The 410,493-nt window shown below is 56.4% G+C and carries 370 protein-coding genes, 8 tRNA genes, 3 rRNA genes and 1 pseudogene (1 of these 382 cut by a window edge); 260 read left to right on the forward strand and 122 right to left on the reverse strand.

Features of this window, described 5'->3' with window-relative positions:
• The 3 genes in view from CHR62_RS03100 to CHR62_RS03110 are tightly spaced (each overlapping or abutting the next) and all read right to left on the reverse strand, a layout consistent with a single transcriptional unit that may run on beyond the window.
• Nucleotides 1-2,597: the 5' portion of a c-type cytochrome gene (locus CHR62_RS03100; RefSeq protein ID WP_123659997.1), read on the reverse strand. It extends 229 nt beyond the left edge of the window; the window shows 2,597 of its 2,826 coding nt (coding positions 1-2,597); it begins with the start codon at nucleotides 2,595-2,597; the stop codon falls past the left edge of the window.
• On the reverse strand, nucleotides 2,594-3,079 hold the full coding sequence (locus CHR62_RS03105) for a (2Fe-2S)-binding protein (RefSeq protein ID WP_093970654.1): 486 nt from the start codon (nucleotides 3,077-3,079) through the stop codon (nucleotides 2,594-2,596). The genes CHR62_RS03100 and CHR62_RS03105 overlap by 4 nt, the downstream gene beginning before the upstream one ends.
• Nucleotides 3,054-4,223: an FAD-dependent monooxygenase gene (locus CHR62_RS03110; protein ID WP_093970655.1), complete on the reverse strand. Its 1,170-nt coding sequence runs from the start codon at nucleotides 4,221-4,223 to the stop codon at nucleotides 3,054-3,056. The genes CHR62_RS03105 and CHR62_RS03110 overlap by 26 nt, the downstream gene beginning before the upstream one ends.
• A 328-nt stretch (nucleotides 4,224-4,551) precedes the next feature.
• Between CHR62_RS03110 and CHR62_RS03115 the strand changes: the two genes are divergently transcribed.
• A complete protein-coding gene (locus tag CHR62_RS03115; RefSeq protein WP_123659998.1) occupies nucleotides 4,552-6,819 on the forward strand; it encodes a molybdopterin cofactor-binding domain-containing protein in 2,268 nt (755 codons plus the stop codon).
• A gap of 24 nt (nucleotides 6,820-6,843) precedes the next feature.
• Here CHR62_RS03115 and CHR62_RS03120 read toward each other — a convergent pair whose 3' ends face one another.
• The gene (locus CHR62_RS03120) at nucleotides 6,844-8,037 is read right to left on the reverse strand and encodes a phospholipase A (protein WP_123659999.1); all 1,194 of its coding nucleotides are present in this window, start codon (nucleotides 8,035-8,037) and stop codon (nucleotides 6,844-6,846) included.
• Nucleotides 8,038-8,172: 135 nt separating this feature from the next.
• Between CHR62_RS03120 and CHR62_RS03125 the strand changes: the two genes are divergently transcribed.
• Nucleotides 8,173-8,249 (forward strand) — tRNA-Arg (locus CHR62_RS03125).
• On the opposite strand, the gene CHR62_RS03130 is transcribed toward CHR62_RS03125, so the two are convergent.
• The 3 genes from CHR62_RS03130 to CHR62_RS03140 form a co-directional block, all read right to left on the reverse strand.
• Nucleotides 8,237-11,143 carry a transporter substrate-binding domain-containing protein gene (locus tag CHR62_RS03130; RefSeq protein WP_123660000.1) on the reverse strand — a complete coding sequence of 969 codons (2,907 nt, stop codon included), beginning with the start codon at nucleotides 11,141-11,143 and terminating at the stop codon, nucleotides 8,237-8,239. The genes CHR62_RS03125 and CHR62_RS03130 overlap by 13 nt on opposite strands.
• A gap of 104 nt (nucleotides 11,144-11,247) precedes the next feature.
• Nucleotides 11,248-11,949 (reverse strand): response regulator transcription factor, encoded by a 702-nt coding sequence (locus CHR62_RS03135; protein ID WP_123660001.1) that lies wholly within the window; start codon nucleotides 11,947-11,949, stop codon nucleotides 11,248-11,250.
• Nucleotides 11,946-13,865 (reverse strand): sensor histidine kinase, encoded by a 1,920-nt coding sequence (locus CHR62_RS03140; protein WP_158214028.1) that lies wholly within the window; start codon nucleotides 13,863-13,865, stop codon nucleotides 11,946-11,948. The genes CHR62_RS03135 and CHR62_RS03140 overlap by 4 nt, the downstream gene beginning before the upstream one ends.
• 195 nt (nucleotides 13,866-14,060) lie before the next feature.
• Between CHR62_RS03140 and CHR62_RS03145 the strand changes: the two genes are divergently transcribed.
• Genes CHR62_RS03145 through CHR62_RS03165 form a run of 5 tightly spaced genes read left to right on the forward strand, consistent with a single transcriptional unit; the run spans nucleotide 14,061 to nucleotide 19,167 of the window.
• Nucleotides 14,061-14,924, forward strand: coding sequence for an alpha/beta hydrolase (locus CHR62_RS03145; RefSeq protein WP_199722885.1), 864 nt, complete (start codon nucleotides 14,061-14,063; stop codon nucleotides 14,922-14,924).
• Nucleotides 14,925-14,941: 17 nt separating this feature from the next.
• A complete protein-coding gene (bioA, locus tag CHR62_RS03150; protein WP_123660002.1) occupies nucleotides 14,942-16,291 on the forward strand; it encodes an adenosylmethionine--8-amino-7-oxononanoate transaminase in 1,350 nt (449 codons plus the stop codon).
• On the forward strand, nucleotides 16,288-17,493 hold the full coding sequence (bioF, locus tag CHR62_RS03155) for an 8-amino-7-oxononanoate synthase (RefSeq protein WP_123660003.1): 1,206 nt from the start codon (nucleotides 16,288-16,290) through the stop codon (nucleotides 17,491-17,493). Before bioA ends, bioF begins: the two co-directional genes overlap by 4 nt.
• Entirely contained in the window at nucleotides 17,480-18,181 is a 702-nt protein-coding gene (bioD, locus tag CHR62_RS03160) for a dethiobiotin synthase (protein ID WP_093970662.1), read from the forward strand. Before bioF ends, bioD begins: the two co-directional genes overlap by 14 nt.
• Complete coding sequence (locus tag CHR62_RS03165; RefSeq protein ID WP_123660004.1) at nucleotides 18,178-19,167, forward strand: NADPH:quinone oxidoreductase family protein; 990 nt, start codon at nucleotides 18,178-18,180, stop codon at nucleotides 19,165-19,167. Before bioD ends, CHR62_RS03165 begins: the two co-directional genes overlap by 4 nt.
• On the opposite strand, the gene cls is transcribed toward CHR62_RS03165, so the two are convergent.
• Nucleotides 19,151-20,605 carry a cardiolipin synthase gene (gene cls / locus CHR62_RS03170; RefSeq protein ID WP_123660005.1) on the reverse strand — a complete coding sequence of 485 codons (1,455 nt, stop codon included), beginning with the start codon at nucleotides 20,603-20,605 and terminating at the stop codon, nucleotides 19,151-19,153. The two genes, CHR62_RS03165 and cls, sit on opposite strands and share 17 nt — an antisense overlap.
• A gap of 120 nt (nucleotides 20,606-20,725) precedes the next feature.
• Between cls and CHR62_RS03175 the strand changes: the two genes are divergently transcribed.
• From CHR62_RS03175 to bamC, 6 genes are all read left to right on the forward strand, one after another.
• Nucleotides 20,726-20,801: transfer RNA gene (locus CHR62_RS03175), tRNA-His, on the forward strand.
• A gap of 162 nt (nucleotides 20,802-20,963) precedes the next feature.
• Nucleotides 20,964-21,203: a DUF333 domain-containing protein gene (locus tag CHR62_RS03180; RefSeq protein WP_093970831.1), complete on the forward strand. Its 240-nt coding sequence runs from the start codon at nucleotides 20,964-20,966 to the stop codon at nucleotides 21,201-21,203.
• A 144-nt stretch (nucleotides 21,204-21,347) separates the two neighbouring features.
• Nucleotides 21,348-21,974 (forward strand): L-threonylcarbamoyladenylate synthase, encoded by a 627-nt coding sequence (locus CHR62_RS03185; protein WP_093970832.1) that lies wholly within the window; start codon nucleotides 21,348-21,350, stop codon nucleotides 21,972-21,974.
• A gap of 23 nt (nucleotides 21,975-21,997) precedes the next feature.
• Nucleotides 21,998-22,648 carry a site-2 protease family protein gene (locus CHR62_RS03190; protein WP_093970665.1) on the forward strand — a complete coding sequence of 217 codons (651 nt, stop codon included), beginning with the start codon at nucleotides 21,998-22,000 and terminating at the stop codon, nucleotides 22,646-22,648.
• Nucleotides 22,649-22,731: 83 nt separating this feature from the next.
• On the forward strand, nucleotides 22,732-23,634 hold the full coding sequence (gene dapA / locus CHR62_RS03195) for a 4-hydroxy-tetrahydrodipicolinate synthase (protein WP_093970666.1): 903 nt from the start codon (nucleotides 22,732-22,734) through the stop codon (nucleotides 23,632-23,634).
• Nucleotides 23,635-23,642: 8 nt separating this feature from the next.
• Nucleotides 23,643-24,758, forward strand: coding sequence for an outer membrane protein assembly factor BamC (gene bamC / locus CHR62_RS03200; protein WP_173862530.1), 1,116 nt, complete (start codon nucleotides 23,643-23,645; stop codon nucleotides 24,756-24,758).
• Nucleotide 24,759: 1 nt separating this feature from the next.
• Here bamC and cysG read toward each other — a convergent pair whose 3' ends face one another.
• The 3 genes from cysG to mutS form a co-directional block, all read right to left on the reverse strand.
• Nucleotides 24,760-26,256, reverse strand: a complete 1,497-nt coding sequence (cysG, locus tag CHR62_RS03205; protein ID WP_123660006.1) for a siroheme synthase CysG — start codon at nucleotides 26,254-26,256, stop codon at nucleotides 24,760-24,762.
• Nucleotides 26,257-26,379: 123 nt separating this feature from the next.
• Nucleotides 26,380-27,564: a cupin domain-containing protein gene (locus tag CHR62_RS03210; protein WP_123660007.1), complete on the reverse strand. Its 1,185-nt coding sequence runs from the start codon at nucleotides 27,562-27,564 to the stop codon at nucleotides 26,380-26,382.
• Entirely contained in the window at nucleotides 27,561-30,206 is a 2,646-nt protein-coding gene (mutS, locus tag CHR62_RS03215) for a DNA mismatch repair protein MutS (protein WP_233574847.1), read from the reverse strand. The genes CHR62_RS03210 and mutS overlap by 4 nt, the downstream gene beginning before the upstream one ends.
• Before the next feature lie 209 nt (nucleotides 30,207-30,415).
• On the opposite strand from mutS, the gene CHR62_RS03220 reads away from it, so the two are divergent.
• From CHR62_RS03220 to CHR62_RS03290, 15 genes are all read left to right on the forward strand, one after another.
• Nucleotides 30,416-31,186, forward strand: coding sequence for a GntR family transcriptional regulator (locus CHR62_RS03220; protein WP_233574849.1), 771 nt, complete (start codon nucleotides 30,416-30,418; stop codon nucleotides 31,184-31,186).
• Nucleotides 31,183-32,658, forward strand: coding sequence for a benzaldehyde dehydrogenase (locus CHR62_RS03225; protein WP_123660008.1), 1,476 nt, complete (start codon nucleotides 31,183-31,185; stop codon nucleotides 32,656-32,658). Before CHR62_RS03220 ends, CHR62_RS03225 begins: the two co-directional genes overlap by 4 nt.
• 33 nt (nucleotides 32,659-32,691) lie before the next feature.
• Entirely contained in the window at nucleotides 32,692-33,891 is a 1,200-nt protein-coding gene (locus CHR62_RS03230) for an amino acid ABC transporter substrate-binding protein (protein ID WP_093970673.1), read from the forward strand.
• A gap of 140 nt (nucleotides 33,892-34,031) precedes the next feature.
• The gene (locus CHR62_RS03235; protein WP_093970674.1) at nucleotides 34,032-34,907 is read left to right on the forward strand and encodes a branched-chain amino acid ABC transporter permease; all 876 of its coding nucleotides are present in this window, start codon (nucleotides 34,032-34,034) and stop codon (nucleotides 34,905-34,907) included.
• On the forward strand, nucleotides 34,904-35,818 hold the full coding sequence (locus CHR62_RS03240) for a branched-chain amino acid ABC transporter permease (RefSeq protein ID WP_093970675.1): 915 nt from the start codon (nucleotides 34,904-34,906) through the stop codon (nucleotides 35,816-35,818). The genes CHR62_RS03235 and CHR62_RS03240 overlap by 4 nt, the downstream gene beginning before the upstream one ends.
• Nucleotides 35,815-36,558 carry an ABC transporter ATP-binding protein gene (locus CHR62_RS03245; RefSeq protein ID WP_123660009.1) on the forward strand — a complete coding sequence of 248 codons (744 nt, stop codon included), beginning with the start codon at nucleotides 35,815-35,817 and terminating at the stop codon, nucleotides 36,556-36,558. The genes CHR62_RS03240 and CHR62_RS03245 overlap by 4 nt, the downstream gene beginning before the upstream one ends.
• The gene (locus CHR62_RS03250) at nucleotides 36,555-37,265 is read left to right on the forward strand and encodes an ABC transporter ATP-binding protein (protein ID WP_123660010.1); all 711 of its coding nucleotides are present in this window, start codon (nucleotides 36,555-36,557) and stop codon (nucleotides 37,263-37,265) included. Before CHR62_RS03245 ends, CHR62_RS03250 begins: the two co-directional genes overlap by 4 nt.
• Nucleotides 37,266-37,441: 176 nt before the next feature.
• On the forward strand, nucleotides 37,442-37,954 hold the full coding sequence (locus CHR62_RS03255; RefSeq protein ID WP_123660011.1) for a MarR family winged helix-turn-helix transcriptional regulator: 513 nt from the start codon (nucleotides 37,442-37,444) through the stop codon (nucleotides 37,952-37,954).
• A gap of 144 nt (nucleotides 37,955-38,098) precedes the next feature.
• Nucleotides 38,099-39,148, forward strand: coding sequence for an aromatic ring-hydroxylating dioxygenase subunit alpha (locus CHR62_RS03260; protein WP_123660012.1), 1,050 nt, complete (start codon nucleotides 38,099-38,101; stop codon nucleotides 39,146-39,148).
• A gap of 85 nt (nucleotides 39,149-39,233) precedes the next feature.
• Nucleotides 39,234-40,190, forward strand: coding sequence for a PDR/VanB family oxidoreductase (locus CHR62_RS03265; protein ID WP_123660013.1), 957 nt, complete (start codon nucleotides 39,234-39,236; stop codon nucleotides 40,188-40,190).
• 318 nt (nucleotides 40,191-40,508) lie between these two features.
• A complete protein-coding gene (locus CHR62_RS03270) occupies nucleotides 40,509-41,375 on the forward strand; it encodes a branched-chain amino acid ABC transporter permease (RefSeq protein ID WP_093970680.1) in 867 nt (288 codons plus the stop codon).
• Nucleotides 41,372-42,388 carry a branched-chain amino acid ABC transporter permease gene (locus CHR62_RS03275; protein WP_123660014.1) on the forward strand — a complete coding sequence of 339 codons (1,017 nt, stop codon included), beginning with the start codon at nucleotides 41,372-41,374 and terminating at the stop codon, nucleotides 42,386-42,388. Before CHR62_RS03270 ends, CHR62_RS03275 begins: the two co-directional genes overlap by 4 nt.
• Nucleotides 42,385-43,149 (forward strand): ABC transporter ATP-binding protein, encoded by a 765-nt coding sequence (locus tag CHR62_RS03280; RefSeq protein ID WP_093970682.1) that lies wholly within the window; start codon nucleotides 42,385-42,387, stop codon nucleotides 43,147-43,149. Before CHR62_RS03275 ends, CHR62_RS03280 begins: the two co-directional genes overlap by 4 nt.
• Nucleotides 43,139-43,855, forward strand: coding sequence for an ABC transporter ATP-binding protein (locus CHR62_RS03285; RefSeq protein WP_093970683.1), 717 nt, complete (start codon nucleotides 43,139-43,141; stop codon nucleotides 43,853-43,855). Before CHR62_RS03280 ends, CHR62_RS03285 begins: the two co-directional genes overlap by 11 nt.
• Nucleotides 43,856-44,340: 485 nt before the next feature.
• Nucleotides 44,341-45,153, forward strand: coding sequence for a mechanosensitive ion channel family protein (locus CHR62_RS03290; protein WP_123660015.1), 813 nt, complete (start codon nucleotides 44,341-44,343; stop codon nucleotides 45,151-45,153).
• Between the two features lie 14 nt (nucleotides 45,154-45,167).
• On the opposite strand, the gene CHR62_RS03295 is transcribed toward CHR62_RS03290, so the two are convergent.
• A complete protein-coding gene (locus CHR62_RS03295) occupies nucleotides 45,168-45,965 on the reverse strand; it encodes an RNA methyltransferase (RefSeq protein WP_093970685.1) in 798 nt (265 codons plus the stop codon).
• 81 nt (nucleotides 45,966-46,046) lie between these two features.
• Here CHR62_RS03295 and CHR62_RS03300 point away from each other — a divergent pair, with 81 nt between their 5' ends.
• From CHR62_RS03300 to CHR62_RS03310, 3 genes are all read left to right on the forward strand, one after another.
• Complete coding sequence (locus CHR62_RS03300) at nucleotides 46,047-46,832, forward strand: inositol monophosphatase family protein (protein WP_093970686.1); 786 nt, start codon at nucleotides 46,047-46,049, stop codon at nucleotides 46,830-46,832.
• Nucleotides 46,833-46,951: 119 nt separating this feature from the next.
• Nucleotides 46,952-48,553 carry a TerC family protein gene (locus CHR62_RS03305; RefSeq protein WP_123660016.1) on the forward strand — a complete coding sequence of 534 codons (1,602 nt, stop codon included), beginning with the start codon at nucleotides 46,952-46,954 and terminating at the stop codon, nucleotides 48,551-48,553.
• Nucleotides 48,550-49,464: an undecaprenyl-diphosphate phosphatase gene (locus CHR62_RS03310; RefSeq protein WP_093970688.1), complete on the forward strand. Its 915-nt coding sequence runs from the start codon at nucleotides 48,550-48,552 to the stop codon at nucleotides 49,462-49,464. Before CHR62_RS03305 ends, CHR62_RS03310 begins: the two co-directional genes overlap by 4 nt.
• On the opposite strand, the gene CHR62_RS03315 is transcribed toward CHR62_RS03310, so the two are convergent.
• The 3 genes from CHR62_RS03315 to CHR62_RS03325 all read right to left on the reverse strand — a co-directional run bounded on the left by CHR62_RS03315 (nucleotide 49,461) and on the right by CHR62_RS03325 (nucleotide 51,572).
• Nucleotides 49,461-50,261, reverse strand: a complete 801-nt coding sequence (locus CHR62_RS03315) for a UDP-2,3-diacylglucosamine diphosphatase (protein ID WP_093970689.1) — start codon at nucleotides 50,259-50,261, stop codon at nucleotides 49,461-49,463. The two genes, CHR62_RS03310 and CHR62_RS03315, sit on opposite strands and share 4 nt — an antisense overlap.
• Nucleotides 50,254-50,763 carry a peptidylprolyl isomerase gene (locus CHR62_RS03320; protein WP_199722886.1) on the reverse strand — a complete coding sequence of 170 codons (510 nt, stop codon included), beginning with the start codon at nucleotides 50,761-50,763 and terminating at the stop codon, nucleotides 50,254-50,256. Before CHR62_RS03320 ends, CHR62_RS03315 begins: the two co-directional genes overlap by 8 nt.
• A gap of 149 nt (nucleotides 50,764-50,912) precedes the next feature.
• A complete protein-coding gene (locus CHR62_RS03325) occupies nucleotides 50,913-51,572 on the reverse strand; it encodes a tetratricopeptide repeat protein (protein WP_123660017.1) in 660 nt (219 codons plus the stop codon).
• Nucleotides 51,573-51,668: 96 nt separating this feature from the next.
• Here CHR62_RS03325 and cysS point away from each other — a divergent pair, with 96 nt between their 5' ends.
• The 6 genes from cysS to CHR62_RS03355 all read left to right on the forward strand — a co-directional run bounded on the left by cysS (nucleotide 51,669) and on the right by CHR62_RS03355 (nucleotide 57,350).
• Nucleotides 51,669-53,114 (forward strand): cysteine--tRNA ligase, encoded by a 1,446-nt coding sequence (gene cysS / locus CHR62_RS03330; protein WP_123660018.1) that lies wholly within the window; start codon nucleotides 51,669-51,671, stop codon nucleotides 53,112-53,114.
• Nucleotides 53,115-53,123: 9 nt separating this feature from the next.
• Nucleotides 53,124-53,756, forward strand: coding sequence for a DNA-3-methyladenine glycosylase (locus tag CHR62_RS03335; protein ID WP_093970693.1), 633 nt, complete (start codon nucleotides 53,124-53,126; stop codon nucleotides 53,754-53,756).
• Nucleotides 53,757-53,796: 40 nt separating this feature from the next.
• Nucleotides 53,797-54,759, forward strand: coding sequence for an acetyl-CoA carboxylase carboxyltransferase subunit alpha (locus CHR62_RS03340; RefSeq protein ID WP_093970694.1), 963 nt, complete (start codon nucleotides 53,797-53,799; stop codon nucleotides 54,757-54,759).
• An 11-nt stretch (nucleotides 54,760-54,770) separates the two neighbouring features.
• Complete coding sequence (tilS, locus tag CHR62_RS03345; RefSeq protein ID WP_123660019.1) at nucleotides 54,771-55,820, forward strand: tRNA lysidine(34) synthetase TilS; 1,050 nt, start codon at nucleotides 54,771-54,773, stop codon at nucleotides 55,818-55,820.
• Nucleotides 55,821-55,934: 114 nt separating this feature from the next.
• A complete protein-coding gene (locus CHR62_RS03350) occupies nucleotides 55,935-57,197 on the forward strand; it encodes an aspartate kinase (RefSeq protein ID WP_093970696.1) in 1,263 nt (420 codons plus the stop codon).
• A gap of 60 nt (nucleotides 57,198-57,257) precedes the next feature.
• Nucleotides 57,258-57,350: transfer RNA gene (locus CHR62_RS03355), tRNA-Ser, on the forward strand.
• A gap of 182 nt (nucleotides 57,351-57,532) precedes the next feature.
• Here the strand turns inward: CHR62_RS03355 and CHR62_RS03360 are convergent.
• Complete coding sequence (locus CHR62_RS03360) at nucleotides 57,533-58,411, reverse strand: LysR substrate-binding domain-containing protein (protein WP_123660020.1); 879 nt, start codon at nucleotides 58,409-58,411, stop codon at nucleotides 57,533-57,535.
• Between the two features lie 149 nt (nucleotides 58,412-58,560).
• Here CHR62_RS03360 and phnC point away from each other — a divergent pair, with 149 nt between their 5' ends.
• The 13 genes from phnC to uca all read left to right on the forward strand — a co-directional run bounded on the left by phnC (nucleotide 58,561) and on the right by uca (nucleotide 73,412).
• On the forward strand, nucleotides 58,561-59,376 hold the full coding sequence (phnC, locus tag CHR62_RS03365; protein WP_093970698.1) for a phosphonate ABC transporter ATP-binding protein: 816 nt from the start codon (nucleotides 58,561-58,563) through the stop codon (nucleotides 59,374-59,376).
• A gap of 20 nt (nucleotides 59,377-59,396) precedes the next feature.
• Complete coding sequence (gene phnD / locus CHR62_RS03370) at nucleotides 59,397-60,272, forward strand: phosphate/phosphite/phosphonate ABC transporter substrate-binding protein (protein WP_370318038.1); 876 nt, start codon at nucleotides 59,397-59,399, stop codon at nucleotides 60,270-60,272.
• Between the two features lie 26 nt (nucleotides 60,273-60,298).
• Nucleotides 60,299-61,075: a phosphonate ABC transporter, permease protein PhnE gene (gene phnE / locus CHR62_RS03375; protein WP_255416182.1), complete on the forward strand. Its 777-nt coding sequence runs from the start codon at nucleotides 60,299-60,301 to the stop codon at nucleotides 61,073-61,075.
• Nucleotides 61,076-61,138: 63 nt separating this feature from the next.
• Nucleotides 61,139-62,119, forward strand: a complete 981-nt coding sequence (locus CHR62_RS03380) for an NAD(P)-dependent oxidoreductase (protein WP_093970701.1) — start codon at nucleotides 61,139-61,141, stop codon at nucleotides 62,117-62,119.
• Between the two features lies 1 nt (nucleotide 62,120).
• Entirely contained in the window at nucleotides 62,121-63,104 is a 984-nt protein-coding gene (locus tag CHR62_RS03385) for a YeiH family protein (RefSeq protein ID WP_123660022.1), read from the forward strand.
• A 148-nt stretch (nucleotides 63,105-63,252) separates the two neighbouring features.
• Complete coding sequence (locus tag CHR62_RS03390; RefSeq protein ID WP_093970703.1) at nucleotides 63,253-63,720, forward strand: CopD family protein; 468 nt, start codon at nucleotides 63,253-63,255, stop codon at nucleotides 63,718-63,720.
• Between the two features lie 34 nt (nucleotides 63,721-63,754).
• Nucleotides 63,755-64,228 carry a Dps family protein gene (locus tag CHR62_RS03395; RefSeq protein WP_093970704.1) on the forward strand — a complete coding sequence of 158 codons (474 nt, stop codon included), beginning with the start codon at nucleotides 63,755-63,757 and terminating at the stop codon, nucleotides 64,226-64,228.
• A 145-nt stretch (nucleotides 64,229-64,373) separates the two neighbouring features.
• Nucleotides 64,374-65,423: an NADP(H)-dependent aldo-keto reductase gene (locus CHR62_RS03400; protein WP_093970705.1), complete on the forward strand. Its 1,050-nt coding sequence runs from the start codon at nucleotides 64,374-64,376 to the stop codon at nucleotides 65,421-65,423.
• 6 nt (nucleotides 65,424-65,429) lie between these two features.
• Nucleotides 65,430-66,116 (forward strand): ATP-binding cassette domain-containing protein, encoded by a 687-nt coding sequence (locus CHR62_RS03405; protein WP_123660023.1) that lies wholly within the window; start codon nucleotides 65,430-65,432, stop codon nucleotides 66,114-66,116.
• Nucleotides 66,106-66,900, forward strand: a complete 795-nt coding sequence (fetB, locus tag CHR62_RS03410; RefSeq protein ID WP_123660024.1) for an iron export ABC transporter permease subunit FetB — start codon at nucleotides 66,106-66,108, stop codon at nucleotides 66,898-66,900. Before CHR62_RS03405 ends, fetB begins: the two co-directional genes overlap by 11 nt.
• A gap of 59 nt (nucleotides 66,901-66,959) precedes the next feature.
• Nucleotides 66,960-67,754: a histidinol-phosphatase gene (gene hisN, locus CHR62_RS03415; protein ID WP_093970708.1), complete on the forward strand. Its 795-nt coding sequence runs from the start codon at nucleotides 66,960-66,962 to the stop codon at nucleotides 67,752-67,754.
• Between the two features lie 183 nt (nucleotides 67,755-67,937).
• Nucleotides 67,938-69,779, forward strand: a complete 1,842-nt coding sequence (gene atzF, locus CHR62_RS03420; protein ID WP_123660025.1) for an allophanate hydrolase — start codon at nucleotides 67,938-67,940, stop codon at nucleotides 69,777-69,779.
• A 12-nt stretch (nucleotides 69,780-69,791) separates the two neighbouring features.
• Nucleotides 69,792-73,412 (forward strand): urea carboxylase, encoded by a 3,621-nt coding sequence (uca, locus tag CHR62_RS03425; protein ID WP_123660026.1) that lies wholly within the window; start codon nucleotides 69,792-69,794, stop codon nucleotides 73,410-73,412.
• 32 nt (nucleotides 73,413-73,444) lie between these two features.
• Here uca and CHR62_RS03430 read toward each other — a convergent pair whose 3' ends face one another.
• Nucleotides 73,445-73,939: a MarR family winged helix-turn-helix transcriptional regulator gene (locus CHR62_RS03430; RefSeq protein ID WP_093970711.1), complete on the reverse strand. Its 495-nt coding sequence runs from the start codon at nucleotides 73,937-73,939 to the stop codon at nucleotides 73,445-73,447.
• Nucleotides 73,940-74,128: 189 nt separating this feature from the next.
• Between CHR62_RS03430 and CHR62_RS03435 the strand changes: the two genes are divergently transcribed.
• Genes CHR62_RS03435 through CHR62_RS03465 form a run of 7 tightly spaced genes read left to right on the forward strand, consistent with a single transcriptional unit; the run spans nucleotide 74,129 to nucleotide 80,756 of the window.
• The gene (locus tag CHR62_RS03435; protein ID WP_093970712.1) at nucleotides 74,129-75,121 is read left to right on the forward strand and encodes a VOC family protein; all 993 of its coding nucleotides are present in this window, start codon (nucleotides 74,129-74,131) and stop codon (nucleotides 75,119-75,121) included.
• A 9-nt stretch (nucleotides 75,122-75,130) separates the two neighbouring features.
• Nucleotides 75,131-76,276: an NAD(P)/FAD-dependent oxidoreductase gene (locus CHR62_RS03440; protein ID WP_123660027.1), complete on the forward strand. Its 1,146-nt coding sequence runs from the start codon at nucleotides 75,131-75,133 to the stop codon at nucleotides 76,274-76,276.
• 42 nt (nucleotides 76,277-76,318) lie between these two features.
• Nucleotides 76,319-77,506 carry an amino acid ABC transporter substrate-binding protein gene (locus CHR62_RS03445; RefSeq protein WP_093970714.1) on the forward strand — a complete coding sequence of 396 codons (1,188 nt, stop codon included), beginning with the start codon at nucleotides 76,319-76,321 and terminating at the stop codon, nucleotides 77,504-77,506.
• 5 nt (nucleotides 77,507-77,511) lie between these two features.
• On the forward strand, nucleotides 77,512-78,396 hold the full coding sequence (locus CHR62_RS03450; protein WP_093970715.1) for a branched-chain amino acid ABC transporter permease: 885 nt from the start codon (nucleotides 77,512-77,514) through the stop codon (nucleotides 78,394-78,396).
• Between the two features lie 11 nt (nucleotides 78,397-78,407).
• On the forward strand, nucleotides 78,408-79,310 hold the full coding sequence (locus CHR62_RS03455) for a branched-chain amino acid ABC transporter permease (RefSeq protein WP_158609082.1): 903 nt from the start codon (nucleotides 78,408-78,410) through the stop codon (nucleotides 79,308-79,310).
• Entirely contained in the window at nucleotides 79,307-80,038 is a 732-nt protein-coding gene (locus CHR62_RS03460) for an ABC transporter ATP-binding protein (protein WP_123660029.1), read from the forward strand. The genes CHR62_RS03455 and CHR62_RS03460 overlap by 4 nt, the downstream gene beginning before the upstream one ends.
• Nucleotides 80,031-80,756 (forward strand): ABC transporter ATP-binding protein, encoded by a 726-nt coding sequence (locus CHR62_RS03465; protein ID WP_123660030.1) that lies wholly within the window; start codon nucleotides 80,031-80,033, stop codon nucleotides 80,754-80,756. The genes CHR62_RS03460 and CHR62_RS03465 overlap by 8 nt, the downstream gene beginning before the upstream one ends.
• Before the next feature lie 126 nt (nucleotides 80,757-80,882).
• On the opposite strand, the gene hutI is transcribed toward CHR62_RS03465, so the two are convergent.
• From hutI to CHR62_RS03515, 10 genes are all read right to left on the reverse strand, one after another.
• Entirely contained in the window at nucleotides 80,883-82,115 is a 1,233-nt protein-coding gene (gene hutI, locus CHR62_RS03470) for an imidazolonepropionase (protein WP_123660031.1), read from the reverse strand.
• Between the two features lie 79 nt (nucleotides 82,116-82,194).
• Nucleotides 82,195-83,001, reverse strand: coding sequence for an N-formylglutamate deformylase (hutG, locus tag CHR62_RS03475; protein WP_123660032.1), 807 nt, complete (start codon nucleotides 82,999-83,001; stop codon nucleotides 82,195-82,197).
• Between the two features lie 24 nt (nucleotides 83,002-83,025).
• Complete coding sequence (locus tag CHR62_RS03480) at nucleotides 83,026-84,408, reverse strand: formimidoylglutamate deiminase (RefSeq protein WP_123660033.1); 1,383 nt, start codon at nucleotides 84,406-84,408, stop codon at nucleotides 83,026-83,028.
• Nucleotides 84,409-84,454: 46 nt separating this feature from the next.
• Nucleotides 84,455-85,066, reverse strand: coding sequence for a HutD family protein (locus CHR62_RS03485; RefSeq protein ID WP_123660034.1), 612 nt, complete (start codon nucleotides 85,064-85,066; stop codon nucleotides 84,455-84,457).
• 42 nt (nucleotides 85,067-85,108) lie between these two features.
• Nucleotides 85,109-86,824, reverse strand: a complete 1,716-nt coding sequence (gene hutU / locus CHR62_RS03490) for a urocanate hydratase (protein ID WP_093970723.1) — start codon at nucleotides 86,822-86,824, stop codon at nucleotides 85,109-85,111.
• A 57-nt stretch (nucleotides 86,825-86,881) separates the two neighbouring features.
• Nucleotides 86,882-87,586 carry an ABC transporter ATP-binding protein gene (locus CHR62_RS03495; protein WP_093970724.1) on the reverse strand — a complete coding sequence of 235 codons (705 nt, stop codon included), beginning with the start codon at nucleotides 87,584-87,586 and terminating at the stop codon, nucleotides 86,882-86,884.
• Nucleotides 87,579-88,376, reverse strand: a complete 798-nt coding sequence (locus tag CHR62_RS03500; RefSeq protein ID WP_123660035.1) for an ABC transporter ATP-binding protein — start codon at nucleotides 88,374-88,376, stop codon at nucleotides 87,579-87,581. The genes CHR62_RS03495 and CHR62_RS03500 overlap by 8 nt, the downstream gene beginning before the upstream one ends.
• On the reverse strand, nucleotides 88,373-89,236 hold the full coding sequence (locus CHR62_RS03505; RefSeq protein WP_233574851.1) for a branched-chain amino acid ABC transporter permease: 864 nt from the start codon (nucleotides 89,234-89,236) through the stop codon (nucleotides 88,373-88,375). Before CHR62_RS03505 ends, CHR62_RS03500 begins: the two co-directional genes overlap by 4 nt.
• An 11-nt stretch (nucleotides 89,237-89,247) precedes the next feature.
• Nucleotides 89,248-90,111 carry a branched-chain amino acid ABC transporter permease gene (locus tag CHR62_RS03510; protein ID WP_093970726.1) on the reverse strand — a complete coding sequence of 288 codons (864 nt, stop codon included), beginning with the start codon at nucleotides 90,109-90,111 and terminating at the stop codon, nucleotides 89,248-89,250.
• Nucleotides 90,112-90,171: 60 nt separating this feature from the next.
• Complete coding sequence (locus CHR62_RS03515; protein ID WP_123660036.1) at nucleotides 90,172-91,332, reverse strand: ABC transporter substrate-binding protein; 1,161 nt, start codon at nucleotides 91,330-91,332, stop codon at nucleotides 90,172-90,174.
• Nucleotides 91,333-91,495: 163 nt separating this feature from the next.
• Between CHR62_RS03515 and hutC the strand changes: the two genes are divergently transcribed.
• Entirely contained in the window at nucleotides 91,496-92,200 is a 705-nt protein-coding gene (hutC, locus tag CHR62_RS03520; protein WP_123660037.1) for a histidine utilization repressor, read from the forward strand.
• Nucleotides 92,201-92,269: 69 nt separating this feature from the next.
• On the opposite strand, the gene CHR62_RS03525 is transcribed toward hutC, so the two are convergent.
• Complete coding sequence (locus CHR62_RS03525; protein ID WP_123660200.1) at nucleotides 92,270-92,884, reverse strand: ATP-binding cassette domain-containing protein; 615 nt, start codon at nucleotides 92,882-92,884, stop codon at nucleotides 92,270-92,272.
• 13 nt (nucleotides 92,885-92,897) lie between these two features.
• Nucleotides 92,898-93,404, reverse strand: a complete 507-nt coding sequence (locus tag CHR62_RS03530) for a nucleoside 2-deoxyribosyltransferase (RefSeq protein ID WP_233574852.1) — start codon at nucleotides 93,402-93,404, stop codon at nucleotides 92,898-92,900.
• Nucleotides 93,405-93,553: 149 nt separating this feature from the next.
• Between CHR62_RS03530 and CHR62_RS03535 the strand changes: the two genes are divergently transcribed.
• Together CHR62_RS03535 and CHR62_RS03540 are read left to right on the forward strand one after the other, a co-directional pair.
• Nucleotides 93,554-94,228, forward strand: coding sequence for an ankyrin repeat domain-containing protein (locus tag CHR62_RS03535; protein ID WP_093970730.1), 675 nt, complete (start codon nucleotides 93,554-93,556; stop codon nucleotides 94,226-94,228).
• A gap of 11 nt (nucleotides 94,229-94,239) precedes the next feature.
• The gene (locus tag CHR62_RS03540) at nucleotides 94,240-95,451 is read left to right on the forward strand and encodes a cyanate transporter (RefSeq protein ID WP_370318039.1); all 1,212 of its coding nucleotides are present in this window, start codon (nucleotides 94,240-94,242) and stop codon (nucleotides 95,449-95,451) included.
• 1,192 nt (nucleotides 95,452-96,643) lie between these two features.
• On the opposite strand, the gene CHR62_RS03545 is transcribed toward CHR62_RS03540, so the two are convergent.
• On the reverse strand, nucleotides 96,644-97,669 hold the full coding sequence (locus CHR62_RS03545; RefSeq protein ID WP_123660039.1) for a phage portal protein: 1,026 nt from the start codon (nucleotides 97,667-97,669) through the stop codon (nucleotides 96,644-96,646).
• Nucleotides 97,669-99,417 (reverse strand): terminase large subunit domain-containing protein, encoded by a 1,749-nt coding sequence (locus tag CHR62_RS03550; RefSeq protein WP_123660201.1) that lies wholly within the window; start codon nucleotides 99,415-99,417, stop codon nucleotides 97,669-97,671. Before CHR62_RS03550 ends, CHR62_RS03545 begins: the two co-directional genes overlap by 1 nt.
• Before the next feature lie 104 nt (nucleotides 99,418-99,521).
• Between CHR62_RS03550 and CHR62_RS03555 the strand changes: the two genes are divergently transcribed.
• From CHR62_RS03555 to CHR62_RS03630, 16 genes are all read left to right on the forward strand, one after another.
• A complete protein-coding gene (locus CHR62_RS03555) occupies nucleotides 99,522-100,379 on the forward strand; it encodes a GPO family capsid scaffolding protein (RefSeq protein WP_233574853.1) in 858 nt (285 codons plus the stop codon).
• Between the two features lie 59 nt (nucleotides 100,380-100,438).
• Nucleotides 100,439-101,461, forward strand: coding sequence for a phage major capsid protein, P2 family (locus CHR62_RS03560; RefSeq protein ID WP_123660040.1), 1,023 nt, complete (start codon nucleotides 100,439-100,441; stop codon nucleotides 101,459-101,461).
• A 29-nt stretch (nucleotides 101,462-101,490) separates the two neighbouring features.
• Nucleotides 101,491-102,156, forward strand: a complete 666-nt coding sequence (gene gpM / locus CHR62_RS03565) for a phage terminase small subunit (RefSeq protein WP_123660041.1) — start codon at nucleotides 101,491-101,493, stop codon at nucleotides 102,154-102,156.
• A gap of 96 nt (nucleotides 102,157-102,252) precedes the next feature.
• A complete protein-coding gene (locus tag CHR62_RS03570; RefSeq protein ID WP_123660042.1) occupies nucleotides 102,253-102,705 on the forward strand; it encodes a head completion/stabilization protein in 453 nt (150 codons plus the stop codon).
• Nucleotides 102,705-102,911, forward strand: a complete 207-nt coding sequence (locus tag CHR62_RS03575; RefSeq protein WP_123660043.1) for a tail protein X — start codon at nucleotides 102,705-102,707, stop codon at nucleotides 102,909-102,911. The genes CHR62_RS03570 and CHR62_RS03575 overlap by 1 nt, the downstream gene beginning before the upstream one ends.
• A 116-nt stretch (nucleotides 102,912-103,027) precedes the next feature.
• Nucleotides 103,028-103,393 (forward strand): hypothetical protein, encoded by a 366-nt coding sequence (locus CHR62_RS03580; protein WP_123660044.1) that lies wholly within the window; start codon nucleotides 103,028-103,030, stop codon nucleotides 103,391-103,393.
• Nucleotides 103,386-103,796 (forward strand): hypothetical protein, encoded by a 411-nt coding sequence (locus tag CHR62_RS03585; RefSeq protein WP_123660045.1) that lies wholly within the window; start codon nucleotides 103,386-103,388, stop codon nucleotides 103,794-103,796. Before CHR62_RS03580 ends, CHR62_RS03585 begins: the two co-directional genes overlap by 8 nt.
• Nucleotides 103,793-104,593, forward strand: a complete 801-nt coding sequence (locus tag CHR62_RS03590; RefSeq protein ID WP_233574854.1) for an N-acetylmuramidase family protein — start codon at nucleotides 103,793-103,795, stop codon at nucleotides 104,591-104,593. Before CHR62_RS03585 ends, CHR62_RS03590 begins: the two co-directional genes overlap by 4 nt.
• A 264-nt stretch (nucleotides 104,594-104,857) precedes the next feature.
• Nucleotides 104,858-105,139 carry an Rz1-like lysis system protein LysC gene (gene lysC / locus CHR62_RS15795; RefSeq protein ID WP_123660204.1) on the forward strand — a complete coding sequence of 94 codons (282 nt, stop codon included), beginning with the start codon at nucleotides 104,858-104,860 and terminating at the stop codon, nucleotides 105,137-105,139.
• A complete protein-coding gene (locus CHR62_RS03600) occupies nucleotides 105,114-105,614 on the forward strand; it encodes a phage tail protein (RefSeq protein WP_123660046.1) in 501 nt (166 codons plus the stop codon). The genes lysC and CHR62_RS03600 overlap by 26 nt, the downstream gene beginning before the upstream one ends.
• Nucleotides 105,614-106,078, forward strand: a complete 465-nt coding sequence (locus CHR62_RS03605; RefSeq protein WP_123660047.1) for a phage virion morphogenesis protein — start codon at nucleotides 105,614-105,616, stop codon at nucleotides 106,076-106,078. The genes CHR62_RS03600 and CHR62_RS03605 overlap by 1 nt, the downstream gene beginning before the upstream one ends.
• 61 nt (nucleotides 106,079-106,139) lie before the next feature.
• Nucleotides 106,140-106,793, forward strand: a complete 654-nt coding sequence (locus CHR62_RS03610; RefSeq protein ID WP_123660048.1) for a phage baseplate assembly protein V — start codon at nucleotides 106,140-106,142, stop codon at nucleotides 106,791-106,793.
• The gene (locus tag CHR62_RS03615) at nucleotides 106,790-107,155 is read left to right on the forward strand and encodes a GPW/gp25 family protein (protein WP_123660049.1); all 366 of its coding nucleotides are present in this window, start codon (nucleotides 106,790-106,792) and stop codon (nucleotides 107,153-107,155) included. The genes CHR62_RS03610 and CHR62_RS03615 overlap by 4 nt, the downstream gene beginning before the upstream one ends.
• Complete coding sequence (locus tag CHR62_RS03620) at nucleotides 107,152-108,078, forward strand: baseplate J/gp47 family protein (RefSeq protein WP_123660050.1); 927 nt, start codon at nucleotides 107,152-107,154, stop codon at nucleotides 108,076-108,078. The genes CHR62_RS03615 and CHR62_RS03620 overlap by 4 nt, the downstream gene beginning before the upstream one ends.
• Nucleotides 108,079-108,083: 5 nt before the next feature.
• On the forward strand, nucleotides 108,084-108,710 hold the full coding sequence (locus tag CHR62_RS03625) for a phage tail protein I (RefSeq protein ID WP_123660051.1): 627 nt from the start codon (nucleotides 108,084-108,086) through the stop codon (nucleotides 108,708-108,710).
• Nucleotides 108,707-109,867 carry a phage tail protein gene (locus tag CHR62_RS03630; protein ID WP_123660052.1) on the forward strand — a complete coding sequence of 387 codons (1,161 nt, stop codon included), beginning with the start codon at nucleotides 108,707-108,709 and terminating at the stop codon, nucleotides 109,865-109,867. Before CHR62_RS03625 ends, CHR62_RS03630 begins: the two co-directional genes overlap by 4 nt.
• Before the next feature lie 1,216 nt (nucleotides 109,868-111,083).
• Here CHR62_RS03630 and CHR62_RS03635 read toward each other — a convergent pair.
• Nucleotides 111,084-112,046, reverse strand: a complete 963-nt coding sequence (locus CHR62_RS03635) for a hypothetical protein (protein WP_123660053.1) — start codon at nucleotides 112,044-112,046, stop codon at nucleotides 111,084-111,086.
• Between the two features lie 153 nt (nucleotides 112,047-112,199).
• Here CHR62_RS03635 and CHR62_RS03640 point away from each other — a divergent pair, with 153 nt between their 5' ends.
• Entirely contained in the window at nucleotides 112,200-112,994 is a 795-nt protein-coding gene (locus tag CHR62_RS03640; protein WP_123660054.1) for a hypothetical protein, read from the forward strand.
• A gap of 151 nt (nucleotides 112,995-113,145) precedes the next feature.
• Nucleotides 113,146-113,910, forward strand: a complete 765-nt coding sequence (locus CHR62_RS03645; protein WP_123660055.1) for a DNA adenine methylase — start codon at nucleotides 113,146-113,148, stop codon at nucleotides 113,908-113,910.
• Between the two features lie 34 nt (nucleotides 113,911-113,944).
• Here CHR62_RS03645 and CHR62_RS03650 read toward each other — a convergent pair whose 3' ends face one another.
• Complete coding sequence (locus tag CHR62_RS03650) at nucleotides 113,945-114,955, reverse strand: site-specific integrase (RefSeq protein ID WP_123660056.1); 1,011 nt, start codon at nucleotides 114,953-114,955, stop codon at nucleotides 113,945-113,947.
• Nucleotides 114,956-115,185: 230 nt separating this feature from the next.
• Between CHR62_RS03650 and CHR62_RS03655 the strand changes: the two genes are divergently transcribed.
• From CHR62_RS03655 to CHR62_RS03685, 7 genes are read left to right on the forward strand one after another with little or no spacing between them, the layout of a single operon-like run.
• Complete coding sequence (locus tag CHR62_RS03655) at nucleotides 115,186-116,370, forward strand: phage tail sheath protein (RefSeq protein WP_123660057.1); 1,185 nt, start codon at nucleotides 115,186-115,188, stop codon at nucleotides 116,368-116,370.
• A 60-nt stretch (nucleotides 116,371-116,430) separates the two neighbouring features.
• Nucleotides 116,431-116,940 (forward strand): phage major tail tube protein, encoded by a 510-nt coding sequence (locus CHR62_RS03660; RefSeq protein WP_123660058.1) that lies wholly within the window; start codon nucleotides 116,431-116,433, stop codon nucleotides 116,938-116,940.
• 21 nt (nucleotides 116,941-116,961) lie between these two features.
• A complete protein-coding gene (locus tag CHR62_RS03665) occupies nucleotides 116,962-117,315 on the forward strand; it encodes a phage tail assembly protein (RefSeq protein ID WP_123660059.1) in 354 nt (117 codons plus the stop codon).
• Nucleotides 117,316-117,329: 14 nt separating this feature from the next.
• Nucleotides 117,330-117,446, forward strand: a complete 117-nt coding sequence (locus tag CHR62_RS03670; RefSeq protein ID WP_123660060.1) for a GpE family phage tail protein — start codon at nucleotides 117,330-117,332, stop codon at nucleotides 117,444-117,446.
• Nucleotides 117,447-117,471: 25 nt separating this feature from the next.
• Nucleotides 117,472-120,063 carry a phage tail tape measure protein gene (locus tag CHR62_RS03675; RefSeq protein WP_123660061.1) on the forward strand — a complete coding sequence of 864 codons (2,592 nt, stop codon included), beginning with the start codon at nucleotides 117,472-117,474 and terminating at the stop codon, nucleotides 120,061-120,063.
• An 8-nt stretch (nucleotides 120,064-120,071) separates the two neighbouring features.
• Complete coding sequence (locus CHR62_RS03680; RefSeq protein WP_123660062.1) at nucleotides 120,072-120,527, forward strand: phage tail protein; 456 nt, start codon at nucleotides 120,072-120,074, stop codon at nucleotides 120,525-120,527.
• Nucleotides 120,524-121,564: a contractile injection system protein, VgrG/Pvc8 family gene (locus tag CHR62_RS03685; RefSeq protein WP_123660063.1), complete on the forward strand. Its 1,041-nt coding sequence runs from the start codon at nucleotides 120,524-120,526 to the stop codon at nucleotides 121,562-121,564. The genes CHR62_RS03680 and CHR62_RS03685 overlap by 4 nt, the downstream gene beginning before the upstream one ends.
• 23 nt (nucleotides 121,565-121,587) lie before the next feature.
• Here the strand turns inward: CHR62_RS03685 and CHR62_RS03690 are convergent, their stop codons facing one another.
• Genes CHR62_RS03690 through CHR62_RS03700 form a run of 3 tightly spaced genes read right to left on the reverse strand, consistent with a single transcriptional unit; the run spans nucleotide 121,588 to nucleotide 122,694 of the window.
• Nucleotides 121,588-121,938, reverse strand: a complete 351-nt coding sequence (locus CHR62_RS03690) for a hypothetical protein (protein ID WP_123660064.1) — start codon at nucleotides 121,936-121,938, stop codon at nucleotides 121,588-121,590.
• 46 nt (nucleotides 121,939-121,984) lie between these two features.
• Nucleotides 121,985-122,275: a hypothetical protein gene (locus tag CHR62_RS03695; RefSeq protein ID WP_123660065.1), complete on the reverse strand. Its 291-nt coding sequence runs from the start codon at nucleotides 122,273-122,275 to the stop codon at nucleotides 121,985-121,987.
• Nucleotides 122,276-122,292: 17 nt separating this feature from the next.
• Complete coding sequence (locus CHR62_RS03700; RefSeq protein ID WP_158609084.1) at nucleotides 122,293-122,694, reverse strand: helix-turn-helix transcriptional regulator; 402 nt, start codon at nucleotides 122,692-122,694, stop codon at nucleotides 122,293-122,295.
• A gap of 89 nt (nucleotides 122,695-122,783) precedes the next feature.
• On the opposite strand from CHR62_RS03700, the gene CHR62_RS03705 reads away from it, so the two are divergent.
• The 11 genes from CHR62_RS03705 (at nucleotide 122,784) to CHR62_RS03750 (ending at nucleotide 130,075) form a co-directional block, all read left to right on the forward strand.
• Nucleotides 122,784-122,987: a hypothetical protein gene (locus CHR62_RS03705; RefSeq protein ID WP_123660067.1), complete on the forward strand. Its 204-nt coding sequence runs from the start codon at nucleotides 122,784-122,786 to the stop codon at nucleotides 122,985-122,987.
• Between the two features lie 3 nt (nucleotides 122,988-122,990).
• Entirely contained in the window at nucleotides 122,991-123,269 is a 279-nt protein-coding gene (locus tag CHR62_RS03710; protein ID WP_123660068.1) for an ogr/Delta-like zinc finger family protein, read from the forward strand.
• Nucleotides 123,262-123,678 (forward strand): hypothetical protein, encoded by a 417-nt coding sequence (locus CHR62_RS03715; RefSeq protein ID WP_123660069.1) that lies wholly within the window; start codon nucleotides 123,262-123,264, stop codon nucleotides 123,676-123,678. Before CHR62_RS03710 ends, CHR62_RS03715 begins: the two co-directional genes overlap by 8 nt.
• Before the next feature lie 88 nt (nucleotides 123,679-123,766).
• Nucleotides 123,767-126,472 carry a toprim domain-containing protein gene (locus CHR62_RS03720; protein ID WP_233574855.1) on the forward strand — a complete coding sequence of 902 codons (2,706 nt, stop codon included), beginning with the start codon at nucleotides 123,767-123,769 and terminating at the stop codon, nucleotides 126,470-126,472.
• Complete coding sequence (locus tag CHR62_RS03725; RefSeq protein WP_123660070.1) at nucleotides 126,469-126,897, forward strand: DUF4406 domain-containing protein; 429 nt, start codon at nucleotides 126,469-126,471, stop codon at nucleotides 126,895-126,897. Before CHR62_RS03720 ends, CHR62_RS03725 begins: the two co-directional genes overlap by 4 nt.
• Nucleotides 126,894-127,202, forward strand: a complete 309-nt coding sequence (locus tag CHR62_RS03730) for a hypothetical protein (RefSeq protein WP_123660071.1) — start codon at nucleotides 126,894-126,896, stop codon at nucleotides 127,200-127,202. The genes CHR62_RS03725 and CHR62_RS03730 overlap by 4 nt, the downstream gene beginning before the upstream one ends.
• Before the next feature lie 50 nt (nucleotides 127,203-127,252).
• On the forward strand, nucleotides 127,253-127,645 hold the full coding sequence (locus tag CHR62_RS03735) for a hypothetical protein (RefSeq protein WP_123660072.1): 393 nt from the start codon (nucleotides 127,253-127,255) through the stop codon (nucleotides 127,643-127,645).
• Nucleotides 127,646-127,648: 3 nt separating this feature from the next.
• The gene (locus CHR62_RS03740) at nucleotides 127,649-128,089 is read left to right on the forward strand and encodes a hypothetical protein (RefSeq protein WP_123660073.1); all 441 of its coding nucleotides are present in this window, start codon (nucleotides 127,649-127,651) and stop codon (nucleotides 128,087-128,089) included.
• A complete protein-coding gene (locus tag CHR62_RS03745; RefSeq protein ID WP_123660074.1) occupies nucleotides 128,086-128,679 on the forward strand; it encodes a hypothetical protein in 594 nt (197 codons plus the stop codon). The genes CHR62_RS03740 and CHR62_RS03745 overlap by 4 nt, the downstream gene beginning before the upstream one ends.
• Nucleotides 128,676-129,020, forward strand: coding sequence for a hypothetical protein (locus CHR62_RS15580; protein ID WP_158609085.1), 345 nt, complete (start codon nucleotides 128,676-128,678; stop codon nucleotides 129,018-129,020). Before CHR62_RS03745 ends, CHR62_RS15580 begins: the two co-directional genes overlap by 4 nt.
• A 59-nt stretch (nucleotides 129,021-129,079) precedes the next feature.
• A complete protein-coding gene (locus CHR62_RS03750; RefSeq protein ID WP_158609086.1) occupies nucleotides 129,080-130,075 on the forward strand; it encodes a tyrosine-type recombinase/integrase in 996 nt (331 codons plus the stop codon).
• 49 nt (nucleotides 130,076-130,124) lie between these two features.
• Here CHR62_RS03750 and CHR62_RS03755 read toward each other — a convergent pair.
• Nucleotides 130,125-130,201, reverse strand: a tRNA-Arg gene (locus CHR62_RS03755).
• A gap of 297 nt (nucleotides 130,202-130,498) precedes the next feature.
• Here CHR62_RS03755 and CHR62_RS03760 point away from each other — a divergent pair.
• On the forward strand, nucleotides 130,499-131,626 hold the full coding sequence (locus CHR62_RS03760) for an alpha-hydroxy acid oxidase (protein ID WP_093970732.1): 1,128 nt from the start codon (nucleotides 130,499-130,501) through the stop codon (nucleotides 131,624-131,626).
• A gap of 22 nt (nucleotides 131,627-131,648) precedes the next feature.
• Here CHR62_RS03760 and CHR62_RS03765 read toward each other — a convergent pair whose 3' ends face one another.
• A complete protein-coding gene (locus CHR62_RS03765) occupies nucleotides 131,649-131,936 on the reverse strand; it encodes an encapsulin-associated ferritin-like protein (protein ID WP_093970733.1) in 288 nt (95 codons plus the stop codon).
• A 93-nt stretch (nucleotides 131,937-132,029) separates the two neighbouring features.
• On the opposite strand from CHR62_RS03765, the gene CHR62_RS03770 reads away from it, so the two are divergent.
• On the forward strand, nucleotides 132,030-133,913 hold the full coding sequence (locus tag CHR62_RS03770) for an SLC13 family permease (protein WP_123660076.1): 1,884 nt from the start codon (nucleotides 132,030-132,032) through the stop codon (nucleotides 133,911-133,913).
• A 2-nt stretch (nucleotides 133,914-133,915) separates the two neighbouring features.
• Complete coding sequence (locus CHR62_RS03775; protein ID WP_123660077.1) at nucleotides 133,916-135,727, forward strand: SulP family inorganic anion transporter; 1,812 nt, start codon at nucleotides 133,916-133,918, stop codon at nucleotides 135,725-135,727.
• A gap of 61 nt (nucleotides 135,728-135,788) precedes the next feature.
• Here the strand turns inward: CHR62_RS03775 and CHR62_RS03780 are convergent, their stop codons facing one another.
• Complete coding sequence (locus CHR62_RS03780) at nucleotides 135,789-136,817, reverse strand: adenosine deaminase (RefSeq protein WP_093970735.1); 1,029 nt, start codon at nucleotides 136,815-136,817, stop codon at nucleotides 135,789-135,791.
• A gap of 41 nt (nucleotides 136,818-136,858) precedes the next feature.
• Nucleotides 136,859-137,236, reverse strand: a complete 378-nt coding sequence (locus tag CHR62_RS03785; RefSeq protein WP_093970736.1) for a DUF423 domain-containing protein — start codon at nucleotides 137,234-137,236, stop codon at nucleotides 136,859-136,861.
• A gap of 90 nt (nucleotides 137,237-137,326) precedes the next feature.
• Here CHR62_RS03785 and CHR62_RS03790 point away from each other — a divergent pair, with 90 nt between their 5' ends.
• From CHR62_RS03790 to CHR62_RS03810, 5 genes are read left to right on the forward strand one after another with little or no spacing between them, the layout of a single operon-like run.
• Entirely contained in the window at nucleotides 137,327-139,531 is a 2,205-nt protein-coding gene (locus tag CHR62_RS03790; RefSeq protein WP_370318040.1) for an ABC transporter substrate-binding protein, read from the forward strand.
• Nucleotides 139,528-140,505: an ABC transporter permease gene (locus CHR62_RS03795; RefSeq protein WP_123660078.1), complete on the forward strand. Its 978-nt coding sequence runs from the start codon at nucleotides 139,528-139,530 to the stop codon at nucleotides 140,503-140,505. Before CHR62_RS03790 ends, CHR62_RS03795 begins: the two co-directional genes overlap by 4 nt.
• Nucleotides 140,506-140,509: 4 nt before the next feature.
• A complete protein-coding gene (locus tag CHR62_RS03800; protein WP_123660079.1) occupies nucleotides 140,510-141,967 on the forward strand; it encodes an ABC transporter permease in 1,458 nt (485 codons plus the stop codon).
• On the forward strand, nucleotides 141,964-143,721 hold the full coding sequence (locus tag CHR62_RS03805) for an ABC transporter ATP-binding protein (protein WP_233574856.1): 1,758 nt from the start codon (nucleotides 141,964-141,966) through the stop codon (nucleotides 143,719-143,721). Before CHR62_RS03800 ends, CHR62_RS03805 begins: the two co-directional genes overlap by 4 nt.
• Before the next feature lie 27 nt (nucleotides 143,722-143,748).
• A complete protein-coding gene (locus CHR62_RS03810) occupies nucleotides 143,749-144,258 on the forward strand; it encodes a DUF1178 family protein (RefSeq protein ID WP_123660080.1) in 510 nt (169 codons plus the stop codon).
• Nucleotides 144,259-144,304: 46 nt separating this feature from the next.
• Here the strand turns inward: CHR62_RS03810 and efp are convergent, their stop codons facing one another.
• The 5 genes from efp to CHR62_RS03835 form a co-directional block, all read right to left on the reverse strand.
• Nucleotides 144,305-144,862: an elongation factor P gene (gene efp, locus CHR62_RS03815; RefSeq protein ID WP_093970741.1), complete on the reverse strand. Its 558-nt coding sequence runs from the start codon at nucleotides 144,860-144,862 to the stop codon at nucleotides 144,305-144,307.
• An 83-nt stretch (nucleotides 144,863-144,945) separates the two neighbouring features.
• A complete protein-coding gene (gene earP, locus CHR62_RS03820) occupies nucleotides 144,946-146,043 on the reverse strand; it encodes an elongation factor P maturation arginine rhamnosyltransferase EarP (RefSeq protein WP_123660081.1) in 1,098 nt (365 codons plus the stop codon).
• 51 nt (nucleotides 146,044-146,094) lie between these two features.
• Nucleotides 146,095-147,306 carry a DUF2863 family protein gene (locus CHR62_RS03825; protein WP_093970743.1) on the reverse strand — a complete coding sequence of 404 codons (1,212 nt, stop codon included), beginning with the start codon at nucleotides 147,304-147,306 and terminating at the stop codon, nucleotides 146,095-146,097.
• A gap of 102 nt (nucleotides 147,307-147,408) precedes the next feature.
• Entirely contained in the window at nucleotides 147,409-149,994 is a 2,586-nt protein-coding gene (gene acnB / locus CHR62_RS03830) for a bifunctional aconitate hydratase 2/2-methylisocitrate dehydratase (protein WP_123660082.1), read from the reverse strand.
• A gap of 99 nt (nucleotides 149,995-150,093) precedes the next feature.
• Complete coding sequence (locus CHR62_RS03835; protein WP_093970745.1) at nucleotides 150,094-151,080, reverse strand: malate dehydrogenase; 987 nt, start codon at nucleotides 151,078-151,080, stop codon at nucleotides 150,094-150,096.
• A gap of 180 nt (nucleotides 151,081-151,260) precedes the next feature.
• Here CHR62_RS03835 and CHR62_RS03840 point away from each other — a divergent pair, with 180 nt between their 5' ends.
• The 7 genes from CHR62_RS03840 (at nucleotide 151,261) to gltA (ending at nucleotide 157,016) form a co-directional block, all read left to right on the forward strand.
• The gene (locus tag CHR62_RS03840) at nucleotides 151,261-152,028 is read left to right on the forward strand and encodes a GntR family transcriptional regulator (protein WP_123660083.1); all 768 of its coding nucleotides are present in this window, start codon (nucleotides 151,261-151,263) and stop codon (nucleotides 152,026-152,028) included.
• Between the two features lie 92 nt (nucleotides 152,029-152,120).
• On the forward strand, nucleotides 152,121-152,534 hold the full coding sequence (gene sdhC, locus CHR62_RS03845; protein ID WP_093970839.1) for a succinate dehydrogenase, cytochrome b556 subunit: 414 nt from the start codon (nucleotides 152,121-152,123) through the stop codon (nucleotides 152,532-152,534).
• Entirely contained in the window at nucleotides 152,534-152,917 is a 384-nt protein-coding gene (gene sdhD / locus CHR62_RS03850) for a succinate dehydrogenase, hydrophobic membrane anchor protein (protein WP_093970747.1), read from the forward strand. The genes sdhC and sdhD overlap by 1 nt, the downstream gene beginning before the upstream one ends.
• Before the next feature lie 3 nt (nucleotides 152,918-152,920).
• The gene (gene sdhA / locus CHR62_RS03855) at nucleotides 152,921-154,699 is read left to right on the forward strand and encodes a succinate dehydrogenase flavoprotein subunit (protein WP_123660084.1); all 1,779 of its coding nucleotides are present in this window, start codon (nucleotides 152,921-152,923) and stop codon (nucleotides 154,697-154,699) included.
• Nucleotides 154,700-154,711: 12 nt separating this feature from the next.
• Complete coding sequence (locus CHR62_RS03860) at nucleotides 154,712-155,428, forward strand: succinate dehydrogenase iron-sulfur subunit (protein WP_093970749.1); 717 nt, start codon at nucleotides 154,712-154,714, stop codon at nucleotides 155,426-155,428.
• A gap of 11 nt (nucleotides 155,429-155,439) precedes the next feature.
• The gene (locus CHR62_RS03865) at nucleotides 155,440-155,700 is read left to right on the forward strand and encodes a succinate dehydrogenase assembly factor 2 (protein ID WP_093970750.1); all 261 of its coding nucleotides are present in this window, start codon (nucleotides 155,440-155,442) and stop codon (nucleotides 155,698-155,700) included.
• A 17-nt stretch (nucleotides 155,701-155,717) separates the two neighbouring features.
• Nucleotides 155,718-157,016, forward strand: a complete 1,299-nt coding sequence (gltA, locus tag CHR62_RS03870; protein WP_093970751.1) for a citrate synthase — start codon at nucleotides 155,718-155,720, stop codon at nucleotides 157,014-157,016.
• A gap of 216 nt (nucleotides 157,017-157,232) precedes the next feature.
• Here the strand turns inward: gltA and CHR62_RS03875 are convergent, their stop codons facing one another.
• A complete protein-coding gene (locus CHR62_RS03875; protein ID WP_123660085.1) occupies nucleotides 157,233-159,536 on the reverse strand; it encodes an NADP-dependent malic enzyme in 2,304 nt (767 codons plus the stop codon).
• 315 nt (nucleotides 159,537-159,851) lie between these two features.
• On the opposite strand from CHR62_RS03875, the gene CHR62_RS03880 reads away from it, so the two are divergent.
• The 5 genes from CHR62_RS03880 to CHR62_RS03900 all read left to right on the forward strand — a co-directional run bounded on the left by CHR62_RS03880 (nucleotide 159,852) and on the right by CHR62_RS03900 (nucleotide 168,029).
• Nucleotides 159,852-162,728, forward strand: a complete 2,877-nt coding sequence (locus CHR62_RS03880) for a 2-oxoglutarate dehydrogenase E1 component (RefSeq protein WP_123660086.1) — start codon at nucleotides 159,852-159,854, stop codon at nucleotides 162,726-162,728.
• Between the two features lie 31 nt (nucleotides 162,729-162,759).
• Nucleotides 162,760-163,965, forward strand: a complete 1,206-nt coding sequence (gene odhB, locus CHR62_RS03885) for a 2-oxoglutarate dehydrogenase complex dihydrolipoyllysine-residue succinyltransferase (RefSeq protein WP_093970754.1) — start codon at nucleotides 162,760-162,762, stop codon at nucleotides 163,963-163,965.
• A 126-nt stretch (nucleotides 163,966-164,091) separates the two neighbouring features.
• A complete protein-coding gene (gene lpdA / locus CHR62_RS03890; protein ID WP_123660087.1) occupies nucleotides 164,092-165,519 on the forward strand; it encodes a dihydrolipoyl dehydrogenase in 1,428 nt (475 codons plus the stop codon).
• Nucleotides 165,520-165,587: 68 nt separating this feature from the next.
• A complete protein-coding gene (zapE, locus tag CHR62_RS03895) occupies nucleotides 165,588-166,679 on the forward strand; it encodes a cell division protein ZapE (RefSeq protein WP_093970756.1) in 1,092 nt (363 codons plus the stop codon).
• 21 nt (nucleotides 166,680-166,700) lie between these two features.
• On the forward strand, nucleotides 166,701-168,029 hold the full coding sequence (locus CHR62_RS03900; protein WP_123660088.1) for a tryptophan--tRNA ligase: 1,329 nt from the start codon (nucleotides 166,701-166,703) through the stop codon (nucleotides 168,027-168,029).
• 89 nt (nucleotides 168,030-168,118) lie between these two features.
• Here CHR62_RS03900 and CHR62_RS03905 read toward each other — a convergent pair whose 3' ends face one another.
• A complete protein-coding gene (locus CHR62_RS03905; RefSeq protein WP_123660089.1) occupies nucleotides 168,119-170,509 on the reverse strand; it encodes a Tex family protein in 2,391 nt (796 codons plus the stop codon).
• Between the two features lie 113 nt (nucleotides 170,510-170,622).
• Here CHR62_RS03905 and CHR62_RS03910 point away from each other — a divergent pair, with 113 nt between their 5' ends.
• Nucleotides 170,623-172,638, forward strand: coding sequence for an ATP-dependent DNA helicase (locus CHR62_RS03910; protein WP_123660208.1), 2,016 nt, complete (start codon nucleotides 170,623-170,625; stop codon nucleotides 172,636-172,638).
• Here CHR62_RS03910 and CHR62_RS03915 read toward each other — a convergent pair.
• Nucleotides 172,625-173,419 carry an outer membrane protein assembly factor BamD gene (locus CHR62_RS03915; RefSeq protein ID WP_123660209.1) on the reverse strand — a complete coding sequence of 265 codons (795 nt, stop codon included), beginning with the start codon at nucleotides 173,417-173,419 and terminating at the stop codon, nucleotides 172,625-172,627. The two genes, CHR62_RS03910 and CHR62_RS03915, sit on opposite strands and share 14 nt — an antisense overlap.
• A 107-nt stretch (nucleotides 173,420-173,526) precedes the next feature.
• Here CHR62_RS03915 and CHR62_RS03920 point away from each other — a divergent pair, with 107 nt between their 5' ends.
• The 5 genes from CHR62_RS03920 (at nucleotide 173,527) to phaR (ending at nucleotide 178,333) form a co-directional block, all read left to right on the forward strand.
• Nucleotides 173,527-174,495 (forward strand): RluA family pseudouridine synthase, encoded by a 969-nt coding sequence (locus CHR62_RS03920; RefSeq protein ID WP_123660090.1) that lies wholly within the window; start codon nucleotides 173,527-173,529, stop codon nucleotides 174,493-174,495.
• Nucleotides 174,492-175,310, forward strand: a complete 819-nt coding sequence (gene pgeF / locus CHR62_RS03925; RefSeq protein WP_123660210.1) for a peptidoglycan editing factor PgeF — start codon at nucleotides 174,492-174,494, stop codon at nucleotides 175,308-175,310. Before CHR62_RS03920 ends, pgeF begins: the two co-directional genes overlap by 4 nt.
• A gap of 73 nt (nucleotides 175,311-175,383) precedes the next feature.
• The gene (phaC, locus tag CHR62_RS03930; RefSeq protein ID WP_123660091.1) at nucleotides 175,384-176,982 is read left to right on the forward strand and encodes a class I poly(R)-hydroxyalkanoic acid synthase; all 1,599 of its coding nucleotides are present in this window, start codon (nucleotides 175,384-175,386) and stop codon (nucleotides 176,980-176,982) included.
• Nucleotides 176,983-177,004: 22 nt separating this feature from the next.
• Nucleotides 177,005-177,742 (forward strand): acetoacetyl-CoA reductase, encoded by a 738-nt coding sequence (gene phbB / locus CHR62_RS03935; RefSeq protein WP_093970762.1) that lies wholly within the window; start codon nucleotides 177,005-177,007, stop codon nucleotides 177,740-177,742.
• Nucleotides 177,743-177,763: 21 nt separating this feature from the next.
• On the forward strand, nucleotides 177,764-178,333 hold the full coding sequence (gene phaR, locus CHR62_RS03940) for a polyhydroxyalkanoate synthesis repressor PhaR (protein WP_093970763.1): 570 nt from the start codon (nucleotides 177,764-177,766) through the stop codon (nucleotides 178,331-178,333).
• A gap of 7 nt (nucleotides 178,334-178,340) precedes the next feature.
• On the opposite strand, the gene CHR62_RS03945 is transcribed toward phaR, so the two are convergent.
• Nucleotides 178,341-179,459, reverse strand: a complete 1,119-nt coding sequence (locus CHR62_RS03945) for a GNAT family N-acetyltransferase (RefSeq protein ID WP_233574858.1) — start codon at nucleotides 179,457-179,459, stop codon at nucleotides 178,341-178,343.
• A gap of 59 nt (nucleotides 179,460-179,518) precedes the next feature.
• Between CHR62_RS03945 and CHR62_RS03950 the strand changes: the two genes are divergently transcribed.
• The gene (locus CHR62_RS03950; protein ID WP_123660092.1) at nucleotides 179,519-180,733 is read left to right on the forward strand and encodes a GTP-binding protein; all 1,215 of its coding nucleotides are present in this window, start codon (nucleotides 179,519-179,521) and stop codon (nucleotides 180,731-180,733) included.
• Between the two features lie 127 nt (nucleotides 180,734-180,860).
• On the opposite strand, the gene CHR62_RS03955 is transcribed toward CHR62_RS03950, so the two are convergent.
• Nucleotides 180,861-180,937 (reverse strand) — tRNA-Met (locus CHR62_RS03955).
• Between the two features lie 137 nt (nucleotides 180,938-181,074).
• Between CHR62_RS03955 and scpB the strand changes: the two are divergent.
• The 8 genes and pseudogenes from scpB to typA all read left to right on the forward strand — a co-directional run.
• Nucleotides 181,075-181,620 (forward strand): annotated as a pseudogene (scpB, locus tag CHR62_RS03960) (SMC-Scp complex subunit ScpB); the annotation flags it as partial.
• A gap of 52 nt (nucleotides 181,621-181,672) precedes the next feature.
• Nucleotides 181,673-183,280, forward strand: coding sequence for a 23S rRNA pseudouridine(2605) synthase RluB (gene rluB / locus CHR62_RS03965; protein WP_173862531.1), 1,608 nt, complete (start codon nucleotides 181,673-181,675; stop codon nucleotides 183,278-183,280).
• A gap of 248 nt (nucleotides 183,281-183,528) precedes the next feature.
• Nucleotides 183,529-184,014 carry a ribosome maturation factor RimP gene (gene rimP / locus CHR62_RS03970; protein ID WP_123660094.1) on the forward strand — a complete coding sequence of 162 codons (486 nt, stop codon included), beginning with the start codon at nucleotides 183,529-183,531 and terminating at the stop codon, nucleotides 184,012-184,014.
• Nucleotides 184,011-185,498 (forward strand): transcription termination factor NusA, encoded by a 1,488-nt coding sequence (gene nusA, locus CHR62_RS03975; RefSeq protein ID WP_093970768.1) that lies wholly within the window; start codon nucleotides 184,011-184,013, stop codon nucleotides 185,496-185,498. The genes rimP and nusA overlap by 4 nt, the downstream gene beginning before the upstream one ends.
• 68 nt (nucleotides 185,499-185,566) lie before the next feature.
• Nucleotides 185,567-188,455 (forward strand): translation initiation factor IF-2, encoded by a 2,889-nt coding sequence (gene infB, locus CHR62_RS03980; RefSeq protein ID WP_123660095.1) that lies wholly within the window; start codon nucleotides 185,567-185,569, stop codon nucleotides 188,453-188,455.
• 2 nt (nucleotides 188,456-188,457) lie between these two features.
• Nucleotides 188,458-188,868, forward strand: a complete 411-nt coding sequence (gene rbfA / locus CHR62_RS03985) for a 30S ribosome-binding factor RbfA (RefSeq protein WP_093970770.1) — start codon at nucleotides 188,458-188,460, stop codon at nucleotides 188,866-188,868.
• Between the two features lie 34 nt (nucleotides 188,869-188,902).
• On the forward strand, nucleotides 188,903-189,658 hold the full coding sequence (gene truB, locus CHR62_RS03990) for a tRNA pseudouridine(55) synthase TruB (RefSeq protein WP_093970771.1): 756 nt from the start codon (nucleotides 188,903-188,905) through the stop codon (nucleotides 189,656-189,658).
• Nucleotides 189,655-191,478: a translational GTPase TypA gene (gene typA, locus CHR62_RS03995; protein WP_093970772.1), complete on the forward strand. Its 1,824-nt coding sequence runs from the start codon at nucleotides 189,655-189,657 to the stop codon at nucleotides 191,476-191,478. Before truB ends, typA begins: the two co-directional genes overlap by 4 nt.
• A gap of 75 nt (nucleotides 191,479-191,553) precedes the next feature.
• Here the strand turns inward: typA and CHR62_RS04000 are convergent, their stop codons facing one another.
• Nucleotides 191,554-192,180 (reverse strand): TIGR00730 family Rossman fold protein, encoded by a 627-nt coding sequence (locus CHR62_RS04000; protein ID WP_199722896.1) that lies wholly within the window; start codon nucleotides 192,178-192,180, stop codon nucleotides 191,554-191,556.
• 52 nt (nucleotides 192,181-192,232) lie between these two features.
• Between CHR62_RS04000 and polA the strand changes: the two genes are divergently transcribed.
• Nucleotides 192,233-194,950: a DNA polymerase I gene (polA, locus tag CHR62_RS04005; RefSeq protein WP_123660097.1), complete on the forward strand. Its 2,718-nt coding sequence runs from the start codon at nucleotides 192,233-192,235 to the stop codon at nucleotides 194,948-194,950.
• A 46-nt stretch (nucleotides 194,951-194,996) separates the two neighbouring features.
• The gene (locus tag CHR62_RS04010; RefSeq protein WP_123660098.1) at nucleotides 194,997-195,782 is read left to right on the forward strand and encodes a dienelactone hydrolase family protein; all 786 of its coding nucleotides are present in this window, start codon (nucleotides 194,997-194,999) and stop codon (nucleotides 195,780-195,782) included.
• Nucleotides 195,783-195,850: 68 nt separating this feature from the next.
• On the opposite strand, the gene htpX is transcribed toward CHR62_RS04010, so the two are convergent.
• A complete protein-coding gene (gene htpX / locus CHR62_RS04015) occupies nucleotides 195,851-196,732 on the reverse strand; it encodes a protease HtpX (RefSeq protein WP_093970776.1) in 882 nt (293 codons plus the stop codon).
• Nucleotides 196,733-196,919: 187 nt separating this feature from the next.
• On the opposite strand from htpX, the gene CHR62_RS04020 reads away from it, so the two are divergent.
• Entirely contained in the window at nucleotides 196,920-197,783 is an 864-nt protein-coding gene (locus CHR62_RS04020; protein WP_123660099.1) for a DMT family transporter, read from the forward strand.
• A 69-nt stretch (nucleotides 197,784-197,852) separates the two neighbouring features.
• On the forward strand, nucleotides 197,853-198,764 hold the full coding sequence (locus CHR62_RS04025) for a sulfurtransferase (protein WP_123660100.1): 912 nt from the start codon (nucleotides 197,853-197,855) through the stop codon (nucleotides 198,762-198,764).
• A 14-nt stretch (nucleotides 198,765-198,778) separates the two neighbouring features.
• On the opposite strand, the gene CHR62_RS04030 is transcribed toward CHR62_RS04025, so the two are convergent.
• Complete coding sequence (locus CHR62_RS04030) at nucleotides 198,779-199,927, reverse strand: aromatic ring-hydroxylating dioxygenase subunit alpha (RefSeq protein WP_123660101.1); 1,149 nt, start codon at nucleotides 199,925-199,927, stop codon at nucleotides 198,779-198,781.
• Nucleotides 199,928-200,129: 202 nt separating this feature from the next.
• Between CHR62_RS04030 and CHR62_RS04035 the strand changes: the two genes are divergently transcribed.
• The 9 genes from CHR62_RS04035 to CHR62_RS04075 all read left to right on the forward strand — a co-directional run bounded on the left by CHR62_RS04035 (nucleotide 200,130) and on the right by CHR62_RS04075 (nucleotide 207,510).
• Complete coding sequence (locus CHR62_RS04035; protein WP_093970779.1) at nucleotides 200,130-200,408, forward strand: exodeoxyribonuclease VII small subunit; 279 nt, start codon at nucleotides 200,130-200,132, stop codon at nucleotides 200,406-200,408.
• Nucleotides 200,409-200,413: 5 nt separating this feature from the next.
• Complete coding sequence (locus tag CHR62_RS04040; RefSeq protein WP_093970780.1) at nucleotides 200,414-201,331, forward strand: polyprenyl synthetase family protein; 918 nt, start codon at nucleotides 200,414-200,416, stop codon at nucleotides 201,329-201,331.
• Nucleotides 201,332-201,404: 73 nt separating this feature from the next.
• Entirely contained in the window at nucleotides 201,405-203,294 is a 1,890-nt protein-coding gene (dxs, locus tag CHR62_RS04045) for a 1-deoxy-D-xylulose-5-phosphate synthase (protein ID WP_123660102.1), read from the forward strand.
• A 119-nt stretch (nucleotides 203,295-203,413) separates the two neighbouring features.
• Nucleotides 203,414-204,220 carry a GTP cyclohydrolase FolE2 gene (folE2, locus tag CHR62_RS04050; RefSeq protein ID WP_093970782.1) on the forward strand — a complete coding sequence of 269 codons (807 nt, stop codon included), beginning with the start codon at nucleotides 203,414-203,416 and terminating at the stop codon, nucleotides 204,218-204,220.
• Nucleotides 204,221-204,442: 222 nt separating this feature from the next.
• Nucleotides 204,443-204,814: a 30S ribosomal protein S6 gene (rpsF, locus tag CHR62_RS04055; protein WP_093970783.1), complete on the forward strand. Its 372-nt coding sequence runs from the start codon at nucleotides 204,443-204,445 to the stop codon at nucleotides 204,812-204,814.
• A gap of 25 nt (nucleotides 204,815-204,839) precedes the next feature.
• A complete protein-coding gene (gene priB / locus CHR62_RS04060; RefSeq protein WP_093970784.1) occupies nucleotides 204,840-205,157 on the forward strand; it encodes a primosomal replication protein N in 318 nt (105 codons plus the stop codon).
• A 97-nt stretch (nucleotides 205,158-205,254) separates the two neighbouring features.
• The gene (rpsR, locus tag CHR62_RS04065) at nucleotides 205,255-205,527 is read left to right on the forward strand and encodes a 30S ribosomal protein S18 (RefSeq protein ID WP_093970785.1); all 273 of its coding nucleotides are present in this window, start codon (nucleotides 205,255-205,257) and stop codon (nucleotides 205,525-205,527) included.
• Between the two features lie 16 nt (nucleotides 205,528-205,543).
• Nucleotides 205,544-205,999: a 50S ribosomal protein L9 gene (gene rplI / locus CHR62_RS04070; RefSeq protein ID WP_093970786.1), complete on the forward strand. Its 456-nt coding sequence runs from the start codon at nucleotides 205,544-205,546 to the stop codon at nucleotides 205,997-205,999.
• Between the two features lie 140 nt (nucleotides 206,000-206,139).
• Nucleotides 206,140-207,510, forward strand: coding sequence for a replicative DNA helicase (locus CHR62_RS04075; protein WP_093970844.1), 1,371 nt, complete (start codon nucleotides 206,140-206,142; stop codon nucleotides 207,508-207,510).
• A gap of 4 nt (nucleotides 207,511-207,514) precedes the next feature.
• Here CHR62_RS04075 and pdxA read toward each other — a convergent pair whose 3' ends face one another.
• From pdxA to CHR62_RS04095, 4 genes are read right to left on the reverse strand one after another with little or no spacing between them, the layout of a single operon-like run.
• Entirely contained in the window at nucleotides 207,515-208,543 is a 1,029-nt protein-coding gene (pdxA, locus tag CHR62_RS04080) for a 4-hydroxythreonine-4-phosphate dehydrogenase PdxA (RefSeq protein ID WP_123660103.1), read from the reverse strand.
• 4 nt (nucleotides 208,544-208,547) lie between these two features.
• Nucleotides 208,548-210,257 carry a PhoH family protein gene (locus CHR62_RS04085; RefSeq protein WP_093970788.1) on the reverse strand — a complete coding sequence of 570 codons (1,710 nt, stop codon included), beginning with the start codon at nucleotides 210,255-210,257 and terminating at the stop codon, nucleotides 208,548-208,550.
• Between the two features lie 60 nt (nucleotides 210,258-210,317).
• Nucleotides 210,318-210,788 carry a peroxiredoxin gene (locus tag CHR62_RS04090; protein WP_093970789.1) on the reverse strand — a complete coding sequence of 157 codons (471 nt, stop codon included), beginning with the start codon at nucleotides 210,786-210,788 and terminating at the stop codon, nucleotides 210,318-210,320.
• Nucleotides 210,785-211,234 (reverse strand): Mth938-like domain-containing protein, encoded by a 450-nt coding sequence (locus tag CHR62_RS04095; RefSeq protein WP_093970790.1) that lies wholly within the window; start codon nucleotides 211,232-211,234, stop codon nucleotides 210,785-210,787. The genes CHR62_RS04090 and CHR62_RS04095 overlap by 4 nt, the downstream gene beginning before the upstream one ends.
• A gap of 186 nt (nucleotides 211,235-211,420) precedes the next feature.
• On the opposite strand from CHR62_RS04095, the gene alaC reads away from it, so the two are divergent.
• The 4 genes from alaC to crcB are packed head-to-tail and all read left to right on the forward strand — an operon-like array spanning nucleotide 211,421 to nucleotide 215,750.
• Nucleotides 211,421-212,608: an alanine transaminase gene (gene alaC, locus CHR62_RS04100; RefSeq protein ID WP_093970791.1), complete on the forward strand. Its 1,188-nt coding sequence runs from the start codon at nucleotides 211,421-211,423 to the stop codon at nucleotides 212,606-212,608.
• Nucleotides 212,605-213,909, forward strand: coding sequence for a homoserine dehydrogenase (locus CHR62_RS04105; protein WP_093970792.1), 1,305 nt, complete (start codon nucleotides 212,605-212,607; stop codon nucleotides 213,907-213,909). The genes alaC and CHR62_RS04105 overlap by 4 nt, the downstream gene beginning before the upstream one ends.
• Nucleotides 213,906-215,315: a threonine synthase gene (gene thrC, locus CHR62_RS04110; protein WP_093970793.1), complete on the forward strand. Its 1,410-nt coding sequence runs from the start codon at nucleotides 213,906-213,908 to the stop codon at nucleotides 215,313-215,315. The genes CHR62_RS04105 and thrC overlap by 4 nt, the downstream gene beginning before the upstream one ends.
• A 51-nt stretch (nucleotides 215,316-215,366) precedes the next feature.
• Complete coding sequence (gene crcB / locus CHR62_RS04115; protein WP_093970794.1) at nucleotides 215,367-215,750, forward strand: fluoride efflux transporter CrcB; 384 nt, start codon at nucleotides 215,367-215,369, stop codon at nucleotides 215,748-215,750.
• 28 nt (nucleotides 215,751-215,778) lie between these two features.
• Here crcB and hpnE read toward each other — a convergent pair whose 3' ends face one another.
• From hpnE to hpnC, 3 genes are read right to left on the reverse strand one after another with little or no spacing between them, the layout of a single operon-like run.
• Nucleotides 215,779-217,083 (reverse strand): hydroxysqualene dehydroxylase HpnE, encoded by a 1,305-nt coding sequence (gene hpnE / locus CHR62_RS04120; RefSeq protein ID WP_123660104.1) that lies wholly within the window; start codon nucleotides 217,081-217,083, stop codon nucleotides 215,779-215,781.
• On the reverse strand, nucleotides 217,080-217,943 hold the full coding sequence (hpnD, locus tag CHR62_RS04125) for a presqualene diphosphate synthase HpnD (RefSeq protein ID WP_093970796.1): 864 nt from the start codon (nucleotides 217,941-217,943) through the stop codon (nucleotides 217,080-217,082). The genes hpnE and hpnD overlap by 4 nt, the downstream gene beginning before the upstream one ends.
• A 7-nt stretch (nucleotides 217,944-217,950) precedes the next feature.
• Nucleotides 217,951-218,835: a squalene synthase HpnC gene (gene hpnC, locus CHR62_RS04130; RefSeq protein ID WP_123660105.1), complete on the reverse strand. Its 885-nt coding sequence runs from the start codon at nucleotides 218,833-218,835 to the stop codon at nucleotides 217,951-217,953.
• A 79-nt stretch (nucleotides 218,836-218,914) separates the two neighbouring features.
• Here hpnC and alr point away from each other — a divergent pair, with 79 nt between their 5' ends.
• The 12 genes from alr to phoU all read left to right on the forward strand — a co-directional run bounded on the left by alr (nucleotide 218,915) and on the right by phoU (nucleotide 231,423).
• A complete protein-coding gene (alr, locus tag CHR62_RS04135; RefSeq protein WP_093970798.1) occupies nucleotides 218,915-220,045 on the forward strand; it encodes an alanine racemase in 1,131 nt (376 codons plus the stop codon).
• Between the two features lie 25 nt (nucleotides 220,046-220,070).
• Nucleotides 220,071-220,793 carry an SDR family oxidoreductase gene (locus tag CHR62_RS04140; RefSeq protein ID WP_093970799.1) on the forward strand — a complete coding sequence of 241 codons (723 nt, stop codon included), beginning with the start codon at nucleotides 220,071-220,073 and terminating at the stop codon, nucleotides 220,791-220,793.
• A gap of 14 nt (nucleotides 220,794-220,807) precedes the next feature.
• A complete protein-coding gene (radA, locus tag CHR62_RS04145) occupies nucleotides 220,808-222,175 on the forward strand; it encodes a DNA repair protein RadA (RefSeq protein ID WP_123660106.1) in 1,368 nt (455 codons plus the stop codon).
• Between the two features lie 19 nt (nucleotides 222,176-222,194).
• Complete coding sequence (locus CHR62_RS04150) at nucleotides 222,195-224,702, forward strand: ABC transporter permease (RefSeq protein ID WP_123660107.1); 2,508 nt, start codon at nucleotides 222,195-222,197, stop codon at nucleotides 224,700-224,702.
• Between the two features lie 32 nt (nucleotides 224,703-224,734).
• Nucleotides 224,735-225,523, forward strand: a complete 789-nt coding sequence (locus tag CHR62_RS04155; RefSeq protein ID WP_233574859.1) for a 3-deoxy-D-manno-octulosonic acid kinase — start codon at nucleotides 224,735-224,737, stop codon at nucleotides 225,521-225,523.
• A gap of 75 nt (nucleotides 225,524-225,598) precedes the next feature.
• Entirely contained in the window at nucleotides 225,599-226,693 is a 1,095-nt protein-coding gene (locus CHR62_RS04160; protein WP_093970847.1) for a polyamine ABC transporter substrate-binding protein, read from the forward strand.
• 2 nt (nucleotides 226,694-226,695) lie between these two features.
• Nucleotides 226,696-227,826 (forward strand): ABC transporter ATP-binding protein, encoded by a 1,131-nt coding sequence (locus CHR62_RS04165; protein ID WP_123660108.1) that lies wholly within the window; start codon nucleotides 226,696-226,698, stop codon nucleotides 227,824-227,826.
• Nucleotides 227,823-228,749 carry an ABC transporter permease subunit gene (locus CHR62_RS04170; RefSeq protein WP_093970802.1) on the forward strand — a complete coding sequence of 309 codons (927 nt, stop codon included), beginning with the start codon at nucleotides 227,823-227,825 and terminating at the stop codon, nucleotides 228,747-228,749. The genes CHR62_RS04165 and CHR62_RS04170 overlap by 4 nt, the downstream gene beginning before the upstream one ends.
• Nucleotides 228,739-229,539 (forward strand): ABC transporter permease subunit, encoded by an 801-nt coding sequence (locus tag CHR62_RS04175; protein ID WP_093970803.1) that lies wholly within the window; start codon nucleotides 228,739-228,741, stop codon nucleotides 229,537-229,539. Before CHR62_RS04170 ends, CHR62_RS04175 begins: the two co-directional genes overlap by 11 nt.
• Complete coding sequence (locus CHR62_RS04180) at nucleotides 229,536-229,895, forward strand: Spx/MgsR family RNA polymerase-binding regulatory protein (RefSeq protein ID WP_123660109.1); 360 nt, start codon at nucleotides 229,536-229,538, stop codon at nucleotides 229,893-229,895. The genes CHR62_RS04175 and CHR62_RS04180 overlap by 4 nt, the downstream gene beginning before the upstream one ends.
• Before the next feature lie 3 nt (nucleotides 229,896-229,898).
• Entirely contained in the window at nucleotides 229,899-230,582 is a 684-nt protein-coding gene (gene rpiA, locus CHR62_RS04185) for a ribose-5-phosphate isomerase RpiA (protein ID WP_093970805.1), read from the forward strand.
• A 118-nt stretch (nucleotides 230,583-230,700) separates the two neighbouring features.
• Nucleotides 230,701-231,423: a phosphate signaling complex protein PhoU gene (gene phoU, locus CHR62_RS04190; protein WP_093970806.1), complete on the forward strand. Its 723-nt coding sequence runs from the start codon at nucleotides 230,701-230,703 to the stop codon at nucleotides 231,421-231,423.
• 100 nt (nucleotides 231,424-231,523) lie between these two features.
• On the opposite strand, the gene CHR62_RS04195 is transcribed toward phoU, so the two are convergent.
• Together CHR62_RS04195 and argA are read right to left on the reverse strand one after the other, a co-directional pair.
• Nucleotides 231,524-231,796: an oxidative damage protection protein gene (locus tag CHR62_RS04195; protein ID WP_093970807.1), complete on the reverse strand. Its 273-nt coding sequence runs from the start codon at nucleotides 231,794-231,796 to the stop codon at nucleotides 231,524-231,526.
• 70 nt (nucleotides 231,797-231,866) lie between these two features.
• Nucleotides 231,867-233,222 (reverse strand): amino-acid N-acetyltransferase, encoded by a 1,356-nt coding sequence (gene argA / locus CHR62_RS04200; RefSeq protein WP_123660110.1) that lies wholly within the window; start codon nucleotides 233,220-233,222, stop codon nucleotides 231,867-231,869.
• A gap of 78 nt (nucleotides 233,223-233,300) precedes the next feature.
• Here argA and hrpA point away from each other — a divergent pair, with 78 nt between their 5' ends.
• From hrpA to CHR62_RS04240, 8 genes are read left to right on the forward strand one after another with little or no spacing between them, the layout of a single operon-like run.
• Nucleotides 233,301-237,116 (forward strand): ATP-dependent RNA helicase HrpA, encoded by a 3,816-nt coding sequence (gene hrpA / locus CHR62_RS04205; RefSeq protein WP_123660111.1) that lies wholly within the window; start codon nucleotides 233,301-233,303, stop codon nucleotides 237,114-237,116.
• 48 nt (nucleotides 237,117-237,164) lie between these two features.
• Nucleotides 237,165-240,656, forward strand: coding sequence for a DNA polymerase III subunit alpha (gene dnaE, locus CHR62_RS04210; RefSeq protein WP_093970810.1), 3,492 nt, complete (start codon nucleotides 237,165-237,167; stop codon nucleotides 240,654-240,656).
• Entirely contained in the window at nucleotides 240,653-241,750 is a 1,098-nt protein-coding gene (locus CHR62_RS04215; protein ID WP_093970811.1) for a glycosyltransferase family 4 protein, read from the forward strand. Before dnaE ends, CHR62_RS04215 begins: the two co-directional genes overlap by 4 nt.
• Nucleotides 241,747-242,589 (forward strand): polysaccharide deacetylase family protein, encoded by an 843-nt coding sequence (locus CHR62_RS04220; RefSeq protein WP_093970812.1) that lies wholly within the window; start codon nucleotides 241,747-241,749, stop codon nucleotides 242,587-242,589. The genes CHR62_RS04215 and CHR62_RS04220 overlap by 4 nt, the downstream gene beginning before the upstream one ends.
• A complete protein-coding gene (locus CHR62_RS04225) occupies nucleotides 242,586-243,371 on the forward strand; it encodes a glycosyltransferase family 2 protein (protein ID WP_123660112.1) in 786 nt (261 codons plus the stop codon). The genes CHR62_RS04220 and CHR62_RS04225 overlap by 4 nt, the downstream gene beginning before the upstream one ends.
• Nucleotides 243,368-244,492, forward strand: a complete 1,125-nt coding sequence (locus CHR62_RS04230) for a glycosyltransferase (protein WP_123660113.1) — start codon at nucleotides 243,368-243,370, stop codon at nucleotides 244,490-244,492. Before CHR62_RS04225 ends, CHR62_RS04230 begins: the two co-directional genes overlap by 4 nt.
• A gap of 33 nt (nucleotides 244,493-244,525) precedes the next feature.
• Entirely contained in the window at nucleotides 244,526-245,233 is a 708-nt protein-coding gene (locus CHR62_RS04235; RefSeq protein ID WP_093970814.1) for a polysaccharide deacetylase family protein, read from the forward strand.
• Between the two features lie 7 nt (nucleotides 245,234-245,240).
• Nucleotides 245,241-246,389, forward strand: a complete 1,149-nt coding sequence (locus tag CHR62_RS04240) for a glycosyltransferase family 4 protein (RefSeq protein WP_123660213.1) — start codon at nucleotides 245,241-245,243, stop codon at nucleotides 246,387-246,389.
• Here CHR62_RS04240 and CHR62_RS04245 read toward each other — a convergent pair.
• The 3 genes from CHR62_RS04245 to CHR62_RS04255 are packed head-to-tail and all read right to left on the reverse strand — an operon-like array spanning nucleotide 246,338 to nucleotide 248,345.
• On the reverse strand, nucleotides 246,338-246,616 hold the full coding sequence (locus tag CHR62_RS04245) for a YkgJ family cysteine cluster protein (RefSeq protein ID WP_123660214.1): 279 nt from the start codon (nucleotides 246,614-246,616) through the stop codon (nucleotides 246,338-246,340). The genes CHR62_RS04240 and CHR62_RS04245 overlap by 52 nt on opposite strands.
• Nucleotides 246,617-246,621: 5 nt before the next feature.
• Nucleotides 246,622-247,386: a YdcF family protein gene (locus CHR62_RS04250; protein ID WP_093970815.1), complete on the reverse strand. Its 765-nt coding sequence runs from the start codon at nucleotides 247,384-247,386 to the stop codon at nucleotides 246,622-246,624.
• Nucleotides 247,383-248,345, reverse strand: coding sequence for a glycosyltransferase family 9 protein (locus CHR62_RS04255; RefSeq protein WP_123660114.1), 963 nt, complete (start codon nucleotides 248,343-248,345; stop codon nucleotides 247,383-247,385). The genes CHR62_RS04250 and CHR62_RS04255 overlap by 4 nt, the downstream gene beginning before the upstream one ends.
• Nucleotides 248,346-248,441: 96 nt before the next feature.
• Between CHR62_RS04255 and msbA the strand changes: the two genes are divergently transcribed.
• Nucleotides 248,442-250,220 (forward strand): lipid A export permease/ATP-binding protein MsbA, encoded by a 1,779-nt coding sequence (msbA, locus tag CHR62_RS04260; protein ID WP_123660115.1) that lies wholly within the window; start codon nucleotides 248,442-248,444, stop codon nucleotides 250,218-250,220.
• Between the two features lie 84 nt (nucleotides 250,221-250,304).
• On the forward strand, nucleotides 250,305-250,760 hold the full coding sequence (locus tag CHR62_RS04265; RefSeq protein ID WP_123660116.1) for a hypothetical protein: 456 nt from the start codon (nucleotides 250,305-250,307) through the stop codon (nucleotides 250,758-250,760).
• A 79-nt stretch (nucleotides 250,761-250,839) separates the two neighbouring features.
• On the opposite strand, the gene CHR62_RS04270 is transcribed toward CHR62_RS04265, so the two are convergent.
• Together CHR62_RS04270 and rng are read right to left on the reverse strand one after the other, a co-directional pair.
• The gene (locus CHR62_RS04270; protein WP_123660117.1) at nucleotides 250,840-251,319 is read right to left on the reverse strand and encodes a hypothetical protein; all 480 of its coding nucleotides are present in this window, start codon (nucleotides 251,317-251,319) and stop codon (nucleotides 250,840-250,842) included.
• A 1-nt stretch (nucleotide 251,320) separates the two neighbouring features.
• Nucleotides 251,321-252,784 (reverse strand): ribonuclease G, encoded by a 1,464-nt coding sequence (rng, locus tag CHR62_RS04275; RefSeq protein ID WP_093970820.1) that lies wholly within the window; start codon nucleotides 252,782-252,784, stop codon nucleotides 251,321-251,323.
• Between the two features lie 1,367 nt (nucleotides 252,785-254,151).
• Here rng and CHR62_RS04280 point away from each other — a divergent pair.
• The 5 genes from CHR62_RS04280 (at nucleotide 254,152) to rrf (ending at nucleotide 259,672) form a co-directional block, all read left to right on the forward strand.
• Nucleotides 254,152-255,690 (forward strand): 16S ribosomal RNA (locus CHR62_RS04280).
• Nucleotides 255,691-255,822: 132 nt separating this feature from the next.
• Nucleotides 255,823-255,899, forward strand: a tRNA-Ile gene (locus CHR62_RS04285).
• Between the two features lie 14 nt (nucleotides 255,900-255,913).
• Nucleotides 255,914-255,989, forward strand: a tRNA-Ala gene (locus CHR62_RS04290).
• 438 nt (nucleotides 255,990-256,427) lie between these two features.
• Nucleotides 256,428-259,314, forward strand: a 23S ribosomal RNA gene (locus tag CHR62_RS04295).
• Nucleotides 259,315-259,559: 245 nt separating this feature from the next.
• Nucleotides 259,560-259,672: ribosomal RNA gene (rrf, locus tag CHR62_RS04300) — 5S ribosomal RNA — on the forward strand.
• Together the 16S, 23S and 5S rRNA genes with 2 tRNA genes alongside form the textbook arrangement of a ribosomal RNA operon.
• A gap of 123 nt (nucleotides 259,673-259,795) precedes the next feature.
• On the opposite strand, the gene CHR62_RS04305 is transcribed toward rrf, so the two are convergent.
• The 13 genes from CHR62_RS04305 to CHR62_RS04365 form a co-directional block, all read right to left on the reverse strand.
• On the reverse strand, nucleotides 259,796-260,407 hold the full coding sequence (locus CHR62_RS04305; RefSeq protein WP_123660118.1) for a nucleoside triphosphate pyrophosphatase: 612 nt from the start codon (nucleotides 260,405-260,407) through the stop codon (nucleotides 259,796-259,798).
• Between the two features lie 31 nt (nucleotides 260,408-260,438).
• A complete protein-coding gene (gene pyk, locus CHR62_RS04310; RefSeq protein WP_123660119.1) occupies nucleotides 260,439-261,872 on the reverse strand; it encodes a pyruvate kinase in 1,434 nt (477 codons plus the stop codon).
• A 15-nt stretch (nucleotides 261,873-261,887) separates the two neighbouring features.
• Nucleotides 261,888-262,358, reverse strand: a complete 471-nt coding sequence (gene rlmH / locus CHR62_RS04315; protein WP_093971357.1) for a 23S rRNA (pseudouridine(1915)-N(3))-methyltransferase RlmH — start codon at nucleotides 262,356-262,358, stop codon at nucleotides 261,888-261,890.
• Nucleotides 262,359-262,409: 51 nt separating this feature from the next.
• Nucleotides 262,410-263,246 (reverse strand): ATP-binding cassette domain-containing protein, encoded by an 837-nt coding sequence (locus CHR62_RS04320; RefSeq protein WP_093971356.1) that lies wholly within the window; start codon nucleotides 263,244-263,246, stop codon nucleotides 262,410-262,412.
• Nucleotides 263,243-264,046, reverse strand: coding sequence for an aliphatic sulfonate ABC transporter permease SsuC (ssuC, locus tag CHR62_RS04325; RefSeq protein ID WP_123660120.1), 804 nt, complete (start codon nucleotides 264,044-264,046; stop codon nucleotides 263,243-263,245). The genes CHR62_RS04320 and ssuC overlap by 4 nt, the downstream gene beginning before the upstream one ends.
• 3 nt (nucleotides 264,047-264,049) lie before the next feature.
• Complete coding sequence (locus CHR62_RS04330) at nucleotides 264,050-265,033, reverse strand: ABC transporter substrate-binding protein (protein ID WP_123660121.1); 984 nt, start codon at nucleotides 265,031-265,033, stop codon at nucleotides 264,050-264,052.
• A gap of 1 nt (nucleotide 265,034) precedes the next feature.
• Nucleotides 265,035-265,364 (reverse strand): 4Fe-4S binding protein, encoded by a 330-nt coding sequence (locus tag CHR62_RS04335; protein ID WP_123660122.1) that lies wholly within the window; start codon nucleotides 265,362-265,364, stop codon nucleotides 265,035-265,037.
• Nucleotides 265,361-267,031 carry an FAD-dependent oxidoreductase gene (locus CHR62_RS04340; RefSeq protein WP_123660123.1) on the reverse strand — a complete coding sequence of 557 codons (1,671 nt, stop codon included), beginning with the start codon at nucleotides 267,029-267,031 and terminating at the stop codon, nucleotides 265,361-265,363. Before CHR62_RS04340 ends, CHR62_RS04335 begins: the two co-directional genes overlap by 4 nt.
• A gap of 123 nt (nucleotides 267,032-267,154) precedes the next feature.
• Entirely contained in the window at nucleotides 267,155-267,565 is a 411-nt protein-coding gene (rsfS, locus tag CHR62_RS04345) for a ribosome silencing factor (protein WP_093971351.1), read from the reverse strand.
• Nucleotides 267,566-267,601: 36 nt separating this feature from the next.
• The gene (gene nadD, locus CHR62_RS04350; RefSeq protein WP_093971350.1) at nucleotides 267,602-268,198 is read right to left on the reverse strand and encodes a nicotinate (nicotinamide) nucleotide adenylyltransferase; all 597 of its coding nucleotides are present in this window, start codon (nucleotides 268,196-268,198) and stop codon (nucleotides 267,602-267,604) included.
• Nucleotides 268,189-269,097 carry an oxygen-dependent coproporphyrinogen oxidase gene (gene hemF, locus CHR62_RS04355; protein WP_093971349.1) on the reverse strand — a complete coding sequence of 303 codons (909 nt, stop codon included), beginning with the start codon at nucleotides 269,095-269,097 and terminating at the stop codon, nucleotides 268,189-268,191. Before hemF ends, nadD begins: the two co-directional genes overlap by 10 nt.
• A 60-nt stretch (nucleotides 269,098-269,157) precedes the next feature.
• Nucleotides 269,158-270,447: a phosphoribosylamine--glycine ligase gene (gene purD / locus CHR62_RS04360; RefSeq protein ID WP_093971348.1), complete on the reverse strand. Its 1,290-nt coding sequence runs from the start codon at nucleotides 270,445-270,447 to the stop codon at nucleotides 269,158-269,160.
• A gap of 20 nt (nucleotides 270,448-270,467) precedes the next feature.
• Nucleotides 270,468-271,199: a YebC/PmpR family DNA-binding transcriptional regulator gene (locus CHR62_RS04365; RefSeq protein ID WP_093971347.1), complete on the reverse strand. Its 732-nt coding sequence runs from the start codon at nucleotides 271,197-271,199 to the stop codon at nucleotides 270,468-270,470.
• A 73-nt stretch (nucleotides 271,200-271,272) separates the two neighbouring features.
• Between CHR62_RS04365 and CHR62_RS04370 the strand changes: the two genes are divergently transcribed.
• Nucleotides 271,273-272,763, forward strand: coding sequence for a helicase HerA-like C-terminal domain-containing protein (locus CHR62_RS04370; protein WP_123660124.1), 1,491 nt, complete (start codon nucleotides 271,273-271,275; stop codon nucleotides 272,761-272,763).
• On the opposite strand, the gene CHR62_RS04375 is transcribed toward CHR62_RS04370, so the two are convergent.
• Together CHR62_RS04375 and pepN are read right to left on the reverse strand one after the other, a co-directional pair.
• Nucleotides 272,760-273,770, reverse strand: a complete 1,011-nt coding sequence (locus CHR62_RS04375) for a class 1 fructose-bisphosphatase (RefSeq protein ID WP_093971345.1) — start codon at nucleotides 273,768-273,770, stop codon at nucleotides 272,760-272,762. The genes CHR62_RS04370 and CHR62_RS04375 overlap by 4 nt on opposite strands.
• A gap of 58 nt (nucleotides 273,771-273,828) precedes the next feature.
• Complete coding sequence (gene pepN / locus CHR62_RS04380) at nucleotides 273,829-276,531, reverse strand: aminopeptidase N (RefSeq protein ID WP_123660125.1); 2,703 nt, start codon at nucleotides 276,529-276,531, stop codon at nucleotides 273,829-273,831.
• 116 nt (nucleotides 276,532-276,647) lie between these two features.
• On the opposite strand from pepN, the gene CHR62_RS04385 reads away from it, so the two are divergent.
• Entirely contained in the window at nucleotides 276,648-277,283 is a 636-nt protein-coding gene (locus tag CHR62_RS04385) for a DUF4136 domain-containing protein (protein ID WP_093971343.1), read from the forward strand.
• A gap of 35 nt (nucleotides 277,284-277,318) precedes the next feature.
• Here the strand turns inward: CHR62_RS04385 and CHR62_RS04390 are convergent, their stop codons facing one another.
• Complete coding sequence (locus tag CHR62_RS04390) at nucleotides 277,319-277,669, reverse strand: H-NS family nucleoid-associated regulatory protein (protein WP_123660126.1); 351 nt, start codon at nucleotides 277,667-277,669, stop codon at nucleotides 277,319-277,321.
• 238 nt (nucleotides 277,670-277,907) lie between these two features.
• Here CHR62_RS04390 and CHR62_RS04395 point away from each other — a divergent pair, with 238 nt between their 5' ends.
• The 7 genes from CHR62_RS04395 (at nucleotide 277,908) to thpD (ending at nucleotide 284,292) form a co-directional block, all read left to right on the forward strand.
• Nucleotides 277,908-278,723 carry a carbon-nitrogen hydrolase family protein gene (locus tag CHR62_RS04395; RefSeq protein WP_123660127.1) on the forward strand — a complete coding sequence of 272 codons (816 nt, stop codon included), beginning with the start codon at nucleotides 277,908-277,910 and terminating at the stop codon, nucleotides 278,721-278,723.
• Nucleotides 278,724-278,748: 25 nt separating this feature from the next.
• Nucleotides 278,749-280,206, forward strand: coding sequence for a metalloprotease TldD (gene tldD, locus CHR62_RS04400; protein ID WP_123660128.1), 1,458 nt, complete (start codon nucleotides 278,749-278,751; stop codon nucleotides 280,204-280,206).
• A 213-nt stretch (nucleotides 280,207-280,419) separates the two neighbouring features.
• The gene (locus CHR62_RS04405; protein ID WP_093971369.1) at nucleotides 280,420-280,965 is read left to right on the forward strand and encodes a MarR family winged helix-turn-helix transcriptional regulator; all 546 of its coding nucleotides are present in this window, start codon (nucleotides 280,420-280,422) and stop codon (nucleotides 280,963-280,965) included.
• Complete coding sequence (gene ectA / locus CHR62_RS04410; protein ID WP_123660129.1) at nucleotides 280,962-281,513, forward strand: diaminobutyrate acetyltransferase; 552 nt, start codon at nucleotides 280,962-280,964, stop codon at nucleotides 281,511-281,513. The genes CHR62_RS04405 and ectA overlap by 4 nt, the downstream gene beginning before the upstream one ends.
• A 136-nt stretch (nucleotides 281,514-281,649) precedes the next feature.
• Nucleotides 281,650-282,957 (forward strand): diaminobutyrate--2-oxoglutarate transaminase, encoded by a 1,308-nt coding sequence (gene ectB, locus CHR62_RS04415; protein ID WP_093971368.1) that lies wholly within the window; start codon nucleotides 281,650-281,652, stop codon nucleotides 282,955-282,957.
• On the forward strand, nucleotides 282,954-283,352 hold the full coding sequence (locus CHR62_RS04420; protein WP_093971338.1) for an ectoine synthase: 399 nt from the start codon (nucleotides 282,954-282,956) through the stop codon (nucleotides 283,350-283,352). Before ectB ends, CHR62_RS04420 begins: the two co-directional genes overlap by 4 nt.
• 19 nt (nucleotides 283,353-283,371) lie before the next feature.
• Nucleotides 283,372-284,292 carry an ectoine hydroxylase gene (gene thpD / locus CHR62_RS04425; RefSeq protein ID WP_123660130.1) on the forward strand — a complete coding sequence of 307 codons (921 nt, stop codon included), beginning with the start codon at nucleotides 283,372-283,374 and terminating at the stop codon, nucleotides 284,290-284,292.
• Between the two features lie 62 nt (nucleotides 284,293-284,354).
• Here thpD and ehuA read toward each other — a convergent pair whose 3' ends face one another.
• From ehuA to ehuB, 4 genes are read right to left on the reverse strand one after another with little or no spacing between them, the layout of a single operon-like run.
• A complete protein-coding gene (gene ehuA, locus CHR62_RS04430) occupies nucleotides 284,355-285,119 on the reverse strand; it encodes an ectoine/hydroxyectoine ABC transporter ATP-binding protein EhuA (RefSeq protein ID WP_123660131.1) in 765 nt (254 codons plus the stop codon).
• Nucleotides 285,116-285,808, reverse strand: coding sequence for an ectoine/hydroxyectoine ABC transporter permease subunit EhuD (gene ehuD / locus CHR62_RS04435; RefSeq protein WP_123660132.1), 693 nt, complete (start codon nucleotides 285,806-285,808; stop codon nucleotides 285,116-285,118). The genes ehuA and ehuD overlap by 4 nt, the downstream gene beginning before the upstream one ends.
• An 18-nt stretch (nucleotides 285,809-285,826) precedes the next feature.
• Nucleotides 285,827-286,483 (reverse strand): ectoine/hydroxyectoine ABC transporter permease subunit EhuC, encoded by a 657-nt coding sequence (gene ehuC, locus CHR62_RS04440; protein ID WP_123660215.1) that lies wholly within the window; start codon nucleotides 286,481-286,483, stop codon nucleotides 285,827-285,829.
• Nucleotides 286,480-287,334, reverse strand: coding sequence for an ectoine/hydroxyectoine ABC transporter substrate-binding protein EhuB (ehuB, locus tag CHR62_RS04445; RefSeq protein WP_123660133.1), 855 nt, complete (start codon nucleotides 287,332-287,334; stop codon nucleotides 286,480-286,482). The genes ehuC and ehuB overlap by 4 nt, the downstream gene beginning before the upstream one ends.
• A gap of 285 nt (nucleotides 287,335-287,619) precedes the next feature.
• Here ehuB and aroG point away from each other — a divergent pair, with 285 nt between their 5' ends.
• Nucleotides 287,620-288,696, forward strand: coding sequence for a 3-deoxy-7-phosphoheptulonate synthase AroG (aroG, locus tag CHR62_RS04450; RefSeq protein ID WP_123660134.1), 1,077 nt, complete (start codon nucleotides 287,620-287,622; stop codon nucleotides 288,694-288,696).
• Between the two features lie 16 nt (nucleotides 288,697-288,712).
• On the forward strand, nucleotides 288,713-289,831 hold the full coding sequence (gene mnmA / locus CHR62_RS04455) for a tRNA 2-thiouridine(34) synthase MnmA (RefSeq protein WP_123660135.1): 1,119 nt from the start codon (nucleotides 288,713-288,715) through the stop codon (nucleotides 289,829-289,831).
• Nucleotides 289,832-289,963: 132 nt separating this feature from the next.
• Here mnmA and CHR62_RS04460 read toward each other — a convergent pair whose 3' ends face one another.
• Entirely contained in the window at nucleotides 289,964-290,578 is a 615-nt protein-coding gene (locus CHR62_RS04460; RefSeq protein ID WP_093971330.1) for a glutathione S-transferase, read from the reverse strand.
• Nucleotides 290,579-290,752: 174 nt separating this feature from the next.
• On the opposite strand from CHR62_RS04460, the gene purB reads away from it, so the two are divergent.
• Nucleotides 290,753-292,129, forward strand: coding sequence for an adenylosuccinate lyase (gene purB / locus CHR62_RS04465; RefSeq protein WP_093971329.1), 1,377 nt, complete (start codon nucleotides 290,753-290,755; stop codon nucleotides 292,127-292,129).
• 49 nt (nucleotides 292,130-292,178) lie between these two features.
• Here the strand turns inward: purB and CHR62_RS04470 are convergent, their stop codons facing one another.
• The 3 genes from CHR62_RS04470 to CHR62_RS04480 form a co-directional block, all read right to left on the reverse strand.
• On the reverse strand, nucleotides 292,179-292,544 hold the full coding sequence (locus CHR62_RS04470; RefSeq protein ID WP_093971367.1) for a hypothetical protein: 366 nt from the start codon (nucleotides 292,542-292,544) through the stop codon (nucleotides 292,179-292,181).
• Between the two features lie 66 nt (nucleotides 292,545-292,610).
• Complete coding sequence (locus CHR62_RS04475) at nucleotides 292,611-292,808, reverse strand: hypothetical protein (protein WP_093971328.1); 198 nt, start codon at nucleotides 292,806-292,808, stop codon at nucleotides 292,611-292,613.
• Nucleotides 292,809-292,884: 76 nt separating this feature from the next.
• The gene (locus CHR62_RS04480) at nucleotides 292,885-293,166 is read right to left on the reverse strand and encodes a hypothetical protein (protein WP_093971327.1); all 282 of its coding nucleotides are present in this window, start codon (nucleotides 293,164-293,166) and stop codon (nucleotides 292,885-292,887) included.
• 440 nt (nucleotides 293,167-293,606) lie between these two features.
• Here CHR62_RS04480 and CHR62_RS04485 point away from each other — a divergent pair, with 440 nt between their 5' ends.
• From CHR62_RS04485 to CHR62_RS04520, 8 genes are read left to right on the forward strand one after another with little or no spacing between them, the layout of a single operon-like run.
• Entirely contained in the window at nucleotides 293,607-294,515 is a 909-nt protein-coding gene (locus CHR62_RS04485) for a TcpQ domain-containing protein (protein WP_123660136.1), read from the forward strand.
• Nucleotides 294,512-296,107, forward strand: coding sequence for a hypothetical protein (locus CHR62_RS04490; protein ID WP_123660137.1), 1,596 nt, complete (start codon nucleotides 294,512-294,514; stop codon nucleotides 296,105-296,107). The genes CHR62_RS04485 and CHR62_RS04490 overlap by 4 nt, the downstream gene beginning before the upstream one ends.
• Before the next feature lie 2 nt (nucleotides 296,108-296,109).
• Entirely contained in the window at nucleotides 296,110-297,423 is a 1,314-nt protein-coding gene (gene pilO2, locus CHR62_RS04495) for a type 4b pilus protein PilO2 (protein ID WP_123660138.1), read from the forward strand.
• Nucleotides 297,407-297,973: a hypothetical protein gene (locus CHR62_RS04500; RefSeq protein ID WP_123660139.1), complete on the forward strand. Its 567-nt coding sequence runs from the start codon at nucleotides 297,407-297,409 to the stop codon at nucleotides 297,971-297,973. The genes pilO2 and CHR62_RS04500 overlap by 17 nt, the downstream gene beginning before the upstream one ends.
• Entirely contained in the window at nucleotides 297,973-299,718 is a 1,746-nt protein-coding gene (locus tag CHR62_RS04505) for a GspE/PulE family protein (protein ID WP_123660140.1), read from the forward strand. The genes CHR62_RS04500 and CHR62_RS04505 overlap by 1 nt, the downstream gene beginning before the upstream one ends.
• Nucleotides 299,715-300,842 (forward strand): hypothetical protein, encoded by a 1,128-nt coding sequence (locus CHR62_RS04510; RefSeq protein ID WP_093971321.1) that lies wholly within the window; start codon nucleotides 299,715-299,717, stop codon nucleotides 300,840-300,842. The genes CHR62_RS04505 and CHR62_RS04510 overlap by 4 nt, the downstream gene beginning before the upstream one ends.
• Nucleotides 300,843-300,868: 26 nt before the next feature.
• Nucleotides 300,869-301,441, forward strand: coding sequence for a type 4 pilus major pilin (locus CHR62_RS04515; protein WP_123660141.1), 573 nt, complete (start codon nucleotides 300,869-300,871; stop codon nucleotides 301,439-301,441).
• 5 nt (nucleotides 301,442-301,446) lie between these two features.
• Nucleotides 301,447-302,466 (forward strand): hypothetical protein, encoded by a 1,020-nt coding sequence (locus tag CHR62_RS04520; RefSeq protein WP_093971319.1) that lies wholly within the window; start codon nucleotides 301,447-301,449, stop codon nucleotides 302,464-302,466.
• 13 nt (nucleotides 302,467-302,479) lie between these two features.
• Here CHR62_RS04520 and CHR62_RS04525 read toward each other — a convergent pair whose 3' ends face one another.
• Both CHR62_RS04525 and uraH read right to left on the reverse strand, forming a co-directional pair.
• Nucleotides 302,480-303,724, reverse strand: coding sequence for a urate hydroxylase PuuD (locus CHR62_RS04525; protein WP_123660142.1), 1,245 nt, complete (start codon nucleotides 303,722-303,724; stop codon nucleotides 302,480-302,482).
• A 65-nt stretch (nucleotides 303,725-303,789) separates the two neighbouring features.
• Nucleotides 303,790-304,143: a hydroxyisourate hydrolase gene (gene uraH, locus CHR62_RS04530; protein WP_093971317.1), complete on the reverse strand. Its 354-nt coding sequence runs from the start codon at nucleotides 304,141-304,143 to the stop codon at nucleotides 303,790-303,792.
• Between the two features lie 108 nt (nucleotides 304,144-304,251).
• On the opposite strand from uraH, the gene CHR62_RS04535 reads away from it, so the two are divergent.
• The 13 genes from CHR62_RS04535 (at nucleotide 304,252) to trmD (ending at nucleotide 317,782) form a co-directional block, all read left to right on the forward strand.
• Nucleotides 304,252-305,004: a GntR family transcriptional regulator gene (locus tag CHR62_RS04535; RefSeq protein WP_093971316.1), complete on the forward strand. Its 753-nt coding sequence runs from the start codon at nucleotides 304,252-304,254 to the stop codon at nucleotides 305,002-305,004.
• A gap of 16 nt (nucleotides 305,005-305,020) precedes the next feature.
• Entirely contained in the window at nucleotides 305,021-305,947 is a 927-nt protein-coding gene (gene puuE, locus CHR62_RS04540; RefSeq protein WP_123660143.1) for an allantoinase PuuE, read from the forward strand.
• 53 nt (nucleotides 305,948-306,000) lie between these two features.
• Nucleotides 306,001-306,522 carry a 2-oxo-4-hydroxy-4-carboxy-5-ureidoimidazoline decarboxylase gene (gene uraD / locus CHR62_RS04545; RefSeq protein ID WP_093971314.1) on the forward strand — a complete coding sequence of 174 codons (522 nt, stop codon included), beginning with the start codon at nucleotides 306,001-306,003 and terminating at the stop codon, nucleotides 306,520-306,522.
• A gap of 93 nt (nucleotides 306,523-306,615) precedes the next feature.
• Nucleotides 306,616-307,620 carry an allantoicase gene (gene alc / locus CHR62_RS04550; protein ID WP_093971366.1) on the forward strand — a complete coding sequence of 335 codons (1,005 nt, stop codon included), beginning with the start codon at nucleotides 306,616-306,618 and terminating at the stop codon, nucleotides 307,618-307,620.
• 12 nt (nucleotides 307,621-307,632) lie between these two features.
• Nucleotides 307,633-308,151, forward strand: a complete 519-nt coding sequence (locus tag CHR62_RS04555; RefSeq protein WP_123660144.1) for an ureidoglycolate lyase — start codon at nucleotides 307,633-307,635, stop codon at nucleotides 308,149-308,151.
• A 63-nt stretch (nucleotides 308,152-308,214) separates the two neighbouring features.
• Nucleotides 308,215-309,660 carry a xanthine dehydrogenase small subunit gene (xdhA, locus tag CHR62_RS04560; RefSeq protein ID WP_123660145.1) on the forward strand — a complete coding sequence of 482 codons (1,446 nt, stop codon included), beginning with the start codon at nucleotides 308,215-308,217 and terminating at the stop codon, nucleotides 309,658-309,660.
• A gap of 11 nt (nucleotides 309,661-309,671) precedes the next feature.
• Nucleotides 309,672-312,011: a xanthine dehydrogenase molybdopterin binding subunit gene (gene xdhB, locus CHR62_RS04565; RefSeq protein ID WP_123660146.1), complete on the forward strand. Its 2,340-nt coding sequence runs from the start codon at nucleotides 309,672-309,674 to the stop codon at nucleotides 312,009-312,011.
• Nucleotides 312,004-312,957 (forward strand): xanthine dehydrogenase accessory protein XdhC, encoded by a 954-nt coding sequence (xdhC, locus tag CHR62_RS04570; RefSeq protein WP_123660147.1) that lies wholly within the window; start codon nucleotides 312,004-312,006, stop codon nucleotides 312,955-312,957. Before xdhB ends, xdhC begins: the two co-directional genes overlap by 8 nt.
• A 64-nt stretch (nucleotides 312,958-313,021) precedes the next feature.
• Nucleotides 313,022-315,646, forward strand: coding sequence for an alanine--tRNA ligase (gene alaS / locus CHR62_RS04575; RefSeq protein WP_123660216.1), 2,625 nt, complete (start codon nucleotides 313,022-313,024; stop codon nucleotides 315,644-315,646).
• Between the two features lie 18 nt (nucleotides 315,647-315,664).
• Nucleotides 315,665-315,916: a sulfurtransferase TusA family protein gene (locus CHR62_RS04580; protein ID WP_123660148.1), complete on the forward strand. Its 252-nt coding sequence runs from the start codon at nucleotides 315,665-315,667 to the stop codon at nucleotides 315,914-315,916.
• Between the two features lie 181 nt (nucleotides 315,917-316,097).
• Complete coding sequence (gene rpsP / locus CHR62_RS04585; RefSeq protein WP_093971308.1) at nucleotides 316,098-316,352, forward strand: 30S ribosomal protein S16; 255 nt, start codon at nucleotides 316,098-316,100, stop codon at nucleotides 316,350-316,352.
• Nucleotides 316,353-316,384: 32 nt separating this feature from the next.
• Nucleotides 316,385-317,020, forward strand: coding sequence for a ribosome maturation factor RimM (gene rimM, locus CHR62_RS04590; protein WP_093971307.1), 636 nt, complete (start codon nucleotides 316,385-316,387; stop codon nucleotides 317,018-317,020).
• Nucleotides 317,021-317,029: 9 nt separating this feature from the next.
• Nucleotides 317,030-317,782, forward strand: a complete 753-nt coding sequence (trmD, locus tag CHR62_RS04595) for a tRNA (guanosine(37)-N1)-methyltransferase TrmD (RefSeq protein ID WP_093971306.1) — start codon at nucleotides 317,030-317,032, stop codon at nucleotides 317,780-317,782.
• 73 nt (nucleotides 317,783-317,855) lie between these two features.
• Here trmD and CHR62_RS04600 read toward each other — a convergent pair whose 3' ends face one another.
• The gene (locus CHR62_RS04600; RefSeq protein WP_123660149.1) at nucleotides 317,856-320,705 is read right to left on the reverse strand and encodes a valine--tRNA ligase; all 2,850 of its coding nucleotides are present in this window, start codon (nucleotides 320,703-320,705) and stop codon (nucleotides 317,856-317,858) included.
• A gap of 193 nt (nucleotides 320,706-320,898) precedes the next feature.
• Here CHR62_RS04600 and ndk point away from each other — a divergent pair, with 193 nt between their 5' ends.
• The 19 genes from ndk (at nucleotide 320,899) to rpoD (ending at nucleotide 341,949) form a co-directional block, all read left to right on the forward strand.
• Entirely contained in the window at nucleotides 320,899-321,324 is a 426-nt protein-coding gene (ndk, locus tag CHR62_RS04605) for a nucleoside-diphosphate kinase (protein WP_093971304.1), read from the forward strand.
• Between the two features lie 27 nt (nucleotides 321,325-321,351).
• Nucleotides 321,352-322,509 carry a 23S rRNA (adenine(2503)-C(2))-methyltransferase RlmN gene (gene rlmN, locus CHR62_RS04610; RefSeq protein ID WP_123660150.1) on the forward strand — a complete coding sequence of 386 codons (1,158 nt, stop codon included), beginning with the start codon at nucleotides 321,352-321,354 and terminating at the stop codon, nucleotides 322,507-322,509.
• Nucleotides 322,506-323,009 carry a RodZ family helix-turn-helix domain-containing protein gene (locus CHR62_RS04615; protein ID WP_093971302.1) on the forward strand — a complete coding sequence of 168 codons (504 nt, stop codon included), beginning with the start codon at nucleotides 322,506-322,508 and terminating at the stop codon, nucleotides 323,007-323,009. Before rlmN ends, CHR62_RS04615 begins: the two co-directional genes overlap by 4 nt.
• A gap of 26 nt (nucleotides 323,010-323,035) precedes the next feature.
• Nucleotides 323,036-324,328 carry a flavodoxin-dependent (E)-4-hydroxy-3-methylbut-2-enyl-diphosphate synthase gene (gene ispG, locus CHR62_RS04620; RefSeq protein ID WP_093971301.1) on the forward strand — a complete coding sequence of 431 codons (1,293 nt, stop codon included), beginning with the start codon at nucleotides 323,036-323,038 and terminating at the stop codon, nucleotides 324,326-324,328.
• A gap of 23 nt (nucleotides 324,329-324,351) precedes the next feature.
• On the forward strand, nucleotides 324,352-325,641 hold the full coding sequence (gene hisS, locus CHR62_RS04625) for a histidine--tRNA ligase (RefSeq protein ID WP_123660151.1): 1,290 nt from the start codon (nucleotides 324,352-324,354) through the stop codon (nucleotides 325,639-325,641).
• A gap of 7 nt (nucleotides 325,642-325,648) precedes the next feature.
• A complete protein-coding gene (locus CHR62_RS04630) occupies nucleotides 325,649-326,281 on the forward strand; it encodes a tetratricopeptide repeat protein (protein ID WP_093971299.1) in 633 nt (210 codons plus the stop codon).
• Nucleotides 326,282-326,297: 16 nt separating this feature from the next.
• Entirely contained in the window at nucleotides 326,298-327,440 is a 1,143-nt protein-coding gene (gene bamB / locus CHR62_RS04635) for an outer membrane protein assembly factor BamB (RefSeq protein WP_233574862.1), read from the forward strand.
• Nucleotides 327,437-328,903, forward strand: a complete 1,467-nt coding sequence (gene der, locus CHR62_RS04640) for a ribosome biogenesis GTPase Der (protein WP_123660153.1) — start codon at nucleotides 327,437-327,439, stop codon at nucleotides 328,901-328,903. Before bamB ends, der begins: the two co-directional genes overlap by 4 nt.
• A complete protein-coding gene (hisC, locus tag CHR62_RS04645) occupies nucleotides 328,904-329,992 on the forward strand; it encodes a histidinol-phosphate transaminase (protein ID WP_093971296.1) in 1,089 nt (362 codons plus the stop codon).
• A 91-nt stretch (nucleotides 329,993-330,083) separates the two neighbouring features.
• Nucleotides 330,084-330,323 carry an RNA chaperone Hfq gene (gene hfq / locus CHR62_RS04650; protein ID WP_093971295.1) on the forward strand — a complete coding sequence of 80 codons (240 nt, stop codon included), beginning with the start codon at nucleotides 330,084-330,086 and terminating at the stop codon, nucleotides 330,321-330,323.
• 75 nt (nucleotides 330,324-330,398) lie between these two features.
• Complete coding sequence (hflX, locus tag CHR62_RS04655; RefSeq protein ID WP_093971294.1) at nucleotides 330,399-331,496, forward strand: GTPase HflX; 1,098 nt, start codon at nucleotides 330,399-330,401, stop codon at nucleotides 331,494-331,496.
• Nucleotides 331,471-332,790, forward strand: a complete 1,320-nt coding sequence (gene hflK / locus CHR62_RS04660) for an FtsH protease activity modulator HflK (protein ID WP_123660154.1) — start codon at nucleotides 331,471-331,473, stop codon at nucleotides 332,788-332,790. Before hflX ends, hflK begins: the two co-directional genes overlap by 26 nt.
• A gap of 15 nt (nucleotides 332,791-332,805) precedes the next feature.
• Nucleotides 332,806-333,696: a protease modulator HflC gene (hflC, locus tag CHR62_RS04665; RefSeq protein WP_093971292.1), complete on the forward strand. Its 891-nt coding sequence runs from the start codon at nucleotides 332,806-332,808 to the stop codon at nucleotides 333,694-333,696.
• A gap of 89 nt (nucleotides 333,697-333,785) precedes the next feature.
• On the forward strand, nucleotides 333,786-334,958 hold the full coding sequence (locus CHR62_RS04670; protein ID WP_093971291.1) for an ATP phosphoribosyltransferase regulatory subunit: 1,173 nt from the start codon (nucleotides 333,786-333,788) through the stop codon (nucleotides 334,956-334,958).
• A 64-nt stretch (nucleotides 334,959-335,022) separates the two neighbouring features.
• The gene (locus CHR62_RS04675; RefSeq protein ID WP_093971290.1) at nucleotides 335,023-336,318 is read left to right on the forward strand and encodes an adenylosuccinate synthase; all 1,296 of its coding nucleotides are present in this window, start codon (nucleotides 335,023-335,025) and stop codon (nucleotides 336,316-336,318) included.
• 93 nt (nucleotides 336,319-336,411) lie between these two features.
• Nucleotides 336,412-336,957 (forward strand): phosphoribosyltransferase, encoded by a 546-nt coding sequence (locus CHR62_RS04680; RefSeq protein ID WP_093971289.1) that lies wholly within the window; start codon nucleotides 336,412-336,414, stop codon nucleotides 336,955-336,957.
• A gap of 120 nt (nucleotides 336,958-337,077) precedes the next feature.
• Nucleotides 337,078-337,290, forward strand: a complete 213-nt coding sequence (gene rpsU, locus CHR62_RS04685) for a 30S ribosomal protein S21 (protein WP_093971288.1) — start codon at nucleotides 337,078-337,080, stop codon at nucleotides 337,288-337,290.
• Nucleotides 337,287-339,329, forward strand: coding sequence for a DNA primase (gene dnaG, locus CHR62_RS04690; protein ID WP_123660155.1), 2,043 nt, complete (start codon nucleotides 337,287-337,289; stop codon nucleotides 339,327-339,329). Before rpsU ends, dnaG begins: the two co-directional genes overlap by 4 nt.
• Nucleotides 339,330-339,717: 388 nt before the next feature.
• Nucleotides 339,718-341,949, forward strand: a complete 2,232-nt coding sequence (rpoD, locus tag CHR62_RS04695) for an RNA polymerase sigma factor RpoD (RefSeq protein WP_093971286.1) — start codon at nucleotides 339,718-339,720, stop codon at nucleotides 341,947-341,949.
• 78 nt (nucleotides 341,950-342,027) lie between these two features.
• Here the strand turns inward: rpoD and CHR62_RS04700 are convergent, their stop codons facing one another.
• Complete coding sequence (locus tag CHR62_RS04700) at nucleotides 342,028-343,560, reverse strand: MDR family MFS transporter (RefSeq protein ID WP_123660156.1); 1,533 nt, start codon at nucleotides 343,558-343,560, stop codon at nucleotides 342,028-342,030.
• A 149-nt stretch (nucleotides 343,561-343,709) separates the two neighbouring features.
• Between CHR62_RS04700 and CHR62_RS04705 the strand changes: the two genes are divergently transcribed.
• The 5 genes from CHR62_RS04705 (at nucleotide 343,710) to CHR62_RS04725 (ending at nucleotide 348,353) form a co-directional block, all read left to right on the forward strand.
• Nucleotides 343,710-344,930 (forward strand): ABC transporter substrate-binding protein, encoded by a 1,221-nt coding sequence (locus CHR62_RS04705; RefSeq protein WP_123660157.1) that lies wholly within the window; start codon nucleotides 343,710-343,712, stop codon nucleotides 344,928-344,930.
• 91 nt (nucleotides 344,931-345,021) lie between these two features.
• Nucleotides 345,022-345,891: a branched-chain amino acid ABC transporter permease gene (locus CHR62_RS04710; RefSeq protein ID WP_093971283.1), complete on the forward strand. Its 870-nt coding sequence runs from the start codon at nucleotides 345,022-345,024 to the stop codon at nucleotides 345,889-345,891.
• The gene (locus CHR62_RS04715) at nucleotides 345,888-346,907 is read left to right on the forward strand and encodes a branched-chain amino acid ABC transporter permease (protein ID WP_093971282.1); all 1,020 of its coding nucleotides are present in this window, start codon (nucleotides 345,888-345,890) and stop codon (nucleotides 346,905-346,907) included. The genes CHR62_RS04710 and CHR62_RS04715 overlap by 4 nt, the downstream gene beginning before the upstream one ends.
• Nucleotides 346,904-347,638 (forward strand): ABC transporter ATP-binding protein, encoded by a 735-nt coding sequence (locus CHR62_RS04720; protein ID WP_123660158.1) that lies wholly within the window; start codon nucleotides 346,904-346,906, stop codon nucleotides 347,636-347,638. Before CHR62_RS04715 ends, CHR62_RS04720 begins: the two co-directional genes overlap by 4 nt.
• On the forward strand, nucleotides 347,628-348,353 hold the full coding sequence (locus tag CHR62_RS04725; protein ID WP_199722887.1) for an ABC transporter ATP-binding protein: 726 nt from the start codon (nucleotides 347,628-347,630) through the stop codon (nucleotides 348,351-348,353). Before CHR62_RS04720 ends, CHR62_RS04725 begins: the two co-directional genes overlap by 11 nt.
• Nucleotides 348,354-348,421: 68 nt before the next feature.
• On the opposite strand, the gene CHR62_RS04730 is transcribed toward CHR62_RS04725, so the two are convergent.
• The 3 genes from CHR62_RS04730 to CHR62_RS04740 all read right to left on the reverse strand — a co-directional run bounded on the left by CHR62_RS04730 (nucleotide 348,422) and on the right by CHR62_RS04740 (nucleotide 350,326).
• The gene (locus CHR62_RS04730; RefSeq protein ID WP_123660159.1) at nucleotides 348,422-348,661 is read right to left on the reverse strand and encodes a DUF3820 family protein; all 240 of its coding nucleotides are present in this window, start codon (nucleotides 348,659-348,661) and stop codon (nucleotides 348,422-348,424) included.
• A 2-nt stretch (nucleotides 348,662-348,663) separates the two neighbouring features.
• Complete coding sequence (locus CHR62_RS04735; protein ID WP_123660160.1) at nucleotides 348,664-349,686, reverse strand: LLM class flavin-dependent oxidoreductase; 1,023 nt, start codon at nucleotides 349,684-349,686, stop codon at nucleotides 348,664-348,666.
• Between the two features lie 79 nt (nucleotides 349,687-349,765).
• Nucleotides 349,766-350,326, reverse strand: coding sequence for a thermonuclease family protein (locus CHR62_RS04740; protein ID WP_123660161.1), 561 nt, complete (start codon nucleotides 350,324-350,326; stop codon nucleotides 349,766-349,768).
• Between the two features lie 144 nt (nucleotides 350,327-350,470).
• Here CHR62_RS04740 and phrB point away from each other — a divergent pair, with 144 nt between their 5' ends.
• The 4 genes from phrB to CHR62_RS04760 all read left to right on the forward strand — a co-directional run bounded on the left by phrB (nucleotide 350,471) and on the right by CHR62_RS04760 (nucleotide 359,053).
• A complete protein-coding gene (phrB, locus tag CHR62_RS04745; RefSeq protein ID WP_093971277.1) occupies nucleotides 350,471-351,913 on the forward strand; it encodes a deoxyribodipyrimidine photo-lyase in 1,443 nt (480 codons plus the stop codon).
• Nucleotides 351,914-351,983: 70 nt separating this feature from the next.
• On the forward strand, nucleotides 351,984-354,578 hold the full coding sequence (locus CHR62_RS04750) for a PAS domain-containing hybrid sensor histidine kinase/response regulator (RefSeq protein ID WP_123660162.1): 2,595 nt from the start codon (nucleotides 351,984-351,986) through the stop codon (nucleotides 354,576-354,578).
• Nucleotides 354,579-354,582: 4 nt separating this feature from the next.
• Complete coding sequence (locus tag CHR62_RS04755) at nucleotides 354,583-358,185, forward strand: response regulator (protein WP_158609087.1); 3,603 nt, start codon at nucleotides 354,583-354,585, stop codon at nucleotides 358,183-358,185.
• 64 nt (nucleotides 358,186-358,249) lie between these two features.
• Nucleotides 358,250-359,053 carry an EcsC family protein gene (locus CHR62_RS04760; RefSeq protein WP_199722888.1) on the forward strand — a complete coding sequence of 268 codons (804 nt, stop codon included), beginning with the start codon at nucleotides 358,250-358,252 and terminating at the stop codon, nucleotides 359,051-359,053.
• A 48-nt stretch (nucleotides 359,054-359,101) separates the two neighbouring features.
• Here CHR62_RS04760 and CHR62_RS04765 read toward each other — a convergent pair whose 3' ends face one another.
• Complete coding sequence (locus CHR62_RS04765) at nucleotides 359,102-360,400, reverse strand: cytosine deaminase (RefSeq protein ID WP_123660164.1); 1,299 nt, start codon at nucleotides 360,398-360,400, stop codon at nucleotides 359,102-359,104.
• A gap of 239 nt (nucleotides 360,401-360,639) precedes the next feature.
• On the opposite strand from CHR62_RS04765, the gene CHR62_RS15930 reads away from it, so the two are divergent.
• The 3 genes from CHR62_RS15930 to argG are packed head-to-tail and all read left to right on the forward strand — an operon-like array spanning nucleotide 360,640 to nucleotide 364,735.
• Nucleotides 360,640-362,718 (forward strand): methyl-accepting chemotaxis protein, encoded by a 2,079-nt coding sequence (locus tag CHR62_RS15930; protein WP_199722889.1) that lies wholly within the window; start codon nucleotides 360,640-360,642, stop codon nucleotides 362,716-362,718.
• Nucleotides 362,690-363,337: an NTP transferase domain-containing protein gene (locus CHR62_RS04775; RefSeq protein ID WP_158609088.1), complete on the forward strand. Its 648-nt coding sequence runs from the start codon at nucleotides 362,690-362,692 to the stop codon at nucleotides 363,335-363,337. The genes CHR62_RS15930 and CHR62_RS04775 overlap by 29 nt, the downstream gene beginning before the upstream one ends.
• A 60-nt stretch (nucleotides 363,338-363,397) precedes the next feature.
• Entirely contained in the window at nucleotides 363,398-364,735 is a 1,338-nt protein-coding gene (gene argG / locus CHR62_RS04780) for an argininosuccinate synthase (protein ID WP_093971272.1), read from the forward strand.
• A 115-nt stretch (nucleotides 364,736-364,850) separates the two neighbouring features.
• Here argG and argF read toward each other — a convergent pair whose 3' ends face one another.
• Nucleotides 364,851-365,804, reverse strand: a complete 954-nt coding sequence (gene argF / locus CHR62_RS04785; protein WP_093971271.1) for an ornithine carbamoyltransferase — start codon at nucleotides 365,802-365,804, stop codon at nucleotides 364,851-364,853.
• Nucleotides 365,805-365,960: 156 nt separating this feature from the next.
• Here argF and CHR62_RS04790 point away from each other — a divergent pair, with 156 nt between their 5' ends.
• Nucleotides 365,961-366,260, forward strand: coding sequence for a DUF3579 domain-containing protein (locus CHR62_RS04790; RefSeq protein WP_093971270.1), 300 nt, complete (start codon nucleotides 365,961-365,963; stop codon nucleotides 366,258-366,260).
• Between the two features lie 255 nt (nucleotides 366,261-366,515).
• Here the strand turns inward: CHR62_RS04790 and rpsT are convergent, their stop codons facing one another.
• The 8 genes from rpsT to CHR62_RS04830 form a co-directional block, all read right to left on the reverse strand.
• A complete protein-coding gene (gene rpsT / locus CHR62_RS04795; protein WP_093971269.1) occupies nucleotides 366,516-366,776 on the reverse strand; it encodes a 30S ribosomal protein S20 in 261 nt (86 codons plus the stop codon).
• A 101-nt stretch (nucleotides 366,777-366,877) separates the two neighbouring features.
• Nucleotides 366,878-368,431 carry a murein biosynthesis integral membrane protein MurJ gene (gene murJ / locus CHR62_RS04800; protein WP_093971268.1) on the reverse strand — a complete coding sequence of 518 codons (1,554 nt, stop codon included), beginning with the start codon at nucleotides 368,429-368,431 and terminating at the stop codon, nucleotides 366,878-366,880.
• 56 nt (nucleotides 368,432-368,487) lie between these two features.
• Nucleotides 368,488-369,144 carry an adenylate kinase gene (adk, locus tag CHR62_RS04805; RefSeq protein WP_093971267.1) on the reverse strand — a complete coding sequence of 219 codons (657 nt, stop codon included), beginning with the start codon at nucleotides 369,142-369,144 and terminating at the stop codon, nucleotides 368,488-368,490.
• Between the two features lie 89 nt (nucleotides 369,145-369,233).
• The gene (gene kdsB / locus CHR62_RS04810) at nucleotides 369,234-369,998 is read right to left on the reverse strand and encodes a 3-deoxy-manno-octulosonate cytidylyltransferase (RefSeq protein WP_123660166.1); all 765 of its coding nucleotides are present in this window, start codon (nucleotides 369,996-369,998) and stop codon (nucleotides 369,234-369,236) included.
• Nucleotides 369,995-370,192, reverse strand: coding sequence for a Trm112 family protein (locus tag CHR62_RS04815; RefSeq protein ID WP_093971265.1), 198 nt, complete (start codon nucleotides 370,190-370,192; stop codon nucleotides 369,995-369,997). The genes kdsB and CHR62_RS04815 overlap by 4 nt, the downstream gene beginning before the upstream one ends.
• A gap of 12 nt (nucleotides 370,193-370,204) precedes the next feature.
• Nucleotides 370,205-371,287 carry a tetraacyldisaccharide 4'-kinase gene (gene lpxK / locus CHR62_RS04820; protein WP_233574863.1) on the reverse strand — a complete coding sequence of 361 codons (1,083 nt, stop codon included), beginning with the start codon at nucleotides 371,285-371,287 and terminating at the stop codon, nucleotides 370,205-370,207.
• 27 nt (nucleotides 371,288-371,314) lie between these two features.
• A complete protein-coding gene (locus CHR62_RS04825) occupies nucleotides 371,315-371,722 on the reverse strand; it encodes a biopolymer transporter ExbD (RefSeq protein ID WP_123660167.1) in 408 nt (135 codons plus the stop codon).
• Complete coding sequence (locus CHR62_RS04830) at nucleotides 371,719-372,339, reverse strand: MotA/TolQ/ExbB proton channel family protein (protein ID WP_093971263.1); 621 nt, start codon at nucleotides 372,337-372,339, stop codon at nucleotides 371,719-371,721. Before CHR62_RS04830 ends, CHR62_RS04825 begins: the two co-directional genes overlap by 4 nt.
• A 29-nt stretch (nucleotides 372,340-372,368) precedes the next feature.
• Between CHR62_RS04830 and CHR62_RS04835 the strand changes: the two genes are divergently transcribed.
• From CHR62_RS04835 to pcaF, 4 genes are all read left to right on the forward strand, one after another.
• Nucleotides 372,369-372,602 carry a hypothetical protein gene (locus CHR62_RS04835; RefSeq protein ID WP_123660168.1) on the forward strand — a complete coding sequence of 78 codons (234 nt, stop codon included), beginning with the start codon at nucleotides 372,369-372,371 and terminating at the stop codon, nucleotides 372,600-372,602.
• 362 nt (nucleotides 372,603-372,964) lie between these two features.
• Nucleotides 372,965-374,332, forward strand: coding sequence for an exodeoxyribonuclease VII large subunit (xseA, locus tag CHR62_RS04840; RefSeq protein WP_123660169.1), 1,368 nt, complete (start codon nucleotides 372,965-372,967; stop codon nucleotides 374,330-374,332).
• A 96-nt stretch (nucleotides 374,333-374,428) separates the two neighbouring features.
• Entirely contained in the window at nucleotides 374,429-375,007 is a 579-nt protein-coding gene (gene sodB / locus CHR62_RS04845; RefSeq protein WP_123660170.1) for a superoxide dismutase [Fe], read from the forward strand.
• Between the two features lie 89 nt (nucleotides 375,008-375,096).
• The gene (gene pcaF, locus CHR62_RS04850) at nucleotides 375,097-376,302 is read left to right on the forward strand and encodes a 3-oxoadipyl-CoA thiolase (RefSeq protein ID WP_093971259.1); all 1,206 of its coding nucleotides are present in this window, start codon (nucleotides 375,097-375,099) and stop codon (nucleotides 376,300-376,302) included.
• Nucleotides 376,303-376,426: 124 nt separating this feature from the next.
• On the opposite strand, the gene CHR62_RS04855 is transcribed toward pcaF, so the two are convergent.
• Both CHR62_RS04855 and CHR62_RS04860 read right to left on the reverse strand, forming a co-directional pair.
• Nucleotides 376,427-376,858 (reverse strand): DUF192 domain-containing protein, encoded by a 432-nt coding sequence (locus CHR62_RS04855; RefSeq protein WP_123660171.1) that lies wholly within the window; start codon nucleotides 376,856-376,858, stop codon nucleotides 376,427-376,429.
• Nucleotides 376,859-376,956: 98 nt separating this feature from the next.
• Nucleotides 376,957-377,202, reverse strand: coding sequence for a cold-shock protein (locus tag CHR62_RS04860; protein WP_093971257.1), 246 nt, complete (start codon nucleotides 377,200-377,202; stop codon nucleotides 376,957-376,959).
• Nucleotides 377,203-377,377: 175 nt separating this feature from the next.
• Here CHR62_RS04860 and clpS point away from each other — a divergent pair, with 175 nt between their 5' ends.
• The 5 genes from clpS to CHR62_RS04885 all read left to right on the forward strand — a co-directional run bounded on the left by clpS (nucleotide 377,378) and on the right by CHR62_RS04885 (nucleotide 383,786).
• On the forward strand, nucleotides 377,378-377,701 hold the full coding sequence (gene clpS / locus CHR62_RS04865; RefSeq protein WP_093971256.1) for an ATP-dependent Clp protease adapter ClpS: 324 nt from the start codon (nucleotides 377,378-377,380) through the stop codon (nucleotides 377,699-377,701).
• A gap of 136 nt (nucleotides 377,702-377,837) precedes the next feature.
• Nucleotides 377,838-380,165: an ATP-dependent Clp protease ATP-binding subunit ClpA gene (clpA, locus tag CHR62_RS04870; protein WP_199722890.1), complete on the forward strand. Its 2,328-nt coding sequence runs from the start codon at nucleotides 377,838-377,840 to the stop codon at nucleotides 380,163-380,165.
• A gap of 53 nt (nucleotides 380,166-380,218) precedes the next feature.
• On the forward strand, nucleotides 380,219-381,421 hold the full coding sequence (locus CHR62_RS04875) for a paraquat-inducible protein A (protein ID WP_233574865.1): 1,203 nt from the start codon (nucleotides 380,219-380,221) through the stop codon (nucleotides 381,419-381,421).
• An 8-nt stretch (nucleotides 381,422-381,429) separates the two neighbouring features.
• Nucleotides 381,430-383,082: an intermembrane transport protein PqiB gene (locus CHR62_RS04880; protein ID WP_123660174.1), complete on the forward strand. Its 1,653-nt coding sequence runs from the start codon at nucleotides 381,430-381,432 to the stop codon at nucleotides 383,080-383,082.
• 20 nt (nucleotides 383,083-383,102) lie between these two features.
• On the forward strand, nucleotides 383,103-383,786 hold the full coding sequence (locus CHR62_RS04885; protein ID WP_158609089.1) for a membrane integrity-associated transporter subunit PqiC: 684 nt from the start codon (nucleotides 383,103-383,105) through the stop codon (nucleotides 383,784-383,786).
• A 7-nt stretch (nucleotides 383,787-383,793) separates the two neighbouring features.
• Here the strand turns inward: CHR62_RS04885 and dut are convergent, their stop codons facing one another.
• The 6 genes from dut to CHR62_RS04915 are packed head-to-tail and all read right to left on the reverse strand — an operon-like array spanning nucleotide 383,794 to nucleotide 390,509.
• Complete coding sequence (gene dut, locus CHR62_RS04890) at nucleotides 383,794-384,243, reverse strand: dUTP diphosphatase (RefSeq protein WP_123660176.1); 450 nt, start codon at nucleotides 384,241-384,243, stop codon at nucleotides 383,794-383,796.
• Between the two features lie 6 nt (nucleotides 384,244-384,249).
• Nucleotides 384,250-384,888, reverse strand: coding sequence for a DedA family protein (locus CHR62_RS04895; protein ID WP_123660177.1), 639 nt, complete (start codon nucleotides 384,886-384,888; stop codon nucleotides 384,250-384,252).
• 55 nt (nucleotides 384,889-384,943) lie between these two features.
• Entirely contained in the window at nucleotides 384,944-386,152 is a 1,209-nt protein-coding gene (coaBC, locus tag CHR62_RS04900) for a bifunctional phosphopantothenoylcysteine decarboxylase/phosphopantothenate--cysteine ligase CoaBC (RefSeq protein WP_123660178.1), read from the reverse strand.
• Nucleotides 386,153-386,202: 50 nt separating this feature from the next.
• Entirely contained in the window at nucleotides 386,203-386,727 is a 525-nt protein-coding gene (lspA, locus tag CHR62_RS04905) for a signal peptidase II (protein WP_093971248.1), read from the reverse strand.
• Nucleotides 386,720-389,554 carry an isoleucine--tRNA ligase gene (ileS, locus tag CHR62_RS04910; RefSeq protein WP_123660179.1) on the reverse strand — a complete coding sequence of 945 codons (2,835 nt, stop codon included), beginning with the start codon at nucleotides 389,552-389,554 and terminating at the stop codon, nucleotides 386,720-386,722. The genes lspA and ileS overlap by 8 nt, the downstream gene beginning before the upstream one ends.
• Nucleotides 389,544-390,509: a bifunctional riboflavin kinase/FAD synthetase gene (locus tag CHR62_RS04915; RefSeq protein WP_123660180.1), complete on the reverse strand. Its 966-nt coding sequence runs from the start codon at nucleotides 390,507-390,509 to the stop codon at nucleotides 389,544-389,546. Before CHR62_RS04915 ends, ileS begins: the two co-directional genes overlap by 11 nt.
• A 109-nt stretch (nucleotides 390,510-390,618) precedes the next feature.
• On the opposite strand from CHR62_RS04915, the gene purN reads away from it, so the two are divergent.
• The 4 genes from purN (at nucleotide 390,619) to CHR62_RS04935 (ending at nucleotide 396,219) form a co-directional block, all read left to right on the forward strand.
• Nucleotides 390,619-391,260 carry a phosphoribosylglycinamide formyltransferase gene (gene purN, locus CHR62_RS04920; protein ID WP_123660220.1) on the forward strand — a complete coding sequence of 214 codons (642 nt, stop codon included), beginning with the start codon at nucleotides 390,619-390,621 and terminating at the stop codon, nucleotides 391,258-391,260.
• A gap of 17 nt (nucleotides 391,261-391,277) precedes the next feature.
• The gene (locus CHR62_RS04925; protein WP_123660181.1) at nucleotides 391,278-392,594 is read left to right on the forward strand and encodes an RsmB/NOP family class I SAM-dependent RNA methyltransferase; all 1,317 of its coding nucleotides are present in this window, start codon (nucleotides 391,278-391,280) and stop codon (nucleotides 392,592-392,594) included.
• A gap of 95 nt (nucleotides 392,595-392,689) precedes the next feature.
• Nucleotides 392,690-393,904: a fatty acid desaturase gene (locus CHR62_RS04930; protein WP_123660182.1), complete on the forward strand. Its 1,215-nt coding sequence runs from the start codon at nucleotides 392,690-392,692 to the stop codon at nucleotides 393,902-393,904.
• Nucleotides 393,901-396,219, forward strand: a complete 2,319-nt coding sequence (locus CHR62_RS04935; RefSeq protein WP_123660183.1) for a UvrD-helicase domain-containing protein — start codon at nucleotides 393,901-393,903, stop codon at nucleotides 396,217-396,219. The genes CHR62_RS04930 and CHR62_RS04935 overlap by 4 nt, the downstream gene beginning before the upstream one ends.
• A gap of 54 nt (nucleotides 396,220-396,273) precedes the next feature.
• Here CHR62_RS04935 and CHR62_RS04940 read toward each other — a convergent pair whose 3' ends face one another.
• The 5 genes from CHR62_RS04940 to dapC all read right to left on the reverse strand — a co-directional run bounded on the left by CHR62_RS04940 (nucleotide 396,274) and on the right by dapC (nucleotide 402,382).
• On the reverse strand, nucleotides 396,274-398,217 hold the full coding sequence (locus tag CHR62_RS04940) for an ABC-F family ATP-binding cassette domain-containing protein (RefSeq protein ID WP_123660184.1): 1,944 nt from the start codon (nucleotides 398,215-398,217) through the stop codon (nucleotides 396,274-396,276).
• Nucleotides 398,214-399,122 carry a 50S ribosomal protein L3 N(5)-glutamine methyltransferase gene (prmB, locus tag CHR62_RS04945; protein WP_093971241.1) on the reverse strand — a complete coding sequence of 303 codons (909 nt, stop codon included), beginning with the start codon at nucleotides 399,120-399,122 and terminating at the stop codon, nucleotides 398,214-398,216. Before prmB ends, CHR62_RS04940 begins: the two co-directional genes overlap by 4 nt.
• Nucleotides 399,123-399,138: 16 nt before the next feature.
• Nucleotides 399,139-400,275, reverse strand: a complete 1,137-nt coding sequence (gene dapE, locus CHR62_RS04950; protein ID WP_123660185.1) for a succinyl-diaminopimelate desuccinylase — start codon at nucleotides 400,273-400,275, stop codon at nucleotides 399,139-399,141.
• Nucleotides 400,275-401,096 carry a 2,3,4,5-tetrahydropyridine-2,6-dicarboxylate N-succinyltransferase gene (dapD, locus tag CHR62_RS04955; protein ID WP_123660186.1) on the reverse strand — a complete coding sequence of 274 codons (822 nt, stop codon included), beginning with the start codon at nucleotides 401,094-401,096 and terminating at the stop codon, nucleotides 400,275-400,277. Before dapD ends, dapE begins: the two co-directional genes overlap by 1 nt.
• Before the next feature lie 95 nt (nucleotides 401,097-401,191).
• Nucleotides 401,192-402,382, reverse strand: a complete 1,191-nt coding sequence (gene dapC / locus CHR62_RS04960) for a succinyldiaminopimelate transaminase (protein WP_123660187.1) — start codon at nucleotides 402,380-402,382, stop codon at nucleotides 401,192-401,194.
• 116 nt (nucleotides 402,383-402,498) lie between these two features.
• On the opposite strand from dapC, the gene CHR62_RS04965 reads away from it, so the two are divergent.
• Nucleotides 402,499-402,583, forward strand: a tRNA-Leu gene (locus CHR62_RS04965).
• A gap of 144 nt (nucleotides 402,584-402,727) precedes the next feature.
• Here CHR62_RS04965 and CHR62_RS04970 read toward each other — a convergent pair.
• Complete coding sequence (locus tag CHR62_RS04970; RefSeq protein ID WP_123660188.1) at nucleotides 402,728-402,988, reverse strand: hypothetical protein; 261 nt, start codon at nucleotides 402,986-402,988, stop codon at nucleotides 402,728-402,730.
• A gap of 368 nt (nucleotides 402,989-403,356) precedes the next feature.
• Here CHR62_RS04970 and CHR62_RS04975 point away from each other — a divergent pair, with 368 nt between their 5' ends.
• The 6 genes from CHR62_RS04975 (at nucleotide 403,357) to CHR62_RS05000 (ending at nucleotide 410,369) form a co-directional block, all read left to right on the forward strand.
• Nucleotides 403,357-405,669 carry a TonB-dependent hemoglobin/transferrin/lactoferrin family receptor gene (locus tag CHR62_RS04975; RefSeq protein ID WP_123660189.1) on the forward strand — a complete coding sequence of 771 codons (2,313 nt, stop codon included), beginning with the start codon at nucleotides 403,357-403,359 and terminating at the stop codon, nucleotides 405,667-405,669.
• Nucleotides 405,670-405,698: 29 nt separating this feature from the next.
• Entirely contained in the window at nucleotides 405,699-406,787 is a 1,089-nt protein-coding gene (locus CHR62_RS04980; protein ID WP_123660190.1) for a hemin-degrading factor, read from the forward strand.
• Nucleotides 406,784-407,620, forward strand: a complete 837-nt coding sequence (locus CHR62_RS04985; protein ID WP_093971853.1) for a hemin ABC transporter substrate-binding protein — start codon at nucleotides 406,784-406,786, stop codon at nucleotides 407,618-407,620. Before CHR62_RS04980 ends, CHR62_RS04985 begins: the two co-directional genes overlap by 4 nt.
• A gap of 62 nt (nucleotides 407,621-407,682) precedes the next feature.
• Nucleotides 407,683-408,612, forward strand: a complete 930-nt coding sequence (locus tag CHR62_RS04990; RefSeq protein WP_233574869.1) for an iron ABC transporter permease — start codon at nucleotides 407,683-407,685, stop codon at nucleotides 408,610-408,612.
• Nucleotides 408,606-409,460: an ATP-binding cassette domain-containing protein gene (locus tag CHR62_RS04995; protein ID WP_123660192.1), complete on the forward strand. Its 855-nt coding sequence runs from the start codon at nucleotides 408,606-408,608 to the stop codon at nucleotides 409,458-409,460. The genes CHR62_RS04990 and CHR62_RS04995 overlap by 7 nt, the downstream gene beginning before the upstream one ends.
• Nucleotides 409,461-409,802: 342 nt before the next feature.
• Complete coding sequence (locus CHR62_RS05000; RefSeq protein ID WP_123660193.1) at nucleotides 409,803-410,369, forward strand: PDC sensor domain-containing protein; 567 nt, start codon at nucleotides 409,803-409,805, stop codon at nucleotides 410,367-410,369.
• The last annotated feature ends 124 nt before the right edge of the window (nucleotides 410,370-410,493 follow it).

Genomic DNA, 410,493 nt, shown 5'->3' on the forward strand with positions numbered 1-410,493 from the left:
GTGTTCAGGGCTAGCGACGGTCGTGCGCCAAACAGTGGGGGGCCTTCGCGGGCGTCGTGACAGACGGCGCAGGCACCTTCGAAGAGCGCTTCGCCGGGCATCGTCATGACTCCGACGTTGCTGCGGCTGGCCTCTTCTAGTTTTGCGGCAGTCAAGGCCGCTGGTTCTGCCGAGGCGGGGGGCGGATTGATGGCTGCCAGGTAATGCGCCATGGCGCGAACATCGGACTCGGGCAGTTGTGCCAGGTTTTGCACCACCGGACCCATCGGGCCCGAAGCGACGCCATGCACTGACGAATAGCCGTTGCGCAAGTAATCGAAGAGCGTGTCTTCGGTCCAGGCTATGGGGGCTTTCGAAAGGGCGTTCAGGGCCGGGGCTTCCCAGCCATCGGCGAAACCGCCGGCCAGGAAGTTTTGGGCGCCTGACTTTTCGGCTCCCATGCTGTTGCGTGGAGAATGGCAGGCCGCGCAGTGACCAGCGCCTTGTACCAAATACGCGCCACGGTTCCAGAGGGTGGATTGCGTCGGGTCGGGTTGATAAACCTCGTTTTTGTGGAACAAGGTGTTCCAGCCTGCCATCAGGGGGCGCGCGTTGTACGGGAAAGCCAGCTCGGTTTTGGGCGGCGTTGCGGAAACGGGTTCCCGCGTCATCAGGTAGGCATACAACGACTGCATGTCGGCGTCGGTGATTTTGGCAAACGCTGTATATGGGAACACCGGATACAAATGGCGGCCGTCGCGATGGATGCCTTCGCGCATGGTGCGTTCGAAGGCCGCGTAAGACCAGTTGCCTATGCCAGTTTGCGAATCGGGCGTGATGTTGGTGGTGTACACCGTACCGAAAGGCGTTTCTAGGGGGCGCCCGCCGGTGTTTTCGATGCCGCCTTCAGCGGTATGGCACACCATGCAGTCGCCAGCCAGAGCCACCAGCCTGCCGCGTTCGATGGCTGCGGCCGAGTAGATTGTGGTGTCGACAGCGACAGGGGCTATGGCGCCACGCAGTGGTAGGGCTGTGAGGACCAAGCCGGCGGCGCTGGCCGCAATGCCGCCCAGCAAACCGTAGGCCCAGCGTTTGCTACGCTTGCTTTCGGTGGCGTCACCCTGCGGTAGAAGGTTGCCGGTGTTGAAGGGGGCCTGGCGTATGCGGGTGCCGGTTGCCTTGTATATGGCGTTGGCAATGGCGGCAGCTGCCGGCAGTTGCGCATTTGGGTGCCACGCCAGGGGTGTGCCGACGGCGCTTTGCTGCGGCACAACCGACACTTCGGGTAGCGTCAGTGCCCCTGTTGTGTAGGTGTTGGTATCGGCCCACTGGTCGAATGTGTCGGGTGCGCCCAGAAGACCTCGGGCGGTATCGCGTACATGGTGTTCGATCTTAGTTGCATCGTTTGCCGATGCTAGCGCGTTGGCGGTATGGCCGACGGTTAGGCGGGTGATGTCGATGGCGCCGTCGTTGACGGCCACTTCGGCCACCCAGGCCGACCATACTGCTTGAGGCGGGTCTTGTGCGTTGTCGATAATTTGGGCGCAAGCAAAGCCCTTGCCGGCCCCGGGTTGGGGCGGGTCGAACCAGCCCGCTTGCTGCGCCACCGATTCGACCAGCGCTTTGCCGGTGGGATCGGTAATGGTGTCCAGCCGTGCTTTTACTGGATCCTGGCTTTGCAGCGCGCACAGTTCATCAAAAAATGATTCTCGGGCAAACACGCCGGCGGCAATAGCGTTGTCGTTGGCTGGCCCAAGGGCGTAAGCGGTTGCAGCAGGCTGTTGGCTAACCGGTACACCGTAGAGTGTGTCGGGTTGAGCCATTGCGCCGGCGTACCGATGCTCGACGCCGCATAGCAGTGCAGCAACTGACGGCCGTAATGCGTTGGCCATGTTTGCACGTTCTGTGTATTGGCTGGCCGGGGTGCCGTCGGCTTGCAGCTCGAGGGCGATGGTTGCGGGCCCCGTCGTTGTGTCGTGTTGTACGCGAACGGGTTTGCTGCGGCCAAAAGCCAGGAGCGCGGCATCGACGGCGGCATCGTAGCCTTCGCCGGGTTGGTCGTTAGTAACCAGTGTGACCTGTTCTGCCGGTAAGCCGCACAACGATGCGATCTCGGCTCGTAACTGGGCTGCCCGGCTGGTATTTGCCCAGAGCGTCAGGCCGGTTGGGGTATGACGTGCAATTGCCCATACCGGCTCGTCGTCTGGGGTGTTTACCCACGTATAACTGCGGGTGATGCCGGGAGAGGCCGGTTGGGGTGCGGCTGAAGCTTGCCCCGTATTGGTCAGCTGCGCGACGCGTTGAGGTTCGGGGTCACGCCATTGGGCCTGAATTTGCGCGCGGGCGTGCGCTGCTTGGTTGGGCTGCGACGCAATAACCGCCACAAAGTTGTGGCGTATAACAATATCGACAACGCCCGGCACGTGTCGGGCGGCGTCGACCTGAATGTGTTGAAGCGCCGGACCGCAGTAGGCTTGGCCGTTCCAGTGGATGTTGGGTGGGCGAAGCACGGCGCCATGCAGCAGGTCGCCAGCGCCGGGAAGGGCCAGGTCGTGGTGCCCAACAAGGCGGGCAAGGTTCGGGTTGTGTTGTGCTGGGGTGTTGGCCGGTACGGTCATTGGGTGGTTTGCAGCGCTTTTGCAGCTTCGAGGGCAGCTTCGACGATTTCGACATGCGTGCCACAGCGGCAAAGGTTGTATTTGAGCTCTTGGCGGATTTGTTGTTCGGTGGGGTTTGGGTTGCGGTTCAGCAGCGCCTGAATAGTCATGATCATGCCGTTAAGGCAATAGCCGCACTGGGCGGCTTGCTTGTCGATAAAGGCCTGCTGTACCGGGCCGGGTGCTGCGGCGGTGCCCAGCCCTTCGAGGGTGACGATATCGTGACCGACAACTCCCTTGACGGGCAAGACACAAGACCGCGCGGCGACGCCATCGACCAGAACGGTACAGGCGCCGCATTCGCCCAAGCCACAACCAAACTTTGGCCCATTCAGTTCAAGGTCGTTGCGCAGCACATAAAGTAGCGGGGTGTCGGTTTCGACCTCGATGTGATGCGCGTGACCGTTAACATTGAGCTCAACAAGTTGGGGCGGTTTGTTCATTATTTTTTTTTGCGTCGACCAGCGGTGTGGTGAATACGTCGTATCCGAAGCACCAGTCGGGGTTTTCGTTGGTTTTTAGCCAGGTGTTGTTATGGGAAACCAGTTGTACCTTGCTCGCACGCTCGGCACGATTGGCTTCGTATAGGTTAAACACTGCATCAAGGTCTGTAAAGCCCATTTCCTGGAAGCAGCGGGTAAGAATGGCGGCGTCTTCGATAGCCATGGCGGCGCCTTGTGCCATATGGGGCTTCATGGGGTGGCAGGCGTCGCCCAACAACACCATGCGGCCACGGCTCCAGAGGGGCAGTGGGTCGCGTTCCAGCAGGGGCCAGCGGGTGACTTCCTGGGTGCCTTCGATGAGGGCTTGAACACTTGAGTGCCAGCCGCCAAATACGCGTCGCATTTCGTCTTTGGAGCAGGGCTCCCAGCTTTTGCTCATGTCCCAGGTGCTTTCAGGTACGCCGGTCACGTAGTAGATTTCGTCCTTTTTGCTGGTAACGAAGTAGACCATCATGTGGTCATTGCCGGCCCACCATTTGCAGCACATGTCGAAGGGTAGTGCGCCGCTGTCGATGGGCGTCGGGAACACGGCGCGGTGCGCGACGTATCCGGTGTATTTGGGCAGTTCGGAGCCCAGCAGAGTATCGCGGATCTTTGAATTAATACCGTCGGCGCCAACGACAATGTCGGCTTCTTCGGTGGTGCCATCAGCGAAGCTCAGAACCACTTTATCGCCCAAGTCTTCGACCTTGGACAGTTTTTTGTTGAATTCGAGAATGCCGGGTGGCAATGCATCGGTCATGAGTTTGTGGAAGTCGCCGCGGTGAACCGTGAGATAGCTGGCGCCGTAATGCGAGACCGCGTAATCGCCCAGTGGGATCTGGGCCATGACTTCGCCGGTAACGCCGTCGCGGCTGTACCAGTAGTCGGGGTGGGCGCCAATGCGGTTGAGTTCATCTTCGATGCCTATGGCGCGCATGACCTTCATGACGTTAGGGCCCAGGTGGATGCCGGCGCCAATACGGGCGAACGCGGGCGCCTGTTCGTACACCTTGACGTTGAAACCTGCTTTGGCCATAAGGGCTGCACCGGCGGTGCCGCCAAGGCCGGCGCCAATAATTGCGATACGAGGGTTCTGTTTCATGGCAGGGCTCCTGAGAAGTGAAATTGCCAAATGCTGGAATCAAGTTATTTGTAGTGTATACACTCTAATTTTTTTGGTAAATAAAATTCTATTAGGTGTTTATACCTAGATTTATCTAATTCTGTTTTATTCGTAAGTCACTGTATTTAATTCATATATTTTATTATTTAGATATTTTTTCGCAATGTGAAACGTTGAAATACCATGTGAAAAATTAGCTCTGCTCAGGCCTTATAAAGTGTATACGTTGTATATGGCTGTGTTTTTATGATTCTTGGCGCTACAATGCGCACATGTGCTGTACTTCGTTGCACTTACGAGGCCCTCTATGCAATTTCTCGACCCAAAAGCCGACCGCGAGGCACTTTTTTCACGCGCGGGCACATTGATCGTGGTGCGCCCGGCGGCAGCCTCGCCCAAGCCCGCGCCAGGGCAACCCGGTATTGCGTCCGACTATCAACAGCCCTATCCAGATATCTTTGTGGCAATGCTCGATGACGGTCGGGTGTTGGCCTTCAATGGTCACGTCGACCTGGGTACGGGTATCAGGACGGCGTTGGCGCAGATCGTGGCCGAAGAGCTCTACTTGCCACTCGATCGCGTACGCATGGTGTTGGGCCATACCGAGGCCACTCCCAACCAGGGGCCCACCATTGCCAGCGCCAGCATCCAGATTTCGGCGGTACCTCTGCGTAACGCCGCTGCAGTAGCGCGCGAGTTTTTGCATGATCGCGCTGCGGTTCAGCTTGGCGTTGCGCGCGATACCCTTCAGTTGGTCGATGGGGTGTTCTGCGCGCCCGATGGTGCGCGTATCGATTACGCCGCTTTGCTATCTGGGCAGCATTTTCAGCTCGAGTATCAGGCCGAGGTCCCAATCAAAGACAGCGGTCGTTACGCGGTAGTGGGCCAGTCGGTACGCCGTGTCGATATCCCCGCTAAGGCAACCGGCCAGTTAACGTTCGTGCACGATGTTCGGGTGCCAGGTATGTGGCATGCACGCGTTATTCGTCCGCCGTATACAGGGCGTGACAGTGGCGATTTTGTCGGCCATTCATTGCAATCTGTCGATACGTCGTCGCTCAGTGCCATTGCCGACGACATCCAGGTGGTGGTCATTAAAGATTTTGTTGCTGTGGCCGCGCGGCGCGAAGAGCATGCCATCAAGGCCATGAAGGCACTCAAGCTCACCTGGAAGCCCGTGCCGGCGCTGGAGCATCTGGACGACCTGGACCAGGCCTTGCGCGCCCAGACGCACAAGGTCAGGCCACTGGTTCAAAAAGATGAAGCCGATCCGGCCGCTCAGCCTGGCGTTACCCTGAAGCGCACCTATATATGGCCCTTCCAGATGCATGCGTCCATTGGTCCGTCGTGTGCCGTGGCCGATTATGCGGCCGATCAGGTCCGCATCTGGTCCGGTACCCAAAACCCGCACATGTTGCGCGTCGAGTTGTCGCGTTTGCTCGAACGTGACGAAGGCGAGATCGACATCATCCGCTACGAGGCTTCGGGCTGCTATGGACGCAATTGCGCCGACGATGTCTGTGCCGATGCAGTGCTGGTGTCGCGGGCCATTGGCCATCCGGTACGCGTTCAGCTCACACGTGAGCAAGAGCATGGTTGGGAGCCCAAAGGCGCGGCCCAGCTTATTGATATTGAAGGCGGGCTCGACCAGCACAACGAATTGCTTTCTTACGATTTCGTGACGCGTTATCCGTCCAACGATGCGCCGACCCTGGCCCTGATTCTGACCGGAGTTGTCAGCAACCAGCCGCGTATGCTCGAAATGGGCGACCGCACGTCAGTGCCTCCTTACAGTTACCCGCGGCAAACTATTACGTGCCACGATATGCCGTCCATAGTGCGTTCGGCGTGGTTGCGCGGTGTATCGGCGTTGCCTAATTCGTTTGCCCACGATTGCTTTATCGACGAGCTTGCCGTCGAGGCAGGGGCCGATCCGGTCGAGTTTCGCTTGCGTAATTTGCCCGACGATCGCGCGGCCGATTTGCTCCGTGCAACGGCGCAGCGCGCTAACTGGGTGGCGGGTCAGTACGGTTCGCGCGGGGTGCCAGACACTGCACATGAGTTGCATGGGCGCGGCGTTGCCTACGCGCGTTATGTGCACAGCAAATTTCCAGGCTTTGGGGCAGCGTGGGCGGTATGGGTCATCGACCTGACGGTCAACGCCAACACCGGCAAAATTCGTGTGAAAAACGTGGTGGTGGGTCAGGACACCGGCCTGATCGTCAATCCCGACGGCGTTCGTCATCAAATCGAAGGCAATGTTATTCAATCTTTAAGTCGGGTACTTAAAGAGCGGGTAGCCTTTAATGCCAAGGGCGTTGTCGATCAGGAGTGGGGCGCGTATCCGATTTTGCCCTTCACCGAAGTGCCGCCTATCGATGTGTTTTTATTACGTCGCGATGACCAGCCGCCCATGGGTTCCGGCGAGTCGGCAACGGTGCCCAGCGCTGCGGCGATTTCAAATGCCTTATTCGATGCCACCGGCGTGCGCTTTCGTGAAATCCCGTTCACGCCCGACAGAATTTTGGCCGGCCTGGCAAGCGTGCTTGAGGGCCAGGCCGAGCCGGTAGCGTAATGACAGGGTTTCGGCGCGGCTAGGTCAGGGCACCAGTGCAATCCCGATGCGCACCTGCCCATCACTTTTTTGGTTGTAACCCAGCAGCGTTTCGCCCCAGCCCCTGAAATACTGGACATGCAAAAAGCCATTCATGTTCAGGAACGTACGTTGCAGCGGCCAGGCGGCTTCCAGCTGAGTGGTGGTGCGGCCGCTCTTGCCTTGCCGGTATAGCCCCGTCAAGATCAGGCCATTGGGCTGCGCCCATCTTAGTTTCCAGTCGACATAGCCGGCGTAATCGGCAAAATCGGGGTTCTCGTTTTTACTGAAGTAGGCCTTGGCCCTTGGCATGAAGCTTAATAGACTGCCGCCATCAAAGCGGTAATTAACTTCTGGCTGGACATACACGTCGTTAATCGATCGCGAATCGATACCGCTTTTGCCATTTGACCGATGCTCGACCCCCATGGCCAGACCGCCGACCCATTGTTGGTCCGAGGTACTCATCAGGGCGGGGTTGTGCCAGAAAATGCCGGGGTTGTAAGTGCTGTCAATAAAAGGCTTTGAACTGCCTTCCAGATCCCATAGCGAGGTTTGTGTGTAGCCCAGATAAAGATGGTCATACCAGGCCGGCCGCGCGGGGTTGTCGGGTGAAAACAGTCGATACTTGAAGCTGACCTGAAAGCGGGCATTGGTGCCCTCTCGGCCACCGACATCGAAGTAAATGGGCTCGTAGGGTGAAATTGCGCGTCGGAAGTTCTCGAAAGGCGAGGAGCTGACGGGAACTGCTTCGGGGGCCGGCGGCAAACCTGCGGCATCGGCATGATGTGCAGGCACGGGCTGGTTGGGGTTGTCGGCTTGCAGGGCCAGGAGCGTGGGGCTGTTGTCGACAGCCAGCGTTTGCAGGCCCTGGATGTCTTTTGGAACTGTCACGGCCCAGCGTCGGGCGGCAAATTGGCCTGGTGCAAGGGCAACAGGCGAGGGGCTTTCAACCATTTCTGCCGTCACTGTCATGACTTGTCCGGCGGCGTCACGCCATTGAATGGACAAGTCCTGCCTCGGCGTCCAGGTGATTGGAGCCTGGCTTTCGTTGGTGGCTACGCCTTTAACGTACAGCGTTTCGCCAGGTTGGGCGCGACTGGTGTCCAGCTGGTAACTGACAAAAGCCCATGCCGGGCGTGCGGTCGCAGCGACGGTGACCAAAAGCAGCAAAAGGGTGTGTTTGAGTAGAGGGCGCATAATGATAACCAGCCAGGCAATGTGAGTGCACGGCCACACAAGTGGAATTTGATTGTCAGTTTAACCGTTTGGCGTGCGCCGTCGGGCACCAGAGGCCATCAGCTATAATGCGCCCCGGTAGTGTTTGCTACCTGTGCGTCGTTAGCTCAGCTGGATAGAGCACGGGCCTTCTAAGCCTGAGGTCGGGGGTTCGAGACCCTCACGACGCGCCATCGGTTCCTGTGGAAAGTGCCTGTACTACGCGGTTACGGCCTTGGCTTTTGGCTCGGTATAGCGCCTGGTCGGCGGCAAGTAGCCAATGGGTGGGCACGGCCTTTTTTGTGGGTGTTTGCAGGCAGTAACCAATACTGATCGTCAGGTGCAATACCTGGGTTTCGTATTGAATCGGCATGGCGCTTACTGCTTCGCGTAGCAACTCAAGGCGGTTGTGTGCCTCGCCCACCGACCCTACCGCTGCAAAAATAACAAACTCTTCGCCACCGAATCGTATGACGTTGTCTCCGGTACGCTGGAAGTGGCTGCGTAGAGTCTCAGCCAGTACTTTCAGGCACTCGTCGCCGGCGGCGTGGCCATAATCGTCGTTTACCCGCTTGAAGTGATCAATATCGACCATCGCCACCAAAAAAGGCGTGGCGCTGCGCAAGCAATGTTGAAACAGAATATCGTAGGTTTGGTCGAAGCGAGTCCGGTTGCCCAGACCCGTCAACTGGTCTGTGGCGCTAAGCTTGGCCAGTTGTGCGTTGGCCTGTTCTAGCTGTCGGTTCAGCGAACGCAGTTTCCGGTTCCAGGCATAAAACCCCAAAATCAAGACCAGCGCGCCGGCCATCAGTTGCCACACCAGGCTGTAGTCAACATGGGCACTCAGATGTACCGAGCGCCACTGGTTCTCGATTTGGTTTAGCTCGTCTGCCCCAGCGCTGCCCACGACTTTTTGCATGATACCGGCCAGAATCTGGTTGTCTTTTACTGTGGCAATGGCAAGTGTGGTGTCCATGGGGACCCGGCCAATTACCCTGATGTCGGCCAAGCGCATGTCTTGCAGTTGCTGGCTGGTTGTGGCCAGCGTGCCAATGTAGCCGTATAGCTCGCCGCTTTGAACTTTACGTAGGCCCTCTGCTTCGTTGGCGACGGGTATCAGGTTCAGATTGGGGTGACGTACGCGCAAGTCCTGGAAGAGTCCGAAGTCGCGCGTGATGCCGATGGGAGAGCGTTCGAGTTCGGCCAGGGCGGTGATGAAGGGCGATTCGATGCGCCCGAGCAGCACGGTGGGCAAGGCATAGTAAGGGGCTGAATAGGTAATGTCAGAGTGATGCTGTAGCCCGCTGCCATTTGATGCGCCTGGGATCAGATCGCAGCGTCCGGCCTGCAGCGCGTCAAGCGATGCACGCCACGACGTGGTTTCGTAAAGTCGGGTTTCAATACCCAACCTGCGACTAGCCAGTCTTAAAAAACCCGAGGCAATGCCCTGGTGTTGACCTTTGGCGTTGATGCCATCAAGCGGCATCCAGTCGCGGTGGGCGCAGAACGTCAGGGTGTGGTTCTTTTGCGTCAGGTAGGCGTTTTCAACGTCTGATAGCAGTACCGTGCCGGCAGCGTTGCTGGAAGTTTCAAAATAGGCGCCCAGCCATCGGTTCTCGATAGCCCGCATTTCTGATGGGCTAATACCATTGAGCGCCTGATTAAGCACCGGTACCAGCGCGTCAAGTTCTGGGCGAATGGCGAAGCGCAGGTCTTCGCGGACGATGTCGTCAAGATGCAGTTCGCCCGCGATATGAATATTTCTCAAGCCTTGGTCGCGTATCCAGTGGTTGCCGTTGTCGAGTGCAGCAAGCACCAGATCGACCTGCCCGTTTGCCAAGGCCACAAACATAGAAGCTTGATCGTCGAAGGCAATGGCGTCTTTGCCCAGAACGTCGCGCAACGCGTCGGCATAAAAGATGCCGGCGCCGTAACCCACGCGCAAGCCGTGAAGGTCTTCTTTTCGGGTTAAGCGAAGGTCGGGCGATTGGCTGAAGCCAACGACAGACACAAAGTGATAGGGCTGCGTGAAGCGACTGAATTCGCGCCGGGCGGGAAGGTCGGAAATGTTGGCCATGATGTCAATTTCGCCACGCTGAAACATTTCGATCAGCTGACTCCATTGGCCCACCACGGGCACGGCTCGAAGCCCGGTCAGATCCATGATGCGCGCCAGAATGTCGACCGTTAAACCCTGGACTTGTCCGCCGTCTTCGAAACTGAGTGGTGCGTAGTCTCGCATCAAACCCACCCGAAGCGGGCCTTGTTGGCGAAGCAGCGTTTTTTGTGCTGGCGTTAGCTGAAACTGCGGTACCTGTAGGGATTTTCCGCCAAATTCCTGCCATTTTTCCCGGGTGTCTTCAAGCCATTTGGGGTCAAGGCTTGCCAGAGCCGTTTCCAGCTTTTCGTGCAGGTTGGTCAGTTCCGGCTGAACGGCGATCCGGAAGTCTTCGTTTTCTTGGCCGCCAAGGGGCGCTGGGCCGATGGGTTGCACGCTGACCAGACCCTTTTGTCGCGCAAAATACGACAGGGTGACCTCGGAGCCGATGATTGCGTCAACCCAGCCAAACGACAAGGCCTGAATCATTTCTGGTTGAAGGCTGTATTCGATCAGGTTCAGGCCGGCGTCGCGCAACGTCTGCAGGTAGTACACATCGCGAAGTACGCCGATACGCTTGCCTTTCAGGTCGGCCAGGCTGTCTGCCCCCGATAACGGCCGATTGGCGTCGTGCATGATAATGGTGCGACGCAAATGGTAGGGGCGGGTAAAGTGCATCAGCCTGACGCGGTCTTCGCGCCAGGAAACTTCGTCGAGGGCATCAAGTTCGCCGCGCAGAAACGCGGCATAAATGTCGGTCCAGCTCCCGACGCGATAATCGAAGTTGACGCCTGATATTTCGCCGACCTTGTTCAGGATGTCGACTGAAAAGCCTTGGGGGCCGTTGGTGCCGAAGCTTGAGTAGGGTTCGTTGTCGGCGACGATGCCGATGGATACGGTGTTCTGGGCGGATGAAGATGCCGGGAGTGCTGCCAGCAGCGGGGCGCAAAGCAGAAAAAAAATCAGTATCAACCGTTGAGGCCAGTGCATCTTGAAGCTTGCCAATCCGTAATCTGGAGCAATTTCTCAATGTGCCTGTTCCTGCAGAGACTTTCCAGTCTCAATTCTCTCAGTTGTCTCGATTGTTGACAAAATTAGGGGTCGTGGCTGACCAGGACGACCCCTTTGCCGAAGATGGTGCGCAACGGCAGCGGGAAATGCTGCTGGCGGGCTTTTGAGCGCAGCCGGTTCAAGATGACATCGATACGGTGAATGTCGGGTTCGGGTTCGTAGCCAAACAGCAGGTTGTGCAGCATCTCTTTGCTGCATACCTCGTTACGGTGACGGTAAAGGGCCTCTATGAGGCGGTGTTCTTGCGTCGTCAGATGCAGGGTGTTGCCGTCGGGCGCTTTAAGGCTGTTGTGCTCGAGCTGCCATTTTGCCGCTGACGCAGGCGCTTGCCCGGTGGTGTCGAGTAATGACTGTTTTTGCAGGCGCGACCAGAGCGCCTGAACGATCTGCGCCAGGTCGGCAAAGTTGATGGGCTTGATCAAATAATGGTCGGCGCCCAGCCCAAGGCCGCGCAGCTGGTCGTCACGACTGCCGCGCGCCGATATGACAATCAGTCCATAGCTGCCAACGGTACGTAGATACTCGATCACGCTAAAGCCGTCCTCTCCTGGCAGTCCGATATCGACCAGGACAATGTCGGCGGGCGTGCGGTGTAGTTGTTTCCAGAATGATTCGGCGCTGCTTTGACCCCATACACTGTGACCTCGCGACTGCAGAAAGAACATCAGCTCTTCGCGCAAATCGTCGTTGTCTTCAATAATGGCAATGCGTGAGTTGTCTGTCATTGTCTTTTTTTGGCGCTGCTTTTTGCGGGTAGGGTGAGGATAAACTGGCAACCTTGCGGATGATTGGGTTTTAGCACAAGCGTTCCGCCGTGCGCGGTGGCGATTTCTTGGGCTACATGAAGCCCAAGCCCTGTTCCGTTGGTGCGGCGGCCTGGGCTTTCGACGCGCTGGTAGCGTTCGAAGATCCGTTCGGCGTACTCGGCGGGGATGCCCGGTCCGGTGTCGGTAATGCTGACAGCCACCGTGTCGGCAAAGGTAGAAATATCAATGTTAATGGGGCCCGGGTCGGTATGCTTGAGCGCGTTGTCGAGCAAATTGGACAAGGCAATACGCAACAAGGCGGCGTCGGCCGACAAAACGACCAGCCCCGGTACGCGCAAAGTCGGCTTCCCGTTGATCGTCAGCTTGATGTGGTGTTCGCTGGCTGTGTTGAAGAGGTCGATGACGGATCGGGTGAGCCCGACCAGGTCGGTTGATTGGCGGTCAAGGTATAGGTTGGCTGACGAAAGTCGTGAGTCGGCCAGGCAGTTGTCGGTCAGTTGGACTAGCCGGTCGGTAGCGCGCTGGATCTTGTCGTACCTGATTTCGCGTTGCGCATCGTTGATTGGCGTGAGCCGCAAGTTTTGCAGGGCACTCGAAATAATGGCAAGGGGGGTGCGGAACTCGTGAGCCACCATGCCAATGAACTGACGTTGATGCACATTGGCCTCGCGCTCAAGCTGCAGTTCGCGCGCCAGAAGGCGTTTTTCTCGAGTTTGCCGGTTTTGGGTCTGAACCCGGTGAACCGCCAGGCCCAGGACCGTCAAAATATTAAGCATGAGTGCGTATTGCCAGACGACGTAAATGGCGTCGTAGTATGGGATCAGCCCATACAGCGAGAGCTGCGCCATGATGCCGGTAGCAAAGTAAACCAATGGCGACATGCCCAGCAACAGCAGCCCCAGGCTTATTTTTTTCTGAAAGTAAAGAACTAGAGGCCAGACCAGAAAGGTGGCGACGCCGACGCCGAAGATCAGGGTTTGCATTTTGACCGCCAAAGCGTATTGACCCAACGGAATCAGCAGCGTCAGCAGCGCAATCAACACGGCCGCACCCAGCACGAATCGATACACTCTTGGGGCATGCTGCCTGAACTCAAGCATTTCGGCCCACATCCAGAGCAGGCTGGAAAAAGCCATCAGGTTCAGGACGCTGGTCAGGTAGTGTTGCAGGTTTGGGGCATAGTCACCCAATAGCCAATTGATAAACCCTTCTATGCAAGCCACCAGCATGTAGGTGAGTGAAAACAGGCAGATGGACCACAAAAAGGGCTTGCGTATAAAAATGGCCAGCAATAACGCCAGCCCAAACGAGATGGCGGCAAGCCCAAAATAAAAGCTCCAGAACCCAGTGGATTTGGCGGTGTGCTCACTCAACCCGGCAGGCGTCCAGAGGGTTGCCTTCAGCAGTAGTGCGCTATCGCTTTCTGCTCTGAAGACAACGTCGTATCCCGGGCTGTCGGGTGCGGGGGCGGGGATGTTGAATACCGCAAAGCGGTAATCGATGTCGCCACGTTTGCCTGGCCAGAGGTCGCCAGCGCTTTTGCGTGTCCAGGCCCCGTCTGAGCCGGCCGGCCTGAAGTACACGGCAATATCATTAATGAAGTTAGGCCCGACGGTGAGCCACCCGTCTTTACCTTCGAAGGCGCTGGCGGGTAAAAAAGTTTTCAACCAGAGCGCGGATGCGGTGTAACCCAGCGAAACCGGAACTTGACTGCGTTGCAATGCTGATTCGGGCAGGGCCAGGAATTCGTCGAGGTGTATGGCGGCGGTCGTGTCTTCGTGCCAGGCAAACGGCAGGTTTGGTCCCAGGTGCATTTGCGCCTTAGCGGCGGGCCATATACCCAGGGCGGCCGCCAGCAAAACCAGTTGGGCCATAATTCGCCACGGTGCACTAGTGTGCCAGGCCCGGTTTGGCTGCATGTAACGGTGCTCCGGTTGAGGTGGATGGGCCACTTTTGTAACCCGGGCAGGGCGCGCCGCGCAAGGCTTTGGGGGTAGGGTGCGTGATAGAATCTTCGCCATCTTTCAACATGAAAATCAAGCAATCAGTTTGCGCCGGAGACTCAATTTATGTCCAGCTTTAATGGTTTGTCCAATGGTCGCGTCAAGTGCCCAACCGAACTTAGTGAAAAGGGTTATGCCTTGCGGGCGGCTTTCCCAGACTTTCCCGAAGTGGCCAAAGGTTGGCAAGACAAGACTGCAGCCCTGATCGCCCGCCTGAATCCCGAGCGCGATATTGCTTATGGTGACGAACCCCTGCAAAACCTTGATTTTTATCGTGTCGAGAAGCCCAACGCACCACTGCTGGTGTTTGTCCATGGTGGCTACTGGCAAAGTGGTGATAAAAGCGATGTCGGTCTGATTGCCGAGCCCTATGTTGCAGCGGGTATTAATGTCGCCGTCATCAATTATTCGCTGGCGCCCCAGGCGCGCATCGAGGACATGGTCGTCGGAGTGCGTCGTTGCATCAAGTGGCTCCATACCAATGCGGCGCGCTTTGGTTTTGACGCGGGTCGCATTTCCATCATGGGGCACTCGGCCGGTGGGCATCTGGTGTCCGAAATGGTGGCTAACGTTCCCGAGAATCAGGGGATGCCCGAGATCAAATACTGTTTCGCCATCAGTGGTGTGTTCGATCTGCCGCCACTGGTACCGTCCAGCGTCAACAAGGCGCTTTCGCTCGACTTGGCTCGGGCCGAAGCCTTGAGTCCAGCGGCAAAAAAAGCACCGGTATCGACGCGTGTGCACACGATCATTGGCGAACACGAAACAGGTCAGTTTCATTTGCAGTCGTCCGCGATCGCTCAACAGTGGGGCGCCGCGGTAACCGATCATCATGTTGTGCCCGACACCCATCACTTTACGGTGCTTGATGTCCTGGCCGACCCAGCATCGCCCTACAGTCGTGTCATTGCTGACACGATCAATGCGTAAGGCACGGGGTGACCGGCGTGGCTGACCTCGCGTCTTCCGATACCGATTGGGTAGCTCGCAGCCTGCGTAGTGTCTGGCATCCGTGTACTCAAATGCAGCACCACGAAACTGTGCCGTTAGTGCCAGTGGCGCGCGGGCAGGGGGCCTGGTTGTTCGACCACGATGGGCGCAGGTTCCTCGATGCCATCAGTTCATGGTGGGTCAACTTGTTCGGGCACGCCAATCCACGTATCAACGCGGCGCTAAAAGATCAGCTCGATCGTCTTGAGCACGCCATGCTGGCGGGGTTTACGCACGAGCCGGTTGTCATGTTGTCCGAGCGCTTGTCGGCGCTGACATCAGGGCGGTTGGGGCACTGTTTTTATGCCTCCGACGGCGCCTCTGCCGTCGAAATTGCCCTAAAAATGAGCTTCCATTATTGGCGTAATACGGGGCGCTCGGCCAAGCAAAGCTTTGTGTGTCTGGAAGGCAGCTATCACGGCGAAACCATCGGGGCGCTGGCCGTAACCGATGTAGCCATTTTCCGTGATGCTTACGGGCCGTTGCTTGGGCGCGCGCACGTGGTGCCGTCGCCCGACTCGCGCCATATCAACGCGGCCACTCCGGCGCAGGCAGCCGAACAGGCGCTTGCCTCGGTGCAACGCCTTTTCGAAGATCAAGCCGACACCATTGCCGCCATCATCGTCGAGCCCCTGGTGCAATGCGCCTCGGGCATGGTGATGTACGACGCAAGCTATCTGACGGGGTTGCGGCGATTGTGCGACCAATATCAGGTGCACCTTATCGCAGACGAAATTGCGGTGGGTTGCGGGCGTACAGGCACGTTTTTTGCATGCGAACAGGCCGGCATATGGCCTGATTTCATGACTTTGTCCAAGGGGATCAGCGGCGGCTATTTGCCTTTGTCGCTGGTCATGACGCACGATACCGTCTATCAGGCGTTTTATAGCGATGATATGTCGCGGGCATTTTTGCATTCTCACTCGTATACGGGGAATCCGTTAGCGTGTCGGGCGGCGCTGGCTACGCTCGATATTTTCGAACAAGATAACGTACTGCTCACCAATCGCGATAAGGCCGCCAAACTGACCCAGGCTCTGGCGCCGGTAGCGGCGCATCCGCGGGTGCGGCATTTCCGTCATATGGGCATGATCTGGGCATTCGACGTTCACTTCGACGACGCAGCCCAGGCCAAGGCGTTTTCAAAAGCTTTCTTTACAACAGGCTTGTCGTACGGGCTGTTGGCACGCCCCATTGGCACGACCGTCTATTTAATGCCGCCCTACATACTCGACGACGCTCAGATCCGCTTTCTGGCCGACGCGGTGCTGGCCGTGTTGTGCCAAGTCATAGGCGCAACGCGATGACGCTGCACGACAAAGTGTTGCATCGTCTACAGACGCTCGATGACGCCGGCTTGCGTCGTCGGTTGCGTGTGGTCGATACACCATGCGGGCCTTATGCTCGCGTCGACGGCCGGGAGTTGCTGGCGTTTTGCAGTAACGACTATCTTGGTCTGGCAGCTCATCCGCAAGTCATACAAGCCTTGCAAGAGGGTGCTGCTCTTTATGGGGCCGGCAGCGGTGCTTCGCATATGATCAGCGGGCATTCGCGCGCGCACGCCTTGCTCGAAGATCGTTTGTCAGCGCTTTATGCGCCGTTCATTGATCAAGCGCGTGCTTTGTATTTTTCTACGGGCTATATGGCCAACCTTGCACTGCTGACCGGCTTGGCGCAGGCAGATGATTCGGTCGAGTTCTTTTCAGAAGGTCTTAATCATGCCTCGCTGATTGATGGCATGCGTCTGGCACGGGTGCCGGTACAGGTATATCCGCACGGCGATGTTGAACAGCTCGAGCAGATACTGAAAGAAAGCACCGCGTCAACGCGCATTATCGTTACCGACAGCGTGTTCAGCATGGACGGCAACCTTGCGCCGTTGCGTCAGCTCGACGCGCTGGCTCAAGCCTACGATGCCTGCCTTGTCATTGATGATGCCCACGGTTTTGGCGTGTTGGGACACCAAGGGCTGGGGGCGCTGGAGCATCTCGATTTGCGCTCGCCCCGCGTTGTTTATATGGGTACGCTAGGGAAAGCAGCCGGCGTTAGCGGGGCGTTTGTTGTGGCCCACGCACATATTACCGAGTGGTTGGTGCAGCGCGCGCGTCCTTACATTTACACCACGGCGTCGTCGCCTGCGGTGGCTCATGCCCTGATGACAAGTCTAGATATTTTGACAGCTGATGAGGGGCGGGAAAGACGCGAGACCCTGGCATCGAACGTTCGTCGTCTTCGCGAGCTGCTGTACCTGCAAAAGTGGTCTGTACCACCAACTGATACCGCCATCCAGCCTGTCATTATTGGCGCCAACGCTGCAGCAATGCAGGTATCGTCTTTTTTGTTAACGCAGGGGTTGTGGGTGCCGGCGATCCGTCCGCCAACTGTTCCACCCGATACCGCCCGCTTACGCGTTACGCTATCGGCAGCGCACGATATAGACGATGTTTCTCGTCTGGCACGCGCGCTGAACCGGGCAGAGCGAGAGTTCTACGATTATGAGTCTTACTAAGGCGCCACTTAAGTTCGCCTGTTTCGTGACCGGTACCGACACCGAGATCGGCAAAACTTTGGTTGCGGCGGCCCTTATACATGGCTTGGTCAAGCGGGGGCTGTCTGTGGCGGCCATGAAACCCGTAGCGGCAGGAACCGAGCGCAGGCAGGGGCGCGTGTCGAACGAAGATGTGGACACGTTGTTGGCTCAGGTCAATGTGCAGTTGCCCGCCGATCTTGTCACGCCTTACTTATGGGACGAGCCCATTGCCCCGCATATCGCCGCCGCCAAGGTCGGTAAGGTCATGGCGGTCGATGTGGTTCTTGATGCATATCGCCAGGTGAGCAGAGCCGCGCAAGCCGTTATTGTCGAAGGCGCCGGGGGCTTTTGTGTGCCTTTGTCCGACACGCAAGACATGGCCGACATGGCGCGTGCGCTCGGCCTGCCGGTAGTGCTGGTGGTAGGCTTGCGCTTGGGGTGTATCAGTCACGCCGTGCTCACTGCCGAAGCGGTGCGTGCGCGTGGATTGTCGCTTTGCGGCTGGGTCGCCAATACGGTTGACCCTGCGATGCCTTATCAGGCCGAAAACATTCAGACGCTTCAGGCCCGGTTGGGCGCGCCATTGTTAGGGGTGATTCCGCGTTTGCCCGAGGCCGATCCGGCGCTTGCTGCTTCGTATCTCGATTTTGCCTCGTTGTCGATATGAAGGCGTTGGTATGCGAACAGTTTGGCGCGTTGGACAACCTGCGGCTTCAGTCGGTGTCATCTCCAACGCCTGGGCCGGGGCAGGTCGTTGTTCAGGTTCACGCCGCATCGCTTAACTTTCCTGACGTGCTGATGTGTCAAGGCAAGTATCAGGTCAAGCCGCCATTACCTTTTTCGCCCGGCGCCGAGGTGGCGGGCGTCGTGTGCGAGGTAGGTGCGGGCGTGACCGATTGGCAACCGGGCGAAGCCGTCATGGCTTCAACCGGTTATGGCGCGCTGGCCGAGCAATGCGTTGTCGACGCGGTGCGTTTGGCCCGGTTGCCTGCCGGGATGTCATTCGCTCAGGCGTCGGCCATGGTGGTGACTTACGGAACGGCGCTTCATGCCCTAAGAGACTGCGCGGGTTTACAAGCGGGTGAAACGGTTCTGGTACTTGGTGCTGCCGGTGGGGTTGGGTCGGCCGCGCTGCAGGTGGCTCGTCAGATGGGCGCACGCGTCATCGCTGCAGTTTCGTCTGAAGCCAAGGCGGCCCTTTGTCGTCGGCAGGGCGTTGATGCCGTGTTGATCTACACCGAGCCGGCGCAACTCAAGTCCCAGATTGGTGCACTCGCTGGCGAAGGTGGCGTACAGGTGGTTTTCGATCCGGTGGGTGGAAACTTTGCGCTGCCCGCGTTTCGTTCTTTGGCTTGGGGCGGCCGGTATTTGGTCGTCGGGTTTGCAGCGGGCACTATTCCGGCATTCCCATTGAATTTTGCCTTGCTGCAGGCGCGTCGCGTATTGGGCGTGTACTGGGGCGAAGTAATCCGTCGTGACCCGGCCGCGTATCAGGCCGTTTTGCGTCAGTTGTGCGACTGGGTTACGGCCGGCCTTATTGCGCCGGTTATCAGTGCCGAAATCGGGCTTGAACAAGCCGTCGAGGGGCTTAAAGCCATCGAAGCCCGGCAGGTGACGGGCAAAGTGGTGGTCAAATTTACAGATACGGACTAGCTAGCCAGATCACTTTGTTGCGCAGTTTTTTGGCAAAGGGCAGGCCCGACAGTTTTGACAGGGTCAGCGGCTCACTGTTGTTGATTTCGTCATCAATGATCGACGAAATCTGCAATGCAATGTCATGGCTGTAAATCTCGATATCAAGCTCGAAATTCAGCCGCAGGCTGCGAGGGTCGAGATTTGACGAGCCCACATACGACCAGGCTCCGTCGATAGTGATCAGTTTCGAGTGGTTGAAACTGCCTTGGCATACCCATACATTGCAGCCGCTTTTGATCACCTGATCGATTTGCGCCATCATCGCGTAGTTCACCAGGCGCAGATTGTTTTTGCCTGGGATGACAATGTCGACCCGGATGCCGCGACGCGCTGCCGTGTTGATGGCACCGAGTAAGGTGGCGTCGGGCAAAAAATAGGGCGACTGAATGCGGACGTGATGCTGGGCAACCGCTAATGCCCCCAGCAGCATGCTGTGGTTGCTGCCCAGGCTTCGGTCCGGGCCCGACCTGATACTGCGTGCGGGTACCGTGGGCTGGGGAGGCGCCCACTCTTCGGCACACCAGGTTTCGTAGGGCAGTGCTTCTCGTGTGGTGAACCTCCAGTCGTGGGCAAACACGGTCATCAGCTGCTGGACAATTGGACCTTCGAACCGGAAGTGGGTGTCGCGCGCGGGCGGGCGGCCGTCATCGCCTTTGACGAACGCTTCCCGAATATTCATGCCACCGGTAAACCCGATTTTCCCGTCGATTACCAGAATCTTTCGGTGGCTGCGCAAATTAGCGTAAGGCATGCGCATGCCCAGTGGGTTGGTCATGAAGAGCGCCGTTTTTATACCCAGTTTCTTCAATAGCCGCGTAATGGGCGGGCGCGAATATTTTGCGCCGACTGCGTCAATCAGCACTCTGATTTCAACGCCTCGGTCTTTGGCGCGCGCCAGTGCCTGCGCTATTTTTTGGCCTTCGGCATCATTGTCGAAAATATAGGTTTGCAGTGCAATCGAGCGACATGCATTGTCGATGGCGTTGATCATGGCCGGGTAGGTTTGGTCCCCACCCGTCAGCATTTGTACGTGGTTGTCTTGATGCAGGGCAAAGTGGCTGACCCGATCGCCCAACGTGCGCAGCGAGGCAAATTGCGGTGCCGAATACGGGGTGACATCGGCCAGCGGGGGCAAGTCGACCTCGGCATAATCGCGCAGCGATGCGTCGCGTTGCTGCGAAATTTGGTCCTTGCGGGTGCGGTTGATGCCGGCAATGATGTAAAGCAGGGCGCCAAAAAAGGGCGATAGCATGATGACCCCGACCCAACCGATAGCCGCACGGACATCGGTTTTAGTCATGGCCGCATGTATGGCCGCCAACGCGCCAATGATCAGGCTCAGGGCAAACGCCACATGAGGCCAGTATTCTGCAAACAGTGCTTCAAATGCGGTCATATTCCGTGGCTCAGGGTAATAAGGGTCGGCTTGGGGCAAGTATATAGAAAGTCAAAGGCGGGCATGCCACGTGTTTTTGCAAAATTTAAAATACCTATGTTAGAATAGCGTTCTTTAGTGGTGACCGTAGCTCAGTTGGTAGAGTCCCGGATTGTGATTCCGGTTGTCGTGGGTTCGAGCCCCATCGGTCACCCCAGAATTTAAACGGGTTTCGTGCAATTTGCCGAAACCCGTTTTGTTTTTGTGTTGTCGTTTTGACCTGACAAGAAATTGGCGGCTTCGGTCATGCCGCGCTTGCAAGCGGGGTATGGGCGTTGTCGGCGCTAAAATCCCGTACAACATCAAACCGGGAGGGGTTATGCGTAAACTAGGGTTTTCAGTGATTGCTGTGTTGATGGCTTCGGGATGCACCATTTCGGGGCCTGACCCAGCACTTTCCATTGGCATGCCCAACCCAGCGTCTGTGTATTGCATAGAGCGGGGCGGCACCCTCGACATTCATCAGCGTCCAGACGGTGACGTGACGATGTGTGTGCTTTCTGATGGCTCGAAAGTTGAAGAGTGGGCGTTTTATCGGCGCAATCATCCACAGCAATAACATTAACGCCTGCCCTTACGCGTACCCTTTTATTTCCGGGTTTTCTTCTTGCGTTGCATCATGCGCAACGAGGACTTACACTTGGCCGGCTGTGCTGTGCGTTTTGCGTGTGCAGCAAACCTAACGTATTCGTGTGTACCGCCCATGGCCCAGTTATTTACCGTTCACCCTCAAAATCCACAACCCCGGTTACTCAAGCAGGCTTGTCAGCTTATTGAAAAGGGTGGCCTTGTCGCCGTGCCTACCGACTCTAGTTATGCGGTTGTGGCGCACCTTGACGACAAGGCGGCAGCCGATGCCTTGCGCAGGTTGCGTGGGCTCGATGAACGCCATCACCTTACGCTGCTGTGTCGTGACTTGGCCGAAATCGGCCATTTCGCGCGAGTCGACAATCGTCAATACCGCTTTCTCAAAATGGCGACGCCAGGGCCCTGGACGTTCATTCTCGAGGCCACGCGCGAGGTGCCCCGCCGGGTTTCGCATCCATCCCGTAAAACCATCGGTATCCGAGTGCCCAATAACCCGGTTCTGCTCGAGTTGTTGGGACATGCCGGTGCGCCGTTGCTGTCAACCACGCTTATCCCCGAGGGGGAAGAAGACCCGCTCAACGACGCACAAGACATTGCCGACCGTTTCGGGCATGCGTTGGCGGCAGTTATCGATGGCGGGGCCTGCCCGTTGCAGCCTACAACAGTGATTGATCTTACCGGCGACGAGCCCGTCGTATTACGGCGCGGGCAGGGCGATCTGTCCAGTCTGGGTCTGGACTGACGTTCAATTTTTAAAAAGCCTGTATGGAATCCATCATTCAAACCATTACGGTGTATGCGTTGCCAGTACTTTTTGGCATTACGCTGCACGAAGCGGCCCATGGCTATGTGGCGCGCATGTTCGGTGACCCCACCGCGTATCAACTGGGCCGGGTCAGCCTGAACCCTATCCGGCATATCGACCCGATAGGCACTATTGCCGTTCCCCTGTTTTTATTACTGACGACAAAATTGATGGGCGGGGCAGGCCTTTTGTTCGGCTGGGCCAAGCCGGTGCCTGTCGATTGGGGGCGTTTGCGCCATCCCAAGCGGGACATGATGTGGGTCGCCCTGGCAGGGCCGGGTTCGAACATTGTCATGGCCATTATTTGGGCGCTATCGCTGCGTTTGTTCATGTCCACGGGTATGGCGCCCGACGATTTCTGGGTCCGCATGGCCATTGCCGGTATTCAGGTCAATTTGGTGCTGATGGCGCTTAACTTGCTGCCTTTGCCCCCGCTGGACGGGGGCAGGGTTGTATTCAGCTTGCTGCCCGACCGCCTGGCGTATCAGTACGCCAAAATCGAGCCCTACGGCATGGTTATACTTATTGTGCTGATGCTGACTGGCGCTTTGTGGGTGCTGCTGCAACCCCTTTTAATGTTGGGGCAGGGCATTGTTCGCTGGTTTCTATAAAAAACCCAGACGGGCAATATCTGTTTGGCGGCTAATCCGTTAAACTTGCAGGTTACTGTGTATTCTCGGAGCTAATACTCATTATGGTCAGTACCGAAACTGCGATTCCAACGTTTCAGGGTAGTATGGTTGCGCTTGCAACCCCCATGCACCCTGATGGCAGCCTCGACCTGCCTGCGTATCGCAAACTTATCGATTGGCACGTGCAAGAAGGCACTGATGCGCTGGTCGTTGTGGGTACCTCCGGCGAATCTCCCACAGTCAGCATGGAAGAACATGCCGACCTCATTCGTATTGCCGTCGAGCACGCCGCAGGCCGTATTCCCGTGATTGCCGGGGTGGGGGCCAACTCCACCTCCGAGGCCATCGAGTTATCTGAATACGCCCTCAAGGCAGGCGCCCAGGCGGGTCTGTCTGTTGTGCCTTATTACAACAAGCCTACCCAAGAAGGCATCTATCAGCACTTTCGCACTATCGCCGAGGCTGTGGATCTGCCCGCCATTGTGTACAACGTGCCCGGCCGTACGGTAGCCGACATGTCCAACGATACCGTGTTGCGTCTGGCACAGGTGCCGGGCATTATCGGCATCAAAGACGCCACTGGCGATATCGCACGTGGCGCCTGGTTGCTGCATCATAAGCCCGCTGGTTTTCAGGTCTTCAGCGGAGACGACCCCACCGCAGCCGCCCTTATCATGCTGGGCGGCCATGGCAATATCTCGGTTACAGCCAACGTGGCGCCACGTCTTATGCACGACCTTTGCGCAGCAGCGCTTGCCGGTAATGTGGCTCGCGTGCGCGAACTAAATGGGCGTCTTGTTCAGCTGAACAAGGTGCTGTTTATCGAAGCTAACCCTATCCCCGTCAAGTGGGCCATGGCCGAAATGGGCTTGTGCCAGGCGGGCTATCGTTTACCTTTAACTCCCTTAAACGAGCAGTACCACGCCGTTGTGCGTAATGCTTTAAAAGACGTGGGCTTAATTTAATGATCAAGATGCGCTTAAACAAACGCTTTACCGCCCTTACCCTAGGTCTGGGCGTGGCTTTGCTCTCGGGTTGTTCGCAACTGAACCAGTTCATGGGCTCCGAAGATGCCGTCAACTACAAAAGTACGGTAGCTGGCGATCCGCTCAGTATTCCGCCCGACCTGACTCAGGCCAACCGCGACGCTCGTTATCGTGCGCCTGAAGGCACCACGACGTTCAGTCAGTACGCTGCTGCGCAACAAGAGCGCGGCCCCAATACCGGCGCCCAAAACATTTTGCCCAAGGTCGACGACGTCAATGTCATGCGCGATGGCGACATTCGTTGGCTGGTGGTTAATCGCCCCGCTGAAGCGGTTTACCCACAGGTTATCGAGTTCTGGGGTGAACAAGGCTTCACCATCAAAACTCAAGACGCTCAGGCCGGCCTCATCGAAACCGACTGGGCCGAGAACCGCTCAAAAATCCCCGAAGGCTGGATCAAATCTGCGCTGGGCAGCATTTTCGACCAGGTTTTCGACAGCGGCGAACGCGAGCGTTTCCGCACCCGCATCGAGCGTCTTAACGGCAAGACCGAAATTTATATCAGCCACCAGCAAATGGTTGAAACCGGCACGGCCGATAACTCAGGCTGGAAATGGACAGCCGGCAAAGAAGACCCTAATCTGAATGCGGCCATGCTGGCGCGCCTGATGGTTTTCTTGGGTACTGATGTTCAGTCGGCCCAGCAAAAAGTAGCCAGTGCTCAAAAAGATGCGGCTATGCCTACTGTTGAACCCGTGGCTCCCGACCAGGCGGCCATTACGTTGGGCGAGTCTTTCGATCGCGCCTGGCGTCGTGTGGGCGTTGCCATTGACTCAGCCGGCTTCTACGTCGAAGATCGCGACCGCTCGGCAGGTGAGTACTTCGTGCGCTACCTCGATACCGATACTGGCCAGAAAATCGAGCAACCTAATTTCTTCAGCCGTATGTTCGGTGGCAAGGGCACATCCGAGCCCAAAACCTTCCGTATTCGTGTCGCTGATCAGGGCTCAAGCTCGGTGGTGACCGTGCTCGACGCAAACGGTCAGCAAGACAACTCCGATACCGCCAAACGAATCATCAGCGTGTTGTCTACCAATATGTAAATCAGGCAGTGGCCAGTTCGGTCTGGGGTTCTTCCAGCGTCTGGCCAAACCATTTAAGTTGCGGGCCCAGCCCGGCAACTTTACCCACGATAAGCAACGACGGCGCCTTCATTTGGTGCCGTTTTGCTTTTTGCGGTAGGTCTAGCAATTGCCCATAAAGGGTACGCTGGCCTGGGCGTGTTCCGTTTTCTATTAGTGCAAAGGGCGTGTCTGCATCTAGCCCTTGGGCCAACAGACGTTGTGTCAAGGACTCGAGTTGGCCAACACCCATATAAAACGCAAGGGTTTCGTTCGGCGTTATGGGTTTAGCTGATAACTGTGCACTGGGTTGGGCGGGCGGCACGCCGTGTTCTGTATTGTGGTCTGGTACGTGGGCATTGTTTGCTTGCGCTTGCGGCAATACAGGGGCTTCTTGCTCGTGTGCCGTTACCAGCCGCACCGATTGCGCGTGGTCGCGGTGGGTCAGAGGCACCCCGGCATATGCAGCGCACGCCAGTGCGGCGGTAATGCCCGGCACGACTTCGTAGTCTATGCCGTGTGCAACCAGGTACTCTAATTCTTCGCCGCCTCGGCCAAATACAAAGGCATCACCGCCTTTCAATCGGACGACTGTCTGCCCGTTGGCTGCATGTTCGACCATTAGCGTGTGAATTCGGCGTTGGGTAGCGTCGTGATCTTCGCCAGGTCGTTTCCCTACTGAAATTTGCGTGGCGTCTCGTCGCGCCAGGTCGAGAATTTCGGCGCTGACCAGACGGTCGTACAGAATGACATCGGCTTCGTTTAGGGCGCGTAGCGCTTTCAGGGTCAGCAGGCCAGGGTCTCCTGGGCCTGCTCCCACCAAAATGACTTTGCCGGGTCGGTCTACTGATGGTTGGGCCAGGTGCTGCGTCAGTAGTTGCTCGGCCTCGTCGTCCCGGTGCTGGCGCAGTGCTGCGGCAACCGGGCCGTCAAGCAGTTCATCGTAGAAGGCGCGGCGCGCGCGCAGGTCGGGGCGTTGGGCCTTGATAGATTTACGATGCTTTTCTGCCAGCGTCGCCAGGGCGCCCAGGCTATGGTCAAGCAGGGTCTCTAGTTTCTCGCGGATGCGCCGGGCCAGTACTGGCGCTTGCCCTGAAGATGACACCGCAATGATCAGTGGGCTGCGATCGACGATGGAGGGTACCTGAAAAGAAGAGAGCTCTGGGTCGTCGACAACGTTGATGAGTAAACGACGCGATTGGGCGGCATCGGCAATATGCGTGTTGACATGGCGATCGTTAGTGGCGGCGATGACCAGCCACTTCCCGTCTAGCCAGTCCGGGGTGAAGACGTCTTGTATAACCGTGACTTTGCCCAGTGCTTGCCAATGTCTGATAGTCGGGTTTAGTGCGGGCGCGCCGACTGTAACGCGGGCGCGCGTCTTGAGCAGTGCGGCAATTTTTCGCTCAGCGACTTCTCCGCCACCAACGACGAGCACATCCCGGTGATCAAGACGTGCAAACAACGGGAAGAGCTTCATGACGGAATTCCTGGAAGTATGTGACTAAACGAACAAAGCCCATTCTAGGAAGAATGGGCTTTGTCACAAACGACCAGATAACTATGTCGATATGCCTGGCAGATATTAAAGAACGGCGCTTTGTTAAATAAGGTAATGAATCCAGCCGTCGTCGAGCCAGGCATTCAGCGTATCCAGGGCCTCGGCTGAGAGTCGCGCTTTGCGCAGGGTACTACAACTGATCTGCCGATCGTCGGCCAGTTGCCGAAGCCAGGGCTTGGCTGAAATGGATGCCACTTCGCCATTAATGAAGACGTTGTTGTCCCGGTACATCAATCGGCTGCAACGATCGAGCTTCAGCAGGCCTTCGTCGGGTATCCCGTCCAGCAGATCCAGAGACTGGTCTCCTGGTTGGAACCACGCGGCCTGTGACGGCTCTGTCAGCCATTGCCCTAAAAAGCGTGCCGCCAACTGAGGGGTGAACGGCACGCGACGTACCGCCTCAAGCGCTGCGTTGATCAGGGCTTCGGGCAGCTCAGCCGGGTGTGTTGTTGCGGGTATGCCGCGATCTTTGTAGCGCGCGTCGAGCGTAGGGCCGGGCAGGGGCGGGCTGGCATACAACCCGCCGGTGTCGCCCAGTTTGGCCATGATCTGATCGCCGGCCGCATCCAGCAACCCGCGCGCCAGTGCGCCGGCGGTTGGGGCGCGAAACCCGATAGATATTGTCATGCAGTCGCCCTGCGCTACGCCGTCGTGGGCGATATGCGGCGGCAAGTAAAGCATGTCGCCGGGCTCTAGCACAAAGTCTTCTTCGGCCTGAAAGTGCGACAGAATTTTAAGCGGCAGGCCAGGCACTAAAGAGAGGTCTTTCTGACCGCTGATTCGCCAATGGCGACGTCCTACCGCTTGCAACAGGAATACATCGTAGCTATCGAAGTGCGGCCCCACGCCGCCACCGTCAGTCGCAATGCTGATCATGGCGTCATCTAGACGCGCGTCACTGATAAACCGGAACTGATGCATCAGTTCTGCCATGGCGTCGTCGTGTGCATCGACATTCTGAGCCAGAACCGTCCAGTTGGGCTTGCGTGCGCCGGGCAAACGCTCAAGCGGGCCGCTCTTCATGTGCCAGCCTTGTTCATCATGCCAGATCAACCGGGATTCGACTTCTTCGCGCTTGACCAGGGCCTTGATGTCGGCGATGGAAAGCGATGGCTTGAAACCGGGGATGGCTTGTCTGATCAGCAGGGGCTTGCGCTGCCAGTACTCGCGCATGAACGTGTTGGGGCTGATGTCGCCCAACAGTGGCAAAGGGTTTTCCAGTTTCATGATAATTGGGCTCGCAATTTGTATAGCAGGTCCAGCGCTTCGCGCGGGGTCAGCGTGTCGGGGTCAACTTGCTTGAGGGTGTTGTGTAGTTCGGTCAGGACGGGGTCCGCGGCGTCTGGGGCAAGTGCAGGGGCACTCTGCGCCTCGGCTTGATCCGTCTCGGGCTCGACCGGGCTGAACAAGTCGAGTTGCGGTTGTGCAGCACCTGCCGATTCGAGCCGGGCCAGTTCGCGACCGGCATGACGAATGACGGCAGCTGGAATACCAGCACGCTGCGCTACCTGTATACCGTAGCTTCGACTGGCCGGGCCGGGCTGAACCTCGTGCAAAAACACAATGCCTGACGCCGATTCGGCCGCAGCCAGGTGCACATTGACGGCGCCCGCGGCTTCGTTCGGCAAGCGGGTGATTTCAAAATAGTGCGTGGCGAAAAGGGTCAGTGCCTGATTGTGCGTCAGCAAGCGGTGAGCAATTGCCCAGGCCAGTGCCAGGCCGTCGTAGGTCGACGTGCCGCGTCCGATTTCGTCCATCAGAACCAGGCTGTTTGGCGTACTCGCCGACAGAATGGCAGCGGCTTCCGTCATTTCCATCATGAAGGTCGAGCGCCCGCCGGCCAGGTCATCCGCAGCGCCGATTCGGGTAAAAATGCGGTCGACCTGGCCAATGGTTGCCTGTGTGGCAGGTACAAAACTGCCGACGCGCGCGAGCAGAGCGATAAGTGCAATCTGGCGCATGTAGGTTGACTTACCGCCCATGTTTGGGCCGGTGATCAGCAGCATGCGTCTGTCGGGGCCCAGCTCGCAATCGTTGGCTATGAATCGTTCGATGCTATGTTCGACCACTGGGTGGCGACCCTGTTCGATGACAATGGCGGCGTTTTCTGAAAGCTGCGGTGCAACCCACTCATTGGCCATGGCGTGCTCGGCCAGCGCGGCCAGCGCGTCGATGCGTGCAAGAGCCTGAGCGCATGCAGAGAGGCCATTGACGTGCGGCGCCAGCGTGTCAAGCAGGCTTTCGTACAGAAACTTCTCGCGAGCCAGACTGCGGTCTTGCGCAGACAGCACTTTGTCTTCCCAGCCTTTCAGTTCGGGCGTAATGTAGCGCTCGACGTTTTTCAGGGTTTGGCGTCGGCGGTAATCGTCGGGGACTTTATCGGTTTGGCCTTTGCTGACTTCAATAAAAAAGCCGTGCACTCGATTGAATTCGACGCGTAGGTTGGCAATGCCGGTGCGTTCCCGCTCGCGCGCTTCCAGGGCTACCAGAAACTCGCCACTGTCTGTCGCCAAACGTCGAAGCTCGTCGAGCGAGTCGTCGTAGCCGTCGGCGATCACACCACCGTCTCGGATCATGAGGGCAGGTTCGGCCGCAATGGCTTTCTGCAGCAGGGTCGTCAGGCTGTCTTCTAGGCCGAGTTGTCGGGCCAACGCGCTCAGGCCGGCATTGGCCTGGAAAGAGGACAAAAGTTGCTGCTGCAAGGGGGGGATCACTTGCATGGCATCGCGTAAGCTGGCTAGTTCTCGCGGACGCACCGATCGTAAGGCGATGCGGGTTGCAATGCGTTCGATATCCGGAATTTTTCGGAGCGTTTGCCGCAAGGCATGCAGCGGGGCGGGGGCGCTGAACTGGTCTGAACCGGCGGCGGGCGACAGCAGGCTCTGAATAATGCTTTGTCGTTCGATGACGGGATTATTGTCGCGCAGTGGGTGATGTAGCCAGTAACGTAGTAGGCGGCTGCCCATTGGGGTTTGGCAGTGATCCAGCGTTGAAAACAGGGTTGGGCTGTCTTCGCCCGACAGGGTTTGGGTGATCTCCAGATTCTTGCGGGTTACCGGGTCCAGAACCACGTATTGCCCGGCACGCTCGACACGCAGGCTTTGTATATGGCTCAGGGTCTGGCTTTGTGTGCGGCTGACATAGTGCAGCAAGGCGCCTGCTGCGCCAATGCTGGCGGGCTGATCTGCCAAGTCGAAGCCGGCCATCGAGTCAACGCCAAAATGCGACTGCAGGGCTGTTTGTGCGTTGTCGAGCTCGAAATGCCATACAGGCATGCGGCGTGTCGATGTACTGTCGCCCATGGTTATGGGTTGTTGCTCCGGGAAAATCAATTCGGCGGGCGCAATTCGGTGCAGTTCGGTGTCCAGCATTTCGGGGTCGCACGAGGTAACGGCAAAGTCACCATTGGCCAAGTTCATCCAGGCAACGCCAGCCGTCTTGGTGCGTTGCTGTGACATTACCCAAGCGGCTGCAATCAGGCGGTCTGCTTTGGCCGGCAGCAGGGCTTCGTCTGTCAGTGTGCCGGGTGTGACGATGCGCACAATCTGGCGATCGACGGGCCCTTTGCTGGTGGCTGGGTCACCAATTTGTTCGCAGATGGCCACCGACTCACCCAAGGCGACCAGTCGCGCCAGATAGCCTTCCATGGCATGAAATGGTACGCCGGCCATGGGGATAGGGGCACCGTTCGATGTTCCCCGTTTAGTGAGTGTCAAGTTCAGCAAACGCGCCGCACGTTCGGCGTCGTCATAGAACATTTCGTAGAAGTCACCCATCCGGTAAAACAGCAGATGCGATCCGGCCTCTTCTTTAAGGCGCAAATACTGGCGCATCATGGGGGTGTGGTTGTCGTGGTTGGTTACTGTCATTGCGTAAAACGATGAGGGTCCGATGTGGCCGCAGAGTGGGTCCGACAGTATATCTGCCCCGATGCTCGTGCTGTGCATGGCTTCGGATCTCGGTGTACCAAAATCCTTGTTGGTATACCGAAGTTAGATTTTTTATTTGTTTTAAGGCAAAAAATAGCTTCTTGGTATACATCTTTTTTATTTTGGTATACATTAATGGAAAATTAAAAATGACATACAGAGACAACATGACCGATAACAAGCGCATCGATACGCAAACCACACGCCTGGTCGTCCGTTTACGCGACATGATCATGAAGGGGGAGTTCAAGCCGGGTGAGCGGCTGGTCGAAGCTGTGCTGTCCGACCGTCTGGAAGCCTCGCGCACGCCGGTTCGCGCTGCGCTCATGACCCTAGAAAAAGAAGGTCTGGTTGAGCGTGCCCGTGGCGGCTATGTGGTGCGTACGTATACGGTGCGCGAAATCTCCGAGGCCATTTCGGTGCATGCCTGTCTGGAAGGCATGGCCGCGCGGCTGTTGGCCGAGCAAGGCCTGACGCGCGAACTCGACGACGCCCTGCAGGCCTGTCTCGATGAGGGCGACAAGGCACTGCAGCCGAACGAATTCAGTATGGAAGACATTGCTGCGTATTTGTCAGCCAATGTCAGGTTCCATAACCTGATCGTAGAGGGGGCCGGCAACCGGGCGCTGCAAGAAACGCTCGAATTTCTGGATCGCTTCCCGTTCGCGTCGGCTGGCGGGATGCTGCCTTTCCAGGCCAAGCACACGGCCGACGGCGACAGCGTGATGCGGTTTGCCCAGCGCCAGCATCACATGTTGGTCGAGGCCTTGCGAAAAGGTCAGGGGGCACGTGCGGCCGCTCTGGCAGAAGAACATCGACAAATCGCACTTTTCAATCTACGGCACGCCACGCGCCATGCCGATGACAACCAGGATGTCATTCCCGTGCTGCGTGCTGCCGCCCAAGGAGACGCAAATTGACAACTGCAGTACACGACGCCTTTGCCGACTACCGGCTGTGGGAAGGCAAAGCTTTGCTCGACGGCTGGAACACCACGTTAGGCGGCCGCTTTGACGTCATCGAGCCGGCCACGGGTCAGGTGCTTCAGACCATTGCATTGGCCAACGAAAAAGATATTGCCGAAGCCACTCGTATTGCCAAGGCGGCCCAGCCTGCGTGGGCGGCCACGCCTTTCGAAGCCCGTGCCGAGGTTTTTCGGCGCGCGGCTGACCTGATCGATAAAAATCGCGACGTCATCAAGCCGCGCTTTATCCGGGAAACCGGCAGCGTGTCGCCCAAGGTCGATTTTGAACTGGGGTTGGCCATTGGCATGTTGCGCGAGGCGGCGGCGATGCTGACACAGCCACATGGTCTGCTATTACCCAGCACGATGAACTGGCTCAGCATCGGACGTCGTATTCCGCATGGTGTGGTCGGTGTTATTGCGCCTTTCAACGCGCCCATGGCGCTGTCCACCCGTGCGGTTGCGCCGGCCCTGGCCTTGGGCAACACCGTGGTGCTCAAGCCCGACCCGCAAACGTCTTACGCTGGCGGCTTCATTGTGGCTGCGGCCTTGCTTGAGGCTGGTTTGCCGCAGGGCTGCCTGCACGTGTTGCCAGGTGGCGCCGACGCTGGCGAGGCATTGGTCGTCGACCCGAATGTTTCGATGATTTCGTTTACGGGCTCGACACAAGCCGGTCGCCGGGTGGGCGAATTGGCCAGCCGTCACCTCAAGCGCGTCACGCTCGAGCTGGGCGGAAAAAACTCAATGATTGTGCTCGATGACGCCGACCTTGATGTTGCCGCGTCGAACGTGGCGTGGGGCAGCTATTTGCACCAGGGGCAGATTTGCATGACGACCGGTCGCGTGCTGGTGCAGGACACCATTGCCCAAGCCTTTATCGACAAGCTCGCCGAAAAAGCCGAGCACCTGCCCGTTGGCGACCCCGCTTCTGGCCAGGTGGCACTCGGGCCAGTGATTAATGCGCGTCAGCTGCAGCGTATTGATGGCATTGTTAAAGACACCGTCGCTGCCGGGGCAACCCTGCGTGCCGGGGGCCGTTACGAAGGGCTGTTTTACCGGCCAACTGTACTCACGTATGTGCGCCCGGGCATGAGGTCGTACGAAGAGGAAGTGTTTGGTCCGGTGACATCAGTGGTCACGTTCTCGACTGATGACGAGGCGATTGCCATTAACAATGCGACTGAATATGGCTTGTCTTGCGGCATTCTCACGCAGTCGCTCGAGCGAGCCATGTATGTGGCGCACCGTGTCAATACCGGAAAAGTTCACATTAACGACCAGACGGTCGGCGACGAACCCTGGGTGCCGTTTGGCGGCTCGGGCGCTTCGGGTAATGGCGGGCGCCATGGCGGCCCCGCCAACTGGGAAGAATTCACGCAATGGCAGTGGATCACGATGCAGGATAAGGCCATGCCTTATCCCTTCTGACAACAACACAGAGACCTTCAACGAGGAGAAGACATGAGTCAACCATTTAATTTCAAGCGCCGTCTGATGATGGCGGCAATGGCCGCCGCTGCGGTAGCTGCGCCATTGGGCAACCTGGCCCATGCCGAAGACCCGATTCGTATCGGCTACACCATGTCGCGTACGGGCCCTTACGCAGGCGGTGCGCAGGTGTCGCAAGAGCCCAATTACGTGTTGTGGGCCGAGCAGGTTAATGCGGCAGGCGGTTTGTCGGTCAAGGGTCAAAAGCGTAAAGTCGAATTGATCGCCTATGACGATCGCAGCGAAATTGAAACCGCTGTGCGCACCTATCAAAAACTCATGGGTAGCGACAAGGTCGACTTGATTCTGCCGCCCTGGGGTTCGGCCATGAACTTCGCTGTGGCACCGCTCGCCAACCGCTTCGGTTATCCCTTTGTGGCCCCAACAGCCCTGTCGCGCAAACTCATTGACATGAAGCTGCCGTACTTTTTTTCGTTGCTGCAGCAGCCCGATAAAATGATGACCTCGCTGGCCGATATGCTCGCTGCGAACCAGGTCAAGACAGTGGCCATCGTTTATATGGATGATTTGTTTGGCCTTGAGAATGTGGCAGCCTTGCGTGAAGCCCTGAAAGCCAAGAATATCGAAATTGTTGAAGATAAGAGCTATCCACTGGGTGTTAAAGACCTGTCGCCGGTGCTCAAGTCGATCAAAGATAAAAATCCTGATGCGTTCATTGGTATTACGTACCCGCCCGACACTTTGCTGGTATCCAGCCAGTCGCGCGAAATCGAATTCAACCCTAAATTCTTCTACGTGTCAGTGGGTACGGCTTTCCCGTTATACAAGCAGCGCATTGGGGACAACACTGAAGGTGTGATGGGCATGGGCTCTTGGAACGCGAAAGTGTCGCCCGGCGCCAAGGCTTATTTCGATGCGCACGTTGCCAGCGCGGGCAAAGAGCCCGATCGCTGGGCCAGCGGCCACGCCTGGGCCGGTCTTGAGATCATTGAGCAAACGGTAGACGCCGTTGGCCTCGATCGCAAGGCAATGCGCGACTATATCGCCAAAAACGAGTTCGATACTATTCTGGGCAAAATCCGTTTTGAAGGCGGCGAAAACGCAAGTATCCCCGGCACAGTCGGTCAATGGCAGGGTAGCGAGTTCGAGGTTGTCTGGCCTCAAGATCGTGCGACCGCCAAGCCGATCATTCCCAAACCCAACTGGAAGTAACGCATAGGCAGGGCGGGGGCGGCGCCGTCTTGGCTGCCCCCGTTGGTGCAGCGGCGCCTCCGCGCAGGCGCTCGCATCTGGCTTCTCCTTCGACGTAATGCCTGAGCACCGTGTGAGTGTGCAGGGCGAAAGAAGACACAATGAATTTATCGTTATTTGCCGATCTGGCCGTCAATGGCCTGGTCATCGGCGGCATTTACGCGGTTGTCGCGATTGGCTTGAACATGCAGTATGGCCTGATGCGCATTCTGAATATTGCGCACGGTGAGTTTCTCATGATCGGCGCCTTCCTGACATTTACGCTGCATACCGTTACCGGCATCAGCCCGCTGGTGTTTATCCCTGTCGTGATGCTGGCCAGTTTTGTCTTGGGCGTCATTTTGCACCGACTGGTGTTTCGGCGTCTGACGGCGCAGGCCAAATCACTCGATCAGGTTGAAGAACGCAGTCTCATTATCGGGTTCGGCCTGATGTTCATTTTGCAGAACGTGGCCACACTGATTTGGGGCTCCGACCTGCATGGGTACGACTTTTTAAGTGAGCCGGTCAAGTTCGGCGGTGTGATCGTTACCCAAAATCGCTTACTGGTGCTGTTCCTTGCATTGCTGATCAGTATTTTCCTGATCTTGTTATTGCAGCGCACCCTGATCGGCAAGGCCGTGCGCGGCATGCTTCAGTCGCCCATAGGTGCGCAACTGGTGGGTGTCGATGCCGCACGGCTCAACCCGTTTGTATTTGGTCTTGGTATTGCCATGGCCGGGTTGGCCGGTGCGTTGCTCAGCATGATTTACGAGGTCACACCGTCGATTGGCGAGTCTTACACCATCATGGCGTTAATTGTGATTACGCTGGGCGGGTTGGGTAGCATCGGCGGCAGTTTCATGGCGGCGTTATTGCTGGGCATGATTGAAAGCTTCGGTACCCATCTGACGAACCCGTCACTCAAGATGATCCTCAGCTACAGCGTGTTTGTGCTGATTCTGATGTTCAAACCCAAGGGGTTATTCGCCAAATGAAATTGTTTTATCCTGCCGTTGCAGCCAGCGGCATTATTCTGGCTGCCGGGCCTTGGGTGTTGTCCGAGTTCTGGCTATCGCTGCTCATGAGCTGCATGATGTATGTCGTACTGGCGGTCAGTTGGTCGATGTTCAGCGGCGCCACTCGTTACTTGTCGCTGGCAACCTCCGCCTTGTTCGGGCTAGGGGCTTATACCACCGCCTGGGGCTACGAGTTCTTGCCCTGGCCTATGCTGATAGTGGCAGGTGCGTTGGTCTCTGCCGCGTTTGCGGCCGTGCTGGGCGCCGCCGTCATGCATCTGCGTGGCACTTATTTTGCCATTCTTACTTTTGGTATGGGCGAGCTGGTCAAGCACAGCATCACCTATATAGAAAAGAGCGCTTTCGGTACAGTGGGGCGCGTCATTATGGATGTGCCCTCAAACGATGTGGTGTACTGGACGGTTGTTTTCCTGGCGCTGCTCACAGTGTTGGTTTACCACTGGGTAGCGAACTCGCGTCTGGGTTTTGCCATGCGCGGCATTGGCGCCGACGAGCAGCGTGCCGCTACCTTCGGCGTCAACCCCCGCATCGTCAAAATTGTGGGTTTTGCGCTCACTGCATCGCTGGCCGGTGCCATCGGCGCGGCGATGGCGGTGCGCTGGACCTACATTGACCCACATACGGCGTTTCATCCGTTCATCGGCTTTCAAACCGTACTGATCGCCATGATTGGGGGCGCAGCCACGTTACGCGGACCGCTGGTTGCGGCTATCGCTCTAAGTCTGTTGTCTGATGTATTGCGTCTTAATTTTGCGAATGCCTATCTGATTTTGCTAGGTACCTTGCTCATCCTGAGTGTGCTGTTTATGCCCCAGGGGATTGCCAGCGTTCAGTGGCGCAAGTTGCTGGGCCGGGGAGACACGAAATGACGACACCGTATTTGTTGGAAGTGAACAATGTCGGCATGCAGTTCGGCGGGCTTAAGGCGTTGTCCGATATCAATATCCGAGTACGTGCGGGCGAGTTCATGGGCATTATTGGGCCCAACGGTGCTGGCAAAACTACGTTCTTTCATGCCATTAGCGGTGTGTTGCCGCCCACCAGCGGAGAAGTGCTGATTGGTGGGCAGTCAATGAAAAATCGCCAGGCGCAGGCGTTTTGTCGCGCCGGTGTGGCGCGCACCTTCCAGACGCCGCGTGTGTTTGGCGAAATGACGGCCCGTGAAAACGTTCGGTTTGCGCTGTCTTTTGGGCGCTCTGCAACCGCACCGAAAGGGTGCAGCTCGTTGGTTATTGACGAAGTGATGCAGGCAGTTGGTGTCGATGATGTGGCCAATGAAATTGCGGGGGCTTTGCCGCCCGCCCGCCAACGTCAGCTGGAAATCGCCATGGCGCTGGCGACGTCACCGCGGTTGTTGTTGCTCGATGAGGTGGCGGCGGGTCTGACCGAAGGCGAGGTCGAAGACGTTGCCAGGTTGATTGCCCGGTTGCGCACCGAATACAACCTGACCGTCGTCTGGATCGAGCACGCCGTCAAAACATTGATGGCCGCAGTAGAGCGGGTCGCTGTACTGAACTTTGGCCAGCTATTGGCCGACGGTACGCCTGCCGAAATTGCCGCCAACCCCAAAGTGATCGACGCCTACCTGGGCGCAGAGGTGCAGTCATGACCCTTCTTCTGGAAGCCCGCAACGTGACCGCAGGTTATGGCGCGTTGCAGATTATTCACGACATTAATGTCAAAGTGCCAGTAGGCCGGTTCACCGTGATCGTCGGCCCGAACGGAGCCGGTAAGACAACGTTGATGAGCGTTCTTTCAGGGATGCTGCCTGTTATGTCCGGCGAGGTGATGCTGGCGGGTCAGCCGGTGTCAGGGTGGGGCGTGGCGCGGCGGGTCAAAGGTGGCCTCGTCTTGGTTCCCGAAGGGCGTCACTTGTTCGGTCAAATGACTGTCCAAGAGAACCTGGAGCTGGGAGGGTACCTGGTGCCCACTAAAGAGCGAGCCGCGTTAATGGATGAGGTGTTCTCTTTGTTTCCGCGTCTTGCCGAACGCCGTAAGCAGGCGGCCGGCAGCATGAGCGGCGGTGAGCAGCAAATGGTGGCTGTCGGCCGTGCGTTAATGGGCAAGCCCAAATGCATCATGCTCGACGAGCCTTCGTTGGGCCTGGCGCCAAAGATGGTCAGCGAGCTATTTCGCATTCTTAAAGAAATCGCCCAGCGCGGCACGGGTATTTTGCTGGTCGAACAAAACGTGCGCCAGGCGCTCAGTATTTGCGACCATGCGTACATTCTTGAACAAGGTCATATGGTGGCCGAAGGTGCCGGTCGTGACCTTCTAGAAGGCGAACGTATTCGTAAGTCGTATCTGGGCTTGTAAGCTGGCCAGTGCCGGGGTGGGACGGCGGCGCCAACCTTGATAACGGAGGTTGATGCCGCCGGCTTTTAGCGGGTCAGCGTTGCCGTGAACGGGTGTGGTTTTTTTTGCGGGTATTCTGCCTATAAAATAAGCGCACATTTGTGCAACGACTCATGTTTTAACGGCAGACTCACCCCATGCAAGAACTCACCCCTGCGCCCGTAGCCGATAATGACCTTACCGATCTGTATATTCAGCCGGGTCACTTGTTGCGTCGTGCGCATCAAATTGCGGCGTCGATATTTCACGACGAGCTGGGGCACATGATCACGCCGGTGCAGTATGCCATTTTGCGAACTCTGCGCGAGCACCCTGGTATCGATCAGGTATCGCTTGCGGGGTTGGTCGCTATGGACACCTCGACCGCAGCCAGTGTGGCTACCCGTCTTGAAGAAAAAGGTTTGCTCGACCGCAACATCGACCCGTCCAACCGACGGCAACGGGCCTTGTATTTAACCGAACAAGGGCGTAAGTTGCTTGAAAACGCAGTAGGCGGCATTAACCGATTGCACGATCGTCTTTTTGCGGGGTTTACCCCCCTCGAAGAAGAGCAGTTCATGGATTTGCTTAAAAAACTGGTTCACCTTAACAACCTGCAAAGCAGGGCGCCGTTCGCCCCACCCAAGGATAAAGTCGTTAACGTCGATTGAACCGCATTGCGTCCGCTAACCTAGGGTAAACCCTTGTTGTGCGGTTTTTTGACAGGCGTAAAATATCGTCCACGTTCAGTACACTGAATCTGCCCCGCTACGGTGCATTTTAGTGTGCAATCATTCACTCCGTGCGAGGTTATTATGTTTTTGAAAAATGCGTGGTATGTCGCCGCTACACCCGACGAAATCGATACCAAACCCCTGGGCCGCCAAATCTGTGGCGAGCGTATCGCGTTTTATCGCGGCGCCGAGGGTAAGGTCGCTGCCGTAGAAGATTTCTGTCCGCACCGTGGCGCAGCATTGTCGCTGGGCTACGTCGAGAACGGTAACCTGGTCTGCGGTTATCACGGGCTAGTCATGGGGTGCGACGGTAAGGTCGTGTCCATGCCTTTACAGCGCGTGGGCGGTTTCCCTTGTGTCAAAAGCTACCCCGTCATCGAACGCTATGGTTTTATCTGGGTTTGGCCCGGCAACCCCGCAAAGGCCGACCCTGCACTGATGCCTGACCTGTTCTGGGCCGAGAGCGATGAATGGGCTTATGGTGGCGGTCTGTACCACATCAAGTGCGATTACCGCCTCATGATCGATAACCTGATGGATCTGACGCACGAAACTTATGTGCACGCCGACAGTATCGGCCAGGAAGAAATCGACGAAACGCCGGTTAACACTAAAGTCGAAGGCGACGAAGTTGTGACCAGCCGCTATATGGAAAACATTATGGCGCCGCCATTCTGGGCGGGTAACCTGCGCGAAAACGGTCTGGCCGACGACGTTCCTGTCGATCGCTGGCAAATTTCGCGGTTCACGCCACCCAGCCACATTCTTATCGACGTGGGTGTCGCGCATGCTGGCAAGGGTGGTAAAGACGCCCCGCCCGAAAACCGTGTCCGCGCTATTGTGGTCGACTTCATTACCCCTGAAACCGAAAACTCACACTGGTATTTCTGGGGGCTGGCACGTAACTTCCGTCCCGACGACGCCGAGCTCACCGCGCGTATCCGCGAAGGCCAGGGCCGTATTTTCGGTCAAGACCTCGACGTACTCGAAGCCCAACAGCGTAACCTCGAAGCCTACCCCGAGCGCCGCTTGTTGATGCTCGGTATTGATGCGGGTGGCGTACAATCTAGGCGCGTCCTCGACCGTCTGGTCAAGGCAGAGCAGGAAGAAGAAACCACGCAAACAGCCTGAGCCTGATTGTCTTATCCACAGACGGTCGGCAGGGCGGTTTTCATACGCCCGCACCGCCTGTGGGTAAACCAACCATGTATACAAAATGAGTCAATTAACCGTAAAAGTCGTCAACAAAGTTCTGGAAGCCGTAGATATCGTCAGCCTCGAGTTGGCCAGTGTCGATGGTAAACAGCTTCCGCCGTTCAGCGCCGGTGCTCACATCGACATCCATTTGCCCGGTGGTATCGTTCGCCAGTATTCGTTGCTTAACGATTCTGCCGAACAGCATCGCTACATTGTTGGTGTACTCAAAGACCCAGAATCGCGCGGCGGCTCTGTGGCTGTACACGATAAGGTCAATGTCGGCGACGTCCTCGAAATCAGCGCGCCCAAAAACCATTTCGAACTGGTGCATGCCAAGCGCACATTGTTGTTTGCAGGCGGTATCGGCGTCACGCCTATTTTGTGTATGGCGCGGCGTCTTAGCCAAACCAATGCCGATTTCGAAATGCACTATTGCACGCGCTCACCCGATCGCACTGCCTTCGAAAAAGACATCAAGGCGTCGACTTTTGCCGACCGGGTACATTTTCACTACGACAGTGGTGATGAGGCCCAAAAACTCAATCTCAAGTCATTGGTAGCCGGCCCCCAAGACGGCACGCACCTGTATGTGTGCGGTCCCACAGGTTTTATCGACTACGTGGTCAACACGGCTAAAGAAGCCGGCTGGGCAGCGGGCAACGTCCACCTCGAATACTTCGGCGCTGCCGAAGTCGACACCAGTGGCGATACCTCGTTCGAAGTCAAAATTGCCAGTACGGGTAAAAGCTTTACCGTTCCGGCCGATAAAAGCATTACTCAGGTGCTCGACGAAAACGGTGTGTTCGTACCCGTATCGTGCGAAGAGGGTGTTTGTGGTACGTGTCTCGTGCGCGTCCTCGAGGGCGAGCCCGAGCACCGCGACTTGTATCTTACCGATGCCGAGCATGCTGCAAATGATCAAATGACACCGTGCTGCTCTCGCTCGAAGTCACCCGTACTTGTGCTCGACATTTAATAGTTTGACTGTGCCGGCTTCGCCGGTGCCATAAAAACGCCGCTGTTGCGGCGTTTTTATGGCCACTATCGGTTATTTCGTTATGCAAGCCTCAGGCCTTGGGTCTGTCCAGACCAAGGCCGGTTTTTCGTTTTCTTTTCGTTTTAGTGGTTTTTGCCTGTTGTCCTGATGACTGCTTTTGCAGTATTTGTCTGTGTTGCAGTTCGGTCAGGTTCGGCAGCATCTGTTTTTTCAAAATAACCGGAGGATCTCTCTCATGCCTCACGTCTTGAAGGGTGGCATTGGGCTGCCCGCTGTACGTTTGTTTCGGAGGCCGCCATGCTAAGTAATTTGGTGGGCGTCTTGTTTGACGGTATTGCCTTTGGGGCTCTGCTGTTTCTGATCAGTGTGGGGTTGTCCATCACTATGGGCCTCATGAACTTCGTCAACCTGGCACACGGGGCATTTGCCATGCTCGGCGGCTATGTGTGTGTCGAGTTGATGAACCGCATGGGCGTGCCGTTTCTGGCAACGCTTCCCATTGCTTTCATTGCGGCGGCTGCCGTCGGTTTCGTGCTCGAGCGCACCTTGTACCAGCGCCTCTATCAGGCCAGCGCCCTGGACCAGGTATTGTTCTCGATTGGCCTGGTATTTATGGTCATTGCGGCAGCGACGTTTGTTTGGGGCCCAACCCAGCAACCGGTGTTCTTGCCTGAGTTTTTGAAAGGGCAAGTTACCGTCTTCGGTATCGGTCTGGGTATTTATCGTCTCTTCCTGATTGCGGTGGTTGTATTGGTCACCATTGCGCTGGGTCTCATCATCGAGCAAACCCGTTTCGGCGCCATGATCCGTGCATCAGTCGATAACCAGCAGGCTTCCGCCGGCCTGGGTATCAACGTCAATCGCGTCTTCAGCCTGACATTTGCGCTGGGTTCCGGTATGGCCGGCCTGGGCGGTGGTCTGGGTATCGACGTCCTGGGCCTCGATCCGACTTTCCCGCTCAAGTACATGGTGTACTTCCTTATCGTGGTTGCAGTGGGTGGCGCCGGTACCATCAAAGGGCCCCTGGTTGCAGCTATCTTGCTGGGTATCTTCGACGTGGCCGGCAAGTACTACGTGCCCGAAATTGGCGCCTTCGTCATTTACGGCATGATGGTTGTCTTGCTCCTTCTCTTCCCATCCGGGCTTATCTCGAGGCGCGCATGAACTTGAAGTCCTTCTCTATCATCGACAATCTTCCCGCGCCGCGGGTACCCAACGATCGCTGGCACAAGCTTGAGTATCTGTTCTGGGTACTGCCTTTCGTGGCGTATTTTCTGTTTCCCAACCATCTGGTACTCGTTAGTCAGATGATGATTCTGGCGCTGTTTGCCTTGTCGCTTGACCTGATCGTCGGTTACGCAGGCATTGTGTCGCTGGGTCATGCCGCATTCTTCGGGCTGGGCGCCTACACGTCGGGCTTGTTGTCTGCTCGTTACGGTTGGGGCGAACCTATCAGTGCCTTGCTGATTGCCGCATCGTTGGCAGCTATTCTGGGCTATCTGACCAGTTTCCTGGTGGTGCGCGGACACGAGCTTACCCAACTGATGGTTACCCTGGGTATAGGTCTGATGCTCTACGAAGTTGCCAATAAGGCCACCGACTTTACCGGCGGTGCCGACGGTCTGTGGGGTATCGAAACATGGCCTATCTTCGGCATGTTCGAAATCGACCTGTACGGTAAAACAGGCTTCTTTTATAGCTTTGTCGTGTTGTTTCTTATGTTCTTGCTGGCGCGTCGTATAGTCAGCTCAACATTTGGCCTGAGCCTTATCGGTATTCGTGAAGGCACCAAGCGTATGCCGGCTATCGGCGTCAACGTCGAGCGTCGTCTGGTTGCGGTGTATACCGTCAGTGCGGCCATGGCTGGCGTGGCCGGCGCCTTGCTGGCGCAAACCACACAGTTTGTCAGTCTCGATGCCCTTGGCTTTATCCGTTCGGCCGACCTGATGATCGTGCTGGTGTTGGGCGGTACAGGTCGTTTGTACGGCGCACTCATCGGTGCGGTAGTTTTCATGTTTGCACATCACTATATTTCAGACATTAATCCGGTGTACTGGCAGTTCTGGTTAGGTTTATTGCTTATCGTTATTGTTATGGTTGGCCGTGGCGGTATCCTGGGTACTATCGAAGCCATTTTCGAGCGCCGGCGCGAGCGTTTGGCAGGGGGGCGTTCATGAGTCAGCAAAACACAACACTGCGTACCGAAGGCCTGACCAAAATCTGGGGTACCTTCAAAGCTAACAGCGACGTCACCCTCGAGTTCAAACCCGGGGCACGCCATGCGCTTATCGGCCCCAACGGGGCAGGTAAAACCACTTACATCAACATGCTGACTGGGGCACTCAAGGCCACCAGCGGCAAGGTGTATTTTGGCGATCGCGACATCACCAATTTGCCTCAGCACGAACGGGTCAAGCTGGGTATGACGCGTACATTCCAGATCAACACCTTGTTTGCCGGTCTGACCGTGCTCGAGTCAGTTATTCTGGCGATCAGCGAGCGCGAGGGCATGTCGGGTCAGTGGTACAAAACCATCGAGAAGCAAACCGCGCTTATCGAAGAAGCCATGGCGTTGTTGCAAACGTTGCGCCTGGCCCAAGAGGCCAATACCCGTACGCGCAACTTGCCTTATGGCAAACAGCGTTTGGTAGAAATAGCCTTGGCGCTGGCAACCAAGCCCAAGGTATTGCTTCTCGACGAACCCGCTGCAGGTATTCCGTCGGCCGAAAGCCAGGAACTCTTCGAAGTCATTTCTCAGTTGCCACGCGACGTCACCATTCTGTTCATCGAACACGACATGAGCCTCGTGTTCCGTTTTGCCGAACGCATTACGGTTCTGGTGGGCGGTAAGGTGCTTACCGAAGGCACACCCGATGAAATTGCCAATGACAAGCGTGTCAAAGAAGTCTATCTGGGGGAAGCAGAACATGAAGAGTAATGGTGGCAAAGAAATGCTGGCCCTCGAAAATGTTCGGGCCGGCTATGGCGAGTCTGTCATCCTTGAAGACATCTCGTTCACGCTGAATGAAGGCGACACGCTGGCTTTATTGGGCCGCAACGGGGTCGGTAAGTCGACCCTATTGCTGACGATGCTGGGCCTGACGCAAATGCATGGTGGTTCGGTGCGCTGGCAAGGCGCCGATGTTACCCGTATGCCCACTTACCGTCGCGCCCAGGAAGGCATGGGTTGGGTGCCGCAAGAGCGCCATATGTACCCGTCGCTCACCGTTGAAGAGCACCTGACGGTGGTGGCTCGCCCCGGCGAGTGGGACGTGAAAAGGGTTTACAACCTGTTCCCGCGTCTTGAAGAGCGTCGTAACAACATGGGTAACCAGTTGTCGGGAGGTGAGCAGCAAATGGTGGCGATTGCACGTGCACTCATGCTCAACCCCAAAATGCTGTTGCTCGACGAGCCCATGGAAGGTCTGGCACCCATTATTGTGCAAGAGCTTCTGGGGGTCATTCGTCGCCTGGTCGAAGAAAGCGGCATGACCGTGATCGTGGTCGAGCAACATGCCCGTATGGCGCTTGGCCTGACCGACCGGGCCATTGTGCTTGATCGCGGCCAAATTGTGCATCAGTCCAGCAGTCAAGAGCTGCTCGCCGATGGCGACAAGCTCGATCGTCTGGTGGCGGTGGCCTGACGTACATAGCCTGGCTAGGGCCGGCGCGCCTCATGGTGTGCCCGCGTTTAGCCTGGTAATTTGCAACCCTGTGTTCTGGTGTATCCGGAGCACAGGGTTTTTTCATTTTCTGAAGAAGGGGGCTTGCCCCGAGGCACCTAACGCACCCGCGTTTTGGTATTTGTCAGTGCAGAGGGTGTCACGCAACAGGCAGCACTTGGTAAAGCGCGGGGCGTAAACGGAGCAATATGGTCAATATTGTCACCTGACGTGCAGGCCATTGTTATGTAATGATAATTTGATGTAATCAAAAGCTTGTCCATGCAGTTGTCCACATTTTTAGTGGATAACTGCCTGTTAACATGGACGAATTTCGCACGTTTTATATAACATCTTGATCCTTTGGGTGAATTTTCACCTATTACCAAGTTATCAATGCGCTTGTCCACAATTGAAGTGGATAACTCAATGTGTACAACTGTATTTCGCAACTGTTGAAGGTAGGTATGTCTGAGTCTGATCTGAGCAAATTTTTCGAATGGGCCCTGGGCGGTTTTAACGCCATTGCATTCGATCTGGTCGTTGCGCTTGTGCTGCTTGTGGTGGGTTGGATGGTGTCGAACTGGGTGGGCCGGCTGGTGCGCCGTGTGGCGACCCGGTCAACGCGTATTGATCCCACTATTGTTCCCATAGCGCATTCGGTGGCGGTCTGGTCGATTCGCGTTGTGGTGCTGGTGGCTGTTCTGGCGCGTCTGGGTGTGCAAACGGCCAGTATCATTGCCGTGCTGGGTGCAGCGGGTTTGGCCATTGGTCTTGCGCTTCAGGGTACGCTCCAGAACATTGCCGCGGGCATTATGTTGTTGGCCTTGCGCCCTCTACGTGCCGGCGAGTCGGTGTCTGTGGCGGGCAAGGCCGATGGCACGGTCGACGAAGTGGGCTTGTTCTTAACGCGCTTCAAACAATCCGACGGCACTTTCATTACGTTGCCCAACAGCCTGATCTGGGGCAGTCCTATCGTTAATTTCAGCCGTCACGATACACGCCGCGCCGAAATTCAGGTGCTGGTGCCGTATGGCGAAGATATCGATCTGGCTTTGTCCGAGCTACGCAAAATGGTTGATACCCACGAACTGGCCCTGAAAGACCCCGAGCCGCTGGTCATGGTGTCGGGCTACCGCGATAACGCCATGTTGGTGACGGTGCGCGCGTGGGCTGCAGCATCCAACTGGTTCGAACTGCAAAACGATATGAATCGCCAGGCACAGCGCGTGCTTAAGGCAGCAGGGATTGAATTGCCGCCATCGCGCCCACGCTGCTAATGTGGTCGTTCGGCTCAGTCTTTGCGCAGTTGGCCTTTGGCGGCCTTGATCATGGCGGTACACACGCCGCGCATCATGTCGACTTCGTCATTGGTCAGGGCGCTACGGCTAAACAAATGCTGCATGCGAGGAATCAGTTTTTTCGGGTACGCCAGGTTTAAAAACTGGATCTCGATCAATGCTTCTTGCCAGTGGGCCAGAAAGGCCTGTACTTTTTCATTGGATGCCAGGGCGTTACCTTCGTCTGACGACGCGACTGGGGCACTGTTGTCGGCGGGCGTGGCTGCCTTACCGTCAAGGTTGCCCAGGGCATAACGCAATTCCCAGGCGGCCAGCTGCAGGGCTTGGGCGACGTTCAGCGAACTGTATTCGGGGTTGGCCGGGATATGGCAAATGCGTTGGCACTGCGCAATGTCTTCGTTGGTTAACCCCGAGCGCTCGGTGCCTAGCACCACGGCGATGTGGCCCTCGTTGTGTTCCAGCAGATGCTGCCGGCTGAGTGTTGCTGCCTCGCGGATATCGCAGACCGGCGGCCCCAGCACTCGCTCGCGGGCAGTCATGGCAAAGGCCAGGGTAATGGGTGCCAGGGCTTGCGCCAGGGTGTCGACAACTTGTACCGACGCCAGAACATCGGTGGCGCCGCTTGCCAGTGCCTGCGCTTCGGGCAGTTCGGCCACGTTGTCAAAACGGGGCGCAACTAGGCAAAGCTCGCGAAACCCCATCGTTTTGATGGCGCGTGCCGCTGCGCCGACGTTTCCGGGGTGGCTGGGGTGCACCATAATGAAGCGAGCACGATTAAATAGGTCTGTCATTTCGGGGAATTGCGTCTATCAACTAAAATAGGCGGTTAACTATAATCAGCCTGTTTCAGTTTTTGTTATTTACGGATACTTATGCACCCCATGCTCAATACCGCCATTAAGGCGGCACGCCGCGCCGGCTCCATGATCAACCGGGCAAGCCTCGACCTCGAGCGCTTGCAGGTGGCGCGCAAGGGGCCCAGCGATTATGTCACGGAAGTCGACCAAAGCGTCGAGGCCGCCATCATCGACATCCTTAAAACCGCGTATCCCGACCATGGGTTTTTAGGCGAAGAGTCTGGTGAGCAGCCCGTGCCAGAAGGGCAGGCCGCACCCGAGTATCAGTGGATCATCGATCCGCTCGACGGCACGACCAACTTTATTCACGGGTTTCCGGTCTATGCCGTTTCCATTGCTCTGGCGCATCGTGGGCAGGTCGTGCATGGCGTTATTTACGACCCGGCGCGCAACGAGCTCTTCACTGCCAGTCGCGGGGGCGGTGCCTTCCTCAACGATCGTCGCGTGCGCGTGTCGGGTATGGCGCGTTTTCACGATGCCATGCTGAGTGCCTATGTGCCCGACTCGGGGGGCGGTGTGTCACCCAATTCAAAGTTTTCCGGCATGCTTACCGGCTGCGCCAGCGTGCGGCGCATGGGGGCTTCGGTGCTTGATCTGGCCTATGTGGCCTGCGGCCGCCTCGACGGTTTCTGCGGGGTTAACCTAAAACGCTGGGATCTCGCCGCGGGCGGGTTGCTGGTCCTTGAGGCCGGCGGCCTTATTTCCGACTTTCAAGGCGAGCAAACCTGGTTTCAAACCGGCAGCGTTATTGCGGGTACGCCCAAAGTCTTTACTCACATGCTGGCCAGTTTGCAGTCCTGAACGCTTCATTTACTAGCCATGACCTCACCAACAGACGGCAGTACGGGCGGGTTCGCCCGCACCTTTTATATAGGCGCCCCTCAAGGGGGTAGCGTCCGGACAGGGCAGGGGGGGCGCTAATGGAAGCCTTTTCCTTCGATTGGCTCTCGCACCCGGCAGCCTGGGTCGGGCTGCTGACACTGGTCGTGCTCGAAATTGTTCTGGGCATCGACAACCTTATCTTCATCGCCATTCTGGTCGAGAAGCTGCCGCCCAAGCTGCGCGATCGCGCTCGGGTTATGGGGCTGTCGCTAGCGCTGGTCATGCGCTTGGCGCTGCTCACTGTCATGTCGTGGCTGATCAAGCTGACGACGCCCATTTTGTTTTTGGGGCCGTTTGTTTTTTCTGGGCGCGATCTCATTCTTATTGTGGGCGGTTTTTTCCTGCTGCTTAAAGGCACGCTCGAACTACACGAGCGCATCGAGGGTCGCGCGCAGCATGCTTCTGGGGCGCGGCTGCACGCCAGCTTCGGCCTGATCGTTACGCAAATCATTATTCTCGACGCAGTTTTCTCCATCGACGCCGTCATCACGGCGGTGGGCATGGTCGAACAGCTGTCCGTCATGATGGTCGCCGTTGTCATTGCAATGGGTGTGATGCTGTTCGCATCAAAGCCGCTCACACGCTTTGTCAATGCTCACCCCACGGTTGTGGTCTTGTGTCTGGGTTTCTTGCTAACCATTGGTTTTTCTTTGGTAGCTGAAGGCTTTGGCTTTGCGGTACCCAAGGGGTATCTGTACGCAGCTATCGGGTTTTCGGTCATTATCGAAAGTCTTAACCAGTTGGCCCGACGCAATATGCAAAAGGTCGAGCTGCGGCGCCCCATGCGCGAGCGAACGGCCGAAGGCATTATGCGCATGTTGGGTAAGCAGCCCTTGGTGGGGCCTGAAGAACCCGTGGCTTCGCCCAAGCCGGCTGCCGGGCAGCAGGTGTTTGGCGAAGAAGAACGCAATATGGTTAGTGGCGTCCTTACCTTGGCCGACCGCACGATTCATTCCATCATGACGCCGCGCAATGATGTGTCCTGGATCAATCTCGACGACGCCGCAGAAGACATCCAGAAGCAGCTCATGAAAACACCGCACAGCTTCTTTCCAGTGTGCCGGGGGTCGCTCGACGATGTCATTGGCATTGGTCGCGCCAAAGAAATGCTTGCCGATGTGCTTACGCATGGGCATATCAAATTGTCCCGTTTGCGCGATCCACTTATCGTGCATGAATCCATTGGCGTGCTGCGGCTGATGGAAACCTTGAAGCGCTCACGCGGGCAACTGGTGCTGGTCACCGACGAGTTCGGCACCATCGAAGGTGTCGTTACGCCTATCGACGTATTCGAGGCCATCGCCGGCGAGTTCCCCGACGAGGATGAAACGCCCGACATCGTCGAAGCCGGTGACAATCGCTGGCGCGTCGACGGTGCGGCCGACGTGCATCACCTTGAACAGGTGCTGAACACCACCGGATTGGTCGACGAAGAAGAGGGTTATTCAACCTTGGCCGGCTATTTGTTGGGGCGTTTCGGGCAGTTGCCATCGCCCGGCGACAGTTGCGAACTGGTGCAGCCTCATGCCACGTTCACATTCAAGGTGGTTCGCCTTGAGGGTCGTCGTATTGCAAGTGTTGAAGTCGAACGCGTCTTTGCCAATCCCGACGACGAAACTATTCAAGAAGGTTCTGCATGACCGAAAGCGCGCTGTATCTGTTCAAAGCTTTTTTTCTGGGTGTCATTGAGGGTTTTACCGAGTTCATACCGGTGTCCAGCACGGCACACTTATTGCTGATTGGTGAATGGATCAATTTCGATTCCGGTAGCAGTAAGGTGTACGAGGTGGTCATCCAGTTTGGGTCGATACTCGCCGTCATTTGGGTTTTCCGTCAACGTCTCTGGCAACTGATCAGGGGTACGCTGCATGGTCAACCTACCGAGGTCGCGTTCACTCGCAATCTGATCATTGCATTTTTGCCGGCAGCGGTGATCGGTGCGCTTACGATTCAGTACATCAAAATGATGTTCCACCACCCTGGTATTTTTGTGGTGACATTGATTTTGGGCGGAATCATTATGCTCTGGGTCGAACGCAAGCCGCATATGGCCAAGCACGGTGCAACCGGCAACGCGGCTGCAACCAACGACGTGTCATCGGCGTCTTCCCAGGCAGGCGGGCGTTCAAGTCAGGCTGCTGGTTTAGGCCAGCCGGTGACGTTCGCGCTTGAAGACATTACCTGGAAGCAGGCGCTGGCGGTGGGTTTTGCACAATGCCTGGCCATGATTCCGGGTACGTCCCGTTCTGGCGCCACCATTATTGGCGCCATGCTGGCCGGGGTGCAACGTAAAACGGCGACTGAATTCTCGTTCTTTCTAGCGATGCCGACCATGTTGGCCGCTACGGTTTACGATATTTATAAACACGGCGCGGTGCTTACAGGTGAGCAAACCTGGGGCATTGTCATTGGCTTTATTGCCGCGTTTTTCAGCGCGCTGGTGTTGGTCAAAGCAGTGCTGATGTGGGTGTCTCGGCATACTTATCGCCCATTTGCGTGGTATCGCATTGCTTTGGGGCTGGTTGTCTTGGCCTGGCTAACGCTGCGTTAATCTGTGTCGGCGGCTTGCCTTGCGCCGGTGTAGGTATCGGCCAAGGTCCGCAGACGCAGGCCTTCTGCGTCTATTTCCAGCCAGCCGCCGCGCTTTTCGGGACTTTCAAAGTCCCAATCGGGCAGTACGGCGCGGGTTAGCGTTCGGCCTTTGGCCGTCTGGTGGTGAATTGACGCGCGGTGGGTATGCCCATGCACCATCGTATCGACGCGGGCCGCATCAAAGGCCTGTAATACCGCTTCCGGGTTAACGTCCATAATGTCCGACGGCTTCCACGCATTGGCCTGCATACTGCGTTGGCGGGCGTAGCCTGCCCATTTCATGCGTTGCTTCAGGCTAAACGCCAAAAATATGCGCTGCACCCAGGGTCGTCGCACCCACGTCTTGAAGCGTTGGTAAGCGTGGTCGTCGGTGCAGTATTCGTCGCCGTGGCTAAAAAGTACCGGGCCGACATCAGTCATCAGCACGGTTTGGTCGGACAGCAGTGTGGCATGTATGCGTTTGCACAGGCCGTGCCCGATTAAAAAGTCGCGGTTGCCGCGGCAGACATAAAGTGGAATATCTTTGCCGGTGGCGGCCAGTGCGCTTAGCAATGATGCCAGCCAAGAGGGCGGGTTCTGGATAAGGTCGTCGCCGACCCAGACGTTGAAAATGTCGCCGCCCAGTAATAGCGCAGACGCGTGTTGCCGGGCTTGCGATAAAAACGTCAAAAAAGCCCGGGCGGTTTCTGGCGAATCGGGCCCCAGATGAAGGTCTGAGGCCAGCCAAACCGTGCCGGGCAGGTCGAGCTTACTCAACAACCGTAGCTTTCTCGATGATGACGTCTTCGGTGGGTACGTCTTGGTGAAAGCCTTTGCTGCCGGTTTTCACGACTTTGATTTTGTCGACGACGTCGGTGCCTTCGACGACCTTGCCAAATACCGCATAGCCCCAGCCATTGCTGGTGGGCGCGGTGTGGTTAAGGAAGTCGTTGTCGGCAACGTTAATGAAAAACTGTGCGGTAGCCGAGTGCGGGTCGCTGGTGCGCGCCATGGCCAGTGTGTAGCGATCGTTGCGCAGACCGTTGTTGGCTTCGTTCTCGATGGGGTCGCGGGTTTCTTTTTGCTTCATGCCGGCTTCGAAACCGCCGCCCTGGACCATGAAGTTGTTGATGACGCGATGGAAAATAGTGCCGTCAAAGAAACCGTCGTTGACGTAAGCCACGAAGTTTTCAACTGTTTTAGGGGCTTTTTCGGCATTCAGCTCGATGATCATGTCACCGAAGTTGGTTTGCATTTTGACTTTTGGGTTTGCACTCATGGATGATCCTTGTGACGAAGTTGATGAAGCGATGGCGGGGCCGGCGCTGATGGCGGGCAAGGCGACCAATGCAGCACAGGCGAGCCCCAGGGCATGCCTGCGAAGCAGGTGCGACCTGAAAATTCTGGTGATGAAGAAGCTCATGGTGATTAACGTTGAAGAATGGACTGGACGGCCTGGGCTCGGGCTGCGGCGGCGCGCATGCCTGCGCTTTCGGCCTCTCGGTACAGCGCGTATGCTTTCAGCAAATGAACCTGGGCCAAGTTGGCTTTGGCCGTGGTGTAATTGGGGTCGGCCCGCAGCGCCATGGTTAACGCGTCGTAGGCCATGTCGATTTTTTGCTGTTTAATGTACAGCGACGCCAGGTTGTTCCAGGGTTCGGGTAGCTCGGGGTAGTCGGTGGTCATGGCCAGGTAGGCGTCAACCGCTTCGTTGGTTTTGCCGTTGGCTGCCAGGGCCCGTGCCCGTAAAAACATCAGCTGCACGTCTTGCCCGATTTCTCCGCTGGCGTTGCGCTGTGCCTGACGCTTTTCTATAACCTCAAGTGCTTCTTGGCTGCGGCCGTCGTTTAGCATTTGTGCTATACGGTTGGTAATATCTGACGGCGTCATGGGTATCGACGTGTCGACGCTTGGTGTTAACGCATCGAGCACATTGGCCAACCCTTGCCAGCCTTCGTCGGCTTGGGGTGGGTCGATAAACAGCGGGCCATTTGCAGAAGCCGACTGCGCCAATGTAGTTGGCGCATGCAGCCCGCCACATGCAACCAGAACCAGGGCGGGCAGAAAGCGACGAGAAATTTGAAACACCGGCGATTACCTATTGGGGTGGAGTTGGGTTTGAATTGCTATACTTATCGACCGCCATTTTAGCCTTGCTTCACGTCAAACAAGTTTTACTAGCGAATGCTGCACATTTATAACACCCTTTCTCGCGGCAAAGTGCCCCTCGAACCCACCGAACCCGGTCACGTGCGTATGTACGTTTGCGGCATGACGGTCTACGATTTCTGCCACCTCGGGCACGCCCGCATGCTGGTCAGTTTCGACGTGGTTCAGCGGTGGTTGCGTGCCAGCGGCTACAAGGTTACGTATGTGCGCAACATTACCGACATCGACGACAAAATCATTCGTCGCGCCGTTGAAACCGGCCGTCGTCTGGGCGAGGTTACCGACTTTTATATCCAGGCCATGCACGCCGATGAACGCGCGTTGGGCGTTCAGTCGCCCGACGCAGAGCCGCGCGCTACGGCCCACGTTGGCGATATGCTCGATATCATCGGCCGTCTCGAAAATAATGGCTTGGCCTATCAGGCCGATAACGGCGACGTCAATTACGCGGTGCGCAGCTTTCCGGGCTACGGGAAGCTGTCAGGCAAGTCGCTCGACGACCTGCGTGCCGGCGAGCGCGTCGCCATCGACTCGGGCAAGCGTGATCCGCTCGATTTCGTGCTCTGGAAATCGGCCAAGGCCGACGAGCCCGCCGAGTCGAAGTGGGAGTCTGCTTATGGCCTGGGTCGCCCGGGTTGGCATATCGAGTGCTCAGCCATGAGCAAAGCCCTGCTGGGGCTGCCCCTGGACATTCACGGCGGTGGGCCCGATCTTAAGTTTCCGCACCACGAAAACGAAATCGCCCAGACCGAGGGTGCTTTTGGCGGGCAGCTGGCCAACGTATGGATGCATTGCGGTCCGCTTATGGTCGACAGCGACAAAATGTCCAAGTCGCTGGGTAACTTCCGCACCATCCGCGAAACTGTGGGGCTTGGTGCGTCGCTGTCGCCCAACAGCGCCAACTACGATGTCAATGCGCGCGAAGCCGAAATGCTGCGGTTTTTCATCGTGCGCAATCACTATCGCAGCATTCAAAATTACACGCCCGACAACTTGCGCGATGCGCAAAGCGCGCTCGATCGCCTTTACCAAACGCTGCACAATGTGTCGCCCGCGTCGGTTTCCATCGACTGGTCCCAGCCAGCAGCCCAGGCGTTTCGCGACGCCATGGACGATGACTTCAACACGTCGGGTGCTGTTGCCGTGCTTTTCGAGTTGGCCAACGAGGCCAATCGCACGGGTTCGGCTCAAACGTCGGGCCTGTTGCGGGCCTTGGGCGCCGTTTTGGGGTTATTGCAAACCGACCCGGCCATTTATCTGCAATCGCCCAGCCGGTTTACCGGGGCCGAGCAGGCTGCCGAGTCGCTCGACGCCGCGGCTATCGAAGCCCTTATTCAGGCACGTGCCGAGGCTAAAAAGCAAAAGCAGTTCGGGCAGGCCGATGCCATCCGCGAACAGTTGCGTCAGGCCGGTATCGAGCTTGAGGACAAGCCCGGTGGCACGCAGTGGCGTCGGGTTTAAGGGGCGGCCATGACCACGACTGCCATTGTCAAGCCCGATTACTGGGACGAAGCCGCCGCGCATCTGATGCGACGTGATCGTATTCTCAAGAAGCTGATTCCCCAGCATAAAGAGCAGTTTTTGCAGGCGCCGTCGCCACCGTTCATGACCCTGGCCCGTGCCATCATCGGCCAGCAAATTTCCACTAAGGCGGCCGATGCAGTATGGCTGCGCTTCACCGAAAAATGCGGAAAGCGGCCAACCCCCACGTCTGTCGTGCAGCTTGACATCGATGCATTGCGCGAGCTGGGGCTGTCTAAACGCAAGTCCGAATACATTTCCGATCTGGCCACGCACTTTGCCGAGAAAAAGGTTAAACCTGCGGCCTGGTCAGCCATGGACGACGAGGCTGTCATTGCCGATTTATGCGCCATTCGGGGCATCGGGCGTTGGACGGCCGAAATGTTTCTTATCTTTAACCTGCAGCGTCCCGACGTCCTTCCGCTCGACGATGCCGGTCTTATCAAGGCAATTTCGTTACACTATTTCAGCGGTGAGCCTGTTTCGCGCTTCGAAGCGCGCGAAGTCGCCCAGGCCTGGGCACCGTGGCGAACCGTCGCGACGTGGTACTTGTGGCGCAGCCTTGCGTCTGTCGCCAAGTAAAACTAAAGTCGTATGATCCCTATCTGGAATTCAAGCTCTTATGCGTAATACTTTCCTGGAATTTGAACAGCCCCTGGCCGAGCTCGAGCAAAAAATCGAGCAACTGCGCTACATGCAGTCCGACTCAGCCGTCGATATTTCCGACGAGGTCAGCCGTTTGCAGCAAAAAAGCCAGACGCTGGCCAAGAATATTTACGCCAAGCTCACGCCCTGGCAAACTGCATTGGTGGCACGCCATCCGCAGCGGCCCTATACCTTTGATTACGTTCGCGAGATCTTCACCGATTTCCACGAACTGCACGGCGACCGCATGTACGCCGACGACCAATCCATTGTGGGTGGTCTTGCGCGATTTAACGGTACGCCCTGCATGGTCATTGGTCATCAAAAAGGCCGCGACACCAAAGAGCGCTCAATGCGCAACTTTGGCATGCCGCGCCCCGAGGGCTACCGCAAGGCGTTGCGGTTGATGCGTTTGGCCGAAAAATTCCGTTTGCCGGTGTTCACTTTTGTTGACACGCCTGGCGCGTACCCCGGCATTGGCGCCGAAGAACGCGGCCAATCTGAAGCCATTGGTCATAACTTGTATGCCATGGCCGAGCTCAAAGTCCCCATTATCTCCACCATTATTGGTGAAGGCGGCTCCGGCGGGGCGTTGGCCATTGCCGTTGGCGATGTCGTCATGATGCTGCAATATGCTACTTATGCCGTCATTTCGCCCGAGGGTTGTGCGTCGATTTTATGGCGCAGCGCCGATAAGGCGCCTGTGGCAGCCGAGGCACTGGCGATTACGGCGCCGCGGCTTAAAGAGCTGGGCCTTGTCGACCGTGTTGTCAACGAGCCCGTGGGCGGGGCGCATCGCGACCCCAAAACTATGGCTAATCAGCTTAGTCGCGCCTTGGCCGACGCTTACCGCCAGGTGGCCAACATGACGACCGAGCAAATGCTTGAGCATCGCCTGCAGCGTCTCATGTCTTACGGCCGCTTCCAAGAAGCCCGTTAACACGTCGTCATATGTTCCCGGGCTCTGACGCCCTGATTCATAAAATAAAGTCGGCGGTGGCGGCCTTGTCGTCGCAGCCCACCGGCCTGGGTGTGGCTGTCAGCGGTGGGGCCGATTCGGCCATGCTGGCGGTAGCCGCTGCGCAATATGCTGCCGGGCAGGGTTTGGCCTTGCATCTGTTCCATGTGCATCATGGGTTGCAGGCAACGGCCGACGAATGGTTGCATCGGGTGCACGATCTGGCGCATCAATTGGCGGTGCCTTGCCATAGTATGCGCGTGACGGTCAGTGAAACAGCAGGTTACGGTATCGAGGCTGCAGCGCGTGATGCGCGGTACAAAGCGCTGCATGACATGGCCAGAGTGGCGGGTGTGCGTCACATCTTGTTGGGTCATCACCTTCATGATCAGGCTGAAACGGTGCTGTTGCGGCTTCTGCGCGGCGCGGGGCCCGTCGGGCTGGCGGCCATGTCGCCACACGTCGAGCGTGACGGAATCGAGTATGTTCGGCCCTGGCTTGACGTGGACCGCGCCCAGATCGTCGATGCTGCCAATAGTTATGCTGCACAAACCGGGTGGCAGTACGTCACCGACCCGACTAACGCTCAAGATCGCTACACGCGTGCCGCCGTGCGCGAGCGGCTGGCGCCCACGCTTGATGCGCGTTGGCCCGGCTGGCGCGACCGGCTTGCGCGTCATGCCCGACAGTCGGCGCAAGCCGCGCAGGTGCTTGACGAGGTCGCATGCGCCGATTTGATGTCACTTGATTTTGCCGCGGCTGACCAGAGCTTTTCTTTGGCAAGCTGGCGTTTGCTCTCAGAGGCGCGTCAGGCGCTGGTGTTACGGTATTGGCTGGGCCAGCAGGGGCTGGCCATGCCGACCGATGCCCGGCTGCATAACCTGATGCGCCAAATGCGTCAGTTGCACGCTTTGGGGTTCGATCGCGCGATGCGGGTCGGGCACGGACCCGTCGACATTATGTGCCAGAAGGGGCGGGTTTTTGTTGCGGGTCGGCACGCCAACGACGATCTAAATGCGCCTTGCACGGGCCCGTCTCATTAAAAACGTGTCGTGTTGATGTATCGACGCGGGTCGGCAAAATAACCCTTTAATGTTAAAATGTTGCGTTTTGTCTGTCTGTATTTGCAGGCAGTTGTCCTTTTTGCAGAGTAAAAGATGTCCCTGATTGTTCACAAATACGGTGGCACTTCAATGGGCTCGGTCGAGCGCATTCAAAATGTCGCACGTCGCGTCGCAAAATGGCACGCCGCTGGCCACCAGGTGGTGGTTGTTCCCTCGGCCATGTCGGGCGAAACCAATCGTTTGCTTGGGTTGGCCAAAGACATTTCCCCACGTCCCAACGAGCGCGAGCTCGATATGCTGGCCGCCACGGGTGAACAGGCCAGTAGTGCACTGCTGGCCATTGCCCTGATGGAGCAAGGTGTTGCCGCACGCAGCTACACGGGCTGGCAAGTGCCGGTAAAAACCGACTCGGCTTACACCAAGGCCCGCATTACGTCCATCGACGATGCGCGTATCAAAGCCGACTTGGCTGATGGCCGTGTGGTCGTGGTGACAGGCTTCCAAGGTATCGACGAAGAAGGCCACATCACAACATTGGGTCGTGGCGGGTCCGATACCTCGGCTGTCGCTATTGCTGCCGCTATTGGCGCCCAAGAGTGCCTTATTTACACTGATGTCGATGGTGTTTACACCACCGATCCGCGCGTGGTTCCAGAAGCTCGTCGTCTTTCGGTTGTTTCTTTCGAAGAAATGCTCGAAATGGCTTCGCTCGGATCCAAAGTGCTGCAAATTCGCTCGGTAGAATTCGCCGGCAAATACCGTATTCCCATCCGCGTATTGTCGTCGCTTACCGACCCCCTGATGTCGCTCGAAGAAGAAATGACTTCGGGTACTTTAATTACTTTCGAGGAAGACCAGAAAATGGAAGCAGCCGTCGTTTCGGGCATTGCCTTCAGCCGCGATGAAGCCAAACTTACTCTGCTGGCGGTTCCCGACAAGCCGGGTGTGGCCTACTCAATTCTGGGCCCCATTGCCGCCGCCAACATCAACGTCGACGTGATTCTGCAGAACCAGTCTGTCGAAGGCACCACCGACTTCTCGTTTACTGTTAACCGTGCCGATTTCCCTCGCGCCCTCGAAGTGCTCGAGCAGCAGATCGGCCCGGCCGTCGGGGCTCGCGAGATCCGTTCCGACGACAAGGTGTGCAAAGTGTCTGTCGTCGGTATCGGTATGCGCAGCCATGTTGGCGTTGCCAGCCTGATGTTCCGCACGCTCAGCGAAGAAGGCATCAATATCCAGATGATTTCCACCAGCGAGATCAAGACATCGGTTGTTATCAGCGACAAGTACATGGAGCTGGCGGTACGTGCATTGCACAAAGCCTTCGGTCTCGATCAAGAGGGCGGCAGCCTGTAAGAAACTGCCGTTTTCGGCCCAAAGCTCGGCTTTCTTGTGCTAGAATGCTGAGCTTAATTCGGAGATGTGGCCGAGTGGTTGAAGGTACTCCCCTGCTAAGGGAGCATACGGCTTATACCCGTATCGAGGGTTCGAATCCCTCCATCTCCGCCAGTACAAACAAAAAAGCCCCTGTTCATCAGGGGCTTTTTTGTTTTCTGACGATGTTGGGCGAAGGTTGTGTTCGATGCCGGCGCTTTTCAAGGTTTGGGGCCCCAGACCCTGAAAAGCACTTCAAACTTTCAGCCCATCACTATGTTTTAGCGTCCTCAATCTCGATGAGCAGGGGGGGCGGTTCAACCCAACACCTCTTGCGCTGTCTGCAAAAAATGAGCAATTAAGGGTGAGTTTCTGCGTTCGACCCGGCAGATCAGTCGCGTGAACGTATGGGCATTGAATCCTTCGACATCAAGTGTCACGAGGTCGGGGCAGGGTTGATACGCGGTATTCGCGACGACACCAAGCCCCAAGCCTTGGATAACAGCCTCGCGCACGGCCTCACGGCTTCGCATTTCAACGCTGGTTTTAATCTGAATGTTCTTGGCACTGAGCGAATCTTCAAACGCTTTGCGGGTGCCCGAACCTTGCTCCCGCATTACGAACTCTTGGCCATTTAAATCGGTAAACCGCAGGCTCTTTTTCTTGGCTAACGGATGATCGGTGTGGGCGAAGATCACCAGTTTTTGTGCTCGATAGGGCAGACAGAAAATGTGTGGGTCCGTTATTTCGTTGAGTACAAGGCCAATATCACCTTCGTAGTTCAGAATGCGTTGCGTTATGGACTGCGAGTCTCCCACAGTCACACTGATATGTACCCCAGGATACCGCGCACGGTAGGCTTTGATGATGGGGGTGATGTTGTGTGGGCCGATGGCATGCAAATTCAGCGTGCCACGATAGTTGGTTTTTGCCGCAATCAACAAAGATTGCGCATCTTGTTCTGCACTGAATAGCCTTTGCGTGTGCTCAAGCAGGGCGTTACCAAATTGCGTCAGCTCCAGCCGTCGGCCTTGACGATAGAAGAGCTCGACCCCGTATTCCGATTCCAGTCTGATGATATGAGCCGATACGGTGGGCTGGCGCAGTCCCAGTTGCCGTGCTGCTGTGGTGATTGTGCCTGTTCGCGCTGTGGCATCGAAGGCTTTGAGGGCTGCGATAAGTGAGGTCCCAGACATAGATGAAATCTATAGATAACTAAATTATTTAATGTAAAACGTACATATTGGTGAAATAGCATTTGATCATACTGTCGCCCAATGTCTGAAATACAGCTGCCGACGATTAACCGGCAATGTGCAGACCAATGAATTGAAAGGTGACCTTAATGACTGCTTCCCCATCGTCCTCATGGCTCTTGCAGACCAGAAGCCTTGCCGTGGTTTATAGCAATGGCTATCAGGCACTTCAGCCCACCTCTTTGACGATTCGCCCAGGTGAGTTCCTTGTGTTGCTTGGGGCATCTGGCGCGGGCAAGTCAACACTGCTGCGTAGCCTGAATGGCTTGGTACAACCCACGGCAGGTGAATTGCTATTGCACGATATCGATCAGCCATTGTCGGGTGGACGTGCCCTGCGAGAGCATCGTCGCCGCACGGGTATGGTGTTCCAACAACATCATTTGATTGGTCGTCAAACCGTTTTAGCTAATGTCTTGATGGGCTTGTTGGCAACGCGCAGCGGTTTGAGATCGCTCTTGCCTTGGTCCAAGGACGATAAAGAAAAAGCATTCAGTGCACTTGACCGTGTCGGTTTGATTGACAAGGCGTTGACACGTGCTGATGCCTTGTCGGGTGGTCAGCAGCAGCGCGTTGGAATTGCACGTGCCTTGATTCAGCAGCCCCGCCTGATGCTGGCTGATGAGCCTGTGGCTAGTCTGGACCCCCATACCGCTGAAAGCGTCTTGCAGCTGCTTCACGATATTTGCAAAACCGATCATCTCACTGCTGTGGTGAGTTTGCACCAAATTGATTTTGCCAAGCGATTTGCGGATCGGATTGTTGGGTTGAGTCAGGGGCGCGTCGTTTTTGACGGCAAACCTGCAGCTTTAACCGACGCCGATATTCAAAGGCTTTACACCGGGAACGTTAGTCATGACGCTCCCGAAACCCATCTAGATATCCCCGCCCTGTGTGCGGCTTGATTATTCAGGAGAATTTTATGTTGAAACGTCGTCATGTTTTGAAAGCCATTGTGGCTGGTTTTTTTGCAGTTGCATTGCCTTTATCGACCGCTGTACAGGCCAAAAACCCAGACCGCTTGCGCGTTGCGCTGTTGCCAGACGAGAACGCTGCAACGCTGATTCAAAATGCACAGCCGCTGAAGCAGTATCTTGAAAAAACGTTGAATAAAGACATTGAAATTATTGTGACGACAGATTATTCGTCCATGATTGAGGCCATGCGTTTTGGGCGTATTGAAGTCGCTTATTTTGGGCCTTTCTCGTATGTTCTGGCAAAGAGTAAAGCACCTAAGATCGAGCCTTTTGCCGTCGGTGTTGAGCGGGGTTCACCGACCTATCAGTCAGTGATGATTGCCAATGTCGATGGCCCGGTGAAGCGCTTGGAAGATATCCGTGGTCAGTCTTTTGGTTTTGGCGACCAAGCATCGACGTCCAGCCATTTGGCGCCACGCGCGCATATTCAGACGAAAGTAGGCCTGGATGGCGAAAAGGATTACCGTCCTGTACATTTGGGAACCCATGATGCCGTAGCGCGTGCAGTGCAGACAGGGCAGGTGCCCGCCGGTGGTTTGTCAAAGCCTATTTTGGAGGCCTTGATTGCTAAAGGTACGATTGATCCGACAAAAATTGTTGAGCTGGACTTGAGTGCGCCGATTCCAAACTACCCGATGGTGATGCAGGACAATCTGGATCCAGAGTTGAAACAAAAAATTCGTAGTGCCTTTCTAGAAATGAAAGACCCTGAAGTTTTGAAGAGCTTCCGTGTCGAGGCATTCGCTGCGACCGATGATAAGGCTTACGACGTACTGCGTGAAACAGCTAAAGTCCTTAATCTTGATATCGGGACAATGAAGTGACAACGGATACCTTGAAGTATGCACATTTGCTGGCGGTTGACCGCCAGCGCAACCAGCGTACGTTCATGCTGGTGATGCTGATCGTGTTGTGTTGTTTGGTGGCATTGGGCATTACAGGGTTTTTTGATGCCCAGCGTTTTATCGATGGTGCGCCCGCGATGCAACAGCTGGGATCAGAAATGATTCCGCCTGATTTTTCACGTTGGCAACATTGGGTTATTCCGTTACGTGACACCTTGGCGATGTCGGTGGCCGGTACCGCTTTGACGGTTGTCTTGTCGCTGCCCTTGGCATTGTTGGCAGCACCTAATACGACACCCCATCCGTTGGTAGGGCGTGCGTTGCGGGTTGTGTTGGCGGCCTTTCGGTCAGTGCCTGAAATTATTCTGGGCATTATTTTTGTGGCAGCCGTTGGCTTTGGGGCCCTTCCTGGTGTGCTCGCACTGGCGCTGCATTCAACCGGTATGGTGGGCAAGTTTTATGCCGAGGCGATAGAGCATGTGGACCCTAAACCCATGGAGGCTGCAGCAGCTGCAGGCGCAAGTCGTTTTCAGATCATTACACATGCCGTATTGCCGCAAGTGTTACCCCAATTGGCCGATATCACAATTTATCGTTGGGAATATCACTTCCGGGCCTCAGCAGTCTTGGGGATTGTCGGTGCAGGTGGGATTGGCTTTGAACTGATGGCGGCCCTGCGCCTCATCAAGTACTCCGAAGTGTCTGCGATCTTGTTGTCTATCTTGGCCTGTGTGATTGTGGTCGACAGCTTGGGTGGCTGGTTACGTAAGAACCTGAAGTAAGGCTTCAGACCGGCCCCGCGTCCAGATGAGGCGGGGCCTTATTTGAATAAGAAAAGATTTGATATGTCTAAAAAAATTGTGGTGACTCAGCCCGTGCATGCTGAGGTTTTGCGCAGATTAGAAAGTGTGGGTGACGTGGTTATGAATACAGGGCCCGCGCCTTGGACTCAGGCCGAACTGTATCAGCACCTGGTCGATGCCGAAGCCATGATGGCGTTTATGCCAGATCGTGTCGACGCAGAAGTGTTACGTCGTGCCCCCCGTTTAAAAACCATTGCGTGTGCATTGAAGGGCTATGACAACTTTGATCTGCAGGCCTGTGAGCAGGCCGGTGTGGTCGTATCGTTTGTGCCCGATTTGTTAACAGAACCGACCGCCGAGTTAGCGATTGGTTTGGCGATCGCAGCAGCACGCAATATCAAACCTGGTGATGATTTTGTCCGTACGGGCCAGTATGAAGGTTGGCGCCCGGTACTGTATGGAACGGGTTTGCATCAGTCTGTCGTGGCTGTGGTGGGTTTGGGTGCCGTCGGACGTGCGATTGTGGATCGTTTACAGGGGTTTGGGTGCGCGCAAATTTTGGGGGTTGATCCCTACAACGTCGATGAGCGTGTCGTTCAGGTCGCGTTGTCCACCGCAATGACACAAGCCGACTACCTTATTTTGGCCGTACCCTTGACTGATACAAGTCGTTATCTCATTGATGACGCGGCATTAGCCCAGGCTAAGCCGGGGCAGGTGCTGGTGAATATCGGACGGGGTTCAGTAGTATGCGAGGCTGCCGTAGCACGTGCCTTGCAGCGTGGTCAGTTAGGTGCTTATGCGGCTGATGTTTACGAAATGGAAGATTGGCGACTGGCCGATCGCCCTCTGTATATTAATCCGGTCTTGTTGGTCGCTGACAATACCGTATTGACCCCGCATATTGGTTCTGCTGTGGCACGTGTGCGTCTGGCGATTGAGTTGCGTGCGGCTGATAACTTAATTCAAGTGTTGGCGGGGCAGATGCCTGCTGATATCGTGCGTTCCGTTGTTCCGGCTTGAAATGTTCGCCGGGCTAGCGTTGACCGCCATTCTGGCGATTTCGGGGGTAGGGCTCGCGCAGGTGGCTTGGGCTAACGCCATGGGGTTAAGCGGGCTGACGCTGGCGATTATCCTGGGCATGGTCGTGGGTAATACCGTTTTCCCCCATATGGCCAAGCAGGTCTCGGCGGGTGTTGATTTTTCAAAAAGCACGTTGCTCAAGGTCGGGATTGTCTTGTTCGGGTTCAAAATCACCATCCAGGAAATGATCCAAGTAGGTTGGAGCGGCGTGGTGATTGCGGTGCTTATGGTCGGGTTGACCTTTGGGTTGGCTTTGGGATTGGGTCGTTTATTGCGATTGGATAGACAAACGGCCATGCTGATTGGTGCCGGGAGTGCCATTTGCGGTGCGGCTGCAGTCATTGCAACCGAGTCTGTCGTGAAAGGGCAGGCTCATAAAGTGACAGTGGCCGTAGCGACAGTCGTTATATTTGGCACGTTGGCTATGTTTTCCTATCCATGGCTATATCCCGTTTTGAACATGACGGATCAGGCTTTTGGTGTCTTCGTGGGCTCAACGGTTCACGAAGTGGCGCAAGTCGTGGCGGTTGGCGTGGCTGTAAACGAGGCCGTGGCTTCAACGGCGGTCATTGAAAAAATGATTAGGGTCATGTTTTTAGCCCCTTTTCTCATGATCTTATCGGCTTTTGTGGCCTGCCCATCAGCCCAGGGTAGACGCATAGCCATCCCTTGGTTTGCCGCGTTGTTTATTGTGATGGTCGGACTGAATTCATTGCAGATACTGCCTGCAGGGTGGGTAGCCTTCATTGTGCAGTTGGATGCCGTGTTTTTGGCCATGGCGATGGCTGCATTAGGCTTGCGGACGCGAGTAAGTTTTTTGCGTGAGGCAGGGTTGCGCCCCATGCTGTTGGCGACAGCTTTGTTTGTTTTTTTAGTGGTCGGGGGCTATGTCGTTAACCTAGGGGTCATGGGGTGGCTAGGTTAGTTTTATTTAATGCGTCTGACGACGACGTGAATTCATCACAGCCCTGTTACGGTTGTATCATTAACCACCAGTCGACGACAGATTGTCGGTCAAAATGAATATTTCAGGGCCGATGATGTAGCGCAATTATTGTTCAAACGGAGCCCGCATGCTGTATGCCATTCTTAAAACCCTGCACGTCTTGTCCATTATTGTTTGGGTGGGCGGCATGGCGTTTGCCCACTGTTTCTTGCGGCCTGTGGCTGCACAACTCGACCCGCCAGTGCGCCTGAATTTGCTGTGCAACGTGCTAGGGCGTTTTTTCAAGACCTTGCTGTGGGTTGCCCCATTAGCCATTATTACGGGTATCTGGATGATCGGTAACGCGGCGCGCTCTGCGTCGCAAGCCGGTATTGGGTTCAGCATGCCCCTCGACTGGCACATCATGTCAGTGCTGGGTTTGCTCATGCTGGTTATTTTCCTGGCAGTGCGTTTTCGCTTGTATCCGCAGTTTGCCCGTGCGGTCGCAGGTGCCGATTGGCCGGTTGCTGGGGCCGCAATGGCCAAGATTCGCAAGTGGGTTGCCGTAAATCTGGTACTGGGGCTTACCACAGTTGTCGTAGCGTTGGTATATTGAAGCTTGTTCCTTCAACTGCAACAAGGTACTTATCATGAAGATCGATATCGGCATTTCAGAAAAAGATCGTAAAGCAATTACCAAAGGGTTGGGCAATTTGCTTGCTGACACCTACACGCTTTATCTGACCACGCACAATTTCCATTGGAATGTGACGGGCCCCATGTTCAACAGCTTGCACGATATGTTCATGCAGCAGTACACCGAGCTCTGGAACGCGGTCGACCCCATTGCTGAGCGTATTCGTTCGTTGGGCTTTCCTGCACCGGGTTCATATGCCGAGTTTGCCAAACTCAGTTCTTTGCCCGACGCACCGGTCAAGCCGCCCAAAGCCCTCGAAATGGTTGCCATTCTGGCCAAGGGCCACGAAGCCACGGCTAAAACCGCGCGTGCGTTGTATCCGTTGGTTGAAAAAGCCAGCGACGAGCCCACCGCCGACTTATTGACTCAACGTATTACCGTACACGAGCAAACCGCCTGGATGTTGCGTTCATTGCTGGAGCAATAAGCCACAGTTGTAGCGTGTCGATATGCCGGGCCACCCCGTTTCGCTTCAACGCGCCGGGGTAGCCCGGCTTTTTTTGCGTCCCGTTCTGTCGGATTGCCAGCAGCAGATACAATGTTCTCAGTCATTTCAGCACCAAGGAGCAACAATGCAGTATCGCAAGCTGGGTCATACCGATATTCAAGTCAGCCTGATTGGTTTGGGCACCATGACGTTCGGGGAGCAGAACACCGAAGCGCAGGCGCACGAGCAACTGGATTACGCCTACGCCCAAGGCGTGAACCTGGTCGATGTGGCCGAAATGTACCCAGTACCGCCCAAGCCTGAAACTTATGGTTCAAGCGAGCGGTTTGTCGGTTCGTGGCTGAAGAAAACAGGCTTGCGCGACAAAATTGTGTTGGCCACAAAAATTGCCGGGCCGTCACGTCAGGCAGGGCGCCCCAGCCATATCCGGGGTGCGGCCAACCAGTTCGACAAGCCTAATTTGGTAGAAGCGCTTGACGGCAGTTTGCAGCGCCTGGGTACTGACTACGTCGATTTATATCAGTTGCATTGGCCCGATCGCAGCACGACAACCTTTGGCCGTACCGCGTATCCCTACGAAGACGAACCTTATACGGTACCTATCGAAGAGACCTTGCAGGCGCTGTCTGATTTGGTGAAAGCGGGCAAGATCCGCTATATCGGAGTGTCAAATGAAACGCCCTGGGGGGTGTCGCGCTTTCTGGCGGCGGCACGCGAATTAGGTCTCGAGCGCATCGTATCAATTCAGAACCCGTATAGCCTGCTGAACCGAACCTACGAAGTGGGTTTGTCCGAATTTACGCATCGTGATGGGGTGGGCTTGTTGGCCTATTCGCCATTGGCGTTTGGCTGGTTGTCGGGCAAATACGAAGGCGGTGCCCGGCCGGCGGGTGCCCGTATTACCTTGTTCGAGCGTTTTACGCGCTACACACGGCCGCAAGCCGTCGCAGCAACGTCGGCATACGTGGCACTGGCCCTCAAGCATGGGTTGACGCCGGCATCCATGGCGCTGGCCTTCGTCAACCGTCAGCCATTCGTGACCAGCAATCTGGTTGGTGCGACCTCGCTCGAACAACTTCGCGAGAATATCGCCAGCGTCAATGTCACGCTCGACGACGAGGTTCTGCAGGGCATTGCAGCCATTCATGAGCTTTATCCCAATCCGGCGCCTTAACGCCCGATGACCGATAACGTGTTCGAACTGTCGGGCGTGACGCACGCCCGACAGGGCCGCGAAGTGTTGCACGACATTAACCTGTGCTTGGCGCGTGGGCGGCCGGTGTGTCTGGTGGGTGCCAGCGGTAGCGGCAAGACATCCTTTTTGCGTCTACTGAACCGACTCGAAACTCCCGCTGAGGGCCGCATACTGTTCGATGGCAAACCTATCGAAGACTACCCGGTGCGCCGTTTGCGCACACAGGTGGGGTTTGCGTTTCAGACGCCGGCCATGTTCGACGGCACAGTGCACGACAACCTTGCCGCAGCAGTCAGGTTTTCAAAAGGTAAGTCGGCTCAAGACGATCACGAACGTATGCTGCGTGCCCTTGAATTGGCCGAGTTGTCGGGCGACTACCTTGAGCGCCCCGCCGATCAGTTGTCAGGCGGTGAAAAGCAGCGCGTTGCGCTGGCTCGCACCCTGATGACGGACCCGGCAGTCTTGTTGCTCGACGAACCTACTTCGGCGCTTGATCCTGATTCCGGAGCTCGTCTGATTAACACCCTCAAGAATTTATCTGACGCCGGAATGACCATCATTATGTCGACGCATCGCTTGGGCGAAACCGAGGCGCTGCAGGCCGATGTGGTGGAGTTTGATGCCGGTCGTGTGGTGACACACAAAACGGCGAAGGAGCGTAATGTCGATTGAGCGAGCGATAGATCTGGATTGGATCAACCTGGCCATGGCATTGCCGCTGATTTTCGTGGCCATTGGGTTGTCGTGGTGGCAACGCCTGGGTTTGGGCAAGAGCCTCATCATTGGCACTATTCGAGCGGCTGTTCAATTGCTGCTTATCGGCCAGATTCTGGTCTGGCTATTTTCCACCGAACGCTGGTATCTGGTGCTTGGGGTGCTGCTTGTCATGGTGGTGACCGCGACCTTCTCGGCCACGGGCCGGCTCGATGCCGTCGGGTCGCGCGCCGGCTTGCGGTGGTTGTGTGGGGGCGCCATCTTGATTGGCTCGGGCCTGACCATGGCCTACGTTGATTTGCTGGTGGTGCACATTACGCCCTGGTACGACCCCAGATACCTTATTCCCATATTTGGCATGATTGTGGGTAATGCCATGAACGGTGCGGCATTGGCGGCAGAACGCTTGCGATCGGAATTTCAGTCGCGACGCGATGAGATTGAGGCTTGCCTCGCTTTGGGTGCCAGTCCTGCACAGGCGTCGGCAACGGTCGTGCGACAGGCAATGCAGGCGGCGATGATCCCTACTATTAATGCGTTGGCGGTGGTCGGTATAGTGTCGTTGCCGGGTATGATGACGGGGCAAATTCTGGCGGGCGCCGACCCAACCCAAGCCGTCAACTACCAGTTGGTCGTGATGTTTATGCTCACGTCTGCGACGGCCATTACCGCTATTTTAGTAACCTTGTGGTATCGCAATCGCTTTTTCAGTCCCGACGAGCAACTGGTAATGCTGGATTAAAGCGCCTTGCTTCCTCGTGATCGCCTCACGGTAGCCTTTCTGTTTTTTATCTTTGTACTATGTCTCTTAGCACTGACCAACTCAACGAATATCGGCGCTTTGCCGAAACGCTGGCCGACGCGGCTGCCAAGGCGATCATGCCTTATTTCCGGGCGCCCCTGCCGGTACAAGACAAGGGCGGCAAATTGTTCGACCCGGTAACCGAGGCCGACAAGGCAGCCGAGCGTGTGATGCGCGAATTGATTCTTGAGCACTACCCAACGCATGGCGTAGTGGGTGAGGAAGAAGACAACGTGGCCGGTAGCAGTGGGTTGACCTGGGTGCTCGATCCCATCGATGGTACGCGCGCCTTTATTACGGGTATGCCTTTGTGGGGTACGCTGATTGCGCTGAATGACGGCAACCGTCCGGTTCTGGGCGTCATGAATCAGCCGTACACTGGCGAACGCTTTGTCGGTGCGCCAGAGGGCGCCTGGTGCAATGGTCAGGCGCTTAAAACCAGGGCATGCGCCAGCATCGCGTCAGCACGCTTGATGTGTACGTCCCCGCAGATTTTTGATAATGAACAGCAGTTGGCGGCATTCAATGCCGTAGCCGAGCAGGTTCAGTTGTTACGTTACGGTGGCGATTGTTATGCCTATTGCATGCTGGCGTCGGGCCATGTCGATGCCGTTATCGAGGCGGGCTTGCAAACTTACGACGTGCAGGCTTTGATTCCTATTATTGAAGGCGCCGGCGGCGTCATGACTGCCTGGGATGGCGGCGATGCGCAGCACGGCGGGCCGGTTGTCGCTGCAGGTGATCCGGTCTTGCATGCGCAACTAGTTGCGCAATTGTCGGCTGCAATGCGGTAGTCGTTGGTTCGGCCAAATGCACCTTTATGGTGCAGTCGCCAGTGTCGGCAAGCCGATCGTTGTGGTGCGGCGGTCGCGCACCGTGGGATAACACCACGCCAGGTACAAATAACACTCTTCAATAATTAGTGGCATGTATCTTGCTTGATAACACCTGTTTCCACAAAAACCGGGTGTCGGATCATGCTGCTTGAAACTTCCAGGTCATTGATAACAAAAGGATGGACGATCGCCCAGTGGCAATCTGTCTATCGGCAGGCGTCCGCGTCGCCGTCCGAGTTGCTTTCTGAATTATTGAGCAATTTGTCCGACAATGATCCGGCGTGGATCTCAGTGGCTGGCGCTGATCAATTGGCAGGGCAGCTTGACGCGCTGGCGCGTCGTTTAGCGGATGTAAACGGCGATATGTCGGCCTTGCCGTTGTATGGGGTGCCTTTTGCGGTAAAGGACAATATTGATGCCGCGGGTTGGACGACCACGGCGGCTTGTCCTGCATTTGCTTATACCGCGCGTGACGATGCGCATGTCGTGGCCCTGTTGCGCGGTGCCGGGGCCATTCTTGTGGGCAAAACCAATCTTGATCAGTTTGCCACTGGTTTGGTTGGTACCCGTTCACCCTACGGCTGCGTCCCCAATTCATTCGACCCAAACTATATCAGCGGCGGTTCCAGCTCGGGCTCGGCCAGCGTCGTAGCAAGGGGATTGGTGCCATTTGCGCTGGGCACCGACACTGCGGGCTCGGGGCGCGTGCCCGCTGCGTTCAATAATATTGTGGGCCTCAAACCTACCCGAGGTTGGGTCAGTAATCGCGGGTTGGTGCCTGCGTGTCGGACGCTGGATTGCATCACAGCTTTTGCGCTCACGGTTGAAGATGCGTCGGCTGTTGTCTCGTTCTTTAGTGGTTACGATGCGGCCGATCCGTTTAGTCGTCCCCAGCCGACGCGTTTGCCTGTTCATTTTTCGTGCAAACCTGTGCTGGCGGTACCGGCTAATCCTTGGTTTGATGGCGACAAGCGGGCTCAATTGCATTTCGAGACCAGCCTGCGGCGACTGAAAGATATGGGGGCTACCCTGGTCGATATCGATTTCACGCCATTCAGCGAGCTGGCGCAGTTGCTTTACGCCGGCCCGTGGGTTGCCGAGCGGTATGTGGCGATAGAGCACATGATGACCGAGCAACCTGAGGCCGTTCATCCGGTAGTCCGGGGCATTATTGAACAGGCTGGTCGTTACAGTGCAGCAGATGCCTTTCGCGCTGAGTATCGTCGCGCTAATCTTGCCCGTCAGATTCAGCAGGTACTTGCTACGGCAGATGCCCTGGTGGTGCCGTCAACGCCTTCCATCTATACCATCGCGCAAGTCTTGCAGCAGCCCGTTGCCTTGAATTCTGCACTAGGCACCTATACCAACTTTACGAATCTGGCTGACTTGTGTGCGTTGGCTTTACCGGCCGGGTTGCGTAGCGACGGCCTGCCTGCAGGCATTACCTTGATTGCACCCGCCTGGCACGATGCAGCACTGGCTGATTTTGGTATGCGCTGGCAAGTCGCAAGCACGACCCCACCGGGGGCGCCGGGGGTATGGCAACACGAATGGCCGCTGTCAGTGTCGTCCGGCAATTCGCTTGGTAGCAGTGACGAGATTATGGTGGCCGTCGTCGGTGCGCATTTACGCGGCATGCCTTTGAACCATCAACTGACCTCGCGGGGCGCACGATTCGTCGAGGAAGCGAGATCTAGCGATGACTATCGTTTGTATGCCCTGGCAGGCACGATTCCGCCTAAACCCGGCTTGAAGCATGTGCCGGGTTCGGGCGCCCAAATTGCGCTGGAGCTGTGGGCGTTGACGCCACAGGCTTTTGGTGAATTTACGGCTGAAGTGCCTGCGCCGCTGGGGATTGGCAATGTCGTGCTGGCCGACGGCCGTTGCGTCAAGGGGTTCATATGCGAACCCTCGGGGTTTGAGGATGCGCTGGACATCACCGCTCATGGCGGTTGGCGCAGCTACGTTAAGCACGCGAAGTAGCGGAGGCACATCATGTTTCATACCGTACTTGTCGCCAACCGTGGCGAAATCGCAGTCAGAGCTATCCGAACGCTGAAGCGGCTGGGCATCAGGAGCGTGGCGGTTTACGCCGACGCTGACCGCAATACCAGGCACGTCCAGTTGGCTGACGAGGCTATTGCGCTGGTAGGCGACCGGCCCGTCGATACCTATCTGAATATCGAGAAAATCATTGCCGCTTGCCGCAAAACCGGTGCACAGGCAGTGTTTCCGGGCTATGGTTTTTTGTCCGAAAGTATGGCGTTTAGTCAGGCTTGCGTTGACAACGACTTGGTCTTTATTGGTCCGACCGCGGCGCAAATCGAGGCGTTCGGGCTTAAGCATCGGGCGCGCGAGCTGGCACGGGTAGCCGGGGTACCCATGACGCCAGGCACCGGTTTGCTGGGCAGTCTTGAAGAGGCGCTGGCGGCCGCACACGACATTGGCTACCCCGTCATGCTCAAGACCACAGCCGGTGGCGGTGGCATTGGTTTAACGCGTTGCGACACGGCCGAAGCGCTGGGCAAAGCCTATGACAGCGTGCAGCGCTTGGGCGAGACTTTTTTCCGTGACGGTGGTGTTTTTCTGGAGCGCTTTGTTGACCAGGCACGACACGTGGAAGTCCAGATTTTTGGCGATGGTGACGGCAAGGTTGTAGCGCTGGGAGAGCGCGATTGCTCGATACAACGCCGTAACCAGAAATTGATCGAAGAAACGCCCGCACCGTGTCTGCCTGCTACCACGCGTCAGGCGCTGCTTGATGCCGCCGTCATGCTGGGCAGGTCAGTCAATTATCGTAGTGCCGGCACAGTCGAGTTTATTTACGATGCCGCGCGCGACGCTTTTTACTTTCTTGAGGTCAATACGCGTCTTCAAGTCGAGCATCCGGTGACCGAGGCCGTCACTGGTCTTGATTTGGTCGAGTGTATGTTGCGTGTTGCGGCGGGTGATCCGCTGGACTGGACTGCGTTGTCGCGAGCACCGCAGGGTGCGGCGATTGAAGTGCGGCTGTATGCTGAAGATCCCCTTAAGCAGTTTCAGCCTTCGCCTGGTACGTTAACCGACGTTTATTTTCCAGAAGAGGTCCGCGTTGATGGCTGGGTGGATACCGGCACTGAAGTCACGTCGTTTTACGACCCCATGCTGGCCAAGTTGATTGTCTGGGGTGACGATCGCGCCACAGCTATTTCGCGTCTGCAGGCTGCGCTGGCGAAAACTCGTATTCACGGCATTGCCACTAACCTAGACTATCTGCGCCAAATTGCAGGGGCACCGGCATTTGCCCAGGGTCAAGTCAGCACTCAGTTTCTGGGTAGCTTCGAGTACCGGCCCCCTGTCATTGAAGTGATCGCGGCGGGCACGGCCACCAGCGTCCAGGATTACCCGGGGCGCGAGGGGTTCTGGGATATTGGCGTGCCCCCGTCAGGCCCGATGGACGATTTCGCCTTCAGGCTAGCCAATCGTCTGGTCGGCAATCATGACAAAGCCGCGGGGCTCGAGGCCACCTTGATCGGACCAACTTTACGTTTCCACACCGATGCCGTTGTAGCCCTTACCGGCGCGGCAATGGCCGTTACGCTGGATGACGACGAGTGCCCGATGTGGAGTGCGTTTGACGTCAGGGCCGGCCAGGTCTTGAAGTTTGGCAAGGTGTTGTCGGGCTGCCGGACATACTTGGCCGTACGTAACGGCATCGATGTGCCCGAGTACCTGGGGAGCCGATCGACGTTTGCCCTGGGGCAGTTTGGTGGGCATGGCGGCAGGGTACTGCGCGGCGGGGATATGCTGTCGGTATCCCAGCCCGGTTTACCCGCGTGCACGACACCGGCACCTGTCGCCGCACCTTCACGGCTGGAAACGCCGCTGGTGCCTACATACGGCAGTCGGTGGAGCATTGGTGTGTTGTATGGCCCGCATGGTGCCCCTGACTTTCTCGATCCGGCCGCCATCGAGATGTTCTTTTCCACCGATTGGCAAGTGCATTACAACTCGAATCGTCTGGGTATTCGCCTGATGGGGCCTAAGCCCACCTGGGCACGGACCGACGGCGGCGAAGCGGGCTTGCATCCGTCCAACGTGCATGATTGCGAATACGCCATTGGTAGTATCAATTTTTCGGGCGACACACCCATTATTTTGACCAAAGATGGTCCTAGCCTGGGCGGCTTTGTGTGCCCGGTTACCATCGCCAAAGCCGAGTTGTGGAAAGTCGGTCAGGTCAAGCCGGGCGATTTGATCCGCTTTCATCCTTTGACTTACGACCAGGCGGTGTTGTTGCAGTTGCGCCAGGAAGAGGCCATTGCAACTTTATCTGCCCCCCCAGAAGGTATTGCCAGTGTGCCCGTAGCGCAGGCCGACGCCTTGGCGTCCACCATTGTGGCCCAGTTGCCGGCGCAAGGGCATCATCCACGGATTACATATCGGCAGGCGGGTGACAGCTATTTGCTGCTGGAGTACGGCGACAACGTACTTGAAATCGCCTTGCGCCTGCGTATCCATTTGCTGATGCAGCATCTGGCGCAGCACCCGATAGCGGGGGTGTTTGAGTTATCGCCCGGGGTGCGTTCATTGCAGGTACGATACGACAGCCTGAAAATTCGTCAATCCGATCTGGTCGACCGGCTGCTGGTCATCGAGGCACGTTTACCAGACGTTAAAACCGTTTGCGTGCCGACTCGGGTTGTGCATTTGCCAGTTGCCTGGGAAGACACCGCAACGCTTGACGCTGTCCAGCGGTATCAGGAAACAGTGAAGCCCGACGCCCCTTGGCTGCCCAACAACGTTGACTTTATTCAACGCATCAATGGTCTGGCGCATCGTGATGAGGTACAGAAAACCTTCTTCGACACCAGTTATCTTGTCATGGGCCTGGGCGACGTGTACTTAGGGGCGCCGTGCGCCGTACCCCTGGACCCGCGTCACCGTTTGCTAACGTCAAAGTACAACCCGGCCCGTACGTTTACTGCTGAAGGCACCGTGGGCATTGGCGGGGTTTATATGTGTATTTACGGTATGGACTCGCCTGGCGGTTATCAGTTGGTGGGGCGTACCGTGCCGATCTGGAACAAGTTCTTGAAGAACCCCGTGTTCCATAAGGGCAAACCGTGGTTATTGCGCTTCTTTGACCAGGTGCGTTTCTACCCGGTGTCAGAGGTTGAGTTAACCCGGTTTCGCGAAGACTTTCGTGAGGGCAGGGCGGTGGTGCAGATTGAAGAAGAGGTCTTCGATTACGCCGCCTATCAGCAGTTTCTTGACGACAATGCCGATAGCATTGCGCAGTTCAAACAACGTCAGACGCAGGCGTTCGCCTCGGAAGTTGCCCGCTGGCAAGTTGATGATGTCGCCGTGCAAGAGGCGCCGGCTGTGTTGGACTCAACCGTCAGCTTGACCAAGGGGCAGTCGCTGATCGAAGCCGATTTGTCGGGCAATATCTGGAAGGTTCAGGTCGTCGCAGGGCAGCGCGTCGTCGAGGGCGAGACGCTGTTGATCGTCGAGGCCATGAAAATGGAGGTGCATGTTACCGCCCCAGCGGCCGGGCGCGTCGACCGAGTTGTGTGCGCATCAGGGCGGACGGTTAATGCCGGGGATCCGCTGGTGGTATTTGCGGCTGATTGATAGTGCTGGTGAGCAGCTGGCCGGCTTGCTATTTAAGTTTCTTGCATGTGGTTGTCCATGCGTATCAGGACATCGCACAATTGTGAGCGCTCTTCGTTCGACACTACTTCGAGTGCCCGAGTCATGATCTGGTGCGCTGCCGGCCAGGCTTGTTCGTAGTGTTGCTTGCCTGTTTTGGTCAGGTAAACGCGCATATAGCGGCTGTCGTCTTTATCTTGTTTGCGTTGTACCAGCTTGCGCACTTCCATTTGGTCGATCACCCGGCTTAGCGCAGGTTGGCGCATAACGATACTGCGCGCAATATCGCCTATTTGTTGGCCATCTTTCTCGAAAAGCACCTGAAGTACGCGGAAATGAGCGTAAGTCAGGTCTAGTTTGCGCAGCACAGAGTCGCGCAATTCTTGGTCCATTCTGAAAATAACGCAGGCCATGCGGAACGCAATGTTCTGTTGCAGGCTCCAGTCTTCGTCACTGAGTTGAGGGGTTGAGACTGGTTTTTTGGTCTTGGTGCGTTGTGTGGTTGCCATGTATGGAATCACTGCCCGGGTTAAACGAAAGCGCCGTCAAAAGTGTAGGCGGCTCTGATCCTCTTACGATTTTAACGGTTCTGGTATTGGTGTAATCACTAATTATATTACATTACATATGTATTGACATGACAAAACATGATTCTTATAGTGTCCTTGCATGGATTGATTTCAGCGAGGAGATAAAGAATGAGTACAGCAGCAAACGTAACCGAGCGTCAGCGTTACTTTCGGCCGCGGCGCCTGGGTCACGTCAACCTTTGGGTAGACGATCTGGGCACGTCCGAGCGCTTTTACAGCGAAGTTTGTGGACTTAATGTTGAGTTTTCCGAGCCCGACCTGGTGGCCACTTTTTTGGGAACCGGTCATACCCCTCATGACTTGGGCATGATTCAGAAAACAAATGGGGTAGACCGATACGGGCGAGATGGTTTGCTGCAACTGCCTGGCACGATCGGGTTGCACGCAGGCTTGAACCATCTGGCATGGGAGCTAGAAAATGAGGCGCAACTGATTGAAGCCTTCAAAAACCTGAAGGATGACAACATTGAAACAGACATTACTGTTGATCATCAGGTCGCGCATAGCGTGTATATGTTCGACCCAGATGGCAATTACAACGAGTTTTACTGCGACACAGTGAAGGACTGGCGCAATGTTCTCAATGGCCCGATGGAGTTGCTGACCAGTCATTGGGACCCTTTGTCTGCCGAGGGCTTTACTGAAGGGCGTTACGAGAATAACCCCGTGCTCAAGACTGTAGAAGGTGCGCCTGTTCAACCATGGCGACTCACGCATGCCACGTTGCAGACATCAGATGTGGCACGTTTGGTTGATTTCTATACGAACGTCGCTGGCCTGAAGGTTGTAGGCGAAGAGGCCGGTGCTGTTTATTTGGCCGCTGATCTTGAGGCGTATGAGTACAACCTGGTTTTGGTGCCACATAGCCACGCGGCTTATCACCATGCGTCGTTCCAGTTAAAAGATGACGCCGCGTTGGCGTCCGCAAAAGCTGCACTGTCCCAAAAGGGAGTTGCGCTCGTCAATGAGGTCGATCTGCCTTGGAAGCGAAGCATTTTCCTTAAAGACCCTGACGGGATGTTGAGCGAGTGGTATGTGGTGGGTAAAGAAAGCCGCCGGCTTGAGGCGCGCGGAAATGTCGATTTGGCGATGGCGGTGTAGGAGTCGGGTATGAGCAAGAAACTACATGCAGTAATTTCAGGTGGTGGTATTGGCGGTCTTGCGACAGCGGCGGCCATGGCACAGCGCGGTTGGGACGTTACGGTATATGAACGGCAAGATGCCTTGCGTGCGGTAGGGGCGGGTATCTATATCTGGGAAAACGGGCTTCGCGTGCTTGAGGCGCTCGGTGCCTACGAGGAAGCTACTGCGGGCGCGTTCCGCGGGACGCACTTTGAGCAGCGAGACAATTTGGGGCAGGTGATTGAGTCGGCGCGTATCGAAGAGAGCAAACGGTTGTTGACTGTTCCTCGCAGCGCCTTGCTGGACGCGTTGAAAAATGCGTGTTTACGTGCGGGCGTCAAAGTCGAGACACGGGCCGAAGTCATTGGTGCGACCGCCAAAGGCGAGTTGTTGTTTGCGAACAATCAGTCTGTCCAGGCTGACCTTGCCATTGGCGTTGATGGTGTGTGGTCGCGGGTTCGATCTTCGTTAGGTCTTGAGTTATTGCACGAGCAGACGCGTGAAGGCGCGCTGCGTACCATGATCCCGGCCCAACCGGGCGATTTTGGACCCGAAGATACGGGGAAATACATCGAGTGCTGGAATGGCGACCGTCGCTTTCTTATCACGCCAGTCAGTGAAAAGGAAACCTATCTGGCCTTGACCTGTCCTCACGATGACGAGAGAGGCCGTTCGATTCCTGTAGATAAAGCGCTCTGGGCAGAGGCGTTTCCGCAATGGAAGCACCTGATCGATCGCATCGGCGCGGCCCCGGTGAATTGGGGTGTTTACAGCATCACACGATGTACAGCTTGGTCAGCCGGGCGCGCCGCTATTCTCGGCGATGCGGCACACGCGCAACCGCCAAATTTGGGCCAGGGGGGCGGGATGGCCATGCAAAACGGACTTTCGTTGGCTGTTCACCTTCAGGGGCTCACAGACAGACGGGACATTCCTGACGCACTTGAGCGCTGGGAGCGAAAAGAGCGTGAGTTGACTGAGCATTGTCAGCGTTGGGCCATTCTGTATGGTGAGGTTACTTATTTGCCAGACGAAATCCGGACGCGAGTGATGCGTAATGCGATGAGTGATCCATGGCTCGCAGGACAAGTCTTCCGGGCAGCCAATCATTCCCCTACCGGCACCACCGATTAAGCAGTTGACCGTCACACCACAGGATATCAACAGGAGATAAGCATGAAAACAATGAAGAATCTCGCGCGTTTGGCGCTGGCGACCCTGACGCTTTCAGTGACCGCAACTTCGTTTGCGGTAGAACCGGTAAGGATCGGGTTTGGCATTTCAAAGACTGGCGAGCTCGCGCCAACTGCGGCGGGCCCTTTAGCAGCTTATGAGTTATGGCGAGATCAGGTTAACGCTCGAGGTGGATTGGACGTAGCGGGCACTAAAAGGCCTGTTGAGTTTGTCGTTTACGACGATCAATCCGACGGCGGCAAAGAGGCAGCCATCTATGAAAAGTTGATTACCGATGACAAAGTCGATTTGCTATTGTCACCCTGGGGCTCTCACAATCACTTTGCCATTGTCGGCGTGCTCGAAAAACATGGCTTTCCGATGGTTGGCAGTACAGCGTCATCCCAGCAAATCCGTTCTCTGAAGGCGAAAAATATCTGGTTCCCCACATCGGCGATTCCAGATAAGCACGGGGTGGAAATGGCGCGCATGCTCAAAGAGATGGGTGTCAAGACAGCAGCCGTCACAACGGTGCAAATTGGCTTCCCAATGGAAAATCGCAAAGAGCTGTTGCCGGCGCTGAAGGAAGCAGGCATCAAAGTTGTGCTTGATCAACAGTATGCCCCTGGCGTTAAAGACATGACGGGGATTCTGGCTGACATCAAGCGTTTGCAACCCGATGCGGTGATCAGCTTGTCTTATCCGCCAGACGCCATCCTTTACATGCGTGGTGCGCGTGAACAAGACATCAAAGCACCTTTCCAGTTTTTGCTGGTCGGGCCCACCGCGGCGTTCTTCAGCAATATGTTCGGGAAGAATCTCGACAACATTGTCACTATGGGGCACTGGTCACCCGAAAAAACTGATTGGCCGGGTGCTCGTGAGTTCTTTGATGCCTACAAGGCGAAAACTGGTGAGACACCTGATTACCTTGATGCCGTGTTGACGTACGTTTCTGCACAGATTCTGGAGCAGGCTGTGGCCAAAGCCGGGCTCGAGAAAGACGCGTTGCGCAAGACAATCTCGAGCGAAACGTTCTCGACTATTAATGGGCCCATCCGATTCAATGGTGTACAGAACGATGTAACCCCGACGATGTTCCTGCAATTTCAAAACGGTGATGTACAGATTATTCATCCACCAGAAATGGCTACGGCTAAATTCCAACCTAAAACTCAGTGGGAAAAATAAGCGTCATGGCGAGCTTGTTCTCCTTTGAGCTCCTGATCGCAACCTTGGCATTGGCTTCGGTCTATGCCTTGGTTGCGCTGGGGTTGAATCTGATTTATGGGGCCATGCGGCTATTAAATGTGGCGCATGGGGAAATCATGATGCTAGGGGCATATGTGACTTTTTGGCTGTTTACAGCATACAAAGTATCGCCCCTGGTATCGATGTTTGCTGCGATGGCGGCTGCCGCTGTCCTTGGGTGGCTTTGCTATGAGTTGTTGATTCGTAAGTTGTCGTCCACACCTGCGTTGGTGCAACGCATCGAAGCCAACTCTTTGTTGGTGTTTTTCGCGCTTTCGGTGATTTTGCAGAACTTGGGCGCATTACTTTTTTCAGCCAATGCACGTAGTTACAGTTATATGGAGTCTTTGGTGCAAATTGGCGATGTCAGCATTGCATTGAACAGGCTTGTCATTATTGCCGTGAGTGTGCTGGCAACAGTCATGGTTATGTCTTTCCTGCGCTTTGGCACAACGGGTTTGGCTATCCGCGCCTTGATTCAGCAACGCGACGCGGCGTCGTTGGTTGGCGTGCATGCCGATAAGGTCAACCGCGTTATTTTTTGTTTGGGCTTTGCGTTGGCTGGGTTGGCAGGTTCATTGGTCAGCATGGTAGAGAGCATTACGCCCTTTTCAGGCTTTCCTTTCACCATTGCCGCATTTTTCGTCATTATCCTGGGTGGCTTGGGCTCGATTGGCGGAAGCGTTGTGGGTGCTATTTTGCTAGCTTGTGTAGAGGTCTACGGTTCTGCGCTGACATCACCTGCTTATCGTTCTATTTTGCTCTACGGGGTTTTCATTTTGGTTCTGTTTGTTCGTCCTCAGGGCTTGTTTGGCAGGAGATTGACATGAGGCGCTTGCGTATGACGGACCTTACCGTGTGGCTGGCGCTGCTCGCGGTATTCGCTGTTTTGCCCGCTGTATTGGGTACGTATGGTCAAGGCGTCATGTTCCAGCTGTTCGCCTGGATTGCGTTAACCGCAAGTTGGGTCGCGTTTTCGGGTATGACGGGTTATATCTCATTGGGTCATGCAGTGTTTTACGGCCTTGGCGGGTATGTAATGGCACTGAGCTGGATGACGTTGCCGTTGTGGGTTGCACTGCCGCTTTCCGCTGTCGTTGCCGCTGTGTTTGCGTTTTTGGCGGGCTTGCCTTCCTTGCGTGTTCGCGGTCCTTACTTCGTCATTCTTACCTTTGGTTTGGCCGAGTTTGTCAAATTCATCGTGATTGCGATTGAGTCCTCGTTAGGGATGAGCGGGCGTTTGCTGTTGGGTGCTCCTGATGTCAGCGTCCTCGTATACGCGATGCTCGGTCTGGCGGCACTCGCGGTTGCGTTGGTTATGGGCTTGCGACACTCGCGCTTGGGGATGGCGTTGTGGTCGGTACGGGAAGACGAGGTTGCCGCCATGACATTGGGTGTGCCGGTGACCAAAGTAAAACTTCTGGCGTTTGTATTGTCTGCTGTTATTCCTGCAATGGTTGGTGCGCTGGCCGTGCTTAGGTCAACATATTTTGAGCCGATGCAGATGTTCAGCCCCATTACTTCGTTCACGATCGTCACGATGGCCATTATTGGCGGTAGCGAGCGTCCTGCAGGGCCCGTACTTGGGGCCGGCTTCATCATGTTGTTGTCAGAGATCTTGTGGTCGCGTGCTCCCGAGTTCTACATGATGTTGCTTGGCGTGCTCTTGCTAGGTTTTGTGTTGTTTGCCCCTGATGGCATTGTGGGCAAATGGCAGTCGCGTCGTCGAGGTCAAGTTGTATGAGTGAATTTTTGAAAGTTGAAGGTCTGACTCGGCGGTTTGGTGGCGTTGTTGCGGTTCGCGATGTCAGCTTCCACATGAACGAGGGCGAGATTCTGGGGCTTATGGGGGCGAACGGCGCCGGGAAGACAACCTTGTTTTCGATGATTGCCGGTAATGTTGCACCCAGCGAGGGCTCCATTTACTTCCGTGGCCGTGGTGTTCCGGCCCGGCCTGATGAAGCCAGCCAAATGGGCATTGCGCGTACTTTCCAGATCGTGCGGCCGTTTCCCCAAATGAGTGTGCTCGAGAACTGTATGGTCGGCGCTCTTTACGGCCACCGTCGTCTAAGTGATTTGCAGTCGGCACAAGACGTTTGCTTGTCGCTTTTGGAAGAGGTTGGGTTGGCGGCTCAGGCCAATAAACCTGCCGCCACCTTGAATCTGGCGAGTCGAAAACGGCTTGAAATTGCGCGTGCGTTGGCGACAAAGCCGACGTTGTTACTGCTTGACGAAGTGCTTGCCGGCCTGAACGCAACAGAAGTAGATGCCGCACTTGAGTTAATACGTCATGTGCAGGAGCGATATTCGTTGAGCATCATCATTATCGAGCACGTCATGAAAGTTTTAATGCGGATGAGTGACCGTATTGTTGTGCTGCACGAAGGCCGAAAACTTATGGAAGGTGTTCCGGAGGCTGTCGGAAAAGACGAGCGGGTAATCAATGCGTATCTCGGGGAGCAGCATGGATAACATTCTTGAGGTCAAAGATTTGTGTGGTGGATATGGCGAAATTCGTGTCCTGAAAGGCGTTTCCGTTTCTATGAAGGAAGGAAGTGTCACTGCGTTTGTGGGCAGTAATGGCGCTGGGAAAACAACACTGATGCGTTTGTTGGCTGGCTTGATCCCGGTTTCTGAAGGCCATGTAACGTTGAACGGTACTGTTTTAAATAAACTGGCTCCGCCCGACCGATTGGCGCTGGGACTGTCTCTGGTACCCGAAGGGCGCATGGTGTTTCCAGACTTCACGGTTGCGGATACGCTGCGAATGGGCGCATACGCACCCCATGCTCGCGAAGGTTGGCGAGATCGTGCCGAGCAAATGTATGAGCTTTTTCCGCGTTTGCGAGAACGCAAGAGCAGCCAGGCCGGCTACTTGTCGGGTGGCGAGCAGCAAATGTTGGCGCTGGCGCGAAGCTTGATGTCCAAACCCCGCGTCTTATTGCTAGACGAACCGACTTTGGGGTTGGCACCGGCAATGGTCAAAGAACTGTTTTCTATTTTGTCCGACATTCAGAAGACTGGTGTGACGATTGGTCTGGTCGAGCAGAATGTACATGCCGCCCTGAGTATGGCTGACTATGCTTATGTTTTTGAAGACGGTCACGTAGCGTTTGAGGGCATCGGTTCGGAGATGTTAGCCTCGCCAGCAGTAAAAGCCGCTTACTTGGGGATCGACGACGCTGCATAGCACTGGTTCGAATAGACTTCGTCACCAGCGCGATAACCCATGCCACGGCCTGAAATGTTCAACCTCCAGTGCGATGCCTGTGGGCACTGGCACGGGGTGTCGCACGACGCAAGCACTCAGAAACAATTACCCCCGCAGCGTCCCCCGAAACACCACCCCCGCGCACGGATTAAACCCAATCGCGTAAGCCAGATCACCCGGCCGATCAATGCGCCATAACGCGAAATCGGCCGATTTCCCCACCGACAGCGTGCCCGTTTCCTCTGCCAGCCCCAATGCCTGAGCGGCATGACACGTCACGCCCGCCAACGCTTCTTGGGGCGTCAAACGAAACAACGTACAGGCCATATTCATCGTCAACAACAACGAGGTCATCGGTGACGTACCTGGGTTGCAGTCGGTCGACACCGCGATGGGGACACCGGCCGCCCGCAACGCCTCAACCGGTGGAAGCCGCGTTTCGCGCAGCGTATAAAACGCACCAGGCAGCAGCACAGCGACCGTTCCCGCTTGCGCCATTGCAGCAATGCCCTTGGGTGACAACCATTCCAGATGATCTGCCGACAGCCCATGAAACGCCGCCACCAGCGATGCACCATCTTGGTCCGAGAGTTGTTCGGCATGCAGCTTCACCGGCAAACCATGCCGTTGTGCAGCCAAAAAAACCTGTTCGGTTTGTTCACGAGAAAACGCAATGTTCTCGCAGAATGCATCGACAGCGTCTACCAGGTTGTCTTCGACCAGCGTATCGAGCATGTCGTGGCACACCAATTCCAAGTAGTCGTCAGCCCGCGTTTTGAATTCTGGCGGTATGGCGTGCGCCCCCAAAAATGTCGTGCGCACGCGCACATCAAGTTGTTCGCCCAACCGGCGGGCCACACGCAACATTTTGGCTTCTGTGTCCGTATCCAGCCCATAGCCCGATTTGACCTCCAGCGTTGTGACTCCCTCGGCCAATAAAGCTTTCACACGTGGCAAACTTGCGTCAAACAATGCATCTTCGCTCGCGGCCCGCGTGGCCTTGACGGTGGATACAATACCGCCACCCCGACGCGAAATTTCTTCGTACGGCACACCATTCAGGCGCGCTTCGAACTCGTCGCTGCGGTTACCGGCATACACAATATGTGTATGGCAATCGATCAGGCCCGGGGTGATCCAGCACCCATGGCCGTCGTGTTGCCTGACGGCAGCGTGCCCGGTGGGTAAATCGGAACGCTTGCCTAGCCAGGCTATCCGCCCGTGCTTGACAGCAATAGCTGCATCAAGAAGTTCGCCATAGCCCGTGCCGGGCTGCATCGTGGCCAGGTGGACGTTCAGCCAGAGGTCGTCCCATGCATTGTCAGCAGAAAGTGTCATCGTGGCCTCTTTTTGGACTTGAGCGTATGAAAGATATGAAATGCGTGCTGCGCCCGAACGGTGCGATAGCGCTGAAAAACTAACCTTGTTGCTTTGCCCAGGTCAGCATTTGCGACAAGAATGCGTGTAATGTCGGCCGAACCTGATTGGCCAGTGTTTCGTCGAACCCATAGGGGTAAGCTTCTTGCATGTAGGTGGCTTCGGAAAGCTCAAGCTGTATGGCGTGGATATTTTCTTGGGGTCTGCCGTAGTTTCGGGTAATGTAGCCCCCCTTGAAACGGCCGTTGACGGCCACGGTGTAGCCCGAGCCATCGGCAATGGTCTTAACCTGTGCCAAAAGCCCGGGGTCGCAAGAGGCGCCGTTGGCCGTACCAATATTCAGGTCGGGTAGTTTGCCTTCAAAAAATCGGGGTACTACCGAACAGATCGAATGTGCATCCCAGAGTAGGGCAACGCCGTGTGTTGCTTTCAGCTGGCTGAGCGTTTGAGACAACTGGTTGTGATAAGGCGTCCAGTAAGAGGTCACCCGTCGTTGGATTTCGGCCGCATCGGGTTGCGCATCATTGCCATAGATGGGGTCGCGATGGAAGGTGTCGACTGGGCACAAGCCGGTCGTGTCTTGGCCGGGGTACAGATTTTCGTCATCTTTAGGGCGGTTCAGGTCGACGACATAACGCGAATGTGTCGCCACCAGCACCGAGGCGCCTAGGGCGGCCAAGAAATCGTATAGTTGTTCAAGGTGCCAGTCGGTATCTGGCAGGCGCAGCGCTTCGGGCGTCATGCCGGCCTTGATGTCGTCGGGGATATGCACGCCAACGTGCGGCATGGAGACCAGCAAAGGCGTCGTGCCCTGATGAAATTTGAAGGCGGGGACTGTATTGCTCATGATGAATTCCAGATAAAAAAGACCTTAAGCGGTCAATAGAATTGACAGCGCTTTGCGATAGCGATCGGTTACGGCCGCTTGCTGTACATGGGTGCCTTGGCGAACGCGCCATTGGCCCGCCGTCATGACATCGGTGATCAGGCCGTTACCGTGCCTGGCAAACACAAAGCTGTCTAATAACGCATTGCCTTTTTTGCCGGTCAGGTCGGGGTGGCCGGCGTCAAGCACAAGGGCGTCGGCCCGCTGGCCAACGGCCAAGCCGGCTACCGGTCGCGCCGCGGCACGGGCGCCGCCTTTCAGCGCTTCGGTAAACAAGTGGTGTCCCACCGAGCCATCAGCGCCGGCGGCCAACACGTTTCTTTGTCGGTGCAGCAGCCGTTGCGAATACTCATAAGATCGCAGCTCTTCGGCGACATCAACCATGATGTTGCTGTCAGATCCTATCCCCCAGACACCGTTTGCGTTTTTGTAGGTAATGCCGTTAAAGATACCGTCGCCCAGGTTGGCCTCGGTCGACGGGCAAAGGCCAACCACGGCGCCGCTGCGAGCGACTGCTGTAGTTTCTGCATCTGTCATGTGGGTGGCGTGCACCAGGCACCAGCGCGAATCGACATTGAAGTGGTTGAGCAGCCACTGCACTGGGCGCTGGCCGTAGTGCGCCATACAGTCATCGACCTCTTTGGTTTGCTCGGCAATATGGATGTGAATGGGCGCATCGGGGTTGAAGGTGGCCAGGCTATCGAGTAGTTCTTGCAACGATGCCTGAGACACGGCACGCAACGAATGCGGTGCTATCCCGTATCGCAGTCCCGAATGTTGAGGGTGCTGGCGTTGCAGCGTGATCAACGTGTTCAGCATCCAATCGGGCGAATTCAGAAAGCGGGCTTGGCCGTTTGATGGCGGAGCGTTGCCGAACCCTCCGTACTGATACATGACCGGCAGCAGCGTTAAGCCCATGCCGGTTGCCTCGGCGGCTTCCACCAGACATTGCGCCAGCAGGGTTTGATCACTATAGGGCAGTCCGCCGATATCGTGATGAATGTAATGGAACTCGCAAACCGACGTGTACCCGGCTTGCAGCAGTTCGACATACAGCTGACTGGCTACGGCCTTGAGCAGATCGGGGTCGAGCTTTTGTGCAAAGGCATACATCAGGGTGCGCCAGCTCCAGAAGCTGTCTTGTGAGGCCGACCTGTATTCGGTCAACCCGGCCATGGCGCGCTGAAAAGCGTGGGAATGAAGATTGGGCATGCCGGGCAGCAGCACGTCGACAACGGGCCACGCTGGCTGGGGTTGCGCGCTGTCGGGCAGCACGGCGGTCAGCAGACCCTCGGCATTCCATTCCAGGGTGACGTTGTTAGCCCAACCCTGTGGTAATAAAGCAGTTTTAGCGAATAGACCATTCATAAGGTCATGTCTCGTATGCGGCAGTGTTGATGGGTGTCGGCGTGGTTTAGGCAGTGCCGGAGGGCGGTTGGCTTGCTTGTATGCAGGCCACCAGTATCAGACCGTCGGGCTGTGTGGGGCTGGCACGCACATGCGTTGCCTGGTCGGGTAAAGGCACGTAATCGAATGTGCTCAGTGTGATCGTGTCGGTGGTTGCGTCAGCACGCTCGACAAGAAGCTGCCAGGCGCCTTTTAGACAGAAGACCCGATACGTTGTACCTGGTGCGCAAGGCCAGGCCGACGCTGCTGACTCGGCCTGAATGCGCCCTGCCGCTTGGCCACGGCGCAGCATCAGGTTCAGGTCTTGCACCGGCCCGTTCTGCAGCGTGGCATGCAGCGAACGTTCGCCTGCAAAAGGGTAGGGTATGCCGTATTCCAGGGTTTGCCGTTCGCCATCGTTAAAGTTCAGGTTGACGCCCGACCCCTTAACTAGGGTAATGATGCGATCGACGCCGTCGAACGCCGAAAAGTCACCCGCTTGCTCGATGTCGGCCAAGCTGATGCGCCAGACAAAATTATCGAAACCCGCCCCTGACGGGAAGGTTTCGATTTCGCGCGTTTGGCCCTGGCCATTACGCCAGGGCACGGGGGGCAACTGAAGAACATTAAGAACGCTCATGGCTGACCTTGATGGGGGGTCTGCATGGTTGAACACCCGCGATTATTTGATCATGGGCAGTTTAAGACCGTGCTTTTTGGCGCACGCAATCGCGGCTACGTAACCGGCATCGGCATGGCGCATAACACCCGAACCGCAGTCGTTGATCAGCACGCGGGCCAGGCGTTTCTCTGCCGCGTCGGAGCCATCGGCCACAATGACCATCCCGGCATGCTGCGAATACCCCATGCCGACGCCGCCCCCGTGGTGCAACGAAACCCAGCTCGCGCCACCCGCAGTGTTCAGCAGGGCATTGAGCAGGGGCCAATCAGATACCGCATCGGTACCGTCGCGCATGCTTTCGGTTTCTCGGTTGGGGCTGGCCACCGAGCCGGTGTCCAGATGGTCGCGACCGATGACGATAGGTGCTTTCAGCTCGCCCTTGCGTACCATTTCGTTGAAGGCCAGACCCGCCAGGTTGCGTTCGCCCAGGCCCAGCCAGCAAATGCGCGAGGGCAGCCCCTGGAACGCGATGCGCTCTTTGGCCATGTCGAGCCAGCGGCCGACCGCTTTGTTTTCCGGGAACAGTTCTTTAATTTTGGCGTCGGTCTTGTAGATGTCTTCAGGGTCGCCAGACAAGGCTACCCAGCGGAAGGGACCTTTGCCATCGCAGAACAGGGGGCGGATATACGCCGGAACGAAGCCGGGGAAGTCGAATGCATTTTTTACCCCAGCGTCGAACGCGACTTGGCGGATGTTGTTGCCGTAGTCGACCGTAGGAATGCCCATGGCGTGGAAATCGAGCATCGCCTGGACATGGTCAGCGCAGGACAATGTGGCTTGCTTGACCAGTTCGGGGTGCTGCGCGGCGTCTTTCTGGGCGGCTTTCCATTGCTCGACTGTCCAGCCTTTGGGCAAGTAGCCATTGATAAGATCGTGGGCCGAGGTTTGGTCGGTGACTAGGTCGGGGCGGATGCCCCCGGCTTTGGCGCGGCGAACCAGTTCGGGCAAAATTTCGGCCGCGTTGCCTAGCAGTGCGATAGAAATGGCTTCTTTGCGCTCGGTATGGTGTTTGATCAAGGCCAGCGCATCGTCTAGATCTTTGGCTTGCTTGTCGACATAGCGCGTACGCAAACGAAAGTCGATGCTGCTTTGCTGGCATTCAATGTTTAGCGACACCGCGCCGGCCAGTGTAGCCGCCAGCGGCTGTGCGCCGCCCATACCGCCCAGGCCCGCCGTCAGAATCCAGCGTCCGGCCCAGTCGCCGTTAAAGTGCTGGCGCCCGGCCTCGACAAAGGTTTCGTAAGTGCCCTGAACAATGCCTTGGCTGCCAATGTAAATCCAGCTGCCGGCGGTCATTTGGCCGTACATGAACAGGCCTTTGCGGTCCAGCTCGTTAAAGTGTTCCCAGGTGGCCCACTTGGGCACCAGGTTCGAGTTGGCGATCAGCACCCGTGGTGCGTCGGGGTGGGTTTTAAATACGCCGACCGGTTTTCCTGATTGCACCAGCAGCGACTCATCGTCTTCAAGGTCGCGCAGCGAAGCCAGAATCTGGTCATAGCACTCCCAGTTGCGGGCCGCGCGGCCGATGCCGCCGTACACGACCAGGTGCGTCGGGTTCTCTGCCACCTCGGCGTCCAGGTTGTTCTGGATCATGCGATAGGCGGCTTCGGTGACCCAGCTTTTGCAGGTTTTTTCGCTGCCGCGGGGGGCGCGGATGACGCGGCTGGGGTCAATGCGGGGATCGGCGAGGGGGTGGTTGTCTTTTGGGTTGTTCATGATGGCATTCCTTCAGAAACAGGCATAACAGCAGTTGTTGTGGTGTTGGGCCTAGCGTTAGTGCAGGCCCAGATAAGCAGCGACCAGGTCGGGGTCTTGGGCAGCGACTTGGGCGCTGCCCTGCCAGACCGTACGCCCAGACTCGAGCACGCAGATGTCGTCTGCAATTTTCAGGACACGGTCAGTGTTTTGTTCGACCAGCAAAATCGCCATGCCTTTGCCCTTCAGGGCGTCGAGTGCGTGGTAGCAAAGGTCAATAACTTTAGGCATTAGACCCAGCGAAAGCTCGTCGATGAGAATGACTTTCGGTCGGGTCATCAGCGCGCGCCCGATGGCGAGCATTTGTTGCTCGCCGCCTGACAGGTTGCCCGCCAACGACGTTAGCCGTTCGCCCAATCGGGGAAATAGCGACAGTACGAAGTCGCGGTCTTCGGCAAAATCGCTTTTGGGGCGGATCAGCCCGCCAACCCGCAGGTTGTCTTCAACGCTGAGGTCTTTGAACAAGCGCCGCCCTTCGGGCGAAATAGCCAACCCGCGCCGGACGCGTTCGTAGGCCGGCAGTTGGCTGATGTCTTCGTCGTTGAAAACAATACGACCACCGTTAAGTTGGACGTGGCCGGCCAGGCACATGAGCGTGGATGACTTACCGGCGCCGTTGGCACCCAGTAAGCCGGTGATCGTGCCGGGGCGCAGCGACAACGATATGCCGTGTACGGCTTCGAAGGCGCCGTAGCCACAAGAAAGATCTTTGATATCAAGCATGGGCGTCTCCGGTTTCGGTATCGCTGGCTTCGGTACTTTCGGCCCCAAGGTAGGCCGCCCGTACGTTGGGCTGGGCCATGACTTCGCGCGGCGCACCACTGGCGATTTTTCGACCGTTGTCGAGCACGACCAGGCGCTGGCAGATACGCATGACTTCGCTCAGGTTGTGTTCGATAAGAATGATGGTGACGCCTTGCTGATTGACCTCGGCAATGGTGTCGGCCAGGGTACGCGCCTCTTTTGAGTTCAGCCCGGCCAGCGGTTCGTCGAGCAGCAACAGTTCGGGGTCGAGCGCCAGCGCACGCGCCATTTCCATGCGCTTGAGCACGCCTAAGGGCTGGATGCCCGGCATTTGGTCAGCCAGGTGCGCGATGCCCACGCGTTCGAGCATGGTTAGGGCACGAGTGCGTTCGGCCTGGTCTGAAACATGCAGCAGGGCTTTAAGGGGTGATTGCGTGTAGCGGCTGCCGGCCGCCAGTGCGACGTTGTCGAGGATGGAAATTTCGCGAAATGGCCGGACCAGTTGTTGCGACAGCGACAGGCCTTTGCGGATGCGTTGATGAACCGGCAAGTTGCTGATATCTTTGCCATTGAGGACGACGCGACCAGCAACGGGCTTCACCACGCCAGTGATGCTGCGCATGGCGGTGGTCTTACCCGCCCCGTTGGGGCCGATCAAGCCGAGAAGCTCGCCGCGCTCTGCATTGAATGACACGTTGTCGACGGCGACCAGCCCGCCAAACTGGACGGTTACCCCGGACACTTCAAGCAAATGCGTGTGCTGTGTCATGCGGCACCTCCTGTGACGGGTTTATTGAACCGGCGCCACACAGCGCGAACGATACCTGCCACGCCGTTGGGCGAAAAACGCATCATCAGGAATAACAGCCCGCCGTAGACCAGCAGTTTGTAGTCGCCAATGACCTGGAACCAGGCAGGTAGCGCAGATAACACCGCAGCACCGAAAATGACGCCGGGTACCGAGCCGATGCCCCCGAATACGACCATGGACAGCACGGTGACTGATTCGATAAAGCCGAAGCTATCGGGACCAATGTAATTGAAGTGCTGCGCATACAAGCCGCCCGACAACCCGGCCAGCGCGGTGCCCATGGCAAAGGCGGCCAGCTTGTAGCGAGGCACGTCGATGCTGAGTACGCGCATGGTGTCTTCGTCTTCGGCAATGCCGTTGAACACCCGGCCCATCCAGGATTTTTTAATGTACAGGCAAAAGGCGGCAACCAGCGCGGCCAGGACGACGGCAAAAACCATGAATTCGGGCTTGCTGAAGCCCGACGATGGGAAGCCGGACAGGCCCATTTCGCCGCCCAGCCAGTCTTGCTGACGCACAATGCCCACAAACAAGAAGACGACGCCCATGGTGGTAATGGCCAGGAAGTCGTGTCGCACACGAAGGCTGGCCAGCCCGACGATAGCGCCGACTAGGCCCGCCAGCAACATGGCGACGGGCAAGGTCAGCAGGAAAGGCACACCGGCATTGCACAACGTGACCGAGGTGTACGCCCCGATGCCCAGAAACGCCGAGTGCCCTAAGCTGATTTGCCCGCAAAAGCCGGTAATGAGGTTAAGCGACAGCGCAAACAAGACGCTGATGGCCATGGAGGTAATAAGGGATATTTCGTAAGCCATGATCTGTCTCCTTAGCGCTTGGCAAACAGCCCCTGGGGCCGGATCATGAGAACCAGAATCAGGAAGGCGAAGGCGATGGCGTCACGGTCGACGAACTGGCTGAGGTAGATGGCGCCGAAGGCTTCGGTTACCCCAAGCACCAGGGCGGCCAGCAGGGTGCCGCGTACCGACCCCATGCCGCCCAGCACAATAATGGCCAGACCTTTGTACGAAGGCACGCTGCCCATGGTGGGCTCGACCAGATTATTGAGCATGCCCATCCAGACGCCCGCAAAGCCGGCCAATGCCGAACCGACGAAGAAGTTCAGGTCGCGTACTGTGCGCAGACGGATGCCGAACGATTCGGCCATTTGCGGATCGGTGACGGTGGCTTGGCAGGCAATGCCAATACGGGTCTTGACCTGCAGGTAGCCCAGCACGGCAATAATGGCAACCGTACTGAGTGTGGCCAGGATTTCGGCCTGCGAAAACTGTAAGCCGCCGAATAGGGGGATATGTTCTTGCAAGGGTTGAACCGCATACGACAGCCCCATGGCGCCGAACAAAATGCGGAAACCTTCTTCGAAGGCGATGTACAAGCCGATGGAGGCGATGAGGGCCACATAGGGCGGCTGTTTAAGAATGGGTTCGTAGCACAGGCGGTACATGGCGACACCGACCAGGCCAGCCAGCAACATGGCGGCTACAAAAGCCAGCGGCAAGCTGCCGGTGCTGTTATAGACCAGCACACTGACGTAGCCGCCTAATGTGAACAAGGCGGCGTGGGCAACGTGCAGGATGCGCAACAGTCCGTAGACCAGCGTTAGCCCCAGGGCGATGAGTGCATACAGACTGCCTTGCACCAGGCCTTGGGCAACGAGCTCGACAAAGAGCATGTTGACTCCAGATTCAGGAAGGGAAAAGAGGCCCCACCGAGGCGGGCGGGGCCGACGGGCTTACTTGCTGTCTTTGGTGGGGGCAGCCAGCAAGACAGGGTCGTGAATGACGGAGTGGCGTGCCCAGTAACCATTTTTGATGGTCTGGACCTGGACGTCTTTGTTGACTTCGTGCAGGTCGTTGAACTCGAGCTTACCGATGGGCATTTCGTATGAGCCACTGGCGATTGCGTCGCGCAGTTCTGCACCGCCTTTACCGCCTGTTTTTTTCAGCCCTTCGATCAGGATGGACATGGCGCTGTAAGTAGAGGCGGCCACCATATCGGCCCCGAAACCCGCTTTGGCGCGGAAGTCTTTCAAGAAGGCTTGTGTGACGGGTGATGCCGATTCGCGATCGAGCGAGGTGGTGACCAACGTGCCTTCTGCAGCAGGGCCGGCGATTTCAATGAACTTGTCGCTGTCGTAGCCTTCTTGGCCAATGATGGGAGCCGTGATGCCGGCGGCGCGCATTTGAGACACCAGCGGGCCTGCGTTGAAGAAATAGCCGGATGCGTAGATGACTTCGGGGTTATCGCTTTTTACCTTGGCGATAAGCGGGCCAAACTGGCGGTCTTTGATACCGTATTCGTATTCGTTGACGATGTTGAGATCGAACTTTGGTGCGGCGTCTTTGAAGCCGTTGGCCAGTGCCTGACCGAAGTCGTTTTTAAGGGTGACCAGAACAACGCGTTTTATGCCGAGGTTGTCGACCAGTTTTGCGCCGGCGCGGCCCTGGACCTCGCCCATGGAGGACACGCGGAACATGTAGTCGCCGGTGCGGGTGACGCTGGGGTCGATGGAGTAGGCGACCACATACGGTACTTTGGCGTTTTGGAAGATGCTGGCTGCTGCGCGTGTCGAGGCTGAATATGAGCCCGAGACGGCGCCTACAACCTCGTCTTTTTCCGTCAGTTTGGTGGCAGCCGGAATGGCGTCTTTGGGTGAGGCCTGGTCGTCGTAAACGATGAGATCTATTTTTTCGCCATTGATACCGCCGCTTGCGTTGGCTTTTTCAACGGCCAACTGTGCGCCGGTAAGGGCAGAGTTACCGTCGGCTGCGGCAAAGCCGGTAAGCGGTACGTTAATGCCGATTTTGATATCGGCCAACGCCGAGGTGGTGCCGAAAGCAGCGCATACGGCCAGGGCGAGTGAAAACTTGCGGGTAAGCGAATAGCGTTTCATGTTGTCTCCTTGGTTATGAAAATAAGTGTTTCGCTACACTTTTTTTTCTATCATAATTTGTCTATACAACTTTGCAAAGCCTATTTGCAAAAAAAATTTTCCGGGTGAAAATCCCGATCTTTTATTTATGCAGTGCCTGCCCGTCGGGGAATGGAGCGAACGTATGTCTGAACAGGAAGTCCCGCTTTATCAACGGATTAAGGACTATCTGTTGACTGAAATACAGGCGGGCAAGTGGCGCGAGGGGGAGGTCATTCCGCCAGAAGTTTCGTTGGCGCGCCAATTTGGTGTGTCGCGCATGACGGTGAATCGGGCAGTGCGAGAGCTGACGACCGAAAATATTTTGAAGCGTATTCAAGGGTCGGGCACCTATGTGGCGCACCGCAAGTATCAGGCAACCCTGGTGGCTATCAAAAACATTGCCGACGAAGTGCGCAGTCGAGGTCATCGGCACAGCAGTCAAGTGTTGTTACTTGAAAGTGCGCCTGCGTCCGAGGCGCAGACGGTGCAGTTCGAGGTGCAGCCGGGTCACCTCTTATTTCATTCCATCATTGTTCATTTCGATAACCAGACGCCCATCCAGTACGAAGATCGTTGGGTCAACGCTGCGGTTGCCCCCGACTATATGACACTGGATTTTTCGGTCTCTACGCCGAATGAGCATTTGATGCGCGTGGCGCCCTTGCAAGGCGTGCGCTATTGCATCGAGGCGGTCAACGCACCCGCTGATATTGCCGCTCATTTGCATGTGCCGGAACATGAGGCATGTTTGGTTCTGTACCGAACCACGTTGGCGCTGGACCAGGTCGCTTCGGTGGCGACGATGTGGTACCCGGGTAGCCGCTATCAGTTCGAGGGCCGGTTGTAGCCAGGTTTACGAGGTGGCAGTGGCTTGCGTTGGGCGGCCGTGCCGCCCGTTGCCGCTTGTTTCTGAAATTTAGTCTGGCGCCGAAATATTTAACGGCGTAGCACCGCATTCCTGCACCAGCTTGGCATCGTGGCTGGCAAACAGCACCACACAATCGCGACCCCAGGTTTTGAAAACGTCGGCCAGTACGGCACAGGAGGCCGAGTCCAGTCCGCTGCTCGGGCCATCGGCAATCACCACGGCCGGGTTGCCCAACGCTGCAGCGGTCAAGTAAACCTTGCGGCGCATCCCGGTCGACATTTGTTCAAAACGTTTGTCCAGGTGCTCTGTCAGTTCAAACCGCGACGCAAGCTCAATCACATTGTCGTCGATCGCTACATTTTTTTCTGCGGCGACACGCTCCAGCAGTGCCCGTCCGGTCATGTCCGGAAACTGCAGGCAATCGTCGGGGATGTAGGCCAGGCGCAGTTTTGCTTCGCGCGGTGCTTTTTTTAACGAATGCCCGTCAATCCAGACGTCGCCCGAGCTGGGCGCCATCGCACCCGCAATAATCGCCAGCAAGCTGGTCTTTCCGGTGCTTTCTTCTTCGCACAGGGCCACGCAGCCTGGTTCGAAGCTGTGGTTCAGCCCCTCGAATACAAGGTGATCGTCATAGCGTTTGGTTAGGTTTTCGATGCGTAATATGTGAGTCATTTGCTTAATTTCGTTTATCGCTCGGGCCCAATAAATGCGTTGCCATGGCCGAAATGGCCGCTTCTACCGTCGGGCTATAGCCTTGCCATTGACAGGCCAGCATCAGGTTTCGGGGCAGGCTGAAGTCTTCGACCAGCCAACCCTGAGTGCAATGCCCTTGATCATCGTGGGTGACTTGCTGCCGCAGGTCGCCCGCCCACGGGAAATACACCCAAACGGGTTTACCCAAAGCCACGGCAACGCCCACTTCAAACACTGTGCCGGAATCGGGTTCAGCGCCTCGAAACGGTTCGAGGTTGGCGATAACCCCGTCTGCCTGCGCGATCATACGCATATTGGCTTGTGCAATGGCCGATGCAGTTTGCTGCGGTGTCGCCGCTGGCGCAATCTCGTTATCCAGTGGGTACAGGCCGATCAGACCTTGTTGTTGGCAAAGGGTTTGTAAATGTTTGCCCCAGACGTGGCTATCGGGGCGAAACACATCAGGGCCGGCCAGATATACTTTTTTCACGATGGGTGTTCTGTTGGGTTGTGTGTGTTGATAGTGTGTTGCTGCAGTCTTTGGGTGCCCTTGCTTTTGCAGCAGGCGCTGACCATTTTAGGCCAGTATCGGGCGCGTGTAGGTGCTAAGCTTGCGGCGTAAAACGTGAGGTTTAAAAAATGAATTGTCGTCAAATTTTTGCGGGTTGTCTTATTGCAATCTTGGCCATCGCGCCGGGTCTATCGGCGGGCGCTGACGCGGCGGGTAATACGCCGTTGCATGTTGCAGCGGCTAAAAATGACATTGTCAGCCTTAAACAGCTGTTGGCCGATGGCGTCAGTGTCGACGCCCGCAATGACAACGGCGAGACTGCGCTTTTGGTGGCGACTCACGCCAACCTGGTCGACGCGGCTGCCGCATTGATTAATGCCGGAGCCGACGTCAACGCCAAAGACCGCATCAACGACAGCCCCTATCTTTATGCTGGCGCCCGCGGGCATCTCGACATTCTGAAGATGGCCTTGTCGCATGGTGCCGACTTAAAAAGCACCAATCGTTACGGCGGTACGGCACTAATTCCGGCGGCCGAACGTGGCCATGTCGATACGGTACGCACCTTGATCGAGGCGGGCGTAGACGTAGACCATGTTAATCGGCTGGGGTGGACTGCGCTTCTAGAGGCAATCATTCTTGGCGCTGGCGGCGAGCCGCACCAGCAAATTGTGGCGCTTCTGATCAACGCCGGGGCCGATGTCAATCTTGCCGATGACAAAGGTGTTACGCCGCTGCAGCACGCGCGTTCACGTGGCTATAAAGAGATCGAAAGCATGCTGAAAGCTGCCGGAGCCCGTTGAGCGTGTCCAGTATCCATAACGCTCAACCAGCGCCGTCAGCGTCAACGGCTGTCCTTTTGGCTGCAGTTGTTCTTATCGGTCTTAACTTGCGGCCCTTCATCACGGGGGTAGGGCCTCTGGCCGCCGATATCAGCCAGGCCACCGGCCTCGATTTAAAAGGCATCTCGCTGCTCACCCTGGTACCCATGCTGCTGATGGGTGTCTTTGCATTTGCCGGCCCTGTGCTGCAAGCGCGTATCGGCGGGCGTCTTTCCATGGTGATCGCCCTAGTGTTGCTTGTGGCCGGTTCGTTCTTGCGTTTGTTTACCACCAATGGCTGGCAGTTGATCGGTACGGCGGCTTTACTTGGCCTCGGTGCCGCAGTTGTGCAGGCCGTACTTCCTGGGGTTATTAAACGTCAATTGCCACAGCGTGTCGGCATGGTAATGGGGCTGTATTCTGCCATGTTGATGGGCGGCGGTGCGTTGGGGGCGCAAGTATCGCCCTGGGTGGCTACAGCTACTGGCAATTGGCATGTCGGACTCGCCTGGATGGCTTTGCCGGCGGCCGTAGCGCTGTTGCTTGTAGCTCGCTACTTACCTCGCGATGTTCCCGTTTTTCCGGCCCGTCTGTCATTGTCCGCCTATCTTCGCCGGCCCCGCGTCTGGCTGCTGATGGTTTGTTTTGGGCTGGTCAACGGGGGATACTCAACGGCGGTAGCGTGGCTGGCGCCTTTCTACCGAGAATTTGGATGGAGCGCCTCTGCCAGTGGCAGTTTGCTGGCGTATATGTCGGTTTGCCAGGCAGTAACGGCCCTAACGCTACCTATACTCGCTCGAAAAGGAAAAGATCGTCGGCCCTGGTTGGCGCTGGTGCTGGCCATGCAGGCGATTGGCTTTGCAGGGCTGGCCTTTTGGCCATTGGCGGCGCCACTGATCTGGTCCATGCTGCTGGGGGCCGGTCTGGGCGGATGTTTTGCCTTGTCGCTTATTGTGGCGCTCGATCACCTGCCCGATCCCACTCAAGCTGGCACGCTGTCGGCTTTGATGCAAGGCGGCGGCTTTCTTATTGCCGCTATGCCGCCCTGGATTGTCGCAGCGCTGCACGAGTCCACTGGCGGCTTCGGCGCCGGCTGGGCAATGCATCTGGGTTGCGTCGTTGTAGTGGCCGCGTTGTATTGGCAAGTATCGCCCGCAAGTTATGCCCGAAGTATGAATATGGCGGGCAAGGGCGCGGCTGTTTGAGTGGGCGTTTTCGACCCATTGGGTCGAGCCCACGAGTTCCGCGCTCGCCACGGGCAAGGTCTGGACGCTGGGAAGCCCCTTAGGGCCATGCGATGCGTGGCAAGACCTGTCTTGCAAAGGTCCAGCCTCAATACTCAGAAAAACCCGCGCCCAACAAAAGCCCACAAAGAAAAAGGGCCTTCCCGAAGGAAGGCCCTTTTAAATATGGCGCGGCTGGCAGGATTCGAACCCACGACCCCTTGGTTCGTAGAATTGTGCTCGACATTAACATATTGATTTATATGCATATTTAAAGGTGCGCTCACTACCCGTTATGTACTGTCCTGTACTGTCCTGTACCCTCTAATCCCCCAAAATTACCCCAACGCCCCCTTGCTAAGGGGCTTTTTTTTTGCTGCTGCCGCGGCTCCGAATGCCTGTCATAGACTTGGCCAGGTCGCGGCCGTAACTCTCGTGCTTGGCCAGCAAGACGACCGGCCACCATTAAGCAGATGCTGAGTCGATACTCCTTTTGAGCAGAGACGCACGCGTGTGCCTGCGCACGTGAAGTATCACTGTAAAAAATTTGGGTGGGCCATGGGAAAACCGTAACCTTTGTAATCTTTTTCCGAAAATCTCTTGAAAGCCCTTATTCATGGGCTTTTCAGCTTAATGTAAGAATGTAACTTTTGCATAACCTTACCGTAACCTTATTACAGTCAGTTAATGTAATTATCATAAAAAATATATTCTTTATAAATCAATGACCTATAAAAAGATTACGGTTTTGGTTACGTTAAATTACGGTGGTACCGTAACCTGACAATTCTTTTTAAATCATTAGGTTATGTTTATGTTTTTGGTCAGATTACAAAGGTTACGGTTTTCCCATGGTCCGCCTGTTTATTTTTAAACCTGACCTGGGGCAAGAGTAGATAGACAGGAGGGCGCATACGGCATTATTTTGAATATCCGCAATTTGGTATGGATGGGGCTGTTAAAGCGCCTCTGGCGGCTGTTCTGCACGTTAGTCAGTGCATTAATACTTGTTTGTTCGATGAGCGTCGGCGGCGAGGAGGGGACGGCGATAGCCGGGTAGGGGCCGGCGCTGGTCACTTTTTGGCCAGCTCGCTGGCCCAGCCCGATGTCAAGCAGGTTCACAAGGCAAAAAAATAGCCGCCCGAAGGCGGCTCAAGCAGCTGCAGGTGGACTTTCAGCGTAAGGTCGGCGCCGGTGTGGTGTCGTCTTCGATAGCGTACTCATTGAAGCGAACCACCTCTTCACCGATCCAGTCGTTCAACTCCTTAAATCGTTCCTGCAGAGGCACGAGCTCGTTCTTTACAAAGACCCTGGTCACGGGGCCCACCGACCCAAAGCCGCCTGCTACGCTTGGCATTACCCCCATCAGCTGCGGGGGCACACGGTGAGCTGCCAAGATATCGTCACGAGTCACGTTCTTGATGTTGAAGAACTCATCTTTGGCTGCAACCTCAGACAGGGGTATGACTTGCATACCCTTTTCCTTACCACCTGGCGCGTACATGAACAGATTCCTGAAATTCCCCGGACCTTTACTGCTCTTGACTGCCTCGCGCAGCGCATTAATGTCTTCCTCGTTATGGGCTGGGTCGGTCAGGTACATGATGTACCCGGCGTGACTGCCGTTCTTGTAGTACCGGCGCCGGAACAGCGTGGCATTTTCGTTAAGCCAGGCAGACTGCAGCGCGGACAGATACTCAGGAACACCATAAATTTCTTGGTTGATGTCTGGCTCCATTAGGTGAAAGATCGTTCCCTGCTGGAATTCATGCTCATTCAACCAGTCTTTTAGAAAAATGTACTGGTTGAGGTCTTTGCTGGATCGGCGCATGTACTTGCCCAGGGCATGCTTGAGCGCTACAGGTTCGTTCAGCCGGTTGCTACGAAGCTCCAGGTAGCTGTTGCCCAGCACCAGGTAGTCCAGGGCGAACGAGCTGAAGGAGCTACGTGATAGCAGCGGGTGCGGCCGGAACGTGCTGGCGATGATATTGCGCTTAACGTAGATGGCCGAGCTGTGGTGCGGGCTGGACCTGAAAGATCGCGAAAGGCCGTCCAGACTGATCGGTGGTTCGTACCAGCGTCCGTTGTCCAAGGCCTGGAAGTACTCGACGATTCTGCCGTGATCCAGCACTGACTCCGGCTCACCGAATGAAAAAACCTCGACGCCGGTTCTCGGCACGGTTTGCTCTTGCTTGTCCATCAACTGATTTCCATAATGGTCTGATTAGCATCGGTCGAGCCTTCCAAAGGCTCATGCGCGATGGCGTTCATGGTTGCCCAGGCCAGGTCAGCGTGCCCGACTGCCTGGGTTCTGCCGGAGGCGTAGGTGGCCTGGCGCCCGGATGGCGTGATGATCTTTCTTATCGACATGAATGACTGTGCGAGGTCGATGAAGCCGGAATCGAACTCGAGGCGCCCGTTACGCATGACGTTCTGCGTTTTAAGCACCATTTGCGTCTTGACCTCAACCGAGTAGTTGATGGCCACGGCAGCCGGGAAAAACAGTTTGACCAACTGATGCACAGCCATGCCCATGCCGGTAGTGTCGATACCGATGTGTGTGACGTTGTACTTTTTGGTGAGCTTCTGGATCTCGTTTGCCTGCTCCTGGTAGTCGGGCGTCTCAAACTGGATCCGTTCCAGAATGCGGAACTTTCCACCAGGTACGCTGGGTGGAGCAACCACGACACATCCTTGCTTGTCACCTGTTGAAGACGGGTCGTAGCCGACCCAGACGGGTAGGTTTCCGAACGGCCGGGCGGCATGGGGTTTGTAGTCTGTCCATATTTCCCACGAATCGACCATGCAACGCTGCAGCAGCTGTAGCGGGAACACAGACTTGGTGTCGTCTATGAAGCAGCACTTCAACAGGTTGTCGAACTCTTCTTCTGTGTATTCTGCCTTGAGCTCTTCGATGTCGAAAAGATCGCAGCCACCTGCTTCCGCATCGAAGATGGTCACAATCTGGCGCCAGATTCGGTCCGAGCATAGTTTGCCGGCCTGTAGGGCCTTGTGGCTGACGTCCATCTTGACGGCGTTCTTCTTGCCGCGATTTTTGTGGCGCTCCCCAGACCAGAACGGGTACGCCTCGTGGCTCATGGCTGATGGTGTCGAGAAGTAGGTTTTACGCCACTTCTTGTGCATGGCCATGCCGGAGGCCACTTTGTTCAGCTGCTCAAATCCGGGTATCCAGAAGAACTCGTCGACATACAGATTGCCGTGGTAGCTCTGTGCCGTCCGGTAGTTCGTGCCCAGGAAGTACAGGGTTGCACCGTTGAACAGAACGATGGGGTCGCCTCGCAGCTCGACGCCGATGGTGTCACGCACGAACTGCAGGATGTACTGTTTGAAAACATGCGCCTGGGATTTCGATGCGGAAATAAAAATTTGATTGCGGCCGGTCAGCAGTGCATCAACGAAGGCCTCTCGTGCAAAGAACCAGGTGGCCCCGATCTGGCGGGACTTCAGAATGATTCGAGTGCGTTGATCTCGGTTAGTCGCCCATCGTCGTTGGTAGTCAAATAGCGTGTCATCGAAGGCCTCGACCAGCTTCTCGATCTGCTCTTCGGAGATAAAATTCTTTGTTGGCTTGCGCTTTGTCTTATCGTTTTGGGCGGCCAGTTTCGGGTTCAGATCGACCTCATTGCCACCGCCCAAGTACTTGCGCACGCGTGCATAGCGCTCCATCTGGCGGCCCAGCAGGTCGATTTCCTTAAAGTCCTGTCCAGTTTTCGCCTGTTTCAGCACAAGCTGCACCAAGCGACATTCTGCAGCACCCTCAATACGCTCGATCACGGGCGCGGTGTCCCAGCCGTCGCGCCGCTTCCATGACCCCACTGTTGGCTGCTTCTCTTGCAAGTACTCGGCAATAGCGGTCACACCCCATCCTTGCCAGTACAAAAACTTGGCAAGGCGGCGGTTGTCATGTTCGGCTGCTTGTGTAAACATGCCTGCCAGAATAGGCAACGGCACACTTATTAAAAATAGAAAGTGCTTGGTAAATGCTGTTTACAAAACCAGTATTCTTGAGGCCGCCAGCCTAAGCGGCAATCATGTCTGCACATCGTTATTTGCGAGCGAGAGCCGACATGAAATTCAAATCCAAGTTTTTTTGCGTTGCCACTGAGGGTGCCACCACAGACGGGCGAACCATTACGTCTGCATGGATCCAGCAGATGGCTAAGAACTTCAATCGTGCGACGTACGGCGCCAGGGTCTGGCTCGAGCACGTGCGCGGCATGCTACCTGAAGGGCCGTTTCAGGCATATGGGGACGTGATTGCTCTCGAAGCACGCAAGAAGGACGATGGAAAGTTGGGCCTATACGCTCAGATCGAGCCTACAGAAGCGCTCGTAAAAATGAACAAGGCCCGTCAGAAAATCTACACCAGTATCGAAGTTAATCCTGAATTCGCCGACACCGGTGAGGCGTACCTGGTGGGACTGGCCGTAACCGATAGCCCCGCTTCGTTGGGAACCGACATGCTGGCGTTCACCCAGAATAATCCGGAGGGTTCTCCACTAACCGGTCGCAAGCAGGACAAAGACAATCTTTTTTCTTCTGCTGTTGAAGTCGAGCTGGAGTTCGAAGAGGTGAACGAAGGTTCAAGTTTCTCCGATCGCATCAAGGACGTGCTGGGCAAGTTCCGAAAGCAAGCGGTCAAGACGGACAATCAACTGGAGCAGGTGCTGGGCGCCGTCGAAGAGGTAGCCAACCACAGCGCAGATCTGGAAAGCCGATTCAACGAGTTCAGCAAAAACTTTGCTGGGTATGCGGCCGGCCAGGAAACCCTGACAAAGCTGCAAGAGTCTTTCAACGAATTTAAGGCAGCCGTCGAAAAAGCCGACGCCAGCAACGAAAAACGGCCACCGGCCACAGGGGGAGACGGCAAGGTTCAGACAGACTGCTAACCCAACCGATCCCGTTATTTCATACAAAGCCTTTTCAAGATCACTGACCGGAGACCGCAATGCGTAACGATACCCGCCTGAAGTTCAATGAATACCTTTCCCGATTGGCCGCGTTGAACAACGTGAGCGTCGATGCTGTGACGAGCAAGTTTGCCGCCATACCCAGTGTGCAGCAAAAACTCGAAAGCAAGATTCAAGAATCAAGTAGTTTCCTTTCTTCTATCAATACCTATTTGGTGGACGAACAGGAAGGAGAAAAAATCGGCCTTGGTGTCGGTGGTCCTATCGCCAGTCGCACTAACACGACCACCGGTGACCGCCAAACCCGTGATGTCAGTGCACTGGACGACAGCAAGTATCGTTGTGAGCAAACCAACTACGACACTCACATTCGCTACGCGACGCTCGATGCCTGGGCTAAGTTTCCCGACTTCCAACTGCGCCTGAGCAATATGATCATCCAGCGTATTGCTCTAGACCGAATCATGATTGGCTTCAATGGCACGTCGGCCGCAGCCGCGACCAACATCACTACGAACCCTCTTCTGCAAGACGTCAATATTGGCTGGCTGCAAAAGATCCGTACCAAGGCGCCAGCCCGCTGGATGAAGGAAACGGATCCCGCCAGCAATAAGGTATCTGTGGGCGGGGCGTCGGATGAGTACAAGAATATCGACGCACTGGTTTTTGATGTCGTCAGTAGCATGATCGACCCCTGGTACCGCAACGATACCCAACTGGTAGCCATTGTTGGGCGCAAGCTGATGTCCGATAAGTACTTCCCATTGGTCAATAAAGATCAGGCACCGACCGAGCAGCTGGCTTCTGACATCATCATCGGCCAGAAGCGGATCGGCAACCAGACGGCGCTTCAGGTTCCGTATTTCCCGGACAACGCCATTCTGATCACTCGCCTCGACAACATTTCTGTTTATGCGCAAAGCGGTACACAGCGACGGTCTGTCATTGACAACCCGAAGCGCGATCGCATCGAAACCTACCAGTCGTCGAATGATGCCTTCGAGTTGGAAGACTACGGTTGCGCGGCACTCATCGAGAACATTGAAGTAGCCACGGTCTGATCTAGCCCGTTGAACTAGGAGACCTAACTATGGTTACTACACCAGCCCAGCGCCGCTTCGCGACCGTGATGGCGGCGCGTGCGTCGGCGGCTGCTGAGCCTGGCCAGTCCCTGGCCGGCTCCAATGCTTACGAACTCATGCTGGCCAAGCTTTACGACGATAAGCGCCGCCTGAAGGAAATTCAGAGCGTAGAGCGCAAGATCGAGGTCAAGCGCGAAATCTTGCCTGATTATGACAACTGGGTAGCAGGGGCTCTCGAGCAGGGCCAGGGCGCCCAGGACGAGGTTCTGGTCACAGTCATGGTTTGGCGGATGGACGTGGGCGACTTCGAAGAAGCGTTGCGTATTGCAAGTTATGTCGTCAAGCATGACCTGGTACTTCCCGATCAGTATGAACGCAATGTTCAAACTGTCATCGTTGACGAAATCTCTGAGGCCGCCTTGGCTGTACAGAAGGACGGGCAAACTTTCCCATACAACCTGCTGTGGGAAACCATGTCATTGACGGAGAAGTTGGACATGCCAGACCAGGCTCGCGCCAAGCTGCACAAGGCTATGGGCTATGAGTTGCGCTTGGCTAACCAGCTGCCCGAGGCGCTCGAGCATTACGAACGGGCCTTGACGCTGAACGAGAAAATCGGCGTCAAGGTCATCATCAAAGAACTACAGGCGGAGATTGCCCCAGGCAACGCCTAACTGTGCTCCCCGAGCCGTGGCGGCGCGGGCAGATGGGATGGCCATTGAATTGCGTCCAGCCCTGACGCCCGCCCACCGCCACACTAGGACTTGATCATGTCTTTTGCTGTAGCTGCTGCAGATCCGCAAAACCCAGACTCTGGTTCCGCGCCTGAATCTATTCAGCAGGACTGGTGGCCTAACCTTCAGCTTGCATACGCACGGTCCGTAATTCGGCTTAACGGGACGGTCACCGAAGATCGTCTGCATGAGGCCTTGCTGAACGCTGCGTACTCTGTAAACGATGAGCTGGCTGACTGGTCCGAGCAGCTGCGTGAAACGAACCCTGACGGCATGCCGGAGGGTAGGCTTACCGATCTTTACCTGCGTGCTGTCCACTTCTATGCCAAGGCCGAACTGGTAGAGCGGTACCGGGACTTCGATACCACCGGAGCGGGTGATCGTCGCGTTGATGATCAGGAAGATTTACCTGATTATTCCCGCCGAACTATGCGATGGGCGATTAGCGATTTGCTAGGTAAGCCCCGGGCAACCATAGAGGCCCTTTGATGATTGTTTACGCACATCAAAACGACACGGTTGATTCGCTTTGTTGGCGGTATTTAGGTGCAACTCGTGACGTCGTTGAGCAGGTTTACGAGTTGAATCCGAAATTGGTTGATCAGGGGCCAATACTGGCCCATGGCACCAAGGTGGTGTTACCAGACGTGGTGGTTAGAACCACAACAGTTGATACGGTGAAGCTATGGGATTGACATTAAAAAGACTCGGCACTCGTCGAACTTATCTCAGCATGAATGCATCAGCTGATTGGCCCATGCGGATTTTTTATGGCCTCTTGACGTTGTACCAAGGACTGTCAGGTTTGTTTGTGCCCTCGTCGATTTTCTATCAGGCACTGCAGATGTATGGCAGTTCGTTGTTGATCATTACATGTCTGATTGGCGCAGGCAGCTTATTAGCCATCGATGGGCTAATGGCCATGATTCGATATTGCACCTCTTTAAGTTGTCGGCGTATCCAGCCGGCGATGGCGATATTCAGTCGTCGCAGGCCGTTGCTTTTCTTGCCGCCAGTGTTTTGTTACTACGGCACGATCATCATCGTCAACCGACACATTGAAGAGGGACTGGTCACGGTTATCAGCTACTACGTTATGTTGGCATTAGCCGGGATGATGTTTTGTATCCGCGACGGGGTTATCAGCCAGAAAGCATGCCGAGGGATACATGTCTAAATTTTTTCAAAAGAAAGACCTGCTTATTATCATTTGCTCTTATTCCATGAGCGCGTCCGTTTATGCCTCTCAATTGTCATTGTGGGCGCATCTGAACACCACCGGTACGGCGGTTGATCTTGTGATCAATTTGATGAGCGCTATCTGCGCATCTATGGCCAATACGGCATTCAGGTTGAAGAACGAGTCGGTTTTCGTGTCTAAGCTGATCAAAGAGCTAGCCTATGGAATTGGTGTTGGATTTGTTGCGGGTCTGGTGACGTATGCCGTTGCAGAGGCCGCAGACACGAATAATTTCTTGCAGTTGGCGCTTGTCACTCTGGCAGGTTGGGGTGGGGCCAAGGTGATTGAGACCTACAGCGACAAGTACTTCGGAGCTAAGCGCCAAGGGGGACAGTCGTGATAATTCGATTAAACGATACTGGGGCACATGTCGGCGACCTTCAGCGCCGTCTGTACATGGCTGGCTACAAACTTGAGCAGACCAATATTTATGACCGCTCTACCCAGGCCGTGGTTCGTCAGGTTCAGGCACGGGCAAAGCTGGTTGTCGATGGCATATACGGGCCTAAGACTGAAGCGGTGCTTAAGGGGCAAGAGACTGGCAGGTTGTTGCGCCAGTCCACTTTGAGCCAAGCGGCGCTTGACCTTGAGGTCGACCTTGCAAGCATTCTGGCAGTCAACGAGGTCGAGTCACGGGGTTTGGGTTTCGTAAGGGATAACTTGCCTGTGATCTTGTTTGAGCGCCATGTGTTTTGGCGTCAACTGGTCACCCGAAAGATTGACCCTCAGCCTTGGGCAAAGAAGTTCCCGGGTGTGGTTAATCAGGCCCGAGGTGGTTATGCCGGTGGCATCAGTGAATATACGCGTCTAAGCGTTGCCAAGGGTATCAATGCATCAGCTGCGTTTGAGTCCTGTAGTTGGGGACTCTTCCAGATCATGGGGTTTCATGCTGAGTCACTGGGCTTTAAGTCTGTTGAAGAGTTTGTTGCCTATCAGCAGGAAAGTGAGTGCAACCAGTTACGAACCTTTGTTCGATTCATTTTGGCCGACAAAGACCTTCATAGGGCATTAAGGCAAAGGCGGTGGTCAACTTTTGCGCGCCTGTACAACGGCCCGGCGTATGCCGATAACTTGTACGACGTGAAGCTGGCCAGAGCATATAAGCGGCATTCAGAAGCTCTTCAGGAGGCCGCATGATGGCCCTTCTTACGCGGGCTTTGCCCTATTTAATAAGTGTTGCTTTGTTGCTATCTATCTGGTCTATGTGGCGCACGATCGCAACGCAAAAAGACATGATCAACGCGCAGTCAGGGGCGATAACTCAACTTATCGAGAACGTGGACTCGGTCGTCGAGCTCAACCGGGGGCAAGTCGAGGGTATTCAAATGCTTCTAGCAGCAAACAGTAAGATTCAGCTCAGTCTAAATGAGCGACAGCAAGAAATCAGGAGGTTACAAAGCGATGTGCAAGAAATCCGTATTTGGGCTGATCAGTCTTTGCCTGCTGATATTGTCAGGTTGCGGGAGCGCCCGGCCGCGCGAGGTGCCGCAGATTACGCTAAACCAGTGCCCACCGGTAGTGCCTTGCGTGATGCAGGCGGCGAGTCCACGAACGAACGGCGAATTGAATCTGGTATTAGAGCAAACTGAAGCCGATTGGGCTTTGTGTGCGGCCCAGGTCGATATGATTTACAACTGTCAGCAAAAGGCCGCTACTGATGCTCAAGCCCGACGCGATCCGTGAAATTATCACACGAGCGAATCCATATCTTCGACGCGACCCAGATAAGCTTCAGGTCTTTTTAGATGCTGGCCGCGTGGTCTCTCGCGGGGCGGCAAGCTTGTCTTATGAGTATCAATACACGCTTAACGTCATAGTGCAGGACTACCCAAACCATGCGGATCAAATCGTCTTGCCGATGCTGGCCTACCTTCGTACGCAGCAACCAGAGCTTTTTGAAAACCAGGAGCGTTCAAATAACCTGATTCGATTCGATGCTGAAATTTTGAATCAAGACACTATTGACTTGTCGCTTCAGGTCGACCTGACTGAGCGTGTCATAGTTAGCGAGGTCGATGGCCGGCTGAAGGCTGCGCACGTTGGTGAACCTGTGCACCCAGACTTCCCACTTGAGGGCGTTTCGATAGAGCTGGTAGATAAGTCGAGTGGCGAGTCGTTGGGTATATTCAGCGTTCCTGCCTGGGCGCCCAAGTTTTGATGGTTGACGATATCCAACAGATTGATGATTGGATTGCTGCGTTGCTGCTGCAAATCGACCCTGCTCAGAGGCGGGCGGTTAATCGGCGTGTGGCCTACGAACTTAGACGGTCACAGGCCTCTCGTATAGCTAGTCAGAGAAATCCTGATGGAACCGCCTACGCACCTCGCAAAAGTCAAAGCAAAGGCCTGCGCAGCAAGAAAGGTACGATCAAGCGTAGGGCAATGTTCGCCAGATTGCGCACGCAAAGATATCTTAAGGTGGAATCCGATTCGGATGGTCTTAGCGTGGGCTTTCGCGGCCGTGCCGGCATGATAGCCATTGTTCACCAGTACGGCGACAAGCACACATCGCGCACGGGCCAACAATTTATTACTCCAAAGCGGGAGCTACTGGGCTTAAGCAAACAGGAACTCGACTCGATTGCTGACGCCTACTTAAGGCACCTCGCCGCGCTCGACTGACCTTTCGGTAACTTGGTAATACAAACCAGCGCCCACGCACGCGCGTAAGCAATTGCCCATCATGTCGGGTATGAGTAACGAAGAGCTTGCCCGCCTAATTCAGAATCTGATTCGCATTGGAACGATCATGGACATCGACCACGGCGACCCCCCCCGTGTTCGCGTCAAAACAGGCAATTTGCAGACCGATTGGCGTCCGTGGTGCGAGCGCCGTTCGGGGCAGACAAAGACGTGGGATCCTCCTACCCGCGGTGAACAGGTTATCTTGCTGTCGCCGGGCGGCGATATAGCCGGCGCGTATATTCTTTGTTCGTTAGGATCAGACTCGAATCCGCCACCAAGTCACTCGCCCGATGAAACCGTACGTCAGTACCCTGACGGCGCCGTGGCCAAGTACAACCATGCGACTGGCGAGTTCATCGTGACAGGCATCAAAAGCATGCTGATCCACGCGTCTGACTCTATTACGCTGAAGGCTGGTAATTCTGTCACCCTGGATACACCTCAAAGCACATCAACCGGCAAGCACACCATTGAGGGTTTGCTGTCTTATCTGGCGGGGATGTCCGGACAGAACGGGGAGGGTGGCACAACTTCGATCGAGGGGGAAATCGTTCATTCGGGCGGCAATCTTTCCTCTAATGGTGTTGTGGTTCACTTACATATCCACGGTGGAGTGCAGCCTGGTGGTGCCAATACGGATGGGCCTAAATGAGCATTGGTATGAACCCAGAGTCGGGGCGCTCAACCGTAGACGTCGAGCACCTGCGGCAGTCGATCAACCAGATACTTGGTACGCGGGTTGGTACCCGCATCAAACGCCGGACATTTGGCAGTTTGCTACCCGAACTGATTGACCAGCCAATGAATGAATACACGGTCATTCAACTCTACGCAGCTACCGCGACGGCACTGGCTATGCACGAGCCACGGTTGCGACTGAATCGCGTTTCACTGGTGGTTGATGCAAATAATCCGGGGGGTGCCGAATTGGAGATCTCTGGAACGGCCATCCTGGAAGGGCGTCGACGAGCTGTTTCCTTAACGGTTCCAGCGTATCAAGGATCTACTGCATGACATCCTCTTCACCTATCGACTTGTCGTTGCTTCCAGTGCCAGATGCGCTGGAGGTGATTGATTTCGAGAGTATTTATTCCGCAAGAAAGCAACGGCTGGTGGATTTGTTTTCCGAAGATGTGCGGCAGGAGGTGTATGAGACTTTGGCTCTCGAGTCCGAGCCCATGTCGAAGCTGATGCAGGAGAACGCCTACCGTGAAATGGTGATCCGCGAACGCGTCAACCAATGCGTGCGTCGCGTGCTGCTGGCATTTGCGAAGGGCTCTGATCTGGATCATATCGGTGCGAGGTACTACGTATATCGTCTGGTTGTTCAAGCGGCTGACCCGAATGCTTCCCCACCTTTACCGCTAATCATGGAAAGTGATGAGGCCTTTCTTGAGCGCATCCAAGATGCTTATGAAGGTCTGTCTGTTGCTGGGCCGCGGGCGGCCTATGAGTTTCATGCACGGTCTGCCGATGGTCGTGTCATCGATGCCAGGGCTATTAGCCCCGTGCCGTGTGATATCGAAATCTACGTTCTTTCGTTCGAGGGCGATGGCACAGCCAGCCCGGAGTTGCTGGCCACTGTTGCAGATGCTGTTAACGAGGAGGATGTTCGGCCGTTAGGCGATCGGGTCACAGTGCTGTCAGCTGAGATCGTCGATTTTCAGGTACAGGCAAAGGTACATATAAAGACTTCTGGCCCTGGGCGAGCTCAGGCGCTCGATCTTGCCCGGCAGCAAGTAACCGATTATGTGAGCCGTCGGAAGCGGCAAGGCCGGTCGGTATGGCTGTCAATGCTGGATGCGTTGATGCACGTAGAGGGGGTTGAACGCGTTGAAATAATTCAACCCGCTGCTGATATTGTCTTGCTCGACAGTCAAGCAGCGCGTTGTACGGCGATTGAAATAATGGATGCCGACGAGGCGTCGGGTGCTTAGTCAGTATGGCCAGAATTACGCTATTACCCCAGAACAGCACGCCTTTAGAGCGAAAAATTGCAGAGGTTGGTGCAGACATCGAATTGGTGGACGCCACAGTCATCGTTCAGGTAACCCGAGCTGATACGGCGCCGGCCGCTTTTTTACCCTATCTCGCGTGGGAAGTGTCTGTCGACCGTTGGTCCGAGTCGTGGCCCGAGGAAACCAAGCGTAAGGTAATCCGCGAAGCGTTCTATGTGCACAAGCGCAAGGGCACCATTGCTTCTTTGCGTCGGGTAGTCGAGCCTTTTGGCTACCTGCTTAAAGTCGTTGAATGGTTTCAAGATGATCCAGTTGGGCCTCGCGGGACGTTCCGGCTTGAGATTGGGGTGAACAACGAAGGCATTACCGAAGAGGTTTATCGCGAGCTCGAGCGGCTGATTGACGTCACCAAGCCATTGTCGCGCCATATGCTGGGCTTGAGCATTACCTTGCTAAGCCGAGGGACTTGCTACGTCGGTGCAGCGACGTTTTTAGGTGATACGACAACGGTCTATCCCCCAGACCCCAAGGACATTCAAATTTCTAGCGTACCTGCTTACCAGGCCGCGACACACATTATCGATATCCTAAGCGTGAGGCCACAAACATGAGCCAGATTTTCTTTACTACCCTGACCGCCATTGGTGAGGCTAAACATGCAAATGCAGCAGTTACTGGTACCAAGGTCAATTACGCCACTATGGAGGTCGGCGACGGTAACGGTGTAGTTCCAGTACCTAGCCGCATCCAGACCAGCCTGGTCAACATGGTTCGTAGTGCAGCTATAAACACGGTCATGGTTGACCCAGACAATAGTTCACAGATTATTGTTGAGCAGGTTATCCCTGAGGATGAGGGGGGGTGGTGGATCCGCGAAATCGGCATTCGAGATCTGGCCGGTGACTTGATAGCCGTGGCAAGCGTGCCGCCCACATATAAACCAGTTTTGGTCGAAGGCTCTGGTCGCAATCAGGTTATCCGGGTGGTATTGCTGCTGGCCAGCACGTCGGTTGTTTCCTTGAAGATTGATCCATCCATCGTCATGGCCACCCGCAAGTATGTCGACGATATATTTGCAATGCCGTCTGGGGTAATACCTGGTGATTATGGCAACGAGACTGAGTACCCGATCTTTACTGTCGACAGCCGGGGCAGAGTTGTTGCCGCCGGAGTGGTGAAAACGACATCGGTCTGGGACGCTATTCCTGATGAGAAAATCGGCGACATCATTTTCGTCAAAGGACTTGGCGAAATGTGGTGGACGGATAACGAATGGTTGACCGGGTACCGAACCAAGTCGTGTGGTATGCCGGCGCAGACCTTAGACCGTGCAGCCCGGTCATGGACGATCGCGCTTCGTGGCGGCACATTTGATAAAACCTTGCCCAAGTACAAAGGGCTGTTCTCCTGGATTCAGGAGAACGATCTGCTGGTGCCCTCGGCCGACTATGTAGACGGTGAGGGGTATTTCGCGGAGGTAGGCGGGAACATGGTAAAGGTGCCAAATCAGGACAATATGTTCTGGCGAAATTTAGGAACTGACGCTGACACTGCAAATGCGGCGGTCTTGGGTGAATACAAGCAGCACTCGCTTGCAGAGCACCAACATGGAATCTCAAACACCCCTCCAAATACCAACGTCAATGCCGTCGTTACCGGCGTGTTTAACTTCTATGCGGGGACGGGAACGACGCAAATGTCTACGTCATACGGTGCAGCTGAGACCGCACCTGAACATACAAGGTTCACACCAGTTATAAATTTATGATTGGCGTTAAAGCTGCATTTAATCCTCGAGTTTCTGAGGCTGCGCGCGGGGTCCCATTAGATCCGTCTGCAATAGGTGCTCTAACGCCGTTAATAGACAGGGAAACCGCGTTTGCCCCCGATCCTGGCACGCTTTTCTCCGAGCCTGTCGGTACCACTGTTTGTTGCCCAAACAGTTCGTGCCAGTGGCCTTGAAAGGCATCGAATTGTCTGGAACCAAGCGTCCGCGCATTTGCAGCGGGGTGTACACCTTCCTGCAAATGCGAGGGTGTTGGGATCGAAGCAAGTACAGGCGGTGCAGCGACTTCCGCTCACCGCGAACCCAGGCTATTCGCTTATTCTTGGCAACGGGGCACCAGCAATTGATGCCGGCGCTGCCGGTGCTTCGTATAAAGCTCTTAGTCCGGAGACTGCATTTGGCGTTGGTAGTGGCACAGACACTAGGCCGATAAACACCGCTTTTTTGCCTCTCATAAATTTATGACAGGTAGAAAAGCAGCGTTTATCCCGCGAGTTTCTAAGGCTGTGCGGGCTGCGCGGGAGGCATCGAAAAAGACATTAGTGAAAGTTCTTGACTGGCCCGATGCGGGGCCACTGTTTGTGCCCGCCGATGTATCAGCAAACATCGCGCCACTAGGACTGTAAAAATCAGCAAGTTGAATATTGGCAACGATGTTTTGCAGGGCATCGGATTGAGTCGTCCCTAACGCCCTCGCATTTGCAGGCAGGTGAACGCATCTCTGCAAATGCGCGAGCGATCGGGTCAAAGCAAAACGCTCAGGTGAGAGTTAACAACACCGGTTGGCGAATCATCGGAACAGATGCTGTAACACTAGCGTATTCGATTGGCGTAGGCTCAACGCAGGGCTATTCATCGATAAACGCACTTCTGCCAGATGCCGGGGCAAAGGAAACCCGCCCGACGAACACGGCACTTTTGCCCGTCATAAGTTTATGAACGGCATAAAGGCGGCATTGATTGGACTCGTCTCTGGGCCTCCTGATGCTCTTAACGATCCTGAATGCACCGGGGCGCCACTCGCGCTTAAATATCCAGCTACTGCGCCAGCGGCATACGTATTTAACACGTTATACATCGCGGGGCTTCCTGGCAGCTCGCCCCACCCGTGCTCATGACTTCTGATGCTGTCATTTTTGTGCGTTCCAAGCAGTCTCGCATTTGCAGTGATAATGCGGCCTTTTTATATTTTGTTTTTTCATCCATTTCCGGGTGAGGGGTGGCTTGCAAAATATTGAGCGGAGGCCCATTGTGCGATACAGCCTTCGTCACGAAAAATTGGTGCGTATTTCTCATGAACTGACCACTCAGGGGTAGCCACATTTACAAATATGCTTCGTTCTTCAGTGCGCTGTTGATAGCTGTCAAAAATTTGATTCCCGTATTGTGCCGATAGAAGGACGTGTAAAGCTGCGACAGCGTCCAGCGCGTGCTCGAAGTTTGCTTGGTCGATGTTATCGCCACGGTTGTGTTTCACAGCGTTGTATGCTCGGTACCATGGAAGGCTATTGGTCGGATGGTCCTTGCTCCAATTGGCAAAAGGAGCAAAAGTTTTGATTGATGGGTACTGAATTAGCTCAGCTTTCCATTGGTCGAGTTTTAATAGGTCTAGACATATTACGTAGTCACGGGTCGAGTACCTGTCTTTTTCGGGGTAGCCGTTCTCAGTCAGGACCTTTAAAAGGAGGAACTCTACTTCGGTACACGTTAGTATCAATAACTCCCGGATTTTGTGGCCGTAACTAACGAAGTTTTTTGGATGGGGTTCTAGCACGTCAAACAAGCTATCTAGCGACGTTTGGATATTTCGGTATGCCCTCATGTCAAGATGAAAGGCATCGTTTACGTAGTTGAAGCGAATGCTTCCGCGATTCATTCTAGGGAAGTAGTACCCAGGCTGGTCAACTTGTACGACGTCCTGAACTATATGGCTTACGTTTTCTGCATACTTGCGAATAAAAAAGCTGATTGCGTCAGCCGAGGGTGAGTCTCGATCACCTTTAATGTATCCGCTGTCAATTTGTTGTTCCCACAAGTGCCATCGGGTGCACTCGTATATGTCTAAGGGGTACAGCTCGAGGAAAATATGTACGATGTCGTCATCTTTTTGAAAGATGCCGTCTCGGCCATCTTTATTCTTGAATACGAACGTCTGAAGCATGGTTCACCTTGATATTGTGTTGATCGCCGAAAGTTTCGCAGGAATTTAGTGCTGGCGCTGCGTTCAGTACGTTATCCCAGATACACAAACCCAACCAATAGCCGGTCGCGCGCGCGTGGGGCATAGTGCCTTCATTACTTTGAGGCCACGAACATGCAACCCATTACCGTTTACCGAATCGACCCAAAGACCAGACTCTTTATGTACCCGGAGTCGGTGCTTCCGGACCCTGATGGTGAGTACCTGGTACCGGGTAATTGTGTCTTGGTTGCACCGCCGCAGGCTGGTGAAAACGAGCGGGCGCGTTGGGGTGATGAGCTCCCATTACTGGATCCGAATTTTGGCCGACCTGGTACGAGTGCTTGGCAGATCATCGGCGACTATCGGGAAGCAGACCTTTATCTAACATCAGACGGTAGCAAGTACGAAATTGACCAGGACGTCGACGGCCAGGCCTACGATGGCATTGGCCCGCTACCCAGCTGGTTGACCTTGTCCGAACGGCCCAGCAAATACCACCACTGGGCAAGCGGTACATGGGTGCTCAACGAACAAGAAGAGCTGGCTGCGTTGATCGCTGAAAAAGTTTCCGAGCTGTCCAGAGAGTGTCAGGCACAAATCTATGCCGGATTCGCTTCGTCGGCCTTGGGCGAAGAACATCACTATCCGGCGCTGGCTACCGACCAACAAAACCTCACGGCATCTGTGCTTGACTCGACAGTGCCGGGTTTGCCCGAGGGCTGGCAAACCCCGTTTTGGTGTTCTCTTGGCGGCGTGTGGGATTTCCGCATGCATTCTGCAGAGCAAATTCAACGCGTAGGCCGTGACGCCAAACTCGTGATTCTTGCTTGCATGGCCCATAACGCGGCCTTGGCCAGCGCGGCCCGCAGTGCACAAAACAAAACGGCGCTGGAGTCCATTGTGTGGACGGCGCCGGAAATCGCATAAGCAAAGGCTTGTAAAAGACGCGGCGTTGTACGGGGTGCGTCAACACCCGGTACAACCCGCTTCAGCAGAGTAGGCCTGCATGAAATGGCCAAGGCCGCGCCACCTGTCGACAGGCGGGCCAAGGTTATCATGAATAACAGGTTGTCACATCATGCATTCCCCCATTATTCCTTGGATTGGCGGCAAACGTCGCCTGGCCAAGACATTGATTCCCTTATTTCCTGAGCACCAATGCTATGTCGAGCCCTTTGCCGGCGGTGCGGCTATGTTCTTTCTGCGGCCGCACCCGGCAAAGGTCGAAGTGCTAAACGACAAGAACAGCGAACTGGTCAACTTATACCGGGTCGTTCAACACCACCTCGAAGAGTTGGTGCGCCAGTTCAAGTGGGCGCTGGTAAGCCGCGAAATGTTCAAGTGGTTGAAGGTGACGCCACTTGAAACGCTCACGGACATCCAGCGTGCGGCGCGGTTCTTCTACCTGCAGCAAATGGCCTTTGGTGCGAAGGTGGCTGATCAAACTTTTGGCACGGCAACTACGACTAAGCCAGGGCTTAATCTGCTGCGTATTGAGGAGAGCTTGTCGGCTGCGCATCTGCGCTTGGCCCAGGTGTTTATTGAGCACTTGCCATGGCAAGACGTCGTTAAACGCTACGACCGGGCCCACACCTTCTTTTTCATGGACCCGCCCTACTGGCAGACCACCGGCTATGGAAATGACTTCCCATGGTCTGAATATGAGCAGTTGGCCGTCACGCTGGCCAGCCTCAAAGGCAAGGCGATTGTTACGCTGAACAATCATCCCGACGTACGTAAACTGTTCAAGGGGTTCAGTATGCAGTCGGTCCCTATCCGCTATACCGTGGGTGGCGGCAGCGGCAATCAGGCCAGTGAACTGATCATCCAAAGCTGGGTCTGAGAACCCTGATTTCGGGGGCTTGATGTAGGAATCCTCAGACATGCCCAGCCTCTTGCCCCCGGGCGTTACGCAGCTTCTCGATCTGTCGCTTGCCAAGGGCGCTACGTGCCAGCTTTTGAGCAAGCTCCCGCCCGTGTGGGTGGTAATAGCGAAGCAACATACGGGTGTCTTTATGCCCGGTGACCTTGGCCAGCTCGTGCATTTCGAAAACTGTGGCCAGCATCGAAGTCGACTCGTGGCGAAGGTCGTGAAATCGTAGGTCGTTGAAGTACTCATCGCGCGGTTTGCGCCCATATTTGTGGCACAGGTCTTCATACTGTCTGCGTGCCTTTTCTCGGGCACGAATAAATGCGCGCGTAATTGCCTCTGGGCTGATGCTGAAAATTTCCCCCCGGGTTGGTTTGTTGGCTACAAACTGTCGCAGCAGGTGCTTTGCCAAGGGCGTCAGCGGCACGAACCGGGAGTCACCGTTTTTGGTCATGGCCAGAAAGATTGTGCCGTGTACCAGGTCGATATTTTCTCTGCGGATTCCTGCGATTTCAGAGCGACGCATCCCAGTTTCTGTGGCCAGTGCCATGATGATGGGCAGCTCGGGGCTACGGGTCGCGTTGACTAACCACTCTAGCTCGTTACGAGGGCACTGCGCTGTGGGTACCCCACGCAGCATAATTCGAGTGTAGATGCGACGTGTGCGTCCGTTTTGAACCACTGGCCGACGCACGAGTTGCACAGGGTTGGCCAACATACTCATGCCCCAGTCTTTTCGGGCAACTGTGTAAAGGTGGGATATGATCGCCAGCCTTCGAACTACCGTGGCAGGCTTCAGGCTCAGTAGCCATTCGTCGCGCATTCTGATCAGGTCGGCGCTGAAGATACTGCCTATAGGGCGCTGGGAAAGTGGTGTCTTTAACCATACCTTCGCCAGCGAGTGTTCGTTGTGGCCACCTCGTTTGGCAACCGAAATTTCGGCAAGGTACCGCTCTAGCGCGCTAGCCAAAGTTGGAGTAGTCTTTCGGCGCAGGCTCTTTCGTGAGATAGTTTTCATAATTAGAAAAAAATTCACGATGTTCGGCTGTACCTGTTGCATAGGGCCAATTACTGGCTTTTTTGGTATGGCTTTTTAAGCAATAACAGCCGCATAAAAATGGTGTTTCCTTAACGCCGACGTTTCCCACCTTTGCAATAGCCTATAAACAAGCCCCGAGTGCTGAAAGAAGCAGCTCGAGGCGTCAGCATGTCGACTATTCACTCCACCGTCATTTGCAGAGGTCGAACATGGCTACCGATTATCACCACGGCGTACGCGTCACAGAGATTGACGGCGGTTCACGCCCAATTCGCACTATCTCAACGGGCATTGTGGGATTTGTGGGAACTGCCGAAGATGCTGACCCCGATTTATTTCCGTTGAATCGTCCCGTATTGCTGACCAATATCCGGTCAGCGGTGGGCAAGGCCGGAGACACCGGAACCCTTGCGCGAACCCTTGATGCCATGGCAGCACAGACATCCCCATTAACCATTGTGGTGCGTGTGGAAGAGGGTGTTGATGATGCCGCGACTACAGCTAATGTCATTGGCACCACCACTGCCGGCGGCCAGTACACAGGGTTGAAAGCCCTGCTTGCCGCTCAAAATGGGGCGCCACGCTTAAAGCCCCGAATTCTAGGTGCGCCTGGTCTTGAAAATGCGTCTGTCATTGCGGAGTTGGCCACCATCGCGCAAAAACTCCATGGGTTCGCCTACGCGTCGGACTTGGAAAGCGCCACCAAAGAAGAGTGCGCAGCACTACGTGAGACCTTTGGCCAGCGTGAGCTGATGCTGATCTGGCCCGAGTTCACGCGCTTCGACACCGCAACCGCTACCGAAAAGGCAATTGCCGCCAGTGCTGCTGCGTTGGGGTTGCGCGCCAAACTGGACGAGGAAATTGGCTGGCATAAGACGCTGTCTAACTACGTCGTCAACGGCGTGACAGGTATCTCGAAGGACGTGTACTGGGATCTGCAGGATCCGGCCACTGACGCGGGGTACCTGAACGAGAAGGACATCACGACCCTGATTAATGACACAGGTTTTCGCTTCTGGGGCAGCCGTACATGTGCCGGCCCGCAAAGTCTGTATCCGTTCGAGAACTACACGCGTACTGCCCAGGTCGTGCGCGAGACCATGGCCACGAACCATTTTTGGGCAGTAGATGGGCCAATGAACCCTTCATTGATTAAAGACATTCTTGAGGGCATAAATTCCAAGTTCCGCGAGTGGAAGTCTCTTGGCTATTTGATCGATGGCCAGGCCTGGTTCGATCCCGAGCCCAACACCCCCGAGGTGCTTTACTCGGGCAAGGCCTACATTGATTACGACTACACGCCGGTGCCGCCCTTGGAAAACCTGAACTTTCGTCAGCGCATCACGAACCGCTACCTGGTCGATTTTGCACAGCGCATTATTCAGGCCGCTTAACGATAGTCATACGCCTGGCCGTTAAAGGTCGGGCAGTCACACCACATACCGGAGAAAGCCATGTCGCTGCCCCGCAAGATTAAAAATTTCAACCTGTTCAACGAAGGCCAAAATTACATTGGCCAAGTATCCGAAGTCGTACTGCCAAAACTCACGACCAAAATGGAAGAGTACCGAGGCGGCGGTATGGACGCACCAATCGACATCGATCTGGGTATGGAAAAACTATCCATGGAGTGGTCTGTTGGCGGGATCATCAAGCAAGTTCTGACGCAATACGGCAGCCTTACGCATAACGGTGTGGGCCTGCGGTTTGCAGGGGCACTCCAAAGCGATGACCTCGAAGAGGTCAAAGCCTTGGAGATTGTTGTGCGCGGGCGTCATAGCGAAATCGACATGGGTACCGCCAAGCCCGGCGACGACACGACGAAAAAGATCACCTCGTCGCTGAGCTACTACAAAGTGACGTTGGACGGCGAAGAAATCATTGAGATTGATATCCCAAATATGGTTAAGCGCATCGGCGGCAAGGATCTGATGGATCCGTTCCGCTTGGCGCTTGGCCTGTAACCACTAACTATCGAGGCAGCAATGACGCAGCATCAATCCGAAACCAACCAAGCCGTTGCGGTTAAAGAAGACACCGAATCCGGCCGCACCGACTTTGCATCAGTGCAACTCGACTACCCCCTGAAACGGGGTAAAACAGTTGTGGAAAGCGTGACGATCCGACGTCCAAACGCAGGGGCCTTGCGCGGGCTGAGTCTGATCGACGTGGTCATGATGAACGTCACGACGTTGCAGAAGCTGTTGCCACGGATCACCGAACCTGCATTAACCGAAGTGGAAATTGCGCAACACGTTGACCCGGCCGATTTGGCTGCAATGGGTGCCGAGGTGGCCGGTTTTTTGGTCAAGAAGAAGGACAAACAGGCCTTCCAGTAAGCGTTGATGAAGCCATGGCCGATTTGGCCATGGTGTTTCACTGGGCGCCGGATGTGATGTGCGGCATGTCGGTACCGGAATTAATGGAATGGCGGGAAAGAGCCCGCAAGCGTTCACAGCCCGAATCCTAGCGGGTGCAGGGTCAACAGGCATGGTATGGACAAGACCCTACAACTAAAAATAATCGCAGGTCTGCAAGACAAGCTGTCTGCGCCGCTCAAGCGCCTGCAAGGCTCTTCTGGGCAGACGGCGTCGTCGCTTAAAGAGCTGCGCGATAAGCTCAAAGACCTTGAGTCCACCCAGCGTGCGGTGGGCCAATTTCGAGAGCTTAAGACCGGTCTGTCGCAAACCGCGTCGAGCCTTCAAGCTGCCGAGGGGCGAGTCGCAGAGCTGGCACGTGGCATTAAAAACACACAAGAACCTACCGCTGCAATGCGGCGAGAGTTCGACCAGGCCGTTCGGGCAGCCCAAAGCCTTAAGACCCAGCACGGTGAGCAATCGCAAAAGTTACAGAGTCTGCGCAACGACCTCAACCAAGCGGGGGTATCTACTCGGAACTTGGGTGCGAACGAACGCGAGCTTCGCAACAACATTTCCCGCACAAATGAGCAGCTGGCTCAGCAGCGCGAGAAGCTCGCGCAGGTGGCCCAACAGCAGCGTCGATTGAACGAGGCACGTGAAAAATACGGGCGTACGCAGCAATTGGCTGGCAGCATGGCCGCCGGTGGTGCAGCCGGCTTGGCTACGGGTTCAGCAGCCCTTTATGCCGGTGCACGGCTTATGGCGCCCGGGGTGCAGTTCGATGCTGACATGAGCCAGGTGCAGTCTTTAACCAGGCTTGAGAAGGATAGCGAGGAGCTTGCCGCATTGCGTGCTCAGGCCCGCCAGCTGGGTGCGGACACCATGTTTAGTGCGACCGAGGCGGCTGCTGGGCAGGGCTTTCTTGCGATGGCTGGCTTTGGACCCCAGGCAATTATTGAGGCGATGCCCGGCTTGTTGGATATGGCTAAGGCCGGTGGCAATGAGCTGGCTGAAACGGCTGACATTGCGTCCAATATTCTTACTGGTTTTGGTATCAGCGCAGATCAAATGGGTCGCGTGGGAGATGTGCTTGTTGGGGCGTTCACTCGGTCTAATACAAACCTGGCCATGTTGGGCGAGACGATGAAGTACGCAGCACCCATCGCCTCGAGTCTTGGGCAAGATATCGAGACCGTTGCTGCAATGGCCGGCAAGCTGGGGGACGCGGGGATTCAGGGCGGTATGGGCGGGACAGCGTTGCGTGCCATATTGAACAGGCTTTCTGCGCCGCCCAAGGCAGCAGCTGAAGCATTGGATACGCTTGGCATCTCTGCGGCTGATGCAGACGGCAACCTGCGCTCGATGCCGGAGATACTTACCGAGATCTACGAAGCCACCAAGAATTTGGGTGATACCGAGCGTGCGGGGTTGCTAAAAGGCCTTGCAGGTGAAGAAGCAGTAAGCGCACTGCAGGTGTTGGTCAAACAAGCAGGCTCTGGCGACTTGCAGAAATTTATTGCTACCCTGCGTGAGACTCAAGGCGAGGCCGCAAAAACCGCCAAAGTTATGGGTGACAACCTGGTCGGTGATTTGGACGAGTTGAGCAGCGCATGGGAAGACCTGGGCATTCAGATGCAAGAGCAGCAGAACGGTGTGATGAGAGATACGGTAGTCATGTTGACCGATATCGTTGGCGCCGTAAAAGCTTGGGTCGTAGAGAATCCCGCTCTCGTGAGTGCTTTGGTGCAAGTTGCCGCGGTCATGGCTATGGTGATCGCGGCCGGGGGTGCGATCACTGTCGCGTTAGCCGGCATCATTGGGCCATTTGCAATGCTTCGCTATGGGATGACTATTCTGGGTATAAAGGGTGCCGGTGTGGGTACGATGCTGACTACTCTTGGCAGTAAAGCGCTCCCGTTGGTCACCGGGGCTATTTCGGCATTAGGCAAAGCGATTTTGGCGAACCCTATAGTGGCTGCGATCGCCGCCATTGCTATTGCGGCATTCCTGATTTACCAGTACTGGGAACCTATTAAGGCTTTCTTTTCTGGCTTGTGGGATCAGGTTAAAGCCGCTTTTGACGGGGGTGTCTCGGGTGTCGCCGCGTTGATTCTAAACTGGTCACCGGTGGGGCTTTTCTACCAGGCTTTTGCTGCCGTTATGAGCTACTTTGGCGTGGAACTGCCCGGTAAGTTCACCGAGTTCGGCTCCATGTTGATGCAGGGGTTGATCAACGGCATCAGCAGCATGGTAAGTGGCGTTAAAGATGCCGTGGTCGGTGTCGCAGACAGTACGGTTGGCTGGTTTAAGGAAAAACTGGGTATCAATTCGCCGAGTCGGGTATTCATTGGTTTCGGTGAGAACATTTCCGAAGGCGCTGCGCAGGGTATCGAGCGTGGCCAGGCGTTGGCGGCAAACGCAGCCAAAGCACTGTCGGCAGGTGTCCTGGCAGCTGGCGCTATGGTTCCCTCGTTCGCACAAAGCTTGCCGGCAGTCAGTTTTGACAAGCGGCCAGGCATTACCAGTCAGAGCGTATCTGCAAGCCCGTTGGCGGTGTCAAGCGCGACGCCAATCACCATCGAGGGCGATCGTGTAGAAATTCACATCCACGCGGCGCCTGGCATGAGCCCTGACGATATCGGCAGGGCGGTCGCGGCCGAACTTGACCGGCGCCAACGCGAGAAGTTGGCCCGGTCCCGCTCTGCACTTTCTGATTATGGGAATTAGGTGGCGTCATGATGATGGCCTTAGGTATGTTTATTTTCAGCATCCAAACGGCAGCGCACCAATCGCTGCAGCGTAAAACCACATGGCGCCATGCGGCTAATGCCCGAGTGGGGGCCAGGGCGGGCTATCAATTCGTTGGGGCTGGCGATGAAACCCTAACCCTGCCTGGCTGGGTTGCCCCGGGCCAGATGGGTTCGGCGATGGCAGTGAAAATGCTGCGAGACATGGGCAATACCGGCAAGGCGTTCACGCTGGTAGACGGGTTAGGCCTTTTTCACGGGGTGTATATCATCGATAGCTTTGACGAAACTCATTCATATTTCGATAAGCTTGGCCAAGGCAGAAAGATTGAGTTCTCCCTCAATCTGACGCGCGTCGACGAAGACCAAGCCGATCAGCTGCTGGGTGATCTTAAGTTGCCCCAATTTGGCCCGACCGGCGTATCGCCCAGGGGGCTCATGTGACTGTGTTCAGCCCTGAGTATCCTCGCCCTATATGGCGGTTGTCGCTCGACGGCCGCGATTTGGCCGATGTGATCAACCCCCGTTTTATGTCGCTGTCTTTGACTGAGACCCGCGACGACCAAGCCGATCAGCTGACCTTGAACCTAACCGACCACGATGGGTTGCTTGAAATACCGAACCGAGGGGCAGTTATACGGGTGGCCATTGGTTGGAGCACTACCGGGCTGGTCGACAAAGGCAGTTTTACCGTCGACGAAACCGGCCATCGCGGGACGCCTGATACCGTGTCTATTCGGGCCAGAAGTGCCGATATGACCGGGCCGTTGCGCACCCGCACCGAACGCAGTTTTCACGGTAAAACGATTAAGCAGATTGTTGAAGAAATTGCGCTGGCTAATGGTCTGACGGCCATTGTTGGGGAGGGCTTCCGCGATAAGGTGGTCAAACATATCGATCAGAGCAATGAGTCCGACGCGGCGTTTCTGAATCGTATCGGAAAGCGTTACGACGCCGTGGCCACAGTGAAAGACGACAGGTTGTTATTCATGCCTGTGCGGGGGGCAAAAACGGCAAGCGGGCAGGATATGCCGGTACATGAAGTTTATCGACGCGATGGAGACCAGCACGATTTCTTGATTACCGGAAGAGATGCCTATACTGGCGTCAAGGCCTTCTGGATGGATCCTCGAAAGACTACACGACGCAGCGTTATGGTTGGCGTTATCGGCAATGCCAAGCATTTGCGCGACACATTCGCCAACGAGACCGATGCGCTTGCAGCAGCTCAGTCAGAATGGCAGCGCATCAGGCGTGGCCTGGCGACCATGCGTTTCTCAATGGCCTACGGCCGGCCAGAGTTATCAGCTCAACACAAGGTGCTGTTCCCGGACATGAAAAAGCCAATCAACGAGATTGATTGGCTGGTTCGAGAGTTGACGCACGATTTGAACGAGTCAGGTTTGACGACTGGGCTGGACTTAGAAATGTTTGATAAAGAAGACGCCGGTACAGAAGACGATTCGGTCCTTTTTGAGTGACGCTCAGTCGCCGAACGAACGTATTAATTTCCAGCAGGTGTTCCGATAATGGAAATGTTCATTTCCGGATCGAATCGGGTGTTGGCCCAGTACGTATCGGCTTTCTCACCATCAACACGCCAGCCAATGAAGGTAAGACCGAATTTATTTTTGTTGCTGTCCCTGATTTTGACGGCAAGCTGGCCTAAGGTTTTTTCGTCAACCTTAGCAGGCAACGTAGCTTCGACAGTTCGTTTGATTGAACCCATAGTTTCATCCTTGCTAATCGTATAGGGCGCAGCTTGTTGGGCATAAATTGAAAGCGGTGCTAGCAATGCAATTGTGGCGCTCAACATGCTGACAATAGCTTTGCGCAAGGTCGTATAGGTTTTCATGCAATCCCCCTGTCTGCGTTTAATTAACTAACAATGTTGCGTACATTTAGGTTTTTTTTAACAGGCGCTCTATCGCGGCCAGTCTGACGTCCAGCTCAGGATTATGACCCGATATCTGTATGTTCCAATTTCCGGCAATGCTCTGTTGTGCAGCGGGATTAGACGATCGCTGCAGGTTGTTGTCACCAGTGATCTGTTGTTGATGATGTTTTGTATCAATTGGCGTGGCATGGTCGGCGATCAGTTGGCTGGCTAGGTCAAGGAAAACATTATTTTTCGGGGATACAGTGCGCCCACTTGCCAAAAATATGACGTTTGACCTGTTTTCATTCGTCATGTGGGGATCTCCTCCGCTTACGCCGCTTTTATAAGCAGCTTTGCCAACGGTGCTGCCTGCCCGTCACCGCTCTTGACCGCTTGATATAGCGCTTCGGCTGCCAGGCGCTTTTTGTCGGCAGGCATCACTTTCTTTGCCGCCGCTAAGGCTTCGTCAAGGGCTTGAAACGCATCGAAAGCTAGCAGTACGTCCTTCTGGATTTGTTCAAGACCGAGAGTTCTCTGCCCAGTCACAACGTACTGGACATCCATCCCGTGTTGACTGACAACAGCCAAATAAACGGCGTTTGGAGTCTGTTCTCCCTGTTCCCAAGCCACTTGTGTCCTAGTCGCAGTCCCGGCAATTTTTGCTAGCTGCGCTTGAGACAACCCGAGTCGCTCCCGCTCTTCTCTGAGTCGGCTTCCGATTTCAAGTTTCATGTATGCAAAATTTCTCATTCAATTGATTGACATGTGAGAAATATCTCACTAAGATAACGCTTGTCATCACTGTTATCGAGTGTCACACCATGAAACATACCACCAAGCCTGTGCCGCGCGCATCAAAAACTGCAAAAAATCGCATGATCGGTTTGCGTCTAGACGATGCGCTAATGGCCGAAATTGAGAAATTAGCCGAGGTCGAGATGCGAACGCTGGCCGATATGGCTCGTATTTGCGTACGTCGCGGGCTAGCCGATCTAAAAAATCGCGTCGAACGTAACGCTGGTTAAGCCATGTCCAAGCGTATCGGCATGCGCTGCCCTCACTGCGGCAACCGCGCACAGATCAGAACAAGCATCGAGCAGAGTCCCACGATGCGCGACGTTTACTTCCTTTGTGAAAACCTGACATGCGGGCATTCGTGGGTCGCCACCCTTGAAGCTGTGCGCACCATCGCACCAAGCGGCATGCCTAATCCAAAAGTCGATTTACCCATCCTGACGCGCCCCGAAGTAGAGCGTGTCTATGACCTGCTCAACCCGAGCGACCAGAGGAGTATTTTTGATGAATAACTTCACCACCCCCGGGAACATGAACGACGTTCGCGATATCCAGGACGGACTGCAGATACGCGCTTTGGGCTTCATCAGGAAGCACTATGGCGCCCATTTGAATCGTGGCCAGCTGATGCTTCGAACCATTGCCTATCTGCTTGAGTTGCACCCCATGTCATGCGAAACCGCTGAAACTCTGGCGGCCAGAGCGCTATGCGAGTTTGAAAGTGTCAAAGCTTCGCTGAGCCTGGACCTCGATAACAGCACGGCCTTCATGCTGGTTATCAACGACCCTGAACGCAACTGCAAACGCGTTTTCTCGATGCGAGACATTCGTCAGTTGCTGTCAACAGCCGAGTTGGCCCCTGTACGCACACCTTCGTATTCGGCAGCCATGTCGGGCGAAACCGCCCGGCTCTCTAGCTAAGCATTTTCTGAACAGGCAGTAATACACCTTGAGGCGGATCGATCCGATGCGCCCGGGGTAACTGCTACCTATACCCATAAGAATTCCTATGAGCATGTCCCCAGATATCCTGAACGACGCATTGCAACGCCTGACCGAATTCGACTTCAAAGAAAAAGGTGGGTGGTTGCGTCAGGGACGCTGCCCTTCATGTGGCCGCAAAGAGTTGTTCACGAAGGCCGACAGCCCCTGGGTTGTGCGCTGCGGCCGATTGAATAACTGTGGGTATGAAATTCACATTAAAGAGCTGTATCCCGACATATTCGAGCAGTGGTCGACGCGGTACCCGCCGACATCGCAAAACCCCAACGCGGCTGCAGAGGCCTATCTGTCCATACACCGAGGGTTCGATATTTCCCTGATCCGCGGCTGCTACACACAAGAGACGTACTTTGAACAGAAGTTAAACGCCGGTACCGCGACCGTGCGCTTCAACGTGGGCAGCACCTGGTGGGAACGGCTGATTGACCAGCCTGGGCGTTTCAACAAGAAGGCACGGTTCAAGTATGGCGGCACTTACGCCGGGCAATGGTGGGTGCCACCACGCGTTGACTTAATGAGTGCCACATGGATTTGGTTGGTCGAAGGCATCTTTGACGCCATTGCATTGATGCACCATGGCATCGATGCAGTGTCATTGATGAGCTGTGGTAATTACCCGGAAAAAGCCCTCGCGGAACTTAAGGCGAACCGGCCCACAGGCTCTCCCGAGCCCGTGCTTGTTTGGGCATTGGACGGAAACGATGCTGGGCAACGTTACATCAAGAAGTGGAAAGAACGTGCCGAGTTGGAAGGCTGGACCTGCCGGGCTGCGGTGATCCCTCAGAAAGGGCGCACACAGCAAGACTGGAGCGATCTGCACTTGCTGGATCGCGCACAGGAAGATCCGGAAAAGCATTATTTGTCTGAAGAGGGGCGTAAACAGTTCTTGTACCAGGGCGCGCTGCTGACGGCGAAGTCAGCCAGCGAAAAAGGCCTGCTGATCTACAACAACAGCAACAACCAGACCGAATTCGAGTTCAACCACGGCAATCGGCTCTATTGGTTCAAGCTCGACGTAGACAAGTATCAGCACGCGATGAACCGGATCGACGAGGAACAGGGGGGGTTAACTCCTGAAGAGCTTCGGGAGCGCGCTCTGAACGAGTCGAACAGCATCCGCGAGATTGCGAACTGTTTGCCAACGCCGTTGTATTTCCAAGAAAACAAGATCACCGACGAGTCTTGGTATTACTTTCGTGTGGCCTTTCCGCACGACGGGCAACCAGTCAAGAACACATTCACGAGTTCGCAGGTGTCCACCGCCAGTGAATTCAAGAAACGCCTACTGGGTATTGCTCCAGGGGCTGTATACACGGGCAGCAATCAGATGCTCGAGCGATCCATGAAAAACCAGTTATTCAACATTAAGCGTGTTGAAACGGTCGATTTCATCGGCTACAGCAAAGAGTTGAAGTGCTACGTCCTGGGCGACGTGGCGATGAAAGAAGGGGCTTTGTATCCGCTGAATAACGAAGATTATTTCGATATTGGTCGACTTTCTGTAAAGAGCCTCAACCAATCGGTAGAGCTTCATATCAACACGCAACCGCACGAGTACACAACGGCGTGGGTAGATCAGCTTTATGGTGCGTTCGGCGCTAAGGGCTTGGCCGCACTGTCCTTCTGGTTTGGAACCTTGTTTTCCGAGCAAATACGGATGTCTCAAGAAAGCTACCCGTTTCTTGAGATCGTGGGGGAGGCCGGCGCCGGTAAGTCAACGCTTATTGAGTTCATGTGGAAACTTTTTGGCCGCACGCACTATGAGGGTTTTGACCCATCGAAGTCTACAAACGCCGGCAGGGCCAGAAACTTCTCCCAGGTCTCCGGTTTGCCCGTAGTTCTGATCGAGTCAGATCGGGAGGTGATCGGGGAAGGGAAAAGCCACGTAAAGACGTTTGACTGGGACGAGCTTAAGACCGCTTTTAACGGTCGAAGCATCCGTTCACGCGGTATGGCCACCAGCGGCAATGAAACCTATGAGCCTCCTTTCCGAGGTGCCATTGTGATCAGCCAGAACAATCCGGTTATTGGGTCTGAGGCCATCATGACGCGGATCATGCACTTGTATTTTGACCGGGCCGCCCAGTCTGCAGAATCGCGCATCGCTGCCAACCAGTTGGCCAAGACGAGTGCCTCGACGGTAAGCGGGTTTATCTTGGCGGCAACCAAGCGAGAAGCCGCCATTATGGCCATGGTCAACGAGAAGGCGCCGATATACGAGCAGCAGCTCCTCGAGCACCCAGACGTTCGAACCGTTCGAATAGCAAAGAACCACGGGCAGTTGATGGCTTTGGCTGACGCACTGCGGCTGGTTATCAAAATTACCGATAGCCAGCACGCCAAGGTGCATGAGCAGATCATCCGCATGGCCGTCGAACGCCAAATGGCGACCAACTCAGATCACCCGCTTGTGATTGATTTCTGGGACATGTACGAATTCCTGAACGGGGACGATAGCGTCGAACCGCGCTTGAATCATTCGCGCAACCCTCAAACCGAAATCGCCATCAACTTTAACCACTTCGTAATGGTGGCCGCTGATCACCGGCAGCAAATCCCCTCGGTACGCGACCTCAAAAACCTGCTCAAAACCAGCCGAAGGTACCGCTATGACGGTCAGCGGGTGGTTAACAGCGCCATTCATGCCAGGAACCCCAACCATAAAGGCAGCACCTCGGAACGCTGCTGGGTATTTTTAAAAGGAACCAAATGAAAATCTACATTGCCGGGCCGATGACGGGCCTACCTGACCTTAACTTTCCAGCGTTTCATGCGGCCGCCAAGTTGTTGCGTGATGAGGGGCACACAGTGGTCAACCCTGCCGAGCTCAATATCGAGCCGGGCGCCTCATGGCAGCAGTGCATGCGCATAGATATTCGAGAGCTTGTGACCTGCGAGGGCATTTTCTTGTTGCCGAACTGGACGCTGTCTCGCGGCGCACGACTTGAGTTTCACATCGCTTCGCAACTGTGCATGAAGGTGGTTGAGGCATGGAATTTCCCGCCGCTAAGGAGTATTTCGGTCAGCATAGATCCGGCCACCTCGGTAAGCGAGCACGCTATGGATCAGGTGCTTAACGAATTCAGCGGTACTACTCATTACGACACAGATAAAGAAGTAACGGGGGTGCCGAAATGAATACGATCTGTGCCGGCGGTCGTAGAACTGGCAAAACTCATCGGACCATAGAGCAGCTGGTTGACGCTTATGTGAGCGCCGACCTGAAAGGCCCCCTGACCGCTGTATTGCAAGACCCCACCTTGGTCATTTGTCTTGAAAACATCATTCACGCAAGCCAGGCCGATGAGGCCCGCAAGGTGGATATGCGCTTCGATGGAAAGAAACTACTTCTGACCGCTCGACCACAAGCGTCTGCGCCCTCCAGAGCCGCCTCAACTAAACCTGACCTAATGAAGCTGGCTGCCGGTGACCAAGAGGATTAATTGTGAAAAAACCCCGTAAACCTTATCGACCCAAACCAATACGGTGCCCCATGCTTGTAAAAACAGAACTCACATTAAGACCGCTGGAAGACATCATTGAGCATATTGAGAAGCACGGCACCTTGCCCGTCGACGAGCGAGGTGATCCGGTCTACATCGACCAGCACGGCAACTTTTATCCGTTGTGGGGGGTTATTGATGGTCTTGTGACTACATTTGAAATGTGGTGCACCCGTCACAAGCAGACGCTACCTCTTTCGCCGCTGCGAACGTTTGTCGCGGCTCTCCATTACGCGATGCCATTGACGGCCTACAACCTGCAAGATATCAAGAATGCCATGCCTCACCTGCGCGCGGCCGCCCGAAGCATGGATCCAGATGACGCAAAGGATTTGGTCACGCAAACCCAGATCAAGGCGGAACTCGAAGCAAAGGATCAATAAGACATGAACAAAATTAAAATATCATCTGAGCTTTTCCAAGCCGACGTCAATTGCGAGCAAATCGTTTGGCTGGGGGGGATTGATCCTGAAAGTCCCCCTGATTCCATCAAAGACTGGTTCGATGATGGGCTACTTGACTGGCTGGATGCAGAAAATGATGATGCTTTATTGCTCTTTCTGGACAGCCAGATGTATCCCGGTCGAATGGGTTATCTGGTTTGTGTATCTTGGCGAGTACCTTTTAACTTCAGATTCGATGATGAAGGCAGGCCAGCCTCATGGAGCACCGGTGGAAGAAGCCGCGTCAAGGTTTTTCACGGGCCAGAAATTGAAGGGTGCCTGGACGCCGCAGTTATATGGGCTCGCGAGTGCTTTGAGAAAGAATCGGCTAAAGCTAACGGAGTGACAGCGATTGGTTCGAAAGCTCCCGCGGGGGCACCATGAAAGAGCGCCCCATTCTATTTAGCGGCTCTATGGTTCGCGCCATTCTTGCAGGGCAGAAGACGCAGACGCGGCGCGTAGCCAAACCGATCAGGCACCCGGACCTGGGCAACATGTACACTCCGGGCGCGTTGGTGCTGGAGAGTGAGACGCGGCACGTCATCGAGCGCGCGTGCCCCTACGGCCAGCCAGGCGATCGGCTTTGGGTTCGCGAGACATGGGCACGCCCCACAACTTTGGATCCTGGCCCAGTTATATATCGTGCCGATTATCCTGCATGCGTGCCGTCACATTACGAAAATGTCCCGCCTGCGGATGAGGTCGTGTGGAAGCCATCCATCCACATGCCGCGTATAGCCAGTCGGATTGAGCTGGAAGTGACCGATGTGCGAGTCGAGAGGCTGCTGGATATCAACGAAGCCGATTGTCGCGCTGAAGGCGCGCATGGTGGGCATGGTTCGATCCCAGGGTATGCCTACAACGCAACCCCGCTTGAGCACTATTTGTATATATGGGAGTCAATTAACGGTCCTGGTTCAAGCCGCCTGAACCCTTGGGTATGGGTCGTTGAGTTTAAAAAGGTGCAATCGTGAATAAGCGCGGATACAACACAAAGGAGGCTATGGCGTATCTGGGTGTGCAGCGCCGTTTCTTCGAGCGGCACATCGCGCCGCTGCTTGATGGCAAGGGTGTTAAGGCGGGTACGTCAGTCATTTACGAGCGCCCTGATCTGGACGCAGCCTGGGATCGTTATAAACTGGTGGCCGGTAGTGAGCGTGCCAATTCTGAAAAAGGAATAAACAAATGGGACGTTCAAAGCAATCCGGCGTCTACCAAGACGCCGACGGCAGTTACGAGGTTGATGCCCGTTACCGGCACCAAAGGATTCGAAAGCGCGGTTTCCAGAGCCACCAGGAGGCGACGGATTACCTGATTGCGCAAAAGGAGTCCATAAGGTTGCAGGGTGAGCAGGGCGTTCGCCCTGCCATTACTTTGAGGCAGGCGGCTACGCAGCTTATCGAGCACAAAGAGGCCTTAAATCGGCCGTCCGTAGAGACTGACGCGCACCTGTTGAAGGAAGTAATAAAGATCTGCGGCTCTTTAACAATAGATCGAATTTGCGATGAAACGCTTAAGCCGTTTGTGCATGCTCGCCAGGCCGCCGGCAGAAAGACCAAAACAATTAATAATGCCCTGGGTGTCGTTCGTCATATCTGCGAACTGGCCGCAACTGAATGGCGGCTACCCAATGGTCTGACTTGGCTGGATAAGGCCCCCAAAATCACCATGCTCGAAACAGAGGATCAACGCCCGCCCAGACCGCTGACGTGGGCTGAGCAAGCAGTACTCCTCGAGAATTTGCCGGAACACCTCAGGAAAATGGCAATTTTCGATTTGAATACTGGCGTGCGTGAAAACGTTGTTTGCGAGCTGCGTTGGGAGTGGGAGGTGCAGATCAACCTTGATCCCGAGAGGCTTGTTTCAATATTCATTGTGCCTCGGCGCTACGTGAAGGGACGAAAGGCCGAGCGGATCATTGTCTGCAACAGTGTTGCGCAGGAAATCGTCGACGGCCAGCGCGGCTTGCACCCAGAGTATGTTTTCACCCATTACAGGCAGGTTAAGCCTGGTAGTGGGAAGGTGCCTATTCATAAGCCAACGGGAAAAATGAACAACACAGCCTGGCAATCGGCCAGGGCCAAGGCCGGTCTGGATGATTTGCACGTCCATGATCTGCGTCACACCGTTGGCATGCGCTTGCGTCACGCGAACGTATCTGAGAGGACACAAGACGAGATTTTGTGGCACTCAAAGAAAGATATGACGTCTCACTATGCCGTTGCTCAAGTGCGTGAGATTTACGACGCGCTTGAGTCTATAAAGCAAGAGGGTGAGGCGGGGGAAACATTGAACTTGCTGGCTTTGCTTCGGCGGGCAAGGATGAAATCAATCCCCCAAAATTACCCCGGGCATAAAAAAACCGCCTAGAGGTTGGAGCTCTAGGCGGTTCTAACTAGCTGAAAACACTAGTAAATTCTGGCGCGGCTGGCAGGATTCGAACCCACGACCCCTTGGTTCGTAGCCAAGTACTCTATCCAACTGAGCTACAGCCGCTGTAAAGAAGCGAAACTATAACATAACTTTTTTGCGGTGTCATGTAAAAGCCAGAAAATTTTTTGTTTTTATTTTCCGGCCTGTGTCTTTTGAACACAGAAGTTTCACGAAGGGCGCAACTATAACAAAAAAATCGGCCCTGCGCGCCAGTCCTGCAAAATAATTTGCATCCGCCGCACTCAGACCCCTTCCTTCCTATAATTGCCCCCATCAAATAAATACCCAGTACACAGGCGGCTGCATGTCGCCTTGTGCATCAAGACAATATCGGGGGCCGCCTTGACCAACCTATCCAAAATGACCTGCATCGAAGACCTGCATCGTGCTGCCAAGCGTCGTGTCCCCCGCATGTTTTACGAATACGTTGCTGCTGGGTCCTGGACAGAAAGCACCTTGCACGCCAACGAAGCCGATCTTCAGCGCATCAAGTTTCGCCAGCGCGTGGCCGTGGATATCGAACACCGTAGTATTCGTAGCACCATGCTGGGCCACGACGTGGCTATGCCCGTTGCCATTGCGCCCACTGGGCTGACCGGCATGTTGCATGCCGACGGCGAAATGCTGGCCGCCCGCGCCGCCAATAAATTCGGTATTCCGTTTACGCTGTCCACCATGAGTATCTGCTCTATTGAGGATGTGGCCGAATTTACGCAGGCGCCATTCTGGTTTCAACTGTATGTCATGCGCGACAAAGACTTCATGAAAAGCCTCATTCAGCGCGCGAAGGCAGCCCAATGCTCTGCGTTGGTGGTTACCCTTGACCTCCAAGTCATGGGTCAGCGTCACAACGACATTAAAAACGGCCTGACCGCGCCGCCAAAGCCCACCTTACGCAACCTGCTGAACCTGGCCACTAAACCGCACTGGTGCTTGGGCATGGCGCAAACACAGCGTCGTACCTTCCGTAATATCGTGGGTCATGCCAAAGGTGTTACCGACGTCTCATCGTTGGGTGCCTGGACAGCCGAGCAGTTCGACCCCCGCCTGAACTGGGACGATATCAAGCGCATCAAAGAGCTTTGGGGGGGCAAGCTCGTGCTCAAAGGCGTCATGGAAGTTGAGGATGCCCAAGCTGCAGCCGATGCTGGCGCCGATGCCATCGTCGTATCCAACCATGGTGGTCGTCAACTCGATGGTGCGCCGTCGCCTATTGAGGTACTGCCTGAAATTGTCAGTGTGGTCGGCAATCAGACTGAGGTCTGGATGGACAGCGGGATAAGGTCGGGTCAAGACGTGTTGCGCGCCATTGCCCTGGGTGCCAAAGGCACCATGATCGGTCGCTCGTTCTTATATGGCCTGGGCGCCGCCGGTGAGGCCGGCGTTACCCGTTGCCTTGAAATTATGGCCAAAGAGCTTGACCTGACCATGGCCTTTTGTGGTCATAACGACATTAACCGCGTCAACGCCGATATTTTGCGGCGTTGAACGCGGTACAGGTTGGTGCCGGTTAGTGGTGGTCCAGCTTTTTGTCGGTAAACAGCCAGTCGCGTAATTCTTTGTCAAACACTGGGTCGCGGCGGCGAATCCATTCTAGGGTCATGGCTGCGTGCTCTTTTTCTTCGTCGCGGTTGTGTTCAAGAATCGCTTTGAGTTCAGGGTCTTTACAGGCATCGACGCGCTGGTTGTACCAGTCGACGGCCTCGAGCTCTTCCATGAGCGAAACAATAGCGCGATGCATGTCGCGCGTTTCGTTGCTAAGTTCGGATACGGGTTCGTGATAGCCTTCATTTGACATCTGTAGCTCCTTTATTCGAGCCTTAAAAATAGCACAAACCCAAGGTATAGTGACTTCCATACCCCGGATCCGCCCGGGGCCGAAAGGCGCGCCATGACCCTGGACCAAACCCTGATTCTGTGTATTTTGCTCGTAACCATCGGCTTGTTTCTATGGGGGCGCTGGCGTCACGACATGGTCGCTACTGGCGCGATGCTGGCGTGTGTGTTTACCGGTCTGGTCAATCCATCCGACGCCTTTGCCGGGTTCGGGCATACCGCGGTGGTTACAGTAGCCTGTGTGCTGGTGCTGAGCAGTGCGTTGCAGTCGTCCGGCGCGGTCGATGTCTTGACCACGACTTTGCTGCCTGCCAAAGCAGGCCCCATGCTTAGCATTGCAGCGCTTACGGCATTGGCTGCGTTCTTGTCGGGCTTCATGAACAACGTGGGAGCGCTGGCGTTGCTCATGCCGGTGGCCATTCAGGTTGCGAGCCGTTTGTCGCTAGCGCCGGGGCAAGTGCTCATGCCGCTGGCGTTCGGCTCCATTCTGGGGGGCACCACAACCCTTATCGGTACGCCGCCCAACCTCATTATTTCGGGCTTTCGCGATTCGGCTGGGTTAGGTACTTTTGCCATGTTTGACTTCACGCCGGTGGGCGTAGGGGTGACCGTGGTCGGGGTCGTGTTTATCGCCTTACTGGGTTGGCGTTTGGTTCCGGTTCGCGAGAAAGCCGGTATCGAGGGTTTCGAAACCGAGGCCTACATGACCGAAGCCCGAGTGCCTGAAGAAAGCAAACTGGCCGGCAAATCCTTGCGCGAGCTCGATACCGAGTTTGACGAGCTGGATGCCCAGATTATCGGGCTGGTGCGCAACGAGGTTCGCATGATGGCGCCTAGCGCCGCACGGGTTGTGCGTGCTAACGATATTCTGGTGATTGAAACTGATGCCGAGCGCCTGGCCGATGTCCTGTCTCGATTCGGGCTGGTGCTTGAAGAGGCTCAGTCCAATCAGGTAGACGATGAGTCGCAGGCCGATGACGCTGACGGGCAGAGCCTTGCAGCCGAGAAGAGGCGTAAAAGTTTGGTTCAAGACAATCCGACCGACCCAGCCGAAGAAGGGTCCGCCGATCGTCCGGAAGAGTTTGTCTTGCAAGAGTTGGCTGTTTTGCCCACTTCCGAACTGGTCAATCGTTCGGCCAGCGACCTGTTGCTGCGCACGCGTTATGGCATTAACCTGCTGGCAGTATCACGTCAGGGGCAGCGGCTTACCACCCGTCTGAGAACCCTGAGGTTGCGTGCTGGTGATCTGCTGTTGTTGCAGGGCCCTTCGGAGGCTTTGGGCGGGTTTGCCGGAGCCATGGGCGCAGTGCCGTTGGCGCAGCGCAATGTGCGTATTCCAGACAAGCGTAATGCTGTCTTGTCCTCCGTCATTATGGGTCTGGCAGTGCTGTCGGCCGCGTCGGGGTGGGTGTCGGCGGCCATCGCCTTTGCAGCCGGGGTTCTGGCGTCTATGGTGTTTCGTACCGTGTCGTTGCGCTCTGTTTACGAGCAGGTCGATTGGCCGGTTATCGTGCTACTGGCCATGTTGCTGCCTGTGGCAGGCGCCATGCAAAGCACCGGGGCGGCCGGCGTAGTCGCCGGTTTTTTGCTTGATCATCTGGCGCGCGGGGATGCCGTGGTGGCGCTTGTCGTTGTATTTGTGACCACCATGCTTCTGACCGACTTAATGAATAACGCCGCAACCGCGGCCGTATTGGCGCCTATTGCGCTAGGTGCGGCGCAGCAGCTAGGTGTCAATCCCGATACTTTTCTGATGGCCGTCGCCATTGGGGCGTCTTGTGCTTTTATGACGCCCATCGGTCACCAGAACAACACCCTTATTCTCGGGCCCAGTGGTTTTCGTTTTGGCGATTACTGGCGGATGGGCCTACCACTGGATATATTAGTCATAGCAACCGCTGTGCCGCTGTTGTTGTGGGTCTGGCCTTTAAAAGGGTAACTATGCAAGATCCGTCGGATCGGCCATCGTCGGCCAGTACACGCGAACCAACGCAGGTCGGTTCGGCTAACGCTGGCCAGCCTGGCTTTGTCGAGCGTGTCATGCCCGGGCTGCATGCGCTTTTGCATTACAACCGGGCCTGGCTTAAAAGCGATATTGTCGCCGGCTTGGTGCTGGTGACTATTCTGGTACCGGTGGGTATTGCTTATTCGGCGGCGGCAGGTTTGCCCGGCGTTTACGGTTTGTATGCCACCATAATCCCGCTGTTTGTCTACGCCTTGTTTGGGCCGAGTCGTATTCTGGTGCTGGGACCCGATTCTGCGTTGGCGGCAGTAATTTTTGCCGTGGTTGTCCCGTTGTCTGGCGGCGATCCTGCCAAGGCCGTGGCATTGGCAGGGGCTATGGCTATCGCCGCGGGTGTCACCTCGTTGCTTGCCGGCTTCATCAAACTGGGGTTCGTGACCGATCTGTTGTCCAAACCCATACGCTATGGCTACATGAACGGCATTGCGATTGTGGTCATGGTCAGCCAGGCGCCCACGTTGTTCGGCTTCACTGTCGATGCCGACAATATCATCGGCAAGTTTCTCGGCTTTGTCGCAGGGGTGGCTCAGGGTAAAACGCATTGGCCTACGCTGGCCATTGGGGCCGGGGCGTTGGCGCTCATTGCCCTGTTGCGTCGCAACTTGCGTATTTCAGGCATTTTGGTGGCTGTATTGGCCGCTATGCTAACGGTCGGTTTATTCGATCTCGACCAGCACGGTATCGCCGTATTGGGGGCATTACCCCAAGGTTTCCCTGCGTTCACTGTGCCGCTTATTCCTTTGACCGATCTTTTTCAGGTGGCCATCGGGGGTGCCGTTGCTGCTGTGCTGGCCTTTTCGGAAACCAGCGTGCTGTCGCGCACGTACGCCATGAAAACCGGTGACCCGGTTAACCCGGATAAAGAAATGATTGGTCTTGGGGCGGCCAATTTGGTCACTGGCTTTTTTCAGGGTTTTCCGGTTAGCAGCAGCGCATCGCGCACGCCGGTTGCCGATGCCGCCGGCGCCAAAACCCAACTGGCTTGCGTTGTGGGTGCGTTTGTCGTTTTGCTGCTGATTGTTTTTGGGCCCAATCTGCTGAAGACCTTGCCCGATGCAGTGTTGGCCGCTGTGGTGATTGCATCCATGGTCGGGCTGATGGATTTGAAAAGTCTGGTTCGTATCTATCGTATGCGTCCGGCCGAGTTCTGGCTTTCGGTAGGGTGCTCGGCAGGTGTAATTGTGCTGGGTACCATTGAAGGTATCGGGTTGGCTGTGGTTATCGCGTTGGTGGCTTTTGTATGGGAAAGCTGGCGGCCTTATTCGGCCATTTTGTCGCGTGTAGATGGTCTGAAGGGCTATCACGACATTAGCCGGTACCCGCAAGGACGCCGAATTCCCGGTCTGGTCTTGTTCCGTTGGGACGCGCCTTTGTTTTTTGCCAATGCCGAACTGTTTTCTATGCGGGTGCTCAATGCGATTGAGTCCTCACCTACGCCTACACGTTGGTTGATCGTGGCGGCCGAACCAGTGACCAGTGTCGATGTGACGGCTGCCGATGTATTGTCTGAACTTAAAGAAAGGTTGGACGCACGAGGCATCGTGCTGGCGTTTGCCGAAATGAAAGACCCGGTGAAAGACGACCTGAAAGCCTTAGGGTTGTTTTCCAGGTTCGAAAAAGATCATTTTTTTCCGACCTTGGGGCAGGCGGTGAACGGGTATCTTGAAGAAAACGGTGTGTCCTGGACAGACTGGGATGAAGACCGTCCTGCAGGTGAGGGGCCGGTTTAAGTTAGGCGCCATGTACCGGCAGGGGGGGCGTATGCCCCCCTTGTCCGGCGTACCGCTCTCGTTATTGCGCCATGGCCCGGATACGGGCACGCAGGGCCGCTTTGCGGCCGATAGGCAAGAAAGACGCCACAATACTGTTGTCGGCCAGTTGCGCTAATTCGCTGCGCGACAGTTTCAAGGATTTTGCGACCGCACGGTAGTTGTCGGCCACATAACCGCCAAAGTAGGCCGGGTCGTCGGCATTGATCGTGACCAGTACGCCTTGACGCAAAAAACGCGCCAGATTGTGCTCGGCCATGTCGTCGACCACGCATAACTTCAGGTTCGACAGCGGGCACACCGTAAGCGGGATTTGCTCGTCAATTAAGCGCTGCATGAGTACCGGGTCTTCTTCGCTGCGCACGCCATGGTCAATGCGCTGGACGTGCAACAAGTCGAGTGCGTCGGACACATACTGCGCGGGGCCTTCTTCGCCGGCATGAGCAACCAGCTGGAAGCCCAGATCTTTGCAGCGCTGGAAAACACGTGCGAATTTTTCAGGCGGATTGCCCACTTCGGCAGAGTCCAGACCAATAGCGACCCAGACGTCGTCGTAGGCTTGGCGCAGGGGCAAAGCGGCCTCGAGTGTTTCGAAGGCCGACGCTTCAGACAGATGTCGCAGAAAGCTCATGATCAGGTAGCCGCTCAGCCCCGTGTCGCGCTGCATATCGCGTACTGCGTTGGCAATACCGGCAAAGACAGTTTCGATTGCGATGCCGCGTTCGGTATGAGTCTGCGGGTCGAACATGATTTCGGCATGACAGACGCCGTCGGCGTGGGCGCGTTTCAAGTACGCCATCGTCATGTCGTAAAAGTCTTGCTCGGTGATCAGAACACTGGCACCGGCGTAATACAGGTCAAGAAACGATTGCAGGTCGGTAAAGGCATAAGCGTCCCGCAGTGACTGAACCGAGTCATAGGGCAGCGAAACGTTGTTGCGCTGGGCCAGTTCGAAGATCAGTTCGGGCTCAAGCGTGCCTTCGATGTGCAGGTGCAGCTCTGCCTTGGGCAGGGCTACGATGTAATCGTCGAGGTCGGCGTGAGGAATCATGTGTTTTCTCTGTTGTTATCGCGTTCTAAAAAATCGGGCGCTTAGCGGCGAAAGCGCCACGCTGCCATGGCAACCATAACCCATGCAGCAATAAATGCAACGCCACCAATAGGCGTAACCGCACCAAGCGTTCGGATGCCGGTCAGCGCCAGTATATAAAGGCTGCCGCTAAAAATAATGACGCCGGCAAACATGACCAGGCCGGCGGCCAGCAACAGTTTTGATGCAAAGTGGGGGGCAAGGGCGGCAACGCCCAACATACCCAGCCCATGTATCATTTGATACAGTACGGCTGTTTGCCATACCGCCAGCATGTCGGCAGATAGCCAGGCTTTTAGGCCATGCGCACCAAACGCGCCTGCGCCCACGCCAGTCATCAGGCAAAGGGCGGCCAATAAAACAAGGTGACGGTCACTCATGGTTTCTCTCCTGCAATTGTCGTTATGTTAACCGCGAGGCGTGCTTCGCGCAGGCAGGCTCGGCCTGTATTGTCGGTCGCTCGTGCCCTGGTGCGGTTGCCTAAAAAGCTGACGCGCGCCGTTTTGTGGGTTGGCCTGCTTGCTCTTACCGCCTGCTCACCGCAGCCGGTCAATAGTCCATATCCCGAACAGCAACTTTCTGAAAACGTTTTGTATACGGCGTTTTCCCAGCGTTCGCCTAAGTATCTCGACCCGGCAAGCTCTTACTCGACCGACGAAACGCCGTTTACCTATTCGATTTACGAGCCCTTGTATGGCTATCACTACCTAAAACGGCCCTACGAACTGATACCGCGTACGGCAGTCGATATTGCCACCCCGCTGTACTTCGACGCTAATGATCAGCCGCTGCCTCCCGACGCCCCAGGCGAGGCTATTGCCTACAGCGTGTACAACATCAGTCTGCAGTCGGGCATTAGGTTTCAGCCGCACCCTGCCTTTGCGCGTGATACCGACGGCAGCTACCTTTATTGGCCATTGTCTGCAGACGGTCTGAAAGACCGCTACGCCGTTACCGACTTCGAAGTAACAGCAACGCGTGAACTGACGGCGCATGACTACGTGTACGCGATTCGGCGCTTGGCCAGCCCGCGCGTGGTCTCGCCGGCTTTTGGCGTGTTGTCGTCTCATATAGTGGGGCTTACCGATTACGCGGCTCGGTTGAAACAGGCAGATGCTGCCTTGAAGGCCGAGCAGGGTGACGGCGCCTGGCTTGATTTGCGTGCTCATGGATTTGACGGCGTTAAGGCGCTTGATGACCGCACGTTGCAAATTCGGGTCAAGGGCAAGTATCCGCAATTTAAATATTGGCTGGCCATGACGTTTACGGCGCCGGTACCCTGGGAAGCCGACCGGTTCTATCACCAGCCAGGCATGGCGCAACATAATTTGTCCTTGAACACCTGGCCGGTCGGTACCGGTCCTTATATGTTGGTTGAGTCCATTCAAAATCGTCGGCACGTCATGGCGCGTAACCCCAATTTCAGGGGTGAACCCTACCCGTGCGAAGGTACGCCAAAAGATAAAAAATCCGGCTTGCTGGCCGACTGCGGTCAAATGACGCCGTTTATCGATCGCATCGAGTTCTCGCTCGAAAAAGAAAGCGTTCCGCTGATGGGTAAGTTTTTGCAAGGCTATTACGACATTCCCGAGGCTGACGGCGGCAACTACGGCGTGGCCATGCGGGTTGCGGCCAGCGATTCGGCAGAGAAGGCTGCGCTTTATGCCGATCACGGGTTGCAGTTGTTGGCCTCAACCGAGGCGCAAATTACGTATCTTGGTTTTAACTGGCTGGATCCGGTGGTGGGGCAGGGCGATACCCCCGAACAGCAAGAAAAGAACCGAAAGCTGCGGCAGGCCATCAGCATCGCGTTTGACTGGGAACAGTTCATCTCTATTTTTCTGAACGACCAGGGTGAGGTTGCTTATGGCCCAGTGCCGCCTGGCATCGCCGGTTATGAAGGTTTGCCCCAAGGGTTGAATCACCAGGTTTATCGGTGGGAAGACGGGCGTGCTGTTCGCCGCAGTCTTGACGAGGCGCGTCGGTTACTGGCCGAGGCCGGCTACCCCGATGGCCGACATGTCGATACGGGCGAACCGCTGGTGTTGTATTTCGATTCGTCCGCGGGGATGGGCTCCAATGCCACCCTCGACTGGATGCGCCGTCAACTTAAGGCGCTGAACATCGAGCTGGAAATTCGGGCTACCGATTACAACCGCTTTCAAGACAAAATGCGGCAAGGTACGGCGCAGATGTTCATGTGGGGATGGGTGGCCGATTACCCTGATGCCGAGAACTTTCTGTTTTTGCTCTACGGGGGCAACGCCAAGGCAAAAACTGGCGGGGAAAACGCCTCAAACTACCAAAACCCACGCTACGACGCACTTTTTCGGCAAATGCGGTTTCTTGACGACGGCCCTGAGAAAGATCGTCTGGTACAAGAAATGATCAAAATAGCCCAAGAGGACATGCCCTGGATGTTTGGCTTTTATCCGATGTCGGGCGGGGCTTATCAGGCCTGGGTGGCCAACGCCAAGCCCACGCAAATGGTACGTAACACCCTGCAGTACCTGAAGCTTGAGCCGCATACGCGCGCCGATCGCGTTGCGCAATGGAACCGGCCGGTGTGGTGGCCGCTTTGGTTGGGTTTGTTGGTGCTGGCCCTGGGGGTTTGGCCAGCTTGGCGCGTGCTTAAGCGTCGCGAGCAGGCGACTGCCCTCGGAGACCCAAAATGACTGCATATATTATCCGGCGTCTGCTTTACGGCGTGGCTGTTTTAATTGGCGTCAACCTGCTGACTTTTGTGTTGTTTTTTGCTGTGAATACGCCTGACGATATGGCGCGGCTGGCCATTGGCGGGCAGCGCGTCAGCGCCGACGCTGTTGAAAAATGGAAAGTCGATCGCGGTTACGACAAGCCGCTGTTTTACAACCCCGCCGCGTCCGGCATCGATAAGGTGACCGATACGATTTTCTATGAAAGGTCGGTACCGCTGCTTCGGTTCGATTTCGGGTTTTCGGATGCGGGTCGCGACATAGGCTACGAGATCAAGCAGCGGATGGGGCCGAGTCTTGCTCTGGCGCTGCCCAGTTTTTTTCTAGGGCTGATCGCCAGCGTCGCCTTTGCGCTGTTGCTGGTGTTTTTCAGGGCAACCCGATTCGATTTTGCGGGCGTGGTGCTGTGCGTCGTCATGTTGTCCATTTCGGGGCTCTTCTACATCATTGCCGGGCAATGGCTGTTTGCCAAAGTGCTGCGTTGGGTACCTTATTCAGGCTATCTCGATGGCCTCGAAAGTTTGCGGTTTCTGGTGTTGCCGGTGTTGGTGGCGGTTCTTTCTGGCCTGGGCAGCGAGGCCCGTTTTTATCGCACGCTCTTCCTCGAGGAAATCGGCAAGGACTACGTCCGCACGGCGCGCGCCAAGGGGTTGTCCGAACGCATCGTGCTGTTTCGCCATGTGTTGCGTAATGCCTCCCTGCCCATCCTGACGGGGACGGTGTCTGCTATTCCGCTGTTGTTCATGGGCAGTCTTATTGCGGAATCTTTTTTCGGTATTCCGGGCTTGGGTAGCTACACCATAGACGCCATCAACGCGCAAGACTTTTCAATTGTGCGTGCCATGGTTTTCCTGGGATCAGCCCTTTATATTGCCGGGCTGTTGCTGGCTGACATTTCTTATACCCTGGTCGATCCCCGGGTTCGATTCGAGTAACGCTATGCCGGAATTCGTTTTTCTGTTCACCGATATTTTTATCGTGTTGTTGTTTGCGGCAATGCTGGCCTACGGCTTTCATGTGCGACGCAGTGCCGCATTGCGTGCGGCCTGGCGTAACGTGGGGCAGTCTTCAGCAGCTATGTGTGCGGCCGTCGTGCTCTTTTGCTTTGCCTTGGTGGCGTTACTTGACTCCATTCATTACCGTCCGGTGCTGCCCGCCGAACCCGGTCAGCCCGATCAAGCCGTTGTCTATTCACCGGTCGTTCGGTCGGCGCTCGACGACCTGTTGTCGTATACGCAAATGGCGCAGCCCGAAAAGACTTATTCTGCGCCGCTTGCTATACGGCAATTTACCAAAGAGACTCAGTTGCTTGACGGCCAACCCGTGCGTGACTTTCCGCGCCTGGCTCATGCGGGTCTGTCGCTGTCGTCAGATTCGGGGCATACAGCTGATGTGCTGCAACGCAGTTTGCTTGGGGTTGGCGTAGGCCTGTGCCTTGCGTTGGGGCTGGCGGGGTTGCTGACGCTTGTCGCGTTGCGTGGCGGGCGTCATGCCAGGCAAGCATTTGATTACTGGTGGCAAGGGCAGACGCAATTGCCGTGGCGAGCGATGTGGATCATGACGGCCATACTGCTAATGCTGTTTGGTTTGGTTGTGTCTCTAAGCCTTGACTACCATGTGTTGGGCACCGATCGTACGGGCAACGACGTTTTGCGTCAGGCGCTCAAAAGCATTCGGACGGCGCTGGTTATCGGTACATTGACGACGCTGTCCATGTTGCCGCCGGCCTTGGTGTTTGGCCTTTCGGCAGGGTATTTCAAGGGGCGTGTCGACGACGTCATCCAGTACATTTACACCACACTGACGTCGATTCCCGGTGTGCTGCTTATTGCTGCCTGCGTGCTGATGATGCAGGTGTATATCGACACCAACCCAGATGCCTTTCCCACGGTAGCGGCGCGGGCCGACTTGCGACTGTTTTTGTTGTGCCTGATTCTTGGGCTCACCGGCTGGGCTGGCTTGTGCCGTTTGCTTCGTGCCGAGGCCCTGAAGTTGCGCGAACTAGAATACGTTCAGGCGGCGCGGGCGTTTGGCGTCAGTCACTGGCGCATCATGTTTCGTCACCTTCTGCCCAACGTTATGCATATTGTTCTAATTACGATGGTGCTGCAGTTCTCGGGGCTGGTGCTTTACGAAGCTGTTCTTTCTTATCTGGGTATCGGTGTCGACCCTAGCATGGCGTCGTTCGGTACGATGATCGATGCGTCGCGTCTTGAAATGTCGCGCGACCCAATGATTTGGTGGAATCTGTTGGCCGCCTTTGCGTTTATGCTGGCCTTGGTGCTTGCTGCCAATATTTTTGCCGATGCCGTGCAACAGGCGTTTGACCCGCGTATGCGCCGGTTCAAGCCTGTGCGCAAGTTGAAGGCGTTGGTGAATTCCGGGGGGCGCTCATGATGACAACTGTTCAGTTGGCTCAAGATCCGGCGCTGACGGTTGAAGCCTTGTCGGTGCGATTGCAGTCCGAGGCCGGGGTTAATGATGCGGTGCGGTCATTAAGTTTGGCCATCGACAAAGGCCAGACCTTTGCCTTAGTGGGCGAGTCCGGTTGCGGAAAAAGCATGACGGCGTTGGCGCTGATGCGTTTGCTGCCCGAAGCGGGGCAGGTCATGGGTGGCCGTGTGTGGGTTGGTGAGCAAGAGCTCAACGCCCTGCCCGAGGCGCAGATGCGTCGGGTGCGGGGTGGGCGTTTGGCTATGGTGTTTCAAGAGCCCTCTACCAGCTTGAACCCGGTCATGACTGTTGGGCGGCAAATTCTCGAAACGCTACATACACACACACAATATCGCGGTCATGCAGCCCGTCAACGTGCCATTTACTGGCTGTCGAAGGTGGGTATCCCAGACCCCGAGCGCCGTATCGATGATTATCCGTTTCAGTTTTCGGGGGGGCAGAAGCAGCGCATCATGATTGCGATTGCCCTGGCGGCCGAGCCCGATGTCTTGATTGCCGACGAACCGACGACTGCGCTTGATGTAACGGTTCAAGGGCAAATTCTACGGCTTCTGGCCGATATTCAGAAAGAAATGGGGCTTGGGATTCTGCTGATCACGCACGATCTGGCCATCGTGAAAAGCGTCGCCGATCATGTCGCCTTGATGCGAGCCGGCGAAATTCTCGAAACCCGCACGGCTGCCGAGTTCTTTGCCGACCCGCGACACCCCTATGCACGTGCCCTGCTGGCCGCAGTGCCTTCGTTCGCCAAGCGCGGGCACTCACTGGTGCCATCTGTCGACGCAACGACGCTCGTTGCAGGCATCGACGGTAGTGCTTCGATTCCTCACCCGACGCAGGCTGCCAAAGTTTTGCACACGCCCCAGATTCATCCGGCGTTCAAGTCCGCGCTTGCTTCGGCGCCGGTAGTGCTGTCGGTTCAAAATTTAGGCGTCAGCTATCCGCAGCGCAGCGGTATTTTGAGGCGTATTACAGGGCATACGCGTGTCGTCGACGACCTTTCGTTCGAGCTGCGTGCGGGAGAGACGCTGGCCTTGTTGGGTGAGTCGGGCTGCGGCAAGACAACGACGGCCAAGGCGTTATTAAGGCTACTCGACAAGCAGGCCATCATCACCGGCCAGGCGTTGCTTGAGGGCGAATCGTTATTCGATGTCGGGGGCGCGAAGCTCAAGGCTATGCGGCGGCGACTGCAAATTGTGTTTCAAGACCCCTACGCGTCGCTCGACCCCCGCATGTTGGTGTGCGATATTCTCGAAGAAGGGGTGGCTGCGTTAAGGCCTGACCGTTCGGCGGCCGACCGGCGTGCCCACGTCGGGCAGCTCCTGGAAAGGGTCGGTCTGCCGGCAAACACGGTAAATCGCTATCCACATGAGTTTTCGGGCGGGCAGCGTCAGCGCATTGCCATTGCGCGTGCTTTGGCTGTCGAGCCTGCAGTTTTGGTCTGCGATGAGCCTACCTCGGCCCTCGATGTCTCTGTGCAGGCACAACTTATACAGTTACTGCAAGATTTGCAGGCTGAGTTCAATATGGCCTATCTGTTCATCACCCATAATTTTGGGGTGGTCGAATACTTGTCCGACCGGATCGCGATTATGCAGGGTGGACGCATCGTAGAAATCGGTGAGACGGCGGCGCTGCTCGAGTCGCCCAAACATGCAGAAACGCAACGCTTATTGGCGGCAGTACCCCGTCTTTAAGGCCTGCAGGGCTTATAATGGGGGTCTATGGCACTTAAAGTATTCGACCTTCAATGTGAGCTGGGCCACGTCTTCGAGGGCTGGTTTGGTTCTGATGACAACTACGAGTCACAACTGGCGCGTGGGCTTTTGACATGCCCGGTTTGCAACAGTAAACAGGTTGCCAAAAAACTGACGGCTTCGCGTATTAATCGTGGGCGCTCACGCGTTCAGGCGCCCAACCCGCCTGCCGAGGCTTCTACGGCCGCGTCTGTCGCGCCATCGCACCCGGCCCGCAGCGCCGAGTTGGCCGCGCCGGCTATGTCTCAGCTGGCGGCGTTGCAAGCCGAGGTCATGCACAAGGTGCGCGACATCATTCGCAATACCGAAAACGTCGGCCCTCGTTTTGCCGAAGAGGCCCTGCGGATGCATCATGGCGAGGTCGAAGAGCGTGCCATTCGGGGTACGGCTACTCCCGAAGAGCGTGAAGCGCTGGCCGAAGAGGGGGTAACGGTCTTGCCAGTGCCCGATTACCTCGACGACGATCGCATGCAATAAAAAAACGGGCCTTGGCCCGTTTTTTTATTGCGCTAGCACATGTGCTTTACATCACGCGGCTGCGGTACTCGCCTGTGCGGGTATCGATTTCGATTTTGTCGCCAATGTTGCAAAACAGCGGTACGCTGATTTCTTTACCTGTATTGATCTTGGCTGGCTTAAGCACTTTGCCCGATGTGTCGCCCTTGACGGCCGGTTCGGTGTAAGTGATTTCACGAACAATAATAGTGGGCAATTCAACCGAGATCGCACGGCCTTCGTAGAATACGACCTCAACAGTCATGCCTTCTTCAAGGTAGTCCAGTGCATCGCCCATGCTGTCGGATTCAACTTCGTATTGGTTGTACTCTTCGTCCATGAAGGCGTACATGGGGTCGGCAAAATACGAATAGGTGCATTCTTTTTTCTCGAGCATGACGATTTCGAATTTTTCGTCGGCTTTATAAACCGATTCGCTGCCCGAACCTGACAACAGGTTTTTGAACTTCAGTTTGACAACCGCCGAGTTACGGCCCGATTTATTGTATTCGGCCTTCTGGACAACCAGCGGCTCGCCACTTACCATTACGACGTTACCTACGCGCAGTTCTTGTGCGGTTTTCATTAGAAAAACTCCGGGAAATAGTGTGCTTAAAGCCGGCCTTCCGGGCCAAAAGCGTTAATACAAAGCCCACTATTTTAACGTGTTTAGCAATTTTTCGCGCAAAACGTCGTCAGGTTGGTGGCTAAGTCGGGTTGTTGTGCCAGGCTGTCCGTTCGGCGTGCAGCAGCTGCCACCCAGTCGTTCCATGCCGGGTACTGCAGCACGGCATCCAGGTGTCGTCTTGCGGCAGCGTCTTCTTTTTTGTTCCAGGCCATCATCAATTGCCCGACGGCGTCGGGGTAGCCGCTCTGCGCAAGCCACGCCTGCAGTTTAATCAGGTGTGTGTCGTCTTCCTGTTCGTAAATGTGCCATACCAGTGGTTTGCCCGCCCATAGCGCGCGCACCAAAGAGTCCTCACCCCTGACGAAATTCAGGTCGCTGCTCCACAGCAGACGGTCAAAGCCTGCCTGGTCTACAAATGGGATTTCAACGACACGAACATGGGGCGTGGCCACGTTGATGATGTTTGGGTGCATGCCTTGGGGCACCAGCACCACCCAGGGTGACTGCGTAGCCTCGAGCGCATGGATCAGAGCCGTTGCGGGCGCGCCCGGATAGCCGAACAGCAAGGCTTGCCGCCAGCCTGCCTGGAGTCCGGCAATGACATCGGCCGGCACCTGCAGTGCGGCCAATAGTGCGGCGCGCTGACGGGCATCAGCTTGCCAGGCATCACGTTGCGCCAGCAAGTCGCGTTCTCGCAGCAGGCCGCCCGTGTTAGACGTGAACCCTGGATAGAAGAAAAACTTGCGCAGGCCGTTCGATTGCAGTGAGGGCACGGCATGAAAAGATTCGACCCAGGCTTCGGCGCTTAAGTATTCCAGGTTAATCCACAAGCTGCCTTTGGCTTTCATCGCTTCGACAAAAGTTTCGGGCGGGTCGCAGCTGAACGCTTCGATGACTACGTCACCGGGTTCACGCAGTGGTGCAGGGGTTGTCCAATGAACTACCTTGATGTTGTGCGTCAGCGATTGAACCGGCTGGACGCCAACCGAGGCCTCGATACGCTGGAATCGATGAATGTCATCTACCCATAGCGTGACCTGATGCCCGTCGGGTGCATCGGCCAGTTGGCGCGCCAGGCGCCAGCACACACCGATGTCACCGAAGTTGTCGATAACCCGGCAGAAAATATCAAAATGCATGGCAAAGTTGGCGAAGCGCGGTGGCGTGGGGTGCCACCGCCTGGCAAATGTTCAATGAAAGTGGCGCGGCTCGAGGTCGGTTTCTTCAGGAAGCTCGGGGTGCATCATCTCGCCCAGGGCATTGGGAAAAAACGGCGCGCCGCAGTCTTCGCAAATTTCAGTGGTTGCCAACCCATTGATGAGCTTGATTTCGGTAACGCCCACCTCAGCCAGATGCGCAGCGATTTCGTCAGGGATAGTTGGCGAGCCGTTGTCGATTGCTGCGCCTGCAGCTTCTTCTTTGCTAAGAATAGGCCAGACGCAGCCGTAAATAACTTGCTGGCTGTGACGGGTGGTAAAGCCAACCCGGTATTCTTCGATCATGGATTCGCCGCACCCGACAATAGCTGCCTGTAGTTCGGGGCCCCTGAGGTTGGCTGCATTTTGCAGCCATATCACTGCAGCCTTCAGGGCAAGCGGGCGAATACGGCGGTCGGCCTCGCGACTGTTGACGTAATAGGCGTCGGGCTGGACGTAGTCGATGGTGCAAGCGGTGTAGCGCGCCTGAATGACCGGGTTGATGGCCTCTTGCCATTGCTGAAGGCAGTTTGCTCGATGTGTGGCTACGTCGTCGGTGGCGGCTTGCCAGGCAAACACAGCATTGCCCTTAGGGACGGCGACTGCGGCAACGACGAAACGTGCGTCGGCCAGCATGCCGTCGGTGTTCGGCATGGGGCGAACCTCGGGATGAGGCGCTTTGCCCGACAGGGCGGCCTGGCCGAGTTGCTGCGTCCAGCGCGCTGTATCTTGAAAAGTTTGCGGCATTTGCTCGAAGCTGACGATTTCTGGCAGCAGGGCGACGCGGGCGCCCTCGGCCAGCACGTTCTCGTGCAAGGCTTTGACCAAGGTGTCGGATTCTTTGGCGGTTAAGGGCGAGGGCACAGGTAACTGGTAACGTGTCCATGCCAGGATAGGTGCCGACAACAGCAAAACATCATACGCGCCATCGGGGCCTTCGAGCTGTACGGATTCAGAACCGGTTTCGGCCATTTCGACCAGGATTTCGTAGGCGGCCATGCGGTCGGGTACCAGTGCCTCGAGCGCAGATTCGATATGCCGATTGGGCTTGCCCTTGAGCATCTTGGAAATCAGCGCGGTAATCTGGTGTTCCCAGAATAAATCTTCGACGCGGCTGCCCGACAGCGCCAGGGCTTCGGCCAAAGACGTGAGACGTCGCGCATCGGCAGGCAGGCGGGTGGAGCCGGATTTTGGTGTAGTTGACATGGTGCAATACAAGATTCAGACGGTGCTAGTGTAACGCGTGCAAGAAGTAAAAATCCCCCGCGCATTGCTGCGCGGGGGACAAGCAGATCGGGCCGGTTAGGGTCAGACCTTGACGGTATCAGCGACTTTCTGGAATTCTTCGATTTGGTCGAAGTTCATGTAGCGATAGATATCGCTGCTGTTTTGTTCCAGAATGCCCATGTCAGCCAGGTACTCTTCTTTGGTCGGGATACGACCCAGACGCGAGCAAATGGCGGCCAGCTCGGCCGAACCCAGGAATACGTTTGAGTTTTTGCCCAAACGGTTCGGGAAGTTACGGGTGCTGGTCGACATAACGGTTGCGCCTTCGCGAACCTGAGCCTGGTTACCCATGCACAGCGAGCAACCGGGCATTTCCATACGGGCACCTGCACTACCCAGTACGCCGTAGTGACCTTCCTCGGTCAGCTGATGCTGATCCATTTTGGTTGGGGGTGCAACCCACAGCTTGACCGGAATGTCGCGCTTGTTTTCCAGCAGCTTGGATGCTGCACGGAAGTGGCCGATGTTGGTCATGCAGCTGCCGATGAACACTTCGTCGATGGTTGTGCCGGAAACATCGGACAGCGTCTTGACGTCGTCGGGGTCGTTCGGGCAAGCCACGATAGGTTCGTGAATATCGGCCAGGTCGATGTCGATGACCGCAGCGTACTCGGCGTCGGTATCGGGTTCGAGCAACTGGGGGTTGGCCAGCCAGGCTTCCATGGCCTTAATGCGGCGGCCGATGGTGCGTTCGTCTTGGTAGCCGTTGGCGATCATCCACTTCAACATGGTGATGTTGCTGTTGATGTATTCGATGATGGGCTCTTTGTTCAGGCGCACGGTACATGCCGCAGCCGAACGCTCTGCCGATGCGTCTGACAGTTCGAAAGCCTGTTCGATTTTCAGGTCGGGCAAGCCTTCGATTTCGAGGATGCGGCCCGAGAAAATGTTTTTCTTGCCCTTTTTCTCGACAGTAAGCAGGCCCTGCTTGATGGCATACAGCGGAATGGCATTGACCAGGTCACGCAAGGTTACGCCAGGCTGCATTTTGCCTTTGAAGCGCACCAGTACCGATTCGGGCATGTCGAGTGGCATGACGCCGGTTGCGGCGGCAAAGGCGACCAGACCGGAGCCTGCGGGGAAGCTGATCCCGATGGGGAAGCGTGTGTGCGAGTCGCCGCCGGTACCGACAGTGTCAGGCAACAGCATGCGGTTCAACCACGAGTGGATGATGCCGTCGCCAGGGCGCAACGAAATGCCGCCGCGGGTGCTGATGAAGTCTGGCAGTTCGTGGTGGGTTTTGACGTCGACAGGCTTGGGGTAGGCCGCTGTGTGGCAGAACGACTGCATGACCAGGTCGGCCGAGAAACCCAGGCAGGCCAGGTCTTTGAGCTCGTCGCGGGTCATCGGGCCAGTGGTGTCCTGGCTACCGACCGATGTCATTTTGGGTTCGCAGTAGGTGCCGGGGCGAATACCTTGGCCGTCAGGCAAGCCACAGGCGCGACCGACCATCTTCTGGGCCAGCGTAAAGCCTTTGCCCGAATCGACAGGGCTGCTGGGCAGACGGAACAGGGTGGAAGCAGGCAAGCCGAGTGCTTCACGGGCTTTGGCTGTCAGGCCGCGACCGATGATAAGGGGGATGCGGCCACCAGCGCGCACTTCGTCAAACAAGACGTCGGACTTCACCTGGAACTCGGCAATGACTTCGCCGTTTTTCAGGGCTTTGCCTTCGTAGGGGCGCAGCTCGACAACGTCACCGGTGTTCATGGCCGAAACGTCGAGCTCGATAGGCAGTGCGCCGGCATCTTCCATAGTGTTGTAGAAGATAGGAGCAATTTTGCTGCCCAGGCAGACGCCGCCAAAACGCTTGTTAGGTACAAACGGGATATCTTGACCGGTGAACCAAAGAACCGAGTTGGTGGCCGACTTGCGCGACGAACCAGTACCCACCACATCGCCAACGTAGGCAATTTGATGACCTTTGTCTTTCAGGCTTTCGAGGAACTTTACCGGGCCTACTTTGCCGGGTTCGTCGGGCTCGATGCCGGGACGCGGGTTCTTGAGCATGGCCAGCGCGTGCAGCGGGATGTCGGGGCGGCTCCAGGCGTCGGGTGCCGGCGACAGATCGTCGGTGTTGGTTTCGCCCGATACCTTGAATACGGTAACAGTCATGCTTTCGGGGACTTCGGGGCGCGCAGTGAACCACTCGGCGTCGGCCCAGCTTTGCATGACTTCTTTGGCGAACGCGTTACCTTTTTCGGCCTTTTCCTGAACATCGTGGAAGGCGTCGAACATCAGCAGCGTGTGCTTGAGTGCGTTGGCAGCAACAGGCGCCAGTGCTGCGTTGTCGAGCAGCTCGATGAGCGGGTGGATGTTGTAGCCGCCCAGCATTGTGCCCAGCAGTTCTGTCGCTTTCTCGGGGCTGATGAGTGAGCACTTTTCGGTGCCGAAAGCAACGGCCGCCAGGTACGATGCCTTGACTTTGGCTGCGTCATCGACACCTGCGGGAACGCGATAGGTAATCAGGTTGAGCAGGTAGTCTTCTTCGCCAGCGGGCGGGTTCTTCAGCAGTTCGATCAGGTCGGCGGTTTGTTGAGCCGACAGGGGAAGCGGGGGAATGCCCAGCGCGGCGCGCTCGGCAACGTGTTGGCGGTAAGTATCCAGCATGTGACGTGCCCTTTGTCGAGGGTTGGAGAAAATTCAAAGACAGCCCGGGCGCCGGGTAGGGCGCGAGGGCTGTCGGGAAATGGTCAGAACCGCAGTTGATTACAGCAGGTCTTTGACGCCGTCGCGCTCTTCGAGCAGTTCGTTAAGTGTGTTGTCCATGCGTTCGCGCGAGAAGCTGTCGATGTCCAGGCCTTGAACGATGGTGTATTCGCCGTTTTGTGTTGTAACGGGGTAGCCGTAAACGATGCCTTCGGGGATGCCGTAGGAACCGTCGGACGGAATGCCCATGGTGACCCATTTGCCGTTCGAACCCAGAACCCAGTCGCGAACGTGGTCGATGGCGGCGTTAGCTGCAGAAGCGGCCGAAGACAGGCCTCGTGCTTCGATGATGGCTGCGCCGCGCTTGCCGACGGTGGGGATGAATGTATCGCGGTTCCAGGCGTCGTCGTTGATGACCTGAGCGAGTTTGTCGCCGTTTGCTGTGGCAAAGCGGATATCGGGGTACATCGTGGGCGAGTGGTTGCCCCAAACGATAAGGTTTTCGATGTCGGCGACTTTTTTGCCCGATTTTGCAGCCAACTGCGACAATGCACGGTTGTGGTCGAGGCGCAGCATGGCGGTAAAGTTTTTGGCGGGAAGGTCGGGGGCCGATTTCATGGCGATGTAAGCGTTGGTGTTGGCGGGGTTGCCCACAACCAAAACTTTAACGTTACGGCTAGCGACGTCGTTAAGCGCCTTGCCTTGCACCTTGAAGATCTCGGCGTTGACTTTGAGCAGGTCTTTGCGCTCCATACCTGGGCCGCGAGGACGCGAACCAACCAGCAGGGCAACGTCAGCGTCTTTAAAGGCTTCGCGGGGGTCGCTGTGTGCGGTCATGCCTTGCAGCAGGGGGAAAGCGCAGTCGTCGAGTTCCATCATGACGCCTTTGAGTGCTTTTTGTGCTTTCTCGTCAGGGATTTCGAGCAACTGCAGGATGACAGGCTGGTCTTTGCCCAACATTTCGCCCGAGGCGATGCGGAACAACAGGGCGTAACCGATTTGACCGGCAGCGCCGGTGACGGCGACACGCATGGCGGGTTTGGACATGAAGGATCTCCGAAAAAGATGAGGGTAAGGACAGATTTTAATAGGTAAAAGATTAGTTGAAATCGTGCGTGTAGTCAAACATCTTATATCTTATATAAGACAGAAGAGTGTTAGACATTCGTCGCGAACCGTGCGAGAATGTCGGGCGTTCTCAGTAAACCGTCCTGACTTTTGTCGACCATGTCCGATCAATCTATAGATACCTCTGCGGTGCCCGAACGTGCCCATGCCGGCGCGGCGTACAGCCCGTTGTATCAACAGATTAAAGGCTTGCTGCTTCAAAGCCTCGATCGGGGCGAATGGAAACCCGGCGAAGTCATCCCCAGCGAATTCGAGCTCGCGGCACGCTTCAATGTTAGCCAGGGCACCGTGCGCAAGGCAATCGACGAACTCGCAGCCGACAATCTGCTTATTCGGCGTCAGGGTAAGGGCACGTTTGTGGCGACCCACAACGAAGCCAAGGTACGGTTCCGTTTTTTACGTCTTACGCCCGACGATGGTCAGCCCTCGGCGTCAAGCAGTCAGCTTATCGACTGCCGCCGGGTCAAGGCGCCCGCCGATGTCGCGCGTCTTCTCGATCTGGCGTCATCCGAAAGTGCGGTCAATGTCCGGCGCATGTTGTCTTTCGATGACGAACCCACCATTCTCGACGACATCTGGTTGCCTGGGTCGGTGTTCAAAGGGCTCACCACCGAGTCCCTGACCCGCTATCGGGGGCCGTTGTACGCCTTTTTCGAGTCCGAGTACGGGGTCAGCATGGTTAGGGCCGAAGAAAAAATCAAGGCGGTGGCCGCCACCGCAGCTCAGGCTGAGCTGTTGCAGGTGGCCCCCGAAAGTCCGCTCTTGCAGGTCGAGCGGGTGTCGTTTACGTATGGCGATCGCCCCATGGAGTTGCGTCGCGGGCTATACGTTACAAACCGGTTCCATTACCGGAACTCACTGAACTAGGTTTTTTTCAACCGATTTGATCCGCCTTGCGGAAATCGGCGAAAATACTAATAGCGTTTTGCAATATTTTGTTTGTTAACCTCGAGGCCATCATGTCCGATTCAGCTTCCAAGCCGCGTCCGCAGTTTCGCAATATCAGCGTTCCGCAGATCTTAAGCTACCGTCTTCCCTTGGCGGGAAAATCGTCAATTCTGCACCGTGTCAGCGGCGCATTGCTGTTTCTCTGTCTTCCGCTTGTTCTGGTGCCGCTGTTCGCGCTTAGCGTCACGTCGCCCGACAGTTTCGCGTCTATTCAGGGCTGGGTGGCCAACCCAATCGTAAAACTCATTTTGCTTGCGCTTATCTGGGGTTATTTGCACCACTTCTGTGCTGGCATCCGCTACCTGATTCTTGACCTGCATATTGGCATGGACAAGGTCTCGGCTCAAAAAAGCGCCGGCGTTGTTTTTGGGGTCAGCCTAGCGCTAACACTGGTTTTTGGTCTTAAATTGTTTGGGGTTTGGTAATGGCTACTAAAGAACGCGTAGGCGCAAAGCGCCTGGTCGTTGGTGCGCACTACGGCACCTTTGACTTCATCGTTCAGCGTTGCACGGCCGTCATTATGGCGATCTATACGCTGGTTCTCTTTTTCGGGGTTCTGTTTACTTCCGACATGAGCTTCGAAAGCTGGCAAAACCTGTTCACCTTCACCGTGGGCGTCATCCCGGTAGGGCAGTTGCTGGCGACGCTGGCTTTCTTCTCGCTGGCATGGCATGCCTGGATTGGTGTGCGCGACATCTGGATGGATTACGTCAAGCCTGCAGGTGTTCGTCTGCTGTTGCAAGTGCTGACCTTGCTCTGGCTTGCGGGTTCAATTATTTATTTCGCTAAAGTTCTCTGGAGTTTATAAGCCGTGGCTGCTGTCAAAAATTCCTTACCTCGCCGCAAGTTCGATGTTGTGGTCGTAGGCGCCGGCGGGGCCGGCATGCGTTGCTCTTTGCAACTGGCGCAGGCGGGCTTGTCGGTCGCCGTCTTGTCCAAAGTGTTTCCTACCCGTTCGCACACTGTAGCCGCCCAGGGTGGCGTTAGTGCAGCGCTGGGTAACATGAGCGAAGACAACTGGTACTGGCACATGTACGACACCGTTAAAGGGTCTGACTGGCTGGGTGACCAAGACGCCATCGAATTCATGTGCCGTGAAGCGCCGTCCGCCGTTTACGAGCTCGAACACTTCGGTATGCCGTTCGACCGTAACCCTGATGGCACCATCTATCAGCGTCCGTTCGGTGGCCACACTGCCAATTTCGGCGAAAAGCCCGTTCAGCGCGCCTGTGCCGCAGCCGACCGTACGGGTCACGCCATGCTGCATACGCTGTATCAGCGTAACGTTTCCGCTCGCACCCAGTTCTTCGTCGAATGGATGGCCCTCGATTTGCTGCGCAATGACGACGGCGATGTCGTCGGTGTTACTGCACTCGAAATGGAAACCGGTGAAGTCTACATCCTTGAAGCCAAGACAACAGTATTGGCAACCGGCGGTGCAGGCCGTATCTGGGCAGCGTCCACCAACGCCTTCATCAATACCGGCGACGGCTTGGGCATGGCCGCTCGCGCGGGTATTGCGCTGCAAGACATGGAGTTCTGGCAGTTCCACCCCACCGGCGTAGCCGGTGCCGGCGTACTCATCACTGAAGGTGTGCGCGGCGAGGGCGGTATCTTGCTGAACAAAGATGGCGAGCGCTTTATGGAGCGCTACGCACCTACGCTGAAAGATCTGGCCCCGCGCGATTTCGTTTCTCGCTCGATGGACCAGGAAATCAAAGAGGGTCGTGGCTGCGGCCCCAACGGTGACCACGTGCTGCTTAAGCTCGATCACCTGGGCGCCGACGTCATCAACAAGCGTCTGCCTTCCATTCGCGAAATCGCGATCAAGTTCGGAAACGTCGACCCCATCAAAGAGCCTATTCCTGTTGTGCCCACCATCCATTATCAAATGGGCGGTATTCCGGCTAACTATCATGGCCAGGTCGTCGACTTCAAAAACGGCGAAACCAAAGTGGTTAACGGTTTGTATGCCATCGGCGAATGTGCGGCTGTTTCGGTGCACGGCGCCAACCGCCTGGGCACAAACTCGCTGCTCGACCTCATCGTTTTTGGTCGCGCCGCCGGCAAGCACATTGTCGACTCGCACCTCGAGCGTCAGCTGTCGCACCAACCTTTGCCTCAGTCGTCCGTCGATTACTCCCTCGACCGTCTCAACAAGCTCGAAAGCCGCACCTCGGGTGTCAAGGCACAAGAAGTGGGCAACGCAATTCGCAACGGTATGCAAACGCACTGTGGCGTTTTCCGTACCCTCGAACTGCTCAATAAAGGCGTCGATGTCATCGAAAGCCTGGCACCTCAGGTCGAAGAAATCTACTTCAAAGACAAGTCCAAAGTATTCAATACCGCGCGTATCGAAGCCCTTGAACTGTCCAACATGATCGAAGTCGCGCGCGCCACCATCAAGTCGGCCGCAAGTCGTACCGAAAGTCGTGGCGCTCACGCCCTCGACGATCACCCCAATCGCGACGACGAAAACTGGTTGCGCCACACTCTCTGGTATTCAGAAGGCGGCCGTCTCGACTACAAGCCGGTTCAAATGAAACCGCTGACCGTCGACAGCTTCCCACCCAAAGCACGGACCTTCTAAGCAGGAACTGAAATGAGCCAAAAACGTATCGTTAAGTTTGAAATCTACCGCTACGATCCTGACAAGGACGAGCGTCCGTACATGCAAAAGCTCGAAGTCGAGCTGCAGCCGACCGACAAAATGTTGCTCGACGCGCTGGTGCGCATCAAGAACGATGTTGATGACAGTCTGGCTATCCGTCGTTCGTGCCGCGAAGGTGTTTGCGGTTCCGATGCCATGAACATCAATGGCAAGAACGGTCTGGCTTGCACGACCAACCTGCGCGAACTGTCCGAGCCTATCGTTCTGCGTCCGCTGCCTGGTTTGCCTGTGGTGCGCGACCTGATCGTCGACATGACCCAGTTCTTCAACCAGTACCATTCGGTCAAGCCGTTCCTCATCAACGACACACCGCCGCCTGAGCGCGAGCGTTTGCAGTCGCCCGAGGCGCGTGAAGAAATCGACGGTCTGTACGAGTGCATTCTGTGCGCATGTTGCTCGACATCGTGCCCGTCTTTCTGGTGGAACCCCGATAAGTTCGTTGGTCCCGCTGGCTTGCTTCAGGCCTACCGCTTTATCGCCGACTCGCGCGACGAAGCCACTGCCGAGCGTCTCGATAATCTCGAAGACCCATACCGTCTGTTCCGTTGCCACACCATCATGAACTGTACAGACGTCTGTCCTAAGGGGCTGAACCCCTCGAAGGCGATTGGCAAAATCAAAGAACTGCTGGTTCGGCGCAGTATCTAAGTGCTGCACTCATGAGCACTCTGACCGAACTTGAGCGTGCCCGTCTGCGTTGGCGGGCACGCCGTGGTCTGTTGGAAAACGATTTGATCATCACGAATTTTCTGGATCAATACGAAACCCAACTTACCGATACTGATGTTGTCGCCTTAACCCAATTATTCGAGATGGGTGACAACGAATTGCTCGACGTTTTGTTGGGCCGCAAGTCGCTAGAGGGGGTGTACGATACGCCCGATATTCAGCGGCTGGTTGAGCAAATGCGAGCGCTGTAAATTTTTGAGGAAGAAAGATGCAACTGTCAGATAAAAAAGCAACCCTATCGTTTTCGGACGGTAGCGCATCGGTTGATTTCCCGGTGTACAAAGGCTCGATCGGCCCAGACGTCATCGACATTCGCAAGCTGTATGGCCAAACCGGCATGTTCACGTACGACCCGGGTTTCTTGTCGACCGCTTCTTGCGAGTCGGCCATTACCTACATCGACGGCGACAAAGGCCAGTTGCTGTACCGTGGTTACCCCATTGACCAGCTCGCTCAAAACAACGACTTTCTCGACGTCTGCTATCTGATTCTCAACGGTGAGTTGCCTAGCGCCGAGCAGAAGCTTCAGTTTGACAGCGAAGTCACCAACCACACCATGGTGCACGAACAGTTGGCCACTTTCATCAGTGGCTTCAGCCGCGATGCGCACCCAATGGCCATGCTGACCGCCGCCGTTGGCGCTTTGTCTGCGTTCTACCACGACGCAACCGACATCACCAACGCCGAGCACCGTCGTCTGTCGGCGATCCGTCTGATCGCGAAGATGCCGACGCTGGTGGCCATGGTCTACAAGTACTCGTTGGGTCAGCCGTACATTTATCCCCGCAACGACTTGTCGTACACCGGCAACTTCCTGCGCATGATGTTCGCTAATCCTTGCGAAGACTACAAAGTTAACGACGTCGTCGAGCGCGCGCTTGACCGCATCTTTATCTTGCACGCCGACCACGAGCAAAACGCCTCTACTTCTACAGTGCGTTTGTGCGGTTCGTCGGGCACCAATCCGTTTGCGGCCATTTCGGCGGGTATTGCCTGCTTGTGGGGCCCCGCGCACGGCGGCGCCAATGAAGCTTGCCTGCAGATGCTTGAAAACCTTCAGGCCAACGGCGGTGTTGCCAAAGTTGGCGAGTTCATGGAAAAGGTCAAAGACAAAACATCGGGCGTTCGTCTGATGGGTTTCGGCCACCGCGTATACAAGAACTACGACCCACGCGCCAAGCTCATGCAAGAAACTTGCAAAGAAGTGTTGTCGGCATTGGGTCTCGAAAACGATCCGTTGTTCAAGCTGGCCATGGAACTCGAGCGTATTGCCCTCGAAGATCCTTACTTCGTCGATCGCAAGCTGTACCCGAACGTCGACTTCTACTCGGGTATTGTTCAGCGCGCTATTGGTATCCCCACACCGTTGTTCACCGGCATTTTCGCCCTGGCACGTACAGTGGGCTGGATCTCCCAGTGGGACGAAATGATTTCCGATCCAGATTACAAGATCGGCCGTCCGCGTCAGCTTTACACAGGCTCACCAGTTCGCGATATCAAGCGTTAATTGGTTCAGTGGTCGTAAAAAAACCGCCTTCGGGCGGTTTTTTTATGGGCCGCCATGTCTTGACGTTGCACGCTGCCGGCCGATGGGTGCCTTTTGCGTATAAAAATCACTGGTTGCCAGAGCCCGCCGGCATATAAAAAAGCCCCGCTTGTGACAAGCGGGGCTTTGGACTGGGGCCTGCGGCGCGCGCAGGCGCGCTAGGCCAATACAACGCGCCTATTTGCTGCTGGCGCGTTGCTGTGCTTCTTGCTGAGCATCGACTACGGCCAGGGCCGTCATGTTAACGATACGGCGAACGGTCGCGCTTGGCGTCAGGATATGAACCGGACGTGCCGCGCCCAGCAGTACCGGGCCCATAGACACCCCGTTGCTGCCAGTCATTTTGAGCATGTTGTACGTGATGTTGCCTGCATCGAGGTTTGGCATGATCAGCAGATTTGCCGGCCCTTTCAGGGGTGAGTCGGGATATGCGCGCAAGCGGATCTTTTCGGACAGCGCCGAATCTGCATGCATTTCGCCGTCGACTTCAAGGTGTGGTGCACGCTCGTTGACCAGTTGACGTGCACGTGCCATCTTGCGCGACGATTCGGTAGAGCGGCTGCCAAAGTTGGAGTGCGATAGCAGTGCAACTTTGGGCACGACGCCAAAGCGCAAGATTTCTTCGGCCGCTTGGATCGTCATGTCGGCGATTTCTTCGGCGCTGGGGTTCTCATTGACGTGGGTATCGCAGATGAACAGCGTTTGGTCTGGCAGCATCAGTACGTTCATGGCAGCAAACGTTTGCACGCCTTCTTTCAGCCCGATGACTTCTTGTACATACTTAAGCTGATTGTCGAACTTGCTGGCTACACCGCAGATAAGGGCGTCGGCATCGCCGCGCTGCAACAGCATCGAACCGATGAGCGTGTTGTGTTTGCGCACCATGGCCTTGGCGATTTCGGGTGTGACGCCGTTGCGGCCTTGCAGCTTGTAATAGCCGCTCCAGGTTTCGTTGAAACGATCATCGTCTTCTGGGTTGACCAGTTCGATGTTCTGACCTGGGATCAGGCGCAAGCCAAATTTCTTGACGCGCATTTCGATTACAGCGGGGCGGCCAATAAGAATCGGCTTGGCGATGTTTTCGTCGACGACCGTTTGAACCGCACGCAGTACGCGTTCATCTTCGCCATCGGCATAAATTACGCGCATAGGCGTATTTTTGGCCTGCATGAACAGCGGGCGCATGAGCTGGCCGGTGTGGTAGACCAGGCCCATCAGGCGCTGGCGGTAGGCTTCGATGTCTTCGATTGGGCGCGTGGCCACGCCTGACGCCACAGCCGCTTCGGCGACGGCCGGTGCGATCTTGATGATAAGGCGCGGGTCGAAGGGCTTGGGAATAATGTAGTCAGGCCCGAAAGACAAGTCTTGCCCGGCGTAGGCCATGGCGACTTCGTCGTTTTGTTCGGCTTCGGCGAGCTCGGCGATGGCCTTCACGCAGGCCAGTTTCATTTCTTCGTTAATAACGGTTGCGCCGACGTCTAAAGCCCCGCGGAAAATGAACGGGAAGCACAGTACGTTATTGACCTGGTTGGGGTAGTCGGAACGACCAGTGGCGATGATCGCGTCGGGGCGAGCGGCCTTGGCGACTTCGGGGCGAATTTCCGGTTCGGGGTTTGCCAGCGCCAGAATAAGGGGCTTGTCGGCCATGGTTTTGACCATGTCGGCGGTCAGTACGCCGGGTGCAGAACAGCCCAGGAATACGTCAGCGTCTACGCAAACGTCTGCCAGGGTACGGGCCTCTGTCTTTTGCGCGTACTCGGCTTTGGTCGGCTCCATGTTGGCTTCGCGGCCTTCCCAAATCACGCCGCGTGAATCGACGACAAAAATGTTTTTGCGTGGGATGCCCAGGCTGACCAAGAGGTTAAGGCATGCGATGGCTGCCGCACCTGCGCCCGAACACACCAGCTTGACGGAATCGAGTGCTTTGCCAACGACCTTCAAGCCGTTCAGGATAGCGGCCGCCGAAATAATGGCTGTGCCGTGCTGGTCGTCGTGGAAAACGGGGATCTTCATGCGCTCGCGCAGCTTCTTTTCAATGTAGAAGCACTCGGGCGCCTTGATGTCTTCGAGGTTGATGCCGCCCAGGGTGGGCTCGAGCGCGGCGATGATATCGACCAGTTTGTCCGGGTCCAGCTCGTTGAGCTCGATGTCGAAAACGTCGATGCCCGCAAATTTCTTGAACAGGCAGCCTTTACCTTCCATGACGGGTTTGGCCGCCAATGGGCCGATGTTGCCCAGCCCCAATACAGCAGTACCGTTGGTGACAACACCCACCAAATTAGAGCGCGATGTGTATTTCGCAGCGGCTTCTTCGCCGCCTTCGTAAATGGCCATACTGGCCACTGCAACACCCGGAGAATACGCCAGCGAGAGGTCGTCTTGGTTGGCCAGTGTTTTAGTTGGCGTTACCGAAATCTTACCGGGAGTAGGGTAAGCGTGGTAATCGAGGGCCATTTTTGAGAGGTCCGCCTTGGCGTCCATAAGGTACTGCTCCTGAAATTGTACGAGTAAAAGAAACGTAAAAAATACACCATTAGCGCGATGTCTGCATCTCGTCGCCCCGGTTTTGCGCCGGGTGTCAGTAAAAATCAACGTCTGGTTTTCAAAATGCCCGTGTTTCGGGCCTCGCGGTTACATCCGCAGGTGTTTGTGGTTATACTAACTTCAATACGGCTACTCAAGGCGTCGTACTGTTGCCTTCTGCCCCCGCTATCCGCTAACCGGTCTGGCCGTGTCGCGGAAGGTTGTCCCCCCTGCATCAAACGAGTGAAGCACTCGGTAAGGTGAAGCGAACACATGTCATCACAATCAGAGTCCCTTTCAAATTCCTACCTTTTTGGTAGTAACGCCCCTTACGTAGAAGAACTCTACGAATCCTACCTCGACAATCCCGGCTCAGTTTCCGACGAATGGCGCGCCTACTTCGACCAGTTGCAGCATCTGCCTGCCACCGACGGTAAAGAAGTCACCCGCGACCAGGCCCATGCGCCTATCATTCAGTCGTTTGCCGAGCGTGCCAAAGCCAACGCGTTCCTTACCGTTCGTGCTCAGCAGCCCGATTTGTCGGTAGCCAGCAAGCAGGTTTATGTTCAATCTCTGATCGCTGCGTACCGTACTCTTGGTTCGCGCTTCGCCGAACTCGACCCGCTCAAGCGTCACGATCGCCCGGTTATCCCCGAGCTCGATCCTTCGTTCTATGGCCTGACCGAAGCTGACCTTGACCAGGTGTATTCAGCCACCAACACATATTTCACCAAGTCCGAGACCATGACGCTGCGCGACATGCTCAAGGCCTTGCGCGACACTTATTGTCGCACCATCGGCGCCGAGTTCATGCACATGTCCGATCCGGCCGCCAAGCGCTGGATCCAGGAACGCCTGGAATCGTCTTTCGGCGTGCCTTTGTACTCGCCCGAACGTAAGCGTCACATCCTTAAACAAATCACCGAAGCCGAAGGCCTCGAACGCTTCCTGCATACCAAATATGTGGGTCAAAAGCGCTTCTCCCTCGAGGGCGGTGAAAGCTTCATCGCCTCTATGGACGAGGTCGTTAACCACGCCGGCGAAAACGGCGTTCAGGAAATCGTTGTGGGCATGGCTCACCGCGGCCGCCTGAACATGCTGGTTAACATCATGGGCAAAATGCCCGGCGACCTTTTCGCCGAGTTCGAAGGTAAGTACGCTCAAAACCTTACCGACGGCGACGTCAAATATCACAACGGTTTCTCTAGCGATTTGTCCACCCGTGGTGGTCCGGTTCACCTGTCGTTGGCGTTCAACCCGTCCCACCTCGAAATCGTCAACCCCGTGGTCGAGGGCAGCGCACGCGCTCGCCAAGACCGTCGCGGCGATACCGAAGGCGCACAAGTGTTGCCCGTGCTGGTACACGGCGACGCGGCTTTCGCCGGCCAGGGCGTCGTCATGGAAACCCTTAACATGGCGCAAACCCGCGGTTACGGTACCGGCGGCACGCTGCACATTGTTATCAATAACCAAATCGGCTTTACCACGTCCGACCCGCGCGACTCGCGTTCTACGTTGTACTGCACCGACGTCGTCAAAATGATCGAAGCGCCGGTGTTCCACGTTAACGGCGACGACCCCGAAGCGGTTGTCTACGTTACCGAATTGGCCCTCGACTACCGTCGTCAGTTCAAGCACGACGTTGTCATCGACATCGTTTGCTTCCGCAAACTGGGTCACAACGAGCAAGACACGCCGTCCCTGACACAACCCTTGATGTACAAGCGCATTGGTCAGCATCCCGGCACACGTAAGCTCTACGCCGACAAGCTCGTCGCACAGGGCGTGCTGTCCGAAGAAGAGGTCGATGGTCTGGTCAAAGAGTACCGTCAGCTCATGGAAGACGGCCAACGTACTGTCGAGCCAGTCCTGACCGACTACAAAAACAAGTACGCCACCGACTGGACGCCGTTCCTGAACGCCAAATGGACAGACCATGCCGACACCGGCGTACCTTTGGCTGAACTTACCCGTATCGGCGAGCGTATCACCCAGGTCCCCGAAGGTTTCACCGTTCACACGCTGGTCAACAAGCTGCTCAACGACCGTCTTAAAATGGCGCGCGGCGAAGCTCCCCTCGACTGGGGTATGGGCGAGCACCTGGCGTTTGCCACGCTGGTGTCGTCGGGCTACACCATTCGTATTACGGGTCAAGACGCCGGCCGCGGTACCTTTACACACCGTCATGCCGTACTGCACGACCAGAAGCGCGAGCGCTGGGACGACGGTTCGTACATTCCGCTGCAAAACGTCTCCGAAAACCAGGCGCCTTTCACTGTTATCGACTCGGTACTGTCCGAAGAGGCCGTGCTAGGTTTCGAATACGGTTATGCTTCGGCCGAGCCCAACACACTGACCATCTGGGAAGCCCAGTTCGGCGACTTCGTCAACGGTGCGCAGGTTGTTATCGACCAGTTCATCTCGTCGGGCGAAGCCAAGTGGGGCCGTCAGTGCGGTCTGACACTCATGTTGCCTCACGGCTACGAAGGTCAGGGCCCAGAGCACTCATCGGCTCGCATCGAGCGCTTCTTGCAGCTTTGTGCCGACAACAACATTCAGGCCGTTCAGCCGACCAACGCGTCACAGATTTTCCACGTGCTGCGTCGTCAGATGATCCGTCCTTTCCGCAAGCCGTTGGTGATCTTCACGCCTAAGTCGTTGTTGCGTAACAAAGACGCCACGTCGCCGCTGTCCGATCTGGCCACAGGTACATTCCTGCCCGTTATCGGTGAAACAAACGCCGACATCGATCCGGCCAACGTCAAACGCGTTCTGGTTTGTTCGGGCAAGGTGTACTACGACCTGGCCAACGCCCGTGCCGAGCGTGAGCGTTCCGATGTCGCGATTGTGCGTATCGAACAGCTCTATCCGTTTGCTCACAAGGCATTCCAGGCCGAGCTGCAAAAGTACAGCAATGCCAAAGAAATCATCTGGGTACAAGACGAGCCTCAAAACCAGGGGCCATGGTTCTATATCCAGCATCACCTGTACGAGAACATGGTCGAAGGTCAGCGTCTGGGTTATGCCGGTCGTCCTGCTTCTGCCTCACCGGCGGTTGGCTATTTGGCCAAGCACCAAGAGCAGCAAAAGGCACTGATCGAACAGGCGTTTGCCGAAAAATTCAAGGGCGTGTCCCAGTCGTCCAAGTAAAGAACACACTACATTACGGAAAATATCTATCATGGCTATTACAGACGTTCTCGTACCCCAGTTGTCAGAGTCCATTTCTGAAGCGACTTTGCTCAACTGGAAAAAGCAACCCGGCGAAGCAGTCCAGGCCGACGAAATCCTCATCGAAGTTGAAACCGACAAGGTTGTTCTCGAGGTGCCGGCGCCTGCATCGGGCGTGCTTAGCGAAATCGTTAAAGCAGATGGCAGTACGGTTGGTTCAGGCGAGGTCCTCGCACGCATCGATACCGAAGGCAAAGCCACTGCAGCAGCTGCACCCGCAGCCGAAGCACCTGCTGCCGCGGCAGCGCCCGCTGCTGCACCTGTTGCTGCTGCGTCTTCTTCAGTTGCGTCGCCTGCCGCCGGCAAAATTCTTGCCGAAAAAGGCATCGATGCCGCCAACGTCGAAGGCACAGGCCGCGGTGGTCGTATCACCAAAGGTGATGCCCTGGCTGCTGAAGCCGCGCCTGCCAAGAAGCCCGCTGCGGCTCCTGCGCCAACCAGCCTTTCTCTCGACGGTCGCCCCGAGCAGCGTGTGCCCATGAGCCGCCTGCGCGCTCGTGTTGCCGAGCGCTTGCTTCAGTCGCAATCCGAGAACGCCATTCTGACAACGTTCAACGAAGTCAACATGCAAGGCATCCTCGACTTGCGTGCCCGCTACAAAGACCAGTTCGAAAAAGAGCACGGCGTCAAGCTGGGCTTCACCTCGTTCTTCGTCAAGGCCGCAGTGGCTGCGCTTAAAAAGTACCCCGTCGTCAACGCGTCGGTCGATGGTAAAGACATCATCTATCACGGCTATTTCGACATTGGTATTGCCGTCGGTAGCCCACGCGGTCTGGTTGTGCCTATCTTGCGCAACGCCGACCAGCTCAGCATTGCCGAAATCGAAAAGCAGATCGCCGATTTTGGCGCCCGTGCGCGCGACGGCAAGCTCAGCCTCGACGAACTCACTGGCGGCACGTTCTCCATCTCTAACGGTGGTGTGTTCGGCTCCATGTTGTCCACGCCTATCATCAACCCACCTCAATCGGCTATTTTGGGCATTCACGCCACTAAAGACCGCCCGGTTGTCGAGAACGGTCAAATCGTGATTCGCCCCATGAACTATCTGGCGCTTTCCTACGATCACCGTATCATCGACGGCCGTGAAGCGGTGTTGTCGCTGGTTGCCATGAAAGAAGCGCTCGAAGATCCTCAGCGTCTGTTGCTCGACGTCTAAGGCACACACGCCGGGCCCCCGGCTTAGGTCGTTGCGCTGTGTTGCGCGCGGCCCGAGCCCGGGCCCTTTTCTTTTCAGGCAGCGCGCACCCGGTGTGCGTTCGCAGAACAAATTACTGGAAATACAATGGCTAAAAATTTTGATGTCGTCGTAATCGGGGCCGGCCCCGGTGGGTATATCGCCGCGATTCGTGCGGCTCAACTGGGTATGTCGGTCGCATGTATCGATGCGGCTTCCAACGCCGATGGCAAGCCGGCGCCAGGTGGTACATGCACCAACGTCGGTTGCATTCCTTCAAAGGCGTTGTTGCAATCCTCCGAGCACTTCGACCAGGTCAATCATCACTTCTCTGAGCATGGCATCGAAGTTAAAGGCGTTAGCCTCAAGCTCGACACCCTCATTGGTCGCAAAGACAACGTTGTTAAACAAAACAACGAAGGCATTTTGTACTTGTTCAAAAAGAACAAAGTGACGTTCTTCCATGGTACGGGTACGTTTTCGGCCTATGTTGACGGCGGCTGGTCCATCAAAGTGTCGGGTCAAACCGAAGAAGAGCTTATCGCCAAGCATGTCGTGGTTGCCACCGGTTCGGCACCCCGTCAGTTGCCCGGCCTCGATTTCGACGAGAAAAAAATCCTGTCCAACGATGGCGCCTTGCGCATTCCAGCCGTACCTAAAAAGTTGGGTGTGATTGGTGCTGGTGTTATCGGCCTTGAATTGGGTAGCGTCTGGCGTCGCCTGGGTGCTGAAGTTACCGTCCTCGAAGCTGCACCCGAATTTCTGGCCGTTTGCGACCAACAGGTCGCCAAAGAGGCCCTCAAGGTTTTCACCAAGCAGGGTTTGAATATTCAAACTGGCGTCAAAATCGGCGAAGTCAAAACGGCAGCCAAGTCGGTGACGGTACCCTACACTGACGCCGCCGGGGCAGAGCAGTCCATTACTGTCGATCACCTGATCGTGTCTATTGGCCGCGTGCCGCACACACAGGGCCTGGGCGTTGAAACAGTTGGCCTCAAGGTCGATGAGCGTGGTTTTGTCGTGGTTGACGATGACTGCCGTACCAACCTGCCTAACGTATGGGCAGTCGGTGACGTGGTTCGTGGCCCTATGCTCGCACACAAGGCCGAAGAAGAGGGCGTTGCCGTTGCCGAGCGTATCGCTGGTCAGCATGGTCACGTCAACTTTGGTACGATCCCCAGCGTTATCTACACCTCGCCCGAAATCGCGTGGGTTGGCAAAACCGAGCAGCAGCTCAAGACTGAAGGCGTTAACTATCGCGCCGGAAGCTTCCCGTTTTTGGCCAACGGCCGTGCACGGGCTTTGGGCGACACTACCGGCTTTGTCAAGATTCTTGCCGATGCCAAGTCAGACGAAGTCCTGGGTGTGCACATTATTGGCCCCAGCGCGTCCGAGCTGATCGCAGAAGCCGTGACTATCATGGAGTTCCGTGGTGCTGCCGAAGACATCGCCCGCATCTGCCATGCTCACCCCACATTGTCCGAGTCGGTTAAAGAAGCCGCTCTGGCTGTTGACAAGCGCTCGCTCAATTTCTGATCGGGCGGTTGTCGTTGGCAATTGCTGATTCAAAAAGGGGCTGCAATGCCCCTTTTTGTATTTAACCTATGAACGTTAAACAATACTACGAGCACGCACTCGCCGAGCGCGGCTACAAACCAGATCTGGCTCAGATCGAGGCCATCGACCGGCTGCAGCAGTTCTACGACGACTGGGTCGTATACAAGCAGGCGCGTTCGAGCACACTAAAAAAAATCTTTCGTCGGCCCGATATCCCTCGTGGGGTGTATATGTGGGGCGGTGTCGGCCGTGGCAAAAGTTTTTTAATGGATGCCTTTTACGCCACGGTGCCATTGAAACGAAAAGGGCGTCTGCACTTTCACGAATTCATGCGGGGCGTGCATCAGCAGCTCGATGAAGTCAAAGGCCAGCAAGATCCGCTCGACGAAGTCGCGCGGCGTATTGCTAAGCGGTATCGCCTGATCTGCTTCGACGAGTTTCACGTCTCGGACGTTGCCGACGCCATGATTCTGTATCGTTTGTTACTGAAGCTTTTCGAGCACGGCACGTCGTTTGTCATGACCTCAAACTACGAGCCCTCTACCTTGTACCCCGATGGGTTGCACCGCGACCGTATTTTGCCAGCCATCAAGCTGATTCAGGAGCGTATGGACATACTGAATGTCGATACGGGTACCGACTATCGTCGACGGGCGCTTGAGCAAGTGCGAGTGTATTTGTCGCCCATTAATGCCGATACACGTGCCGAGATCCAAGAGGCGTTTGATCGCTTGTCTGATACGGCGCCCATGAAGCCCGTGCTAACCGTCGAAAATCGCGAACTTAAGGCGGTGGCCTTAAGCGGTAGTGTCGTGTGGTTTGATTTTGCGACTTTGTGCGGCGGCCCGCGCTCGCAAAATGATTACCTCGATCTGGCCAGCCGTTTCCAGACAGTGGTTTTGTCTGACGTACCACGCATGACGGCCCGTCAGGCTTCGGAAGCCCGGCGGTTTACATGGCTGGTCGACGTTTTTTACGACCATAAAGTTAAACTGATCATGTCGGCCGAATGCGAACCTGAAGGCTTGTATACCGACGGCCCAATGGCCAACGAGTTTCACCGTACGGTTTCGCGTCTGCTCGAGATGCAATCGCGTGAGTATCTCGAATCCGAGCGCCGTGTTGCGGCGACCCTGTAATCCATCAAGAATAAATTCAACATGAAAACCCGAGTCCTGACCGGCATCACTACGACCGGTACCCCGCATCTGGGCAATTACGCCGGCGCTATTCGTCCGGCCATCGAAGCCAGTCGCCAACCCAATGTCGACGCCTATTTCTTCATGGCCGACTATCACGCGCTTATTAAATGCGAAGACCCTGCGCGGGTGGCACGTTCGCGCCTTGAAATCGCAGCTACCTGGTTGGCGGGCGGGCTTGATGTCGATAAGGTCACGTTCTATCGGCAGTCCGATATTCCCGAAATTCCTGAGCTTTGCTGGTTGTTGACCTGCGTTACGCCTAAGGGGTTGATGAACCGGGCGCATGCCTACAAAGCCTCTGTCGACCAGAACACGGCACGCAATATTGACCCTGACGATGGCGTAACCATGGGTCTGTTTTCTTATCCGGTACTCATGGCAGCCGACATCCTGATGTTCAACGCTCACAAAGTACCCGTGGGCCGTGATCAGGTTCAGCACCTTGAAATGGCTCGCGATATTGCTCAGCGGTTCAACCATTTGTATGGTCAGGGTAAAGAGTTTTTTGTCTTGCCCGAGGCTCAAGTCGACGATGAGGTCGCGACGTTGCCCGGCCTGGATGGCCGAAAAATGTCCAAAAGTTATGACAACACCATTCCGTTGTTCGAGGGCGGCAGTAAGGCCATGCGTCAGGCGGTTTCGCGTATCGTGACCGACTCGCGCCAGCCTGGCGAACCGAAAGACGCCGAAGCATCGCATGTCTACGCCCTGTATCGTGCTTTTGCCACACCGGCGCAAGCGACAGCGTTCAAGGCAGCACTCGAGGGTGGGCTTGCGTGGGGCGAAGCCAAAGAGGCCTTGTTTACTTTGCTTGATGGTATCGTCGCACCCATGCGTGATCGCTACGCACAGCTGATGGCCGATCCCCGACAAATCGAGGATATTTTGCAGGCGGGTGCAGCCAAGGCGCGTCGTGAGTCGGCCGAGCTCATGGGGGCTTTGCGTGAGGCTGTGGGTTTGCGTCAACCCAGTCAGGTTGCCGCAGTCTCAAAAGCCAAGTCCAAGGCCGGTAAGACCGCTCGTTTGGTCAGTTTCCGTGAGGGCGAACGCTTTCATTTCCGATTGTTGTCGGTCGATGGTGCCGAGCTCTTTTTATCCGAAGGGTTTGACAATCCCAAAACAGCAGGTCAACTGATGTCCGAGCTCAAAACCCGGGCTTTGTCAGGCCTTGCCCAGGTCCAGAACGGTCAGGTGACGCTGGTTGTCGATAATCAGATTGTTTGCCGATTCCCCGAAAGCGACCTCGAGGCGGTCGAGCAGGCATTGGCGTCGCTCAAACAAGACTGACGCAGGGCAGACAGCTTTTAGCCCATAAAAAAACACCCCGCGGGCCTATGGTTGGCCCGCGGGGTGTTTTTGTTTGGAAGGTCGACGGATTACTTCTTCAGCTTTGCGAAGGCGGCAGCCATGGCGCCCAGACCATCTGCCGCGCCCGTTGCTTTGTCGCGGCGATCACCCGAGCTACGCTGATTGCCAACGGCATTGCGGCCGCCCTGGGCTCGGCCGCCGCTGCTCGCGCTTGTTCGGCCCGATGGCGCATCATCGTTCAAGCGCATTGTCAGGCCAATGCGTTTGCGTTCGATGTCTACCTCCTGGACTTTGACTTTGACGGTCTGTCCGACACGTACGACATCGCGCGGGTCGCTGACGAAGCGATCGGCCAGTGCCGAAATATGCACCAGACCGTCTTGGTGGACGCCGATGTCAATAAAGGCACCGAAGTTGGCCACGTTGGTGACGACTCCCTCAAGAATCATGCCCGGTACCAGATCTTTCAATGTGTTCACGCCTTCTTTGAATTGGGCGGTTTTGAACTCCGGACGAGGGTCGCGCCCTGGCTTTTCAATTTCGGTAAAGATATCGCGTACGGTGGGTAGACCGAAGCGTTCGTCGGTAAATTCGGCAGGTGACAGCCCGTTAAGGGCGCCTTGACGTCCCATGACCTGTTTGGCGTCGGCCTGAATTTTCTCAAGAATACGTTTGACCACCGGGTAGGCCTCTGGGTGAACGGCAGAGGCATCCAGCGGGTTGTCGCCATTGGCAATACGCAAGAAGCCTGCGGCTTGCTCAAAGGCCTTGTCGCCGAAGCGGCTGACTTTCATCAGCATCTTGCGGTTCTGAAACGCGCCGTTCTCGTCACGCCAGGCCACAATGTTGCGGGCCAGGCTGGCATTCAGGCCCGATACCCGGCTCAGCAGCGGGGCGGATGCTGTATTGACATCTACACCCACGGCGTTCACACAGTCTTCAATGACGGCATCAAGCGATCGGGCCAGTTCGCGCTGGTTTACATCGTGCTGGTACTGGCCAACCCCAATAGCCTTGGGCTCGATTTTGACGAGCTCGGCCAATGGGTCTTGCAGGCGGCGCGCGATCGAAACGGCACCGCGCAAGCTGACGTCAAGGTCGGGAAATTCGTGAGCGGCAAGCTCCGAGGCCGAATACACCGAGGCGCCAGCCTCGGAGACGACGACGCGTGTCGCCTTGATGTCACTGAATTTTGCGGCCATGTCGGCAGCCAGTTTTTCTGTTTCGCGCGATGCCGTGCCATTGCCGATGGCAATGAGCTCAACTTTGTGTTTTAGTGCGAGCGCTGCCAATGTATTGATCGAACCCTCGTAGTCGCGCCGAGGTTCAAAGGGATAAATGGTGGCCGTGTCCAGCAGCTTGCCCGTGGGGTCGATAACCGCTACTTTGACCCCTGTTCGGATCCCCGGGTCCAGGCCCATCACGGCTTTTGGGCCAGCGGGTGCCGCCAGCAGTAAGTCTTTCAGGTTGGCGGCAAATACGCGTATGGCTTCTTCTTCGGCCTTCTCGCGTAGCTGATTGACCAATTCAGTTTCGAAGGTCGTCAGGAGCTTCACACGCCAAGTCCAGCGGCAGACTTCGCCCAGCCACTTCTCGCGAGGCTTTGCGTCGGCATCAAAGCGGGCACCCAGCGCAAGAAAAGCGGCGACCCGGCTCACGCACGGATGAGGCGTTTGTGTTTCAAGTTCAGGGGCCAAGCCGATACGAAGATCGAGTACGCCTTGTTGACGGCCGCGCAACAGAGCCAGGATGCGGTGTGATGGTAGTGTGCGCAAGGGTTCGTGAAAGTCGAACCAGTCTCGGAAATTGGCGCCCTCGGTTTCTTTGCCCTCAACAACTTTTGCATACAGCAGACCCGACTGCCAGAGATGATCGCGCATGTCGGCCAGCAAATCGGCGTTTTCGGCAAAGCGCTCGGCCAGAATGTCGCGCGCACCGTCGAGTGCGGCTTTTCCATCGTTAATATTTGCCTCGGCATTCAGGTAACTCTCTGCCAGTGCGGCCGGGTCGGCCGTGCGGTCAGCCAGAATGGCGTCGGCCAGCGGCTCAAGCCCGGCTTCGCGCGCAATTTGTGCGCGAGTGCGACGCTTGGGCTTGAAGGGAGCGTACAAGTCCTCGAGGCGCTGTTTGGTCGTCGCCGCCAAAATTTCGCCGGTCAGTTCGGGGGACAGTTTCCCCTGTTGCTCGATCGACTCGATCACGGCAGCGCGCCGGTCTTCGAGTTCGCGTACGTAGACAAGCCTTACCTCCAGGTTACGCAACACCGTGTCATCCAGACCGCCCGTGACTTCTTTCCGATAGCGGGCGATAAACGGGACGGTTGCGCCGCTGTCCAGCAGCTCAACGGTAGCGGCTACCTGTATCGGGCGCACGCCCAGTTCTTCGGCCAGCAAGGCAACGATGCGTTCAGGGGAATTGTTCAGCGCCACTTTGGGTGCTGCATTTGAGGTAACTGTCATGGGTAAGTCATCTGGTTTACATCATCAAGCGGGGCATTTTGCCACATCCAGGCCGAACAGGTCTTCGCGCGCGGTTATCATTCTGGTTTAGTCTGATGTGTCTGGAACGTCCCATGTTGCTGCAAGAGCTCGATGCCATTTTTGCCGAAGACGGCCCTATTGCGGCTGCGTTGCCGGGCTACCACGCCCGTCAGGCTCAGTTGGAGTTGGCGCGTGCTATCGATCAGGCGATCACCGACGGCAGTACGCTCATCGCCGAGGCCGGTACCGGCACAGGCAAAACCTGGGCGTATCTGGTGCCTGCTTTTTTAAGCGGGGTGAAGGTGCTCGTGTCGACCGGCACCCGAACTTTGCAAGACCAGTTGTTTCGGCGCGATTTGCCCCGGCTACGCAATGCGTTGGCCTTGCCTGTGACGACGGCCCTGCTTAAAGGTAGGGGTAATTATGTCTGCCACTACCACCTCGAACGTCTGCAAGGCGACGACCGCGCACTCAAGTCTCGTGCCGAAATCGGTCAGCTTCGTCATATTCAGGTGTTCGCACAGCAATCGCGTACCGGCGACAAGGCAGAACTGGCCGAGGTGCCTGAAGAGGCAGATATCTGGAATCGCGTTGTATCGACACGCGACAACTGCCTGGGCCAAGACTGCCCCAATGTGCGCGACTGTTTTGTGCTCAAAGCGCGTCGCGAGGCGCAGGAAGCCGATATCGTCGTGGTCAACCACGCCTTGTTCATGGCAGATCTGGCGCTTCGTGAAGAGGGGATCACCGATTTGTTGCCTGAAGTGCAACTGGTGGTGTTCGACGAGGCTCATCAGCTTCCCGATGTGGCCACGCGCTTTCTGGGCAGCAGTGTGTCTTCGCATCAACTGATCGACCTGGCCCGTCAGGTCGAGGCCGCCGGGCTGGCTCACGCCCGCGAAGCCTGTAACTGGACAGAGCAAGGGCAGCGCATCGAGCACGCCGCTCGTGAGTTGCGTTTGGCGACTGCGGCGATAGACCGTTTACCTGGTAAAAAAGCGACCTTCGAGACTTTGCCTGATGCCGAGGCTTTCGACACTGCACTTGAGCGTTTGATTGAAGTGCTTGACGATTGTGTGCAACGGCTGGGCATCGTGGCAGAAAAACACCCAGACCTTACTGCCGCCTCAAAAACATCGCTCGATTTGCGGGCGCGTCTATTCCGCTGGAGCCAGCCCGACAGGCAGGGCCGGAACGCACTGGCCGCTGCTGCAGCGGCCGACGGTGGCCCGGGGGCAGACGAAACGGCCGTCAGGTGGGTGGAGTCCAGTAGCCATGGCATGCGCCTGCATAGTGCCCCTTTGTCGGTAGCGCGTATTTTTTCGCGGTTTCGCCGGCCCGAGCAGGCCTGGGTCATGACCTCGGCCACTCTGTCCATCAATGGTGATTTTGGTTTTTTTCAACGGCAATTAGGTCTGCACGATGCGGTCACCGGCCGCTGGGAGTCACCGTTCGATTATTCGGCGCAGGGGGTTTTGTTTGTACCGTCTACGTTGCCTTTGCCTAACCACCCGCAGTTCAACGAAAAATTTGTTGATCTGCTGGTGCCGTTAATCAAAGTTGCGCAGGGTGGCGTACTGGTTTTGTGTACCACTTTGCGTGCGGTTGATCGTATTGCCGAGCTACTTGATGAACGGCTCGACGCCGCAGGTATTGATCGTCTGCTGTTAAAGCAGGGCGACACTTCAAGGCGGTTGCTGCTTGACCGGTTTCGTGACGCGCGTAATGCGGTGTTGGTCGGTAGCGCCAGCTTCTGGGAAGGGATTGATGTGCCGGGAGACGCGTTGACCCTGGTTGCGATCGACAAGCTGCCGTTTGCGCCGCCCGACGACCCAGTGCTTGAGGCACGTTTAAACGAAAGCCGTCGCCGTGGGGGTAACCCCTTCATGGAGTTCCAGTTGCCCGAGGCCGCCATTGCGCTTAAGCAGGGTGCTGGCCGATTGATTCGGTCGGAAGGGGACTGGGGGGTATTGATGGTAGCCGATACCCGTATTGTTGATAAACCCTACGGGAAGCTGCTTTGGCGAGGTTTGCCGCCGTTTTCACGCACCCGAGAAGTTGCTCAGGTGGTGAAATTTTTCAAGGCGCGGCAGATTAAAACCAGTTGACGGGGTTCCACATACTGCCGCTGGCTTCGGCAAAACCCTGTTCGTAGTACTTGCTGTTGGGGAAGTTGCTGTCGAGTACGCGCTTGGTGTCGTCACGAAGCTCGGGCATATTCAGCTTGTCGTAGGCCATGACCATGATGTACAGCGCTTTTTCGGCGGCCGGGACGCCCTGAAATTCGGTAATGACGGTTTGTGCGCGATTGATGGCGGCCAAATAAGCGTAACGCTCGTAGTAGTACTGCGCCACAATGACTTCGTTTTCTGCCAAGGTGTTGACCAGCCAGGTCAGGCGTTTCTTGGCGTCGGGTGTGTAACGGCTGTCGGGGTAGCGGGAAACGAGCTCGCTAAAGGCCTCGTAAGATTCACGCAAGCCCTTCGGATCGCGCTCGGCCGGGTCTTGGCGTGTAATGTTCGAAAACAGTGCGCTGGGCGGCGTAAACGTGACCAAGCCCTTCAGGTAGAGCATGTAGTCAGTACCTGGATGATTGGGGTATTGCTGCTGGAAACGGTCGATGGCTGCCAAGGCCTGCTCTGGCTCGTCGTCTTTCCAGTTGACATAGGCCAGGTCAATGAGGGCTTGTTGAGCGTAGCCGCCAAACGGATAGCGGGCCTCGAGTGCCTCGAGGCGCTGGCGGGCTTCGGGCCAGTTGGCATCGCTGATTTCGGTACGTGCTTCGCGGTAAAGACGATCAGCGCTCCAGCCTGCGGTGGGGTCGACATCGCCTTTGCTTAGCGCGCCGCAGCCTGCAACAACTGCAGCCACGAGAAAAACGCCGGCCAGACGGGCTACCCGGGAAGCCCCGGAGCAAAGTACAGAATTGAAGTTAACGCGAGTCACAAAAGCATCCTTGGTGTTAGCATTGCAGGCTGATTATATGATTTGTCGCCATGCCTGACACAGATATTACTAAAGAAAGTTCTTCGTGCACGCCAGACGATGAGCCCCTGCTGTTCGAGCTACCACTTAAAACGATGCCCGAACGCCTGGATAAGGTCCTGGCCCGTCTCATGCCAGACCACTCCCGCAGTCGTTTGCAAGCCTGGATTGAATCAGGGCACGTCAAGGTAAATGGCCAAGCGGCGCGTGTGCGTCAAACGGTTGGCCCTGCTGACTGCATCGAAGTTTGGGAACAGGTCGCGCCAGAGCAACAGGCGTTCAGTCCTGAGCCTGTCGATTTTGATGTGGTGGCTCAAAGTCCGGACTGGGTCGTCATTAACAAACCCGCCGGTCTCGTGACGCATCCGGGGGCCGGAAATTGGTCGGGTACCTTGCTCAATGGTTTGTTATACCGGTTCCCCGAACTGGCCACCGTGCCGCGTGCTGGCATTGTGCACCGACTCGATAAAGACACATCGGGCCTGTTGGTCGTGGCCCGCCACGAAAAATCACAAACGCATCTCGTGCGTCAACTGCAAAGTCGCAGCGTTAGCCGGCAGTACACCGCTTTGGCACACGGTTGGGTGCGTCATGGCGGTACCGTCAATGTGCCCATTGGCCGCGATCCGCGTGTGCCCGTGCGCATGAGTGTCGAGAATCCCATTGCCCCGCGCGAGGCCATTACGCATTACGAACCGCTTCGCATCGGCACAACCGCCGAAGGTCAGCAGGTCAGCCAGGTCATTTGTCGGCTGGAAACGGGGCGAACCCACCAAATACGCGTTCATATGGCCAGTGTGTGTCATCCGCTTGTCGCCGACGTGCTGTATGGTGGCCGACTGATTGCCGGCGCTTCGCGCCAGATGTTGCATGCGCAGGCATTGAGTTTCGATGATTTTTCCAGTGGCGAGCGGGTTTCTTTCGAGGCGCCGTTGCCTGCCGATTTCGAACAGGTATTAGGGCATCTTGCGTGGCAATAACAACACAGTTGGGTTCGTTTCAGGTGGTTAGCGGCACCCCTTGGCGGGGTGTAAGGTACTTTTGTACGACCCGTCTAGGTGGGTATAGCGTACCCCCCTTCGATACGCTCAACTTTGCCGCCCATGTTGGCGACGACGCTGCTTCTGTTCAGGCGTGTCGTGAGGCGTTGGCGGACCAAATCGGCGTTATGCCGGTCTGGCTTGATCAGGTGCACGGCACAACTGTTCACGATGCCGACGCCTCTGCATTTGCCCCGGGGGGCGCGCCAAGCGCTCATGCTTCATTGGTTGCGCCGGTTGCCGACGCAGCGATCACATCGTGTGAAGGTCGTGCGCTGGCTATTCTGACGGCCGATTGTTTGCCAGTGGTTGTTGCCGACGAAGCGGGGCGGGCGGTGGCCGTTGCGCACGCCGGATGGCGCGGCTTGGCCGCGGGGGTGCTCGACAATACCGTTTTGGCCCTTCGGGCGCGTTTGCCTGACCAAGCTGTATTGCGGGCCTGGATCGGGCCCGCCATCGGCCAGTCGGCCTTCGAGGTCGGGCCAGACGTCTACGCCGCTTTTTGCGACAGTCAGCCCGAATGCGCCGTTTACTTTGCGCAGCGTCCTGGCACCGAAAGCGTTGGAGGTAAATGGCTGGCCGACCTTGCCGGTTTAGCCCGACACCGGTTGGCGGCACTTGGGGTGCGTTATATTGAACAGAGCAGTTGGTGTACGTATCGTCATCCCGAGCTTTTTTATTCGTATCGATTCAAACACCCCACCGGACGCATGGCAACGTTGGCCTGGCTTGATCCGGCTACCGACTTACCCTGATTGACAGTCAATCGCCAGGCCCGCAACATGAAGGTGTTCTGATGCAAATAGTCACACAAGGCAGGTTTACTTAATGAGCATTCCGTTTTCAGGTCAACAATTCAATGAAATCCAGGCGGAATTCTCCAAAAGCTGGCAAGAATTGCTCCACAAGGCCGAGCACGGCCAGCTAGAACTGCCCAAAGACAGGCGCTTCAGCGCTCAGGCCTGGGCCAGTCATCCAGCCTATTTGCTTATGGCGCATGCCTATCTGTTGTCAGGGCAGGCCATGCAAAAAATGGTCGATACGGCCGATGTCCCCGATGACACCCGCGAACGCTTGCGGTTCTCCGTCATGCAATGGCTCGATGCCATGGCGCCGTCCAATTTTCTGGCCACCAACCCCGATGCCCAGCACACCTTGCTGCAAACCAAGGGGTTGTCACTGGCTCAGGGCATTCAAAATTTTTTCACCGACCTCCAAAAAGGCCATTTGTCGCAAACCGACGAAAGCCATTTTTCGGTGGGCGAAAACCTGGCGATCACCGAAGGGCAGGTCGTCTTCGAAAACCCTCTTTTTCAGTTGATTCAATACACGCCATTGACTGCGCAGGTTTATCGCACGCCGCTTCTGGTGGTGCCGCCATGCATCAACAAGTTTTATATCCTCGACCTCCAACCCGACAACTCCTTTGTTCGCCATGCTGTCGAGCAAGGGTTTACGGTGTTCATGGTGTCGTGGCGTAATCCGCAGCTTACGGATACTGACGGCATTTTGCAGGCGACCTGGGCCGATTACCTTCAAAGCGGCGTGTTACAGGCCATCAAGGTGGTTCAAGACATCAGCGGAGCCGCAAAAATCAATGCGCTGGGTTTTTGCGTGGGCGGCACATTGCTGGCCAGTGCCCTGGCTCTGGCCAAGGCCCGGGGCGAAGACCCAGTCAACAGTCTTACCTTGCTGACCACGCTGCTTAATTTCGAAGATACTGGTGTGCTCGACGTCTTTATCGACGAAGGTCATGTCAATGCGCGCGAGCATCAACTGGGGCAGGGCGGGTTGTTGTTTGCGCGCGAGCTGGCCACCACGTTTTCGTTCTTGCGGCCCAATGAGCTCGTCTGGAACTACGTCGTCAATAACTATCTCAAGGGTCAAAGTCCGCCTGCATTCGACTTGCTCTACTGGAATGCCGACGGCACGAATTTGCCCGGTCCGTTTTTTGCCTGGTATCTGCGCAATACCTACTTAGAGAATAATCTGGTTGTGCCTGGCAAAGTGGTTGTCGACGGCACGCCTGTCGACCTGGGGGCGATCGACACCCCTGCTTATGTGTACGGCTCCCGTGAAGATCACATCGTGCCCTGGAAGGCGGCTTATGCCAGTATGTCTTTGCTTCAGGGGCCCAGACAGTTTGTCATGGGGGCGTCTGGCCATATAGCGGGAGTGGTTAATCCGCCCGCAAAAAACAAGCGGTGTTATTGGGTTGGTCCTGATACAACCGGCAAAAAGGTGGTACCAGCCCGCGATTGGTTTGACGCAGCGCAAGAGCATCCGGGAAGCTGGTGGTTACATTGGTCCGATTGGCTGGCTGGCCACTCGGGCACGCGTCGCAAGGCCGTCAAACGCCTGGGCAATACTCGCTTCGTACCCACCGAAGCTGCCCCCGGGCGTTATGTGAAGGTCAAGGCGGTTTAAACAGAATTACAAGGAGAACTCCATGAGTGGAAAACTGGCATACGTGACTGGCGGCATGGGAGGGATCGGCACATCAATTTGCCAGCGTCTCGCCAAAGAGGGCTTTACCGTGGTAGCGGGTTGCGGGCCCAGCCGCGATCACACCAAATGGCTCGACGAGCAGGCTGCATTGGGCTACAAATTTCATGTGTCGGTGGGGAACGTCTCCGACTGGGATTCCACCGTCGAAGCCTTCGACAAGGTCAAGTCTGAACTTGGCAATATCGATGTGCTTGTCAACAATGCAGGTATCACGCGCGATGGCCTCTTTCGCAAAATGTCCCGCGACGACTGGCGTGCGGTTATGGACACCAACCTCAACAGTCTGTTCAATGTCACCAAGCAAGTCATCGAGGGCATGATCGAAAAAAACTGGGGACGTATCATCAATATCAGCTCAGTTAACGGGCAAAAGGGTCAGTTTGGTCAAACCAACTACTCTACCGCCAAGGCCGGTATTCATGGCTTTACCATGGCGCTTGCCCAAGAGGTCGCCAGCAAAGGGGTTACCGTAAACACGATATCGCCTGGTTATATTGGTACAGACATGGTCAAGGCCATGCGTGCCGATGTCCTTGAAAAGATTGTGGCTACGATTCCTGTGCGTCGATTGGGTACGCCTGAAGAAATCGGCGCCATGGTCGCCTGGATCGCTTCCGACGACGCCGGTTTTGCCACCGGTGCCGACTTTTCGCTTAACGGTGGTTTGCACATGGGGTAGTAATACCCATTACAAGCGCATATGACACAAACTAAAAACGCGTCCGGCCTGCGGTTGATCAAAAAATATCCCAACCGCCGCCTCTACGATACCCAGACCAGTGCCTACATTACGTTGGTCGATGTCAAGCAACTGGTGCTCGACAACGAAAACTTTCAGGTGGTCGATGTAAAGTCAGGCGAAGATCTGACACGCAGCATTTTGTTGCAGATCATTCTTGAAGAAGAAACGGGTGGGGTGCCCATGTTTTCTGCGGCAGCACTGTCGCAGATCATTCGTTTTTATGGCAATGCCATGCAAGGCGTCATGGGCGCTTTTCTCGAAAAAAACATTCAGGCATTTATCGATGTTCAAGAGCGGATGGCCGAGCAATCAAAAAATTTGTATGGGTCTGCGGTAGGGCCCGAGGCATGGACTCAGTTCATGAGTGTGCAAACCCCGGTCTTGCAAAGCATGATGAATAATTACATCGATCAAAGCAAAAATTTGTTCGTGCAAATGCAAGATCAAATGCAAGATCAGACCCGGTCTATTTTTTCAACTTTCCCGTTTGTGCCGCCCGCAGGCGGTGATGGGCCGCAAAAAAAATAAACCCGTCTTAACGGAACGGGCTGTGTTCGACCAGCGTATCCGCGTACTGGTCAACAGCTCGTGTTTCTTCATCTAGAAAATTTGCGATAGCTTGGGCAAACCTTGCGTCGCGCACCCAGTGTGCCGACCAGGTTTTTACGGGGAGCATGCCCCTGGAGAGCTTATGCTCGCCCTGAGCTCCGCCTTCAAAAATATTTATCTGGTGGGCAATGCAGTACTCAATGGCCTGCAAGTAACACGTTTCGAAGTGCAAACCTGAGATAAATTCGGTGGTGCCCCAGTAGCGGCCGTACAGCCGTTCCTCGCCAATAATGTTCAAGGCGCACGCCACAGGTGTTTCACCTCGGCGCGCCAGCACCAGCAGAAGCTGGTCGCCCATGGTGCGCAAGATCCGTTCAAAGAAGTCGGCATTCAGGTAGGGGGCATTGCCATGCTCATGGTACGTGCGTTCATAGCATCGGTAAAAAAAGGCCAGGTTGTCTGGGGTAATTGCTTCGCCGCGCAGCCATTCAAAGGTGACCCCGGCTGCTGCCACCTTCTTTCGGTCTTGTTTCAGTTTTTTGCGCTTTTGCTGGGTCATGTCGGCCAGAAAATCCTCGATAGTGCCGTAGTTATTGTTGTGCCAATGAAATTGCACCGTTTCCCGAAACATGAAGCCTGCCTTGCGCAGTGCGGCCTGGTCTGTCTCGTCGGGGAAAAGAATATGCAGTGATGACAAGGCATTTTGTTCGGCAAGTGATACGGCTGCCTGGGCTAACCGGATGCGGTCGTCGGACGATTTGGCCAGTAAACGGGGCCCCGGCACCGGAGAAAATGGGATGGCAGACAGCAGTTTGGGGTAATAGGGCAAGTTGTGCTGCATGAACGCCCGTGCCCAGGCATGGTCGAAGACATACTCTCCGCGCGAATGGTATTTGACGAAAAGTGGCATGGCGCCTGCCAATTGGTCATTTCGTTTTAATAACAGGTAGTGCGGATCCCAGCCTGTTTCAAGCGATGCGCAACCGCTGGCTTCAAGGGCATGTAAAAAAGCATGGCTAACCAGCGGATGACCGTTCGCCAGCGCGTTCCATTCTTCGGGGTCAATATCGTCTAAAGTACGAGCCAGCGAAAGTTCTGCAGTCAAGGTGTGCCACTTTGAGGTTTGGTGATGGGTAATGGCGTAAATTTTAGGGTAACTACGGCGTGACGTCTGAAATTCCGGTATTGGTGCTGACGGGCTTTTTGGGGGCAGGTAAAACAACCTTGCTTAATCGTCTTCTGGGCGGCACGCAGCCAAGTTCGGCGCCAGCGACGTCTGCGGATGCCGTCGCCCCTGCTGGCAGCGCGGTTCACGCCGGTACTTCCATCGACATCGGCATCGACGCCGCTTCTGACGACGGTGTGACTGATACGGTCACGTCGATCGACCCGGACCGGCTTGTGGTGCTGGTCAACGAGGTTGGGCAAATCGGACTCGATCATCAATTGGTTCGTCATGTCGATGATCGTCTGGTGATGCTCGAGTCAGGGTGCATTTGCTGCTCTGTGCGCGGTGGGTTGGTCACTGCGTTGCAAGATTTGTTCATGGCGGCGCTTCAGCGGCGCATTCGCCCATTCACGCATATTGTCATTGAAACCACCGGGATAGCCGATCCGGCAGCAATTCGTTATACCCTGGCTTTTGAGCGCTTTCTGGCCGATCGGTATCGTTATGCGGGTTGCGTGACGGTTGTCGACGCTGGCAATATACAAGCCCAGTTTGTGCAGCAGCCCGAGGTCGCACCCCAATTGGCGCAAGCCGATTGCCTGCTCATCAGCAAAGCCGACCAAGTTAATACGCAAGCGTTGGGTCTAACCCAGACTTGGCTGGATACGGTGTGTCCGCAGGTGCCCAGGCTGCTTGCCAGGCAGGTGATGTCGGTAGGGCAGTTGTTCGACGTTGTGCAGAGTCAGACGCGCCGTGTGCCAGCGTTGGGTGGGGCCGTTCGTCGTCGTACAGCAGGCCTTTTGGGGGTGCCTGGTCAGGGCTTGTTTACTTCATCAGGCTCACCGACGCCTGGCGCCGTGTTTCCGGATGCGCAAGTGGTGGGTGACTTTTCCCAGCCGGTGGGTAGGCATGCGGATCTTGATGTTGCGAGTTGGGAACTGTCGGGTACGGTTAAGCGAGCAGACTTTTCGCGTGCCCTGGATGCTGCCGTGGCCGATACAGGAGCGGGGCTGCTACGTTTTAAGGGTATTTTGTTTTTCGAGCCAGGCGGCTGGCAGGTGGTTCAGGTCGTACACAATACCGTTTACCCACCCCAGCCCTTAGAGGCCGGGCCGACTGACGCCCCTGGCGCTCAAGCGGTTGTGATTACTCGCGGCAGTCCAGCCGAAGATTTTTTCAAAAAGCTGGAAGCTGGCTTGGCTAAAAGCTAAAAGCCGTTGTCCCTATTTGCTCAAGGTAAAGTACGGCCAAAGTGTGGCTGTACTTGGTCTGGCCATGTTGTCGCGTAAGGATCAGGCAAAAAAAATGCCTGCATGTAGTATGCAGGCATTTTTAATTTGGTTGCGGGGGCAGGATTTGAACCTACGACCTTCGGGTTATGAGCCCGACGAGCTGCCAGACTGCTCCACCCCGCGTCTGAAGAACTGAATATTAACCTACCTAAAAAAATAATGCAAATCCGTAGCAAATAGTTCACACCCTGAGGTACAAAGTAGGGGCTAGCAGTGCAACTTTGAAAAATTACGCGTAGAATTGTGCAAAACCAGAATACATGACCGAGAACGAAATCATTCGGGTGCTCGAAACCGCGCTATTATGCGCCGACGCACCCCTGCCTTTATCCGAGTTACGCAAGCTGTTTCCCCCTGAAGACGTCTCTGCAGACGATCTCCGGAGGTTGCTTTCTGTGCTGCAGCTTGATTGGTCAGAAAAAGGGCTCGAACTGGTCTGTCTGGCCAGCGGGTGGCGGTTTCAAAGCCGCCCCGAAATGCAAAAGTTCCTAGAACGTCTTAACCCCGAAAAGCCGCCCAGATACTCAAGGGCTGTCCTCGAGACTTTAGCCATTATTGCGTGGCGTCAGCCGGTAACGCGCGGCGACATCGAAGATATTCGCGGGGTTACGGTTTCGTCTCAAATTGTCAAAGCGCTCGAAGAGCGTGGCTGGATCGAAGTGTTGGGTCATCGTGACGCCCCTGGGCGTCCCGCATTGTTTGGCACAACACGCCAGTTTCTCGATGACTTGGGTTTACGAACACTCGACGATTTGCCTGCACTCGAGTCGCAAGAATCTATGCAGGTGCTCGAAGGCTTGCAGCTCGACGACCCGCCGGCCCCTGATGCCGATTGATACGGAGTATCCGAACAAACTTATGAATGAAACCACTACCGAGGCCCTGTCGCAGGCCGTCGATGCCGTACATGACGACAACACAACCAAGGCGCCGGCCAAAGGCCGCGGGCGAAAACTGCGTACGCCGTTTCGTCGTCGCCGAGGCGATGAGTCTGCGGTTGAGGGCGCGCCCGACGAGTCGTCGGTGTCAAATCATCCCGAGGGTGTGACTCCGGCAGTCGGCGCTCCTGCCAAAGCACCGGCGCAAGCGCGCAAGCCTCGGGCTCGCGGTCCGGCCCCCCGGGGTAAAAAAGCACCGGTGTCGTCACAGGTAGCGTTGTCCGATGCCGAAGACAGCGCCGATGCCGACAAAGCTTTGGGCTACCTTGATAAAGCCCAAAAAATCGAACAGCGTTTAGGTAAGTACCTTAACAGCGATGCTGTGACACCCAAGCTGCATAAAGTGCTAGCCGATGCTGGTGTTGGTTCGCGACGCGAAATGGAAGAGCTGATTATTGCCGGGCGAGTGTCCGTCAATGGCGAGCCGGCGCATATTGGCCAGCGCGTTGGGCCTAACGATCAGGTGCGTGTCAATGGTCGCCCCATCACGCGCCCCAATGCCGCCAAGCCGCCACGCGTTATTCTTTATCACAAGCCAGCTGGCGAAATTGTCAGCCACGACGACCCGTCTGGGCGTGCGACGGTTTTTGCCCGCTTGCCCAAAATGCGAGTCGGTAAGTGGTTGTCGGTAGGGCGCCTCGACCTCAATACCGAGGGCCTGCTGATTCTGACCACATCTGGCGATCTGGCTAACCGGCTCATGCATCCGCGTTACGGCGCTGAGCGCGAGTACGCGGTGCGTGTGCTGGGCGAATTGGCCGACGAGCAACAAAAGCAGTTGGTCAAGGGTATTCAGCTCGACGACGGCATGGCGCAGTTTGGTTCGCTCGAATTTCTAGGGGGCGAGGGTAGTAATCGCTGGTACAGAGCAACGCTGCACGAAGGTCGCAACCGCGAAGTGCGTCGTATGTTCGAAGCCGCCGGTGTTACGGTCAGTCGCCTTATTCGTACTCGTTTTGGCGAAATCGTGCTGCCGCGCAACTTGCGTCGCGGTCGCTGGGAAGAGCTCGACAGTACGTTGGTTACCGCCTGGATGGTGCAGCTTGGTCTAATTAAAGACGACACCGCAGGCGGGCGCCGTGGTGAGCGTCCGCGTCAGCCGCTGTCTCACGACAGTGCCTTGCCGCCGGGTTTCGGTACGCTCGAGCGCAATGGCAGTAGTGGCGCCAAAATCAGTCGGCGAGGCAAGTTGTCGGGTGGGCGTCCGGGTGCGGTCGCTGCGGTGGCCCAGTCTTTCCCTTCCGATCCATACGGCACGGGGAAAATGCTTCCGGGCGGCTTGCCTAACGGGCATCCCGACGGTAAGGGCGCGAAGGGCCGCAAGCGGCCTGCTGCTGGTGGTGGTAAGCCCAAAGGCCCCGAAACAGCTCAGGGTAAATCGGCATCCCGTGCTCCAAGGGCCGCTGGTCCAAAGAGTCAAAAGCCTGGTCGTACGCCGCGTGCGGGTAAGCCGAGCACCGGTCGTGGCGACGACTGGCAGCCTAAGGGCGCCTCCGCGCACGAGTCCCGCTTGGGTGTGCTTAAGTAATCTTGTTGTTTTTTAAGTCTAAACCCCGGACAGAGCACGATTTTTTCTAAAATCTGTTAAAATACCGGCCTTTACAGGTATATGTTTGCTTTGTCGTTTGTTTGGCGGCAGGCATAGCCTTCGCTAAAGTGCAGGTAAGCCGGGGGTTTGCGCGCAGTGTACTCAGGTACAAAGTGCAGGCCGGCGCACCAGTCTTTAATAAGCGCAATAACAATGGGCTGGCGTACAGCCCTTTTTTTTTGAATTCTATGGCAGATATTTTCGCATTGACACAAGACGTCCTTGAAGGCACAGATCTCGAACTAGTCGATATCGAACGTATGCCGCTCGGGTTGCTTCGTGTCACGCTCGATCGTCCGGGCGGTGTGAAAATCGAAGACTGCGAACAAGTTTCCAAGCAACTATCCCGCGTATTCGAAGTTGAAGGCGTCGATTACCAGCGTCTCGAAGTCGGCTCGCCCGGCATCGATCGCCCGCTCAAGAAAGAGTCCGATTTCGTTCGCTTTGCTGGTGAGCGCGTCGAAATTCGTCTGCGCGAACCCCGCGACAACCGGAAGGTCTTCGCTGGTACTTTGCAGCTTGCTGAAACGACAAATACTGAAAGACGTGTTTTTGGCCTAGTGCTCGATCCCGTGGCCAAAAACAGCAAAGCTGAAGTCATCAGCTTTGCATTTGACGATATTGATCGTGCCAAACTGGATCCCGTACTTGATTTCAAGGGTAAAAAGCGATGAGTCGCGAAATTCTTCTGTTGGTTGACGCCCTTGCGCGTGAAAAAAACGTATCGCGCGAAGTGGTTTTCGGCGCGCTCGAGAACGCGCTGGCCTCTGCCATGAAAAAGCGTTTCAAAGAAGACGCTGATATCCGTGTGTCTATCGATCGCAATACCGGTTCCCACGAAGGGTTCCGTCGCTGGTTGGTCGTGCCCGATGACGCCGGTCTGCAAGAGCCCGATCAGCAAGAGCTTTTGTCCGAAGCCCAGGAAATCGTTCCAGGCATCGAGGTTGGCGAATACATCGAAGAGCCGCTTGAACCCATCGAGTTTGGCCGTATTGGCGCTCAGGCTGCCAAGCAGGCTATTTTGCAGCGCATCCGCGACGCCGAGCGCGAGCAGCTCCTCAACGACTTCCTCGATCGCGGCGAAACTATTGTCTCTGGTACCGTAAAGCGTATCGACAAGGGTGATGTCATCATCGAAACCGGGAAAATCGAAGCGCGTTTGCCGCGCTCGGAAATGATCCCCAAAGAAAACATTCGCGTGGGTGACCGCATTCGCGCCTGGGTTTTGCGTGTCGATCACTCGGCGCGTGGCCAGCAAGTGATTTTGTCGCGTACGTCGCCCGAGTTCATTCGTCAGCTCTTCGAGAACGAAGTCCCCGAAATCGAACAGGGCTTGCTTGAAATCAAAGCAGCTGCCCGCGACCCGGGTGTGCGTGCCAAAATTGCTGTTGTTGCATACGACAAGCGTATCGATCCTATCGGTACTTGCGTCGGCATGCGTGGTTCGCGTGTTACTGCGGTGCGCAACGAGCTGGGCGGCGAGCAGGTCGATATCGTCCTCTGGGCCGAAGATCCTGCCGAATTCGTCATCGGTGCGCTGGCACCGGCAACGGTCGAGTCCATCGTGGTCGACGAAGACAAGCACGCGATGGATGTCGTGGTCGACGAAGAGAACTTGCCCAAGGCAATTGGCTCCCGTGGCCAAAACGTGCGTCTGGCCTCCGAGCTCACCGGCTGGCAAATTAATATCATGACGCCCGAAGAAAGCCAGAGTCGTTTCGAGCAAGAGCGCACCGAATTGCGCTCGACCTTCATCAGCAAACTTGATGTCGACGAAGAAGTGGCCGACATCCTTATCGATGAGGGTTTCACCGGTCTCGAAGAAATCGCTTATGTGCCTATTCAAGAGCTTCTCGAAATCGAAGCCTTTGACGAGGACACCATCAACGAGCTGCGTGCCCGTGCCCGCAATGCGTTGCTTACCGAAGCTATTGCCCAGGAAGAGCGCGTGCAAAACACTGAACCTGCCATGCTCGAGCTAGAGGGCATGACGCCCGAACTGGCTGCCAAACTGGCCGAACACGATGTATACACCCGCGATGATCTGGCCGAGCTGGCCACTGACGAGCTGTCCGAAATTGCACAGATCGACGAACAATCCGCCAGTGACCTCATCATGAAGGCCCGCGCGCACTGGTTTGCAGACGATGAAACCTGATTTTTGGGTTATGTCTAGCCACCAGGTTGTTTTTAATGAATGAAGTAGTCGTATAAAGAGAGAGTCGAATGTCGAGTAACACCGTCGCCCAGTTCGCTGTTGAACTGAAAATGCCTGCAGATGTACTGCTTGATCAGTTGCGTTCTGCCGGCGTTGAACTCAAATCAGTAGACGATGCCGTCACTGATGCAGACAAGGCGAAACTGCTCGAATCGTTGCGCCGGTCGCATGGGGGTAGTGCTGCTGAGGGTAAAAAAATTACTCTCACGCGCCGCCAGACGTCCGAAATCCGCCAAGCAGACAGCTCGGGTCGGTCACGCACGATTCAAGTCGAGGTGCGAAAGAAACGCGTGTTCGTAAAGCGTGAGCCTGCCGAGTTGCTGGCTGAATCCGCTGCCCAAAAAGAAGCTGAGGTCGCTGCAGCGTCTGCTCCCGAGCCCGAAGTGCCGGTCGTAGCCGCACCTGCAGAGGCTGCGCCTGCAGTGTCCGTGCCCGTCGCTACGGCACCGGCGTCCGATGCTTCCCCGGCGGCCCAGGCGCCCGAGCCAGAAGCACCTGCAGAACAGAAAGCCGAAGAAGCGCCCGTTGAAGCGGTGCAGCCCGAGCCGGTAGCCGATGCAGCACCTGTTGCCCCTCAGGCGGCCGAAGAAACACCTGCGGCCGAGCCGGAAGAGCCAGCAGCGCCGCCAGCCCCCGAGCCGGCACCCGAAAAGGTCGAGCCTGCAGAAGCCAAGCCCGTCGCCGCTGAGCCCGTGGCCAAAGCTGCACCAGCAAAATCTGCCGAAAGGCCTGCAGCCCGTCGTGCGGCGCCTACCCCTGCGCCTGCTGCCGACGAAGATCGCGAGCGCGCACGCAAAGCCGCCGAAGCCGAAGCAGCCGCATTGCAGCAAATGCTTAACCGTCCGCGTAAAGTGCTTAAGGCGCCCGAAGACGAAGGCGGCATCAGCGGCACGTTGCATAAGCCTGCCGGAAAAGCTGGTAAAAAAGAAGTTAAGGCGCCCGAGAAAAAACCTGTTCGCGCTGGCGAAGGTGGTGCTTGGGTCGACGATGGCTCGCGTAAAAAGCCAGTCGCGCGTACCGATGCGCCAGCACCTGCAAGCCGCGATGGCTGGCGTGCCGGTGGCAAAGCCGGTAAGTCGGGTCGTGGCCGTAACGCCCGCCAGTCGCAGGCCGAGCAGCGCCAACCTCAGGCGGTCGAATTCATCGCTCGCGAAGTGCACGTCCCGGAAACCATCAGTGTGGCCGATCTGGCCCACAAAATGGCCGTCAAGGCTGCCGAGGTCATCAAGCACCTGATGAAGTTGGGCCAGATGGTCACAATCAATCAAGTGCTCGACCAAGAAACCGCCATGATTGTGGTCGAAGAACTGGGCCACAAAGCTATCGCGGCCAAGCTCGACGATCCTGAAGCGTTCCTCGACACCTCCGAAGCAGAAGTGCAGGCCGAAGCCTTGCCGCGAGCGCCTGTTGTCACGGTCATGGGTCACGTCGATCACGGTAAAACTTCGTTGCTCGACTACATTCGTCGCGCCAAAGTAGCGTCGGGCGAGGCCGGTGGCATTACGCAGCACATCGGTGCTTACAGCGTTAAAACCGACCGCGGTATGGTCACATTCCTCGATACCCCGGGTCACGAAGCGTTTACTGCCATGCGTGCACGTGGTGCCAAGGCGACCGACATCGTTATTCTGGTTGTTGCTGCCGACGACGGCGTTATGCCGCAAACCAAAGAAGCTATCCACCACGCGAAGGCAGCCGGTGTGCCGCTGGTGGTCGCCATTAACAAAATCGACAAACCCGATGCCAACCCAGACCGCGTCAAGCAAGAGCTGGTCTCGGAAGAGGTCGTGCCTGAAGAGTACGGCGGCGATGTGCCGTTCGTACCTGTGTCGGCCAAAACCGGTCAGGGCATCGACGACTTGCTCGAAAACGTATTGCTGCAGGCAGAAATTCTCGAGCTCACCGCACCCGTAGAAGCGCCTGCCAAGGGTATCGTTATTGAAGCCCGTCTCGACAAAGGTCGTGGTCCCGTTGCTACTATTCTTGTTCAAAGCGGCACCTTGTCGCGTGGCGATTCGGTACTGGCTGGTGCAAGCTATGGCCGTGTACGTGCCATGCTCAACGAGAACGGTAAACCTATCAATACAGCCGGGCCTTCAATTCCCGTCGAAATCCAGGGCCTCACCGAAGTGCCCGCAGCAGGCGACGAGGTCATTGCCATGGCCGACGAGCGCAAGGCGCGCGAAATCGCCTTGTTCCGTCAGGGCAAGTTCCGTGACGTCAAGCTGGCTCGCCAGCAGGCCGCGAAGCTCGAATCCATGTTCGAAAACATGGGCGAAGGCTCGAAGAGCTTGCCGCTTATTGTCAAAACCGACGTTCAAGGTTCGCAGGAAGCATTGGTTCAGTCCTTGCTCAAGCTGTCCACCGACGAAGTCCGTGTCCAGGTCGTTCACGCTGCAGTTGGGGGAATCTCCGAAAGCGACGTCAACTTGGCCATTGCTTCTAACGCGGTCATTATTGGCTTTAACGTCCGTGCCGAACAAAGCGCCAAAAAACTGGCTGAAGGTAACGGCATCGATTTGCGCTACTACAACATCATTTACGATGCCATCGATGACGTTCGCAAAGCGATGTCCGGTATGTTGGCGCCAGAGCAGCGCGAAGAAATCATCGGTTCGGTCGATATCCGCGAAGTGTTCACTATCTCGAAAGTGGGCAACATTGCCGGTTGTATGGTTACCGATGGTGTGGTCCGCCGCGACTCCCAGGTTCGTTTGCTGCGTAATAACGTGGTTATCTGGACAGGCGCTCTCGAATCGCTGCGTCGCTTCAAAGACGACGTCAAAGAAGTCAAGGCCGGTTTCGACTGCGGTATCACCCTCAAAGGTAACGTCGACATCGAGGTGGGCGACCAGCTTGAGGTCTTCGAAATCAAACAAATCGCTCGGACACTATAAGCATGGGGCGCCACAAGTCTAAGCCCGCTTCGGGTCGCAACACCCGCCTGGCTGACCAGATCCAGAAAGATCTGGCCATCCTTATCCAGCGCGAACTCGATGTCTCGCGGGCGGGTCTTATCACCCTGACGGGTGTCGAGCTTTCTGCCGACTACGCGCATGCCAAGGTGTACTTTACGGTCATGGGCGCCGAACCCGATGTCGCGCTTGCGGCATTGCGCGAAAAGGCCGGCTGGCTGCATTCGCTGTTGTTCAAGATGCTGCATATCCATACGGTGCCGACCTTGCATTTCCACCACGACGATCAGCTCGCGCGTGGTCTGGCACTGTCACAACTTATCGACCAGGCCAATGCGCCACAGGGCGGGGCCGTACGCGCCGCCGAACCCGACGAACCTGACGAACAGCCCTGAGGGGCTGTCGTTTTTTGCCAAGAGACGCTAAACGATGGCTTCACGACGCGGGCAGCTGCTCGATGGCGTGCTGTTGCTCGATAAACCCGAAGGACTATCCAGCAATCACGCTTTGCAGCGCGCTAAGCGCACACTTGATGCGCGCAAGGCGGGCCACACTGGCACGCTTGATCCGTTTGCGACGGGGTTGCTTATTTGCTGTCTTGGTCGAACTACCAAAATTGCTGGCGCCATGCTCGACGCCGACAAGGTCTACGAAGCGACGCTAGCCTTTGGCGAGGAAACCGACTCTGGCGACCTGACCGGCAATGTCGTAACTTCTGTGCCTGATTTTCAGGGTATCGATCCACAGGCGCTCGATGCCGTTTTGCCGGCCTTTCGTGGTCCCATCGAACAAGTGCCGCCGATGTATTCGGCACTTAAACGCGATGGCAAACCGTTATATAAATATGCTCGAGAAGGCATTGAACTCGAGCGACCGCCCCGTCAGGTGACGATTCACGACTTGCAGGTTTTGTCGTGTGATGGTCTTCAGGCCCGACTGCGGGTGCATTGCAGCAAAGGTACGTATATCCGCACGCTCGCACAAGACATTGGTCGTGCGCTGGGCTGTGGAGCGCATTTATCGGCGTTACGCCGTACCGCAGCAGGGCCGTTCAGCATCGACGATGCCATCACGCTCGATGCGCTTCAAAGTATGGAAAACCCGATTTCGGTGCTGATTGCGCCAGATCATTTACCCGCCGGCCTGATGCCTGCGGGCGCTAAACAAAAGGATGAACAGTTATGAGTCGCGCATTGCGCAATGTGGCAATTATTGCCCACGTCGATCACGGTAAAACTACGCTGGTTGACCAACTGCTGCGTCAGGCAGGTACGTTCCGTGACAATCAGCAGCTTACTGAACGCGTTATGGACTCCGGTGATATCGAGCGCGAGCGCGGCATCACGATTCTGTCCAAGAACTGTGCGGTTGAGTACGAAGGCACACACATCAATATTATCGATACCCCCGGCCACGCCGACTTTGGCGGCGAGGTTGAGCGTGTGCTGTCGATGGTTGATGGCGTATTGTTGCTGGTTGACGCTGTCGAAGGCCCCATGCCGCAGACGCGTTTCGTTACGCGCAAAGCGCTGGCCTTGGGCCTGAAGCCAATCGTGGTCGTCAATAAAATCGATCGCCCTGGTGCCCGGATCGATCACGTAATTAATGCCACCTTCGATTTGTTTGACAAACTGGGTGCGACCGAAGAGCAACTTGATTTCCCGATCGTTTACGCGTCGGGTTTGTCGGGTTACGCTGGTCTTGATCCCGATGTGCGCGAAGGCGATATGCGCCCGTTGTTCCAGGCCATCATTCAGAACGTTCCCCAGCGTGAAGACGACCCGAACGGTCCGCTGCAGTTGCAAGTCATCTCCATGGACTACAGCAGCTACGTTGGCAAAATCGGTATTGGCCGTGTGAATCGCGGTCGCGTCCGCGCGGGACAAGATGTTGTGGTCAAGTTCGGCCCCGAGGGCGACGCGATCAAAGGCCGCATCAATCAGGTGCTTAAGTTTAAAGGTCTCGAGCGTGAGTTGGTCGATGAAGCACAGGCCGGCGATATTGTCCTGATCAATGGTATCGATGAAATCGGTATCGGCTGCACATTGCTCGACCCCAGCAATCAAGAGGCGTTGCCGCTGCTGCGTATCGATGAGCCCACGCTGACGATGAACTTCATGGTTAACTCGTCGCCGCTGGCAGGCCGTGAAGGCAAGTTCGTCACGAGCCGTCAGCTTCGCGATCGTCTCGAGCTCGAGTTGAAATCGAACGTTGCGTTGCGTGTCAACCCGACTGACGACGACATGACCTTTGAAGTGCGTGGCCGTGGTGAATTGCACCTGACCATTTTGCTCGAAAACATGCGTCGTGAGGGCTACGAGTTGGCCGTGTCGCGTCCGCAGGTTTTGCTCAAGGAAGTCGACGGCGTCAAAATGGAGCCATTCGAGCTGTTGACCGTAGACGTCGAAGAAGCGCACCAAGGCGCAGTCATGGAAGAGCTGGGCCGTCGTAAGGGTGATCTGCAAGACATGCAGTCAGATGGTCGTGGTCGTACTCGTCTTGAATACCGCATTCCGGCTCGTGGCCTGATCGGTTTCCAAAGCGAGTTTTTAACACTGACGCGCGGTACTGGCCTGATGAGCCACATTTTCGACGACTATGCACCTATGCGTGAAGGTGGCGTGGGCGAGCGTCGTAATGGCGTGCTGATCAGTCAGGATGACGGCAATGCCGTGGCTTATGCGCTCTGGAAGTTGCAGGACCGTGGCCGCATGTTTGTCAGCCCTGGTGAGCCGCTTTACGAAGGCATGATTATCGGTATTCATAGCCGTGACAACGATTTGGTGGTTAACCCCACCAAAGAGAAGAAGCTCACCAACATCCGTACGACCAGTAAAGACGAGCACATCGACCTGGTGCCGCCGATCCGGATGTCGCTTGAATACGCTGTCGAGTTTATCTCCGACGACGAACTGGTCGAGGTGACGCCCAAGTCGATTCGTTTGCGCAAGCGCTACTTGCAAGAGCACGAGCGTCGTCGTATGTCTCGTGAGGGTGCCGTTTAATAACGGTTTGCTTGTGTAAAAAGGGCCGCCCATGGGCGGCCCTTTTTATGTGCTTATGCCCGTGAGGCATGCGCGCTATTCAGGGATGATGGCGGCGTAACCAAGCTCATCGGCCCGGTCGGCCAGGAAGGTTTCAATTTGCCGCATGGCGGTCTCGACATCGTCGGTCAGGGTCATCAGGGCAAGATCGTTAGGGCCGATAAGGTGCTGCGTGCTTAACGTGGCCTTGATCCATTCAATTAAGCCGCCCCAGTAATCGACCCCCATCAGGATGACCGGCGCGGCGGGTACTTTACCGGTCTGAATAAGGGTCAGGACCTCGAAGAGTTCGTCGAGGGTGCCAAACCCGCCGGGCAGAGCGACATAGGCCGCGCTGTGCATGAAAAAAGTGGCTTTGCGCGAATAGAAGTATTCGAAGCTCAGGCTGTGGGTTTGGAAGATATTGTTTTTGGTTTCGTGGGGTAGCTTGATATTCAGGCCGATACTATGCCCCCCGGCATTGAATGCCCCTTTATTGGCGGCCTCCATGATGCCAGGGCCTCCGCCGGCAATAACAGGCAGCCCGGCCTTTGCCAGCCGGGTGCCAATGGCCTCGGCCAGGGCGTAATAGGGTGATTCTGGTTTAATACGGGCACTGCCAAAAACGCTGACGCCCCAGCCAATTTCCTGAAGCATGTCGGCAGCTGTCTGCATCTCTGACATAATCACGGGGATCTGCCGGTCGACCGGCGTACGAACAAATTTATTGCTACTCATGAAAAAAACCTTGTTGCTTGTTGATGGTTCCAGTTATCTGTACAGGGCGTTTCACGCGCTGCCCGATTTGCGTAACGCCAAAGGTCAGCCGACCGGAGCCCTCTATGGTGTCATCTCAATGTTACGTAGGCTACCGCAAGATTACAAGGCAGATTACATGGCTTGTATTTTCGATGCCAAGGGCGGTACCTTCCGCGACGACATCTACCCTGAATATAAAGGTCATCGTCCGTCCATGCCCGACGACCTGGCGGCGCAGATCGAACCCATCCACCAGGCGGTGACGGCTTTGGGCTGGCCCGTACTGTCGGTATCCGGGGTCGAGGCTGATGACATTATTGGTACGCTGGCCCATCGCGCCACCGGTCTGGGGGTGCACACTATTATTTCTACCGGCGACAAAGATCTGGCGCAGCTGGTCAACGAACACGTCGAGCTGGTCAATACCATGAACGGCGGGCGTCAGGATATTGCGGGCGTCATCGACAAGTTCGGGGTCAGGCCCGACCAGATCATCGACTTCCTGATGTTAACTGGCGATGCAGTCGACAACATACCAGGTGTCAACAAGGTTGGGCCCAAGACCGCAGCCAAATGGTTGAACGAGTATGGTTCTGTCGATGAACTTGTGCGTAATGCCGACAAAATTAAAGGGGTGGCGGGTAACAATCTGCGTGAAGCCATTCCTAACTTCGAAATGACGCGTCAACTGATTACGGTCAAGCTCGATTGCGATATCCCGTTTTTATCCGATGACTTGTCCGATCTGACGCCCAAACCTCAAGACACCGATACGCTGGTGCGTCTGTATGATGAATACGGCTTTCGTACCTGGTTGCGCGAACTCACCGGCGACGAAGAGCGGGTTCCTGTACAAGACAGTCGCGTGGCCGCCGACCCTCCACCCGTGCCGGTCGACGCCGATTACGATACCGTACTCGATTGGAAAACATTCGATAAATGGCTCGATCTGATCACGCAGGCTGACTTGGTTGCGGTCGATACAGAAACCACGTCGCTTGACCCAATGCAAGCGCAAATGGTGGGTGTTTCTTTCGCGGTTGCGGCAGGCAAGGCGTGCTACATACCCGTGGCCCATCGTGGTCCCGACCGCGTCGAACAATTGCCGCGCAACGAGGTCCTGGAGCGTTTGCGCCCCTGGCTAGAAGACGCGTCTGCGGTCAAGTTGTTGCACAACGCAAAATACGACGCCCATGTGTTCATGAACCATGGCATCCGGGTGGCAGGTATTACCGAAGACACGATGCTCCAGGCGTATGTGCTTGAGTCTCACCGCCGGGTCAATTTGCAAGAGTTGGCCGAGCGTTGGCTGGGGCGGCAAGGCGTCAGCTACGAGGCGTTGTGCGGCAAAGGCGCCAAGCAAATCGGGTTCGACGAAGTCGATGTCGAGAAGGCGTCTTTTTATGGTTCTGAGGATGCCGACTTTACCTTGCAATTGCATCAGGTATTGCGGCCCAAAGTGGCGGCTGAAGGGCATTTAGACGACATTTACCGGCTTGAGGTCGAGGTTTCCGACGTCTTGACCACCATTGAGCGCAATGGTGTGAAAATCGATGCCGACGTTCTGGCGCGTCAAAGTCATGAAATTGGGCTGCAGTTGCAGACACTCGAGGCCAAGGCGCACGAGTTGGCTGGTCAACCTTTCAATTTGAATTCTCCCAAACAGTTGGGTGAAATCCTTTTCGACCGCATGCAGCTTCCGGTTGTGCGTAAAACCGCCAGTGGTGCGCCGTCTACCGACGAAGACGTGCTGACCAAGCTTGCCCAAGATTACCCCTTGCCACAGGTGTTGCTCGAGTATCGCGGTCTGGCCAAACTCAAGTCAACCTATACCGACAAGCTGCCGAAAATGATCAACCCGGCGACGGGTCGGGTCCATACGCGCTATTCGCAGGCTGCCGTCATTACAGGGCGTCTGGCCTCGTCCGATCCCAATTTACAGAATATTCCGGTTCGAACGGCCGAGGGCCGACGTGTTCGAACGGCTTTTGTGGCCGGGCAGGGAAAGATTGTGTCCGCCGATTATTCGCAAATCGAACTTCGTGTCATGGCGCATGTTTCGGGTGACGAAGGGCTTCAAAAGGCTTTCGCCGAAGGGCAGGACATTCACCGGGCCACGGCCGCCGAAATTTTTAGCGTGGCTCTTGACGCCGTCACCGCCGATCAACGCCGTTCGGCAAAAGCCATTAATTTTGGTCTGATCTACGGTATGGGCGAGTTCGGACTGGCAAGCGCATTAGGCATTACGCGCGACGCCGCCAAGTCTTATATCGACCGCTATTTCTCGCGTTACCCGGGTGTGGCGCGTTATATGGAAGAGACCCGCGCCAAGGCGCACGAGCAGGGCTATGTCGAGACGGTCTTCGGTCGTCGCCTTTGGTTGCCCGACATCAAGGGGTCTAAAGGGCCACGTCGTGCTGGCGCCGAGCGCGCTGCGATTAATGCGCCAATGCAGGGGACGGCTGCCGACCTGATCAAAAAGGCGATGGTGGCGGTGCAGCGCTGGATCGTTGCTGAAAAACTGGCGACCCTGATGGTGATGCAGGTGCACGACGAATTGGTCTTTGAAGTGCCCGAGCACGAAGTCGATTTACTGGTGTCGCAGTTACCTGGCCTGATGTGCAATGTGGCGCAGCTGGCCGTGCCTTTGGTGGCCGAGGTGGGCGTAGGCCCCAACTGGGAGCAGGCGCACTAACTCCTAACCTTTACACTTTGCGAACAAAACCTAAACAGGAGGAACAATGGCATTTTCACCCATCACGGGCGCTGCGCCCACAACAATTTATACCGACGGGGTCGGGCTGGCGTGCGGCGAGTTCCAGATGCCTACGTTTGACGGCACTATTACGGCTTACTATGCCAAGCCCGAAGCCAAGCAGCAGGCGCCTGTCGTACTGGTCATCCAGGAAGTTTTTGGGTTGCACGAGCATATTCGTGATGTTTGTCGGCGCTTTGCCAAAGAAGGGTATTTTGCGGTGGCCGTGAATCTCTTTGAGCGTCAGGGTGACTGTAACCAGTACACCGATGTTCCGACCCTGATCAAGGAAATCGTTTCTAAGGCTTCCGATGAGCAGGTCATGGCTGACCTGGATGCCAGCGTGGCCTGGGCTCGCGAACAGGGCGGTGATACTGCGCGTTTGGCAGTCACTGGTTTCTGTTGGGGTGGTCGTATCACCTGGATGTATGCCGAGCACAGTTCAACATGCCGCGTAGGTGCGGCGTGGTATGGCAAGCTGGTGGTGGGCCATGGCCCGTTGCAAAAGCGTAATCCTATAGACGTAGCCAATACGCTCAAAGCCCCGGTACTGGGTTTGTATGGCGGTCAGGATGCCGGCATTCCGTTAGCTGACGTTGAGCGCATGCAGGCCGCGTTGGCTCAAGGCAATGATCATGCCCGGGACTCCAAGATCATCGTTTATCCCGAGTCGAACCATGCGTTTTATTCTGACTACCGGGGGAGTTACAACGAGCCCGACGCCAAAGACGCCTGGCAACGTACATTGGCCTGGTTCGACAAGTATTTATAAACCCAGGCGGGCAGTTGCCGTCAGGTGCAATCTGCCGCTTGTTCCTGGCGGCAGATTGCCTTTAGCAGTTAGAGCGTTTGCGCACTACGAAGGGCGCGAATGCGGTCTTCGATGGGAGGGTGGGTCGAGAACAACGCAGCGATGCCTGCCCCACCCGAAATGCCCGAGGCTTCGAATGATTTGGGTAATTCGCCGGGCTCAAGTCCTCCTAAGCGGGCCAGGGCCTTGACCATGGGCTCGCGTGCGCCCATAAGCTTGGCACTGCCTGCGTCGGCGCGATATTCGCGCTGGCGCGAGAACCAGGCCACAATAATAGACGCCAGCAATCCGAAGATGATTTCGCACACAATGACGGTAGCGTAATAGCCCATACCGACATCGCGGTCGTTTTTGAGTACCACGCGATCAACGAAGTAGCCGACGACGCGCGCCAGGAACACCACAAACGTATTGACGACACCCTGGATGAGCGTGAGGGTAATCATGTCGCCGTTGGCAATGTGCGCCACTTCGTGGCCCAGCACGGCAGCCACTTCCTCTTCGGTCATGCTTTCAAGCAAGCCGGTTGACACCGCCACGAGGGCGTCGTTTTTAAAGGCGCCGGTGGCAAATGCGTTGGGTGGGCCATCGTAAATGGCGACTTCAGGGTGACCAATGCCGGCTCGGTCGGCCAACTGATGCACGGTATCGACCAGCCAGGCTTCGCGAGCATTGCCCGGTGCCTGCGGGTTGATGACACGTGCGCCTGTGCTTTGCTTGGCCATCCATTTGCTAAGCAGTAACGAAATGAACGAACCAGTAAAGCCCACCAGTGCCGAGAAAATCAGTAGCTGGGTAAGGTCAAGGCCTTGGGCCGTCATGTAACGTCCCACACCCAACACACTCATGGTGATGCTTAGCACGACCATGACAGCGATATTGGTTAGCAAGAAAAGGAAAATGCGTTTCATAGGGTGGATATCCTGCAGGATTGGAAAGTAACACCGCGGTGTGGATTTTGACGATTTATATTGGGGCCAAGTTCCGTATATCAACAGTGTCGGGCATGTAAAAACTGACAATTTGCTGAAAATAAATTTTTCCGGGCGGCAGTATAGTATCGCCTTTAATGTATTACCGGAACTATACCGCGCCATCATGCAGTCTTTATGGATGATTCTGGCTTGTGCCATGTTTGCAATTATGGGGGCATGCATCAAGGTGGCCGCAGGATTAGGGGTCTCGCTCCCGCAAATTGTATTGTTTCGTGGCGTGCCTTCGGTGCTGTTGTTGCTTGTCTGGGCTATCTCGACGCACCGGCGGGTCTGGCCCAAAAACCCCAGGCTGCACCTGTGGCGTAATCTTTCAGGCATTACCGCCATGTGGATGGGCTTCTATGCCTTGTCTCATCTGCCCTTGCCGACCGCGGTCAGTCTCAACTACACGTCCCCTTTGTTTATCACCGGCTACATGCTGATGTGGGGCGGCGCGCGCAACGACTTTGTTCGTGCGGCGGCCGTTGTCATGGGTTTTTTTGGGGTTTTGGGCATTTTGCGGCCAAGCATTGGCGACGAGCAGTTCTTTGCCGCCCTTATGGGGTTGGGGGCAGGTGCTTTGGGAGCAATAGCCATGATGCAGGTGCGACAGCTGGGGCAGGCGGGTGAGCCCGAGTGGCGTACTGTGCTGGTTTTTTCAGCCTGCGTTTGTCTGACCGGTCTTGTGGTGCTGTTTGCCCAGGGTTGGCAACCTTTGTCTTTGAATGCCTGGTTGGCCGCCATTGGGTTGGGTGTGTCGGGGTTGGTGGGGCAACTGGCCATGACGCGTGCGTTTGGCGCCGGCAAGGCGTTATTGACAGCAGCCTTGCAGTACACGACGATTATCTTTGCAACGCTGTTGGGCATCGTGTTCTGGGATGAGCACCCCGATGCGTTGGCCTGGCTTGGTATGGCGCTGGTCATAGGGGCCGGTTTACTGTCAACATGGCGTACTTATACCGAAAGCAGGCGGCACCGGCGGGCATGACCGTAACCCTGTGCCGGTCACGATACTGTCAACCGTTTGTTTATGCGCTTTACCCAGAAAAGGAACTCTATGCACGCGCTTTTGATTGATGCCGCCACCCTGAAGCCTCTGGTTGAATCCGGGCAATGTATTGTGTTCGATGTCCGCCACGATCTGGCAGATCACGCTGCAGGGCGGCGCCAGTACGAGCAAGGCCACATACCCGGCGCCATCTTTCTTGACCACGAGCAAGATCTGGCTGCACCCAAAACCGGCACTAATGGCCGTCATCCGTTGCCTTCGCTGCCAACCTTCCAGGAACTGATGCAGAAGCATGGTGTACAGCCGGGCGTGCAAGTTGTGGTTTATGACGGCGGGACCAGCGCTTTTTCGGCGCATCTATGGTGGATGCTGCGGTGGGCGGGTCATCGGCCGGTTGCCATTCTTGATGGCGGTTTGCCTGCCTGGTCGCGTGCAGGGTTTGCGCTGAACTCAGTTGGGGCGTCGTCCGAAGGTCATCAGCCTGAAGCGTTAACTCAGGGGGCAGTTGTGGCGTCTGGGTCGGGTGCGGGGGCGTCTGTCTCTGCGTCTGGTTTGGCAAGCATGCCGACGTTCTCAGCCGATGATGTCTTGGCAAATATCGGCCGTGGGCCTTATGTGGTGCTCGACGCACGTGCCGAGAATCGCTTCCGTGGCGAGGTCGAGCCCATGGATCCGGTAGCAGGACATATCCCCGGAGCATTGAATCGCCCCAATAGTCTTAATTGCCAACCCGACGGGCGTTTCCGGCCGGCTGACGAATTACGGGCCGAGTTCGAGCAGATGCTGGGTAATACACCGGCAGACCATGTCATTCACCAGTGCGGGTCAGGTATTACAGCCTGCCATAATTTGTTTGCCATGGAGCTGGCGGGGTTGGGCGGGTCGGCCTTGTACCCGGGGTCGTGGAGTGAGTGGTGCAGTGATGCGTCCCGCCCCGTGGCTGTCGGGGCGGGTACCTGAGTGCCGTTGGCTGGTCAGTCGCCTGACATCATTTGGCGGTACCAGGCGTGGAAGTGCATCATGCCGTCTTCCATAGGCGATTGATAAGGCCCGGCCTCATTCACACCCCTCAACATCAGGGCTTTCCGGCCGGCGTCCATGCGTTCGGCAATTTCATCATCTTCGATGGCCGTTTCCATGTAGGCTGCCCGTTGTGCCTCAACAAACTCGCGCTCGAAAGCGACAATTTCTTCGGGGTAGTAAAACTCGACAATATTGACGGTTTTTTGCGGGCTGACCGGGTGCAGGGTAGAAAGCACGACCACATGGGGGTATAGCTCGATCATGTGCGTCGGGAAATACGTTACCCAGACGGCGCCGAAGTCGGGCGTCTGGCCTGCCCGAAACTGCAGCAGCTGGTCGTGCCAGCGTTTGTAGGTATCGGACCCCGGTTGCGCCAGTGCATTGTGTACGCCTACTCGCTGCAGGCTGTACCAGTCTGAAAACTCCCAGGTCAGATCGTCGCAGGTAACAAACCGGCCCAGACCGGGGTGAAACGGCCCCACATGGTAGTCTTCAAGGTAGACCTCGATAAAGGTCTTCCAGTTGTAATTGCACTCATGAACCTCGACGTGGTCGAGCACGTAATCACCGAAGTCGAATTCGGGGCGGCTGAATAGCGGCGCCATATCAGATGCCGGGTCGCGTGGCCCCTCGAACAACAAGCCGTGGCAATTTTTTAGGGTGAATTTCTGCAGGTTCATGCAGGGTGTTTTGGGAAACTGTGGCGCACCCAAAAGCTCACCTTGTTTGCTGTATGTCCAGCGATGTACAGGGCAAACAATATTACTGCCGGTGTCGCGCAAGTTACCTCGATGCGCAGCGGGCTGGTTCTGGGCATCGGCCGAATCAAACCCCAGCATGATGGCTTGGCGGTGACGACAGACGTTCGAGATCAGCTCTACCCCGGCGGCGTTGCGAACCAGGGCGCGACCAGCGTGCTCGTGCGCGAGCGTGTACCAGTCGCCGGGCTCGGGGACCAGTTTTTCGTGCCCGACGTACAGGGCCGAGTTCTTGAAAATACGGGCTTTTTCGCGAGCGAAGATGTTTTCGTCGAAGTAGCTGTCGACCGTTAGCTGCGATTGCGCCAGCGCGAATTGCGCTTCCCGACCAATGTCGGTCATGATTTGTCCCCCGCGTGGTTACTTACCAGCCAAATACATAAAGGTTTTGGGGCTGGTGCGAAGAAAAAACGGACTGGCCGATGAAATTAAAGGGGGCATTGTACCTTAGTTTTTTGCTTTAAAAACAAGACCTACAGCCAATGCCGGCCGTCTTGACCCGGCATCTCGTACAATCGCATTAATTCAATTCAGGAAACACAGAATGGCTGATCAATCTGCCGATTCCGCGCCGGGTGTGCGCAAACCGAAATCAGAACCGTTGCCCAAAGACTTCGAAACCGCGCTGGCGCAGCTCGAAGCCTTGGTGGCGCAAATGGAAAATGGCGAATTGCCTCTCGAGGCTTCGCTTGCGGCCTACGAACGTGGGGTCGAGCTTTCCAAAATTTGCCAAAAACTGCTCGATAAGGCCGACGAGCAGGTCAAGGTCCTGCAAGGTAATTTACTCAAGCCGCTCGATGACCGCGGCCCCGACGAGGAGTAACACCGATGCCTGTGACGCAACCGGTTTTCTCCGACTGGATCAAAAGTACAGCCGCGCATATCGAAACGGTAATCGACGAGTTCATGCCCGAGGCCGATCAAACGCCGGAGCGTTTGCACGAAGCCATGCGGTATGCCGTACTTGGCGGCGGTAAACGCATCCGCGCCGCTCTGGTGTATGCCGCCGGCGAGGCTTCGCTAAGCGCCGGTGCAAACCTGTCTTCCGCGCAGGCCCGAGCGCTCGATCACGCTGCCGCTGCGGTCGAGCTTATTCACGCTTATTCTTTGGTGCACGACGATCTGCCCTGCATGGACAACGACGACCTGCGTCGCGGGCGGCCCACCGTGCACCGGCAGTTCGACGAGGCTACGGCCATGCTGGCTGGCGATGCTTTGCAGCCGCTGGCATTCGAACTGTTGGCGCAAACGCCGGTCGCGCCTGCGCTGGTTGTTCAGGCCGTCGAATTGTTGGCGCGTTCGGCCGGTAGCCTGGGTATGGCCGGTGGGCAGGCCATCGATTGCGCGGCGGTTGGTCAATCGCTTACGCAAGATCAGCTGCAGCTCATGCACACCATGAAAACGGGTGCGATGCTACAGGCCAGTGTTTTGCTGGGCGGGATTGTCGTTGGTGCGGGTTCGGCTGCGCGCGAGGGTCTCGAGCGCTACGCAGCAGCCGTAGGGTTGGCTTTCCAGGTCGCCGACGATATTCTTGACGTTACCGCCGACACTGCGGTCTTGGGTAAAACGGCGGGCAAAGATCAGCAAGCCAACAAGCCAACGTATGTGTCTTTGCTGGGTGTAGACGGAGCGCGCGATTTCCTCGAAACATTGCGCCTCGAGGCTCACGCTGCTTTGCGCCCTTTGGGCCCAACTGGGCAGCGTCTGGCCGAGATCGCCGACTACATTGTGGGTCGCGATCGCTAATTCACGATGGCGCGCCCGGCAACTCATCTAAAATAGGGGGCCCAATGGCGCCCGACGCCGGACTTTTACTCGTATGACTTATCCCGTTCTAGAACAGATCAATTCGCCTGCCGACTTGCGAACGCTTGAGCCACGTGCCTTGAAGCAAGTCGCCGATCAGCTGCGCGCGTTCATCTTGCAGTCGGTAGCCAAAACCGGTGGCCATTTGTCGTCCAATTTGGGTACGGTCGAGCTTACCGTTGCCTTGCATTATGTCTTCAATACCCCCGACGACCGCATCGTCTGGGATGTCGGCCATCAATCGTATCCGCATAAAATTCTTACGGGCCGCCGAGAAGCTATGGCGCAGTTGCGCCATTTTGGTGGCATTTCAGGGTTTCCAAAGCGAAGCGAATCGCCGTACGACGCGTTTGGCACAGCACATTCTTCGACGTCAATTTCTGCCGTGCTGGGCATGGCGGTGGCGTCTCGCAACCTGGGCAAGTCCGAACGTCAGCATATTGCCGTTATCGGAGACGGCGCAATGACAGCCGGTATGGCTTTCGAGGCGCTGAATAATGCGGGTGTCACCCCCGGCGTCAATGTGCTGGTCATTCTCAATGACAATGACATGTCTATTTCGCCGCCCGTGGGCGCGCTTAATCATTACTTTGCGCGATTGATGTCCGGCCGTTTCTATGCGGCAGCTAAAAACATGGGCCGTGCGGTGTTGCAGCACATGCCGCCGGTACTCGAGCTGGCCAGGCGTGTCGAGGGGCATGCCAAAGGGCTGGTCTCGCCGGCTACTTTATTCGAAGAGCTGGGTTTCAATTATGTCGGCCCCATCGATGGCCACGACCTTGATGCCTTGGTGCCCACGCTGCAGAACCTGCGTCAGTTGGGTGGTTTGCAGTTTTTGCATGTAGTGACCAAAAAAGGGCAAGGCTACAAGCTGGCTGAAGCCGATCCGGTGTTGTATCACGGTCCCGGAAAATTCGACCCGTCCGTCGGTATTCAAAAGTCCAAAGCGCCGACTCGCCAGACATTTACGCAGGTTTTTGGTCGTTGGTTATGCGATATGGCCCGTCAAGACGACCGTCTGGTTGGCATTACGCCTGCCATGCGCGAAGGTAGCGGCATGGTCGAGTTCCATCGCGAGTTTCCCGAGCGCTATTTCGATGTGGGTATTGCCGAGCAGCACGCGGTAACTTTTGCAGGCGGTGTTGCGTGCGAGGGCCTTAAGCCCGTCGTCGCTATTTATTCGACGTTTTTGCAACGCGGTTACGACCAGCTTATTCATGACGTGGCCCTGCAAGACCTCGATGTCACGTTTGCGCTCGATCGGGCCGGTCTGGTGGGGGCCGATGGCGCCACACATGCGGGCAACTACGACATCGCCTTTTTGCGTTGCATTCCTAATATGGTGATTGCTACGCCGTCCGACGAAAACGAAACGCGGCTGCTGCTCAGCACCTGTTATCACTACAATGGGCCGGCGTCGGTGCGTTATCCGCGTGGGGCCGGTTGCGGCGCCGAGGTCAGCAGCGCGCTCGACACTGTCGAGATCGGCAAGGGCCGGTTGTTGCGTCAAGGGCAGCGTATTGCCATTTTGGGTTTCGGCACATTGGTGCCCGTTGCATTGCAAGCGGTAGAGTCCCTCGACGCCAGTGTCGCTGACATGCGTTTCGTCAAGCCGCTCGACCATGCCCTGGTCGATGTCCTGGTCGATTCCCACGATGTGTTGGTTACCCTCGAAGAAGGCGCCATCATGGGTGGTGCCGGTAGTGCCGTCCTAGAGTACCTTAGCGCCAAAGGCGTTCAGGTGCCTGTATTGCAACTGGGTCTGCCGGATGAGTTCATTGATCATGGCGATCAGGCACTGCTGCTCAAAATGCAGGGGCTAGATGCCGACGGTATTGTCCATGCAATTCGACAACGCTTTCCAGAATTTGACTTTGTCCAGGACAAAGTCGTGTCACGCTAATCTGGGTCAAAAACCTGTCGAACTCAGGGGTTATGCTCGACAGGGGGCTGATCAGCAGGGTAACGTATAGGCGTTGCTTATTATTGTCCCGGGTCGCCGGGTTTCATACAGGTTAAACAATGAACTCTATTACTGATTCCGCCGCAGTCATGCCCGACGTCCAAAGCTCGGCCGATACGCGCCGTATGCCGATTCAGCGCGTAGGGGTTCGGGGTGTTCGGCACCCCATGCTTGTCAGTGCCGGTCCAGAGGGGCAGGCGATGCCCACCGTAGCCGACTGGGAGCTCACTGTGGCCCTGCCTGCCCACGAAAAGGGCACGCACATGTCGCGCTTCGTGGCGCTGCTCGAGCAACATCGCACAACGCCCATGACTCCGCAACTGTTTTGCGACATGGCTCAGGCCATGCTGCCTTTGCTCAATGCAGAAAAAGGCGACATTCGTGCGCGTTTTCCTTATTTCATCGAAAAGGTTGCGCCTGTATCGCAGGTAGCCAGTCTGATGGACTACGAAGTCAGCTGGAAGGCCACGGCGACAGCCGACGATGTCTTGTTCGAACTGCGTGTGCTGGTGCCGGTGACTAGTCTGTGTCCGTGTTCAAAGGCTATCTCGCAATATGGCGCACACAACCAACGCTCGCACGTTACTGTCGATGTCGTATTCGATAACCCCGCGCAAATCGATATCAATGCCCTTATTCAGGGTGTAGAACAGCAGGCGTCATGCGAGCTGTGGGGTTTGCTGAAACGCGGCGACGAAAAGTTTGTTACCGAGCGCGCCTACGAGAATCCCAAGTTTGTCGAAGATCTGGTTCGTGATGTAGCAGTACGTCTGCAAGCTATCGAAGGTGTGCAGCGCTTCCGCGTCGAAGCTGAAAATTTCGAATCCATTCATAACCACTCGGCATACGCAGTTGTAGAAGGCTAAATACACTGCGTGACTGGATGTAGGTTGTTCAAAGCCTACACATAGGCCCCGGTTTTTGCCTGCTGTTGGCGGGTAAAAACCGGGGCATGTTATTATTAGCGGTTTCTTGCTCGACTTTGCTTTTCGGGTTGGCGCATTTTTTGCGGCTACCTGTTAGCCAGGCGGGCTATCCCTTTTGTTGCTATCGCAGGCAATAAAAGCCATCCACAAGGAGTATCACTTATGCGTCACTACGAAGTAGTGTTTATTGTGCACCCCGATCAAAGCGAGCAAGTGCCCGCCATGATCGAGCGCTACCAGGGTTTGGTTACAGGTAACGAAGGCAAGATCCATCGCCTCGAAGACTGGGGTCGTCGTCAACTGGCTTACCCCATCCAGAAGCTGGTTAAGGCCCACTACGTGTGCATGAACATCGAGTGCAACCAAAGCACCCTCGACGAACTCGAACACTCGTTCCGCTACAACGATGCTGTTTTGCGTCATTTGGTCATCAAGACCAAAAAAGCTGACACCGCGCCTTCCGTCATGATGAAATCTGTCGAGCGCGAAGAAGCACGCAAATCCAGCAACGACGCTGCGGCCGACGCCGAGTAAGGGCGCGTAGCGCGCAGGCAACCGGGTGAATCAGGTTTCTGTTACCGCCAGTGTGCTTGAAATCAAGCCATTGCGTTATACCCCGGCTGGGGTTCCGGTCACCGAACTGACATTGCACCACGAGTCCGAAGTGGTAGAGGCAGGGGCGGCACGCCGCATCCAGTTTTCTATTCCGGCAGTTGCACTGGGCGATATCGCTTTGCTGGTTTCGCAAACGCCTTTGGGCGTTGCCTTGGCAGTACAAGGTTTTTTGGCCCCGGTAAAAAAAGGGGCATCAAAACTGGTATTGCACATACAGCAGGCGTCACGCGTTCATGCAGGCGGGGTCTTGGCTACCGTCTAGCATCGTTGAAGTAAATCGTTTCGCACGGGCGCACAAGCAGCTCGATGCATAATTAATACCGATTGGGCTTCAGGCCCAAGCACTCAAGAGGCACATTATGGCTTTCTTCAAAAAAGGCAAAGAAAAACGCAAGTTCAATCAGCAAAACCCACTGTTCAAGCGCCGCAAGTTTTGCCGCTTTACAGCTGCTGGTGTAGAACAAGTCGACTACAAAGATCTCGACACCCTGCGTGATTTCATCCAGGAAAACGGCAAGATCATTCCTGCCCGCCTGACCGGCACCAAGGCTCACTACCAGCGTCAGCTCGACACCGCTATCAAGCGTGCGCGCTTCCTGGCACTGTTGCCTTACACCGACAACCACAATTAATCCGAGGTTAATCGTCATGCAAGTCATTCTGCTCGAAAAAGTCAGCAACCTGGGTAACCTCGGTGAAGTCGTTCGTGTTCGTGACGGCTACGCCCGTAACTACCTGATCCCCCAAAAAATTGCTCGTCGCGCCACCGAGACAGCACTTAAAGAATTCGAAGCACGTCGCGCCGAACTCGAAAAGCAACAGGCCGAGCGCCTGGCCGCTGCACAGGCAACCGGCGAGAAGCTCAGTGGCTTCCAGCTGGGCATGTCTCAGAAAGCCGGTGTTGACGGCCGTTTGTTCGGTTCCGTAACCACCATGGACATCGCTGCTGCGTTGCAAGAAGCCGGTTTCGCCGGTGTGGTCAAGTCGCAGGTTCGCCTGCCCGACGGCGCCATCAAAGCTGTGGGCGAGTTCCCCGCTCAGGTTGCTTTGCACGCCGACGTGGTCGTCGACATCACAGTCAACGTTGCAGGCGAAATGGTCTAACGCCAGCGCATACAATGCTGTCTGTAGGGGCGGGCCATGGTACATTCTGAGCTCTCGGTTTGTACTGGGCCTGCCAATCAAAAAGCCGGTGCTAGCCGGCTTTTTGCTTTTTTGTTTCTCTCTGGGTTTTTGTCTTGGAAATCGCACGTCCTACGGGTGATGCACAGCTAGACTACTTGCGTGTGCCGCCTCACTCTATCGAAGCCGAGCAGTCGGTGCTGGGTGGCTTGCTGCTCGACAATGCGGCTTTCGACCGCATTACCGATGTCGTCGGCGAAGATGATTTTTATCGTTTCGATCATCGTATTATCTGGCAGCACATCACGCGGCTGATCAGTCTGGCGCGGCCGGCCGATGTCGTCACCGTGTACGAGTCGCTGAGCAGCGCGGGCAAGGGCGAAGAAGTTGGTGGGCTGGCCTACTTGAATGCGCTGGCGCACAACACGCCGTCGGCGGCCAACATCCGCCGCTATGCAGAAATCGTGCGCGAGCGCTCTATGCTGCGCAAGTTGGTGTCGGTGGCCGACGAGATTGCGGCGGCAGCGTTCAATCCTCAAGGCAAAGAAGCGCGTCAGTTGCTTGACGAAGCCGAATCCCGTGTTTTCCAAATTGCCCAAGAAGGCGCCCGTGGCGCCACCGGTTTTCAAGAAATCCAGCCTTTGCTGACCCAGGTGGTCGAGCGTATCGACGAGCTTTATCACCGCGAGGGCGGCTCCGATATTACCGGTGTCCCGACGGGGTTCTCAGATCTCGATCGCATGACCTCGGGCTTGCAAGCGGGCGATCTCGTTATCGTTGCGGGTCGCCCGTCCATGGGTAAAACATCGTTCTCCATGAACATCGGCGAGCATGTCGCTATCGAGCAAGGGCTCCCGGTAGCCGTGTTCTCAATGGAGATGGGTGCAGTGCAACTGGCTATGCGTATGGTGGGTTCGGTCGGCATGCTCGATCAGCATCGTATGCGTACCGGCAAACTCACTACCGAAGACTGGCCACGCCTTACCCATGCGGTGCAACAGGTCCAAGAGGCGCAAATCTATATCGACGAGACACCCGCGCTCAGTTCTATGGAAGTTCGCGCGAGGGCTCGCCGTCTGGCTCGCCAATGCGGTCAGCTCGGCCTGATCATCATCGACTATATGCAGCTGATGTCGGCCAATTCGGCCGGTGAAAACCGCGCGACCGAAATTTCGGAAATCAGCCGCTCGCTCAAAGGCCTGGCTAAAGAGCTTAATTGCCCGCTGATTGCTTTGTCGCAGCTAAACCGAAGCCTTGAGCAACGCCCTAACAAGCGCCCCGTCATGAGTGATTTGCGCGAATCGGGCGCAATTGAACAAGACGCTGACTTGATCTTGTTTATTTACCGTGATGAAGTCTACAACCCCGACTCACCCGACAAGGGTACAGCCGAAATCATTATCGGTAAGCAGCGTAACGGCCCTATTGGGACGGTACGTCTGACGTTCCAGGGCGCCAGTACCCGCTTTCTCAACTTTTCGTCGGGCTTGTAAGCCGTTACGGAGCAGCGGGCGTCAGGGCTATGGCCATATTGAAAGCCGCCCGCAACGAGCCGGCGTCGGCCAACCCTTTGCCGGCAATGTCGTAGGCAGTGCCGTGGTCGACACTGGTGCGGATAAACGGCAGCCCTACTGTAACGTTAACGCCTTCGTCAACCCCCAGGTACTTTACCGGTATCAGGCCTTGGTCGTGGTATTGCGCGACCACAATATCAAACTCCCCCCGACGTGCGCGCATGAATATGGTGTCGCCCGGCCAGGGGCCGGTGGCATCGATACCCTCGGCGCGTGCGGCAGTAATTGCCGGGGCGATGATGTCGATTTCTTCCCGTCCAAATTTTCCTTCTTCGCCGGCGTGGGGGTTAAGCCCGGCGACGGCGACTTTCGGGTGCTTGATGCCCGCCTGCCTGCAGGCGTCGTGAGCCAGTCGGATGGTTTGTAGTTCTTTCTCGATACTTAACGTCGGGCTGACCTGAGCGAGGGGGATATGAATGGTGACCAGGATCACGCGTAGTTCAGTGTTGGCCAACATCATCGCGTAATGACGAGTGCGTGTGCGATCGGCCAGAATTTCAGTGTGGCCGGGGTAATCGATGCCCCCCAGTTGCATGGCGGCTTTGTTCAGCGGTGCCGTTACGATGGCGCGCAAATGCCCAGCCAAGGCATCGTCTATGGCCTGGCACAGGTATTCGTAGGCGGCACGCCCGGCATCACCGTTGAGTTGGCCGGGTTGCACGTCAGCGGGCAGGGGCAGATGCTGATTGACCACCACGACGGTGCTTGGGCTCATGACCGTTTGGGCCTGGGCGATATCGGTAACCGCCTTTACCGACAGGCGTGTGTCCAGGCCTGTCAGGGTAAGGGCTTTTTGCATGACGCCTGCATCGCCATACACGATGGCGGGATGCAATGCGCCGGGTTCACCCAGCAGCCGGGCAATAATTTCGGGCCCGACACCGGCCGCATCGCCCATTGTGATGCCAATGGGTAGTGCGGCGCGGTTCGCCGGGTTTGGCGTTGTCGTCATGCCTTTACAACGCCTCGCTTGCGTAGTCGGCCAGACGGGAACGTTCCCCGCGTTGCAAGGTAATGTGCCCTGAGTGCGGCCAGCCCTTGAAGCGGTCAACGACGTACGTCAGGCCAGAGCTGCCTTCGGTCAGATAAGGCGTGTCGATTTGCGCGATATTACCCAGGCAGACAATTTTTGTGCCGGGCCCGGCACGCGTCACCAGCGTTTTCATTTGCTTGGGTGTGAGGTTCTGGGCTTCGTCAATAATCAGGAATTTGTTCAGGAACGTACGACCGCGCATGAAGCTCATGGACTTGACCTTGATGCGGGAGCGAATCAATTCCATGGTGGCGTTCTTGCCCCAGTCGGGCGAGTTGCCATTGCTCACGCCATCGGTGTTTGCTCCTAGTTGCAGTACTTCGAGGTTGTCTTCAAGCGCGCCCATCCAGGGCAGCATTTTTTCTTCTTCGGTGCCGGGCAAAAAGCCAATTTCGTCGCCTACAGGCACAGTGGCGCGGGTGATGATGATTTCGGTGTAGCGGCGCGTTTCGAGTGTTTGCGTAAGACCGGCGGCCAGCGCCAGCAAGGTTTTGCCTGTACCGGCCTGACCTAGCAACGAGACAAAGTCGCAGTCGGGGTTCATGAGCAGGTTCAGGGCGAAATTTTGCTCGCGATTTTTGGCAGTAATGCCCCACACATTGTTTTTGCCATGGCTATAGTCACGTAACGTAGCCAGTACGGCAGTTTTGCCGCTGACTTCTTTAACCTGGGCATAAAGAGGAAGTTCGCCTTCAAGGTAGACAAATTCGTTGACAATAAGCTGTGCGCACAGCGGTCCTTTGATGCGGTAGTAGGTTGTGCCGCCTTGCTGCCACGATTCAACATCTTTGCCGTGCTTGGTCCAGAAATTATCGGGCAGAGGCATTACCCCTTCGTACAACAGGTCGGAGTCATCGAGGACATGGTCGTTGTAATAGTCTTCGGCCGGCAACCCCAGCGACAGCGCCTTGAGGCGCATATTGATGTCTTTCGAAACCAGAATGACTTCGCGTTTGGGGTGTAGCTGTTGCAGCGCATGTACAACGCCCAAAATGACGTTGTCGGCTTTGCCCAGCGGCAGGGCGACGGGCAGGTCGGACGACAGCGCGGTTGTCTGGAAGTGCAAGGTACCCAGCGCTTCCTGGTTGCCCAGTGTGTCAAGGACAAGCCCGTTGGCCAGGCTTTTGTTTTCGGCCACCAGTCCGTCAAGGTAGCGGCTTACCTGGCGGGCATTCCGGGCGACTTCAGACATCCCTTTTTTCTGGTGGTCTAGCTCTTCAAGCACCAGCATGGGCAGAAAGATGTCGTGTTCTTCAAACTTGAATAAGGAGTTCGGGTCGTGCAGCAACACGTTGGTGTCAAGCACAAACAGTTTGCGCTTGTCGACCGCCAAACGAGGTTTCTTTTTGCCACGCGCGGGCGCCGTGACGGTGGTGTTGATGTCTGCACCATTGCCGGTGCTACGCACCGCCGCGTCGGGGGCCTTGGGCTTTGCCGGGGTAGGTGTAGCTTCTGGCGCAAGCCCGTGATTGTTGGAACTGCTGGCTTTAACGGCAGGTTTCGTGGCTTGCTTGCGCGCTTTGGGCGTCGCCGGCGTGGCTACGGGGGCTGACTCGGCCGTTTCGAAGGCGTCGAGGTCGTTGGTTATCTTTACCAGGGTGCCCGGACGGGTCGGCAACTTGGGTAGCGGCATAAATTAAGAGCTCCTGGGCAATGGACTAGCGCATAGAAAAAAAGGCGGGGTTGTGTCGCGTCAGCGAGTCGCTTCGGTGACCGCCTGCAGTACCTGGTCGACATGCCCTGGTACGCGCAGGCCGCGCCATTCTTTGACCAACACCCCTTTTGGGTCGATCAGAAACGTGCTTCGCTCAACGCCGCGTACCTGTTTACCGTACATGTTTTTCATTTTCATGACGTCGAACATGGTGCATAGCGTTTCGTCGGGGTCGGAAATAAGAGCGAAGGGCAGTGATTGCTTGCCGGTAAAGTTGTCGTGCGACTTAAGGGAGTCGCGCGATACGCCAATGATCTGGCAGTTGACGGCCTTGAAGTTATCGAGCTGGTCGCGAAAGTTTTGCGCCTGGGTCGTGCAACCCGGCGTGCTGTCTTTGGGATAAAAATACAAAACCGTCCATTGATCCAACAAACTGTTTTCGGTGATTTCGCCTTGGGTGCTTTGTGCGACAAAGGCAGGGACGGGTTGTCCGATGGTGACAGAACTCATTGTGACTCCAGTGGCAAAAGGGCTGCGACAACGCGGCGGCCTTCGGCCATTAAAATGTTGTAGGTGCGGGCGGCGGCTTGCGTGCTCATGGCTTCAACGCCGATACCCAGCTCAAGTAAGGTGCGGGTGACGGCCACAGGCAAAAAGTGCTGGTGTTGGCCCGTGCCCACCAATAAAACCTCGGGGGCGTTGTCGGGGCGCCGTTGCCGGTCTTCGGGTTCGTCGAGAAAATCGAGCGGGTTGGTTGCCGCCGGGGTTAGCCCGGCGATCGCCATAAGCTGGGCGCCGGTAATGTCTTTGACGCCTTGGGCGTCCCAGCGCTTGACCTCGCCTTCCGGCCAGAAAAACACCGCATGGTTGTAGGTCACGGCATTGATTTCGATGTGGTCGTCGCCGTAGGCCGTGATGGTATTTAGCGCCGGATTCGATTCTGCTTGTAGTTGCACAGTAAAAAACTCCCGAATTCAGGCTTGATCATAGCGCAATCGCGCCAGCGTGCAGCAGGGCCACCGGGACATCGTTTTTGTGGTGTCAGGATTACTTCGATGGTTGCTTTTATTGGGGCAGGCTATCGTTTAAACTAGTAGGTTATTCGCTTTTGTCCCCCCTCTTGTAGACCCCAAGGAATTACCATGACGAATTTTCCTCGCATTGAGCGTTTGCCGCCTTATGTTTTCAATATTACGGGCGAGCTCAAGATGGCGGCGCGCCGTCGTGGCGAGGACATCATCGATATGTCGATGGGCAACCCCGACGGTTCAACCCCCAAGCATATCGTCGACAAACTCGTCGAGGTCGTGTCGCGCCCAGATACCCACGGTTATTCCGTGTCCAAAGGCATTCCGCGGCTGCGCAAGGCTATTTCGGGTTGGTACGGGCGCCGATACGGCGTTGATATCAACCCCGACACCGAAGCCATCGTTACGATTGGCTCGAAAGAAGGGCTGGCTCACCTGATGCTGGCCACCCTAGACAGGGGCGATACCGTGCTGGTGCCTAACCCCAGCTACCCCATCCACATTTACGGTGCGGTTATTGCCGGCGCAAATATTCGGTCTGTACCCATGACGCCGGGCCTCGACTTTTTCGAAGAAATCGAGCGCGCTGTCAAAGAGGCGATTCCCAAGCCCAAAATGATGATTCTGGGTTTCCCCAGCAATCCCACAGCGCAGTGTGTCGAACTCTCTTTCTTCGAGCGCATTGTGGCGCTGGCCAAAGAGCACGACATTCTGGTCGTGCACGATCTGGCGTATGCCGACATCTGTTTCGACGGCTATGTGGCGCCCTCCATCATGCAAGTGCCTGGTGCGCGCGATGTGGCTGTCGAGTTCTTCACCATGAGCAAAAGCTACAATATGGCAGGCTGGCGTGTTGGGTTTATGGTGGGCAATTCCGAGTTGGTCAATGCCCTGGCGCGCATTAAAAGCTATCACGACTATGGCACGTTCACGCCTATTCAGGTAGCTGCCATCACAGCCCTCGAAGGGCCGCAAGATTGTGTTGACGAAGTCGTCGAGCAGTATCGCGTGCGTCGCGATGTCCTGGCCAAGGGTCTGCACGAAGCGGGTTGGCCGGTCGATATCCCCAAAGCCTCCATGTATATCTGGGCGCGTATCCCCGAAGCCTACCGCTCCCTGGGTTCACTCGAGTTCTCCAAGAAACTCCTCGAACAAGCCAAGGTAGCCGTGTCGCCGGGCGTCGGGTTCGGCGAGTATGGCGACGATTATGTGCGGTTTGCACTAATCGAAAACGAGCAGCGTATCCGCCAGGCGGTGCGCGGCATCAAAGAAATGTTTCGCAAAGACGGGTTAATTAAATGAGTCCTGTAAAAGTAGGTTTGTTGGGTTTTGGCGTTGTGGGCGGCGGTACGTTTAAGGTACTGACGCAAAATGCCGAAGAGATCGCGCGTCGTGCGGGTCGTAAAATAGAGGTTGTCGCCGTTGGCGCCCTGAATGTCGATACCGTGCGCGAGCTGGTGGGCGACAATGTTATGGTAACCAGCGACGCCTACGAAGTCGTGCGTCACCCAGAGGTCGATATTGTTGTCGAACTCATCGGGGGCGACAAAATCGCGCGTGAACTCGTCAACGAAGCCATCGCCCGTGGCAAGCATGTGGTCACCGCCAATAAAGCGTTGTTGGCCAAACACGGCAACGAAATTTTTGCCGCGGCACACGACAAAGGCCTGATGGTCGCTTTCGAAGCTGCTGTCGCAGGGGGCATCCCTATCGTCAAGGCTATTCGCGAAGGCCTGACCGCCAACCGCATCCAGTGGCTGGCCGGCATCATTAACGGTACAACCAACTACATCCTGTCCGAAATGCGTTTCAAGGGGCTGTCGTTCAACGAAGCCCTGGCCGATGCACAGCGTCTGGGTTACGCCGAAGCCGACCCCACGTTCGATATCGAAGGCGTCGACGCCGCACACAAGCTTAGCTTGCTGGCGTCTTTGGCTTTTGGTATTCCGGTGCAGTTCAGTAAAGTGCACATCGAAGGTATCACCGGCCTGGCCAGAGAAGACATCGCCCATGCCGAACGTCTGGGCTACCGCATCAAATTGCTGGGTATTACCCGTCGTTGCGATCAAGGCATCGAACTGCGTGTTCACCCCACACTGATTCCCGTCGAGCGTCTGCTCTCCAGCGTTGAAGGCGCCATGAACGCCGTTCAGGTTAACGGCGATATGGTTGGCCCAACACTGTATTACGGGCAGGGCGCAGGCGAATTGCCTACGGCTTCGGCCGTGGTGGCCGATCTGGTCGACGTCACGCGCTTGCTGCTGGCCGATCCGGGGCATCGTGTACCTCACCTGGCGTTCCAGCCAGGCGCCATGGCCGACACCCCCATTTTGCCCATGGATGACGTTATTTCGTCGTATTACCTGCGTTTGCGTGTCGATGACCGCCCCGGCGTGCTGGCCGACCTGGCTCGTGTGTTGGCCAATCATCAGATCTCTATCGGGTCTATGTTCCAAGAGCCTCATGGCCCGGCCGATGCCGACATTATTTTCTTGTCGCACGAGGCCCGCGAAGGTAACGTTAACCGCGCGCTCGAAGAAATTCAGGCGTTGCCCTTTGTTAAATCCCACGTTACGCGTCTTCGCGTCGAGTCGCTGCTATGAAATACCGCTCCACTCGTGGCGGCATGGCGCCGCTCGAATTTTCCGATATCCTGCTCGAAGGCTTGGCCCCCGACGGGGGTCTGGCCTTGCCCGAGTCGCTACCCAAAATTTCGCCCGAAACGCTCGAGGCCTGGCGCGGCCTCGATTACGCACAGTTGGCCACCGAAGTCCTGGGCTTGTTCATTACCGACATCCCGCGCGCCGATCTGGCAAAGCTTACTGCCGCCGCCTATAACGGTCAGGTGTTCGACACCCCCAATATCGTGCCGGTCAAGCCGCTCGATAAGGGCTTAAGTCTGCTGGGGCTCTCGCAAGGGCCAACGCTGGCCTTTAAAGATATGGCCATGCAGTTTTTGGGCCAGGTCTTCGAATACGTGCTGACAAAACGCAACAGCACGCTGAATATCCTGGGCGCTACTTCCGGCGATACCGGTTCGGCGGCCGAGTACGCGTTGCGCGGAAAAAAAGGCGTGTCGGTGTTCATGCTGTCGCCGCATGGCCGCATGAGCGACTTCCAGCGTGCGCAAATGTATTCCTTGCAAGATGACAATATTCACAATATTGCTGTCAAAGGGGTATTCGACGAATGTCAGGACATCGTCAAGTCGCTGGCCGGCGATCTCGATTTCAAATCGCGCTATCACCTGGGGGCAGTCAACTCCATTAACTGGGCGCGCATTGCCGCTCAGGTGGTGTATTACTTCTGGGGCTGGCTGCGTGCCACCACCGGCCCGGGCCAACAGGTTTCGTTTGCGGTGCCGTCGGGTAATTTTGGCAATATTCTTTCGGGCCACCTTGCGCGCGAAATGGGCTTGCCGATTCGCCGTCTCGTGCTGGCCACCAACGAAAACAACGTACTCGAAGAGTTTTTCCGCACTGGCCTGTATCGTCCGCGTTCGGCTGCGCAAACGCACGCTACGTCCAGTCCGTCCATGGATATTTCCCGTGCCTCCAACTTCGAGCGCTTTGTTTTCGATCTGGTCGGTCAAGACGCTGCGCGTGTGGCTCAGTTGTGGCAGCAATTATCGCAATCGGGCGAGTTCGACTTGTCCGACCTGAAGCCGCTGTTCGAGGCGCGTTATGGTTTCGTTGCGGGTGTCAGCACCCACGCCGACCGTTTGGCCACCATTCGCAGTGTTTACGAAGCGACGGGTGTCATTATCGACCCGCATACGGCCGACGGCGTCAAGGTGGCGCGTCCCTTCGTCGAGCCCGGCATCCCGATGCTGGTACTCGAAACGGCTTTGCCAGCCAAGTTCAACGACACAATCGTCGAGGCGATTGGCCAACCCGCGCAGCCGCCTGCGCATCTGGGCCATTTGGGTTCGTTGCCGCAAAAAGTCGAGGTCATGGACTGCGACACCGCCCTGGTTCGGCGCTACATCGAGCAGCACGCGAAGGTGTAAGGTCATGCCAAGCCAGCATTGTTGCCTAAGTTCGTTTCCTGTGCTCTGGCAATGATCACCGTTACCCATCTTCTTGCGGTGGGTATCGGTGCCGCGCTGGGTGCGGTTTGCCGTTGGTTACTGGGTTTATGGCTTAACCACGCTGGTGCCTTTGTGCCCTGGGGCACATTGGCTGCCAATTACATTGGCGCTTACGTTATTGGCGTGGCTATTGCCCTAGTCTTGCAAATGCCGTCCGTGCCCGAATGGTTACGTCTGTTTTTGGTCACCGGTTTTCTGGGCGGGCTCACGACGTTCTCCACGTTTTCGGCAGAAACCTTTGGCCTGTTGCAGCGGGGCGATCTCTGGCAGGCGTTTTCGTATATTTTTATCAGTGTGTTGGGCGCGCTGGCCCTGACGGCGTTAGGGGTGTACACCGGCCAGCGGCTGTTTTAGCCTCCGGTCGTTGTCGCGTGTGCACACTTTATCCAATACAGCGGGCTGCCGCTTGCCCGCTCATTACTGCCCCTTCCAACACCGCCGGGTAGCCGGTGTTGGTCCAGTCGCCGGCTAATACCAGGCCCGGCCAGGGGGTGTTGTTATCGGGTCGCGTCAGCCCAGGGGTAGCGGCAAAAGTCGCCCGCTTTTCAATAATCAACAACTGCTGTGCAATGTCTGGCATAGGACCAAACTGGCTCGTCTGACGACGAACCTGTTCGATAATCAAACGGCCAGCGGCGTCGCGATCTGTCAGTGCCGACGACAGGCAATTACTTAACACGATACTGATCAACGGATGACGCTCGCGTGCATTCGAAATCACAGCGTGATTAAAAAGCCATTGTCCCAATTGTCCGGGGGCCGCCTGGTCATCCAGCATCAGCATGGGTTCGGAAAGCGTGGTCCACGGTTCATCGAGCATCAGGTTCAGCGTGGCGATGGCTACAGGGCTGAAGGCTTCCAGGTGCTGCATCAGCCGTTCAGTGCCTGGTCGTGCGGGTAATTCGGCCAGCAAGCGTCTTGCATTGGGCGGCGGTACGGCAACGACAAGTGCATCGTGCCAATGTTTTTCATTCAGGGTATAGCCGTTGGATGCTGCGTCAATACGCTGGATCGGGCTGTGTCGATGCAATGTGATACCGGCGGGCAAGTGATCGGGCCAAAGGTCAGACAAATCGGTGCGCGGAATCAGGACATCACTGGCGTTACGGCCGGCATCCAGGCTGTCTTTTAATACCCGCGCCATCATCAGGGTGCTGGCTTGCGCAAGTGGTGTGTTCAGTGCAGCCAGGCATAGCGGCTCCCAGAAACGTTTGACTACGCCGGCAGGTTGACGCTGTTCGTCCAGCCATTGGGCTAACGGACGGTCAGGCGTAACCTTCCAGCCGCGTAGTCGTAGACGCGCCATGGCCTTGATTAGCGCCGCTTTTTCTGAGGTATGCCACCCCTTGGCCAGGGCGACTGCGGCCACTGCGTGCCATGGCGACGGCAACGCGCGGCAGCGTAGTTCGAAGTCGCCCGACGCTGCTTGCAGCTTCAGGCCAAAGCGCAAAAGCAGGCGATCCGGTTCGCGATGCAGGCGTTGCATCAGTTGCAGGGTATGTTGGTAAGCACCCAGCATAATATGCTGCCCGTTGTCCAGTGCGGCATTGCCAGAGCCTGGCACGCGGCGCGCCCGTCCACCGGCTAAGGGTCCTGCTTCATAGAGGCTGACGTCATGTCCTGCGTCGTGCAGGGCAATGGCGGCGCTCAGACCGGCCCAACCTGCGCCGATGACGCCAACGTTCATTGGGCGAACTGGCGACTCAGGCGTTTTCCGCCGCTGACCCACGTTTTCCAGGCCAGCCAGAATTTGCGTATGGGCGTGAGCGAAATGCGTTGATCCAGCACATGCCACTGATCACGTTCAATTTCGAGCAGAAGTGCATGGTAGATGGCGGCCATGGCCAGGCCCGGCCGTTGATTGCGTCGATCGACCTCGGGCAGGGTAGCCAAAGCTTCGCGATAATAGTTTTTTGCGCGCTCGGTTTGAAAGCGCATGAGCGCAACAAAGCGATCGGAATACTGGCTGTTGAGAATTTCAGAGGCTTTGACGTCGAATTGCTGCAGTTCGTTGACCGGGAGGTAAATACGGCCGCGTCGGGCGTCGTCGCCCACGTCGCGAATGATGTTGGTCAGTTGGAAGGCTAGCCCGAGCTTGTCGGCATATTCGAGCGTGGCGTCGTTCTGGTAACCAAAAATGCCGACGGAAAGCTCGCCCACGACGCCGGCGGCATGCCAGCAGTACTTTTGCAGCCCCGGCCAGTCGAGGTACCGGCTTTGGTCCAGATCCATTTCCATGCCTTCGATAACTGCGTGCATGCGGGCTGCGGTCAGCTTGCATGGCCCAATATGGGGCAGTAAGGCTTTCATTACCGGGTGTTCGGCTTGCCCGCTGAACAGTAGGTCAACCTGCTGGTGCCACCATGCCAGAGTGCGGCGTGCCACTGACGGGTCGTTGCACTCGTCGACCACATCGTCGACCTCGCGGCAAAATGCATATAGCGCGGTGATTGCCAGGCGGCGTTCGGGAGGCAGGAACAAAAAGGCGTAATAAAAGCTCGAACCACTTTTTGTGGCTTTGTTCTGGCAGTATTCGTCGGGGCTCATGCGTGACTTAGTAATTTGGCGCCTTTCGGCGCGCAAGGGCCCGTGCCGAAATGACGAGCCAGTCGCGCATTTTCAGGGTGGGCCGATGATTGAATATGTCGTAGTTTAAATCGTCTAGTCGCTCAAGGATACGTAAACCGCCTTCGATGATCATGCGTAACTCGAGCGCGAGTCGGCCGGGCAGTCGCTCGGGCAGTTTGCGCCCTTGGTTCAACAGGCTGCGCGCCTGGGCGACCTGCTGGCGCATGAGCGCCCGCCAGGCGGCATCGCATTGTCCCTCGGCAATCTGTGTTTCGGTGACACCGAAGGCTTGCAAGTGTGCCTGCGGCAAGTACACCCGGCTTTTTTGCCAGTCGATAGCAACGTCTTGCCAAAAATTGGTCAGCTGCAGGCCGGTGCAGATCGCATCGGAGGCGGACAGGTTCTCGCTTGTTGCCGCATCATACAGGTGCAACATGAGCCGTCCCACTGGGTTGGCCGAGCGCCGGCAGTAGTCGAATAGCGCCTCGTCGTCGGGGTAGCGGGTTACTTGTACGTCTTGTGAAAAGGCGGAAAGCAGGTCGTAGAAGGGTTGCAGCGGCAGGCGATGCCGACGGATGGTGGATCGCAGGGGCACGAACACCGCGTCCAGCCCGCCAGAAAAGCCATGAGCGCCGCCGTTGGGCGTTGGGGTGTCGACGGCATGACTTATGGCTATATCTTGCGCGATTCGGTCTAGTGCCGCCCGGTAGTCATCAAGAGCCTGCAAGCGTGTTTGTGGCGTGGCATCGCCTTCATCGGCAATGTCGTCGGCCGATCGGGCGAACCGGTAGATATCGACGACGGCGCCACGCAGATGGCGCGGCATCAGTATTGAAGCTACCGGGAAGTTTTCGTAGTGATCGACCGCCATGAAAATTGTTTTGAATTTTTACAGGACGCCAAGCGAACGCCCGTCAGTTGGATTAGACTTTCGGTATTAGGGGGAAGTTATGCCACGTCCAATTTCGGCAACGATTTCGTTGCCGTTTTTAACTCATAACCTGGCTGTTATACACGACCAGCTCAATCGTATCAGCATCGACCACAATCGCAGTCGCCCAAAAATCTGGGCCGTGATCAAGGCCAACGCGTATGGGCATGGCATCGAAAACGCAGTCAGTGCATTTGCCCAGGCCGATGGCCTGGCCATGCTCGATGTTGACGAAGCTATTGTTTGTCGCGAAAAAGGCTGGACCAAGCCAATCTTGATGCTGGAGGGGTTTTTTAACGCCTCCGATATTAACCTGTTCAGCCAGTACTCGCTCGACGCCACGGTGCATTGCCTTGATCAAATTGACATGCTGGCGGGTGCATCGGTAAAAAACCCTGTTAATGTGTTTCTTAAGTTAAACACCGGTATGAATCGTCTTGGGTTTGCACCGGACGCCTTCACGGCGGCATGGCAGCGTGTGGTCGCCTTGCACAAGCAAGGTGTCGTGGGCACGATGGGCAAAATGACGCACTTCGCACGTGCCGACGAACGTGACAGCCTGACGCAAAAGCAAATCAGTGTGCTGCGGCATGTCACCGATGCGTTGCCGGGTCCGGTCAGTATGTGCAATTCTGCTGCAACGCTCACGCCCGATTATTGGATGTCGTTGCCCGACGCACCCACACAGTGGGTGCGTCCCGGTATTTGTCTTTATGGTTCATCGCCGTTTGCGCATCAGTCCAGCCATAGCCTGGGTTTGCGACCTGGCATGACGCTGCGCTCGCAACTCATCAGCGTACGCAACATACAGGCAGGCGAGGGCGTTGGTTACGGCCATATATTTGTGGCCGATCAGCCCATGCGTGTAGGGGTGGTTGCTTGCGGCTATGCCGATGGCTATCCACGGCACGCCACTACTGGTACGCCGGTCGTTGTCAAAGGGACTCGAACTCGGCTTCTGGGGCGGGTTTCCATGGATATGCTGGCCGTCGACTTAGGTCCGGTGTCTGAACCTTCCGTGGGTGACGAGGTCGTATTGTGGGGAGAAGGCGGCCCCGGTGTTGATGAAGTGGCGGCGGCCGCCGGCACGATCGGCTATGAACTATTATGCGCGGTGGCGCCGCGCGTGCCTAAAGTGGTGATTTCCTGAAACCCAACCCCGACAAGGACAGACCGTGAAAAACAAGTGCGTACTGGTAACTGGTGCAACGCGTGGCATAGGCTGGGCCATCAGCCAACGTCTGGCCGATATGGGCTGTCATGTGGTGGGTTTGGCGCGCAATACTCAAGACATCGATTTTCCGGGGTATTTGTACTCTTGCGACCTAAGCAACGCCGGTGAAACCGAAGACATTTTGCGCATGATCCGCGAAAAGTATCCCGTCGATGCCATCGTCAACAATGTCGGGGTCATTCGGGCCGAGCCCCTTGGCGAGGTTGACCTGGCATCGCTCTATACCGTGTTTGACCTGAACGTACGGGTTGCGGTGCAGGTTGTTCAGGCGTTCGTAGCGTCAATGAAAACGCGCCACGATGGTCGTATCATCAATATATGTGGGTCTGGCGCTCATGGCGCGGCCAATCAAACCAGTTTTTCGGCGGCTAAAAACGCCTTGATCGGTTGCACCAAAACCTGGGCGCTCGAGCTTGCCGAGTACGGGATCACAGTGAATGCCGTATCACCTGGGCCCATCGAAACTCAAACCTTTCGCGAGCAAAACCCGGTAGGCAGCGACGCCGAAAAGAAAGCTATCGCCTCGGTGCCGCTAAAGCGCCTGGGGCAGCCTGCCGACGTCGCGGCTGCCGTGCTGTTCCTGCTTTCTGCCGAATCTTCTTTCATTACCGGGCAGGTTCTGGGGGTTGACGGGGGAAGTAGCCTGGCCGGGCGGCAGAGCTAGGGTCCGGCATCACTATGGCAAAAATCAAAACAACATTTGTTTGCAACGAGTGCGGGGGATCCAGCCTCAAATGGGAGGGCAAGTGCCCGCATTGCGGGTCATGGAATTCGCTGGTCGAATCCATCGAAGCGCCGGCTGGTACGAATCGGTTTGCCTCTTTGGCAGGCGCCAGCCCCGTGCAAAACCTCGCCGACATCGAGGCGCGTGAGCTGCCTCGTCAACCATCGGGTATTGCCGAGTTCGATCGTGTTCTGGGGGGTGGGTTGGTGCCTGGGGCTGTCGTGCTCATTGGCGGCGATCCGGGCATTGGTAAATCGACGCTGTTATTGCAGGCGTTGGTGTCGTTGTCACATGCGGTGCCGGTGCTGTATGTCACTGGTGAAGAATCTGCCGAACAAGTGGCTTTGCGTGCCCGCCGTCTGGAACTGGAAACGGATAAGGTGAGCTTGCTGGCCGAAATTCGTCTTGACGCCATTATGGCGACGCTGACCGATAAAAAGCCGGCCGTGGCCGTCATAGACTCTATCCAGACCCTGTATTCTCCTGATCTGTCGGCGGCGCCTGGGTCGGTATCTCAGGTGCGCGAATGTGCCGCCCAACTGACGCGGTTGGCCAAGCAAACAGGCATCACGATTGTCTTTATCGGGCATGTCACCAAAGAGGGCGCGTTGGCGGGGCCGCGGGTCCTCGAGCACATCGTTGATTCGGTACTTTATTTCGAAGGCGATTCGCACTCCTCGTTTCGGCTGGTGCGCGCCATTAAAAATCGCTTCGGCGCAGTCAACGAGCTGGGCGTGTTTGCCATGACCGATCGTGGTCTCAAAGGGGTCAGCAATCCATCGGCATTGTTTTTATCTCAGCACGATCAAAGTGTTGCTGGTTCCTGTGTCATGGCCACTCAAGAGGGCACCCGCCCGTTGCTGGTCGAAATTCAGGCGTTGGTCGATACGGCCCATGCGCCCAATCCCAGACGCTTGAGCGTGGGTCTTGAAGGGACGCGTTTGGCTATGTTGCTCGCGGTGCTGCATCGTCATGCCGGAGTGGTTACTCATGACCAGGATGTCTTCGTCAACGCGGTGGGCGGTGTAAAAATTACCGAGCCTGCTGCCGATTTGCCCGTCTTGCTGGCGATTTTGTCATCGTTACATAACCGTCCCTTGCCTAAGGGCCTGGTGGCCTTTGGCGAAGTGGGTTTAGCCGGAGAGATCCGGCCGGCGCCTCGTGGACAAGAGCGCCTCAAAGAGGCGGCCAAGCTGGGGTTCAGTGTAGCCCTGATTCCTAAAGCCAACGCCCCCAGACAACCGATCGAAGGTCTCGAGGTCTGGCCGGTCGATCGTATCGATGCGGCTATCACGCGTTTACGCGATGCGGCTTTTTCTTGATGTCCAGGGTTTAACAGACATGTCTCAGCGTTCCCGTAAAGCCTCCGCATTCACTCTTGGCCTCTCGGCACTCAAACGCGACTGGCGAGCCGGTGAATTACATGTCTTGCTTATTGCGCTGGTCATTGCGGTTGTCGCAGTCACCAGCGTTGGCTTTCTGGCCGATCGCGTTGGGCAGGCATTAGGCCAAAATTCGGTGCAAATGCTGGGGGGCGACCTGGCCCTCGAAGCCGATGCGCCGATCAACGCCGAAGTCATCCAGCGTGCGCAAGCCGCGGGCCTCGAAACAGCGCAAACGGTTTCTTTCCCTTCAATGGTCGGCAACGCGCAGGGCGTTCGTCTGGCTTCAGTTAGGGCTGTGTCCAATACGTACCCGCTTTATCCAGGGTTACGGGTCGACATCGGCGATCAAAAAAATATACCTGCGCAAAGCGGTCCGGCACCCGGTTCGGTTTGGGTCGACCCTCAGCTTCTCAGTTTGCTTTCCCTTCATCCAGGCGATCGCCTGGATGTCGGCGACTTATCCCTGACGGTTTCGGGGGTCATCGCGTACGAGCCCGATCGCGGCGTGCAGTTTGTCAACGTCGCGCCGCGCGTCATGATCCACCTCGACGATCTCGACGCTACGGGGTTACTGGGGTTGGGCAGTCGCGCCCGCTACGGGCTGCTGGTGGCGGGGCAGGGCAGTGCGCTGGCCGATTACAAGCGTTGGCTCGAGCCCTCACTGGCGCGCGGGCAGCGCCTCAAGACAATAGACGATGCCAGCCCCGAAGTCAGGGGGTCATTGCAGCGCGCCCACCAGTTTCTGATGCTTGTGGCATTGCTTACGGTAATGATTGCGGCCGTGGCTATTGCGTTGGCCACGCGGCGCTACCAACTGCGCCACCACGATGGCGTCGCCATTATGCGGTGTCTGGGGGCGTCACGCCGCCAATTGCAGGGGGCGTTATTGACCGAGTTTCTGGTGTTTGGCGTCTTGGCATCCGGGCTGGGCGTGGTTTTGGGCTATGGCGTCCACCAGGTGTTGGTGACTTTGGTGGGGGTGCTTTTCGACACCCCGCTGCCAGCCGCCTCGCTCAAGCCGGCGGGGCAGGGGTTTATGACCGGCTTGTTGCTGCTGCTTGGTTTTGCGCTGGCCCCTCTGGCCGAGTTAGGGCGTGTCGCGCCTGCGCGCGTATTGCGCCAAGCGTCTGCGGCGCAGCTGCGTTATCGGGCGGCACCCTATTTGCTTGGGCTAGTCGGTTTTTTCCTGTTGGCCATGTGGGTGTCGGGCGACTTTAAATTAAGCCTGGTTATTGTCGGCGGTGTGTTGCTGATGTTAGGGCTCTGCGCAGCGCTTGCCTGGGTAGGCGTCAGTGCATTGGGTTATTTTCGCCGCCAAATGGGTACGCCTTCGGTGTTGCGGTTTGCCCTTGCCGGCCTGGCCAGGCGCAAGTCATTAGTGGTGACGCAGGTATGCGCCTTGTCGGTGGGTTTGCTGATTTTGCTGTTGCTGGCGATTACCCGCACCGATTTGCTGCAAGGCTGGCAAAATGCACTGCCTGTTAATGCACCCAATACCTTTTTAATCAATATTCAGCCCGACCAACGCGATGTCGTACAAGCGGCCCTGACACAGTCTGGTATCGCCGAGGCAAAACTTGCGCCTATGGTCAGGGGACGTCTGGTTGCCATTAACAATAAGCAGGTCGACTCCACGTCATACGACAGCCCGCGCGCGCAACGCATGGTCGATCGTGAGTTCAATCTGTCTTATCGGTCGACCTTGCCCGACAGTAATCGGTTGTTGTCCGGTAAATGGCTCAATCCTCAAGGCAACGAAGTCTCGCTCGAGTCGGGCGTAGCCGATACGCTTGGCGTTGGTTTGGGGGATCGAATCGACTTTGATGTGGCGGGTCAGATTGTGTCCGTCGTCGTGACCAGTCTACGCGAGGTCAAGTGGGACTCCTTCGATGTCAATTTCTTCGCGCTGATGTCGCCGGCTGCATTGGCTGATGCGCCGACGTCGTACATTACTTCTTTCTATTTGTCGTCCCGGCAGGGAGCGTTCGTACAAGACCTGGTGCGCGATTTTCCCAACCTGACGGTCTTCGATGTTGGCGCCATGCTGACCCAACTTAAATTCATTCTGGATCAGGTTGTGCAGGCCGTACAAATATTATTTGTGTTTACTATTGCCGCCGGCGTGTTGGTTCTGGCTGCCGCTTTCTTTTCAACACGAGATGAGCGGATGCGCGAGGTAGCCATCCTCAGAATGTTAGGGGCCAATTCCCGACAGCTTTCGATTGCGATGGCCGTTGAGCTGGTGCTGGTCGGGGGTTTGTCCGGTATGCTGGCCGCCTTTGGTGCCTTATCAATCGGCTGGGCTGTAGCGGTTCACGTTATTGACATCCAGTTCACCTGGCCGCTGTGGCCTTGGGCTGTTGGGCTTTTAGTGGGTATTGCTGCAGCATTGTTCGCCGGGGCACTTGCGTTACGTGGCGTGTTGCGTACCCCCCCGCTATTGTCCTTGCGTGCCATGGCCTAAACCCTAATCTTTGCTTCAGTATTCAAGACATCATGCACAACCCTGGCAACCACTGGTTCGACATGCCGTTTAACGGCGGTGCGATGCGGTTTTCCAAGCACCTCGAGGGTATGTTCAAGCCTGAAGGGTTTGGCGTCTCTGCGTCGGCCGGGCCTGTCGTAAATGTTTCGGGTTTATCGCTCGATCAGACAGCGTCGTGGGTTGGGCTTTTCGACCCGGCCAACCCGGCGCTGCACGCCCAGCCTGTTCAGTCCGGCGGCCGGCAATCGGCTTGGTTTATCGACGGGCCCATGGGGGCTGCGTTGTTGCGTCATTACAGGCGCGGTGGGTTGGTCGCCAAGTTCAGCAAAAATCGTTACCTATGGCAGGGGGCAAGACGGACCCGTGCCTTTGCCGAATTTTGTTTGCTCGACACGATGTTCCGCCAGGGTTTGCCAGTGCCCCAGCCGCTTGCAGCGGCCTACTGGAGGCATGGGCTTACGTATCGTGCCGCCATTGTCGTGGCCCGAATCCCGCACGTTATGCCTTTGGCCGATTGTCTCCCCCAGGCAGACCCCGTTGCCGTTGCGGCTGCCGTTCTAAAAATTCACGATGCAGACGTCTGGCATGCCGATTTAAATGCCTTTAACATCTTGCTCAACGCAGTCGGGCATGTCTGGGTTATTGATTTTGACCGGGGCGAATCCAGGGGTATGTCGCGCGCTCTGCGTAACGCAAACTTGCAGCGGCTACGTCGTTCGTTGGTCAAAGTGGCCGCACAGCAGGGCGAGCGGTTCTGGCAGGCCGTCAACGTGGCCTATTGGCAACTCGCGACCGCTTGAATACCGCATTTTTCAAATAAAAAGGCGCTATCATCACGCCTTTTGTTCAATTTTGTCGTCGGGGTTTTGTCGCTAATGGGTTTTAACTCGGTTGCAAAAGTTGTCTTGTCGCTGGCATTGGCGTGTTGCTCACCGGCCGTTGTCGGCCAGGTGCTGAACATTTATAACTGGGCAGAATACACCGCGCCCGATACGATTCCGGGTTTCGAGCGCGAGACCGGCATTCGTGTCAGGTACGACGTCTACGACAGTAACGACACTCTGCAGGCCAAGTTGCTGACCGGCAAGTCGGGGTATGACATTGTTGTGCCCTCTACCCACTATGCAGCGCGCCAGTTGCAGGCCGGCTTGTTTCAAAAGCTCGACAAGTCGAAACTGCCCAATCTCAAGCATCTTGACCCCGACATCATGGCGCTTGTTGCAGCGGTCGATCCGGGTAACGAGTATTTAATTCCCTGGGGCTACGGCACTAATGGCCTGGGTCTTAATGTGACCAAAATACGCGAAATTCTGGGGCCGGATGTTCCACTCGACAGTTGGGACCTTCTTTTCAAGCCCGAGTACGCTCAGAAGCTGCGCGGATGCGGCATTTCGGTGCTCGATGAAGCGGCGCAGGTGTTTCCAGCCGTTCTGAACTATTTAGGAAAAGACCCCAACAGTCATAGTACCGACGACTACGAGGCCGCCATGACGGTTTTGCAGGGTATTCGTCCCTACATTCGCCAATTCAGCTCGTCTGGCTATATCGATGAGCTGGCGTCGGGCGACCTGTGCCTCGTTTACGGGTATTCGGGCGATGTCATGATTGCGCGTCAGCGTGCCAAAGAGGCCGGCAAGCCGTTCGAAATTGATTATGTCATTCCGCAGGGTGGGGCACCGGCATGGTTTGACACCATGGCTATTCCCGCCGATGCCCGCAATGTCGACGAAGCGCATGCCTTCATCAATTACATTGAAACGCCCGAAGTGCATGCGGCCATAACCAACGAAATGTTTTATCCGAATGCCAATAAGTCGGCGCGCGCATTTGTGGTCGACGAAGTGGCCAGTAATCCCATGATTTACCCGCCGCCTGAAGTGGCGCGCACTTTATTTGTGATCAAATCCCAGCCCCTAGTTGCCAAGCGCATCCAGACCCGGATGTGGGCAGCCTTGAAATCAGGCCGTTAACCATGACAGATAATCGCAGTGCAGGCACCACCTGGTCGGCAGACACCGATGAGTTCGTTCGCGTCGAGGACGTGGTCAAAATTTTTGGCGACACGGTGGCTGTTCAGTCAGTCAACCTCTCGGTAAAGCGCGGCGAAATATTCGCGCTGCTGGGCAGCTCGGGTTGCGGCAAGTCTACTTTACTACGCATGCTGGCCGGTTTCGAGCAACCGACTTCTGGCCGCATTTATCTCGATAACGAAGATATCACTGCGCTGCCGCCGTATCGCCGTCCGGTCAATATGATGTTCCAGTCGTATGCCTTGTTTCCGCACATGAGCATTGAAGCCAATGTGGCGTTCGGGCTGAAGCAGGAAGGGGTGCCGCGCAACGAAATACATGAGCGGGTTTTCGAGGCCCTTGACCTGGTGCAGATGGCCGCGTACTCACGCCGCAAGCCGCATCAGCTTTCGGGCGGGCAACAGCAACGGGTTGCGTTGGCGCGCAGCCTCGTCAAGCGGCCCAAGTTGTTGCTGCTCGACGAGCCCATGTCGGCACTCGACAAGCAAATCCGTCAGAAAACTCAGGTCGAACTGGTCAAGATTCTTGAGCAGGTCGGCGTGACCTGCATCATGGTCACGCACGATCAGGAAGAGGCCATGACCATGGCGGGTCGTTTGGCGGTCATGACCGAAGGCCAGATTATTCAGTGCGGCACGCCGCAAGACGTGTATGCGTTCCCCAACTCAAAGTTCGTTGCTGGTTTTATCGGGTCTACCAACCTGTTCGACGGTCGTATTACCGTCGATGAACCCGACCATATCGTCATCGAAAGCGATCAGCTCAGTCGCCCTTTGTTTGTATCGCACGGAGTCAGTGAGCCTTTGGGCATGGACGTGCATATTTCGATCCGTCCCGAGAACATTCGGGTGTCGGTCGAGCAACCATTGGGCGAGGGCAACTGGGCCCATGGCCACGTCAGTCACGTTGCCTGGATGGGCAGTTATGTGCGTTATCAAATCCGTCTCGATTCGGGTTTCATCCTCGAAGCTAACGTACCTGGTGTTGTGCTTGAGCAATCGCAGGCGCCTGCCGTTGATGAAGAGGTGTACGTCAGTTGGTCGGGTGACAGCGCTACGGTGTTGCCATCATGAAGTCGCTGCCCGCCTGGCCTCGCCAGTTGCTGACAAGGCGGCTGGCCATCCTGCCCCCGTTCCTCTGGATGGCACTGTTTCTGCTGGTGCCGTTCCTGCTGGTGTTCAAGATCAGTTTTGCCGACCTGCGTTTCGGGATTCCGCCCTACACGCCGTTAGCCGAACTCGAAGACTTTACGCTACGGTTGGGGCTGCACCTTAACGCTTACTACCTGCTGTTCACCGACAGCCTGTACATTGCCACTTACCTTAATTCTATTAAGGTCGCGGCCATCACAACGATGTGTTGCGTACTGATCGGCTACCCGATGGCGTATTACATTGCGCAATCCAGCCCGCGTGTGCGCAATCTGTTGTTGCTGGCGGTTGTCTTGCCGTTCTGGACGTCGCTTTTATTGCGGGTGTACGCCTGGGTGGGCATTTTGCGCAACGATGGCTTGTTGAACAACTTTCTATTGTGGTTGGGCGTGATTGACGCGCCCCTTGAAATTTATCGCACGGATCTGGCGGTATATATCGGACTGGTCTATGCATACTTGCCTTTCTTCATCTTGCCCCTTTACGCCAACTTGGTAAAGCTTGATCGTCGTTTGCTCGAAGCGGCCTATGACCTGGGCGCGAAGCCCTGGACAGCGTTTTTTAAAGTGACCTTGCCCTTGTCATTGCCGGGGGTGATTGCCGGCGGGATGCTGGTGTTTATTCCCACTGTTGGCGAATACGTCATCCCTGAAATGCTGGGGGGAGCCGATACCCTGATGATGGGGCGCGTCATGTGGACAGAGTTTTTCAACAATACAGATTGGCCGATGGCTGCAGCGGTGACGGTTGTCATGGTGGCTATCTTGCTGGTGCCGTTGGTCATTTTCCAACGCAATCAGCTCCAGCAGATGAACGTTGGCAACGGGGGTAAAGATGCAGCCTAACCGAACCTTACGCGCTATTTCGCTCACTGTCGGATACGCTTTCCTTTATGTGCCCATTGCCTGCTTGATGGTGTTCTCTTTCAACGATTCGGCGCTCATGACTTCGTGGTCCGGGTTTTCGTTTCGGTGGTATGTCGAGCTTTTCAACGACCGCGCGTTGTTGGGCGCCGCGTTTTTATCACTCAAGATTGCAGCGCTAACCGCAACCGCCGCCGTCATCATCGGCACATGGGCGGGTTATGTTCTGGCGCGTATGGGGCGCTTTCGCGGGTTTACGCTTTACATCGGCATGCTTAGCGCTCCTCTGGTCATCCCCGAAGTCGTGTTGGGGATATCGTTGCTGCTGCTGTTTGTCGAAATGGGGCAACTATTTGGTTGGCCGGCCGAAAACGGCATGTTTACCATCTGGGTCGGGCACGTTACCCTGTGCGTGGCGTATGTGGCCATCGTGATTCAGTCCCGTATTCGCGACCTCGATCGCTCCCTTGAAGAGGCGGCGCTCGACCTGGGGGCTACGCCAGTGCGGGTTTTTTTCCTGATAACGGTGCCGCTGATTGCACCGGCATTGTTGGCAGCCTGGCTACTGGCCTTTACCCTGTCGCTTGACGACGTGGTGATTGCCTCGTTTTTGTCGGGGCCGGGCTACACCACCTTGCCCCTCGAGGTGTTCTCGCGAGTACGCCTGGGGCTTAAACCCGAAATCAACGCACTGGCGACGCTGTTCATCCTGGTCGTCGGCATTTTCGTCATTGTGGCTAATCGCTTGCAATGGCGCGGAGAAGCAAAATGACAACTCCCGTGACGATCTATGGACTGAAGCGGTGCAGTACCTGCGTCAAAGCTACAAAATGGCTCGAAGCCAATGGCGTGGCTTATACGTTTGTCGACTATCGTGATAACCCGGTGCCGTCGGCTACCCTGGTCGAATGGGCTCAGGCGGCAGGCGGATGGGAAAAGCTCATCAACCGGGCATCGACCACCTGGCGCAATTTGTCTGACACGGAAAAGGCCGCCAACACACCCGAAGCCTTCCTGGCGCTGATCTCCCAAGCGCCTACGTTGGTGAAGCGGCCGGTGCTGGTTCCCGCCACCGGGCCCGTCATGTTCGGGTTCTCAGAGAAAAAATATTCAGAAGCTTTGGGGTAATTCATGCTTACACAACAAGAACTTAAACAAAACGTCGCGCAAGCGGCTGTTGATTACGTTTTGCCGATGCTTGGCCCCGACGTCATCGTGGGCATCGGGTCTGGCTCGACCGCCGACCTTTTCATCGACGCGCTGGCACAGCACAAAGATCGTTTTTTGGGTACGGTCTCCAGCTCCGAACGTAGTACTGCCCGCCTGCAAGGGCACGGCGTCAAAGTGTTCGATCTGAACGATGTCTCTAAAGTGCCTGTTTATGTCGATGGCGCCGATGAAATCGATCATGGCCTGCACATGCTCAAGGGTGGGGGCGGGGCGCTGACACGCGAAAAAATTGTGGCCTCTGTCGCAGATCAGTTCGTTTGTATTGTCGACGAGTCCAAGTTGGTCGAATGCATGGGTGCATTTGCGCTGCCTGTCGAGGTCATCCCGATGGCGCGTGAAGTGGTCGCGCGTCGCTTGCATGCACTTGGCGGCGAGCCGCGCTTGCGCGAAGGCTTCGTGACGGACAACGGATGCATCATTCTTGATGTTGCAGGTTTGCGCATTACCGACCCGGCAGCATTAGAGGCCCAAGTGAACAATATCCCGGGTGTGGTCACGTGTGGTTTGTTTGCTATTTCTCCGGCAACTGTCGCATTAATGTCAACGCAATCGGGCGTCGTTCAGCTTAAGCCCAAGGGTTTATGACAAGGTCATAAAACTGTCGCAATTTGGGTGTACCCTTGATACGTATCCGGTAGTTTTTGCCAATCCAGACAACGTGGGCCAAGCGGCACGCGTTGTCGAGTTCCGTTAGAAGGTCGATATGTCCGAGCACACCAATAAACAGTTCTCCTCAGAACTCGAGCTGACCCGTTCCTCGTTTCTGCAAATGGGGGGGCTTGTCGAAGCGATGATTCAAGAGGCAATGGAAACCTTGGTGACGGGTGAGCTCAGTCTGGTCGACAAGGTCCGCGAGCGAGAGCGCGATGTCAATCGTCTTGAAGTCGAAATCGACGAACGTATTGGTTTGCTGATTGCCCGCAATCAGCCTGCCGCGGTCGATTTACGCCTCTTGTTGTCGGTTTCAAAAATGTTGACCGACATGGAGCGCTGCGGCGACGAAGCTGAAAAAATCGCCAAAATGGCCCGTCGCCTGCACGAGGCCGAGTCGCGTTATATGCCAGCCGTCGAGTTGCGTCACATTTCCAACCATGTGGTGGCCATGATCCGTGATGTGTTAGACGCATTCGCACGTGATGACGCTGTTCATGCCGCTACGGTGGTTCGCAGCGACAAAGAGGTCGATAAAGAATGGAAGGCAGCCTTGCGTCACCTCATCACCTACATGATGGAAGATCCACGCACCATTTCGCGTTCGATCGACCTGATTTTTATTGCGCGTTCGCTTGAGCGCATCGGCGATCATGCTAAAAACATGGCCGAGCGCGTCATTTACATGGTGCACGGAGACGATGTTCGTCATACCGGCGTCAAGGCAACCGAGCGTATTGCGCGTGGCGAATCTTTAGACGACGCCGACGCCTGAGGGTAACCCGGCCTGCTCGGGTTTGAAGTGCGCCCGAACGTGCCAATAAAAAACGCCCGGTTGGCTTACCAACCGGGCGTTTTTTTGACGGCTTGCCGCGTTACTGTGGAGGCGGAACGTAACCTTGGGCCTCAACGTTGCCGTCTTCGAACAAGAACGTTTCCATTTGCTGGGCCAGATATTTGCGTGCACGGGCGTCAGCAAGGTTCAGACGGTTTTCATTGACCAGGCGAGTCTGGGTTTGAATCCACATTTCCCAGGCCTCTTTCGAGATGCTTTGCCAGATGCGTACGCCCATTTCGCCGGGGTATGGCGGTGCGGCTAGCCCTTCGGCTTCACGTTTCAGTTTTACACAGTTCACCATGCGTGTCATACGTCGAACCTACCTTTAAATACAGTTAGCAATTGGGGCCATTGTACCTATAGCGGCGTGGCCTCGCACCTTACAGTTTCTTGATGAAAACCAGACTATTGCGCGACCGGTTGTAGTGCGCCTGACGCTCTTTGGGCAGGTCGGAAACACCGCCCTGGGTGAAACCTCGTTTCATGAACCAGTGTGAAGTTCGGGTGGTGAGCACGAACAGGCGACGGGCGCCCATGGCCCGGGCGCGCGATTCGGTGTGGCGTAGCAAGATTTCGCCTTCGCCTTCGCCCTGCCATTCGGGATGCACGATCAGGCAGGCCATTTCGGCCATGCGTTCTTCGGGGTATGGAATGAGTGCCACGCAGCCATAAATAACCCCGTCGTGCTCAAGAACTGTAAATTGCTCAACGTCGCGCTCGATAACGGCGCGTCCGCGTGGTACCAGTGTGCCGTCGGCTTCAAGCGGATCGATCAGCCGAACAATAGCGCCGACGTCGTCTATGGTAGCCGGGCGCAGGTCGTCGAGTGTGTCTTCGACCACCATGGTGCCTACGCCGTCGTGGGTAAAAATTTCGAGCAATACACTGCCGTCGAGGGTGTACGGCAACAGGTGAGCCCGCGCTACGCCCCTTTTGACGGCCCGCGACGCATGGCTAAGAAAAGCGGCGGTATCTTCGTCAAGCGTGCCGCCGGCCAGCAGGGCGTCGGCGTCCTCGCGGGCCAGTTCCGTATCGACAGAGCCGTCCGGGTTAAGTACCGTACGGTTTTGTGTCAGAAAAATCAGCTTTTCGGCGCGCAAGGCAATGGCAACGCTGGTGGCCAGGTCTTCCATGGCCAGGTTAAATGCTTCGCCTGTGGGCGAAAAACCCAAGGGCGAGAGCAGGACGAGGGCGCCCTGAAACAGTACGGCTTTCAGGGCGTCGGTATCGAGTTTGCGAACCGTACCGGTGTGTTGGTAGTCGATACCGTCGACGACACCCACCGGGCGCGCCGTCACAAAATTGCCCGAAATGACCCGGATTTGCGCATGGGACATGGGCGTGTTGGGCAGGCCCTGGCTGAAGGCTGCTTCGATATCCAGGCGTATTTCGCCCGCCGCTTCTTTGGCGCACTCGAGTGCGGGTGCGTCGGTAGGTTGCATGCCTCGGCCAAACCGGGTGGCAAACCCTTTAAGCTTGAGCTGTTCGTTGACCTGGGGGCGCGACCCATGCACCAGCACCAGGCGTACACCCAGCGCTGATAATAGTGACAAATCCTGGATCAGGTTGTTAAGTGCACCATCGTTGACCAGTTCCCCGCCGAAGGCGACGACAAACGTCTTTCCGCGAAAGTTGTGAACATAAGGCGCCACTTCGCGAAACCAGCGCACAAACTGTGCCGGTGCAAAATGAGTTGCATCTTGAGCGGAAAGGGGTTCTGCTTCGTTATCAGCCATAAGGGGTGGTGTTGAGTCCCGGTTGTTTTGGTTTAGGTCAAAATTATAATGATCGACTGACCTTTTATAAGAATTTTCATGCAACACACCCCAGATTTGTCGGTAAACAAAGACAAACCGCAGGCTACGCCACGGCCATTGCCGCCTATTCATTACCCCGAAGACCTGCCTGTCAGCAGCCGAAGGGCCGATATCGCGCGGGCGATCAGCGATCATCAAGTGGTGATTGTTTGCGGCGAGACAGGTTCGGGAAAAACAACGCAATTGCCTAAAATTTGCCTCGAGCTTGGGCGGGGGCAGGGCAAAATGATTGGCCATACCCAGCCCCGACGCCTGGCGGCCACCTCGGTGGCCAAGCGGGTTGCACAAGAGCTGGGCACAGGGCTGGGCGACTGGGTCGGGTATCAAATCCGTTTCAGCGATCGCACGGGGCCCAACGCAGCCATCAAGCTGATGACCGACGGTATTTTGCTGGCAGAATCGCAGCGCGACCCGTTACTGCGTCGCTACGACACCATTATCATTGACGAGGCCCACGAGCGCAGTCTGAACATTGATTTCCTGCTTGGGTTTTTACGTCAGCTGTTGCCCAAGCGCCCCGATTTAAAGCTCATCATCACATCGGCCACCATCGATGCTGAGCGGTTTGCCCAGCATTTTGCGCATAAAGGCAAGCCCGCGCCCGTCATTGAAGTATCGGGTCGTTTGTATCCCGTCGATATTCTGTACCGGCCCGTCCAAAATGATCGCGATGATGTCAACGACGATAACAAGGCGCGTTCGGCTCAAGACGAAGAGCGCGATCTGATTGACGCCGTTGTAGAAGGCGTGGCCGAATGCGCGCGGCATGGCATGGGCGATGTTTTGGTCTTTTTGCCGGGCGAGCGTGAGATTCGCGAAAGCGCCGAGGCCTTACGCAAAAATCATCCAGGGCCTGTCGAGGTCTTGCCTTTGTTTGCTCGTTTGTCGCAGGCCGAGCAAGAGCAAATTTTCAAGCCAACGGGTAATGTGCGACGGGTGGTGCTGGCGACCAACGTAGCCGAAACCTCGTTGACGGTGCCGGGTATACGCTACGTGGTCGATTCGGGCTTGGCGCGTGTCAAGCGATATTCGTGGCGTAACAAAGTTGAACAGCTGCATATCGAGCCCATCAGTCAGGCATCGGCCAACCAACGCGCTGGGCGATGCGGCCGTATCGGGCCTGGCGTGTGTATTCGTTTGTACGACGAACAAGACTTCAAACGTCGGGCGCCATTTTCCGACCCAGAAATCCTGCGATCGTCTTTGGCCGCCGTCATTTTGCGTATGAAGGCGCTCAAGCTTGACGACATCGAGACCTTTCCTTTTGTAGAGGCGCCCTCCGGGCGAGCCGTGGCCGATGGCTACCACTTGTTGCAAGAGCTGGGGGCGCTCGATGAACGCAATCAACTGACTGCGGTGGGGCGTGAGCTTGCCCGCATGCCCGTCGATCCACGTATCGCCCGCATGATTCTCGCGGCGCGCGATGAGCAGTGTCTGGCAGAAATGCTGATCATTGCGTCGGCGCTGTCGGTGCAGGACCCCCGCGATCGGCCAATGGCCGAGCGTGAAGCCTCTGAGGCGGCCCATGCGCGTTTTCGCGACGACAAGTCGGAGTTCGTTTCGTATCTGAAACTATGGCGCTGGTATGAAGAGCAGGTGGCGCACAAGGCATCGCAACGCAAGCTGGTGGCCACATTGCGTCAAACCTATCTGTCGCCCATACGCCTGCGCGAATGGCACGACGTCCATAGCCAATTAGCTGCTATCGTGGGAGAGCAGGGCTGGCGCGTCAATCAAACCGAGGCGACCTACGAACAGTTGCATAAGGCGCTGTTGTCGGGGCTGCTGGGTAACCTGGGGTTAAAAAGCGAAGAGACCACGACTTATCAGGGCGCTCGCGATATCCGGTTCACGATTCACCCGTCGTCGCCGTTGGCGCGTAAAGCCGGGCGCTGGATTATGGCGGCCGAGCTTGTCGAAACCTCGCGCTTGTTCGCCCGCTGTGTAGCCCGCGTGGATCCGGTCTGGGTAGAAAAGGTCGGTGAGCACTTGCTTAGGCGCAGCTGGTCTGACCCTCGGTGGGAAAAGAAAGCCGGTCAAGTGGTGGCCAACGAACGCGCCACGCTTTACGGGCTGCCCATTTATCATGGTCGGCGCGTGCACTTCGGCAAAATCGACCCGGTTCAAGCACGTGAGATTTTTATTCGTGATGCCCTGGTGACCGGTGATATCGAGACGAACGCCGCGTTTGTTCGCGAGAACCGCGCGCTGATTCAAAAAATCGAAAAGCTTGAACATCAGTCGCGTCGCCCGGATATTCTGGTTGATGACGGCCTTATTTATGCGTTTTACGACCAGCATATTCCCAAGCATGTGTTTCAGACCGCGACTCTGGAAAAATGGGTCCGGGGGCTCGATGCCGGGCAGGCCAAGGCGTTGCTGCTGACGCGCGATGCGTTAATGCAGCACGATGCAGCAGGGGTCACCACCGATGTTTTTCCCAAGTCAGTGCAATGGGACGGCGTCGAGATGGCGCTCGACTATCACTTTGAGCCCGGCTCGGTCCGCGACGGCGTTACGCTCACGGTGCCTTTGTTTGCGTTGAACAAGGTCGACCCGCAGCGCTGCGAGTGGTTGGTGCCCGGCATGCTCAAAGAAAAAGTACATTTGTTGCTTAAGTCGCTGCCGCAAAAATTACGTCGTCATTGTGTGCCGTTGCCCGATTACGCCGCTGCATTTTGCGACCGCTGGTTCGAGCACGAACCCGACGGGCGAGCGAGTTTGCTCGACGCTATCGCGGCCGACATGTGGGTGCAGGTCAAAGTCAGGCCGGGGCGGGCCGACTTCAAGCTCGAAACCTTGCCGGCTCATATGTTCATGAACTTCAAGGTGGTTGATGAGCATGGCCGGATGCTCTCGGGGGGGCGCAATCTCGATCAGCTTAAGGCCGAGCATGGCAAAGAGGCGCAGGCGTCGTTCCAGAAAGTGGCGGCTCGAGATCAGGGTGTGGCTCAGGCCCTGGCCCAGGATCAACTGGTTGATTGGACATTCGGGCCGTTGCCCGAAATCATGGAAATCCGTCGCAAAGGTCAGTCGGTGATTGGCTACCCCGCGCTGGTCGATCGGCAAACGCACTGCGATCTCGATGTTTTCGATGATCCGGCCGAAGCGCGCGCCCACCATCGTATGGGCTTGCTGCGCCTGTTCCGGCTAGGGCTTAAAGAGCAGGTCAAGTTTCTGGAAAAGAATCTGAATGACCTGACCCGGATGAGCATGCTGTTCATCAGCCTGGGGACTCAAGAAGAACTTAGAGACCAGATTATCGATTGCGCACTTGAGCAGGCTTGTCTGGCCGAGCCGTGGCCCGATGATCAAGCTGCATTTAACCAGCGCAAGGCAGAGGGCAAAAACAGGTTGGGTTTGCTGGCTCAGGAAATTGCGCGGTTGGCAGGGCAGATTCTGGCCGAATGGGCAGCCGTGCAGAAAAAACTGCCTCAAGCCAAGGCACATGCCGACACTTACGCCGATATCCAGTCGCAACTGTCTCAGTTAATGAGCAAACACTTTGTTCGGGCTACGCCTTATGGGCAGTTAGCGCATTTTCCGCGCTATCTCAAGGCAGTGCAGGCGCGTATCGACAAACTGCGTGCCGACCCCTCGCGCGATCGTCGGCTGATGAGCGAGATGGCGCCTTTGTTGGTGCAGTATCAGCGGGCCGTGACGGCACTTAAAGGGCAACCCGATGCGCAACTTGCGGATTTTCGTTGGATGCTTGAAGAGCTGCGAGTCGCGTTGTTTGCCCAAGAGCTGCGTACACCGATGCCGGTGTCCGTCAAGCGCTTGCAAAAGGCCTGGGCGGCGATGCAGCGCTAATGCCCGATTCGGGCCAAATAAAGCGGTTTCTCTGGGTACAATCTGAGCATGAATGAATCTGCCCCTATTACGCCATTTGTGCATCTGCGCGTTCACTCCGAATTTTCGGTGGTGGACGGCATTGTGCAAATTCCCGAGCTGATCAAGCAGGTGGCCGGCTATGGCCAACCTGCAGTCGCGCTGACTGATTTGTCGAACATTTTTGGTTTGATCAAGTTCTACAAGACGGCGCGGGGCAAAGGGGTCAAACCCATTGCTGGTTGCGATATCTGGGTGCAAAACGAGGCAGATCGCGACAAGCCGTATCGTGTGTTATTGCTGGTTCGTAATAATGCCGGTTATTTGCAGTTATGCGAAATCCTGACGCGCTCGTGGCTCGAAAACCAGTATGCGGGTCGTGCCGAAGTCCGGCGCGAATGGCTGGAAGGTGCTGACGGCCTGATTGTCTTGTCGGGCGCCCGGATGGGCGATGTTGGGCAGGCGCTCGAGGCCGGTCGCGATGCCGAGGCCCGGGTGTTGGCGCAGCAATGGGCTGCGCGCTTTCCGGGGGCTTATTACATCGAGCTGCAGCGGGCCGATGCCGAAGGCGACGAAGCTTATGTGCAGGCCGCCATGCGGTTGGCCGCCGACCTGGGCTTGCCGGTTGTGGCCACGCACCCCGTACAGTTCGTTCGGCCCGAGCAGTTTCGGGCGCACGAGGCGCGCGTGTGTATTGCCGAAGGCGAGCAACTGGCTAACCCCAAGCGTCAACGGCGCTTTACCGAGTCGCAGTATCTGTTGTCCACCGAAGAAATGGCCGCGCGCTTTGCCGATGTGCCTTCGGCACTTGAAAACAGCGTTGAAATTGCGCGCCGGTGCAACCTGACTTTGGTGTTGGGCAAACCCCGATTACCCGATTTCCCAACGCCTGACGGCATGACCCTCAATGATTATCTGGTCAAGCTGTCTGAAGAGGGGCTGGCGTCGCGGATGGCGTTCTTATATCCCGATGACGCTGAGCGCGAAGCGCAGTACCCCAAGTATCTCGAACGATTGCGCTGGGAATGCCAGACCATCATCCAGATGGGCTTTCCCGGGTACTTCCTGATTGTGGCCGACTTCATCAACTGGGGTAAACATAATGGCGTGCCGGTTGGACCGGGCCGGGGCTCCGGTGCCGGGTCACTTGTGGCTTACTCTCTGGGGATTACCGACCTCGACCCGATCCGATACGACTTGCTGTTCGAGCGCTTTCTAAACCCCGAGCGGGTGTCCATGCCCGACTTCGATATTGACTTCTGTCAAGATAATCGTGAACGGGTGATTGATTACGTCAAGCAAAAGTACGGCAAAGAAGCGGTCAGCCAGATTGCAACCTTTGGTACCTTGGGTGCCAAGGCAGTGGTACGCGACGTCGGCCGGGTACTCGAAATGCCGTACAGCTTGTGCGACGGACTGTCCAAGCTCATCCCTTTCAGCCCCGCCGATCCCTGGACACTCGAACGGGCCCTGGCCGACGAACCGGCCTTCAAAGAACGTTACGACCAGGACGAAGAGGTTCGTGCATTGATCGACTTGGCGCGCCCGCTTGAAGGCCTGACGCGTAACGTTGGCATGCACGCCGGCGGGGTTTTGATTGCCCCTGGCAAGCTCACCGATTTTTGTCCGTTGTATTCGCAGCCTGGCCCTGACAGCAATGCGGTATCGCAGTTCGACAAAGACGACGTCGAGGCTGCAGGCCTGGTCAAGTTTGACTTCCTTGGTTTGCGCAACCTGACCATCCTCGATTGGGCGGTCAGGTATGTGCAGCAGTTCAATGCCGACAAGCGCGACTTCGATGTCATGGCCTTGCCGCTCGACGACCAGCCTACTTACCAGTTGCTGAGCGAAGGCAACACGACCGCCGTGTTCCAGCTTGAATCGCGCGGCATGAAAGAGCTGCTGCGCAGTTTGCGGCCCAATACCTTCGAAGATGTCATCGCTATGCTGGCCTTGTACCGGCCTGGGCCGCTCGAGTCAGGCATGGTGGTGGACTTCGTCAATCGTAAGCATGGTCGGGCCGAGGTTGATTATTTTCATCCCGATCTTGAGCCGGTGCTTAAAAGCACTTACGGGGTCATTGTTTACCAAGAGCAGGTGATGCTGATCTCCCAGATCATCGGGGGTTACACGCTGGGCGGCGCCGACATGCTGCGCCGGGCCATGGGCAAGAAAAAGCCCGAAGAAATGGCCAAGCATCGCGAGATTTTCGAGAAGGGCGCGGTTGAAAAGGGTTACGACGCCGACCTGGCCGTCAAGCTGTTCGACCTGATGGAGAAGTTTGCCGGGTATGGCTTTAATAAAAGTCACTCGGCCGCCTACGCGCTTATTGCTTACCAAACGGCGTGGCTCAAGCGGTATCACCCGGCCGAATTCATTGCCGCTACGCTGTCGTCCGATATGGACGACACCGACAAAGTCCAGATTTTCTGGAAAGATGCACTCGACAATCAGGTCAAGGTGCTGCCGCCCGATGTCAACGCGTCCAACTATCGTTTCGAGCCCGTAGAAGACGAGTTCAGTGCTCAGGGTAAGCCGCCGCGAACCATACGATACGGCATGGGCGCTGTTAAGGGGACGGGGCAGTCTGCTGTCGAAGCTATTATCAAGGCGCGCCAGGAAGGTGGGCCGTTTGCCAGTCTTTTTGATTTTTGCCGGCGTATCGACCGTCATGCTGTTAACCGTCGTACCATCGAAGCCCTGATTCGTGCGGGAGCGTTCGACACGATCGACGATAATCGTGCAGCGTTGTTGGCGACCGTAGGTAACGCCATCGAGGCGGCCGAACAGGTCGAGCGCAGCGCTAATCAGGTGTCGTTGTTCGACGATAACAGTGATGAAATTGTTGAGGGCGAATTGGCCAAGGTCGCTCCTTGGGATTTGCAAACTCGCCTTACCCAAGAAAAAGCAGCGCTAGGCTTTTTCTTCAGTGCGCATCTTTTCGATGCCTGGCGCGACGAGGTACGACGCTTTGCGCCAACGCCTTTGGCACGTCTAGAGCCCGCCCGCGGTTTGCAATGGTTTGCCGGTGTGCTGTCGGCCTTGCGTCCCAAAATGACCCGACGCGGCAAAATGCTGTATGCCGCCATCGATGACGGCTCTGCGCAGATCGAAATCGCCATTTTTAACGAGCTTTACGAGCAGCACCGTCATCGCCTCAAAGAAGATCAGCTCGTCATTATTCAAGGGAAAGTCAGCAACGATGATTACTCGGGCGGCTTGAGGGTGTCTGCAGAGTCCATTTTCGATCTGCAACTGGCGCGCGAGTCGCGAGCCCGGGCGTTGCGTATTACCTTGGCTGAACCCTTTGATCCTCAGCAATTGCGTCAGGTTCTTAATCCGTTCCGTGCCGAACCCGAAAACGGCGTGCCCGGCGTGCCTGTCGAGCTTCAGTTGTTCAAGCCGCCTTTCTGCTGCAGTGTCCGCCTGGGTGACGATTGGCGAGTTCGCATGGCCGACACGCTTATCGAGCAGCTTGGCGATTGGGTATCTCCCGAGCACGTGGAGATCAGTTACTCATGAAGCCTTTGCGCATTGTGTTTTCTGAAGCAGCCACCAGTTATGGTGGTCAAGAGCAATACATTCACAAGCTCATGAAAGGCTTGCGCGATCACGGCCATCATCTCGAGGCGATTTGTCAGCCGCATGCTGTACTGACCGAGAAACTTCGCGAAGATGGTTTCAAGGTGCACACTTTATACACCGATGGCCCAGCCAATTTTTTCAAGGGCGTGGTCAAATTGCGCAAGGTGCTGCGTGACGGCCGGTTTGACGTCGTCAATACCAACAGTCGCCGCGACACGATTCTGGTGGGGGTTGCTGCACGCTTGGCGCGCGTACCGCTCATCGTACGCTCTCGCCATTTGGCTAAAAAAGTCGGCTCATTATTTTCGTATACCGTTGTGCCGCATGCGGTCATCGCGTGTAGCGAATTTGTTCGTAGTCATTTGCTCGAGCGCGGTGTAAAGCCCAACCAGGTGCGTGTTGTCTACCCCAGTGTTCCGGTCGAACATTGGCCAAGCGGGTCTACCTTAAGGTCCGAGCTCAAACTGGCGGATAACGACATCGTTGTCGTATGTGTGGCCGTGATGCGCGCCCAAAAGGGGCACGAAACATTATTGAAGGCCGTCGCGCCGCTCATAAAGTCCCGGCCCAATATTCATCTTGTTCTGGCGGGTGCCGGGGCCATGCTCGAAACGCTTCAAAGTTCGGTGCAAGCGCAAGGGTTGGAAACCCGAGTGCATTTTCTGGGGATGCGTGCCGATATCCCCAATGTGTTGAACGGGTCAGACATTTTTGCGCTGGCGACAGAGTTCGAAGCGGCGGGAATGGTTTACGTCGAGGCCCAGGCGGCCGGTCTGCCCGTTGTCGGCACACGTGTCGGTGGCGTACCAGAAATGATGATTGAGTCCGAGACGGGCTTTTTAGTGCCACCTAACGACCCCGAGGCATTGCGTACGGCCATCAGCCGCCTTATTGACGATGCGGCATTGCGCAAAACCATGGGAAGCGTTGGACGTCAATTCGTCGCCCGTGGCGATAAATTCTCTCTGAATGCCATGGTGTCGGGTACTGAATCGGCCTATCGCTTCTGGCTCGAACGAGGCAAGTCATGAGTACGCAATCTATTGTGCCGGTTCTGATGTATCACCACGTCAGCCCCTCGCCGGGCGCCATTACGGCGTCACCCGAAAATTTCGAAGATCAGCTCCGCTGGCTCTCTCGCAATGCTTATACGTCACTGACGGCGTCAGAGTTTGCGGAACATCTGGCCGGTGCCCAAGTGCCGAAGCGGTCTGTGTTAATTACCTTTGATGACGGGTATTTGGATAATTGGGTCTACGCGTATCCCTTACTGAAAAAGTATGGCTTCAAGGCTGTGGTTTTTCTGGTGACATCCTGGATCCACGATGGCCCGGTGCGTCCGCACCTGGGGCAGGCAGATGTCTTGCCCGAAACACCCGAACATAAAGAGTGCGAGCGCCGTATCGATGCCGGCCGCAGCGATGAGGTAATTTTGCGCTGGAGTGAAATCCGGGCAATGCAGGCCGAGGGCGTTGTCGAATTCCACAGTCACACCCATACGCACACACGATGGGACCTCGTCGACGCAGTCAACAAGAACCGCCATATTCAGGAAGAGCTAGAAGCATCGCGCCGGTCGCTCGAGACCCACTTGGGGTCAGTCCAGCCGCACTTTTGCTGGCCGCAAGGCTATTTCGATCCTGAGTACGTGGCCTTGGCCAAAGCGCAAGGGTTCAAATATTTGTACACCACGCATGCGTTTGGCCAAAACGTTCCGGGTACCGATCCAGCCCATATTTATCGTTTTGCCGTACGCAACACAACGGGCGTATCGGTTGGCCGACGCATCAAGATTGCCGCGCATCCGCTCATTGGGCCTTTGTTTAATCGTTGGAAACTATGGAAGCGGGCGCGTCGAAGCAAAAAATGACTCTGTCAGTGATCATCATCACCAAAAACGAAGCCAGGCATATTGCTGCCTGCCTCGATTCGGTCAGTTTTGCTGACGAAATCATCGTGCTCGACTCTGGCAGTACCGACGCGACATGCGACATTGCGCGCGCCAAAGGCGCAAAGGTATCGGTAACACCCGACTGGCCAGGGTTTGGCCCGCAAAAAAACCGCGCCCTCGATCTGGCAACCGGAGACTGGGTGCTATCGATTGACGCCGATGAACGTGTGCCGCCAGCCTTGGCTGAGTCAATCAGACAGGTTATTGCGCAGTCTGAGAACGATGCCTACCTTGTGGCGCGTCTGTCGAGTTTTGGTGGCCGCTGGATTCGACACAGCGGATGGTGGCCCGACCATGTGTTGCGTTTATTCCGCCGTGGGGCGGCTCGCTTCACCGATGCTGCCGTTCATGAAAAAGTCGTGGCGCAAACCAAGCCTGCGGTATTGTCGGGCCATTTGGTTCATTATCCTTATGCCGACATGGAGGCGATGGTCACCAAGGTCAATCGTTATTCCACCGATGCTGCTCGCATGATGCATGCCCGAGGAAAAAAGACTTCGGTGGCGGGTATTGTCGGACATGCGTTCTGGACATTTATTCGCATTTATTTCATTCGACGTGGTTTTCTTGACGGGAAAGAAGGGCTGATCCTGGCGTTGACGGCCGCCTCGGGCAGTTTTTTTCGTTACAGCAAGCTTTACTTTCTGGGTCGCCATCCACAGGGTCGCTGGCCCGATGACACGTCCCATCCGTCCAAATGAAAATTCTTTATACCAATACGCACTACGGCAATGGCGGCGGTCACGTCACTTATATTGTCAACCTGTTGAACACCTTGGGCGAAAAGCACGATGTTTGGGTAGGGACGCCGGGCGTCAGTCGTCTTTATCGCTATGTCAACAATATGCCTCATGTGCATCTGGTCGACCTGTGCTTTACGACTCGATTCTTCACGATGCTGAGCGAAGTTCGCAGTTTGCGGGCGTTTCTGAAAGCCCAGCAGTTTGATATTGTGCATGTGAATGCATCAGCCGATCACCGGCACTTTATGCTGGCATGCATGGGGCTGAAAAAGCCACCCAAAATCATCTGGACCCGCCACAACGATCGTGGGGTGCGCAGTATCGGACATCGGTTGCGCGCCCGGTTGGGTACGACTCGGGTGATCGCGGTAAGCGATTATGTCGGCAGCAGTCTGGCCGACTCACCCTATCGACACGTGCCGGTCGACATCATTCGCCATGGCATCGACGTTGAGCATCTTAAGCCTGTTGGAAAGACGCTAAAGTCACAATTGCGTCGTCAATGGTTCGGCGATCTGGCCGATGATGTGCTGGTGTTTGGCAGTGTCGGCGGAACCGATTATGAAAAAGGCTGGCTTGACCTCGTGGCTGGCGCGGCGTTGTTGCCCGCTGAGTTGCGCAAGCGGATTCGCATTGTTGTGGCGGGCGACCCGCCCGATGCGTTCCGGCTCGACAAGCTTTCTGCCAGTAGCATCGCTGACCAGGTTGTCTTCCCCGGTCTTGTTGACGACATCCGTGATGTTCTAGGCGCATGCGACGTAGGTTTCGTTCTGTCGCATCAGGAAGCCTTGTCCTTTGCCTGCCGGGAGACGATGGCGATGGGCCTGCCCGTGCTGATTTCAAATGCGGGTGGGTTGCCCGAAAATTTGGGTTCCCCCGACGAAGGCTGGGTCGTTCCTGTGCAAAGCCCTTCGGCAGTGGCGCATACGCTCGAAGAGATTTTTGCGTTGCCTTCGGACCGTCTGGCTCAGATGGGTGAGGCGGCCCGGCGTCGCAGTGAAACAGATTTTGGATTGCAGTTGTTTGCCGACCGTACCTTGCATTCATATCGGCAGGCGTTGCGTCAAACGCTGTATTGAAATCTATATAATCTTTGCATGATCCCCATTCTCATGTATCACCAAATTGGTGAGCCGGCGCCTAAAGGCACGCCGTACCGCGGCCTGACGGTGCATCCTAAAGACTTTACCCGGCAAATGGCCTGGATGAGCCGTTTGGGCTATCGCGGGCTTTCCATGCGCGACTTGTTGCCTTACCTGAAGGGCGAGGCCAAGGGCAAGGTTTTCGGCATCACCTTCGATGACGGTTATCGCAACGTACTTCAAAATGCGTTGCCTGTACTATCGCGCTATGGTTTTACGTCGACCAATTATTTTGTTGTGCATCAGCTCGACGGCGGTAACGTGTGGGACTACGCCATAGGTGTTCCGCACTCCGGGCTGATGTCTCTGGACGAGATCAGGCAATGGGCCCAGGCAGGGCAGGAGGTCGGGTCGCATACGCTCGACCATGTTCATTTGCCCGCGCTTTCCCCCGATGCCGCCTATCATCAAATCGCACATTCAAAAACCGAGCTCGAACGTCTGTTGGGCTTTGAGGTCAGCGCGTTTTGTTATCCGTATGGCGACGAGACCGCTGACATTCGGGCCATGGCCCAGAAAGCCGGGTATAGCAATGCGACAACGACGGTTCGGGGGCTAGCCCGCCCTGACGACACGCTGTTCGGCTTGCCTCGCGTAACGGTGGCTCGGTCCACCAACATTGTGCGCTTCCTGCAAAAGTGTCTCACACGTCTCGAGGACAAGCGCCGCCGTGACTGACCGCCCGTTGAAAATAGCCTTTGTTGTTGATCGTTTCGGGGGCCGTTTCGGGGGGGCCGAAGCCTATGGCGTGGAGCTCATGCGCGAACTGTCGCGCAAGCACGATGTCACCGTATTTGCCCGTCAGTACGATCCGGCTTGTGATCTGCACTTGCCTTATGTACCCATCAATATCCGACGTGGCTTGTCCAGCTGGATGCGGGTGCTGCTGTTTGCCATCCGCGCGCGCCGCCTGACGAAGCAGGGGTTTGACATCGTTCATTCACATATGAACGGCTGGTGTGGCGATATCGAGGTGGTGCACGTTACGCCGGTACGCTATAACTGGCGGGTCAAGCCTATGGCTGCCGTTAAACGGGCCATGTCCTTCATCAGCCCTCGTGTTCAAACGTACTTGCAGCTCGAAGCCCGGCGCGTCGAGCCTCGCGCGGGTCACAGGGTGGTTGCTGTATCGGGCCTTATTGCCGATCAGTTGCGCCAGGCCTACGGCGGCCAACATGATTTTCCCGTGATTCCACCGGGTGTCAGCCTTGCTGGGCCGGTCGATGACGCGGCAGCGTTTGCGCTGCGTCAGTCATTGGGCTGGTCAGATACCGATCTTGTCTGCCTGCTGGTGGCGCGCAACCCGATGCGCAAGGGGTTGCTTACTGTGCTCAAGGCTTTGGATCGCTTGCCCGATCGCGTTAAGTTGCTGGTTGTCGGTGGCAACGCGCCGGCGCGCGATTTTGTTCGTCAGCAGGCGGCCCAGTTGGGGGAGCGAGTCCAGGTTATCGACGAAACTTCCGATGTTGGGCCGTATTACGCCTGCGCCGATATTTACGTACATCCCACATTAAACGACAGCTTCGGGATGGCGCCGCTCGAAGCCATGTCTTATGGACTGCCTGTCATTCTAAGTCCCGCGCCTTGGTGTGGTTTCGCGCAGTATGTTCAACCGGAAACCGAGGCCCTGCTGCTCGACCATCCTGAAAACGCCGACGCGTTGGCGACGTACATCAATCGCATCGATACTGACGCCGATTGCCGACGTCGTCTGGCGCATGGAGCCGCTGCTGTTGTGGCTCGTCATAGCTGGGCCGAAGTGGCCGCAAACTATGAGACCCTTTATTTCCAGGTGCTTGACGAGCGCGACGGTCGGGTTTCTTCTTCGACGTAACCCAGCCAACGCAGCGCCTGAGTCCGGTTTTCTCCGCACATTTCCTCCGACGCCTGGAGGGAGCCGCACACGTCGGGACGATCAGGGTGATCGAAAATCAGGCAGCGATAGTCGGCATCCAGATGCATGCAGGCGACGCCTGCTGGCTTGCCGTCAGGCATACCCGGAATTGGGCTTGATATTGACGGTGCAATACAGCAGGCGCCGCAACCCGGCCGGCACGACATTGCCATTACACCCAACCTCGTAGCCAATACACCAAAATACCGGCATATTCTTTAATGATCGAGCGGGCCGCCTCGAACGTACGTTGATCCGGCAACCAAAAGTCGAAATCAGACTCTTCTGGTACGACAATCTGCGGCCGCGAGGGCGCGGCAATCACATCGATGCCCAGCTCGCGGAAAACCCCCATTGACCGAGGCATGTGAAGGGCAGAGGTCACCAGTAGCGCCTTTTTAAACCCCAGCGTTTGCATGATGTCGCGCGTAAACACGCCGTTCTCGCGGGTTGTCAGACTGCGCTCTTCGGCAATAATGGCGCTTTCAGGTACACCGTCTTGCTGCAAGTTGGCTGCCATGACTTTGGCTTCGGGGATGCCGCCGTCAAGCGCTGCGCCCGAAACAATGACAAACGGTGCGCGGCCTGCCAGATACAGCTGCGCCGCTGTATCCGACCGGGTAATGGCCGTTTCTTTGGTGTAAGGGCCAAACCAGTTCGGGCGCCCGCCGGCGGTATGGCCGCCAAGCACAATAATGACATCGACTTCGGGGTAGGCCTCTGGAGGTTGGTAGGCGTAGTACTGTTCAAGACGGCCGCCTGCCCAAAGCGAAGAAGCGGGCAGCGACCAGAAAACACCCCAGAACCCCGCAAAAACAACTACGGCTACGGCCGTTTTACGTAGCCGAAAGATATATAGAAAGCCGCCAGCAACGATAAGCGCTATGCACAGGTTGAGCGGGATAATAAGATTGGCGAGCAGATTGGATATATTCATTTGCTGGCCAACGATATCGCTTTTTCTGTCACGTTGTCCAGTTCGGGCCATTGCCTCATTTGTCCCAGGCAATGTGCTTTGGGCGACCACGGGCCAGTGCGTTCGTGATCGGTAACGCCAAACAGCGTCAGTTGCAGGGCATTACCCGCAGCAGATAAATGAGAAACGCCCGAATCGTTGCAGATCACCAGTCGCGCCTTCTGGGTCAGGGCCACAAAGGCGTCCAGGGGCAGGGGGTCAAGGCATAACGCCGCAGGCGCATTGCGCAGGGCGTCGTCGCGTTCGCCTGGTGGTGGGCACATAACGACGGTGTAGCCCTGCTGTTGTAAACGCAATGTCAGCGCGTTGAAATGCGGCCAGACCTTGACTTGCCCTTTATGCAAGCCCGTTGCCGTGGGGGCGATCAAAATAAAGGGCGTGTCGGTCAGCCCGGCCTCAGACAAGCTCGACGAGGCCTGTGCGTTGGCTGATACCGGCAACTTAAGGCCCAGCGTTTCTGAGGGCCTGCCGATGGGGCAGGGGAGCTTCCAGGTGGTCAAGGCTGTTTGCGTCAGCCCATACCAGGATTCAACCGCATGAGGCCGCGGCTTTGGTTTTCGGATAGGCCACTTTAGCAACAGGCTGCGACCGTCATCGCGGTAGCCCGCGCATTGCAACCCAGCCAGCCGAAAAGCCATTGCGCTTGATAGTGAGTCGGGCAGCAGTAACCCGACCGTTGCGCCTTTGCCGGCATATTGTCTGCGCGATTGGGCAACAGCCCGCCGGTTTTGCGTCCATGAACCTGTCATTTCGATGAACCCGGCCAGCGGGTAACCCGACAGCAATGCTTTTGCCCAGGGGCGAGCGCAGACAATAACCGGCTTTCCGGTGTCGAGCAGGGCATGAAGGGAGGGCAAGGCCATGCACACGTCGCCTATCCAGTTGGGCAAGCGAACATAAATTGCAGAAATGTCGGTCATTGAGAAGCGTTAATAGGGCGTTGGTACGAGGCCTTCGCCGGGTTTGGGTTGCGACGTTACAATGCTTTTTTCATTAGTATAAAAGCGAGTGTCGTCTTGAGCTCAGTTTTACCATCAGCGCCCGCCCACGCCGAGCCGGTGAAGTTTTATTTGTGGCGACGAATATACAGTCGCCTGGGTGTCTACTGGAAAGCCGTCGTGGTGGCCATGATCCTGATTTCGATCAGTGCCGCGACACAGCCCACCCTGGCCGTCATCATGAAGCCCTTGCTCGACGAAGGCTTTACCGGCGACAAGCCGTCGTATATGTGGTCAATACCGCTGGCGGTCATTGGTCTCATGTTTGTGCGTGGGGTGTCTACTTTTTCCAGCAGCTATATGTTTGCCTGGATCGCCAACAATATGTTGCTGGGCATACGCAAAGAGATGTTCCAGCGCTTGCTGCATTTGCCAGACAGCGAGTTCAGGCGCGGTGACACCGGCCGTTTGCTGAACCGCTTCACCATCGACGCAGGCAACGTAACAGGCCTGGCAACCGAAGTTATTACCGTGCTGGTGCGCGAAACGCTTATTGTTGTTTCGTTGCTTGCCGTGCTTTTGTACATGTCTTGGCAGCTCACACTTATTGTATTGCTGGTCTTGCCGCTGTCGGTTTATGTGTCGCGCATTTTCATCAAGCGCCTGCGCAGAATCAATCGAGACACGATCAACATGAATGCCGAGCTTACCCGGGTGGTCGGCGAGGCTATCGACGGTCAGCGCGTTGTCAAAATGTTCGAGGGTTACGAGCACGAAGATTCTCGCTTTCATTACATCAATAGTCGTCTGCGTCGGTTCTACATGCGCGCCGCAAGCTCCGACGCTGCCATGTCGCCCATCACTCAGTTTTTTGTTGGGGTGTCGGTTGCGGCAGTTATTGCGGTTGCGCTTTATCAGGCCAATAACGAGGGCCTTACTGTTGGTAGTTTCGCCTCGTTCATGGCGGCGCTTGGGCAAATTTTCGACCCGATCAAACGGCTGACGAATATCGCCGGCGCCATGCAGCGCATGCTGGTGTCGGCCGAAAGTGTTTTTGGCCTGATCGACCAGAAGCCTGAAATCGACAAAGGCACGTTTGTGTTCGAAGGGCAGGTCAAAGGTAAGGTCGAGTTCGAGCATATCAGCCATCGTTTCCCCGATGCCCAGCGCGATACTCTGGCCGATGTTTCGTTCGTGGCCGAACCGGGTCAAACCATCGCGCTGGTCGGGCGCTCTGGCAGCGGCAAGACAACGCTGGTTAATATGTTGCCTCGCTTTATCGAGCCTACATCGGGGCGGGTGTTAATCGATGGGCAACCTGTCGAAAATTGCCAACTGCGCAGTCTGCGAGCCCAATTGTCCCTGGTCAGCCAGGATGTCGTGTTGTTCGATGGCACCATCGGCGAAAACGTCGGTTATGGTGCTTTGCACGACGCCAGTCAAGACGACATCTGGAAGGCACTCGAGGCGGCCAATTTGCATGACTTTGTTCGCGGCTTACCCGAAGGTCTCGAGACCCGGGTTGGCGAAAATGCTAACCAACTGTCGGGAGGGCAGCGTCAGCGTTTGGCTATTGCCCGGGCGCTTATCAAGAATGCACCTATCTTGATCCTCGATGAGGCAACGTCGGCGCTCGATAACGAGTCTGAGCGTCAAGTGCAGGCGTCGCTCGAGCGATTGATGGTCGGGCGAACCACCCTCGTGATTGCGCATCGCTTGTCTACTGTACAGAAGGCGGACACAATCCTAGTGCTTGACCAGGGCAAAATCGTAGAGTCCGGACGGCACGAAGAGCTCCTGGCTCAAAAAGGTTTGTATGCCGCGCTGTACGAAATGCAGTTCAAAGAAGCGCTTTGATATTGAATTTGCACGGGTCTACGTACGCTGTAATCTATAACTTACGGGCGATATATCGCCCGCAGGTTTACACAGGAAATGATCATGAAAAAAGGGATAGTTGTTGCAATGACGGCCATACTGGCCGGTTGCGCTTCTTCAAACAATGCCGGTATTGGTTTGTCGGTGCTTGAGCGTGAACCTTATCTAAGGGCCGATCGTTTGTTTACAAAAGATTTTGTTCAGGTGCAAAAGGCGGTATTCAAGCATCAGGCTATTTGCAACCCTGAAGTTAAGTTCTCGATAGACGAGCTTAATCCTAATTTCGCCAGGGTCACCAAGCCATACACCCCAGGCGCGACGGACTTTAACAATACGGTCGTTTTACACCTTACGCTGAATAAAGAGCGTAATAGCCAGGGGCGCGTCTACAGTTATTACGCCACGACCGATAACCAGGTGCAAGATATGTTCGCCATCATTCAGCGCCCTGAGTACTGTCCTGAAAAGCCTGAGCTCAATGCGCCCGAATCCGAGCAAAGCGCCGCATCAGCATCGTAAGCGGGGCGACTACCGCGCAAGCCGAATTGCGCCGAGCCTGTGATGGCGCCAACCCGGGGGGGGCGGGGCAGTTTGTCCCTTATAGCCATTTCAAGGCGGTAATCCCGACATAGGCGCAGCCCAACAAGCCGTGCATGCCGATAAAGAAACGTACCGAAGTGGGACGTTTGACGGGGAGTGTCATAAATTCGCGGGGTAGCAGGGGGCCGGCCTTGTCAATTGCATCGAACCTGTTTGGGTCAAAGCAGCCCAGCAAGTTTTCCAGCCGTAACATCCGCTGGATGCATACGGCATACAGGTTAAACAATGTATTGGTCAGGGTAATGCCGATAATAGTCATGCCAAACGGGATGATCATCAGCGCAGATGCTTGTAACGCGGTTACCTTGTCACCAAAAGCCAGGCCCACAAAGATCAGGCAAGCCGAAACAATCAACACGTTGCCGTTGACGATCAGTTGCTCGTAGTGGCGTGTCCAGTTTTGGGCTTCGCCGTACATTTGCCTCACGGTGGCCAAGTCGTGATCGTCCAGCGGCGGGCGGGAAGTTATCGGCTCCATCTTAAATCAGCACAATATCATATTGCTCTTGAGGGTAGCCATTCTCGACTTCGAGCGTAATAGGTTTGCCAATGAAGTCGCCCAGCATGGCCAGGTGGGCGCTTTCCTCTTCAAGAAACAGGTCGACAACCGCCTGTGAAGCCAGCACGCGAAACTCTTTCGGGTTGAATTGTCGTGATTCGCGCAAAATTTCACGCAATATTTCGTAGCACAATGTGCGCGGCGTGCGCACATGCCCGCGCGACTGGCAAGTGGGGCATGGCTCGCAGAGTTGGTGTGCCAGCGAGTCGCGGGTTCTTTTGCGCGTCATCTCGACCAACCCCAATTGGCTGAACCCGCTTACGGTCATTCGGGTTCGGTCTTTCGACAGGGCCTTATTCAGCTCGGCCAACACGGCCGTGCGGTGCCCCGCATCATCCATATCGATAAAATCCAGGATGATGATGCCGCCAAGGTTTCGCAAGCGAAGCTGCCGCGCTATGGCGACGGCAGCTTCGAGGTTGGTTTTGAATATTGTGTCATCAAAATTTCGGCCGCCGACAAAACCGCCGGTGTTGACGTCAACCGTCGTCAGGGCTTCGGTCTGATCGATAATCAGGTAGCCGCCCGATTTAAGGTCGACCCTGCGCGATAGGGCGCGTGCAATCTCTTCATCGACATTGGCGGTGTCAAATAGCGGGCGCTCACCGCTGTAATGCGAGATCCGGTCTTTGACTGAAGGGGTGAATGTTTCGGCCCATTCGATAAGGCGCTGTGTAGTGGCTCGCGAGTCGACCAGAATGGCGCCGGTATCGGGGCTGACCATATCGCGCAATACGCGTTGCTCGAGGGTTAGGTCGGTGTACAGCATCGATGGGGCGGGTTGCGACTTTGCTTTAGTCTGGATGCGGCCCCAGAGGATGCGCAGGTACGACAAGTCGGCGGCCAGCTCTTCATCGCTAGCCCCTTCGGCCTGCGTGCGCACAATAAACCCGCCAGCTTCGCCTTCGGGCATTAGTTTTGTCACGCGTTCCCGCAGGGCATTGCGTTCTTCCTCGGATTCGATCTTTTGCGAAATGCCGACATGGGGCTCGTGGGGTAGGTACACCAGCATCCGCCCGGCAATGCTGACTTGGGTGGATAGTCGTGCGCCTTTGGTGCCCAATGGGTCTTTGATGACCTGCACCATTAAAGACTGCCCTTCAAACAGCAGCTTTTCAATCGGGGTCAAGGTACCGCCGGTTGTGCGCTCGGCACGGTTCTGGCGCAAGTCGGCCACGTGTATGAATGCCGCGCGCTCAAGGCCGATATCTACAAAAGCGCTTTGCATCCCGGGCAATACACGCACTACCTTACCCAAATAAAGGTTGCCGACATGGCCGCGCTGTATGCTGCGTTCCATGTGCAACTCTTGTACTGCGCCTTGCTCGACAATTGCCACACGCGTTTCAAAGGGCGTTACGTTAATCAGAATATCTTCTGCCATGTGTCTCTTTTATAGAATGGTCTATGTTTATTATGTGGCACAGGCGTATTGCTTTGTTGGGAGCACAAGTGCAAGGAGTATGTTGTGCAAGGTGTAAAGCACGTCATGCAGCCACGCCTGTAGTTGTCCTAAAGTATGCCACGTCAGCTAAAAATTGCCTGGGCAACTTTACATACAAGCGCGAAGGCCCGGATTCTTGATAGCAGCACCTTATAAAAAAGCGGCGTGCGCGACGTGCAGGTTGCTGACCAATACGAATTGATTCGTGGTTATCGTAAGCGTGGGTTCAATTTGTTGCTAGCTTCGAGCAGCGCTGCCGTAAGGTAAACGGTAATGCTGACAGATAACGTCACAGCGCCAATTAAGCACCACCGCCATAAATCACCTGGTCTATATTGGTTGGCCTGCTGCTATTAAATGGCGTGACCACGAATTAACTTGCTTACACGCCCAGTCGTAAACCGGCATTTTTCAAACTATTTTGAATATTTTTCGCGGTTGACTTGCACACTTTAAAATAAGCGTGCTATAGTTCGCCTCCTTTGCAGCACAGCCAGTTCGGGTTTACCCGAATAAGCAGTAAAGCAAAGGGCGAGGCAGCAACTTTTTTTAAGCCGCGCAGTTGGGGTCCAGGTTCTGGGTTTCGGTTGTGGGGTTGGCCTGAATAAGGCGAGTTGTTCAAGTCGTGGTGGTGGTTTTAAGAAGTTGATTAAAAACTTTTTAAAATAAACTGCAAAACGATTTGACAGCGATAAAAAAAGGGTTCATAATCTCGTTTCTTCGCTGATCGAACAGATCAACGAAGCGCAGCAAGACGAAGCGCTTGCGGTTCGGTAGGGTTTAGATTCTACGGCACCGATGTGGCAAACGTGTTGCANGCAGTTGGGGTCCAGGTTCTGGGTTTCGGTTGTGGGGTTGGCCTGAATAAGGCGAGTTGTTCAAGTCGTGGTGGTGGTTTTAAGGAGTTGATTAAAAACTTTTTAAAATAAACTGCAAAACGATTTGACAGCGATAAAAAAAGGGTTCATAATCTCGTTTCTTCGCTGATCAAACAGATCAACGAAGCGCAGCAAGATGAAGCGCTTGCGGTTCGGTAGGGTTTAGATTCTACGGCACCGATGTGGCAAACGTGTTGCAGCGACACTGCTCTTTAACAATTAAACAACCGATAAGTGTGGGCACTTTGAAGGTAGCCACTTTGGCCAACACCCTTCTCACGAAGGGGCTAAAGTAATACTACATAAGTGCTTACACAGAAATAAGTCAAGCTGCGGTTCATTTATGGATCGCAAATACTTGTTTATTTCTTTGAGCATAGCGACGTATGACCTGGCCTTCGGGCTAAGGAAAATACGATTTACAGGTTTAAACTGAAGAGTTTGATCCTGGCTCAGATTGAACGCTAGCGGGATGCTTTACACATGCAAGTCGAACGGCAGCACGAAAAGAGCTTGCTCTTTTTGGTGGCGAGTGGCGAACGGGTGAGTAATGTATCGGAACGTACCCAGTAGCGGGGGATAACTACGCGAAAGCGTGGCTAATACCGCATACGCCCTACGGGGGAAAGGGGGGGATCGCAAGACCTCTCACTATTGGAGCGGCCGATATCGGATTAGCTAGTTGGTGGGGTAAAGGCCCACCAAGGCAACGATCCGTAGCTGGTTTGAGAGGACGACCAGCCACACTGGGACTGAGACACGGCCCAGACTCCTACGGGAGGCAGCAGTGGGGAATTTTGGACAATGGGGGAAACCCTGATCCAGCCATCCCGCGTGTGCGATGAAGGCCTTCGGGTTGTAAAGCACTTTTGGCAGGGAAGAAACGGCGCTGAATAATACTTGGCGCAACTGACGGTACCTGCAGAATAAGCACCGGCTAACTACGTGCCAGCAGCCGCGGTAATACGTAGGGTGCAAGCGTTAATCGGAATTACTGGGCGTAAAGCGTGCGCAGGCGGTTCGGAAAGAAAGATGTGAAATCCCAGAGCTTAACTTTGGAATGGCATTTTTAACTACCGGGCTAGAGTATGTCAGAGGGGGGTAGAATTCCACGTGTAGCAGTGAAATGCGTAGAGATGTGGAGGAATACCGATGGCGAAGGCAGCCCCCTGGGATAATACTGACGCTCATGCACGAAAGCGTGGGGAGCAAACAGGATTAGATACCCTGGTAGTCCACGCCCTAAACGATGTCAACTAGCTGTTGGGGNCTTCGGGCCTTAGTAGCGCAGCTAACGCGTGAAGTTGACCGCCTGGGGAGTACGGTCGCAAGATTAAAACTCAAAGGAATTGACGGGGACCCGCACAAGCGGTGGATGATGTGGATTAATTCGATGCAACGCGAAAAACCTTACCTACCCTTGACATGTCTGGAATCCTTTAGAGATAGAGGAGTGCTCGCAAGAGAACCGGAACACAGGTGCTGCATGGCTGTCGTCAGCTCGTGTCGTGAGATGTTGGGTTAAGTCCCGCAACGAGCGCAACCCTTGTCATTAGTTGCTACGAAAGGGCACTCTAATGAGACTGCCGGTGACAAACCGGAGGAAGGTGGGGATGACGTCAAGTCCTCATGGCCCTTATGGGTAGGGCTTCACACGTCATACAATGGTCGGGACAGAGGGTTGCCAACCCGCGAGGGGGAGCCAATCTCAGAAACCCGATCGTAGTCCGGATTGCAGGCTGCAACTCGCCTGCATGAAGTCGGAATCGCTAGTAATCGCGGATCAGAATGTCGCGGTGAATACGTTCCCGGGTCTTGTACACACCGCCCGTCACACCATGGGAGTGGGTTTCACCAGAAGTAGGTAGCCTAACCGTAAGGGGGGCGCTTACCACGGTGGGATTCATGACTGGGGTGAAGTCGTAACAAGGTAGCCGTATCGGAAGGTGCGGCTGGATCACCTCCTTTAAGAGCACGTTGGTGCAGGGTGGTTATTATTTGAAGTGCTCACGCTTATCGGTTGTTTGAAAGTGCAGTCGGCATGGGTTGTGGTCTGGTGATATCCAGGTTACAGCAGTGCACCCATCGGGTTAAGGCCAAGGGTCAGTAGCTCAGTCGGTTAGAGCACCGTCTTGATAAGGCGGGGGTCGTTGGTTCGATTCCAACTTGACCCACCATAGTTTTACGAGAAGGGGGATTAGCTCAGCTGGGAGAGCACCTGCTTTGCAAGCAGGGGGTCGTCGGTTCGATCCCGTCATCCTCCACCATACTTCGGTGTGGCTAGAATGGGTGTGAGTTGGGTGATTGGTCTGAGAGTTAAATTCTTGGGTTCCATGCAGGTTAACGAAGAGCATCTTAGGGTATACTCTAGGGTTCTGTTCGTTAGCTTTTAAAAGTAGCTTGCCTTCGGGTGAGGTGCCAAAAGTTAGCGGCTGTAAATCGTTCTTTAACAATCAGGAAGAAGCAACAACACAATGAAGTAGTTATGGTGTGTTGCAACGCAAAGCTAAGTGTTTGGCACTTCGGTGCCAGGTAGTTAGTGTCGTGTTGTAGCAAACGATAAGTACGGGTTGTGATTGCATTAAACAATTTAGTTCAAGTAGTTCTCAAAACCGATCTTAATTTATTAAGGTTGGGCCTTTGAAAATGATGAACGGCACAAACACGCAACTCAAGTTAGAGACCTATAACCTATAACGTTATAGGATCAAGTGACTAAGTGCACATGGTGGATGCCTTGGCGATCACAGGCGATGAAGGACGTAGTAGCTTGCGAAAAGCTGCGGGGAGCTAGCAAACAAGCATTGATCCGCAGATGTCCGAATGGGGAAACCCACCCACGTAAGTGGGTATCACACACTGAATACATAGGTGTGTTGAAGCGAACCGGGTGAACTGAAACATCTCAGTAGCTCGAGGAAAAGAAATCAACCGAGATTCCGGCAGTAGCGGCGAGCGAAACCGGAACAGCCGTGACGATTTAGCATGTTGTATAACCGAAGGCTCTGGAAAGGGCGGCCATAGCAGGTGATAGCCCTGTAGGTGAAATACAGCGTGTGGAACTAAGCGTCAGACAAGTAGGGCGGGACACGTGAAATCCTGTCTGAAGATGGGGGGACCATCCTCCAAGGCTAAATACTCGTGATCGACCGATAGTGAACCAGTACCGTGAGGGAAAGGCGAAAAGAACCCCGGAAGGGGAGTGAAATAGATCCTGAAACCGTGTGCATACAAACAGTAGGAGCCTCTATATGGGGTGACTGCGTACCTTTTGTATAATGGGTCAGCGACTTACATTCAGTGGCAAGCTTAACCGAATAGGGAAGGCGTAGCGAAAGCGAGTCCGAATAGGGCGATTTAGTCGCTGGGTGTAGACCCGAAACCAGGCGATCTATCCATGGTCAGGTTGAAGGCACGGTAACACGTGCTGGAGGACCGAACCCACTAATGTTGAAAAATTAGGGGATGAACTGTGGATAGGGGTGAAAGGCTAAACAAGCCTGGAAATAGCTGGTTCTCTCCGAAAACTATTTAGGTAGTGCCTCGCGTATTACTGCTGGGGGTAGAGCACTGTTATGGCTAGGGGGTCATTGCGATTTACCAAACCATGGCAAACTCCGAATACCGGCAAGTACAGCGCGGGAGACAGAGCACCGGGTGCTAACGTCCGGACTCAAGAGGGAAACAACCCAGACCGCCAGCTAAGGTCCCCAAAATTGGCTAAGTGGGAAACGAAGTGGGAAGGCTTAGACAGTCAGGAGGTTGGCTTAGAAGCAGCCATCCTTTAAAGAAAGCGTAATAGCTCACTGATCGAGTCGTCCTGCGCGGAAGATGTAACGGGGCTAAGCCAGTTACCGAAGCTGCGGGTGTGTATCTTTAGATATACGCGGTAGGAGAGCGTTCTGTAAGCCTGCGAAGGTGGCTTGTAAAGGCTGCTGGAGGTATCAGAAGTGCGAATGCTGACATGAGTAGCGATAAAGGGGGTGAAAAGCCCCCTCGCCGTAAGTCCAAGGTTTCCTGCGCAACGTTCATCGGCGCAGGGTGAGTCGGCCCCTAAGGCGAGGCAGAGATGCGTAGCTGATGGGAAGCTGGTTAATATTCCAGCACCATTGCAGTATGCGATGGGGGGACGGATTGCGAAAGATCATCGGGGTGTTGGAAGTCCCCGTTGCTGCACTATAGAAGGCGCTTTAGGCAAATCCGGGCGCGTAATTCAAGGGTGTGGCTGAATAAGACTTCGGTCTTAAACTGATTGGAAGTGGTCCCAAGAAAAGCCTCTAAGCTTCAGTACTGCAAGACCGTACCGCAAACCGACACAGGTGGACGGGATGAATATTCCAAGGCGCTTGAGAGAACTCAGGAGAAGGAACTCGGCAAATTGATACCGTAACTTCGGGAGAAGGTATACCCCGGTAGTGTGATGGGCCTGCGCCCTGAGCATGATGGGGTCACAGAGAATCGGTGGCTGCGACTGTTTATTAAAAACACAGCACTCTGCTAACACGAAAGTGGACGTATAGGGTGTGACGCCTGCCCGGTGCCGGAAGGTTAAGTGATGGGGTGCAAGCTCTTGATCGAAGCCCCGGTAAACGGCGGCCGTAACTATAACGGTCCTAAGGTAGCGAAATTCCTTGTCGGGTAAGTTCCGACCTGCACGAATGGCGTAACGATGGCCACACTGTCTCCTCCTGAGACTCAGCGAAGTTGAAGTGTTTGTGATGATGCAATCTACCCGCGGCTAGACGGAAAGACCCCATGAACCTTTACTGTAGCTTTGCATTGAACTGTGAACCGGCCTGTGTAGGATAGGTGGGAGGCGTTGAAATCGAGTCGCTAGATTCGAGGGAGCCAACCTTGAAATACCACCCTGGTCTGTTTGCGGTTCTAACCTTGGCCCGTTATCCGGGTTGGGGACAGTGCATGGTGGGCAGTTTGACTGGGGCGGTCTCCTCCCAAAGCGTAACGGAGGAGTTCGAAGGTACGCTAGGTACGGTCGGAAATCGTGCTGATAGTGCAATGGCATAAGCGTGCTTGACTGTGAGACTGACACGTCGAACAGGTGCGAAAGCAGGACATAGTGATCCGGTGGTTCTGAATGGAAGGGCCATCGCTCAACGGATAAAAGGTACTCTGGGGATAACAGGCTGATACCGCCCAAGAGTTCATATCGACGGCGGTGTTTGGCACCTCGATGTCGGCTCATCTCATCCTGGGGCTGTAGCCGGTCCCAAGGGTATGGCTGTTCGCCATTTAAAGAGGTACGTGAGCTGGGTTTAAAACGTCGTGAGACAGTTTGGTCCCTATCTGCCGTGGGCGTTGGATACTTGACGGAGCCTGCTCCTAGTACGAGAGGACCGGAGTGGACGTACCTCTGGTGTATCGGTTGTCATGCCAATGGCATTGCCGAGTAGCTATGTACGGAAGAGATAACCGCTGAAGGCATCTAAGCGGGAAACTCGTCTGAAGATTAGGTATCCCGGGGCCTAGAGCCCCCTAAAGGGTCGTTCGAGACCAGGACGTTGATAGGCTGGGTGTGTACGTACAGTAATGTACTTAGCTAACCAGTACTAATTGCCCGTGCGGCTTGATCCTATAACCTTGTAGGTTAACGTGTTCAAGTGCCGTTCAAACAAATTGAAAGTCTGCGCCCAAGGGGTTAACCCCCTAGCGCAGCAACAGCACCGCAAAACAACGCAACCCCCAGAACATCAAACGATGTTCAACGTGAAAAGCACCCAACATACTTCACCGTGTGTGAGCGCCTCAAGGCCACACACGTTGCTTCTTCCCCGATTGGCCCAGGCTGGCCCAAGAATCAGCCCAGGCAACAAGTTACGCTTGACGACCATAGCGAGGTGGTCCCACCCCTTCCCATCCCGAACAGGACCGTGAAACACCTCTGCGCCGATGATAGTTGATTAACGTCTGTGAAAGTAGGTCATCGTCAGGCTTTTATTCTAAAACGCCCCGCAAATAACTTTGCGGGGCGTTTTTCTTTGTGCGCTACATTCGCGAAACGCCAGTCCCCAGTAATATGCCACTATGTCGTTGAATCGAGCCGGATCTGGCGTCATCACTCCTGGACGATGACAGGGTCCGTAAGCAAGCCGTGTGCCTTGAGCAGCTGCGCGGTCTCGAACACCGGTAGCCCCATCACGCCGCTATAACTGCCCGCGATACGCTGGATAAACATCGACGCCTTGCCTTGGATGCCGTAGCCGCCGGCCTTGCCCCACGGCTCAGTGCTGGTGCAGTACGCTTGGATCTCGGTTGAACTCAGCGGTGAGAAAGTGACCGTAGTGGTACTGATGCGTTCCTCACGACGAGCACCGGCAGTCAAGGTAACAACCGTCTGCACCTGGTGTGTCTTACCCGACAGGCATTCAAGCATGTTTCTGGCGTCGTCAAGCGACGATGGCTTACCCAATACCCGTCCCTCAATAGAAACTGTTGTATCGGCAGTGAGCACAGGCTTTTGCGGCAGTTTGGCTGTTGTTATCCATTGAATCGCCCGATCGGCTTTTTCATGGGCCGTACGCAACACATAGGCTTCCGGCGACTCGCCCGGCAGTTGTGGCTCGTCATCGCCAGGCGGTGCAGGCACGATTAGGATGTCGTGTGCTACGCCCATTTGTAAAAGTATTTCGTGGCGCCTGGGGCTGGCAGAGGCAAGATAAATCGACATATTGTGTAAATAGATTATTAGAGATCATGCGTCAGGCGCAAACGATGCGCATGCTGTTGGTGCCGCCGTCGTGAGGCGTGTCGCCTCTTGTAATAATGACCCACTCGCCGGTTTGCAATAGTCCTTGTTCGACCAGTACGCGCACGGCAGTATCGCCGATTTCTTCCCAAGCAACGGCATTAGTATCGAACGGGAGCGCGTAGACGCCACGAAACATCGCTACACGGCGTTCGGTGGCTGGGTGAGAGGTATAACAGTAAATGGGCACACCCGACCGGATTCGCGACATGATAAGCGGCGTATGGCCGCTTTCCGTCAGACTGACAATGGCTTTGATGCCATGAAAGTGATTGGCGGCATACATGGCCGACAAGGCAATGGTCTCGTCGCAACGGTTGAAGGTTTCACCGATTCGATGTTTTGACTTGGTTGTGCCGGGCTCTTGTTCGGCACCCAAACAGATTCGGGCCATCGCCGCCACCGCCTCGACAGGATATTGCCCAGCGGCTGATTCGGCCGAAAGCATGACTGCATCGGTATAGTCAAGAACCGCATTGGCAACGTCGGATACTTCAGCGCGTGTTGGCAACCGGCTCGACACCATGGATTCCATCATTTGCGTTGCAGTAATGACAAGTTTATTCAGTGTGCGTGCGTGCAAAATAATGCGTTTCTGGATCCCGGCCAGCCGCGCGTCGCCTACCTCGACGCCAAGATCGCCGCGTGCGACCATGACGCCGTCACTGGCTGCAATCAGGTCATCAAGGGCGGCATCGTCTGCCACGGCTTCGGCACGTTCAATTTTGGCAATGATCCAAGCTCGGCTACCCGCAGCGTCAAGCAACTCGCGTGCCATGGTGATGTCATGTCCGTACCTGGGAAACGATACCGCGACATAATCTAGTTCGAGCTCAGCAATTGTTTTGATGTCAGCTTTGTCTTTTTCTGTGAGGCTTGGGGCAGAGATCCCGCCGCCACGGCGATTAATCCCTTTATTGTTAGATAAAACGCCGCCCTGGGTAATGGTGGTGTAAACCGCATGCTCGTCGACTCGATCGACCCGCAGCACAATACGGCCGTCGTCGAGCAGCAACTCGTCGTCTGGCCGACAGTCGCGAACCAGGCTGGGGTAGTCAATGCCCACAATGGTGTCATCGCCTTCGGTATCGGGATGCAGATTCGATAACGTAAATGTATTGCCTTCGGTCAGGTTGACCTGCTGGTTACGAAATTTGGCAATACGGATTTTTGGGCCTTGAAGGTCGCCCATAATGGCGACACGCCGTTTGTGCTTGGCTGCCAACGACCGAACCAGCTCGGTGCGTTCACGATGATCTTGCGCGCTACCATGCGAAAAATTAAGCCGGGCAACGTCCATGCCCGCCAGGATGAGTTTTTCGATGACTTCAGGAGACGAGCTGGCAGGGCCTAGTGTGGCCACAATTTTGGTACGGCGTTTCTGCATGATCGGGCACTCTGATTAGGCCCGATGGTAAGGATGATTGGTGTTGATGGCCCAAGCACGGTAGAGCTGCTCGGCCAGGACGACCCTGACCATCGGGTGAGGTAACGTCAAGGATGACAGTCGTATCAGGCTATCACACCGTTGCTTCAGTTGGCTATCCAGACCATCGGGGCCACCAATCAAAAACACGACATCCTGTCCGTCAGCACGCCACTTCTGAAGCTCGTCGGCCAGTTTCATCGTGGTCAGGTCCCGGCCATGTTCGTCAAGCGCAATAATTCGAGCGTGACTGGGCAACGCTGCGTCGATGCGTTGCGCTTCGGCTTGCATCATTTGCTGCGGTGTTTTCCCGCTGGTTCTCGGTTCGGGTTTGATTTCGCGCAGTACCAGGGTGCAATCTGCGGGCATACGCTTGGCGTAGTCTTGCCAAGCCTCTTCAACCCAACGAGGCATACGTATGCCCACTGCAGTAACAATAAGTTTCATTCAGTCGATCAAAAAGGGCAGTGGGGTTTTCATGGGGCACCAGATGGGTGTTCACGCCATGGAATGGCGTCCGGAGTATAGCGGATCGTTCTCTGGCAGCAGGGCGTCATGTTCCTGTGCACTGAGTGCGTCAACCCCGACTTGTGTGCTGGATTCGATCGGACGCATAACACGTTCAAGTATAAGCCGTTCAATGGCCGCGAGCTCCGGGCAGTGTCGATCTCTGGGGCGAGCGACATTCACGGGCAAGTCGATCCCAATGCGGCCTGTTTCAATCAGAATGATCCGGTCGGCCACTGATACGGCTTCGCTGATATCGTGTGTGACGAGAACCACAGTAAAACCCTGCCTGGTCCAGAGTTTTTCGATAAGTTGTTGCATTTCAATGCGTGTCAGGGCATCAAGCGCGCCGAGAGGTTCGTCGAGCAGCAACAGGCGTGGTTTGTGGACCAAAGCTCGGGCCAGAGCGATACGTTGGCGTTGTCCCCCAGATAGTGTTGCGGGCCAGTCTTTGGCTCGGTCTTTCAGGCCAACGGCATCCAGGGCGTCCAGCGCCGCCTGCGTGGCTTCAATGGGTAGTCCAAGACGGACATTATCGAGCACCGACTTCCAGGGCAGCAGTCGAGAATCCTGAAACATGAGCCGGACTTGACTCTGACTGGCGTCCAAGGGTTTGCCTTGGTCGTCGTTGATCGTCCCGTGCGTCGTTGCATCAAGCCCCGACAAGAGCCTTAGCAGCGTGCTTTTGCCGCATCCGCTGCGCCCGACAATCGCAACAAATTGTCCGGCAGGTATTTCAAGAGTGATGTCCCGTAGTACGCGTCGCGTGTTAAAGGTTTTCTCGATACCTTGCAGTTCAATTCCTAAGCCGTGCTCTATCGTGTTCATGTCGAAGTCCTTGAAGATGTTTGGAAAGCGGGGTGCCAGTTCAGCCAATGATGTTCCAGTCCACGCGCGAGGGTGTCAGCTGCTTTTCCAAGCAGAGCGTAGGTAAGAATGGCGAAAACGACGATATCGGTTTGTAGAAACTCGCGTGCGTTCATTGCAAGGTACCCGATCCCTGCTGTTGCAGAAATGGTTTCTGCAACGATCAGGGTCAGCCACATTAAGCCGAGTGAAAAGCGGATACCCACCAGGATAGATGGCAGAGCCCCTGGCAAAATGGCGTGTCTGAACAGTTGCCACCCAGATAGACCATAACTGCGCGACATTTCTATCAAGTTTGGATCGACCTGACGGATACCATGGTAGGTGTTGATATAGACTGGGAATAGTGTTCCCAGTGCTACCAGAAAAATCTTGGCACTTTCATCAATACCGAACCAGATGATGACAAGGGGAATCAGAGCCAGGTGAGGTATGTTGCGAATCATTTGCATTGAACTGTCAAGCAACAGTTCGTTGAAGCGCGACACGCCCGTCAAAATACCCATTAGCAAACCCAGGCTGGCGCCGATAGCAAACCCCGCCAGTGCGCGGCCTGTGCTGACAAGCATATGGTTCCATAACTCACCAGAGGCACTGAGGTCCCAACCCGCTTTTAAGACTTCTGTGGGGGCTGGCAAGAGATGTGTCCCGATCAGGCCTGTTGTTACTGCGGTTTCCCAAAGGACCAGTAGCATGACCGGTAGAACCCAGGGCAGGATGGGGGTGAGCCACGATCGATCGAAGGGTGTAGTCTTTGTCATGATTCATAGCCCCGCCAGACGCCATTGATTCAGGTCTACAGGCTGACGAATCAGTTTCTCGTTGAGTAAAAATTGATTGACGTCTTTTAGACCCTCGAGACCTATGGCAGGATATGCGTCGTAGGCAAACTGCGAGATTGGGTGCGACGCCCGGACTACTTCTTCCGTAAAGCCGCTCGCCTTGGCGTGGAATGCATAATACGCATCGGGGTTCTTTCGAATTTCGTCCAGTGCAGATTGTCTGGCGCGAAGTAGCGCGGCAGCAAGTTCTGGTACCCGGTTGAGTGCTTCATCCGACGCTGTGATCAATGATGAGCCGGTCAAGTCTGGATGCCGGCTTGCCTGATCGAGTACAGGAAAGCCTCGTGCAGCGAGTAACGGACCCATGCCGATAGGCGCAGCAAACGCCGCTACGGCTTTTTTCTCAAGCGCAGGCCCGCCATCACGGGGTAGCATATAAACGATCTTTGTCGACTTTAGAATGCCTGCGCCTTTGAGCAGACCAATGACATATCGGTGCATGTAGGACCCCAGCGCGACAGCGACCACTTGTCCTTCGAGCGCCTTGATGCTCGTGACGCCGCCTTGCGGGGTGAGTAACCAGACGTCCATTCCGATCTGATCAAAGCCGATCAGCTTGTTCTTGAGCCCCCGCGAGCGCGCAACCAGGGAAGGGGTATCGCCATAAATGCCGACGTCAACTGATCCTGCCAGGAAAGCTTCATTCAGATCGGGGCCGTTGGCAAATGTGTGTGTGGTGACTGAACGGTAGCCCAAAGGTTCTATTTCACGTAGCAAGTGCCCTTTGGTCAGTGCCCAGCCGCTCACGTTTACCAACTCGGGTGATGGGCCGATATATCCGATTCGCAAAGTAGTTTCTTTTGCTTGGCCAATGCTGAGTCCTGGAACCGCCAAGCTGGCGCCTGCCGCCAGTGCCATCTGAAGGAATGTTCGTCGGCTTCTTAGTTGGTTATCTATTTTGGTCATGTCAATGTGCTCGTAGTAGTAATTCAAAGCTGTGGTCGCGTGCCGCCGTGGATGTTTGCCCTTTGCTCCAGCCAATGGACTTTTTGTAGCTGCCCATTAGCGACTTGAGCTTTTCGTCCTGCGCGTTGACATGGACGGGCTCATCGGCGACAGGTGCGACGTACAAGGCGTCTTCAGGGCAATACAGTTCGCACATGAAGCATGTTTGGCAGTCGTTTTGTCGCGCGATACGCGGGGCTTCTCCCTTAACAATCTCAAAGACGTTGGTGGGGCAGACCTGAACGCAAATATTGCAAGCGGTGCAACGTTCTGCGCTGACGATTTCAATCATGTTGTCTCCAGTTCAACAGGGGGTTGGATGTGGGCTGGCGTTGCGGCCGGGTCGACATGACGATCGATAACCTCTTTTCGGTCGACCCAAAGCTGATGTAGCCCGCCGCAAATAACCCGATGACGTTGCAGCGGGTCAAGTCGGACGTAGTCCCTGCGTCGGTGCATGCCTCGGGTTTCCTGGCGTGACAGTGCGCTTTGATACATCCATCGCGCCGTGGCCAACATGGCTGCGGCCTCGCGGGCTTTAACCAGGTGGGATGCGCTGCCCTGCGGGCTTCCATTTGAAATCTGCGCCCAGAGTGCATCCAGTCGTGTGAGTGATTCGCTCAGTTCGCCACCTTCACGCGCCCAGTTCCGCGCATAAGGGAACACTTCGTCCTGCGTCCGTTTGATGACGTCTTGTGCTGACCAGACGTGGTGATTATTGTGTGGCAGGCCAGCGTGACCGGCGCGCCATAACGATTCTTTGCCGGTTTGAGGTGACTGCTTGCTGAAGTCGGCCGCTCCCGCGCCAGCCCAGAAGCCGGATGACAACGCCCACGCCGCATTATGGCTACCACCTCCGGTAAAGCCTCCGCAGATCAACTCACGCGTTGCAGCGTCACCGGCCGCGTAGAGCCCTGCGACGTTAGTGGCACACTCCTTTGACAGAATGTTCAGGCCGCCGGTGCCGCGAACTGTGCCCTCCAGGCGCAGCGAGACAGGGAAAAAATCTGTGAATGGATTGATTCCGCGCCGATCAAAGGAGACAAAGAAATTCGGTTGGGCCGTACGCATCCAGGTGCGAATCTGCGCATCTGCCCGGTCCAGGCGAGCGAAGACCGGCTGAGTTTGAAGCGTTTGGGCGATCTTGCCGCGCCCGCGCGCTGAGCCCGCACCTTCAATTAGGGTGCCATCTTCGTTGTAGAAGTTAGCCCAGTTATAGAACAGGGACTTGGTGACGGATGAGAATGCAGGTCCCAGCCCGTAAGCGTTCGAAAACTCCATGCCCGACAACTCGGCGCCGGCTTCGGCCGCCATCAATAGCCCATCACCGGTTAGGACATTGCAGCCCAGCGCCCGGCTCAGAAATGCGCACCCTCCGGTTGCGATGACAACCGATTGGGAACGGATGCTCCAGGTATCACCGTTCATACGGTTGATCCCAGTTGCGCCGCCAACTGAACCATCCGCGTGTATCAGCAGCTCGAGTGCGGGATGATGGTCGAGAATCCGGACCCCGTGGGCCTTGGCCTGTTTACGCATCAGGCGCATGTATTCGGGGCCTTGAAGCGATGTCCGTTGAGACTCTCCGAGTTCGTCGACGGGAAAGGGATAGCCCCAATCGGCCAACTGGTGAATGTTCAGCCAAGTCTGTTCAAGAACTCGGTCCATCCACTCATACTCGGCCAGTTTGCCGCCCATTTCGTATCGGCTGGCTTTGGCCTGTTCACGCAGCGTTGTGTCGGGCTTTACATACCACACACCCGTACCTGATGGTGCTGTGGCGCCGGATGTGCCGCAGAATCCTTTGTCGACGAGGATGACACTGCAACCTTTTGTTGCGGCGCTGATAGCGGCCCAGGTACCTGCGGGGCCCCCGCCAATGATCAGTACGTTGGTGTCATAAGTGCGCTGTACGCCACCGGTAAAAGGCGTCAGCTTTCTGGCGTGAGGTGCGTTCATGGAGCCTCCTGATAATCATGCTTGATTGCCTGATCATTCTAGGAAGGAGACTCCAGATCGAGAACGAAGAATTATCTTTAACGTTATAAGGAGCGGGCCAATATGCTTATGTGCGCGCTCTAATTATTCTTCGTCTTCATCAAATGATTGGTCATTATCGGTGGGGTAGTCAGAATGCCCCATCGATTGCGCCAACAGTTTGACTTTGACCGGTTTGCCGCCCCACACTTCTTCGAGGTTGTAATAGCGCCGGATCTCGGGCTGCATGCAGTGGATAACGATATCGCCCAGGTCGAGCAGCACCCATTCGCCGGTCTCTTGGCCTTCGAAAGCAACGATAGGAATTTTTTGCGCACGTGCAGCGTCAGCGACGCTGTTTGCAAGTGCGCGGGTTTGCCGGTTAGATGTGCCGCTGGCGATGATGACGCGGTCAAACATGCTGGTGATGTCGGTGGTGTTGAAGACTTTGATGTCTTGTGCCTTGACGTCTTCCAGGGCATCGATGACGAGGCGTTGTAATTTTTGTAGATTCATGTGCAGTAGATATGAGGGTTGACGATAGCGGTATCGTCACGATTGATAGAGGCGGTGTTGTTTTATATATTGTTCAACGGCGGGGTCTACAAATGCATCAATAGCCGTTTCAGAAACTATGGCGTTGCGGATGGCTGTTGCTGAAACAGACATGGGCTCGAAGGTCAGTTCGATAATCGGCTTCTTCAGGGCGTCGAGGAGGTACTGCAACGGAGCGGGCGCCTCGAGGGCCGTGCCTGGTCGATTTGCCACCACCAGGTGTACATAGATCAGGATATCTTCCCACCGGTGCCAAGAGCAAAAATTGGCCAGTTGGTCGGTGCCCAGCACCCAAAAATACTGGGCATCGCGAGGCAGGCTTTCGAGCGTGTCGATGGTATAGGTTTTCCCTCCGCGCTCGATTTCTATGGGGTTGACGACAAGTTTGGGCTGCGCTCGTATGGCCAGCTCGAGCATGTCGCAACGTTGACGGGCCGTCGCTTTAAGTGGTGCCCGTTGCCAAGGGTCTGCCGCAGGGATTAACTGGACTTCATCTAGCAGAAGGCTGTCGCGGGCGGTCGCGGCCAGGGCAATGTGCGCCCTGTGCACCGGGTCGAAGCTGCCACCGAGAAGTCCAATTTTTTTTAGAGCCATTCGCGTGGTTTAAGGTAGGGCGCCAATGCTGCCTCGGGTGTTCCGGGCTCGGGCGCCCAGTTGTAGCGCCAGGTTGCCAACGGCGGCATCGACAACAAAATGGATTCAGTTCTACCCCCCGACTGTAAACCAAACAAGGTGCCGCGGTCGAATACCAGGTTGAATTCTACATATCGGCCTCGACGGTAGGCCTGAAAATCACGTTCGCGCTCGCCGTATTCCAGGTGTCTGCGTTTTTCGACAATTGGCATGTAGGCATCAAGAAAGCAGTTGCCTACCGATTGCACCAGTGCAAAGCTCTGGTCGAAACCGGCTTCGTTCAGGTCGTCGAAGAAAATGCCGCCCACCCCGCGGGTTTCATTGCGATGCTTTAAATAAAAATACTGGTCGCACCACGTTTTGTAGGCAGGGTATTTGTCGTCACCGAAAGGTTTGAGGGCGTCGGCACACACCTGGTGAAAATGCCGGGCGTCTTCTTCGAAAGGGTAGTAGGGCGTCAGATCGAGCCCGCCGCCAAACCAGAAGACGTCATCGCCTTGACTGTTTTCAGGGGCCCGCGCCACAAACATCCGCACATTCATGTGAGTGGTCGGAATATACGGGTTGCGGGGATGCAAAACCATAGAAACGCCCATGGCTTCCCAGGCACGCCCGGCTAGTTCGGGCCGGTGTGCGCTAGCCGAGGGAGGGAGTGTTTTACCTTGAACGTGGCTGAACAAGACGCCCGCACGCTCGAGCAAGGGGCCGCCTTCCAGGAGTCGTGACAAACCGCCGCCGCCTTCCTCACGGGTCCAGCTGTCGGATTGAAACGGCGTACCATCTGCCGCCTCGAGGGCGGCGACAATACGCGATTGCAAGTCGATGAAGTAATCGTAGGCGGTAGAAACAGGAACGACCATAAAAATTGACCTTGATGATAAGGTTTGCCCGCCGCATTGAATGCAGCGGGCTGCAGCCGGTTATTCGGCTTCGCGGGGCAGGGCGCGCCAACCGATGTCGGAACGGTATTGCCGCCCGTCGAATTGCACGTGGTGTACGGCCTGATAAGCGGCCTCTTGGGCGCGTTTTACCGATTCGCCCAGCGCGGTGACGCACAGCACGCGCCCACCGGTGGTTTTAAGCGTGCCGTTGTCGAGCGCGGTGCCGGCATGGAATACGCGACAGGTATCGGTATTTTGCGGCAGGTTGCTGATGACGTCGCCCGTGCGCGGTGTCGCAGGGTAGTTGTGCGCAGCGACAACAACGCCCAACGCGGTGCGGCGGTCCCACTCGATGACGGCTTCTTCAAGGCTGCCATTGACGGCATGTTCGAACACGGTGGCCAGATCGCTTTTGATGCGCATCATGATGGGCTGGGTTTCGGGGTCGCCCATGCGGCAGTTGTATTCGAGCACCTTGATGGGACGTGTCGCATCAGGCCCGTCGCCGATCATGAGGCCGGCATATAAAAAGCCGGTGTAGGGAATGCCGTCTTTAGCCATGCCCTGCAGGGTAGGCTGAATGACTTCACGCATGATCCGGTTATGCAACGCCGGCGTGACGATAGGCGCAGGAGAATACGCACCCATGCCGCCGGTGTTGGGGCCCTGATCGTTATCGAGCAAGCGCTTGTGATCTTGGCTGGTAGCCATGGCCAACACTTGCTGGTCGTCGCACATCACCATAAAGCTGGCTTCTTCGCCCACCAGGCACTCTTCAATGACGACGCGTGCACCGGCCTCGCCCAGGGTGCCGCCACCCAACATGTTGTCTATGGCATCCAGCGCTTCTTGCACGGTTTCGGCAACAACAACGCCTTTGCCGGCAGCCAGGCCGTCGGCCTTGACAACGATGGGCGCACCTTGCGCTTCGATGTAGGCTTTGGCTTTGGCCGGATCAGTAAATGTTTGATAGGCAGCCGTCGGGATGTGATGACGCATCATGAAGGCTTTGGCGTAATCTTTTGAGCTTTCGAGTTGTGCTGCTTGGCGCGTCGGCCCGAAAATTTTCAGACCGGCAGCGCGGAACGCGTCGACAATACCCGCCGCCAGCGGTGCTTCGGGCCCGACCACTGTATAGGCAATGGCTTCGCGTTTGGCAAAGTCCACCAGGGCGCTGTGGTCGGTCAGGGCAATGTTTTCGAGCAGCTCGGTGGTAGCCGTGCCGCCATTACCCGGCGCGACAAATACCTTTTCTACGCGTTCGGACTGTGCCAAGCGCCAGGCGATGGCGTGTTCGCGGCCACCACCGCCAATGACTAGAAGTTTCATAGTTTTAATTTGACCGGAAGTTAATCAGTTTCGTTGAAGACGGCTGTGGTGTAGACCTGTTGAACATCGTCCAGACCCTCGAGCATGTCGATCATTTTTTGCATTTTCTCGGCGTCATCCCCTGTCAGTTCGGTCTCGTTCAGGGGCTTCATGACGATTTCTTCGAGTTCTGGGGACAGGCCGGCATCGGTGAAGGCCGTTTTGACGGCCGCGTAGACGGCAGGTTCGCAGGTGACTTCGATCATGCCGTCGTCATCGGTTTCGATGTCCTCGGCGCCCGCTTCAAGCGCGGCCTCCATGACTTTTTCTTCGGAGGTGCCGGGGGCGAATAAAAATTGCCCGCAGTGCTTGAACTGGAAAGCCACAGAGCCTTCGACGCCCAAATTGCCGCCATTTTTCGATAAGGCGTGACGCACTTCGGCGACAGTACGCATGCGGTTGTCGGTCATGCAGTCGATGATGACAGCCGCGCCGCCAACCCCGTAGCCTTCGTAGCGGATTTCCTCGTAGTTGGAGTCGTCTCCGCCGCCTGTGCCTCGGGTAATGGCCCGCACGATATTGTCTTTGGGCATGTTGGCCGCTGTGGCTTTGTCCCAGGCCAAACGCAAACGCGGATTGGCGTCGGGGTCGGGGCCGCCGGCGCGCGCCGCAACGGTGATCTCGCGGATGATTTTTGTCCAGATTTTGCCCCGTTTGGCGTCTTGACGCCCTTTACGGTGCTGAATATTTGCCCATTTACTGTGTCCGGCCATATGCGTGATCTGTGGTTCGTCTGAATAAAGATTATGATTTTAACGCGTTCAAACAACTCTCAAGGTAACCCTCATGGCTGATCCTATAGTTCTGGGCAAAAATGCCGAAACCGAGGTGCGGTTGCTACCCGCATTGGCCAACCGTCACGGCTGCATTACGGGGGCTACCGGTACCGGTAAAACCGTTACGTTGCAGGTCATGGCGCAGGCTTTTTCGCAAGCTGGGGTGCCGGTATTCCTGGCCGATGTCAAAGGCGATCTCAGTGGTATTTCGCAGGCGGCACAATCTAACCCCAAACTTCAAGAGCGCTTGAGCCGCTTGGGTTTGCCTGAACCGGTGTGGGGTGGTTGCCCGGTTACGTTTTGGGATGTCTTCGGTGAAAAAGGGCATCCGGTTCGCGCCACGGTATCTGATATGGGTCCGCTTTTGCTGGCCCGCATGCTCGAACTTAACGATACCCAAGAAGGCATCCTGAATCTGGTGTTCAAGGTGGCTGATGACGAAGGGCAGTTACTGCTCGACTTGAAAGACTTGCGCGCTATGCTGCAGAACGTCGCCGACCGAGCGGCCGAAATCCGTACCCGCTACGGTAATGTGTCTGCAGCTTCTGTCGGCGCAATTCAGCGCAGCCTGTTGCGACTCGAGTCTCAGGGCGCCGAGCGGTTCTTTGGCGAGCCTATGCTCGATATACACGATCTGATCCGCGTCAACGAAAAGGGCCAAGGCGTTGTCAATATTCTGGCGGCCGATCGCCTGATGCAATCGCCGCGACTGTACGGCGTGTTCTTGCTATGGATGCTGGCCGAGCTTTACGAAACCTTGCCCGAAGTCGGCGACCTTGAGAAACCCAAATTTGTGTTTTTCTTTGATGAGGCCCATTTGTTGTTTTCCGACGCGCCCCGTGCGCTTGTCGAGAAAATCGAACAGGTTGCACGCTTGGTGCGCTCAAAGGCCGTGGGGGTCTATTTTGTGACGCAGAACCCGCTGGATATTCCAGAAACCATATTGGGACAGCTGGGCAATCGAGTGCAACATGCTTTGCGCGCATTTACGCCGCGCGACCAGAAGGCGGTTCGGTCGGCGGCACAAACCATGCGGACGAACCCTGCGCTCGATATTGAGGCGGCCATTACCGAGTTGGGGGTGGGCGAGGCGCTGGTGTCGGTGCTCGACGAGAAAGGCCGCCCCACCGTGACTGAACGCGTCTGGATGGTCGCGCCCGGAAGTCGCATTGGTCCGGCCACTGACGCCGAGCGCGCAGCCATTCAGGCGGCATCATTGCTAGGGGGCAAGTATGACAAGGCCGTCGATCGTGAGTCGGCCTACGAAGTACTGCTTGAACGCACTAATCAGGGCGTCGCCGATGCTGTCGCTGAAAAAAATGGCGCTGGCGGGCAAGACAGCGGTGTTGTCGGTGCGGTCAGCGACTTTTTGTTTGGCAGCACCGGCCCGCGTGGTGGCCGTCGAGATGGCGTGGTGCAGTCGGTGGCCAAAAGCATGGTCAGGCGAGCCGCCACGCAGTTACTGCGCGGCGTGCTGGGCTCGCTGACCGGACGTCGTTAGTCTTCCAGGTGATAACGCTGCACGCGCTCGACTTCGTTTTTAGAGCCCAAAATGACACCGATGCGCTGGTGCAGCCCGTCGGGGATGGCGTCAAGAATGCGCTGGTCACCGTCAATTGCAGCGCCACCGGCTTGTTCGACCAGAAAGCTCATGGGGTTGGCTTCGTACATCAGGCGAAGCTTGCCTTTTTTGCCTGATGCACGTGCGTCTCGCGGGTACATAAAAATGCCGCCGCGCGTCATGATGCGGTGAACATCGGCCACCATCGAGGCGATCCAGCGCATGTTGTAGTCTTTGCCCAAGGGGCCCGTTTTACCGGCAAGGCAGTCGTCGATGTAACGCTTGACCGGCGGTTCCCAGTGGCGCATGTTCGACATATTGATTGCGAATTCGGCGGTGTCTTCCGGGATGCGCATGCTTTCTGATGTCAGCACCCACGACCCCATTTCACGGTCGAGCGTGAAGCCTACAACGCCGGTACCCACCGTAAGCACCAGCATGCTTTGCGGGCCATATACGGCGTAACCGGCAGCGACCTGGCGGCTGCCTGGCTGCAGAAAGTCTTTTTCTTCAATGTCGCGGCCGGCCGCATCGGCGGGCGCCTGCAGCACCGAGAAAATTGTCCCGATAGATACGTTGACGTCGATGTTTGACGAACCGTCGAGGGGATCGAACAACAGGAGGTATTCGCCTTTGGGGTAACGGTGCGGAATTCGGTGGATGGTCTCCATCTCTTCCGAGGCCATGGCGGCCAAATGGCCGCCCCATTCGTTGGCTTCGAGCAGAATTTCGTTCGACATGACATCGAGTTTCTTTTGGACTTCGCCTTGGACGTTTTCGCTTTCAAGGCTGCCAAGGACACCACCCAATGCGCCTTTACCAACAGCATGGCTAATGGCTTTGCAAGCGCGGGCAACCGTTTCGATCAAGAGGCGAACCTCTGCGGATACGGCGCCTTTAAGGCGTTGTTGTTCGACCAGGTACTGGGTCAGGGTTTTGCGTTTCACAGCGTGCTCCTGTGTGATTGAGAGTGTTTGTTATGCAATGCCAGGGTTGTGCGGCGAGTTAAAGGGTTAGCGCCTTCGAGATAATTTCGTAAACGTTGCGCGACAGCGAGGGCCTTTGCATTATCTTTTCGAGCTGAAGCTTGATGGCTTGGCGCTCTTTGGGAACAAGTCGTGCCCAGTGATCGAAGGCACGCGCCAGCCTTGCGGCGATTTCAGGGTTGATCTGGTCCAGTGCAATGACCTGTTCAGCCCAGAAAGCATAGCCCGCTTCGCAGTAAACGCCCTGAATGTTGTTCAGGCAAAACTGGAATACAAGCGACCGGGCGCGATTCGGGTTGCGTAATGTAAACGCCGGGTGGGCCATCAGGGCCTGGATATCGGCAACTGTCGTGCTTGAGGCGGTTGCTTGCAGCGCAAACCAGCGATCTATGACGAGCGGATTGGCTTGCCATTGATCGTAGAAGTGGGCCAGTACGCGGGCCTTGACGTCGTCGGGGGCGTGATTGACCAATGGCGTCAGCCCCCCCATGCGGTCGGTCATGTTGTCGGCGTCGTAATATTGGCGCTCGGCACGCGCTAGCGCGCCCGTTACCGTCGCCGCGACCAAGTAGGTCAAGGCACTGTTTTTCAGTGCCCGGGCGCCCGCCGATGCGGCGTCGGGACGGTAGTCTTGCCCATCCAAAGCAGCACACATGTTGTCGTACAGCGTTTGCCAGGTGTCCTGCAGCGTCTCGCCCAAGTATTGGCGTAGCGCCCGTCGGGCCTGCGCTAGCGCGGGCGGGTCGATAGGCGACATTTTTTCTAGCAGAACGCGTTCTGAGGGCAGCGAAAAGACGCGTGCTTTGTAAGCCGGGCTGAGCGATGCATCGTTTGCGATGTCGGCCCAGGTAGCGGCCAGCAGGTCGGTGGCGGCTTTTGTCGTGTTGCTTTGACCTTGCTTGCTGGCCATGGCAAGCAAGCAGCGGGTGGCTAGGCTTTGCCCGGCTTCCCAGCGCGAGAACGGCTCGGGGTCTTTTCTGGCCAGCAAGGCCAGCTCTTCATCGGTGTAGTTGTATTCAACGATGACGGGTGCCGAGAAGTTGCGCAGTAGCGACGGAACCGGCCGTTGAGCGATATTCTTGAATACCCAGGTTTGTGTGGTTTGGGTGAGGTCAAGAACGAGCGTTTCGCCCTTCAGACCGTCGGTTTCGAGCAAAACGGGGCTGCCGTCGGCACCCAGCAGGCCTAATGCAAATGGGATATGCAGCGGTGGTTTTGCCACTGCGGGGTTTTGTAATTTTTCGACGCCGACGGGGTCGCATCGTTGGCTCAGGGTCAGCACGCATTGTGCGGCCTGGGCATCGTGTTTGAGGTCGACGCTTACGCGAGGGGTTCCTGCTTGTGCGTACCAGCGTCGAAACGTCGTCAGGTCTTTGCCGGGCGCTAACTGACGGTAGACGCTATCCATGGCATTGACAAAATCGTCGCAGGTGACTGCTTGCCCGTCATGGCGACGGAAGTACTCGGCCATCCCCGCCTGAAAGCCGGACTCGCCCAACAGTGTGTGCTGCATCCGGATGACTTCAGCGCCTTTTTCGTAGACGGTGGCAGTATAAAAATTGCCGATTTCTTGGTAGCTGTCGGGGCGAACCGGGTGCGCCATCGGGCCGGCGTCTTCAGGGAACTGCGCGGTACGCAAGGCCGTGACGTCGTCGATACGTTTGACGGTTCTGGCACTCAGGGCTGCGTTGTCGGGTAACCCGCGCGCCATCATGTCTGCCGAGAACTCTTGGTCGCGAAATACCGTCAGCCCTTCTTTTAACGAGAGTTGGAACCAGTCACGGCAGGTGATCCGGTTGCCTGTCCAGTTATGAAAGTACTCGTGTCCAATGACGCTTTCTATGGCTTCGAAGCTGGCGTCGGTGGCCGTTTGGGCGTCGGCCAGGACATAAGCCGAATTGAAAATATTTAGCCCTTTGTTTTCCATGGCTCCCATGTTGAAGTCGCGTGCAGCGACGATCATGAAACGGTCCAGGTCAAGTTCAAGGTTGAAGCGGCTTTCGTCCCAGAGTACCGAACGTTCGAGGCAGTCGAGCGCCCATGCGGTTCGGGGGTAGTCGCCCTTGTCGCAGTAGACCTGAAGTAGTGCCTGACGGCCGCTACGGGTGGTGATGGTTTTTTCGCGGCAGTCGAAGTCACCGGCCACCAGGGCAAACAGGTAGCTTGGTTTGGGGTGTGGGTCTTCCCAGGTCGCCTCGTGACGCCCGTCGGATAGCGGTTGTTCTTGCAGTAAATTGCCGTTGGAAAGCAAGTGAGGAAACTGTGTTTTGTCGGCCCGCAGGGTGACGGTGTAGCGTGACATCACGTCGGGTCGGTCTGCAAACCAAGTGATTCGTCGGAAACCTTCGGCCTCGCACTGGGTGAACAGGCTGTGCCCTGACTGGTACAAGCCCATTAATGACGTGTTTTCGGCGGGGCGGCACGTACTGATAATTTCCAGGGTAAATGCGGGCTTGTCTGGATGCAGCGTGAGCTGATGGTCGTCCAGTTGATAGTCTTCGGGCGACAGGAGGCGGCCGTCAATACGGATCGATATCAAGCTTAGCGCCTCGCCGTTCAAGACAAGTGGCGCAGCTTCGGGGTGAATGCGCTCTACGGTCAGGCGGCTATGTACTTGCGTCAAGTCGGGAGCAAGGTCGAAGGCCAGGTCGACCGTCGGAATGCGGAAAGGGTAGGGCAAGTAGTCTTGCCGCAGAATGGTGGGTGCTGTGTCAGTACGCATAGTTGTAAACCTGTTGGGTGAACCGCACAATGTAACGCAGTGTTTACGCTGCAGACGCAGCTAAAAGTGTATTGTAATGTTTGGGTCGTTATACAACTTGCAGGGCAGGTGTCATCATGCGTTTTACGTTATTTCGGGCCTTCTGGGCCCGCTTTCTGGCCGTGTTTGCAGGCGTGCTGTTGTTGGGCGGTTGCGCGTCCACTTTGTCTGCGCGTGTCACCACATATGCTCAGTGGCCGGCCGATGTACAAGGTCAGTATTATCGGTTGCAGTCTCAGCCGGGCCAGCAAAACAATCTTGAATACCAGGCTTATGCCGATATGGTCAGGGCGTCGGCTGGTCGTACTGGGTTAATAGAAGCGACGGGTAGTCAGGTTGCCCGCTTTGAGATCTCGTTCACGTATCAGAATCCGGTCAGTCAGACCTGGGTGCAGCAGTATGCCGACCCTTATTTCGGGCCGCCAATGTACCCGTGGGGTGGTTATTACGGCGGGAACTTTGGGTTTGGGGGTGGTGTGTTTTATTCGCCGCCGGTTGTCAATGTACCGGTGACTGTTTATAAAAACACATTGACGTTGGTCATTAAAGACAAAACCCGTGACGGTGCCGAGGTATATCGGTCGACTGCAGTCAGTATGTCGTCTGAAGATAATCTGAATCAGGTCATGCCGTATCTGGTGCGTGCCATATTTGACGGGTTTCCGGCTAATAATGGCAGTACCCGCGATATTTCATACGAGATATCGCGGTAGGTTGGCGCCGCTGACGGCCTAGGCCATGTGTTGGCTTAGGGTTGAATTAAAAAATGGTCGCGAGGCGTGCCAGCTGTTTCGGCGTCGGTAATCCACCTAGGTGGTTTTCCGCGCCCTGTCCAGGTGTCGCCGGTTTCCGGGTTTTTGAATTTTGGTGGCACTGTTTTTTTAGGTTTGGTATCGACTGGCTTTGCTGGTTTACGCGACTTGCTGTTAAATGCCGCCGCAATGTCGTCGGGCGTAATTTGATAGTCTCGCATGTCGCGCACAATGGCCTTGATAATGGGGGCGCGTTGTTTTGCTTTCAGTGCTTCAGCCTGTTTTTGCAGTCTGACGATTTCTTTTTCGATCTTTGTCTGTAGTGCAGCGTAAGAATCGCGTGTCATGTTTGACCTATATGGTGTTATTTGAAATGTTTACTTTGGTTTTACCCCTAGATTTTAAATAAAAACATTTCAATTTCAAATTTTTTTTGGCATATGGTTTTTGGAAGCATATTTTTTGTTAAAAAAATTAAAGATTAAGATGTTTTAAATCATAATCTTGCAGTTTATTGTTTTCTAAAATTCCATGGTCTTATTTTTATATTTGCAATGTGTGAGCAAGTATTAAAGGTGCTTGATTATGTCTGGTGGTAAAGATTTTCGTGTGGCAGCTTTGCAAACTGTTTCGTCAGTCTCGGTTGACGATAATTTATTGCAAGCCAGACAGCTCATAGAAAGGGCGGCCGGCGATGGCGCAAATTTATTGGCCTTGCCTGAATATTTTTGCCTGATGGGGCACAACGATACCGATAAGGTATCTATCCGCGAAAAGCTGGGTAGTGGGCCTATTCAAGACTTCCTGGCTGAACAGGCGCAACGCCACGGCGTGTGGCTGGTGGGTGGTACATTGCCTCTTGAAAGCCCCGATACCGACCGCATCTACAACACAACGCTGGTGTTCAACCCCGCAGGCGAAGTCGTGGCGCGCTACGACAAAATCCATTTGTTTGGTTTTCGCAAGGGGGACGAGGCTTATGATGAGTCGGTGTCTATTCGTCCGGGCAAAAATCCGCCGCAAAGTTTCGAAACGCCGGCAGGCAAAGTCGGCCTGTCGATCTGCTACGATTTACGCTTTCCCGAGTTATATCGGGCGTTTGGCAATGTGTCTCTCATTGTGGTGCCAGCAGCGTTTACCTATACCACCGGCTCCGCGCACTGGGAAACCTTGCTTAAGGCGCGTGCCATCGAAAACCAGTGCTATGTGCTGGCCGCAGCCCAAGGGGGCAAGCACCAGAACGGTCGCCGTACCTGGGGCCATTCTATGCTGGTCGACCCGTGGGGCGATGTGATCGATTGTGTGGCCGAAGGGCCTGGCATCGCTGCTGGCATACTCGACATGCAACGCATGGCCGACGTCCGCAGCGCCTTGCCGGCCTTGCAGCACCGTGTACTCTGAATCTTATTAAGGTAGTTCTCCATTTATGAAAATCTCTGAACCCGGTATTACCGCCCTGGCGACGGCAAAGTCGCTCTTGCTCGACCCGTGGGGGCTGAGTGAAGCCGATATGGCGCGGGCGCTGGGTGAAATCTTTACCCGTAAGGTCGACTACGCCGATTTGTATTTTCAGTACACGCGAAGCGAGGGTTGGAGCCTGGAGGAAGGGATCGTAAAGACCGGTAGCTATTCTATTGGTCAAGGTGTCGGCGTACGGGCCATCAGCGGCGAGAAAACGGCTTTCGCGTATTCAGATACGCTTTCTGCCGACGCGCTGCTGTCTTCGGCGCGGGCGGTGCGCTCTATAGGTGCCAAGGGTTCAGGCAAGCAAAAAATTGTGGCCGGCCCCAAAGATTTCGACCATACCCTTTATCCCTTTGTCGACCCGGTTACTACGTTATCGGCCCCTGAAAAAGTCGCCTTGCTCGAGCGTGTCGAAGCCATGGCCCGTGCCGTCGATCCGGCCATCATCCAGGTTATGGCCGGGTTGGGCGCCGAGTACGACGTCATCATGGTGGCAGGCAGCGATGGTCGTCTGGCCGCCGATGTACGTCCGCTTGTGCGGTTGTCCCTTACGGTTATCGCCGAGCGTAACGGGCGTCGCGAAATGGGGCATGCGGGCGGCGGCGGTCGTGCCGGGCTCGAATATTTCACTGACGATATTTTGCGCAGCTATGCACAACGAGCAGTGCACGAAGCGCTGACGAACCTCGAGGCGGTGGCGGCGCCTGCGGGCGAAATGACGGTTGTGCTGGGCTCCGGCTGGCCAGGCATTTTGCTGCATGAAGCCGTTGGTCACGGGCTTGAGGGCGATTTCAACCGCAAAGGCTCCAGTATTTTTTCGGGCCGAGTCGGAGAGCGTGTGGCCGCAAAGGGCGTTACCGTGGTCGACGACGGCACGCTGGCCGATCGGCGCGGTTCACTGAATATCGACGACGAGGGTAACCCGACGCAGCGTAATGTGCTGATCGAAGACGGTATTTTAAAAGGCTATATGCAAGACACCATGAATGCGCGTCTTATGAAGACAGCCGTGACGGGTAACGGGCGCCGCGAGTCATTCGCGCACTTGCCCATGCCGCGCATGACGAACACCTACATGTTGGGGGGCAAAACCCCGGCGCAAGAAATTATCGCCTCGGTAAAAAAAGGTCTCTACGCCGTTAATTTCGGCGGTGGGCAGGTCGACATCACCAGCGGCAAGTTCGTGTTCTCGGCATCCGAAGCCTACCTCATCGAAAACGGCCGGGTCACCCGCCCGGTCAAGGGGGCGACGCTTATTGGTAATGGCCCCGATGCCATGAATCGGGTGGGTCTGGTGGGCGACGATATGCAACTTGATTCTGGTGTAGGTACCTGCGGCAAAGAAGGCCAAAGCGTGCCGGTTGGCGTCGGCATGCCCACAATTCGTATCGATGGCCTTACGGTTGGAGGTACGGCGTAGGGGTTAAACCAGCGGTGCGTCTGTTAAGCAGGTAAGGCGTTTGCATCCGGCCCGAATCATTCAGGTCTGGCGTTAAATAATCGGGGCGGTGTCCAAATGGTTTTGGGCGCCGCCCTTTGTTTTGCCTTGAGGCAACACCTTTTACCCTTGACAGAAATCTTTAATGCCCTTATAGTTTCTATACGAATTAATTTTATTGGAATGTTTCGCGCAATGACGAATACGCCAGAAACCATCCAGGCTTACGACCTGCGCATCTTACGTGCACTGCGCCGCATCACTCGTGCGGTGGCGCTGCATTCGCGCCAGCTTTCGGCCGTCAGCAACATCACGGCGCCGCAGCTTATTTGTTTGCGCGCTGTGGTCGAAAACGGCCCTTTAACAGCGACAGCCATCAGTCGCGAGGTACACGTCAGTGCAAGTACTGTCGTCGGCATTCTCGACCGCCTTGAAGACAAAGGCTTGGTAAGGCGCGAGCGCGGCCGCGAAGATCGTCGTATTGTCTTTGTTTCGGCCACCGAGGCCGGTATTGCGCTGGCCAAGGGCACGCCCTCGCCGTTGCAGAAAAAGCTGGCCGATGCCCTTAACGAATTGCCCGAACTCGAGCAAGCCACGATTACCCTGTCGCTCGAACGCATCGTCGATCTGATGGAGTCCGGTGGTGTGGCGCCTCCTGAGTCCGCGGCAGAGTTGGCCTCGCCCATCCTTGAGGTGCCCGATACGGGTGCGCTGCCCGAGTCCGGTCTGGCGGTCGAATGAGGCCTGTCATGACGGATGACTCATCAATAGGTGTCGAGGTCGCTGACACAAAAGTCATGCCCGCTTTGCGTCGCCCGCAACTTGACGACGCCAAGGCTATCCATGGCCTGATTCAGGCCTGCCCGCCGCTCGACGTCAATTCGCTTTATGTGTATTTGCTGCTGGCGCATCATCACCCCGATACCTGCGTTGTCGCGCAGGCGCCAGGGGGTGAACTTCAAGGGTTTTTGTCGGCTTACGTGCCGCCCGCCTCGCCCGACGTCTTGTTTGTCTGGCAGGTGGCAGTACACGAAAGTGCCCGCGGGTTGGGCCTCGGGGGCGCCATGCTCCGGTCTTTGCTCGACCGCCCTTCATTGTCCGGGGTTCGGTTTATCGAAACCACTGTTGGTCCCGACAATGCAGCTTCGCGTGGCATGTTTGGCTCGCTGGCCCGGCGTCTTAAAACCCAAATTAACGAATCTGCGCTATTCGAAACACACCATTTTGGCGAACACACCCACGAAGAAGAAAGACTGCTTCGTTTGGGGCCTTTGGCCTTGTCGGGTTAGGGCAGGGACTGCGCCCCGGCCAGCCAGGCCGCCATGGTCGCCAGGCAGTGTTTCACTTCATTAATAAGAAAGCCGGTCACCGGTCGTTCAATTTTTCTGGGCGATGCCCCTTCAAAATCGAGAGGAAACCACAATGATGGATTTAAATATTTTTGACCGGATGGAGTCTGAAGTTCGAGGCTACATCCGGTCCTTCCCCGTTATCTTTAGCAAAGCAAAGGGGTCTGCACTGTTCGATCAGGAAGGTCGCGAGTATCTCGACTTTTTCGCTGGTGCAGGCACCTTGAACTATGGCCACAATAACCCCGTACTGAAAGAAAAGCTGATCGAGTACGTTGCAGACGACGGTGTGGTCCATGGCCTTGATATGGCGACCGACGCCAAAAAATACTTTATGGAAACCTTCGAGCGTGTGCTACTTAAGCCGCGTGGTTGGGATTACAAAATGCAGTTTACCGGCCCAACAGGCACCAATGCCGTTGAGGCTGCGCTCAAGTTGGCGCGTCTGGTCAAGGGTCGTCAAAACGTGGTGGCCTTTACGCACGGCTTTCACGGCGTGAGTGGTGGTTCGTTGGCGGTTACTGCCAACCAGAAGTTCCGTGATGCTGCCGGCGTGTCGTTGGCTAACACCACGTTTGTGCCTTTCGACGGTTATATGGGCCCCGACTTCAATACCATTGATTACTTCGAGCGCATGCTTGAAGACCCCAGCAGTGGTTTGGATTTACCTGCAGCCGTCATCGTTGAAACTGTTCAAGGCGAGGGTGGTGTCAATGTGGCAACCCAACGCTGGTTGCGCGACCTCGAAAAGCTTTGCCGCAAATACGACATGTTGCTCATCGTCGATGATATTCAGGTCGGTTGTGGCCGTACGGGCAGTTTCTTCAGTTTTGATTCGGTCGGCATCAGCCCTGACATCATCACTTTGTCCAAGTCTTTGTCCGGTTTTGGTCTGCCGATGTCGCTTGTGCTGATGAAGCCCGAGCTTGACGTCTGGAAGCCTGGTTCTCACAGCGGCACTTTCCGCGGCAACAACCTTGCGTTTGTTACCGCAGCTCAAGCTCTCGATAGCTATTGGGCTGATAACCGCTTTGAAAAAGAGGTTGGCCGAAAGGCTGAAATAGTACGTGACCGTCTGGAAAGCATTGTTCAAAGCTATCCCTCAGCAGGTCTAAGCGTTCGTGGCCGCGGCTTGATTCAAGGGTTGGTTACCCCCGCCGATGACGACCTTGCCAATGCCATTTCTGCCAAGGCGTTCGAGCATGGCCTGGTGATTGAAACATCGGGCGCCAATGACGAGGTTCTTAAGTTGTTGCCCGCGCTCACTATCGAAGAAGAGCAGCTTAAGAAGGGGCTCGAAATTATCGAGCGTAGCGTGGCTGAAGTATTTGAGGCCCGCGGTGTCAGTGCAAAAGTTTTGAAATTTGGAGGTAAACGTCGATGATCGTCAAGAACGTTAAAGATGTAATTGGGACTGACCAGGAAGTGGTCACCGAGAACTGGCTCAGCCGCCGTGTCTTGCTCAAGAAAGACGGGATGGGGTTTTCGTTTCACGAAACGATTATCTTTCCCGGCACCGAAACACACATCCACTACAAGAACCACCTGGAGGCGGTGTGGTGCGTTGAGGGCGACGGCGAAATCGAAACCATCGCTGACGGCAAAAAGTATGCGCTTGGCCCGGGCGTTGTCTACGCGCTAGACCAGCACGACGAACACTGGTTGCGTGGCGGCAAAGAACCCTTGCGCGTGATTTGTGTGTTCAACCCGCCCATTACCGGCAAAGAAGTGCACGACGCCGACGGCGTGTACCCTGCCGAGGTCGCCGACGCGGTTTGATTTATTCCAGGAGGACTGTATGACAACACTACAAGATATATATTCTTCGCGTGATGCCAATACGTCAGCCATTATTGCGCGCCAGGACCCTGTCGTTTATGCGCGGGGCACCTACGCCCAGGCATTGTCCGACGCGCAGCTTGAAGCCTATGCCCGGGACGGATTCATCGTGTTGCACGACGTATTCGGCCCGGACGAAGTGCAGGCTATGCTGGCCGAGGTCAAGCGTATGAGCGAAGACCCCGACATCGTGAAGTTGGACGAAGCCATTACCGAGCCCGGCAGTGACGCTGTACGCTCGATCTTCCGGATGCACGAGCTGAGCGACATGGCGTCCAGGCTGGCGCGCGATCCGCGTCTTATCCATGTGGCGCGTCAGGTGCTGGGGTCTGAGGTTTATATTCACCAGTCGCGGGCAAACCTTAAGCCCGGTTTCAAAGGTAAAGAGTTCTATTGGCACTCTGACTTCGAAACCTGGCATGTGGAAGACGGCATGCCGCGCATGCGGGCCTTAAGCTGTTCGGTGTTGCTGACCGACAATAATGAGTGCAATGGCCCCTTGATGCTTGTGCCTGGTTCGCACCAGCAGTTTATTGCCTGCCAGGGCGAAACCCCCAAGAACCATTACAAGCAGTCATTAAAAAAGCAAGAGTTCGGTGTGCCCGATCCCATCAGTCTGCAGTTGTTGGTTGAGCAGGGCGGTATTGAGGCCGCGACTGCGCAAGCGGGTTCAGTCATCTTTTTTGATTGCAACACCATGCACGGGTCGGCCAGCAACATATCCCCGTGGCCGCGTGCCAATGTGTTCATGGTGTACAACAGCATCGAAAACACGCTCGAGGCGCCCAAAAATGGCCTTAATCCGCGCCCCGAATATATTGCTACCCGCAAAAAATTTGTTCCTCTCGAGCCACTCGAAGCCAAGGTAGCCGCTATCTGACCGGCGAAGGCGTTGATGGTTTGTTTGGCGTTGTGAAAGCGTGTGCTTTCGCAACGCTTTTTTTACGCCAGCTTCAGGAAGGCTCGAGTCCGTGCTTCAGAGGGCGTAGTAAACAAGGTTTCGGGGTCGCCCTCTTCGACAATTTCGCCTTTGTCGAAGAACACAACCCGATCAGAGATCTCGCGGGCAAATTGCATTTCGTGGGTCACCAGCAGCAATGTCAGATCGTCTTCGCTGGCTAATCGTTGAATAACCTGCAGTACCTCGCCGACCAGCTCTGGGTCTAGCGCCGAGGTGGGCTCGTCGAAAAGCATGATGCGCGGCTTCATGGCGAGTGCGCGGGCGATCGCCACGCGCTGCTGTTGGCCGCCTGAAAGTTGGCGAGGGAATTTGTCGGCATGATCTGTCAGCCCAACCAGCGCCAGGTAGTGTTCGGCACGTTCGTTGGCTTCGTGCCTGGACAACCCCAGCACATGGACTGGGGCTTCAGTCAGGTTACGGCGCACCGTCATATGCGGAAATAGATTGAACTGTTGAAACACCATACCCATATGTTTGCGCATGTCGTGCAGGTGTCTGGCTGATGCGGGTACCAGCGCACCGGCTTTTTGTTCGTGCCAGAGCGGCTGGCCGGCTACGTAAACAACGCCCGAATCAATGGGTTCGAGTGTCATGAGAATGCGCAAGACGGTGGACTTGCCCGAGCCCGAAGGGCCGATGATCGTTACTTTTTCGCCAGCCTCGATTGTCAGGTTCAGGCCATTCAGGACGCGAGTTTCGCCGAACTGTTTGACGACGTTTTCAAATTGAATGATGGGGTTGTTCATCGTAACGGTATCCCTTGTTGGGGCAGGCGTTGGTCCAGGACGCGAATGCCGGCGGCAGCGACGAGTGTCATGAGGAGGTAAAGCCCACCCACCATGGACAGCGGTATCAAATAGTTGAACGTGCGGTCGCCGATAATCTTTGCCACATTGAGCATCTCCAACACCGACACCACCGATAGCAGCGGGACGTCTTTCATGATGGACACCAGGTAGTTGCCCAGCGCCGGAATGATTCTGGGAATGGCTTGCGGCAAGACGACGACGCGAAAGGTGTGAAGGCGGGAAAAATCAAGTGCCTTGGCAGCTTTGTGCTGGCCGCGAGGTACGGCTTCAATGCCCGCCCGATACACTTCGGATGTATAGGCGCTGTATTGCAGGCCTAGTGCCAGGGCGCCTGTCATGAACGCAGGGAGCACAATGCCGTAGTCGGGTAATACGTAGTACAAAAAGAACAGCTGGATCAGCAGCGGGGTGTCGCGCAGAAACTCGCTGATGAGTCGGGCGGGCCACGACACAAGGCGCCAGGGCGCGCTTTTTAAGCCGGCGAGCAGCAGGCCAAATAAAGCGGCCAGTCCAAACCCGATAACTGTTGCTTGCAGGGTCACCCAAAGACCTCGCAACAAAATGGGCAAAATCGATGCGGCGAAGAGCCAGTTTGAGTCGGTGTTCCATTCAAGGCCAAACAGCATGGGGTGTCCTTTGCGTTGTTATGAATGGCGCCAGCGGCCAACATGGCGCGCCAGCAGTTTCATCAACGCAGCCAGCATCAGCGCCATGCCAAAGTACATGAACAGCAATAAGGTATAAACCGTTGTGCTGTCTTGGGTGAAATTGCGAATTTGCTCGGCCCGAAACGCCAGATCGCCCAGGCTGATCAGTGACACCAACGCGGTGTCTTTGAGGTTCTGAATGGCCAGGTTGCCAAAACTGGGCATCATTTCAGGCAGGGCTTGTGGCAGGCAGATACGCCACAGTTTCTGGCGCTCTGTAAAGTTCAGCGCTCGCGCTGCTTCATGTTGTTCTTTCGAAACTGATTGCAGCGCGCCACGTACCACCTCGGCGCCATAGGCACCGATGTTAAGCGCCAGGGCGGTAGTGCCCGCCAGCATAGGGTCAAGCCGCAGGTCTAGGCCTACAAATTCGCCCAGCAGAGGCAAGGCGAAGTAAATCCAGAACAGCTGCACCAGAAGCGATGTGCCGCGAAAAAGCTCGATGACGGCGATACTGGGCAGGCGCAGCCAGGCTTTTTCGGAAACACGTCCTATGCCCAGCGTAAAAGACAGCAATGCGCCTAACAGGGTAGAGTAGATCGCCAACTGAGCGGTGACCCATGCCCCTTCAAGCAGCGGCGGCAAGTAGCTTATGAACACAGTTGTTGCGTCGTTCGTTGGGTCGACTGCTCGATGTCGGCTTCCGAAAAGCCATTGTTGCGCAAGATAGCTTGCCACTCATCGGTCTTTTTGAAGGCTGCTAGCGCTTCGTTGACGGCCTGCTGCAGCGACTCAGCGCCTTGCGCAAAGGTAAATGCGCCCCAACTCCGTACTGGCGAACCGTCAATCATCGGATCGGAAAAATCGGCGGCTTGTTCTACTTTATCGCTTTTGGCGGCCAGCTCAGTTACGGTAAGGCTGGTAGCGGCGTAGGCATCGGCGCGCCCCGTCGAGACTGTTGAGATTGCGTCGGCGTTATTGGCAATAGTCACCATGTTTGCTTCGGGCACGCCCAGTGCCTGGAGCATTTCAAGCTGGTCGGCGCCTGACATAATGGCTACCTTCATGCCGGGCTGGCTGAACTGCTCGAAGCTGTTGAGCCCTTTTGGGTTGCCTTGAGCAACCAGCAGGCCTTCACCATACGAGGTGTTTGGTTCCGAAAACAACACTTGCTGACAACGCTGCGGCAAAACGGCCATTTCGGCCGCGACCATATCGAATCGGCCGGCTTTCAAGCCCGGAATGAGCGCACTGAAACTGGCCGTCTCCCATTTGATGTTTTCAATTCCCAAGGCTTTGGCGATGTGTCTGGCGACATCCGGCCCGGCACCTTTGGCCTCACCCGAGAGGTCGGCGTAGCCATAGGGTATTTCGTTAGCGATCGCAATTCGGATCGTGCCGCGCTCGCGAACTTGAGTCAGGGTGTCACTTTGGGCGGGTAGGGCCCAAACCGAAAGCACGGCAACCGCGGCCAGGCGGCGCACAACGTGATTGACTGTTGGCATGTGATCCTCTTCTTTTTATGATTTCATCATCAATGATGCGAAGAAAAATCATAGCGCATATAATCATTCGTGTACAAATTAATAAATCGTTGCGGGTCGGGCTGTTCTTGTGCTAGGATAGGCGCCTATGTACCGTGCTACGAACTTTTTCTTCTTTTATTTTTTTACTTTTCCGACACGTCTGGTGGGGGAAGGGAAGAAACGTATTACCTCGTAGCAAACAAAATTCCCAAAAAGCCGCCAGCGTCGCTAGGCGGCTTTTTTTGTATCATTCAGGAGTCGCAAGTGCCTTACAACACCGATGATCTACGTATCCGAGAAATCAAGGAGCTCAGTCCGCCCGCGCATGTCATGCGCGAGTTTGCTGCCACCGAAGCCGTCTCGTCGACCGTTTTCGCTGCACGGACGGCTATTCATAATGTCTTGCATGGCACCGATGACCGCCTGGTCGTGGTGATTGGGCCCTGCTCGATTCATAATGTAGATGCCGCCTTGGAATACGCGGGGCGCTTGAAAGCGCAGCGCGATCGATTCAGCAGCGAGCTTGAAATCATCATGCGCGTATATTTCGAGAAGCCTCGCACGACGGTGGGCTGGAAAGGGTTGATCAACGATCCGGGCCTGGATGGCAGTTTCAACATCAACCTGGGTTTGCGTACGGCACGCGAGTTGCTGTTGCAGGTCAATAGCCTGGGGTTGCCTGCTGGTTGTGAGTTCCTTGACATGATTACGCCGCAATATATTGCCGACCTGGTTTCTTGGGGCGCGATTGGCGCCCGTACCACCGAAAGTCAGGTTCACCGCGAGTTGGCGTCGGGTCTGTCGTGCCCGGTAGGTTTCAAGAACGGGACAGACGGCAACATCAAGATTGCTGTTGATGCTATCAAGGCAGCCTCGCAATCTCACCATTTCCTGTCGGTCACCAAAGGTGGGCATTCGGCTATTGTGTCGACGGCGGGCAACGAAGATTGCCACGTCATTTTGCGCGGCGGCAAGCAGCCCAACTACGACGCGGCCAGCGTTGAAGAGACGTCTGCGGTACTGGCCAAGTCGGGCTTGCGTCCACGCATCATGATTGACGCCAGCCACGCCAACAGCAACAAAGATTACCGCAATCAACCGGCGGTCATCGACGACGTAGCGCGTCAAATGGAAGCCGGCGACGAGCGCCTGTTTGGCGTGATGATCGAAAGTCATCTGGTCGAGGGTCGGCAAGATCTGGTGGCTGGGCAGCCTCTGGTCTACGGCCAGAGCATTACCGACGGCTGTGTCGATTGGGACTCCTCCGTGCGCATGCTCGAGCGCCTCGCTATGGCGGTAAAAAAACGTCGCGAGGCTGTCGCTAGCTCACTCGACAGCTAATCAAAGGTTTTATTGCATGTCAGAACAGTCTGCCTCGAAGGGGCGTGTTGTCATCGGTATGTCAGGTGGGGTCGACTCCTCGGTATCTGCCTGGTTGCTTAAGCAGCAAGGCTACGAAGTCGTCGGTCTATTCATGAAAAACTGGGAAGATGACGACGACTCCGAATATTGCTCGTCGCGGCAAGACTGGATCGACGCCGCCAGTGTGGCCGATTTGCTGGGTATTGAAATCGAGGCCGTCAACTTCGCCGCCGAGTACAAAGATAGGGTGTTTGCCGAGTTCTTGCGCGAGTACTCTGCCGGGCGCACGCCTAACCCCGATGTCTTGTGCAACGCCGAAATCAAGTTCAAGGCGTTCCTCGATCATGCCATGTCGTTGGGGGCTGAACGTATTGCCACGGGGCACTACGCGCGCGTTCGCGAGGTGCAGGGTGCCGGCGGCCCGCAGTGGCAGCTGCTTAAGGCGCTCGATCACACCAAAGATCAAAGCTATTTCCTGCATCGTCTGAATCAGGCCCAGTTGTCGAAAACTTTGTTTCCGTTGGGCGAGATCCCTAAAACTCAAGTGCGTGAAATCGCACAGCAGTTGGGCCTGCCTAACGCAGCCAAAAAAGACTCCACCGGCATATGCTTTATCGGCGAGCGTCCATTTCGCGAGTTTCTTAACCGATATTTGCCAACACAGCCGGGCCCTATCAAAACACCCGATGGTAAAACCATCGGACGCCATCAGGGGCTGGCGTTTTATACGCTGGGGCAACGCAAGGGCTTGGGCATTGGCGGTGTCAAGGGGCACCAGAGCGACGATGGTACGGCGCAGGCCTGGTACACCGCACGCAAAGACCTTGAAAACAATGTGTTGTATGTGGTTCAGGGGCATGATCACCCCTGGTTGCTGCAGAGCACCTTGCAGGCGCAAGATGCCAGTTGGGTTGCGGGCCATGCACCCGTAGCCGGTGCTTATGGGGCCAAAACGCGCTACCGGCAGGCCGATGCCGCCTGCGTGCTCAATTCGGCAACCGACGACGGTCGTTTTGAGCTGCATTTTGACGATGCGCAATGGGCGATTACGCCGGGGCAGTCGGCGGTTTTGTACGATGGCGATGTGTGTCTGGGGGGCGGGATCATCCTCTGACGCCGATGTTGGCGTGGTCTGTGTGTCGTGCCGTATGTAAAGTGCCGAACGTCAAAAACGCAAAAGGCCCGGGTAATACCGGGCCTTTTGCGTTTGAGTCGAGCGGTGTTTAGCTTACACCGAGCGTGAAACCTACGAAGGCAATTTGGGGATAGTCGTTGAAAATGACGGCCGCGTCAGGAGTTTTGCGTAAAGTGCAGCCAGATGCGGGTAGGTGTCGCGCCAGTTAAGGTCGGGCATACGGAAGTCGAGAAAACCCAGGGCACAGCCCACTGCAACGTCGGCCAAGCTGAGATTGACTCCCATGCAATAACTATTGGGGCCCAGGCTGCGCTCCATAGAAGCCAGCGCCGATGTGATCTTGCCGCGCTGGCGCTGTATCCAGTCTTCGCTGCGCAGGTGCTCGGGGCGTCGCCCCTCGGCCACAATGGTGACGCCCGCATCGAGCAGGCCGTCGGCGATGGCTTCCCAGCACTTGGTGGCCGTGCGATCGCGCCCGGCTTGCGGTAACAAGCGTCCCACCGGCGAAAGCGTATCGAGGTATTCGACAATGACGCGAGAATCGAAAATGCTGCCGCCGTCGTCTGTGACTAAACAGGGCACTTTGCCCAGCGGGTTGAATTCTTTGATTTTGGTGTCGGCCGCCCAGACATCTTCCAGCACGAGCTCGTAGTCGAGCTTTTTCTCGGCCATGACAATGCGAACTTTGCGTACGTATGGGCTGGTCAGCGAACCGATAAGTTTCATGGCGCAATCTTGAAGTGGAAGGTGCAAAAAGTATATCAGGGATGGGGCTGATGTCAGCCCCTGCAAAGGCCGGATGCCGGGGCGACGTCGCTTCGTGACAGATTCTGTGCCTTATATCCCACAATAAAGGGTGGGTGGTAAAATCCCGGCTTGTTTTTTTCTTCGTGAGTCGTAATGCAAATCGCCGATCAACTTAGTCAATTGAATGCACTGTCGCCGCTTGATGGCCGCTATGCCGCCAAAGGTAACCCGTTGCGCGCCACCCTGTCCGAGGCCGGCTTTATGGCGCATCGGGTCGAGGTCGAGGTGGCCTGGCTGATTGGCTTGTCAGACGCCGGTTTGCCCGAGCTGCCCAAGTTTAGCGAAGCGGCCCGCGCGCAGCTCAAGGCGTTGGTTGACAACTTTTCTGAAGCCGACGCTGCACGTATCAAGGACATTGAAAGGGTCACCAACCACGACGTCAAAGCCGTAGAATACTGGATGAAAGAGCAAGTAGAGGGCGATGCCGAGCTGGCTAAAGCCGCCGAGTTCATCCATTTCGCCTGCACGTCTGAAGACATCAACAACACATCGCATGCCCTGATGCTGTCACGTGCGCGCGATGGTTTCTTGTTGCCTCGGCTTACCGAGCTTGCTGCGAAGTTGCGCGAGCTTGCCCATACCTATGCCGATCAGCCTTTATTGTCGCGCACCCACGGGCAACCAGCCAGCCCCAGCACCATGGGCAAAGAATTCGCAAACGTTGTAGCCCGTCTCGATCGCGCCATTGCTGCAGTCGCTGCTGTTCAGCCGCTGGCTAAACTTAATGGTGCTACGGGTAACTACAACGCACATATTTCGGCGTACCCCGAAATCGACTGGCCGGCTTTCAGCGCCGGCGTACTGAGCGGGCTCGGCCTCGAGCAGAATCCGTACTCCATCCAGATCGAGCCGCACGACTGGATGGCGGCGCTGTTCGATGCCGTCGCCCGGGCCAACACCATCATTCTCGACCTCAATCGCGACATCTGGGGGTATATCTCGCTAGGGTATTTCAAGCAGCGTCTCAAAGAGGGCGAGGTCGGGTCTTCGACTATGCCGCACAAGGTTAATCCCATCGACTTCGAAAATTCCGAGGGCAATATTGGCTTAGCCAACGCCGTGTTACGCCATTTGTCCGAAAAGCTGCCGGTTTCGCGTTGGCAACGCGACCTGACCGACTCGACTGTATTGCGCAATCTTGGAGTGGGTTTTGGTTACTGCGCTGTGGCCTGGGATGCCTGCCTGCGTGGGCTGAATAAGCTCGAGCTCAACGCTGCGGCCATCGACGCTGATATTGATAATTGCTGGGAAGTTTTGGCCGAACCGGTTCAAACGGTGATGCGCCGCTACGGTCTGCCTCAGCCCTACGAGCAATTGAAGGCGCTTACTCGCGGCAAGGGTATTAACCAGCAAGGGCTGACCGAATTTATTCAGGGCCTTGATTTACCTGCCGAGCCCAAGGCCCGTTTGCTGGCCATGACACCGCGTTCATACGTGGGCCTGGCTGCCGAATTGGCGCGCAAAATTTAAGTTTGGCTTCAGTAGTGCGCAATGCCCCCGCTTGGGGGCATTTTTATTTTTAGTTCACGCTTTGCGAACTTTGCATTTGGGCCTGTGCCGCCAGGATTTTTTCCTCGAGCTCGGGCGATGTTTTTAACGCAAGCATGGGCGTTGATTCGCCGTCACTGTCGTCTTGTTCAAGTTCTAACGTAATGCTTTGGCCTTCGAATGCAGCCGGGTTGGCCTGTATTTGCACATATTGCTTGAGCAGACGATCGACGGCCTTTTGTGCCTCGGTCAGTTGAATACCAAGGCTTGATTCTGCATGCAGACGGAATTGTTGTTCGATGGTCTTGGCCAGATCCCAGCTGAAAAACAGCAAGGCCTTGTCGCCAAAGCATTCGGGGTGCAAAAAACCCCAGTTCTCGGTTTGTGTCTGATTCAAAATTGCACACGCTGTAGTAAAGATTGCCAACGCTCATTGTAGCGGTTGGTACGAGGGAGCGCCTTGTCAGCGCAGGGCCATCCAGGCCAGGGCGGCAAGCAACAGCCCGAAATACACGACAATGCCGATGACCAGACTGGTCATGACAATATTGAGTTTTTGTCTGAAAGAAAGGCGGCCTGGGCTGCTGTTCTGTTTTCTTAAGTGCCAGCCAATGGTTAGGGCCATTGAAAGAATACTGACCAGAATAATTGCGATTTTCATACCGCTATTCTAGTCGCGGGGGGATTGTGTTGGTCAAGTTGTGTGGCAGCCACAAAGGCTGCCACACCCGGTGTTGTCAGTAAATGGGAATGCGATTCAGGCTGGCGGCCAGCTCTGTAAATGCTTCGTTGCAACGGCCGGGATAGCGGTCGCTGCTACCGGCATCATTCAGCTTGGTTTGAAGCGCCGCAATTGCGTGCTGACGTTTGTCTTCGGGGGTATCGGCAATCGCTTCGTGGAAGCTGGCCGAAAAATCATCGGCCATGCCGGTCAAGTCGGCAAAGATCAGGCCGTCGGTGTCGTAGTGGCGCGCAATTTTAAGGGCACGCCCCCAGAACAGGTCGAGAGTTTCATTCATGGTTTGTCTCCTGTGCAGTTGGCGCGACGGTATGCCGATCGGCAAATCGCCGTGTGCAACTTAAAGGCTTTTGGACGACCAGGAAGTGCAGGCTTTTGGATATTGATTATGGGTAGCCGGTGGCACGTGGGTCGCAGCGGATGAAACGACTTCTGGTCAGGCAACTGAAGGGTAGCAAAATCGTTCTTGCTTGTGTGTTGCCAAATGTAATGTTTCGTGGCGGATACTTTTGCCTCGTATTACGGGCCATTCCGAAGTTGATTTTGTATGGCTGATAAAAATTAAGTAACTGAAAAATAACAATTTTTTATTATTTTTTTAGTTGTGCCGACGCGGGTCGAATCAAGCCATGCGTACAACCCGGGCTTTTTGAGACCTCGCCCAGGCGGCAGCATACGCCTATGTTCAATGGGGGTGTTCCCCGGGTAGGAGTAGCCTGAATGGGAAAGAAGCGAACCTTGTATTTGCCGATGCTGCTGTTGGCTGGGTGCGCCCAGTTTCCTGACCTGCAAACGGCATTTAAGTCGCTTGAGCCGACCGGTGCACAGGATACTGCCATGGTGGCCAGGGGGCAGTTTCATTTTGGTTGGGCGTTGTCGGGAGACCGCAATATTGCGCCCTTGCAGGTATTCGATAACGGCAGCAATGTCTGGCTGCAGTTTGGTGCCGGGAGCCCGGTACCTGCATTGTTTGCTCGCTCTCTTAAACAGGCCCTGCAACACGGCGTCGTCGGCGATCGTTTGTTAACACCCCGGCGCCAGGGCGATTACCTCGTCATTGACGAAGTGCCGGCGTTGTTGGTGATTCGTGGCGGGCATTTGCAAGCTTTTGCTCGTCGAGATGACGATAGGGCACCTTCGGCAGGTGTCGAAGCGATCGTCGATGGCGACGACGCGGGTCATTCGGTTGTGCATGGTGCGCCATTACCGCCGCCTATGCCTGTACCCCCGCCATTGCCGCTTACGCCGCCTATATCGCCGCCGCCCAAGCCGCCCCAGCAACCGCCCGTGGCGTCGCAGCTCGAACCAGGGTCGGGCCCGGCAACCTCGTTTTCCCCGGCGTTTGTCGTGGGGCGATCCGACGGCACGCTGCGCCAGGCCCTGGCGCGTTGGGCTGCGCAGGCGGGTTGGGACTTCGCCCCAGAGCACTGGATGGTAGATGTCGATATACCGATTACTGGGTCGGCAAGTTTTGATGTGCCGTTTGTCGAAGCGGTGCAGGCTTTGGTTGGCAGCACAGAACTAGCGGTTAAGCCGTTGCAGCCGTGCTTCTACTCCAATCGTGTACTGCGCATCGTGCCTTACGCGCAGGCCTGTGATCGTACCCGTGCGGCGGCAGGGCAATCATGATCTGGCTCAAGTTTGTTGCGGTGTTGACCTTCGGGGCGCTGCTTGCCGGATGCGCGCTGCAAGAAAGGTTACGCGAGATATCACTGCGTGTTGTAGAGGCGGGCGACAGCATCGACCAGCGACAACGCGCGTTTGCCGCGCAACTGAGCGACGCCGATGTGCGCCGCTCGGCTCAGCATGTCGATCGTCCGTGGTTGGTGGGTTCACCGCTGCCGCTGTCCCGCGAGTTGACCTTGCCGGTGGCATTGCGGGCCAACGTTAAAACCACGCTTATCTTCACTGCCGAGCCGCGACCTTTGCCTGTGATCGCGCGTCGGATTACCGCTGCGACTGGGATTCCTGTGCATGTACGACCCGAAGCGCTCTGGTCGCTTGATCGGTTTTCACCGCGTTTGGCCGGTAGCGATGCAGCGGGTCAGTCGGTCGTGGTGCTCCCTGAGTCCTCAGTGCGTCTGGATGGCGAGGCACAGCCGTTGTCAGCCATTCTTGACAGCGTTGCCGCCACACTCGGGGTGTATTGGCGCTATGCGCAGGGTCGTATTGAGTTTTATCGAACCGAGACGCGGGTATTCAACATCCGCGCGTTGACGCAGGCGGCTCAGTCCGAGGCGTCTTTGGGGGCCAACCGAAGTGGTCAGGATCAGGGCTTTTCCAGCACTTCAAGCACACGGCTGCAAAGCGAGCAAATTGGTGTGATGGACGTCGTGAAGGCGCGTCTCGAGCCCTTTTTGAGCCGTGCCGGCGTTGCCGTAGCACAAGAGGGCGCCAGCGCGCTGGTGGTGGTCACTGATACACCCGAAGTATTGCAACGCATTGCCGCTTATCTTGATCAGGAGAATCTGGCGCTGACTCGTCGTATCAGATTGGTCTTTGAAGAGATAACGCTGGTCACCAAAGAGACGGCAGAAGCCGGGATGGACTGGGATCTGGTCTTTACGAGTGCCCGAATGGCGGCGACAGTCGCTTCTGCTGGCTCTGTTGTGACCGAGGCGGCCAGCCTGGGGGTGTCGCTTGCCGAAGGGCCGTTCAAGGGTTCCGAGGCCATGATCAGGGCGCTTGGTCAGGTGGGGCAGGTAGTCAGACGCAGCAGCGTTCCGGTATTGACACTGAATCGACGTCCGGTCACGCATGCGGTGCGTACGACGTTCTCTTATATCGACAAAGTTCAAACTACGGCCTTGGGGCAGGGGTTAGAAAGCAGTTTACCCACGGTGTCGGTCAGTCAGAAAGAAGAAACGGTGGGTTCGTTATTGACCTTGATCCCTGATGCGCAGGAAAACGGTCAGATTTTATTGTCATTGGCCTACGACAACACTGTGGCGCAACCTATCAAGTCCGTCACGTTCGGCGACGCACGCAATCCCTTGCAGCTGCAGCAGGTCACCATTGATGGCAACGGTACGGTTCAGCAACTTGTTTTGCAGCCTGGACAGCCTTTGCTGGTGTCGGGTTTTGATCGGGGGCAGCACGAGCTCGATACACGTCGCCTTAATCCGGGTATGCCGATGTTGCTTGGGGGTAGCGACCGTGCCGCGCAACAGCAGATCAAAACGGTCATAGTCATTACGGCGCAAGTCGAGGAGGGGTTCTAGCCATGGCTGACGACACAGTGTGGTGTGAGCGCCGGGATGGAAAAAATCTGGTGTTTGGCCTGGATTGGCTGCCGTTGCTTGGGGTGCATACCCGTAAGCAGGTTATGGCAAAGGCCAGGCGATATCGTGCGACTCATTGCGTGACGCCGTCCGAGCACGCGGCAGCCATGGGGTTGATTCAGTTCTCGCGTACTGAGGCGCCGCATCGCGAACCGCATTACTCCGCGGCCCAGATAGTCGCCGGTATGTATCCCTCTGGAACGGTAGCGGTGTCCATTGCCCTACAGCCTGGTCGGTACTGGCTTGTGGCGGTGCACGAGGGCGCTGTCATAGCACGTACCGACATCTTGCTGGGGTCGTCCCAACAGGTCGTTGGTTTGCTTGATGAGTTGCGTCTGGCCTACGCACATATCCGGCATTTGGATCCAGCCCGCGAAAAATCGGGGGCGCCGGATCTGGAGGCCTTGGCCGTCGCCGCCGATGATAGGGCTTTGCTGTGGCGTATTTCTGCCCGTTGGGTGCCAAAAAGTCTTTCTGCCTTGGCCGTTGTCGTTAGCGTTGCAGCGGTTGGTGTTGCCTTTGCCGCCAGCGCGGCAGGTCGCTGGTTGTCTGGCCAACCTGTGCCTGGCCCTGTGTCTGCACAGGCGGCGGTGCATGCCTGGGTGTCGGCCAGGTCAGCAGCCACCGCCTTGGTGCGGGTGCATGGTGTCGACGGCATGCGGCAGTTGTTGTTGTCTTTGTATCGCGTGCCTGTACAGGTCAGTGGCTGGCACCTCGTCAACGTCCTGTGCAAGCCGCTCTCCAGCACCTGGCGCTGCACAGCGTCATTGCGTCGCGGCAGTGATCATGCCAGTAACCAGCGGTTGATGGCTTCGGCCCCCACCGGTTGGGCATTGCGTTTTTTGTCGGTCGACGATGTCGAGGCAGAGTGGGTTGTCGTCGATGCCGCGATACCGCTTGCAGACGCTATTTTGAACGACGGCCTATGGGGAGATAAATATTGGCTGAGCAGTCTGCAGCACATCAGCCGGGCTTTCGTCACCCTGAAGGCCTCGCCCGCAGTGGTTTACAAGTTTGCTGGGCCCGTCGATGCGCAAGGTGTGCCTGTACCCAGGCCAGAGGCGTTTCGGGGTTATCAGGTGCGATCGCTGCTGGTTGAGGGGCCTCTTCGATCTTACAGCTTGCTTTTGCCCAATCTTACCGGCGTCCGATGGCAGCAGGTGGCATTGACTTTCAAATCATCTGAGTTGCCGACGTTACGGCAAAGTCGGCTTCATCTGTCGGCAAAAGGGGAGCGCTATGAGTGGCAGAGTTGAGCGCGTTTTGCGTCGTCGCCATGTATTTGTTGTGTTTCGCCGGCCGTTACGCGTGTTAATACGCAGTCTGTGCGGGCTGATGTTTATTGCCGTGCCGACGGTCGCTGCACCGTCATCGTCTATCCAACCAGCACTATCCGACGAACCGTCATCCTCTGCGGCAGATCTTGATCACTTTGCGGACGACCAGATGTTGGTGCGCGAGTTGATGCGGGCTGAAGCTGTGAAGGCACTGAGCGCAATGTCTGACGAGCGGCTCGCCTCGCGTCGGGCCCCGCAAGGCCGACCACTTGACCCCGACCTAACGCCGCCCTCGATGGCCCGGCCGGTGTTGAAAGGCATTTACGGTGTCGGCAAGCGCTTGCTGGCCGAAGTTCAATGGCAGGGCCACACTTACGTTTACTTGAACGGACGCGCATTGCCGCTCGGGCGTGTGGCTGACCCCAATGGCTACTTGCTTCAAGGGATTCAGTCGCGTTGCGTGCAGTTGGTCCGGGGCGATTCCCAGCTCACGCTGTGTCTCGATCAAGACGGGGCGGAGAAAGGCTGATGAAGCGATCTTCCTGGCGTCTCGATCTACGCTTTCCTCGTCATCGTGTCAGTGATGTCTTGCCGGACGACGAGCGTTTTGATTACGCCGATGCTGTCGTGGTGTCTTCTGCCGATGAACTTCATGTGATCCAGCCGCCTATCCGCCGTTCGCTGAGCAATGAGTTGGGTGTTGAGGCCCTGGCTGCAAGGCTGTGTCCGGTTCAGCTCACTGATGAAAGTGTTGCCATACTGGCGTTGGCTGAGCACGTCGGCGGGGATCAGGCCGACGAGTTGGCCAGGCAATTGCGCGGCCGCGGCTTTCGGATGGCGTCGCCGCAACGTTATGTTCTTGCCGCGCCTCTGTTGTTGTCCATCGCGCGTCATCAACTTGCCGGTTCCGGCGGTCTGGTCTTGTTTGACGCGAGTTCATCGGGGTCGGCGCTGGCTGCGGCTTTTCAAGACATGGTCGAGTGGGGTGTAAGGCATGGCGCAAGCGATATTCATCTAAATGTTCACTACGACCAGCCCGATTCCGAGGTGCGTTTCACCATACAGGGTCGCTATGTTGCACCCGACCGGTTTCGACGAATCCCAACGGCTACGTTAAACGAAATGCTCGCCGTGATCTGGATGGATATTCGTGGCGGCAATGGCGCTGTATTCGACCCCACCAGTGAGCAGCAAGGTGCTTTGGTTCGTCAGGTTGATGGTCGCGGCATTTTGCTGCGCTGGGCGTCTCTGGCGGCCGAGCGCGGGCCCAGCGTTTGTCTGCGTTTACTCGATCGGTCTCGGGCGCACGAGCAGCAAGACCTCGAGCAGCTGGGCTATTTGCCTGTGCAGGCGGGTTTGATTCGCCAGGCGGTAGAAACGGAGGGCGGGGCCGTTGTTTTCGCCGGCACGGTGGGGTCAGGTAAGTCAACATCAATGGCGGCCCAGATTGCTGCCTTGCCGCCTGACCGAAAAGTCATGACGCTGGAGGATCCGGTGGAGTATCTCATTCCGGGGGCGGTCCAGAATACGATCAGTCGCGATCCTGCCCGCGAGCGACACGATGGGTTTGCGGCCAAGTTGCGTGCGCTTAAGCGCTCTGCCATGAACGATGTACTGCTTGGCGAAGTGCGTGATCGAGAAACGGGCGAAGCTTTTATGGATCTGGCCAGTTCCGGGGTAAGTGTTTATACGACAACGCACGCACCTTCGGCATTCCTGGTTTCCGATCGGCTGGCTTCAAGTGTTATTGGCGTTGCACGCGATTTTCTAGCCACGCCGGGCATGCTCAAGTTGGTCGTGCACCAGGTGCTGATGCCCAAGTTGTGCAGCCGATGCGCCTTGCCGGCCCAGGCGGTGTGTCGGCGGCTCAACGGTGCGCTCACGACCGAGGGTTTGCTTGCGCAACTTTGCGAGCTGCCCGGTATTGATATTAGGGGGGTCAGGTTTCGTAACCCGGAAGGCTGTCCTGACTGCTGCGGGCTGGGAAATTCCGCGCTACCGGGGTACGCGGGTCGCACGGTGGTGGCCGAATGCTTTATTCCGGAACAGTTTCCAGGTTATCTGGCCGCCGTACGCCGAAATACAGTTGGGGAGTTTCTATATTCGAACTTGGCCGGGGCCGATTCGTCGGTGGGCTTTGTATCGTTTTTCGTTTGTGCTGCGCAAAAAGCGGCACGAGGTGAAATCGATCCTTTTGATGCGCAAGTCAGGTACCAAGTCTTCTCGCGTCGTACTCAAAGCCCTCATTGGCCCTTGAATAAGGGTACGCCATGAATCATTCTCCTCGCTGGCTCATATCCTGGCGCAGCGTCGCTGTTCACGCCTTTGACGGCTGGCGCTTCCGTCGTCAGCGGGCCGACTACTACGACTATCTATCCGGTTTCATGAGGTCGGTTGGCGGTGCGCGCACACTTAAAGACATATTTAGTCACGATGCGCAGCGCTATGGCATGAAAACCACGCGCGGGCGTCTCTCGGCGCAATGGGCAGTGGCTTATCCGATGTCCGGCGGCGATTTGCATGCCACCTGGCGGGGTGTGCTGCCCGACGATGAGCTGGTGATTGTGCGCGTGGCCCAGCTGGCCGGTAACGTTGCCCTTATTGACACCCTGCGCGACTTGGCAGCGGTCCAGCGGCTGGTCGCTAAAGCGCGTGAGGTTTTGGTCAGCACCGTCAGCGTGGCTGTCATTGCCTTGCTGGTCTGGGTCGTCATGATGTTGCTCGTTCCGCTATTTACGGTACCCAGGCTGGCCAGTGTGTTCGGCATGTTGCCGTTTGAGTATTACGGCTCGGTAACGCGACAGCTGTTTGCTTTCTCCAGTTTCAGTGGGCGGTGGTGGGGCTGGGTCATGGCTGGTGTTCTGGGCGCGGTTATCTGGATGGGCTGGTCATTCTCTAATCTCGTGGGGCCTCTCAGGCATTGGCTGGATCGTTTCCTGATCTGGCGTCTATACCGTTGCGTGGCGACGGTGCGCATGTTGTCCGTACTTCATGTGGTTCTGGCCCGTCACGAGGGGGAGTCCACACAGTTGCGCAGCGCACTCATCATGTTGCGCCGCGGGGCCAATCGTTGGCAAGCCTGGCATCTGGACCAGATGATCAGGCATATCGATCAAGGCTGGGTGGGCGCCAGAACATTCGATACCGGCTTGTTCGATAGGCCGCTTTATTGGTATTTGCAGGACATGATCCTGGTTCGCGGCCTGGTTGAGGGCCTGTACATCACCAAAGAGCGAATGAGTACGCAAATACTGCAAGTTGTATTCCGGCAAGCGGCGCTGGCCCGTTGGGTCATGTTGTTGTGGTGTGTCGGCGCAATGCTGGGCTTAGGTATTTGGCATTACGTGGCTATCGACGAATTGCGTCGCGGCTTGATGATTTTTTACGCCGGCCAATAGCGGGCGGCATTTTAAAGGGGTGATCCATGTGTATTCAGAAAATAACGTCGCAGGTGTATCGACCATTTCGTCGGCAACGGGGCTTTTCTTTAATCGAAGTGTCGATCGTGACGGCGATAGTGTTGTTGCTGGCAATCATTGGTATTCCGGCGGTGGGCAGTTATGTCATAGAGAATAAAGTGCCCAAAGTCGGCGAGGAGCTCGCCCGGTTTGTGCTGCAAACCAAAGTCAATGCGCCAAACGGTTCTACCGAGCCCTACACCGGCATTGCCACGACCAATTTTGCTAATCTGGTGCGGCAATCGAGCATATTCTCGGTTTCCGGCACCGATGCAACCACCAAGGTGCTGCACGGGTTAGGGCGTGCAGGGGAGGTCACTGTTGCAGCGGCTGATCTGGGCGCCGGCTTTGCCATTACCCTGACCAATGTGAACCACGTGGCTTGTCCGGCTATTGCCTCGGTCATGCAGCGCGTCAGCGACACAATGACCGTCGCTGGCACCACAATAAAAGATACGTCAACGCCTTACAGTGCGTTGTCGACCGAGGCGCTTTGCACGCCCGGCGACGTCAACACCTTTGTGTTCACTGCAAGCTGAGTCCAATGAAGACAGCGTCGCAGCGTGGCTTTGCATTGACCGAGCTTATGATTGCCGCTTTGATGGCGACCTTGCTTGCTGTTTGGGCCTCCGAGACCTGGGTGCGGCGCACCCAGGAAGCCTCGGCCGAGGCTGCGGCGGCCTGGATGCTGGCTGTCAGGGTGTCGGCCGAGCGGTATGTCATCCGTTATGCCGATAGCTTGCGTCAGGCAACGCGGCCAGCCGATGTCAGTATCGATGGTGTTGTCGATAGTGCGGCTCCCACATTGGCCGAGCTGAAACAGCAAGGGATGCTTGAAGCTGGCTTCCCGGAGACCTATGGACGCGACCTTCGGGTGGCCGTCCGCATTCTGCGTAGTGGCGTGTGCCCTGGTGACGAATGCCGGATCGAGGCCCTGATTCATACGACACGCGCGCTCGATACGGCTTTGGCGGGTCGGTCGCATGAAGGGTTACTGGCCTATTGGCTTATGGCCGCGGGCGGTAAAGGTGGAATGGTCTCCCACGCCGATCCCCTGCAAATTAAAGGCGCTGCTTTTGCATTACCCAACCCGCCGCTACCCGCCATGGCGGCGCTCGCCGCCGGCACGGTCGCACTGACGGTCGGTCTTGATAGCGCATTTTCATTTCCGTGGCTCAGGGTTGGCGATACGCGCGATCCGGATTTCAAGGCTGATGTGTCGGCGGCAGGAAATGTTGTTTCTGACGCAGCTTTTCGAGCTCAGGGGTCGTTGTGGTTGGGCGAGAGGGCCTACGCGGGCGCCGCGTGCCCGGAAAATGGCCTGATCGTACGAGAGCACTATGGCGGCTTGTTGGTGTGTCGCAGCTATCAGTGGATGTCTGCGGGTGGGCGGGGCGGGGGTGGTTATTCGGTGAATACAGTATCGGGTTGCATGGCCATGGCCGCGAACCCGGTGACCGGTCAGTGCAGTTGCCCTGCAGGGTATACCGTCGTGCTGATTGCTGATAGCGGCCCCAAGGCCGACGCGGAAGGTCGGACCCGGGGTTATTTGTGTGCAGGTTAATCGGGCCGCGACCTCAAGGTGTCCAGTTGGCGATGAACGCCCGTTCTTCGTCGGTCATCTGGGTGATGTTGGCCAGCGGCATGTATTTGCTTGCAATCACTTGCTTGAGCAGCGCGGGGTTGGCCAGGACATCGGCCTCGGTTTCAAGGACGATACCGGCGGGCGCTGATGCAAAGCCCGCCTGGGTGGGTTGCGCGGCATGGCACTGTACGCAACGGGCTTGCATGATTTCGAGTATCCGGGCCATGTCGTTACCCGCCTGACCATTGGCGGCGGGCGCGGCCGCTGTTGCTGTTGTCGTGGTGGCGGCGGCTTGTGGCTTGGGCCGCGACGCTGGCGCGGCAATGACGGCGATGGCAACCAGTAACAAGATGCCAATAATTGGGTACGCAATTTTGTTTTGCCCCAGATGACGCAGCACAAAATATTGCCTGATGATTGCGCCCGAGAAAATGAACAGCACCATGATGACCCAGGCGTACGGGCTGGTATAGGTGAACGAGTAGTGGTTGCTGAGCATCAAAAATACGACGGGTAGCGTGAAGTAGGTGTTATGCACCGAACGCTGTTTGCCGCGTTTGCCATCTAGCGGATTAGGCGTGCCGCCGGTTTGGAGGGCTTTAACCATGCGTCGCTGCCCAGGGATGATCCAGAAGAACACGTTGGCCGACATGGCTGTGGCCATGACTGCGCCTGTCAGCAAGAAAGCGGCACGACCCTGGAAAATGTGCACGCTAAGGTAGGCGACGACAACCATCATGATGGCAACAGCAACACTTAACAGGCCATCGCGCTCCATGTTCGGACTGATTCGTCGGCAGAGCTGATCGTAGACCACCCAGCCGCCAGCAAGAAACAACAGTGCAACGACGTTGACCTGCCATCCGCTGAGTTCACGCACCCATTCCCAGGGGCTGTTGGGGTTGGCCAAGTAAAACGATGGGTTGGCCATGTACAGAATAATGAACAGGGCAAAGCCGCTGATCCACGTAGTGTAGGCCTTGAGGAACGCCCAATGTAGTTCTTGGGGCATTTCGGGCGGGGCCGTAATGTATTTTTGGTTGTGATAGAAGCCGCCGCCGTGCACTTCCCAGATTTCGCCTAGCACACCGCGTTTTTTTGCGGCTTCAGCGGCTGGCGGGCGCAGGCTGTTGTCCATCATGACAAAGTAGATCGACTCGCCGATCCAGGCGATGGCGGCAATAACGTGCAGCCAGCGCAGCAACAGGTTGCCAAACTCGAGCAAATAAGCTTCCATGATTTTTCCGTTCTTATTAAATATGAAATAAGCGCATTACCAGCGTAAAAGCGCGTAACAGGCGTTTAGCTGCCGCGATAGGTGGCGTAAGTCCAGGGGGTGACAACCAGCGGCACGTGATAGTTTTCAAGAGGGTTGGCGATACCAAAGCGGATCACGACCTGGTCGACAAAGCGTGGTTCGGGTACGTTGACCCCTTGCGCCGCAAAGTAGTCGCCGGCATGAAAAACCAACTCGTAGGTGCCTGACTTGATGTTGTCGGCGTCAAGCAGCGGGGCATCGCAACGGCCGTCCGCGTTGGTCTTGACGGTTTTCAAATAGGTGCGCGATGCACCATCAATGCGGTATAGCTCGACGCACACCCCTTGGGCGGGCCGGCCGTGCATGGTGTCGAGCACGTGAGTTGAAAGTTTTCCCATGGGGCCTCCGGATTGTTAACAATTTATGTTGACGATTTTGTTTTACCAGCCAATAATTGTCAATCAGTGATTTCGTAAAGTCTCCACGGTTTGTGCAGGTGACCTCCTATGCTGTATCTCGATCAACGCTCTGATTTTCCTGCTGAAAGTACAGCCCCTAGCGCGTCTTCGCTTTTGGGCCCGACCGGCCATGTCTCCGAGGTTGACCGTGTGTATGCCGAAATTTTCGATGCAGTCATGGACCGCCGACTGTTGCCTGGCGCCAAACTTACAGAATCGACCCTGTGCGAAATTTTTAATTGCTCTCGTGCCACGGTGCGCGCGGCGCTGGCTCAGCTCGGGCACGACAAAATCGTGGTTTTGCAACCGAATCGGGGGGCCTATGTCTGGAAGCCCAGCCCCGAAGAAACCCGTGACGTTTTCGAGGCCCGGCGCACGCTTGAGTGCGTCCTGATCGACAAATTACTGCAGTTTCCCGACTTGCCGCAACGCTTGCAGCCGCTACGCGACATGGTGCGCCAAGAGCGCGAGGCGTTCGAGCGCGGCGACCGGATCAGTTGGCTCAGGTTGTCTAATGCGTTTCACGTCAAAATGGCTCGGCTGGTCGAAAACCACGTGCTGACCGAATTCATGCATGCCTTGTGCTGTCGCAGCACGCTCATCATCGCGTTTCACGACATCCCGAGCTCAAGCACCTGCTCATACGAAGAGCATGACCAGATTCTTGACCTCATTCTGGCGGGCAATCGCGACGGGGCCATCGCAGCAATGTGCCACCACCTGCAAGATTGCGAACACCGCGTCGGCGAACCTCATGCCCGACGCCCCGACCCATGGTCTGCATTCAGCGTTAAACGTTAGGCCCCAAGGAACCTTTATGTCCCCGAATTATCCGCGTGATCTCGTTGGTTACGGTCGTCATCTGCCCAAAGTTGTGTGGCCCGGGCAGGCAAAAATTGCGGTGCAGTTTGTGCTCAATTATGAAGAGGGCGGCGAGAACTGCGTGTTGCACGGCGACCCGGCATCCGAGCAGTTTTTGTCAGAGATCGTCGGTGCCCAGGCCTATCCCGATCGCCATATGTCTATGGAGTCAATCTACGAGTACGGTTCGCGGGCGGGAGTTTGGCGTATTTTGCGCGAATTCGAGCGCCGCGGCTTGCCGCTGACGGTTTTCGGGGTCGGGATGGCGCTCGAACGCCACCCCGAGCTGGCCCGCGCGTTTGTCGAGCTGGGCCACGAAATTGCGTGCCACGGCTATCGGTGGATCCACTATCAGTCGGCCCCCGAATCACTCGAGCGTGAGCACATGCAGCGTTGTGTCCAAGTCATTAAAGAGCTCACTGGCGAGCACCCTGCTGGTTGGTATACCGGGCGCGACAGCCCGAATACCCGTCGCCTGGTGGTCGACGAGGGCGGGTTTCTTTACGACGCCGACTATTACGGCGACGATTTGCCGTTCTGGTCTCAGGTCGAGCTTTCCGACGGCACGACACGGCCGCATCTTATCGTGCCTTACACCCTCGATACCAATGACATGCGTTTTGCCACGCCGCAGGGCTTTAACACGGCCGAACACTTTTTTAATTACCTTAAAGATGCGTTCGATGTCTTGTACGCAGAGGGTGAAACTCATCCCAAGATGTTGTCCATAGGGTTGCATTGCAGGCTTATCGGCCGCCCGGCGCGCTTCGTGGCGCTGCAGCGTTTCCTGGACTATATCCAGGGGCATGACAAGGTCTGGGTCTGTCGTCGGGTTGATATCGCCCGGCATTGGATCAAGCACCACCCCTTTCAGGGTGTCTGACCACGCAGCAGACGATAAGCGCCAGAACATAAATAAAACCGACAGAGGTAGACATGACCACAAAGATTTCCATGGCGACACTTAACGCCATGCCCGTTGAGGAATTTGTCCGGGTATTGGGCGGTGTCTTCGAGCACTCACCTTGGGTGGCAGAGCGCGCCGCGGCACATCGGCCGTTTACCGGCGTGCATGCACTGCACACCGAAATGGTCCGCCAGATAGAAGGCGCCGACCACGACCTGAAAATGAAACTGATTTGCGCGCACCCCGAGCTCGCGGGCAAAGCCGCAGTTCGCGGCGAGCTGACACCCGAGTCTACGTCGGAACAAGCCGGGGCTGGTCTGGATCAGTGTTCTCCCGAAGAGTTCTCCCGTCTGACGCAGCTTAATCAGGCCTATCGAGAAAAATTCGGCTTTCCGTTTATTTTGGCGGTCAAAGGGTACGACCGTGCCGGCATTATTGGTCAATTTGAGCGTCGTTTGGGGCTGACCCCAGCTCAGGAAGTGCAGGAAAGCTTGCAGCAAATTTTCAAAATTGGTCGCTTCCGTCTGGAAGCCCTTGTCGAAGAAAACTGAACCTTTTAGCCAAGGTCATTTTTCCGGTTTTTTTATTGTTTCTTGTCAGGAGTCCATGTCATGGCAACCCCACCTTTACCCGCCGGCACCGTCATCAATGCGCCCAGCGTCGATTTTCCCGAGTTTGCGACGCGTTACGCAAATCTTGCATTGGCCGACTTCGGCGCAAAGGTTGTTTCTTGCTCAAACGAATGGTTCGGGCCCGCTGAGCGTATGCTTCAGCCGGCTGAGCCGGTGTTTGTTGTGGGCAAGTTCGATGACCACGGCAAATGGATGGATGGCTGGGAAACCCGCCGTCGCCGTGATGGTGGTTACGACCACGCGGTGATTCGTCTGGGGGTTTCGGGTGTCATCAAGGGCATCGACATTGACACCAGTCATTTCACCGGCAATTTCCCTCCGGCGGCCTCGGTGCAAGCCTGTTATTGCGAAGGCGACCCGGACGAGAACACAGTCTGGACTGAAATCGTGCCCTCAAGAACCCTGTCCAGCAGTTCGCATCACTTTATTGCGCTTGACGATGAACGTCGCTGGACGCATTGTCGTCTGAATATCTATCCGGACGGGGGCGTTGCCCGTTTCCGCGTATTTGGCCAACCGGCGGCCGACTGGTCCTCAAAAGACCCTAACGCCCTGCATGAAGTGTCTGCTCTTGCGGCCGGTGGTCGTATTGTCGGCTACAACGACGCCCACTTCGGCGTGCCGTTCCGCCTGATTATGCCGGGTCGCGGCGTAAATATGGGCGATGGCTGGGAAACCCGCCGTCGTCGCGAACCGGGCTATGACTGGTGCGTCGTTGAACTTGCGCATCCGGTACATGTCGAAAAAATTGAAGTCGATACCGCTCACTTCAAAGGCAATTATCCCGATCGGGTATCTATCCAGGCGGCAAACGTTACTTACGGTACCGACCAGTCCATCATTACCCAGGCCATGTTCTGGCCCGTGTTGTTGCCCGAGCAAAAAGCCCAGCCCGACACGCAACACTATTACACGACCGAGCATTTCAACGACGTTGGACCGGTCACGCACGTCAAGCTGAACATGCACCCCGATGGCGGCGTGAGCCGTCTGCGTGTCTGGGGCCGTCTGGCCTGACAAGGAAGACTCATGCCGAACCTGATCAAACTCGAGCGTCTGACCAAAGCTGCATTTGCGCCTTTTGGCGATGTCATTGCCATGGCTGATAACGACTGGTTTCCCATTAACAACGGGACAACGCAGCGCTATCATCATGTCGGTAAAGTACAAATTCGCGGCGACGATGGTCAGGCCGGCATCAGTCTGGCCCGGGGCGGGGCGTTTCATTTCCCCATTTCAGTGTCCATGCTCGAACGGCACCCCTTGGGCAGCCAGGCCTGGATTCCCACGGGCAACACGCCTTTTATCGTGGTTGTTGCACCTAATGGCAGCGACGATAGGCCCGACGAAGCCAACATACGGGCTTTTTATGCCGAGGGCCATCAGGGCGTCAATTATCACGCGGGTACCTGGCATCACCCCTTGCTGACGTTGGCGCAGCAGGGCAATTTCATTGTCGTTGATCGCATCGGCACTACCCCGAACTGCGACGAGTACGACCTGCATCAACAGTTTGTTATCGATGGTAGCTATGCCGATGACCACTGATAGGCGCGCCTGATTGCAGGCGCAGCCACTGACCAAAATTACAAAAAACGGAGACATAATTCAATGCGACAAGCCGTCAGTTTTTATCTCAATGGCGTACTTCAACACGTCGTACCCGTCTCACCGACGCAAACGGTTCTTCAGTATTTACGCGAACAGGCCGGCTTGGTAGGGACTAAAGAAGGGTGTGCCGAAGGGGACTGCGGCGCGTGTACGGTCACCGAAGCTGCGCTCGACCCGCAAGATAATGTCAGCTTTCGAGCCATCAACGCGTGTATCCGGTTTTTGCCCACTCTGGATGGTCGGGCCATCTGGACAGTTGAAGGCTTATCGGCCGACGGTCAGACTCTGCATCCGGTTCAGCAGGCCATGGTTGACCACCACGGGTCGCAGTGTGGTTTTTGCACGCCGGGTTTCGTCATGTCGTTGTACACCATGTATTGCAGTGGCAAGGTTCGCCCGGTACGCGAAGAGGTGCTGGATCACCTGTCGGGTAATTTGTGTCGTTGCACCGGCTACCGGCCCATCATCGATGCCGCGCTCGATATGGGCAATTACCCGGTCGCTGAAGGCGTGACCGCAGCTCAGGTGCAAGGTTGGCTCAAGGCCCTGCGTGATGCGTCAACTGAACCGTTAGTCATCAATCAAAACGGTCACAATTATTGGGCACCGCGTAGCGCCGACCAATTGGCCGACTTGTTGCTGGCCCATCCCGATGCCACTTTGCTGGCTGGCGGCACCGACGTTGGTCTGATGGTTACCAAGCAGCTCAAGGTGTTTCCCAAAGTCATTTATCTGGGCAACGTTGCCGAGCTCGATGTCATTCGTCGCGACGAGGCGGGTTTGCACATTGGCGCTGCAGTGTTGCTCAACGAGGGTTACGAAGCGCTGGTGAACGAGTATCCCGAGGCCCACGAACTCTGGAAACGGTTTGCGTCCATGCCGATTCGCAATTCCGGAACGCTTGTCGGAAACGTCGCCAATGGTTCACCGATTGGTGATAGCGCGCCCTTGCTGATTGCCTTGCAAACACGTGTTGTGTTGCGCAAAGGCAATACACGTCGCGAACTCCCCCTCGAAGACCTGTATCTTGATTACCGTAAGCAAGACCGTGAGCCGGGTGAGTTCGTTGAAGCCATCAAGGTGCCTTTGCGTGATCCGGCCCTCAGAGTCGCAACGTACAAGCTGTCGAAACGTTTCGACCAGGACATTTCTGCAGTATGCAGTGCCTATGCCTTGCGTCTTGAAGATGGGCAGGTTGCCTCGGTGCGTATCGCGCATGGCGGCATGGCCGCTACATCAAAGCGTGCAGCGGCTGCCGAGGCTGCACTGACCGGGAAGCCGTTTGATGAATCGGCTGTGACGGCCGCCATGGCAGCCTTGGCCGCAGATTACCAGCCCCTGTCCGATATGCGGGCCACCAGCGAATATCGCCTGAAAACAGCACAAAACCTGCTGTATCGCTTCTATCTGGAAACCACCGGCGCTGCGGCGACGCGCGTTAATTGATAGGGGGTCCTATGACACAGAATAAATATCAAACGGTCGGCACCTCGGTTAAACACGAAAGTGCACATTTGCATGTCACCGGTCGTGCGCAATACACCGACGACATTCCCGAGGTCCAGGGTACGCTGCATGCCGCGTTCGGTCTGTCGGAACGCGCCCATGCCCGTATTCTCTCTTTGGACCTCACCGCTGTGCGTGCTGCACCGGGTGTGGTGGCGGTTATTACACTGGACGATGTGCCGGGAGAAAAATACGTTGGGCCTGTGGTTGCCGACGAGCCTGTCTTCGCTGATGGCAAGGTCGAGTATGTAGGGCAGCCGCTGTTTGCGGTGGCGGCCACTTCGCACGACCTGGCGCGCCGTGCTGCACGCTTGGCCAAGGTCGAATACGAAAACCTGGAGCCTTTGCTCGACATAAAAACGGCCGCCGACAGGCAGTCTTACGTTTTGCCGCCCGCGCGTATCTCTAAAGGTAATGTGCCCGAAACACTCGCGCAAGGGCCTCACCGCCATCAGGGCAGTTTTTATTGCGGCGGGCAAGAGCAGTTTTACCTTGAAGGGCAAATAGCCTACGCCTTGCCCGGCGAAAACGCCGAGATGCAGGTGTTCTGCTCTACTCAGCACCCGTCCGAAATGCAGTTCATCATTGCGCATGCCTTGCATCAGCCCGCCCACACCGTCAAAGTGCAGTGCCGCCGTATGGGGGGCGGGTTTGGTGGTAAAGAAAGCCAGTCCTGGCCATTTGCTACCGTTGCGGCCTTGTTGGCCCACCATACCGGGCGGCCGGTAAAGTTGCGCGCCGATCGCGACGACGATTTCATGATGACCGGCAAGCGGCACGACTTTCGGGTGGAGTACGACGTTGCCTACGACGACGACGGCCTGATCAAGGCCATTCAGTTCGAGCAGCAATTACGTTGTGGCTACTCGGCCGATTTGTCGGGTGCCGTGGCCGACCGTCAGGTCTTTCATACCGACAATACCTATTACCTTGAGACCTTCGACATTTTGTCGTTACGGGTCAAAACCAATACGCAGTCTAATACTGCATTCCGCGGGTTCGGCGGCCCGCAGGGCATTATGGCTATCGAGTACGTCATTGAAGACATTGCTCGCCGCCTGGGTAAAGACCCCCTAGACGTACGTCGGCGCAATTTCTATGGCAAAGCCGAGCGCAACGTCACGCCGTATCAAATGACGGTGGAAGACAACGTTATTCACGAACTGATTGATCAACTCGAGCAAACCTCCGAATACCGCCGTCGTCGCGAAGAAGTTTTGCGTTTCAATGCCCAAAATCAGGTGCTTAAAAAAGGGTTGGCGTTAGTGCCCGTGAAGTTCGGCATTTCGTTTACCGCCACCCATCTGAATCAGGCCGGCGCGTTGCTGCATATCTACACTGACGGTTCGGTCTTGATTAATCATGGTGGTACCGAAATGGGGCAGGGGTTAAATACCAAAGTAGCTCAGGTGGTTGCCGAAGAGCTGGGTATTGGTATTGAGCACGTGCGGGTTTCGGCGACCGATACGTCCAAAGTGTCAAATACATCGGCTACCGCGGCATCGTCGGGCACCGACCTGAACGGCAAGGCAGCACAAGATGCTGCTCGTAAAATCAAGGCCGTGCTGGTGGCCTATGCCGCCGACCATTACGGCTGCGATACGGCCGATGTTGTCTTTCGCAGCAATCAGGTGCACTGCGGCGAACGCGTTACATTGCCTTTTGCCAAATTTGTACAAGAGGCTTACAACGCGCGTGTGCCGTTGTGGTCGTCCGGGTTTTACCGCACACCCAAGATCCATTACGACTTTAAAACGCTGACGGGTCGTCCCTTCTATTATTTTGTGTATGGTGCCGCCTGCGCCGAAGTAATTATCGACACCTTAACCGGTGAAAACCGATTGCTGCGTGCCGACGTGCTTTACGATGCAGGCCGCCCAATCAACCCGGCGGTCGACATCGGCCAGATCGAGGGTGGCTTCATTCAGGGTATGGGTTGGCTCACCACCGAAGAACTTTGGTGGAACAAAGAAGGACGCCTCATGACGCACGCGCCTTCTACCTACAAAATTCCTTCTATTTCAGATTGCCCCGAAGCCCTTAACGTAGCGTTTTTCAGCAACGGTAATGTCGAGAACAGCGTCTATCAGTCCAAGGCCGTGGGCGAGCCGCCGTTGCCGTTGGCCTTATCGGTGTTTTTTGCCATTCGCGATGCGGTGCATGCCGCGGGCGATCAGCCCGGTGTACTGGCTCCGCTCGATGCGCCGGCGACAGCCGAGCAAATCTTGCGTGCCGTACATGCCGTTGCTCCCGGTTTGAAGCAGCCGGAGCCGGCCACTGCCCATGGCTGACGCAGGGGGCTGGTCTTTAGCGGCGCGCCAGGCCTTGCAGGCTGGGCGCTCGCTTGTTCTGGTCACGGTAGTCCAGTCGGCAGGCTCGGCGCCGCGGGGCGGTGGTGCAAAACTATGGGTGCTCGACAACGAGGTGCTTGGCACCATCGGTGGCGGCCACCTCGAGTTCAAGGCAATAGATTTCGCCCGCAGTCAGTTATCCGACCCTTCCCTGCCGGCCCGGCATATCGAACGTTATGCGCTTGGGCCAAGCCTGGGGCAGTGTTGCGGCGGGGTCGTCTGGCTGGGCTTCGAACGCCTTGGACCCGAGGATCTGCCTTGGTTTGATCGTGTTGCAGGTTATTTGAGCAAAGGGCTGTCGGTCCGTCGTATCGTCAGCTTTACTGATCTTGCTGCGCCGGTAAGTCTCCAGTCTTCACCCGAGCCTGCGCAAGACTTCGATACCGATCAGGCCTACTGGGATGCCGACTCTGGTCGCCTGACCGACGTCCTCTCGGCGGCTTCGCTAACTGTTGTGGTGTGCGGCGCAGGGCACGTCGGTCGGGCCATTGTTAATATTTTAGGTACGTTGCCGGTGAGGGTCATCTGGCTCGACCCGCGCGACGACGTCTGGCCCGCCGCCTTGCCTGCCAATGTTACGGTGCTTCAGGGCGACGACAGTGACGTTGTCGATTGCCCCGATAATGCATGTTGGCTGGTACTGACGCACAGTCATGCCCTTGATATGGCGCTTGTGCAGGCCGTCATGGCCCAAAAATCGTTCCGGTTCCTGGGGCTTATCGGCTCGGCCACAAAAAAAGCCCGCTTCGAGTCGCGGCTGCGTCAACACTTCCCCGAGGCAATGGTGGCTCAAATGACCTGCCCGATAGGGTTGGTCAAAACCAACAGCAAGTTGCCGGAAGTCATCGCCGTCTCGGTTGTTGCGCAATTGCTGTCGCTGACCTGAAAGATTTTTGGTCCGGGTGCCTCTATAATCACCGGTCATCTGTTTAATAGCGCCTTTTTTGTCAATGAAAACCTCCGAGATCCGCCAGAAATTTCTATCGTTCTTCGAATCGAAAGGTCACAACGTGGTGCCTTCGTCGTCGCTCATCCCAGGCAACGACCCAACGCTGCTGTTCACGAACGCCGGCATGGTTCAATTCAAAGACGTATTTACGGGTAAAGAGGCGCGCAGCTATCAGCGCGCGGTCAGCTCGCAACGCTGCGTGCGCGCCGGGGGCAAGCATAACGACCTTGAGAACGTGGGCTACACAGCCAGGCATCACACGTTCTTCGAGATGCTGGGTAATTTCAGCTTTGGCGATTACTTCAAGCGCGAAGCCATTTATCACGCCTGGGAGCTTCTGACCACGGTTTACAACCTCCCTCCCGAAAAGCTCTGGGTAACGGTTTACCAAGAAGATGACGAAGCCTACGACATCTGGCTAAAAGAAATCAAAGTGCCGGCCGAGCGAATCGTCCGTATTGGTGACAACAAAGGCGGGCGCTACGCCTCCGACAACTTCTGGCAAATGGGCGATACCGGCCCTTGTGGCCCGTGTTCCGAAATTTTCTACGACCATGGTCCCGATGTCTGGGGCGGTCCTCCGGGCTCGCCCGAAGAAGACGGTGATCGTTATATCGAGGTCTGGAACCTGGTGTTCATGCAATTCGAGCGCGACGCCGATGGCAACATGACGCCATTGCCCAAGCCTTGCGTCGATACCGGTATGGGGCTCGAGCGCATTGCGGCGGTGTTGCAGCACGTGCATTCCAACTACGAAATCGACCTTTTTCAGGCGCTCATCAAGGCCGCCGCGCGCGAAACAGGTACCACCGACCTGGGCAATAATTCACTTAAAGTGATTGCCGATCATATCCGGGCCTGCAGTTTCCTTATCGTTGATGGCGTTATTCCAAGCAACGAAGGTCGCGGCTATGTCCTGCGCCGTATTGTGCGACGCGCACTGCGACATGGTCACAAGCTGGGGCAGTCGGGCGTGTTCTTCCATCGGCTGGTGGCCGATCTGGTGGCGCAAATGGGCGACGCCTATCCCGAATTGGCCGCACAACAGGCGCGGGTCGAACAGGTGCTTCGCCAAGAAGAAGAGCGTTTCAGCGAAACACTTGAAAATGGCATGAAAATCCTCGATGGCGCGCTGGCATCGCTTCCCGAAGGTGGTGTGCTTGACGGCCAAACCTTGTTCACCTTGTACGACACCTATGGCTTTCCGGTCGACCTGACGGCCGATATTTGTCGTGAGCGCAAGGTCAATGTCGATTTACCTGGTTTCGAAGCGGCCATGAATCGGCAGCGCGAACAGGCCCGGGCAGCGGGCAAGTTCAAAGCCGCCGAAGGGCTCAGCTATTCGGGTGTCGAAACCCGTTTCGAAGGTTACGAACATTTGCAGGCCGAAGGGCGCGTCACAGCCCTTTATCTCGATGGCGTCTCGGTTGACAAAATTCAGGCTGGCCAAGAGGGTGTCGTCGTTCTCGACGTGACACCGTTTTACGCCGAGTCGGGTGGGCAGGTGGGTGATGCCGGCGTTCTGGCATCGGGTTCGACTCGCTTTGTCGTTGCCGATACTCAAAAAATTCAAAGTCAGGTGTTTGGGCATCATGGCACGCTCGAACAAGGCGTGCTGTCGGTGGGTGATACGGTGTCTGCGCAGGTTGATGTCCAGCGCCGGGCGCGCACCGTACGTAACCACTCGGCGACTCACCTCATGCATAAAGCGCTTCGCGAAGTGTTGGGTGCTCACGTGCAGCAGCGTGGTTCATTGGTCGACGCTGACAAAACCCGTTTCGACTTCGCGCACGACGCGCAGGTCACACCCGAGCAGATTGTTGCTATTGAAAATATTGTGAATGCCGAAGTTCTGGGTAACCAGCAGGTACGCGCCCAGCTCATGTCGTACGATGATGCGGTACAGGGTGGGGCAGTGGCATTGTTCGGCGAAAAATATGGCGACGAAGTCCGAGTGCTCGATATCGGTTTTTCTCGCGAGTTGTGTGGCGGCACCCATGTGGCGCGCACCGGCGATATTGGTCTGTTCAAAATTGTCTCCGAGGGCGGTGTGGCGGCGGGTGTGCGTCGTATCGAAGCGATTACCGGCGATAACGCCCTTGCCTGGGTTCAGCAAACCAATGCCACGCTGCAACAGGCTGCAGGGTTGCTTAAAACCCAACCTGCAGAGCTTCTGGCACGCATAGGGTTGCTGCAGTCTCAAGTCAAGGCCGCCGAAGCCGAGTCCCAGCGTTTGCAACAAAAACTGGCCGCATCGGCGGGTAACGATCTGATCGATAAGGCGGTCGATGTGGGTGGTGGGGTGCGCCTGTTGGTGGGGCAGTTGACGGGCGTCGATCCCAAAGCCTTGCGCGGTATGGTCGACGACCTTAAAGAGCGCCTTAAGCCCGCCGTCGTTTTGCTGGCGACAGCCGCCGATGACAAAATCAGCCTGGTTGCTGGCGTGACGCCCGATACCACCGGCAAAGTCAAGGCAGGGGACCTTGTTGGGTTCGTTGCCAGCCAGGTTGGGGGCAAGGGCGGTGGCCGGCCCGATATGGCCATGGGTGGTGGTACCGATGCAGCTGCGTTGCCTGCAGCGCTGGCAGGGGTCGAAGCCTGGGTGCGCGAGCGTACGCAAGCCTGATGCGTGCTGGTTGATGTCATGAGCGAAGATACAACTTCTTTACCTGTATTCGATCTGGAAGTCGATGCTTCTGGGTTAAAATGCCCGCTGCCTATTTTGCGGGCCAAGAAAGCGCTGGCGCAACTGCAAAGCGGTCAAACCCTGAAAGTCATTACAACCGACACCAATGCGGTTCGAGATTTCCAGGCGTTTTGCCGGCAAACCGGTAATGCGCTGGTGACGCAGGTTGCCCAGGCTGACGCGACGGTACACTTTTTAACTCGTCGCTAGTTTGGCTGCCGGTAGTTGCCGCACTGCGCCGTTACGCGTCTGCTGGTTTAAGTTTTTTAATTTGTCAGGGCCTTTGTGGCTTTCTGGTGATTTTTTTGGTGGATTCTGGTTTTAGTTTGCTCGGTGCTTGCTAAAAGTGCTAGAATCTTTTGTTTTCCACATCATTTTCAAAGGATTACCTATGGTGGTGATTCGTCTGGCCCGTGGTGGCTCGAAGAAACGTCCGTTTTACAACCTTGTTGCTGCCGATTCGCGTAACCGTCGCGACGGCCGTTTTATCGAACGCGTTGGCTTTTACAACCCGGTTGCTGGCGAAGGCCAGGAAAACCTGCGTATTGCCCTTGATCGCGTCGAGCACTGGACCAGCAATGGCGCCCAGTTGTCGCCCGCAGTGGCTCGCCTGGTCAAAGAATACTCGGCCAAAGTCGCTGCCTGATTTCGGCTTGGCGTCGTAACAGGTTTAGGCTCATGAACGATAGCGCTTCACAAGCCGCACCCGTTTCCGACGCAACGCCCGACGATCTGGTTGAAGTCGGCCGCATTGCGGCAGCTTACGGCGTTAAAGGCTGGGTCAAGGTTCTGCCTTACTCGGCTCACGCCGATGCATTGCTCGCCGCTCGGCAATGGTGGCTCAAAGCGCCCGTTCCTCCTGGGAAAACGGGCGCTTTTTCGCGTCCTCAGTTATCGCGCGTGGTAATGTCGAAGCGTCATGGCGCTACCGTTGTGGCGCATTTGGCTGCCATCCCCGATCGTGATCGCGCCGAGGCCCACAAGGGTTACGCCATATTGGTGCCGCGCTCCAGTTTTCCTAAGGCTGACCCCGACGAGTATTATTGGGTTGACCTGGTCGGTTGTCGCCTTAATGGTGTCGACGACGACGGTAACGTCGTGTTAATTGGTCAGGTCAGCTCGGTTACCGACAACGGTGCACATGCCGTATTGCATGTTGCTCGGGCAACCGACGATGGCAAAGGCGGCCTAGTGCCGGTGCTCAACGACAAAGGGCGTCCTGTCGAAGTTCTCGTGCCGTTTGTGCTCGCACACGTGCACACGGTCGATTTGCCCAATAAACGCCTCGACAGCAACTGGCCGGTCGACCTCTAAGGGGCGGGTATGCGCTTCGACGTTATTTCCTTGTTCCCCGATATGTTTTCGGTGGTGCGCGACCTTGGTGTTACCGGGCGGGCTCACCGTCAATCCCGCTGGGCGCTGGGTTTATGGAATCCGCGCGATTTCACCCACGACGCCCACCGAACAGTTGATGACCGTCCGTATGGCGGCGGGCCGGGTATGGTAATGCTGGCCGAACCCCTGGAACACGCCGTCGATGCGGCCCAAGCCGCTCGCGATGATAGCGCTGCGCCGGTCATCCTCATGAGCCCCACCGGGCGCAGGTTCGATCAGGCCATGGCGCAAACGCTGGCCGACAGTCCGGGTGCCATTTTGGTCTGCGGGCGCTACGAAGGCATCGATCAGCGTTTTATTGATCGCCGCGTCACGCATGAAGTGTCTTTGGGTGATTTCGTCCTGTCTGGCGGTGAAATCGCAGCACTGGCCATCATTGATGCCACTATCCGTCTCTTGCCCGGCGTGCTGAATGCGGCCGATTCTGCCCTGCAAGATTCATTCAATGCTTCGCTTGGCGGCTTGCTCGATAGCCCGCACTACACACGCCCGGAAGTCTATCAAGAGGTCGCGGTGCCCGATGCGTTGTTGTCGGGACATCACGCCCATATTGCGAAATGGCGCCGGCAGCAATCGCTTGCTCTGACGTTTTCCCGTCGTCCCGATCTTATCGAGCAGGCGCGGGCGCGCGGTGATTTGACTCGTGCCGACGAAGCCTTTCTGGCGGGCTTGATTGCTTAGGGTCCGTGTGGGGTAGGGCTGATAGCCCCGGCCGCATTGCGCGGCCGGGAAAACACGGATTTGCCCCGCAGCCTTACTTCAGCTTGTTGAACTGCTCCTGCACCTTGCTCAAGGTTTCAGAGAATTGCGCAACTCGGGCTTTTTCTTGCTCAACGACGGCGGGCGGTGCTTTTTGCACAAACCTGTCGTTGGACAGCTTGGCGTTGGCCTTTTCAATCTCGCCGATCAGGCGTTCGATTTCTTTGCCCAGCCTTGCGCGCTCGGCAACCACGTCAATTTCGACCCGAAGCATGAGCTCGGTGGTTTCAACCACTTGCACCGGAGCGCCGACGTCGGGAAGCTGGTCGACAATGTCAACCTCGCTAAGCTTTGCCATAGCCGCCAAGTAGGCGCTGTTACGCGCCAGTACAGCGGGGTTGCCGCGTGCAACCAGAGGCACCCGCTGTGCGGGTGATAGATTCATCTCGCCCCGTAGCGCCCGAACTGCTTCGACCTGGGCCTTGAGCTCAGCGACCTGGGCTTCGGCCGTATCGTTGATTTTGGCGGGTTCGGCGACAGGGTAGGGGCGTACGCTGATGCTGGTGTCTTCGTTGGCCAGGCGTTTGCCAGCCACGATTGATACCTTTTGCCAAAGTTCTTCGGTGATGAACGGAATAATGGGGTGAGCAAGACGCAGCAGGGTTTCAAGCACGCGAATCAGGGTGCGGCGCGTGCCCAACTGCTGGGCTGGTGTGCCATTTTGAATTTGCACTTTGGCCAGCTCTAGGTACCAGTCGCAGTACTCGTCCCAAATGAAGTGATACAGAGCATTGGCGATAAAGTCGAAACGATAATCGGCGAATCCGCGTTCAACGTCGGCCTCGAGGCGCTGAAGTTGGCTGATGATCCATTTGTCGACAAACGACAGTTCGTCATTACCTTCGCTCGACAGGTCGTGCCCTTCGGTGTTCATCAGCACGAAACGCGTCGCGTTCCAGAGTTTGTTGCAGAAGTTGCGGTAGCCTTCGCAGCGCTTCAGGTCGAAGTTGATGTTTCGACCCAGTGTGGCATAAGCTGCCATCGTGAAGCGCAGGGCATCGGTGCCGTAGGCAGGGAAGCCTTCCGGGTAGTCTTTGCGTGTTTTCTTCTCGATGGATGCGGCCTGGCGCGGATTCATCAGCCCGCTGGTGCGCTTGGTTACCAGAGACTCCAGGTCGATACCGTCGATCAGGTCGACCGGGTCGATGGTATTGCCCTTGGACTTGCTCATTTTTTTACCTTCCATGTCGCAGACGAGGCCGTGGACATAGACGGTTTTGAATGGAACCTGGCCGGTCATGTGCATGCTCATCATGACCATGCGCGCAACCCAGAAGAAAATGATGTCGAAACCGGTCACCAGAACGCTGGACGGCAAGTAGCGGGCCAGATCGGGGGTTTGTTCAGGCCAGCCCAGATCGGTGAACGGGACCAGTGCCGACGAAAACCAGGTATCGAGGACGTCGTTGTCGCGGGTGAGCGGGCCGTTAACGCCGGCTGCTCGGGCTTTCTCAAGCGCTTCGGCTTCGTTGCGCGCCACGAAAATCTGCCCGTCTTCGCTATACCATGCCGGGATCTGGTGCCCCCACCACAATTGTCGGGAAATACACCAATCCTGGATTTTTTCCAGCCACTGGTTATAGGTGGTTGTCCAGTTTTCGGGGCAAAACTTGACGCGGCCGTCGGCCACGACTTCTAAGGCGACCTGAGTGATGCTTTTGCCTGGGTGCAGGCTGTCTTGGGGAGCGGGTTTGCTCATGGCGACAAACCACTGGTCGGTCAGCATGGGCTCGATGACGGTTTGCGTGCGGTCGCCGCGTGGCACCATTAATTTGTGGGGTTTGATGTTTTTAAGCAAGCCCTGGGCGTCGAGGTCGGCCACGATTTGCTTGCGAGCCTCGAAGCGATCCAGCCCCTGGTATGCCGCGGGCGCGTTCTCGTTGATTTTCGCTTCGAGTGTGAGAATACTGATCTGGGGAAGCTGGTGACGTTGGCCGACAGCGTAGTCGTTGAAATCGTGCGCCGGAGTGACCTTGACAACGCCGGTACCGAACTCACGGTCGACGTAGTCGTCGGCAATGACCGGAATCTGACGGCCGCACAGTGGCAACTCGACTGTTTTGCCAATCAGGTGGGCGTAACGTTCGTCTTCGGGGTGCACCATGACGGCAACGTCGCCCAGCATGGTTTCCGGCCGGGTGGTGGCCACGACCAAATGAGTCAGCCCCCCTTGGGGCTCGGTCAGAGGGTAGGCAATTTCCCACATCGAGCCGTCTTCTTCCTCGCTGACCACTTCAAGATCGGAAACCGCTGTGCCCAAGACCGGATCCCAGTTCACCAGACGTTTGCCTCGGTAGATCAGGCCTTGTTCGAACAGGCGGACAAAGGTCTCGACAACGCCGCGTGACAGGTTGTCGTCCATGGTGAAGTATTCGCGGTCCCAGTCGGCCGAGGACCCCAGGCGGCGGAATTGCTCGGTAATGGCGCTGCCCGATTTGTTCTTCCAGGCCCAGACTTTTTCCAGGAACTGTTCGCGCCCAAGGTCGTGACGGCTGATGTTCTGGGCATCGAGCTGGCGCTCGACCACGATTTGCGTGGCGATGCCGGCGTGGTCGGTACCCGGGATGAACACGGTGTCGTCACCGCGCATGCGATGGTATCGCACCAAGCCGTCCATGACGGTTTGGTTGAACGCATGACCCATGTGTAGTGTTCCAGTCACGTTAGGCGGCGGGAATTGAACGACGAACGGTTCGCTGGCACGGCCTGCGGCGGGTTGTACGTGTTGGCCGCCCCTGAAATATCCTTGTTGTTCCCACTTGGCGTACCAGCGCGATTCGAGCGCATCGGGCTCAAAACTTTTAGGCAAGGCGTTGTCGTCGGGTGTTGCGGCGTTAGATGTCATAAATTAGCTTGTTAATGCGTGTAATCGATAAAAATGCCACTGAAATGCGGTCTTTCTGAACGGTTCAGGGCGAAACCCGCCATTTTATGATGCAGAACGGGCAAATAGGCATGTTAAAATGAGCGGTTGACAAAAACTTTAGCAAAGTTATTGTTTTTACTAAGAAAATCTTTTCTTTCAATTTGGATATTTTATGGCAATTGAACGCACCCTTTCCATTATCAAACCCGATGCAGTCGCCAAGAACGTCATTGGCCAGATCGTTGCCCGCTTCGAGCAGGCCGGCCTGAAAGTCGTCGCCGCTCAGCTTAAACAGTTGTCGCGCGCCGAAGCTGAACGCTTTTATGCCGTTCATGCAGCACGTCCGTTTTTCAAAGATCTGGTTGATTTCATGGTTTCCGGTCCTGTGTTCGTTCAGGTTCTCGAAGGCGAAAGCGCCATCCAGAAAAACCGCGACCTGATGGGCGCTACAGATCCTAAAAAAGCTGAAGCCGGTACCATCCGCGCCGACTTCGCCGACAGCATCGACGCCAACGCAGTTCACGGTTCCGACGCTCCCGAAACCGCCGCAGTTGAAATTGCTTTCTTCTTCCCCGAAAGCAACATTCACAGCCGTTAATTTCTCGGGGCGATACCGCCCAAACTCATGACCGATACTACCGAACGAACCAACGTACTTGGCCTGGGCGCCACCGAATTGACCGATCTGGTCGCGCAGTGGGGTGGCAAGCCGTTTCGTGCACGTCAGCTTATGCGCTGGGTGCATCAGCGAAGCGCGGGTTCGTTCGAGGTCATGTCCGATCTGGCCCGCGAGTTTCGCGGTCAGCTCGATCAGCATTGCTGCATTGTTGCGCCGAGCGTACAAACCGAACAGCGCTCGTCCGATGGTACACGCAAGTGGCTGTTCGATGTCGGCAACAACAACGCCGTCGAAACCGTCTTCATTCCTGAAGATGATCGCGGCACCTTATGCATTTCCAGCCAAGCCGGCTGCACGGTTGCGTGCCCGTTTTGCTCTACTGGGTATCAGGGTTTCAACCGGAACCTCACCACCGCCGAAATCATCGGGCAGCTGTGGCATGCGAAGCGCACCCTCGAGGCCGACCTGGGCAGTGCGCGCATCGATGGCCCCGGTTCGGTAGCGCCGCCGCAGCGCGTCATCACCAACGTCGTCATGATGGGCATGGGCGAACCCTTGCTCAATTACGACAACGTGTTGGGGGCCTTGCGCCTCATGCTCGACGACAACGCCTATGGGTTGTCGCGTCGCCGGGTAACGGTCAGCACATCGGGCGTCGTGCCTTTCATCGACCGCCTTGCTCAAGATTGTCCAGTGGCTCTGGCGGTATCGCTGCATGCCCCCAACGATGCCCTGCGCGATCGCCTGGTACCCCTTAATCGCAAACATCCGTTGCGCGAACTGCTCGACGCCTGCAATCGTTATTTGCAGCATGCACCGCGCGATTTCATCACTTTCGAATACATAATGCTTGACGGTGTCAATGACACCGATCAGCACGCCCGCGAGCTCATCGATATCGCGCGGCAGGTACGTTGCAAGTTCAACCTGATTCCGTTTAACCCTTTTCCTCAGTCGGGGTTGAAGCGCTCCCCAGCTGCCCGGGTTCGTATTTTCGCGCAGCGGCTAACCGATGCCGGTGTCGTCACTACAGTGCGTAAAACACGCGGCGACGATATCGCTGCTGCTTGTGGTCAACTGGCCGGCGATGTCAAAGACCGCACGCGCATCAACGAAAGGTTGCCCGATCGTGCCACCATACTCATCAAAGAGGAGCATGCATGAACCAACCCCTGCTCAAAGAAGAGGCGCAGTCCGGTTCCGTCGTCAATCTACGAGACGGTGTCGGCGCAACGCTGAAAACCCTGAGACAGGCGCGGCGCGTCACACTGTCTGAAGCCTCCGCCCGATTGAAGTTTTCTACACGGCAGTTGCAAGCGCTCGAAGCCGAGCAATGGGCCGACCTTCCGGTGGGCTTGCCTTTACGCGGCATGGTTAAAAATTATGCGCGTTTCCTCGAGGCCGATGTCGATGCCATTATGGTGATGCTCGGCAATCAAACCGGCAATGCAGCCGTGCCCAAAGCTGGTATTGCGCCCATCGAGGGCGGGGCCGCCTTTACGCCATCCGATCTTCCTGTTCAGCACGAATCCCGCGGTTTCTCGTGGGTTTGGTTTGTGGTGATTTTGCTGGTGTTGGCGGCTGCCGGTTTTTATGCTGTCGACCGTGGCTGGGTGCCTGAAGCCTGGCTGACCCTCGAATGGTTCCGGTCGGCTCAGTCCTGACTTTATATTAGTCTGTTACAGCAGCAATGACGCATATTGACTCCCCGGCCGGTCAAGACCGGCCAAATGTTTCCGTGGGCCCCGCGTCCCGTCGCGACACCCGTCAGGTCGTTCTTTCCTGGAACGATCACACGGTGCGTGTCGGTGGCGGTGCGCCGGTTGTCGTGCAGTCCATGACCAATACCGATACGGCCGACCCCATCGCAACCGCCATTCAGGTCAAAGATCTGGCTATGGCCGGCTCCGAGGTCGTGCGTATTACCGTCAACACGCCCGAAGCCGCAGCGCAAGTGCCCGCCATTCGTGAGCAGCTTGACCGCATGGGCGTTAACGTCCCCCTGGTGGGCGACTTTCATTACAACGGCCACAAGCTGCTTACCCAGTTTCCTGATTGTGCCCAGGCATTGTCTAAGTATCGTATCAACCCGGGCAATATGGGCGCGGGTAACAAACGCGACGACAACTTTGCTCAAATGATTGAAGTGGCCTGTCGTTACAACAAGCCGGTGCGCATTGGCGTTAATTGGGGCAGTCTCGACAGTAGCCTCATGGCCAAAATGATGGATGAAAATAGTCGCCGGGCGCAGCCATGGGCCGCACAGGCAGTCATGCGCGAAGCGCTTGTTGTATCGGCCATCAGCAACGCACAGCGTGCCGAGGCCCTCGGGTTGCCAGGCAATGCCATCGTGTTGTCGTGCAAGGTCAGCCATGTGCAAGACCTTATCGCGGTTTACCAAGACCTGGCTTCGCGTTGCGACTATCCCTTGCATTTGGGCCTGACCGAAGCCGGCATGGGCAGCAAGGGCATCGTTGCCTCGACGGCTGCGCTCGCGGTTTTGCTGCAACAGGGTATTGGCGATACTATTCGCATCTCGCTCACGCCCGAGCCGGGCGGAGACCGCACGCGCGAAGTCGTTGTGGCGCAAGAAATTTTGCAAACTATGGGGTTGCGTGCGTTTACACCCATGGTGGTTGCGTGTCCGGGTTGCGGGCGTACCAGCAGCACGGTGTTTCAAGAACTGGCCGATAGCATTCAAACCTATTTGCGTCAGCAAATGCCGGTCTGGAAAACGCGTTATCCGGGCGTCGAAACGATGAATGTTGCTGTAATGGGGTGCGTGGTGAATGGCCCAGGCGAAAGCCAGCACGCCGACATCGGCATCAGCCTGCCGGGTACGGGCGAGGTGCCCTCGGCGCCAGTCTACGTCGACGGCCGCCGCACGGTTACGCTTAAAGGTGATAGCATCGCCAGCGAGTTCCAGGCCATTGTCGAGCGTTACGTCGAAGAAAAATATGGGGTTGGTGGTCACTCCCGCTAACCGGTTACGCAAAAAGAGCATTTATGTCGCAGTCGTTTAAAAAAGTGCATGCCATTACCGGCATGAAAGATGTCTTGCCAGAATCCAGCGCGCACTGGGAGCAACTCGAAGAAATAGTCCGGCAGTGGCTGGCCGCCTACGGGTACCGCAACATGCGCGCGCCTGTGCTCGAGCACACACGTCTGTTTACGCGAGGTATTGGCGAAGTTACCGACATCGTCGAAAAAGAAATGTATTCGTTCACCGATGCGTTGAACGATGAACACCTTACCCTGCGCCCCGAGTTCACTGCGGGCATTGTGCGCGCCACCATCGAACACAATTTGTTGTACGACCGTCCGCAACGTGTGTATTCGTTGGGTCCGGTATTTCGTCACGAAAAGCCTCAGCGCGGCCGGTATCGCCAGTTTCATCAAATCGACGTTGAGGCGCTTGGGTTCGCCGGCCCCGATGTCGATGCCGAGCTGATCGTGATGCTGTCTCGTCTCTGGAAGACGTTGGGGCTTCAGCATGTGCGCCTCGAGCTGAATTCGTTGGGTCAGCCCCACGAAAGGGCCGCACACCGCGAGGCGCTGGTGCGGCATCTCGAAGCCCACATCGACGTACTCGACGAAGAGGCCCGACGTCGCATGCACACCAATCCGCTGCGTGTGCTCGACACCAAAAACCCTGCCATGCAAGACATGGCTAATGCGGCCCCAAGTCTTTTCGACTTCCTGGGCGATGAGTCACGCGCGCACTTCGACGGCGTGTGCGCCCGGTTGGCCGACGCCGGAATTTCGTACACCCTTAACCCTCGTCTGGTGCGTGGTCTCGATTACTACAACGGTACGGTTTTCGAATGGATTACCGACCAGTTGGGCGCGCAGGGCACGGTCTGCGGCGGTGGGCGCTACGACGGCCTCATCGAGCTTCTGGGTGGCAAAAGCGCCCCGGCGGTTGGTTTTGCCATCGGTATGGAGCGTTTGCTCGATCTCTGGAGCCAGTCTCAGGCACCGCTGGCCGTACCCGAGTGTCAGGTTTACATGATTCATCAGTCCGATGCGGCGCAACGCGCTGCGGCCACACTGGCCGAAGCATTGCGCGATGCCGGCGTGCGTGTCATTGTTCATGCCGGATCGTCTGGTTTCAAGTCGCAGTTCAAGCGTGCCGATGCCAGTGGCGCACAGGCGGCAGTCATTATTGGCGAGGATGAGTTGCGCGAAAACACGGTCAGCATAAAATGGCTGCGCGCCGATGCCATCTCCGATGGCCAGCAACAAGAGACGGTTCCAATGACCCGTCTGGTAGAAGTCCTGAAACAAAAGGTATAAAAACAGCATGGCATACGATCTCGAAGAACAGGAAAAACTGGACGCAATCCGGCAGTGGTGGGACCGTTACGGCACGTTGATCGTGACAGTAGTTGCGGTTGTTGCGCTGGCCTTCGCCGGTTGGCGCGGCTGGCAGTGGTACGAAGGTAATCAGGCCCGCCAGGCCATGGGTTACTTCGAAGCCCTCGAATCTGCGGCCACCAAACCGGGTGACGACTCCCTCGAGCGGGTCAAGGCGGCGAGCCAGACTCTGCGTGCCGACTTCCCGGCGTCGGGTTACACCACGCGCGGCGCCTTAGTGGCTGCTCAGGTGTTGGCACAGCAGCAAGATTACGCGGGTGCCAAAGAGCAATTGCAGTGGGTTATCGACAACAGTAAAGATCCCGCACTGGTGCCTTTGGCTCAGTTGCGTCTGGCTGGTGTTTTGCTCGAACAGAAAGAGTACGACGCCGCGTTGGCGCTGGTCGCCAACGGGCCTGAAGCCTTCGAGGCCTTGTTCTCCGACCGTCAGGGCGATGTTCTGGCCGCGCAAGGTAAAAAAGAAGATGCCAAGTCTGCCTGGCTGAATGCTATCGAAGCCTTGGGCGCTGATCCCATGACCCAAATTATCCAACTCAAAATTGACGCCCTCGGAGTCTGACCTTATGCATGCTGTTATGTCTCGTCGTCTGAAGTGTGCCGTTGCGGCGCTCAGCCTTTCTGTGTTGGCAGGCTGCTCCTGGTTTACGCCCAAAGACCCACGCTTCGAGCCGGCCCCGCTTACCGAATATCCGGCAGGCGTTTCGGCCAGCATGGCTTGGTCGGTCAATATCGGTAGCGGCGGCGGTTCTGGTTTCGTACCCGTTGTTGTGGGGGACAGCGTTTACGCGGCGACCCCCAATGGTAATGTCGTCAAGGCCAGCTTGTCGGGCGGCGGCATGCAATGGCGGGCCGACGCAGGCGTCGACTTGTCTGCAGGGGTAGGTTCCGATGGCATCACAACTGCAGTTGCAGGCCCTGATGGTACGGTAGTGGCATTCGACGACCAGGGCCAGGAAAAATGGCGCGCCCAGGCCTCCAGCGAAGTTTTTGTGCCGCCCGTCGTGGGCGCAGGCGTTGTCGTGGTGCGTAGCAGCGACTACCGCATCCAGGCATTCGACGCCGCCACGGGCGACCGACTGTGGTCTGTGCAGCGCCCGGGTCCGGCGCTGGCGCTAAAAACCAATATGCAAATGCTGATCATCGAAGGGGTGGTCATTTCGGGTTTGCCCAATGGTCGTCTTATTGTCATTTCTGCCCAAGACGGCGCGGTGCAATGGGAAGGTACGGTGTCGACACCGCGCGGCGCTACCGACTTGGAACGCATCAATGACGTTGTAGGTGCGCCGCAAACTCAGGGGTCGCTGCTGTGCGGCGCCTCTTATCAAGGGCGTATCGTGTGTTTCGATATCGCTCAGGGTGGGATCCCGATTTGGGAACAGGCGTTCTCCACGACCACGGGCATTGCTTCCGACAGTCGTCAGGTGTACGGTGCAGCCGGGCGTGATGCGGTTTACGCCTTCAGTCTGACCGACGGTGGCGAGCAATGGCGTCAAGATGCCTTGCGCAACCGCCGCTTGTCCGGTCCGGCTGTGATAGGTTCGGCGGTTGCCTTTGGTGATTACGATGGATACGTCCACTTTCTCTCGTCTTCCGACGGCCGTTTGCTTGGCCGTCTGCAGGTTGGCGGTGGGGCAGTGGTCTCACCGTTGGTCTCCACGCCGCGTGGCGTGCTGGTCCAGACGGGTAATGGCAGTTTAGTTTTGGTTGGTGTCAATTGAAAAAGGTTTTATTCAAGCCTGTAGTGGCTTTGGTCGGTCGGGCCAACGTGGGTAAATCCACGTTGTTCAACCGTCTTACCCGTTCGCGCGCTGCTCTGGTGGCCGATTTTTCCGGGTTGACGCGCGACCGCCATTACGGCGAAGGTCGGGTCGGAAAGTATCCTTTCCTGGCTGTCGATACCGGTGGTTTCGAGCCTGTCGCCAAAAGCGGCATTGTGGCCGAAATGGCGCGCCAAACCCAGCAAGCCATTGCCGAAGCCGACGTTGTCATTTTTCTGGTCGATGCTCGTGCAGGTGTTAATGCCCACGACCACGAAATTGCGCGCTTGTTGCGTCGCTCGGGGCAACGGGTGTTTCTGGCAGTGAACAAGGCCGAAGGCATGCGCAATGCTGGCGCCATCGCCGAATTCCACGAACTGGGCTTGGGTGAACCTTACCCCATCTCAGCTTCTCACGGCGACGGCGTCGTCGACCTCATCGAGCACGCTTTGTCGTTTCTCGACGAAGGGGCTGGCGACGACCACGCCGATATCGCAGCCGAAGAAGATACCTACGACGATGTATTGGATATCGACGCTGAAGGCGGTTTGCCTGATTTGGATGCCGAAGCAGACGAATCAGCTGATGATCAACGTGACGACGAGCATGCGCGCCATCGTATAAAGCTGGCGATCGTGGGGCGGCCCAACGTCGGCAAGTCGACGCTTATCAACACCTTGCTGGGCGAAGAGCGCGTCATTGCATTCGACATGCCGGGCACGACCCGCGACGCCATCGAGATCGACTTCGAACACGAAGGTAAGTCGTTTACCCTGATCGATACGGCAGGCTTGCGTCGTCGCGGCAAGGTCTTCGAGGCCATTGAAAAGTTTTCGGTCATTAAAACCTTGCAGGCCATCGAGGCTTGCAACGTGGTTGTGCTCATGCTCGATGCCCACGCCGAAATCTCCGATCAAGACGCTCACATTGCCGGGTTTATTGTCGAAACCGGGCGCGCCCTGGTCGTGGCGATAAATAAGTGGGACGGCCTCAACGCTGAAGAGCGAGACCGTATCAAGCACGAGTTCGAACGCAAACTGCGATTTTTATCGTTTGCGCGCATGCACACCATCTCGGCACTTAAAGACAAGGGTATTCAGCCTTTGCTCAAGTCGATCAGGTCGGCACATGCGGCTGCGTTTTCGAAGTTGTCAACGCCCAAGCTCACGCGGGTTTTGCTGGCGGCTGTCGAGCAGCAGCCGCCACCTCGAAAAGGTATTTTCCGCCCCAAAATGCGCTACGCACACCAGGGCGGGCAGAACCCGCCGCTCATCGTTATTCACGGTAACGCGCTCGATGCCATCCCCGATGCTTATCGTCGCTACCTTGAGGCCCGGTTCAGGGCGGCGTTCAAGCTCGAGGGCACACCGTTGCGTATCGAATTCAAGTCATCAAATAATCCGTATATTCAGAAGGGGGCCTGATTGAGCCGTTTCTGGAGTGATCACGTTGCTGGGCTTTCGCCTTACGTGCCTGGCGAGCAGCCGAAAATTCTCGACCTGCTCAAGCTCAATACCAACGAGCATCCGTGGGGGCCATCGCCGTTGGCCATCAAGGCCATGCAGGAAGCGGCAAACGAGCGGCTGCGGTTGTACCCCGATCCGCAATCCACCGCGCTGTGTCAAGCAATTGCCGAGCATCACGGCGTGTCGCCCGCTCAGGTTTTTGTCGGTAACGGTTCCGACGAAGTGCTGGCCCATGTGTTCAACGGCTTGTTCCGGCACGCCGGGCGGCCTTTGCTCATGCCCGACATCAGCTATAGCTTTTATAAAACGTATTGCCGTTTGTTCGACGTTCCCGCCGAGCTTCAACCGCTGGCTGACGACTTTTCAATCAATGTCGACGATTACACGCAGACGCGTGCGGTAACTCCGGCGGGCATTATTTTTGCCAACCCTAATGCGCCGACCAGCATGGCGCTTGGGCTTGACGATATCCGTCGCATCGCGCGGGCCAATCCCGACGTCGCCGTTATCGTCGACGAGGCTTATGTCGACTTCGGTGCCGAGTCCGCTGTTGCCCTGTTGTCAGAATTTGACAACATTGCGGTGGTGCATACGCTTTCAAAATCGCGCTCTTTGGCAGGCTTGCGCGTGGGTTATGCCGTGGGTAGTCCGGCTATTATCGAAGCGCTGGTGCGGGTAAAAGACAGCTTTAACTCATACCCACTCGACAGCATTGCGCAGGCGGGCGCCATCGCGTCCATTCAAGACCGCGATTACTTCAGGCGTGCATGTCAGGCTATTATCGATGCGCGCGACGCGCTGACGGCTGACCTGGTTGCATTGGGTTTTCAGGTATTGCCCAGCGCCGCCAATTTTGTATTCGCGCGTCATCCAAAGCACGATGCTGCCGGACTGGCGCGAGGGCTGCGCGAGAATCGTATTCTGGTGCGTCATTTTGCTCAGCCTCGCATCGATCAGTTCTTGCGTATTACGGTGGGTACGCCCGACGAATGCCAACGCTTGTGTCAGGTGTTAGCCGTTTTGCTGGGCGACCAAAAATTACAGTAATTTGTCAGGCAATCGTGGCGAATTACGGGGAAACCCTGTACAGTAGACGTTTGCGGTATTTATCCATAACAACACAATTGGAGTTAAGCCAATGAGCAACAAAGGGCAAACATTACAAGACCCGTTCCTGAACGCACTGCGCAAAGAGCACGTGCCGGTATCCATTTATCTGGTTAACGGTATCAAGCTGCAGGGCCAAATCGAATCTTTCGACCAGTACGTCGTTTTGCTGCGTAATACCGTTACCCAAATGGTGTACAAGCATGCTATTTCTACGGTCGTGCCTGCTCGTCCGGTCAATCTCCAGCTCGATGACGCTGCCGCTGAATAACGCTGCAGTCGCCCCTCTCTACGAACAGCCCGCCATGCGCGTCGCGCAGGCGGGCGTTTCGTTTTTGTGCACTACATGAAAGCTTTAGTTATTAGCGTCGATCTGGGCAATCCCGATTTCCCTGCCCATACCGAAGAGTTCATCATGCTGGCCGAAGGTGCTGGCGCCGACATTGTCGGTCATTTGGTAGCCCGAAGACAGCGGCCCGACGCCGCCTATTTCATCGGTACAGGCAAGCTCGAAGAAGCCAAGTTAATGGCCGACGAGAACGAGGCCGACATCATCTTGTTCGACCAGCCGCTTTCGCCGGCCCAGCAACGCAACCTCGAACGTGGCCTGAACCGGCGGGTGGTCGATCGCGTGGCGCTTATCCTGGATATTTTTGCGTTACGCGCCAAAAGTCATGAGGGTAAGCTTCAGGTCGAGCTGGCGCAATTGCAGCACTTGTCGACACGTTTGACGCGTTTGTGGACTCACCTTGAACGTCAGCGTGGCGGTATCGGTATGCGTGGGCCAGGCGAGTCCCAGCTCGAAATGGACCGCCGCATGATTGGCGCCAAAGTCAAGCTGTTGCGCGAACGGCTAGACCGTGCCCAGCGTCAGCGCAGTACACAACGGCGTTCTCGCATGCGCGGTGGCATCATGTCGATTTCGTTGGTAGGGTATACCAACGCGGGCAAGTCAACCCTGTTCAATGCCTTGACCCGGGCGGGCGCCTATGCGGCCGATCAATTGTTTGCCACGCTTGATACCACCACGCGCAAGCTCTGGATAGAAGGCACGGGGCAAGTGGTGGTGTCTGACACCGTGGGGTTCATTCGCGATTTGCCGCCTACGCTTATCGCGGCGTTCAGGGCGACGCTTGAAGAAACCGTGCAGGCCGACTTATTGCTGCACGTGGTCGATGCCTCAAGTCATCAGCGTGACGAGCAAATCGCCGAGGTGCACAAAGTGCTCGCAGATATCGGGGCTGGTGATATCCCGCGAATTATGGTGTACAACAAAATAGATGCCGCAGGCTACGAGCCGCGGGTAGAGCGCGACGAACATGGTACCATTGTGCGCGTATTTGTTAGTGCCCTGACGCGGGCGGGCCTTGACGGCCTTCGTCAGGCCATCGTCGAATCAGGTCAAGTCGCAGGAAATAATGCGTTTAATGTCGAAAATATTTAACTTGAATGATCCCGGCTGGGGTCGCGGAAAAGGCGGCAACGAGCCGCCCCGTAAACCCGATAACAACCAGGGCAATAACGGCGGTCCGCCCGACCTCGACGAGGTCTGGCGCGATTTCAACAACCGCGTCGGTTCATTGTTCGGGCGTAAAGGCCGTCGTGGCGGCGGCGGTGGTTACCAAGGTGGCGGCGGTAACCCCGTACAGTTGCCCAAGGGTTCCCCCAAGCTGGTAGTTGGTGGGCTGGTCGTCTTGGTGGGCTTGTGGCTGGCCAGCGGCTTCGTGGTTGTCCAAGAAGGGCAGGTCGCGGTGGTCACCAAATTCGGTAAGTATGTCAAAACCCTGAATCCGGGTTTGCAATGGCATTTGCCATACCCCATCGAAGAGCATCAAACCGTCAATATTTCGCAACTGCGTACGTTTGAAGTCGGTTTCCGTGGGTCAGCGCGCAACAAGGTCTTGCCCGAATCGCTCATGCTGACCACCGACGAGAACATCGTCGATGTGCAATACGTGGTGCAGTATCGCCTGATGCCCAACGGCGCGCCCGATTATCTGTTCAAAACCGTCGACCCAGACGAATCCGTCCGCCAGGCAGCCGAAACCGCCATGCGCGATGTGGTCGGCCGTCAGCCCATGGACTCCGTGTTGTATTCGGCCCGTACGCAAATTGCCGCCGATGTGCAGCGCCTTGCCCAGGAAATCCTTGATCGTTACCAGACCGGCATTCAGGTCAGCACGGTAGCTATCCAGAACGTACAGCCGCCCGAGCAGGTTCAGGCCGCGTTTGATGATGCCGTCAAGGCAGGTCAAGACCGCGAACGCCAGATCAACGAAGGTAATGCCTACGCCAGTCGCGTCATCCCTGAAGCGCAGGGCCAGGCCGCCCGACTCGTTCAAGAGGCCGAAGGTTATCGCGTTTCTGTGGTTAGTCGTGCTGAAGGTGACGGGGCGCGTTTCAGCAGCATCGAAGCCGAGTACGCCAAGGCACCCGAGGTCACCCGCGAGCGTATGTATCTCTCGACGATGCAGTCCATCCTCGAGAAATCGTCCAAGGTGTTCATTGACAGCGAATCGAGCAATAACATGCTGTATTTGCCACTCGATAAAATCATGCAGCAAGCCGCGCGCAACCCCGATGCCGCGACCCAGTCTGCCACTGCTTCCTCTGCGTCCACGCCGGCCGCAGCCGACAAGTCTGCCACCAATGCTCCGGGTGCCGCCCGGTCGGGCAGTAGCAATCCGTATAGCGGCGGGTCGTCAAACTCGCTCATGACGAGCCCTTATTCGCGCTAACGGAGGCCTCACACTATGCAACGTTTCTTTCCCTATCTAGTTGGTCTGGTCATTTTGCTGGCCGTCGCCTCTTCTTGTGTGTTTGTTGTGCGCGAGCGTGATGCTGCCTTGGTTTTTGCCTTGGGTGAAGTGCGCGAAACCATCACCGAACCCGGGCTTTACTTCAAGCTGCCGCCTCCCTTCGAGAATATCGTCACCCTCGATCGTCGTCTGCAGACCATCGAGTCGCGCGACCCCGAGCGTATACAAACCGCCGAGAAGAAAAACCTTCTGATCGACTCCTACGTTAAATGGCGCATTGTCGACCCGCGCCTGTACTACGTGACTTTCGGTTTGAATCGGCGTGCCGCCGAAGAGCGCCTCAGTGCGCAAATTCGCGATGCGCTTAATGCCGCCGTCAACGTGCGTACCGTGAAGCAGGTTGTCTCCAGCGAGCGCGGCGACATCATGCGCGAAGTGTTGGCTAACGTCGATCGTCGGGCCAAACCTTTGGGTGTCGAGGTCGTAGACGTTCGTCTTATTCGCATCGACTTTGCTCCCGAAATTTCCGAGTCGGTCTATCGCCGCATGGAAGCCGAGCGCAAGGAAGAGGCCAACCGTTTACGGGCTACCGGTGCAGCCGACGGCGAACGCATTCGTGCTCAGGCCGACCGCGAACGTCAAGAAATCCTCTCTAAAGCATATGCCGACGCGCAAGAAATCAAAGGTCAGGGCGATGCCCAGGCTGCCGATATCTACGCACGTGCTTATGGCCGGAATCCCGATTTCTACAGCTTCTACAAAAGCCTAGAAAGCTATCAGTCGGCTTTCTCGGGTTCAGACGACACGCTGGTGTTAAGTCCAAAGTCAGACTTCTTCAAGTTCTGGTCTGATGCTTCGGGCAAAACGCGCTACAATACGCCGTAAGTTGAAATACTTCCGCAAGCGACTTGGCGGGCTTACGCCCCAAGTCGCTTTTTGTTTGGTTGCTTCTCAAGCGTTTTCAGGTTTCTTGAATGTCCAAGTGGTTATTGCCAGAGCATCTGGCCGATATCCTGCCCGCAGAAGCGCGTCGCATCGAAGAACTCCGGCGCGACCTGCTTGATCTGTACCGCACCCACGGGTTCGAACTCGTGGCGCCGCCGTTGGTCGAGTACCTCGACTCTTTGTTGTCGGGTACCGGCAGCGATCTCAACTTGCGTACCTGCAAGCTTGTCGATCAGCTCTCGGGCCGCACGCTAGGCGTTCGAGCCGACATCACGCCTCAGGTGTCTCGTATCGATGCCCACCTGCTTAATCGCCCTGGGGTGACGCGGTTGTGTTATTGCGGCACCGTGTTGCACGCACGTCCGGCCGACTTACTCTCTGATCGCGAGCTGTTGCAAATCGGTGCCGAAGTCTTTGGTCACGACGGCGTCGAAGCCGACATTCAAATCATTCAGCTGGCCCTCGAAAGCGTACAGCGCGCCGGGGTCCGAAATGCCCGTATCGACCTGAATCATCCGGGTGTGTTCCGTGCGCTGGTCAATGCCGACCCGGCCCTGGCCGAAGTTGATGCCGAGCTCTCCGAGATGCTGGCCTCAAAAGATGTGTCGGGAATCAGTCGCCTGTGTGCCACACTCAGTGACGTACGTCCCGATACTGTCCAGGCGCTGGTGGCCCTGCCGCGACTTTATGGCGGTGTCGCCATGCTCGATCAGGCTTTACAGGTTTTGCCGCGCTTGCCGGCCGTACTAAAAGCGGTCAACGACCTCAAAGCGTTGGTTGCCGCCTTGCCCGACTACGAATTCAGCATCGATCTGGCTGACGCGGGTGCAGGTTACGCTTACCACTCTGGCGTCGTGTTTTCTATCTACGCGCAAGGCTGGCACGACGCCCTGGTGCGTGGTGGGCGCTACGATGGTGTGGGCAAAGTTTTTGGCCGGTCACGTCCGGCGACAGGGTTCAGCCTCGACTTGCGCAAGCTGTCGGCAGGTTTGGGTGCGCCGCCGCTGGCGCGCGCCATTCAGGCACCCTGGGGTACTCAATCGGCCTTGGTGCAAGCGATTCGCAGTCTGCGTGAAGCGGGCGAAATTGTGGTTCAGGTATTACCAGGGCAACCCCATTCCCTTGACGAGTTCCAGGTCGATCGCGAGCTGGTGCAGGAAGATGGGCAATGGGTCATACGGGCGATTCCGGGCGCGCAATAGTGCGTCGGGTCGCAGGGTTCAATCAATTAGTTGTTGTAAAGACTAGCTTTTTCTATATCGCAACATGAGCAAGAATATCGTGGTTATCGGCACCCAGTGGGGTGACGAAGGCAAGGGCAAAATCGTCGACTGGCTGGCAGAGTCGGCCCAGGGCGTCGTTCGTTTCCAGGGTGGCCATAATGCAGGCCATACCCTCTGGATTAATGGCACCAAGACTATTTTGCGTCTCATTCCATCGGGCATCATGCACCCGGGCGTCACTTGCTATATCGGTAACGGGGTGGTGCTTTCTCCCGAAGCCTTGCTGAAAGAAATCGTCGAACTCGAACAAGCCGGTCTCGACGTCCGTTCGCGCCTGCAGATTTCGCCGGCATGTCCGCTTATCTTGCCGTACCACATTGCGGTCGATCAAGCGCGCGAACGTCGCAAGGGTGATGGCAAAATCGGCACCACCGGTCGTGGTATTGGTCCGGCCTACGAAGACAAGGTCGCCCGTCGCGCCATTCGTGTCCAAGATCTGTACAACCCCGCTGTGTTCGACGAAAAGCTCGCCGAGGCGCTCGACTACCACAATTTTGTGCTTACCCAGTATCTGGGCGCTGAAGCGGTCTCCGCCGACGAGGTGCGCGAACAAGCCATGTCTTTGGCCGGCCAGATCGAACCCATGGTTGCCGACGTATCCAACAATTTGCATTTGGCGCAAAAGGCTGGTCAAAGTCTTTTGTTTGAAGGCGCACAAGGCGCATTGCTTGATATCGACCACGGCACGTATCCGTTCGTCACCAGCAGCAATTGCGTTTCAGGTGCAGCTGCGGCAGGTGCGGGCGTTGGCCCGCAAGCCTTGCAGTATGTTTTGGGTATTGCCAAAGCCTACACCACACGTGTGGGTTCTGGCCCGTTCCCGACCGAGCTTCATGACGAAACCGGTGCGCATCTGGCCAAAGTAGGTAAAGAGTTCGGTTCGGTCACTGGCCGTCCGCGTCGTTGCGGCTGGTTCGACGGTGCGGCAATGAAGCGCTCGGTCATGATTAACGGCATTTCGGGTCTGTGTATTACCAAGCTCGACGTGCTCGATGGCATCGAGACCATTCGTATTGGCGTAGGGTATCGTTATAAGGGTCAATTCCTCGATGCGCTGCCCTACGGTGCACACGCTGCAGCCGAAGCCGAGCCCGTCCTCGAGGAAATGCCCGGCTGGACGGAGTCCACAGTGGGCATCACCGAATACGACAAGCTGCCTGTCAATGCCCGCCGTTACCTCGAGCGCATCGCTCAGGTTTGTGACGTCGGTATCGACATGGTGTCAACGGGCCCCGATCGCCTCGAAACTATCGTTTTGCGCCATCCCTTCAAAGGTTAACGCCAAACCTCTTCAACCTTTTACCATCGCGCCGCAGCTTTCCGTTGCGGCGCGATCGGTTTATTATTACGTTCTTTGTTCCAAGGACTCTTCATGAACTTGCCCCCAAGCACCGACCGCGACCTCTGGATCTCCTGGGATCAGTATCATTCGCTTATCGAGCGTCTTGCCCTGAGCATCCACGAGTCTGGCTGGGAATTCGAGAAAATCATCTGTCTGGCTCGTGGGGGCATGCGGGTGGGCGACGTTCTGTCGCGTATTTTCGATGTGCCCTTGGGTATTCTGGCCACCAGCAGTTATCGCGAAGCCGCAGGCACCCAGCAGGGGTCGCTCGATATTGCCCAGTTCATCACCATTACGCGCGGCACCCTCGATGGTAAGGTGTTGCTGGTAGACGACATGGTCGATACCGGCATGACTTTTATTCGTGTGGGCGAGCATCTTCGTCAGCAGTTTCCTGCCATTACCGAATTGCGTAGCGCCGTGTTGTGGTGGAAGGGCCACGCCCAGGCAACCCCCGACTACTTCGTCGAAAAATTGCCTACCAACCCCTGGATTCACCAACCTTTCGAAGACTACGACAGCCTGCGTCCCCACCAACTCGAGGCCTGGGTACGAAAGGGTGTCAGAAATATCTGATTCATGCTAGAATCTTAGGCTAACCATACGGCTTTAATTAGTTGCAGCTTAAAATTACAGTTTTTTGGCTGATTTAGCCCACTTTATTTAACCTAACCAACCAGAAGGCTACCGAAATACATGCCTACCGTTCGTCTTAAAGAAAACGAGCCCTTTGAAGCCGCTCTGCGTCGCTTCAAGCGCACTATTGAAAAAAACGGTCTTTTGACCGAACTGCGTTCGCGCGAATTCTATGAAAAGCCTACAGCCGAGCGCAAGCGTAAGCACGCCGCCGCTGTCAAGCGCCACTACAAGCGTATTCGCAGCCAGCAACTGCCTCCCCGTCTGTATTGATCCCCGAGTCTTTTGTACAAGACTTACTCGCCCGGGTTGATATAGTCGACGTTGTCGGGCGGTATGTGCAGTTGCGTAAAGGTGGGGCCAACTTGCTTGGCCTCTGTCCTTTTCACAACGAAAAATCCCCATCTTTTACCGTCAGCCCCACCAAGCAGTTTTATCATTGCTTTGGGTGCGGCGCGCACGGCACAGCCATTTCCTTTCTTATCGAGCATACCGGGGCCAGCTTCCCTGAAGCCGTGCGTTCGTTGGCGGCAAACGTCGGGCTGGTGGTGCCTGAAGCCCAGCGCTCACCTCAGGCGCAAGCCGCGTCGCGTCGTCGCAAAGAAGAGGTTTCACGACATCAGCAGTTGCTTGATACGGCACAACAGCATTATCTGAAGCTGCTTAAAGCCACGCCTGCAGCCACCGATTACCTGAAAAAGCGGGGGCTTACCGGCGAAATTGCCGCGCGCTTCGGGTTGGGCTGGTCAGGTACCGATCGGCGTGGTTTGGCCCAGGTCTTTTCCCATTATGAGGACCCGTTGCTGGTTGAAGCCGGCTTGGTTATCGAGGCCGAAGACGGCCGTCGTTACGATCGTTTTCGCGAAAGGGTCATGTTCCCCATTCGTAATGCGCGGGGCAATCTTATCGGTTTTGGCGGTCGCGTCATCGGTAAGGGCGAGCCCAAGTACCTCAACTCGCCCGACACGCCCATTTTTTCCAAGGGGCAAGAGCTCTATGGGTTGTGGGAGGGGCGTACAGGCATTCGGGCAGAGGGTTGCGTGCTCGTGGTCGAGGGGTATATGGATGTCGTGGGTCTGGCGCAGTTGGGGCTCGAAAATGCCGTGGCTACACTGGGCACGTCCACTACGCCTCAGCATGTGCAAAAGTTGTTGCGTGCCAGCGATCGCATCATTTTCAGCTTTGATGGCGACAAAGCCGGGCGTCGCGCGGCATGGCGTGCACTGCAAAACTGTTTGCCGCTGCTACGCGATGACATCTCCATTCGATTCTTGTTCTTGCCCGATGACCACGACCCCGACTCGTTCGTGCGTGCCAATGGCGCCGAAGCGTTTCGCGAGTTAATGGCAGGCGCGCCGGCCTTGTCCAGCTTCATGCTCGAAGAGCTGGCGTCTCGACACAACATGACCGAGCCCGAAGGCCGGGCCGCGTGTGTGCACGAGGCCAAGCCTTTGCTTGGGCAACTGCCTGCAGGCACGACCGTGCGCTTGCAGATCGAACGTGAGTTTGCGCGTCGCGTATTAATGACCCCGGAAGAATTGACGGCCTTGCTTGATGCTGCGCGTCCGGATGTCGTCGAGCCTGGCGTTCAGGCTGCAGGTGCGCCGTCTGGCGTTGTCAGGCAGGGTGGTGACAATGATTTTGGGTCTGTGCCATTGTCCGAGGATGGCTGGGTTCCCGATTTCGAGCCTGCCGGCTACGGTGAGCCGCCGGGTTGGGCGTTTGATGACGCACCGGCCTTTACGGTAGCGCAGTCGGGTAGCGCAAGGCAGACCGATGCAGGCAAGCCGTCGCAACGCGCTCCGTTTGCCGGCTCAAAGCGTCAGTCATTCGGGCAGCAGGGCCGTTCGCCGCTCAAGCGTCAGCGGCCTGGCATTGCCGGAGGGGGTAACCGTAGCGTTACCTCGATGGCCAAGCGTCTGTTGCGCTTGTTGCTTGCTCACCCCGAGCTTGCCGACACGCTGGGCGACCAGCAGCTTGAAACTTTGGCGCGCGGCCCTCATCTAAGTCTTGTAAGAGACCTGATTGCTTTAATCAGTGCGACCGGTGCCCGGCATGTGGGTGCGCTGCTTGAGGCGGCCGACCCCGATTCTGATCTGGCAGCGGTTTTGTCAGATTTGACTACCGATGTGTTGGGGCACGACGATTTGCCCGACCCGGTAGCGGAGTGGCACGACGCCATGCACAAAGTTGAACTCGATGTTATCAAGACCGAGCAATTGCAGCTGGTGGCGGCAGGGCTGAAAGATGATTCAGCCCGCGAGCGCTACCAGTTGTTGGCGCGCCGCTTGGCGCAGTTGACCCAAGCTTGATAGGCAGAAAATTTACTGTGTAAAAAGACTTAACTGCTGTAAAATAAAAGGTTTTATATCGTCTTTATTGGTTTGATACGGACAAGGCAAAGGGTGGGGCGGTTTTTTGCGTGCCGAGTGTTTTTACGCCGGCAAAGCAGCAAAGTTCGTCCTTTAACCTAAGCCTTGCGGCCCACGCAAAATGCGGGGCGGTTTGTTGTCAGGCTGGTTGGCGGCTGGTGGCCCATTGCACCCTGTAACCCATAAGCTGGTCAGGGCATTTATCTTAAGGCACCGGCGTCTGCAACCCGCAGTCAACAACGCTGCATCACGGCAGTAAAGACACTAGTTTGCCCTTGCATTACTCGCCGGCCTTTGCCCGCGGGTTTTTGCACTTACGGAAGCGACCATGACCAAAGCGACTGATACGACCCCTAAAGCGGCAGAGCTGGAAACTGCCGGCAAAACCAAAACGTTGGCGGCCACCAAAAGCGCAAGCAAAACAGCCGTAACGCCAGGGGCTGTCAAGAAGGCGGCCAAAAAAACCGCAGCCCGCAAAACAGCGGCCAAAGCGGCAGACATCGACATTGACGACGATTTCGAAGTGTCGGCCGAGCCTAAAAAGCGCAAGGCGCGTACCCCTACCGGGCGTCGTCCTGGTCGTCCGGCCAAAGCTGCCAACAACGACAGCTCGCCGTTCGACGATGGCGACATCGATATCGAAGCCGAGGTCATCCCTGAGCTCAAGCCCATTGCCAAGCGCGGCGGCAAGCGCGGCAAGGGAGACAAAGATGTGCCTGCACGCAGCCAGCTGACCCCCGAAGAACAGGAAGCCCGTCGTAATCGCCTCAAGGTCCTTATCAAGCTCGGTAAAGAGCGTGGTTACCTTACGTACGGCGAGATCAACGATCACTTGCCTGACGATCTGGTCGATGCCGAAGCCATTGACGGTATCATCAGCACGTTCAGCGACATGGGCATCTCGGTCTACGACCAGGCGCCCGACGCCGAATCACTGCTGCTCAACGACAACGCACCGGTCGCTTCCAGCGATGACGATGTCGAAGACGAAGCCGAAGCTGCCCTGACGACGGTTGATTCCGATTTTGGTCGTACCACCGACCCGGTGCGTATGTACATGCGCGAAATGGGAACCGTCGAGCTCCTGACACGTGAAGGCGAAATCGAGATCGCCAAGCGTATCGAAGATGGCCTCAAACACATGGTCATGGCCATTGCGGCGTGTCCCACCACCGTCAACGAAATCCTCAACCACGTGCAGCGCGTGCGCGACGGCCAGGCTCAAATCGACGAAGTCGTCGACGGTCTGATCGATGAAGAGGGCGAGGAGTATGCTGGCGCCGGTGTATCGGTTGACTCCGATGAAGACGACGGTCCGGCCGGCGGCATGAGCAGCAAACAGCTCGAGCACCTTCGCACCAAGTCAATGAAGAAATTCGATGCGGTCGCACAATGGTTCGAAAAAATGCGCCGCGCCTTCGAATCCGAGGGCTACCACGCCGAAAGCTACAAAGAAGCGCAAGAAGCTATTCTGACTGAGCTGATGGGCATTCGCTTTACGGCAAAAATGGTCGAAAAACTGGCCGACACTCTGCGCGATCAGGTTGCTCAGGTGCGTAAGCTCGAACGCGAAATCCTGTCGATCTGCGTCGAGCGCGCCGGTATGCCGCGCGCCTATTTCATTAAAGTGTTCCCGGGCAACGAAACCAACCTCGAATGGGTACTGGGTGAAGTCGCCGCTGGGCACGAGTATTCCGAAACGCTCGAGCGTCACGTGCCTGCGGTGCAAGAAACTCAGCAAAAGCTCATCGATTTGCAGTCCAGCGTTGTCTTGCCGCTTAAAGACCTTAAAGATGTCAACAAGCGCATGGCAACGGGCGAAGCTAAGGCACGCAAGGCCAAGCGCGAAATGACCGAGGCCAACCTGCGTCTGGTTATTTCTATCGCCAAAAAATACACCAACCGCGGTTTGCAGTTCCTTGATCTTATCCAGGAAGGCAATATCGGCCTGATGAAGGCCGTCGATAAGTTCGAGTACCGTCGTGGCTACAAGTTTTCAACGTATGCCACGTGGTGGATTCGTCAGGCCATTACGCGTTCTATTGCCGACCAGGCCCGCACCATTCGTATTCCGGTTCACATGATTGAAACCATCAACAAAATGAACCGGATCAACCGCCAAATTCTTCAGGAAACGGGTGCCGAGCCCGATCCGGCAACGTTAGCGCAAAAAATGGATATGCCTGAAGATAAGGTGCGCAAGATCCTGAAAATCGCCAAAGAGCCGATTTCCATGGAAACGCCTATCGGTGACGATGACGATTCTCACTTGGGTGATTTCATCGAAGACTTGGCTAACTTGTCACCATCCGAGTCGGCGTTGCAGGGTTCGATGCGCGACGTGGTCAAAGAGGTCCTCGATTCCCTGACACCGCGCGAAGCCAAGGTCCTGCGCATGCGTTTCGGTATCGAAATGAGCACCGATCAAACCCTTGAAGAGGTGGGCAAACAGTTCGATGTCACGCGTGAGCGTATTCGTCAGATTGAAGCCAAGGCCCTGCGCAAGTTGCGTCACCCCAGCCGTGCTGACAAGCTGAAAAGTTTCCTCGAAAGCCAGTAAGCATAGCCAGTAAGTAAGTAAAAAAGCCCCGCCAAGCAGCGGGGCTTTTTTTATGCGCGAAGGCGACGGTAACCTGGGTCAGGCCGAGGGGCGCTTTTCGCTGAGTGCGCGTTCAGGGATGCGCAAACAGAGGATGACTGAGATCGCGGCAATCAGGGCGCTGATCAGAAAGGTGTGGCGAAAAGCCTTTTCGCCCGAGCTCATCAAAACGGCGCGTGCGGCGTCGCTGAGTGGGGGGAGTTGCCCTTCAATCATTTGTCGTACGGTTTCCGCACTCGAGAGTTCGGTCAGGGTAGCGGGCATATAAGACTGAAGCAGAGCGAACAAGGCGGCGGTCAGAATGGCGATACCTACCGCAGCACCCACCGAGCGACTGAAAGAGGCAAGACCGGTGGTCACGCCGATATGACGCTGGGCTACGGCATTTTGCGCAGCAACCGTCGAAGTGGGCAATTGCAGACCGATGCCGATGCCGGCCAAGGTAGTGAACAGAATCACCCAGCCGGTTGCGGTGGGGTCAGTGTACGCAGTAAGCGCCATGCTAACAGGCACCATCGAGGCGCCGACAAGCTGGATATTTCGGTATTGTCCCAACCGCGCCATCAAAGTGCCGCCAATATAGGCGCCCGCCGGAATCGCGACAGACAAAGGGACAAGTTGCAGGGCGGCACGGTCTGCGCCTGCGGCAGTGAGCATCTGCAAACGCAGGGGTATCAGGATGGTCAGCGCAATGAGTTCGATAAACGCAATAAACAGCAAGACGCATGACGCCGCGACGATGGGGTTAGCCAATAGTACGAGGGGGATGATCGGCTCGGCAGCGCGCTTTTCTTGCCAGACAAACGCTGCCATGAATACGACGGCTATCGCAGCCAGCGTTACGTTGTAGCTGTCGAGTATGTGAGTGCCGTGGCCGACCCGACTGATAGCGATCAGGAGTGTGGTCAGCCCAGCCGTCAGCAATAACGCACCACCCACATCGACGGAGCGCTTGATGCTGGGTCGAGACAGGCGCACCAGGGTGCGTTGAGAAATCATGTAGGCCGCCAGGCCAATAGGCAGGTTGACCCAGAAAATCCAGTGCCATGACAGGTACTCGGTGAGCAGTCCGCCCGCAATCGGCCCGGCCACGCTGGCAATGGCAAAGCTGACACTGATGTAGCCCTGATACCGGCCGCGCTCGCGCGGCGAGACAATGTCGGCGATGATGGCTTGCGAGACCGACAGCAGTCCGCCGCCGCCGATGCCTTGGAGGATGCGAGCGCCTATCATCATGGGCATGGAGCTGGCCATTGCGCATAGAACCGATGCGCCCAGAAAGATAATGATGGCGCTGGAAAGCATGGCACGTCGGCCGTAAAGGTCACCCAGTTTGCCATAGATAGGGGTCGAGACAGCGACGGCGATCAGGTATGCCGAGACGACCCAGGCCAGCCACTGAACACCTTGCAAGTCGGCCGCCATGCGGGGCAGGGCGACGGCGACAATGGTTTGCTCCAGCCCCCCCAGAATGATGGCGACCATGAGTCCGGCCACGACCTTACGTATTTCGCGGTCGGTCAGGGTTGTGGATTGGCTTGCGGCAGGCGGTGAGCTGGGTGTTACAGACATTTCTAGGGTTTCCCCCGGTAGAGTTGATCAGGCAACTCGGATAATATCATCCCACAATTCCATAATTAAATTGCCGTTTCACTTATAAAACAAGTTGATCTATCAACAAAATTTTAGCGGTTCAAATTTATCCACCACGGGAGCAATGTATGAACATGAAAATTTCACGCCGGTCCTTGATCAAGTCGGCCGGTGTTGCGGTTGGTTTGGGTGCTATGCCCATGCGGTTCAGTTGGGCAAACGCCCCGACCAAAGTTGGGGTCATTTTGCCTACCAGCGGCGTATATGCGTTTCCGGGGCAGGCATCGCGTCGTGGCGTTGAGTTCGGCGACCAAATTAATAAAGAGCGTAACGGCCCGCCGATGGAGTTTATTTATGCCGACACCGAGTCAAAGCCTGAAAACGGCCGTGTGGCGGCCGAGAAGCTGATTCGTGACGGATGTACCGTGCTGATTGGAGCCTGGGATGCGGCCGCCACGATTTCCGCCGCGCAGGCTGTTGAAGCAGCTAAAGTGCCGCTGGTCATCAATGTGGCCTCTGCTCCTCAAATTACCGAGCAAGGCTTCACCCAGATTTTCCGTAATTTCACCCCGGCAACACAGCTGGTTTCCAATGCGGTCGAGCGTATCCGCGAGCTGACCGCGTCGACCGGCAAGCCGCCCAAGAATGCGGTGGTTTTGTACGTCAACGACACCTTTGGCCAGTCGGCACTTAAAGCCATGCAGGCCGAATGGGCACGTACGAACATGCCGATTGAAATTCTGGACACCATCGGCTACGACGTTCGGGCCAAAGACCTGTCGGTTGAGGTGGCCAAGGCCAAGGCCACCGGCGCTCAGCTGTTGTTGCCTATCACCCGTGTCAACGACGCCATCATGATTGTGCGCGAAATGGTCAAGCAAGATTACAACCCCATGGCCATTATTGGTCCGGGCAGCCCAGGGCCTTACGAGAAATCGTTTACCGACGCGCTGGGCAAGTATGGTGACGATTACATGGTGTGTGTGCCTTGGTTGAACGTCAAGAATCCTCGTGCTGTCGCGCTGGCCGAGCGGTTTGAGCGTCAGGTCAAGGGCAGTCGGTTCGAGCTGAATGTCGGGTTCTCGTACGAGGCGGTTGAAATCGTGGCCAATGCGTTAAGCCGCGCCAAGTCAAGCGATCCCGCGGCCATTCATGCGGCGCTAAAAGCCACCAATATCACCGATCACGTTATGTTCGGCGGCCCCATCCAGTTCAACGAAAAGGGTCAGAACCCGAATATTGGTGTGGCCCTGTTGCAAAACAAGCGGGGCACACCAACAGTGGTCGGGCCTAAAGACCTGGCGGTTGCCGAGCCGATTTACCCGATGCGCCCCTTCGACGATCGTTGATCGGGTCGGTACGGTTCGCATGGCGGGCCCGGCCTAATACCCCGGGCCCGTCGTGACTATGGGTTTGATGATCAATCCTTAAGGTTTTTTTATGCTTTCTTTATACGCCAATGTAGTTGCAGGCGGCGTTCTCATCGGCATTATCTATGCGCTCATCGCATTAGGGCTGACGATCATGTTCGGCGTGATGCGTGTCGTGAATTTTGCTCACGGGGAACTGGTGGTGCTGGGCATGTATCTGGGCTACCTGATTTGGTCGGTGCTGGATATTACGCCGGTGATGGCAGTGCCCATTTCAGCGGTGGTCATGTTTTGTTTTGGCTATGTGTTGCAGGCCGGGCTGGTTAATCGCTTCATCCGTCGCCCGCACCATGCCCAGTTCATTTTGTTTATCGGGTTGGCCCTTGTTATCACCGGCGTTCATATGCTGGTGTTTGGCCCCGACGCCCGCTCTATTGCAGACCCTTCCAGTTTTGATACGTACAAATTTGCCGGCTTACGTCTGGATGCGGTCCGTGTGTATGGCGCTGCGGTAGCGTTGGTCATGATTGTGCTGCTGCTGGTGTTTTTGCGCTATTCGACCACCGGGGCTTCCATCAGGGCTGCGGCTGATAACCAGGTGGGTGCGGCCGCTATTGGTTTGCGTGTCAATCGTTTGTATGCGGTTACTGCCGGCATTGGCGTGGCCTGTGCGGGCGTCGCGGGGACGCTGATTTCGCCGGTATTTGACACTCAGCCCTATCTGGCGGGCGAGCTCACGCTTTTGGCGTTCATTATCGTTATTGTGGGCGGCTTGGGCAGCCTCATGGGCGCACTGGTCGGCGGTATTTTGATCGGCGTTTCCGAAAGCCTGGCCGCACTGCTGATCAACCCAGCCATGAAATCAATGATTTCTTACGGGCTGATGATTCTGGTCCTGTTGCTGCGTCCTCAGGGGCTGTTCGGGGAGAAGCAACGATGAATAAAGAAACGGTAAAGCTTTGGACGTCTTTGTCCATTGCCTTTTTTGTGATCATGGCTCTGTTGCCGTCGTTCACGTCCGACTCTTTGATTGCGGTACTGACGCTAGTCATGATGTTTGCCTTTTTCGGCCAAGCCTGGAACCTGATGATGGGGTATGTGGGGCAGTTGTCGCTGGGGCATGGCCTGTACATTGGTCTGGGGGCCTACGTATGCGCTATTTCGGTGGGTTCATTTGGCTTGTCGCCGTGGGTGGGTATCGTCATCGGCGCGTGCATCAGCGCTGTTGTCGGGGCTTGCATCGCTTGGTTAGGGTTTCGTTTTGCGGTCAAGGGCATTTATTTCACTTTGCTGACCATTGCCTTTGCCGAACTAGGGCGCCTGACATTCGAGAACTGGTCTTTTGTCGGGGGCTCAGCGGGTTACTTTTTGTCTGTACCCGAAGAAACTAACCCATTGCTTAATCTGCGTGGCGGTACAACGTTTTTCTATTTTTGCTTTTTGGTTTTGACCGGCCTGGCGTTTCTGGCCTGTGCGTTATTGGCACGCTCCCGCCTGGGGTACTTTTGGCGCGCCATCCGCGAAGACGAGGACGCGGCGCGCGCGATAGGGGTCAAGGCCTTCAGCCTGAAAATTCTGGCCGTCATGATCAGTGCCGCCATGACCAGCGTGGGCGGTTCGTTTTACGCCTTGCTTAGCGGTAGCCTGTTTCCAGACACCATCATGGGCATGCGGTTTTCGATCGAGGTCATTATTGCGCCCATCATTGGCGGCATTGGGACGTTGTTCGGGCCTATCGTCGGTGCTTTTTTCGTCATTCCCATTAACGAATTTTCCAACCATGCGGCTCAGTCCATGGGCGTGTTTGGGCTCAATATTCTGATTTATGGGGTGTTGATTCTGGCGGTCATCATCTTTTTGCCCGACGGGATCTGGCCACCGATTGCTCGCCGCATCGAACGTTGCTACAAGCGTCGTCATGACGAGGCACAGGTATTGAAGAAGGTTGAGTCATGACACAAGCATTGCTTCAGGTTAAAGATATCACTAAGCGCTATGCCGGCTTGATAGCAGTCAGCCATGTCAGTTTCGACGTTCCCCACGGTAGCATCATGGGGTTGATTGGCCCCAACGGGGCCGGAAAGACGACGTGTTTTCAAATGATTGCCGGCGCGGTAGCGCCTACCGAGGGCGAAGTCTTTTTTGATGGGCGGCGTCTTACCGGACTTGATCCGGAAGACATTTGCGCCTTGGGTGTGGCACGGACGTTCCAGGTGGTGCGGCCATTGCAAGACATGACCGTACTCGAAAACGCCATGGTTGGCGCGCTGTTGCGTACGCCTACCATGGGCCAGGCTCGCGACCTTGCCGCAGCAACGCTCGACAAAGTGGGGCTGGGGCCTAAGAAAGACATCAAGGCCATGCATTTAACGTTGCCCGACCGAAAAATGCTTGAGTTGGCCAAGGCATTGGCAACTCGGCCACGCCTGTTGCTGCTTGACGAGGTCATGGCCGGGTTGCGACCCACAGAGGCCGACGAAATTATCGCTGTCTTACGTGCCCTGAACCAAGAAGGGCTGACGATTGTGCTGGTTGAACATGTCATGCGTATTTTGATGTCGATTGCAGACCATGTGGCTGTGCTGCATCACGGCGAACTGATCACGCAGGGCACGCCTGACGCCGTTACGCAAGATCCGCGCGTCATTGAAAGTTATTTGGGAAAGGGGGCAAAGCATGGCCACTAACACGGCACCCCTGCTGGATATTCGCGATTTGCGCGTCAGTTACGGCGAGGCCGAGGCTCTGGCAGGCGTCAGTTTTCATATTAACCGGGGCGAAATCGTTTCTATCGTCGGGGCAAACGGGGCGGGTAAAACAACCTTGATCCGGGCGATTGCGGGAATGATTCCCGCAACGAGCGGGCAGGTCGATTTCGAAGGTCGGCCTATTCTCGGGCTCGACAGTACGCAGGTGTGCGAGCTCGGTATTGCACAGGTACCCGAAGGGCGTCAGATTTTTCCGAGCTTGAGCGTTGAAGAGAACCTGCGCTTAGGGGCGACATTGCGCCGTTCGCGCGCCGGCCGTCAAAACAATATTGATCGTGTATACAACACGTTTCCACGACTGGCAGAACGCAAGACGCAAAAGGCAGGTACGTTGTCGGGTGGCGAGCAGCAGATGCTGGCTATCGGACGTGCGCTTATGGCCAACCCCATGCTGGTTATGTTCGATGAGCCCTCGTTAGGGCTGTCTCCGTTGCTGACCGAAGAGATGTTTGATGTTGTTCGCAGTCTGCATGCGAACGGCCTGAGTGTGCTGCTGGTTGAGCAGAATGTTGTCGAGTCGCTGGAATTGTGTGATCGGGCTTATGTCCTTGAAACGGGGGCCATGGTGCTTGAGGGTGCAGGCGAGGCATTGCTTCAAGACGACCGTGTCCGACAGGCGTATCTGGGGCTTTGATCGTTATCGGTTTTTAGGGGTGAGGCTGTCAGGCGCAGAGACAATGCGTGCGCTTGGCAGCTTCTTTTTTAAGACCTGGGCGAAGGCTTGGCTTGCTGGCGTGAGCGTAGCGGGTTCAGCAGGGGCTTGAGCCCGTTGTGGTCCATTTCTTGTAATAAGGCCAACAGCCGCCCGATTTCTCCAGGGGGGAAACCGGCGCGCGCAAACCAGTTCAAGTAGTGACCGGGCAAGTCGGCCAATATCCGCCCCTTGTATTTGCCAAAGGGCATAGTCCAGCTCACCAGCTTTTCAAGGTCTTCCGGGCTCATGACTAGGCGGGTTGGCCTGCTGCGGCGTGTGTTGTTTCATTTAGTGCCGTCATGATCTCTGCGATTTGCTGATAGGAACGAAGCCGGCGTTCGTGGTCGTAGACGTCTGAGACGATGATCAACTCGTCGGCTTTTGTTTGCGACAGCAATGTCTTGATGCCTTCGCGGACGGTATCTGGCGAACCAATAATTGAGCAAGCCAGCATACGCTGTGCCTGCCGCTTTTCTTCGATGCTCCAGTACGTGTCGATATCGTCGATGGGGGCTTTGCTGAGCCCGCGATCGCCGCGCAACAGGTGGGTAATCGACATCTGCTGGGTAGTGGCCAGTCGCTGCGCTTCGTGGTCGGTGTCGGCCACAATAATATTGACGCCGACTATGGCGTAGGGTGTCTTCTGTTGTTCAGACGGCGTAAAACGGGAGCGGTAGGTTTCAAGGGCGGTGTAAAGGTAGTCGGGGGCGAAGTGAGAGGCAAACGCATAAGGTAGGCCGAACTGGCCGGCCAGTGCCGCCCCAAACGTGCTGGAGCCCAGAATGTAAAGCGGGACATTGCTGTCGGCGCCCGGAATGGCGCGGATGCGCTGGCCTGGTTCGATTGGCCCCAGCAGGGCCTGCAGCTCAAGAACATCTTGTGGGAAGCTGTCTGCGCTGCCTGGGTGGCGGCGCAATGCGCGTAAAGTCAGTTGGTCGGTGCCTGGGGCGCGGCCCAGGCCCAAGTCAATGCGCCCGGGGTACAAGGCGTCAAGAGTACCGAATTGCTCTGCAACAACCAACGGCGAATGATTGGGCAGCATGATGCCGCCCGAACCGACACGAATTTTTGAGGTGCCTGCAGCCACATGACAAATAGCCACTGAGGTGGCGGCGCTGGCGATGCCGGGCATATTGTGGTGTTCCGCCATCCAGAACCGGGTATAGCCCCAGTTTTCGGCCTGAGCAGCCAGGTCGCGAGCGTTGTCCAGCGATATTTTTGCATTGCCGTTTTCGCGGATGCGAACCAGGTCAAGTATTGAATATGCGGTCATGCGTGGTACCTCAGTAAGTGGGCCGAAGCGAAGTCGGGTTTGTTATGCATAAGGGTGGCAGGGGGGGAATAACCTGGTTTTATTGGTGGCGTTGTTCGCGCCGGTGCTCCCAGGGCGCGGTAGGCGCGCTGTCGTTCCAGAGCCCGATGCGGGCAGTTTGGGCGCGTTGCTGAACCGAGAGCAGTGTTTTGTCGCGCACGTATTGCGCATAGACCCAGGCTGCGCCCTCAGACACCATGGTTGTCGCCACATCTTTACCCGCGCAGCGGGCATCGGCCAACATCCGGTCGTACTGGTCGGTACCCGTCACCGTCAGCTCAACGGGTTCGCCCCGGCGGCACAGGTTGCGCAGCATGTCCCGCGATGCAATACCGTGCTTCTGGTCAAGTTCGGGGGCGTCGATTTGGTGCAGCCTGACCTTGACGCTGTTCTTTTGCCCCGGGCAGTTGGCTCGCAGGCTGTCGCCATCGTGAACGCTGCTGATGGTGCAGACAAGCGTATCGGGCGTTGCGGTCGAATCGGCGGAACCGTTCTGCGAGTATGCAAACCATGCGGCTGCCACCGCAGCAATAACAGCGCCAAGACGGGCCGGAGCACCCGTTATCTTGCCCTGTTTTTTGTGTCGCTTCCCGGAAAACATGACAATGTCTGAATCTAAATCTAAACCTCTAGTGTAACGGTTGTCTGCTGTGTGGCCGGCACTGGGCGGTTGTTACGTGGCATTATCGTTGCTTCCCGGTAATTTGATTGCGGCCGATTTTGGCCGTGAACGTGCAGGTGTTTTATGTCAGACAATATTTCGGTGTGCTGGTTCCGAACGGACCTTCGCGTGGCTGATCATGTAGCGTTGACGGCATCGATGTCGGCTGGGCCGACAGTAGGTGTCTACGTGGTTTCGCCGTCGCAATGGGCCAAGCACGACGATGCGCCCGTGAAAGTGGATTTTTGGCGCCGTGCGCTAAAGGCCTTGCATGCCGATCTTGCAGATCTGAACGTTCCGCTGGTGGGGCTATGTGTTCAAGAATGGGCTGATGTCCCGCAGGCGATGCTTGAGTTCTGTCAACAAATACAGGCGCATAATGTGTTTTGCAATCGCGAGTCTGGTGTTAATGAACGCCAGCGCGATCGGGCAACCTATCGTCTTTTGCAGGCGCATGGCATTGTCATGGAAGGCTTTGATGATGCCACTTTGCTTAAACCGGGTACGGTGCTGACGGGTGCAGGCGCGCCTTATCGCGTGTTTACACCGTTTGCCAAGGCATGTCGCGAACGGTTGCGAACCGCCATGCCGGTTGTTTTGCCTGCGCCTCGACGTCAGCCGATGGCCCCTGCGTCCATTTTGAGCTTCGAGCCGCCCGAAACGTTGATCGACCGCGCAGGTTACGGTGACTTGAGCACCCAAATGCGCGATCGTCTGGCAACGCTTTGGCCGGCGTCTGCCGATGCGGCGTACGACCGCCTGGCGAAGTTTGTCGAATCGAGCCTGTCGGTCTACCACGACCAGCGCGATTATCCAGCCATCGAGGGGGCCAGTAAGTTATCGCCCTATCTTGCCGCTGGGCTGCTGTCTCCCCGAACCTGTTTCGTTGCCGCAGCCCGCGCCAACCAGGGCGAGCTCGACTCTGGCGTCCGGGGGGCGTTGAGCTGGATGAACGAATTGCTTTGGCGCGAGTTTTACCGGCATCTGATGCAGGCCTATCCGCAATTGTCCATGTGCAAGCCGATGCGTCCCGAAACCGACAAGGTCGCCTGGCGTCAGGCGCCCGATGAGTTCGATCGTTGGGCTCAAGGTCGTACCGGCGTGCCTATTATCGATGCCGCGATGCGCCAGTTATTGGCTACTGGCTGGATGCACAATCGCCTGCGCATGATCGTTGCGATGTTTCTAACGAAAAATCTGCTGATTGACTGGCGGCAGGGCGAGGCTTTTTTTATGCGCCATCTAATCGACGGGGACTTTGCCTCCAACAATGGGGGGTGGCAATGGAGTGCGTCGACGGGGGCAGATGCTGCGCCTTACTTTAGGGTGTTCAATCCACTGAGTCAGTCTGAGAAATTCGATCCGGATGGTCGGTTTATCAGGCATTGGTTGCCCGAACTGGCCGACTTGCCCGCGCGCGAAATCCACGATCCGTCGCCAATTGCCCGCCGAGCCCGGGGCTACGTCGACATGATGGTTGACCTTAAAGCCACCCGGTTGCGCGCAATCGACGCCTTCAAAGTCTAAATTCACACGGCTCATTCTGGTGCCGTGTAATAGAATCCGCTTATATCTCTACCTATAAGCAGGGTTTTTAATGCCGTTGAACCGTTTGGCCGATCATGTGCCCGGGGTCTTGTATGAGTTCGTCATGTATCCCGATGGACGTATGGCGTTTCCTTATGCCAGCAGGGGGATGCGTGACATTTACGGTGTCAGCCCTGAAGAAGTGGTGGCCGATGCAAGTAAAGTGCTGGCGCTGCTGCACCCTGACGATTTACCGAGGGTTCGCGAAAGCATTCTGGCGTCGGCACGCACGCTTGAACTATGGCGGGCCGAGTATCGCGTTTGTTGCCCAGGGCAGCCTGTGCGTTGGGTCAGCGGCGAGTCTACGCCGCAGCGGCTCGCCGACGGCGCAACGCTATGGTACGGTTATATCTTCGATATTACGAGTCGAAAGCAGCAAGAGGCCACACTGGCCGAAATGCAGGCCAGTTTTCTGTTGACCATGGAAGCCTCGAATACGGGTCTGTGGCGATGGGACCTTCACACGAACGAGGTCAATTGGTCTGATGAGGCTTATAGTCAGCTGGGTTACGCGCCGCAGTCGTTTCCCATGACCCTCGAGGTGTTCAGGTCGCTCATGCATCCCGATGACGCACCCGAGGCCTTTTCACGTGTGGGGCCGCTAAAACATGTCAATCAAAGTTTTCAGGTCGGGTTTCGACTTAGAAACGCAGAGGGCGGCTGGACCTGGCTTGAGTCGCGCGGCAAGGTCACGGCTTACGACAATGAACAGCGACCCCTGATCATGTTGGGCACACACGTGCCCATAGACAGCACCATCGAGGCGCAGCATGCGGTCGAGCTGGTCAGGCAAGAGGCCGAGATGGCGAACCAGGCGAAATCGGTCTTCCTGGCACACCTCAGCCACGAAATACGCACACCACTCTCTGGGTTGATCGGTTTAAGTCAGATGGGCCTGCAGGCCACCGAGGTCACGACTCTTCACCAGACATTGCGTCAGATCAACCAGTCGTCCAGGCATTTGTTGACGTTGCTTAACAACGTGCTCGACATGTCAAAAATAGACGCCCAAAAACTGGATATTGCGTCGCGCCCGTTTTCACCCGCAAACGTCGTCAATGCGGTCGTGAGCTTGTTCAAGCCCCTTGCCGACGACAAGGGGCTTGACCTTAGGGTGTTTGCCGATGAGGTCACCCTGAACGTTTACGAAGGCGATGAATTGCGCCTGCGTCAGGTGTTGCAGAATTTGCTGAGCAATGCGCTGAAGTTCACGGCACGCGGGGGCGTTGAATTGCATGTCGATGTCGTGCGCCGGCAGGATGATACCGAGTGGTTGAAGTTCTCGGTGTCGGATACGGGGATAGGCGTTGCCGGTGGTCAGCACGACCGCTTGTTCAAGGCTTTTATTCAGGCTGACAGCACCATCAGTCGGGACTATGGCGGGTCTGGGCTTGGTTTGGCCATTTGTCAGCGCCTGGTAAGTGCCATGGGCGGGGACAACATTCATATCGACAGTCGTCCGGGTGAGGGTGCAACCTTCAGCTTTGTGTTGCCGTTGCGACGCGGTCAGTTGCCGTTGCCCGAACCTATCGACACAACTTTTGGTCAGTTGACAGCACGTGCGCTGGCGGGGCGGGTACTGCTCATCGAGGATGACCCGATCAGTCAGGAAATCGAGTCTGCACAGCTGGTTCAGTTTGGGTTGTCCGTCGTGTGTGCCGCTAGCGGGCCCGAGGCGTTGAAGCTGATCGACACTCAGGTCTTCGATGCAGTTATTTTGGATATTGGTTTACCGTATATCGACGGTTTTGCGGTTGCGCGCAGTATGCGCGCGCGAGGTCTGAGTGTGCCGGTGATTGCGCTGACGGCGGCTACAACGCAAAACGATCGTGTCCGCAGCGTGGCAGCGGGCTTTGACGCGTATTTGGTCAAGCCTGTTGAGTCGGCCGATTTATATGACACGCTGGCTCGCTGGTTGGGACACGGGGCGATCGACTTCGGGGGTTCAGGCCAGACGGCGGCAGTATCGCCGCCGCGCGATGATCATACCGATTACCTGCATGTCCAGGCCGCGATTGATGGTCTGATGGGGAACGCGACGCTGTATCGTAAATTGCTCGCCCAGTTTTCAGAGCAACTCGACCGACATTACGGTCGGCTGGTCACAATCTTGCTTGGGTTGGACGCCAAAAGCACCGCCGCGGAATTTGTCGTTGCGCAAAGCCTGGTGCATAGTTTAAAAGGTGTGGCGGGCAATCTTGCCCTGGAAGAGCTGGCCGTACTGGCCGGCGATATCGACCGGCACCTGAAACAGCGCAAGGTGCCTGCGCCGACGCTGATCGATTCTTTCGAAACCTTGCGGTTGCAGTTGTCGGACCAAATAGCCGCGTATCTCTCAGACCCAGCAGAGCCCGCTGAGTGGCAGCAGCTCAATACCGGGCCAATAGACACGCGGCCGCTTATGTTCAGGTTGCAGGCTTTGTCGGCCGCTATTGCGTCAAGCCAGTTTATCAGTGAGGAAACGTTGGCTGATATTGCCGCATGTTTGCCAACGACGTTGAGGCAAACCTTCTGGCCGCCACTTGAGTCGGCACTTGACGGGCTGGATTTTGATGCGGCGGCCGAAGCGTTGGCGGCCTTGCGTCGCGAGCTGGGAGCAGGGTAGCGCCATGTCTGTTTTTCGAGTCAGGTCCTCGCTGGTGCGGCGGCTGACGTTGGCCATGCTGTGGGTCATTGGCATCACCGCGCTCTGTTCGCTGTTGTCGGTCGGTTATTTCGTTTACCAAGATAATCGGGCACAGTTATTGGTTCATGAAGAGTCCACGACGGATCTTGTGGCTGAGCGTATCGACCAAGGGCTGGCTGACCGCCGAGAGGCGCTTGTTGTGTTTTCGCAGTTACTTCACGACGGCAATGCCTTGCGTGACGTGTCCGAATTGCGCACGGCGCTCGATAGTCGAGTGATGTTGCGCTCAGCGTTTAATAACGGGCTTGTCATCACCGATGAGAACGGGGTGGTCCTTATCGATTCTCCCACGCGGCCCGGCCGGGTCGGCCGGGACCTGTCGGGCCGGGCGCATTTCCAGCGAGTGCTACGCGATAAGGTGCCGGTGATATCGCCACCGGTTATTGGTGGGGCGACTGCCGAGCCGGTATTTGTCATTGCCGTGCCCATTTTGTCGGGCGACCGCAGTTTGTTGGGTATGGTTTTTGGCGTGACCCGGCTGACCAGAGACAATCTGTTGACCCAGGTGTCAACCAAACAACTGAGCCATGGCGGTCAGTTGTTTGTACTAGACCTTGAGCGCAAGGTGGTTGTGGCGTCAACCCTTGCTGAACTGGCCCTGCAGCCTCTGGATGCGTTGCATGATAATGGATTGGTTTCGCAGATAATGGCGGGGCATTTGCAGGGCGTGGCTCGGTCGCCGCTTGGAGAACGCGTCATTTATTCAGCGCGGCCACTCAAGATGATGGACTGGTTGGTCGTGCATACCTTGCCTGCCGACCTAGCCCTGGCGCCGGTGCATGCTTTATTGCTTAAGCTGGCGTTACTTACCGGCTTGCTGACGATAGGGGCGGGTGCGTGCGTGGCCGTGTATATCCGTCGTCAGCTTCGGCCCCTCGAAATCGCGGCAACTGATGTTCAGGCCATGATTGAAGGCACGCGCGACTCGACGACGCTCGAGGTCGCCAAGCCTGATGAAGTGGGGCAACTGGTGCACGCCTTTAACCGGTTGATGGGTCATCAAGCGCATCAGAATCTTGAGTTGCGAGATGCCAAGGTGCAGGCAGATGCTGCGAACCGCGCAAAATCGGCTTTTCTAGCCAACATGAGCCACGAACTTCGTACCCCCTTGAACGCCATTATCGGTATGGCTGACCTGCAATTGGGCGAATCGCAGTCACCGTTGCAGCATCGGCGCACCGAGCAGGTCAGGCAGGCGGCGCGCGCGTTACTGCTGATGGTTGACGACATTCTTGATTACTCGCAGCTGGATAGCCGCGATTTGCAGATCAAGCTGCAGCCGTTTCAGGTAGATGATGTCTTCGAGCAACTCGCCGCGATGTTTGCGCGCCCGGCATCCGACAAACGCCTCGAATTGGTGCTGCGTGTCGACCCGGACATTCCGGCCGGGCTGACGGGTGATCCGTTGCGGCTGGCCCAAGTGCTGATGAAGCTGGTGGGTAATGCCGTCAAGTTTACCGAACAAGGTTATGTCGCGGCCGGCGTAAGCTTGATTCGGCGCGAAGGCAGACAGGCCTGGCTTCGATTCGACGTTTCAGATAGCGGCCCGGGTATCGAAAATGACCAGTTGCCTTATTTATTCAAGCCTTTTTCGCAATTAGATTCGTCTAATACGCGGCGGTACAGCGGAGCGGGGCTGGGGCTGCCGGTCAGTCAAGCTTTGGTGCAGTTGATGGGGGGTGGCGGCATCAATGCCCGAAGCCGCTTGAACGAGGGGTCGCAATTCAGTTTCGAGCTGGCTTTTTCACTGGATCCGGCAATACAAGCTGTGCCCGACCAACCGCCCTGCGGATCTGAGCCGTGTCATGTGCTCGTGGTTGAGGATGATGCGCGGGCACAAGAGGCGTTAACAGAGCTGTTGGCGGCATGGGGCGCCGTTGTCGACACAGTCGAAAGCGGTGAGCAGGCAATTGAGCTGATTGCGGCTCGTCTCGAGACCGGCGGCATTTTCGATATTGTGATTGTCGACTGGTCGTTGGCACCGCTAACCGGACTGAACACTTTACGCCGTTTGCGTCATTTGTACCGCGCCCGAAACAAGGCTGAGCCCTGGTTTGTGCTTGCGGGCACCGAGGCCATTGCTCAAGCCAGTATGTTGCCCGAAGATGACTTTCCTGTATTGCCCAAGCCGGTTCTGCGCGCACGACTGCGCGATATGTTCGAGCAATTGCGCAGCTCGGATCTGGACGAAACGTCTGCGGTTGTGGCGGGCCGGTTTGCCGGACAGCGGGTCTTGGTTGTGGACGATAACGAGATTAACCGTGAGGTCGCGATGTCGCAGCTTGCACGGCTGGGGTTGCAAGCCGTCTCGGCGGCAAATGGCGTCGAAGCGGTCGAGCGCTTTAAAGAAGGTCAATTTGATGCGGTTCTGATGGACATCCAAATGCCGGTTATGGATGGCTACGAGGCGGCGCGGCAGGTCAGAAATCTGGACGAAGCCGTACCCATTATCGCCATGATGGCGGCGGGTCTGGTGGAAGACCTTGATCGAGCGCTGGCTGCAGGTATGGACGCTCATTTAGGCAAGCCGTTTGACGTCCAGACCTTGAGCGAGGTGCTGGCGGCGTGGCTTGAGGCCATGCCCGAACGGCCGGCCGAGCTCGCCGTCGCGATGAGTACGCCCGTCGACGAGCGCAAGACCTTGCTGATCGTCGACGACGTGCCCGCTAACGTCAAAATGCTCGCCAACTATTTGAAAGACGATTATGTTATTCAGGTTGCAGGTAAAGGTGAGAAGGCACTGGCCATTGCGCAGGGCGATCACCCGCCCGACTTGATCCTGCTGGACATCATGATGCCCGGTATGGACGGTTATGCCGTGTGTCGTGCCCTGAAGAATAATCCGGCGACCCAGTCGATTCCGATTATCTTTGTCAGCGCCCTGACCGAGGCCGTCGAGGAAGAGCAAGGGCTCAATTTGGGGGCTGTCGACTACATTACCAAGCCGTTCCATCTGCCTATTGTGCGGGCGCGTATCCGCAATCAGGTGCGGCTCAAGGCCAAGGCTGACATGCTCGAGGAAATGTCGCATATCGACGGGCTTACCCAAATTGCCAACCGCCGCAGTTTCGACCTGACATTGGCGCGCGAAGCCAGCCGGTTAAGTCGTAATGGCTTGCCCATGGCCCTTGTGATGATTGATATTGACTTCTTCAAGCCTTACAACGACAACTACGGCCACGGCCGCGGCGATGAGTGTCTTATCAAGGTGGCGACAGCGTTGCGCAAGGCCGTGAACCGCCCAGGCGATTTGTTGGCTCGATACGGGGGCGAAGAGTTCGCGGCCATTTTGCCGGAAACCGATCTTGGCCAGGCCCGTGCTGTAGCTCAGCGATTATGCGATGCCGTACGCAAGTTGGCTTTGCCGCACGAGTTCTCGCTGGTCGCGCCTCACGTCAGTATCAGCTTAGGTTGTACCGCCATGGTGTTGCAAGACCCCGCAGAGGCGGCAATGCTGTTTCAGCGTGCAGACGAGGCCCTTTACGAAGCCAAGCGCCAGGGCCGCAACCGTGTTGTTGCGCTGTAAGTATGTATTGCCTGCAGGGTAGCATCGGTGCTTTTTACGGGGCAACACGCTAAGCTATGCTTTTATGCATCAAAACTTGGCTTCTATGTTTGCTCCAGACGATCTGGCCGATTTGCAACAGGCCAAAAACTTGCTTGAACACCCCGGTTTAGCCTCCCGCATTACGGGGGTTATCGGCATGCCGATAGAAAAAGGCTTGGCCCGTTTGCCGGCATCGTGGTCGCGCCAGATCGGTGATGTGACCCAGAAGGCGCTGACGCAGGCGGCCAATGCGGCGCTGTACACCTTGAGAGACCAGCCTGGCCGCAGCCCCTCGAACCGTTGGCACAAGGTCGGGGTAGCGGTATCCGGCGGGGTTGGGGGCTTTTTTGGTTTAGGCGCCATTGCCATCGAGCTGCCGGTATCCACTACGATTATGCTGCGCTCTGTGGCTGACATCGCGCGTGGTCACGGCGAATCCATTTCCAACGAAGACACGCGTCGCGCCTGCATCGAGGTATTTGCGCTGGGGGGCAGGACGGCCGCCGACGACAGCGCCGAAAGCGGCTATTTTGCGGTACGTGCCGCTCTGGCTCAGTCGGTGACCGAAGCCGGTAAGTACATTGCCGAAAAGGGCCTGGCCGACCAAGGGGCCCCGATGATGGTCAAGCTGATTGCTCGGGTGGCCAAGCGTTTTGGCATTCAGGTCACCGAAAAGGCAGCTGCACAAGCTATTCCCGCCATTGGCGCAGCCGGCGGTGCGGCCATCAATACGCTGTTCATGAGCCACTTCCAGGACATGGCGCGCGGTCATTTCATTGTGCGCCGACTTGAACGTCAATATGGCGTCGAGGCTGTGCGCGAAGCGTATGATCGCTGTTGCGTCTGATGTTGGCCGGTACGGTCGGGGTGTTTGACCCTGGTCGTAGTACTTACGTTAGCGCATTCGCCCATAATCGACCTGCTCAGCGGTACCCAACCAGATCTGTGTTTGACTGGGCTGCGTGTGGGCAATCACTTTGCCTTGCCGGATGACATATTGCGCGGGGACTTGTCTTCGTAAGGCATCGAACCCGCTGGTTGCCGGCAGAATAACCAGGTTTGCGGCGTTGCCCGGCGCCAGTCCGTAGCCTTCAAGGCCCAGCGTGATGGCGGCGTTACGCGTCACTAGGTCAAGCCCCCGTTCAAGTTGTTCGTACCCCATCATTTGCGTGGCATGCATGCCCATGTGCAGTACCTGAAGCAAGTTGGCCGTGCCTAGCGGGTACCAGGGGTCGAACACGTCGTCATGTCCGAAGCATACGTTCAGACCATGGGACATGAGTTCGTCGACGCGTGTCAGCCCCCGCCGTTTCGGATAGGTGTCGAATCGGCCTTGCAAATGGATGTTTACCAGCGGGTTTGAGACAAAATTGATTTTTGACAGGGCCAGCAGACGCATCAGGCGTGAGGTGTAGGCGCCGTTGTAGCTGTGCATGGCCGTGGTGTGGCTGGCCGTGACGCGGGCCCCCAGGCCTTCACGATGAGCGAGCATGGCCAGGGTTTCAAGAAACCGCGACTGCTCGTCGTCCGTTTCGTCGCAATGAACGTCGACCGGCCGGTCGTAGCGACAGGCCAGCGCCACCGCCTTGTGCAGGGACTCGACACCATATTCGCGTGTGAATTCGAAGTGGGGGATTGCGCCGACGACGTCTGCGCCCAATTTCAGCGCCTCTTCGAGCAACGCCTCACCATTGGGGTAAGACAATATCCCTTCTTGCGGGAAGGCAACGATTTGCAGGTCGAGCCATGGGGCGATTTCGCTGCGAACCTCGAGCATTGCTTTAAGGGCAGTGAGTGTGGGGTCAGAAACGTCGACGTGAGTTCTGACATGCAAGATGCCGTTTGCGATCTGCCATTTGAGGGTGTGCCAGGCGCGTTGCTTGACGTCGTCGATGGTGAGCTGCGCTTTGCGTTCTGCCCAGCAGGCAATGCCCTCAAATAACGTGCCCGACTGATTCCATCGGGGCTGGCCTGCCGTTTGCGTGGCATCAAGATGGATATGCGGCTCGACGTAAGGTGGAATAACCAGGGCGCCTTTGGCGTCGATGTAAGTCGCGTCGAGCTGCTCGGCAATGGCGAGTAAGGGGTCTGGCTTGGCGCGGCTGGCCGGGGTCACGGTTTGTATGACCCCGTGAGCCAGGTCGATATCCCACAAGCCATTTTGGCCATACAGTTGCGCGTTGGAAATCTTCATGGATTTGTCCTTGGGGTGGGCACACCGGCGCGTACGGGTAGAAGCAATTCAAGTGTATGCGCGTATTTGTGTCGTTGCGCACGGGCCATCAGGCCCTAAGTGTTTACCCTTAAATTCTTGAAAAATAAAGAATACGACGGTTTTCTTACTCGTATTTGACGTTTATCAAACGTCACGTCCGGTTACTATCCTGCAATCTTTTTAACATCATGTCGCTTTAACTGGCACGGAACAACATCATGGCAAGCAGCAAGGCAAAGCATAGCAAAAAGGTCAATGTCGGCACAGGTTGGTTCAGTCGCCAAAGCTTAGCGTTTCGGGTTGTGTTCTCGGCGCTGTTGTCCACATTGGCGGTCATGGCTATTGTGGCTGCGGTGGTGGGCTGGCAAAGTCAGAACAATGCCCGAGCCGCTGTTCAGAGCGAAATGGAATCCGCACTCAGTGCTGTCGATCAGTCTTTGCAACTGGTGTTCCGTTCTGCCTCGCGTCGCGCGTCTGATCTGATGCCTACATTTATTGATGCGTTGGGTGGCGAGCCGACGCTCGGAGACTCAGACGCGTTCACGGGCGAAATCGGTTACGCGCCTCGTATCATGGCCGGCGGCATCACGGTTAACGGCGATACGGCGGTGCTTGAAGAAATCAACCGCATGACAGGGGCTGACCCGGCCATTATTGTAAAAGTGGGCGACAAATGGGCTCGCGCGGCCACACTGCTGAAAGACGACAACGGCCAGCCGCGTATTGGTAGCGTTATTCCCGCCGATGATTTTCTGGTGCGCACCCTGAGCGAAGGCCAGGACTATACCGGTCTGGTCCAGCGCAATGGCCAGTGGTACGCCATAGCCATCCGTTCATTGGTAACTGCCGACGGTAAAGTGTTTGGTGGTCTCACGGTACGTGTCAATGTCGATGCCGACGTCCAGAATCTGCTGGCCTGGGTGGCCACGCAAAAAGTGGCAGATTTCGGTTCGGTTGCCATCCTTGAAAAGTCGGGTGACGGTGGCAAGTGGCACTATGTGGCCGGGGGCGGGGCAATGGCCGGTGCCGATCTGGCATCGCGCTATCCAGCCGACGACGAGGTCGAACTCAACAAGTATTTCGCCCAGCCGCAAGGCTTTTCACGCGTTGCCCTGCAAATGGATGGTGGCGAAGCGCTGATGGCCTGGCAATCGGTCGAGAACTGGAACTGGTTGTTGTTTGCCAAGGGCGAAAGCGAACTATTTATGGCCGCCAGCCGCGAAGACCTGAAATTGCAGATGGTCATTATGCTGGTTGGAGCGCTGTTGATTGCGTTGCTGGTGGGTTGGCGCGCCGCGGTCACCTTGCGCCCTGTACGTCAAATGATTGTCGCCATGCAGCGGGTGGGGCAGGGCGACCTCAGCGCCGAATTGCCGCCTGTGCCAGCACGTTCCAAAAGCGAGGTGCATGCGCTGTTCGACAGCCTGAAGCAGATGCAAAATGCCTTGAGTAGCACGGTGTTGGCGGTTCGCCAGAGCGTCGAAGAAATCAGTGTGGGTGCGGCGCAGATTTCTAGTGGCAATACCGACCTGAGCAGTCGTACCGAGCAGCAGGCTGCATCGTTGCAAGAAACGGCCGCCAGCATGGAGCAGCTGGCGTCTACCGTCAAGCAGAATGCCGATAACGCCGTGCAGGCCAATCAATTGGCGCGTACCGCGTCTGACGTGGCGTTGCAAGGTGGTGAAGTGGTGGGCCAGGTTGTGACGACCATGGACGATATTTCGGCCAGCTCCGGCAAGATTTCCGATATCGTGACCGTAATCGAAGGCATTGCGTTCCAGACCAATATTCTGGCTTTGAATGCTGCGGTCGAGGCCGCTCGTGCGGGCGAGCAGGGCAAGGGGTTTGCGGTGGTGGCGGGCGAAGTGCGCAGCCTGGCGTTGCGTAGTGCCGAGGCGGCCAAAGAGATCAAGAACCTTATTACTGATTCGGTAGGTCGAGTGCAGGCCGGTTCGTTGCAGGTCAAAAAGGCTGGCGAGACCATGAACAACATCGTGACCTCCGTCAAGCGTGTAACCGACATCATGGCCGAAATTTCTTCGGCCTCCAACGAGCAGTCCAGCGGTATCGAGCAAATTAATATGGCCGTTGTGCAAATGGACGACGTGACGCAGCAGAATGCCGCTTTGGTTCAAGAAGCTGCGTCGGCTGCCGCTTCGCTCGAAACCCAGGTGCAGCACTTGGCGCAGGCGGTGGCGGTGTTTAAACTTAAACGCGATGCCGTCATCGATTCGGCAGCTCGTGTCATCGATATGTCGCAACACGCCAATGAGCCTACACCCCGACTCGCAGGGTAAAGTTCCGGTCACGGCCGTTGTTCTTGCCGCCGGCCTAGGTCGGCGTATGGGCGCAAGCAATAAGCTGTTGTTACCGTACCAGGGGCAGCCCATGCTGCGGCACATCGTTAATCAGGCCTTGGCTTCGTTGTGTCATCGTGTGGTTGTTGTCCTGGGGCATCAGTCCGATGTCGTACGCCAGGCCCTGGCCGGCTTGCCCGTCGATTTTACCGATAACCCGCATTTTTCCGAAGGGCTGGCGGCGTCCGTCAGGGTGGCCGCCCACATGACGCCTCTCGATTCGCCCATACTGATCATGCTGGGCGATATGCCGCAGGTCGATACTAGGGTCATCAATGCGTTGGTTAAAGCTTATGATGCAGCTGCCGGGCTAGACCCGTCGTTGGCCGCGACGCGGTTTTTTCAGCCGGTTTTCGAAGGTCAGCCGGGCAACCCGGTATTGTGGGGGGCATCATGGCGCTCCGCTTTGCAGGCGGTGCAGGGCGACGAGGGCGCCCGCCGGGTCATCAAGGCTAATTTGCCTGCCCGTGTGCTGGTGGCCGTCGATCATGTCGGCATCTTGCGCGATGTTGATCAGCCTGACGACCTTGCGCCCATGGGGATGTCGCCTTTACTGTAGTGCCATGGGCATACAGTGTAGAATTTCACCTTTTACAGCTTTGTTTCGGGCAACCATTCAATGACCACAATTCTTCAAAACGTTCCGGTCGGCCAGAAGGTCGGCATTGCTTTTTCGGGTGGCCTGGACACCAGCGCCGCACTGTTGTGGATGCGTGAAAAAGGCGCAATCCCTTATGCGTATACGGCCAATCTGGGTCAGCCCGACGAGCCCGATTATGACGCCATTCCCAAGCGCGCGCTTGAATACGGCGCCGAGAAAGCGCGCCTGATCGATTGCCGTCCGCAACTGGTGGCCGAAGGCATTGCTGCCTTGCAAAGCGGCGCCTTTCACGTAACGACAGCGGGTGTTACGTATTTCAATACGACACCGATTGGTCGTGCGGTTACTGGCACTATGCTGGTTGCGGCCATGAAAGAAGACGACGTCAATATCTGGGGTGACGGCAGTACCTACAAGGGTAACGACATCGAGCGCTTCTATCGCTATGGCCTGTTGACCAACCCCGAGCTCAAAATTTACAAGCCCTGGCTGGATCAGATGTTCATCGACGAGCTGGGCGGTCGTGCCGAAATGTCCGAGTACATGCGTCAGCATGGCTTCGACTACAAAATGTCAGCCGAGAAAGCGTATTCCACCGACTCCAACATGCTGGGCGCTACTCACGAAGCCAAAGACCTCGAGCACCTGAATTCGGGTATCAAGATCGTTCAGCCCATCATGGGTGTGGCATTCTGGCGCGACGACGTCCAGGTCAAGGCTGAAGAGGTGACGGTACGCTTTGAAGAAGGCCAACCTGTTGCGCTTAATGGCAAAACCTTTGGCAATACGGTCGAGCTGCTGATGGAAGCTAACGCGATTGGCGGTCGTCATGGCCTGGGCATGAGCGACCAGATCGAAAACCGCATTATCGAAGCCAAGAGCCGCGGGATCTACGAGGCGCCGGGTCTGGCTCTGTTGTTCATTGCCTACGAGCGCCTGGTCACGGGTATTCACAACGAAGACACCATCGAGCAATACCGTGAAAACGGCCGCAAGTTGGGGCGCCTGTTATATCAGGGCCGCTGGTTCGATCCGCAAGCCATTATGCTGCGCGAAGCCGCCCAGCGCTGGGTTGCCGCAGCAGTGACAGGCGAGGTCACGCTTGAGCTGCGCCGGGGTAACGATTATTCCATTCTGAACACAACGTCGCCGAATCTGACGTATCACCCCGAACGTCTCACCATGGAAAAAGGCGAGTCCGTATTCTCCCCGCGTGATCGCATTGGTCAGCTCACCATGCGTAACCTCGATATCGTCGATACGCGCGATAAGTTGCGCACGTATACGCAGGTCGGGTTGTTGTCGTCCTCGAAAGGCGATGGCGTCCCTGTTTTGCAAGACGCAACAAAAAAATAAGGGTATCGCCGGGCTTCGCCCCGGAAGTATCGTTTTACTAAACTGGTATCGTCGTAAAAAAGCCCGGGGTGTTAACACCCCGGGCTTTTTTACGCGTCTTAATTTTGGGTTGGGTTCAGGCGACCTTGCCCAACAGCAAAAACTCCATGAGCGCTTTTTGTACATGCATGCGGTTTTCGGCTTCATCCCAGACAACGCTTTGCGGGCCGTCGATGACTTCGGCGGTGACTTCTTCGCCCCGGTGAGCGGGCAGGCAATGCATGAAAATAGCTTTGGGGTCAGCCACCGACATCATGTCGGTGTCGACACACCAATCGGCAAATGCTTTGCGACGTACATCGTTTTCGTCTTCGTAGCCCATGCTTGTCCAGACATCGGTGGTGACGAGGTGTGCCCCCCGGCAGGCATCGATGGGGTCGCTAAAGACCTTTAAGGTATGCGCGGGCGGGCTGCCAATACGTTTTGGCTCGAGCTCGTAACCCTTGGGCGTTGAAACATGCAGGGTGAACCCGAGCAGTTCTGCCGCTTGCAGCCATGTATACGACATGTTGTTGGCATCGCCGATCCAGGCGACAGTTTTGCCGCGTATGGGGCCCAGGTGTTCGATAAAGGTGAGTATGTCGGCCAGAATCTGGCAGGGGTGAAACTCGTTGGTCAGGCCGTTGATGACCGGCACCCGCGAATGTGCGGCAAAGCGTTCGATACGAGTTTGTTCGAACGTGCGAATCATGACCACGTCGACCATGCGAGAGACAACGCGGGCGGTGTCTTCGATGGGCTCGGAGCGACCCAGTTGCGAGTCGCCTGTGGTGAGGTGAATGACTGAGCCGCCGAGCTGGTACATACCGGCTTCAAACGAGACGCGTGTGCGGGTGCTGGCTTTCTCGAAAACCATCGCCAACGTGCGGTCGTGCAAGGTGTGATGCGGCTGATAACGCTTGAATTTGTCTTTTATAAGGCGAGCGCGGTCGAGCACGTATTCGATTTCGTCGGGCGTGAAGTCTTTGAACTGCAGGAAGTGGCGTAAAGGGCCGGCTTGCGTCGTTGCATTGGACGTTACGTTGGACATCGTGAACCTTGATGAGAGTACGGATTTAAGCTGTCTATGATAAACAATTTTCGCGCCCTGATGCGTGGTGTTTACGGCCGCCTCTGAGCGGCCGGTGTGCGCTGCGGCAACCTGCTTAAAGCGGTACAATGATGGGGTAAATAATCTTTTGTCAGAATCGTGCAGCAGCTAATTATTTTTGGCATTACCGAAACCGGCCAACGGTTTCGTCCCAGCGACTGGGCCGAGCGCCTTGCCGGGGTCATGTCGCAGTTTCGTCCGCCCGGTATGCGGGGTGATCGGCTTACCTATTCGCCGTACGTGGTACCCACGTATATCGATGGGGTAAGGTGTGTCGTTGTCGACCACCGGCTCCGAGATCTCGAACCGCTGGCCTGGGCTTTTGTTTGTGATTTTGCCAAAAGCAACCAGCTAAAAACCCAAGAGCGGCAAGCACCGCCCGAACGCCCGGACTAGCCGGGCTTTTTTACGACCCTTTGGCTGGATTGTGTTGTGACCGAAGCTGATGGAGAGTCGAGCGTTTGGAGAGTGGGCTGGCAAATAACAGCGCCAGCGGTATAGGCAAGCAGCGGCGACAAGTGGTTGAAAAACTGTCGCTAAATTGGCGTAAATAAAACAGGCAAAAAAACAGGGCGCCCTAGGCGCCCCGATTTTTATTGCTGGCAGCAATACGCTACCCCGGCAATTTTGCCAATTAAACCACTGCAGAAATTAAATTGCTTTGACAGCAGCGGCAAGACGGCTTTTATGACGAGCAGCCTTGTTCTTGTGAATGATGTTTTTGTCGGCAACGCGGTCGATGATGCTGGATGTTTTGCGCAGCACTTCGGTGGCGGCAGCTTTGTCGCCGGCTTCGATAGCCTGACGAACGCGCTTGATGGACGTGCGCAACATAGAGCGCAGGCTGGAATTGTGTTTATTGAGCGCAACCGATTGGCGGGCGCGTTTGCGAGCTTGTGCGGTGTTAGCCATAGTGATATTTATTTTACAGTGTAATGCCGCCAAAGGTCTGGGTGGTACACCCACCCAACACTTATCGCAGCTGTTTAATTAGCAAAGACCAAGATTCTATCTTACAGGGCCTTTTTTGTAAAGTGCCGTGGGCGAAATCCACATACAAACAACGTTGCGAAGTATGCGGCCCCCGCTACGGCTAGTACAGCGCCTAGCCACAAGACCCGCAGGTAGGCACGGCCGGGTGCGATCCAGTCGATGTGCTGGTTGGCCAGCACTAATACTAACCCCAATGCCAGAAGCGCTGGTATAACGCGCACAAAAAATTTTAACCAGCCAGGCCCGGGTTGATAAACCCCCTTGCGGCGCAGTAACACCAGGAGCAAAAGGCCATTGACCGTGGCGCCTAACCCGATGGACAGCGCCAGACCCGCATGCGCAAATAAAGGCACAAAAGCAAGATTGAACAGTTGGGTCAGAACCAACACCAAAATGGCAATTTTGACCGGCGTTTTAATGTCTTGTTTGGCGTAAAAGCCGGGGGCAAGAATTTTGATGGATAGCAAACCCAACAGCCCAACCGAATAAGCCATGACGGCAAGGCGCGTTTGCGCTACGTCGCCGGCCGTGAAAGCACCATAATGAAACAGGGTAGCGACCAGACCCTCTGCCAGCAGCGCCATGCCCAAGGCAGCGGGCAGGCCTAGCAAAATAACCAGTCGCAGGCCCCAGTCTAGCAAGTTGCTGTAGTCATTGCCATTTTTGGCGGCATGCGCTGCCGACAGGCTAGGCAGCAATACTGTACCCAGTGCAATCCCCAGCAGTGCGGTCGGGAACTCCATGAGGCGGTCGGCAAATGAAAGCCAGGTGACACTGCCCGAGGTTAGCCAGGTTGCGATATTCGTATTGATCAGTAGTGAAATCTGGGCGACTGAAACCCCCAGAATGGCCGGCAGCATTTGCCGCATGATGCGTCTTACGGTTGGGTCTTGCGCCGCCGTGCGCAATTTGAGAGAGAACCGAGGCGTTAGCCCCAGTCTGGCCAATGCAACCCACTGTACGGTCAGTTGGGCAACACCGCCTGCCATGACGCCGACGGCCAGCGCATAAATGGGGGTTTCAAACAAGGGCACCAGAAACACGCTGGCCAGAATCATGGCGACGTTCAGCAGTACCGGTGTAAATGCCGGAACGGCGAAGCGGCGCCACGTATTCAAGACCCCCGACGCAAATGCCACGAGCGACATGCAGATAATGTAGGGGAACATCAGCCGGGTCATCCAGACGGCGGCTTCGAATTCGGCTTGCTTTGAGGCGACTCGCATGCCGCTTGCCATGGCGCTGACGACCCACGGCGTGGCCAACATCCCTAGGAGCGTCACCAGCATGAGCGCTGCCGTAAGCAACAGGGCAACCCTGTCAAGCAACTGGCGGACGGTGTCGGGAGGGTGATTGTTCTTGGCCTCGCCTAGAATGGGTACAAAGGCCTGGGCGAACGCGCCTTCAGCAAACAGGCGACGTAACAGATTGGGAATGCGGAACGCCACCCAGAAGGCGTCGGTCAGTGGGCCAGCGCCAAATGAGCTGGCAATAAAAATATCGCGAACCAGACCAGTGATTCGCGATAGCAGGGTAAAGCTGCTGACGGTTGCGGCTGACCGTATCAGGCTCATGAGGATGATGTGTACATGTAATGCTTTGGCCCAAAAACCAGGGCCAAAGCATGTAATCAGCCCTTGAGGGCGCTATTGATACGACTACGAATTTCGTCGACGCTGCCGACGCCCGAAATTTGACGGAACTTCGGCGCCTTTGCGTCGCCGGTTTCTGCCCAACGGGAATAGTAGTCAACCAAGGGTCGGGTCTGATCTTGATAAACCGACAGGCGGTGACGTACCGTTTCTTCGCGGTCATCATCACGCTGGACCAAAGGTTCGCCGGTCACGTCGTCGGTGTCGGGCGCTTTGGGTGGGTTGAAAACGACGTGGTAACTGCGGCCGCTGGCAGGATGGACGCGTCGGCCGCTCATGCGTTCGATGATGTTTTCATCAGGTACGACCATTTCGACAACGTAGTCCAGACGCACGTCGGCGTCTTTCAGGGCGTCGGCCTGTGGAATAGTGCGAGGGAAGCCGTCGAAAAGATAGCCGTTTTCGCAGTCGGCTTGTTTCAGGCGGTCGCGCACCAGCCCAATGATGATGTCATCAGAAACCAGCCCGCCGGCATCCATGATTTTTTTGGCTTCGAGGCCCAAGGGAGTTTGTGCTTTGACGGCGGCGCGCAACATATCACCAGTAGAAATTTGGGGAATGCCAAATTGTTCGGTGATGAACGCAGCCTGCGTGCCTTTGCCAGCACCGGGGGGACCGAGCAAAATCAGTCGCATGAAAGAACCTCCAAGTAACTTTTGAACTTAATTTTTGTATTGCGGCGACGCAGCAATTATTGCGTCGAGTGGATCATTTTGCAGACGATTTATAACCGATTTGCAAAAATGCCGCGCACACGATCTAAATCGGCCTGGGTATCAACACCAGCGGCAGGGTAGCCGTCGGTGATCAAAACCGTAATGGCATAGCCGTTTTCAAGGGCCCGAAGCTGCTCAAGAGACTCGAACGTTTCGAGGGGACCAACGGGTAAACCGGGAAACTGCTTTAAAAAACTGACTTTATACGCGTAAAGTCCGATATGGTGCAATGCGGGAATTCCGGGGGCCAGGCGACGTTGACCGTCGGCCAGCGCGTCGCGAGCCCATGGAATGGGCGCTCGCGAGAAATACAGCGCCTTGCTGTCGTGGGTGCAGACCACTTTGACTGCATTCGGGTTGAATAGCGTTTCGCTGTCATTGATGGGCGTGGCGCAGGTGGCGATGGCGGCTTCCGGACTGGCCTTCAGACATGCCGCGACGGCGTTTATCAGCGCCGGGTCGATAAGAGGTTCATCGCCTTGGACATTGACAACGATGGCCTCGTCATTGAGCCCGAGTTGCGTGACGACTTCGGCCAACCTGTCGGTACCGGTTGCGTGATCGGCCCGGGTGAGCAGGGCGGTAAACCCGTGCGCCTGGACAGCATCTGAAATGGCTGGTGCGTCGGTGGCGACAACCACCTGAACAGCGTCAGACTGTGCCGCTTGCTCGGCCGTGCGCACCACCATAGGTTTGCCGCACAGGTCGAGCAATGGTTTGCCCGGCAGACGTGTTGACGCGGCTCGGGCAGGAATGACGGCAATGAAGCTCACGCGGCGGCGTCCGGAGGCGGTGTTTCGGTGGTCGTCAGCGGCCGGGCTTCGTTTTCGAGCATGACCGGTATCCCATCGCGAACCGGGAAGGCTAGCTTGTCGGCCTTGCAGATGAGTTCGTGATTTTGAGCGTCGTGCTGCAAAGGGCCTTTGCAAACAGGGCACACCAGAATTTCAAGCAGATGCGAGTCCATGGGGCAGTGTCGTTAGGTTGGGGAGCGTGATTGTAATTGCCGGTACAGGTGTTCGACCCATTGGTCATCAGAAAACCTGGGGCTGACCTGTACAGACCACAAACGGGCGTCGGTGGTGGGTAGACATTTGACGGCGTCCTTGTCGGTCACCAGTATAAGCTTAGTGTCGAGCTTGTCAAAAGGCGGGTTTTTGTAGGTGTCGTGGTCCGGCAAGGCAAGGGTGGTATCCAGGGTGACGCCCAGACGGCGCAGCATGCCAAAAAAACGCTCGGGCTGGCCGATGGCCGCGACGGCGCCGATGCGCGCGCTGGCAAATTGCTGGCGCCAGCGCGCCCATGGGATCACTTCGCCTGTTTGCAGATGGGTGCACGACACGGGCTGCAGTTGCATGCGTAATTGCGGCACATGCGAAGGCATGCCGGGCAAAGGCTTGTGGCGATGAGGGTTGGTCACAGCTTCGCGAGTATCGGCGGCGGTGGCATTGGTGATGATCAGGTCGACCGTGTTGAGCCGACTGCGGGGCTCACGCAGAGGGCCGGCGGGCAGCAGACGGCCATTGCCCAGACCCCTCGCGTCTTGCACGACCACTTCTATGTCGCGCGCAAGGGCAAGGTGCTGAAGACCATCGTCGGAAATCACGATGTTTACTTCAGGCCACTGGCTATGCAGCGCGTGCTGGGCGAGCGCCCGCTTTGGGTGCACGGCGACGGGCGCGCCTGTGGCCGACGCAATCAGGCTGGGCTCATCGCCGAACTGTGCGGGGTCGAGCGGGGCGACTCCGGTGCGCGCCTCGGCGCCGGCCGACTGGGCGCCATAGCCCCGACTAATGACCCCGGGGCGTAGACCCAGGGCCTGCAGGCCTTTAACGAGGGCGATGACTACCGGCGTTTTGCCCGTGCCGCCCACGACCAGGTTGCCCACAACAATGACGGGTAAGTGCGTCGGGCGGGCGGGGGGCTGTTTTTGCCAGCGCCGACGCTTGAGCGTGACAAACAGCCACACCAGCCAAGACAGCGGCAGCAACAGGGTACTGATCAGGCCGGGTGTTTGCCAGATGTCATGGACGCGCTCGACCAGGCGTTGGCGAAAGCTCACGGCGTGCCTTGTTGGTTGTCGTGCATGTCAGGGGCCTTGCGTAGCGAAACTGACCTGGCGTATGCCGGCCAGACGAGCCGCTTCCATGACACGGATGACGGCCTGGTGGGGCGCCTGGGCATCGGCGTTGATAAGCAGCAATGGCTCGGTTTGCCCTGCGGTGGCGTTTTGCAGGCTTGCGACCAGATTCTGAATATTGGCACCGTCGAGAAGATCTTTACCCAGCGCAACCATGCCGTCCTGACTGATGGCAATGACAAGCGGCTCGGCAGTAATGGCTTGGGCCGAGGCTTGAGGCAAGTTGATATTCAATTGCTGGAAGCGCTGAAACGACGTGGTGGCTGCCAGAAAAATAAGGATCACCAGCAGGATGTCGATGAGTGGAATCAGGTTGATTTCGGGCTCATCATGGGCCAGGCGTTGGCGGAAGTTCATTCGCCGTCACCTTTTTTGCGCTCTTGCTGCAAAATGCGGTCCAGCGTAGCGGCCTGATGTTCGATGATGTGCAGAAAATGTTCGACCCGGCTTTTGAAGTAGCGGTGGAAGATCAGTGCCGGAACGGCGATGATAATGCCGAAGCCGGTGTTGTACAGGGCGACCGAGATGCCGCGCGCCAGTTGCGCCGGGTCGCCGCCGGCGGGGGTGTACGAGGCAAAAATCTCGATCATCCCGACGACCGTGCCAAATAGTCCCAACAAGGGGGAAACTACCGATACCGTGGCCAAACTGGGGACATAACGGTTAAGCCGATAGGCGACATCTTTACCCACGTCTTCGATGGCCGCTATGCGATAGGCGGTATCGTGTTGGCGTACGGCGATGACTTCGGCAAACACGCGGCCCAGGGGCGAGCTGCTGGCGAGTTTCTCTAGAGCGGCACCCGAAGGCGCTGTTTGCCGCATGAGTTCGGTGACGCGATCGAGCAGGCGAGGTGGGGTGATGTTTTTTGAACGCAGTGCCAGGAAACGTTCGATGACCAGTGCCAGCCCGATAACTGACGTTGCAATGAGCAACCAGATAGGCCAGCCGGCGTCATGAATGATTTGCAGCAAAACAGGTCTCCGGGTAGGTGTTGGAGGCGATGAGCGCCACCACGGTCTGCCGACGCCAAGCGTTGAGCTCGGGTCGTGGCTTTGACGTTGCGGGCCATTTTACGATTGATTACGTCACCCGCAAACCCGCGTTGTCTGAACATCGCCAGCGCTGGGGGATTGGAACGGCTGGCGGCTTTCAAAAGGCCGAATTACGGTGTTTTTATGCGCCAAATGGCGTAAATAAAGGCTTACCGAAAGGTATCCACAGAATCTGTGGATAATTATGTGCAAAACTGTCGTGAAGCCATTGTTTTACGGGCGCTCAAGGTTCGTTGATCAATTTGAGCCCATTTTTTATAACTTTAAATAGTTGTTTAAAAACATTGGGTTGTGTTTTTTTCTTAATGTTTTGGAATAACAGGTGCCCTGATTGGCTTGATCTGTAGTCAATTTGACAAAGTAAAAAAAGCTGTGGACAGGTTGGCTTCGAAAACGCCCGAAAATAGGCGTAAAGCAGGGTTTTCCCTGTCGCGGCGGGAGCTTATCGGTACATGGTTTGGCCGAACAGCCTATGGCGCCAAAAATTTTGGCTGGTTGGGTATACTGGCGGCCCAAGTCAAGGCAGCCCCCTTATCCACGTCCCATGACGACAAACCCTTCCTTTTCGACCGATTTGCCCGCCGCCGGCGCCGACACGGTGCTGACCGTGGCGCAGCTGAATCGGCAGGTGGGTAATCTGCTTGAAGGCAATTTTTCGCGCATCTGGGTGCGGGGCGAAGTGTCAAACTTCACGCAGGCGGCTTCCGGGCACTGGTATTTCACGATCAAAGATGAGCGCGCTTCAGTGCGTGCTGTCATGTTTCGCGGGCGGGCTCAGGCGGTTTCATTCGTGCCGAAGGCCGGAGAGCGATTCGAGTTTCGGGCCACGGTCACCTTGTATGAACCTCGGGGTGATTATCAACTGCAAGTTGAAACCCTGCGTCGTGCCGGCCAGGGCGACCTGCATGAAGCCTTTATACGTCTGAAAGAAAAGCTGACGGCTGAAGGGCTCTTTGATCCCTCGCGCAAGCGTGCTTTGGCAACCATGCCTCGCGCTGTGGGTGTCATTACGTCACTGGCGGCGGCGGCGCTACATGATGTGCTGACGGCAATGGCTCGTCGCGCACCTCATGTGCCGGTGATCGTCTACCCAGCACCCGTTCAGGGTGAAGGCGCGGCAGCCCAATTGCGGCAAGCCTTGCATGCAGCTATCGATCGCAATGAGGTCGACACCTTGTTGCTGGTGCGGGGCGGTGGCAGCCTCGAAGATCTATGGAGCTTCAATGATGAAGCGCTTGCCAGGGCGGTTGCAGCCAGTCCGATACCTGTAATTTGTGGCGTGGGGCACGAAACCGATTTCACCATTTGCGATTTTGTGGCCGATTTAAGAGCGCCGACACCTACTGCGGCCGCCGAGTTGTCTTGTGTTGCCCGTCAGGAATGCCTGGATCAGGTCGAAGATCTGGTCGTCGCGCTAGCGCGCCAGCAACGACGTATCCTCGAGCGGGCGGCGCTTCGCCTCGACAGGGCGATGGCACAACTGGTTTCGCCTCAGCAAAGACTGGCCCAACAGCGTCGGCAGATCGGTACTTTGCAGCAGCAACTCTGGCGGGCCGTCTGCCGGCATAGCGAGCTTGAAGGCGCCCGGCTGAATTTGTTAAAAACAAGGTTGGGCGCGGCACTGCCGCCAGTTGCCCGACGCCGCCGCGAGCTCGACGCACTTCAGCGGCGTCTGCTTGCCGCAGGGGCTCGTCAGTTACGTGCTCCGCAGGCGAGGCTCGATGCGGCAGCCCTGACTTTGCAGGCGCTCAGCCCCCGAAAAATTCTTGCTCGTGGCTACGCGCTGGTGCGTGACCCGCGCGGGGAGCTGGTTAAAAATGCGTTAGACTTGTCGGCAGGAGACCGACTTACCCTAGAGCTGAGCCAGGGTAGCGCCGATGTCGAAGTTTTGAAAACGACAGGTTTGTTGTAGCCCCGCAGTTTCCGGTGGCCTGTCGATCGATTTTGCATTTCTCATTGTTGCCCAACGGCTTTTTGGCCAAGGGTTCTTTTTATAAGGATATCGAAAATGGCTTTTACGCTTCCTGAACTGCCCTACGCAATGGATGCCCTGGCACCTACCATTTCCAAAGAAACTCTCGAATTCCACTACGGCAAGCATCATCAGGCTTACGTCACCAACCTGAACAATCTGGTTGCCGGTACCGAATTCGAATCCGCTTCGCTCGAAGAAATCGTCAAGAAATCGTCGGGTGGTGTATTCAACAACGCAGCCCAAGTCTGGAACCACACTTTCTACTGGAACAGCATGTCGCCCAACGGCGGCGGCGAGCCCACCGGCAAACTGGCTGACGCCATCAATGCCAAATGGGGTAGCGTGGCTGCATTCAAAGAAGCCTTCAATAAATCGGCCGCAGGTAACTTTGGCTCGGGCTGGACTTGGCTGGTTCAAAAGGCCGACGGTTCGCTCGATATCGTCAACACCAGCAACGCCGCCACACCGCTCACAACGTCTGACGTCGCTTTGCTGACCTGTGACGTCTGGGAGCATGCTTACTACATCGATTACCGCAACGCTCGTCCTAAGTACCTCGAAAGCTTCTGGAGCCTGGTCAACTGGGATTTTGCAGCAAAAAATCTGGGTTAATATCCCGCGCATTATTTTGTTTTTCAACCAGATCCCTGCGGCGCGGTGCGCTGCGGGGGTTTGTCTTTAAAAGCCTTTAGGTTTCCATCATGACAACACACGCTTTCATTTGCGATGCAATTCGCACTCCGTTTGGCCGTTATGGCGGCGCGCTGTCCTCGGTTCGTACCGACGACCTGGCTGCCATCCCCATCAAGGCGCTCATGGAGCGCAACCCCAATGTAGATTGGTCGCGCGTAGATGACGTAGTGTTCGGGTGCGCCAACCAGGCGGGTGAAGACAATCGCAACGTGGCCCGTATGGCTTCGTTGCTGGCTGGTTTGCCCCACACCGTACCAGGCTCCACGATTAATCGACTGTGTGGTTCGAGCCTCGATTCCTTAGGTACGGTGGCCCGTGGCATTCGTTCGGGTGATGTCAGCCTGATGATCGCTGGCGGCGTCGAAAGCATGAGCCGCGCACCCTTCGTTATGGGCAAGGCCGAAACCGCCTTTTCGCGCAGTGCGTCCATTTACGACACCACCATTGGCTGGCGCTTCGTCAATAAATTGATGAAAGCACAGTATGGTGTTGACTCCATGCCCGAAACGGCTGAAAACGTGGCCGATCAGTTCAAAGTGTCGCGCGAAGATCAAGACTTGTTCGCACTGGCCAGCCAAACCAAGTGTGCCGAAGCGCAAAAGAACGGTATTTTCAAAGACGAAATTACTGCTGTCACTATTCCTCAGCGTAAGGGCGACCCGGTAGTGGTCGATACCGACGAGCACCCACGCGCAACCACACTCGAAGCCCTGGCGCGTCTGAAGCCTGTTGTGCGCCCCGACGGCACAGTAACCGCCGGCAACGCTTCTGGCGTCAACGACGGCGCATGTGCGCTTATCGTGGCCTCCGAAGAAGCCGCGCGCGCTAATGGTCTGACCCCCCGTGCCCGTATCGTGGCCATGGCCGCAGCGGGTGTCGAGCCCCGCATTATGGGTATTGGCCCTGCGCCTGCTTCCGAAAAAGTACTGAAACTGGCTGGCCTGACAATCGACCAGATCGATGTGATCGAGCTGAACGAAGCTTTTGCCTCACAAGGTCTGGCGACGCTGCGCCTGTTGGGTGTTGCCGACAATGACCCGCGCGTCAACCCCTACGGTGGTGCGATTGCCTTGGGGCACCCCTTGGGCGCCAGCGGTGCTCGTATGGCAACTACGGCAACCTACCATCTGCATCGCACCGGCGGTCGCTACGCGCTGTGCACCATGTGCATTGGCGTGGGTCAGGGTATTGCCGTCATTCTCGAGCGCGTATAAGGCGGGCGGCGGGCCGGCCATCGTGTGTTGCCGGCTTATCGTTAGCTTGTAGTGCCGTTCAAACCGAAGGGGTGGGCTCAACAGAGCTCGCCCCTTCGGTTTTTTGGGTGCTGAAGGCTGCACTTCAGTCGGGCAAGCCCGACAGCTGATCGCCTGTGCCGATGTGATTCTGACGGAACCAGCCTTGTGCCATTTCTAGCGCGTAGGCGATGTCGCCGGGCGGGCAATGCGCTGTTTCGTCAAGCGGCCGCATGTCGGTAATTCGTGTAATGACGCCCTTGTTGTCGATAAAGGCAATAGACAGCGGCAACAACGTGTTCTTCATCCAGAAACACTGAAAGGCGGGTGGGTTGAAGACAAAAAGCATGCCATGGTTTGGCGGCAGGGTGGGTCGGTGCATCAGCCCTTTGCTAAGCGCTTCGGGCGTGGCGGCGACCTCGGCTGTAATGGTCGCACTTTTGATGGTTAACTCGCGGACCGGTAATAAGGTTTGTGCGTGTGCGCTGAGGGTGCACAACGCCAGTATCAGGCCCAATGTGGTGTTACGTAACAACATGATGTGTGGTCCGGCAAATAAAAACGGGGCACGCGGCCCCGAATGAAGTGGTGTTCTTGAGTATTATTATTCTTGTATTTTGACTTCTTGTTAAGGTGTCAGGAGGCGGCCGTAATGTTAAGCGCCTGTTTTCCCTTGGGGCCCTGCGCAATTTCAAATGCGACTTTCTGACCTTCTTTGAGGGTCTTGAAACCGTTCATCTGGATGGACGAAAAATGTGCGAAAAGGTCTTCGCCCCCATTGTCGGGGGTAATAAAACCAAACCCTTTGGCATCGTTGAACCATTTTACGGTTCCGGTGAGCTTTTGGGTGTCCCCTGTTGCGGTGGTGCTAGATTCGGACATACGTACTGCCTCTCTCGACTATAGTGTTGGGTTGAAACCAGGCGTACCATTTTTGCGGTAGCCTGTTAGTTCCGGCAGAAGCCCGGTCCCCCCGACCTTTTCCGGAACACGTCGATAATGCTTAATGTTGCTTGCCATAGTCAACTATGGAAATTACTTAGATTTGAAATGAATCATGGCAATTAATACCGATATTCAGCGTGACACCGCGCTGGATCGCCAAAAAGAACAGCTCAAACCGCCGCCCATGTACCAGGTGGTGTTGCTCAATGACGATTACACCCCCATGGAGTTTGTCGTTGCGGTCTTGCAGCGGGTGTTTGGCAAAAACGAAGACGAAGCGTCGCGTATCATGTTGAAAGTGCACCACGAAGGCAGGGGGGTGTGTGGCGTGTATACACGCGATATTGCTGCAACACGGGTCGAAATGGTCAAGCAGTTGGCCCGCGCACGGCAGCATCCGTTGCAGTGCATTATGGAACCCGCGCCCGAGGCCTGAGGCGCGGCAACTAAACTTTTTTGATGTAATCGGGTCACACCCAATGTACTCGCAGCATAATGGGTGATACCTTAGGACAAATGGATTTTTAAACGTCCTTGAATGATGTTTGTCCGCTTCGGTAACGGGAGGAAGCGTGATCTCTGAAGAACTTGAAGTCAGCCTGCACTTGGCCTTTGTCGAGGCTCGTACAGCCCGGCACGAATTTATAACCGTCGAGCATCTGCTGTTGTCGTTGCTCGACAATGCCGCTGCGCTCGAAGTTTTGCGCGCCTGCTCGGCCGACATCGACATACTGCGCACCGAGCTGCGTAAATTCATTGCCGACAACACGCCAGTGTTCCCTGGTGAGGGCGAGGTCGATACTCAGCCCACGCTGGGGTTCCAGCGCGTAATTCAGCGTGCCATCATGCATGTGTCGTCGGCTAACTCGGGTAAAAATACGGTTACCGGCGCCAACGTGCTGGTGGCCATGTACGGCGAAAAAGACTCGCACGCGGTGCATTTCCTGCTTCAGCAGGGGGTAACGCGTCTGGATGTCGTCAATTTTCTGTCGCACGGCATTACCAAAACGCCCGAACCGCCGCGCACAGAGCCGCCCAAAGCGGCTGCTTCGCCGTCGTCCGGCGGCGCTTCCGATGACAACAAGTCCGATCAGCAAAAATCGCCGCTCGAACTCTACGCGCTCGACCTCAATGCCGAAGCTCGTCAGGGGCGTATCGATCCGCTCATCGGCCGCGAATCCGAGGTCGAGCGGGTTATCCAGGTGCTGTGCCGCCGTCGTAAAAACAACCCACTGCTGGTGGGCGAAGCCGGCGTAGGTAAAACGGCTATCGCCGAAGGCTTGGCCTGGCGCATCACGCAAAACGATGTCCCGGAAATCTTGGCTGATGCCCAGGTGTATGCGCTCGATATGGGTGCATTGCTGGCCGGCACAAAGTACCGAGGCGACTTCGAGCAACGCCTCAAGGCCGTCCTCAAGTCCCTTCAGGACAATATCAACGCGGTACTGTTCATCGACGAAATTCATACGTTGATTGGCGCGGGCTCTGCGTCGGGCGGTACGCTCGATGCCTCCAATTTGCTCAAGCCAGCGTTGTCGTCCGGCAAGCTCAAGTGCATGGGGGCCACCACCTACAACGAGTACCGCGGTATTTTCGAAAAAGACCACGCTCTGTCGCGCCGCTTCCAGAAAATCGACGTGGCCGAACCCACAGTGGCGCAAACTATCCAGATCTTGCGTGGTCTCAAGTCGCACTTCGAGGCACACCATGGGGTGCGTTATTCTTCCGCCGCGTTAACCGCCGCAGCCGAATTGTCGTCGCGCCACATCAACGATCGTTTTCTGCCCGATAAAGCCATCGACGTTATCGACGAAGCGGGGGCCGCCCAGCGTTTGCTGCCCAAGTCGCGTCAAAAGAAAACCATTGGCAAGGCCGAAATCGAAGCGACGGTGGCCAAAATCGCCCGTATTCCGCCGCAAAATGTCTCGTCCGACGACCGCAATAAGCTGGCCACCCTTGAGCGCGACCTTAAAACGGTGGTGTTTGGGCAAGACGCGGCCATCGAAGCCTTGGCCGCTTCCATCAAAATGGCGCGCTCTGGCCTGGGTCGACCCGACAAACCTATTGGTTCGTTCTTGTTTTCCGGTCCTACGGGGGTCGGTAAAACCGAAGTCGCTCGCCAGCTTGCCTTTACTCTGGGTGTCGAGCTCTTGCGCTTCGATATGTCCGAGTACATGGAGCGGCACGCTGTGTCGCGCCTGATTGGCGCGCCTCCCGGTTATGTGGGGTTTGATCAGGGTGGCCTGCTCACCGAGGCCGTCAGCAAGCAGCCGCATTGCGTGCTGCTGCTCGACGAAATCGAAAAAGCTCACCCCGATGTCTACAATATTTTGTTGCAGGTGATGGATCACGGCACGCTTACCGACAATAACGGGCGCAAGGCCGACTTCCGTAACGTCATCATTATCATGACGACCAACGCGGGCGCCGAAATGCTCAACCGCAATACCATTGGTTTTGCCGCAGCGCCCAAAACCGGCGACGAAATGGCCGACATCAAGCGTATGTTCACGCCCGAGTTCCGCAACCGTCTCGACGCCATCATCGGGTTTACGCCGCTCACGCGCGACATCATTTTGCGGGTGGTCGACAAGTTCCTCATGCAGCTCGAAGACCAGCTCCACGAAAAACGCGTCGAAGTCGTGTTTACCCAGGCCTTGCGCGATTACCTGGCCAAAGAAGGTTTCGACCCGCTGATGGGTGCACGGCCCATGCAGCGGCTCATCCAAGACACCATCCGGCGTGCGCTGGCCGACGAACTCTTGTTCGGTCGTCTGACTGACGGCGGTAATGTCACGGTTGATCTCTCCGACGAAGGCAAAGTGGTCCTGTCCTTCGACGAGAACACCGCGGCGGCCAAACCGCCACCGAAGGTGTCGGAAGCTGAACTTATCGACTAATGGGTCCGTCCCTGATTGTTTGTCCCCACTGCGCCCGGCTTCATCAGCGCGTCTTGCTGAAGCCGGGCGCAGTGGCGTCTTGCGTACGTTGCGGCCACGAGCTTTACCGGCACTCAAGGCTTTCTTTATCATCCTGGCTCGCCCTGACTTGGGGAGCGCTGGCCGTTTTTTGCCTGGCCAATTATTTCCCCGTCGCGTATTTGTCGATGCAGGGATTGTCGCTTAGCGCCTCTTTGCCGGCTGCGCTTTACATTACCTGGCAGCAGGGCGCGTGGTTTGTTGCGGTCACCGCGGCGCTCTTTACCTTTGCGTTTCCGTTGGGCCAAATTCTTTTTGCCATGTGGGCGTTGCAATGTATACGGCGTCGTCGCCTGCCGCACGACTTTCGTTATGGTCTTCGCGTGCTGCAGGGGTTATCTCACTGGAGCATGGTGCCGGTGCTGCTGCTAGGTATTGTGGTGGCTATGGTGAAGCTTGCCGACATGGCTGTGCTGCATCTGGGAGAAGGGCTGTGGGCGTTTGGGGTGCTCAGTGTATTGCTGACGATGCTGAGTCGGCTGTCGGCCTCGCGCTTGTGGCGTATGACCGAAGATGCTGGTTTGGTACCTCGGTCGGGGCAAGCCGTTGACTTCGACAAGCCGTTGGCTGGGTGCACCGCTTGCGGGTTTGTGCAGAACATGCCCGATTCGGGTGTTTGTCGTTGCGCCCGCTGCAAGGCCACGTTCCATTTTCGAAAGCCCCGGGTTGAGCACCGCGTCTGGGCGTTGCTCCTTACCGCCGCCATCCTTTACATACCGGCCAACGTATGGCCGGTCATGACCTTGCGTCTACCGACCGGTTCGTCGTCGCATACCATTCTGGGCGGCGTGATTGAGCTTTGGGGATACGGGTCGTGGGATCTCGCCCTCATTGTATTCATTGCCAGTGTGGTTGTTCCGCTGAGCAAGTTGTTAGCCTTGAGCATACTGATGTTGAGTCGCCATTGGCGCGGCGACCGCGTGCAACGTCAGCGAACGCGTATGTATGAACTTGTCGAGTTTGTCGGGCAATGGTCTATGCTTGACGTCTTTGTAGTGTTGCTGCTGTCCGCAATGGTCGACTTCCCTGGCATGTCTCAGGTGCGCGCTGAACCCGGCGCAGCCTTTTTCGGGATGGTGGTGGTTCTGACGATGTTTGCCGCAATGAGTTACGATCCGCGCAAAGGGTGGGATGCCGCCGACCCGCAACCCGCTGTTAAACGGCCTGTGGTGTATTAAGGAGTGTCATGTCAGAAGTCGAGTCTTCCCGTTCGAAGCCTTCCGGTGCCGATGCCGTGGCCGATCCGTTTATCACCGAGCGCCGAGGCGCGCGTTTTTCCTGGATCTGGCTGGTCCCTCTGGTGGCTGCTATTGTCGGGTTGTCGTTTATTGTGCGTACCTGGATCAATACCGGACCCACAATTACGATTGCCTTCGAATCGGCCGAAGGCCTCGAGATAGGGCAGACGAAGGTACGCTACAAAGATGTCGTCGTTGGTCTGGTCACCGATATCAAAGTGTCCAACGATCGCTCTAATGTATTGGTGATGGCCCAGCTCGATCGTGATGCTTCGCACTATCTGGCCCGTGAGGGTGCGCGATATTGGGTGGTCAAACCCCGGTTGTCGCTAGGCAGTGTCTCTGGGTTGGGTACGCTGCTTTCGGGGGCATATATCAGTGCTGATGTCAGCCCCGACATTGCCGAGAACCCGTCTACGGCATACAAATTTACGGGGCTCGAAAAACCGCCGGCGGTCACCAACGATCGGTCGGGGACACGATTTACTTTACGTGCCACCGAACTGGGCTCGCTCGAAATTGGTTCGCCTATTTATTATCGCCAAATCGCCGTTGGGCGAGTGATAGATTATGCCCTGGCAGATGAAGGGACTTCTGTCGATATTCAGGTGTTTATCGACGCGCCTAACGACCGATTCGTGACCTCAGACGCGCGTTTCTGGAACATCAGCGGAATTAATGTGTCGTTGTCGACCGCAGGGGTGAATGTGCAAACTGGGTCGCTGGCTTCGGTCATTTCCGGGGGTATTTCGTTTGCATCGGCCAACCCGGCCAACGAAATACCTGCGCAGGCCGACGCAGTGTATGACCTGTTCCGCACTGAAGTCGAAGCCATGGCCGAGCCCGATGGGCCGCCGTTCAGGGTCGATCTTGTGTTCAATCAGTCGGTCCGGGGTCTGAAAGTGGGCGCGCCTGTCGAGTTCAGGGGGATGGAACTGGGCAAGGTGTACGACATTGACCTCGAGTTCGATGACGAGACCAAGCGTTTCCATGTATTGGTAAAAACCAATTTGTACCCGCGACGGTTTGGTAACGCCTACGACGGCCTGATGAAGCTTGAGTCTGCTTCCCAGCACCCCGGTAGTCTGCTGTTGGGGCCAATGGTCAAGCATGGGTTGCGCGCGCAGTTGCAGGCAGCCAGCTTGCTGACCGGGCAACAGTTTGTGGCGCTCGAGTTTTTCCCCGATGCCGACCCGGTAGAATTTGACCCCAAGCGCGAGCCGTTGGTCTTGCCAACAATCGCGGGTAACTTCGATCGCCTTCAAGAGCAAATCAGTGCCATCGTGACCAAGCTGAATGCCGTGCCTTTCGAGGGTATTGGCAACGACTTGCGCGATGGCCTGAAGTCCATGAACGCCATGCTCAAAGAAATCAATACCAAAGTTGCGCCGCAGGCTGCGGCGGCCCTCAAGGCGGCACAAAAATCGCTCGAGAGTGTCGACTCGCTGCTTTCAGCCGATTCGCCCACGGGTAACAACCTTGATCGTACGTTGCGCGAACTCAGTGGCGCGGCACGTTCATTGCGAAACCTGGGTGATTATCTGCAGGCGCACCCTAATGCCCTTATTACCGGGCGTGCGTCCGATCGTTTGCCCGAATGACAGGAGCTGTGGTGAGTTTTATGTGCAATTCAAGAAAACAAAGTTTGCGCGGGGCGCTGTACCTGTCGGCCGCCGTTCTGGTCGGGTGCGCCGCGCCCAATAGCCAGTATTACAGCCTTCAAAGCCCTGCAAGCGTACCGCCCGCAGCCATTACGCAGATTGTCGACGCCATCAGCGTTCAGTCGGTCAGCGTGCCGGTTCAGGTCGATCGCCCGCAACTCGTTGTCAGTCGCGCGGGCGGGGCACAGGTCAACTTGTTAAACGATTCGCTATGGGCAGCGCCTCTGGGCGATGAAATCCGGCAAGCCGTCGCCGGCCACCTAAGCCGGCAACTGGGTGTTCCCGACCTCGATCGTCTAAGTGCGCCAGGCGATTTGCCTGTCTGGACAATTCGACTGACAGTGCATCAGTTCGATTCAGTGTACGACGCGCAAGCCAGGCTGGACATCAGCTGGCGCTTGGCTGCGGTTAATGCGGGCAGTAAAGCCAAGGGCCTACCGTTGGTGTGCCGCGCCATTGCCATTGCGCCAGCCGGGAACAGTGTCGATGCCCTCGTTCAGGCGCATCAGCAGGCGTTGGCGGCAGTCTCGGGGCTGATAGCCGCACAGGTGCAACAGTTGCGCGAAGGTAAACCCGCGCAACAGGCCAAGGCGCCCGACTGGGCGTCACCCACGCTGACGCTGCAAGGATGCACGGCTGCTTGAGCGCAGATCAGGCGCGCCCGGTACTGCCAAAGCCACCGGTGCCGCGCTCGCTGTCTTCGAAGCTGTCAACAATATCGAACGCAACCTGCTGTACGGGTACAAAAACCAGCTGAGCCAGGCGTTCCATGGGCTCAAGCGTAAACGCCGTCTGGCCGCGGTTCCAGGCCGACACCATTAATGGTCCCTGATAGTCAGAGTCGATCAGCCCCACCAGATTACCTAGCACAATGCCGTGTTTATGGCCCAGGCCCGATCGGGGCAGGATGACGGCAGCGTATGCCGGGTCGGCAATATGAATGGATAACCCGGTCGGAATGAGTTGCGTCTGACCAGGTTCAAGCACCATGGCCTGATCAATGCAGGCGCGAAGGTCGAGCCCCGCCGAGCCAGCGGTCGCGTACGCCGGCAGGCAGTCTTTCATACGAGAGTCGAGAATTTTCAGGGCAATTTTTTTCATTTTTTTTTAAACATCTTCACTGATTTGGCGGGTTTTGCGTTTGCGCATCAGAGCCAGGGCAATCCATACGGCAATCACCACCGACAACACAAAACTGACGATCAGGCCGGCATTAGTGCCGTTGGACCCCAAGGCACCGATGCTGCGGCCGGTCAGGTAGCCAGGCAACAACATGACGGGAATCCAGAGCATGGCCGACAACACATTAGCGAGCTGGAAGCGCCAGTGGCGCATTTTCATGATGCCCGCTACGGTGGGCAAAATGGCGCGCAACGGGCCCAGGAATCGGCCCCCGAAAATCGACAGCATGCCGTAGCGATAAAAAAAGTAACGTGCTCGCGCCACCGCCCGTTTTTGCTGATTGAGCGGCCAACGATGAATAATGCGCGGGCCCAGCAGTCGTCCAATGTAGTACGAAATGGCATCGCCTATGATGGCGCCGATCACGCCCCAGAAAATGACCGGACCGGCATCCAGAGTGCCGTTGCCGACCAGACCACCAACGACCAGCATGACTGCGGTCGCCGGGATGGCGAGGCCCACAATAAGCAGGGATTCGCCCATGGCCAGCAGGCCAAGAATCATTGCCGCCCACTCCTGGTTTGCATTAATAAATTGGGTTATTTCTAGTACGATCTGTTCCATGAAAAGCCTTGAGGATGATGCGCTGCAGGGGATTAGGCGCGTGCGTTGTCGAGTGTTAGCCTTGGGGGCAGCGTTGTGCGATGGCTTGCATCAGTTTGCGGGCCGCGTCGGCTTTGTGCAGTCGGGGCAGGGGGTGCGCACCGGCCTCATCGAACAAAATAAATGTGGTGTGGTCGGCATCCATGGCCTCTTGGGCCAAGTTGCCGACCAGTAGCGGTACACCCTTGCGTTGGCGTTTTGCAGCGGCGTACTCGTGAAGGTTTTCTGTTTCGGCGGCAAAGCCAACACACCACGGCCCGTTTGGCATGTGGGCGACGTCGGCCAAAATGTCGGGGTTGGGCGCAAACTCTAGCGCAGGCGGTCCTGACACCGCCTGACCTTCGACCTTTTTCAGTTTGTGTTCACTGGCGTTGGCAACATGCCAGTCGGCGACCGCGGCAACAGCAATGAAAATGTCGGCGGCGCGGGCGTGGGCCATGACAGCGTCGTGCATGTCGCGTGCACTTTCGACGTTGATGCGCTGCACGCCATACGGTGTGGCCAGGGCAGTAGGGCCGGATACCAATGTGACCATCGCACCGGCTTCACGGGCCGCTCGGGCAATGGCGTAACCTGTTTTGCCCGACGATCGGTTGCTGATCACCCGCACCGGGTCGATTCGTTCGGTGGTAGGCCCTGCGGTGATTAAAACCCGTCGGCCGGCAAGCACCTTGGGCTGAAAAAAAGAAATGAGTTCGGCCAGTAGTTCGTGGGGCTCAAGCATACGGCCGTCGCCTACTTCGCCGCAGGCCTGGTCGCCCGAGCCGGGGCCCAGAATGACGACACCATCTGCGGCAAGCTGACGGATGTTGCGCTGCGTGGCAGGGTGTTCCCACATTTCCCGATTCATGGCCGGTGCGACCAGCAACGGGCAGGCTCCACGCGCCAGGCAAAGCGTCGTCAACAGGTCGTCGGCCAACCCGTTGGCCAACTTGGCCATCAGATCGGCGCTGGCCGGGGCGATTAGAACGGCATCGGCATCACGCGTCAGGTTGATATGCGCCATGCTGTTCGGAACGCGGGTGTCCCAGGCGCTGGTGTATACGGGGCGCCCTGACAAGGCCTGAAACGTTGTGGGGGTAATGAAATGGGTGGCGGCATCCGTCATGACAACGTCGGCAACGCCGCCCTGGTCTTGCAGTCGTCGAAGCAGCTCGGCCGATTTATAGCAGGCTATTCCGCCGCTTAAGCCCAGTACGATGCGTTTGTTGTCGAGGTCGCCCATGGCAGTGGTAGAAAGTAGAGTGTTGGCGGATTTGACCGGCGAAGGGCAGGTTAGTGCCCGGCGTCGACGGCTTTTTCTTGTTTTGTTTGACGACGCTGGCGCACGACACGCAAAATTTCGTCAAGAATCAGCAAGGTGGCGCCACAGGTAATGGCGATATCGGCAATATTAAACGCCGGAAAATGCCATTGTTGCCAGTAAAACAGAAGGAAATCAATGACATGACCATGTTGGAGACGGTCGATCAGGTTGCCGATTGCGCCGCCCAAAATGGCCATGAGTGCCGCACAGAACAGTCGTTGCCCCGGGCTTTTCCAGAGCAAATGCAGAATTAAGCCCGTGGCCAGCAGTGCAATACCGCTAAAAAGCCAGCGTTGCCAGCCTTCGCCCTCGGCCAGAAAACTGAAGGCCGCGCCTGGGTTGTACAGCAGCGTGAAGTCAAAGAACGGCAAAACCGGCCAACGTTCACCGTACGACAACGAGGAATCGAAGTAAATTTTGGTCAGCTGGTCGGCCAGCACGATAAGTGCGGCCCCCAGCAGCCAACCTGCGAACCCCAGGCGAGCGTTACGCATGTTCACGCGATTCGCCGTCGTTGAACAGATTGTCGACACAGCGCCCGCAAATGGCGGGGTGATCGGCATTGATGCCGACATCGGCCCGATGGTGCCAGCAGCGGTCGCACTTGGCATGACCGCTGGCATTGACCGTTATGGTCAGCTCGGCCCCGGGTTTAACCGTTGCGCGCGACACAATCAGCACAAAGCGCAGATCGTCGCCCAACGATTGCAGGAGGTCGACATCGGCGCCCGTTGCAGTGATGTCGACTTCGGCCGCCAATGAAGAACCAATGTCGCCGGCGGTACGTACGACTTCAATCTGGCGCATGACTTCGGCGCGAATTTCGCGCAGTCGTGCCCATTTGGCTGACAGCGCATCGGTATCGGCCTGAACTGGTACGTTATGGTAAAGCTGCGTAAAGATAGTACCGACGTCCTGGTCGTGATGCAGGTCTTTCCAGGCCTCTTCGGCCGTAAACGACAGTATGGGCGCCATCAGGCGCAACAGCGCGTGGGTAATGTGATAAAGCGCCGTTTGCGCCGAACGACGGGCCAGGCTGTTGGCGCCTGTGGTGTACAACCGGTCTTTAAGCACGTCGAGATAGAACGCGCCCAGGTCTTCGGAGCAGAAAATTTGCAGTCGCGACACAGCGGGGTGGAATTCGTAGCGACGGTAGCAGGCCAGCACTTCGTCTTGCATGCGTGCTGTCATGGCCAGCGCGTAGCGATCGATTTCGAACAAGGCTTCGGGTGCGACACCATGTTCGGCCAGGTTGAAATCTTCAATATTGCCCAGCAAGAATTTGAGCGTGTTGCGGATACGGCGATAGCTTTCGACCACGCGCTTCAGGATTTCGTCTGAAATAGACAGCTCGCCTGAGTAGTCGGTAGATGCCGTCCAGAGGCGCAAAATTTCAGCCCCTAGCGAATCAGACACTTTTTGCGGTGCAATGACATTACCCACCGACTTGCTCATTTTGCGGCCTTTGCCGTCGACTACAAACCCGTGAGTCAGCAAGGCTTTGTAGGGGGGCTCACCGTACATCATGCAGCTGGTCAGCAACGACGAATGAAACCAGCCCCGATGCTGGTCTGAGCCCTCGAGGTATAGATCGGCAGGCCAGCGCAACGCGTCGGCATGCGAACCTTTGAGCGCATGATCGCGTCCACCCAGCACGGTGGCGTGTGTGGTGCCCGAATCGAACCACACGTCGAGCGTGTCGCGGTTCTTTTCATACAGCGCGGCTTCGTCCCCCAGCAGCTCGGCCGGATCGAGGGTCTGCCAGGCTTCGATACCGTGTTGTTCTACCCGTTGGGCAATTTGCTCAAGCAACTCGGGTGTACGCGGGTGTAGCTCGCCGGTTTCTTTGTGCACGAAAAACGCCATGGGCACACCCCATTGGCGTTGACGCGACAGTGTCCAGTCGGGGCGATTGGCAATCATGGCATGCAGTCGGGCACGTCCCCAGGCGGGATAGAACTGGGTGTTGTCGATGCCTTTAAGCGCCATTTCGCGCAGTGTGGGGCTGCCTTCGACAATGCGATCCATGCCGGCAAACCATTGGCTGGTTGCTCGGTAAATGACGGGTGTTTTGTGGCGCCAGCAATGCATGTAGCTGTGCTTGAGTGGCGCCTGTTTGAGCAGGCTGCCCACGCTTTCTAGGGCTTTGATGATTTCAGGGTTGGCTTTCCAGATAAGCTGGCCACCAAACAGGGGCAGGGTGCTGGCATAGTGTCCGTCGCCCATGACCGGGTTGATGATGGCGTCGTCGTGTAGGCCGTGGGCCTTGCACGATAAAAAGTCGTCGACGCCGTAAGCAGGTGCAGCGTGTACAACACCAGTACCCGCATCCAGGCTGACGTAGTCGGCCGGGTGAACCGGTGCGCAGCGCTGGTAGCCGGTGTCTGCGTCATACAAGGGGTGGCGGAATTCGAGGCCGGCCAGTGCCTGACCTGGCGCCTTGGCGATAATTTCGCCTTCGAGATCCCATTCTTGCAAGCAAGATTCGACCAGGTCGGCGGCGATCAACAGATGGCTGCCGGTTGCACGCGGCGTTGCCAGTTTGACTAGCGCGTAGGTAATTTCAGGGCCGACGTTCAGAGCCTGGTTTGCCGGGAGCGTCCAGGGGGTGGTTGTCCAGATGACGATAGCGCCGTCGACGGCGTTTGACAGGCCGAACGCCGCGGCGACGGCCGTTGGGTCGTTAAAACGAAACGCCACATGAACAGCCGGGTCGGTGCGGTCGGCGTACTCGACTTCGGCCTCGGCTAAGGCCGAGCCGCAATCAAAGCACCAGTTAACTGGTTTGAGCCCGCGGAATACGAAGCCCTTTTCCATGATTTTGGCCAGCGCACGCAGCTCGTCGGCTTCGTTGCTGTAATTCATGGTGAGATAAGGGTTGTCCCACTCGGCCAGCACGCCCAGGCGTTTGAAGTCGGCGCGCTGCCGGTCGATTTGTTCGAGTGCGTAGGCGCGCGCCTTGGCCTGCACCTCGGCGACGGGCAGGTGCTTACCGTATTTTTTTTCGATTTGGATTTCGATGGGCATGCCGTGGCAGTCCCAACCCGGGACATACTGTGCGTCAAAACCATCCATATTGCGGCTTTTGACGATGATGTCTTTTAAAACTTTGTTGACGGCATGGCCAATGTGAATGTCGCCGTTGGCATAAGGAGGGCCGTCATGGAGAATGAATTTGGGACGCCCCTGGCTTGCCGCGCGGATGGCCGCGTAAATCTTGTTTTCTTCCCATTCGGCAACCCATTTGGGTTCGCGCTTGGCTAAATCGCCGCGCATTGGGAAGGGGGTTTCGGGCAGGTTGAGGGTTTTTCTATAGTCCATGGAGCGCAAAATAATCGCGAGCGCGCTGCGCATCGTTGTCGATGGCGGCGGTCATTGTAGGTAAGTCGGGAAACGTTTCTTCGTCGCGCAGAAACTTGAGGAATTCGATGCGTGTCAGTTTACCGTATGCATCTACCCGGCAGTCGAGCAAGTGCACTTCGAGTAGGACACGACCGTTGTTGTCTACGGTGGGCCGTACGCCAAGGCTGGCCACACCGTTAAGGGGTTGCTCGGCCAGCCCGTGGGCACGCACAATATATATACCCGAACGGGCCGCGCAAAGCTGCGGTACGTTGACGTTGAGCGTAGGGTAGCCCAGGGTGCGTCCCAGCTTCTTGCCGTGCACCACATGCCCGCTGATACGGTAAGGGTGGCCCAGCAGGTGCTCGGCCCGCGCCAGGTTGCCGACGGCCAGTGCAGTACGTACCTCAGAGCTTGAAATGCGGTGGCCGTGTTCGTCGACGACATCGGTAATGATATCGACCTCGAAACCGTATTCGCGTCCGGCTTTGCGCAGCATGTCGAGGTCGCCCGTACGTTTGCGGCCAAAACGAAAGTCTTCGCCCACGAGCAGCCAGCGCGTATTCAGACCGTCTACCAACGTGTACCGGATGAAGTCTTCGGCCGAGAGTTCGGCCAGTTTCTGGTTGAAACGCATTAAGGCCAGTTGCCGAATGTGCAGGCGTTGAATGCCCCAGACCTTATCGCGCAAACTGCTGATTTGTGTCGGCATCAGTTCGGGCCGATTGCCGGTGCGCGCAAAATATACCCGCGGGTGCGGGTAAAAGGTCATGACTGTCGGGGTCAGGTCGCGCTCTTGCGCGACGTGCGCAACCCGGGCCAATATAGTTTGATGGCCGCGGTGTACGCCGTCGAAATTGCCGATAGACACCGCGCTGGGGCTGTGGCTGTCGTGACGAGGCAATGATCGGTAGATTTTCAGGGCTGATTTCACAGACGACAGTTTACAATTTTATGTTGCATTGCTCAGGAATTCGATTTTGACCACGTTTGACTCAACCCCAGCTTCCAATCACCGTTCGCATTCTCGCCGTCTGGTCATCATGATTTCAGGTCGGGGCTCGAACATGCAGGCGCTTGTCGGTGCGATTGCCGACCGGGGCTTGGATGCCCAGGTGGTGGCCGTCGTATCAGACAAGCCCCAGGCACCGGGCCTGCTTTGGGCGCAAAGCCAGGGGTTTGAAACCCGGGTGCTTGAGTCGGCCGGTTATGTTACCCGAGAAGCGTACGATCAGGCCCTGGCGACACTGATCGAAAGTTTCGATCCCGACTATGTGTTGCTGGCTGGCTTCATGCGGATACTTTCCGATGGCTTTGTGCAACAATTCGCGGGTCGGCTGGTCAATATCCACCCGTCGCTGCTGCCGGCGTTTCCGGGGTTGCGTACCCACGAGCAGGCTATTGCCTGCGGTGTGCAATGGCACGGGTGCACAGTTCACTTTGTCACGCCGGTACTCGATGGTGGCCCCATTATTGCGCAAGCTGTCGTGCCTGTGCTGGCCGACGATACGCCCCATTCGCTGGCGCAACGGGTGCTGGTTGCCGAGCATCGTCTGTATGCCGATGTGCTGGGCTGGTTGACGGCTGGCCGGGTGCACCTGTCACCAGACGGGCGGGTCACTGTCGAGGCCGACACGCTTCGCGCTTATGTTTTGCCCGCAGGGCATGCGCAATCTATACAGTAAATACTTGAAGGCTTGAAATGAATCAAAAGAAGACCACGCAGCGTCCTTACAACCTGGGCGCGGCGCGCGTCGAACAGGTGCAATCCGTTCTGGGCGAGGTTCTGCAATGGGCGCATCCGGCCGATGCCGTGTTGTCGCGCTGGATGAGAGCACACCCCAAACTTGGCGTACGCGATCGCGGCGAGGTGGCCGATGCCGTATTCGATGTACTACGGCATTTGCGCCGGTATCGCCATTTTTCCGAAAGTGGCATGGGTCCGGCTGCGCGTCGTCTGGCCATTCTGGGGCTTTCAGCGGTCGTGTCCGAAAAGTTATTGGCAGAAGCGCTCACCGAGCCCGAGAAAAACTGGCTGTCGCATGTGGCAAAGATTCCGGTAGCGCGTTTGCCGCGTGCAGTACGCGACAGCATGCCCGACTGGCTCGACGAGCGTTTGTCCACATTGCCCAACGCCGACGCCCTTATTGCGGCCCTGAATCAACCGGCACCGCTCGACCTTCGTATCAACCCGCTCAAAGCCGATCGGGACGAAATGCTTGCGGTCTTGCGAGACGGGCCGGCGGCAAAGTTCAACCCCGAGCCCACGCCGTATTCGCCTTGGGGCATTCGTCTTCAGGGTCGTCCGCCTGTCAATCGTTGGCCCATGTTCGAAAAGGGCGAAATCGAGGTGCAGGACGAGGGCAGCCAGTTGTTGGCCGCGCTGGTGGCGCCCAAACGCGGCGAAATGATTATTGACTATTGTGCAGGTGCGGGCGGCAAGACGCTGTTGCTGGGCGCCCTCATGCGTTCCACGGGCCGGCTTTACGCCTTTGATGTGTCGGCCGCACGTTTGGCGCGTGCCAAACCTCGTTTCGCGCGTAGCGGTTTGTCTAATATCGTGCCGGTCGTTATTGCCGAAAACAACGACCAGCGGGTCAAGCGGCTACGCGGGAAGGCGCATCGGGTACTGGTTGATGCGCCGTGCAGCGGGCTGGGTACCCTGCGCCGTAACCCCGACCTGAAATGGCGTCAGCACCCCGAGTCGCTTGGAGCTTTGCTGGCCCTGCAGGCGCGCATTTTGCGTCAGGCTTCGCAGTGTGTGGCCCCAGGTGGCCGTCTTGTGTATGCCACCTGCAGCATCTTGCCCGAAGAGAATGAGCAGCAAGTTGAGGCATTTTTGGCAGAAAATCCCGAATTTACGCTGCTAGATGCCGGCAAAATCGTGGCGGATCGTTGTAAAAATCTAACGTTTGAAACGCCAATGCTGGCATTGCGCCCCGACGTGCATGGCACTGACGGCTTCTTTGCCGCAGTGCTAGAGCGGGTAAAGCCGGCGTCAGCCAAGCCAGACGTTTGATTTGCCGCAAGAACTTAATTGCAATAGTACTGTCACACCACTTCCATCTAAGCTACACTTTGATGGTTATTTTGTAAGGACCAAACACACGGTTTATGGACTACGTCTTATCTTTTCTCTCGGGCGGTTTGCTGCAGCTTAGCTGGTGGCAGGTAGCGCTCGTCACGCTGGTGCTCACCCATATCACTATTGTTGGTGTCACGCTGTTCCTGCACCGCAGCCAAACCCACCGGGGCCTCGATCTGCACCCCGTGGTCATGCACTTTTTCCGGTTCTGGCTCTGGATGACCACCGGTATGGTCACAAAAGAATGGGTCGCCATTCACCGTAAACACCATGCCAAGTGCGAGCGCGAAGGCGACCCGCACTCGCCCATGATTTACGGTATTAACCGTGTGTTCTTCGAAGGCGCCGAACTTTACCGCGAAGAATCCGCCAACCAAGAAACCCTTAAGCGTTTCGGGTACGGCACCCCCGACGACTGGCTCGAGCGCAACGTTTATTCGCGCCATAGCGCCCTGGGCATTCTCATCATGCTGGGTATCGACCTGGCCTTGTTTGGTGTGCTGGGCTTAACCGTCTGGGCAGTCCAAATGGCCTGGATTCCGTTCTGGGCGGCCGGTGTGGTTAACGGTATCGGTCACTTCTGGGGTTATCGCAACTACGCCAGTCCCGACACCAGCACCAATGTATTTCCCATTGGCCTGATTATCGGCGGCGAAGAGCTGCACAATAATCACCACGCTTATGGCACGTCGGCCAAGTTCTCGGCCAAGTGGTACGAGTTCGATATCGGTTGGGGCTATATCCAAATCCTCAGCGTGCTGGGCCTGGCCAAAGTACGTCGCGTCGCGCCCAAGCTCAAGCTCGAACCCGCCGCCGATGTCTCCGTCAGCCTGAAAACTCTCGAAGGCGTTATTCAGCACCGCTACGAAATTCTGGCCCGTTACACCGACTTGGTTAAGAAGGCGGCTGCCGACGAGCTCGACAAGCTTAAACCTACGCGTCAAAAAGGTAGCGCCGATTGCCGCTGGTCGTTGCTGGCGCGTGCCAAAAAGTGGCTAAGCCAGGTTGACGACAGTCAATTAGCCCCCGACCAACGTGCCGAACTCGACACCGTGTTGGCACAAAACCAGTCGCTCTCTACTTTGGTTCAAATGCGTCGCGAGCTCATTCGCCTCTGGGAAAGCTCCAGCGCTAGCAGCGAGCAATTGTTAACCGACCTCCAGGCCTGGTGCCACCGCGCCCAGCAAAGCGGTATCGAAGGTCTTGAGCAGTTTGCACTGCGTCTGCGCCGCTACGCGGCATGATCGGGTCGCTTAACCCCGAACAACAAGCCGCAGTTACGTTACCTACCGGCCATGCCTTGGTGCTGGCCGGTGCCGGTAGCGGTAAAACTCGGGTACTTACCACCCGCATGGCCTGGCTGATTCAAACCAGTCAGGTCAGTCCTTTTGGTCTGTTGGCAGTTACCTTCACCAATAAATCGGCGCGTGAAATGCTCACGCGCCTTTCGGCGTTGTTGCCTATCAACACCCGCGGCATGTGGGTGGGCACGTTTCATGGCTTGTGCAACCGCCTGCTGCGTGCGCACCATCGCGATGCGGGCTTGCCGCAAACCTTTCAAATTCTTGACTCCGCCGACCAGCTCTCGGCGATCAAGCGCCTGCTCAAGGCGGCGGGTGTCGATGACGACAAGTACCCGCCCCGCGATGTCCAGCGCTTTATCAATGGTTCAAAAGAACAAGGCCTGCGCCCCGACGATGTCGAGGCTTACGACGCGCACCGCCGCGGCATGGTTGATCTGTATCGGCAGTATCAGGCGCAGTGCGAACGCGAAGGCGTAGTCGACTTTGCCGAGCTGTTGCTGCGTGCTTACGAGTTACTGTTGCGTAATGCCCCTATTCGCGAGCATTACCAGCGCCGTTTTCAACATATTCTGGTTGACGAGTTCCAAGACACCAACGACCTGCAGTACCGTTGGCTCAAACTGTTGGCTGGTGGGGGTGCCTCGCTTTTTGCCGTGGGCGACGACGACCAGTCTATTTACGCTTTCCGTGGTGCCAATGTGGGCAACATGGCAGCCTTCGAGCGAGAGTTCGCGCAGGGTAATGTTATCCGTCTCGAGCAAAACTACCGCTCGTTCGGCCATATCCTCGATTCGGCCAACGCCCTTATCGCGCATAACAGTGCCCGTCTGGGTAAAAATCTCTGGACAGAGCAGGGTGAAGGCGAGCCGGTACGTATTTGCGAACAAGGCACCGATTTGCTCGAGGCCCAGTGGGTTGTCGATGAAATGCGCGCGCTGATCTCCAGTGGTCACCCGCGTCGCGATATTGCGGTCCTGTATCGTAGTAACGCCCAGTCGCGCGTTATTGAACACTCATTGTTTTCGTCCGGTATTCCGTACAAGGTTTACGGGGGCCAGCGCTTTTTTGAACGGCAAGAAGTCAAGCACGCCCTGGCGTATCTGCGGCTTATTGCCAACCCCAACGACGATACCTCCTGGCTGCGCGTGGTCAACTTCCCGACGCGGGGTATTGGCGCGCGTACGCTCGAACAACTGGGCGATCTCGCTCGCGAGGCCGGTACCAGCCTGTATCAGGCCGTTGATGCCTTGCAAGGTAAAAGCGGGGCCAAGCTTCAAGCGTTTGTCGAGCTGCTTTCCGGTCTGGCCGAACAAGCCCGTGAGCTGCCATTGCCCGAGTTGATCGAGCATGTGGTGCATCACAGTGGTCTACGCACGTTCTATATGGGCGAAAAAGAAGGCGCCGATCGCCTCGAGAACCTTCAAGAACTGGTTAACGCGGCCGCTGTGTTTGTGGGCGAAGAGGGACTGATGGGCGAGCCTGCGCTGTCGCAGTCTGCACGCGCCGAAGATCCGTTGCTGTCGGGGCAGGCTCTGTTGCTGGCCGGGCAGACCAATGCGCCCGATCCAGAAGCAGTGGGTGGTCCAACACTTTCGCCGCTCGACGCCTTTTTGTCACATGCCTCTCTCGAGGCTGGTGACAACCAGGCTCAGGCCGGTGAAGATGCCGTGCAGTTGATGACGGTTCACGCCGCCAAAGGGCTCGAATTCGATGCGGTATTCATTACCGGTCTTGAAGAGGGCTTATTTCCGCACGAAAACAGCCTGACCGAGCAGGGCGGTCTTGAAGAAGAACGTCGGCTAATGTACGTGGCCATGACACGCGCGCGCAAGCGGTTGTACCTTACGCTCGCACAAAGTCGCATGCTGCATGGGCAAACACGTTATGCCTTGCGTTCGAGGTTTCTGTCCGAAATTCCCGATGTTCATCTTAAGTGGCTCACGCCACGCGAGCAGCAGCGTGCGCCGGTCGATACCCCGCCATGGGCGGGCGCTTATCGGCGGGGGGATGCTTACGGGCGTCCTTCTACGGGCACCATGGCGCCCCGTACACCGCGTAGCCTGACGACGGGTGTTACGGTGGGCGAGCAGCACTTTCGTATCGGCCAGGGGGTGCATCATGCCAAGTTCGGCGATGGCACTATTATTGGTCTAAGCGGAAGCGGCACCGACGCACAAGCGCAAATCCAGTTTCGCGATGTGGGTACCAAAACGCTAGCGTTGGGCGTGGCCAAACTGGCTATTACTGCCGGTTAAAGGGTAGGGTGCCGGCTGTACGCCGGCACGTTTACGATAAACACCCGTCAAATTCTAGTCTGCGGGTTGTTCAATGGCCTCAAGCGCTTCTTGGGCTTCAAGCCATTCTTCTTCCATTTGAGCCATGGCTTTTGTTGTCTCGCCATGTTCGGCTAGCGCAGCCACGCGCTCGTTGCGCCGGTCTTCGCTGTAAAAATCAGGGTCGGCAATCAAGGCATCGAGCGCATCCAGCCTTGCTCGCGCTTGGGCCATTTTCTTCTCCAGTCCCTCAACCTGCTTCAACAAGGGCTTGCGCAGACCAGCAAGACGTTGGCGTGCTTCGGCATCAAGACGGCGTTGTGTTTTGCGGTCAATAACGGGTTCCGTGTCGCCGGCGTCGCGCTGTGCATCGTTACGCGCCGCAGCACGCTGGTTTGCCGTGCGTTGGTTAAGCCAATCGCGGTAATCTTCCAGGTCACCATCGAAAGCGTTGACCTGGCCGTCGGCAACAATCCAGAACTCATCTACGGTTGTGCGCAGCAGGTGCCGGTCGTGCGACACCAGAAGTACGCTGCCTTCGTACTCGGCCAGGGCAGTAGCCAGGGCTTCGCGCGTATCGACGTCGAGGTGGTTGCTGGGTTCGTCGAGCAGCAGCAGGTTGGGCTTTTGCCAGACGACCAGGGCTAGCGCCAGGCGGGCTTTTTCACCGCCCGACAAAGGCGCAATTTGCTGGTTGACAATGTCGCCGCTAAAGCCAAAGCTACCTAAGTAATTGCGTTGCTCTTGCTCGCGCAGTTCGGGAGCCAGCCGGGCCAGGTGCTGCAGTGGTGTCGAGCCAGCGTCGAGCATATCGAGCTGTTGCTGGGCAAAGTAACCGATTTTCAGGCCCTTCGAGGCCCGGCGCTCGCCCGCTATGGGGGCCAGCTCTTCAGCTAGGGTTTTGATCAGCGTACTTTTCCCTGCGCCGTTGACACCCAAAATGCCAATACGCGCGCCGCCGCGAACCATCAGATTGATGTCTTGAAGTACCGCCGCCGGCTTGTCGTCAGCGCCGGGGTAACCTGTGCTGAGGTGCTCGAGAATCAACAGAGGGTCGGGCATGCTGTCCGGCTCGGGCAAACGGATGTCAATACCTGAATCGGCCTGTAACGGTGCCAGTTTTTCCATCCGGGCCAAGGCCTTTACCCGGCTTTGCGCTTGTTTAGCTTTGGTGGCTTTGGCCTTGAAGCGGTCAATAAAGCTTTGCAGGCGTGCTGTTTCTCGCGCCTGGCGATCGTGAGCCAGTTGCGTTTGGCGCATGCGCTCGGCGCGCTGGGTCAGGAAGTCTTCATACCCGCCTTTGTAGCGCACCAGTTTGCCATTGTCGAAGTGCAATATCGCGCGGGCTACCGCATCTAAAAATTCGGTGTCGTGCGAGATCAGTATGACCGTGCCATCGTAGGCCGCCAGCCAGCGCTCGAGCCAGAGCATGGCATCGAGGTCGAGGTGGTTGGTAGGCTCGTCTAGCAATAACAGGTCTGACGGTGCCATCAGGGCGCGGGCCAGGGCCAGGCGCATTTGCCACCCGCCCGAAAAGCTGCGTACCGGGTTTAGCCATTGGTCGGGCGTAAAACCCAGACCTGCCAAAAGTTGCTCGGCCCTGGACGGCGCACTCCAGGCGTCGGCTTCAACCAGTGCGGCTTCAAGCTCGGCAATACGGGTGCCTTCGCTGTCGGGGGTGGCTGCGCGCTCGGCCTGTAGACGGCGTAATCCGGTGTCGCCATCAATGACGAACTCACGCGCGGGGCGCTCGGGTGTGCTGATGTCTTGTTCGACCGCTGCAATGCGCCAGGAAGCAGGCAGGTCGAGTGTCCCGGCGTCGGCATCGAGCTCGCCTTTAAGCAATGCAAACAGCGTGGACTTGCCTGCGCCATTTTTGCCGACAATGCCGACGCGCTCGCCAGGGTTGATGACAAAGTCAGTGTCGTCGAGCAGCACTTTTGTACCGCGTCGAAGGGTAATGCCGGTTGCCCTGATCACGATGCCATGGGCTCCTGCAACTGCTCGCGCGTCAGCATGAGAATCTGATCTTCAGCGTTTTCGGTGCTTAGCCAGACGGGGTCTAGTTCGGGGAAGGCATTGATGAAGTTTTCGTATTCGTTGCCAATTTCAAGTACCAGAATGCCTTCTGGCGCCATGAAGCGGGGTGCGTCGCGGACGATGCGCCGGACTAAGTCCATGCCGTCGGGGCCGCCCGCCAATGCCTGTGTGGGTTCGTGCCGGTATTCGGGAGGCAAGGACTCCATGGCATGGCTGTTGACATAGGGCGGGTTGCAGATGATGACGTTGTATTGGCAATCGGGCAGTTGATCGAACAAGTCGCTGCGATGCGTAGTGACGCGGCCATCGACGCCGAGCAGTTCTATATTTTGATCGGCTACTTCAAGTGCATGCTCTGACAGGTCGACGGCGTCGACTTGCGCACCAGGAAAGGCCAGTGCGGCGAGCACCGCCAGACAGCCGGAGCCTGTACATAAATCAAGCACGTAATCAACGTCGTCTGGATCGGTAACCCACGGCGACAGTTGCTCGGCCAGCAGTTCGGAAATGGGAGAGCGGGGAATAATGACGCGAGGGTCGACCACAAATCGGTGGCCCTGCAGCCAGGCCTCGCCCGTCAGGTAGGCGGCCGGTACGCGCTCATCAAGTCGGCGTGTAACCAGGTCGAGGAATTTTTCCCGTTCTTCAGGCAGGACACGGGCATCCAGAAATGGGTCGAGCGTGTCGAGCGGCAAATGCAGGACGTGAAGCAGAAGGTAAACGGCTTCGTCCCAGGCATTGTCGCTGCCGTGGCCAAAACTTAGTTTTGCTGCGTTGAATTGACTGACGGTGTAACGCAGCAGGTCGCGTACGGTATGCAGTTCTTGGTAGGCCGATGGGTTCATGCGTGTTCCGTATGCGTTATTTAAGTAGCAGGTTTTCGAGGGTGCGCCGGTAAATGTTTTTCAGGGGTTCCAGGTCGGCTATCCGGATATGTTCGTTGACCTGGTGAATGCTGGCGTTGATTGGGCCGAACTCAATCACCTGGGGGCAGATCTTGGCAATGAATCGGCCATCGGATGTCCCGCCCGTAGTGGACAATTCGGTAGCAACACCGGTTTCAGCCAGAATGGCGTCGCCCAGCGCACGGCTCAGTTCGCCTTTTGGCGTCAGGAACGGCTCGCCGGACAGCGTCCAGACGAGGTCGTATTCGAGCGCTAAGGCGTCAAGCACGCCGTGAACGCGCGCTTTGAGCGATGCTGGCGTGCTCTCGGTCGAGAACCTGAAGTTGAAATCGATAATGGCCTCGCCGGGAACAACATTGGTGGCACCGGTACCCGAGTGAAAATTTGAAATCTGGAATGTGGTGGGCGGGAAGTACTCATTACCGTTGTCCCACTGGGCGGCCGCCAGTTCGGCCAGCGCAGGCGCCACCAGATGGATGGGATTGCGGGCCAGGTGCGGGTAGGCAACATGCCCCTGCTTGCCTTTTATCGTCAGGCGACCCGACAACGACCCGCGCCGACCATTCTTGACGGTGTCGCCCAAGGCGGATACCGAGGTTGGTTCGCCCACCAGACAATAGTCAAGCGTTTCGTTGCGGGCCTGCAGTGCCTGGCACACCTTGACGGTACCGTTGATCGACGGCCCCTCTTCGTCGGACGTGATAAGCATGGCGATTGATCCGGCGTGGTCGGGGTGTGCCGACACAAACTCTTCTGCCGCAATGGCAAATGCGGCAATACTGCTTTTCATATCCGCTGCACCGCGGCCAAACAATAGTCCGTCGCGCTCCGTTGGTGTGAATGGATCGCTGTCCCATTTGTCGAGCGGCCCGGTCGGAACAACGTCGGTATGGCCGGCAAAGACAACGCACGGCGCTGCCGTGCCTTTACGAAGCCACAAGTTGGTGACGTCGTCGAAAGCCAGTGTCTCGGCCTTGAAGCCCAGCGGTTCGAGTCGGCGGGCCAGTTCGGCCTGGCAATCGGCATCGGCCGGCGTGACAGAGGCTCGAGAGATCAGGTCTTTGGTCAGGTGCAGTACAGCGGAAGATGACATCAAGCCCTCAGCAGTTCGTTGATGCTGGTTTTGGAACGTGTTTGCGCGTCGACGCGCTTGACGATGACCGCGCAGGCCAGGCTGTGCGAGCCGTCAGCTGCCGGCAGTGCACCAGGTACGACGACAGAGCCCGAGGGGACGCGACCGTAAATGACTTCGCCCGTGGTGCGGTCGTAGATTTTGGTGCTTTGCGACAGGTAGACACCCATGGCCAATACCGAGTTTTCTTCAACGATCACGCCTTCGACGACTTCGGAGCGCGCACCGATAAAGCAGTTGTCTTCGATGATGGTGGGGTTGGCTTGCAGGGGCTCGAGTACGCCACCGATACCGACGCCGCCGGAGAGGTGGACGTTTTTGCCAATTTGCGCGCATGAGCCAACGGTAGCCCAGGTGTCGACCATGGTGCCTTCGTCGACGTAGGCGCCGATGTTTACGTAAGAGGGCATAAGGACGACATTTTTGCCAATAAACGAGCCTTTACGGGCTACGGCGGGGGGCACGACGCGGAAGCCGCCGTTGGCAAAATCTTGTTCGGTGTAGTCGGCAAACTTCAGGCCGACCTTGTCGTAGTACTGCGCAGGCGCCTGGCCCATTACGCCGTTGTTTTCCAGACGGAACGACAACAACACGGCCTTTTTGATCCATTGGTGAACAACCCATTGGCCGGTAGATTTATCGGCGACGCGCAGCGTGCCTTTATCGAGTTCAGCCAGGGTGTGGTTGACGGCATCGCGAACGGCGGCCGGTGCGCTGGCGGGGCTTAAGTCGGCCCGGTTTTCCCAGGCGGTTTCAATGGTGTTTTGTAAATCTGTGGTCATGGTCGTTTTCGTTATTCAGGGTTAATGAAAGGAAAGGATGGTGTTGCGGCATGTGAGCCTGGCCACAGCGTAATGCGTGGCCAAGTCTGCCGGCTTCAACCTCGAAGAAAGCCGGCGATGCGCTCGGCGGCTTCAATGCATTGTTCTTTGGTGGCAACCAATGCCATGCGAACCCGGTTGGCTCCGGGGTTCAGGCCGTGGGCTTCGCGAGCCAGGTAGCTACCGGGCAACACGGTGACGTTGGTGGCACCCAGCAGGTCTCGGGTAAAGTCTGTGTCGCTGCCTGGGGTTTGGGCCCACAGGTAAAACCCGGCTTGCGGCTTCTCTACTTTAAGCACAGGGGCCAGAATGGGCAAGACGGCATCGAATTTTTCGCGATACTGTCGACGATTTTCAAGTACGTGTGTTTCGTCGTTCCAGGCTGCAATACTTGCCGCCGAGACAACGGCGCTCATCGCACTGCCATGATAGGTGCGATACAGTAAAAAATGCTTCAGCAGGTTGGCATCGCCCGCGATAAAACCGGATCGCAACCCAGGCACGTTCGAGCGCTTCGACAGGCTGGAAAAACTGACCAAATTGCGATAGTCGTTTCGCCCCAGGGCGCGTGCAGCTTGCAGGGCGCCTAAAGGTGGCTCGGCTTCGTCAAAGTAAATTTCTGAATAGCATTCGTCGGCCGCAATGACAAACCCGTAGGTGTCAGACAGTTCGAACAGCGTTTGCCATTCGGACAGTTCGAGTACATTGCCCGCGGGGTTGCCGGGCGAGCATACATACACCAGTTGCGTTTTTTGCCAGACATCGGCAGGTACAGAGGCCCAGTCGTAGCCAAAATTACGCTCGGGCTGGGCATTGATGTAATACGGCTTGGCGCCGGCCAACAAGGCCGCGCCCTCGTAGATTTGGTAAAACGGGTTGGGGCAAACGACCCAGCCGCCGGCCTGACTGTCGACAATGGTTTGCGCAAACGAAAACAAAGCCTCGCGCGACCCGACGGCGGGCAGGACCTGTGTTTCGGGGTCGGGCCGCTCGATGCCGTATCGGCGAGCGATCCAGTCGGCGATGCTGCCTCGAACCTGAGCATCGCCCTTGGTGGGCGGGTACACCGCCAAACCCTGCATGGCGTTTTGCATCGCCTTGATAATGAAGTCAGGGGTTGGATGCTTGGGTTCGCCAATAGACAGGCTGATAGGGGCAAGATGCGCAGGGGGTGTCTTGGCCTGTGCCAGTAAAGCACGCAGCTTTTCGAACGGATAGGGGTGCAGGTCGCCGAGTCTGGGGTTCATGGTTCTGGATATGCAGGGTTAACCTGCCATTTTAGCAAGCCGTGCGCTGGCTGTATTGGTGTTGAACGCAGTTGCCATGCAGCGTCGCGCTTGCTATACTTGCCGGCTTCCCATTTGCGAACGTGGCGGAATTGGTAGACGCACCAGATTTAGGTTCTGGCGCCGAGAGGTGTGAGAGTTCGAGTCTCTCCGTTCGCACCATAGTATTTAAATTGTCTCTCTCCCATTACCGGGGGATACGCAATTCATCAGACACGGTTAATCACACCGTTCCAACCGGACTGGGCCGCAAGACCTGTACGCGGTAATTTTCAAAGTTCCTAAATTCATACCGACGGCGTGAGATTATTTCCATTTTAGTGTCCAAGCCGAATTGATGGCGTTGAGGAAATACTGCTGAGCGAGGAGCCGGCACGTTTCATATAGATCCACCAGCGTGGTGGCATAGCTCTTCTTGCGGCTGCAGAAGTGCCCATCAATACCTAGCGCCCGAGGGGAAGGTCGACCGGACAGCTCCGACACCGACTGCTTTACAAACGACTGATACGAACGCTCAACCTTAGCGCTACTCGCCTTGTGCGTGACGGATAATTTGCGCTGACTCACGCCCCCTTCGTACGTTTCGAATACTTCCAGGCGGTAGCCTCAGTGGTACGTCGGCGTGAGCCAATCCCCGCAGACCGATGACGGAAATACCGGTTGCATAGCGTGTCAAGGTGCTTGGCCGCGGCCACACACGGATATCCTATGCTCGGTTGTCCTGTTGAATAACTAAACCCGCATCCCCGCGGATAGAATCGATTAGGTGCATAGGCTGGCCTAATGAGTGGTACGGGGTGTGAGTAGAGGTATCTTCGGTGTGGAAAGCACGCCTGACGACGAATTCTTTCCAATACACCTAAAAGTTTCTTGCAATTACTAAATAAGAATTGTTATCATTTCGCTTCTCATTAAGTTTATGTTGGAGCGGATTCATGAGTAGACCTTTTTCTGTCACGGTGGGGGTTCTGGCGGTGTTGGCCGCTACGTCAGCGTCGGCTGAGCCGTCCCTTGATACTACGCCGAGGTCTCAGGCAGAGAGTGGTAAAGCGGATGTTCGACAGCTTTCTACCGTTACTGTCAAGGGGGATCGTCAGGATGCAGCGTTACCGGAAGGGTCGACAGTCATTCGTCGCGAGCAGCTGGAGTCACGCGCGATTACCGGCTGGGAGGATCTGGGCAAGCGCGGTGATCCGGCAATTAACTTTTCGCGTCAAACAAAAAGCGTGAACATCCGCGGCATGGATCAGGACCGGGTGGCCGTGCGTGTGGACGGGATTCGTCTGCCTTGGCTGACCGATGGTGCCCGGGGCGAAAAAGGTGGTCTGGGCACTGTCAACTTCAGCGGGTTGTCGGCGATTGATGTCCTGGGGGCAGCGGGCGCGTCCCAAACGGGGTCGCTGGCGGGGTTGGTTGATTTGCGTACGCTGGCACCCGATGACTTGTTGCGCGATGGAAAGCCGTTCGGGGCGCTGCTGAAGTCAGGGTATGACGGCGCCGATGCCAGCTGGAATGCCGATGCAGCACTGGCGGGCGAAATGCTTGATGAGCGAACTAAGTGGTTGATTCAGGTCGGCTACCGTCGTGGCGACGCTCTGGAGAATCAGGGTGAGGTAGGTGGATATGGTCCCAAGCGAGAAAAATCCAACCCCTCCAGTTACACACAGCGCAGTGCAATGCTGAAGTTGCAACATGACCTGACTTCACAATATCGACTGATCTTCAGCGCGGAGACCTTCCGCTGGGAAAACGAGATTGATAACTTGCGCGAGCAAGGGACTGGAACTAGCTATCTGGCAGGGCACAACGGGGTGGAGGAGCGGCAACAGCGAGATCGCTTGGTAGCCGGTTTTGATTTTCGGTCCGGAGCCAATATTGCTGCTGTTGAGCAGGGGCAGGTGCGAGTGTATTGGCAACGCAGTTCGGTCTCTAGCGAACAGTCAGGATTGCGCACCGTTGACGCCAGGGCCTCCATTGTTCGGGGCGACCCGTTCCGCTACGGTTTTCCTAGCGGTTACTACGCACGTAATAACTCAGTGGAAGAAAAGGGGTATGGCCTGACAACAACATGGTCGGGCACTGTGCCGACAGAGGCCATCAGAAATCATTGGCAGGCGGGGCTTGACGGGTATGTTTCGCGCACGACACAGGCGTCGGCAGGTGAAGACAATTGCCCTGTGATTCGCTCCGGGTTGGCGGCCCCATTCGGTCCTCGTTCGTGCGACCTGCTGCACAGCAATCAATCTGACGTGCCCGAAGTCGATGGCCGGCAATGGGCGTTATGGGCACAAAATGAAATGTCATGGGCTGACGGGCGGTTTGCCGTGACCCCTGCGTTGCGTTTTGATGCCTACCACTATTCGGCCCAAAGTACTTCGTCGTATCAGAGCAATCCCAATGCGGCCTTTGGACAGCTGGACAGCAATAGCGGTCAGCGGGTGTCGCCATCGATCAAGTTTGCTTGGCAGCCGGCGGAGCAGGCCAAGGTCTATGTGAGCTACGGCTATGGCTATAAGGTCCCTAATGCATCCCAGTTGTACATGAACTACGGGGCACCCGGCACCTATTTGCGCGTCGGCAATCCTGATCTGAAAGCGGAGGTGAGTCGGGGTTGGGAGCTTGGCGCCGAGCTGGGTAACCAGAAACTGGGCGGCAGCCTGGCGTTTTTCGATAACCACTATCGCGACTTTATCGACGAGAACGTGACATTGACTCCGGCATCTGCCGAGTGGAACCCGGCCTGGACGGGGCAGTACCCAATGGGCGTGACCGCTTTCGCCAATCGTGCGCGTGTCCGCATCTATGGTGCACAAGCCCGTATTCACGGCGAAATCAACCCGAACTGGTACGCCTGGAGTGCCTTAGCCTGGGCTAACGGAAAAGATCTGGATACGGGCCGTTATCTGAACTCGGTCGCCCCGCTGAAAACCATCGTGGGCGTGGGCTACAAGCAAAGACATTGGGGTGCTGAAGCCATTCTGACTGCTGCCAAGCGCCGCAGTCGGGTCGAAGACCCTGGGGCTGATTATCAGGCACCAGGCTATGGCGTGGTTGACCTGACCGCCTGGTGGCAACCGTCCGGCGTAAAGGGTCTGCGTGTCCAGGCTGGGGTGTTCAACCTGTTTGACCGTACTTACTGGAGCGCTTTGAACGTTTCGCAGGCCGGAAGCGTGCGCAGTGCTGCACCGGTTGCCAGCTACACCGAGCCGGGGCGTCATGCCCGAGTCTGGTTGACCTATCAATACTAATTAACAATCACTATTATTCAGAGGTACTCATGTCAGGCAAACAAGAAACTTTTTCCGTTGCACCACTTTCCGCAGTGCTAGCGGGCGCCCCGAAAGGGGTTGAGTTGCGGGAGCGTTATGCCGCGTTGGCAGCAAGTCAGCCAGGGTTACGTCGTCGTAACATGGCCGAATGTTTAGGGGTCAGTGAACTTGAGCTGGTTGCGGCGCATTGCGGTGAGGTTGAGGCGGTCGCGCTGAAATCACCGCCGCAGGCCATTTTTCGTGAGTTAGGTCGTCTGGGACGAGTCATGGCACTGACACGCAACGATCATTGCGTGCACGAACGTCACGGGCAGTACGAGGACATTAAGGCCGGTGAACAGATGGGGATTGTGCTGGGTCCCGATATTGACTTGCGCGTGTTCTTTTCCCACTGGGTGACGACGCTAGCGGTCAACGAAGCCGGGCGTCGCAGTATTCAGTTTTTTGACGCGGCCGGGACAGCTTTGCATAAGGTGTTCCTGACGGAGGCCAGTGACCTACAGGCCTACGAGGCGCTAGTTGAACAGTTCGCCGAAACTGCGCCGAAGTTCCCGGAGGTTCGTTCCTTGGTGTCCAAAGCCTGGCCCGCGAATGGTTCTTTGGGCCAAGCGTTTCGCGATGACTGGCTAGCCATGAAAGATACGCATGAGTTTCATGGCCTGCTGAAGCGCCATGACGTAGCCCGTCTGTATGCTCTTGAGGGCGTCGGGTCAGACCTTGCGCAGCAGATTTCGAATGACCATGCCGAACGCTTGTTGACTGACGTTGCTGATCGCAATATTCCGCTTATGTGTTTTGTCGGAAATCACGGCATTATCCAGATTCACTCCGGTCCGGTGAGAGCCTTGAAGCGTACCGGCCCCTGGTTCAATGTGCTGGAGCCTCATTTCAACCTTCATCTGAATACCACTGGGATAGTTTCAACTTGGGTGGTGAACAAGCCCTCGGAGGATGGCTGGATTACTTCGCTGGAGTGTTTTGATCGCCGTGGCGAGCTGATTGTGCAATTTTTTGGCGTCAGAAAGCCGGGTGTGCCCGAGTTGGCGTCATGGCGCTCGTTGTTGACGTCCTATTGCACGGTACCGTTGGCATCATGATGAGCTCCGCGAAACGTTTGTTGTTGGGGGTGTGGCTAGCCGCGGCCGCCTTGGCGATGCCCTCGGTCGTGACGGCCGCAGAGCGGCTGGTTACCCTGGGGGGGACCGTCACCGAAATCGTGTTTGCCCTAGGGGCTGGTGATCAGGTGGTGGCGACTGACGCTTCCAGTCTGTATCCACCGCAGGTCGTTGATTTGCCGCGGGTCGGGTACTACCGCAGCGTCCCGGTTGAGGGGGTGCTGTCGGTTAAGCCAGATCGGGTTCTGGCGTCAGAAAACGCTGGTCCTGCCGCCGCGCTGACACGCATTGCCGAACTGGGGGTGAGGGTTGATCGGCTAACCGATAAGCCAGCTCTGAAGTCGCTGTACGAGCGCATTCAAGGTATTGCGAAGGCATTGGATCGTTCGCAACAGGCCGATGCGTTGATAGAGAAGATCGATCGCGATCTGGCGCTCGTTACTCAGGCGCCCCAGGCGCCGCTGCGCGCGGTGGTCCTGCTGAATCGTACGGGATCGTACATGGCAGCGGGTGAAGGTACCGCCGCTGCAGCAGTGCTGGAACTGGCCGGTCTGCGAAATGCAATGTCGGCCGGAAAAGGCTACAAGCCGTTGTCTATCGAGGGTTTGGTGGCTCTCGACCCCGATGTGATCGTACTGACTTCGGCGACGGCAACAGCCGTGGGTGGGCTTGAGGCGTTCTTGCAGCAGCCTGCTGTCAAGGCGACTAGTGCCGCTGCCGCCGGCCGGATCGGTGCCGTCGATGATCTGCTGATTCTTGGAATTGGGCCGCGGGTCGCGCAGGCTGTTCGCCAATTGCGTGAAATGGCGCAATGATGCGGGTGGGGCGACGTTATACGCTGTGGTATGCCGGAACAGGGGCGGTATTGGTCTTGGTGATGATGGCGTCTCTCAGCGGTGGCGCCTTCGACATTCCGCTTGCCCGGGTCGGAGCGCTGATTACCGGGGCATCATCGGGTTCGGCCAGTGTGGAGGCCCGCATTTTATTTGAGTTGCGTTTGCCACGCGTCTTGTTTAGTGCCATTGTGGGAGCAGCGTTGGCAGCAAGTGGCGTCTTGATGCAGGCGCTGTTTCGCAACCCGCTGGCAGAACCGGGGCTCGTGGGAGTTTCATCTGGTGCGGCATTGGGGGCCGTCGTCGCGATTGTGCTGTTCCCTGCAGGCGCGATGCTGGTGGGCGTCAGTGCTTTTCTGGGTAGTTTGCTGGCGACATCTCTAGCGTATGTCGTTGGCAGTCGCCAGCCAGGCATCGCTGGCTTGTTGCTGGCTGGAATTGCGATCAATACAGTGGCAGGTAGCCTTATCGGTTTGTTTACCTATATGGCTGATGACACACAGCTGCGTGACCTGACGTTCTGGAGCATGGGTAGTTTGGCGGCCGCGCAATGGTCGACCGTCGCATGGTTGGTGCCGTGGGTTCTTGTGCTGCTGGTTGTGGCTGGCATGCAATGGCGCATGTTGAACGCTTTGTTGCTGGGGCATCAAGAGGCCATGCATCTGGGTTATCAGCAAGAAACCTTGCGTCGTCGACTGATCGTCCTTACCGCCTTAGTGGTGGGGCCGCTGGTCGCCGTGACCGGGGGTATTGGTTTTATTGGTTTGGTCGTGCCTCATCTGGTGCGAATGCTGGTGGGTGCCAATCACCGTGTGTTGTTGCCGATGTCGATGCTGGTTGGTGCCGTGTTTCTGGCTGCCGCAGATTGGTGGTCACGGGTAATTGTGGCACCGGCCGAGTTGCCGATCGGGCTGGTAACGAGCTTGGTCGGTGGACCGTTCTTTTTCTGGTTGCTGAGTCGTAAAAAATGGTAGAGACGTCTTCTGTGAAAGAATTCCAGCCCAACGTTAAAGCGCTCCGGGCCAATTCCTTACGGTTCGAGCGTGGTTCGCGCCGCGTACTTGATGGCGTAAGCCTGAGTTTGGAGCCGGGCGTTCTGGTGTCGGTGCTTGGTGCCAATGGTGCGGGCAAGTCCACGTTAATGAGTATTTTGGCGAATGAGCTTGAGGCAGAGTCTCTTGAGCCGGACACGTTTGCGGTTACGCTTGATGGTGAGGCGCTGCAGGCGCTGGGTGTTTTGCGTCAAGCCAGAAAGCGCGCTGTGTTACCGCAAATGCCCTCACTAGGCTTTGACCTGGCAGTACGTGAGGTCGTGGAAATGGGGGGGTATCCGTTTCCTCACCTCGATACTGGAATGCTTGAGTCCTTGTACTGGCGGGCACTGGCGTATGCTAACGCAGTGGCCCTGGCCGATCGACGCTACGCAGGCCTTTCCGGCGGTGAGCAGCAGCGGGTTCAGTTCGCGCGGGTTGTCCTGCAGGTGTTGGCGGCACGGGCCAGTGATCCGCAGGCCGGCTTGTATCTGCTGCTCGATGAGCCCAGCGCAAGTCTTGATCCCAGCGCAGGTCGTGCGTTGCTGGCGGCGACCCGTCAGTTGGCACAGGATATTGGCGTGGGGGTACTGTTAGTGCTGCACGATGTCAATTTGGCTGCACTCTGGAGCGACCGTATCGTGTTGTTGCATGACGGAGGGGTTCTGGCAGTCGGTGCACCTTGCGATGTCTTGACGCCTGCAGCCATCAAGTCTGTGTATGACGCAGATGTCCAGGTGATTCCCCATCCGGTACATACAGGGACGCCGTTGGTCGTTTTTAGCCGGTGAGCTTGTGAATGACTGGTCCTGGCTTTTTCGATCCAAGGTAACTTGAAACAATGGCCTCTTAGAAAGTGAGAGGAACATGGAGAAGACCGATACAAACACGAACAGATTGTTCGAATCCTGCGCGAAGCTGACAAGGACACAGTGGCCGAGGTCACCGGGGAATGCCTGACCAATGATTTGACAACCGAGGTCGGCGTCAATAATTCCCACTGGTAGGACGTTTCCCGACCGGTCAATGGCTACTATGCTCAGTAGGCTGCCTGTCGGCTTATAGGACGATGTGTTACAACCCAGCTCAATCATCAAAGACAGAGTGGTTCTTGCCCGGCGAATAGCACACTTATGAAAATCGATCTTAGACGTTTAATTTTATTTCTTGCGCTAGCAAGCCTGTTGCTGACGCTAACCAATTCATTATTTGCTAGCTTTCGTGTGCAAAAAACGTCTTTGATTGAAGGGACGCTTGAGGGGAATCATGCCTACGCTACAAAAATTGCCTCCAGTGTGCAAGAGCTATTAGGCTCAGCCCAGCAGCAATTACAGTATTCCGCAAAAGTTTTGTCGACTCAATTGCAGGACCCTAATTTTGTAGAAGCAGAGGCAAAACGAGTTCAGCAGCAAACCGATACTTTTAATTCTGTTGTTATTGCAGATGAAACAGGCTTGGTTTTAGCGACGGATCCAAACCTGGGCTTACAGGGACAGACGCTTAGTTCTGAAGGCTCCATCTTGGCGCGTCAAGTACGCGCACCGCTTATAAGCCCACCTTTTGTGGCTCAAACAGGACGGCTATTAATCACGATTTCACACCCAATATTCGACAATTCAAATGTATATCGTGGGTATATTAGTGGCACGATTTATTTGCAACAAGCAAGTATCTTAAGTCATATGTTAGGGAACCTCTGAACAAGTCCAACGAACCTGTCAGAATATAAGTTATTGAAAACAGCCCGATCCGAGTGAACCCGATGAGCCAGTTGAGTTTTTCCGAAGCCGAGTACGTCGGCAAACGCAAGAAAACGCGCCGTGA

This window comes from Pusillimonas sp. NJUB218, assembly GCF_003788685.1.
Taxonomy (GTDB): Bacteria; Pseudomonadota; Gammaproteobacteria; order Burkholderiales; family Burkholderiaceae_B; genus Neopusillimonas.

What these genes read in the sequence shown, in the direction of transcription:
- CHR62_RS03105 (WP_093970654.1), bottom strand. Translation starts at nt 3,079, where the DNA reads ATGAACAAACCGCCCCAACTTGTTGAGCTCAATGTTAACGGTCACGCG.
- CHR62_RS03110 (WP_093970655.1), bottom strand. Translation starts at nt 4,223, where the DNA reads ATGAAACAGAACCCTCGTATCGCAATTATTGGCGCCGGCCTTGGCGGC.
- CHR62_RS03115 (WP_123659998.1), top strand. Translation starts at nt 4,552, where the DNA reads ATGCAATTTCTCGACCCAAAAGCCGACCGCGAGGCACTTTTTTCACGC.
- CHR62_RS03120 (WP_123659999.1), bottom strand. Translation starts at nt 8,037, where the DNA reads ATGCGCCCTCTACTCAAACACACCCTTTTGCTGCTTTTGGTCACCGTC.
- CHR62_RS03130 (WP_123660000.1), bottom strand. Translation starts at nt 11,143, where the DNA reads ATGCACTGGCCTCAACGGTTGATACTGATTTTTTTTCTGCTTTGCGCC.
- CHR62_RS03135 (WP_123660001.1), bottom strand. Translation starts at nt 11,949, where the DNA reads ATGACAGACAACTCACGCATTGCCATTATTGAAGACAACGACGATTTG.
- CHR62_RS03140 (WP_158214028.1), bottom strand. Translation starts at nt 13,865, where the DNA reads ATGGCCCAACTGGTTTTGCTGGCGGCCGCCCTGGGTATATGGCCCGCC.
- CHR62_RS03145 (WP_199722885.1), top strand. Translation starts at nt 14,061, where the DNA reads ATGTCCAGCTTTAATGGTTTGTCCAATGGTCGCGTCAAGTGCCCAACC.
- bioF (WP_123660003.1), top strand. Translation starts at nt 16,288, where the DNA reads ATGACGCTGCACGACAAAGTGTTGCATCGTCTACAGACGCTCGATGAC.
- bioD (WP_093970662.1), top strand. Translation starts at nt 17,480, where the DNA reads ATGAGTCTTACTAAGGCGCCACTTAAGTTCGCCTGTTTCGTGACCGGT.
- CHR62_RS03165 (WP_123660004.1), top strand. Translation starts at nt 18,178, where the DNA reads ATGAAGGCGTTGGTATGCGAACAGTTTGGCGCGTTGGACAACCTGCGG.
- cls (WP_123660005.1), bottom strand. Translation starts at nt 20,605, where the DNA reads ATGACCGCATTTGAAGCACTGTTTGCAGAATACTGGCCTCATGTGGCG.
- CHR62_RS03180 (WP_093970831.1), top strand. Translation starts at nt 20,964, where the DNA reads ATGCGTAAACTAGGGTTTTCAGTGATTGCTGTGTTGATGGCTTCGGGA.
- CHR62_RS03185 (WP_093970832.1), top strand. Translation starts at nt 21,348, where the DNA reads ATGGCCCAGTTATTTACCGTTCACCCTCAAAATCCACAACCCCGGTTA.
- CHR62_RS03190 (WP_093970665.1), top strand. Translation starts at nt 21,998, where the DNA reads ATGGAATCCATCATTCAAACCATTACGGTGTATGCGTTGCCAGTACTT.
- dapA (WP_093970666.1), top strand. Translation starts at nt 22,732, where the DNA reads ATGGTCAGTACCGAAACTGCGATTCCAACGTTTCAGGGTAGTATGGTT.
- bamC (WP_173862530.1), top strand. Translation starts at nt 23,643, where the DNA reads ATGCGCTTAAACAAACGCTTTACCGCCCTTACCCTAGGTCTGGGCGTG.
- cysG (WP_123660006.1), bottom strand. Translation starts at nt 26,256, where the DNA reads ATGAAGCTCTTCCCGTTGTTTGCACGTCTTGATCACCGGGATGTGCTC.
- CHR62_RS03210 (WP_123660007.1), bottom strand. Translation starts at nt 27,564, where the DNA reads ATGAAACTGGAAAACCCTTTGCCACTGTTGGGCGACATCAGCCCCAAC.
- mutS (WP_233574847.1), bottom strand. Translation starts at nt 30,206, where the DNA reads ATGACAGTAACCAACCACGACAACCACACCCCCATGATGCGCCAGTAT.
- CHR62_RS03220 (WP_233574849.1), top strand. Translation starts at nt 30,416, where the DNA reads ATGACATACAGAGACAACATGACCGATAACAAGCGCATCGATACGCAA.
- CHR62_RS03230 (WP_093970673.1), top strand. Translation starts at nt 32,692, where the DNA reads ATGAGTCAACCATTTAATTTCAAGCGCCGTCTGATGATGGCGGCAATG.
- CHR62_RS03235 (WP_093970674.1), top strand. Translation starts at nt 34,032, where the DNA reads ATGAATTTATCGTTATTTGCCGATCTGGCCGTCAATGGCCTGGTCATC.
- CHR62_RS03240 (WP_093970675.1), top strand. Translation starts at nt 34,904, where the DNA reads ATGAAATTGTTTTATCCTGCCGTTGCAGCCAGCGGCATTATTCTGGCT.
- CHR62_RS03245 (WP_123660009.1), top strand. Translation starts at nt 35,815, where the DNA reads ATGACGACACCGTATTTGTTGGAAGTGAACAATGTCGGCATGCAGTTC.
- CHR62_RS03250 (WP_123660010.1), top strand. Translation starts at nt 36,555, where the DNA reads ATGACCCTTCTTCTGGAAGCCCGCAACGTGACCGCAGGTTATGGCGCG.
- CHR62_RS03255 (WP_123660011.1), top strand. Translation starts at nt 37,442, where the DNA reads ATGCAAGAACTCACCCCTGCGCCCGTAGCCGATAATGACCTTACCGAT.
- CHR62_RS03260 (WP_123660012.1), top strand. Translation starts at nt 38,099, where the DNA reads ATGTTTTTGAAAAATGCGTGGTATGTCGCCGCTACACCCGACGAAATC.
- CHR62_RS03265 (WP_123660013.1), top strand. Translation starts at nt 39,234, where the DNA reads ATGAGTCAATTAACCGTAAAAGTCGTCAACAAAGTTCTGGAAGCCGTA.
- CHR62_RS03270 (WP_093970680.1), top strand. Translation starts at nt 40,509, where the DNA reads ATGCTAAGTAATTTGGTGGGCGTCTTGTTTGACGGTATTGCCTTTGGG.
- CHR62_RS03275 (WP_123660014.1), top strand. Translation starts at nt 41,372, where the DNA reads ATGAACTTGAAGTCCTTCTCTATCATCGACAATCTTCCCGCGCCGCGG.
- CHR62_RS03280 (WP_093970682.1), top strand. Translation starts at nt 42,385, where the DNA reads ATGAGTCAGCAAAACACAACACTGCGTACCGAAGGCCTGACCAAAATC.
- CHR62_RS03285 (WP_093970683.1), top strand. Translation starts at nt 43,139, where the DNA reads ATGAAGAGTAATGGTGGCAAAGAAATGCTGGCCCTCGAAAATGTTCGG.
- CHR62_RS03290 (WP_123660015.1), top strand. Translation starts at nt 44,341, where the DNA reads ATGTCTGAGTCTGATCTGAGCAAATTTTTCGAATGGGCCCTGGGCGGT.
- CHR62_RS03295 (WP_093970685.1), bottom strand. Translation starts at nt 45,965, where the DNA reads ATGACAGACCTATTTAATCGTGCTCGCTTCATTATGGTGCACCCCAGC.
- CHR62_RS03300 (WP_093970686.1), top strand. Translation starts at nt 46,047, where the DNA reads ATGCACCCCATGCTCAATACCGCCATTAAGGCGGCACGCCGCGCCGGC.
- CHR62_RS03305 (WP_123660016.1), top strand. Translation starts at nt 46,952, where the DNA reads ATGGAAGCCTTTTCCTTCGATTGGCTCTCGCACCCGGCAGCCTGGGTC.
- CHR62_RS03310 (WP_093970688.1), top strand. Translation starts at nt 48,550, where the DNA reads ATGACCGAAAGCGCGCTGTATCTGTTCAAAGCTTTTTTTCTGGGTGTC.
- CHR62_RS03320 (WP_199722886.1), bottom strand. Translation starts at nt 50,763, where the DNA reads ATGAGTGCAAACCCAAAAGTCAAAATGCAAACCAACTTCGGTGACATG.
- cysS (WP_123660018.1), top strand. Translation starts at nt 51,669, where the DNA reads ATGCTGCACATTTATAACACCCTTTCTCGCGGCAAAGTGCCCCTCGAA.
- CHR62_RS03335 (WP_093970693.1), top strand. Translation starts at nt 53,124, where the DNA reads ATGACCACGACTGCCATTGTCAAGCCCGATTACTGGGACGAAGCCGCC.
- CHR62_RS03340 (WP_093970694.1), top strand. Translation starts at nt 53,797, where the DNA reads ATGCGTAATACTTTCCTGGAATTTGAACAGCCCCTGGCCGAGCTCGAG.
- tilS (WP_123660019.1), top strand. Translation starts at nt 54,771, where the DNA reads ATGTTCCCGGGCTCTGACGCCCTGATTCATAAAATAAAGTCGGCGGTG.
- CHR62_RS03350 (WP_093970696.1), top strand. Translation starts at nt 55,935, where the DNA reads ATGTCCCTGATTGTTCACAAATACGGTGGCACTTCAATGGGCTCGGTC.
- CHR62_RS03360 (WP_123660020.1), bottom strand. Translation starts at nt 58,411, where the DNA reads ATGTCTGGGACCTCACTTATCGCAGCCCTCAAAGCCTTCGATGCCACA.
- phnC (WP_093970698.1), top strand. Translation starts at nt 58,561, where the DNA reads ATGACTGCTTCCCCATCGTCCTCATGGCTCTTGCAGACCAGAAGCCTT.
- CHR62_RS03380 (WP_093970701.1), top strand. Translation starts at nt 61,139, where the DNA reads ATGTCTAAAAAAATTGTGGTGACTCAGCCCGTGCATGCTGAGGTTTTG.
- CHR62_RS03385 (WP_123660022.1), top strand. Translation starts at nt 62,121, where the DNA reads ATGTTCGCCGGGCTAGCGTTGACCGCCATTCTGGCGATTTCGGGGGTA.
- CHR62_RS03390 (WP_093970703.1), top strand. Translation starts at nt 63,253, where the DNA reads ATGCTGTATGCCATTCTTAAAACCCTGCACGTCTTGTCCATTATTGTT.
- CHR62_RS03395 (WP_093970704.1), top strand. Translation starts at nt 63,755, where the DNA reads ATGAAGATCGATATCGGCATTTCAGAAAAAGATCGTAAAGCAATTACC.
- CHR62_RS03400 (WP_093970705.1), top strand. Translation starts at nt 64,374, where the DNA reads ATGCAGTATCGCAAGCTGGGTCATACCGATATTCAAGTCAGCCTGATT.
- CHR62_RS03405 (WP_123660023.1), top strand. Translation starts at nt 65,430, where the DNA reads ATGACCGATAACGTGTTCGAACTGTCGGGCGTGACGCACGCCCGACAG.
- fetB (WP_123660024.1), top strand. Translation starts at nt 66,106, where the DNA reads ATGTCGATTGAGCGAGCGATAGATCTGGATTGGATCAACCTGGCCATG.
- hisN (WP_093970708.1), top strand. Translation starts at nt 66,960, where the DNA reads ATGTCTCTTAGCACTGACCAACTCAACGAATATCGGCGCTTTGCCGAA.
- atzF (WP_123660025.1), top strand. Translation starts at nt 67,938, where the DNA reads ATGCTGCTTGAAACTTCCAGGTCATTGATAACAAAAGGATGGACGATC.
- uca (WP_123660026.1), top strand. Translation starts at nt 69,792, where the DNA reads ATGTTTCATACCGTACTTGTCGCCAACCGTGGCGAAATCGCAGTCAGA.
- CHR62_RS03430 (WP_093970711.1), bottom strand. Translation starts at nt 73,939, where the DNA reads ATGGCAACCACACAACGCACCAAGACCAAAAAACCAGTCTCAACCCCT.
- CHR62_RS03435 (WP_093970712.1), top strand. Translation starts at nt 74,129, where the DNA reads ATGAGTACAGCAGCAAACGTAACCGAGCGTCAGCGTTACTTTCGGCCG.
- CHR62_RS03440 (WP_123660027.1), top strand. Translation starts at nt 75,131, where the DNA reads ATGAGCAAGAAACTACATGCAGTAATTTCAGGTGGTGGTATTGGCGGT.
- CHR62_RS03445 (WP_093970714.1), top strand. Translation starts at nt 76,319, where the DNA reads ATGAAAACAATGAAGAATCTCGCGCGTTTGGCGCTGGCGACCCTGACG.
- CHR62_RS03450 (WP_093970715.1), top strand. Translation starts at nt 77,512, where the DNA reads ATGGCGAGCTTGTTCTCCTTTGAGCTCCTGATCGCAACCTTGGCATTG.
- CHR62_RS03455 (WP_158609082.1), top strand. Translation starts at nt 78,408, where the DNA reads ATGACGGACCTTACCGTGTGGCTGGCGCTGCTCGCGGTATTCGCTGTT.
- CHR62_RS03460 (WP_123660029.1), top strand. Translation starts at nt 79,307, where the DNA reads ATGAGTGAATTTTTGAAAGTTGAAGGTCTGACTCGGCGGTTTGGTGGC.
- CHR62_RS03465 (WP_123660030.1), top strand. Translation starts at nt 80,031, where the DNA reads ATGGATAACATTCTTGAGGTCAAAGATTTGTGTGGTGGATATGGCGAA.
- hutI (WP_123660031.1), bottom strand. Translation starts at nt 82,115, where the DNA reads ATGACACTTTCTGCTGACAATGCATGGGACGACCTCTGGCTGAACGTC.
- hutG (WP_123660032.1), bottom strand. Translation starts at nt 83,001, where the DNA reads ATGAGCAATACAGTCCCCGCCTTCAAATTTCATCAGGGCACGACGCCT.
- CHR62_RS03480 (WP_123660033.1), bottom strand. Translation starts at nt 84,408, where the DNA reads ATGAATGGTCTATTCGCTAAAACTGCTTTATTACCACAGGGTTGGGCT.
- CHR62_RS03485 (WP_123660034.1), bottom strand. Translation starts at nt 85,066, where the DNA reads ATGAGCGTTCTTAATGTTCTTCAGTTGCCCCCCGTGCCCTGGCGTAAT.
- hutU (WP_093970723.1), bottom strand. Translation starts at nt 86,824, where the DNA reads ATGAACAACCCAAAAGACAACCACCCCCTCGCCGATCCCCGCATTGAC.
- CHR62_RS03495 (WP_093970724.1), bottom strand. Translation starts at nt 87,586, where the DNA reads ATGCTTGATATCAAAGATCTTTCTTGTGGCTACGGCGCCTTCGAAGCC.
- CHR62_RS03500 (WP_123660035.1), bottom strand. Translation starts at nt 88,376, where the DNA reads ATGACACAGCACACGCATTTGCTTGAAGTGTCCGGGGTAACCGTCCAG.
- CHR62_RS03505 (WP_233574851.1), bottom strand. Translation starts at nt 89,236, where the DNA reads ATGGCTTACGAAATATCCCTTATTACCTCCATGGCCATCAGCGTCTTG.
- CHR62_RS03510 (WP_093970726.1), bottom strand. Translation starts at nt 90,111, where the DNA reads ATGCTCTTTGTCGAGCTCGTTGCCCAAGGCCTGGTGCAAGGCAGTCTG.
- CHR62_RS03515 (WP_123660036.1), bottom strand. Translation starts at nt 91,332, where the DNA reads ATGAAACGCTATTCGCTTACCCGCAAGTTTTCACTCGCCCTGGCCGTA.
- hutC (WP_123660037.1), top strand. Translation starts at nt 91,496, where the DNA reads ATGTCTGAACAGGAAGTCCCGCTTTATCAACGGATTAAGGACTATCTG.
- CHR62_RS03535 (WP_093970730.1), top strand. Translation starts at nt 93,554, where the DNA reads ATGAATTGTCGTCAAATTTTTGCGGGTTGTCTTATTGCAATCTTGGCC.
- CHR62_RS03545 (WP_123660039.1), bottom strand. Translation starts at nt 97,669, where the DNA reads ATGGACAAGCAAGAGCAAACCGTGCCGAGAACCGGCGTCGAGGTTTTT.
- CHR62_RS03550 (WP_123660201.1), bottom strand. Translation starts at nt 99,417, where the DNA reads ATGTTTACACAAGCAGCCGAACATGACAACCGCCGCCTTGCCAAGTTT.
- CHR62_RS03555 (WP_233574853.1), top strand. Translation starts at nt 99,522, where the DNA reads ATGTCTGCACATCGTTATTTGCGAGCGAGAGCCGACATGAAATTCAAA.
- CHR62_RS03560 (WP_123660040.1), top strand. Translation starts at nt 100,439, where the DNA reads ATGCGTAACGATACCCGCCTGAAGTTCAATGAATACCTTTCCCGATTG.
- gpM (WP_123660041.1), top strand. Translation starts at nt 101,491, where the DNA reads ATGGTTACTACACCAGCCCAGCGCCGCTTCGCGACCGTGATGGCGGCG.
- CHR62_RS03570 (WP_123660042.1), top strand. Translation starts at nt 102,253, where the DNA reads ATGTCTTTTGCTGTAGCTGCTGCAGATCCGCAAAACCCAGACTCTGGT.
- CHR62_RS03575 (WP_123660043.1), top strand. Translation starts at nt 102,705, where the DNA reads ATGATTGTTTACGCACATCAAAACGACACGGTTGATTCGCTTTGTTGG.
- CHR62_RS03585 (WP_123660045.1), top strand. Translation starts at nt 103,386, where the DNA reads ATGTCTAAATTTTTTCAAAAGAAAGACCTGCTTATTATCATTTGCTCT.
- lysC (WP_123660204.1), top strand. Translation starts at nt 104,858, where the DNA reads ATGTGCAAGAAATCCGTATTTGGGCTGATCAGTCTTTGCCTGCTGATA.
- CHR62_RS03600 (WP_123660046.1), top strand. Translation starts at nt 105,114, where the DNA reads ATGCTCAAGCCCGACGCGATCCGTGAAATTATCACACGAGCGAATCCA.
- CHR62_RS03605 (WP_123660047.1), top strand. Translation starts at nt 105,614, where the DNA reads ATGGTTGACGATATCCAACAGATTGATGATTGGATTGCTGCGTTGCTG.
- CHR62_RS03610 (WP_123660048.1), top strand. Translation starts at nt 106,140, where the DNA reads ATGTCGGGTATGAGTAACGAAGAGCTTGCCCGCCTAATTCAGAATCTG.
- CHR62_RS03615 (WP_123660049.1), top strand. Translation starts at nt 106,790, where the DNA reads ATGAGCATTGGTATGAACCCAGAGTCGGGGCGCTCAACCGTAGACGTC.
- CHR62_RS03620 (WP_123660050.1), top strand. Translation starts at nt 107,152, where the DNA reads ATGACATCCTCTTCACCTATCGACTTGTCGTTGCTTCCAGTGCCAGAT.
- CHR62_RS03625 (WP_123660051.1), top strand. Translation starts at nt 108,084, where the DNA reads ATGGCCAGAATTACGCTATTACCCCAGAACAGCACGCCTTTAGAGCGA.
- CHR62_RS03630 (WP_123660052.1), top strand. Translation starts at nt 108,707, where the DNA reads ATGAGCCAGATTTTCTTTACTACCCTGACCGCCATTGGTGAGGCTAAA.
- CHR62_RS03635 (WP_123660053.1), bottom strand. Translation starts at nt 112,046, where the DNA reads ATGCTTCAGACGTTCGTATTCAAGAATAAAGATGGCCGAGACGGCATC.
- CHR62_RS03640 (WP_123660054.1), top strand. Translation starts at nt 112,200, where the DNA reads ATGCAACCCATTACCGTTTACCGAATCGACCCAAAGACCAGACTCTTT.
- CHR62_RS03645 (WP_123660055.1), top strand. Translation starts at nt 113,146, where the DNA reads ATGCATTCCCCCATTATTCCTTGGATTGGCGGCAAACGTCGCCTGGCC.
- CHR62_RS03650 (WP_123660056.1), bottom strand. Translation starts at nt 114,955, where the DNA reads ATGAAAACTATCTCACGAAAGAGCCTGCGCCGAAAGACTACTCCAACT.
- CHR62_RS03655 (WP_123660057.1), top strand. Translation starts at nt 115,186, where the DNA reads ATGGCTACCGATTATCACCACGGCGTACGCGTCACAGAGATTGACGGC.
- CHR62_RS03660 (WP_123660058.1), top strand. Translation starts at nt 116,431, where the DNA reads ATGTCGCTGCCCCGCAAGATTAAAAATTTCAACCTGTTCAACGAAGGC.
- CHR62_RS03665 (WP_123660059.1), top strand. Translation starts at nt 116,962, where the DNA reads ATGACGCAGCATCAATCCGAAACCAACCAAGCCGTTGCGGTTAAAGAA.
- CHR62_RS03670 (WP_123660060.1), top strand. Translation starts at nt 117,330, where the DNA reads ATGGCCGATTTGGCCATGGTGTTTCACTGGGCGCCGGATGTGATGTGC.
- CHR62_RS03675 (WP_123660061.1), top strand. Translation starts at nt 117,472, where the DNA reads ATGGACAAGACCCTACAACTAAAAATAATCGCAGGTCTGCAAGACAAG.
- CHR62_RS03680 (WP_123660062.1), top strand. Translation starts at nt 120,072, where the DNA reads ATGATGATGGCCTTAGGTATGTTTATTTTCAGCATCCAAACGGCAGCG.
- CHR62_RS03690 (WP_123660064.1), bottom strand. Translation starts at nt 121,938, where the DNA reads ATGAAAACCTATACGACCTTGCGCAAAGCTATTGTCAGCATGTTGAGC.
- CHR62_RS03695 (WP_123660065.1), bottom strand. Translation starts at nt 122,275, where the DNA reads ATGACGAATGAAAACAGGTCAAACGTCATATTTTTGGCAAGTGGGCGC.
- CHR62_RS03700 (WP_158609084.1), bottom strand. Translation starts at nt 122,694, where the DNA reads ATGAAACTTGAAATCGGAAGCCGACTCAGAGAAGAGCGGGAGCGACTC.
- CHR62_RS03705 (WP_123660067.1), top strand. Translation starts at nt 122,784, where the DNA reads ATGAAACATACCACCAAGCCTGTGCCGCGCGCATCAAAAACTGCAAAA.
- CHR62_RS03710 (WP_123660068.1), top strand. Translation starts at nt 122,991, where the DNA reads ATGTCCAAGCGTATCGGCATGCGCTGCCCTCACTGCGGCAACCGCGCA.
- CHR62_RS03715 (WP_123660069.1), top strand. Translation starts at nt 123,262, where the DNA reads ATGAATAACTTCACCACCCCCGGGAACATGAACGACGTTCGCGATATC.
- CHR62_RS03720 (WP_233574855.1), top strand. Translation starts at nt 123,767, where the DNA reads ATGAGCATGTCCCCAGATATCCTGAACGACGCATTGCAACGCCTGACC.
- CHR62_RS03725 (WP_123660070.1), top strand. Translation starts at nt 126,469, where the DNA reads ATGAAAATCTACATTGCCGGGCCGATGACGGGCCTACCTGACCTTAAC.
- CHR62_RS03730 (WP_123660071.1), top strand. Translation starts at nt 126,894, where the DNA reads ATGAATACGATCTGTGCCGGCGGTCGTAGAACTGGCAAAACTCATCGG.
- CHR62_RS03735 (WP_123660072.1), top strand. Translation starts at nt 127,253, where the DNA reads ATGCTTGTAAAAACAGAACTCACATTAAGACCGCTGGAAGACATCATT.
- CHR62_RS03740 (WP_123660073.1), top strand. Translation starts at nt 127,649, where the DNA reads ATGAACAAAATTAAAATATCATCTGAGCTTTTCCAAGCCGACGTCAAT.
- CHR62_RS03745 (WP_123660074.1), top strand. Translation starts at nt 128,086, where the DNA reads ATGAAAGAGCGCCCCATTCTATTTAGCGGCTCTATGGTTCGCGCCATT.
- CHR62_RS03760 (WP_093970732.1), top strand. Translation starts at nt 130,499, where the DNA reads ATGACCTGCATCGAAGACCTGCATCGTGCTGCCAAGCGTCGTGTCCCC.
- CHR62_RS03765 (WP_093970733.1), bottom strand. Translation starts at nt 131,936, where the DNA reads ATGTCAAATGAAGGCTATCACGAACCCGTATCCGAACTTAGCAACGAA.
- CHR62_RS03770 (WP_123660076.1), top strand. Translation starts at nt 132,030, where the DNA reads ATGACCCTGGACCAAACCCTGATTCTGTGTATTTTGCTCGTAACCATC.
- CHR62_RS03775 (WP_123660077.1), top strand. Translation starts at nt 133,916, where the DNA reads ATGCAAGATCCGTCGGATCGGCCATCGTCGGCCAGTACACGCGAACCA.
- CHR62_RS03780 (WP_093970735.1), bottom strand. Translation starts at nt 136,817, where the DNA reads ATGATTCCTCACGCCGACCTCGACGATTACATCGTAGCCCTGCCCAAG.
- CHR62_RS03785 (WP_093970736.1), bottom strand. Translation starts at nt 137,236, where the DNA reads ATGAGTGACCGTCACCTTGTTTTATTGGCCGCCCTTTGCCTGATGACT.
- CHR62_RS03795 (WP_123660078.1), top strand. Translation starts at nt 139,528, where the DNA reads ATGACTGCATATATTATCCGGCGTCTGCTTTACGGCGTGGCTGTTTTA.
- CHR62_RS03800 (WP_123660079.1), top strand. Translation starts at nt 140,510, where the DNA reads ATGCCGGAATTCGTTTTTCTGTTCACCGATATTTTTATCGTGTTGTTG.
- CHR62_RS03805 (WP_233574856.1), top strand. Translation starts at nt 141,964, where the DNA reads ATGATGACAACTGTTCAGTTGGCTCAAGATCCGGCGCTGACGGTTGAA.
- CHR62_RS03810 (WP_123660080.1), top strand. Translation starts at nt 143,749, where the DNA reads ATGGCACTTAAAGTATTCGACCTTCAATGTGAGCTGGGCCACGTCTTC.
- efp (WP_093970741.1), bottom strand. Translation starts at nt 144,862, where the DNA reads ATGAAAACCGCACAAGAACTGCGCGTAGGTAACGTCGTAATGGTAAGT.
- earP (WP_123660081.1), bottom strand. Translation starts at nt 146,043, where the DNA reads ATGCATTTTGATATTTTCTGCCGGGTTATCGACAACTTCGGTGACATC.
- CHR62_RS03825 (WP_093970743.1), bottom strand. Translation starts at nt 147,306, where the DNA reads ATGTCAACTACACCAAAATCCGGCTCCACCCGCCTGCCTGCCGATGCG.
- acnB (WP_123660082.1), bottom strand. Translation starts at nt 149,994, where the DNA reads ATGCTGGATACTTACCGCCAACACGTTGCCGAGCGCGCCGCGCTGGGC.
- CHR62_RS03835 (WP_093970745.1), bottom strand. Translation starts at nt 151,080, where the DNA reads ATGTCCAAACCCGCCATGCGTGTCGCCGTCACCGGCGCTGCCGGTCAA.
- CHR62_RS03840 (WP_123660083.1), top strand. Translation starts at nt 151,261, where the DNA reads ATGTCCGATCAATCTATAGATACCTCTGCGGTGCCCGAACGTGCCCAT.
- sdhC (WP_093970839.1), top strand. Translation starts at nt 152,121, where the DNA reads ATGTCCGATTCAGCTTCCAAGCCGCGTCCGCAGTTTCGCAATATCAGC.
- sdhD (WP_093970747.1), top strand. Translation starts at nt 152,534, where the DNA reads ATGGCTACTAAAGAACGCGTAGGCGCAAAGCGCCTGGTCGTTGGTGCG.
- CHR62_RS03860 (WP_093970749.1), top strand. Translation starts at nt 154,712, where the DNA reads ATGAGCCAAAAACGTATCGTTAAGTTTGAAATCTACCGCTACGATCCT.
- CHR62_RS03865 (WP_093970750.1), top strand. Translation starts at nt 155,440, where the DNA reads ATGAGCACTCTGACCGAACTTGAGCGTGCCCGTCTGCGTTGGCGGGCA.
- gltA (WP_093970751.1), top strand. Translation starts at nt 155,718, where the DNA reads ATGCAACTGTCAGATAAAAAAGCAACCCTATCGTTTTCGGACGGTAGC.
- CHR62_RS03875 (WP_123660085.1), bottom strand. Translation starts at nt 159,536, where the DNA reads ATGGACGCCAAGGCGGACCTCTCAAAAATGGCCCTCGATTACCACGCT.
- CHR62_RS03880 (WP_123660086.1), top strand. Translation starts at nt 159,852, where the DNA reads ATGTCATCACAATCAGAGTCCCTTTCAAATTCCTACCTTTTTGGTAGT.
- odhB (WP_093970754.1), top strand. Translation starts at nt 162,760, where the DNA reads ATGGCTATTACAGACGTTCTCGTACCCCAGTTGTCAGAGTCCATTTCT.
- lpdA (WP_123660087.1), top strand. Translation starts at nt 164,092, where the DNA reads ATGGCTAAAAATTTTGATGTCGTCGTAATCGGGGCCGGCCCCGGTGGG.
- zapE (WP_093970756.1), top strand. Translation starts at nt 165,588, where the DNA reads ATGAACGTTAAACAATACTACGAGCACGCACTCGCCGAGCGCGGCTAC.
- CHR62_RS03900 (WP_123660088.1), top strand. Translation starts at nt 166,701, where the DNA reads ATGAAAACCCGAGTCCTGACCGGCATCACTACGACCGGTACCCCGCAT.
- CHR62_RS03905 (WP_123660089.1), bottom strand. Translation starts at nt 170,509, where the DNA reads ATGACAGTTACCTCAAATGCAGCACCCAAAGTGGCGCTGAACAATTCC.
- CHR62_RS03910 (WP_123660208.1), top strand. Translation starts at nt 170,623, where the DNA reads ATGTTGCTGCAAGAGCTCGATGCCATTTTTGCCGAAGACGGCCCTATT.
- CHR62_RS03920 (WP_123660090.1), top strand. Translation starts at nt 173,527, where the DNA reads ATGCCTGACACAGATATTACTAAAGAAAGTTCTTCGTGCACGCCAGAC.
- phaC (WP_123660091.1), top strand. Translation starts at nt 175,384, where the DNA reads ATGAGCATTCCGTTTTCAGGTCAACAATTCAATGAAATCCAGGCGGAA.
- phbB (WP_093970762.1), top strand. Translation starts at nt 177,005, where the DNA reads ATGAGTGGAAAACTGGCATACGTGACTGGCGGCATGGGAGGGATCGGC.
- phaR (WP_093970763.1), top strand. Translation starts at nt 177,764, where the DNA reads ATGACACAAACTAAAAACGCGTCCGGCCTGCGGTTGATCAAAAAATAT.
- rluB (WP_173862531.1), top strand. Translation starts at nt 181,673, where the DNA reads ATGAATGAAACCACTACCGAGGCCCTGTCGCAGGCCGTCGATGCCGTA.
- rimP (WP_123660094.1), top strand. Translation starts at nt 183,529, where the DNA reads ATGGCAGATATTTTCGCATTGACACAAGACGTCCTTGAAGGCACAGAT.
- nusA (WP_093970768.1), top strand. Translation starts at nt 184,011, where the DNA reads ATGAGTCGCGAAATTCTTCTGTTGGTTGACGCCCTTGCGCGTGAAAAA.
- infB (WP_123660095.1), top strand. Translation starts at nt 185,567, where the DNA reads ATGTCGAGTAACACCGTCGCCCAGTTCGCTGTTGAACTGAAAATGCCT.
- rbfA (WP_093970770.1), top strand. Translation starts at nt 188,458, where the DNA reads ATGGGGCGCCACAAGTCTAAGCCCGCTTCGGGTCGCAACACCCGCCTG.
- truB (WP_093970771.1), top strand. Translation starts at nt 188,903, where the DNA reads ATGGCTTCACGACGCGGGCAGCTGCTCGATGGCGTGCTGTTGCTCGAT.
- typA (WP_093970772.1), top strand. Translation starts at nt 189,655, where the DNA reads ATGAGTCGCGCATTGCGCAATGTGGCAATTATTGCCCACGTCGATCAC.
- CHR62_RS04000 (WP_199722896.1), bottom strand. Translation starts at nt 192,180, where the DNA reads ATGTCAGAGATGCAGACAGCTGCCGACATGCTTCAGGAAATTGGCTGG.
- polA (WP_123660097.1), top strand. Translation starts at nt 192,233, where the DNA reads ATGAAAAAAACCTTGTTGCTTGTTGATGGTTCCAGTTATCTGTACAGG.
- CHR62_RS04010 (WP_123660098.1), top strand. Translation starts at nt 194,997, where the DNA reads ATGGCATTTTCACCCATCACGGGCGCTGCGCCCACAACAATTTATACC.
- htpX (WP_093970776.1), bottom strand. Translation starts at nt 196,732, where the DNA reads ATGAAACGCATTTTCCTTTTCTTGCTAACCAATATCGCTGTCATGGTC.
- CHR62_RS04020 (WP_123660099.1), top strand. Translation starts at nt 196,920, where the DNA reads ATGCAGTCTTTATGGATGATTCTGGCTTGTGCCATGTTTGCAATTATG.
- CHR62_RS04025 (WP_123660100.1), top strand. Translation starts at nt 197,853, where the DNA reads ATGCACGCGCTTTTGATTGATGCCGCCACCCTGAAGCCTCTGGTTGAA.
- CHR62_RS04030 (WP_123660101.1), bottom strand. Translation starts at nt 199,927, where the DNA reads ATGACCGACATTGGTCGGGAAGCGCAATTCGCGCTGGCGCAATCGCAG.
- CHR62_RS04035 (WP_093970779.1), top strand. Translation starts at nt 200,130, where the DNA reads ATGGCTGATCAATCTGCCGATTCCGCGCCGGGTGTGCGCAAACCGAAA.
- CHR62_RS04040 (WP_093970780.1), top strand. Translation starts at nt 200,414, where the DNA reads ATGCCTGTGACGCAACCGGTTTTCTCCGACTGGATCAAAAGTACAGCC.
- dxs (WP_123660102.1), top strand. Translation starts at nt 201,405, where the DNA reads ATGACTTATCCCGTTCTAGAACAGATCAATTCGCCTGCCGACTTGCGA.
- folE2 (WP_093970782.1), top strand. Translation starts at nt 203,414, where the DNA reads ATGAACTCTATTACTGATTCCGCCGCAGTCATGCCCGACGTCCAAAGC.
- rpsF (WP_093970783.1), top strand. Translation starts at nt 204,443, where the DNA reads ATGCGTCACTACGAAGTAGTGTTTATTGTGCACCCCGATCAAAGCGAG.
- rpsR (WP_093970785.1), top strand. Translation starts at nt 205,255, where the DNA reads ATGGCTTTCTTCAAAAAAGGCAAAGAAAAACGCAAGTTCAATCAGCAA.
- rplI (WP_093970786.1), top strand. Translation starts at nt 205,544, where the DNA reads ATGCAAGTCATTCTGCTCGAAAAAGTCAGCAACCTGGGTAACCTCGGT.
- pdxA (WP_123660103.1), bottom strand. Translation starts at nt 208,543, where the DNA reads ATGACGACAACGCCAAACCCGGCGAACCGCGCCGCACTACCCATTGGC.
- CHR62_RS04085 (WP_093970788.1), bottom strand. Translation starts at nt 210,257, where the DNA reads ATGCCGCTACCCAAGTTGCCGACCCGTCCGGGCACCCTGGTAAAGATA.
- CHR62_RS04090 (WP_093970789.1), bottom strand. Translation starts at nt 210,788, where the DNA reads ATGAGTTCTGTCACCATCGGACAACCCGTCCCTGCCTTTGTCGCACAA.
- alaC (WP_093970791.1), top strand. Translation starts at nt 211,421, where the DNA reads ATGACGAATTTTCCTCGCATTGAGCGTTTGCCGCCTTATGTTTTCAAT.
- CHR62_RS04105 (WP_093970792.1), top strand. Translation starts at nt 212,605, where the DNA reads ATGAGTCCTGTAAAAGTAGGTTTGTTGGGTTTTGGCGTTGTGGGCGGC.
- thrC (WP_093970793.1), top strand. Translation starts at nt 213,906, where the DNA reads ATGAAATACCGCTCCACTCGTGGCGGCATGGCGCCGCTCGAATTTTCC.
- crcB (WP_093970794.1), top strand. Translation starts at nt 215,367, where the DNA reads ATGATCACCGTTACCCATCTTCTTGCGGTGGGTATCGGTGCCGCGCTG.
- hpnE (WP_123660104.1), bottom strand. Translation starts at nt 217,083, where the DNA reads ATGAACGTTGGCGTCATCGGCGCAGGTTGGGCCGGTCTGAGCGCCGCC.
- hpnD (WP_093970796.1), bottom strand. Translation starts at nt 217,943, where the DNA reads ATGAGCCCCGACGAATACTGCCAGAACAAAGCCACAAAAAGTGGTTCG.
- hpnC (WP_123660105.1), bottom strand. Translation starts at nt 218,835, where the DNA reads ATGGCGGTCGATCACTACGAAAACTTCCCGGTAGCTTCAATACTGATG.
- alr (WP_093970798.1), top strand. Translation starts at nt 218,915, where the DNA reads ATGCCACGTCCAATTTCGGCAACGATTTCGTTGCCGTTTTTAACTCAT.
- radA (WP_123660106.1), top strand. Translation starts at nt 220,808, where the DNA reads ATGGCAAAAATCAAAACAACATTTGTTTGCAACGAGTGCGGGGGATCC.
- CHR62_RS04150 (WP_123660107.1), top strand. Translation starts at nt 222,195, where the DNA reads ATGTCTCAGCGTTCCCGTAAAGCCTCCGCATTCACTCTTGGCCTCTCG.
- CHR62_RS04155 (WP_233574859.1), top strand. Translation starts at nt 224,735, where the DNA reads ATGCACAACCCTGGCAACCACTGGTTCGACATGCCGTTTAACGGCGGT.
- CHR62_RS04160 (WP_093970847.1), top strand. Translation starts at nt 225,599, where the DNA reads ATGGGTTTTAACTCGGTTGCAAAAGTTGTCTTGTCGCTGGCATTGGCG.
- CHR62_RS04165 (WP_123660108.1), top strand. Translation starts at nt 226,696, where the DNA reads ATGACAGATAATCGCAGTGCAGGCACCACCTGGTCGGCAGACACCGAT.
- CHR62_RS04170 (WP_093970802.1), top strand. Translation starts at nt 227,823, where the DNA reads ATGAAGTCGCTGCCCGCCTGGCCTCGCCAGTTGCTGACAAGGCGGCTG.
- CHR62_RS04175 (WP_093970803.1), top strand. Translation starts at nt 228,739, where the DNA reads ATGCAGCCTAACCGAACCTTACGCGCTATTTCGCTCACTGTCGGATAC.
- CHR62_RS04180 (WP_123660109.1), top strand. Translation starts at nt 229,536, where the DNA reads ATGACAACTCCCGTGACGATCTATGGACTGAAGCGGTGCAGTACCTGC.
- rpiA (WP_093970805.1), top strand. Translation starts at nt 229,899, where the DNA reads ATGCTTACACAACAAGAACTTAAACAAAACGTCGCGCAAGCGGCTGTT.
- phoU (WP_093970806.1), top strand. Translation starts at nt 230,701, where the DNA reads ATGTCCGAGCACACCAATAAACAGTTCTCCTCAGAACTCGAGCTGACC.
- CHR62_RS04195 (WP_093970807.1), bottom strand. Translation starts at nt 231,796, where the DNA reads ATGACACGCATGGTGAACTGTGTAAAACTGAAACGTGAAGCCGAAGGG.
- argA (WP_123660110.1), bottom strand. Translation starts at nt 233,222, where the DNA reads ATGGCTGATAACGAAGCAGAACCCCTTTCCGCTCAAGATGCAACTCAT.
- hrpA (WP_123660111.1), top strand. Translation starts at nt 233,301, where the DNA reads ATGCAACACACCCCAGATTTGTCGGTAAACAAAGACAAACCGCAGGCT.
- dnaE (WP_093970810.1), top strand. Translation starts at nt 237,165, where the DNA reads ATGAATGAATCTGCCCCTATTACGCCATTTGTGCATCTGCGCGTTCAC.
- CHR62_RS04215 (WP_093970811.1), top strand. Translation starts at nt 240,653, where the DNA reads ATGAAGCCTTTGCGCATTGTGTTTTCTGAAGCAGCCACCAGTTATGGT.
- CHR62_RS04220 (WP_093970812.1), top strand. Translation starts at nt 241,747, where the DNA reads ATGAGTACGCAATCTATTGTGCCGGTTCTGATGTATCACCACGTCAGC.
- CHR62_RS04225 (WP_123660112.1), top strand. Translation starts at nt 242,586, where the DNA reads ATGACTCTGTCAGTGATCATCATCACCAAAAACGAAGCCAGGCATATT.
- CHR62_RS04230 (WP_123660113.1), top strand. Translation starts at nt 243,368, where the DNA reads ATGAAAATTCTTTATACCAATACGCACTACGGCAATGGCGGCGGTCAC.
- CHR62_RS04235 (WP_093970814.1), top strand. Translation starts at nt 244,526, where the DNA reads ATGTATCACCAAATTGGTGAGCCGGCGCCTAAAGGCACGCCGTACCGC.
- CHR62_RS04245 (WP_123660214.1), bottom strand. Translation starts at nt 246,616, where the DNA reads ATGTCGTGCCGGCCGGGTTGCGGCGCCTGCTGTATTGCACCGTCAATA.
- CHR62_RS04250 (WP_093970815.1), bottom strand. Translation starts at nt 247,386, where the DNA reads ATGAATATATCCAATCTGCTCGCCAATCTTATTATCCCGCTCAACCTG.
- CHR62_RS04255 (WP_123660114.1), bottom strand. Translation starts at nt 248,345, where the DNA reads ATGACCGACATTTCTGCAATTTATGTTCGCTTGCCCAACTGGATAGGC.
- CHR62_RS04265 (WP_123660116.1), top strand. Translation starts at nt 250,305, where the DNA reads ATGAAAAAAGGGATAGTTGTTGCAATGACGGCCATACTGGCCGGTTGC.
- CHR62_RS04270 (WP_123660117.1), bottom strand. Translation starts at nt 251,319, where the DNA reads ATGGAGCCGATAACTTCCCGCCCGCCGCTGGACGATCACGACTTGGCC.
- rng (WP_093970820.1), bottom strand. Translation starts at nt 252,784, where the DNA reads ATGGCAGAAGATATTCTGATTAACGTAACGCCCTTTGAAACGCGTGTG.
- CHR62_RS04305 (WP_123660118.1), bottom strand. Translation starts at nt 260,407, where the DNA reads ATGTCGATTTATCTTGCCTCTGCCAGCCCCAGGCGCCACGAAATACTT.
- pyk (WP_123660119.1), bottom strand. Translation starts at nt 261,872, where the DNA reads ATGCAGAAACGCCGTACCAAAATTGTGGCCACACTAGGCCCTGCCAGC.
- rlmH (WP_093971357.1), bottom strand. Translation starts at nt 262,358, where the DNA reads ATGAAACTTATTGTTACTGCAGTGGGCATACGTATGCCTCGTTGGGTT.
- CHR62_RS04320 (WP_093971356.1), bottom strand. Translation starts at nt 263,246, where the DNA reads ATGAACACGATAGAGCACGGCTTAGGAATTGAACTGCAAGGTATCGAG.
- ssuC (WP_123660120.1), bottom strand. Translation starts at nt 264,046, where the DNA reads ATGACAAAGACTACACCCTTCGATCGATCGTGGCTCACCCCCATCCTG.
- CHR62_RS04330 (WP_123660121.1), bottom strand. Translation starts at nt 265,033, where the DNA reads ATGACCAAAATAGATAACCAACTAAGAAGCCGACGAACATTCCTTCAG.
- CHR62_RS04335 (WP_123660122.1), bottom strand. Translation starts at nt 265,364, where the DNA reads ATGATTGAAATCGTCAGCGCAGAACGTTGCACCGCTTGCAATATTTGC.
- CHR62_RS04340 (WP_123660123.1), bottom strand. Translation starts at nt 267,031, where the DNA reads ATGAACGCACCTCACGCCAGAAAGCTGACGCCTTTTACCGGTGGCGTA.
- rsfS (WP_093971351.1), bottom strand. Translation starts at nt 267,565, where the DNA reads ATGAATCTACAAAAATTACAACGCCTCGTCATCGATGCCCTGGAAGAC.
- nadD (WP_093971350.1), bottom strand. Translation starts at nt 268,198, where the DNA reads ATGGCTCTAAAAAAAATTGGACTTCTCGGTGGCAGCTTCGACCCGGTG.
- hemF (WP_093971349.1), bottom strand. Translation starts at nt 269,097, where the DNA reads ATGGTCGTTCCTGTTTCTACCGCCTACGATTACTTCATCGACTTGCAA.
- purD (WP_093971348.1), bottom strand. Translation starts at nt 270,447, where the DNA reads ATGAAACTTCTAGTCATTGGCGGTGGTGGCCGCGAACACGCCATCGCC.
- CHR62_RS04365 (WP_093971347.1), bottom strand. Translation starts at nt 271,199, where the DNA reads ATGGCCGGACACAGTAAATGGGCAAATATTCAGCACCGTAAAGGGCGT.
- CHR62_RS04370 (WP_123660124.1), top strand. Translation starts at nt 271,273, where the DNA reads ATGGCTGATCCTATAGTTCTGGGCAAAAATGCCGAAACCGAGGTGCGG.
- pepN (WP_123660125.1), bottom strand. Translation starts at nt 276,531, where the DNA reads ATGCGTACTGACACAGCACCCACCATTCTGCGGCAAGACTACTTGCCC.
- CHR62_RS04385 (WP_093971343.1), top strand. Translation starts at nt 276,648, where the DNA reads ATGCGTTTTACGTTATTTCGGGCCTTCTGGGCCCGCTTTCTGGCCGTG.
- CHR62_RS04390 (WP_123660126.1), bottom strand. Translation starts at nt 277,669, where the DNA reads ATGACACGCGATTCTTACGCTGCACTACAGACAAAGATCGAAAAAGAA.
- CHR62_RS04395 (WP_123660127.1), top strand. Translation starts at nt 277,908, where the DNA reads ATGTCTGGTGGTAAAGATTTTCGTGTGGCAGCTTTGCAAACTGTTTCG.
- tldD (WP_123660128.1), top strand. Translation starts at nt 278,749, where the DNA reads ATGAAAATCTCTGAACCCGGTATTACCGCCCTGGCGACGGCAAAGTCG.
- CHR62_RS04405 (WP_093971369.1), top strand. Translation starts at nt 280,420, where the DNA reads ATGACGAATACGCCAGAAACCATCCAGGCTTACGACCTGCGCATCTTA.
- ectA (WP_123660129.1), top strand. Translation starts at nt 280,962, where the DNA reads ATGAGGCCTGTCATGACGGATGACTCATCAATAGGTGTCGAGGTCGCT.
- ectB (WP_093971368.1), top strand. Translation starts at nt 281,650, where the DNA reads ATGGATTTAAATATTTTTGACCGGATGGAGTCTGAAGTTCGAGGCTAC.
- CHR62_RS04420 (WP_093971338.1), top strand. Translation starts at nt 282,954, where the DNA reads ATGATCGTCAAGAACGTTAAAGATGTAATTGGGACTGACCAGGAAGTG.
- thpD (WP_123660130.1), top strand. Translation starts at nt 283,372, where the DNA reads ATGACAACACTACAAGATATATATTCTTCGCGTGATGCCAATACGTCA.
- ehuA (WP_123660131.1), bottom strand. Translation starts at nt 285,119, where the DNA reads ATGAACAACCCCATCATTCAATTTGAAAACGTCGTCAAACAGTTCGGC.
- ehuD (WP_123660132.1), bottom strand. Translation starts at nt 285,808, where the DNA reads ATGCTGTTTGGCCTTGAATGGAACACCGACTCAAACTGGCTCTTCGCC.
- ehuB (WP_123660133.1), bottom strand. Translation starts at nt 287,334, where the DNA reads ATGCCAACAGTCAATCACGTTGTGCGCCGCCTGGCCGCGGTTGCCGTG.
- mnmA (WP_123660135.1), top strand. Translation starts at nt 288,713, where the DNA reads ATGTCAGAACAGTCTGCCTCGAAGGGGCGTGTTGTCATCGGTATGTCA.
- CHR62_RS04460 (WP_093971330.1), bottom strand. Translation starts at nt 290,578, where the DNA reads ATGAAACTTATCGGTTCGCTGACCAGCCCATACGTACGCAAAGTTCGC.
- purB (WP_093971329.1), top strand. Translation starts at nt 290,753, where the DNA reads ATGCAAATCGCCGATCAACTTAGTCAATTGAATGCACTGTCGCCGCTT.
- CHR62_RS04475 (WP_093971328.1), bottom strand. Translation starts at nt 292,808, where the DNA reads ATGAAAATCGCAATTATTCTGGTCAGTATTCTTTCAATGGCCCTAACC.
- CHR62_RS04480 (WP_093971327.1), bottom strand. Translation starts at nt 293,166, where the DNA reads ATGAATGAAACTCTCGACCTGTTCTGGGGGCGTGCCCTTAAAATTGCG.
- CHR62_RS04485 (WP_123660136.1), top strand. Translation starts at nt 293,607, where the DNA reads ATGGGAAAGAAGCGAACCTTGTATTTGCCGATGCTGCTGTTGGCTGGG.
- CHR62_RS04490 (WP_123660137.1), top strand. Translation starts at nt 294,512, where the DNA reads ATGATCTGGCTCAAGTTTGTTGCGGTGTTGACCTTCGGGGCGCTGCTT.
- pilO2 (WP_123660138.1), top strand. Translation starts at nt 296,110, where the DNA reads ATGGCTGACGACACAGTGTGGTGTGAGCGCCGGGATGGAAAAAATCTG.
- CHR62_RS04500 (WP_123660139.1), top strand. Translation starts at nt 297,407, where the DNA reads ATGAGTGGCAGAGTTGAGCGCGTTTTGCGTCGTCGCCATGTATTTGTT.
- CHR62_RS04505 (WP_123660140.1), top strand. Translation starts at nt 297,973, where the DNA reads ATGAAGCGATCTTCCTGGCGTCTCGATCTACGCTTTCCTCGTCATCGT.
- CHR62_RS04510 (WP_093971321.1), top strand. Translation starts at nt 299,715, where the DNA reads ATGAATCATTCTCCTCGCTGGCTCATATCCTGGCGCAGCGTCGCTGTT.
- CHR62_RS04515 (WP_123660141.1), top strand. Translation starts at nt 300,869, where the DNA reads ATGTGTATTCAGAAAATAACGTCGCAGGTGTATCGACCATTTCGTCGG.
- CHR62_RS04520 (WP_093971319.1), top strand. Translation starts at nt 301,447, where the DNA reads ATGAAGACAGCGTCGCAGCGTGGCTTTGCATTGACCGAGCTTATGATT.
- CHR62_RS04525 (WP_123660142.1), bottom strand. Translation starts at nt 303,724, where the DNA reads ATGGAAGCTTATTTGCTCGAGTTTGGCAACCTGTTGCTGCGCTGGCTG.
- uraH (WP_093971317.1), bottom strand. Translation starts at nt 304,143, where the DNA reads ATGGGAAAACTTTCAACTCACGTGCTCGACACCATGCACGGCCGGCCC.
- CHR62_RS04535 (WP_093971316.1), top strand. Translation starts at nt 304,252, where the DNA reads ATGCTGTATCTCGATCAACGCTCTGATTTTCCTGCTGAAAGTACAGCC.
- puuE (WP_123660143.1), top strand. Translation starts at nt 305,021, where the DNA reads ATGTCCCCGAATTATCCGCGTGATCTCGTTGGTTACGGTCGTCATCTG.
- uraD (WP_093971314.1), top strand. Translation starts at nt 306,001, where the DNA reads ATGACCACAAAGATTTCCATGGCGACACTTAACGCCATGCCCGTTGAG.
- CHR62_RS04555 (WP_123660144.1), top strand. Translation starts at nt 307,633, where the DNA reads ATGCCGAACCTGATCAAACTCGAGCGTCTGACCAAAGCTGCATTTGCG.
- xdhA (WP_123660145.1), top strand. Translation starts at nt 308,215, where the DNA reads ATGCGACAAGCCGTCAGTTTTTATCTCAATGGCGTACTTCAACACGTC.
- xdhB (WP_123660146.1), top strand. Translation starts at nt 309,672, where the DNA reads ATGACACAGAATAAATATCAAACGGTCGGCACCTCGGTTAAACACGAA.
- xdhC (WP_123660147.1), top strand. Translation starts at nt 312,004, where the DNA reads ATGGCTGACGCAGGGGGCTGGTCTTTAGCGGCGCGCCAGGCCTTGCAG.
- alaS (WP_123660216.1), top strand. Translation starts at nt 313,022, where the DNA reads ATGAAAACCTCCGAGATCCGCCAGAAATTTCTATCGTTCTTCGAATCG.
- CHR62_RS04580 (WP_123660148.1), top strand. Translation starts at nt 315,665, where the DNA reads ATGAGCGAAGATACAACTTCTTTACCTGTATTCGATCTGGAAGTCGAT.
- rpsP (WP_093971308.1), top strand. Translation starts at nt 316,098, where the DNA reads ATGGTGGTGATTCGTCTGGCCCGTGGTGGCTCGAAGAAACGTCCGTTT.
- rimM (WP_093971307.1), top strand. Translation starts at nt 316,385, where the DNA reads ATGAACGATAGCGCTTCACAAGCCGCACCCGTTTCCGACGCAACGCCC.
- trmD (WP_093971306.1), top strand. Translation starts at nt 317,030, where the DNA reads ATGCGCTTCGACGTTATTTCCTTGTTCCCCGATATGTTTTCGGTGGTG.
- CHR62_RS04600 (WP_123660149.1), bottom strand. Translation starts at nt 320,705, where the DNA reads ATGACATCTAACGCCGCAACACCCGACGACAACGCCTTGCCTAAAAGT.
- ndk (WP_093971304.1), top strand. Translation starts at nt 320,899, where the DNA reads ATGGCAATTGAACGCACCCTTTCCATTATCAAACCCGATGCAGTCGCC.
- rlmN (WP_123660150.1), top strand. Translation starts at nt 321,352, where the DNA reads ATGACCGATACTACCGAACGAACCAACGTACTTGGCCTGGGCGCCACC.
- CHR62_RS04615 (WP_093971302.1), top strand. Translation starts at nt 322,506, where the DNA reads ATGAACCAACCCCTGCTCAAAGAAGAGGCGCAGTCCGGTTCCGTCGTC.
- ispG (WP_093971301.1), top strand. Translation starts at nt 323,036, where the DNA reads ATGACGCATATTGACTCCCCGGCCGGTCAAGACCGGCCAAATGTTTCC.
- hisS (WP_123660151.1), top strand. Translation starts at nt 324,352, where the DNA reads ATGTCGCAGTCGTTTAAAAAAGTGCATGCCATTACCGGCATGAAAGAT.
- CHR62_RS04630 (WP_093971299.1), top strand. Translation starts at nt 325,649, where the DNA reads ATGGCATACGATCTCGAAGAACAGGAAAAACTGGACGCAATCCGGCAG.
- bamB (WP_233574862.1), top strand. Translation starts at nt 326,298, where the DNA reads ATGTCTCGTCGTCTGAAGTGTGCCGTTGCGGCGCTCAGCCTTTCTGTG.
- hfq (WP_093971295.1), top strand. Translation starts at nt 330,084, where the DNA reads ATGAGCAACAAAGGGCAAACATTACAAGACCCGTTCCTGAACGCACTG.
- hflX (WP_093971294.1), top strand. Translation starts at nt 330,399, where the DNA reads ATGAAAGCTTTAGTTATTAGCGTCGATCTGGGCAATCCCGATTTCCCT.
- hflK (WP_123660154.1), top strand. Translation starts at nt 331,471, where the DNA reads ATGCGTTTAATGTCGAAAATATTTAACTTGAATGATCCCGGCTGGGGT.
- hflC (WP_093971292.1), top strand. Translation starts at nt 332,806, where the DNA reads ATGCAACGTTTCTTTCCCTATCTAGTTGGTCTGGTCATTTTGCTGGCC.
- CHR62_RS04670 (WP_093971291.1), top strand. Translation starts at nt 333,786, where the DNA reads ATGTCCAAGTGGTTATTGCCAGAGCATCTGGCCGATATCCTGCCCGCA.
- CHR62_RS04675 (WP_093971290.1), top strand. Translation starts at nt 335,023, where the DNA reads ATGAGCAAGAATATCGTGGTTATCGGCACCCAGTGGGGTGACGAAGGC.
- CHR62_RS04680 (WP_093971289.1), top strand. Translation starts at nt 336,412, where the DNA reads ATGAACTTGCCCCCAAGCACCGACCGCGACCTCTGGATCTCCTGGGAT.
- rpsU (WP_093971288.1), top strand. Translation starts at nt 337,078, where the DNA reads ATGCCTACCGTTCGTCTTAAAGAAAACGAGCCCTTTGAAGCCGCTCTG.
- rpoD (WP_093971286.1), top strand. Translation starts at nt 339,718, where the DNA reads ATGACCAAAGCGACTGATACGACCCCTAAAGCGGCAGAGCTGGAAACT.
- CHR62_RS04700 (WP_123660156.1), bottom strand. Translation starts at nt 343,560, where the DNA reads ATGTCTGTAACACCCAGCTCACCGCCTGCCGCAAGCCAATCCACAACC.
- CHR62_RS04705 (WP_123660157.1), top strand. Translation starts at nt 343,710, where the DNA reads ATGAACATGAAAATTTCACGCCGGTCCTTGATCAAGTCGGCCGGTGTT.
- CHR62_RS04710 (WP_093971283.1), top strand. Translation starts at nt 345,022, where the DNA reads ATGCTTTCTTTATACGCCAATGTAGTTGCAGGCGGCGTTCTCATCGGC.
- CHR62_RS04715 (WP_093971282.1), top strand. Translation starts at nt 345,888, where the DNA reads ATGAATAAAGAAACGGTAAAGCTTTGGACGTCTTTGTCCATTGCCTTT.
- CHR62_RS04720 (WP_123660158.1), top strand. Translation starts at nt 346,904, where the DNA reads ATGACACAAGCATTGCTTCAGGTTAAAGATATCACTAAGCGCTATGCC.
- CHR62_RS04725 (WP_199722887.1), top strand. Translation starts at nt 347,628, where the DNA reads ATGGCCACTAACACGGCACCCCTGCTGGATATTCGCGATTTGCGCGTC.
- CHR62_RS04730 (WP_123660159.1), bottom strand. Translation starts at nt 348,661, where the DNA reads ATGAGCCCGGAAGACCTTGAAAAGCTGGTGAGCTGGACTATGCCCTTT.
- CHR62_RS04735 (WP_123660160.1), bottom strand. Translation starts at nt 349,686, where the DNA reads ATGACCGCATATTCAATACTTGACCTGGTTCGCATCCGCGAAAACGGC.
- CHR62_RS04740 (WP_123660161.1), bottom strand. Translation starts at nt 350,326, where the DNA reads ATGTTTTCCGGGAAGCGACACAAAAAACAGGGCAAGATAACGGGTGCT.
- phrB (WP_093971277.1), top strand. Translation starts at nt 350,471, where the DNA reads ATGTCAGACAATATTTCGGTGTGCTGGTTCCGAACGGACCTTCGCGTG.
- CHR62_RS04750 (WP_123660162.1), top strand. Translation starts at nt 351,984, where the DNA reads ATGCCGTTGAACCGTTTGGCCGATCATGTGCCCGGGGTCTTGTATGAG.
- CHR62_RS04755 (WP_158609087.1), top strand. Translation starts at nt 354,583, where the DNA reads ATGTCTGTTTTTCGAGTCAGGTCCTCGCTGGTGCGGCGGCTGACGTTG.
- CHR62_RS04760 (WP_199722888.1), top strand. Translation starts at nt 358,250, where the DNA reads ATGCATCAAAACTTGGCTTCTATGTTTGCTCCAGACGATCTGGCCGAT.
- CHR62_RS04765 (WP_123660164.1), bottom strand. Translation starts at nt 360,400, where the DNA reads ATGAAGATTTCCAACGCGCAACTGTATGGCCAAAATGGCTTGTGGGAT.
- CHR62_RS15930 (WP_199722889.1), top strand. Translation starts at nt 360,640, where the DNA reads ATGGCAAGCAGCAAGGCAAAGCATAGCAAAAAGGTCAATGTCGGCACA.
- CHR62_RS04775 (WP_158609088.1), top strand. Translation starts at nt 362,690, where the DNA reads ATGAGCCTACACCCCGACTCGCAGGGTAAAGTTCCGGTCACGGCCGTT.
- argG (WP_093971272.1), top strand. Translation starts at nt 363,398, where the DNA reads ATGACCACAATTCTTCAAAACGTTCCGGTCGGCCAGAAGGTCGGCATT.
- argF (WP_093971271.1), bottom strand. Translation starts at nt 365,804, where the DNA reads ATGTCCAACGTAACGTCCAATGCAACGACGCAAGCCGGCCCTTTACGC.
- rpsT (WP_093971269.1), bottom strand. Translation starts at nt 366,776, where the DNA reads ATGGCTAACACCGCACAAGCTCGCAAACGCGCCCGCCAATCGGTTGCG.
- murJ (WP_093971268.1), bottom strand. Translation starts at nt 368,431, where the DNA reads ATGAGCCTGATACGGTCAGCCGCAACCGTCAGCAGCTTTACCCTGCTA.
- adk (WP_093971267.1), bottom strand. Translation starts at nt 369,144, where the DNA reads ATGCGACTGATTTTGCTCGGTCCCCCCGGTGCTGGCAAAGGCACGCAG.
- CHR62_RS04815 (WP_093971265.1), bottom strand. Translation starts at nt 370,192, where the DNA reads ATGGACTCGCATCTGCTTGAAATTCTGGTGTGCCCTGTTTGCAAAGGC.
- CHR62_RS04825 (WP_123660167.1), bottom strand. Translation starts at nt 371,722, where the DNA reads ATGAACTTCCGCCAACGCCTGGCCCATGATGAGCCCGAAATCAACCTG.
- CHR62_RS04835 (WP_123660168.1), top strand. Translation starts at nt 372,369, where the DNA reads ATGAGCGCCACCACGGTCTGCCGACGCCAAGCGTTGAGCTCGGGTCGT.
- xseA (WP_123660169.1), top strand. Translation starts at nt 372,965, where the DNA reads ATGACGACAAACCCTTCCTTTTCGACCGATTTGCCCGCCGCCGGCGCC.
- sodB (WP_123660170.1), top strand. Translation starts at nt 374,429, where the DNA reads ATGGCTTTTACGCTTCCTGAACTGCCCTACGCAATGGATGCCCTGGCA.
- pcaF (WP_093971259.1), top strand. Translation starts at nt 375,097, where the DNA reads ATGACAACACACGCTTTCATTTGCGATGCAATTCGCACTCCGTTTGGC.
- CHR62_RS04855 (WP_123660171.1), bottom strand. Translation starts at nt 376,858, where the DNA reads ATGTTGTTACGTAACACCACATTGGGCCTGATACTGGCGTTGTGCACC.
- CHR62_RS04860 (WP_093971257.1), bottom strand. Translation starts at nt 377,202, where the DNA reads ATGTCCGAATCTAGCACCACCGCAACAGGGGACACCCAAAAGCTCACC.
- clpS (WP_093971256.1), top strand. Translation starts at nt 377,378, where the DNA reads ATGGCAATTAATACCGATATTCAGCGTGACACCGCGCTGGATCGCCAA.
- CHR62_RS04880 (WP_123660174.1), top strand. Translation starts at nt 381,430, where the DNA reads ATGTCAGAAGTCGAGTCTTCCCGTTCGAAGCCTTCCGGTGCCGATGCC.
- CHR62_RS04885 (WP_158609089.1), top strand. Translation starts at nt 383,103, where the DNA reads ATGTGCAATTCAAGAAAACAAAGTTTGCGCGGGGCGCTGTACCTGTCG.
- dut (WP_123660176.1), bottom strand. Translation starts at nt 384,243, where the DNA reads ATGAAAAAAATTGCCCTGAAAATTCTCGACTCTCGTATGAAAGACTGC.
- CHR62_RS04895 (WP_123660177.1), bottom strand. Translation starts at nt 384,888, where the DNA reads ATGGAACAGATCGTACTAGAAATAACCCAATTTATTAATGCAAACCAG.
- coaBC (WP_123660178.1), bottom strand. Translation starts at nt 386,152, where the DNA reads ATGGGCGACCTCGACAACAAACGCATCGTACTGGGCTTAAGCGGCGGA.
- lspA (WP_093971248.1), bottom strand. Translation starts at nt 386,727, where the DNA reads ATGCGTAACGCTCGCCTGGGGTTCGCAGGTTGGCTGCTGGGGGCCGCA.
- ileS (WP_123660179.1), bottom strand. Translation starts at nt 389,554, where the DNA reads ATGGACTATAGAAAAACCCTCAACCTGCCCGAAACCCCCTTCCCAATG.
- purN (WP_123660220.1), top strand. Translation starts at nt 390,619, where the DNA reads ATGATTTCAGGTCGGGGCTCGAACATGCAGGCGCTTGTCGGTGCGATT.
- CHR62_RS04925 (WP_123660181.1), top strand. Translation starts at nt 391,278, where the DNA reads ATGAATCAAAAGAAGACCACGCAGCGTCCTTACAACCTGGGCGCGGCG.
- CHR62_RS04930 (WP_123660182.1), top strand. Translation starts at nt 392,690, where the DNA reads ATGGACTACGTCTTATCTTTTCTCTCGGGCGGTTTGCTGCAGCTTAGC.
- CHR62_RS04935 (WP_123660183.1), top strand. Translation starts at nt 393,901, where the DNA reads ATGATCGGGTCGCTTAACCCCGAACAACAAGCCGCAGTTACGTTACCT.
- prmB (WP_093971241.1), bottom strand. Translation starts at nt 399,122, where the DNA reads ATGAACCCATCGGCCTACCAAGAACTGCATACCGTACGCGACCTGCTG.
- dapE (WP_123660185.1), bottom strand. Translation starts at nt 400,275, where the DNA reads ATGTCATCTTCCGCTGTACTGCACCTGACCAAAGACCTGATCTCTCGA.
- dapD (WP_123660186.1), bottom strand. Translation starts at nt 401,096, where the DNA reads ATGACCACAGATTTACAAAACACCATTGAAACCGCCTGGGAAAACCGG.
- dapC (WP_123660187.1), bottom strand. Translation starts at nt 402,382, where the DNA reads ATGAACCCCAGACTCGGCGACCTGCACCCCTATCCGTTCGAAAAGCTG.
- CHR62_RS04975 (WP_123660189.1), top strand. Translation starts at nt 403,357, where the DNA reads ATGAGTAGACCTTTTTCTGTCACGGTGGGGGTTCTGGCGGTGTTGGCC.
- CHR62_RS04980 (WP_123660190.1), top strand. Translation starts at nt 405,699, where the DNA reads ATGTCAGGCAAACAAGAAACTTTTTCCGTTGCACCACTTTCCGCAGTG.
- CHR62_RS04985 (WP_093971853.1), top strand. Translation starts at nt 406,784, where the DNA reads ATGATGAGCTCCGCGAAACGTTTGTTGTTGGGGGTGTGGCTAGCCGCG.
- CHR62_RS04990 (WP_233574869.1), top strand. Translation starts at nt 407,683, where the DNA reads ATGATGGCGTCTCTCAGCGGTGGCGCCTTCGACATTCCGCTTGCCCGG.
- CHR62_RS04995 (WP_123660192.1), top strand. Translation starts at nt 408,606, where the DNA reads ATGGTAGAGACGTCTTCTGTGAAAGAATTCCAGCCCAACGTTAAAGCG.
- CHR62_RS05000 (WP_123660193.1), top strand. Translation starts at nt 409,803, where the DNA reads ATGAAAATCGATCTTAGACGTTTAATTTTATTTCTTGCGCTAGCAAGC.